The following is a 461373-nucleotide window of genomic DNA, read 5'->3' on the forward strand; positions in this document are numbered from 1 at the left end:
TAAATGGTGTAGAATTAGCACAAGTAGGTCGTGTCTTATCGACTACTTCAGAACTGACTCGTTTTTTTGATGAGTTAAGTGAAAATGAAGTGGATTTTGAACGTTTATATATGTGGCGAGAGCAACTAGAAGTTTTGCCTGAATTAAATCGCCAACTCAAACAAGCCATTGATGATGATGGCTACGTCACAGATGAAGCTTCGCCAGCCTTAAAGGCAATTCGGCAAAATATTCGACGTAGTGAGCAGACCATTCGAGAAGAACTAGATAGTATTATTCGTGGGAAAAACGCACGTTACCTTAGTGATGCCCTTGTTACTATGCGAAATGAACGCTACGTGATTCCAGTCAAACAAGAATATAAAAATATTTTTGGTGGCGTGGTTCACGACCAAAGTGCTTCAGGACAAACCTTATTTATTGAACCTAAACAAATTTTAGAAATGAATAATCGTTTGCGACAACAACAAATTGCCGAAAGAAATGAGATTACTCGCATCTTGGCAGAACTGTCGGCCGAGTTGGTCCCTTATCGCCGTGAAATTACGCATAATGCTTATGTCATCGGTAAACTTGATTTTATTAATGCTAAGGCGCGACTAGGAAAAGAACTAAAAGCAGTTGTTCCAGAAATTAGTCAAGCAAATCATGTAGTTTTTAAACAAGCCCGACACCCACTATTAAATCCAGAAAAAGCTGTAGCCAATGACATTGTGATTGGAGAAGAATATCAAGCAATTGTGATTACAGGGCCTAATACCGGCGGGAAAACCATTACTCTGAAAACGTTAGGTCTTTTACAATTAATGGGTCAAGCTGGATTACCTATTCCAGTTGAAGAAGAGAGTAAAATGGGTATTTTTACAGAAGTATTTGCGGATATCGGGGATGAACAATCGATTGAACAAAGTTTAAGTACTTTCTCTTCACATATGACGAATATCGTGTCTGTCTTAAAGAAAGTCGATCATCAAAGTTTAGTACTATTTGATGAATTAGGTGCTGGGACAGATCCGCAAGAAGGGGCCGCTTTAGCGATTGCCATTTTAGATTCATTGGGTGCTAAAGGAGCCTATGTGATGGCAACAACCCATTATCCTGAATTAAAAGTGTATGGCTATAATCGAGCTGGAACAATCAATGCCAGTATGGAATTTGATGTAGATACCTTGAGTCCAACCTATCGTTTATTAATTGGCGTGCCTGGCCGAAGTAATGCTTTTGAAATTTCGAAACGTCTTGGATTAGACAACAGTATTATTGAAGCTGCAAAACAAATAATGGACGGTGAAAGTCAAGATTTAAACGAAATGATTGAAGACCTGGAAAACCGTCGCAAAATGGCCGAAACTGAATATTTAGAAGCTCGCCACTATGTCGATGAATCGGCCGCTTTGCATAAAGAACTGAAAGAAGCCTATCAAGTATTTTTTGAAGAACGAGAAAAAGAATTACAAAAAGCGCGGAAAGAAGCGAATAAAATTATTGCAGAAGCGGAAGAAAATGCGGAAACCATTATTTCTGATATTCGCAAAATGCAATTGGAAAGTGGCCAACAAGGTGGTGTCAAAGAACATCAGTTAATTGATGCGAAAACACAACTTTCTCAATTACACCATGAAGAAACCAAGCTTGCTAAAAACAAAGTGTTGAAGAAGGCCAAAGAACAGAAAAAATTAAAAGCTGGCGATGAAGTAATTGTCAATACTTACGGCCAACGAGGGACATTATTAAAAGGCAACGGCAAAGGACAATGGCAAGTCCAATTGGGCATTTTAAAAATGAACGTCTCTGAAGAGGATATGACGCCTGTCGCTCCACAAAAAGAAGCAAAACCAAGAGTTACAACGGTTCGTTCTGCAGAAAGCAGTCATGTTGGCACACAACTAGACTTACGTGGCAAACGCTACGAAGAAGCATTGGCAGAAGTTGACCAATACATTGATGCTGCGATTCTAGCGGGCTATCCACAAGTAACCATTGTTCACGGCAAAGGAACAGGTGCATTAAGAACCGGAATAACGGAATTTTTAAAAAATCACCGCAGTGTGAAAAGCTATGAATTTGCGCCACAAAACCAAGGTGGTAATGGTGCGACTGTCGTAAAATTCCAATAAATAAGGACTTACAATAAGTAAGCAGAACACTCGCTATCTTAGAGATGACGTGTTATACTAAGCATGTAATAAGAGTAAAGAGTAGGAGGTTTGTGAAATGACACAAGCAATTACCGATAAAGATTTTGCAACAGAAACAGATGAAGGATTAGTCTTAATCGACTTTTGGGCAACTTGGTGTGGCCCTTGTCGTATGCAAGCACCCATCTTAGAACAATTATCTGAAGAATATGATGAAGACGAAGTGAAAATCGTCAAAATGGATGTGGATGAAAATCCTGCAACACCAGCAAGTTTTGGAATCATGAGCATCCCAACATTGCTATTGAAAAAAGATGGCGAAGTTGTTGAAAAAGCAGTCGGTGTTCATACAAAAGACCAATTGCAAGCAATGATTGCCAAACACTTATAAACGTTGATTAGTCATTACGAATAGTCTGATTCAGTCTGAAGAGAAATCATTAGCGATTGTCTTTTCAGGCTGTTTCTTTCGTACATAAAGTAGCGGCTTTTTTTGTTTAATTACAAAAAGAGGTGTATAATAGACGAAGCATTTTGTTAGAAAGGAAGTATCGTATGAACGAACGAATAAAAAATAAATTAGCACTGCTTCCTGATCAACCTGGTTGTTATTTAATGAAAGATAAAAACGGCACGATTATCTATGTTGGGAAAGCCAAAATTTTGAAAAACCGTGTCCGGTCTTATTTTCGTGGTAGCCATGATACTAAGACAGAACGATTAGTCAGTGAAATCGATGATTTTGAATATATTGTGACAGAATCGAATATTGAAGCACTTTTATTAGAAATTAATTTAATCCATAAAAATAATCCCAAATATAACATCATGTTAAAAGACGATAAAACCTATCCTTTTATCAAAATCACAAACGAAAAATATCCTCGTTTAATGATTACTCGAAAGGTTTTAAAAGACAAAGCGTTATATTTTGGCCCATATCCAGATGTAAATGCAGCGAATGAAACAAAGAAACTGTTAGATCGGCTTTTTCCTTTGCGAAAATGTAATCCGTCGCAAAAAACACCTTGTTTGTATTATCATTTAGGACAATGTCTGTGTCCCTATGCTTTTGATGTGGATCCGCAAGTCTACAAAGATATGGTGGAAGAGATTAAAGGGTTTCTCTCTGGTGGACATACAGAAATTCAGGACCGCTTACAAGAAAAAATGGCTTATGCAGCTGCACATATGGAATTTGAAAAAGCTGCAGAATTTCGCGATCAAATTAAAGCGATTGAAACAGTTATGACCCGCCAAAAAATGACGAATGTAGATTTAATTGATCGTGATGTGTTTGGTTATGCTGTTGATAAAGGCTGGATGTGTGTCCAAGTATTCTTTGTCAGACAAGGAAAATTAATCGAACGTGATGTATCGATTTTTCCATTTTATGATGATGCCAGTGAAGCATTTTTAACTTTTATTGGACAATTTTATCAAGAGAATGAGCATTTTGTGCCAAAAGAAGTCTTGATTCCTGATGACATTGATAAAGAAAGCGTCGAAGCTTTATTAGCTACGAAAGTCTTGCAGCCGCAACGGGGAGAAAAGAAAAAACTGGTTAAATTAGCCAGTAAAAATGCTGCAGTTGCTTTAAATGAAAAATTCGATTTGATTGTACGGAAACAAGAACGAACAATTGGCGCAGTTGAAAAATTAGGCAATGCGATGAACATACCTGCGCCCATTCGAATTGAAGCATTTGATAATTCAAATATTATGGGAACAAACCCTGTTTCTGCGATGGTTGTGTTTATTGACGGACGACCAGCTAAAAATGAGTATCGAAAATATAAAATAAAAACTGTGCAAGGTCCTGATGATTACGCTTCTATGAGAGAAGTCATTTATCGCAGATATTCACGAGTTTTAAAAGAAGGCTTGCCTTTTCCTGATTTAATTTTAATCGATGGTGGTAAAGGTCAAGTCGATGTTGCCAAAGATGTGTTAGCCAATCAACTAGGAGTCGATATTCCTGTAGCTGGATTAGCCAAGAACGACAAGCACAAAACGAGTGAACTTTTATTTGGTCCAAACTTAGAAGTTGTACCATTGGAAAGAAACTCACAAGAATTTTTCTTGTTGCAACGAATCCAAGATGAAGTCCATCGTTTCGCCATCACATTCCATCGTCAATTACGTAGTAAAAATAGTTTTGCTTCCAAATTAGATAACATTGAAGGCTTGGGACCGAAACGCAAAAAAAATCTTTTAAAAGAATTTAAATCGCTTAAAAATATTACGGCAGCCAGTGTTGAAGAATTAAGAAAAGCTGGGTTACCTGAAACTGTCGCGAAGAATGTGTATCGTCATTTGCACCAAGAAACAACCTCTGAGATAGAAAAATAAATGAAAATGAACCAGACCAATTAGGTGCTTTTCCTAATTTGTCTGGTTTTTTTATTCAATTTTTTCATGAAAAGTTGAACTCTCAAGAAAATATGATAACGATTTCTTTCGTGATATACTAATACTAACTTAAAAGAGAGGACGTCTGATCATGAAAATACTAACGCCCGTTTATCAAATAAAATTTAAAAAAGTACCAAATCAATTACTGATTGATGAGCGTTTAATGAATGAATTGGGTACGTGGTTGAATCGTACAGGTCGAATTTGGGCCTGCCAATCATCAAAATCGGCAAAGGAATTTAAAAATAAATTTTATGAAAGCACAGGCTTGACCGCAAATGAAGTGCATATTTCTGCCGAGACGGATGGCCTTTTTCGCTTAGCAGAAAATAAAGAGTCTGATTAAAGTGCAGCATCTTTCCATAACAATTGTCATTGACAAGCCAACACAGTAAAGATACGATATGAGTAACTAAACAGCGGTTTAGAAAAAGTGAAGGGGGCGTTTATGTGTTAGAGGTAAAAGAGTTAGTCAAAACCTTTGGGGATTTTAAAGCAGTTGATCATGTATCCTTTACGATACCGGACGGGAAAATTTTAGGATTAATTGGCCAAAATGGTGCCGGGAAAACAACTACATTTCGCTTGATTTTAAATTTTTTAACACAAGATAGCGGGTCGGTTTTATGGAATGGTCAACCATTAAACGAAAAAGAATACAATATTATTGGTTATTTACCAGAAGAACGGGGTTTATATCCTAAAATTACGATTGAAGACCAACTAATTTATTTCGCTTCATTGCGGGGAAAAACTAAAAAAGAAATTGAACCTAAAATTGACTTTTGGATGGAAAAATTTCAAGTTAAAGGCAAAAAAACAGATAAAGTTAAATCTTTATCAAAAGGAAATCAACAAAAAGTTCAATTGATTGCGACACTTATTCATGAACCGAAGTTAATTATTTTAGACGAACCATTCAGTGGCTTGGATCCAGTTAATGCAGAATTATTAAAAGACGGCATTATTGAATTGAAAAATCAAGGTTCTTGTGTCATTTTTTCCAGTCATAATATGGACAATGTGGAGAAAATCTGTGACCATTTAGTCATGTTAAAAAATGGACGCATGGTTTTAGATGGTCAGGTTCATGAAATTCGACAACAATTTGGTCGAACAAAATTATTTTTAGAATCACCGTTATCTGTTGAGGAAGTTGCTGCTACAGCAGGTGTGAAAGAAGCACACTTACGACAAGATGGCGTCTTAGAAGCGACATTAGAAAACGCTGAAGTGGGCAAAGTGTTGTTTGATAAAGCGACAGCCAACGGCTACATTCCAATGTTTAATCAACAACCACCAACATTGGAAGAAATTTTCAAAATGAAAGTAGGTGGGCAAGATGAGTAAATTTTGGATTATTGCGACTGATGTCTATAAGAAAAATGTGAAGTCGCTGTCTTTCTTAATCATGATTTTAGCGCCATTTCTTCTTGTAGGAATTGTTTACTTAGCGGGCTCTCTAGCTAGCGGTTTTTCAGGAGATACTACCATTGGTCTGGTTTCGGAAAATCAAGCGCTCGTTAAAGAGTTGACAAAGAATAAAACAGAGGACTTTTCTTTCAAAGCTGTTTCTTCTGAGAAAAAGGCCCAAGAACAATTAAAAGACGAGAAAATTGATGCTTATTTACTTTTGGACACTACAGATAATCAGATTTCTGGTCAGCTTTACTCTGAACGCTCTTTAGGAAATGCAACCGAGATGCTAATTCCTCAAATGTTAAACCAATTACAAACAATGGCGAATGCCAATCGTTTAAACCTAACAGCTGAGCAAGTTGCCATGTTGAATCAACAAGCAACATTTAAAAAAGCCAAAATTAGTTTTGATGAAAATGGCAAAATAAAAACAGGAGAAGATAACACAGGGATTCAAATGGCGTTAGCAATGGGGATAACAATTTTGTTATTTGTCTTCATCAGCAGTTATTCTTCAATTATTGCCCAAGAGATTGCTTCTGAAAAAGGCACTAGAATCATGGAAGTTATTCTCTCTAGTACAAAAGCGCAAACCCATTTTTATGGCAAATTAACTGGGGTTATTCTAGTAGCTTTAACACAAATTTTCATTTACGGAGTGGCGTTTGTTCTCGGCTATTCTCAATTGAAAAATCTTGATTTTATGAAAAGTCTATTAAGTGGTATTTCACCACAAAGTATTTTTTCATCAACCTTTATTTTTACATTAGGCTTTTTCATTATTGGTATTCTCGTTTTTGCTGTTTTGGCAGCACTTTGTGGTTCTCTTGTTTCCAAACCAGAGGATACAGCAAAAGCAGTTCAGCCCATCATGTATATTGGTTTAATCGGTTATATGATTGGCATTACGTTTGGGACGAATGATCCGCAAAATATCGTGGTGAAAGTGACTTCCTTTATTCCGCTGATTTCGTCATACATTATGCCAGTACGCTTGGCGACCGAAACGGCATCAACAATGGAAGCAATTGTCTCATTAGTGATTTTGGCAGTTTTTGGAATTATTTTAACAATCTTCTCTGCTCGTTTATATAAATCAAACGTTCTTGTATACAGCGAAGGCGGCATGATTCAATCCTTAAAACAGTCAATTTCTATTTTAAAAAATGAACAAAAGCATAAATAATTTTTGTTTAACTCTAAAAGGACCCGGTAAATCAGTCAAAGTGACTGATCTGCCGGGTCTTTTTTAGGCACCGTTCGTCGTTCAACTAGACGAACGGTTAATTTTTTTTCAGGAATCTTCGTCTGATTTAATTGGTTGTATAGGTAAATAAATGAGTTTTCGGCTTGATACTGAATGGCATAATCAACAGTCGTAATATGCATCAACTCACTGACATAACTATTATCAAAGCCAATGACAGCGACATCGCGAGGAACGGCATAATTTAGATTTTCAAGTTCTGAAATAAACTCAGCTGCTACGTGATCATTATAAAAGGCCAAAGCTTCTGGCTTGTCGGTTAATTGTTGCCAGTAATGGGCAATTTTGCGACCAGAATGGTTAGTATACTGATCATTAATCAGCCACTCAGCTTGCCAAGGTGCCTGAGTGTTTTCATAAAAATCTTTCATTGCACGTTTTCGTGCGTGCGTGTTTAAATTTTCGGGATTACCGAGGACATGACCAATTTTTTGGTATCCTTGTTGTTGTAAATATTCTAAGGAACGATAATAACCAGAGTAATGATCAATGTAGGAAGAGTATATATTAGGTGAATCGATACGATGCCAGGTTGCTAAAGGGCCATACGCGCTGTAAGGCTCAATCACCGACCATTCATTTGTTCGTGTCAATAAAAACAAGCCATCTAATTGTTTGTATTTTAATTGGTTCAAGGCATCAATTTCTTTCTGCTGATCGCCATCTGTAAAAAATAAGGTTACGGAATAATTGTATTTTTTGGCAATTGAAATAAAGCGATTCAAGAAAATACCTAAGGAACCTAAATAGCTAGGGGCTAAAAAGCCAATGGTTTTTGTGGCACCTGCTCGTAAATTCCGCGCCACATAATTCGGGGTATAATTTAATTCTTTCATTGCTTTGAGAATTTTTTCTTGACTATCGGCACTCACATATCCTTTTCCAGAAATTAAGCGAGAAACAGTCGATTTCGAGACACCGGCAACTTTTGCTACATCAATGATAGACGTCATTTTTTACCTCCAAAGTGGAATGTATTCTTATAAGAAGTATAGCATACATTTTTTTGAAAATAGTGCTTGACATGGGAACATTCCCATAATTTATCCTAAAGATGTAAACGATAACAATTTAATCAAGGAGGAAGAAGACGGATGACAAGAGGAGCATTAAAAATTGCAACAATTGGTGGCGGTTCTAGTTATACACCTGAATTAATTGAAGGATACATTAAAAGAAAAGATGAACTGCCAATTAAGGAAATTTGGTTAGTCGATATTGAAGCTGGTAAAGAAAAATTGGAAATCGTTGGTGCAATGGCGAAGCGCATGATTAAAGCTGCTGGTTTAGATTGGGAAGTTCATTTAACATTGGATCGTGAAGCAGCCTTAAAAGGGGCGGATTTTGTTTCAACACAGTTTCGTGTAGGATTATTAGATGCTCGCATTAAAGATGAACGGATTCCTTTGTCCCATGGGGTATTAGGCCAAGAAACAAATGGCGCGGGAGGAATGTTTAAAGCATTTCGAACAATTCCTGTCATTTTAGCTATTATTGACGATATGAAACGCCTTTGCCCAGATGCTTGGTTAGTGAATTTTACTAATCCAGCTGGAATGGTTACGGAAGCTGCAATTAAACATGGTGGTTGGAAAAAAACAGTTGGCTTATGTAATGTGCCGATTGGTCATAGAAAACAAGCGGCCGAAATGCTGGGAATTCCAGAAGAAGACTTATTCTTTAAATTTGCTGGAATTAATCATTTCCATTGGCACCGTGTTTGGGACAAAGAAGGACAAGAGCGAACACAAGAACTCATTGATTTAATTTACGGACCTAAGCAAGAGCAAGAAAGTCATTTGAAAAATATTTTTGATGCGCCGTTCCATTATGAACAGTTAAAAGATTTAGGAATGTTACCATGTGGTTATCATCGCTATTATTATATTGAAGATGAGATGTTGAAGCATTCCATCGAAGAGTATGAACGGGGCGAAACAAGAGCACAAGTGGTTAAAGAAACGGAAGGTCGTCTGTTTGAATTGTATAAAGATCCCAAACTAGATTACAAACCAAAAGAATTAGAAGAACGGGGCGGCACACACTATAGCGATGCAGCTTGTGAAATGATTGCATCAATTTATAATGATAAACGAACGGATATGGTTGTTTCTACTGAAAATAATGGGACAATTACTGATTTACCGTATGATTGTGTTGTAGAAGTATCTGGACCTGTGACAGCTCATGGCCATGAACCTTACAACTGGGGGGCCTTTCCGCCAGCAGCACGAGGAATTATTCAAAATATGAAAGCTATGGAAGAAACGGTTATTCGAGCAGCCATCAATGGTGATTACGGCGCAGCATTGCATGCTTTCACTATTAATCCATTAGTTCCTGGCGGCGTCATGGCGAAGACCTTGTTGGACGAATTATTAATTGCCCACAAAGCGCATTTACCGAATTTTGCAGATGCGATTAATAAAATTGAAGAAACACAACCAGAAACAGTCACATATGTGGCCGAATTAATGAAAAGTAATTAAAAAATATCGCACGCTAAAGATTCGTTTAGTGTGCGATACTTTTTTTAGAATAGGAAGCAAAGGATTCCGTTTTTTTCTTGACAGTAAAATGATAGGTTTGTTGCCGGAACAGCCACTGAATACCAGAGTAAATTAAAATTTCAGCAATAATAAACGTCGAAAGTTTCTGTGCGGAAAGGAATAATAGCGTTAAAATTAAAAATAAGACGACACAGGTATAAAAAACATGTTGCAATTTTTTAGAATTGATAATCGTGATTTCTTTGGTATCTTCAGTAACTTCAATGCGCCGATAAAATTGGAACCAGCCTTCATAGAACGTTAAAACATCTCCAGGATCAGCCTCAATTTCAATAGGTACATTAGTAAAAAGTTTCCCTTGATGCACACCATTTTTATAAAATGTAAAATAGCGTAACGCGCCCCAAGCTGATGTTTTTCGTGTCAATGTAATCTTCATGGTTTTCACCTCCGTCTTTATTTTGCCATAGTTTCGGTAAAATTGTATCCTACTAAAGTCCGATTCTCTCATTTTAGGGGCAGAATTGACAAAAGAAAGCAGAGGTGTTAGTGTGGGAGTAATTAAACGAGGAGGTATAATTGTATGTTGGCATCTATCAGAATTTGGATTGACTTTTTGACAAAATAAATTGAATAAATCTTATCAAAAAGTCTGAAATTAAAATTCATGGGTGACGTGTGTACTTTTATACGAAACTACAAGGATAGCGATTAGGCTGTCCTTTTTTGCGTACCCAAGATTCTTTCGTTTCAGAAATGAAAGAAGAGAGCAAAATGAAAAAATTAAGTATTCATCTGAAAGAAGTAAGTATTCACTTTTCGGGAAAAACAATTCTAGAAATTGATGAATTATTTGTATATGAAAATGAAAAAATTGGGATTATTGGTAAAAACGGCGCAGGAAAATCAACACTGCTCAATTTAATTATGGGTAAGATTCAATCAGACAAAGGAAAAGTTCAAAGATTGAACGACTTTCATTACTTGGCACAAGTAGCTGAAGAAATAACGAATGAACCAGAGAAAACTGACAAAAACTGTTTGTTAAATCAGAAAAATCAAAAACTAAGTGGTGGCGAAAAAGTCCAAAAACGCTTAGCAACATTATTTTCAGAGTATCCAACCGGGGTTATTTTAGATGAACCAACCACACATTTAGATAAAGAACATCGTCAGTTGTTAGTGGCAGATTTAACGTATTATTATGGGACCGTTTTGTTTGTTAGTCATGATCGCTTTTTCTTGAATCAATTAGCAGAGAAAATTTGGGAAGTTTCGGATGGACATGTCAAAGAATATTTAGGGAACTACGATGCGTATTGTCGTCAAAAAGAATTGGAACAGCAAACACAATATAATGTCTATCATCAATATCAAAAGGAAAAGAAAAAATTACAGGAATCTTACACAAAGAAACAAGCACAAGCGCAAAAATCTAGTCATGTTTCAAAAAAACAAAAACAAAAGCAAATTAAACCTAGTCGTTTAGCTGGTTCTAAACAAAAAGATACCGTACAAAAAGCACTCCAAAAACAAGCGAAAGCGATTAATGCCAGAATTGACAGATTACCCGATGTTGCGCAAGCAAAACAAAAGCGAAAAATTATTTTTCCTACTAATAATCAGTTCTCTTTATACAATCCATATCCAATTAGAATTGAAAATTTAACTTTCGCTTATGAGAATCGAACAATTCTTAACCAAGTGAACGTTCAAATTCCTTTAAACGAAAAAATAGCACTTTGTGGAAAAAATGGTGCTGGGAAGAGTACCTTCCTTCAACAAATTGAAGCCCGTCACCCGGCCATTTACTTTTCTCCCAAAGTCAGGTTAGGAACGTATCATCAATTAGATTATCGATTAAAAAATGATGAACCACTGTTGACTTATTTATTGAAGCGGACAAATTATTCTGAAAAGATTGTGCGTTCACTTTTATATCGACTAGGTTTTCAACAAGAAAATTTACAGACAAAGATATCTTCTCTAAGTGGTGGCGAAGCCATAAAAATTACTTTGGCGCAATTGTTTATAGAACCAAATAATATTATCTTATTGGATGAACCCACCAATTTTCTTGATTTAGACACAATCCAAGCACTTGAAGAATTTATAAGTGCCTATCAAGGAACAGTAATTTTCACTTCGCATGATGAAACGTTTGTGGAAAAAGTAGCCACCCGCACTATTTATTTAGAAAACGGGAAAATTATTGATAAATAAAAAAAGTAAACAAAAAGTCGCTATTTTAGCGACTTTTTGTTTAGACTTCTTCAATTGGTAAATAGGTGTATTCTGCAATTTCTGCGGCATGGGAGCCAGCAACATGTCCAGTGACAAATGCAGCTGTAACATTGTAGCCTCCAGTATAGCCATTAATATCTAAAAGTTCACCAGCAAAAAATAAACCATTGACTAATTTGCTCTCCATTGTTTTAGGGGTCACTTCTTTGAGGGAAATCCCACCGCCTGTGACAAAAGATTTTTCCAAAGGCAATGTTTTCGTAACAGTGAACTGAAAGTCTTTCAGTAGTTCCACAAAGGAAAGACGTTGCTTTTCTGTCAGTTGTTTGGCAGGCACTTCTTCAATTGCTAGTTTCTCTAGATAAAAAGTAAGCAGACGTTCTGGTATTAAAGAATGAAAGGCATTTTTTGCCACTTTATTTGGCTGTTCCTCAATCATGTAATCAACATTTTTCAGCACTTCTTCAAAAGATTTTGTCGGAAACACATCCAAGGCTACCGTGACAGGTTGATTACCGTTGCGAGTTAATTCTTGATTAATAAAACTAGAACAGCGGAGCGCGGCAGGTCCTGAAATGCCAAAATGTGTAAACAGCATATCCATTTGATGATTAACTAAAGGTTTTCCTTTTTGGTTCAAAACAGTTAAATTAACATCTTGTAAAGAGAGACCTTGCAACGTTTTATCAAGGATAAAAGGTTCTTCAGAAATAATAGGTGATTCGGTAGGGTAGAGTGGGCTGATGGTATGCCCCATTTTTTTGGCTAGTTTATAGCCATCACCAGTTGCTCCTGTGGAAGGATAAGTGCGGCCGCCAGTTGTTAATACAACACACGGCGCATAAATTTTTTCCAGTTCGGTTTCAACGCCAATTATTTGATCGTCTTTTCGTAGTAATTTTGTGACCTGTGTTTTTGTAAAAACAGTGACTCCTAATTCGTTAATGCGGTTAAATAGCGCATCAACAATTGACTTCGATTTATCTGTAACAGGGAACATGCGTCCGTGATCTTCTTCTTTTAAGTGAATACCATTGGATTCAAAAAAGTTCATGATATCATAGTTATCAAATTGTGAAAATGCGCTGTATAAAAATTTTCCATTTCCAGGAATAAATGAAATGATTTCTTCTGCGGGCCGATTATTAGTTACATTACAGCGGCCGCCACCAGTCATTAATAATTTTTTCCCAACACGGCGATTTTTTTCAATCAATAATACTTGAGCGCCTGCTTCTGCAGCCGCAATCGTGGCCATCATACCACTCGTCCCAGCGCCGACAATAATTACATCAAATTTCTTCATAGTTCTCCTCCAATTCAATAGGTAGTGTACCATAATTACGGGATTTTTTCTGGATTTAAGGAAAAAATAAATAAAACTAAGGAACCAGCTAATTGAAAATTTACTAACTGGCTCCTTAGTTTTATAAGAACTCGTTTACAATTTTTATTATTTTTTCTGAATGATTAGACACATCTAATGGTGATTCGATTGAAATTAATTCTTTTAATCCGTTGTTTAGTTCTATTTTCATACCATTATTATTCATGTAAAATCTTAAAATCCATTTTCTGATATTATTATCTAGGAGTACATTAAAGTAACTTTTATTATCTCGGTAAAATATCCTATCCAACACTACTGTATCTTTTAAAATGAGTTTAGAAATTGTGTAAACTTCTAATTCTTCAGGAGTAGTAACTATATTATTCTCGATTTCATCTTCAGGCTGTTCAGACAAATCATCTTCTTTGTCCGAAACAGAAGTATTTAATGCAGCACTTAACTTTTCATTTACTTTTTCATTGATAAATTGATTTATTCCTTTTTTTATTATAGGTGTAAACTTATCTAATGTTTGTTTAGTTTTTACTCCGCCATAAATTTCTCCAACAAAATATTTTACAAAATCTTCTGAAGGGTCTAAAAGCTGATCTGATAAGAAAGCTTTAAATTTATTTAAATATTTCAATTCAGAAGCGCTACTTGTAATTTTATCAATATCAAATGTGTCTTTATGGAATTTAGCAATTTCTGGTATTTGTGTATCCTTCAAATTAGTTATATCAATAGTTAAAAATGGAGAGACGTCCATTTTGTTGGGTTCTTCCAAATCGGTAAAAAATTTATATTCTTTACCATTTGTTAATATTCCAAATTTTGATGTCGTAGTCCCAAAATATCTAAATAATTGAGAATCATGTTTTGTTAATTGTTCGTTGACAGATTTTGCTTCAATTAACATAGTAGGAATACTATCAATTACTATCGCATAATCTACTTTTTCCCCTTTCTTAATCCCTACATCAGCAGTAAATTCTGGAACGAATTCCAAAGGATTAAAAATGTCATAACCCAGTATTTGAAAGAAGGGCATAATTAAAGAAGTTTTGGTTGCTTCTTCGGTAGCAATATTTTCCTTTAATTTTGTTACTCTTTTACCTAACGATTTTAAATCATCTTTAAATTTTTCCATTTCCATAAATATTCCTCTTTTCTTTAAATACATCTTGATGTATAAGAGTGTATTTAATGCAAAATATCAACAAATTTTTATCTTTGCTTACTAATTTTATATTACATACTTTACAAAAATATGTCAACGCTTTCATTAGCGCAATAAAAATGCAAAAAAGAAATAAATAAAAAAATAAACGTTTGACTATGGTAATTTTTGAATTTTCAGTTAAAATAAACCTATAACAATGAGAGGATGATTAAATGGACGCAAAACAATATGTTAAAAATATTCAAGAAAAGATTCACCAATTAGACCAAGGTCAAACAGAATATTTACAAGCAGTCGATGAGTTTTTACCAACCGTAGAAGGTTTTTTAGAAAAAAATCCTCAATACATTGAAGCAAATGTTTTAGGTGTCTTGATTGAACCTGAACGTATTTTTCAATTTCGTGTGCCGTGGCAAGATGACCAGGGCAATTGGCATGTGAACAGAGGCTATCGTGTCCAATATAATTCAGCGATTGGGCCATACAAAGGTGGTTTGCGGTTTCATCCAAGTGTGAATTTAAGTGTGATGAAGTTTTTGGCCTTTGAACAAATTTTTAAAAATAGTTTAACTGGTTTGCCAATCGGTGGCGGCAAAGGCGGTAGTGATTTTGATCCAAAAGGTAAGTCAAATGCTGAAGTGATGCGCTTTTGTCAAAGTTTCATGACCGAACTTCAAAAACATATTGGTCCAAGTACAGATGTTCCAGCAGGCGATATTGGCGTAGGCGCTCGTGAAATTGGTTATTTGTTTGGCATGTATAAACGCTTGCGCAACTATGATGCAGGAGTGTTGACTGGAAAACCTTTAGGATACTGGGGAAGCCAAGCAAGAACAGAAGCGACGGGTTATGGAACGGTTTATTTTGTTAAACATTTATTAGCAGATAAAAACGATACGTTTGAAGGCAAAAAAGTCGCTGTTTCTGGTAGCGGGAATGTCGCAATTTATGCCATGGAAAAAGCAACTGAGCTAGGCGCCACAGTAATCACATGTTCCGATTCGTCTGGTTTTGTTTATGATCCAGAAGGAATTGATGTGGCGTTAGTAAAAGAACTAAAAGAAAAAAATCGTGAACGCATTTCAAAATATGTTGAAACACGTAAAGGCGCAACTTATTATGATAAAGAATCTGTTTGGGATTTCGAAACAGCGTATGACATTGCGTTACCATGTGCAACACAAAATGAAATCAACGAAAAGCAAGCCGCTATTTTAGTGAAAAACGGAGTGAAAGTCGTGGCAGAAGGCGCAAATATGCCTTGTACACTAGAAGCAGTCGCCGTTTTTGCTAAATCAGCTGTAATTTATTGTCCAGGCAAAGCCGCTAATGCTGGTGGTGTTGCGGTTTCTGCATTAGAGATGAGCCAAAATGCTGAACGTTTAGCTTGGTCCTTTGAAAAAGTTGACGGTATGCTAGATCAAATTATGCAAAACATTTATGAGACTTGTCGTGATACAGCTAACGAATATCAGGCACGAGATAACTTTGTTTTAGGTGCGAATATTGCTGGCTTTGAAAAAGTAGCGGCAGCGATGCTAAGTCAAGGACTCGTTTAATAACAAAAAATGCTAGGATTTCCTAGCATTTTTTCTTGGTTTGTTTGATTAAGAGAATAAATATCTCTAATTAAATAGTTAAAATTAAACAATTGGTCTATCCAAAAGAATTTGCTTGAAAAAATGTCTAAAAACACGTAAAGTATACATGTAGTAAGTTTACTTTCGAGGAGGAAAAGGAATGTCACACATTCAATTAGATTATTCCAAATTAGCACCATTTGTTGCTGACCATGAATTGGAATACATGCAAACACAAGTCACTGCAGTGGACAAAGCATTACGTGAAGGTACAGGAGCTGGTAATGATTTTACTGGCTGGATTGATTTACCAGAAAACTATGACAAAGAAGAATTCGCGCGCATTAAAAAAGCAGCAGCAAAAATTCAATCTGACTCTGAGGTATTAGTAGTCATTGGTATCGGTGGTTCATATTTAGGTGCCCGTGCAGCAATTGAATTTTTGACACATTCATTTAATAATCTATTATCAAAAGAAGAACGGAAAGCGCCACAAATCTTCTTTGCTGGAAATAGCATCAGCTCAACTTATTTAGCTGATTTAATCAATGTGATTGGTGATCGTGATTTTTCTGTCAACGTTATTTCAAAATCTGGAACTACGACAGAACCAGCGATTGCTTTCCGCGTCTTTAAAGAGTTATTAATTAATAAATATGGCAAAGAAGAAGCCAATAAACGTATTTATGCGACAACTGACCGTGCTAAAGGAGCAGTAAAAGTTGAAGCCGATGCGGAAGGTTGGGAAACATTTGTGATTCCTGATGATGTGGGCGGCCGTTTCACTGTTTTAACGCCAGTAGGTCTTTTACCAATCGCTGTTAGCGGTGCGGATATTGATCGTTTAATGGAAGGTGCAAATGATGCCCGTAAAGAATACGGCGCAACGAGCGACTTAAAAGAAAACCAAGCCTATCAATATGCTGCGTTACGTAACATTTTATATCGTAAAGGTAAAACAACTGAAATGTTAATTAACTATGAGCCTGGTATGCACTATTTCTCTGAATGGTGGAAACAATTATACGGTGAATCAGAAGGAAAAGATGGCAAAGGTATTTTCCCAGCAGCCGCAGACTTTTCAACTGACTTACATTCCATGGGTCAATATGTTCAAGAAGGTATGCGTAACTTATTTGAAACAGTGGTTAAAATTGAAAATCCACGCCATAGCATTTCAATTCCAGAACAAAATGAAGATCTAGATGGCCTAGGCTATTTACAAGGAAAAGAAATTGACTTCGTCAATACAAAAGCGTTCGAAGGTACGTTGCTTGCTCACACAGATGGTGGTGTGCCAAACATGATCGTTAAAGTGCCAACAATGGATGCTTATTCATTAGGTTATGTTATGTACTTCTTCGAAATTGCGGTGGGCATCTCAGGTTACTTAAATGGGGTTAATCCATTTGACCAACCAGGTGTTGAAGCTTACAAACGCAACATGTTCGCTTTATTAGGTAAACCAGGTTTTGAAGAATTAGCAAAAGATTTAAATGCACGCCTATAATTTGTAAATAACAGAAGAAAAGAGCCAGAAACGTAAGTGTTTCTGGCTCTTTTCTTCTGTTTAAATTATTTTTCCAATGGTTCGTTCCATTTTTTAGGACTCCAAATAGTTCCTTCCAATGCAACTTGAAGACTTTCATTATCATCTTCTAATTGTTCAATATATTTGATGGTTTCCTCGATAATAAAAGAATTGGGCTCTTCGCTGATTGACTGAAGTTGTTCTGCTAACCATGTATTTCTCATTTTTCTTCACCTCAAAATGTAGTCTATCATAGGTGAGCTTTTTAGTAATGAAACTTGCTTATTGGTTTTTCTTTAAAATAGCATAAATTCGTTCAATATCCGCTTGGGTGCCTCTTAATTCATAGTCAGCTAAGAAGGGAAAGTTAAATTGTTCCGCATACTGTTTAGCTGTCAGGCAGTATTGGTGGTTAAAGTTTTTATTGCCGCTGCCCACCACGCCAGAGCAATAACGATAATTATTTTCAAAAGCAAGATATTCTCGCATGACTTCTGTTAAAATTTCGGTATTGCCGTTGTTGATGCCATCGCCACCATCTAAATAGGTAGGCACAAAGGTAAAAAATGGTTCTGTTTCTACTTCTAACGGAGAATTTTCCGAAATTTCTTTGAAAGTAATCGTAGGATTTTTTTCGTTGTGCTGATGTTGCTCTTCAGCATAAGTTGTTAAACGTTGAACAAATGAGCGTGTATTACCAGAGATTGAAATATATCGTATATTCATCAGACATCCCTCCAAATAAATTTAATTGTTTACGTAAGTATAGCACATCTATGTGAAAAAAATTCAAGATCAATAATTATAAAGCGAAAAAAATAATGCCTTTTTATTACCTATTATAAAAGTGAAAATTTGTTATTTTAATTCATTTGGGTAAGTATTGAATTTTGCGAAAAACTTTGCTAAGATGGTAGAGTATTGAATAAAGAATGGTTGGGCGAAAGCTTCAAGGATTCAGTTCTTCAAGGGGTGAGAAGAACAATTTTTGAGTTTGCGCCTTTTTGCATACCTAAAACAAAAGGGCTGAGCGTATCTCTATTTCGCTAGTCCTTTTTCTTATATGCTAAAGGTGTAAAAACTAAGGAGGTGGAGACAATGGTACAAGAAGTACTAGAGCAAATCAAGGCAGCGGAAGATGCGGTGGAAGAGCATCGGCAACAAGCTAAGATGAATTGTCGTTTATATGAAGAACAGAAGCAAGAACGTTTAGCTGAACTACGTCAAGAGAGTGAAGAAGCTGTTGAAAAAGTGCTGACGGATTCACTAGCAACGCAAGAAAAGATGTTACAACTTGAAAAAGAACAACTTTTAGATGAAACAAAGCGCACTGAACAAGCGCTTCACGAACGTTACGAAGCGAACAAAGAACAAGTCATTGATTCAATTATTGAGAGGGTGAAAGACGTTTATGGCAGTTAGTAAAATGGAAAAAATGACAATAATTGCCGCTGCCGAAAAAGAAGCAGCAATTCTACAAGCCATTCAAGGCTTGCAAATTGTCGAAGTAAAACGGATTTTTCATTCGCCTGAAGAAGAACAAGCCTTAAAGAGTCAATATTCTTTTTTACAAGCAGAACAGTCAACTGAACAGCTACGTAAATATGAAACGATGCTACAACAATTGCAAGAGCTTCTTTTATTTTTGACACGCTCTTCAGGAAAAGGGTTAAAGATAAAAAGAAAAGTCTATACCTTAGAAGAGTTGGAACAAACCTTTGATGAAGAAACATTACAAAGCTATTTGACGGAATTAAAGAATATTCAAGAATCTTTGAAACAAATTCAAACGGATCGTCAAGGGTTAGAAGCAGAAGAAGAATTATTAGGCCGCTGGCAATATCTGGATGTTCTACCACACAAACAGCAGTTAAAAAGTAGTTATGTCGTTCATGGTTCGATAAATCTAGCCAATAAAGCCAGTTTCTTGAGCGCTTTGTCTCAATGGCCAACGGTTTATTTTGAAGAAATTTATCAAAGTATGCATCATAGTTACTTTACACTCGTTTACCTGAAGGAACATCAGCAGAGTGTAACCGAGTTATTAAACCAATATAGTTTTGAACCACTCCAATACCGTTATGATGTTCCGCCTAAAGAGGCATATCAACAAGTCAAAGAACGATATGAAATTTTACAAAAAGAAGAAAAAGCCTTAAAGCAACAACTGGCTTCTTATCATGATTTCTATGAAACGTTTTGCTTGGCTGAAGAAGTCTTATTGGCGGTTATCCAAAGAGAACAAGCACGTCAACATTTGTTAAATGCTTCATCATTTTTCATCTTGCAAACGTGGATTCCAGTCGAAGAAAAAGCCGAGATTTTGACAGCGATTGAAGAAAAAGTTCCTAAGGACGAAATAGCTCTTACTTTTGAAAATCCTACGAAGGCGGAAATTGAGACGGATATACCAGTTAAACTAGCGAATAATAAATTGGTGCAGCCGTTTGAAATGTTAACAGAGATGTATAGCTTACCAAAATATGAAGAAGTTGATCCGACACCTGCGATGATGCCGTTTTATCTAGTCTTTTTTGGCATGATGGTAGCGGATATTGGCTATGGCTTACTGATGCTACTCTTGTCTATTATTGCTTTGAAAGCATTTGTTTTACCGAGAGGCATGAAACGTTTTGCCGACTTTTTCTTGATTTTATCATTTCCAACAATTATTTGGGGCTTCATTTACGGTTCGTTTTTCGGTGCAGCATTACCGCCAACAATGTTTGGAATCAAATCACCATTTCCGATTTTATCAACGACCGAAGATGTAAATACGATTCTTATTTTATCGGTTATTTTTGGGTTTATCCAATTGGTTGTCGGTTTAATGATTAATGGGATTCAGTTATCAAAACAAAAGCGCTATTTAGATAGTATTAACGAAAGTTACGCTTGGTTAGGGATTTTGTTTGGTTTAGCATTGTTAGTCGTTGGTAAATTAGTGGTTAAAAATGAAGGCTTATTTACAGCAGGTGCAATTTTAGCTAGCCTTTCTGCCATTGCAATTATTGTGATTCCAATGATTCAATCGAAGGCCAAATTAAAAGGTTTAGCCAAAGGACTGTATGGACTATACGGTGTGACAGGTTATGTCGGTGATTTAGTTAGTTATACACGTTTGATGGCGTTAGGAATTGCTGGGGGAAGTATTGCTTCAGCGTTTAATATGCTCGTTGAGTTCATGCCGCCAGTTGCCCGTTTTAGCGTGGGCATCTTGCTGTTAATTGTTTTACATGCGTTAAACATATTCTTATCGTTATTAGGTGCTTATGTTCATGGCGCACGTTTGCAATATGTTGAGTTCTTTGGAAAATTTTACACAGGCGGTGGCCGGGCGTTTAATCCGCTAAAAACAAAAGAAAAGTATGTCAATGTTGAGAAAAAATAGAAAATTATTTATTGGAGGAAAATAGAGATGATGGATTACTTAATTAATAATAATGGTGGAATTGTTTTTGCAGTATTAGGAATGGCAATGGCGACAATTTTTGCTGGGATTGGATCAGCCAAAGGGGTTGGCTTTACTGGGGAAGCAGCAGCAGCTTTAACGACTGAGCAGCCAGAAAAATTTGGTCAAGCGTTAATTTTACAGTTATTACCAGGTACACAAGGACTATACGGTTTCGTTATTGCTTTCTTAATTTATATTAACTTAGGAAACGATATGAGTATGGTTCAAGGATTGAACTATTTTGTAGCAGCTTTACCGATTGCCTTTGCTGGATTGTTCTCTGGGATTGCCCAAGGTCGTGTAGCCGCTGCGGGGATCCAAATTTTAGCGAAGAAACCAGAACATGCAACAAAAGGAATTATCTATGCTGCCATGGTTGAAACTTATGCCATCTTAGGGTTCGTAATTTCCTTCTTACTTGTATTGAACGTCAAATAATTGAGGAGGCAGATGGATGGATGCCATTGAAAAAATCATCAGTGAAATTAAGCAGCAAGGAAAGCAAGAAGTCGAAGCCTATGTCACCAGTGAACAAACGCGCATCGATCAAGAATTCCAAGCAGCACAACAAGAAATTTTGCTGAAGCAAGAACATGAAATAGAAAAACGACAACAACAATTATTAAAAGAATTTAAACAACGCCAACAACGGCAAACACTAGAAATTCGTCAGGATGCATTAAATAAAAAACAAGCATATCTTAACCAATTATTTGATGAAGTGGTCTTAAAGATGAGTGAATGGTCAGCGGAAGAATTTCAAGAATTCATGAAAGCACAATTAGGTTCACTTGAATTAACAGGAAAAGCAACCATTCTTTTAGGCGAGTATTCTCAAACGAAAGTGACGCAAGAATGGCTGACCGCCCTTTCTGATGCTACTGTTCAATGGGAGCTTTCAGAGGAAGTTGTTCCAAAAGAAAGTGGCTTTATCGTTGCAAAAGACGGTTTGGATTATAATTTTCTCTTTTCAGCATTAGTTGAAGAGATTCAAAAAACAGAAGGCTTTAAAGTAGCAGAAAAACTTTTCAGTTAAGAAGGGAGGACGTAGCATGAGAAAACCAACGTATCATCAAATTAATCCGCTGATTCGTTTAAAAGAAACGGAGCTGCTTTCTGAGCAACAGTTTCAACAACTTTTAGAAGCGGAAACAGTTGAAGACGTTAAAAATATGTTAAAAAGTACGGTTTATCAACCTTATTTAACCGAAACTTTTGAAGAAAAATTTGACTACCATTCTTCTGAAGCGCTGGGAAATCTTTATCGCTGGTTATATGAAATGGCTCCAGAACCAGCTGTAGTAACGTTGTATACGATGCGTTTTACCTTCCATAACTTGAAAATTTTGACGAAAGCTGAGCGAACAGGTAAAGATTTTGATTATCTTTATTTAGAAGATGGTCGTTATTCTCTAAACACAGTCAAAAGTGCCATTCATACAAAAAACTCTTCCGAACTTGAGCCAGCATTATTAGAAGTGATCCGTGATGTTTTTGCTTATCTGGAAGAAGGCGGTTTGCCGCAAGCAATTGATATCCTTTATGATCGAGCATTTTTACAGCAACAGCGAAAATTAGCGGATGAATTGGGCTATGAAGAGTTAACGAAGGAAGTCATCGCTTTTATTGATTTAACCAATCTATCAACGATGGCTAGAGGGATTGTTCAACATCAAAACAGTAACTTTTTATCAACCGTGCTTTCTAGCGCTGGCAGTCTCTCAAAGAAAGAGCTGTTGACCTATGCGGAAAAGTCACTTGTAGAATTTACAGCATTTGTCAGAACAACGAATTACGGACAACTATTAGAAAAGATTATCAATAAAGAAACCAATGAATTAAATTTATTGGCTTTTGAAAAACTCAAAGATGATTACCTGACCTCAATGTATGAAAACGGTCGGACGGTTGCTTTTGGGCCGCTCCCATTACTAGCCTTTTTGAATGCGAAAGAAGTTGAATGGAAAAATTTGCGTTTAATTTTGGTCGGAAAACATAGTGGGTTTTCAAATGAAAAAATTCGAGAAAGGATGCGAAAAGTCAATGGGGTATAAAATTGGTGTCATTGGAGACAAAAATTCAATCTTACCATTTAAACTGTTTGGCTTTGAGGTCCATCATGCCATTTCAGAAATGCAAGTTAGAGAAGCCATTGAAACTATGGCAAAAAATAAGTTTGGGGTCATTTTCATAACGGAAGAAGCCTCTACTTTAGCAGAAGAAACGATTGAACGATACAAAGAACAAGTGACACCAGCGATTATTTTAATCCCAAGTCATAATGGTACAATCGGAATCGGTTTAAGTGAGATTGAAAAAAATGTTGAAAAAGCAATTGGACAAAATATTTTATAATGCAAAGGAGAATGAGCGTGCAAATTGGAAAAATTGTCAAAGTTTCAGGTCCTTTGATTTTAGCTGAAAACATGTCAGATGCTAGTATCCAAGACATTTGTCATGTAGGAGATTTAGGCGTTATCGGAGAGATTATTGAAATGCGAGGCGACGTCGCTTCGATTCAAGTATATGAAGAAACAACAGGCATTGGACCAGGAGAACCAGTTATTTCAACAGGAGAACCATTATCTGTTGAATTAGCCCCAGGTTTAATTGCCGAAATGTTTGATGGTATTCAACGACCATTGGATACATTTCAAGAAGTAACCCACAGTAACTTTTTAGGCCGTGGCGTTAAAATTGATGCGTTAGATCGTGAGAAAAAATGGACGTTTGAACCAACTGTGGCAGTTGGTGAAGAAGTGTCGGCAGGTGACATCGTCGGTGTGGTTCAAGAAACACCGATTATTCAACATAAAATTATGGTGCCTTTCGGCGTTTCAGGAACGATTGCCGAAATTAAAGCAGGTGACTTTGCCATTGATGAAACAGTTTACTCAGTGAAAACGGCTAAAGGAACGGAAAGTTTTAGCATGATGCAAAAATGGCCCGTTCGGCGGGGACGTCCCATTTTAGAAAAACTAAGTCCCAAAGTACCGATGGTGACCGGACAACGCGTAATTGATACCTTTTTCCCAATTACGAAAGGCGGAGCGGCAGCAGTTCCAGGACCATTTGGCGCAGGAAAAACAGTCGTTCAGCACCAAATTGCCAAGTGGGCCGATGTCGACTTAGTCGTTTACGTTGGTTGTGGGGAACGCGGGAATGAAATGACAGATGTTTTAAATGAATTTCCAGAATTAATTGATCCAACAACTGGTGAGTCTTTGATGAATCGGACGATTTTAATTGCGAATACGTCAAATATGCCGGTAGCGGCACGGGAAGCCTCGATTTATACAGGGATTACCATTGCAGAATATTTCCGTGATATGGGTTACTCAGTCGCAATTATGGCGGATTCTACTTCTCGTTGGGCAGAAGCGTTACGAGAAATGAGTGGCCGGTTAGAAGAAATGCCTGGTGATGAAGGCTATCCAGCCTATTTAGGTAGTCGCTTAGCTGAATATTATGAACGAGCAGGACAAGTCATCGCGTTAGGAAAAGATCATCGTGAAGGAAGCATTACGGCGATTAGTGCGGTTTCGCCATCTGGTGGGGACATATCAGAACCTGTCACACAAAATACGTTACGCGTTGTTAAAGTATTCTGGGGCTTAGATTCTCAATTAGCACAAAAACGTCATTTTCCTTCTATTAACTGGTTGCAAAGTTATTCTCTTTACTCCACAGAAGTAGGGCAATATTTAGACTTGGAATTGCAAGGAAACTGGGCCGCTATGGTAGCTGAAGGGATGCGGATTTTACAAGAGGAATCTCAACTGGAAGAAATTGTTCGTTTGGTTGGGATTGATTCCTTGTCGGATAAAGACCGTTTAACGTTGGAAACAGCCAAATCATTACGGGAAGACTATTTGCAACAAAATGCTTTTGATGACGTGGATACGTTCACTTCTCGAACCAAACAAGCGAAAATGTTGCAATTGATTCTAACTTTTGGTGAAGAAGGTCAAAAAGCCTTAAGTTTAGGCACTTATTTCTCTGAGTTAATGGCGGGAACAGTTGAAATCCGTGATCGCATTGCTCGTAGCAAGTATTTACCAGAAGAAGAATTAGAAAAATTGGATCGTTTACAAGCAGAAATTAAAACAACGATAAAAGAAATCATTGCTGAAGGAGGAATGACGAATGATTAAAGAATATCGCACAATCAATGAAGTCGTTGGTCCTCTGATGATTGTTGAAAAAGTGGCAGGCGTAAAGTACGAAGAATTAATTGAAGTACGCATGCAAAATGGCGAAATTCGCCAAGGGCAAGTTTTAGAAATCAATGGAGATAAAGCGATGGTCCAAATTTTTGAAGGAACGAGTAACATCAATATTCGTGATTCAAAAGTTCGCTTTCTGGGACATCCTTTAGAATTAGGGGTTTCGCCAGATATGATGGGGCGCGTTTTTGACGGCTTAGGTCGCTTAAAAGATAATGGACCAGAATTATTACCTGAGAAAAAATTAGATATTAACGGCGAAGTTATCAATCCAGTTGCTCGTGATTATCCCGATGAGTTCATCCAAACAGGGATTTCAGCGATTGACCATTTAAATACCTTAGTTCGTGGTCAAAAATTACCTGTTTTTTCAGCATCTGGCTTACCTCATAAAGAATTAGCGGCACAAATTGCCAGACAAGCCAACGTGTTAAATAGTGAAGAAGAATTTGCCGTAGTTTTTGCGGCCATTGGGATTACCTTTGAAGAAGCGGAATATTTTATGGAAGATTTCCGTCAAACAGGCGCAATTGATCGTTCAGTCTTGTTTATGAACTTAGCGAATGATCCAGCCATTGAACGGATTGCAACACCTAGAATGGCTTTGACAGCCGCTGAATATTTAGCTTATGAAAAGGGCATGCATGTCTTAGTTATCATGACGGATATGACAAATTATTGCGAAGCGTTGCGAGAAATTTCAGCAGCACGCCGTGAAGTTCCAGGACGTCGTGGTTACCCAGGTTATCTTTACACGAACTTAGCAACGTTGTATGAACGAGCAGGCCGAATTCGTGGCTCAAAAGGTTCCGTAACACAGATTCCTATTTTAACAATGCCAGAGGAGGATAAAACACATCCAATTCCCGATTTAACTGGCTATATTACAGAAGGGCAAATTATCTTGTCCCGGGAACTATATAAGAGTGGTATCCAACCACCAATTGATGTATTGCCATCACTTTCCCGTCTTAAAGACAAAGGAACTGGCGAAGGCAAAACGCGCGGGGATCACGCAGCGACGATGAATCAATTGTTCTCAGCCTATGCACAAGGGAAACAAGCCAAAGAATTAGCTGTCATTTTAGGAGAATCAGCTCTTTCTGATGTCGATAAAATTTACGCAGCTTTTGCCCAACGTTTTGAAGAAGAATATGTCAATCAAGGATTCGATACAAACCGTTCGATTGAAGAAACGTTAGATCTTGGGTGGGAACTATTAAGTATGCTACCGAGAACAGAACTAAAACGAATTAAAGAGGATATGCTCGATCAATATTTAACTGAAGGGAAGTAGAAAAATGGCTCGATTAAATGTTAATCCAACCCGTATGGAACTTTCCCGATTGAAAAAACAGTTAACTACGGCCACGAGAGGTCATAAGTTGCTGAAAGACAAACAAGATGAATTGATGCGACGGTTTATTGCGCTAGTCAAAGAAAACAATGAGTTACGTATTCAGGTTGAACAAGAAGTAACGGATGCGTTATCAAATTTTGTATTGGCAAACGCAACGTTGAACGAAGCCTTTATTGAAGAGTTAGTGGCAATTCCAGCCGAAAAAGTTGAATTAGAAATTATTGAACAGAACATCTTAAGTGTGCCAGTTCCTAAAATGATTTTTGATTACGATGAATCGGTTCAAGAAGCACCCTTAGATTATGGCTACGTGAATTCAAACAGCGAGCTTGATCAAGCTTTTGCTAAAATTTCAAGCATTTTACCGAAATTATTAGCACTTGCAAATGTTGAAAAGACGTGCCAATTATTATCAAAAGAAATTGAAAAAACGCGTCGTCGTGTCAACGCCTTAGAGTATATGACGATTCCACAATTAGAAGAAACAATTTACTACATTCAAATGAAATTAGAAGAAAATGAACGTGGCGAAATTACACGTTTAATTAAAATTAAAAGCATGAACAAAGAAAATTAGTGGTTAGAAAGAACGAGTGCGAAGCCAGTTGGTAGCTTTCGTGCTCGTTTTTAATAAAAAAGGGAGTGGAAAAAATGAAAAATGAAGAACGCCGCAAAGCGATTGCACTGAATTGTCAAAAATACGAAAGTGACTATGCTCGCTTGGTGGAACCAATCAATGAGCTACTGTTAAACTTGGGAGCGGCTATTTCAGAAGAAGCCGCGAAGCAAATCATTCTGAATGTAAAACGATATCATCACGGCGTGAAATATCTTCCTGAGTGTCATTTAGATGAAAGTAACCAATTTATCGAAGATGGGCTTGAAGCTCTTAAAAAGGGAGATTTAGGCAACGGTGCGTTACAACTATTTGGGGCTGGCTTAAACTTTGCTAGTTTTGCAGCAAAAGCACAAGGAACCAAAAAAATTGATGCCCACCAAATGTTGGCAGAACGTTTTACGAAGTTGTTGTCTGTAAAGTAGCCAGCTACTCATTGTGAATTTTAGTATCTGGGACAGTAGTCAAAATGACTTTTGTCCCAGATATTTTTTTTATAAAAATATGAAACCTTTTACAGATACTTAACGTCTAATAGTTAGTTAAATGAAAAGAGGTGTTTTATGGATAAAATTTCAACAAAAAAATTAGTTCAGAAAGCAAAAAAAGGAGATGGACAAGCATTTGTTCACCTTTGTCAAAAATATGAAACAGTTTTATACAATGCTGCATATAAAATGCTATTAAACGAAGTCGACGTTGCTGATTGTTTACAAGAAACTGAACTATGTGCATGGGAAAAAATAACAACATTAAAAAATGAACATGCGTTTAATTCATGGATTTTTAAAATAATGTTAAACCAAGTTCAAAATATTTTTAGAGAAAAGCAGAAAACAACTCACTGGATGGATACTTATTCTCCTGTTCCTGCTTTTGATGATTTATATGATTTGGATAAAGGATTACATAAATTACCTGATAATTATCGCGTTCCGCTAGTTATGTACTATTATGTTGGATTTAGTATAAAAGAAATCGCTCAGCAACTTGATGTTTCAACAAATACCATCAAAATTCGCCTTTCTCGTGGTCGAAAAAAATTAAGGATATATTTAAAGGAGACATGGTAAATGGATAGAAAACGAAGTGATATATTAAAATATGAAAAAAAGATGCCTTTAGAAACAGTGGAACGTTTAAACACACAAAGAACTAAGATATTAATGGGAGAAATAAAACAATACAGACAGCCAAAGAAAAAAATATCGCGTAAACATTTAATTATAGGGCTAATTAGTATTGCTACCACTTTTACTTTGATAGTAAAAACACCCATTGGACGTGCCATAGAAGAGGTGTTGGGGATTAGTCAAGATACAGGTGTTCAAACAGTAGAATCTTCTGGTGTTCCAACAAAACTAGAATTGCGGAGTGTACAAAATGAGCGAGAAATCGTATTAACAAAATTTGTATCGACAAAAAATAAAATGGCGTTTGATTATCAATTTAAGATTAAAGATCAAAAATTAAAAGAGTTATTACAGAAAAAAATCGCTAGAAATAATTATTCTCAAGATATTCAACTAGGGTTATTTAGAGAAGGAAGCAAAGAAGATTTATTTGGGGGTGTAAGTTCAACATCGTTATATAGAATCGAGAAGGATGTTTTTTATGGTTCAGTGATTTCAACTTTCAATAAGCAAAAACTTGTTAGTCAAGATCAATTAACGCTTCATATCTACCGATTAGCTTGGGAAGATCAAGAACAGCATGATAATGAATTAAAAGAAGCAATCAAAGCAAGTAGCCGATCTTTTAGTGTTGAGAATGCATTAGAGTATCAAGGCGATTGGACGTTTAAAATTCCTTACCAACCCATTATGAAAGAAACGATACCTAGCATTAAAAACGTGAAAAAAATTAAAAATATTAAGGCCCAAAGTGATGCGCTTCAAACTACGCTGATTATGGACATTCCAAATCCAGAAAAAAATAAAAAAAGTCGTGATATTCTAATTTCAGTTTATAAAAACGGTCTTGAGATACCTATTGCACGTCAAATTGGTAGTGGCTTTAATAAAGGGGAAGATGCTACAATTAACATTTCTTTTGACTTAAGTAGTTTGGATCATAAGTCATTATATAAAGTAATCGTTAGAAATTCTTATGAAGATGATGCAGCAGGAAAAGAATTAGGTTCGTTGGAGTTAAAAAATACTCAGAAATAATTGCTAAAAAGGTTATGGGAAATACAAATATTTTAATTAATATAACTACTAAAAAAAGCATCTTTTTTATTGAGCGTTGTCATTAAAAAAAGATGCTTTTATTTTCATTATCAATGGTTATCATTAGGATATTCAGACACCTGTAATTGCCATAACTTATCTGTCACTGAAGCAATAAACGCAGCACTCTTAGCATTATCAGGTCCTTTAGTAAAAATTGCTAAAGCAAAGGGGTGAGGTGTTTCTAAAATCCCCATATCATGAATAAATTCATCATAGGAACCAATTTTATGAGCAACTTTTCCTTGAGTTGTGGGAGTTTCCATTCTTTCATGGAAAACACTTTGTTTCATAGAGTCATAAATCGCTTGGTAATCTGGTTTTGTTGCTTTTTCAGTATATAATTTTTGTAGAATAACAAGCGCATCTTCAGAAGAAAATTGTGGCTCTTCAATCGAAGGTGTCTTGTGCAAATAACGCTGATACATTTCTCGTTTTGCTTTTGCATCACCACCCAATGTGTCATAGAGCATATTTTTAGCGATATTATCAGAATAGGTGATGGCATATTCTTGTAACGTTTTTAATGGATATTCTGGTTGGATATTATAGGCAATGATCCCAGTTCCTTCTTCATAATCTTCTTCGGCGTTATAGGGAATCAGGTCTGTCCATTTTTTTTGACCAGAAGCAACCGTGTCGGCGACTAGCATCGTCAGTGGCACTTTAATAGTACTAGCTGTATAAAATTCATGTTGGCCATTCACGGAACGCTGTTCGCCAGTTTCTAAATCCAAATAACTAATCCCGACCGTTCCTTCAAATTCTTTGACAGAAGCGACGAGCAGGTCATTTATTTTATCAAAAAATACTGTATTTGCTGAATTATTTTCTTCCTTGTCTTTCGTATGCTTCTCATGTTTGGCGGAATCAATTGTAACTTTTTGTTCAGATTCTTTGGCATAATCTTCGCCACGACTTGAGAAGAAGAAGCCCACAATTAGGAAAAAGCAAAGAAAGAAAATGGTGCCGTATAGTGAGAGTTGCTGTTTCTTCAATGTAAAACCCTTTCCGTTTCTCTAATAGATATTTTTCTCAACTCCTCCATTTAATCATTTTTCGGATAAGAGCGCAAGCGTCTTTTTAACGGCACTACTGGTTTTGTTTCATTTGTTTTTGGAGTGCTTGCGATTGCTTTAATAGCTCTTTGCCGATAGTGGTATCTTTCACCAATAGCCGCTGTAAGGGACGATCGATGACTTGTTTGATGGAATGAATGTCTTGATTATTTAAAATGGCTGTTTCTTTACTAGAAAAAGATTTATGCGCGGTCAGTTGTAAACCAAACGAGTTGTACAACAATGTATAACCAGCAATTCCAGTAATTGTCTGATAAGATTTTGAAAAGCCGCCGTCAATTACGAGAAGCGCGCCATTTGCTTTGATCGGCGATTCGCCTTTTGTTCGTTTAACTGGTGTATGGCCATTAATGATATGTCGATTTTCACCAGTCACTTCAAATTCATCTAGGATTCTTTCACAAACTTCAACCGTATCACGCAAAGAGTAGTAAGGATTCTTTTCTTCATGATGTGTTTCTTTTTCAGCGAGAAAATAACGCTCAAAGGTTTTCATAGCTCGTTTGCCAAATAATGAGGAACCTTCGCCACACCAAAGATACCATAAACAATCTGTCGCATAGTCATCTGTACTAGCAGGCTGAGCGTATGCTTCTTCTAACATTTTCTGAAAGAAGTCAACTAAAGCTTTTCCTGAATAGGAGTGGCCTTTAAATGTGTAAGCTTGAAAAGTACCGTCCGCATTCAGAGGCAGACAGCCATGAATCAATAAATTTTGATTATACACAAGGTAAAGAGAAGCTTTTTCCATTAGAAAGCGCATGTGTTTTGTTAACCGCGGTGAAGACTGAAATTGCGTTAATAAATCATCAATTATCTGTTTTTCCTCACGTGTTAATTGGTAAGGCTGCTCTTCAGAAACGGTTTGGAAACAGCTGTTAATTAATGTATAACGACATTCGTCAAAAGTAATAGTTTCCCCTTGAATCTTATCTAAGCGTAGCCGATGTACCAAGTTAAAATCAGGGCGTCGACCAATAATTTGGCCTTCTAGTTTTTCTTGAATAATGGCAATGGCTTGTTGCACACGCATCGCTATTTGTTTTTCAGCTTCAGTTAACGCACGATAGGGATTTTTCTTGGGTGCAAAAGCAGGATTTTCTTTATACGTTTCTAAACTAAATTTTTTTAAGGCGGTTAAATCGATAGCATAACGTTCTTCTAACAAATCTAAATTTCCATAGCGAGCACAAATACGTACTACATTGGCTAAACAAGCCAGTGAACCACTATAAGCAGCCAGCCAAATCATATCATGATTGCCTAGTTGAATATCCAAGGAGTGATAGGACATTAATCGGTCCATAATTTTATCTGGTGCTGGCCCCCGGTCATAGATATCCCCAATAACATGTAGGTGATCGATAATCAGACGTTGGATTAGATAAGCTAATTCTGTCACGAAACGTTTGGCTTCACCTAGTAAAATAATTTTTTCAATAATTTGTTGATAGTAACCGTTTTTGGTTGTTGTTTCATCATATTGATAAATCAATTCTTCGAGAATATACCCATAGGTTTCAGGAAGGGCTTTGCGAACTTTAGAACGTGTGTACTTCATCGAAGAAGAACGGACGATTTCAACCAGACGGCGAATCGTTAATAGCCACCATTCATAAGAGAGGGCGCTTTCATTTTCTAAAAGTGTTAATTTTTCTTCTGGATAGTAGATAATAAAACAAAGCTCGTCCATCTGATGGGCATTTAATTCTTGTTTAAATAAAAATTGAACTTTTTCTCGGATTCGCCCAGAACCATTTCTTAAAATATGGTCAAAAGCTTCAAATTCACCATGTAAATCACTGACAAAATGTTCTGTTCCTTTCGGTAAATTCAAAATTGCTTCCAAATTAATAATTTCTTCAATTTGTTGATCGCGGTTCAGTGTAGCCAAGTCATCTGCCTTCTTTCTTTTTCGTATATACCAATTTTAATTTAAAAGATTAAAGTCTTGATAATAAAGGTTTTTTATTCGTATGCCAATTATTGTAGGCTATTTGGCGAAAAAAAGCAACAGGAGAAAGTCAGAGAAAAATGTGGAAAATTATAGGAAGCTACTGGGTTTTATGCTATGATTTTTAATAAAACAAAATGAAGGGGCGGGAAAACATGTTATTTGGTACAGCAAAAATGAATCGGGAAAATCATTTAGAAATCGGTGGTTGTGACACCGTAAAGTTGGCGCAAAAATTCGGGACGCCGTTATTTGTCTATGATGTCGCTCATATTCGCGCGCAAGCACGTGGTTTTAAACAAACGTTAAATCAATTAGGTATCAAAAATAAAGTGGTTTATGCAAGTAAAGCATTTAGTTGTTTAGCTATTTATCAAGTGTTAAAGGAAGAAGATATTGCTTGTGATGTTGTCTCTGGTGGAGAACTATTCACAGCTTTAAAAGGGGGCATGGAGCCAGCGGAAATTGAGTTCCATGGAAATAATAAAACCCCTGAAGAATTACGTTATGCTTTGGATAACAAAATAGGTACAATTGTCATTGATAATTTTTACGAAATTGACTTGTTGGAAGAATTATTAACTACACGAAACCAAACACAAAAAGTTCTTTTTCGGGTGAGTCCTGGTGTGGATGCAGAAACACATGATTACATTTTGACAGGCCAAGAAGATTCAAAATTTGGTTTTGATGTTGCAAGTGGCCAGGCAACAGAAGCGCTCGTTCGCCTTTTATCAAATCCCTCTTTTGATGTGCAAGGGGTCCATTGCCATATTGGCTCGCAAATTTTTGCTGTGGAAGGCTTTTTAGCTGCTGTTGAAAAAATGTTCACTATTTTAGAAGACTGGCGGCAAGTCCATCAATTTACAGCACGTGTTTTAAATATGGGTGGTGGTTTTGGTGTGCAGTACACGCAGCAAGATGAGCCATTAGCACCAGCAACATTTGTTGAAAAAATTGTTTATTCCTTGAAAGGTCATTGTGAACAATTAGGGTATCCACTGCCTGAGCTTTGGATTGAACCAGGCCGCAGTTTAATTGCCGAAGCGGGCACAACGATATATACAGTTGGCGCGCAAAAAGAGGTTCCTGGTGTTCGTCATTTTGTTTCCGTAGATGGTGGCATGGGTGATAATATACGGCCTGCTTTGTATCAAGCGGTTTATGATGGATTTCTAGCGAATCGTGAGGGGCATGATTCAGTCAAGAAAGTCACAGTAGTTGGTAAATATTGCGAATCAGGCGATGTCTTACTTCGAGATATTTTATTGCCAGAAGTTAAAGCAGGGGATTTATTGGCCATCAGTAGTACGGGGGCTTACGGTTATTCAATGGCAAGTAATTACAACCGAAATCCTCGACCAGCGGTGGTTTTTGTCGAAGATGGACAAGCAAAATTAGTTGCTCGCCGTGAGACATATGAAGATATGACAACGTTGGATTGTTGATAGATTAAAAGTAGCCGCCTCTTTTTGAGACGGCTGTTTTTTTTTCAAAAAATAACAAAATGTAAGGGTGATTTCTTTCAGAAATGAAAAATCCATAGTATATTAAATGAAGAAGGAAATACTTTAGAAGAGGGTGTGATTTGTAGATGAAATGGCTCCTCGGGTTACTGATCATTTTTGCAATGATTGGCGTTGTTTTTTCTGTTTACATTGCCAATTATTTTTTGAAAATTGCGTTGCTTAAAGACAACCCTTGGTATCATAAAAAAGGGCATCGGTTATTAAATCCTGATAATTTTCAAGAACGTGAAACAAGATATACAAAAATAGAAGAACAACAAAAACAAGAAGGCGAAGCTTTTTGGACAGAGTCTTTTGCTGAAGATCGTTGGTTGAAAATTAAAGATGAAACATTGTATGCACGGTGCTTTATTCCTTATCCAGATAACCATCGTTGGGCGATTTGTGTGCATGGTTATCGTTCAAACGGAAAACGCGATATGGCATATACTGCATTACGTTTTGCAGAAGAAGGCTACAATGTTTTAGTTCCCGATTTGCGTGCGCACGGGAAAAGTTCAGGGAATAAAATTGGGATGGGATGGCTGGATCGGTTAGATTTATTAAGTTGGATTAGTGAAGTTCTTGCCATTGATATGGAAGCAGAAATTATTTTAGTGGGCGGTTCCATGGGAGCGGCTACTGTCATGATGGCAAGTGGTGAAAAGTTACCAACGAATGTCCGCGGATTAATAGTGGATTGTGGCTATACTTCTGTCTATGATGAATTTAAATACGTCCTACATGAATCTTTTCATTTACCCGCTTTTCCTATTTTAACGATTGCTAATCAATTAGCATTAAATAACTATGGCTTTCAATTGAAAACCGCTTCTTCCGTGAGACAATTACACAAAAATACGTTGCCGACATTTTTTATTCACGGTACAGGTGATCGCTTTGTTCCAATGACAATGTTTGAAGAAAATTTAGCGGCAACTCAGGGGATAAAAAAAGGCCTCATTGTTGCTAAAGCACCACATTTATCTTCAAGTGTCTACGAACCTGAAAATTATTACAGTAGTATTTTTGAGTTTTTGGAAGAAAACTGTCCTGCGGTAAAAACAATATCCGACTAAAAAAGACATGGATTTTCATGATTCCATGTCTTTTTTTGTCTGACTCGTTTAGCTAAATTTAAAGTGCTTAAAAAGAAAAATAACGGCGCCAAACTACCAAGGCAAAGGAACCATTTCATTGAATAAGTTAACTCTTGCTGTAAAAGAGATTCTCGTATATAGCTGAAACCTTCGCCATGGACCCGCAAATAAATATAAATGTAAGCAAAAAGAATCACTAAAGGCAAAATACAGACTTCTAATATTTCCAAAAGATAAGGAAAGGTTTTATTTAATAATTTGAGGCGTGTCTTATTCAATAGATAAGCAAAAATGAAAATTGACCATAAAAAACCAAAAAAACTAATCAAATAAAAAATCAGATTCGCACTTCCTGCATTCATAAAAGCTTTCGGGAAAAGTAGTCTGCCGATGAATGTATTTTTAATTGTAAAAGGAACATCAAAAATGGAAATATAAAGACAAAAAAGTACTAATGTTAACAAGGCATGCCAAATCTTTTTCTCCATTTCATTTAAAAAATATCTAATTACTTGGTACATTTCCATAAACTGTCGCTCCGTGTTTGAAATAATCGTAGTTTTGACTATACCATAGCTGTTCTCAATTTTCTTGAAAAAAATACACGCAACCAGCCTTGACTATACGAAACACACAGAGTGTCTAAAAAATAAGTTGCGATCGCATTTTTTCGCATGCTAGTGTTGCACTTCTGTTTCGTTGGTGTTTTCTAATTGCTGATTTGTTGATTAAAAAAGGGCAGGAGGGAGCGTTTTTTTAGTATAATAATATAAAAGAATATAGAAAAAATCGTAGGATGGGAGTTATTCAAAGTGGCGGAGATTACAGTTAAGACAATTTCAGAGAAAGATGATTTAAAGAAGTTGCTTTTGGGTCAAGAGTATGACCACCAGCAGCCGGTTAAAAATATTTTAAAAGCTAGAACATCGAATGTCCATATTGAAAAGTACGAGGTTGTGGAGGATGTTTTTTTAAAGTTAACTGGGAAGGCGACCATGCACAAAGATATTATGAACTCATTTTGGACAACGTATAAAATTATGTTACAACTTGTTTATCCCGATTTCTTTAGACCAGCGGAAGTAATTGGGGAAAATCAAGAAAGCTATTTAGAAAAATCTTCTGAACAGAATTTGCTTGCAGTAAATAGCAAGTATCCGCCTTATGATTCCGGGACATCGGCTGTGATTTCGGACCGATATTTAACTTATTTTGACCAAGTTTTTCCTGACTATTTACCAAATCCTGTACCAAAAAAATATACATGGAATGAATTTCTTCTCGACAATTTTACTAAATTTGAGCGAGTCCATCAGGACCCACAATTAAAGCGTTTTGCCGAACTTACCCATTCAATTGGAAACATTACAGTAGTTCCACTAGGATTTAACAGTGGAAGAAGTTTATCGTTTAAAGATTATTGGGATTATTCTTTAGAACAACTTTCGATATTTTTAGCTTCATTTCATTCATGGGAAAGCTACGTTCATACGTATGAGATGCAACCATTTTTAAATGAACAGTATCAACCAGTAGCGCTATGGAAAAATCATTTGAAAAAAGACTCGTTTATCTTACCTCAGAATATAGAGGAGATAAATGAATATTTAGTTCAAGTAAATCAACGAATAGAAAAAAGAGGGCAGCGAATAGTGAATCGGTTGTAATGAAATAAGAATCGACTTTTCACTAAACGTTGAAAGTCTCGAATCGTGTGCTCTTTTATTGACTCAGGAACAGAGAACGATTAAACTACTAGATTAGTATCAAAAAATAATTGCGTATAGGGCTAACCAGTCGCATGTTTAAATAACTTTTAGGTCTTATGTAAGTAACAAAAGTTATTAGTACGAAGCAATCATTTTAGAAAGGAGCTTTTATGCAATTCACATTATTAAATCAAGAAAATCAAGCCTGTTGGGAAGCAACCTACATAGAAGCTTTTCCAGAAGAAGAGAGACTGCCGTTTGGTCAATTATTGACGTCTTCTCAAGCAGGAAAATTTCATTTGTTTGTTATTCAAGAGGCGGATGAGAACGTGGGGATTTTGTTAAATAGTCAAATTGCACCTGAAGCAACCTATGTCTTTTTCTTTGCAATTGATCAGCACCACCGAAACAAACGATTAGGCTCAACCGTGTTAGCGTTATTGAAGACACGTTATCCTAAGGGGGTTCTTTTAGAGAGTGAAGAAATTGGCAAAAATGCAGCGAATGAAGCCCAAAGAGAAAAACGTTATCAGTTTTATGAAAGAAATGGCGTGCAGGATACGGGGTATCTGATTATGGATAGAGGGCTCACTTTTCATATCATGTTTGCTGGAGCGTCAAGCTTCGGTGGAACGCAGTTACAGTTTTTATTAGACTTCCATCCAGTAGCAAAAATTTGGAAAAAACCAAGTATTGATGGCATTAGGTAATTTTTATCAAATAAGTAAATTAAACAAACAAAAAAACATATGAAAGAACGGACCAATCGGTTCTTTCATATGTTTTTTATCATTAGCCTCGAAATAACTAGCGAATACCCAAAGCAATTCGTGCGTAACGGCTCATTTTATCCGTTGTCCAAGCAGGGTACCAGACTAATTTTACTTCGATATTATTCACTTCAGGAATATCTTTTAAAACACCATGGATTTGTTCTGTTAAAACATCTGCTAACGGACAACCCATTGTGGTTAAGGTCATTTTGATGACAGTATCACCAGTTTCTTCTGCAAATTCAACTTCATAAATTAGTCCTAAATTAACAATATCGATGCCTAATTCAGGGTCAATCACTGTTTCTAATGCAGTTAAAATATCTTCTTTAATTGCTTCAACTTCTTCGGTTGAACGTTGTTGAGGTTGTTCACTCATTCGTCTTCTACTCCTTTGCAAGTTGCCTCTTTACTATCATACCTTTTTTAAGAATGTTTGTAAATGAGAAGTATCTCACATGTCATGGAATTTACTGATTTATTAAAAAAGCTCATAAAATTCGAAATTCATTTTATTTTAATCTAAATCTCATTATTTTATTGACATTAGAAAACAATGAGTTTAGAATGATCGATAACAATCTAAATTTAATTTTTGGATATTTTAAAAAAACTGAATTTTCAGTCAATTGGAAATATCAAAGGGAGGATTTTATGAAAATTAAGCAGGTACATGTTAGGGCATCGAAAATTAAACTGAAAGAAACATTTACGATCGCTTTGGGGACGATAGAATCAGCGGATAGTGCAATTGTGGAAATTGAAACAGAAGAGGGATTAGTTGGATATGGAGAAGGAGGGCCAGGCATTTTTATTACCGGTGAAACGTTGGCTGGCACGATTGAAACGATCGAATTATTTGGCCAAGCAATCATTGGCTTAAACCCCTTTAATATTGAGAAAATTCATGAAGTGATGGATAAAATATCTGCTTTCGCTCCAGCGGCAAAAGCAGCAATCGATATTGCTTGTTATGATTTGATGGGTCAGAAAGCTCAACTGCCTCTTTATCAATTGTTAGGCGGCTATGATAACCAAGTAATAACGGATATTACACTAGGTATTGATGAACCAAATGTGATGGCACAAAAAGCCGTCGAAAAAGTCAAACTAGGTTTTGATACATTAAAAATTAAAGTCGGAACAGGAATTGAAGCTGATATCGCAAGAGTAAAAGCGATTCGTGAAGCAGTTGGCTTTGATATCAAGCTCCGCTTAGATGCGAATCAGGCTTGGACGCCCAAAGATGCAGTTAAAGCGATTCAAGAATTAGCAGATTATCAAATTGAATTAGTGGAACAGCCAGTTAAAAGACGCGATTTAGAAGGTCTAAAATACGTTACTTCACAAGTTAATACGACAATTATGGCTGATGAAAGCTGTTTTGATGCTCAAGATGCGTTGGAATTAGTTAAAAAAGGCACAGTCGATGTTATCAATATAAAATTAATGAAGTGTGGCGGCATTCATGAAGCGCTGAAAATTAATCAGATTTGTGAAACAGCAGGCATCGAATGCATGATTGGGTGTATGGCGGAAGAAACAACCATTGGCATCACGGCTGCTGCCCATTTAGCTGCTGCTCAAAAGAATATCACACGAGCAGATTTAGATGCGACATTCGGTTTAGAAACTGCGCCCGTAACTGGGGGCGTATCCTTAGAAGCAAAACCATTATTGGAATTAGGAGAAGCAGCTGGATTAGGCATTTCTCATTAAAAAAGGAGTAAAGCAAATGAAGTATGATTTAAAGTATCTTAGTGTTCCTTTGCCTGAGGAAATTCAAAGGGTGAAAGAATTTGGCGATTTTGCAAGTGCGGATATTGCCATTGATTTTTGGTTGACAAAAGAACTTCCGCAGGCATTAAAAGAACGTTTGATAATTGAAAAAGATGTCATTAAAATGATGCGTATGAATGAGTATCCTCATAGCTTTGCAAAAGCTGATCAAATGATGAGAGATACTTTTCAGGATTATCAAACAGAGGAATTAATTCGTTTAAAAGAAACGGGATTAGTGGACTGGGTTTATATTGACGGTGAACCGTATTTCCAACTTCGATTTTTGGCCAATTTAATTAAAACAAATGCGGCATATGTTGCACGTTTGCGGGAAGCAGAAAGCAATCAATTAGAAATTCTCCGCAAAAAAGAACTAAAAGAGAACATCGAACAAATGCAAAAAAACGGTGGTAGAAAAGTGAAAACAACAATTAAAGCCACCATTCAGGTGAAAAAAGAATTTGAGCGTCCAGGTGAGCGTGTTCGTGTCCATTTGCCGCTACCCAAAGCGTGTCAACAACAATCAGAAATTGAAATCCTAGCTGCGTCACCTGAAGCAACCTATATTGCGGCAGAAGATACGCCTCAACGAATACTGTGTTTTGAAACAATCTTAAAAGAAAATCAAACGTTTACAGTTGAATATTGTTATGTTAATCGGATGGTTTACCAACAGTTAGAAGAAAATAACGTAGATAAAATGCAACCAAGCTTTGATTTAGAGGAACAGTTACCGCATATTCGATTCACGCCTTATTTAAGAAATTTAGCAGATGAGATTGTGGGCGATGAAAGTAACCCCTTAAAAAAGGCACGCTTGATTTATGACTTTGTGACGACAAAGATTCATTATTCTTTCATGCGTGAATATTTTACAATTTCCAATATTTCAGAGTATGCCGCAACTAATTTAAAAGGTGACTGCGGCGTGCAAGCGATTTTGTTTATCACGCTTTGTCGGATTGCAGGGATACCAGCCAAATGGCAATCGGGATTATATGTTTCTACACATTATACAGGCTGTCATGATTGGGCACAATTTTATATAGAACCGTACGGCTGGCTCTTTGCGGATTTATCTTTTGGCGGAGGTGCTTACCGAGACGGGGATAGACAGCGGTGGAATCATTATTTCGGCAATTTAGATGTTTTTAGAATGGTCGCAAATAGTGAGATCCAGGCAGACTTTCAGCCGGCAAAAATGCAATTGCGTGCAGACCCAATTGACAACCAGCGGGGAGAATTTGAGTACGAAAATGAGGGCTTGCCCTACGCATGCTTGATAGTTTCGCAAGAACGGCTTTCCATGGAAGAGTTGCCGTTTGATTGACACATAGGGGGAATAGTATGAAAAAGTTAAAAATGATGGGGATTATGTTATTTGTTAGTACGGTCTTGGTAGGTTGTGGCACAACAGCAGAAACAAAAATAGACGAGAAAGCAACTGAGAAAACCAGTGTCTCGAAAAAAGTTTTAAATTTAATGGAGAACTCGGAAATCGGTTCAATGGATTCTATTTTTACACAAGATGAAGCCAGTATTAACGCACAGTCCAATGTCTTTGAAGGGTTATATCAATTGGATGAAAAAGATCAACTAATACCAGCTGCCGCTAAAGAGATGCCTGAAATTTCTGAAGATGGCAAACGATATACCATTAAACTAAGAGAAGATGGTAAGTGGTCCAATGGTGATGCTGTAACAGCCAATGATTTTGTTTTTGCTTGGCGTAAATTAGCGAATCCCAAAAACCAAGCCAATTACTTTTTCTTGTTAGAAGGAACGATTCTGAACGGAACAGCTATTACAAAAGAGGAAAAAGCACCAGAGGAATTGGGTGTCAAAGCGCTTGATGATTATACTTTGGAGGTTACTTTAGAAAAGCCTGTACCGTATTTTACGTCGTTATTGGCATTTTCTCCATTTTTCCCACAAAACGAAGCATTCGTGAAAGAAAAAGGACAAGCCTATGGCACTTCTAGTGAAATGATTGTATCTAATGGTCCATTTTTAATGAAAAATTGGGATCAGTCAGCGATGTCATGGGACTTTGTGCGTAATCCCGACTATTACGATAAAGAAAAAGTAAAATCAGAAACGATTCATTTTGAAGTTCTTAAAGAAACCAATACCGTTTATAATTTGTACGAATCAGGTGAATTAGATGTGGCTGTCTTAACAGGAGATTTTGCTAAACAAAATCGAGACAATCCAGACTATGAAGCAATCGAACGGTCAAAAGTATATTCCTTACGTTTAAACCAAAAAAGAAACGAAAAACCATCCATTTTTGCAAATGAGAATGTCCGCAAAGCTTTAGCTTATGCTTTGGATAAAAAAAGTTTAGTCGACAATATTTTAGCAGATGGTTCAAAAGAAATTTATGGGTACATTCCAGAAAAATTTGTATATAACCCAGAAACGAATGAAGATTTTCGTCAAGAAGCAGGCGCCCTTGTCAAAACAGACGCCAAAAAAGCCAAAGAGTATTTAGATAAAGCAAAAGCAGAGCTAAACGGAGATGTAGCCATTGAACTTCTTTCAAGAGATGGTGATAGTGACCGAAAAGTTGCTGAATTTATCCAAGGCCAGTTACAAGAAACGTTGCCTGGTCTCACTATTAATGTCAAAACAGTTCCTTTAAATAATGCGATTGAATTAATGAGAAAAGGGGATTATGAATTGTCTGTTGGCATGTGGGGACCCGATTATCAGGATCCAATGACTTTTTTAGAAAGCTCAGTTAGTGGTAACCGTATGAACTATTCTAGCCCAACGTTTGATCAACTAATTGAAGAAGCAACAACTAAATACGCAAATGATCCTGAAACTCGTTGGCAAACATTAATTAAAGCTGAAAAAGTATTGGTGGAAGAAGATGCCGCTTTAATTCCTTTATACCAAGAGGCCCGTAGTCAGCTTATACGACCAGGTGTCAAAGGCATTCAGTATCATAACTTCGGTGCAACGAGCACATATAAGTATGCCTATAAAGAATAAATTAGTGAACAAAAGTACCTTTAGCTGAAGGTACTTTTTTCCCGATAAGAGCTTCTTTTTTGTTAATAGTCAACAATTAATAAAAAAATAATTGAAAAAGGTTGACAAAAATAATGATACTCGTTAGAATAAGCACTGTTAACAAATGAATAGCGTTTTCATGTGACTAGATAATACTAGGCATGGAAGAATTTCGTAATACAATGTGGTGTACAATGGTTACGCAACATGTTTAACGGGATTGTTCTATGCTTTTTTTGTTGTTTTCACTGAAAATGTTAGAATTACTTCTGCAGAAGAGGGTCATTTATGAAAATTAAAAAGGTGCTAAATCAAAATGCTGTACTTGTTCTTGACGAAGGACAGGAGAAAGTAGCTGTCGGTAAAGGCGTCGGGTTTAATAAGACTAAAAATGATGTCTTATCTCGACAATTGGTGGAGCGGATGTTTGTGATGGAGCCAGAAGGACTGAAAAAACTTCAAGTACTGCTATCACAAATTGAAGACAAATACTTTTTAGCGAGTGAAGAAATTATCCAACATGCTGAAACGGTATTGGGTGAAAAGTTGAATGAACATATTAATATTGGGTTGAGTGATCACATTGCTTTTGCAGCTGAAAATATTCAAAATAATATTATTGTTCGGAACAAGCTTTTAAGTGAAATTGAGATTTTATATAGTGAAGAATTTGCTATTGCTCAATGGGCTGTAGAATATTTAACACAAACCTTAGAGATTCCATTTAGTTATGATGAAGCGGGGTATATTGCGATTCATATCCATAGTGCTCGCAGCGGGCGTACTGATAATAGTAAAAGTATCCGTGAAGTTACAATCGTTTCTGAAATTATTCATTTAATCGAGCAGGAATTGGCTATTGATATTCATGATGATAAAAATAGTCTCAGTTATTCACGTTTGGTGAATCATTTACGTTTGTTTATTCATCGCTTCCAACAAAATCAATACGCTGTTTTAGATGAAGAAATTTTGGAAGTCGTAAAGAAAAAGTATGCTGAAAGCTATGAAATCTCAAAAAAAGTACAAGTCTTATTAATGAGAAATTTTCATTATCAAGTACCAAATGAAGAACTTGGTTATTTATCGATTCACATTGAACGATTAAGAATGACCAAATAATAAAAATTAAATAGTTTATGTGAGGAGTTACGTATAATGAAAGCGTATATGCAAAGAATGGGACGTTCTTTAATGTTACCAGTTGCTGTATTACCGGCGGCTTCTTTATTAGTCGGTATTGCTAACTGGATCGTGGGAACAATCGGCGCTAGTCCAGCCACAACTTTTCTAATGAATGGTGGTTTGGCTATCTTAAACAACTTAGCATTATTATTTGCGGTTGGTTTAGCGTTAGGAATGTCAAAAGATAAAGATGGATCGGCAGCATTAGCTGGTTTAGTCGCTTATTTAGTGCCAAAAACTGTTTTAGCGCCTGCTTCTATCCAAGCCATTAAAGGCTTCAAGGATATTGCTGAAGTAAACCCAGCCTTCAACAGCATGGACAACAATGTCTTTGTCGGGATTGTCGCTGGTTTAGTTGCCGCGGCAATGTATAATCGTTTCTCTGGTGTGAAATTGCCAATGGCTTTATCATTCTTTAGTGGAAAACGTTTAGTTCCTATTATGTCAGCTATTTCGATGTTAGCAATCTCAGCTGTCTTATTCTTCTTCTGGCCAGTTGTTTATAACGGATTAGTTGCTTTTGGTAAAGGAATCTCTAGCTTAGGTTTCGTAGGAGCTGGCTTGTATGGTTTCTTTAACCGACTATTAATTCCAACAGGCTTACATCATGCTTTGAATTCTGTTTTCTGGTTTGATGTTGCTGGTATCAATGATATTGGGAACTTTTTAGCTGGTCAACAAGCGTTAGATACTGGTAAAGCAATTGTAGGACAAACAGGGATGTATCAAGCTGGTTTCTTCCCAGTAATGATGTTTGGTTTACCAGCAGGTGCGTTTGCTATTTATCAATGTGCACGTCCTGAGAAGAAAAAAGTTACAGCTTCATTAATGTTAGCTGCTGGTTTTGCGGCTTTCTTTACAGGCGTAACTGAACCTTTAGAGTTCTCATTTATGTTCGTTGCTTGGCCTTTATATGTTTTACATGCAGTCTTTACAGGTATTTCTTTAGCATTCGCTGCGTTTATGCATTGGACAGCTGGCTTTGCCTTTAGTGCAGGTTTTGTAGACTTCTTCTTAAGTTTGAAAAACCCAGTCGCAAATCACCCAATGATGTTGGTGGTTCAAGGACTTGTCTTTGCGGCAATTTACTACTTCGGTTTCCGTTTTGCAATCACTAAGTTTAACTTAATGACACCAGGACGTGAAGAAGGCGATGGCGAAGAAACGCCAGATGTTGCAGAAGGTGACAACAAATTTGCTTCTCTAGCTCGTCGTATTTATGATGGTTTAGGCGCTGATGCTAATGTAACTTCTATTGATAACTGTACAACTCGTTTACGCTTAACAGTGAAAGATACAGGCAAAGTGGATCAAGCAAAAATTAAAGCAACTGGGGTTCCAGGTGTGAAAGTCATTGATGACACCAATATCCAAGTGATCGTTGGTACGGAAGTACAATTTGTTGCTGACGAAATGCAACGATTATATAACCACCAAGCGCCAGCAACACCAGCCAAAGAAACACCTGTTTCTAAACCAGTTGTTGAAGAAAAAGCACCAGTTTCAACAAAAGAAACTGAATTATATTCTGTAGCGAATGGGAAAGTTATTCCTATTTCTGAAGTACCAGATGATGTTTTCTCAGCAAAAATGATGGGTGACGGTTTTGCTGTCGTACCAACAGACGGCGAAGTTTCAACACCCGTTGCTGGTAAAATTACTAGCATTTTCCCAACAAAACATGCGTTAGGTATCCAAACAGATTCAGGCATTGAAGTATTATTACACATGGGTCTAGATACTGTTGAGTTACAAGGTGGACCATTTACATTACATGTTGAAGAAGGCCAAGTTGTAAAACAAGGCGATAAAATTGCAACCATTGATTTAGCGGCATTAGAACAAGCTGGCAAAAAATCAGATTTAATTGTTGTTTTCACAAATCAAGATATCGTTGCTCAATACGATTTACAAAAAGCAGGTCAAACGACTTCAATGAATGATGTAATCGGAAATGTTACCGTAAAATAAAAGTAAAAAAGGGCTAGCCGTAAGGCAGCCCTTTTTTGTATTCTTTGAAAGTATTAGTGTCTGTAGAGCCAGTAATTCAAAATCGCTTGCTCTGCAGATTTTTATTTATAAATAGCCTTAGAAAGTTTCGCATAATTGAACACTTTAACCACTCACAAAAATGGCCAATGTAACGGACAGAAAACAAGGAAGCGTTTTCTTTTATATGGATTATAATAAATATATCAAGGAGGGGTTGCTATGAGTTCGAAAAAAGAACGTGGACAAAAATTGTTGTTACTTCTCTCAAAAAAACAAGATTATATGACTGCAGAAGAATTGGCAAACTGCCTAAGTACTTCTCCTAAGACAGTTTATCGTTTGATAAAAAAAATTAACGATGAATTTTCAGAAGGTTCACTCATATTATCTGAGAAAGGACGAGGATACAAGCTAGACTATGAACGATTTATGGAACAGAATCGACATTTAGTCGAAAAAGAAAGTGATTTTTCGCCAAGGGAAAGACGCAATCGAATTCTGGAGGAATTGTTGTTAGCTTCTCCACAAGCTAAAAATGTTTATGAATTATTTGCAAGATATTATGTTGGCGATTCTGTGATATTTAGCGATGAACAACAATTATCCGAAGATTTAAAGAAATATGATTTAACACTCAAACGGAAAAATCGAACGTTGGCAATTATCGGTGAGGAAAGAGCTATCAGGAAAGCCATTTCCGATAGAATACAACTGTTGAACATTATCGATATTGAGGATCTTCGAAACAACAAAGCATTAAATTTTAATAATTATGATGTCCTTTTTACGTTAGATCAAGTCAGGAACATTGAAAAAAAACTGGATATTACTATTCCACATCCATATAACGTAAACATCTTTTCGCATCTTTATATCTTAATTAGTCGTTCACGAAAAGTAGCTATTTCTGAAAAATACCAATTATCTAACGAAGAAGAACAAGAATTAACAAAGGACTTAGTACTCAAAAAGGTCGCGCAAACAACGATTCAACAGATTGAAACTTATTTAAATAAGAGACTGCCTAACGTTGAAATTTATTACTTATATCAATATTTGGTTTCTTCTAGGATGCAAGGTTCGTTTAGTAAAGTAACTAATTTTTCTTTCAAAGTAATGCAAGTTACTCAATTTTATTTAGAGGAAATGAGTGCACAACTAAAAATTTTAACTGATAATGATCAGCTACTTCTTGAATTGGCTAGTCATATAAAACCAATGATAAATCGTCTTGAAAACGGCATACATGTTAAGAATAGTTTATTGGATCAAATAAAAATGACGTATGAAACAATTTTCAGAAAAATTGTGCAAGTTTCTAAGCAAGTAAGTAAAAACTATCAACTGCCGGCTATAAACGAAGATGAGAATGGGTTTATTACATTGTATTTTGCGCGAATGATTGAAACCAATCAGTTACCTATTCGTACTTTGATTATGTGTACCACTGGAATTGGAACTTCAGAACTATTGAGAGTAAAAGTTGAAAAGAAATTCCCTGAATTACAAATTGTTGAAATTATTGCCACACGAAATATAAAGAAATCATTAAAAGATTATTCTGATATTGAATTGATTTTGACAACGATTCATTTACAGGAAAAGGTCCCCATTAAATCATTGTTGGTAAGTGCCATGTTTACAATGGATGATCAGTATCGATTACAAAGAAAAGTTGAGGAAATCTATCATGAACGTTAATCCTTTATACCAAGTTTTCCTAAACCAAGAACTTCTTTCAAAACAGCAAGTATATCAATTCATTGCAGAAACAGCAGCACCTTGGTTAACGCCCGAAGAAAAAAAGCAGATTGAGGAATCTTTGGTAAATCGTGAGAAGATGGGAAGTAATCAGATTGCAGAGCAAATTGTCTTGCCACATTTAGAAAATGCACTCTTGAAAAAAAGTGAAATATATCTGATTGGCTTAAAAACAGAAATCCAAGAATGGACGGCAGACATTAAGCAAGTGAAATTAATTATTGTCATCTTACTAAAAGAAAATGAACAGTTAAAAGTAAAAAAAGAAATCAGTCGATTTACTAGAAAATTAGCAAATGAAGACTTCTTAGAAAAGTTGTTGCGTTTAAAAACAGAAACAGATTTTTATAAAATTATAGAAAAATTTGAGGAGGAAAAATAATGAAGATAGTCGGCGTAGCAGCCTGCACAGTAGGAATTGCTCACACATATATCGCACAAGAAAAATTGGAGAACGCTGCAAAAAAAGCAGGAGTTGAGATCCATGTAGAAACACAAGGGACCATTGGGATTGAAAACAAACTAACGGATGAACAAATTAAGGAAGCGGACATTGTTATATTAGCCATTGATGTAAAAATTTCTGGAAGAGAGCGTTTTGATGGGAAACGAATCATTCAAGTACCTACAGAAGTTGCTGTAAAATCACCCACTAAACTAATTGAAAAAGCAGAAGAAGTTATGACACAAGAAAAGTAACCTTCTAGGAGGAATTGTAATGGAAGTAAAGGATATCATTGACTTAAAAACCGTTAAAACGAATATGAATGTAAATACAAAAGAGGAAGCGTTAAAAGAATTAGCCAATCTTTTGCTTGAAAATGGCAATATTTCAGAGGAAAAAGGCTTTATAAAAGATATCTATGATAGAGAGGCGGAAGGCCAAACGGGCATCGGAAACTATCTAGCCATTCCACATGGCAAAAGTGCGTATGTAAAAAAAATAGGCGTGGCCATCGGTATTAATAGTACAGAAATTCCTTGGGAATCTTTAGATGATAATGGCGTAAAAGGAATCATTCTTTTTGCTGTGGGCAATGATCATAAAGAAACAACTAGCCATCTTAAACTATTATCATTGTTTGCCAGAAAACTCGGAAATGATGAAGTAGTGAGAGAATTCCTTCAATCAAAATCGCCAGAGGATGTAGTGAAGGCATTCTCTTAATGAAATTACTGAGACAGCATATTGTGGATATTTTCTACAGAAGAATCCACAACAGTAATTTTTTTAAATAGAAAATAAAATGAAAAGAACAATGTTTAGGAGGATAAAAATGAAAAAACTAAAAGAGTTAAATCTTAAAGGTCATTTATTAACAGCAATCTCATATTTAATTCCAATTGTCTGTGGCGCTGGCTTTTTAATTGCAATTGGTATGGGGTTTGGTGGCTCAAGTCAAGGAACCTTGGTGCCAGGTGAATTTTCGCTTTGGGATGCTTTAGCTACTATGGGTGGCGCTGGCTTAGGCTTACTGCCGGTTGTTATATCTACTGGCATTTCCTTTTCAATCGCTGGTAAACCTGGAATTGCTCCAGGCTTTATTATTGGTTTAACTGCGAATGCAGTTGGCGCTGGCTTTATTGGTGGTATCTTAGGTGGTTACTTGGCAGGATATCTTGTATTAGCTATTTTGAAATATGTGAAATTACCCAATTGGGCGAAAGGGTTAATGCCAACATTAATTATTCCATTTTTAACCTCAATTACTGGTGGATTAATCATGATATATATTATCGGGACCCCAATAACGGCATTTACTTCATTATTAACGAACTTTTTAGATAGCTTAGGTAACTCCTCATTATTAATTTTTGGTGGTGTAATTGGTTTATTAAGTGGTATAGACTATGGCGGACCCATTAACAAAACTGTTTTTGCCTTTGTTTTGACAATGCAAGCGGAAGGACTTAATGGACCAATTACAGCATTGCAATTAGTAAATACAGCAACGCCAATAGGCTTTGGATTAGCTTTCTTCTTTGCTAAATTATTTAGAAAAAATATTTATACAAAACTAGAAGTTGAAACGTTAAAGTCTGCCGTACCAATGGGCGTGATTAACATTGTTGAAGGTGTTATTCCTTTAGTTATGAATGATATTGTCCGAGGAGTCATTGCTACAGCGATTGGTGGCTTCGTGGGTGGCGCAACAACAATGATCTTAGGGGCAGATGCGACAGTTCCATTTGGCGGTGTTTTAATGATTCCAACAATGAGTAAACCGCTGGCTGGCATTATTGCAATTGTTGTAAACGCTGTGGTTACCGGTTTAGTTTTAGCTATTATTAAGAAAGATATAACTGAGAAAGATATGGGAGCTTTAGTAGAAAAAGAAGAGGAGATAAACTTGGAAGATATTCAGATTTTCTAAACAAAATGAAAAAGCGTAACAAAATTAATGCAATTTATATTGCCTGTCAGAGATGTGTCAACGTCTGAATATAACGAGTTAGAAAAATTTTCAAAAACATCAAACAAATAATCAGATAGAAAGAGTTGAAAATTAGAATGAACAAAGTTGAATTTTCTCCGTCATTAATGACGATGGATTTGGACAAGTTTAAACAACAAATCACCTTTTTGAATGATCATGTTGCTTCGTATCACATAGACATTATGGATGGTCACTATGTGCCAAATATCACGCTATCTCCGTGGTTTATTAAGGAGTTAAGAAAAATTTCGAAGCTCCCAGTATCTGCTCATCTAATGGTTACGAATCCAAGCTTTTGGGTACAACAACTAGTAGATATCAAATGTGAATGGATTTGTATGCATGCAGAGGTTTTAGATGGTCTAGCATTTCGCCTAATTGACCAAATTCACAATGCTAATCTTAAAGCAGGGATCGTCCTTAATCCCGAAACGCCTATTGAATCAATCTTTCCATATATTGAATTGTTGGATAAAATCACAATTATGACCGTTGATCCAGGCTTTGCTGGCCAACGATTTATTGAAGGTACACTTGATAAAATTGTTGCTCTTCGTCATTTACGTGAAGAAAAAGGGTATCGTTATGTAATTGAAATGGACGGCTCATCGAATAGAAATTCATTTAAGCGAATTGATGCTGCAGGACCTGATATTTATATTGTTGGTAGAAGCGGATTATTTGGATTAGATGAAGATATTGAAAAAGCTTGGAAAATGATGAGTAGAGACTATGAAGAAATGACTGGGAAAAAAATTCCATAAAACATTTGACTGTTTGTTAAAAGAATAGATAAGTCGTATAAAGTCAAGCCTAGAAAAGAAGTTTGTTCATTCTTATCTGGGCTTTTTTGATGCAATAAATAAGCGCCAATAGAACAAAATTACTTGTTATTCTATTCTAGGTGAAAACGTTCAATCTTGCGAAGTTACGGTTTGTTCACAAAAAAGTTACTTTTATTAAATAAAACTAAAGAAGTAACAAAAACTTCGCTTTTTTCAGTTATTTCAAGTAACATAGAACGTATCTTAAAAGAAAAAGTTTGGATGATTCGATGCGTAGAGTAAGAAAAATAATTTATAAAATCATGCTACTTTTGTTTGTTGGTTTAGTTGCTGGTCTTGGCTATCTTGGCTATAAAATACATCAAAATGTTGAAACGGTAATGACCTTTGAAAAACAAGTAGAAGCAGAAGTCAAAAAAAATAAAATACCTGAATACAAAACATTAGCTTTAGCGATTATCTATACAGAATCTAAAGGGAAATCTGGTGATATTATGCAGAGCAGTGAAAGTGTTTATGGACAACAAGAAGTGATTGAAACACCAGAGGAAAGTATCGCACATGGCGTCAAATTTCTCGCGGAAGCGTTAGCGAAAGCAAAAGAAGCTGGCTGTGATGAGTGGACAGGCGTACAAGCATATAATTATGGACTGGATTATATTCAGTTTGTTAAAGAACGCGGTGGGAAACACACGACAGAGTTAGCAGAAGAATATTCAAGAGAAGTCCTTTCACCGTTGCTAGGGAATGACCAAAATACGAAATATCGTTATTATCGTTGGCAAGCGTTAGTTTACAATGGTGGTTACCTTTATCAAAATGGTGGCAATATGTTCTATGCGGAAATTGTCAAAATGAATCGTTGGTTTATTGAAAAGTTAAATTAAAACGAGAAAAGTCTAAAGAATTCTTTCAACTTACAGGAATTTTTTAGGCTTTTCTTGCAGTTTCATGAAAATGCAAGTAAACTAGAAGGGATGTAACTGATTAATTGAAAAGGTAGGGAAAGAGCTGGATGTTGAATAAAGTCGACCTGAAAAAAGGGTTAAGTACAGAAGAAGTTGCCAAGCAGAAAGAGTTAGGCCTTCAAAATAATTATGAGGAAAATGTAGCAAAATCTACAAAAGATATTATTTTTGATAACGTCATGACGTTATTCAACTTTTTAAACTTTGCAATCGCTGTTTGTTTACTATTTGTCGGAGCGTATTCCAATCTGGCTTTCTTAGCGATTATTATTGTGAACATGTCAATCGGGATTTTCCAAGAAATTCATGCCCGTAATTTAGTTCAAAAATTATCTATTGTGGCAAAAGAAAATGTTCATGTTATTCGAAATGGCGTACAACAAGAAATTGATACAAAAGAACTAGTTATGGAAGATATTGTTATTATCTCTGCAGGGGAACAAGTTCCTTCTGATATGGAAGTTATTGACGGTAAAGTCGAAGCGAATGAAGCGTTGTTAACAGGTGAATCAGATTTAATTGAAAAGGAAATCGGCGATACCTTGCTTTCTGGAAGTTTCATTGTTAGCGGACAAGCCTATGCCCGTGTTATCCACGTTGGTGCCGAAAACTATGCTGTGAAAATCACCCAAGAAGCTAAAGTGCATAAACCAATTCAATCAGAGTTAGTCAATTCGATTCGTAAAGTCTCTAAATTTACAAGTTGGGTGATTATTCCTCTAGGGATTATTTTATTTGTTGAAGCTTTTTGGCTAAGAGATGCTGGCATTAAAACATCTGTTGTTGCTTCTGCAGCTGCTTTGTTAGGGATGTTACCAAAAGGATTAGTACTATTAATTAGTATTGCGCTGACAACAGGTGTCATTAAGTTAGCCAAAAAACGTATTCTAGTACAAGATATGTACTCAATTGAAACATTGGCCCATGTGGACACTTTGTGTTTAGATAAAACTGGAACGATTACAGAAGGTAAAATGAAAGTGCAAAAGGCGATTATCTTGCATGACAAATATGAAGAACTCTTCCCACAGATTATCGGAAGCTACCTATCTGAAAGTACGGATAATAATATTACAATGCAAGCAATTCGTGATCATTATGAAGTATCCAATCGATTTGGCGCAAAAGAAGTCTTGGCTTTTTCTTCTGAACGAAAATGGGGAGCTATTGAATTTCCAGAAATTGGGACAGTTTATTTAGGGGCTCCGGAGCGTTTGGTAGACGATAGTCGGTTGCCAGAAGCTGTTTTTACAGCACAAGAGAATGGTTATCGCGTCTTGATGTTAGCCATTGCGGAACAACAACCGTTAAACGAAACCAAAATGCCTTATTTAGAGCCATTAGCAATTCTAGAAATTGACGACCCAATTCGCCAAAATGCCAAAGAAACACTGGCTTATCTAAAAGAAGAAGGAATCGACTTAAAAGTAATTTCTGGTGATAATCCGGTGACTGTTTCAAATATTGCTCGTCGTGCTGGGCTACCCGGTTATGAGTCTTATATTGATTTGTCGACCAAAACGACAGAAGCAGAAGTGCGAGAAGCGGTTCAGCAATACACAGTGTTCGGACGTGTATCGCCTCAGCAAAAACGGACCATTGTGCGTGAGTTGAAAGACACAGAGCATGTGGTCGCGATGACCGGCGATGGCGTCAACGATGTTTTAGCGTTACGAGAAGCGGATTGTAGTATCGCCATGGCAGAAGGAGATGGCGCTACTCGGCAAATTTCTAATCTAGTTTTACTAGATTCTGATTTTACAACGTTACCAGATGTCTTATTTGAAGGACGACGTGTGGTAAATAATGTAACCCGAGTTTCCAGCGTTTTCTTCATTAAAACGATTTATTCGTTTATTCTCTCAATCATTTGTGCCTTAACGGCCATTGCGTTCCCGTTCATTCCGATTCAAGTGACCTTGATTGATTTAGCAATTGAAGGATATCCAGCCTTCTTCTTATCTTTCGAAGGGGACAAACGAAAAGTTGTCGGGAAGTTTTTACCAACGGCTTTGAAAAATGCGTCTGTTAATGCGCTTTTAGTTGTAGCGAATATCATTGCTGTTTATCTGATTGGACAAAATCAAGGATTTTCTTCTTTAGACACCACGACGTTAATGTATTATTTATTAGTTGGAATTAGCTGTATGGCTGTTGTTCGAGCATGTCTGCCTTTAAATCCACTACGCATTTTCTTGGTTTTCAGTACCATTATTGGTATTTATGTAGCAGCTATGTTATTCCACAACATTTTAGAAATTGGTTTCTTAACTTCGCAAACAATGGGTCTCTTCTTTATTATGATGGCCATTAATATTGTGGTGCGTGTAGCAATTGGTTTCGTACAAATGAAACGTACTGGAAAAACAATTAAAGATTTATAAAAAGCAGAGGTTGAGCCAAAAGCATTCGTCTCCAGAAATGCAGTTCTTCTTTAAATCTTGAAGGAAGTCGGAGCAAGCTTGATGTTTAACTGATTATTTTAAGAGTTAGTGTCTGGGGTAGGAGTCAGGATGACTTTTGTCCTAGATACTTTCTTTTTTTGTTGAGTTGAAACAAGATACTTGAAAAACAGAGATTATGTGATACAATAAATCATGTGTAAATGTGTCCATTGGAATTCGCACTGAAATGACAGTGCGTTTTTTAAACGGTCAATCACATGAGTTAGCACAATGCTATTCTTAGGAGGTGAGGACAATGGCACAACGCATTCCTCAGGAAGTCATTGAGGAAGTTCGTCACCGAACGAATATAGTAGATATTATTGGGCAGTATGTCCAGTTAAAAAAATCCGGTAAAAATTATATGGGTTTATGTCCGTTTCACGAAGAACGTTCCCCTTCATTTTCAGTAGCAGAAGACAAACAAATTTTTCACTGTTTTGGCTGCGGGAAAGGTGGAACTGTTTTTAATTTCTTGCAAGAAATTGAAGGCATTAGTTTTCCAGAATCCGTGAAACGTGTTGCAGATTTGGAACATTTATCTGTGGACTTTGATTGGTCAGAGCCGCGTGAAGTAGCGGATACCCCAGAAAACCAACAAAGACGGAGTTTGTTACAACTGCATAGTAAAGCCGCAGAACTTTACCATCATATTTTAGTGAATACTAAAATTGGCGAACCCGCATTAAACTATTTATTAGAGCGGGGGTTAACACAAGAACTAATTGAGACCTTTCAAATTGGATTTGCGCCGCAAAAACGTGATTTCTTAAGTCAAGTTTTTAAAAATGAACAACTGGATGAAACGCTTTTTGAGCCTTCTGGGCTGTTTGTCCAAAGAGATAACGGTACGTTTTTGGATCGTTTCTATCAACGAATCATGTTTCCAATTAATGATCCCCAAGGCAATGTCATCGCCTTTTCTGGTCGCTTGTTAAAAACAGCTGATTTTCCAGGGGATGAGATGCCTAAATACTTGAATAGTCCTGAAACAACACTTTTTAATAAGCGAGAAACGCTGTTTAACTTTGATAAAGCCAGAAAAGAAATTCGTAAAGAAAATACAGTCTTGCTTTTTGAAGGATTCATGGATGTTATCGCTGCTTGGCAATCAGGCGTAAAAAGTGGGGTGGCTTCAATGGGGACTAGTTTGACCAATGAACAAATTCGGCGTTTGGAACGGGTCGCTAAAGAAGTAGTTATTTGTTACGATGGCGATAATGCCGGTGTTCAAGCCACAAACCGTGCGATTCAATTATTGCAAGAAAACAGTCATTTTGACTTGAGTATTGTCAGCATCCCTGAAAAGCTGGATCCTGATGAATATGTGCGGAAATATGGCGCAGAAGCTTTTCAAAATTTAGCCAATCATGGCCGAGAAACAGTTTTTAGTTTTAAAATGAACTATCATCGGTTAACTAGAAACATGAATAACGAAAAAGAACAATTGGATTATGTGAACGAATTGTTACGGGAGTTAACCAATGTTCAATCTCCCTTGGAACGTGATCGTTATTTAAACCAAATTGCTCAGGAATTTCAACTTTCTGTTCATAGTTTAGAAGAACAATTCAATCAATTGAAGCAAGAGCAACGTTCAGTCCAACGGCAAGAAAGGCAACAATTTTATCAAGATGAAATGATGCCACCACCAATGGAAGAACCTGTTTTTGAAGAGAATCACGTCCAAAACAAGTTACCGTTAACACAAGTTCAAAAAGCAGAACGTTCTTTATTATTTCGTTTAATGAATGAACAAGGAGTACGGCAAACCGTTCAACAATTGCCAGATTTTTCGTTCGCTCATGATGAATACCAAGAATTATATTTCTTGCTAGAAAGTTATGCGACACTGCATCAAAGTTTCGACATTGCCGATTTTATTAATTTCTTGCAAGATAATCAAACCAAACAATTAGCAATTGAAATTGCGTATCAGAATTTATCGGAAGAAAGCTCTGAGCGAGAAGTTGCCGATTTATTACATGTAATTGCCTTATCAAGTATTGCAGAGGCAATTGAGCAGAAAAAGATTCAACAGCAAGAAGCAAAACGAGTGGGCAACCAACAGCTTGAAGCCGAATTAACAATGGAGATTATCCAATTGGCTCGACAGCTTAAAGCTCAACGAACATTTACTTAAGCAATATAATGAATAGAACTAAGCGTTTTGTTCATTTTATTTTGATAAGTCCCAGTGATTTATCAGTTATTTCAAGCGTGAACCGAAAAATGAAGGGGGCCTTCTTTCATGGAAAAAGAAACAAGTAAAAAATATGAAGCTGCAGTGGCAGCATTTATCAAAGAAAACAAGCCTAAAGGAACAGTGGTTTATGATGATTTAGCGAATCAATTAGCCACACCGTATACTTTGGATGCAGAAGCTATGGAAAAATTGATCCAAAAAGTTGAAGATGCTGGTATCAGTGTGGTCGATGAAAATGGAGACCCAAGTGAACATAGCTTGAAAAAAGATGAAAAAGAAGCGGAAAAGGCCCAAGCAGAAGACTTATCTGCGCCAACAGGTGTTAAAATTAATGATCCCGTGCGTATGTACCTAAAAGAAATTGGGCGCGTTCAATTATTAACTGCCGCAGAAGAAGTTGAATTGGCACTTAAAATTGAAGAAGGCGATCAAGAAGCAAAACAACGTTTAGCAGAAGCCAACTTACGTTTGGTTGTTTCAATTGCCAAACGATATGTAGGTCGTGGTATGCAATTCTTGGATTTAATTCAAGAAGGTAATATGGGCTTAATGAAAGCTGTTGAAAAATTTGACTACCGTAAAGGGTTCAAATTCTCTACGTATGCTACTTGGTGGATTCGTCAAGCGATTACGCGGGCAATTGCGGACCAAGCTAGAACGATTCGAATTCCTGTTCACATGGTTGAAACAATCAATAAATTGATTCGGATTCAACGCCAACTATTGCAAGATTTAGGTAGAGAACCAACGCCAGAAGAAATTGGTGCGGAAATGGATTTACCAACAGAAAAAGTTCGTGAAATCCTAAAAATCGCACAAGAGCCAGTCTCTTTAGAAACACCAATTGGTGAAGAAGATGATTCACATTTAGGTGATTTCATTGAAGACCAAGATGCTACAAGTCCTGCTGAACATGCAGCTTACGAATTGTTAAAAGAACAACTAGAAGATGTTCTGGATACTTTAACAGACCGTGAAGAAAATGTTTTACGTTTACGTTTTGGTTTAGATGATGGTCGGACACGTACGCTAGAAGAAGTCGGAAAAGTTTTCGGTGTCACTCGCGAACGTATTCGTCAAATTGAAGCAAAAGCGTTAAGAAAACTAAGACATCCTTCTCGTTCAAAACAATTAAAAGACTTTTTAGAATAAACATACCGTTTAGCGGCTCTTTTCGTGCATGCGAGAAGAGCCGCTTTTGATTTTTAAAAAGTCTCTAAATGTCATTGCTAGTTATTGGAAGAAGGCGCAAGTTGTGGTAAATTAGAAGTAATGGAATATTAGCAGAATGTGAGGCGGAAGAATGACAAAAAAATGTCCGAAGTGCGGGAACGAATTCGATGCAGAATTAACGACCTGCCCAACATGTGGCTATTCACTAACTGACACAACAGTTGATAAAGAAGAAGCGGAAACGACTTCAACAAATATAGATTTTGAAACACAGGAAAATGAACAACACGAAGATCAATTAAATGAGAATATTGAATGGTCTGAGTTAAAAGATATGAGCTTAGGCCATGTGATGGAACTGTTTGGCGAATCACCAGAAGAAGAAAGTAATGATGACAAAAAAGAAGAGTCAACAGAAGATAACTTAATAGTCTCTGATTCAGAGCATGTTTCTGGTCTAGAAACATCGCTTCAAGAAGGGGCTAGTGAGGAGACTCATGATTCGGTGGAGGAGTCGACACCAGCGACAGAAGAGACGCCTACTCATTCAACAGAAGAAAAACTAGCAACGGACGAAGCAGTTAATTTAGAGGAAACAACAGAAGAAACAACAGAAGAAACAACAGAAGAAACAACAGAAGAAACAACTACTGTTGAAGCAGAAACAGCTGAGGTATCTGAGACAGTGAAGTCAGAAGAGGAAGCTTTAACAGAGATTTCAGGAACTGAAGTTATCTCTACCACTTCTGAAGAAGAAATTTTTTCACAACCACCGATAGAAGATCAAGATGTAACACCAAACGAAACTTTGCAAGCTTATATTCAAGCGCATCGAGCAGATACAGAAATGTCTGAAAATCCATCAGAAGAAACAGCAGAGACCCAAGAGTTAGAAAACAGCGGTGAGGCAGTATTAACCCAAGCCGAAACACCAACTGAATCCATTTCAGATTCTGAAGAAGGGTTAACAAGTGCAGCGTCGCTAGAAGCACCGAGTGAAGCTGATGCAACCGAGGAAAAAGTTTCAGATTCAGGTGTGATACCACCGATGAATGAAACTGGGAATGCTCAACCAGCGCCTGCTCCGAAGAAACCATCAAAAAAAGTAGTTTTCGTTGCGCTTGCGGTTGTTTTATTAGCTGGAGGTAGTGCTTGGGCGTATCATGATCAAACGCAAAAAGCTGCCGCACAAGAGGCGGCGGCACTAACCAAGAAAACAGATACGCTGAAAGATGAACTAGCAGCCTTTTATACCACGAAGGAGCAAGTTTTTATTAAACCCGATATGGTGACTGTTAGTCCAGAAAAACTCTCAAAACAAGTCGCGGAAATTAAAGATTCAGAAGAGTATTCTCAATTAAATAAACAAATTCAAACATTGAAAGAGAAGCAACAAACCATTCAACAAATCAACCAATTATTTGAGGCGCCGATTGTCAATGGCAATGAGTTGAAACCGGCGATTCTAGCTGCTGATCAACCAATTTCCGTAAAGAAATTAACAGGAAATGATCCATTTGACCAATTGATGAACCAAGCAATCGATCAAGCGAACCAACAATACAACCAATTACAAAAAGCTAAAAAAGCGGTTGAGGTCATTTATAAAGATGGAAAAACTACCAATCAGCTGAATCGAGACACGTATCAAGCTGCTAAGGCAGAAGTAGATAAAGTAACAAGTGATAAGCTGAAAAAAGAACTGGTCAAACAAGTCACGACAGCTGACCAAGCGTTAACCAAGGTTGAAGAAGAACAGAAAAGAATTGCAGAAGAACAAGCTGCCGCAGAGCAAGCAAAACAAGCAGAAGAACAAGCGAAACAAGCTGCTGCCGCGAAAAAAGAGAACGCTAAGAAGGAAGAAACAGCAAAAACAGAAGCGAATGGCTACACGGCGCCGAACAGTGACGGGGTTTACACTAGTCCGCTTTATGCGCCAGATGCTGCCGATATCGCTGATAGTAGCAATCCAGCGTGGACATGGGCACCAGGTGTGAAAGAAAAAGTCTTAGACACAGTGATTGCTCGTGGCTATGTGGTTCCTGGCGGATATTCTTTAGAACCTGCCAAAATTGTGAATGGCGAAGGTTACTACAATCTTTATGCAACAAACAATCAATCAAAATTATTAGAAGGCACTACAGAGAAAAATGTTCACATGTATTTAGTTACAATCAATGCTAAAACAGGTTGGTTCAAAGGGAACGCTTCTCGTAATGCAGGGCAATAAAAGAAAATAGAAACAATCGAACAAAAGCGGAAATCTTTTGTTCGATTGATTTTCCTTGAGGAGTTAATGATAAATGAGAGAATTACTAGCAACAACATTTACCGGCATTGTGGTCGATGAAAATGAACAATTTTATTTTGTTCAAAAAAATGGCATCACATTCCGTTTAAAAAAAGAAGAAGGTACGCATGCCATAGGAGAGGCTGTAGAAGGCTTTGGTTATTTAAATCAAAAACAAGAGCCAGCACTGACAACTACAATTCCTACTGTGCGCATTGGTAGCTATGGCTTTGGTACTGTCACAGGAACGAGACGTGATTTAGGTGTCTTTGTGGATGTTGGCTTACCAGATAAAGATGTAGTTATTTCGTTGGATGAATTACCAACTATGCGGGAACTTTGGCCTAAAAAAGAAGACCGAGTAATGGTTACTTTAAAAGTGGACAGTAAAGACCGCATTTGGGGCGAATTAGCAGATGAAAAAGTCTTTAAAGCAATGGCAAAACGCGGGAATGCTGAAATGCAAAACAAAAACTTAACTGGGCATGTGTATCGTCTGAAACTTGCAGGAACGTATATTTTAACTGATGATTTATACATTGGATTTATCCATCCTTCTGAACGATTCCAGGAACCACGTTTAGGTGAAAAAGTAGTGGGACGTGTGATTGGCGTGCGGCCGGACGGCGTATTGAATCTTTCATTAAAACCAAGAAGTCATGAAGTAATCAGCGATGATGCGTTAATGATTCTAACTTTCTTAGAAAGAGCAAACGATCACCAAATTCCTTTCACCGATAAATCAAGTCCTGATGAAATTAAACAAACCTTTGGCATTAGTAAAGCTCAATTTAAACGCGCCTTAGGCCATTTAATGAAACAAAAATTAATTAAACAAGAAGATGGTAAAACAATTCTAATTGGCTCGTTGGAACAATCAAAAGAAAAAAATTAAGGTAGCTAATTGAGAATATCTTGCAAATTACAGTTATTTCTTTTATAATTATTTTAATTTGATTGATAAATTAGGTTTCTTAATTTGTAATCATTCTAAACAAGGAGCTGTAATAATGGATTCGACTGCTGCTTTAAAAAAGACAAAAAAACAATTACATGAATCAGGCTTTAAATTAACACCACAACGGGAAGCAACCGTACTTGTATTATTGGAAAATGAAAAAGATCATTTATCAGCAGAAGAAATTTACTTCTTGGTAAAACAAAAAAGTCCGGAAATTGGTCTAGCAACAGTCTATCGAACGCTAGAAATTTTAACAGACTTAAAAGTCGTTGATAAAGTGAGCTTTAACGATGGTTTAGCTCGCTATGATTTAAGAAAAGAAGGCGCCAAACACTTTCACCACCATTTGTTATGCTTAGAATGTGGCACAATTGAGGAAGTGGAAGAAGACTTGCTTGGTGAAGTAGAGCAAATTGTTGAAAGTCGGTATCATTTTTTAGTCAAAGATCATCGCTTAACTTTTCATGGTATTTGTCAAAGTTGTCAAAGTAAACATTAAAAAAACTGCCTTGCATTAATTTATGCAAGGCAGTTTTTTATTTATTGGCATTATAAATTAGCGAATTTTTCCAATAAGCGAATCATTTGGCAAGTAAAACCATATTCATTGTCATACCAAGCCACAGTTTTCACCAATTGGAAATCGCCAGCTGTCGTTACTTCTGTTTGCGTTGGGTCAAAAATCGAACCTTCTGTCGTGCCGATTATGTCTCCAGAAACAATTTCACGATCATCATAACCGAAAGAAGGGTTATCAATGGTGTGTTTTTTCATTGCTTCATTTACTTGATCAGCTGTTACTTTTGTTTTTAAAATGCTAACTAATTCTGTTAAGGATCCATCCACAACGGGAACACGTTGGGCATGGCCTTGTAATTTTCCATTAAGTTCTGGAATAACTAAGCCAATTGCTTTAGCAGCACCAGTTGAATGGGGAATAGTATTGTCTGCAGCAGAGCGTGCCGCACGAAGATTTCCGCCACGAACAGGGCCATCTAATAGCATTTGTGTTGATGTGTAGGCATGGACAGTTGTCATGGTACCAACTTCAATACCGAATTCATTATTTAAGAAGTAAGCCATCGGTGCTAGACAGTTTGTCGTACATGAACCAGCAGAAATGATTTTATCGTTGGCATCAAGTGTATCATCATTGACGTTGTAAACGATTGTTTTCATTGCGCCTGCAGGAGCAGAGATAACCACACGTTTCACACCTGCATCTAAATGAGCTTGTGCTTTTTCTTCAGAGGTATAAAAACCTGTACATTCAAGGACAATGTCTACTCCGTTTTCTTTAACCCAAGGGATTTTACTTGCATCTGGTTCTGCGTAGACACGGGTTTCTTCGCCGTCAACCACAATGCCATTTTCAGTGGCTGTCACGGTGCCAGGATAGGTGCCATGCGTAGAGTCAAATTGTAATAAGTGAGCCAACATTGTTGGGCTAGTCAAATCATTTATAGCCACAACTTCAATATCATCAGAAACTTCTTTTATTCGGCGAAAGGCTAAACGACCAATTCTTCCAAAACCGTTAATTCCTACTTTGACTGTCATAACAAAAATTCCTCCTTTAGATGTTTGTGTTTCTTTGGACCCTTGCTGAAAAAGTGATTTTCTTCAACTATCTATAGTATGAACCTCTAAAATTTTTTTGTCAAAAGACTGATAGCGAAGCGACAAAAAGAAAGCGAAAGATTCATGAGAAATTTTGCTTTTTCCAACGATAACTAACTAGAATTGCTAGACAAACGGTTGTTTTCCCGATACAATAATAAAGACTTTCGAATCACGCTTTTTGAGGTGATTAAAGATAGTAGAAGTAGAATAGGAGGACAAATTATATGTCCATGTTTTTAGATCAAGTGACGATTGATGTCAAAGCTGGTAAAGGCGGCGACGGAATGGTTGCTTTCCGTAGAGAAAAATATGTACCAGACGGGGGTCCCGCTGGTGGTGATGGCGGTCGCGGTGGCGACGTTGTTTTAGTTGTTGAAGAAGGATTACGCACATTAATGGATTTCCGGTTTAATCGTCATTTTAAGGCGACACCTGGAGAAAATGGTATGAGTAAAGGAATGCACGGTCGTGGTTCAGAAGATTTACTTGTCAAAGTTCCACCAGGTACAACAGTTCGTGATGCAGAAACTGGAGCCTTAATTGGGGATTTAATTGAGAATGGTCAGACCTTAGTAGTAGCGAAAGGCGGACGCGGTGGTCGTGGGAATATTCGCTTTGCTTCCCCAAGAAACCCTGCACCAGAAATTGCCGAAAACGGCGAACCGGGTCAAGAACGTAAAATCGAATTAGAATTAAAAGTCTTAGCAGATGTTGGTTTAGTTGGGTTTCCTTCTGTAGGGAAATCAACGTTACTCTCTGTTATCTCGTCCGCTCGTCCGAAAATTGGTGCCTATCATTTTACGACGTTAGTTCCAAACTTAGGGATGGTGACTACTAGTGACGGTCGAAGCTTCGCTGCAGCAGATTTGCCAGGTTTAATTGAAGGAGCTTCTCAAGGTGTCGGCTTAGGAACACAGTTCTTACGCCACATTGAACGGACGCGTGTTATTTTACATGTCATTGATATGAGTGGCATGGAAGGACGCGATCCTTATGAAGATTATTTGGCAATCAATAAAGAATTGGCTTCACACAATTTACGTTTGATGGAGCGACCTCAAATTATTGTTGCCAATAAAATGGACATGCCTGAAGCAGAAGAGAATTTAGCGAAATTTAAAGAGCAACTTGCGAAGGAACGCACCGATGAGTATGCTGATGAGCTACCTATTTTCCCAATCTCTGGGGTTACTCGCAAAGGTATTGAACCTTTATTAAATGCAACAGCTGACTTGTTGGAAGTAACGCCTGAATTCCCATTATATGAAGATGAAGTGGTAGAGGAAGAAACCGTTCGTTATGGCTTCCAACCAGAAGGTCCAGAATTTACGATTGATCGTGAACCAGATGCTTCATGGGTTTTATCTGGTGAAAAATTAGAAAAATTATTTGAAATGACGAATTTCGATCATGATGAAACAGTAATGCGTTTTGCACGTCAATTACGTGGTATGGGTGTCGATGAGGCATTACGAGCACGTGGCGCGAAAGATGGCGACATTGTTCGGATTGGTAATTTTGAATTTGAATTTGTCGAATAAGCATAAAACCAGTTCACTCAGTGAACTGGTTTTTTATTTTAAAATTAGTATTAAATTAGCGAATAGATTGAAATAATATTTTTAATAGCTTATAATTTTAAATGTAACAAAATAACAAACGAAAGGAGCGAAATTGAAATGGAAAACAATCAAGCAATGGTTCCTAAGTTTTCAGTTAAAAGTGCCGGTTTTCTTTTTAGTATGGGGCTCTTATGTGGTGTCCTGTTGCCGAGTGTTTTATTATGGACTTTCAGTCTGCCGTTTAATATTGGTGCCATGATTTTTTTGCCTGTTGGGATTGCTTTTGCGTTAGCGTATAGTCATTATTTTATTGAAACGAAAACAGGTTTTTGTAAGCGTTTTATTTGGTTGTTTTTAATTTCTCTTATTTTATTAGAGCTTATCTCTTATTTATGGCTGATTAAAGGAGTTATTTTTTAAGAGAAAAACAGAGGAGAGTGTTATTTATGTTAGATAAACTGACTGTTTGGATTGAAAATCATCTAGCTGGACCAATGGCTAAAATTGCCAATCAGCGCCATTTACGTGCGGTGCGGGATGGGATTATTGCGACATTACCTTTAATTATTGTCGGTTCTTTTTTTCTAATTATTGCGTTTCCGCCGTTACCAGAATCTTGGGGCATTACTCAATTTTTAACAAGTAATGCTGCTACAATCTTATTGCCTTACCGAATGACAATGTACATTATGGCGTTATATGCGACTTTTGGCATTGGCGCTAGTTTAGCGAAATCATATAATCTTGATCAAGTCTCTGGAGGGATTTTGGCTACGATTGCTTTTTTATTAACATTAGTACCTGTAGCGATTCCTGAAGAAGCCAGTAAAGCAGCTGGCGTTTCTGGGTTTGTTTTACCAATGGCTAATTTGGGTGGTGCAGGGATGTTTGTCGGGATTGTGACGTCAATTATTGCTGTCGAAATCTATCGAGTAACAGATAAGTCTAAGTTCAAAATTACAATGCCTGATAACGTTCCACCTGCTGTTGCTCGTTCATTTGAATCGTTGACTCCGACGTTAATTGTCATGTTATTGATTGGTTCAATCACTTATTATTTAGGCTTTGATTGGCACACATTTGTAGGGAACTTAGTAGGACCACTAGTTCAAGCAGCGGACTCTTTATTGAGTGTCTTGCTGTTGGTCTTTTTAACCACATTTTTCTGGTTCTTTGGGATTCACGGCGCTTCAATCGTAGGATCGTTGGCGCGTCCTCTATGGCTACAACTATTAGAGGAAAACACGACTGCTAAAGCAGCTGGCGAAGCATTACCTCGGATTGCGGCAGAACCTTTTTACCAATGGTTTATTTGGATTGGTGGTGCTGGAGCCACAATTGGTTTAGCTATATTATTAGCCTTTCGGGCAAAATCAGAATATGGTTCAAAACTAGGAAAAGCTATTTTAGCACCGTCTATTTTTAATATTAATGAGCCAGTTATTTTCGGTGTACCGATTGTCTTAAATCCGATTTTAATGATTCCTTTTATCTTTGCACCAATGGTTTTAGCAACGATTGCTTGGTTTGCCACAAAATTAGGTTTAGTAAGTGAAGTTGTCTTTACCGCTCCTTGGACCTTACCAGGACCAATTGGCGCCTTTATGGCGACAGGCGGCGATTGGCGTGCTGCTGTTTTGAATATTGTTTTAATTCTAGTGGCCATCTTGATTTACTATCCGTTCTTTGTAGCTTATGATAAAAATGAGCTTGCCAAAGAACAAGGCAAACAAATAGAAGAATAAAGAGTGTAGCCGTTTAGTGTCCAGAACAAAAGGTGATGACCTTTTGTTCTGGACCTATTTGTTTATAGGTGATGAAAATTCTCAATTTTTTTGAAATGTATAGAAAATTTTGAGAAAAGAAACGCATAAAAAAGTGTAAAATATTATATATATAATGAAAATGGTTTTCTTTTGTGTGAACATAATAAAGTTATTGTTAACTAAAAGAGAAAAGGGGTATGAAAATGGTTAGAACGAAGGTATATACAAAGGAAAAAATCTTAAACGTAGCTGAAAAAATTTTAGTAGATAAAGGTTTTTCTAATTTAACTGCTAGAAATATTGCAGATACTATGGGGATTTCTACGCAGCCAATTTATTTAGAATTTGTCAACATGGACGATTTAAAGCGAACCTTAATTAAATCGTTATTTCATCGTATGCAATTATTTTATAAAGCAGATGTCGGTGCCTCAGACCCAGTGATTGCATTGGGTCTGAACTTTATATTATTTGCCCAAAAACATCAAAAAATCTATACGGCGTTATTTATGAAAGCACATGGTTATGAAGAAGAATTGCAGCAAATGCTTCAAGCTTTTTTTGAAGAGCGTTTATTATTGGATAAAAAATATGTACAAATGGACAAAGGAAAATTTGTCGAATTATTTTCTAAAATGGTGGTAATCTATTTAGGTTTAGCCACAGCGGTTACAATGAAAACAATTGACTTAACTAAGAATCAAGAAATTCAATTATTAAGTCAATTATTGATAGAAGAGTAGTGTTTTGTTATTTATTCAAAATAACAAAAATACGACATAAGTCTGAGGAAAAACTGGTCGTTGCGCCCGAGGAAGGATTGTTTAAAACTTGCTATACTTTGGAAGAAGTAACAGAGAATAATTACTCGGGAGGATTTATGTGATGAAATTTATTAAATTTTTAGTGGTGACAGCAATTGTTATTGGTGGTGGTTTATTTGGGGCCAAGTTTTACGCAGAGAAGAACTCTGGCGAATTAGCTGGTGTGTTAGATCAATTAAATCCATTGGTTAAAGAAGGAAATGTGTATGTTAAAACAAAGAAAGCCGATAGCGTTAATGGCTATGGAATTGCTAGTTATACGCAAGTAGCCGCAGATGAGGAAGGCAAAACGCGAGAAATAACTTTCACAGCGGACCATGAATTAAAAACAGATCATTATCTAAAAGTCTCAAATAAAGGGGCCCACATCAATACGTATGAAGAGGTCAATCAAGACCAAGTACCAGAAAAGGCATTACAAGCGATTCAAAAATAACAAAAAGTCAGAACGTATCTTCAGCGTACGTTCTGACTTTTTGTTATTTTTTTGCTTCTTGAAGAATATTGATTTTTTCAATTTTAACATCAGTTTTTGGTTTATCGTTGGCACCAACTTCGACTTTGGCAATTTTATCGACAATATCCATTCCTTTGGTTACTTGACCGAAAACAGTATGTTTTTTATCAAGAGAAGGATAGCCGCCTTTTTTGTAAGCATCAATGATTGCTTTTGGATAATCATCATATAAAAGACCATCAGATTGATCATCTGTATTTTGGACAATAAAGAACTGACTGCCGTTAGTATTAGGTCCTGCATTCGCCATTGATAATGCGCCACGAATGTTATATAACTGGTTTGAAAATTCATCTTCAAATGGTTTATTCCAGATGCTGTTTCCGCCAGTTCCATCACCGCTAGGATCGCCACCTTGGATCATAAAGTTATTGATGACGCGGTGGAAAGTCAAGCCATCATAATAGCCATCTTTGGCATGTTTCATAAAGTTCTCGACAGTTTTTGGAGCCTGTTTAGGAAATAGTTTGATTTCAATATTTCCCATTGAAGTAACCATTTGGACTAAGTCTTGATCTTCGGCAACTTTGTCATCTAGTTGTGGTAAATCTAGTGAATTTAAGTCGACCGAATCCTTTGTTTTACTTTCGCTGGATTTAGCGACAGAATCACTCGTTGCGGTCGTGCCTTTATTATTGGTTGTGTTACAGCCTGCTAAAAGCAAGGTGAATGCTGCAACTGAAGCAACAGCAAGCATTTTCTTATGTTTCATCTGTTTTCCTCTTCCTTTCACACTGACAATTAGGTTCTTTTTTATCATAACAAAAGAGAAGATAACAAACCAGTGGAATTTTTATAAGATTTCCTATAGGAAAGGTGTAGACCACTTTTGTTTTTTTTGTTACAATGTAAGCAGATACATTATTATGTTTTACAATTTAGGAGGCAATCACATGGGAAAATTAGGTATTTCAATTTATCCAGAACGTTCAACATTTGAAAAGGACAAAGCATATTTGGATTTGGCTCATAAATACGGCTTTAAGCGTGTCTTTACTAGTTTATTGCAAATCAATGATGATCGGGAAAAGGTATTAGCAGAGTTTAAAAAAGTCGTAGATTACGCCAACCAATTAGGTATGGAAGTGATGGTCGATATTAATCCTGCATTGTTCGAACAATTAGGCATCTCTTATGATGATTTATCATTTTTCCATGATATGGGCGCTTACGGTATTCGTTTAGATCTTGGTTTTACTGGGCAAGAAGAGGCGAATATGACAAGAAACCCTTATGGCATTAAAATTGAAATTAATATGAGTTCAGGGACAAGTTATGTAGATAATATTATGGCCTACTCACCAAACACAGAAAATTTACTAGGCTCACATAATTTCTATCCACATCGTTATACAGGCTTAGGCTATGAGCATTTTGTTTATTGTTCAGAAAAATTTAGAAAATATAATTTAAATACGATGGCGTTTGTGAACTCACACGATGCTACATTTGGACCATGGCCGACACAAGATGGGTTATGTTCTTTGGAAGACCACCGCGATTTAGAAATTGCAACGCAAGTTAAGCATTTAGTTTTAACAGGATTAATTGATGATATTTCTGTCGGAAATGCTTATGCCTCAGAAGCAGAATTAGCAGCAATGGCAGAAGCCTTTCATGCACCGTATCCTTCGATCAAAGTGGATACAGAACCAGAAATCACAGAAGATGAAAGAATTGCATTGTTCGATAACTTACACAGTTATCGTGGAGATCGTTCTGATTACGTTTTGCGTTCAACAATGACACGTGTTTACTATAAAGATCGTCCTTTCCCAGCTCATACAACGAGAGATATTGTTCGAGGCGATGTCTTGATTGACAACGTTGGCTATGGACAATACAAAGGGGAAACACAAATTGCTTTAAAAGAAATGAAAAATGATGGCCGTGTAAATGTGGTTGGTCGTATTTCTGATGACGAACGTTTCTTATTAGAATTTTTGAAACCATGGTCAAGTTTTAAACTTATTGAAAATAAATAATTTTTAGTTTCCTATAAATAGATAAGTGGAGCATAGCGTAAAAGGTAACATTTTTGTGCTATGCTTTTTTTGTCGCAACAAAATTGTCTCATTGTAGTGGTAAAGAAAGATGGCTGAATCTTTGAATGGTAGTTGTCAAAAAAAGGGCGACAACTTATAATGAATCATACAGTTTAAATAAAAGGAGTACGTAGATGAATCGATGGTTAAAAATTTTGATTGCGCTTATTGTAGTAATTGCAATTGGTTTAATTGCGGCAGGCTTATATTTTTATAATTATGCAGTAGTTCCAGGAAAGAAAGACTTTATAATTGAGAATACCCCAGGGTCAAAAGTGGTCCAGACACCTGAAGGCGCGTGGTTTAAAGATGACAAAAATCGACAAGAATGGTCAATTACTTCGGAAGATGGGCTACGTCTAAAGGCCATTTATTTACCAGCCGACAAAAAAAGTAATCGTACCGTTATTATGGCGCATGGTTATATGGGTTCGGCAGAAACGATGTCTGTCTTTGCGAAAATGTATCATGATTGGGGATACAATGTGTTAGCGCCAGATGCGCGTGGTCACGGGAAAAGTCAAGGAGATTATATTGGGTTCGGCTGGCCCGATCGTAAAGATTATGTCCAATGGATTGAGAAAGTTTTAACCGAAAATGGTCAGCAAGAACAAATCACTTTATACGGTGTCAGTATGGGTGCTGCTACAGTCATGATGACGAGCGGGGAAAAATTACCAGATAACGTGAAAGCCATTGTGGAAGATTGTGGCTATTCTACAGTCAATCAGGAGTTGCAATATCAATTGAAAGAGCTTTTCAATTTACCAAGTTTCCCATTAGTTAATGTTACTAGCGGGATTACGAAACTTAGAGCTGGCTATTTCTTTGGGGAAGCAAGTGCTGTTAAGCAATTGCAAAAGAATCATTTACCAATGCTCTTTATTCATGGTGAAAATGATACGTTTGTGCCGTTTAGTATGTTAGACGAAGTTTATAATGCAACCCAAGGACCTAAAGAGAAATATGTCGTGCCTGGAGCAGAGCATGCGAAAGCTTATAATAAAAACCCAGAAAAATATAAGGAAACAGTAGCTGCTTTTCTAGATAAATATATATAATAACAAATTTATTCTTTACTAATAGTAGCAACAACAAAAGACTTGTTCTTAAGTTAACGACTTAGTGAACAAGTCTTTTGTTGTCAGTTGATTTTTTTTAATAAGTTGGAATTTACCCATGCAATCTAGGGCATAATCTGATAGGATAGTACTAGAAATGAGGGAAGGATAATGGAAGAACAATTAGTCGATTATTTACACTATTTACAAATAGAGCGGGGCTTATCAAATAACACACGACGGAGTTACGAACGAGATTTAAAAAAATACGTAGCCTTTTTACAAGAACAAGGCCTGCATTCTTGGGACGAAGTTGACCGTTACATGATTACAGAATTTTTGCAATCCCTTCACGAAGAACAGCAAGCTTCAGCAAGTGTGATTCGGATGATTTCTAGTTTGAGAGGATTTCATCAATTTTTACGTCAAGAACGCTTAAGCGAACATAATCCGATGCAACATATTGACTCCCCCAAGAAAGTTCAAAAATTGCCAAGTACATTATCTGTTGACGAAGTGACTCGATTAATTGAAACGCCTGATACAAGTAAACCACTAGGTATGCGGAATCGTGCTATTTTAGAAGTGATGTATGCAACGGGCCTGCGAGTTAGTGAACTAATTGAAATAAAATTAGGGGATCTGCATTTATCCATTGGTTTATTGCAAACAATCGGAAAAGGGGACAAAGAACGAATTATTCCTTTAGGCGATTATGCGATTCAATGGATTGAGCGCTATATGAACGAAGCCAGACCTCAATTGATTAAAAACCATCCGAATGAAACACACCTGTTCGTTAATCATCATGGCGAACCGTTATCTAGACAGGGCATTTGGAAAAATTTAAAACAGATTGTCCGAGAAGCCCGGATAGAGAAAAATATTACGCCGCATACATTACGGCATAGCTTTGCGACACATTTGTTGGAAAATGGCGCAGACCTTAGAATCGTGCAAGAATTATTAGGACATGCAGATATCTCCACGACACAAATTTATACACATATTACCAAACAACGAATGGCAGATGTTTATAAGGAACATTTTCCTCGGGCTTAATTTGCGAGAATGCCCACAAACGAATAAATTTATGGTAAACTAGGAAGTCGAGAAAAGAAAGTAGGTGTCGTTTTTGCAAGAAATTAATTTAAAACTAGATGTCTTTGAAGGACCACTGGATCTTCTACTACATTTAATTCAAAAATTAGAAATCGATATCTATGACATTCCCATTACAGCAGTAACTGAACAATACATGTCTTATATTCATGCGATGCAAACCTTAGAGTTAGAAGTCGCTGGAGAATATCTAGTCATGGCTGCCACCTTAATGGCTATTAAAAGTCAGATGTTGCTTCCAAAACAAGAGCTTGAAATCATTGATGATGAAGATTTTTTTGAAGAGGAAGACCCACGGGAAGCTTTAGTAGCTCAGTTATTGGAGTATCGGAAATTTAAATATGCAGCGACTGTTTTACATGAAAAAGAAGAAGAACGTAAACTCTATTATACAAAAGAACCAATGGATATGGATGATTATAAAGAGGAAGATACAACACTACCGCCTAATCAAATCAATACAATTGATTTATTTCTAGCCTTTCACGCCATGTTAGAAAAGAAAAAAAATCGCCAGCCTGTTGAAACAACTGTTGCTAGTGACGATGTTTCCATCGAAGAAAAAATCACCGCTATTTCAGAGCGTATGCGTCAAGTACAGAAAGGGAAGGCAGTGTCGTTTGATTCTTTCTTCGATTCTTATTCCAAACAAGAAATTGTGACAACATTCATGGCTCTTTTAGAATTAATGAAAACGGGCGTGATTTATGCTGAACAAGAAAATAATTATAGTGAAATTTTGTTATTTAATACAGAAACCCAGCAGGAAGATACAACAGAGGTGGAGGAAACACAGTGACATTAGTTAGTCAAATTGAAGCAATTTTATTTGTGGTTGGCGAAGAAGGAATTGGCTTGGAAGAGCTGGCGTACTTATTAGAGAAGTCAACAGCAAAAACCTATGAAGAATTAACGAAATTGAAAGAACATTATGCTTCTGACAATAAATCGGCGTTAAATATTTTAGAAGTCGGCAATCATTTTGTCTTAACAACGAAGAAAAAATATGCCTCATTACTAAAAAAATATGCGCAATCGCCTATGTCGAACGCCTTATCACAAGCGGCGCTAGAAACATTATCCATTATTGCTTATAAGCAACCAATTTCGCGTATTGAAATTGATGAAATTCGTGGCGTACAGACTTCTGGCTCTATCCAAAAGTTAGTTGCCCGTCAGTTGATAGAAGAAAAAGGCCGCGTAGATGGTCCTGGTAGAGCAATTTTGTATGGCACAACGAAGTATTTTATGGATTACTTTGGGTTGAAAAGCTTAGATGAATTACCAGATATCCAACAAATGGAAGATGAATTAGAAGAAGAACTACCAATGGATCTATTTTTTGATCGTTATCAAGAAACGAACCCAATGTCTGAAACAACAGAAGGCGAGGAAGCTTAAACAATGGAAAGATTACAAAAAGCAATTGCTCATGCTGGGGTGACTTCGCGTCGCAAAGCAGAGGAATTAATTGTCAAAGGCCGCGTAAAAGTCAATGGCCAAGTGGTCAAAGAATTAGGAACGCAAGTAAGTAAACAAGATACTGTTGAGGTTGATGGTGTACCAATTTATCAAGAAGAATATGGTTATTATTTATTCTATAAACCAAGAGGGGTTATTTCTGCGGTGTCTGACGATAAAGGCCGTAAAGTAGTAACGGATTATTTTACAGATGTTACTGAGCGAATTTATCCAGTCGGTCGTCTGGATTATGATACTTCTGGGTTGTTACTTTTAACGAATGATGGAAGTTTTTCACAAAAATTAACCCATCCTAAACATGAAGTAGATAAAGTCTACGTAGCAAAAATTAAAGGTGTACCAACTAAACGGGATCTATTGCCATTAGCCAAAGGCATTCGCATTGATGGCAAACGCACAGCACCAGCCAATTTTCAAATTCTTTCAGCGGATATTAAAACAGGTAGCAGTGTCGTGGAATTAACGATTCATGAAGGACGTAATCATCAAGTGAAGAAAATGTTTCAAGCTGTTGGTTTCCCTGTTCAAAAATTAAAACGTGAACGTTACGGTGAGTTGACCTTACAAGGTTTGCGACCAGGGCAATATCGTGATTTAACTAAAAAAGAAATCAGTCAATTATTAAATCAAGCTAAATAAGATAAAATGACTCGATCTCTTCGCGCTTATGGCGGAGGGATTGTTTTTTTTTGAGAAACGAAACAATCAATGAAGTTTAATAAAAAAGCTTAGTTAGTTGCATTCATTGTTCAAATCGGTTACACTAAGTAAGTAAAAAAATATAATACAAGGTTCGTCTTCAGGGGCAGGGTGTAATTCCCGACCGGTGGTTATAGTCCACGACTCGTTTTTAACGATTGAATTGGTGTAATTCCAATACCGACAGTATAGTCTGGATAAAGAAGATAGGGCTTATTTGAGACGCTTTTTCATCAGATAATCCTACTCTATTTTTCCCTGCAGAAAAATAGGGTTTTTTTGTATGACAAAGAAGCGAATCAAAAAGTTCGTTGAAGATGGGTCCTTAATTGGAGGATTTCAGATGAACAACAAGGTACAAAAAATGGTCAGCATTGCAATGTTGGCTGCAATCGGTACAGTATTACAATTTGTGGCATTTCCGATTATGCCGGCGTTTAGTTTTTTGAAAATCGATTTTAGTGATATTCCGATTCTACTCGGAATGTTCTTGTACGGACCGTTAGCAGGAGTAATTACTGCTTTTGTTCGTTCGTTGCTACACCTGTTCTTAACCGGACTAGCACCGCAAAATATGGTGGGAGATTTCGCTAGCTTTTTAGCAAGTAGTATCTTCACCTTGCCAATTTTTTATTTCTTTGGTAAAAAGAAAAATATCCGTACAAATCGGATAGTGGGCTTAGTAAGTGGGATCTTAGCCTTGACAATTTTCATGAGTATTGCGAATTATTTTGTCATTACACCCATTTACTTACAATTATATGGTGTGACCACACAACAATTTTTAGGAACATCTTTAGCAAGCTATGTGGCGATTGGTATTGTGCCATTCAACCTTATTAAAGGCCTCTTAGTCAGTGGTGTTTTTCTAGTACTACATGCGAAGTTATTGCCATGGCTATCAAAAAAACAACATACTATTCAGAAAAAAACACCGTTAACAAAATAAATGATAAAAAACCTGCTGTTGAACAATGTTTGACAGTGGGTTTTTAAAATTTACGCCTAAAAGAAAAGAGGTTGTCATAATCTGTCATCATTCTGTTAAAAAATACTAAACCATCTGCATTGTAATTTTAACTTTCCCTTGGTATGATAGAAATCATCAAAGAAAGAGGAGTTTTCCTGAGTGAAAAAGTGTAAAAATTGTCGTCACGTGAATCGTGATACGGAGTCCTTTTGTGAAGAATGCGGCGCTCCGCTAATGAATGAATCAATGCATCAAGAGGAAAACCAAGCACAACCATCAATGAATAAAGGGAACGAATCTACTCCTCTCAGATCAAAAAGAAGCTGGATCTGGGTGTTTCTTTTTGTGTTCATCGTTCTTGGAGCGGGTAGCTATTTTCTCGGGACGCATTATTTTTCTAAGGAACAACAAATTTCTCATTTTATTGAAGCGATTGAGAATGGTGATGCCCAAGAATTAAGTAAAAAAATGAGGACGAACGAGTCTGAATTTCAAGTGAATCCGCAAAGCATTAAGCCTTTAATCACTTATTATCAAAAAAATCCAACTGAGCTAAAAAAATTAGAAAAAGCGCTATTAAAGGATAAAAAGCTACATGGTTTAACTATTCGTGAAACAAGTCAAACAGCATTTTTCTTTCACCGTTATCAATTCATTTTAACACCTGTTTCTGTTCAGTTAACGACGAATCAGCGCGGTGTGACGCTGGCAATGAACGGGCGGGAAGTGGGCACTTCCGACTCAACCACTTATCAAAAGGAATTGGGACCCTTAGCACCAGGACAATATACCTTTACAGCCACAGTGAAAGATAGCACCGGCGAACCTGTTATCACAGAAGAGTATCGTTTATTAGAAGAGGAAAATTATATTTCTAGTATTCCTTTAGATTTTAAACGAATGAATTTTGTTGTGGAGAGCAATCTGCCAGACGCAGATATTTATATTAATGATCGGAAAGTTGGTACGCTAACGAATGGAAGCAAAACGATTGGCCCTTTGTTCTGGTCCAAAGGGATGACGATTCAACTTAAAAAGACGATTAATGGAGAAGAAATTCAAACATCAAAAGAAACGATTGGTGAAAATGATTTTGTCGAAGCGCTCTCCGATAATCCAACGCTACAATTGAATTTTCCGTTAGCTAGCGACTATGATGCCCGCAAAGCGCTAGAAACCTTTTATCAAGCATTTGCCAAACAAGTGAAAAGTCATACGGATAGTACAGAATTTGCTAAAAAATATCTCGTTGGTGGGGAAAATAATCCTCAATTTCCTTCTTTTATAGAAGCACTTGAACGATTACGTGAAAAGAAATCGACCGATGTTTCACCAGATTTTGAAGTAACCATTAATACACTACAATTGGATGGTAAAGAAAATTACCATGTCAATTATTATTTAGAAGCTAAAAATTCTAAAGCAAAAGAAAATGGTCTTCGTTATGAATGGATCAATGGCCTAAATGATCAAATTCATCTAGTCAAAGAACCGCTAAAAGAAGGACAATTACAGTTTGTTTCGATAGATGAACAAACACTTGCTTGGCTCGAAAAAATACTCTAAGCAAAAATGAGTGCTAAATTATTTAGCACTCATTTTTGCTTATTTCTATTGCACGCGTGGGACATTTGCGGTACGCTTTTAACACATTCTCGCGTTCGTTTTCTGGAATAAATTGTTGTCGAGCATGCGGCTCGTCTTTAAAAAGGACAATCCCATGATCATCATAATCAAATATATTGGGCGCATAAACTTGACAAAGTCCACAAGCAATACATTTTTCAGGAACTAAACGTGATTGCATAAACAGTGACACATCCTATCTAAAAGAGGTTTACTATGGAAGCAACTTTTATTTTAGCGTTATTATCTCATGAATACAAGGTACGTGCATCAACTTTGTATCATCTTTTAAAAGGCAAACGGACTAGTTCTGTTTTGATTTATGGTTTTTTATATGATTGTTTACGGTTCATTGGCTGGTGGCCAACGATTTCCGAACAAGCCTTTTTTCAATTTCTTGAAAAACTTTCGAAGGCGAAACAAATTCAGTATCACAAAGAGACAAATGAGATTCAACTAACAAAAGAAGGGCAACTATTTTTAAAGGAGCACCATTTTTCGTTGCTGGATTATCCTGCAATTGATCTTTATCGTTTTGGCAGAAGTGATCGAGAAAGTTGGCAACTCATTCAATTTGCCGTGCAAGTGACTTCGTATTTATCATTTGAGGAAAAACAGTATATTCCACTTTTATCAACACCGATTCCGCAACTATATTTGAAACGATGGTTACAAAAAGACAAGAAAGAGCAGCGCGTTCAATCAATCAAAGAAGAACTGTTGCGAGGGTTTGAGTTACTACCTGAAGCAGAAAGCGACTATTTGGTTGCGCAACTTTCTGGTTATCAGCAAACTGGCAAAGTTCCTCAGCAATTAACAAGCCATAAGACAGCTCTTGAACAGCGTTTATGGCATACGCAAGCGGTTCATCATTTACTGCAGTTGATAATGTACGGAGGAAACTATCCTGCTTTACAAACGCTTGTATGGCCGTATCTAGAAAAAAATCTAAACCAAAGTATGCAAGAAACCCAACGATTGTTAACGGAAGGTAAGACACTTCAAGAAATTGCTGAGCAGCGAAAAATAAAACTGAGTACCATTCATGATCATCTATTAGAGTTGGCTATTCAAGGGCAGCTGCAGGCGTCTGTTTATCTTGAAAAGGAGGCAATGCTCCAAAAATTGGCTCAAATAGAACAAGATCCGCGGTTGTGGGTGTATCGGGATTGGCGAGCGCAAGAAGAGACGCTTTCTTATTTAGATTTCCGCTTATATCAAATCCAACAAATTTGGCAAAAAAAGGAGTGAGTGTTGTTGACATTAGAACAAGAATTATTCACTCGATTTGGTTATGCAGCGTTTAAGCCTGGTCAAAAAGAAGTGATTACAAACTTACTTGACGGTATGAATACATTGGCTGTTTTGCCAACAGGCACTGGCAAATCATTGTGTTATCAATTTGTGGGTCAGAAGTTAGAGGGACTAACGGTAATTGTTTCTCCCTTACTTTCGTTAATGGAAGATCAGGTGCGTCAATTACAAAGACAAGGAATTAAAGGTGCGGTTGCCTTAAACAGTACGTTACAGTATTCAGAAAAGCGTTATATTTTAGCGAAAATGTTCCAATACGATTATCTGTTTTTAAGCCCAGAAATGCTTTTGCAGCAAGAAGTACTTAGTGTGTTACAACGCCAAAAAATTGCATTATTTGTGGTGGATGAAGCCCATTGTGTTTATCAGTGGGGCGTCGATTTTCGCCCTGAATATAGTAAATTAGATCTGGTCCAAAAACAGCTAGACTTTCCTTTGACCTTGGCGTTAACTGCCACAGCGACACCCGTTGTACAGCACGCAATTATAAAACAATTATTTTCTCATGGTAGCTATCAAGAAGTTCTTTCTTCAGTGAATCGAAAAAATATTGGCTTGTTCGTGAAGGAAACGTCAGAAAAAGAAGAAGTATTACTAGATTACTTATCTAAAACGGCTGGTAAAATCATTATCTATTGCGCCACGCGCAACAAAACAGAACAAATCAGTCAACTTATTCAGGCAAAAACCAGTTTTAAGGTAGCCTATTATCATGGGGGCTTGGAGGCTAGTGAACGTAGTCGCTTGCAAGAACAATTTATTGATAATCAAATCGATATTCTTTGTGCAACGAATGCTTTTGGGATGGGAATCGACAAACCTGATGTTCGTGGAGTGATTCATTTTGATTTGCCTGATAGCTTAGAAAATTACCTACAGGAAATCGGGCGAGCTGGACGTGATGGTCAAAAAAGTTGGGCGCTATTATTGTATAAAAAAGGGGATGAATTTATTCATCGGTTTTTCTTAGAAGAGACAAGAGCGAATCGAGCGACCTTAAAATCGCTGATTGAAGGAGAAGAACAAGCAGGTTTGTTAGAAAATGCCACCGAGTTACAACAAAAATGGGTTCAAGGCTATTTAGCCAAGGATTATTCTTTTGAAGAGCTAGAGCATCGTTTAGAGGAGAAAGAAAAAGATCGTCAAGCGCAATTAAGAGGGATGCTGACGTATATTGAAACCACAACCTGTCGAAGAACGTTGATTCAAACTTATTTTCAAGAACCGATTGTCAAACAATCACCGGAAACTTGTTGTGATAATTGTGCGTTATTCTTTGACATTTACCAAGATTCAATAGTAAAATCGAACAAGACCAGCAATCAAAATGAAGAAGATTGGCGTTCTAAATTTCTAAAATTATTTAAAGAACGTGATTAATTCATTTTTTTAGTCGGCAGTTGGCAAAAGCTATGATATAATAACAAGCGAGAGAAGTTTAGGAGGAAATTAGCAGTGAGTAAAAAGGACAAAAAGAAAAACCAAGCTCGTGAGCCATGGGAACAATCAATTTATGAACCTGATCAAAATGGTGGTGGTTCTCGTTTAGCAAAACGCCAACAGCAACGAGGAAATTCATTATTTCTAACTGTTTTAGTTATTTTGCTATTATTAATTATTGCCATTCCAATTGGGACTTTCTTATGGATGATGCAAGACAAGAAACCGAACGAAAGTGCTAGCAAAAATAGCCAGCCATCTTCTTCATTAGTCCAATCATCATCAAAAGAGAAGAAAAAAGAAAGTACGTCAAAATCAGTGGAAAGCTCAGAACCAGCAAGCAGCCAACCAGCTGAAAATACAACACCTTCAAGTTCTGATGCTGCTGCACAGCAACAACAGGACCAACAAGCACAACAACAGCAACAGCAACAACAAGAGCAGCAACAACAACAAGAAGCTCAAAATCAACAACAGCAACAAGCGCAGAACCAACAACCTGTTTATGATACCGTTCAAAGTGGCGAAGGGGCACGTCAAGTTGCCGAACGTAACGGAATGACATTAGAACAAATTTTAGCGTTAAATCCTGGGATTGATACATCTGTGTTTTATCCGGGACAACCATTACGTATTAAATAATCCAGAAAAAGAGGTTTGGACAGCACTTTCAAGGGCTAAACCGCGACGGATGATTACATGAGAATGCCAATAAGCAGAAATTTCCGAAAGATGTTTTGCGTCTTTCGAGGGATTTCGGCTTATTGCTTTTTCGTTAGAAACTCGTCATCAGTTTAAATCCAAGTTCTTTTCTTCTGATTTTAATATAAAAGAAGAAGCGCATTTTAAAGGATGCATATCAGTTAAGGAGTTTTTTCATGGGAAAAATCAGTATTGCTATTGACGGACCAGCTTCGTCAGGAAAAAGTACAGTTGCAAAAATTTTAGCAAAACAATTGAATTATGTGTATTGTGACACGGGTGCCATGTACCGAGCGATTACGTATCTGGCCTTGCAAAATCAAATCGACATTCAAGCGGAAGAGCCATTAGTAGCGCTTTGTGTCAACCACACTATTTCTTTTCAGCAAGCAGAGAATGGCCAACGTGTTTTTATCGACGGTCATGAAGTGACCGAAGCGATTCGCCAGCCAGATGTAACGAATGCTGTTTCAGCTGTTTCAAAACATGCAAAAGTTAGAGAAGAAATGGTGGCGTTACAACAGAAAATTGGTCAAGCCGGCGGAGTTGTCATGGATGGTCGAGATATTGGTACTGCAGTTTTACCAAAGGCCGAAGTAAAGATATTCTTGGTGGCTAGCGTTGAAGAACGTGCAGAACGTCGTTTTAAAGAAAATCAAGAAAAAGGGATTGAGACGGATTTTGAAACCTTGAAGGCGGAGATTGAACGTCGGGATTATTTAGATTCAACCAGAGAAGTATCACCCCTTGTCCAAGCAAGTGATGCTGTGAAAATCGATACAACAGGGTTGACGATTGAAGAAGTCGTCGCCGCCATACAAAATGTGATTAAACAAAAAGGTTTTGAACTTTTTTAAAGAATTTTAAGAAAAATAGAAGAAATCGCTTTATTTTTTTACAAAAATCTCGTACTATGTAAGTATATATAGCTAAGTTTTGGAATTTTTGTTGGCATAGGAGGATAAGAGGCATGACAGATTTTGAAGACAAACAAGTAGCAAACAACGAAACAATGGAAGATGCGATGAACAGCGTTCAAGAAGTCAGTGTTGGCGATATTGTTAAAGGCGAAGTTTTAGCCATTGAAGACAAACAAGTTGTTGTCGGCATTGAAGGAGCGGGCGTTGAAGGCGTTGTTCCTGCAAAGGAATTATCGACTTTACCAGTTGAAGATGTACACGAACTTGTGAAAGTCGGTGATGTGTTAGATTTAGTTGTTATCACATCAATTGGCAAAGATAAAGAAAACGGCAGTTATTTACTGTCAAAACGCCGTTTAGATGCTAAAAAAGTTTGGGAAGAAATTGAACAAGATTTCCAAGCGGGCAAAGTAATCGAAGCACCTGTTACAAATGTTGTTAAAGGTGGTTTGGTTGTTGATGTTGGTGTTCGCGGATTTGTTCCTGCCTCAATGGTTGAAGATCATTTTGTTGCAGATTTTTCTGAATATAAAGGTCAAACACTAGCATTTAAAATTATTGAAATCGAACCTTCAGAAAACCGCTTAATTCTTTCACATAAAGCAGTTGTTGAAGCTGAAAAAGAATCGAAAAAAGAAGAATTACTTTCTTCTTTACATGACGGAGACGTTGTTGAAGGGAAAGTAGCTCGTTTAACGGATTTCGGCGCATTCATTGATTTAGGTGGCGTGGATGGTTTAGTTCATGTTTCTGAAATTGCTCATCAGCATGTGGGCAAACCAAGTGATGCGTTAACTGTTGGCGAAGACGTTCAAGTAAAAATTCTTTCAATTAATCCAGAAGAAGGACGTATTTCTTTATCTATTAAAGAAACATTGCCTGGACCATGGACAGATATCGAAACAAAAGCAGCCGCTGGGACTGTTTTAGATGGCACAGTAAAACGCCTAACAAGCTTCGGTGCCTTTGTGGAAGTTTTCCCTGGTGTGGAAGGATTAGTGCATATTTCTCAAATTTCTCACAAGCACATTGCAACGCCTCATGAAGTCCTTCATGAAGGGGATCAAGTACAAGTGAAAGTTTTAGAAGTTAATCCAGAGGAACATCGTATTGCTTTAAGTATCAAAGCGTTAGAACCAAAACCTGAGTCTCAAGAAGAACCAAAAGAAGAACAGGAATATGAATTGCCTGAAGAAAATACTGGCTTTACCATGGGCGATATTTTAGGTGACGCTTTATCTGATGCGAAAGAAGAGGAATAACCCGTTACTTTCTTGAAATTTATGAGTTTGACATAGCCGTAAACAGATCGGCTATGTCAAACTCATTTTTTCTTGAATTGGTTAGAAAATCAGCAGAAACTAAAACTTTTCTTGCACTTTAAGGTTTGATTAGGTAAACTAGTAAGGATTGAAATTCTCAAGGAGGGAATCAAATGGCAAATCCAACTATTGCGATTGTCGGTAGACCGAATGTCGGTAAATCGACTATTTTTAACCGCATTGCCGGTGAGCGTATCTCGATTGTAGAAGATACTCCTGGCGTAACACGCGACCGTATTTATACAACTGGAGAATGGTTAGGGCGTGAATTTAGTATTATTGATACAGGTGGGATTGATTTAGGTGACGAACCATTTATGGACCAAATCAAACACCAAGCAGAAATTGCGATTGATGAAGCAGATGTGATTATCTTTGTTGCTAGTGGCCGTGAAGGAATTACTGATGCAGATGAGTTAGTAGCAAAAATTTTATATCGTAGTAATAAACCAGTGATCTTAGCTGTTAATAAAGTTGACAATCCTGAAATGCGTAATGATATTTATGAATTTTATGCTTTAGGACTAGGGGATCCTTTCCCAGTTTCTGGTAGTCATGGTTTAGGCATTGGCGATGTGTTAGACGAAGCAGTTAAACATTTTCCTAACACTTCAGAAGAAGAGGACGAAGATACAATTAAATTCAGTTTAATCGGGCGTCCAAATGTCGGTAAATCATCATTGATTAATGCTATTCTTGGTGAGGATCGCGTGATTGTTTCAGATATTGAAGGAACAACGCGAGATGCAATCGATACGTATTTTGAATCTGAAGAAGGTCAAAAGTTCTTAATGATTGATACAGCTGGTATGCGTAAACGTGGAAAAGTATACGAATCAACTGAAAAATATAGCGTCATGCGCGCAATGCGGGCGATTGAACGCTCAGACATTGTTTTAATGGTCTTGAATGCAGAAGAAGGTATTCGTGAGCAAGACAAGCGTGTGGCGGGCTATGCCCATGAAGCAGGTTGCGGTATTATTATCGTGGTCAACAAATGGGATACAGTCAAAAAAGATACAAATACAATGCGTGATTTTGAAGCGGAAATTCGTGATGAATTCCAATATTTAGATTATGCACCCATTATTTTTGTGTCTGCATTAACCAAACAACGTTTAAACAAACTGCCTGAACTAATTGAAACAGTAAGTATGAATCAAAACTTACGGATTCCTTCAGCGTTGTTAAATGACGTTGTAATGGATGCTGTAGCAATTAATCCAACACCAACCGATAAAGGAAAACGTTTGAAGATTTTTTATGCAACACAAGTGGCAGTCAAACCACCTACATTTGTTATTTTTGTCAACGAAGAAGAACTAATGCACTTTTCTTATGCCCGGTTTTTAGAAAATCAAATCAGAAAAGCATTTACGTTTGAGGGCACGCCAATTAAAATCATTCCGCGACGCCGAAAATAGTGCATTCTACCATACTTTTTTTAGATATTCAAATAAATTTATCAACTTTGAGAAAAAATGATTATTTTTTGAAAAAACTGGTTAAAATACACTAAAAACCTTGCTATTACAACTTTCTTATGCTATCTTGTTAACAGAATATTGAACCAGATCAATATTTGCTGTCTGTTTTTGGACCACTCAAAAATAGACGGAACTTTAGGTGTGTAAAAACATCGTATCTCTTATAGAGGAGGTGAAATGATCCATGGCAAATAAAGCAGAATTAATCGAAAACGTTGCATCTTCAACTGGTTTAACTAAAAAAGATGCTACTGCAGCAGTAGACGCTGTCTTTTCAACAATTCAAGAAACTCTTGCTAAAGGTGAAAAAGTTCAATTAATCGGTTTTGGTAACTTTGAAGTTCGCGAACGCGCAGCTCGTAAAGGACGTAACCCACAAACTGGACAAGAAATTCAAATCGCTGCAAGCAAAGTACCTGCATTCAAACCAGGTAAAGCATTGAAAGATGCAGTGAAATAAGACAGACAATTAGAACCCTTGGTTTCCAAGGGTTCTTTTTTGAATCATACATAAAAAATGTTATTTTAAGAGGTGGTCGAAACAGTACGCTAAAAGGCTAAATTGTAACGAACCTTAGGTGAGAAAAACGTGCTTCGCTCCGAGAATCAAGCGGGAACGGTTCGACACTCGCTCCTTGCTTTTTTGATAAAAAGAGAAAGATTTATGAATGAAGGACAAAAATAAGTTGTTGCCAGTAGCTGTTTTTTAGTGGTTATGCTAGACTTGGGGTGAAGGAAGAGGAAACAGTCTTAAGGTGGTGAATCAATGAAATACAACTATTCTAGAGGGGAAAACAAGGTCGCTATTATTTATGGAGAAACATTTGCTTCCGTCCTAAAAAAACGACCAGTAACGACGGAGTCAATCGTTGTTTTGGCGAATCAGCGTTACTATGATCTTTTTTCGGAGAAGATTAATTATGACTTTGGGGAACAGTTGGGATTAAACTGGTATATTTGTCGCAATGATGTTCATTGCAATGACTTATCAGAATTAGAAAGTGTGTTACGTTTCTTAGCTGATTGGCCAGAAAATCAGGATGTTTTATTGATTGGTTTAGGTAATGAAGGGGTACTACAATTAACCGCATTTTTGCACCAAGTAAGTAAGTGTTCCTCCAAATGTTGGCTGATGCCTGTGTCTGTTCAAGCGTTACGGCAAGGACTTTTACCAAGTGTCACAATTCAGCAAGTACAGCATGCAACCATGCATATAGAAAATCATTCAGAAAAAATTTTGTTTGATAGTACCTTGACCAATAAAAAAGGTGCCGCCCCTTTAATTGATTTGCTCGTTTTTATTCGAGCGGGTCTTGTCTGTGATTATGCTTATTTACAAATGCTATACCAAACGTATCCAGATAAAAAACGGTTGAATCAAACGTCATTTAATGGTATTTTAGACGAGTTGTTATCCTTTTATGAACAAGCAGGGGAAAAAGTGGATCAATTTGGCCGAGTTTTTGAAGCGGCCTTTGCTACAACCGAAAATGGCCATTTGTTATCAGGCCCCATGAAACGATTATTGGGATTATTGTTACAAGTTTTATGGAGCCAGCAAGTCAATCACTTTGACTTTCAATTTAAAAATTTTATCGTTTGGTTTATTCGCTTAGGTTTTCCGGTGGCGTTTCCAAAAGAAATTTTAAGTGCTGATTACGCAGAACAAGTCTTGGCTCACACAGAAACACTAGGTCCTCCTATGGTGTTGGGAAAAATCGGTCAACTAGGAGCAGCTTTAAAGCCAACGCCCGATCAACTGTTAACAACGATTGAAAGATACCAAGAAATTTTAAAAGAGATTTGAGGGGAAATTATGTCATATAGTGAAAAAATGGTTCAAGCATTACAAGCTGAAAATTTAGCAGAAGCACAGTTAATGTTTGAAGAAGCATTAAAGAAAGATGATGAAAATACCTTAGCTGATTTAGGGGAAACGTTATTATCTTTAGGTTTTCTAGAAGAAGCCAAACAAATTTTCCAACAGTTATTGGAACAATTTCCCGATGCAGATGACTTAAACATTCCATTAGCAGAAATCGCCATTGAAAATAATGAAATAGATGACGCATTCATCTATTTAGAAAAAATTCCAGAAACTAGTGACAGTTATGTCCAAAGTCTCTTAGTTACTGCGGATTTGTACCAAGTTTTAGGGATTCCAGAAGTCAGTGAAGCGAAATTAAAAGAAGCAGCCAATCTTATGCCAGAAGAGCCGTTAATTCAATTTGCTTTGGGAGAACTATATTTTACAAATGGTCAATTTGTTGAGGCTATTACTCGTTATCAAAGCATTGTAGAAAGTGGGACAGCGCAAATCTCTGCTATTTCCTTGAATGAACGCTTAGGAAGTAGTTACAGCATGTTAGGTGATTTTGAAGAAGCAGTTCCTTATTTGGAAGCCGCGGTCAAAGAAGAACAAACAGACGATCGTTTATTCCAGTTAGCTTTCACTTATTTACAGTTACATGAGAATCAAAAAGCCATTGCGTTGTTCCAGCAATTAAAAACACTAAACCCACATTATCAATCACTTTATCTATATTTAGCGGAAGCGCTCCAAGAAGAAGAGCAATTAGAGGAAGCAAAAGCGGTGATCGAAGAAGGAATTGCTGAAAATCCCTTCCAAGTAGAGTTATACCAATTTGCCTCTGAAAATGCCTATCGTTTACACGACATTGCTGGTGCTGAAAACTGGTTGTTAAAAGCTTTGGAATTAGGTGAGAAAACAGATGAAAGTCGTTTGACCTTAAGTAATCTCTACATCACGGAAGAGCGTTTTGAGGAAGTAATTACTATCTTAAATGATTTAGAGGAAACGGATCATCCTTATGCTGAATGGAACTTAGCAAAAGCGTACAACGAATTAGAAGACTTTGCCGTCGCTAAAGTTCATTATGAACAAGCAGCGCAAGAATTGTCTCACGAACCAGAATTTCTAAAAGAATACGCATTGTTCTTACGAGAAGAAGGCGAACTTGAAAAAGCAAAACACTTGTTATACCACTATTTGGAACATGAACCTGGTGATGTCGACATGCAATCTGTGCTAGCAGATATTGAAGAAAGATAGGAAACGACGATGTTTGTTAGTTTATCAGAAAAGAAAAAATTTTTAACTTGGTTAGTGAATACCGTGCCTTTTGGAAGAAGAGAAGTACTGTGGATTTTAAATTACTTATTAACGCACGATGCGATTTTAAATAATGTTCATTTTGTTGAGAACGTAGAAAAAACCGATCGGGGGATTCGTGTGGTAGCGGATGGTTTAGGTAAGGAGCCGTTATTGCTTTTTATCCAAGCACAAGAATTTACAGATCCGGAACAAATTTTTCACGAGATTCGGATGAATTGGCGGAAAGCTCTTTATTTAGAATGTGTATTTCCAGAGGCTTGGCAAACGAGCCAGTATTTATCTGTTTTAGAAGATAATCCGTTTGCGCCATGGAATGAACAAGTGGATCAGGAAGTTGCCAGAGCGATTGATCAATACTTTAAGCAAGAAGAACAAACGCAGCGAATGGCATTAATTAAAGCTCAAATTGATGATGCTTTAGAAACAGGCAACAAAGAAGCGTTTTTAGAATTATCCGATGAATTAAATCGTTTGAAGCAACAATAAATAAAACCCAGCATTTATTGAAAATGCTGGGTTTTATTTATTGTTTTAATTTAAAGCGCCGTTGTTTGCTGGGTTTTGCATAAGTAAAGCCTTCGCCAATTGCTTCATGTACGTTAATGATGGACACAAAGGCTTTTTCATCTATTTCATTAGCAATCCGTTTGACTTCCATTATTTCTCGAGGGCTGACTACCGTGTAGAGAACCCGTTTTTCCACTTGTGAATAAGCACCTTCACCATTTAAATATGTTACCCCGCGTTCTAAAGAAGCCATTAAACTTTGACCGATTTCTTCGGAATGATTGGAAACAATTAAAATTCCTTTCGCAGCATAGGCTCCATCGAGTACAGAATCAACAACACGACTGAAAACAAAGGACACAATTAAAGTATACATCATTCGTTTGACATCAATATAGGTCAACGAGAGGAGTAAGACTGCAACATCAAAAAGTAACAACGAGCGGCCCATGCTAATCCCAAAGTATTTTTCGAAAATGCGGGCAATGACGTCGGTCCCACCAGTGGTTCCGCCTACGCGGTAAACAAGGCCACTACCGAATCCTGCGGCCAAACCAGCTAAGAGAGCAGCAATCAATAAATCATGATCTAAATTAATTTCAACAGGAAATTTTTGCCAAAACCACAAAAATACCGATAACGACACGGTACCAATTAGCGTATAATAGAGGGAACGTTTGCCTAAAATTTTCCCACCAATTAATAAGAGCGGAATATTGATTAATAATGTTGTATATGCTGGGTTAAAATGAAATAAGGCTCTTAAAATCAAAGTAATCCCCGTGACACCACCTTCGGCCAGGTCATTGGCAATATTGAAAGTAACCAAACCAAAGGCATAGATACAGCTTCCTAATACAATAAATAACACATCTTTAAAATAAAATCTTTGTTCTTCCATTTAATCACGTCCTTTTACAGTATAAACTGTATCATTCTCTATATAAAACAACAAGTAGAACCTTTCCAGATAGCCAAGTTTTTGATAAGATGTAGGAGGTAGAGTAAGAAAGGTTGGGGTAAAATGTCAGAATCAGAACAACGTAGTTTGCAATCGATGCAAACAGAAGTTGATGATTATATTCAACAGTTTAAAACAGGCTATTTTTCACCATTAGGACAAATGGCTCGTTTGACGGAAGAGGTCGGAGAATTAGCCCGTGAAGTCAATCATTATTATGGTGAAAAACAGAAAAAAGCAGACGAAAAACCAAAGACAGTATCAGAGGAACTTGGAGATGTCTTTTTTGTATTGATTAGCATGGCAAATTCTTTAGAGATTGATTTAACCGAAGTTTTTGAAGAAAATATGGCCAAATTTAACAAGCGGGATCGCTATCGCTTTGAAAGAAAGGATGGGAAAACACATGATTAAAATAATTGTCGCTGGGTTTAAAGGACGGATGGGCAGTACTGCTACACAAATGGTCTTAGAAACTGCAGACTTTGAATTAGTAGGTGTATATGATCCTCATGAAGCACAAGAAACTGTTTCTTTCAATGATGAAAAAGCAATTCCCGTTTTTCAGCACTTAGAAGAAGTCCTAGCTGTCAAACCAGATGTTTGGATTGATTTTACGGTTCCTGAAGCCGCCTATCCAAATACGCGTTTTGCGTTGGAACACGGTATGGCGCCTGTTGTTGGGACGACAGGCTTTACGGAGGAACAAATCAACGAATTGACAAACCTATCTCGAGAAAAAGCCATCGGCGGCTTGATTGCGCCAAATTTTGCAATTGGGGCAGTTTTAATGATGCAATTTGCCCAAAAAGCGGCACAGTATTTTCCAGATGTGGAAATCATTGAATTACATCATGATAACAAATTGGATGCACCAAGTGGAACGGCTATAAAAACTGCAGAAATGATTCAAGAAGTTCGGCCAGCAAAAAAACAAGGGAATCCGCAAGAGGTAGAATCAATACAAGGGGCACGCGGGGCTGATTTCGAGGGTCTGCGAATCCATAGTGTCCGCTTACCTGGTTTAGTGGCACACCAACAAGTCCAATTTGGCAGTGTAGGTGAAGGGCTCACTATTCGGCATGATTCTTATGATCGGCGTTCATTCATGACAGGAGTGGCGTTAGCTTGTCGGCAAGTGGTACAGAGAACAGAACTACTTTACGGATTGGAACAGATGCTATGAAATTGACAACTATTCCAAACGAATTTAAAGAAGCCGCTCCCGTTATTCGCGAAATCAATGCACAGGGCTTTGAAGCGTATTTTGTCGGGGGCAGCGTCCGTGATGCTTTATTAAATAAACCAATCCATGATGTCGATATTGCGACAAGTGCCTATCCAGAAGAAATTAAGCAAATTTTTAAACGAACCGTTGATGTGGGTATCGAACATGGTACAGTCCTTGTATTGATGGAAGACCAACAGTATGAAGTAACAACCTTTCGTACCGAGTCAACTTATCAAGACTTTCGTCGACCAGATGAAGTCACTTTTGTTCGCTCCTTGAAAGAAGACTTAAAACGGCGAGATTTTACGATTAATGCCTTGGCACTTGACAGCACAGGCGAAATCATTGATTTATTTGATGGTATCGAAGATTTAACTAATCAAACCATTCGTGCAGTCGGCAATCCCCATGAGCGGTTTCATGAAGATGCTCTGCGGATGATGCGGGGCTTACGCTTTGCTAGCCAATTAGATTTTAAAATTGAAGAAAAAACCTTAGCCGCTATCGCTGAATTTCATCCTTTATTAGAAAAAATTTCAGTAGAACGCATTACGATTGAATTTGTAAAAATGCTTTTAGGGGTTAATCGACAAGGTGGCTTAGCTCCGTTTATTGAAACAGAATGCTATCAATATTGTCCCAAATTACGAGAACAAGGGGCTGGACTTTTTCGTTTAATGGACTTGCCTGCTCGTCAAATTGAAACAGAAGCAGAAGCGTGGACGTTACTTATTCAATCGTTGAATTTACCAGAAGCAGAAATTCGCTCCTTCTTAAAGGCTTGGAAACTTTCAAATCAATTAATTCAAAACGTTTCACAATTAGTACGCGGTTTGCGTTTTCGCTTGAGTAACGACTGGCAGCCAATGATGCTTTATGAATTAGGCGAAGAATCAGCAGTACTTGTTGAAAGGCTTTTATATTATTACCAACAAGAGAGTCAAGTACAAGTAACAAAAGAGTTAGTTAAGGCATTACCCATCCATCAAAGACATGAATTGGCCATAACAGGAAAAGACCTTTTAGCCGTCTTAGAAGAAACACCAGGCAAATGGTTAGGGGAACTGATTGCTGAAATCGAGCAACACGTTGTTGAAGGTAGCTTAGAGAATAAACAAGAAGTTCTGCTTTCGTTTGCCAAAAAACAACGTTCAAAAGGAGAGAAAGCATAATGCCAACAGAAATGTTTACAAAAGAATTCTTGGTGAAAGAATCACAAACGGCTAAAATGCTCGGTTCTGGTGACTTAGAAGTTTTAGGAACCCCTGCTTTAGCTGCCATGATTGAACAAACAGCCAAAGAAGCTGTGAAGGACCAATTATCAGTTGGGGAAACAACTGTCGGAACGGTGTTAGAATTGCGCCACTTATATCCATCCGCGGTAGGGGCGACAATCGTTGTTACGATGACCAGCATTGAACAGACTGCACACAAAATACGCTATGAATTTGTTGCTTATGAAGGAGAACGACAAATTGCCAAAGGTTCTCACCAACGTGCAGTAGTTGAGATTGATTCTTTTTTAAAAAGAATAACAAAAGATTAAGAATCTACAGCGAAAGTTTGTGACCGTTTATCAAAAGTATGGTAAACTAATAATGTAAGAAATTATTTTTAAGTAAGGAGATTTGTGCTATGGCTAGAGAAATGACAGGACTTAAATTTTATTTCAGAAATGGTGAAACTTGGACGATTGATCGTCGTTTTATTGGTGATTTATGGATCAAACATATTACAACAAGTTTTGGCCGTATCCATGGTAGTGAATTTGTTGAAATTCATCCATGTGAAGGGTTCAAAATTGAAATTTTCCAAGAAGGAGATCATGTTCAAACCCACGATATTAACTTAGGTGGCTTAGAATTAGGGATGTTCTCTCGTGCTTTAAAATATGAAGATATCGAACGTATGGAAATTCTTTACAAAAATGGCACACCAGATTTAGTTTATTTCCCTTACAAAGATAAAACAGATGAGGGCTTGGATAACATCTATCAATCTACAAAAGTCAGCGAAAAAACTAAAAACTTATACATTGTTATCGACCCAACACAAACAGTTGACGATGTATACGCTGAAGAATTAAAATAATTTTTGCCCCACAGGAATCAGTGAAATGACTGGTTCCTGTGGCTTTTTTAGTCTTTTGGCGAATAAAATAACATTGTTTTTAATGGAATAGTCGAAAAAATAAGCGAATAAGTGTTGACACATGTTTTTTCTAGCGGTATACTGTTAACAATTCTTAATTAAATCAGTTTTGGAGTGATTCTTATGACAACAACGAAGAAAAACCATACACAACTGAATAACTTTTACTTTAGCTATTTTAGATAGGTTTGTATTCATAACATTATGGGTACAGACAACAAACGTTTGTATCTATAATGGCTAGGGAAATTTAAGATGACTTTCAGCCATGTAGATTTAAGAAAATCTATAGTGGCTTTTATATTGCTTTTTTGTAGGGTATTCACTGTAGATTTTTCTTAAAATTTACTGTGAATATCCTTTTTGTTTGGCCAAAAATTAGGATTTCAGAAACTTACTAAAAAAATTTCGTAAAGGAGCACACAGGATGAAAGAAATAACTGGAGCCACTCGTTTAGCTGGGTTATTCGCGAAACCTAGCCAACACAGTATTTCACCGTTGATTCATAATACAGCATTTCAAAATTTAGGAGTTGATGCTCGGTATCTGGCGTTTGACGTTGGACAAGAGACACTGCCACAAGCAATTGAAGCGATTCGAACGTTTCACATGTTAGGGGCCAACTTATCAATGCCCAATAAAGTGGCGGCTGTAAGTTATATGGATGAACTAAGTCCTACCGCCCAACTGGTTGGCGCAATTAATACGATTGTCAACAAAGATGGAAAACTTTACGGAGACAGCACGGATGGTACTGGTTTTATGTGGAGTTTGAAAGAGAAAAAGGTTGACGTTTTTCAGAATAAAATGACCATCTTAGGAACAGGTGGTGCAGCCTTATCAATCATTGCCCAAGCTGCTTTAGATGGCGTGAAAGAAATCGCCGTTTACAACAGGAAAAGCGCGGGGTTTAACAACAGTCAAAAAAAACTGGCAAATTTCACTGAACGAACCAACTGTGTAATTCATTTAAACGATTTAGCGGATACTGAAAAACTAGCAAAAGATGTTGCTGAAAGCGTCTTGTTAGTTAATGCAACGAGTGTGGGTATGCATCCACATGCACATAGTAGTCCTATAGAAAATTATGCAATGATTCAACCGAAGTTATTCGTGTATGATGCTATTTATAATCCCAGAGAAACACAGTTATTAAAAGAAGCCCGTTTACGTGGCGCAGAAACAAGCAACGGCTTGGACATGCTACTTTATCAAGGAGCTGTTGCTTTTGAACAATGGACAGGACAAAAAATGCCTGTATCAGTCGTAAAACGTAAAATTGAAAATAGATAAAAAGAGCGCCGTTTAAAGGCATGAGGAGAGAATATAATGATCGTAATTATGAAAGAAAATGCAACCGAAAAGCAAATGAAACAAGTCATTGATTTAGTAACAGGTGCAGGCTTAACTACTCAAACAAGTCAAGATAATGGAAAAACAGTGATAGGCTTGATTGGTGATACAGAAAAATTAGTTGAAGCAGAGTTAACAGCATTAGAAGGCGTGGAAAAAAGTGTTCGCATTTCGTTGTCTTACAAACTAACGAGTCGTTTATTTCATCCAGAGAATACAGTGGTTGATGTGAACGGTGTTAAAATCGGTGACGGCAGTATGACCATGATGGCGGGCCCTTGTTCAATCGAAAGCTTAGATCAGATTCGTGAATGTGCGCGAATTGCTAAAGCTGGCGGTGCAACAATTTTACGAGGTGGTGCATTCAAACCTAGAACGTCGCCATACGCTTTCCAAGGACTAGAAGAAGAAGGACTAAAATACATTCGCCAAGCGGCTGATGAATTAGATATGCAAGTCATTACAGAAGTGATGGATGAAGCGAATTTAGAACTTGTCGCAAAATACAGTGACATTTTACAAATCGGTGCGCGCAACATGCAAAATTTCAAGTTATTACAAGCGGTTGGTAAAACTGGAAAACCTATCGGCTTAAAACGCGGGATTGCTGGTACGATTGATGAATGGCTAAACGCAGCTGAATACATTGCTGCGCAAGGAAATTTCAATGTGATCTTCATTGAACGTGGGATTCGTACGTACGAAACCGCTACGCGCAATACACTTGATTTAAGTGCGGTGCCTTTAATTAAAAAATTAAGTCATTTTCCAATTATTGTTGATCCGAGTCATGGTGTTGGTATCTGGGATTTAGTACCGCCAATGGCCCGAGCAGGTGTTGCTTCAGGTGCGGACGGCTTGATTGTAGAAATTCACCCAGACCCAGCGAATGCGTGGTCAGATGGGCCACAATCCTTGAATGAAAAAACTTACCTACGTATGATGAAAGAAGTTCATATCATCGAAAAAGCAATGAAAGAAATTAATGCTTTAGAAGATTAGTAAAGACAGAGGAGTAGAGGACATGAAATTAACCGTAACGTTACCTACACATTCATATGATTTAACCATCGAAACAGGTGCCTTAGATAAAATTGGCACCTGGGTACGTAGCCTGTGGCAGCCACAACGGGTAGCGATTATTACCGATGAAACGGTGAATAAATTATATGGCGCAGCTGTTGAGAAAGAATTGCAAGCTGCTGGTTTTGAAACATCATTGATTGCTGTAGCGGCAGGTGAACAAAGTAAGAGCCTCGAAACAGCTCAGCTGCTTTATGATTTTTTAGCGGAACAGCAATTGACTCGAAGTGATGGTCTAATTGCTCTAGGTGGAGGCGTTGTGGGAGATCTAGCTGGATTTGTCGCTTCAACCTATATGCGCGGTATTCACTTTTTGCAAGTACCAACAACCTTACTGGCACAAGTAGATAGTAGCATTGGAGGTAAAACAGCGGTTAATACTAAAAAAGCCAAAAATCTTGTCGGTACTTTTGCCCAACCAGATGGGGTTTTAATTGATCCTAATACACTTAAAACATTAGAACCTAGACGTGTTCGTGAAGGAATTGCAGAAATTGTAAAATCAGCAGCTATCGCTGATGTTGAATTGTGGCACCGTTTATCCTCTTTGGAAAATGAACAAGATTTAGTGGCACATGCAGAAGAAATTATCACGGCCTGTTGCAAGATTAAACGTGATGTCGTCGAAGAAGATGAATTAGATTTGGGCTTACGTTTGATTCTGAATTTTGGGCATACGATTGGCCACGCATTAGAAAATACAGCTGGTTACGGGGTGATTGCTCACGGTGAAGGCGTTTCTTTAGGAATGATTCAAATAACTCAAGTCGCAGAACAACAAGGGCTTTCCCCACTTGGGACTACCCAAGAGTTGGTCACCATGCTAGAAAAGTTCCATTTACCAGTAACCACAGATCGTTGGTCAGAAGAACGTCTCTATCAAGCAATTACACATGATAAAAAAACACGTGGGGGACAGATTAAAATCATTGTCTTAGAAAAAATTGGTCAAGCGAAAATTGTCTCTTTACCAACGGAAGAAATTCGAGCATTTTTAAACAGAGAAGGAGGAATTTAAGATGCGCTTTATTACAGCAGGCGAATCACATGGACCTGAATTAACTGCTATTATTGAAGGCTTACCAGCCGGTCTGCCTTTAAGTAGCGAAGAGATTAACCGAGAATTAGCAAGACGTCAAGGCGGTTACGGTCGTGGGGGACGGATGAAAATTGAAAAAGACCAAGTACGTATTACTTCGGGTATTCGGCATGGTAAAACACTTGGCTCACCAGTAACGTTGATTGTCGAAAACAAAGACTGGAAAAATTGGACCTCCGTGATGTCAGTAGAGCCAGTTCCTGAAAAACAAAAGAAAATCCGCCGCGTCAGCAAACCACGTCCAGGACATGCTGATTTAGTCGGTGGCATGAAATATCAACATGATGATTTACGGAATGTTTTAGAACGGTCTTCGGCACGAGAAACAACGATGCGTGTGGCGATTGGTGCGGTTGCTAAAAAACTCTTAGCTGAACTGGATATCCAAGTCGCTGGGCATGTCGCGGTGTTAGGCGGGATTGAAGCTACGATTCCTGAAAATTTAACGATTCGTGAAATTCAAGAACGATCTGAACAATCTGCCGTTCGCGTATTAGATCCTTCCGTAGAAGAAAAAATGAAAGAACTAATTGACCAAACCAAGAAAAATGGCGATACAATTGGTGGGGTAGTAGAAGTACTTGTGGGTGGCGTTCCAGCTGGCTTAGGTAGCTATGTTCAATGGGATCGTAAACTAGATGCCAAAATTGCGCAAGCTGTTGTAAGCATCAATGCTTTTAAAGGTGCTGAGTTTGGCATTGGATTTGAAATGGCGCAACGCCCTGGTAGTCAAGTGATGGACGAGATTGTTTGGGACGAAAGTACTGGTTATACCAGAACTTCCAACAATTTAGGCGGTTTTGAAGGAGGAATGACCAACGGAATGCCAATCATCGTTCGTGGTGTCATGAAACCTATTCCAACCCTTTATAAACCATTACAAAGCGTGAATATTGATACAAAAGAGCCTTATAAGGCCAGCGTTGAGCGCTCTGATAGCACGGCGGTACCGGCCGCTAGCGTTGTTTGTGAAGCCGTTGTTGCAACGGAAGTAGCGAAGGCTATGCTCGAAAAATTTGATAGTGACTCATTTGAACAAATGAAAGAAGCAGTGAAACGTTATCGTCTATATACTCAAAACTTTTAATGGAAAAAAGTCGCAAGGTATATGGAGGGAAAAATGAAGAAACGTATTTTAATCGTAGGATTAGGGCTAATCGGGAGTTCACTGGCTTTGTGTATCAAAAAAGGGCATCCAAACAGTGAGATTATCGGTTTCGATAATCAAGCGGAGTCAACTGAATTTGCTAAGAAAACGGGTCTAATTGATGAGATAGCTGAATCTTTAACAAGTGGGGCAAGACGAGCAGAGATTATTTTTCTTTGTTCCCCAGTTAAAGCAACTTTAGTACAACTAGAAGAATTAAACCAATTATCACTAGAAACTGCTCTGATCACAGATGTGGGTAGTACCAAGGTGGAAATTAATCAGTTAGCAACAAAGCTTAACATGAAAAATTTTATTGGTGGTCATCCAATGGCTGGTTCACATAAATCCGGCGTAACAGCCGCTGATGAACGTTTGTTTGAAAATGCCTACTATATTTTTACCGATGACCATGGCGAAAAAAACAAACAGATTCAGGAGTTACAAACGTTACTAAAAGGAACGCATGCGAAGTTTATTACGATGCCTGCACAGGAACATGATGAAATTACTGGTGCTCTAAGTCACTTGCCACATATTGTTGCCGCAGCTTTAGTGAACGAAAGTCAGCAACTGAATACCACTTACCCTAGAGCACAGCAGCTAGCGGCTGGAGGATTTAGAGATATTACTCGAATTGCTTCCTCTGATGTAACGATGTGGACGGATATTTTATTAAGCAATCGCTTAGTATTATTGGACTTACTAGAAAATTGGCAAAAAGAGATGACTACTGTTTGCCAATGGTTAACAGAAAAAAATGCCCCAGCTATTCGTAATTTTTTTGATAAGGCCAAAGAAACACGTGCTCAGTTGCCCATTCATAAAGAAGGCGTAATCCCAGCTTTCTATGATCTGTTTGTTGATGTACCAGATCAACCAGGAATCATTGCTGAAATTACGCAAATTTTAGGCGAAGCGGACCTTTCTCTTACAAATATTAAAATTTTAGAAACGAGAGAAGAAATCTATGGGATTCTTCAATTGTCTTTTAAAAATCAACCAGACTGCCAAGCTGCAAAACAAATTTTATCTAAAGAAACGAACTATACGTGTTATGAAAAATAAGAGGTGATGAGGGTGCAACTACGTACAAATGTGAAACATTTACAAGGGACTCTGATGGTTCCTAGCGACAAATCGATTTCCCATAGAAGTATTATGTTTGGAGCAATTTCTTCTGGAAAAACGACGATTACAAATTTTCTAAGAGGCGAAGATTGTTTAAGTACCTTAGCGGCGTTTCGTTCTTTGGGTGTGAACATTGAAGATGACGGGACGACAATCACCGTTGAGGGGCAAGGATTTGCAGGTTTAAAAAAGGCGAAGAATACAATTGATGTTGGAAATTCAGGGACAACAATTCGCCTAATGCTGGGCATTTTAGCTGGCTGTCCCTTTGAAACGCGCCTAGCTGGTGATGCGTCTATTTCTAAACGACCGATGAATCGTGTGATGCTTCCTTTAAACCAAATGGGAGCGGAATGTCAAGGGGTTCAGCAAACGGAGTTTCCGCCAATTTCTATTCGCGGGACTCAAAATTTGCAACCGATTGACTACACAATGCCTGTTGCGAGTGCTCAAGTGAAATCGGCTATTTTATTCGCCGCTTTGCAAGCCGAGGGCACTTCTGTAGTGGTTGAGAAAGAAAAGACACGTGATCATACAGAAGAGATGATTCGACAATTTGGTGGGACACTTGAAGTAGACGGTAAAAAAATTATGTTAACTGGACCGCAACAATTAACAGGTCAAAATGTGGTAGTTCCTGGTGATATCTCTTCTGCAGCTTTCTTTTTAGTTGCGGGTTTAGTAGTCCCAGATAGCGAGATACTTCTGAAAAATGTTGGCTTAAATCAAACGCGGACAGGTATTTTAGATGTGATTAAAAACATGGGTGGTTCCGTCACTATTTTAAATGAAGATGAGGCCAATCACTCTGGCGATTTACTTGTAAAAACGAGTCAATTGACAGCTACAGAGATTGGTGGCGCTATTATCCCACGTTTAATTGATGAGTTACCGATTATTGCTTTGTTAGCTACTCAGGCTACTGGCACGACAATCATTCGAGATGCAGAAGAATTGAAAGTCAAAGAAACCAATCGGATTGATGCAGTAGCGAAAGAATTAACAATTTTAGGCGCCGACATCACGCCTACTGATGATGGCTTAATTATACATGGGCCAACTTCTTTACATGGTGGAAGAGTTACCAGTTATGGGGATCATCGTATCGGGATGATGTTACAAATTGCTGCATTACTTGTAAAAGAAGGCACTGTTGAATTAGATAAGGCTGAAGCAGTTTCAGTTTCTTATCCAGCATTTTTTGACGACTTAGAACGTTTAAGTTGTTAACGAAGGAGGATAACGAACCATGGAAAGCATTGTTTTAATTGGTTTCATGGGTGCGGGTAAAACAACTATTGGTCAAAGTTTGGCCAATAAACTGAAGATGCCTCATCTTGATTTAGATACAGCGTTAATTGAAAAAATAGGACGCTCAATTCCTGACTATTTCGAAAAATATGGTGAAGCAGCTTTCCGAGAACAGGAAACCCAACTTTTAAAGGAGCTGTCAAAAAATACAGCCGTCCTTTCAACTGGGGGCGGGATTGTTGTCGGACCAGAAAATCGTAGCTTATTAAAATCTTTTCAGCAAGTGATTTATTTACATGCGACACCAGAAGAGCTGTTAAAAAGAATCACAGAAGATACTGAAAACCAACGGCCCTTAGCTATAGAACGTTCTTCAAAAGAAATCATTACTTTGTTTGAGTCTCGTAAAAATTTTTATGAAGAATGTGCGAAGATGACAATTGATACGACCAATCGCTCGCCAGAAGAAATTATCAATGAAATTCTGCAACAATTAAAGGAGTAGAGAAACGATGAAAGTTGGTTATTTAGGTCCGATTGGTTCCTTTACGTACAGTGCAACGTTGGCTGCTTTTCCTGATGCTACATTGATACCGTACGCATCGATTCCAGCTTGCTTGAAAGCAATTGAACAGCAAGAAGTGGCATGTAGCATTATTCCAATAGAAAACACGATTGAAGGAACCGTTAATGCATCGATAGATTATTTGTATCATCAAGCGCAGTTACCTGTCCAAGCAGAGTTGGTTTTACCGATTCAACAACAATTAATGGTGGCAAAAGAGAATCAAGCGATCTGGCAACAAAGTCAGAAAATTTTATCACATCCGCAAGCATTAGCTCAATCGCAGATGTTTCTAGAGAAAAACTTTCCAGAAGCGATTTTAGAAGCAACGCCTTCAACAGCTTACGCCGCCAAATACATTGCAGAACATCCAGAATTACCTTTTGCAGCTATTGCACCAAAACTTTCTGCGGAAATGTATGATTTGACCATTGTTGAAAAAAATATACAAGATTTATCGGTAAATCAAACCCGATTTTGGGTTCTTGGTTCTGAAAATTTAGCGATTTCTTTCCCGCTATCTGAGAAAAAAATAACGCTGGCGATTACGATGCCAAGTAATGTTCCTGGCTCTTTACACAAAGCATTAAGCGTGTTTAGTTGGCGAGGGATTAATCTTAGCAAAATAGAATCGCGTCCGTTGAAAACAAAGCTCGGAGAGTACTTCTTTTTAATGGACTTAGTGAAAGATCAACCAGAAAAACTAATTGAAGCAGCTTTAACAGAACTGGAACTGATTGGCGCAGAAATAAAAATTTTAGGGGATTACCCGATCTATGTTTTGTCCACACTTTAAAGAGTTAAAAATGAAAATGAAGCTTACTTATTAGATAAAGTGAGTTTCATTTTTTATTAAATTACATATTTGTAATAGGAATTTCCTGTGAAATGAGGTATCCTAAGAAAGGTGATAAAACACAGAGGTAAAGGAGTGACACGATGAGTCGTGTAGATCGTTATAAACATATTCATGAAAAATCGAGACCAGCAGAGCATAAAAAGACCTTTAATCCCCGAAAATCAATGGGTGAACATAGAGAAGAAGAACCAGAAGAACTAGCTGAAAGCCTTCAAGAGCCAGTTTACGAAGACAGCTATACTGAGGACAGTCGCAGAAGTGAAAGGCGACATCAAACAGATTCAGGTGGTGGCAACGGTTCTGACCAACCACCCCGCGGAAAAAAAGACAAGAAACCAAAAAAGAAACGTAAAAAATCAAAAACAAAACGCTTTTTCAAATGGCTAGTGATCCTATTGATTCTGTTATTTGCCTATAGTACAGTCATGTTTTTAAAAGGAAAATCTGCAGCAGAACATGATGACTCGTTGCCTCAAGAAAAAGTAGAAACATTTAATGGTGTCAAAAGTAGCAATGGGGCTAAGAATATTTTAATTCTTGGCAGCGATACACGTGGGGAAGATGCTGGACGAGCCGACACAATAATGGTTCTCCAACTAAATGGACCATCAAAAAAACCGAAATTAATTTCATTTATGCGTGATACATTCGTGGACATTCCTGGTGTCGGGCCGAATAAAATTAATGCCGCATACGCTTATGGCGGTGCTGAATTGGTTCGTGAAACGTTAAAACAAAACTTTAATTTAGATACGAAATATTATGCTAAGGTAGATTTCCAATCATTTGAAAAAATTGTTGACTCTATGTTTCCAAAAGGTGTCAAAATCGATGCAGAAAAATCACTGAATTTAGATGGCGTTGATATTGAAAAAGGGCAACAGGTCATGGATGGACATGTCTTACTTCAATACGCTCGCTTTAGGATGGATGAAGAAGGCGACTTTGGTCGGGTTCGTCGCCAGCAACAAGTTATGTCAGCTGTAATGAGCCAAATGAAAAACCCAATGACTTTATTAAGAACCCCAGAATCACTTGGGAAATTAGTCGGCTATATGTCGACAGATGTGCCTGTTAGTTTCATGTTAACGAATGGACCATCATTGTTGATTAAAGGAAAAGCAGGGGTTGAGTCATTATCGGTTCCGGTACCAGATTCTTGGAATTTTGGTGAATCCTCTTATGCAGGCAGTATTTTAGAAGTAGATGAACAAAAAAATGCTGACGCCATCGAAAAATTCCTGAACGAATAAGGAAAGCATTTTAAAATATCCTTTTTTATGCTATATTAGAAACAACGTGGAAAATTAGTGAAACGAGGTTACAAAATGAAAATTGCTATTGTGACAGATAGTACAGCTTATTTACCCGAGCGCATTAAAGATCATCCGAATCTTTTTGTAATTCCCATCCCAGTCATTTTAGATGGAAAAATATACAACGAAGGCATTGACATTGAAGCAGATGAATATTATGCATTGCTAAATAATAGTAAAGAATTTCCGACGACTTCACAACCTGCTTTAGGAGAAGTGTTAGAGCTTTACAAATCAATCGCTGAACAAGGGTACGACACCATCATCAGCATTCATCTTTCTTCAGGAATCTCTGGTTTTGTTCATACATTGCACGGACTTACTGATGAAATCCCAGGCGTTGCTTTGTATCCATATGACTCAAAAATTACAAGTATGCCAATGGGACACATGGTAGAAGCTGCTTTAGATTTAACAGAAGAAAAAGCCAGCTTAGAAGAAATTTTTGCCAAATTAGATTTAATTCGTGACAATACGTATGCATATCTAATTGTAGAAGATCTGAACAACTTAGTTCGTGGCGGTCGCTTAACGAATGGCGCAGCCTTGATTGCTGGACTATTGAAGATTAAACCTATCTTGACTTTTGAAGATGGAAAGATTGTATTATTTGAAAAAATCCGTTCAACAAAGAAAGCTTTTGCTCGTGCAGAAAAGATTATTGGTGAACGAAACGCAGGGATTGAAGCACCAGTTAAACTGTACGTGATTCATGCCAATAACCGCATCGTTGCTGAAAAAGAACAAGCAAAATTACAAAAGCTATACCCAAATGCAGAAATTGAAATCGGTCATTTTGGTCCAGTTATTGGAACCCATCTAGGGGAAAAAGCAATTGGTTTAGCGATTTCAGCTCAATAATAAAAGATGAGACAAAAGTAAACTACTTCTGTCTCATCTTTTATTCTATTATTTTGTCGTTTGCTGCTGTTACTCAGCCGAATACTTTTTGTTTATAAGAAAATGTAAAATTACTCCTTTTTATTAGAAAATATCTTGCAAATTAAGCAATTCCTTACAAAGTAATGTATACTAAGGAAGAGGAGGCGGTTAAATGAAAAGAAATATAGCCTTGTTGCAAAGCGAAAAAATGAAAAAAGTTCAAGCTTTAGCAAACTACTACCAAGAATCAATTGACTTACCGCCTGGAAAAAACCGTGAGGCGGTTATCAAAAAGATTAACGAATCAAAAAAAGAAATTAAAGAAATAAATGATATATTAACAGATATTCAAAAGAAAAAGAAATAAAGGAGTCGTTTGTGATTATCGATGGATTTACGTTATTGCTATTTTTATTTGTCGTCGTTATGTATGGTTACTTTTACTTCGTACGTAAAAGTATTGTAATTCCGGCTGCAAAACATCCTACAACAAAATATTTAGTTGCTTTTTTTAGTTTAATGATTCTGGCCAATGCATTTTCGGCAGGAGATAAAATTGAAATGATTCGAAGTGTGTTATATATTTTGATTATCTTCAGTTTTCTTTACGATGCAAGAGGTTTTGCGGAGGACTGTATTATTACGCATCCTTTTGACAATCGGGGCACGGCCTTTAAAGATATCGAAAAGATTGTCCTTGTTCAAAAGTCGAACGGTATTCGTTTAGGGTATTTAAAAAAAGGCAGAAGAGGGGTGGTTTTACGCTTTTCTGCGCCACTAGAAGAAATGGTTCTTTTTCTTTCAACACGGATGAATGAAGAGGCAGAAATTGATATTATTGTTAATGAAGATTAACCATGTTCAGCTCCTAGAAATCAGCTTTTCCCGCGTTAAGTTTTGTCTGAATTTCTTTTAAAAAAAAGAAAGCAATTTTGCTTGTACTTTTGGTAAAATTTGTTATAATTAGTCAGATTAAATTTTGGAAGGAAGTTGTTTCGGTGAGTGAAGAATTTGAAAAGTGTGTCGCTGACTTGAAAAAGAAATATCAAGCAATCCCTGAAGAAAAACGACAACACTTTGCAGAACGTATGCAAAAGAAAAATTTCTTACGCTACAAAAAAATTGAATTAATTAAAGGAGAACTTCTTCGTTTAGAAGCACGACGCGCTCAATTGGAACTTTGCGAACGCAGTTCTGAGTTAGAAGAAGTTGAAAAGAAAATTATTCTTAAAAAGAAAAAATTACTTAAATGTTTTGATCGGTAAGTCAATAAAAATTTAATATAGAAGGGAATGATAGGATGGAATTTACCTTTCTAATCATTGTTTTTGCACTGTCTATTACCTTCTCAAACATATTCAACCGGATTGTTCCCGTCATTCCGCTGCCAATTGTGCAAATTATTGTAGGCGTTCTAATTGGTTTAACTAAAATGGGGCAGGAAATTGAATTTGAGCCTGAAGTGTTTTTAGTAATGATTATTGCACCGCTTTTATTTAGAGAAGGGGAGCTAATCAATCTGAAAGCAATGATGAAAAATTTCGGGATGATTCTTTTCTTGGCCTTTTTTGGTGTGTTAATTACCTTAGTCGGAGTCGGCTGGACCCTGCATATGATTTTGCCTACTTTACCATTAGCCGCTTGCTTCGCTTTTGGAGCGGCTCTAGGGCCAACGGATGCGGTGGCGGTAGGTTCGTTATCAGGTCGAATTGACATTCCTGAACGTTCGATGAACATTTTATCTGGTGAAGGACTCATTAATGATGCATCAGGCGTTACAGCCTTTCAATTTGCATTAGCGGCTTTATTAACGGGGTCATTTTCGCCGGTGGAAGCGGCAGGGACCTTGGTTATTTCCAGTATTGGTGGAGCGGTAGTCGGAATCGTGTTAGTTCTATTAAAACAGCAAATTGTTCATTTACTTGAAACTGCGGTGGCAAAAGATGTTACAGGCTACTTGTTGATTGAATTACTCTTGCCATTTATTGCTTATTTAATTTCAGAGTTGATTGGCGTTTCTGGAATTATTGCCGCTGTGATTGCTGGAATTATGCAAGCGTCTAGTTTGAAAAAAGTTTCGCTTTTTGAAGCAGAGCTGTCAAATGTTGGCGAAAGTATTTGGAGTATGATTGAGTTCACTTTAAATGCCTTAGTTTTCTTATTCTTAGGAATTGAACTTTCTCAAGTGTTTTCGCCAATTTGGATTGACCAACAATATTCAAACTGGTTCCTACTAATGGTTGTTTTAATTATTAGTGGTGTCGTCTTTTTAATTCGTTTCTTAGCCATTTTCAGTGTTTACACGCTACAACATGGTTTTAAAAAAGTTAAAACTGCAATGAATGAAATGTTGATTTTAACATTTGGCGGTGTTAAGGGGACGGTAAGTTTAGCCACCATCTTTATTTTGCCAACAGCGATTAACGGCGAGCATTTTAAAGAACGACCGTTATTGCTATTCATTACGGCTTGTGTTATTTTGGTGACTCTGATTGGCGGGATTCTAGTTTTACCATTTTTAACTGATTCAGAGACGGAAGTGGAAAATGAAGAGTCAGTCGAAATTGATTTATTACGTGATGTCATTGATGTCTTAAAACAGCAAAATGAAGAGAATCCTCGTGGTGAAATGAATGCGGTCATTGAAAATTATCAAGATCGTTTAAAAGAATTGTATACCGAGCAGCTAAGTGCAGAACGAAAACAAGAAGTGCAAGAGTTGCGGACGTTAATTGTGTCCATTGAACGAGACGGCTTAGAAGAAAGTCTGAAACAAGGAGAAATTAGTGTCAGAAGTTATCGTATGTATCAACGCTTGATTACACGGATGCAACGGTCGATTGCCAAACAATTATTATCGATTGTAGGCTTTTGGTTATTATTTGCTCGACAAATCATTTCGATTCTTTTACATCCTAAGCTATTTTTCAATCGTGGTGAAGCTTCTGAAGAAGAAAAAGAATTACGAAATGAAGAACTAGAAAATATTCGCCAAGTTTTTCTAAGAAATTCTCAAGTTATTCTGAAGAGTTTAGATAATTTGCGCGGTGTCTATGATGATGATTTAATTGATTTCTTCATTGACGGACGCTTGGATTTAGCCCATAAGTTTGAAAAAGGCGAATTTATTGATTCGTATATTGTTCATACGGAGACAGACTATGTCAAAGACCTATTATTAGGCTTCCAAGAAGAACGACGGATGATTGATCATTACGAACAATCTGAACGCATTTCAATTATCGAAGCGAACGAGTTACGAAAAAATGTCAATTTATTAGAGAGTTATTCGATTAGCGGCGAAGTGAATAACGTTCCGCTGAAACGATTTGTTAAAAATTTTAATAAAGAATAAGTAATAGTGTATGAGATGAAACCAAGACGATTTTTATCTCATGCACTTTTTTTATAATCCAATTTTTGATACAATAAGCAAGACCAAAATAGAAGGAGTTGGTAGTGTCGGTGAAAGAATTAAAAGTAACAGATTTAACCAAAACATATGGGGAAAAAACACTATTTGATCATCTTTCTTTTTTGATTCATGAAAAAGATCGCATTGGTTTAATTGGGATTAACGGCACAGGGAAAACCAGTTTATTAAATATTATTGCTGGCGTAGATAGCGGTGATGGTGATCTTGCTGCGATTCAGCAGCCAAGTGATTATCAAATTGGGTACCTTTCCCAGAATCAAACATTTGACGAGAATATTACGATTGCAGAAGCCGTGTTTCAGGGAGACAGCCCGATCATAAAAACAGTCAAAAATTATGAATTAGCGTTAGCTGCTTTAAGTGAGAATGGTTTAGACGAAGGGGTTCAAAGACGTTACACGCAAGCAGAAGAAGCCATGAATAAACAAGATGCTTGGACAGCAGATACCAATGCAAAAATTATTTTACAAAAATTAGGTATTCCCACATTGGAAAAGAAAATAGGTGAGCTTTCTGGTGGGCAGTTAAAACGAGTAAGCTTGGCGCAAGTCTTAATTGAAGCGCCTGATTTACTGTTATTGGATGAACCAACGAACCATCTGGATTATGAAACGATTGAATGGTTGGAAAACTTTTTAAATAACTATCGTGGCGCGGTTTTAATGGTGACCCATGACCGCTACTTTTTAGATCGAGTAACCAATCGGATTTTCGAACTTTCTTTTGGAAAACTGTATGAATACAAAGGAAACTATGAAACGTATGTGATGGAAAAAGCCGAACGTGAACGTGTCGCTGTAGAACAAGAAGAAAAAAGAAAACGCCTCTTCAAACAAGAACTTGCGTGGATGCGAGCAGGCGTTCAAGCACGAGGAACGAAACAGCAAGCAAGAATTGATCGGTTTCAGGATTTAAAAGAAAACTTGCATCAGGTACAAACCAATGGCACCTTAGAAGCAGACTTTGCCACGCAGCGTTTAGGGAAAAAAGTTCTGGAAATCAAGGAAGGAAATTATGCCATTGATCATAAACAGCTTTTGAAAGACTTTAATTTACTCATTCAAGCAAACGATCGAATTGGCATTACTGGTAAAAATGGTGCAGGAAAATCCACATTATTAAATATTTTAGCTGGACGCATTCCTTTAGAGAGTGGCCTATATAGTATCGGTGAAACCGTCCGAATTGGCTATTATACCCAGCAAAACGAAGAAATGGACCCTAATCAACGGATGATTGCTTATTTGCAAGAAGCAGCAGAAGAAGTGAAACGCAGTGATGGAAGCAGCGTTGGGGTCGCTGAAATGTTAGAGCGCTTTTTATTTCCTCGTTTTATGCATGGCACACTGATTGGCAAACTGTCTGGTGGAGAAAAACGCCGGTTATATCTCTTAAAATTATTAATTAGTCAGCCTAACGTGTTATTATTGGATGAGCCAACCAACGATTTGGACATTGATACGTTGACCATTTTAGAAGATTATATCCAAACGTTTAAAGGAGCGGTAATTGCGGTTTCTCATGACCGTTATTTCTTGGATAAAACAATGGATAAATTGTTAGTTTTTCAAGGAAATGCTCAGATCCTATCATTTTATGGCACAATGAGTGAATATTTGGCGAACCAAAAAGAACAAGAAAAGGTCAAAGAAAAACCGCTCAATAAACCAGTAAAAGAAGCATCGACAGAAAAGAAAGAAAAAACAAAGCTGACTTATATGGAACAAAAAGAGTGGGCAACAATTGAAGAAGATATCACACAATTAGAAACGAAATTAGAAACATTAACTGAAGAAATGAATCATCAGGGTGATGATTTTGTTCGTTTACAAGAATTGCAAGAAGCAGTAACAGCAACGGAACAATTGTTAGAAGAAAAAATGAATCGTTGGGAATACTTGAGTGAATACGCGGATTAAGAGACGGAGGGAATAAGATGGAAGAAGCATACTTAGCGCTAGGAAAAAAGATTTTAGAAGAAGGTCATTTTAAAGAAGACCGTACAGGAACTGGGACGTATAGTTTATTTGGCTATCAAATGCGTTTTGATTTGGCCAAAGGATTTCCCTTACTAACAACCAAACGAGTACCGTTTGGCTTGATTAAAAGTGAGTTATTGTGGTTTTTAAAAGGCGACACGAATATTCGCTATTTGTTAGAGCGAAATAATCATATTTGGGATGAATGGGCGTTCGAACGTTACGTAAAAAGCGCAGATTATCAAGGACCAGACATGACGGATTTTGGGCATCGTGTCTTACAAGATCCAGCATTTGCAGAACAATACAAAGAAGAACATCAAAAATTCTGTGACGCCATTTTAAATGATGCAGAGTTTGCAGAAAAATATGGTGAATTAGGGAATATTTATGGTGCACAATGGCGTCACTGGGAAACCAAAGATGGTAGCTTTATTGATCAATTAGCTAATGTGATTGAAATGATTAAAACCAATCCTGATTCTCGCCGTTTAATTGTTTCCGCTTGGAATCCAGAAGATGTGCCTTCAATGGCGTTGCCGCCTTGTCACACTATGTTTCAATTCTATGTAAATGAAGGAAAATTAAGCTGCCAACTTTATCAGCGCAGTGCCGATGTCTTTTTAGGTGTTCCTTTTAACATTGCAAGCTATGCTTTATTGACACATCTGATTGCACATGAAACAGGTTTAGAAGTGGGGGAGTTTGTACACACGCTAGGAGATGCCCACTTATATCAAAATCATGTGGAGCAAATGCAAGAACAATTATCACGAGAAGTTCGTTCTTTCCCAACGCTCGTTTTGAATCCAGACAAGGCTTCTGTTTTTGATTTTGATATGGAAGATATTAAAGTAGAAGGCTATGACCCACATCCAACGATTAAAGCGCCGATTGCCGTATAAAAAAGGAGAGAGAAGCTATGTTAGCAGCCATTTGGGCCCAAGATGAACAAGGAGTGATTGGTAAAGAAGGCAAATTGCCTTGGCATTTACCCAACGACTTGAAATTTTTCAAGGAAAAAACAATTCATAATACATTGGTCTTAGGACGTGCAACTTTCGAAGGCATGGGATGTCGTCCGTTACCAAATCGAACAACGATTGTTCTTACCAGTAATCCGGATTACCAAGCTGAAGGCGTTTTGGTTATGCATTCCGTAGAGGAGATTCTTGTGTATGCTGACAACTATGAAGGCGTGACCGTTATTGGTGGAGGTTCTGTCGTTTTTAAAGAACTGATTCCCGCATGTGATGTCTTATATCGGACGATGATTCATGAAACATTTGAAGGCGACACCTTCTTTCCAGAAATCGACTGGTCTGTTTGGGAAAAAGTTGCCACTGTTCCCGGCGTCGTGGACGAGAAAAATCTCTATGCACATGACTATGAAACGTATCATCGAAACGATAAATAATAAAATGAAGGGAGGCATGAGCAATGCCGACATTGAAAGAAAAAATTATTCAAGAGAGTCAACGTTTAGGCATCGATAAAATCGGCTTTACTCATGCTGAACCATTTATTGAATTAGAAGATTCTCTGCATGAACAACGAGAGCGAGGATATAACTCGGGATTTGAACATCAAAATGTGGAAGAACGAATTTACCCAGAAAAAACGTTTAAGCATCCTAAAAGTATTATCTCCATTGCTTTAGCTTATCCCACCAAAGCTCAGGAAAAAATGCCTAGAGATGAAAAGCGTGGACAATTTGCGCGAGCCTCTTGGGGAATTGATTATCATCACATTTTGCAGGATCGGTTGCAAAAATTAATTGCTTTTATTGAAGAGCAAGCTGCCACTGAAGCAGAAAAAGAACACTGGCGCTTTCGGCCGCAAGTAGATACTGGCGAATATGTTGACACCGCTGTTGCTCAGCGGGCGGGTTTAGGATTCATTGGTAAAAATGGTCTACTGATTACCGAAGAATTTGGTTCCTTTGTATATTTAGGTGAGGTGACCACCAACATTCAATTTGAACCAGATGAACCTGTTCCAAATGGTTGCGGTGATTGTACTCGTTGTATCACAGGGTGTCCTACAGGGGCTTTGTTAGGGGACGGTCGAATGAATGCTCAAAAATGTTTGTCTTATCAAACGCAAACAAAAGGCATGATGCCTGAAGAGTATCGAAAAAAAATGCGTAACGTCATTTATGGTTGCGACATTTGTCAGCTGGTTTGCCCTTATAATAAAGGAAAAGATTTTCATTTTCATGAAGAGATGGAACCAAAGATTGAAGAAGTTTATCCCAAATTAGCACCGTTATTAACTATTTCCAATAAAGAGTTTAAACAGCAATTCGGACACTTAGCAGGCTCTTGGCGTGGTAAAAAACCATTGCAACGGAATGCTTTAATTGCGTTAGCGAATTTGGGCGGCCGTGAAGCTATCCCACAAATTATTCTCTGTTTAAATGATCAGCGTCCTGTCATTCGCGGAACAGCTGCTTGGTCGTTAGGTCAACTCGCAAAAAGAGAACCCGAGCAAAGTTTAGAAGCTTTAAATTATCTACTTTCTGTAGAAACTGAAGAAGAGGTTATCGAGGAAGCTCAAAAGGCTATTTACTTGTTAACAAGCAAAAAAGGAAGCCGCTCAACGGAGTGACTTCCTTTTTTTATTAAATATGATTGCGATATAAACCAACAACTTTACCTAAAATTGTAACGTTATCTAAAAGAATAGGCGCTAATGCATCATTTTCAGGCTGCAAGCGGATATGATCTACTTCTCGGAAGAATCGTTTACAGGTTGCTTCATCTTCATCGGTCATTGCGATTACGATGTCGCCATTATTGGCATTCGATTGCTTACGAACAATCACTTGGTCGCCATCTAGAATACCTGCGTTAATCATACTTTCTCCTCGAATCGTCAACATAAATAAAGCATTTTCTTCTGTACGTAAATCAGGAGGTAACGGGAAGAAATCTGATGCTTCTTCCACCGCTAAAATTGGTTCACCAGCAGTTACGACACCTAACATCGGAATAGTTGTCGGCTGAATTCCGATCTTTTCCAAGCCTTCTGGTGTTAATTCGATTGCTCGCGGTTTTGTTGGGTCACGTAAGATTAGACCCTTTTTTTCAAGACGAGCTAAATGTCCGTGAACGGTAGAAGTTGAGGATAAATCAACAGCCTTCCCAATTTCGCGAACGGTTGGCGGATAGCCCTTTAATTCGACTTGTTCGTATATATATTTAAGTACTTCTAATTGTCTTGTTTCTGTACGTTTCGCCAAAACCCGCACCTTCTTTCAATTGATAAAATTAGTGTACCATAAAATGCGAACGAAATCAAACAAGCGTTCGTGTTTTATAAATATCAGAATATAGTTGTTTTTTTAAGGCAGTTCTTATAATATAGACAGTGAGAGTAAGGAGGGATTTTGATGTTATCGAAAGAAAAAATTGCCCGTATAAATGAATTAGCGAATAAAGCAAAAGTGGAAGAACTTAGTGCGAAAGAAAAAGTCGAACAACAAGAATTACGTAAAGAGTATTTAGAAGCATTTCGTGGAGGGATGCGTCACCATATCGAAGGAATGAAGGTCGTGGATCAAGAAGGGACCGATGTGACTCCTGAAAAACTAAAAAAAATTCAGCGTGAAAAAGGACTTCACAACAGAAAGTAATTGCTTTCATTGTCGAAATAAGCTACACTATGAATAAAGGTAAAAAAAACCTAAATTAGGAGATGATTTTTTTGTTTGACAAGACAGATCAATTGGGCGTTAATACAATCCGGACATTAAGTATTGAAGCCGTACAAAAAGCGAACTCAGGACATCCTGGTTTACCAATGGGTGCTGCCCCAATGGCGTATGCACTTTGGACAAAACATTTAAAGGTGAACCCAACAACTTCTAGAAACTGGGTTGATCGTGATCGTTTTGTACTTTCAGCAGGCCACGGCTCTGCAATGTTGTACAGCTTATTACATCTATCAGGATACAACGTAACAATTGACGATTTGAAAAATTTCCGTCAATGGGATAGTAAAACACCAGGGCATCCAGAAGTGCACCACACAGATGGTGTTGAAGCAACAACAGGACCTCTAGGACAAGGGATTGCTATGGCTGTTGGTATGGCAATGGCTGAAGCGCATTTAGCTGCAACTTATAATCGTGATAGTTTCCCTATTATGGATCATTATACGTACGCAATTTGTGGTGATGGCGATTTAATGGAAGGTGTTTCTCAAGAAGCAAGTTCAATGGCTGGTCATATGAAATTAGGTAAATTAATTGTCTTGTACGATTCAAATGACATCTCATTAGATGGACCAACTTCTAAAGCCTTTACTGAAAATGTTGGAGCTCGTTATGAAGCATACGGATGGCAACATATTTTAGTTAAAGATGGCAATGATTTAGATGAAATAGAGGCTGCGATTGAAGCGGCTAAAGCTGAAACGGATAAACCAACATTGATTGAAGTTAAAACAGTCATCGGTTACGGAGCACCAAAAGAAGGAACATCTTCCGTTCACGGCGCGCCAATTGGTGAAGAGGGCATTACAGCGGCTAAAGCTGTTTATGGTTGGGAATACCCTGACTTTACTGTGCCAGAGGAAGTCGCTGCTCGTTTTAAAGAAACGATGATTGACGAAGGCCAAAAAGCTGAAGAGGCTTGGAATGAGATGTTTAAGAACTATGAACATGCGCATCCAGAATTAGCCAAACAATTTAAAGAAGCTTTTGCCAATCAATTACCTGAAGGTTGGGAACAAGAATTACCTAAATATGAACTAGGAACAAGTGCCGCAAGTCGTGTAACAAGTAAAGAAACGATTCAAGCTATTTCAAAAGTTGTTCCAAGTTTCTGGGGCGGTTCAGCTGATTTATCAGCCTCAAATAATACAATGGTTGCTGCAGAAAAAGATTTCGAACCTGGTCAATACGAAGGCCGTAATATTTGGTTTGGTGTTCGCGAATTTGCAATGGCTGCAGCAATGAACGGGATTCAATTACACGGTGGTAGCCATGTTTATGGCGGGACATTCTTCGTCTTTACTGACTACTTACGTCCAGCAATCCGTTTAGCCGCTTTACAAAAAGTTCCTGTAACTTACGTCTTAACGCATGACTCTGTTGCGGTGGGTGAAGATGGGCCAACACACGAACCAATTGAGCAATTAGCAAGTGTTCGTTGCATTCCAAATGTTCATGTGATTCGTCCAGCAGACGGCAATGAAACTGTTGCTGCTTGGAAAATTGCTATGACTTCTACGGAAACACCAACTATTTTAGTTCTAAGTCGTCAAAACTTACCTGTTTTAGAAGGAACGTTAGAACACGCTTCTGATTCTGTTCAAAAAGGTGCTTATGTATTGTCACCACAAAAAGGTGAACAACCATCAGGGATTTTAATTGCGACTGGTTCTGAAGTAAATCTAGCAGTGGAAGCACAAGCTAAATTAGCGGAAGAAGGCATCGATGTATCTGTCGTGTCAATGCCAAGTTTTGATTTATTTGAAAAACAATCTGCTGAATATAAAGAAAGTGTGTTACCTAAAGCTGTGACAAAACGTGTGGCGATTGAAGCTGCAGCAAGCTTTGGTTGGGAACGCTATGTAGGAACAGAAGGCAAAACAATCACAATTGATCACTTCGGCGCTTCTGCACCTGGCGGTCTAGTTCTTGAAAAATTCGGCTTTACTCCTGAAAATGTGGTTAATACCTATAAATCACTATAAATAAACGATAAAAAACCTGAATGCTTGTGATAGCATTCAGGTTTTTTTGCTTCATTTCTTTTTGGGAGCAAAGAGCATAAAGTGAAAAAATAATGCGAACAATTGGAACCCAATACCAGTTAAAGTAACACCAGACCAACCATAGTTTTGCCACATTAATGTACCAATCAATGAACCCAGTGAACCGCCGATGAAATAGAAAAACATAAAGACGGTATTGTTACGATTGCTGGCTTCTTCTCCCAAATTTTGGACGCGTGTTTGATTGGCTACTTGCCCAAATTGAGTACCGATATCTAAAACAATAATTGCTAAGATTAGTAAGACCACATGTGTTCCACCTAGAAAAAGTAAGATAAAACTACCGAACTGCATCAACAGGCCAATCAAAACAATCTTCCGTTCTGGATAATAATCGGATAGACGACCAATGATAGGTGCTACAAAAGCCCCTGATAACCCAAAAATTGCTAAAATACCGACTTCTTTCGGTCCCCAATAATAAGCTGGACTACTAACAAAGAAAATTAATGTAGACCAAAAGATTGAAAAGGTTGCAAACATAAAAAAGCCATTGACAGTTGCTTCTCTTAACAAAGGTTGCGCTTTGATTAGCTTAGGAAGACTTTTCAAAGAACCTAAATAAGTTAATCGATTTGAAGTTTGAGTATGTATCACTGTTTTGGGCAATTTTAATTGAAGTAGAACGACCAATGCTAACACGAATATTACGGCGATTAGGTAGACTGTTCGCCAAGAAGCTGCACTAGCAATGAAACCCGAGATCGTTCGAGACAATAAAATTCCTGTCAATAGTCCGCCCAGCATTCGACCTGTTACTTTACCACGGTTCGCTGGTCCCGCCATGACCGCAGCATAAGGAATAATAATTTGGGCGACAATAGAGAGCAGCCCGATAAAAAAAGAAGAGAGTGCAAAAAGGAGAAAACTTGGTGCAAAAAACGCAGCACTTAGAGACAGCGAGGAGAGCGCGGCTACTCGAATGATTAATTTGCGACGATCAACGACATCGCCTAATGGAACAAGAAAAAGTAAGCCTAGCGCATAGCCTAATTGGGTCAGCATAGTAACAAAACCAATAGAACCAATACTGACTTGAAAGGCCTGAGCAATTTGGGTGCCAATTGGTTGAATATAATACATATTGGCGACCACGATCCCGCAAGTTAACGCTAATAAAAACGTCACTTGATTTGTTAAACCCGATTGTTGTTTCTTCATCTAACCACCTACATTTCTATGTAATTCATTTTGTAATACAACAACTACTCGGCAATAGTTGTTTTGATTACAAAAACAGACTTCTCTTATAAAGTTTGTTCAAAAAGTGACAAGTCCATTAAAAAGTTTATCACAATAAATAAAGAAAAGTAAGAGGATAAATAACAAAAATCTCATCAAAATGAAAAGAAGAAGTGGTTGTTTTCACAAGTGTGAAGAGGGTTAATTAAATACAAACAAGATTTCAATTACATTACAGAAATTTTAAAACTCAAAATTTAATACGTTTATTTCTTGTTTCAATAGGAAATTAACGGTAAAATAGAAAAGTGAGACAGTGAGGAGGAAAAATGAATGAGCGAACAGTTAACAAGAAGTAGTAAACATATTCAAAAAGCTCTTAAAAAGCAAAAAGCTTATAAACGTGCTACCGCCGTTGCGGGGACTTCAATGATTTTAGCACCTGTGGTTGGTGCTGCGGTACCTGCCCAAGCAGAATCAAGCCAGCAAGCATTTATTAATGAAATCGGAAATTCAGCAGCAGCCGTTGCCAATAGCAATGATATGTATGCTTCCGTCATGATTGCTCAAGCGTTGCTAGAAAGTAGTTATGGTAGTTCTGGGTTAGCATCTGCACCGAATTATAACTTGTTTGGTGTAAAAGGAAGTTATAATGGACAATCTGTTTATATGCCAACAAAAGAATATTTAGACGGACAATGGGTGACCGTCACAGCAGCATTTAGAAGTTATAATTCTTATGCGGAATCGTTCCAAGATCATGCCAATGTTATTCGTTCCACTGCTTTTGGGGATACATACCATTATTCAGGCGTTTGGAAGAGTAATACTAGCAGTTATCGCGATGCAACAGCCGCTTTAGCTGGAAGTTATGCAACTGATCCAGGCTATGCCGAAAAATTGAATTGGTTAATTGAAGCATATAATTTAACTCAATATGATTGGGGAGCACCAGTCGCTCAAACCACTAGTTATTCAGATACAACGGGAACCGTTGATACAACAATCGATACAGCGGCTTCTGCAACAGCAACAGCAGAAACTGTAGCTAGTCAAAGTTACACTGTCGCAAACGGCGACACATTGTGGGACATTGCTGCACGTTTTGGAACGACAGTTGATAATTTAATGTCACTAAATGGATTAACATTGGATTCTGTTTTATCGGTGGGTCAAACCATCCAAATCGGTTAATTTTACAATTATTTAGTTGAAGAAGGACCTTACAAAAGCGACAGTTTTTGTAAGGTCTTTTATCGTGAAAATAGGTAGGGCTAGCAGCAATTATTGGATGAGCATAATCCGTTTTTTTATTTAATTTTTCACAAACTAAAATTCGTTTTTCTGGTAGAAATCGTTTTTTTGAGCTATGCTTAGAGAAAGAATTATTATATTGTTTGTAAAATTGGAGGATGTAGGATTATGACTAAAGGTTATGTAAAATCAGTAACAGAGTTAATTGGTCAAAGCCCAGTTGTGAAATTAAAACGGATGGTACCAGAAGGAGCTGCAGATGTTTTTGTTAAACTAGAGTTCTTTAATCCTGGTGGCAGTGTGAAAGATCGAATTGCTTTAAGCATGATCCAACAAGCCGAAGCAGATGGTCGCCTAAAACCTGGACAAACAATTATTGAGCCGACTAGTGGTAATACAGGCATTGGGTTAGCAATGGTAGGTGCTGCGTTGGGATATCCAGTTAAGATTGTGATGCCAGATACTATGAGTATTGAACGCCGCAAATTAATGCAAGCATATGGGGCTGATTTATTATTAACCCCTGGTGCCGAAGGAATGAAAGGGGCAATTGCAAAAGCTACAGCATTAGCAGAAGAACACGGGTACTTCATGCCTTTGCAATTTAATAATCCAGCTAATCCAATGGTACATGAAAAAAAAACAGGAAAAGAAATTGTTGATGTCTTTGGTAAACGTGGCTTAGATGCGTTTGTTTCTGGTGTTGGCACTGGAGGAACCGTTACAGGAGTTGGCCATGAATTGAAACGGATTTTTCCAGATATTGAAATTGTTGCAGTAGAACCAACGGAGTCGCCTGTTTTAGAAGGTGGCGAACCAGGTCCACATAAAATCCAAGGAATAGGCGCTGGTTTTGTCCCAGAAGTTTTAGACACCACCGTTTATCAAAAAGTTGCCGCTGTTTCTAGTGAAGACGCATTAGAAACTGCTCGTTTAATGGGGCCAAAAGAAGGCATCCTTGTGGGGATCTCAGCAGGGGCAGCAATTAAAGCGGCCATTGATTTGGCAGTTGAATTAGGCGCAGGCAAACGTGTCTTAGCGCTGGTTCCGGATAACGGCGAACGTTATCTTTCGACAGCTCTTTACGAATTTCCAGAATAAAAAACACGCCAAAAAACGAGCATTTCTCTTAGTTTAGTAAAATGCTCGTTTTTTCCACGAGAATCCTACAATAATTCTTGTCAATCGTAATAAGAAATAGTATTATTTAAGAAAGATAGACAGGGGAGGGATACAAAGATGGACAACGTATTGGTTAAAAATGCACTTGCTGAATTAAAAGAAGCCAATATCCGAATTACTCCGCAACGTTATGCTATCTTGGAATATTTAATCGAAAATCATACACACCCAACAGCTGATGAAATTTATCGCGCACTAGAAGATCATTTTCCAAATATGAGTGTAGCAACGGTTTACAACAATCTACGTTTATTTACTGAAATCGGTTTCGTTCAAGAAATGAGTTATGGCGATGCATCTAGTCGTTTTGATTTTAGTTCGAAGAAACATTATCACGTGATTTGTCAAAAATGTGGTAAAATCGTTGATTTTCATTATCCAGGGTTAGAGGACGTTGAAATGGCCGCTAGTAAATTAACAGGCTTCGAAATTAATGAACATCGTTTAGAATTATATGGATTATGTCCAGATTGCCAACAAGCACAACAGGAGAATGTGTAAAAAATTACATACTGTTAAAAATTTATCAAAAGATAAGTCACTTGTCTAGGCAAATTTCACAAGCGTAAGAGTTTTCACTCTTATGCTTGTTTTTTTGTGTGGTTATTGACTTTTAAATTCTTAAAAACAAAAAATTAACTAGCTATTATTAAGAATTAGCAACAGTTTGTGAATTTTTTTATATGCGATTCACAAGCATAGAACTCGAATAAGCTTGATTCCTCTGATATATTTTAAACAGACAGAGGGAGACGTCACCTCTGCAAAACAAAGATTGTGAAAGAAGGGATTTACAACATGAAAGTCGTAGTCGTAGGATGTACCCATGCTGGAACTTCAGCAGTTAAAAGTATTTTAGCAAATCACCCGGAGGCGGAAGTCACTGTATATGAAAGAAATGACAATATTTCCTTCCTATCTTGCGGAATTGCCTTGTACGTTGGAGGCGTAGTTAAAAATGCTGCTGATTTATTTTATTCAAATCCAGAAGAACTGGCTTCTTTAGGAGCAACAGTGAAGATGGAACACAATGTTGAAGAAATCAACGTGGACGACAAAACTGTTACAGCGAAAAACTTACAAACGGGCGCAACTGAGACCGTTTCTTATGATAAATTAGTGATGACAACTGGTTCTTGGCCAATTATTCCACCAATTCCAGGAATTGATGCTGAAAATATTTTATTATGTAAGAACTATTCACAAGCCAACGTGATCATCGAAAAAGCGAAAGATGCCAAACGTGTCGTTGTCGTTGGTGGCGGTTATATTGGTATTGAATTAGTAGAAGCTTTTGTAGAATCAGGTAAACAAGTTACTTTAGTTGACGGGTTAGACCGCATTTTAAATAAATATTTAGATAAGCCATTCACAGATGTTCTAGAAAAAGAATTAGTTGATCGTGGCGTTAATTTAGCTTTAGGTGAAAATGTCCAACAATTCGTAGCAGATGAGCAAGGAAAAGTAGCAAAAGTCATTACACCAAGTCAAGAATTCGAAGCAGATATGGTGATTATGTGTGTTGGTTTCCGTCCAAATACAGAATTATTAAAAGATAAAGTTGACATGTTACCAAATGGTGCAATTGAAGTCAATGAGTATATGCAAACAAGCAATCCTGATATTTTTGCTGCGGGTGATAGTGCAGTTGTTCACTACAACCCAAGTCAAACAAAAAATTATATCCCATTAGCAACGAATGCTGTTCGTCAAGGTATGCTAGTAGGTCGTAATTTGACTGAACAAAAATTTGCTTATCGTGGCACACAGGGAACTTCTGGCTTATATTTATTCGGTTGGAAAATTGGTTCAACAGGTGTGACAAAAGAAAGTGCCAAATTAAACGGACTAGATGTCGAAGCAACTGTTTTCGAAGATAACTATCGTCCAGAGTTTATGCCAACAACTGAAAAAGTTCTGATGGAATTAGTCTATGAAAAAGGAACACAACGCATTGTTGGTGGTCAATTGATGTCTAAATATGATATCACACAATCTGCCAATACTTTATCATTAGCGGTCCAAAATAAAATGACTGTCGAAGATTTAGCGATTTCTGATTTCTTCTTCCAACCACATTTTGATCGCCCTTGGAACTACTTAAACTTATTAGCCCAAGCCGCTTTAGAAAATATGTAATTAATAATGATAGAAAAAGGATGAAGAACAGAAGTTCTTCATCCTTTTTGTTAGTCACTAAGCGCTCCAGTTGTTTGGTTCATTAATGCCATTAATTGCTCTTTCGTTGTTCGTTTGATAGAAAGAGGGGGGAGATTATCTAAAGAAAAATAAGCACAATTCGAGGTTTCAATGTTTTTTTCAAAGGGATGATTTTCTAAAATCTCACAAGAAAAGATCATTTTATAGTACTGAAATAGTTGAGGAATGTCTTTTCGTTTATCTGTATCATAAACAGCAAGCAATTCTTTTGCCGTAACAACTAAGCCAGTTTCTTCCAATACTTCTTTTTCAATATTTTCTTTAGGGGAGCAGCCAATTTCGGCATAGCCACCAGGTAATGACCATTCTTTGGTCCGTAAATCTTCAACTAATAAAAAACGATTCTCTTTTTTTATCAAACCGCGAACATCTACTTTCGGTGTTGGATAACCTTCCTCTTTAGTTAAGATTTTTTCTAAGTCGGGCAAGACAGTTGCTTCGTGTCCGGTTGCGCTAATAAGTTGTAACGTAAGTTCCCGTAGTTCTTGGTAACGTTCTTGATCAAAAGCATCTTTCCCGTAAAAAAGACCTGCATCTGCCAATGCTAGCAACCGCTTATAGGTGTTCAGATAATCCATATACGCACGCTCCTCATAGACTTAATACGTTTAGTTTAACAGAAAAAAATAAAGGAGGGGCAGATTTAGCGAGAAAAGGCGTCGTTTTAAGGAAATAATAAAGAATAAATGACTAACTTACATTTTTAAACTACCTATGCTATTATTTAATAAAAAAGATTGGGTATACAATAATTTTGTTATGTAAACAAAAAGGAGGTTGTAAATTGAAAGAATTTACAATTATAAGGGAAAAAAATGCAGATAAAAAGACTCAGGCAGCACAAGAAGTATTGTTTAATCTTCCAGAATGGTTTGGCCTTGAAAAAGAGACCCGCAAGTATATCGATATAGCTAGCACTTTACCTATGTGGGTGGCAAAGGATGTAGAGAATAAAATACTCGGTTTTATAACACTTTCAGAAACAAGTAAAGATACAGTAGAAATCCATTGTATGGCAGTTAAAAAGCGGTATCATCGCAAAGGTATCGGCAAGTTATTGATAGAAAGCGTGGAAACGTATTCTAAAAATAACTATTTTTTTATTCAAGTCAAAACAGTTGACGAAGGAAATTATTCCGTGTACGATCATACTATTCGTTTTTACGAATCATTGGGTTTTAAGCGCCTTGAGGTTTTTCCGACATTATGGGACGCTTGGAATCCTTGTTTAATTTTAATTAAACAGTTGATTTAATCTACAAAGGAGTTTTAGTATGTCAGTATTTATTAGAGAGTGTACCGTCGCAGACGTACCAGAATTAGAGGCCATTTGCCAAGAGACTTTTGCAGATACTTATGGAGATGGCGAAAACGAAAAGGATTTACAGGCACATTATGAGAGGAAATTTAGTCCAGCAGTTTTAGAAAGCGAAATCTTACATAAAGATTCGCAATATTTCTTTGCTTTTTATAATAATGAACTTGCAGGTTATGTGAAATTAAATCACGGTGATGCTCAGATTACCTATCAACATCCACAAGCGTTACAAGTTGAGCGCATTTATATTCGTAAATCTTTTAAGCGTTTAGGCTTAGGCAAACATTTGATTACGAAAGCAATTGAATTAGCGGAAGAAGCAGAAAAAGAGACGGTTTGGTTAGGTGTTTGGGAACATAATCATCCAGCGCAAAAATTTTATCAATCATTGGGCTTCGTCAAAACAGATGAACATGATTTTTATATGGGAAATGAACGCCATACCGATTATACAATGACGAAACAGTTAAAAGAGTCAACGTAAAGCAAAAACAAGGAAACGGACGCAATGAAGCCGACGATTCCTTGTTTTTTTATCTTAAAATTGTGAAGGAGATTTTCCATAATATTTTTTGAATAATTTACTAAAATGATAGGCATCTTCGTAACCAACCGTTTTTGCTACTTCTTTGACACTTAAGGAATCATTTTTCAGCAATTCTTTCGCATGGTTTAAGCGGATTTGAATTAAATAATTGATTGGCCCAACGCCTGTGGCCGCTTTAAAGGTTTTCGACAAATAAGTCGGGGTAACATATAACATTTCAGCTAACTGTTCCAAAGTAATTTCTTCGTCATGGTGGGTTTCCAGATAATAAATCGTATGATTGACTAAATTTCGTTTTCTTTTTTCCGTTTTCGATAGCCGAGTTTCAATTTTATTTTCTTGATCAACTGCTAAACTTCTTAAAATATAAACCAATAGTTCAATAACTAAAGCTTTAATTTGTAACGCTGATTCAACTTCTTGATGGTTTAATTCATGAACAATTTGCCAAGCTTTTTCTAAAAAAGCACCATGTAAATGACTTAAATCTAATAAAGCTGATTTATTTGGAAATACGTTTCGCGCTAAGCCTTCTAAATAGAGATTTGAAATGCCAATGTGTAGTTGATGTGAGTAAGTTCCTGCTTTTTGTTGCTCACCATGTTCCGTTCGCGGATTAAAAAGAAACACCGTACCAGCAGTGGCATGGTACTGTTGCCCTTGAACAATATATTCAGATTCACCTTCTAAAAGAATAGATATTTCCAGAAATTCATGATGATGACAATTATAAGGGTGGGTCTCTTCGTTCCAAGGATCGAAGGCATATAAAATTTCAGGATTAAACGTTCGACTATTTGTGTAGTTCATAAAAAATCACTCCTACTTGTATCCGCTTTCTATACTATATTGTACATCAAAATATACAAGAATGCCCATTTCTTTTCCTATAAAAAAACAGTAATCTTATACACGTCCATAAAAACAAGAGAGAGTAGGGGAGAAAATGAATAGTTTTGAATGGATTTGGCAATATGCTAAAAAAAATAAGAATAAGTTACTGCTAGCTGTTATTTTTGTCGTTATTAACGCTATTTTAATTGTTATTATTCCATTGTTATCTGGCAGAATTGTAGACCAAGTAATCAATCAGGGGAAAACTGAAGAGCTTGTCCCAATTCTTGGGATTATGATTGGGGTGACCGTTATTCGGACAGTTGTTCGTTATAGTTATCAAGTCTTGTTTGAATCGGTTGGACAATCTGCGTTATTTGACTTAAGAAAAGATATGTATGTCAAACTTCAAGAATTAGATTTTGATTTCTTTAATCATACACGTGTTGGCGATATTATGGCGCGAATGACAGGGGATACAGACGCTATCCGCCATTTTGTTTCTTGGGTCACTTATAACCTCTTAGAATGTATTTTATGGTTCATCGCAGCCGTGATTGTGATGGGGACGATCAATTGGCAATTGATGCTAGCATTAATTTTAATTACACCTTTGATTTTTCTGTTAACACAAAAAATGTCGAAGGAATCGCATCCGGTATTTTTTGAGATCCGGGAAAGTTTTTCTCGGCTGAATTCGATGGTCGAAGAAAATATTGGTGGAAATCGGGTGGTTAAAGCTTTTTCTCAAGAACCTTATGAAATTGAAAAGTTTAACAAGCACAATGAAGACTATAAAAAATGGAATATGGCTTCTGCAGATGTCTCAAAAAAATATTTACCGTGGTTAGACGGTTTTGCAGGTAGTTTAAATGTTATTGCCTTAGTTCTTGGTGGCCTCTTTGTAATTCAAGGTCGGATGACAATTGGTGATTTAGTTGCCTTTAACGGCTTTCTCTGGATGTTGAACATGCCGATGCGAATGAGTGGCTGGTTGATCAATGATGTGCAACGCTTTACGGCATCGTCCATTAAAATTCGTCAGTTATTAGCAACGAAACCGAAGATTCCCATTGCTCGGGAAAAAGAAGCAGAACCAATCCAAGGCTATGTGACGTTTGATCACGTGTCCTTTCATTTTTCAGATGATCCAGAAACCCCCATTTTATCGGATGTTTCATTTTCAGCAAAACCTGGTGAAACAATTGGTATTTTAGGGGAAACTGGTTCAGGCAAAACCACTTTAGTTAACTTAATCGCTCGGTTCTATGATCCAACAAAAGGCACTGTTTATATTGATGGAAAAGATGCTAAAAGCTATTCTGTTCGTAAATTGCGAGAAAATATCTCCATGGTTATGCAAGATGTCTTTCTTTTTTCCAATACGATAGAAGATAACATTGCTTTTGGTAATACACTGGCTAACTTGGAACAAGTGCAAATGATGGCTGAAATTGCTGATGCCCATAGCTTTATTTCCAGAATGCCTGAAGGTTATGCAACAATTGTTGGTGAACGCGGCGTTGGCCTATCTGGTGGCCAAAAACAGCGGATTTCACTGGCCCGTGCTTTAACCAAAGATCCAGCTATTTTAATTTTAGATGACACAACTTCCGCTGTTGATATGGAAACAGAATCAAAAATTCAAAAAGAACTAGGTCGTTTGACGGAAAAGAAAACGACATTTATTATCGCCCACCGAATTTCTTCTGTGAGAGAGGCCAATTTAATTTTGATGATGGAAAAAGGCCGTGTGGTGGAAAGCGGTACGCATAGCGAATTAGTCGAACAAAAAGGCAAATATTTTGACGTATATCAAAAACAATTAGGTCTGACAAAGGAAGGTGAGTCGCGTGGCTAGAAATACGTTTGATGTGGATGAGACTTTAGAAAAAGAATTTAATTGGTCTCATTATAAACGATTAGGCGCCTATATTAAGCCTTACAAAAAAGCTGTTTTTAAAACATTATTTGTCATCATATTAGCTAATCTGGCAAGTATGTTAGGCCCTTACTTTACTAAAATTGCGATTGACCAAGTAATTCCACAAAAGAATCTCTCGTTACTCTTGATACTAGGGGCTATTTTCCTATTTTCCTTGGTGATTATTGGTTGGTGTATGCGTTATCGAATATATGCCATCACAGAAATTGGACAAGATATTTTAAAAGATATGCGTTTTTCAATTTTTGAGCATCTACAAAAATTACCATTTTCTTACTTTGACAGTCGGCCGCATGGAAAAATCTTAATTCGGGTGGTCAATTACATCAATACGTTAAGTGATTTACTAAGTAACGGATTGATCAATTTAATTTCTGATTTATTTAATGTGATTATCACCTTAATCTTCATGTTATTTATTGATGTGAAATTAACCTTATACAGTTTGCTGCTATTGCCTGTGTTGTTCGTGATGGTTCTATTTATCCAAGGGAAACAACGGAAAGCTTACCAAGAGCTTAGCAATAAACAATCAAACTTAAATGCCTATATTCATGAAAGTATTTCAGGAATTAAAATTACACAATCTTTTGCACGAGAAGATGAAAATTTCCAAATTTTTAACGAGGTAAGCGAAGAATATCGTCAATCCTTTATGAAAGCTGTGCGTGTCCAGTATTTATTATGGCCAGCAGTGCAAAATATATCCGTCATTACGACTTGTTTTATCTATTTCGTAGGAATCCGTCAATTAGGTGTGTCCGTTACTACTGGGACGCTAATTGCTTTTATCGGTTATATCAATAACTTTTGGAATCCGGTCATCAATATTGGTAACTTCTACAATTCTCTGATTACTGCAACTGCCTATTTGGAAAGGATTTTTGAAACGATGGATGTTGTTCCAGAAATTCAAGATGCGCCGCACGCTATTGAGTTGCCGCCAATTAAAGGAACCGTCGACTTTCAGCATGTTTATTTCCGTTATGAAGAAGGAAAAAATATTTTGACCGATGTTAGTTTTCATATTGAGCCAGGACAAACAATCGCCTTGGTTGGGCCAACAGGTGCGGGTAAAACAACAATCATCAATTTGTTAAGTCGTTTTTATGATGTGAATGAAGGGGCCGTTAAAATTGATGGTTATGATGTTCGCGATGTGACACTCCGTTCGTTAAGAAAACAAATGGGGGTAATGCTTCAAGATACGTTTATTTTTTCAGGAACAATTATTGAAAACATTCGGTACGGAAATTTAGCAGCCACAGAGGAAGAAGTTATCCAAGCCGCAAAAATTGTTCGTGCGCACGACTTTATCAAGGATTTAAAAGATGGCTATGAAACAGTTGTGGAAGAGCGGGGTAGTACACTCTCGGCAGGACAACGCCAATTAATTTCATTTGCTCGTGCTTTACTGGCAGATCCCAAAATTTTAATTTTAGACGAAGCAACCTCCAGTATTGATACAAAAACAGAAGAATTGTTACAAGAAGGACTACAACAACTTCTGAAAGGACGGACATCGTTTATTATTGCTCATCGACTTTCTACCATCAAAAATAGCGATAAAATTTTCTATATTGATGGTGGTCGTATTGTGGAAGAAGGATCTCATGATCAACTAATGGCAAAACATGCGTTATATCATCATTTATATCAATCGCAATACGACTTATTAAAGAGCTAGATGATAAAACAGAGAAAATTCTTAGTTGAATCTTTCTCTGTTTTTCTGTATCGTAACCTTAACAAAGGAAAAAATGATGAGGTGCCAAATGAATCGGAATTTTGAAGTAGAATTAACAACATTATGTATGATTAGAAATCAGAAAAATGAAATCCTTGTGCAAGAACGACAAAAAAAGGATTGGCCTGGTTGGACGTTCCCTGGCGGACATGTTGAAAAAAACGAGGGCATGGAAACAGCCATGGTTCGCGAACTCCTTGAAGAAACAGGATTAGTGCTGAAGCCACAATTAGTAGGTGTTGCAGAATGGCTGAATGATTGTTCAGGTGCGCGGGAATTAGCCACATTATTCATTGCAGAAACAGCGGATGAACTACCAGAAGAAACGGAACAACCCTTGTTTTGGGTCACTGAAAAAGAATTGCGAGAAGGTCCTTTAGCTGGCAGTTTAGCAGAACTTTTCCCAGTATTTTTTGGCGAAAAGCAATTTTATTTTAAAAATAATACAGCTTAATGATTCAAACCTAAAAGATTAAATCAATCCCACTTATTAAAAGAGAGGAAATCTAAAATTAAACATTGCTATTTATAAGTAATGTTTGCTATTCTTAATAAAAGGGAATTAATTTTTTATATAATGAGGGGGAAAAAGTGTGTTAAAAAGAAAAGTGGGGATTATTACAGGCGTTTTCTGTTCAGCTTTGTTACTGACAGGCTGTGGCAAAAGTGCGAAAGATGAGTTCATTCAAGGAATCGGCAATCAAAACGCACAAGAATCTGGGGTTTGGGATTTCTCTATGTCAATTAGTGACATGAAATTTTCACAAGAAGATGGCGCACAAACGAATCCTATGATTGGGATGCTCATCACGCAAATCAAAGACGCATCGCTTTCTGGGAAGATTCAAGTAGATGCCAAAAAAGAAAAAGCATTCAACTTAGAGATGAAATTAAAAGCGATGGGAATGGATGTACCGATTTCATTGGTTGGATCGTTAGATAACGAGGGCAAAGAGCCAAAACTCTATTTAGCAACAGATATGATGGAATATATTGTCGCTGTCGCAGACTCAATGACTGACGGTGCTATCGATAGTTCTCAGTTAGATACAGAAAAACTAAAAGGAAAATACATTGATCTTTTAGCCATGAACGAGGAAAGTACGAAAGAATGGCAAGATACAATCAAAGAGTATCAAGAATCGGAAAAAGAACGAAAACAGTCTGCTAAGGAATACAAAGAGTTTTTAGAAGGATTAGACAAGGATACGTTCGAGAAAAAAGGGGACACCATTACCCATACGTTTACAAAAAAAGAATTACAAAAGTTAATCAAAATTACGACAGAAACATCTGAGAAAGGTAAAGAACAAGATCCTTTCGAAAAAGTCAAAGATGTTTCTGCCAAAGTTTCTGTTAATACAAAAGAAAATAAAACAAATATGTTGATTAATGTGAAACCGCAGCAAGACAAGAACGTTGACATGGGACTTGAATCATTATCTAGTAAAATTAGCATTACACAAAAAGCCAAAAAAGCGACGATTTCAATGCCTAAGAAAGAAAATATTTTATCAGAACAAGAAGTTGAAAAAATATTTTCCGATAGCACCTCTATGACAGGTCTATCGACTGAAGACACGACTGTTGCGATCAATCAATAACGCTGAATGACCAATAAAAACGGTCGCTCAAAAAAAGTAACGAAAGACCTAGCATGATTGGGATGCTAGGTCTTTTTTGAATAAAAAAACAGCATTTTAGTTTTCTTTGAATTATTGGTTGTTATTTTTGGTGGTGTAAACAGTTTAAAGTTAATACATTTGTTTTTGATTTAAATTCTACTGCTATTTTTAATCATTCTATTAAATAACAAATGTTTTCGAGTGTTTTTAAGCATTATTTTTGTTATGCAGAGTGGTTTTTTTATACAATGAGTATAATTTTAGATGAAGGAGTGTTTTAGGTGAAAAATCAACATTTAACTACGTCACAAGGAAGTCCAGTTGGCGATAATCAAAATTCGCTAACTGCAGGAGAATTTGGACCTGTCCTAATCCAAGACGTTCATTTATTAGAAAAATTAGCTCATTTTAATCGTGAGCGCGTGCCAGAACGGGTTGTTCATGCCAAAGGTGCTGGTGCTCATGGGATTTTCAAGGTGAGCCAATCAATGGCACAATATACTAAAGCCGATTTTTTATCTGAAGTTGGCAAAGAAACACCTTTATTCGCTCGTTTTTCAACTGTAGCTGGAGAGTTAGGTTCATCAGATACATTGCGTGATCCTCGCGGTTTTGCGCTTAAATTCTATACAGACGAAGGAAATTACGACTTAGTTGGCAATAATACGCCCATTTTTTTCATTCGTGATGCAATTAAGTTTCCAGATTTTATTCATAGCCAAAAAAGAAATCCACGGACGCATTTGAAAAGTCCAGAAGCTGTTTGGGATTTTTGGTCTCATTCACCTGAAAGCCTTCATCAAGTAACAATTTTAATGAGTGATCGTGGCATTCCGTTGTCGTTCCGTCATATGCATGGTTTTGGTAGCCATACATTCAAATGGGTCAATGCTGCTGGAGAAGTATTTTTTGTTAAATATCACTTCAAGACGAATCAAGGAATCAAAAATCTAGAGAGTCAATTAGCAGAAGAAATTGCTGGGAAAAACCCAGATTTCCATATTGAAGATTTGCATAATGCGATTGAAAATCAAGAATTTCCTTCTTGGACATTATCTGTGCAAATTATCCCGTATGCAGATGCGTTAACAATGAAAGAAACTCTTTTTGATGTAACAAAAACGGTTTCTCAAAAAGAGTATCCGCTGATTGAAGTTGGCACGATGACTTTAAATAGAAATCCAGAGAATTATTTTGCAGAGGTTGAACAAGTAACCTTTTCACCAGGGAATTTCGTTCCTGGTATTGAAGCTTCTCCAGATAAATTATTGCAAGGACGTTTGTTCGCTTATGGGGATGCACATCGTCATCGTGTGGGCGCTAATAGTCACCAATTGCCGATCAACCAAGCAAAAGCGCCTGTAAATAACTACCAAAAAGACGGCAATATGCGTTTTAACAATGGCAATAGCGAAATTAATTACGAACCAAATAGTTATACTGAAACACCAAAAGAAGATCCTAAGGCGAAAATTAGTTCCTTTGAAGTTGAAGGAAATGTTGGTAATTATAGCTATAATCAAGATCACTTTACACAAGCAAACGCTTTGTATAATTTGCTGCCAAGCGAAGAAAAAGAAAACTTAATTAACAATATAGCGGCATCTTTAGGTCAAGTGAAAAATCAAGAAATCATCGCGCGTCAAATTGATTTGTTCACTAGAGTAAATCCAGAATATGGAGCACGTGTCGCACAAGCAATTAATCAACAAGCATAATTTATATAACGTACGTGACAAAACCAGTCTAGATAAACTAAAGACTGGTTTTGTTTGCTTTTCAATGCTTTTTACTCTACTCCCGAATACTAGAATAAAGTGCAACACTCAGCAAATTATTGTTGAGTGTTTTTGTTATGTATCGAGGGTTAACATTGACAAATAAGCTATTTTAAGCTAATTTATAAATATGCTTATACCAACTTAAAAGGAGACATGTTTATGATTCAAAAGAAACGACTTGAGTTAATTTTAGAGGAATTGAAGACGCGCGGAACTCTTAGTTTGAAGGAAATTATAAACTTAACAGGTTCTTCAAGAGATACAGCAAGAAGAGATATTATCAAATTAGCTCAAAATAATGCTATTGATCGCACATATGGTGGAATTAGTTTGCCCAATACCTTTAGTCGTTTAGATGAATATCTTGAACGTACTGAAGATCTCAGTGCTGAAAAAGATATTCTAGCAAAAACTGCTAGTAATTTAGTAAAAGATAATTCCCATATTTTTTTAGATATTTCGACAACGGTCAGTTGCATTCCAAGACATATAAGACCTTATGAGAATGTCATAGCAACGACAAATTCATTAGATATTACCGACCAACTATTGAGAAATACTAAATGTAAAACTAAGATTTTAGGTGGAAGCGTCGATCCTATCAAACGAAATGTCGTTGGAACGAAACCAATGCTTGAGCTGGATTCATTTATCTTTGATGTTGCTTTTATGAGTGCCGCTGGAATCACAACTTCAGGCATTTATTACGCCTACGATGAAGATATAGATTTCAAAAAAAAGATAAGAAAACAATCCAAACTTGTAGTTTTACTAATTGATAATACAAAAATCGGATTAAGTCATAACTATAAAGGTTTAGATTTCGAAGATATTGATTTTCTTGTTATAGAAAGTCGTCTACCAGATGATTTAGAAAGAACAATATCAGATAGTAATGTCTCTATAATAAATTCAAAGTAGGTGCAAACATGATTAAAACGGTATTATTTGACGTAGATGGAACAATCTTAGATACAGAATTTGTCATGATTAAGTCTTTACAAAAAACTCTAAAAGAAGAGAAAAACTTGGACGTTCCAGAAGAAAATTTAGAGTATATCTTAGGTATACCAGGTAAAAAAGCAATTGAACGGTATTCATCATCTGGAGAGGAAGTTGATAAGCTACATGCATGTTGGTCCGAAAATGTTAAACAATACTCTCATCTTGCGACTTTGTTTCCTCAAGTGGAAGAAGCATTGACTAAGTTAAAAGAAAACGAGATACAAATTGGGATCGTTACATCCAAAACAAATGAAGAAATGGAAAATGAATTTGAACATTTTGGTTTAAGTAAACTTTTTGATATTTCAGTAACTGCCTCTGATACAACGAAACATAAACCTAATCCTGAACCAATTCTATATGCATTAAATAAATTAGGAAGTTTACCCGAAGAAACAATTTATATAGGCGATTCTATCTATGATATGCATAGCTCACAATCAGCTGGAGCTAAATTTGCTTTAGCAAAGTGGGGAGCAAAAGAAAATCCACTATTCTCAAGTGCAGATATTAGGTTAGAAACTCCTCTAGAAATATTACAACACTTAAAATAGATCAGCTTACTAAAAAATATGTTATTTCATTAACGGTTAACATAAGTGAGGATTATTTCAAGTGATTGTCGTAGCAAGGATTTCAATCACCTAGATTGTGAAATGAGAATGGTCTACCTACGAACGCCTTGTCATTAAGGGATTTGTGGGCAGAAATCTTTGTGATTTACTAGAAGCGTCGTTTGTTGGGTTTGTTTTTTTAGATAGGAGTTTATGAAATGTCGTATAACCATTTATCAGCTGAAGAGCGTGGACAAATAGAAGCGTATCTGAAGGAAGGAGTCTCTCAGGCTGAGATAGCTCGCCGATTGGATCGGCATAGATCCACGATCTATCTCTAGAGAGATCAAACGTGGTTCCGAGCAAAGAAAGAAGAAGAGTCTCGCTAGTTTGCCTTATCAAGCAACTAGCGCTGGTAATTTAGCACGTATTCGCAAGAAAAATTGCGGAACAACTACTAAGGCTACTGTACACAATACTAAAACTATCATGAAGTATCTTGATATGAAATATTCGCCGGAACAGATAGCGAACGCAGTTCGTAGTGTAAAGGTTTGTACATCAACAATTTATAACTGGATTTACAAAAAGATCGTTCCTTTCGATATTAAGAAATTACGCGGTCGTGGAAAACGTTACAAAATAAAGAATACTGGGAAACGATTAAAACGGCCGGATCGAGCTTTCTTTGAAGGGCGCACGTTGGAGAACCGACCAGAAGAGGTTCAGTTACGAACGGAGTTCGGTCATTGGGAAGCAGATACCGTTGTGTCCAAGCAAGGTGTTGCAGCGTGTCTAGCAACATTCATAGAACGTAAAACAAGGCATTATGTAGCAATTAAGATACCGAACAAGACAGGTAGATCCATGATGACAGCAATTAAGCGTCTAGTGGAAATGTATCCACATGGTGTGAAATCGATCACATGTGACCGTGGAAGCGAGTTTGTCAATCAGTTTGAAATTGGACTTATTGAAGACACTTTTGACTGCAAAATCTATTATGCTAATCCATGCGCGCCACATGAACGCGGATCAAATGAAAATCATAATGGATTACTCAGAGAATATTTTCCAAAACCATCTAATTTTAAAAATATTTCTCAAAATAAGATCAATCAAGCTGTTCAAAGTATGAATTTACGGCCACGAAAAATCTTTAAGTGGAAATCACCGCAGCACAAATTTAATTTGGAGTATTCGAAAGCTTTCTAGCACCAACAAATATTTTTTACATTGTTATAAAAAAGAATACAACGAACGATACTATTTATACGGAAATTGAAACATGATATAATAGAGCAAATCACGAATAATCTTTATACTAAAACAATTATATGTTGCACTTAATCCTAACATTCGCCAATTCAAAACTACTTTGTATAATGTATATTATGTAAACTAGAATAAAATAAAAAACTTTAGCCGATAACTTGCCACTTCTCTTTCGACCAATCAATTCACCCAACTAACCTTACAGTTGTTTGCTAAGCTAGTTGGGTTTACTGTTTATTTAAACCTTGGATTGTTCATTTCTTGATGAATTTCTTTGCTCGCTTCATATAGAAACAATGTTTGTTTTTTACTTGATGCATAATCGACAATGGGTTTTGGATAATTTTCTCCTAAATGTACATGATATTGCGTTTGTAAGGCTTCGTTCATTAGATTTGGTTGATGAATATACTTTTGTGGCACTTGCTTAAGTTCTGGAACATATTTTTTGATGAACTGGCCGTCATTATCAAATTTTTTTGACTGGATAATTGGATTAAAAATCCGAAAATACGGGACAGCGTCCGTTCCCGTTGAAGCAGCCCATTGCCAGCCACCGATATTATTGGCAGCATCATAGTCAATCAACATTTTTTGAAAGTATTTTTCACCCCAACGCCAATCGATGTGTAAATTTTTAACTAAAAAAGAGGCAGTAATCATTCTTAAGCGGTTGTGCATCCAACCAGTTTGATTCAGTTGTCGCATTGCGGCATCAATTATAGGGTACCCCGTCTCCCCTTTTTGCCACTTGGCAAACATTTCTGGGTCATTTGTCCATTGAATATAACGAAATTTTTCTTGAATAGCTTCCTCTTTTTGTTGTGGAAACGTACTATAGATCATATTGTAAAAGTCGCGCCAAGCTAATTCTTTTTTGAAGGTTTCTTTACTTAAGCTAGAAGACGCAGATGCAAGCTCTTGCCAAATGGTGCGAATCGAAAGTTCTCCCGTTCTTAAAAAAGTAGACAGATGACTCGTTTGATCCTGATAAGGAAAATCACGCTTATTTTCATAGGATTGAAGTTTTTGATCAATAAAAGTATTTAAGCGCCTTCTGGCTGTTTCTTCGCCGACACTATAGTGTGTTAAAGGAATCCTCGCAATCTGTTCACGATAAGCTGCTTCCTCTTCTGGAAAAAGACACGCACTAAAAATTTTTTCAGCTGTATAGGAAACAGGAATCGGTGTTTCTTTAGGCGCCTCTTTCCATTTATTGTAATAGGGCGTAAACACTTGGTACTTGCTGCCATCGTTCTTCTTAATTTCTTCAGAGCCATGCAAACAGGCATCTTGAAAAGAGAAAGACTGAATATTATTTTCTTCAAAAAAGCGCATAGCTTGCTGGTCCCGCTTTGCCCCAAAGCCACAAGTATCTTCATTAAAATAAATGGCCTGCCAATCGGGTAATTTGCGTTTCAAACGTGAAAATAAATCTAATGGTTCGCCGACCATGATTTGTAAATGTGCCTCTTGATCGATTCGTTCTTTGAACGAGGCTAAGCTTGCAAAAAAAGCGTTATGATTAGCACTTTCTTGAATAAATTGTTGAGGATTCATTTGGAATAATAAAATCAATTCATCAGCTGCAGAATTTTGTAACGCGTGTGCTAATGCTTTATTATCCTGTAATCGTAAATCACGTCTAAACCACATTACTCTTTTCATTTTTAAATCCTCCTAAATACTTCGTCTTGCTTATCGTAACCGTGACTGCTGATTTTTAAAAGCAACTTGCCTAGACTTTTCAAAAAGCCGATAAAAACTGGGTTTTCAGCTTTTATCGGCTTTTTGATTTAAATTAATAGGAAATATTAAAAGCTTTCATATCTTTCTCAATATATTGTAGGACTTCTGTATTGCCAAAAAATTGTGTAAAATAATAGGCTTGACGATAGTCATCAGCTGTGTCTTCCCCGAGCATTTGTTTGTTAAAGGCTTTTTCATATAAAAGATAATCTAGCAAATAAATGGAGTGTTTGTCACGACAAATCTGAATCCCTTTTTCGCTTAAAATGACACTTTTTTGGTAGTCTTTCATTTCCGAGTAGAATTTAGCAGAATTATAATAAATTCTACAACGCTCCAAGGAACATTCTAATTTAAATTGTTCCAATTCTTGTAATGATTTTTCGTAATACACTTGCGCTTTTCTCATATCTTTTTCCAGTTCATATAGCGTACCTAGCGCATTCAGGCTTAAAATGTTGTAAATATTGACTTTACGGTCAATTTCCGCGCCCCGGTATAGGTAAAACAAGGCCTCTGCTTTATCTTTTTTTCCTAATAAACAAGTAATTCCCTTATAATATAACAATTTAGTCGTTAGTTCATTATTAGATAAGATAAGACCTTCAGGCACTTCTTGTAATAAATTGTAGGCCTCTAAGTGAAATAACCGTAAAGATAAATCCTCGACTTTGTTTAGTAGATTTTCAATTTTCTTTTCTTCAGAAATCATCATACATTCTTCTACTTCTAAATCTAATCGGAGGCAAATAGATGAGAAAATATCTAAACTGTCACATAGATTACGGTTTTCAATATTACTAATTGTTGCTTGCGTACAGATGCCGTTAGCCAGCTCTGATTGTGTGATTTTTTTAAGTTTTCTCGCTTGTTTTATTTTGTCTCCTGCTACCTTCACGAACAGACCTCCACTTGTATTATTATGTAAATTCATTAAAAAATGTTATACTTTGATTATCAATTAAAGGAGGTACATGCTATGTTTGATTTACTTGCATTATTGACTGGAACATCAACTTATGGCAACGTTCCCCATGTTTAATTAGTCAATGCGTGTCAAGTATGGTCTTCCATACTTGGCATGTTTCCTTTAAAACTGACTCAATCATACTACAAACGGATAGACAAATACAACCGAAAATCATTGGTTTTTTATTAAGAAAAAGAACAGCAAGAAGTGATAACTACTTCTTGCTGTTCTTTTGTTTAGTTAGGTGTATTTAGATTTAAAATGATTTGTTCCGGCGTAATTTCATTATGATCTGACATCATTGGCTCTACGCTTAAATAACTTGAAGTATTTGTAATGATAACCATGACAGTTGAGTCAAGCCCAGCTTCTTTAATGGCTTTTCGATCGAACGTTCCTAAAAGATCTCCTTTTTTAACACGGTGACCTTGGGTTACTTGTGTCTGAAAGACCTCCTGCCCCAATGTGACAGTATCAATTCCTATATGAATTAATACTTCAGCTCCTGCGTCCGTTTGGATACCATAAGCGTGTCCAGTTTCTGCAACCAAGTTTAATAAACCATCTGCAGGCGCGTAAACCTTGTTCGCTGTTGGCATGATTGCTAAACCTTTGCCCATCATCTCGCTTGAAAATACCGGGTCATTAACAGCAGTAAGATTCATGGCGTAACCAGTTACCGGAGAAAAAAGTTGTTCATCTAAGGTGTTATGTTGCATTTCAAAGACTTCGCGTTCTTCCTCTTCGATTACTTTATCTGAAATCAAAACCTCTTGCGGAATTGCAAATAGACTGGTTAATGCATAACATACACCGACAGATAAAAGTGCGACTAATAAATAGATCACTAATTGATGTGCACTATAGATATACATTAAGAAAGAAGGAATAACGGCTAAGCCATAAGAATTTGATTGAATATGAAAAATAGCTAAAATTGCTCCGCCTAAACCTGATGTAAACAAGACACATAGCAGCGGTTTTAAGTTCCAACGAATAAGTAATCCAAATAACACAGGCTCACTAACTCCAAATAATTGAGACAACATAGAACCAATGGCTGTCGACTTCACTTTGCTATCTTGCGCTTTTTTCGCAAAGGCTAAACAACTGCCAACGTTAGCAAACCCATACATGGCACATATTGTAATCAATGCATTAAATCCTGTATTTGCTAATAATGATGTTTCTACCATAGTTAGTGTATGATGAATACCAATCAAAACCATTAAAGGATATGAGGCACCAATCACGAAACCACCTAATCCTAAGGGTAACCCAATCAACCATTGGACAACATCTACCATGCCTAACTCAACGGTATGCAAAATTGGGCCAATTCCGAGAATCATGATTAAAAAAGTAATTAACATAGTCATAAAGGGTGTAAAAATTTGATCAAGAATATTCGGCATCTTTTTTCGGAAAAAAAGTTCAATCTTTGCGCCAATTATACCAGCAGCAATTGCACTTAAAACGGATCCTTGTGCACCGACAACTGGGATAAAACCAAAAGCCATAATAGCTTTCACGCCAGAATCTGGTGTTGCAACTGCATAAGCGTTTGGTAAAATGGGTGATACCATCATTAAACCAATAACAATCCCGATTACAGGTGTCGCATTAAATGCTTTAAAGGTAGACCAAACAATCAAAGCTGGCAAAAAGGCAAAGACGGTATCTGTAATGACAGAGACAATTTGTTGAAAGCTTTCAGGAATATTGGCTACACTTGCTCCGAATAATTGTAAAAAAGTATCGTTAAAAATAACACCTTTTAACCCTAGGAACAATCCTGTTGCTGCAATTACTGGAACAATTGGAATGAATATTTCACTTAAAATGCGCATTGTTTTGCGCATGCCCGTTTCATTATTTTTTAAAATTGCTGTTTGCTCTGCTTTTGACACAACATTGATTCCAAGTTTTTCTATTTCATCATACACTTTAGTCACAATACCAGTTCCTAAAATCACTTGGTATTGACCGCCATTATAAAAGACACCTTTTACTAAATCAATTTTTTCTAGTTGTTTACCATCTACTTGTTCATGGTCCTTCAAAATAAAACGTAACCGCGTTTGACAATGGGTGACCGATATAATGTTATCCATACCGATTAATTGAATAATGTCTTTGGCTGCCTGCTGATAATTTTCTGCCATGTTATACTCCTCCTAGCTACTCATTTATAGTAATCAATAGTCCTTGATAGCTTTTTAATAATGTTCCCTGCTGAACTAACTGCTCTCGTTCTTCAGACTGTGTATCAAAAATAACTGTGCCATTAACTAAATAATGAGGGATTGGAACCGCCTCACCAAAATTAAAAAAGGCGTAAATCGTTTTTTCATTTAATTTGCGTTTATAAGCAATAACATTATCTGGAAGATTTGATAGACCCTCAAATGTTCCATAAAGTAAGATGTCTGTATAGGGACTCTTTTGACGAAATGCAATCATCCGCTTATAGAAATGAAAAATACTTTGACTATTTTTTATTTCTGCTTCGGCATTGATTTCTTTATAATTATCCACCATCCCTAACCAAGGCTTGACGCTTGAAAAACCGCCATACATAGAATCATTCCATGGAAAAGGCGTGCGGGCATTGTCTCGACTACGCAAATTGACAAGTGACAAGGCTTCTTTGGGCGTAAATCCTTCTTTTATTGCTCGATAGTATTGATCAATGCTAGAAATATCATCGAATTCATCAATCGAACCCCTTTCAAAATTGGTCATTCCTAATTCTTGTCCTTGGTAAATAAAAGGCGTGCCCCTTAAAAAGAAATACATGGCGCCGAATGTTTTAACCGCATTTGGCTGTTGAGCCTGTTCTTTTAAATATTTCGTTGTCGCTCGAGGTTGATCATGATTTTCAATAAAATTTGCACTCCAACCAGCCTCTTGCATGGCTTCTTGCTGTTTGAAAATTAATGTGCGTAAATCATTCCAAGACCAATTGATTCTATAAAACCATTCGCTTCCTGATTTCACATCCAAATCAGCCCATTTGAAGTCAAAAATCATGTCGAAATACCCTGTTTCTCCAATAAATTCTGATAAATTTGGATAATTGACGCCGGCCGCTTCGGCAACTGTGACAATATCAAAGCCAGCAAAAGCTTTTTCTTTTAATTCGTTCAGAAAGTCACTCATTCCTGGCATGTTTCTACTAGCTTTTGTTACTTTGGCTAATTGATCTGCCCCATCAGCAGGTAAGTTTGTCCAAGTCAAATCTTTCTTAATAAAATTAATCGCATCTACACGAAAACCAGCAATTCCTTTGTTTAACCAAAAACGAATCATTTGATAGATTTCTTTGCGTAGTTCAGGATTTTCCCAATTTAAATCTGGCTGTTTTTTATGAAAGGCATGAAAGTAGTAGGCATCTTCCCCAGGTAATTTTTCCCAAACACTACCACCGAAGTTAGACCGCCAATTTGTAGGTGCTTCTCGTCCTTCTTTTATAATATAAAAGTCTCGAAAACGACTTTGAGGATTTTTTAAAACATCTTGAAACCAAGCATGTTCATCAGATGTATGGTTTACCACTAAATCTAAAATAACTTTTATGTTTCGTTTTTTTGCTTCTTCAATGAGTTCATCGAAGTCTGCCATTGTACCAAAATCGCTAGAAATACCATAATAGTCTGAAATATCATATCCATTGTCAGCCATTGGCGACGGGTACATTGGACTCAGCCAAATCAGCGTAATTCCTAAATTTTCTAAGTAATCCAGTTTTTGAATAATGCCTTGTAAATCACCAATTCCGTCATTATTACTATCCGAAAAGCTACGTGGATAAATTTGATAGGCCACTTCTTTTTGCCACCAATTTCTGTTCATTCTGGTTCTCCTCACTCTTAAACTAGTCCTGTTAATTTTTTCTGTAACCGTTTTTACATTTTGTATGATACTCGTTTTTGCGTAATATGTCAAACGTTTATCATAAATAAATGTAAATTATAATATTCTTTTGATTTAAATAGATTTATATATGTTATACGTTTGACTTTTTTCTGATTTGTTTATACTATTAGACTAACTACTATTTTCTAATAAAGGAGACATTACTTATGTCAAGCATCATGAACCAATGGACTGATGAATTACGTTATGCGCCTTATTCTTCTTGGACATCTGCTCACCTCGAAAATCTAACTTCTATTATCGCGCAATCTAGTTGGCGTTTTAAGTATCATATTCAACCACAGACAGGACTACTAAATGATCCCAACGGTTTTTCGTATTTCAATAACCAGTGGCATTTATTTTATCAAGCGTTTCCTTTCGGGAGTGTTCACGGACTAAAAAGTTGGGCCCACTTAACTTCCTCCGACTTAATTCACTGGGATTATGAAGGAATTGCCCTTTATCCCGACTCTGAATATGATTCTCATGGCGTCTATTCAGGCTCAGCTTTACCAATAGATAACCAACTATGTTTATTTTATACAGGAAATGTTCGTGATCAAACTTGGCAACGATTTGCATATCAAAATATTGCATGGCTGAATTCTTTAGGTGCGATCACAAAGGAATCAACACCATTCCTACCTATTGACCCCAATTATTCTTCCCATTTTCGTGATCCGATGGTATTTCCTTATCAAGAAGGACTTGTTTTATTAATTGGTGCTAGTGATTTAAATGGACAAGGAAAAATTGTGGTCTATTTTTCTAAAGATCGAAATGTACGCAATTTTCATCAACTTGGCGAATTGACGTTCACCGACCAAGAATTAGGCTACATGGTTGAATGCCCCAATTTGGTATTTATTGATGGCCAGCCTGTCTTATTATTTTGCCCACAAGGTCTATCTCCATCTGTAAAAAGTTATCAGAATATCTATCCGAATATGTACACATTGGCCGAAACGTTTGATTTGGAGAATCTTTCTTTAGTTCAGGCTAGGCCTTTTGAAAATTTAGATGAAGGATTTGATGTCTACGCCACTCAAGCCTTTAATGCGCCAGATGGTCGTGCACTTGCGGTCAGTTGGATTGGATTGCCAGAAATCACTTACCCAAGTGATGTGGAGGGTTGGGCAAATGGCTTAAGTCTGGTTAAAGAACTCACAATTCACAACGGGAAACTATTTCAATATCCAGTTTCTGAAACAAAAATGCTTCGTCAATCCGCCACTACTTTATCAAATGGCTGCCATTTTTTATCTACTGCTTCTTTTGAATTAGAAGTGGATATTCCCAAAAATGAGATTGCTTTTATTCGGCTTTTAGCGAACGAAACGGGTTCAAAAGGACTTTTAATTACAATTGATACGATTCATGGTAAAATAACCCTTGATCGAACATTTGCTGGCCAACCTTTTGCTGAAAAGTATGGCACAATTCGTGAAACTAAAATTAGGAAAAATAAGTCAGTTCAGTTAACTATTTTTGTTGATTGCTCTGTTGCAGAAATCTATGTAAATAAAGGTGAAAAAACGATGACTGGTCGCTTCTTTCCAGATAAAGCGCAACAGTATCTTCATCTATCCAAGACGGCAAAAGCTTGTTTTTATGAGCTGGAAAATACGAATAATTAGGAATGATGGTGAATTTTGATGGTGGTTAAATTAACGGATGTAGCAAAGCTTGCTGGGGTGAGCCCGACAACGGTAAGCCGCGTGATTAATAATTATGGTTATCTTAGTCAAAAAACAATTGATAAAGTTCATCAAGCGATGGAAGAATTAAATTATCAACCTAATGGATTAGCCAGAAGCCTCCAAGGAAAAAGTACGCAGCTGATTGGTTTAGTCTTCCCTTCTGTTAGTCATCCATTTTTTGGTGAATTAATTGAAACACTGGAAAGAAAGCTCTTTGTTCAAGGATATAAAGTGATTTTATGTGATAGTGAAAAAGATCCAGAAAAAGAGCGCGCCTATTTACGAATGCTCGCTGCAAATAAAGTGGACGGTGTAATCACTGGTAGCCATAACTTAGCTATTAACGAATATGAAAATGTTTCACTACCTATTGTTTCCTTTGACCGTTTCTTGGCACCTGGCATTCCAATTGTCTCTTCGCAAAACTTTCAAGGGGGCCAAAAAGCCACTGAAGCCTTATTTGCAAGTGGTGCACAAAAGATTGCAATTATTACTGGTGCTAATAACACAGGCGCACCTAGCGATTATCGATTGGCTGGTTATAAACAAACAATGGAAAAATATGGCGCAGAAAAAACGATTCTACAAATTGATAATGGGACCTCAACAACATTAAAAAATCTAGAAATCGAACGTTTGCTTCAAAATAAAACTGTAGACGGCATCTTTTGTACAGATGATTTGACAGCAATTACAGTTATGAATATTGCTCAAAAATTGAAGATATCCATTCCTGAAGAATTAAAAGTAATTGGTTATGATGGGACAAAATTAATCAAAAGAATTGCCCCTCAACTATCAACCATTGTGCAGCCGATCGACGAGATGTGTGACGTTATGATTGACTTACTGCTTCGTAGAATGATGGATCCTGATGTTGCACTCGAGGAAAATTATCCTATTCCGATTCAGCTATCATTGTCTGAATCCTGTTAAAAAAGACACCTGAAAAGGTGTCTTTTTTTATTCTTAATTCCTCATTTGCCTATTTTCCCTTAATTCCAAAGCACAGAGATTAAATAATACAACAACATGATCCCTACAAATACACCGAGCATTAGTAAAACATACCACCAATTTTTGGCGCTATAGGTTTCATTTTTATCTTTTTCGGTTCGTTTCCCGGCAGCCCATTTCCATAAATCGTAATTATTCATCTCTCTCACCACCTTTAATGGGTTTATTAACTTAAATCTAACACGGAATGAGAGAACTTGAAAACAAAAGGATCACCCACTTATGCAATGGATGATCCTTTTTGTGCACTATTCTTCTGGTAACCCATTATTTTTAATCACTGATTGGTACCAATAAAAACTATCTTTTTTAATGCGTCGTAAATCTTTTAACTCATGGTCTTCACGATTGACGTAAATAAAACCGTAGCGTTTTTTGAATCCTTGATGAGAACTTAAAATATCCATGACCGACCAAGGGCAATAGCCAAACAACTCAACACCGTCAGAAATAGCCGCATGACAAGCAGCAATATGGTCATGCAAATACGCAATTCGATAGTCATCATGAACTTTTCCGTCCTCTGTTAGGCGATCTGGTGTGCCTAAGCCGTTTTCTGTAATGATTAATGGTAAACGGTATTGACGATAATAATCATTTAAAACTAAACGTAGACCAGTTGGATCAATTTGGGCACCATACTTAGAGGTTTTTAAATGTTGATTTTTTTCGATTTTGAAATAACCGTATAGATCAAAATCAATGTCCTTTTCTTTCGTACCCAATGGGTGTTGCTCATCTGTCGGTAAATAGCTAGCAACTAACGTCCGATAATAATTAAGGGCGATAAAATCTGGTTTAGCGGCTTTCAGAATTGCTTGATCTTCTGGCTGTGTTTCGGGATAAATGCCGCATTTGGTTAAATACTCTTGATAGTAACCAGGGTATTCGCCAAAACAATACATTTCTAGAGCATAATTCGTTTTAAAGTTATCATTCATACGAGCCGCCCAAACATCTTCAGGCTTATTGGAACTAGGATAAGTCATCGTTGAGGAAACAGAGGGACCGACTTTTCCCCCAGCGACCAATTGGTGACAATCATTCGTCGCTAGCGCATGGGCAACAAACATATGGTAATCCATTTGTGCACGAATTTTTTCAACATTTTCTGGTGCAACATCGTACATATTCATTCGTTCATCAACACGAATCATTAAGTTTTGTTCGTTTGTAACTTGCCAATTTTTGACTCGATCACCAAACGCTTGATAACAGACTTGCGCATAGCGTTGAAATGCAGAAACGCAGCGACGATCAACCCAACCATTGTATTTTTCCACCAATGCAAAAGGTAAATCAAAATGATAAAGTGTGACAAACGGCAAAATATCGTTTTCTAAAAGTGTATCAATGACGGCATTATAAAAATCGATGCCGGCTTGATTGATTTCGCCATCACCTGTTGGAATGATTCGTGCCCATGAAAGAGAAAAACGATAGGTTTTTAAGCCTAATTCTTTCATTAACGCAATGTCCTCTTTGAAATGATGGTAAAAATCGCTGGCGACTTTCGTGTCTGCTTGTACAGCTGACTTTTTAAAAGAATTGTAATCAGCGACTGTTAGGCCTTTGCCGTCCTCATTCCAAGCGCCCTCAATTTGAAAAGCGGATGAAGAAGCGCCCCATAAAAAATCGTTCTTAAATTGTTTAACCATTAGTTTTGCTCCTTTACTTGCATGAAAAATAAATTTGTTTGTGGTGTAATCTCTGTTTGTTTGGTTGTCTCAATTACAGCCATTTCCGCAGTATTTGTTACGATGACTAAGACGGTTGGATCATAACCAGCAGCTTGGATGATTTGTTTATCAAAAGAGAGCAGCTTTTGTCCTAGCCTGACTCTTTCTCCTACTTTTACGAACGTTTCAAATCCCCGCCCTTTTAATTCGACTGTATTGATTCCAATGTGAAGGAGGATTTCAGCACCATTGTCTAACTTTAAGCCAATTGCATGATGAGTTGGATATAAAGCCGTCACTTGCCCATTTCCTGGTGAAACAATTTGTTCCTCTGTCGGATAAATAGCTAGCGTTTTTCCCATTTGTTGAGAAGCAAAGACTTCATCGTTGATTTGGTCTAAAGATACGAGTTGTCCTTGAACAGGTGCTTGAATCCGTTGCTTTTCTTTGACTGTCTCTGTCTCTGTCTTTAAGCTGGGTTCTTGACGTGACTCGTCAAGCGGTAAATCATTAAAGCCTAGAAAAATCGTTAATAGAAATGCACCAAAAAAAGCAATGCCACAACCTAATAAATAACAAATAAAGGCTTTGGTTCCTGCTTCTGCGTAAACTGGGATGGTCAAGAGTCCTTGGTTAGCGAAGGCTGTCCCGTAGGAACCGCCCCAGCCCATTAAGGCCCCACCTGCTGCTCCGCTAGCCACCGCATAAATCATCGGTTTTTTTAACCGCAAGTTTGCCCCATAAATGGCTGGTTCTGTGATACCAAATAATGCAGTCACTGTTGCAGAGGCAGCAACAGCTTTCAAGTCTTTATTTTTTGTGCGGACAAACACGCCAAATGCGGCGCCCGCTTGAGAAAAGTTCGCTGCACCAGCAAACGCTAGCAAATTTTGCCGTCCTGTTCGAGCGACATCATTAATCCCAATTGGCACAAGCCCACGGTGAGCCCCAAAAATGACTAAGACACACCAAATTCCGCCGATAAAACCGCCTAACAAGATGGGACTAAAATTCATTATATAATAATACAACCAATTCACGCCGTCACCTAAATAAATCCCTATCGGTCCAAATAATAATAAAGTGGCTGGAATCATTAAAAGTAATGACAGCGTAGGAACCATAATAATTTTTAGAACTTCTGGAATAACTTTTTCCAAAAAGCGTTGCACATAAGCTAACATAAAAATTGCAAGAATAATAGGAATTACTGTGGAAACGTAATTGGCTTTGGTCACATGTAATCCAAACAAGGTAACCGCTGATTCTTCAGTCATTAATGAAACGATGGTTGGATAACATAAGGTGGCACCAATTACCATGGCGATATATTCGTTTGTTTTGAAAACCTTAGCAGCTGAATAACCTAAAATAACTGGCATAAAATAAAAAAGTGCATCGGAAGCGGCGCTTAAAATAATATACGTATTCAAAGGTTTTAAATCGACCTGGTAAAAATTGTTTGCGACCATCACAGCAATAGCTAGAATTCCTTTTAACATGCCAGAAGCGGCAATTGCTGGTACGACAGGTGTGAAAATCGCGGCAACAGTATTTAAAATTCGATTACCTAATGAATTTTTTTCTTTTGTAGATGTTTTGGTCGTAAGTTGCTGAGCCAACAAAGGTTCTAGAGCATTATAAACATGCGCGACTTTATTGCCTAAAACCACTTGATACTGCCCGCCACTTTCAACAACAGAAATGACACCTTCTGTTTGTAGTAAGGCTTCTTTGTTCGCTTGTTTCGTATCTTTCAATACGAAACGCAATCGTGTATAACAATGTGTGACATCCACGATATTGTCTTTGCCACCTACGTCTTTCAAAATTTCTTTTGCTATTGCTTGGTAGTCCATGGTGACCACTCCTTATCTATAAAATAACAGCTCAATAAAAAAGACCAAATCACACATGCACGTTTCAGCAAACACACTCAATATTTGCTCGTCGTGAATGTCCCTTTGATCTGATCTACGTAATAACTATGTTTCTCACGATAGAATAGCTGATTGAATTTATTTTTAATTTACCATTATTTAGAGGGATTATCAATGAATTAGGTAGACCACTTCAGTGTTTTGTTACTAAAATCAGCAGTGAAAATAGTAGTTTACTACATTCACTGCTGATTTATTGATTACAAGACTGGTGACAACAAGCGTGAAAAGTTTTGCTTGAAGCGTAGCCAGTACCCTTGTTTTTTAATTATCTCGTCGGTTAGTAAGACACTTTTTTCTATATCTTCTTCAAAGACTTGCGCTAACATCCACGCAATGTCGGGATTGTAAATAAACGTACTTACCTCAAAATTCAATGAATAACTGCGAATATCTTGGTTTGTTGTCCCAACCATAGCTAATTCATCATCAATCACCATTGTTTTTGCATGAATAAACCCACTATCATAAATATAAATTTTAATGCCGCGTTTGTGTAAGTAATTCGCGTAATATTGTGTTGCGCGGTAAATAAAGGGATGGTCAGGCATACAAGGAATCATAATTCGCACGTCGACACCTGAACGAACCGCCACTAACAACGCATTAATCATACTATCGTCAGGGATTAAATACGGTGTTTGAATCCAGACACTCTTTTCTGCAGAAAAAATCATCCGAACAAACCCGCTTTTCAAAATTTCTTCTTCTGAATCAGGACCATCTGAAACAACTTGTAAGGACAAATGCTCCACTTCATGATCTTCTGGTAATTTAAAATATTTTTCATGATACGTCATACGTTCTTCAGGATATTTGACTGAAGCATTCCAATCCATGATAAATATCTCTTGCAATGAAAATACGGCCGTCCCGACCAAACGAATATGGGTATCTCGCCAGTAACCAAATTTTTCGGTGACATTCAAATATTGATCCCCAACATTGAACCCGCCGGTCCAGCCAATTTTCCCATCGATGACAACAATTTTCCGATGCAAGTGATAATTTAGACGTGTTTTACGGATCATATCGCGAGAAGTAATAAAGGGAGCTACTTTTCCTCCAGCGTCAACGTAACGAGCAAAAAACTTTTTATTTGCGCCGGGTGAACCCCAAGGATCGTAAATTAAGTAAATTTCCACGCCTTCATGCAACTTTTCAATTAATACATCTAAAAATTGATTGCCAATTGTGTCATTAAAAAACGCATAATACTCCACATGAACGGTTTCTTTCGCTGCACGAATATCTTCAAATAATGCTTGGAATTTTTCTTGGCCATCTGTGAATAATTGCAAACTATTTCTTTTGGCCAACGGTGATGCGTCCATATTCCGGAAATAACGATTTAAAACTTTCGCATCATAAAGTAAATCATAACGTTTATCGCGCCCTGCTTTTTTGTTATCGATGTCCACTTTTTCTTTAATTCGTTGAACCATTTGTTTTTCATCATCAGACAATTTAAAAACTTCTTGTCCATCGATACCTCGCCCACAGAATAAGTAAATAATAAAGCCGATACCAGGCAAGAAAATCAACGTCATCATCCATGCTAAAACGCTGGAAATACTACGAGGTTTTCTAAAAACAGTAATTAAGGCAGCAATAACGTTAATTACTAATAAAAATAACAAAATCCAAACAAAAATTTTCATCGCTTACCTCCTTCTTACTTCATACTAAGATTATATCAAATAACAGTTAAATTAGGCGAATAATATGAGCGAGTATTCAAAAAAGAATTCATTTCTATAAGTGTTTCGCCTTTGATTCTCAGTTTTTCTGTACTATAATGAGGGCTGGATGTAAAGATTTTGAAAAGAGGTACTTATTTTATGGTCGTTGATTTGAAAATGTTAGCTATGATTTTTATCATTAATTTTGCGTATATTACCTTAAATACTATTCGTTTTATGTTAACGATGAAAGGTTATCGGGTTATTGCACCGCTGGTTAGTATGGCTGAAATAACAATTTATGTCTTAGGGCTGAGTATGGTTCTGAATCGGTTAGACAATCCTTTAAATTTACTTGTTTATGCGCTTGGTTACGCTGTTGGCATTAGTGTAGGAATTAAAATCGAAGACTATTTGGCCTTGGGTTATATTATGGTATCGGTTATCCTCCCTTCTACTACTGAACAATTTCATTTACCAGAAACACTTCGTGAACACGGCTATGGTGTTACGCAAAGTGTCGCCTACGGACGCGAAGGAGAACGAATGGTTTTAGAAATTCTTTCCCCAAGAAAAAACGAACGTACATTGTACAAATTAATCAATCAATTAGAGCCGAGAGCATTTATCATTTCCTATGAGCCTAAGTTCATTTCCGGTGGTTTTTGGACGAAAAAAGTTCGCAAAAGAAATGACGCCATTTCTCACTAAGAAGCGGCGTCATTTCTTGTTATTGATTTTTAGTTTACATAATAAGATTATCGTAACTTTAATTTATTCTAAGATAACTTAGAGAGTTCGTACCTAGTTGCTCAATCAATTGTTGCATAAAAACTAAGCGTTCGATGGCCGATCGGTTAACAATTTTTTCATAATAAAATGCTAGAATATCCGACTGTGCTTCTAAAGGCTCGGCTTGTTCCGTTGCTACTGGTAAAAGGAGTTTTAAGTGGTCCTGGTCAATCGTAATCACTTGGGTCAAGTGCAAACTTTCTTGAAAAATATTAGGCACAGTACTGACTTTGCGGCCTCGCAGAGCTTGTTTAATGACTCTTCTCGCTTGCGAAAGATAGTATTCAGGATTTACGTCCCCTAGCAAGTCGTATAAAGCGCTGAAGGCTTCTGGCAAGGATTGCTCTTTGCCCAAGTAATCAAAATAACGAGGCATTGTTGGAACCTCTGTCTTTTCTTTTTCAAGCGTAATTATAGATAGTTGTGCCGAGGCCAATCTTTGTTTTTGATAAAATGAGGGGCCACCGCTCACGCCAAAAAAATAGTCTTCCTCTTCTGGAAACACTTGTGGCCAAAAAGATTCAGCTAGCCAAAATAATTGCTCTGTTACAGTTCCTTTAAATTTAGGAAGTTCGTCTTCAGCCAAGGGCAAACTCGCAACTTCAGCTGCCGTATAAATAGGAAAATTCAAACGATATTGACGATTTTCCCGAATGATTAACTGACAATCAATCATTTCTGATAAAAATTGTTCTAACTTGGCTTCTGTTGCAAAGGCCGCTTTTAATTGTCTTAAAATGATTCTTTCTTCCCGATGTTCATACATAAAAGTAACAAGAGGGAAAAAAAGTGATTGGTTGAGCAAATGATTGTATTGTTTCGTTTGTTGCGGAGAATGATAGTAAATTGCTAAATCATTCATGTTAACGCCCCTTTACTATTGAAGCGCCTAAGCAACAAGGAATTTATCGCGTTGCTTAGGCGCTTACGGTTTTAGTTAAAGACTTCTGTTAATTGTGGTACTACTTGTTTTTTACGAGAAACAACGCCTGGTAAGAACGCACGATTGTTAACTAATGTTACATTGAATGCTGCTTCAATTTTGGCTTGTTCCGCACCAATCGCTAATAATTCAGAATCACTGTCTAGGATATTCGTAATAATTAAGACAAACAAGTCATAATTATTGGCTGCATTTTCTGCGGCCATAGCTGCTTCTAATTCAGCTTGACGATCTAAAACTTCTGCTAAATCGACGGTATTTACTTGAGCAACGCGAACTGTTTTGCCGTTCATTGGGAAGCTCTTAGCATCTAAATCTAAAAGGACTTCAGCTGATTTATCGCTTAAATTTGTTCCTGCTTTTAATAAGTCAAGACCATAGCCTTCTAAATTAATTTCAGCAATATCAGCTAGGGCGTGCGCTGCATCGATGTCTTCTTGTGTGCAAGTTGGTGATTTAAATAATAATGTATCAGAAATAATCGCTGAGACCATCATACCAGCAATTTGAGCTGGAATTGTCACGTTATTTTCTTTAAACATTTTATAGATGATTGTACTGGTACACCCTACTGGTTCTGCACGATAATACAATGGATCTGCTGTTTCGAAGTTGGCAATCCGGTGATGATCCACTACTGCTAAAATGTTTACTTCAGCGATATCTGAAATGCTTTGTTGGAATTCGTTATGATCCACTAACATGACTTGGTTTGTTTCGCTAGCTGCTTCAGTGACAACACGTGGTGCTTCAATATTGAAGTAATCTAAGGCATATTGTGTTTCTTCACTTGGTGTTCCTAAAGCGACAGCTTCTGTCTCTTTTCCTAATTCTTTTTGTAAGTAAGCAAAACTAATTGCTGCTCCGATAGCATCTGTATCAGGATTTTGGTGTCCAAAAACTAAAATTTTTGACATAATACACACTCCTTGGTTTTGATTCACTCTTAATGATAACAAAAAATAGAAAAGAAACAACAAAAAAATTGTCTTCTTTTCTATTTTTTCGTTTGTTAACGTGCTAGATAACCTTGATAGTCCTCGACATGTAGTAGTTTTTTCGCATTTTCAACACGATCATTTTTAGGAGGTTCAATTCCTTCTAATGGATAAGGAATACCTAGTTCTTCCCATTTGTACTTGCCCATCGTATGGTAAGGAAGCACTTCAACTTTATCTACATTGTTTAATGTTTTTATGAAGGCATCCAGACGGATTAAATATTCGTCGTAATCACTACGTTGAGGCACCAATACGTGGCGAATCCAAACAGGTTTATCAATTTCAGATAAATAGGTAGCCATCTCTAAAATATTATCATTTGATTGCGTTGTTAACAGTTTATGCTGCTCGTTATCAATATGTTTGATGTCGAATAAGAGTAAATCTGTGTACTTCATCAATTCATCAAATTGACTAATGAAGGGTTCTTCCCGAGTAAAAGGTTTGCCACACGTATCTAAGGTTGTATGAATGCCTTGTGCTTTGGCTTTTTTAAATAAATCGATTAAAAAGTCCATTTGCAATAGCGGCTCACCACCACTGACAGTGATACCACCCTTTTCGCCCCAATAAGAGCGAAAACGTAATGCTTCCTCTAATACTTCGTCAGTCGTCACCACACGACCACCGGAACCAATTTTCCAAGTATCTGGATTATGACAGAATTGACATCTCATGCGACACCCTTGTGTAAATACGATAAAACGGACACCTGGGCCATCAACGGTACCAAAATTTTCTGTTGAATGAATTCTACCTGTAACTGGTGTTGTCATAATGATCCCTCTTCTTTCAAACGAAAAGGATGACACGTTGAATGTCACCCTTTCAGTTAAATAATGTAAATGTTTTTTATAGTCTGTCGTGTGAAGTTCTTGAAATAACGTCTGCTTGTTGTTCAGGAGTTAAGTCACGGAATTTCACGGCATATCCAGATACACGGATAGTTAAGTTTGGATATTTTTCTGGATGTGCTTGTGCATCTAATAATAATTCGTTTGTAAATACGTTTACGTTTAAGTGGTAACCACCTTTATCGAAGTAGCCATCTAATACGTTACGTAAGTTGTTAATTCTTGTGTCGTCGTCTTTACCTAAACCATTAGGGTTGATGGTTTGTGTATTAGAAATACCATCTAAAGCGATTGTATATTCTAAACGAGCTGTTGAGTTTAATGAAGCTAACAAGCCATTTTTCTCACCTAAGAATTTACCGTCTTGATAACTTGGGTTCGCACCTGGTGCAAGAGGTTTGCCGGCACGACGTCCGTCAGGCGTGTTCCCTGTTGCTTTACCATAAACAACGTTTGAAGTGATTGTTAATAATGAAGTCGTTGGTTTAGAGTTACGGTATGTGTGTTGACGTTTAATTTGTGTCATAAAGTAATCTAAAATCCAGTTAGCCATTGCATCGGCTTCTTCGTTATCGTTTCCGTATGTTGGGAATTCTTTTGTTGGTACATAATCAATTGCCATACCATCTTCGTCACGGATTACTTCTACTTCACCGTGTTTAATTGCCATGATACTATCAGTCGCATGAGAGATTCCGGCAATACCAGTTGCGAATGTCCGTTGTAAATCAGTATCCATTAAAGCTAATTGTGGTGCTTCATATGCATATTTATCATGCATGTAATGAATAATGTTTAATGTGTTAACGTACAATTCAGCTAACCAGTCTAAGATGTCTTTATAGCGTTCCATGAATTCGTGGTAATCTAATTTGTCACCAGTCATTGGACGATATTTTGGTGCTACTTGCATTTTAGTTTTTTCGTCGACCCCGCCGTTAATTGCATAAAGAACAGCTTTCGCTAAGTTCGCACGAGCGCCGAAGAATTGCATATCTTTACCCATAACTGTTGCAGAAACACAACATGCGATTGCACAGTCGTCAGAACCCCAGTTTTCACGTAATAAGTCATCGTTTTCAAATTGGATAGATGAGCTTTCTTTCGCGATTTTAGCTGCATATGTTCTGAAGCCTTCTGGTAAGTGAGAAGAATACAATACAGTTAAGTTAGGTTCTGGAGATGGTCCCATGTTTGTTAATGTGTGTAAGATACGGAAGTCATTTTTGGTAACTAATGAACGACCGTCAATACCCATACCAGCAATAGATAATGTTGCCCAAATTGGATAACCAGAGAATAATTGATTGTATTCTGGTGTCCGTGCAAATTTAACCATACGTAATTTCATGATTAAATGGTCAATCATTTCTTGTGCTTCAAATTCAGTGATTAAACCAGCTTCTAAGTCACGTTGGATATAGATATCTAAGAATGCTGAGATACGACCAATTGACATTGCCGCACCATTTTGAGATTTAATGGCACCTAGGTAACCAAAGTATAACCATTGGATTGCTTCTTGCGCATTTGCAGCAGGACGAGAAATATCGAAACCATAAGAAGCAGCCATTTGTTTTAAGTCATTTAACGCACGGTATTGTTCAGAAATTTCTTCACGTAAGCGAATAACATCGTCTGTCATTTCTTTGTTACCAGTGTTATCATGATCTTTTTTCTTTTGTTCCATTAAGTAGTCGATACCATATAATGCGATACGACGATAGTCACCAATAATACGGCCACGGCCATAAGCATCTGGAAGACCAGTAATGATTTTGTTTTTACGTGCTAAACGCATTTCAGCTGTGTAGGCATCAAAAACACCTTGGTTATGTGTTTTTCTGTATTCTGTGAAGATTTTTGTCATTTCTTCGTCAGTTTCATAACCATTTGAAACTAAGGCATTGTTCGCCATTTTAATACCACCGAATGGCATAAATGCTTGTTTTAATGGTACATCTGTTTGTAAACCGACAATTTTTTCTTCTTCTTTGATTAAGTAACCAGGTTCATGTGACGTAATAGTTGCTGGGATATCGCTATCCATGTCATAAACGCCATTTTTTTCATGTTGGATTTCAAATAATTCTTGTAGTTTTGTCCATAATTTGTCAGTGCTCGGAGCGATTGGTTCTAAGAAACTGTCGTCGCCTTTGTACTCTGTGTAGTTGTTTTGAATAAAATCACGAGTGTCAACGCTTGTTCTCCATTTGTCGCCTTTAAAGCCTTCCCATTGTTTCATGAAGTGTTTGCCTCCTTAGTTAACTGCTACTTGATTGTATGTAACAGCTTTATGTGATTAGTATAACACATAACCTTTTAGATGCAAGCGTTTTTTTATTATTTATTGCACTTTCTTAATAAATAAATGGGGAGCGAAGATTCTAAACGCTGATATATAAACATTTATACTTGTGAAAATAAGAACGATTTATAGTTGTTATCACTTGTGAAAAATGTACTTCTGTATTAAAAACAGCAGCCATCTGTATTAATACAGATGGCTGCTGTGGAGATATTTATAACACAGTTTAGTTTGTTTGTTCTTCTTCAATCACTGCAGAATGCATCTCGTGGACTTCCATTACTTGGCCATCTTTTTGTTCATCGATGACAAAGGAACCGTTGGATGTTCGTTCACTGATTGGATAGTTTTTCGACTGAATAACTTCTTGTGTGCCTTTTTGCGTAGTAACTAATAAATCTAAATCGGTACTTTCAGACATAAAGACAACACGATGTGGATTTTTCTTCAATTCCCGCAAGACCATTAGTCCACGTTTTGCTCGTCCTAATTGTGTTAATTCTTGGGCTAACATGCGTTTAACACCGCCACGTTGGGTAACGATGACAATCGGTGTATCCCCTTCAGAATGAACCAGTAAACCATTAACGACATAATCGTCTTCTTTGAGATTCATTGATTTAACTCCAGCCGCTTTACTACCCACGACTGGTACTTCATATAATGGATAACGTAAGCCAAAACCGCGATTGCTAACGAGGAAAACATCCAATAAGTCTTGATCATTTGTTAAATAAACATTGGTAATTTCATCTTGGTCTGATTTTAATTTCATACAAGATGTCGGGCGGCTCTTATAAGTGCGCCAAGGCTCAAAATCAGCCATTTTGGTTTGTTTAATCATGCCAGCTTTTGTAATGAAAACAAAGGTTTTTGTCGGACTTAACTCTTTATAAGGATATACAGCAATAATCGATTCATCGATAGCAAGATTTAAAATGGTTTGAGAAATATGTTCGCCAATTTCTTTCCAGCGTAAATCTGGCAACTCATGGACGGGGCGATAGATCATATTCCCTTTATTTGTTACTAGTAAAAGATGATCTAATGTATTGACTTCGCCAGCATATAGTAAAAAGTCGCCTTCTTTCATGCCGATTTCTTCTGGTTTTGATGCTGTATAAGAACGAATACTACTCCGCTTGATATAGCCTTCGTGCGTCACGGTTACGACCACGTCTTCCTGTGCAACTAACACGGCTGTTTCAATCTTGATTTCTTGGATTTCCTCTTCAATTTGAGTTAAGCGCGGATTGCCATATTGCTTTTTAACTTCGCGAAGTTCTTTTTTCATGACTGAGAATAGTTCTTTTTCATTGTTTAAAATGTTCAATAACTCAGCAATTTGTTGTTCTAAAGTTTTCGCTTCTTCTTGTAAATCAGTAATATCTGTATTAGTTAAACGGTATAGCTGTAAAGTAACGATTGCTTCAGCTTGTTCTTCAGTAAACGCATAGTCGGATACTAAGTTCTTCTTCGCATCTTTTTTATCTTTACTGCCACGAATTGTTGCAATCACTTTATCTAAGATAGACAATGCTTTAATTAAACCAGCAACAATGTGCTCACGTTTGCGAGCTTTGTCCAACTCAAATTGACAACGGTTAATGATAACTGATTTGCGGTGCGTAATGTAACTTTCTAAAATCCGTTTTAGTCCCACTTGTTGCGGGGTCATGTTGTCGATGGCTACCATGTTAAAGTTGTAATTGATTTGCAATTCAGTGTTTTTAAATAGATAATTTAAAATACCTTCTGCATTGACATCTTTTTTTAGTTCAATAACAATTTGCAAGCCAGTTCTGTCACTTTCGTCACGAACTTCGGCAATACCGTCTACTTTTTTATTTAAACGGATTTCATCCATCTTCTTCACTAGCGTTGCTTTATTGACTTCATAAGGAATTTCAGAAATGACAATTTGTTGTTTGCCGCCTTTTAAGGGCTCAATCTTTGTCTTCGCACGTAAAATTACTTTACCACGGCCGGTTTCGTAGGCTTTTTTAATTTCTGCTTTTCCTTGTAAGATCCCACCTGTTGGGAAATCTGGTCCTGGAATGTATTCCATTAATTTCTCTAAACTTGCATTAGGATGATCAATTAAATACACGGTTCCATCAATAATTTCCGCTAAATTATGTGTAGGAATTTCTGTTGCATAACCTGCTGAAATCCCCGTTGAGCCATTTACCAATAAATTAGGATATTTGGCTGGTAAAACAGTGGGTTCTTTTTCTGTATCGTCAAAATTCCAGACGAAATCGACGGTATTTTTGTCGATATCTTTTAACAACTCACCACTTAACTGTGATAAACGAGCTTCTGTATAACGCATCGCCGCTGGTGGATCGCCATCCATACTTCCGTTGTTTCCGTGCATTTCAATTAGTACTTCCCGTAATTTCCAGTCTTGACTTAGACGGACCATCGCTTCATAAATACTACTGTCGCCATGGGGATGATAATTCCCCATAATGTTTCCGACAGATTTTGCTGATTTACGAAAGCCTTTATCAAAGGTATTGCCGTCTTTATTCATTGAGAAGAGAATGCGGCGTTGTACTGGTTTTAGCCCATCTCGAATATCTGGTAGGGCCCGTTCTTGAATGATGTATTTGGAATATCTTCCAAAACGATCGCCCATTACTTCTTCAAGGGTTAATTCTTGAACTTCTTGGCGTTTTTCCAAAATTGTCACTCCCTACTCTATGTCAAACAAACTGATTTCAGTGTCATCGGTTTGTTCTGCTTCTTTTGTTTTTTCCGCATCTAGAAGACTTTCTCCTGTTGGTGCAGAAGTGTCTTCTTCTGAACGATCTAAAATACTGCCATCTTCTTCCAACGTAAATTGAACATGTTGTTCAATCCATTTTCGACGAGGTTCGACTTTGTCGCCCATTAATGTGGTCACACGGCGTTCTGCTTGAGCTGCATCATCAATCCGAACACGAATTAAGGTTCTAGTTTCAGGATCCATCGTTGTTTCCCAAAGTTGTTCTGCATTCATTTCCCCCAAACCTTTATAGCGTTGGAGCATATAGCCTTTACCAACTTTATCAATCACTTCTGCCAATTCACCATCGGTCCAAGCATACTCAATGACTGATTTTTTTCCAGTTCCTTTAGAAACTTTATAAAGAGGTGGTAAGGCAATGTAGACTTTGCCGGCTTCAATTAATGGTTTCATATAACGATAGAAGAACGTTAATAGTAACACTTGAATATGGGCACCATCGGTATCCGCATCGGTCATGATGATGATTTTATCATAATTACAATCTTCAATTGAAAATTCAGGACCAACGCCTGCGCCAATCGTATAGATCATAGTATTGATTTCTTCATTTTTCAAGATGTCTTGCATTTTCGCTTTTTCCGTATTAATGACTTTTCCTCGTAGCGGTAAAATGGCTTGAAACTTCCGGTCGCGTCCTTGTTTTGCTGAGCCACCGGCCGAGTCTCCTTCGACAAGATATAGTTCATTTTTCTTAGGATTTCTAGATTGAGCCGGTGTTAATTTTCCAGAAAGTAACGATTCACCTTTTTTCCGTTTTTTACCGTTCCGGCTTTCTTCACGGGCTTTACGAGCCGCTTCACGGGCTTCACGGGCTTTAATCGCTTTCCGAATTAATGATTGACTCATTTCACTGTTTTCTTGTAAATAGAAGCCCATTTGTTCGCCTACGACGTTATCGACAACGGTTCTTGCTAAAGGTGTACCTAATTTTCCTTTGGTTTGGCCCTCAAACTGTAGTAAGTTTTCTGGTACTCGAATAGAAAGGACGGCTGCTAAGCCTTCACGGAAGTCGCTACCTTCTAAATTTTTATCTTTTTCTTTTAATAGTCCTACTTTACGTGCATATTCATTGTACGCCTTTGTCATTGACGTTTTCATACCGACTTCGTGGGTACCGCCATCTTTTGTGCGGACATTGTTAACGAAAGATAAAACATTTTCAGAATAGCCATCGTTGTATTGATAGGCTAATTCAACTTCAATACCTTCTTTGGCTCCTGAAAAATAAACAACGGGTGTTAATGTATCTTTTTCTTCATTTAGATAGGCAACAAATTCTTTAATGCCTTCTTCGTAGTGAAAGACTTCTTCTTTGGGTTCTTCTCCACGTTCATCTGTTAAAGTAATTTTGACGCCTTTTAATAAGAAAGCTGATTCTCTCAAACGTTCTGCTAAAATTTCGTAAGAAAAATTTGTCGTAGAGAAAATGGTGTCGTCAGGTAAAAAAGTAACGGAGGTGCCGTTGCGTTTTTTTGTTTTGCCGATTTTTTTTAAGGTACCAACTGGTTTACCGCCGTCCTCAAATCGTTCCATGTATTCTACGCCATCACGAACAATATGAACTTCTAACCACTTAGATAAGGCATTAACAACACTGGCACCCACCCCATGGAGTCCGCCTGAAGTTTTATAGCCACCTTGGCCAAACTTACCACCCGCATGTAAGACAGTAAAAATTACTTCTACTGTTGGGATACCAGAAGCATGCATCCCTGTTGGCATTCCGCGGCCAGAGTCTGCAACACAAATACTATTATCTTTTTGGATAGTTACGTTGATTTCATTCCCGTAGCCAGATAACGCTTCATCGACTGCGTTATCGACAATTTCATAGACTAAGTGATGGAGTCCACGGCTATCGGTTGAACCGATATACATACCAGGTCTTTTCCTCACTGCTTCCAATCCTTCTAGGACTTGGATAGAGGCATCATTGTACTCATTGTTAATTTTTTTAGCCAAAGAAAAAACTCCTTATACTTAGATTCTCGTTTAGTTAATAAGCGTACATTAACTATTTCTTAAAGAATTAGAAGAAGAGTGAGCCGGTTTCTTGCGTTTTCCGTTCGCTCCTTCTAAAACCATCATTACAATAATACTCTATCTGGGTCAAAAAAAAAAGAGCTTTCCGTTCAGGACGCTCTTTCTTTATAAAATTACACGTGTTTATTCAGCATCTGCCATTTTTGCCAATTCAATTTTAATACAACGGTCCATAATAACTTGACGACCTTCATTTAATAACAAGTTCGCTGCCTCTTCGTTTTCCAAACCTAGTTGGGCCCAAAAGACAGGCGCTTCTGTTTTCAATGTTTCTGCGGCCACTTCTGGCAAAAATTCACTCCGCCGAAAGACGTCAACAATATCAATCTTTTCAGGAATCTCTGTTAATGCCCCATAAACCGTTTCGCCAAGCACCGTTTCGCCTTTTAAAACCGGATTGACAGGCAATACACGATAGCCATGTTGCTGTAAAATTTCCGCAATTTTGTAACTCGTGCGGTCGGGCTTGTTACTCAAACCAACTACCGCAATATTTTTTGCTTGTTTTAAAATATCAAAAATTTGATTTTGACTTGGATTCTCAAATGTCATTCACTCAACCCCTTTTTTCGTTCTTATTTATTATAACGCTGAGTAAAGGGTTTTGGCAAAATTATTCTCTGAATACCGACAAAATAATTATTGGCTTTGCCAATCTGCTGGATAAGTCACGTAGACAAAGCGGGCATCACCCGTCACTGAAAATTGAATTTTGCTACTTTTCGGGATTAAAATAATTTCGCCGGCTGTTGCAGAAATTTTACGTCCGTCAATCAGTATATCTAATTGTCCTGAAATAATATAATCAATTTCATCGTATTCTAGTGTCCAATCGAAGGTGGTATCTTTCATCACCATTAAACCGCAACCAAGGCGCGGGCTTTCTTCTAAAGAAAACAGATCTTTTGTGTAAACAATGTCCGCTGGGTTGCCTGTATCTAAGCGATCGTCTTCTGTTACGTCGATTTCGGGTAATTTGATGGACATAATTCCACTTGGATCCACTTGTTTAGTCGGCATTAATTTTTCTGTGACAATTTGTCGAACAAGCGTTTCAATCATTTCACGATTTAATTCTGTCATATTTACACCTCATTATTTCACTTCTGTTTCGGGTTTCCCTAGCATTCGATTTGCCATAAAGATAGCCACAAAAATGGCGGTAATCCCTCCAACTAATTTGCCAACAATCATTGGAAAAATCATTTCTTTTGCTACGCCTGCAGTAAAACCAAGGTGGTCACCTAAAACGAAAGAAGCCGAAACAGCAAAAGCGATATTAATAATTTTCCCTCGATTATCCATGTCTTTTAACATTTGGAACATGGGAATATTGTTAGCTAATGTAGCAACCATTCCTGCAGCCGCTACTTCATTCATTCCTAAAACTTTTCCTAGTTTCATCAATGGTTTATTAAAGACTTTCGTAATCACAGCTACTAAACAGAAAGCGCCAGCTAAAGTTAAAGCAATCCCGCCAACGACTTCAATTCCTTCAGTAACTGGTGCAATGCCAGGAATCACTGTAATTCCTAATAATAGTTGAATCGCCCCCACAACTAAACCAAAGATAGCGACAATCACTACGCCTTGACCAAAAATTTGGAAGCCTTTAATCATGCCCTTTGGCGCTAACCATAAACCTAAAATAATTAAAGCGGCAACAATAATAATTGGAATTAAGTTAGGAATAATCAATGACAATGGCATGCCAGCTGTTAAACCACCTGCTAATAAACCAAAAGGAATTGTAATAATCCCGCTCAAAACACCCGTTGCTAAGAATTGTTGGTCGTCTTTTTGGATAATGCCAAGCGCTACTGGAATTGTAAAGACTAACGTTGGCCCCATCATTGCGCCTAAGATTGCCCCCGCAAATAAACCAGCTTGTGGATCATTGGCTAATTGTTGCGCTAACGCAAAGCCCCCCATATCATTAGCCAATAAGGTTGTGGCAAACATTGCTGGATCAGCCCCTAGTAATTCATAGACAGGAACGACAATCGGGCTTAAAAGATTGGCTAAGACAGGCGCTAAAGTGATAATCCCTACCATAGAAAGCGCTAGAGAACCCATAGCCATAATCCCTTCCTCAAATTGCTCCCCTAAACCTAGTTTGTTGCCAATACATTTATCGATTCCTCCAATAATCATGAAAAGAACCATAATATACATAATAATTTCATTAATGCTCATGTCTCGTCCTCCCTATTCTTCCTCTGTAGAATCAATGACACCAACAATCATTGCATCAATTGGGACATTCGGATCTTCTGCCGAAATACGGGCAGCATTGCCTTGACTAATTAACACTTTGTCCCCGACACCAGCTCCAGCGTTGTCAGCAGCAATTAAAAATCCTTGCTTTTCGTCCTCTTGATTCAAAATATCAACCATCATAAATTTCCAGCCATTTAATTTTTCATCTTTTCTTGTTGACCAAAGGCTACCAGTCACTTTTCCTAAAAGCATCGTTTTTCCTCCTTACGTCAGCAATTGATGTTTCCTAGCATAATCTTTCGCTAACGGGGTTAAATAGGCATTTTTACTTAAAGAAACACCTGATTCTGTCATTCTTATCAATTGTTTTTCAGTAATGTAGGTTCGTTTGGTCTCAGCCAAAGAACGAAGTTGTTTTTGACAGGCCGCCTGAAACATAGCGTAATTTTCTGAATCATGATAAAAAATCAGCCCAAACTGTTGGCACATGTCCACGTTTTCCTGAATCGTTTGTTTCAAACGATACTTCAATCGTGAATTTTTAGTCACTGAAGGTATTGGGGTTAAAACCAATACCGGCTTACCTTCAAATAAGAATGCTAAGATGTTTTTGACTAATTCATCCGTTTCCTGTAAATGCGCAATCGCATTTACTTGGGAAAGCGTTAGCCTCTTTACAACCAAGCCTCGTGCTAGCTTCTGCTCCTTGGTTACCCAATTTACATCAGGAAAACGAACAAACATTTCTTCTGGAAATGCTTCTTTTACTTCTGCTAAAGCCACTGAATAAGACGAAGACAGCAATTGTTGACAAATTTGATCAGTAATCTGTTGAATCAAATTTTCCATTTCAGAAACGTTCATTGTCCTTCCTCCTTTTACTTAAGAATATAGCCACGAGCTCCTTTGGTTAAGCCGCAAGCGTTGGCTTCATCGTAGTCAATGTGCATGTACGTTGCAAATCGCGGACTGATTCGTACAACCACATCATCAAAGATTAACGGACGTGTGCCTTCCACTTTGACTTGCACAATTTGGCTATTGCTTACTTTATTTTTTAAGGCATCTTCTGGTGTCATGTGAATATGACGTTTGGCAACAATTAAGCCGTGACTTAATGTCACAACTGCTGATCCGTTTATCAGCGTGACGCCAGGTGTCCCTTCTGTCTTGCCACTCTCTCTAACTGGGGCATTAATTCCTAAAATACGCGTATCCGTCATAGAAACTTCGACTTGTGATTCGCTACGTTCAGGGCCTAAAATAACCACATTTTGAAAAAGTCCTTTAGGTCCAGCAACCGTAATTCGTTCTTTACAAACGAACTGTCCAGGTTGGGATAAATCTTTCACTTTTGTTAGTTGATATCCTGGTCCAAATAATGCATCAATCTCTTGACGAGACAAATGAACATGTCGGCCAGAAGCTTCAACTTCAAAAGTATTTTGTTGTTGTTGCTGAATTCGTTTAACAACTTCTTCAACAATTTCATTCATTGAATCCAATTTGTTCATCTCCTAGTTTCGTGATATTTCAGCCATGGTGCTAATTAATTCTGTAGCCCAAGATTGAAAAAGGCCGAACAGTTGTGATTCTCCTTTTAACTGGAGAATAATTTTATCTAGTTGTAATTGAATTTCTTTTGAGGAATAGCGCCATTGTCTCTGTTGGTTAGTTAGAATAGTTACCTTTGATTCCAAAATGACTGGTTCCATTACGAGCGACTGTTCTAAAATAAATTTCTCTAACCACAGTTGTTGTTGTTCGAAATATAACCAACCTTCTGTTGATAACGCTTCATTCGTTAAGAAAGGCAAATACAATAGATGGCTTAAGTGCCGAATCTCATAAATTGTTTCTTTTGATAAATGTTCTTGTTTTTGTGAGGAGGCCTTCACTGAATGAACCTCAGAAAGCAATGGGTTTGTTGAAGAGAAGCTGCTATTAATCCGATGCTCGCGTAGATAGCTTTTGGCGGCTGGCGTCAGAAAACTGCCTACAGGAAACACAAAATCCGTGCCATCTTCTAGTTCTTTTTTTAGCCTTTTGATGCGAAGCATATCTTCTGTAATAACTGTCATAACACCCCTCCTCAATGAAAGTTTAGGACAGAAGTAATGAACCTACCTCTGCCCCAAAAAATCAAAATTATAATTCAGTTGTTGCGTGTGGTAAAATAGCGTCTACTTCTGTATGTGGACGTGGAATTACATGGACAGATAATAATTCGCCAACACGTTCTGCTGCAGCAGCACCAGCATCTGTTGCTGCTTTCACGGCACCAACGTCACCGCGAACCATTACTGTAACTAAACCGCCACCGACTTGTTCTTTTCCAATTAAAGTAACGTTTGCCGCTTTCACCATTGCATCGGCTGCTTCAACAGCACCTACTAAACCACGAGTTTCGATCATTCCTAAAGCATTTGTACTTGACATTATAATTTCCTCCTAAGATGTATGTTTTATTTTTAAAAATTTGGGACAATTAGCAATTTGACTTAGGTCCCAAACCCTAAATCCAATAATTTATTTGTTTTACTCTTACTCGCTCGTTTCTTGTTAGTTTAAGCGAGCTAAAACTTGGGCTACCACGGCATTTACTAGTTCTTCTTGATTGGTTGTTTCACAAGAAGTAGCCACAGATGTGGTTGATGTTTGACCAAATTCTTGACGAATCTCTTCTAAATCACGCACGCCATATGCAACACGACGTAAATTGAACAGATTTTCAACCCCAATATTATCAGAAGTTGAGCTGCCACCAACTGCGCCACAACCAAGTGTTAATGCTGGCACTAAGTTAGTTGAAGCACCAATTCCGCCAAGTGTACCAGAGGTGTTAACAAGCAAACGAGAGACGGGTTTTCTTAAGCCAAATTCACGAATGACTTCTTTGTTTTCTGTGTGAATACCCATCGTATGACCCGCACCTTCACCTTTCAAAATTTCAATTGATAACGCGCAAGCTGCTTCCCAGTTTTCAACTGTATAGAAAGCAATAATCGGTGCCAATTTTTCTCTTGAAAATGGATATTTCAAGCCTACATGTGTTTCCTCGGCAACAATTAAGCGGCGATCTTTTGGAATAGATAAACCAACCAATGAAGCAATATGTTGAACGGAACGACCCACGATTTGCGGGTTCATTGTACCGTTTGGTCGTAAAATAAATTTAGCTAATTTGTCGGCTTCGGCTGGACTTAAGAAATACGCGCCCTGCTTAATTAACTCTTCTTTGACCGCTTCACGGTTGACAGTTTCAACAATAATTGATTGTTCCGATGCACAAATTGTACCGTTATCGAAAGTTTTTGAATCCATTATTTGTTTCACTGCATGAGGAACATTTGCGCTTCGTTCGATGTAGGCTGGTCCATTACCAGGCCCAACACCGATTGCTGGTGTTCCAGAAGAGTACGCGGCTTTAACCATTGCGTTTCCACCAGTAGCTAAAATTAAATTTGTTTCTTTATTTTTCATTAATTCGCTGGTCGCTTGCATAGTTGGCGTTTTGATGACCGAGACACAACCTTCTGGTGCCCCTGCAGCAATAGCCGCTTTTTGGATAATTTCCACTGTTTCAATAATCGATTTCAACGCATTGGGATGTGGTGAAAAAACAATGCTGTTGGCAGCTTTTAATGAAATTAATGCTTTGTAAATGACTGTTGATGTCGGGTTGGTAGAAGGAATTAATCCTGCAATTACACCAACTGGGACAGCAATTTCAGTGACTTTTTTGGCAGCATCATCATGGATCACACCAACTGTAGCTTTGTCCTTCATTTCGTCATATACTACTTTTGAAGCGAAAGCATTTTTGATGATTTTATCTTCATAGATACCAAATCCTGTTTCTTCATTGGCCATTTTCGCTAACTTTTCTCGTTGGTTAAACGTAGCCTCTGAAACTGCTTGGACAATCGCATCGATTTGTTTTTGCGAAAATGTTGCTAATACTTGCTGTGCCTCTTTGGCTTTTCTGATTAAATTTCTTGTTTCTTGGATGGAACGTAAGTCTTTATCTACTAATTCCACTCGTCTTCACTTCTTTCTATTTCAGCCATGATTGCTTGAATTAAAGCTTCTTTATTGGCAAATTTAATCTCACTTTTCTTTAAACTACTTAGGTTCATTTTGTAGGCTTGTTTGCGTAAATCAACCACGCGTTGTGTTTCTAATTTTTGGCGTGTGCCAGTGTGTTCTTCCAAATCTGGTGTTTCAATCTCTTCTTCAATTACTTCTATTTGTTCCATCGGTTCAGGTGCTGACTTGGGTTCTGGATCTGATAAAATTACTTCCGTTTGAGCATCAACCCGTGAGATCACATGATGAGCAATTAAACAATTTAATTCTTTAGCTACTTCCGTGCCTACTTCAACGGCAGCTTGGACCGCGGCAACGTCACCAATCAGTTCCACAGTTGTTAAACCGCCATTAATAATTTCAGCTTTTAACAAAGTAACGTCGGCGGCTTTCAATGCCGCATCGGCCACACTAATGGCACCTAAAAATCCTTTGACTTCGACCATTCCTAATGCTTTCATTCAGGTCACATCCTTAATAACTCAACGGATTGTCAGCGATATTTTGAATGACTTGTTCAAACGCACTGCAAGCAGCTTTACATGCAGATTGACTACCTGTCAATAAGGCGCCGCCAAAGTTCGTTTCAGAAGGTGGGCCATAAAAGACACCCATTTGAACATCGGCAGCTTTCATTGCTGCATCTAAGCCAACCATTGCTTCTAGCGGTGGTGCAATCAGATAAGCAATCGCTTCACCTTCAGGAATATTCGCTTGTTCAGATAAAAAGCTACCCGTTCTTGATACTACATGTGCAAAATAAACAATGCTGTCATCTTCGTTAGCACTATAGAAGCTGGCTTCTTCTTCAATGACTTGCGTAATGACACTCAAGCCACTATTGACTTCGGCAGGACTCGGACCAGCAATAATGCCAATCACTTCACCGGCTAATTTGGTTGAAGCATTTGCTGCGCCAGCATACATACTTTTACCGTAAACTACAGTAACATCGGCGGCTTTGGTTGCTTCATCTAATGCAACATAAGTGACATCATCACAATCTGAAGTAACAATTCCTAATGAGCGATGTTCTGGTTTCAATGATAATTCTTTTGCTAATGCCGGATCGACATTGGGAATGACTTTCATACTTAGGACATTTGCGCCTAGACGATCATTTTTCATGAGAAATCCTCCTTTATTCAGCTTCTTTTAAATCAATACCAGATTTTTTCTTGTCTAACATTTTTTTGATAATTTCGGCAATGTAGGCCCCTGCTTCAACAGCCGGTGTCCCACCTTTGTGAATATTTGAAATAACTGTCCGCCGTGCTTCTGGCATACCGACAGTTGGTTTGTAAGCAATGTAGGCACTCATAGATTCAGCTGTTACTAAACCAGGACGTTCGCCAACTAGCAAACAAACAACATCAGCGTCAGTGATTTCACCAATTTTATCCATTGCTGGCACACGACAATATTTAACAAAAACTACATTGTCGAAATCTAAGTTGTACATGTTTAATCCTTGTTTAATTGCTGGTAGGACTTCTTTAATATTCGCTTCGATAGCAGCTGAACTAAGGCCATCCCCTACGACCATTTGGATTTTGGCTTTTGGTGTCGTATTTTTCCGAATGATTTCACTATTTTCTTCATCAAATTGACGACCATAATCTGGACGTGTTAAATATTCATCTTTACTGTTACAGATTGTTTTTGTAGAAATAAAATTCATTTCTTTTACCAAGTCTTCGCTTACGTCTGAAAAGACCGCATCTTGTGCTGCCGCATGGTCCGCTCGGAAACGTAATGTTGAACTAGTCATATAACGCGTCCCTGCACGACCAACGCCTAAACGAGCTGGCGAGAAAGCTTTCATTTTTAATAGTGCTTCAGGATCAACGGCATTTTTCAATAGTAATTGTTTACGTAAATCTACTTCAGTAATGTCAGGAATTAGGCCTTCTTCAATTTCTGTCGTTTCAGTGACGTGTGTTGTGACTGGTTTTTCTTCAGCAGTCACAGTGGCAGTCGAAACCGCTTGATTGTCAGCGACCATTTCTGTTAAAATTCCGGCAATCATTTCTTTTAATTCTTTTTCGTTCATTTGTATTCTCACCTCGTTTATTTAATAAATACAGATGCATCGCCAGCGCGACTTGTTAATTTTCCGTTTTCCATTAAGCCCATTTTTTCCATCCATTCTTCAAATTCTTTAATTGGACGTAAGCCTAATGTTTCACGAATCGTCGCAGTTTCATGGAACCCAGTTGTTTGATAATTTAACATGACATCATCGCCATGAGGAATCCCCATGATATACGTACAACCAGCTGTTGCTAATAACATTGCTAAGTTTTCCATATCATTTTGATCAGCTTTCATATGGTTGGTGTAGCAGACATCACAGCCCATTGAAATTCCAGTTAATTTGCCCATGAAATGATCTTCTAAACCAGCGCGGATGACTTGTTTTGAATCGTAAAGATATTCTGGTCCAATAAAGCCGACAACAGTATTTACAATATACGGATCAAATTTTTTGGCTAAGCCATAACAACGCGCTTCCATTGTGACTTGGTCTGCGCCAAAGTTCGCTTCAGAAGAAAGTTCTGAGCCTTGACCTGTTTCAAAATACATCACATTAGGACCAGCTGCTTGACCACTGTGAAGCGCTAAATCTTGTGCTTCAGCTAAAATTTCTGCATTTAAACCAAATGCTGTGTTTCCTTTTTCTGAACCAGCGATGGATTGAAAGACTAAGCCAGTTGGCGCGCCTTGACGCATGGCTTCCATTTGTGTCGTTACGTGAGCAAGCACGCAAGTTTGTGTTGGAATTTCCCATTCGCTGCGGAACTCTTCAAATTTGTTTAAGATTCGTTTAACACTTTCTGTAGAATCATCAACAGGATTCAAACCAATTAAAGCATCACCGGCGCCATAAGAAAGACCTTCCATAACTGATGCCATAATGCCATCGACATTATCGGTTGGATGGTTTGGCTGTAAACGATTCGAAAAAGTTCCGGGACGGCCAATCGTTGTGTTGGCGGTTTTTTCAATATTGATTTTTTTTGCGCCAACAATTAGATCCATGTTGGACATTAATTTACAGACAGCAGCAATCATTTCTGAAGTTAGTCCACGGGAAATTCGTTTGATATCAAAATCGGTTGTTTCCGAAGATAAGATAAATTCGCGTAATTCTGCGACTGTCCAATGTTTAATACTTTCAAAAATTCGCATATTGACTTGGTCAATAATAATGCGTGTCACTTCGTCTTCGTCATAATCAACAACGGGATTGTTAAACAAGTCATTTAAGGACAATTCCGATAAAACGACTTTCGCTGCCACGCGTTCTTCGGCTGAATTAGCAGCTACGCCAGCTAACTTGTCGCCAGACTTTTCTTCATTGGCTTTGGCTAAGACTTCTTTAACAGATGTAAATTGATAGACTTTGCCAAATAGTTTGGTTTTTAAAATCATCTTTGTGTCGCTCCTTTTTAATTAAATACTAAGGTCTTAACAATGACTGGAAGGACGGCTCCTTCTGCCACTGGTAAACCGATATCTACATAATCACCGTTTTCTACTTTGACCGAATCAAGACAGATAAACGGATAGTCTTTTGGCAGATGGGCACTTAAGGCATGCCCTAAAGCTTTCGCCATGTCTTCATCCACCATAACAATAATGGGAATTTGTTCAGCAACTAAACTAGCTAATCCTTCCACAATCCCTTGACCATAGCGTTGAATATCAGCAAATGTTGGATTGCTCATGCCTCTAATTGCTAGGGCAATCTGGGGTGTTTCTTCAATACGATGCCAATTGAGTTTTTCTTGGATTCGCTGGCCTAATTCTGTCACAGTAAGGGTTTCATCCTCTTGCGCTAATTTTAGAATTGGGATATTTTTTACCGGCAAAATTTGCTCACGATAAGCGATCGTGCTTCCGCTAATTTCAGCAGTGTGTGAACCTGCTCCGACGACCGTCGCTCGGATTGTTTCTGCGCTTTCTAAGACTTCTTTTTCCGAAAAAATCAGTGACTTTCTCAAGTATTTCCCTAAAAGTAAGCCGATGTCCCCATATTTAAAGAGATTCGTACTTGTCGTATTTAAGCAATCAGCCACACCACCAGAAAATGTTACAATTGGTAATTCCTCACCTTTTCGTAGTGGATGGTTCGTTACTAATAACTGGTAGAACGGACTTTGTGTCCCCAAGCCAATGCTATTTTCTAACACGGCAACTAATTCCGAAATAATTGGCAGTAAGTTTTGTTCGGTGGCTTGGTCACCAAGGTGCAAGGTTAGCCCTTTTTTATTTATAATTTCTTGAATCTTCGGAGCTATATAGGTGATTTTTTGTTGTTGATCTAATTTAATTAAGCGTCCGCCAATGTCAAAACAAGCCGTGTCAATCACTTCACCATCTTTAAAGACAGCTAAATTTGTCGTTCCACCACCAATGTCTAAATTAACCACCGGTTTGCGTTTCGTTTCAGAATAAGTTTGAGCACCAGCGCCTTTCCCGGCAATGATACTTTCTAAATCAGGACCAGCCGTAGCAACGACAAAATCACCTGCATAGCCACTAAGTGCTCGTAGCACATTGTTGGCATTGCTTTTTCGAGCAGTTTCACCTGTGATAATTACCGCACCCATTTGAATATCTTGTTTATGAATGCCTGCTTGGCGATATTGCTCCGCTACAAACGCTTTGATAGGTTCTGCATCAATTTCTGATTGGTTAAGTAAGGGTGTAAAGATAATGTCACTTCGGTAAATGACTTTTTTATCAGAAATGCTGATACGTGGTACTGTAAACGCAGAGGCAAAATTTTCAACAGTTAATTCTGACAAGACTAATTGGGTTGTAGACGTCCCTAAATCAATCCCTACGGTTAAAAGTGTTTCCTTCGACATCGCCTGACTCGCCTCCTTTTGCATACAAAAAGGCACTTAAAGAATCGTTAGAAAATTTCTTTCTACTTTTCTTTAAGCGCCTTTGCTTAATCAATGAACAACATCACTGGTGTTCTGTTCGAAATAGAAACAGGTTTTAGTTCCCTGTTTATTGGATTCAATTGTAATTTTTCCTTTTAATTTATCTTTTACGTAGCTTTTGACAATCATCAAACCTAAACTGGTCTCGTTACTTTGATGAACATCATAGCCTTTACCATTATCTGTAACAGTAATGGTAATCATTTTATTATCTAATGTTCCACTAAGTTTAACAACGCCACTTGTTTGTGGCTCAAATGCATGATCAAAAATGTTTTGTAATAGTTCGTTGACAACAAGGGAAATGGTAACCATTTGTTCGCTAGAAACCATAATGGCTGGATCAACATCCATCATCATCTCAATGGGTTGTGCGCCTTGAAAAAGATGTCTAAAATTATACATCACTGCTTCCAATGTTTGCCGTAAAGCAACGTCATCTTTGACTTGTTTTGACAGCAATTCATGGGTGGCTGCAATCGCCATAATTCGATTGACACTTTCATGAAGGACTTTCTTTGCTTCGGGGCTTTGCGTTCGCCGTTCTTGAATACGCAATAAGGAAACCACCGATTGCAAGTTATTTTTAACACGATGATGAATTTCACGAATCGCAACAGATTTGGAAATAATTTCCGCTTCTTTTTCTTTAAATTCTGTATTGTCTTGAATAATCATAATCAGTTGTTCTTCTGATGCCAACCACACTTTCCGAACCTTAAAATAATAATTAAGGTAGGTCGTTTTGCTTTCAATTGGTTGATTACTCATTTTATATTTCATTTGATACAACACATATTCAAAAGTTGTATAATCGATGGACAAATTGTCATAACTCATTCCAATGATATTATCCCGATAACCAAGTTTGCGATAAAGCTCTTGTGCATTGTGATTGGTAATTAATAAGTGACCCGCCGCATCAAAAATCAAAACGGCTTCTGCCAATTGATCAATAAATAATGCGTCGACTTGACTAGTTGATTTCGCTACTTTTGCTAACTGGCAGTTATTTAGCTCCTCTTTTTGTAAGTCCGCTTGAATCTCTTCATCTGCCGCAATCTCGACAATAATGACACCAATCGTTCGATGTTCATTGCGAATGGGATAGATATTTTGCTTAATCAAACGATTTTCCTGAGTCACTGCTAACAAACCAATGCTATTTAAGCTAGTTTGCATGGTACGCAGAACACCAGGTTCATTTTTTAATAAAGCTTCCATCCCGACGACATCTCCGCTATATAAAGAAGTTGTCTTCGCAGGCGGCTTATGATAAACGACTAGTGCTTGCTGTGACATTTCCTTATACACATCAATAAAAACATCTGCACTTTGATACAGTGTCGTCGAAGAAAGATAACGTGCTGTACGTTGTAATTCTTTAATGTCTGATTCTGAAAGATTGGTATATTGGTGACATAATTGCTCTAATCGTTTCATTTATTCATCATCCATTACAATCAATTCTGCAATTTCACTCATACGTGCGCGTTTGTTCATACTTAACGTACGCAACATTTGGTAGGCTTCTTCTTCCGATATATGATTTTCTTTTACAAGAATACCTTTGGCTTTTTCGATAATTTTACGTTCTTCTAATTTTAAACTTAATTTATCGATTTGATTTAGTAACAGCTGCGTTTGTTTGCCTCGTTCAATGCTCATTTCAATTGTAGGTATTAATGATTTTTCATCTAGAGGTTTAACTAAATAACCCAGTGCGCCTAATTTTTTAGCTTTGTCCGTATTTTGTACGTCACTGTATGCAGATAAAAAGACAATACTACTGGCTAGTTGGTCTTGAACAATTTTTTTACCTGCTTTTAGACCATCTAAAATTGGCATTTGAATGTCCATTAATACTAGATCAGGTTGTGTTTTTTTACATACTTCAATTGCTTCAAAACCATCAGCTGCTTCACCGACTACTTCGTACCCTGCTTCTATCACAATATCACGAATATCGAGTCTCGTAATAGGTTCATCATCGACTATTACAATTCGTCCATCCATTTTCTTCACGCCCTTGTCCTTTCAACGCTATGTTCTGGTAATTTTACAAGTTACAGAAAAGTTTAAAATCTGTTGTAAACCTTCAATCACCGCTTGTAAGGCTGCTTCCACTGAGCTTACGTCACCAGAAATGACTACCGATCCAGAAAAACGATCAATAAAACCGATTTGGATATCTCCGCTTTTAGTCGCAATATCAACAGCGATAATTGCCGCTTCGCTCGGAGTGATTGTCAAAATACCTAGTGCATTGCTGGTTCCTTCTGGCAATCCTAATTTTGTATAAATTTCTTTATTAGGACTAGCAATGATGTGCGCTAACGTTACTTGTTTCCCAGGAACATATTCTTGAATCATTCGTTGTTTTTCTTCCAACCAGACTCGCTCCTTTAATTTAGCAAATAAAAAATCCTCAATAAAAAACGTAAAGGTTCCACTTTCGCTTTCTACTAAGGAGCTTCTTTGCTCTTAAATTTTGAAGCACGCCGTTGTGCTACCCACATTATATGTTATCGATTTCATCCTGTCAATCGCTTATAAGATAGAATTTAAAATTTTTGTCACTTCTGCTGCTGTTGGTTGGACAGGATTTGTTTTGGTGCAGCCATCCATCAATGCGCCTTCAGCTATTTTTGGGATTGCAGCCTGGACTTCTTCTTTTGGTAAACCATAGTCACTAAAAGTGGCAGGCATGTTTAATTTTTGACGGAGTTGCTTGATTTGTCGAATAAATTGTTGAACACCAATCCGTGCATTGGTTGTCTGTGTATCATTTAGACAATTTGCTAACTGCGCATAACGTTTAGCTGTTGGTTCGTTGGTGACTTTGCCATTCGCTAAGCCACTGTTATATGCAATGACTTCAGGTAAGAGCATTGCATTCATTCGTCCATGTGGCACATGTAAACGTGCACCGGCCGCATGAGCAATACCGTGATTCAAGCCTAACGAAGTAACATTAAACGCCATCCCTGCCATACATGAAGCTAAATGCATATTTTCACGGGCTTGTTGGTTGCTACCCTCATTAAAGGCTATTTCTAAATTGTCGAATACTAAGCGAACGACTTTTTCGCACAACGCATCTGAAATCGGATTTGCTTCTGTTGAAACATACGCTTCAATAACATGCGTTAAGACGTCCATTCCTGTATCCGCTGTGATTTTTGGTGGGACACTCATCACTAAATTTGTATCTAAAATCGCAATTTCTGGTTGAATTTCATCCGTTACAAGCGGGATTTTGGTGCCAGTTTCAGCAACCGTAATCACTGAAAAATTCGTAACTTCTGAACCAGTTCCACTAGTTGTAGGAACCGCAATAAACTCAGCAATCTGAGTTTGCAAAGTACGTTTGCCAAAAAATTTCATTGCTTTGGCCGCATCAATAGCGGATCCCCCACCTAAAGCTAATATCGTATCTCCTTGAAATGTCGCTAAATGCTTAATTCCCGCAGCAATCTTATCAATTGGTGGATCGGGGATGATATCACTAAAAATTTGCCATTCACTTTTTGTTAAATGCTTTGTCACTTCATTCACAAATCCAGAGTCAACCATGAATGGATCTGTGACAATGAAAACACGTCTATCATGAAGTGTTTCCAAATTGGCTAATGCGCCTTCTCCTACCCATAGTTCGGTAGGGAAATGAATTGTTTTCATCTCAATTCCTCCTTAATAAAATACAAAAAGACACTTCAAACAAACGAAAAATCATCTGTCTGAAGCGTCTTTGCTTCCTTATGTATACGCCATTGTACACGAAACCTTATCCATAGAGTACAACGCCTTTAATTAATTGTCAATAAAAAAAGGGAATATAGCAGTACGTCATTGTACCTGAAATCTCCTTCAACATTGAAAGACCAGCCCAAAATTCCCAAAAGCACTTCCTCGTGCCATTAATTGGATTAATACAAATATCTTGGGCTGGATTTTCAACACAAGCGTTGTTAAGAAACATCCTGTTTTGCCTCGAAACAGCATGCCCAATAATGAAAAAATGAAAAGACCTGACTTAAAAGCAACCTTGCTTCTTCACAGTGGCGGGACCGTGCCAGATTCTCACTGGCTTCCATTCATATTTTTCATAAAATATTCGTTTAATCTATCTGAAATTTACCATAAGTTTTTTAGAAAAGCAACTGTTTACAATCCATCTTCTTTAATTTTATGGAAAACCTTTTCGCTTCGTTCATAAAAAACATCAGGTCGTTGTGCTTGAACATTTAAATAGCGAGCCAACGCATAAAAATAATCTGATAAACGATTGGTAAAAATTAATACCTCTTCGTTAATTTTGGCTGTCCAATTTAAACGCACAATGATGCGTTCTGCGCGCCGTGCAGTCGTCCGAGCCACATGAACCATACTGGCTGCTGGGGTTCCGCCAGGTAAAATAAAACGATCAATATCTGGTGATTGTGCAGTGTAGAAATCAATCCGCTGTTCTAGCCAATGCACACTTGCCTTTTGTAATTTAAATGGTCGTTGTGCTTCAATCGGTGTTGACAAATCTGTTCCCGCATCAAAAAGTAAATGTTGTAAAGCTTCTAGTTCTTCTTTAATTTCTTGATTTTCTTGTGGAAGTTGGCTGATAATATAGCCCACCCAAGAATTCAATTCATCAATCGTTCCATAACTTTCAACTCGATCAGAATCCTTAGCGACGGTTGAGCTGCCGACTAATTTCGTCATTCCCTTATCGCCAGTTTTTGTATAAATTTTCATTCTGCTTCATCCTCCTCTAAATAATCTACTAATTCTTGCAAGCCAATTTTTTCAACAGAAGAAATTTCAAAAATTCTTGTTGCACCCGCACTTTTTAATTGTTGCCGAACAATCTCTAACTGCTGAGAATCTTGTGCTAAATCAATCTTGGTTAAAATACCAATGATTTCTTTCGGGAAAATACTACCAAATCCTGGTGAAAAAACTTGTTGTGTTTCTACAGCACTTTGAACCAAACCAATCACATCTGCTTCTGCCGCTGTGACGTTTAACGCATTATAATATTGTCGATGCAAAATAAACTCGCCCGGTGTATCAATCATTTCTGTATGAAATTCCACCGCCTGTGTTTTATCATAAATTAATTCTTTGCCTTGCAGAGCTTGACATAACGTGGTTTTGCCACAACCGATAGCTCCCATTAAAATGATTCGTTTCATCGCTACCTCCATAAAAAAGGAGCCCAAAGCAAGTACCATCACGTACTTAGTCTTGGGCTCCTTTGCCGATTTGTTAAAACACGCCATTGTGTTTCTGATTCTTTGCCTTTATCTTACCTGTTTCCAAAAAACTTGTCAAAATTATTGAATAGTTTCCCAAACTTTATGTTGTTTCTGAAAATAGGAGACAATATCTGTTTCAAAAATCGTTTGTAAAAATTCTTTGGAAGCCAACGTTTGAAAATCACCTTGCGCGGCCACTTTCCCTTGCTTCATAAACACAATTTTTTCACTTAGCGTTAACGCTAAACGGATATCATGAAACACCCCGATTAACGTTTTCCCTTCTTGCGCACTCCACTCATTTAACTGCTGAATCAATTCTTGTTGATACCGAATATCCAAATGATTATTGGGTTCATCCAATAAAATAATTTCTGGATCTTGTACAAATAATTTAGCCAAAAATACTCGTTGTTGTTGTCCTCCTGAAAGCTGATTGACAACTTTATCTTTTAAAGGCAATAAACCCGTGCGTTCTAAATAATAAAGGACTCGTTCTTTTTCTTGTTTAGAAACAATCGGTAAAAAACGTTGTGCTTGTTGTCGATACGCCCCCATCAAAACTGTTTCGTAAACCGTATAATCAAAAGCAACTGTCGTGAATTGACTCATCATCGCTACTTTCGTTGCCAATTCCTTCCGCTTTTGTCCATGAACTTCTTGACCATCAATTAAAACAGAACCACTATAAGGGACAAGTCCGGCAATCGTTTTTAAAAGTGTCGTTTTACCGCAACCATTTGGACCTAAAATACAAGTTTTACTACCTGTCGGAAAAACGAGGGAAATATCTTTTAAAATGGGGGTTTGTTGGAGCGTTACAGCTGTTTTTTTTAATTCAATCATGCAGCAACGCCCCTTTTTTTAAAGTAAATATACAAGAAGAATGGCGCTCCAATCAAGGCTGTTACGGCCCCGATGGGAATTTCTCTTGGTGATAAAATCGTGCGGGCAATTGTGTCCCCTAGTACCATGATGGTCCCACCTAAGATTGCTGAACCGGGAATCAGCCAGCGATGAGTCGCCCCTAAATAGCGACGGACAATATGTGGTGCTATTAAATCAACAAAACCAATCACACCGACAAATGAAACCGCACTTCCTGCCAATAAACTAGCCAAAAGAATAATGCGTAGTTTTGCTGTTTTGACTTCTACTCCCGCTAACATCGCATGTTCTTCTCCTAAACCGAGAACATCCAATGCGTTGGCATCAAACCAAAGAAACAGACTGCTGACAAGCAAGATTGGACAATAAATAGCAATTTTTTGCCAATTACTGCCAGAAAAACTACCCATTTGCCAAAAGACTAATTGTTTCAAATAATCTTGGAAAAGTGCTGTAATCAACGTCAAAATAGCACCGACAAACAAGGTCATAATCATTCCCACTAAAACAACTGTTTGATTGGACATTTGACTATCCATTGTTTGCGTAAATAACAAAACTAAAAAGACCGTTGCTAAGCCAAAGATAAAACCAGTTAAAGGCAATAAAAATGCCCCTAAGATCGAAGCAGTTACTCCAGTTACCATGATTAACGCAGCGCCTAAGGATGCTCCCGCTGATACGCCCAAAGTATACGAAGAAGCTAAAGGATTACCTAAGAGCGATTGCATCACCGTGCCACTTACTGCTAAGCCTGCGCCCACGAGATAGGCCATCACGACACGCGGTAACCGAACATTCCAGATGATTCCCTCTAAAATCCCGTCTTCTGAAACCGTCTTTTTCACTAAAATTTGAAGCAAATCCGTTAACGAAATCTGAACACTTCCAATTTTAATACCCAAAAAGAGCATGCTCATACTGATCAAGAGCATCAGTATGAGACACGTTTTTTTACTCATCTTTTAAATCCTTGTATTCCTCTGGATAAACAGCTTTTGCCATTTGTTTTAATGCTTTGGTAATGTGGTTATTTGGTAAAGAGCTAGACATGTTATCAATTTCGAAAACTTCTTTGTTTTGAACTGCTGGAACGCTTTCCCAGTTTTTACGAGCTAAAATTTCTTTGGCGGGATCTTTCATATAGTTAACATTGGTTAAAATGACTTCTGGTTTTGCAGCAATGGCCGCTTCTTCTGTCACTGGTAACCAGCCTTTTTCATTTGCCAAAACATTTTTTGCCCCAATTGTTTCAATCATTTCATTTAAAAATGTCCCATTACCAAAACTATAAATGTCTGGTAAGGCAGCCACTTCAAACAAAACAGTTTTTGGTTTTTTAATAGTTTTCCCAATTTTGGCTACTTCGTCGATTTCTTGATCCATTGTTTTGATTAACTTTTGTCCTTTTTCATGTTCAGATAAGCTATCCGCGATGAATTGGACGTCTTCTTTGATTGCTTTGATGCTTGTACTAGTGGGGATATTAACGACTGTAATTCCAGCATCTTCCACTTGTTTCCAAACACTTTCTGAGCTAGCTAAATTGATGTCATTCACATAAACAATTTGTGGTTTCAAGGCAATCAATTTTTCTGCATCGACAGCCATCATATCCATTTGTGGTAATTTTTTTAAATCAGTCATCATTGTGCTACTTTGAGTATCAACTGCGATTAATTGGTCGGTTTTACCTAAGTCTTCAATCACTTCTGTTGTTGATGGCACTAGGGAAATAATTTTGGTTGCTTCTTTGGGTAAAGTAATTTCTTTGCCGCTACGGTCTTTGGTTGGTAACGTTACTTCTGTTTTTTCAGAAGAGGTAGTTGCTTTCTTTTCCTGTTTACCACACCCTGCTAAGCCAAGTGTTGCTACTAAACCTAAAGTCATCATTGTTAAAGTAAATTTTTTCATTTTTTCATCCTCGCATTCGTCTATTTTATTTTGGGGAAAATTTTCTGAAATGAACCTCCTTTGTCTCAACGTCAAAACAATACAAAAAAACCACTTTTTTCTCCAATAGAAAAAAAGCAGTCACTTAACTATGCTAATGATATACTCAGCCAGTTATCTTCAAAGCCCCTTCTTTTTCCTACAAAAGAATGATTAGACTTATCAAGCCGGTATCCTGACTTAGCTTCTTCTTACTCCCAATCCTTCCAGAATAATCTGTGGTCTTATTGGTTTCATCCACCATACAGTAGGTAGGTCTGTAGAGGATTCGCACCTCTTTCCCTGACACTTCATAAGTACATATATATTGTATCTTCGTTGATAACTAATTTTCAAACCAGTGATTAGACGTCTTTGTCTAATGACACACATTTATTATAACGGTTATCAACCATTTGTCAACGCTTCCTCAAGCAAAAGAAAAACTTTTCTTGTTTTAGTTATTAGACGTTGTTCCGTTTTTCTATTCATGATAAAATAAATCCTAGTTTGAATAAGAAAGAGGTTAACTTGATGAAAATCGTCATTTTGTTACTTGTTGCCTATTTATTAGGTTCGATTCCCTCAGGTGTTTGGATTGGTAAACTTTTCTTTAAAAAAGATATACGCCAATTTGGGAGTGGGAATACAGGAACAACCAATACATTTCGTGTCTTAGGGAAACCTGCCGGAATTACGGTATTATTAATGGATATCTTGAAAGGAACGTTAGCCACTTCATTACCCTATTTGTTTGGTTTACAAGGCGTGAATCCGCTCTTCTTTGGGGTAGCAGCTGTTTTAGGGCATACCTTCCCTATTTTTGCCAATTTCAAAGGTGGTAAAGCCGTAGCCACTAGCGCTGGCATGTTATTAGCATACAGCCCCACATTTTTTATTTATTCTGCTCTTATTTTTGTGATTTGTCTGTATCTAACCAGTATGGTGAGTTTAACAAGTATGATTAGCGCTGTACTAATTACACTTTCTACTATTATTTTGCCTTTCACTGTCCCAGCTATTTTACCAACATTTAACTGGTTATTAACCGTGATTGCGATTGCTTTGACTACTTTTATCTTTGTCCGTCATCGTGAAAACATTCAGCGAATTAAAAATGGAACAGAAAGTCGCCTTTCTTTTGGCTTACGTGCAAAAAAATAAAGAAAAAGGCTGTGAACAAATAATGTTCACAGCCTTTTTCTTTATTTTACACTAATCATATACTGTGTTTTAAATAGTTCGTTAGCTGGTAACTTATTGATGCCAAATTTTTCAGCGAGTTGGCCAGTTGCGTCGACAGCATCAGCAATCCCGCACCAAGGTTCGATACAGACAAAAGGCGCTTCTTTCGGTGTCGGTGACCAAATCCCCACAAAAGGCATTTCTGGATAACTCAAAGTGACTTGATGGTCACTTTCGTCTGTGGCAATCGTAATTGCTGTTTGACCTTTTGTTTCAAAAATCATTGCATCATTTTCAAATAATTGATGCGTTAAGTCAAAGCTGGTATTCGTTTGGGCTAGCGTTTTATTCGCTAAATCAATAAACGGGCCTGCTAAGGGAATCTGTGTCCGTGATTTTTTAGGTGAAAAACTTAGATAATAATCTTCAAACGTTAGTGAAGATTCTAAAGGTACATTAAAGGCTGGATGACCACCAATCCCAAAATACATCTCTTCTTTCCCTGTGTTTTCTACTTGGTAGTTTACAGTCAATTCTTGATGTTCTAATGTATAAGTAATCACTAGTTCAAAATCAAAAGGATACTTCTTCTTGGTTTCTTTTGTTGATTTTAGTGAAAAAGAAACTTCTTCTCCACCTTTTTCACTAAAATCAAATACTTGATCACGAGCAAAACCATGTTGAGTTAAATGATACGCTTGATTTTGGTACATATACGTATCTTCTTTTAGACGACCGACAATCGGAAAAAGTACGGGCGCATGGCGGGCCCAAAATTCAGGATTTCCTTGCCAAATATATTCAATGCCGGTTTCTTTTGATTGTAAACTTACTAATTCTGCTCCTTCTTCAGCAAATGTTGCGATTAGAAATTCATTTTCAATTTGTACAGTCATTGCGTTGTCCTCCTAGTTGATACGAGCAATTGCTTATTTTTCCAACTCTTTAATAAATTGTTGATTTAATACTTTTAAATAAGTCCCTTTCATACCAAGAGAACGTGATTCAATAATTCCAGCTGATTCTAATTTTCTTAAGGCATTCACAATTACGGAACGAGTAATGCCTATTTCATCTGCAATACTTGAAGCAGTTAAACGACCTTCTTCGCCATCTAAGGCTTCAAAAATGGCATGGACGGCTTTTAATTCACTATAGGAAAGAGTGTTGATGGCCATTTGCACGGCAGTCGCACTGCGAACTTCTGCTTCAATTGTTCTGGATTGATGATACAAAATTTGCATGCCGACAACGGTCGCACTATATTCAGCTAACACTAAATCATCCTCGTTAAAGGATTTTTCAACACGCGCTAAAATAATCGTACCCAAGCGTTTGCCAGCACCGTACAAAGGCACAATAGTGGTTAACCCAAACGGATACAGCTCTCGTGATTCAAAAGGAAATGCAGTTAAATCACTATCTATTGGAATATTGGCTTCGGTTACTTTGAGCATATCCACGGCCTCGGTGTATCCTTGAGGAAATTTTTTCTCTTTAAACATATTTTTGATACGGGCATTATTAACATCTAATTTTTCAGTATACCCCAACAAATCCCCTGAACTGCTAATAATATACGCATTACTTTCTAAAATATCCCCTAAAATCATTGCCATTTTGTTGTACGGAAGTTCTGCTTGTACGTCAAACAAATTATTTTTTTGCAAAAGCTCGTTCACTTGACGTGTTTTTTCTAATAATGTAGCCATCTTTTCTCCTCCAGCCTTTTTTATAAGATGTAACGACTTAAATCTTCATTTTGAACAATGTCATTCAATTTTTCATTGACATATGCTTCGGTAATCGTAATTTCACCCATTTGCATATCTGGTGCTTCATATAATAAATCTTCTAATAAACGTTCTAAAATTGTGTGTAAACGACGCGCCCCAATATTATCTGTATCACGGTTTACATCATAAGCGATGTGTGCTAACCGTTCAATTGCTTCTTTTGTAAAGATGACTGAAACATTTTCTGTGCCAATTAATGCTACATATTGTTTAATTAAAGCATTGTTTGGCTCAGTTAAGATACTTACGAAGTCATCCGCCGTTAAATCATCTAATTCAACTCGAATTGGGAAGCGGCCTTGTAATTCTGGAATCAAGTCACTTGGTTTTGACAAGTGGAAAGCACCTGAAGCGATAAATAAAATGTGATCCGTTTGTAAAGGACCATACTTCGTGTTAACTTGGGAGCCTTCAACAATCGGCAAAATGTCTCTTTGTACTCCTTCACGAGAGACTTCGCCCGAATTTTGTTGACTTTTAGAGGTGATTTTATCAATCTCATCGATAAAAATAATTCCGCTTGATTCAGCTAAACGAATCGCTTCACTATGAATATCAGCGTCATTGACAATTTTTGCTGATTCTTCTTTCACTAATAATTCTTGTGCTTCTTTCACCGTTACAGTACGTTCGATTTTTTTCTTTGGTGACAGAGCGCCTAACGTTTCATTTAAGTCGATACCCATTTGTTCTAGACCATTGTTCATAGCTGGCATCGTTTTCTTCGGTTCTTCAATTTCAATTGTTACTTCACGATTATCTAATAGACCTTTTTCCAGCTGTTCCAAAATTGTTCGGCGATTCGTTCGAATATCTTCCGTTACTTCTTCTTGTGCTTCTTGCTGTTGCTGAGCCATGTTAAACATGTTCATCATTTGTTCAAATTGATTACCGCCAGCCTGTTTTTGTTCTTTTTTAATTCCAGGCACTAATACTTTGACTAAACGTTGATTGGCCTTTTTTAACGCTTGCGCATACACGCGACTGTATTGTTGTTTTTCAACAATTTGGATCGCATTTTCTACTAAATCCCGAACCATTGATTCGACATCCCGACCGACATAGCCTACTTCTGTAAATTTGGTTGCTTCAACTTTTACAAAAGGCGCATTGACAATTTTTGCGAGACGACGAGCAATCTCAGTTTTACCAACACCTGTTGGTCCAATCATTAGTAAGTTTTTAGGCGTAATATCTTGTTGCATATTTTCTTCTAATTGCAAGCGACGATAGCGGTTACGTAAAGCTACCGCCACTGATTTTTTGGCAGCTTGCTGTCCAACAATATATTGATCTAGTTCTTTGACTATTTCTTTTGGTGTTTTGTTTAATTCATTCATGGATTTTCCCTCGCTTATAATTCTTCTACAATGATATTATGATTCGTAAATACACAGATATCTGCAGCAATATTTAAGGCATTTTTAGCAATCTCTTTCGCTGGCATTTCTTTATCGCCAAAGTTTTTCATGGCTCTTGCAGCGGACAAAGCAAAATTACCGCCTGAACCAATTGCTAAAATACCATCGTCTGGTGTGATGACTTCCCCAGTTCCTGAAACTAAGAGCATTTCTTCCTTATTCATCACAATCAGCATAGCTTCTAATTTTTGCATAGACTGTTGTGTACGCCACTCTTGGGCTAACTCAACCGCAGCTCTCGTTAAGTTTCCGTTGTATTCATTTAATTTTCCTTCAAACTTTTCTTCTAATGTAAAGGCATCTGCCACACTTCCTGCAAAACCGACAACGACTTCATCATTGTAAATACGGCGCACTTTTTTGGCCGTACCTTTCATAACGACAGATTCGCCCATTGTTACTTGGCCGTCACCAGCCATTGCAAATTTTCCATCTTTTTCGACTGCACAAATTGTTGTAGAGTGAAATTGTGATTCAACCATTATTGTTCCTCCTAGACGTTTACCTCCATTATGCACGAGGATGAAACGTTCGATAATTTTTTTGTAAACTTTCTTTTGTCACATGCGCATATATCTGAGTTGTGGATAAATTAGCATGTCCTAATAATTCTTGAACTGTCCGCATATCGGCGCCATTATTTAATAAATGTGTCGCAAATGTATGGCGTAACATGTGGGGATGAATTTCCGCATTTAATGAACTTTTTTTAATTAGTTGGTTTAAGACATATTCAATCCCTGTTGGCGTGATTTGTTCACCATGATGATTAACAAAGACATACGGATGTTTTTTTTGATATTTTGTCATTAATAGCGCGCGGCTATTCTCTAAGTAATCCTTTAAGGCGTCTTGTGCAAATGAACCAAAAGGCACATAGCGATCTTTATTTCCTTTTCCGTGAACCAATAAAACAGAAGCTTGAAAGTCAACTGCGTCCACCGTTAAGTTCGCACATTCACTGACCCGAATACCAGTCCCATACAGAACTTCTAGCAACGCTTGATTTCTCAAATCAAGCGGTTGCTCCCCTTGTGCGCTCTCAAATAATGCATCCATTTCTTTTTCATAAAAAAAACGGGGCAACCGTAACTGTTTCTTTTTCATATGAACATAGGAAAAAGGATTCTCTTGGATTGCTTCATTTTTTAATAAGAATTGATAAAAAGAACGCAAACTGGCAATTTTTCGACTAATCGAATTGCGGCTATATTCCTGATCGTATAATTCGCTCAAATAAGCCCGAACATCCAAATGTTCCACAGTCAAATAATTGTCATTACCTGAAGTCTTTAAAAACGAAAAAAAATGTTGTATATCTTCTTGATATGCTTTTTTTGTTTTTTCTGAATAGCCTCTTTCGACAATAAGATAACGAGCAAATAACTCAGGCCAATTCTTTTCTTCCATGTGATAGCCCTCCTCATTCGATTACAAAGTAACTTTAGCATAACCTTTTTCAAAAGACAATTAAGTTGTCAGAATTTAATCAATATTTCTAAATATGTTCACAATTTTAACTATTCTTTAGCTTTTGTTATTTTTTTCTAAAAATTAAAAGACTGAGTATCATCGCATTTCTTAGCAATGATGCTCGGTCTTTTCTCATATTTTTTCTAATTTAGTCTAAAGATTGGATAACTTGAGCTTGGACATCTAAGGCCCGATTAGCAATTGCTTCATAGCGTTCTTTTTTGTCACGAATTCGTTCAGGTAACTCTGGGAAAAGCCCAAAGTTTGCATTCATTGGTTGGAAATGTTTGCCTTCTGCATGTGTAATATAATAAGCCATACTTCCTAAAGTCGTTTCGCGAGGGAATTCAATCGGCTCTTCCCCTTTGGCAAGACGAGCTGCGTTAATACCTGCGAGTAAACCACTTGCCGCGCTTTCAACATATCCTTCAACACCAGTCATTTGTCCAGCAAAAAACAGATCGTCACGTTTTTTTGATTGGTAGGTTGGTTTTAGCAACTCTGGAGAATTCATAAAACTATTACGGTGCATGACGCCATAGCGAACAAATTCAGCATTTTCTAATCCCGGAATCATACGGAATACTCGTTTTTGTTCACCCCATTTTAAATGCGTTTGGAAACCAACAATATTGTATAAAGAAGCTGCAGCATTGTCTTGACGTAATTGAATTACAGCATAAGGGCGTTTACCTGTTTTAGGGTCTTCTAGTCCGACAGGTTTCATTGGGCCAAACAACATGGTTTTAATGCCACGTTGCGCCATTACTTCGATGGGCATACAGCCTTCGAAAAACTTCTCTTTTTCAAACGTGCGTAAAGGAACCACTTCTGCATTGACTAGTGCTTCATGAAAAGCATTGAACTCTTCTTCAGTCATCGGACAATTTAAGTAAGCCGCTTCCCCCTTGTTATAACGAGATTTTAAATAAACTTTATCCATGTCAATTGTTGATTTATCAATAATTGGTGCTGCTGCATCGTAAAAATAAAAGCCTTCAGAACCATTAAATTCTTGAATTTTTTGAGATAAGCTTTCAGAGGTTAAGGGACCCGTTGCAATAATTACAATCCCTTCCGGAATATCGGTGATCTCTTCATTTTTGATTGTAATTAATGGATGACTTTTAATTTTTTCAGTGATTGTTTCAGAAAAAGAATCACGGTCAACTGCTAAGGCGCCGCCAGCTGGTACAGCGGTTTGATCTGCACTACCAATAATGATTGAATTTAAACGGCGCATTTCTTCTTTCAAAACACCTACCGCATTGGTTAAACTATTTCCACGTAATGAATTAGAACAAACTAACTCTGCAAAATTTTCTGTTTGATGCGCTGGTGTCTTTTTGACAGGGCGCATTTCATATAAATCAACTGGTACGCCAGCATTGGCCACTTGCCATGCCGCTTCACTTCCGGCTAAACCGGCACCAATAATTGTGACTTTTTTTGTCATGTATAAAAATTCCTTTCTATGTCAAGAAGTTAAGAGCTGTCTCTTACAAACTCAATTCATTTTACTAAAAGAGAAGACCGAAGTAAATTCTTCGGTCTCAATTTTTCTTATTTTTGGACGTTTTCTTCATAATCGCCATTGATACAAACGACTTGTTTGCCGCCTTTAACTTTTTTCTCTACTAAATATTGCCCACATTTTGGACATGGTCGGCCTACTGGTTTGTCCCAAGAAGTGAAGTCACACTCTGGGTACCGACTACAGCCATAGAAAATCCGATTTTTCTTTGATTTGCGTTCGATAACTTGTCCTTCGTGACACACAGGACACGTCACGCCAATTTCTTTAACGATCGCTTTTGTATTCCGACAATCTGGGAAATTACTACATGCATAAAATTTTCCGTAGCGACCCAGTTTAATCACCATTGGATGTCCACATAGTTCGCAGTCAAAGCCTGCTGGTTCATCTTTAATTTGGATTTTTTCAATTTTTTCTTCGGCATTTGTTAATTCTTTTTCGAAGGGCTTGTAGAAGCGATCGACAACTTCAACCCATTTTTCTTGGCCTTCACCGACTTTATCTAGGTCCGTTTCCATTGTCGCTGTAAAATGTGTATCGACAATTTGTGGGAAAAACTCTGAAACTAGAGAATTCACAATTTCACCTAATTCCGTTGGTTCAAACCGTTTATTGGTTAGCTTCACGTAATAACGCCGTTGAATGGTTTCTAATGTTGGCGCATACGTTGATGGTCGGCCCACACCATTTTCTTCTAAAGTCCGGATTAACGTGGCTTCACTAAAACGAGCCGGTGGTTGAGTAAAGTGTTGTTTCGGTTCGATATCGACCGATTTAACAACGTCACCTTCCACTAATTCAGGTAAAATATTTTCCTTGTCTTCTTTACCATCATCGCGTCCTTCAACATATACTTGCATAAACCCTTTAAATTTCACTTTGGAACCATTGGCAATAAACGTTACGCCGTTTTGTTGAAGCGTGACCTTCATGGTATCTAAAATCGCTGGTGTCATTTGACTAGCTACAAAGCGCGACCAAATAAGAGTATATAATTTTAATTGATCTTTATCTAAATACTTCTTCATTTCATCGGGTGTTCTTAAAACGCTTGACGGACGAACCGCTTCATGGGCATCTTGTGCACCTTGCGTATTTTTTGCTTTGCGGCCGCCATGTGCTGAAAACTCATCTCCGTAGGTCTTTTCAATGAATTCAGCAGCTTCTGCTTTGGCGGAATCGGCAATTCTGGTTGAGTCTGTACGCATGTAGGTAATCAGCCCCACAGTGCCTTGTTTCCCTAAAGCAATTCCCTCATACAATTGTTGCGCAACCATCATGGTTTTACGGGTACGGAAATTTAATTTACGTGCCGCTTCTTGTTGTAAACTACTGGTTGTAAAAGGTAATGCAGGATTACGTTTCCGTTCTTTTTTCTCAACTTTTGTAACATCGTAATCTTTACCGTCAATCCGAGAAGTGATTTCTTTCACCGCTTCTGCATTTGGTAATTTTTTCTTTTTACCATCTACGCCCCAGAAATTTGCTTTGAATTTCTTGCGACCTTTTTGGAAATTCCCATCAATGCTCCAATATTCTTCAGGTTTAAATTCTCGAATTTCATTTTCTCGATCAATAATCATTTTTAAAGCAACAGATTGCACACGACCAGCACTCAAACCTTTTTTGACTTTACGCCATAAAATAGGACTAATCGAGTATCCAACTAAACGGTCTAAAATGCGCCGTGCTTGTTGTGCATCAACTAAATCAACGTTGATGGTTCTAGGTTCTTTAAATGCCGCTTTTACCGCTTCTTTAGTGATCTCATTGAATACCACGCGGTTTTTATCTTTTAAATCAAGGCCAAGAAGATAAGCTAAATGCCAAGCAATTGCTTCACCTTCTCGGTCCGGATCGGCTGCGAGATAGACTTTTTCAGCTTTTTTTGCAGCCGCTTTTAAACTTTTGATGACATCGCCTTTTCCGCGAATCGAAATATAATGAGGTTCATAATTATTTTCAATATCAATCCCCATTTTACTTTTTGGTAAATCGCGAATGTGACCAACACTGGCAACCACCTTGTAGTTTCTTCCTAGATATTTTTCAATTGTTTTGGCTTTGGCAGGTGATTCTACAATCACGAGATACTTATAGGCCATTCAATTAGCTCCTTTCGCGTTCGCTTTCCTACTATATAATATATGTAAAAAACGCACAAATCGTAATACATCATATGCTATATAGAATAGGTTTGTCAAGACTAGGCTTTCTAACATTTCTGTCATTTCTGTTTGACTGTCCGAATTTATAAATAAAAAATGCCTATGATTTATAGATTTTATCCTAAAGCATTAAAATACCTATAACATTCCAAACAAAATGAGTCAAGACAGCAGCTTCAAAGCGACCCGTGCGTAGATAGACCCAACTTAAAGCTAAACCCATGCCCCAATAAATAACAAAACTACCTATATCTGTCGGCGTGTGCACAAGTGCAAATAAAATAGAAGAAACGAGTATGCCTATTTTTGAAGCTGGCTTGAAAAACGCTTGAATCCCGACACGAAAAATTCCCTCTTCGAAAATTGGCCCAATCACACCTGCAAAAATAAGTATAAGCCCTTTAGGAATGGCTTGAACAATTTCTTCAACACTTTGTTGGTTAGAGGTCGTCTCTAATCCTTCCAGACGTAATAAGAAATCACCAAATATTCCCACACAAAAGATTATCACCAAACCTAACAAGACCACTGGCAAGGTTTCTTTGATTCCTAAAAAAGTCCAAGTTATGAGCTTTTTCTTTTTCAAAAAAGCAACAAATAGATAGACGAAATAGGCACCAAGTCCAACAGCCACTAATCCACTAACAAAGCGAAACCAAAAATTTTCTGTAGAAAATTGAACAACTGAGACCATCATCAAAGGAATTTGATCCAAAATCAAAAAGCCCAGTAGCTGCATACCAAACAACCATCTTTTTCTAACAACCGTTTCCATTTAGACACTCCTAACTACCAACCAAAAGATTAAAATCTGATTAAATAGTACCGAAGTGAACGTAGGTTGTCAATTCACAATTAGTAAAAGTCACAATTCTTCACAAATATCATCAATTGTCTGAACACATTTAGCGCCGTCCTGAATTAATTCATGGCAGCCTGTTGAAAAAGACTGGAAAATACTTCCCGGTACGGCAAATACCTCGCGCCCGTAATCCATCGCCGCTTGTGCAGTAATTAAAGAGCCACTATTCTTACGAGCTTCCATCACGCAGACCCCTAAAGATAATCCAGCAATAATGCGATTACGTGCAGGAAAATGATATTTTTTCGGCCCACTCCCATTCACATATTCTGTTAAAACAAGCTGATTCTGCTTCATAGTTTGCTGTAATTCTTTCTTTTCATACGGATAATATACATCTAATCCAGTGCCTAAAATTCCAATTGTCTGACCCCCGTTCTGGATGGCCATCTCATGGCTACGACTATCAATGCCTTTGGCAAGACCACTGACGATTGTGAATCCTTCTTTGACTATTTTAGGAACCAGAGCTTCAGTCACTCTTAACCCATACGAAGTGGCATAGCGAGCGCCGACGATGCCAATTTTCCTTCTACTTAACAATTGTAAATTTCCTCTATAAAAAAGAATTGCTGGTGGATTATAAATTTCTCGTAATAATTTAGGATAGACGGCATCTAAAATTGTCATAAATTGGTGTTGGCATTGTCGTATATATAACGCTTCACTATGAATCGTATGGTGTAACCAAGATTGTTCAAATAATTCACGATATTTCTTGATTTCAGCAATTCTAATAATTTCTGTACTGGAAAAATCAACACGCTTTTGTGCGATAGCTTCTTGTAACACTTTTAAGATACCTAAATTGCCAATTCCTTGGCATACCGCTAATTTAAATAATAATTGTCGTTGTAAAATTTCCAACAAAAAACACCTCTTTCACATCTTCTTAAAATAAGAATACGTAAAAAAAAGTGTTTTATTTTTAAATCATATCTTTTATTGGCGCAAACGTACGTCGATGAATGGGTGTTACACCGTATTTTTCTAACCCGAGAAGATGTTCTTTTGTTCCATAGCCTGCATTGTTTTTAAATCCATATCCAGGATATAATTCATCATATTCTTCCATTAATCGATCTCTTGTTACTTTTGCAATAATACTGGCTGCTGCAATTGAAATGGAGCGTGCATCCCCTTTAATCAAACTTTCTTGTGGTTGGGGAACGTCTAACTGCATTGCATCAATTAATAAATAATCTGGTGCAAAAGCTAAATCGTCAATTGCCATTTTCATCGCTTGTTTAGTTGCTTGATAAATATTAATTTGATCAATGACTCCTTGATCAGCGATACCTAACCCGATAGCGACAGCCTGTTCTTGAATCTGGTTATATAACGTTTCCCGTTTTTTAGCAGATAGTTTTTTTGAATCATTTAAGCCTAATAATTGACAATCTTTCGGCAAAATAACTGCAGCTGTCACAACAGGACCAGCTAATGGTCCGCGGCCTACTTCATCAATTCCCGCAATTAAACGATGGCCTTTTTTATAGGCCGCTTCCTCAAATTGACTCATTTCTTTAAAAAGTTGCCATTCTTTTTCTTTGGCTAACTGGCGACGTTCCCATTGTTTGATCGCTTGTTGCACTCCTGAACGTTCATCTTCTCGCCAGCTTGCTAATCGTTCATCGGTTGCATCAGTGACAGTTAGCAATGCTTCTTTGATTGCCTGAATCGACTCTTTTGCCATGTTATTCGTCTCCTAGTTCTTCCCAGCGGTCCAAAGTATACGTACCTAATTTTCCACTGCGAATTTCTAAAATAATCATTTCGCTGGCTCGATTATAATCATCTCTAAAACCACGTTTTTGGCTAATTAACATCAACTGTTCTGGGGCAGGTAAAAATAGCTCTTCCTCTGTTAAACCATATCGTTCCGTCAAACGTTGCGGATAAAAACGTGCAAAAAATTCTAATCCATAAATCGCCAAATCATCTAAATGCAATAATTGATCTTTTATAGCGCCAGTTAAAGCTAATTTTTTCCCAATTTCTTCATCTTCAAATTTTGGCCAGAGAATCCCTGGTGTATCCAGTAATTCCAATTGGGAACCAGAGCGTAACCATTGTTGTCCTTTTGTCACACCTGGCTTGTTCCCAGTTTGCGCAATTTTTTTTCCGACTAAACGGTTCATTAAGGTTGACTTACCAACATTGGGGATCCCAATACACATTGCGCGAATCGCACGCGGTTTCAAACCTTTCGCCTGTTCACGAGCCAATTTTTCTTTTAACGCTTCCTTGGCTGCTGGCACAATTTTATTGATTCCTTTATTTTGTTGGGCATTGATAACTAGGGTTTGGTACCCTTTCTTTTGAAAGTAATGTTGCCATTTTTTATTTTGGTCGTTATCTGCTAAGTCCCCTTTATTTAAAAGGACTAATCGTGGTTTTTGTTGGACAATTTGGTCCATCATTGGGTTACGGGAAGAAAGAGGTAACCGCGCATCAACTAGTTCAAATACAATATCGACATATTTGATTTTTTCCGAAACTTCTCTTCTTGCTTTGGCCATATGGCCGGGAAACCATTGAATGGTCATAATCTGTTCAAATCCCTTCTTTAACACATTGTTTCTTTGATTCAATTCTTCAACGAGTCCTGTGTTCCGCGTAGATTCTTGCGAAAAAACACCTTCTCTAGTTTAACATATTTTTCACGGATTTGATTTATTTTCTGTAGTGTTCTTTAAAAAACAAAAAAGCTGAGACAAACTCACTTTGGATTTTGTCTCAGCCTTGTACACTGGCAAAGTATAGAAATTAGTAGGTCAAGCTCTTCTCAAGACTGACTCAAGAGTATTTCTGTTTTTACTTGTTATTTAGCATGAAGTAAATTTTCTTTACAATGAATTAACTCTGTTAAAAACTGACAATACGGTGTAGCAATCCCATAGACTTTCCCTTTGCGAACAATTGCTCCATTGATATAATCAATTTCGGTTAAACGATGATTGGTTATTAAGTCCTGATACATCGATGGATGGTGCAAACCAATTGTTTCTCGATTATAACACGAGCGGATTTGTTGAAGCACTGCTTGTTTATCTAACGTAACTTGTTCCACTTCAGCGACTGCTAAAAATTCATTAACTATTTGTTGAACAATTTGATCTGCTTGCTCTGTTTCGCCAAAGTCTGCCATATTACAATCCAACAAAGTACATAAACCATTCATTGTTCCATTTACGCAAGCCTTCTTATAAATGGATGATAAAATATTCTCAGAATAACGTGCATTTAAGCCAGCGTTATTTAATACCTTAATGACTGCTTCTGCCGCTTGTTCACTTTGCGCTCCTAAATTTTGTAAATCAATCGAACCATTGCCAAATAATTTTACTTTGCCCGGTCCTTCTAACCCAGCGGTCCACATTGTGTTTCCTAATAAAATATTTTCATATGGCACGTATTTTTTGATAATATCTTCGTGCCCAATTCCATTTAACAAGCATAAAACTTTCGTATTTTTATTAAGGAAATGTTCTAATGCTTCAAGCATTCCTTCCAGTTGCATTGCTTTTGTAAATAGAATAACTAAGTCTGCTGTAAAATCGATGCTTGCTACTTCTGTCTGAGGATAGATAGGAATTTTAGCGGTCACCACTTCGCCATTAAAATCAGCAACTAACCCGTTTTTTCTTATTGCTTCAATATGTTCTGGCCAACCATCAACAAAAATAACGTCATTTCCTGCTTGATGTAACATTAGTCCAAAGCGACTGCCCATAGCGCCAGCACCTGCGATAATAATCTTCATTTCTTTTCCTCCGTTCAATTTTTTATTTTTAGGTAAAAATCTGCTAAGAAAATCTCTATCTCTTACTTTTATAGCAATAAAAAGGCAAAACATATGTTATATTATAAGTGATCTATTTGTTATTTTTTATCCAAGCGCATTTATGTAAGCGCTTTTAAAAAGAAAGGGAGTTTCTGATGAATATTCAGCTTTTAAAGTACTTCATTGAAATTGTTAATACCCGCAGTTTATCGGCGGCCGCTCGCAATTTATTTGTCACCCAACCAACACTTTCTTTAGCATTGAAAAAAATGGAATCTGAGTTAGGCACAGCGTTGTTTGATCATTCTGATCAACCGTTTCAATTAACCGATATAGGTCTTTATTTATATGAACATGGCCAAGAAGTTGTTTTTCAATTCGATCAATTGGTAACAGATATTCGTGAAATGAACCAGAAACCAGTTAAAAAGCAATTGCGTTTAGGGTTAACTACTTTATTTGCTGTACAATTTATGAAAGAAATTTCACGATTTTTAACAACCCATCCACATGTGAATTTAATATTACAGCAAGATGGCTCGCCAAAATTACAAACGATGTTAGCAAATAAAGAAATTGATATGGGACTAATTTCTTTCCCAAATACCTTACCTGAAATTATTCATATTGAACCTTTAGAAACGACTACCAAAGGCTACCATGTTTATGTCGTGGTACCAGAATCAAATCCTCTCTCTCAATATGAAAAATTAACTTTTAAAGATTTGAAAGATCAACGATTTTCATCGTTAAGTGATAATTTTATGATTGGTCGCCTACTACTAGATCGGACTCGGAGCTTCGGTTATGAGCCGAATATCATTTTGCATAACGATGATTTACAAGTACTTCTTTATAGTTTACAAAAAAATAATTCGATTTGTTTGCTGCCGATTGAATATTATGAAGTGGGAAAAAGCCAGGGACTGAAATGGATTCCTTTAAAAGATAAGTTTGACTATTTCCCCATCGGCATTGCTTTGCGCCGCGATTTTAGTATGACAGAAGATGTTAGAGATTTTATCCAAATCATTAAAGAAAATTAATGGATAATCTAGCCTTGATAAGCAAAGACGACTTTACTATCATAAAGTTTCAACACTTTTTCAAATAAGAATTTTGAGAATAAACCCGCGACAATTGGAACAACAAACCAAGAAAAGAGTAAGGGTAAGATCCCTAAGCCCGCATCCAATGAAGCAAGTGGTCCCACGAGTCCAACCAAGCCAAATCCAGCCGATTGTGGGGTTCCTGAAATGTTGAATAGAACCACAGGAATTGCTGAAATAGTCGCTGTAAATAAACAAGGAATTAAAATAATTGGGTATTTAAATAAGTTAGGCATCATCATTTTCATGCCGCCCAAAGAGACAGCCAGTGTCACTCCCGATTGGTTGACATTCCAAGAATTAATCACAAGAACAACAGTTGTGGCTGCAATTCCCATTGCAGCAGCACCTGCAGACAAGCCATTCAACTGAATCGCCAAACCAATTGCCACAGTAGTGATTGGCGAAATAATCAGTGCAGCAAATGAACAAGCAATTAAAATACTCATGATAATTGGCTGAAAATCAGTAAAATTGTTAATCACTTTCCCGATGGCAACCGTAATTTGTGTCACATATGGATAAATCAACATGCCAAACAAACCTGCACCTACTCCAACAACGATCGGTAAAGCAATGATTTCCACTGAACCGAATTTTTTATCGATGACTAATAAAAGTAAGACTGCAACAGAAGCGGTAATCATAATATTAATGATGTCACCAGTGCCTGCACCAATAAAGCCTTTCACTTCTGAATTAAATTTAATCACGCCAGAGCCAGCAAATGCTGCACCGCCAGCAATCATCATTTTCTGTGGCGTTAAGCCAAATTGAAAAGCAATCAGTCCACCAATAATTAAAGGGGTGGCTAGTTGGAAAATTTGCGCCGCATGAATAATCATTTCGATAATCTTGTATTCTGCAAAATATTTTAAAATGGCTCCTAATACAGCATTGGGAATTAAGGCGATAATGGTGCCGGAAGCTGTTCCAGCTAACACTTTGTTAAAAAATATTCTTGGGGTTAATTGAGCATCCAGTTTATCAGTGGGCATTTTCAACACTCCTATTGATTATTTTTGTTTTTTTAGAACAAGTTTGAGAATGATTGAACTTTCTATTAGATAAAGAGCGGCCTCAAAGAAGAGCGCTTATTTCTTTGAGGCGCTTTTTATTTAACTAAAGCAAGGAACGATTTTTAATATACATCCGTATCCGCATTATATTTCGCTAAATTATCTTTAACATCTCGCAAGAACTTACCTGCTTGTTGTCCATCTAAAATTCGATGATCAATAGAAAGACATAAATTAACCATATCTGCCACTTTAAAGCCTCCATCTGCGGTTGGCACAAGGCGTTTATTAATTGACTCTACTTGTAATATCGCAGCTTGTGGATGGTTAATAATTCCCATCGATTGGACGGAACCTAGTGTTCCAGTATTATTAAGAGTAAAGGTCCCTCCTTGCATTTCTTTGCTTGCTAGCGTTCCTTGTCGGACTTCTTGTGCCAAGCGATTGATTTCTTTAGCTAGCCCTGCAATCGAATAGTTATCCGCTTGTTGAATCACTGGCACGTAAAGATGCTCGTCTGTCGTTACAGCTATGGATAAATTAACATCTTTATGATAAATAATTGAGCCATCATCCCAAGATGTATTGATTTTTGGATTTTTCTTTAACGCTTGAATGACTGCTTTGGCAAAAAATGGGAAGAAGCTTAGAGACAGGCCTTCTTGTTGTTTAAATTCATCTTTTAATGAATTTCTAAGTTGGACTAAGTTGGTCACATCCGCTTCCACCATTAACCAAGCGTGAGGGATTTCGTTGACACTTTGGACCATTTTTTTAGCAATTGCTTTACGTACAGGATCTGCAGAGACAATTTTATCTGTGGTTGTTTCAGTTGGACTAGCTGTTGCGGCGCTTTCATTTTGCGAAGCAACTGGCTCCTCTGAAATTGAAGGGCTAGTTCCTGGACTCACTGTTTTCTCAGGTGTTCTTGCCTGTGTTGGTGTAAAGTTTGTGACATCTTTTCTAGTAATTCGACCATCACGACCTGTCCCTGTAACTTGTGTTAAATCAATCTTTTTTTCTTGGGCAATTTTAAGGACTGCTGGGGAATAACGACCATTATTTTTTTGATGGGACGTCGCAGTGCTTGTTGTTGCAACCGTTTCATGTTCTTGCACTTGTTCCGCACTTGCTTCTTTCACTGGTGCTAAAGTAGCTTCTTCTGTTTTTTCGGTTGTTTCTTCTGTCTCTAACGTCATCACCGCTGTTCCGATGGGCACATCTGTATCTAGAGAAATCAGAAATTCTTTTACTACACCATCAAAATCTGATGGGACTTCCGTGGTGACTTTATCAGAAACGACTTCCATTAAGGGATCATAACGTTTCACTGAATCTCCTGGTTTAACTAACCATTGGACAATGGCTGCCTCTGTGACACTTTCGCCTAGATGAGGCATTTTGATTTCTTTTGTGGCCATTTATTTTTTCCTCCTTGCTTCAATTAAAATTCTGCTAATTCTTTCATTGCTGCTAATACTTGCTCTTCATTGATTAAAAATTCTCTTTCTAAAGGTAATGCATAAGGCATGCTTGGACAATCAGGTCCTGCAAGTCGTTGAATCGGTGCATCTAAATCAAAGAGAGCATCTTCTGAAATCATTGCCGCAATTTCACTCATCACGCTGCCTTCTTTATTGTCTTCTGTTACGAGTAAAACCTTCCCTGTTTTCTTAGCTGCAGCTACTAATGTTTCGCGATCTAAAGGATATAATGAGCGAACATCGACGATTTCGGCATCAATTCCTTCAGCGTCTAGTTTTTCCGCCGCAGCTAAAGCTAATTGCAAGGTCATGCCGTAACTAATCACGGTTAAATCACTACCCGTTCTAACGACATTGGCTTTGTCAATTGGTACGATATAATCATCTGCAGGCACTTCATCTTTTAGTAAACGATATAAACGCTTATGTTCGTAAAAAATGACTGGATCATCGGAACGAATCGCTGCTTTAATCATCCCTTTTGCATCATAAGGATTAGAGGGGGTCACCACTCTTAATCCTGGTTGTCCACAAAAAACTTTTTCTGTAGACTGAGAATGATACAGCCCACCACGAACACCGCCGCCATAAGGGGTCCGATAAACGATTGGCGCAGTCCAATCGCCTTTTGTTCTATAGCGCATTGTCCGAGCCTCTGATAACAATTGATTGGTTGCAGGCAAAATGTAATCCGCAAATTGAAATTCACCAATTGCGCGATAGCCCATTAAACCTAAGCCGACAGCTAAACCACCAATTAAGCCTTCTGTTAACGGTGTATTAAAACAACGCTCGTCACCGTATTTAGCAGCCAAGCCCTTTGTTACACCGAACACGCCGCCTTTGTCGCCGCCGACATCTTCCCCAAAAATAACTACTTTTTCATCACGAGCCATTTCTTCAGAAATTCCTAAGTTAATTGCTTCTAAATAAGTCATCTCAGCCATTATATTTCTTCTCCTCTTCTCTTATTTTGCATACACTTCTTCTAAAATGGATGTCGGTACAGGATCTGGCATTGCTTCTGCTTCATCCGTTGCTTGATTGATTTCTGCACGAATTTCTTCATCAATTTTGGCAATGTCTTCGTCTGTTAAATAGCCCTCTTCTAATAATTGTTTTTCAAAAAGCTTCACTGCATCGTTCTTTTTCATTTCTTCAATTTCTTCTTTTGAACGATAAACAGATTGATCATCGTCAGCGGAATGAGAAGTCAAGCGAGAAACCATTAATTCAATCAATTTTGGTCCTTTTTTCCCGCGAGCCGCTTTTACTGCTTCTTTAAATGCTAGATAGACTTCAGCAAAATCACTACCATCAACGGTCACACCTTCAAAGCCATAAGCTTTCGCGCGATCGGCCATTCGTTTATTGGCATACTGTTCTTCAATTGGGACAGAAATCGCATATTCATTATTTTCAACAACAAAAATGACTGGTAATTTTTTTACGCCTGCAAAGTTCATAGCTTCTTGGACTTCTCCTTGATTGGCAGAGCCTTCCCCAGTGGTGGTCAATGCAACAAAATCAGCTTTTTGAAGTTGCGCTGCATAACCAACACCTGTTGCTAATGGCATTTGTGTACTTACTGTTGAAGAGAAGGAAACAATATTATGCTCTTTTGAACCATAATGATTCGGCATTTGACGACCATGGGAAGAAGGATCCGCTTCTTTTCCAAAAGAACCCATTAAAATATCTTTGGAGGTCATGCCCCAAACCAAGCACGCGGTCATATCACGATAATACGGTAAAAAATAATCTTTTTGAGGATTAAAAGCCATCGCCATCGCTACTTGTGCAACTTCTGCCCCTTGACCAGAAATATTGAAAGAGGTCTTACCAATCCTTGTTAATTGCCACAACCGTTCGTCTAAACGACGTCCTCGTAGTACTTGACGATATGCCTGAATCAATTCTTCTTTTGATAAACCCGATTTTTTAAGCGTTTTCATTTTCATCAACCTTTCTCTATTTGTGAATCGCTAAGCCATAAGTATCTAAGGCTGCTTCTTGCAATACTTCTGTCATTGTTGGATGCGCATGGATTGCTTCACCAATTTCAATGGGCGCGGCATCTAAATACATGGCAGTACTTGCTTCGGCAATTAAATCCGTGACATGTGGCCCAATCATAGAAACCCCTAATAAATCATCGGTCTTCTTGTCACGAATTACTTCTATAAAGCCATCTGTTTCTCCATAAACAAGTGATTTACCATTACCATTAAAATTAAAGGTGCCAATCACTACTTCTTTATCTGCTGGTAAAGTTTCTCTAGTATAGCCGACACTTGCTATTTCAGGATTTGTATAAACACCTCGAGGCACGTTTGTATAATTTAAAGGTTCAACTGTCTCGCCTAAAAGATGCTGAACAGCTAACTCTCCTTCTTTCATAGCCACATGTGCTAGTTGGAGTGTATCGATACAATCGCCGATCGCATAAATATGTCCTTCTGTGGTTTGATAAAATTCATTTACTTCAATGCCTTTGTCAGTATATTTCACTGAGGTATTCTGTAACCCTAACTTATTGATATTGGGTTGACGCCCAATTGCTACCATGACTTTGTCAACAGCGAGGCTTTCTTGTCCTGCAACTTCTATTTGAACCTTCTGCCCGGTAACTTTCGCTTCTTGGACTTTGCTACCTAATAAAATGTTAATTCCTCGTTGCTCTAAACGTTTCTTTAATTCTTTAGAAATTGTTGCACTCTCATTTATAAGTAACCGATCCAAAAATTCAATGATAGTTACGTTGACACCTAAACTATTTAATAAAGAAGCCCACTCGACACCAATAACGCCACCACCAATAATTGCAATTGATTCTGGTAGCTCTTCTAATTCAAGCATCCCATCAGAAGATAAGATAAATTCTTCATCCAGTGGCAAATTAGGTAACGTTTTAGGACTAGAACCTGTCGCAATAATGACATTTTTAGGAACGATAATTTCTTCTTCCCGTGTTGGATCATTAAACGTAACTGCCACTGCGCCAGAGACTGGTGAAAAAATGGAGGGACCTAAAATCGCACCTTCGCCTGCTAAAATTTTGATTTTATTTTTCTTGCATAAGCCTTCAACACCTTTGTGCAACTGCTCAACAATTCTTTCTTTCCGTTGTTGTATTTTAGAAAAATCAATGGACGCTGCCTCTGTTTCAATCCCAAAAGAAGCCGCTTGTTTTAAGGTATCAAAAACCTCTGCGCTTCTTAATAAAGCTTTTGTAGGGATACAGCCTTTGTGCAAACAAGTGCCACCTAATTTGTATTTTTCAACAATTGTGACGTTTAGCCCTTTTTGTGCGGCTCGAATTGCTGCTACATAGCCTCCTGTTCCGCCACCTAAAATCAGTAAATCTGTTTGTTCCGCCATTTTGATCACTCCTGCTCAATTTTTGCTTCACTATAATTTAAAGCTTGTTCTTCCCCTGTTAATACTCGATTGACGCCTTCATATAAAGCAGCCATCTCCATTTCACCTGGGTAAACCTTAATTGGTGCAATCCAAGTGATTTTTTGACTAATTTCTTGAACAACGGTTTGCGAATAGGCTGCGCCCCCTGTTAAAATAATTGCATCAATTGCGCCTTCAAGAACCACGGCCATCTCGCCAATACTTTTTGCGATTTGGTAACACATTCCTTTTAAATAGTAATTTGCTGTTTGATCACCTGCAGCTATTTGTGCTTGGATATGCCGTAAATCTGTTTCACCTAGGTATGATTTAAGACCGCTATTCCCCGCAATTAGCTTTTTCACTTGGCTAATCGTTAACTCCTGTTCAAGTATCCATTGCGCAAATTCAACGAGCGGTAAGGCGCCACTGCGTTCAGGCGTATAAGGACCTTCACCATCAAGCCCATTTACCACGTCCACCATGCGGCCTTTTTGATGCGCCCCCAAGCTAATGCCCCCACCTAAATGAACAACGATAAAATTGCTTTGCTCATATGTTTTCCCTAAATCCTCAGCGATTTTTCGAGCGACCGCTTTTTGATTTAAGGCGTGACCAACGCTACGTCGGTGAATGCCTTTTAATCCGGAAATCCTGGCTAATGGCTGTAGCTCATCTACAACAACAGGATCGACAATAAAGGCTGGCACGTGATATTTTTCTGCAAACTCATTAGCTAAAATCGCCCCTAAATTTGAAGCATGGGTATTAAAGCGTTCTGTCCGTAAGTCTTCTAGCATTTGTTGGTCGACAAGATACGTACCGCCAGGAATAGGCTTAAGCAAACCACCACGCCCTACGACAGCGGCTAATTGTGTGATGTTATGTGTTTCTAAAAATTCCGCGATCATTTGTTTTCGAAATGGTGTTTGACTGACAACATTTTCAAAAGGTGCCAATTCTTGGACGCTATGTCTAAGCGTTTCTTCCGCCAAGCAATCATGATTAGCAAAAAGCGCTAACTTCGTGGAGGTCGAGCCAGGATTAATAACCAATACTGTTTCCATTGTTTTCTGCTCCTTTTTTTTAAACTTGTCTCATGGCAAATCTTAATGAATGGAATTTGCTTTCTGTTGAATCGCTTCTAGATGTTAAAACGACTGGGACTTTTGTGCCAACAATCGTTCCTCCCACTTTGGCGTGCCCAAACAAGGTTAATGATTTGTATAAACAATTTCCAACATCAATAGTTGGGACCACTAAAATATCTGCATCCCCCATGATAGGACCGCTGTAACGTTTATGCGCAACCGCTTCTTCAGAGGTCGCTAAATCAAGCGAAAGTGGCCCAAAAACCGTAGCCTCTTGTTGATCATTAAAATGTGCCGTGACTTCTTTTGCTAAAACAGACGAAGGCATTTTAGGATTGAAATTTTCCGCTGCGCTTAACAAAGCAATTTTCGGTTGATGCAGTCCCAATTTTTGGGCGACTTCTTTAGCATTTTCAACAATTTCAATGAGGGTCGCTTGAGTGGGAGCGATATTCATCGCACAATCGGTTAACAAGAAGGTTTTCCCCGCAGGCAGCTCCACCATTGCTACATGGGAAAGAATCGGTTTATTTTTTAATTGATGCTCGCTTTTCAATATTTCTTTTAGTAATGTGTGGGTCTGAATAATTCCTTTCAATAAAATTTGTGCTTGACCGGTTGCCACTAGACTGACAGCTTCCCGTGCTACCGCGGCATCATCTGAGCAATGAACATATTTCCAGAGATTTTCAGTATCAAGATTTTCGCTTGTATCAAATACAATAAACTGCAACGGTTGCTCGGATTCTTTTAGTGCTTTTTTAACTAACTGTAAAATCTCTGGTTGTGAACCTCCTGCAATTGAAACAGTGATCATTTTCTCACCTCATTTTTTCTTCTTTACACTTTAAATCTACCTTAGTATGTAAGCGCATACAAATTGTTAATTTTTATGTCCTTATTAATATTTTTTATAGAGAAGGAAAAGCTTAGTAAATCAAGCTTTTCTTTCTCTAAACAATTGTTATCTAATTTACTTTTCATGAAAAAACTTCTTTTCTAAGAATGAAAGGAAAACTTATGCTTCGGCACAGCTGTTTATTTATGTCCGATCCTAAAGCATGTTATACTTTAGATACTTATTTTTAGGAGGAATTAAATGGCACTACTACTATTCTTTTTGTTTATCGCCCTACTAGGATTTGGTATATTAAAAATTAATAACCGCAGTATCCTCGGCGGTATCACTCTGGCTTCCGGCACCTTATTGTCATTAGTCACCTTACTATTTATCGGACTAGACAAAATTTATTTACATTTTAAGAATGGCGACCTAATTACCTTGGCCATTGCTTATCTATTAATTCCCGCTGTGTTTATCGGCATTTGCCTTTACTTTATTTTTAACTCACGTACGATGCAAACGAAAGAAGGCAAAAGTGTCACGGCTAAATTGTCGGCGGGCTTAGGGTTGAACTTATTAATTGCTTTACCAGCCTTTCTATATTTATTATCAGTTGGCACAGCGCAAATACCTTATGTGCTTTTTCTGTTCTTACTTTTTCTATTGTTAATGGATCTTTTGCTGACCTTTCTATTTGCTGCTTACGTCTTGTATTCATGGATGTACCAAATGATTCCTTTAAAAAAAGCGGTTGATTATATCATTGTTTTAGGTTCGGGAATTCGTAGCGAGGAAGTACCTCCACTTTTGAAGAGTCGGTTAGATAAAGGGATTGAATATTATGAAAAAAATCCCACCGCTAAATTTGTAGTCAGCGGTGGTCAAGGTCCTGACGAACCTGTGGCCGAAGCTTTCGCAATGAAAAAATATTTGCTTTCACAAAATATTCCTGCAGAAGCAATTTTGATGGAGGACCAATCCACAACCACTTATGAAAATATGTTGTTTTCTAAAGCAATAATTCAGGCAGATTGGCAAAAGATGCCGTCTGATTCTAAACAACCCTCTGTTATTTTTTCAACAAATAACTATCATGTCTTACGAGGAGCTATGTATGCCCATCGTGTTGGCTTAAAAGCTGAAGGTGTCGGGGCGCCAACTGCCTTATATTTTTTACCGACTGCTCTAATCCGAGAATACATTGCCTTACTGGTTCATGATAAGCGAATTGTGCTTTTTGTTTTTCTACTTGTCACTCTTCTTTTAGGAATCAGTATCTTACCCATCTAAAAAAACAGCGACTCACATTTTTGTGAGTCGCTGTTTTTATTCTTTTAATATAAAAAGGTTTAATGAACGTAATTGGCTATCAATGCAATCAGCCATAAATGAAGCGGATAGAATCCGTAAAATAAATATTTGAAAAATGGTGCTTTGCTACCTCTCTCACCATTGTAAAGCGATATAAATGGTAACACAGTGATAAACATAAAATCAGAATTATAAGCTAACATTTCAATTGTCGTTGGCAAATCTCCCAACCATTGAAAACTTGTAACTAAGAAAAAGAGCGCTAATGCACCATATAAACAGTTCCGTAAGACAAGTCTCTTTCTGGCTAGATACGTAATCAACATAAAAGGTAACATCACAATACCACCTTCAGCAAACATTGCTCCTATTCCTAAAATTGCTAATATACTAATCAATAAAACAATTTTTAAACTGATTTTTGGCATCTCTAGCATCGCTTTTGTCACAATTAACATACTGACACCAAGGGCTAAGGTGAAGAAAATATTGTTGTGAACAGCGACAGCTGGATTATTCACTAAATGATTTAGAAGCGTATTTCCAACAAACATGATTGCTGCCCAAATATACAAACGACCATTGTAACGATAAACATTCCGTGTATAGTTGAACCCTTCTACAGCCATGTAACCAAAAAACACACCGACACAACGAGTAATTACATGAAAAATCAGTGCCCATTCTGGTGGAACAAAATAACTAATATGGTCAAGAACCATTAACCCCATCATCAATAACTTTAAGCGATTTGCGTTCATGAATCGTCTCCTTTATTTTTTCTACAGAAACTATCATATCTTTTTATATAACAGAAAACAACGAACATTCTTGTTAGATTCAACCATTCTTTTTGTCACTTTCGTTAAACTTGGTACCGCAAAGATAAATCTTCAAATAAATAATGTTGGTATTTAAATTGTTCAAAATGAATTTTTCGAATTTCTTGCTTAATGGCTGTTAAGCATTCATCGACCGTCATCAATGATTCTTCTTTTAGAAGCGCCTCTTCTATTAATAATTTGCATTGGCAATCAATCAATAAAAGTTGACTATAGGATGTGTAAAATGTTTCTTTATTTAATTTTTCAATCAAATTTTTAGCTTGATTCTGCAGCTTTTGATAACATTTGGTCAATTTTTGATAATCCATTAAATCAACTAACTGACCTTGTTTTAACATGTTACTAAAGTCTAAATCCCAAAGCATTTCTTTAGTCGGCTGTTGCAATAAATAATACATAGAATGACTACTAATAATTTCAGTGGTCGGTTCTTCAATTGTTTCATAAAAAGTCACAAAATATTCTCGCTCAATCACAGTAATAATTTCTTCTTCTGAAAGCTCACAATCTTCTAAATTTTGATAGAATATCAATAATTTAATCCGCTCATCTATTTTATTCAGCGAAGCGACTAATTCAGGAAAAAGAACCGACTGACAATTCTCTACTAATTCTCTTGCCTTATTTTGTTCATTTTTATAAAAGCTGTATAACTTTTTCCGCTGTTTTAACGAGTTTAATAAGTTATCGGGTATATTCCAGTAATATTGTTTCTTCATAGCATTCCCACTCTTCTTTTTTATGTACAATTTTACAAAATTGGTCTTAGCCAATTTCGTCTCTAGTTATTCTATCAAAAAAGTGACGCTTTTTTACTGACAATAATTACTCGTTTTACGCCCAAAAAGTGAAAACTCAGCTGTTAAGTAATTATTGGGGCTTGTTTCTCGCGGGCCGAAAAAACTTTTTCCTTTTAAAAGTCCAGAAAAAGACCTACACTAGAGATAGACAAACGTTGGAGGGATTTAAATGGATTTACACTTAACGAATAAATTAGCATTAATTACTGGTTCAACCAAAGGAATTGGCAAAGCAATTGCGATTGAAATGGCTCGTGAAGGGACCGATGTCATTATCAATGGGCGCAATGAAGCCGAAGTAACTAAAGTTGTTAAAGAAATACAAACAATGTTTCCAGACACTCATCCTCAAGCAGGGACTGCCGATATTTCCATTGAAAGTCAACGAGCTACTTTGCTTGAAAAATTCCCTAAAGTCGACATTTTAGTGAACAATATGGGGATTTTTGAGCCAATGGAATACTGGGACATCGATGACGCCACTTGGGAAAAATTTTTTACTGTGAACGTGTTGTCAGGCAATGCATTAGCAAAAGCTTATCTACCTAAAATGCTTGCACAAGATTTTGGTCGCATTATTTTCATCGCTAGCGAAGAAGCGGTGATGCCTTCTGGCGAAATGCCCCAATATAGCATGACAAAAACGATGAATCTTTCCTTAGCTAAAAGTTTATCCAACTTAACTGTCGGCACACATGTCACCGTTAACACGGTTATGCCTGGCTCAACCCTTACCGAAGGTGTAGAAAAAATGTTGGAAGATATGTACGCTGATTCAGACATTCCCAAAGAGGATTGGGAAAAAGATTTCATGAAAAATCATCGTTCTCGTTCACAAATCCAACGGCTCATTCGACCAGAAGAAATTGGTCGTTTTGTTACCTTTGTGGCCAGCCCGGATTCTTCTTCATTCTCAGGCGAAGCCTTAAGAATCGATGGCGGCTTAGTTCCAACGATCTTCTAAATTAAACAAAAAAGACAGCCAGCAAAAATTCACATTTTTTGCTGGCTGTCTTTTTAAGCATATTAATTGATTACTTACCAAAAGTAAGTTATATTTATCTCGAATTCGAAATAAAAAGAGGTGAAACAATGAGCCAACAGCAAGAAGCTTTAAAAGCCTATATCGGTTTATTAAGAACCAGCCATCGACTAGAGCAACTTGCCAAGCAAGATGTCACTTGTTATGACTTAAACATTACAGAATTTTCAGTATTAGAGCTGTTACTCCATAAAGGTCCTCAGACCATCCAAAAAATTAAGGAGAAAATTTTAATCGCTAGCAGTAGCACCACTTATGTTATTGACCAATTACATAAAAAAGGCTATGTAACGCGCACCCCCAGTGAAAAAGACCGACGCATTACTTACGTTGAATTAACAGAAGCTGGAAAAACATTAATTGAAGAAATTTTCCCGACGCATGCAAAGCGAATTGCAGAAGCATTTAAACAACTCTCTTCCGAAGAATTAACACTTCTTCAAAAAACTTTACGAAAAATAACAAATGAAACGAAATGAGGAAATAATGATGAAAAAAGAAGATCAATTATTAGGAATCCACCACGTTACAGCTATGACAAGTGATGCAGAAAAAAACTATCACTTCTTTACAGATGTTTTAGGGATGCGTTTAGTCAAAAAAACAGTGAATCAAGATGATATCTATACTTACCATACCTATTTTGCCGATGATTTGGGTACACCAGGTACAACCATGACCTTTTTCGATTTTCCCAATAACCCTAAAGGATTAAAAGGAACCAATACAATTTCAAGAACAGGATTCCGGGTTCCTTCAGATGCAGCTTTGACTTATTATGAAAATCGCTTCAATGAATTTGCGGTCAAACACACAGGTATTTCTGAAGAATTCGGGAAAAAGGTCCTTCGCTTTTGGGATTTTGATGATCAAGCGTATCAATTAATCTCTGATGAATTAAATCAGGGTGTTGCAGCGGGCACCCCTTGGAAAAAAGGACCTGTCCCTACAGAATTTGCGATTTATGGCTTAGGACCTGTCGAAATAGCTATTTCCTATTTTCATGAATTCAAAGAAGTCTTTGAAGAAATTCTAGGCTTTCACGTAGTGGCACAAGAAGGCAATCGCTATTTACTTGAAGTTGGCCAAGGTGGCAATGGTGCACAAGTCGTTTTGGTAGACGATGATACTAGCTCACAAGCGCAACAAGGATATGGTGAAGTACATCACGTTGCATTCCGCTTAGCGGATCGCAAATCACTTGGGACTTGGCAAACGCGCTTTGATCATTTAGGCTTACAAAACTCTGGCTATGTCGATCGTTATTATTTTGAATCATTGTATGTTCGCATTGGGCATATTTTAGTCGAATTAGCCACCGATGAACCAGGGTTTATGGGGGATGAACCTTACGAAACATTAGGAGAAAAGTTATCTCTTGCGCCATTTTTAGAAAACCGTCGTGAGTATATTGAGAGTGTTATCAAGCCGTTCAATACAAAACGAGCCTAAGGAGGAAAAAACATGCATTCAATTTTTAAAAAAGGACATCCTGAAGCACCTGTCTTTGTGCTACTTCACGGTACAGGTGGTGATGAAACATCTCTCCTACCAATTGCTCAAGAACTAAATAAACAAGCTACTGTGCTAAGTATTCGTGGTGATGTTTCAGAAAATGGAATGAATCGTTATTTTAAGCGCCTAGCGGAAGGTCATTATGACTTAGAAGATCTAGAAAAACGCGGTGAGGCGCTTCATAAGTTTATTCAACAAGCCGCTAACGAGCATCAATTTTCATTGGATAAAATTATTTTTATTGGCTATTCAAATGGGGCCAATATCGCTATTCAATTATTGCTTACTCATCCCGACAGTTACCATCAAGCTGTCCTCTATCATCCCATGTTTCCTGTTGAATTGACCAATCAACCAGACTTGACCGACACTTCTGTTTTATTATCTCTAGGAGAGCATGACCCGATTGTTCCACTTCCTGAAAGTATGCGTGTGATTCAATTATTTCAGAATCATGGAGCAACCGTACAAGAGGTTTGGACACAAAGTCATCAATTAACTTATCAAGAAATTAAGGAAACACAAACTTGGTTGGCACATCTGTCCTCTTAACAAAAAAGTGGGTCCTAAGTCGAAATGACTTAGGACCCACTTTTTCTATTTTAAGATAATTCACTGTCTGAGCTTCTTTTTATTCTGCCATTTGAACAACTATTTTACCAACTGCATGGTGCGTTTCACTGAGTGCATGTGCATCATAAATCCCTTGTCTAGAAAAAGGGAAAACTTCACCAATAATTGATTTCACTTTTCCAGCTGCCATCAAATCAGCAATTTTTTGTAATTGTTCTCCATTTGGTTGAAGCCAAATACTTTCAGCAGAAATATTTTTTTCGGCTGCCAATTGTTTATCTTCAATGCCCACAATTGAAACAAGACGACCTGTGTTTGGTTTTAAGACGTCAAAACTATTTTTTTGAACCTCACCACCCATTGTATCAAAGACCAAATCAACATCAGCTAATACCTCTGCAAAATTCGTTGTATGATAATCAATCACTTCATCTGCACCAATTTTTTTCAGTAAGGCATGATTTTTTGCGCTAGCGGTCGTGATGACATGTGCGCCCGCTTCTTTTGCTAGTTGAATCGCATAAGTACCGACCCCACCTGCACCAGCATGAATTAAAACAGTTTCTCCTTCTTTAAGGTGACCATGATCAAACAATGCTTGCCAAGCGGTTAAACCAGCCAACGGAACGGCAGCCGCTTCTTCAAAGCTAATTGTTTCAGGGATTTTTGCTAATAAATGATCATCCACAATCGTTACTTCTGCATAGGTGCCAAAACGAGTAGTTTCAGGACGAGCAAAAACTTTATCGCCAACTTGCCAATCCGTTACTTGACTCCCCACCTCTGTAATCACACCAGCGACATCCCAACCAAGAATAATCGGAAAGGACCAATCAAACATCTGTTTTAAATATCCTTCACGCAATTTCCAATCAATCGGATTAATTGATGTCGCGTATTCTTTTACCAACACTTGATGTTCCGATAATTCTGGCAGTGTTACTTCTGCTTCTTCAAGTACCTCTTTACTTCCGTACTGATTAATCACAACAGCTTTCATAAACCAACTTCCTCTCATTTGTTTCATTTTTCACACTTTTAGTATACGCCTATTGCCTTCTTTTTATATAAGAATATGCTTTAGTTAAATTGAGAGAAAGTAGCTGTTTTTAGTCTATTATTCATAACGTAAAGATTCAATTGGATCTAATTTTGCTGCTCTTCGAGCTGGTAAAGTTCCTGCTAAAAAAGCAATAAACATAATAACTAAGATAATCGTTAGTGAAGATGGCAATGAAAATTGAATTAATTTAAATCCTGTTAAAGCCTTTAAAAAAGAATCCGTTGCCAAACGATTAACTAAATTTCCAACCCCAACAGCTCCTAAAATGCCTAATATTGAGCCAAAAAAGCCAATTAAAGCCGCCTCAACACTAAAAATTGTAAAGACTTTCCCATTGCTAAGACCCATGGCTTTCATTAAACCAATTTCTCGCGTTCTTTCTTGGACAGACATATACAGCGTGTTAATAATGCCAAAGCTTGCAGCTAACAAGGCAATTGCACCAAACATGGTTAAAACACCAGTGATTGCATTGATTATATTACGAATCATGCCAATTTCATCTTCGACAGTAGTCGCTAAATAGCCAGCTTTGTCTAAATCTTTTTTGATGTCCTTAATCTGCTCTGGCGTGCTGTCTTTTTTAACTTCAGCAATAATCATCGCGTATTGATTTTTTAAATGTTCTGGAAGATCTGCTTGATTGATTGAGACAACTTTATCAATCAATGCTTTATTCATCAGCGAGAGCCCATTTTGAATGACACTGGCATTTCTAACTCCAACAATTTTTGCTTCAATAACTTGCTCTTGTCCTTTCAAGGAACTTGAGATACCTAATTGAACTGTTTCTCCCACGGCAGCTTTACTAGATGTATAGCCGAGCGCTTTTACATATTCTGGTGACAAATTAATTTCGAAGTCCTGGCTCGTTTGCGAAACTTTACGGCCAGCCGCTAAATCAATGGTCATCTCATCTAGCGCAGAAGTTGCTGAAAATACATATTTATGCTTATCTGCTCCTTTTATATAATCGATAGCAACGGATTTCATTGGTTCCACTGATGTAACATCCGAGATTTTTTTAATCTTCTCAATATCTTTTTCAGCAAGCATACTTTGTTGTTGAATCGTACTGGTTTTTTTCTCTGGATTATATTTACTTGGTTCTGTTCCGTTACCAACATTCATCTCCATTTTTGGCTGAATAAATAACTGATTTGCACCACCGACACTGCCGACTTGTTTGTCAATATAATCATTTACACCAATATTGACTCCTGTAGTTAAAGCTATGGTAAATGCTCCAATAAAGATTGCAATAATGGTCAATACGGTTCGACCTTTATTACGCATTAAATTGGTACTAGCTGATTTTAAAATATCTCTAAATTTCATTTACTCATCTCCTCCTACAATCAAGCCGTCTCGAACATGAACTTGCCGATCACAACGTGCTGCTAAGTCTGGATCATGTGTCACAATAATTAAGGTAATTCCTTTATTTTTATTTAAATCAAATAATAATTCTTCAATTTTCTTCCCAGTGGCAGAATCTAAATTCCCTGTAGGTTCGTCCGCAAAAATAATTTGCGGATTATTAACTAAAGCACGCGCTATACATACCCGTTGTTTTTGGCCACCAGATAAATTATTCGCTTTGTTTTGAATTTTATCTTCCAAACCGACTGCTTTTAACGCATCTAAAGCCATCTTTTTCCTCTTGCTACCGGAAATACCACCAATTTTTAATGGTAAAAGAACATTATTTAAAACTGTATCCTTGGCATTCATAAAGAATTGTTGAAAAACAAAACCAAATTCTTCATTTCTCGTTTTATTCAGCACTTTCTTTCTAATACTAGTAACATTTTTACCATTTAAATAAATATCTCCTGAAGTTGGTTGATCTAACAATGCCAAAATGTGCATAAATGTTGATTTCCCAGAGCCACTTTTACCAATTATGGCCACAGATTCACCTTTTTCAACTTTTAAATCAACACCTTTTAACGCATCAAATTTTGTTTCGTTCTTTCCATAACTTTTTTTAATATTTTTTGCTTCAATTACCGCCATGTTACCCCTCCATTTTTCATTCTTTGTCGTTTACTTATTTACAAAGTTTTTTACTCTTTTCATACTCCTTTCTTCTCTTTCTATTTTGACGGAAGCCCTTTCCTTTGTCATGGTACTTCCGATGTATCTCTCAATTAAAACAATAAGAACATGTTCCAAATTCACCTCATTGAACATGTTCTTATTAATTAGTTATGCATTTACGCGTTTAATTTCACGATGTTTATTCAATAAATAGGCCAAACCAAGATTAATGCCAACAAAGCAACTGATTGTCAGAAGAAGTGGCAGGACAGTAAAACCAGTGGATTGATAACCAACCATTGCTTGCAAGACGTGGAGCATTCTCAGGCGCATTGGTGCCCCCCCTAATTGTGCAATCGTGCCCAGTAAAATAGGAATCATTAATAACAGCAATAAAACAATGAGTTTTTTTACGCCATCTATCCGATCATTAAAGACACCTGCTAACAAGCCAAGTGAGCCGCTAAGCATTAGTAAGATAAAAAAGAGCAACCACGACATGAAAAAGTTTCCTTGCGCATAGACATCAATTAATTTCATTGATAATTGAAAATGAGAAATGAAATTGCCGCTAAATACTTTAATCAGTACAAGTACAGCCAAGGATCCAACCAAAGATAAAATAGCATTACTTACAAAATTCACCAAAAAAATTGTCCAGCGGGAAAGCCCGTTTTGAATAAACAGTTTAAAATCTGTGTTCATCCCCAAAAATGATAGTATCCCCATAAAAACCAGACAAGGAATTACTGCATCAGAGCTGACAGTGTTCACGTCGTTAGAAAAGAGCAACCCAATAAGAGGAAAAAGAATGCCGAACAAAGCATAAAAGCCAAAATAAATTGCTAAGGAACGGACTTGATAAATAACACGATACCGCAAAGCTGTTTTAAATTTCATTTTACTTTTCCTTCTTTCTATTGGTTAATTGTACAAAATATGTTTGTAAATTTAGCGGCGCAATTTGAACCTCTGCTTTTTCAGTCGGCAAGTCGCCGTACACGTAAGCCGTAACTGCCCCACCTAAAGTGTCCATGCCTAAGATTTCCAATGACTGAGTATAGCGCTCTACTTGTTCTTTCGGCCCAGAAACAATGCGACCGTTTTTCAAAATTGTTTCAATAGATTCTGCGCGAATCAATTTTCCTTGATCAATGATGATAATATCTTCTAATAAATTCGCAATTTCTTCAATCAAATGGGTGGAAATCACAAACGTACGGGGACGTTCTTGGTATGTCTCAATTAAATAAGTATAAAATAATTCCCGATGATTGGCGTCTAAACCTAAGACTGGCTCATCTAAAAAAATATACTCACAGGGGACGGATAGCGCCACTATTAGTTTAGCAATACTCCGATAACCAGTTGATAATTTTTTGAATGTCTTTTTACTATCTAAACCAAAATCGCTTAACATTTGTTCGGCTAAAGACCAGTCAAAGGATCCATAAAAACCTTCAGTCGTTTTAAAAATATCTTTAATTTTTAACTGAGGAGGAAATAAATTATCTTCACTCATTAAGTAAATATGATTCAAAGCAGTCTCATTATCGGTCACTGTTTCTCCCGCCAATTGAACGGAACCTGAAGTGGCAAAACTTCGATTATTTATGATATTTAATAACGTACTTTTACCAGCCCCGTTTCTGCCTAAGAGCCCATAAATCGTTTCTTTTTCAAAAGTAATTGAAATATTATCTAATGCCTTTTTTTGATGATATTTTTTACTTACTGATTCCACCCGCAAACTCATGCTTCATACCCTCTTTCAATTAGTTGTTTTAATTGTTCAGCTGTAATCCCTAATTTTTTAGCTTCTGCGACAACTTCTAAGACTTCTTTATTTAAAAATTCTTCTTTCCGTGCACTTCTTACTCTCTCTTGAGCGCCTGGTAAAACAAACATGCCAATCCCCCGTTTCTTTTCAATCAACTGTCGTTCTACTAATAAATTCATTCCTTTTAAAACGGTGGCTGGATTGATTTGATAACTTTTTGATATTTCTGTGGTTGAAGGAATTTGTTCGCCTTCTAAGTAAGCGCCATTAAAAATTCCTTCGGCAATCTGATCGGCTACTTGCTGAAATAAAGGCTTTTCCCCCGAAAAATTAAATTCCATTTTTACACCTCACTTAAACGGTTAACTACTTATGTAACTAACTATATATCTTAGAAATTCTTTTGTCAACAAAAAAACCATTGTTTCCAAAGAAATTTTTCTTTGAAAACAATGGCTATACTTTTGAGTTTATTGAATGGTTTCGTTCTTATAAGGTTCCATTGTATAACAATTCATCGGTTGTTTCGTTGACAATTTTTAAGCGATTTTGTTTTTTGATCAAAATACTTTTATAGGTCGTTCCTGTAGCCTTTTCTTCCATCACAAGAATGCGTTTATACTCATTATCAGTGACTTGCTTAATCGTTGTTTGATTTAAGGACGGGATTTTTTCTTTTAGCGTTTTTTCTTCCGCCAGACCTTTTAAGATTTCTGATTCTGTAGTGGAACTTGTGGATTTACTAGAATCGCTTGATACACCTTCGTTATTAGATGCACTTTCAGATGACTTGCGACTTGATTCGGTTACTTTAGGCTGTGATGATTCACTGGTATTAGTTGAATTCATTTGAGTTTGGGTTTGATTACCACATGCACCAATTAGCAACCCAACGCCTAAGATAGAACTTGCTAAAATTGTTTTTCTAATCATTTGCATGACCTCCTACATCTATCATTACTTTAACCTTAACATTTTTCAGCTAAGAGAACAATTTTTCAGATTAGAAAAGACCACTAGTCGTTATTTAAATAAACGAACTAGTGGTCTTACTTATTTAGGAATGATCTTCATATGAGTGAGTGGGTAATAAACAAATTGTGCTTTCCCTAAGATTTGATCTGCATGTATTGCACCAAAAGAACGGCTGTCTTTGGACATACGGCGATTATCACCAAGCACAAAATAGCTATCTTTAGGTAATTTTTCTTGCATTAACAATTCTTTTGAATCAAAATTCGTAGTGTAAGGCATCGTTTCATGATCTTTTTTTCTGTTTTTAGTTAAATACGGTTCAGCGATTGGCTGATTATTGACATATAATTGATCGTTTTCGTAACGCACAGCTTCTCCTGGTAAACCAATCACACGTTTAATCAGAATCGATCCTGTGTCTGTTTTAAAGACCACCACATCAAACCGTTTAATGGCGGAGAATTTTTCCATCACAATCATATCTCCTTGATTCAAGGTTTTTTGCATAGAATGGCCATCCACCCGAACAGGAATCAGGAAAAATCCTCTTAAAATAAAAACGGCTACGATTGCTGGTACTAAGATTTTCAGAAAGTACATTAAATACCCAACATAATCACGTTTCTTCTTCAACTTCGTGCCACCTTTTTTCTAGTTTTTTTGAATTTCTTTGACTGCTGTATCGTAGGCAGCGTCATTTTCAAGAATTAATTTACCTAAAGTGGCTTCAATTTTTGTGGCTGTTTCATTGTCGATTTCTCCAGTTACAGGCAAGCCATTTTTCTGTTGAAGATCGCTAACCGCTGCTTTTGTTTCTGCGGTGTAGTTTGCATTGTTTTCATCAACAGGATACGCTAATACAGCTAAAATAGCATTTAAGTTCTGAATATCTTCAGATTGATCTCCTTCTTTTAGCGTTTTATCGCGAGGAATCAATTTTAAATAGGCATACTCTGGGTAATCAGCTTTGATGGTTGGTTCAATTCCTTTTTCGTTGATCCATTCGCCTTTTGGTGTTAACCATTTTAAAACAGTCAATTTTATTTCGGTTTGGTCATTTAAATCCTTCACCGTTTGGACCGTTCCTTTGCCAAATGTTTTCGTTCCAATTAATGGGACATTCGCAGATTCATGCAGTGCTGCAGCAAAAATTTCGGATGCACTGGCACTATTGCCATCAATGATAACTGCAACAGGTTCTTTTACTTTAAAGCCGTCGTCTAATTCTTTGGAAGCAACTTCTTTCATCGTACGTCCTTTTTTGTCTTCAAATTGAACAATTGTTTCGCCATTTTTTAAAAACATACTGGCCATTCGCTCTGCTTGATCTAGCAGTCCACCAGGATTTTGGCGTACATCAATTACAAAGGATTTAGCTCCTTTGTCACGTAAATTCGTGATTGTTTCTTTCAATTCTTGATATGTTTTTTTACCAAAGGACGTAATTTTAATCGAGCCAATTTGGGCATCTTTTTTGTCTAACTCACCTGTCACTGTTTTAACGGGAATTTTCCCACGTTTGATTGAGATATTTTTAGTTTCTCCCTCTCTTTGGATAGTCAATTCAACGGAAGTTCCTTTTTTTCCTCGGACTTTTGAGACGACTTCTGCTAGTTTCATCCCTTTTGTAGCTGTACCATCAACTTTTTCAATAATATCGCCTTCTTTGATTCCCGCTTTTTCAGCTGGGGAATCTGCTACAGGGGCCTCTGCTACAACTGGTTCGCCATCTTTCATTGTCATAGTGGCACCAATTCCTTCAAAATCGCCAGATAAGCTTTCGTTTAAATCATTGGCAGCAGATTCATTTAGATAAGTTGAGTATGGGTCTCCAATAGCTTCAGACATGCCTTTTAAGGCGCCTTCAACTAATTCATTTTTATCTACTTCACCTACATAATTGGTACTAATTTCATTATATAAATCCTGCACTTTGCTTAAATCAGCATTGGTAATTGCCCCTTCTTGACTCATCTTTTTAACACGATGATCAAAATAAATATAACTACTTCCTCCAGCTAAAAATGCGACACAGAGGAGCGAAATAATATATTGATAAAAAGGAACAGTTCGTTTGTTCTTCATAGATTTCATCTCATTTCTAACAAATTCGTCACTACTTTTGTTTACTATAACATGAATGAAAAAAGAGGAAAAGCTTTGTTTGCTTTTCCTCTGGATTTATTTATTGTTTTCAAGGTACTTTTCCCATAACTCATCAAAGATGTCCATGTTGCTTAAATAGTCAGCATTCATTTCTAAATAAGAAGAAAGTTCATGATAATCCTCGGTTTGTTTTGGAAACTGAATATCTTTGGCCGCTTCATTGGCAAAATCAGTTTCAGGATCTTTAGCCGGACCTTTTAATGTCATTAAGTAATGGTAAAAGCTTCGTCTCATGTAAATTAATCACTCCATTTTTCTTCAATAAATTCACTTCTACGTTGATGGGACAATCCATAACGCAAAGCGTCTTTTTTATAAAAGTCTTGATGGTATTCTTCAGCAGGATAAAATGGTGCTGCTGGTTCGATGGTGGTAACAATTGGTTCTGTAAAACGGCCACTATTAGCTAGACGTTCTTTACTTTTCTCAGCAATTTCTTTTTGTTCTTGGGAACGATAAAAAATAACTGGCCGATAATTATCGCCGCGGTCTTGAAACTGACCGAAAGCATCAGTAGGATCTGTTTGTTGCCAATAAATATCCACTAATTGTTCGTAAGAAATAATCGCTGGATCAAAAGTGATTTCTACTGCTTCCGTATGGCCTGTTGTGTGTGTTAGAACCTGTTCATATGTTGGATTAGGCACGTGCCCACCTGTATAACCCGAAACAACTGAGATAATCCCTGGTTGTGTATCAAAAGGCTGCACCATACACCAGAAACAGCCGCCTGCAAAAATTGCTTTTTCTTCCATCTCTAACACTCCTTTTTTATTTCTCTTTTGGCAAGTATATATTCATCCGAATGTCATCGTCAACTAAATTAATCTTTTCTGCTCGAACAAATAGACCATTTTGCATTCTAAACTGATCTAAACGTAATAAAACAGTTTGATCATCTGGATTGATTTCAACCCATTTAGGTAGTTTGTAAGAACGTTTAGCAAATTTCAATACTTCTTTAATTGGCAAGCCTAACGTTCCTATAGATAAACTTTTTGCTTTTAATTGTACATTACCATTCGCCATCACGTAAGGATCAAAATATAAGTAAAAAGGAATGTCATGCCCTAACACCTGAAATGTTCCATTTAATAAAGCATCATTTTCTAAATAAAATTTATATTTGATCTCCGAACCTTTTTGAAAGTCGGCTAAATAAAAGTCAATCAGTTTGTTCACTTGTTGTTTTTTTGACTGAATGGTGACGACTGGCTCGCCTTCTTTTTCAACAATTGCTGGTATTTTCTTTAAATCTGGTTCGCGAACTTGTGTTGCTCGAAATGTCACGAAAGCTACACTACCAATGACTAAACCCACTAGAACAAGAAAAGCGATTTTCCAGGGATTTCGTTTAAGATTGGTTGGTTGTGTCTTTTTAATTGATTTACTTGTTTTTGGCTTTTCTTCATTCATTTTATTCACTACCTTCTGATTTGGTTATCCATTCTTTCTCTGTCTTGACCATTTCATCCCGGACAGCTCCGGCCATAATTTGGTAGCCAAGATTATTCGGATGGAAGCGATCTTCTTCATATAACAAATTGTTTAAATCCTCTTTGCTAGCACTACTTCCTGTAGTTTCTGAGTCGCCACCAGTTACGCCAACTTCATCGCCACGACCTTTATAGAGTAAATCATTGATAGGAATGAAATAGGCTCGTTTTTGCTCTTGAACCATTTCTTCGGTTGCTTGATTCCAGTTATCAACGATTTCTTGCATTTCTGTAATTTCGGAAAAGTTTAAGTAGAAGGGATTGTAAATTCCTAAGACATAAATAGGGGCTTTCTCGTTGTACTCTCGGATTTCTTCAAGTAGTCGTCTTACTCGGCGTTGATAGGCTTTTTGTGGACGATTGAACGAGCTGACTTTCAAGTCGAAAATATTACTACTAATTACTTTCATTAAGTCATTTCCACCAACCGTTAGCGTAATCACGTCCGCAGAGGCAAGGCCCTTTTGAATTTCAGGTTTCTCTTTGATTCGTTTTAAAATTTGATCACTACGATCCCCATTTTTCCCAAAATTGTCTGTTTGAACACCGTTCAAGTTGTAGTGTTCTTTTAAATCATCTGCCACAATAGGAACAAAACCTCCACTATTCGTCAAATCGCCAATTCCTTCAGTTAAAGAATCACCGATAGCTGTATAATGAATGACTTCTTTTTGATTTTTTTGAGCAGTTGTGGCCACTTTCTCTTGCTTTAATAGTGGCTTTGCTTTGGGGATGGCCACACTTAACAATGTAAAAACACCTAGCGCAATGAGGATAGGTGTTAAGACGGTCAGCAAAATATGCTGTGTTTGTTTTTTCATCTTCGTCACTTCCTTTTAAATAAACTAACAAGAAATTTTCCTTTTCTTGTTAGAAAGAGGTTGCGTCTACTCATTTAAGAGTGAGACCCAACCTCGTTATTTCTTAGTCTGTATAGTACATAATAGCAAAGGCATTTTTTCCTGTATGTGTTGCAATGACTGGATTCGTATGTAATACGGGAATATCCATGTCTTTAAAGATTGCTTGTAATCCTTCTTTGAATCCATTTGCTAGTTCTAGCCCATCCGCATGAGAAATGCCAATTTGTCGAACATTTGGAATCTTACTTAATTCTGATTTCAATTCGTCAAACCATTTATTAAACGTTTTAACGCCTCGGCCTTTCGCTACAGGAATCAATTCCGTATTTTCAAAGTCCATGACAACTTTCATATTAAAAATGTTTGATAATAATCCTGTTGTACGGCTGATTCGTCCACCTTTAACCAAATTATCCAATGTTGAAATGCCAATGTATAATTTAGTATTTTGTTTGACGCGTTCAATTTCAGCTAAAATTTCTGGAACACCCGCTCCCGCTTGTGCCAATTTTGCTGCTTGAATGACTTGGAAAGACAAACCTTGGTCTGTAAAATCGCTATCAATCACCGTTACTTTACTTGATGATAAGTTGCTAGCTTGACGGGCCGCTTCAACCGTTCCACTTAAGCCTTTTGTCATGTGAATCGAAATTACTTCACTGCCATCTTCACCTAAGCGATCATATAATTCTACAAATTCACCAATTGGTGGTTGACTCGTTTTGGGTAAGGCCTTCGCATTAGCCATCATGTCCATAAATTTTTCGCCTGGCAAATGATCATCATCTGGATAAACAACGCCATCAACCATAATTGATAAAGGCATCATATGGATATTTAATTCATCTCTAAGACTTTTTTCCATCGTACATGAAGAATCCGTTACGATTTTAACGTTTGTCATAAATTTATCACTCTTTCTTTAAAAGGAACCTGTTTTCATGGTAGAATACCATTAAACGGTTAATTATCTAGTTATAGTATAACAGACACTGCCGAATTTTTCATCAAATTAAAATAAAGGAAGTGAATTTATTGGAAAAAACGCATTTCTCAAAAAAATACCTAATCGTGAACGAAGTCTTGAATGCAGTTACACATGGCATAGGCGCAGGTTTAAGTATTGCTGGCTTAGTCATTTTACTTGTTAAAGGAGCTCGTTTAGGCTCACCGATTCACGTGGTATCTTATGCTATTTATGGCTCCATGTTGATTCTACTTTTTTTATCTTCAACGTTATTTCATAGTTTAATTTTTACAAGAGCCAAAAAGGTCTTTCAGGTCTTCGATCATAGTTCTATTTTCTTATTGATTGCTGGTAGCTATACGCCATTTTGCTTAATTAGTATTGGCGGCTGGTTAGGTTGGACTTTATTCAGTTTAGTTTGGTTAATCGCCATCGTCGGTATTGTCTATAAATCCCTCACGTTGCATAAACAAGAAACAGTGAAAAACATTTCAACGATTATTTATATTGTTTTAGGTTGGCTCTGTATCATCGCTGCTCGTCCGTTATATGAATCTCTTGGGTTTACAGGAACAGCGTTATTGGTCGCAGGGGGTGTGTCTTACACATTAGGTGCAGCCTTCTATTCATTGAAAAATGTGCGGTTTATGCATGTGGTTTGGCATTTGTTCGTCATGCTTGCAGCGATCCTCATGTATTTTTCTGTTCTCTTTTATACGTAATCACAGCACAATAAGAACACGATGCTCAAAGCATCGTGTTCTTTTATTGCCCTAAATCTCTTTATTATAAAGGATTATTCTTCTTTTCGAATTATTTTAACATAAATTAGTAGAAAAGACTTTACAAAACGAACATACATTCGTATAATAACAATACGAACACTCGTTCGAATCAAATGAAGAGGTGATACACATGGAAGCAATTCGTCGTGTTGGATTTTTATTTTTTGTATTGGTTATAGGTATTTTTTTGGGAACATTAGGATTACGTCTTGCTTTTATGATCGTGACGCCGTTATTTATTCTTTGGTTTATGTCATGGGATGAGAAGCGTTATACACGTACACGTAAACAACAGCAAGCAAGATACGTTTATCGTAAGTTCCCTTAATAAATAATAAAACGGTGTGTTCCCCCCAAGCTACGCTCCGTTTTTATAAATATGTCAAAGAAAGAGCGAAGGATTAAATCCTTCGCTCTTTCTAATTAAATTAGATTAGTATTCCATTAAGGTAACAATATCGTAGCCATCAATTTTATCGCGGCCATGTAAATCCATTAATTCAATTAGGAACGCACAACCAACCACAATACCACCTAATTGTTCGACTAATTCGATGGTTGCTTTAATTGTACCACCAGTTGCTAACAAGTCATCACAAATCAAAACACGTTGGCCTGGTGTGATGGCATCTTTGTGCAACGTTAATGTATCTGAACCATATTCTAAGTCATAAGTCACTTCGATGGTTTCACGAGGAAGTTTTCCTTTTTTACGAACCGGAGCAAAGCCAACCCCTAGTTCATAAGCCACTGGACAGCCGACAATAAAGCCACGAGCTTCCGGTCCTACAACCATATCAATTCTTTTTTCTTTCGCGTAATCCACGATTTGTTTCGTTGCTTCACGATAGGCATCCCCATTAGCCATTAATGGAGAAATGTCACGGAACACGATCCCTTTCTCAGGATAATCTGGAATGCTTGCAATGTAATCTCTTAAATCCATTTTTATTTGTCCTCCTCATTCCACAGCCATTGTTGTATTGTTTGACAATCACTGTAAAGTAGAAATTCTTCTGTTTTTATTTTTTTCAATCGTTGTTGGTACACTTGACTTTCAGTCAATGGTCGATTGTCGGGTTTCTCAATACTGTTTAAAACACCGCTTTCTATTGTAACAAATCCTAAGTCAAAAAACACCTGTATCATGAAAATTAATAATTTTTCTTGGATATTTAAGTAATTTGCCACCTTCGATAGCTGAGAACGTAGATTTACTTCTTTTTGCTGCAAAATAAATTTATACAATGTTGCAAATTGTTCACGTGAAGCCATACCGTTTAAATAAGCTTCTTCTGGTGAAATAAACATCATGTATATACGTTGTATCTCAGTTGCTTCAACAATTTCTTTAACCGTGATTGCTTCCACAGGACAGTCGACAAAAACCAGTTGTTCGATTTGATTTTGAGAAACAGCTTCCACCAATTCTTCTTGGTTTGACCAAACAATAATATTAGCGGTTGGATCTGAAATGAATTTTTGATTTTTTTCATCAAACAAAAGATAAGCTGTTGCTTCTGAAGGAATTGGTTTCGTTTGATTATTTTTGCCACGAAAATCAAATAATTGTCTTCCCAATACAGCAAAATCAGTCACCATTAATTGTGGTTTCTTACGACCATTCCATTCATTGATGGAAAGTTGGCCTGCCACATCGGCGGTTCCTTGTGCTAGTTCATCCGCTTGAGGCCCCATTTGAAAAGCAATTGCATCCAATTGTGCCCCTTCTTGATTCATTTGAAATTTCAGATGTGCATTATCTGCACCAATTTGCCGAATTTGCGTAGGCGTGATTTCCTTAAATACAAAAGTTGGCACAGTATTATCAGTCCCAAAAGGCGCCAAAATACGCAATTGATCAATAAAAGTAGTCGTTGCCTGCGAAACCGCTAAGCTCTCACTAATGAGCAACTCTTGTCCATTAGCCATATCAATTTGATTTTTTTCAATAAAGTGTGCCAAATGTTCTTGAACAAAAGGAATATTTTCAACAGGTAAAGTCATTCCCGCTGCCATATGATGCCCACCAAAATGAGTGAATTGCTCACGCACTTCGTTCAACGCCTCATAGAGATTCAATGCGCTAATGCTGCGTCCAGAGCCTTTAGCGGTCGTACCAGATTCATCTATTGCTAAAATAATGGTTGGTTTCCCCGTTTCTTGCATAATGCGGCCCGCGACAATCCCTAAGACGCCTTCATGCCAGCCTTGTTTCGCTAAAATATGGACCGGCGCATTCGGGTCGATTAAATCCAGCGCTTCTTTGGCAATCGTCGTTACAATGTCTTTTCGTTCATTGTTTTGTTGATCAATATATTTAGCGATTTCCAGCGCTTGCTCTTCATCAAATGTAGTCATTAATTCAACACCTGGTGCGGCTTCCCCTAATCGACCTAATGCGTTTAAACGAGGTCCAATGGTAAAGCCAATTGATTCTTCTGAAACAGCTTCCTTTTTCACACCCGCTTCTTGTAGTAAAACGTCTAAACCAATTCGATCACCAGTTTGAATCATTTGCAGGCCCATTTTGACAAACGTTCTATTTTCATCGGTTAATGAAACCAAGTCAGCAATTGTCCCAATTGCTACCAAATCTAATAACTCAATTGGCAATTCACCAAGTAACGCAGTAGCGACTTTGAAAGCCACACCAACACCAGCTAAATCTCCAAAAGGATAGTCTCCTTGCGGATGTCTAGGGTGGACAATCGCATAGGCTTCTGGTAATTGTTCAGGCAATTCATGATGGTCAGTAACGATTACATCTACTCCTTGTGCCATAGCGTAGTTAATTGCTTCATGTCCGGCTACACCATTATCAACGGTTACAATTAATTGGACTCCTTGTTCAATTTGTTCAGCAAATACGTCTTTATTAGGTCCATATCCATGAACAAAACGATTCGGTAGAAAGTACTGAACCATGCCACCGACTAATTCGATTGCTTCTTTCATAACCGTGGTACTAGTGATACCATCTGCATCATAATCCCCATAGACAAGGATTTGTTCACCCGCTTCGACGGCTTGCTGGATGCGGGCTACCGCTTTCTCCATATCATGCATTAAGAACGGATCATAAATATCTTCGATAGTCGGATGTAGAAACTTACGTAATGCTTCTTCTGTCCGGATATTGCGGTGCCATAAAAGTTGGCCAATTAATGGATTAATTTGTTCTTTTTTTAATTGTTCTATAAATTCTACAGGTAATTCTGTCTTTGTCTGTAACTGCCATTGATAGTTTGATTTTTTCACGACGTCACTCCTAACCAAGTAATTATAGCAAAATTTTTCCAAAAACTAAAGAAAGCATTTTTTTAAATCTGAGAAAAAAACTGTGATATCTGTTAGATAAATAGCAGATATCACAGTTTTATTTTAAAAGAAACTTAGTGATAAAGTCTCTTCCTTATTTTTGTTCCTCTTCATTCACACGAGGTTTCACATAACGATCAATACGACTACCTGACACAGGCGTTGCGTCTACTTCTGTGTTTGATGTTTGTTCGTTGACCACTGGTTCTGCGACTTGTGGTGCTGCCGCTTGTTTGGCTTGCAAATCAGCCAATTGATTATCAAAAGAACGTTGAACTTTTTCCGTTTCTTCTTTGACTAATTTATCCATATCATTTTTATAAATATCCAACTCTTTTTGTACAGCTTTTAATTCCTTACGTTGGTTCCAAATAGTGGTTGTGGAGGTTAGTAACCCAACTAGTGCGCCAATAATTGCAGAACCTAAAATAATTAAGATTAACGGTCCACTAATTTTAGTAAAACCAAAGTTTACTGGAACAGCTTGATTATTTAAAACAGCAAAAATAACAACAATTAAGACCAACACAAGGCCCAAAATAACACGCCATTGATTTTTCATGACTTGATCGACTCCTTTATTTTTTATTTAAAATATTTCCCGCTATGAAATCTCCTAAATGTGGAAACAATGTATAAAAGCGGGCAGCCGCTTCCATGACAAATGGACGATTAATCTCACGTCGAGAAGTCCCCATACTCCCAACCACTTCTTTCGCTAATTTCGTAGGGTCCAAAACAATTTTATCCACCGCAGCTAGATATGTGCCTGTCGGGTCCGCTTTATCAAAGAATTCTGTTTGGATTGGTCCTGGATTGACAGTCGTTACTGCTACACCCAACGGTTTCAATTCCAAACGTAAAGCATTTGAAAAACCTAACACAGCAAATTTCGTTGCAGAATAAACGGTTGATTTAGCTGTAGCCATCTTCCCAGCCATTGAAGCAACGTTGATAATATGTCCTTGCCCAGCTTCAATCATTTTAATAGCTACTTTTTGAGTAAACGTCATCATTCCTAGAACGTTGACATCAAACATTTGGCGTGCAACAGCCAAGTCAATTTCAACAAAATTTTCAAACAAGCCAAAACCAGCATTGTTGACTAAAACATCTATAGGACCAACTTCTGCTGAAATAGCTTCAACCACACGTTCAACACTTTCTGGATCGGCAATATCTAATTGATAAGAAAATGCTTCTCGTCCGCTTAAAACAGCACACTGCTCGCGAACTTTACCAATCAAATTAATTCTGCGGGCGCAGACAACGACGACTGCCCCTTGTTTAGCTGCTTCATAACAAATTTGTTCACCTAAACCAGCTGAACCTCCAGTTACGACAACGACTTTATTTGTTAAATCCATCTAAGCTCCTCCTTCATTGGCAAATGGAATCTCAATGATATCCATATCTTTTACGATTTTTGTATTGGGGAAAATTTCTTGGGCTTCTTCTTGAAGCTGATAGGCCTCTTTGGTTAAATAACGGGCACTAATATGCGTTAAGATAAGTTGTTTTACTTGCGCTTCTTTTGCAACTTCAGCTGCTTGTTGACTGGTTGAGTGGAAGTAGGCTTTTGCCATTTTTGCTTCGTGTTTATTAAACGTACTTTCATGGACTAAAACATCCGCTCGTCGTGCTAAAGTTACACTATTTTTGGTTTTGCGAGTGTCTCCTAAAATCGTCACGATTCGCCCAGGTTTACGCTCTCCCACAAACGCTTGTCCATTAATTTCCTGTCCATCAAAAACAATCGTTTCACCACGTTTGAGTTTGCCATACAATGGCCCAGAAGGAATCCCTAAAGCTTGAAGTTTCTCTACTTGTAATTCTCCTTCATGCGCTGCTTCCTCAATTCGATAGCCAAAGCTCGTGATGCCATGGTCCAAGATATTACAGCGAACAGTGAATTGTTTATCTTTAAAAATAACGTCATTTTCTTTCGTTAATTCAATAAATTTCAGTGGATAGGACAACCGCGATTGCGAGACCCGTAAAGAAGTCTTGACAAAGTCAGCAATCCCAACTGGTCCATAGATTTCTAAAGGTTCTGTCCCGCCCTGAAAAGAACGACTACTTAACAAACCAGGTAAACCAAAAATATGATCCCCATGTAAATGTGTAATAAAAATCTTTTCAATTTTTCTTGGGCGAATACTACTTTTTAAAATTTGCAATTGAGTCCCTTCACCACAATCGAAGAGCCAAACTGCATTTCGTTCATCTAATAATTTCAACGCAATCCCTGTTACATTGCGATGTTTTGCTGGTACACCAGCGCCTGTTCCTAAAAATTGTATTTCCATCTGCTACCATACTTTCTTTTAAACTTCCTTTTTATTTTAGAAGAAGTTTGCTCCTTTAGCAAATAATAATTTATCTATTTTCTCAAAGTTTTCTTCTTAGTTTACCGCATTTTACGATAAAATAACAAAAAATTAGCAAACTACCATAAAAAACCGTGATTTCTTAGTATTTTAAAAGACTGTTTCCCTTTATTCAGAAAACAGTCTTTGCTCCTTATTCTTCTTTCGATGTCGCTTCTTTGTGTTGTTCTTTTTTTGCTTGCCACGATTGTTTCGCTTCATTTGCAACTTCGTTCGCATCGTTAATTTCTTGTTGGACTTCCTCTAAATCAAGCCGCGTGATTTCGCCACCTAAGTCAAACATAACCAATTGGTTGAGCGGACGATTGTCTTCTTCTTCTGCAATTAATAATAATCCCGTTTGTCCTTCATCAATCTTTTGAATCACATGTTCAAAAACCGTTTGTGCTTCTTGAATTTCTTTGGCATCTTTGCTTGCACCATACATACTTCCAGCAAACCAGCCAAAAAGAATGCCCAGAGGACCACCTAATATGCCTACTAGCATCCCAATCATGCTATCTTTTGATGTATGATTGTTGCCTGTAAAATCGATAAAATCATTGATTTTAAATTGATGCTGGCCATCATTAACATGCGTAACAACCGCCATTTGCTCACCTTTAAGCTGTCTTTCTGCCTGCATCTTTTTTATTTCGGAAAATGCTTGGTACGATTTACTTTCAATATCAAAGTTCATAATGATAATTCGTTTTGCCATACAAATCGCTCCTTTATTCTGGATACATCTATTTTAGCAAGAAAGGCCTGTCTCTAGCAATGAAAACTTTTTGGTTATGTATAAAAAAAGAAGATAGCTGGGCTACCTCCTTGTTAATGCTTATTTACCATCAAGAATATTTAAACGGACCTTTTTCGGACCATCGATACGTACACTATAAACAATTGTCCGAATTGCTTTTGCAACACGCCCTTGTTTACCAATGATACGTCCAATATCTTCTTTGGCCACAGTCAAATTATACTCGAGGAAATCAGTTGATTCCTCAATTTCTAATGAGACTGCTTCAGGTTGACTGACTAACGGACGGACAATAGTTAAAATTAACTCTTTCACATCTGCCATATTCAATCACCTTATTTCTTAACGTTTTTAGCTTCATGATGTTTTTTCATAACGCCTTCTTTTGAAAGGATGTTACGAACTGTATCAGAAGGTTGCGCACCTTTAGATAACCAATCTAAAACTAAATCTTCTTTTAAAACTACTTCTGCAGGGTCTTTCAAAGGGTTGTAAGTACCTACAGTTTCGATGAAACGTCCATCACGAGGAGAACGAGAATCAGCTACTACAATACGGTAAAAAGGACTCTTTTTAGAACCCATACGTTTTAAACGAATTTTAACTGCCATTATTAAATACACCTCCATTAACTTAATCACAAGAGTTAGTTTAACAGATTAACAACAACCTGTAAAGAGTTTTTTCTTGACACCTTTACTTTTTTTCAATTTTTTAGCCTATTTACAGGAAAACAAACGAAATAATGAAGAATTTTTACAAAATTTGATAATAGTTGTACTGGTTTCTCACTTGAAAGCCTTCTGTTTGATAGAGATGAAGCGCTGCTTGATTTTCTGTTTCAACTTCTAAAAAAATAGTCGCTGAGGCTGACTTTTCTAAAATCATTCGGAGCGCAGACTGTAACACTTGACGGCCAAGACCGCGACCTCGTTGCGTTTTTGTCACAACAAAGCCATAAATCCCCCATTCGTTTTCAAAATGATCCAAACGTAGCGTGGCTAAAAGTTGATTGTTTTCTTTATAAATAAGTGTTCGTTGAAGGTCCTCCGGCAAAGGCATACCTTCTAGTAACCTAGCCAAGGAATGCAAATCAGCCACTTGTGGTCGGAGAAGTGTCAGCTTCGCCAACTCCTGTGAGTAAGTTTCTCTTTGAAAAACCAGATACTGTTCTGAAAAAGCTGGCACAATTCCTTGTCTATTAAAATAATTCAGGCCAACAGATTGCTTGTCGTCCATCACGAGAAAGACTTCTTTCATTCCCCACAAAGCTGTTTGCTTTTCGAGTTCTTGAACAAGTTCTTCAAAAAATGGCCCTACATTTGGCGCAACAATCGTCGCTTCCAAGGTTTCCCCATCAAAACAATACCCTACGATATACGCTTGAATGGCTTGTCCCTTCCTGTATAAACCATAATAAGTATAAGCTGATTCCTCAGGAAATGTTTGTTCCAATTTATAAAAAGTTCCTTGTTTAATCATTTCCTTGTTTCTTAATTCAGTCAATGTTTGTTTCTCCGACGGTGTTAATTGTCGGCGCCAATTTATTTTTTTATTCAAGCAGTTGCTCCTTTACTCATCCTTTTACTAGCTATTATACGTGAAGTTACGAAGTTCAACAATGTACAAGGATAAAACGTTTGCGCTTTTTTTGAAAAAGTACTATCATAAAGTAAGTAAAAGAAAAATGGAGGGATTTACATGACAAAAAAAATTGGTATTTTTGTAGGGAGTTTAAGAAAAGATTCATTTAACAAATTGGTAGCAAAAACAATGGCGGACTTATTTCCAGCTGATTTCGAACCTGTTTTCATTAACATAGGTGATTTAGAATTATACAATCAAGATTTGGATGATGAAGGAACCCCTACCGAAGCTTGGACAACATTCCGTGAAGAAGTTAAACAAGTAGATGGCGTGATGTTTGTAACACCAGAATATAACCGTTCAGTACCAGCTGTTTTAAAAAATGCATTGGATGTCGGTTCACGTCCGTATGGCGAAAGCGTTTGGGATAAAAAACCCGGACTTGTGGTGAGTGTTTCACCAGGTGCAATTAGCGGATTTGGTGCAAACCATCATTTAAGACAATCATTAGTCTTCTTAAATGTTCCAACTTTACAACAACCTGAAGCCTATATTGGCGGTATTACGAACTTAATTGGTGAAGATGGTAAAATTATTGATGGCACTGTTGGTTTCTTACAATCAATTGTAGATGCTTACGTGGATTTCTTTAATCGCTTAACTGCCTAATTGAATCAATCGAGAAAAAGTGAGGCAACTTTTTACAGGTTGTCTCACTTTTTTTATTTTTTTACTTGACCCTCTCGTTACGTAAAGGTTTATGATAGATTTTGTCAGGAGGAATGAATGATGGAATATACAATTAAAAAAATGGCTTCACTATCTGGCGTCAGTGCACGGACGTTACGATATTATGATGAAATTGGTCTTCTTCAACCAGCCAGAATTAATTCTTCTGGTTATCGAATTTACGGGCAAGCCGAGGTGAATCGTTTGCAACAAATTCTTTTTTACCGTGAATTGGATCTGAAACTAGATGAAATTAAAGAAATTTTGGAGCAACCTGACTTTAATGTTGAACAGGCTTTATATGAGCATCAACAAAAACTATTGGAAAAGCGCAATGAAATTGATCGTCTTTTAGCCTCTGTTCAACAAACCTTACACCATTACAAAGGAGAGATAAACATGTCAGATCAGCAAAAATTCGAAGCATTCAAACAACAAAAAGTTCAAGAAAACGAAGAAAAATATGGTAAAGAGATTCGGGAAAAATATGGCAACGAAACGATTGAACAAGCCAACAAAAAATATTTAAACTTGACGGAAAAAGACATGCAAGCAATGCAGAACGTGGAAAAAGATTTATTTTCTAAGTTAGCCATGTATCAAAAATCACCCAAATTGACTAGCCAACTTGCGCAAGAAATTTTCCAATTACACAAAGATTGGTTAATGTACTCTTGGTCAAGCTATTCGCCAGAAGCACATAAAGGGTTAGGGCTTATGTATGTTGGTGATGAACGATTTACGTCATATTATGAACAACACGGCGCTGGTTTTGCCGAAGCGTTAAACGCAATTATCCAAAACTACGCTTAAACAGAAAGTGCGCCATCAGTCTCTTCGACTGATAGCGCACTTTCTGTTTCTTCCAATAATTAACTAAAGCCTGTTTATCTTTTTTTCTTTTTCTTCTTTTTGTTTTTCTTCATCATACGATTCATGGCCATTTTACCTAGCTTGCCTTTAACGCCGCCACCTAGCATTTGATCCATACCAGGAATGTTCATATCCCCTTTGGACATTTGTTGCATCATTTTTTTGGATTCTTTAAATTGTTTAATCATACGATTGACTTCAACCACACTATTTCCTGAACCAGCTGCAATTCTGCGGCGGCGACTAGGATTTAATAGATCAGGATTTTCACGTTCTGCAGGGGTCATTGATAGGACCATCGCCCGTTTCCGTGCCACATCTTTTGGATCGACTTTGACATTTTCAATACCAGGCATGTTACTCATTCCAGGGATCATTTTTAATAAGTCTTCAATCGGTCCCATGCCCATAACTTGATCCAATTGCTCAATAAAATCGTTAAAGTCAAAACTGTTTTCTTTCATTTTTTGAGCAAGTTCTTCTGCTTTTTTCTCATCGTAATCTTGTTGCGCTTTTTCAATTAGCGTCAACATGTCCCCCATACCTAGGATACGACTCGACATACGATCGGGATGGAAAATTTCTAAATCGGTTAATTTTTCACCAGAACCGACAAATTTAATCGGAGCGCCCGTTACTGCCCGAATTGACAGCGCAGCCCCCCCACGAGTATCGCCGTCCATTTTGGTAATAACAACCCCAGTAATTCCAAGCTGTTCATTAAAACTATCTGCAACGTTGACAGCATCTTGCCCCGTCATCGCATCAACAACTAACAGAATTTCATTGGGATTAGCCAACTCTTTAATTTGTTTCAATTCGTCCATTAAAGCTTCATCAATGTGCAAGCGGCCGGCCGTATCAATTAAGACATAATCATTTTTCTTTTCTTTTGCTAATGCTAACCCTTGACGAACAATTTCCACTGGATTAGCATCTGTTCCCATATCAAAAACGGGAACTTCTAATTGTTGACCTAAAACCTTCAACTGATCAATCGCTGCTGGACGATAAACGTCACCAGCGATTAAAAGCGGACGAGCGTTTTCAGTTTTCATTAAGTGTTTGGCTAATTTACCAGTAAAAGTTGTTTTACCAGCCCCTTGTAACCCTGTCATCATAATCACTGTCGGGATTTTTGGAGATTTATTCAGTTCAACCGTTTCTGAACCTAACGTTTTCGTTAATTCTTCATCAACAATTTTTACAATTTGTTGGGCTGGTGATAAGCTTTCTAATACTTCGACTCCTACTGCCCGTTCTCTGACACGTTTTGTGAAATCTTTGACCACTTGTAAATTAACGTCGGCTTCTAATAAAGCCAAACGGATTTCTCGCATCATTTCTTTTACGTCGGCTTCGGAAACTTTTCCCTTACGACGGATTTTACTCATTGCCTGTTGTAGGCGGTTTGTTAAACTCTCAAAAGCCATAGTTTCATTCCTCTATTTCTTGAATTTGTTCAATATATTTTTTGATTTCACTATCTTTGGGATAAGTTTCTTGAACATACTGCTGTAGTTGTTCAAGATATTCTTTCCGTACAACATAGTTTGAATAAAGATGTAACTTTTTTTCGTATTCTTCTAAAATTTTTTCGGTTCGTTTAATGTTATCATAAACCGCTTGGCGACTAACCTCATATTCTTCCGCAATTTCTCCTAAAGAAAAGTCATCAGCATAGTAAAGCTCCATATAATTCATCTGCTTTTCCGTTAATAATGTCGAATAAAATTCAAATAACGCATTCATGCGGTTTGTTTTTTCCATTTCCATGAGCCGTGCTCCCATCTTCAATCCCTTATAGGTTACCGATTTCATAGGGAATAGTCAATCTTTTTTTACTAAGTTTTTACCTTTTAAAAAGAAATGTCCGCAAGTTGCCATGTTTCTTCAGAATAAACGGTCATTCCTTGTTGAATAAAATAAGCAGTTGCGACTCCAACTCCAGCTTTTTTAATGCCAGAAAATTGTCCATCATAAATCAGCTGGCTGCCACAGCTGGGACTTTTTTCTTTCAAAATCAAGGTTGTAATTTGTAGGGCTTTTAATTTTTGATACGCGCGTTGTGCCCCTGCTTTAAATGCCTCAGTCACATCTTCCCCGTTATCCGTATATACATAAGCAGTATTCGCCCAAACATCAAAGCCATCCCCGCCAATGATTTCTGCTGGCGGACGTGGAATAGGCAACTCCCCTAAAACTTCGGGACAAATCATTATTGCTTTTCCATTAGTTACAAGTTGTTTTAACGCTTCTTGTTCTTGAGATTTTCCATCGTAACGGCAACAAATCCCACCTAAGCAACTACTAATACCAATCATTCGCTTCTCCTCATTTCATTTCTCTATTATACCATGAGTTGACTTTTCTCAAAAGTAGCATTCTCGCTTACTTTAAAGTACGTTCTTCCTCTAAAAATATGTTAAACTAACAATAGTGAAATATACACTTATTTTCAGAAATTTCTTGAAGGAGTTATGTAAATGAAAAAAGTTCTTGTCGTCGATGATGAACCATCGATTTTAACTTTGTTAACCTTTAATTTGGAAAAAGAAGGCTATCAGGTGACTACTTCCGAAGATGGTAAAAACGGCTTCGAATTAGCTTTGTCTAATCAATATGATTTTATAATTTTAGATGTAATGCTTCCTGGTATGGATGGCTTAGAAATTACCAAAGCACTTCGTCGAGAAAAAATTGACACGCCTATTTTGATTTTAACTGCCAAAGATGAACAAGTAGATAAAATCATCGGCTTAGAAATTGGGGCAGATGATTATTTAACAAAACCTTTTAGTCCCAGAGAAGTCCTAGCACGCATGAAAGCTATTTTTCGTCGTTTAAAACCTACCACGACCGAACCGCTTCAAGAGGACACACCTAAAGCTCCGCTTGTGATTGGCGAGATTCGTGTGGATGAACAAAATTATGAAGTCTTTGTGCGCAATCAGCCCATTGAACTAACACCGAAAGAATTTGAATTACTCGTTTACTTTATGAAACGCAAAGATCGGGTCATTAATCGGGAAACCTTGTTGGAACGAATTTGGCAATATGACTTCGCTGGACAAAGTCGCATCGTCGATGTCCACATTAGTCATTTACGTGATAAAATCGAGCCTGATCCCAAACGGCCCGTTTACTTAGTAACTGTCCGTGGCTTTGGCTACCGTTTTCAGGAGCCAAAACGATGAAAAAGAGACTGCGGATTGAATATTTTTTAGTTGCGGCAGTCATGCTTTTATTATTTGTCGGAAGTATTGCAGCGACCAATTTTTTCTTTCAAAAAGAAATGGTTGCTCAGCAAGAAACCTATTTAAGAAGAAAAAATACCCTTTTAACAGACCAGTTGCCCCCTTCCGTTTTCGAAAAAGGGCAACTGACAAACCAACAACAACTCCTTGTCACCCATGCGTTAGATGATGCAGAAGAACGGGTAACTTTGTTGCAAAAAAATGGTACCGTCTTTTTTGACAGCAGCCAAAATGAACCGCTAGAGTCGCACAAAAAACGGCCTGAAATCGCTGCGGTTCTATCAGGAGCTACCTATGGTTCAGCTTTACGAAAGAGTAAAACGTTAAATAAAGAACTTCTGTACGTTGCCACGCCCGTTTTAAAATCAGGAGAAATCGTTGGCATTATTCGGATTTCGGAACAAACCGCGCTATTTTCTAAAAATATCCAATCTTTTCGTCGCTATATTATCTTTACATTCGGCATCTTGTTCCTACTAATTACCTTGTTTATCTTTTTACTGTTACGGCAAAAAAATCAACCGCTAGTGACTGTCTTACCGATTCTGAAACGAATGCTTAAACATCCAGATGAAAATCGATCCATTATCCAGCAATCTTCTGAATGGAATGAACTTTACGAAACTATTAACTTACTGAGTCAACAAGTAAGTCAAACGTATAAAGCGTATACATCTGCGGATGAGCAATTTCACGAACTTTTAGATGAGTTGATGATTGGTGTCTTTATCATTGATACGCAAGGACGGCTTCGTCTGTTGAACCCTAAAATGCAGGAAATGTTAGGACTCTCTGCTAAAAATATGCAAAGCAATTATCTTGAAGTGATTCAAGACGCCGATTTGATTCATTTAATCCATCAAGTCGTCGCTGAAAAAAACAGTTTACATCAAGAAATCACTGTGACACAAGGACCAACACCTTTACGATTAGATCTTTCTCTTCGTTACTTGGATGATCAAAGCGCCAATGATTATCAAGTGTTAGGAATTGCCTATGATTTAACGCGCGTTCGCCAACTAGAAAAAATGCAAAAAGATTTTGTATCAAACGTGTCTCATGAATTAAAAACGCCTGTCACTTCTCTTTTGGGCTTTACCGAGACACTCATAGACGGCGCCAAAGAAGATCCGGAAGTCCTTAATCAATTTTTGCACATCATGCAAAAAGATGCCCAGCGTCTGCAACAATTAATTCAAGAAATTTTAGAACTTTCTCGGGGCAGCGCGACAATTCCTTATGCAGAACAAGAAATTACTTTAGAAAAATTTATTACAGAAATTCTCGGTTCTTATCAGCAACAATTGGCAGCAAAACAGCTGAAAACAGTCGTTCATGGTCTGCCAGAGAGCCAGTTTTTCACCAAATACGAATTGTTTTATCCAATCGTGAAGAATCTAATTGAAAATGCCATTCAGTATTCCCAAGAAAATGGTCAGATTACTATTTCTTATGCTATAGAAAATCAGCAATTACGTTTATCTGTTCAAGATACTGGCATTGGCATTAGTCAAAAAGACCAAGAACGGATCTTTGAACGGTTCTATCGTGTCGATAAAGCACGTAGCCGTCATTCTGGTGGCACCGGTCTAGGTCTAGCTATTGTCCAAAATTACACAGAATTATTAGGCGGTAAAATCGCCATTGATAGTCACTTAGGCTTAGGGACCACTTTTACAATCACCTTGCCTTTAACAAAAAAAGAAGCCTAAAAAAACTCAGCCAATCCTGTTTATTGGCTGAGTTTTTTTGTTTATTTTTCAGTTACTTTTCCATTTACATCACGTTCTACTTGCATGTCTGTGATGGCTAAATAACCTAAGTCTTTGACAATTGTCTTTTGAACATCATCGGTGACCATATAGTCTAAGAAGGCTTTTACTTCTTTATTAGGCTCCCCTTTTGTATACATATGTTCATAAGACCAGATTTTCCATGAATTGTCTTTCACGTGTTCTTCTTTTGGTTCAACACCATCAATGCTTAAGGCAACGGTGGAATCATCCATATAAGAAAAAGCTAAATAGCTGATTGCTCCTGGTGTTTGTTCAACAATTTTACGAACTGTTCCCGAAGAATCTTGTTCTTGTGATTGAACTGGTTTAGCTCCATCTAAGCCCCATTTTTCAAATGTTGCTCGGGTGCCACTTCCGTTTGCGCGATTTATTACGACGATTTCTTGATCTTTGCCGCCCACTTCTTTCCAGTTTTTGACTTTGCCAGTAAAGACATCAATCAATTGTTGCTTCGTTAAATTCTTCACGCCGACTTCTTTGTTGACCACTGGTCCCATACCAACCACGGCCACCCGATGATCAACTAATTTAGAGGCATCCACGCCATCTTTCTCTTCGGCAAACACATCGGAATTTCCAATGGTCACTGCGCCATCTGCAACTTGCGAAAGTCCTGTTCCGCTGCCGCCACCTTGGACAGAAACTGTATAATTGGGATGTTCTTGTGTAAATTGATCTTTCGCAGCATCTACTAACGGTTGTAAAGCGGTGGAACCAACAGCGACAATTTTAACTGGTTTGTTACTATCCGCTTCGCTGGATTTTTCAGTTGTGCCTCCTTGAGCTCCGCACCCAGTTAATAATAACCCTAGACTCAGCATAGTTGCTGCAATTACACGTTTTTTCATCTTTGCACTTCCTTTTCAATTAGTTACAAGTTTAGTCTACCAAGACTCTGTTAATTCTGTTTCAATTAAATGTAAATAAAAGGTAAAGGTGTGTAAAGAATCTATAAAGGCTAGTGCGTTACGCGTTGTGTCGCCATGTAATGTGCAATTCGTTCCATGGCCGTTGTTAATTTATCCATATCGGACGCATAACTAATTCGGACGTATCCTTCTGCTTCTGGACCAAAAGAAATACCTGGAATCAACGCTACTGCTTCTTTTTGCGCTAAATCAATACAAAATTTCATAGAATCTTGTTCATAACCAGTAGGAATCTTAGCAAAAATATAAAAGGCGCCATTTGGACGCGCAACTTCAAACCCCAATTGAGTCATCTGTTCATAAACAAAATCGCGCCGTTTCCGATACTCTTCTTTCATAATTTCAGCATCATGCATTCCTTCGATTAGGGCACGAACAGCCGCTTTTTGAGACACAGTTGCAGCCGCAGTAACTAAATACTGATGAACTTTAATGATCTCCGCTGTTAAAATCGCTGGTGCAAAAATAAAGCCAATCCGCCAGCCTGTCATGGCATGTGATTTCGACAAACCGTTAATTAAAATCGTTTGGTCACGTAACATTTCAGCAATCGAAACATGACTCTCATCATAAGTTAACTCACTATAAATTTCATCGCTAATCACAAAAATGTCGTATTTTTTTAGAACATCAGCAATTGCTTGCAACTCTTGGCGGTTATAGGTGACACCAGTTGGGTTGCTAGGATAATTTAAAATAATTGCTTTGACTTGTTCCCCATGCTCGGCCATTGCCGCTTCAATCATTTCAGGGGTCAAGACAAAATCGTTGCCTCGTGTATCCAAATATACCGGTTCCGCCCCCGCCAATGTAATAATTGGTTCATACCCTGGGTAAATAGGTGCTGGCAATAGCACTTTGTCACCTTGTTCTAAAATTGCTAATAACGAAGCTGAAATCGCTTCTGTTGCTCCAACTGTTACTAAAATTTCTGTCCCAGGCTGGTAAGTCAAATGGTACTTTTCTTTCATAAAATAAGCGGCTGCTTCACGGACATCTAATAAACCAGACATCCCTGTATAATGAGAAAAATTCGCATCAATTGCTTCTTTGGCTGCTTTTTTGACATGCTCAGGTGTGTTAAAATCCGGCTCTCCTAGCGTTAATTTTAAAATACCTTCAATTCCTGAGACTTGTTCGTCAAATTGACGAATTAAAGAAACAGCAATTTTATTTACTTGACGATTAAAACGATTGGTTAAATCCATTTAGCTTCACTCCTTCAGTTGACGTTATAGTAGCACAAATTGACCGTAAAATGAATGATTTTCTCATTGTTTCGCTAGATTTTTATTATAAATATCTCAAAAAAACGACAGAGAAGAAAATAGGAGAACTTTGTCCTTTTCAACAAAGTTCTCCTATTTATTTATTTTTCGAAACGCCATGTCCGAATTTCAAACGGACGTAATGGTGCATCAACTTCTATCGCTGGTGTCAACGGTTCTTCTAATACATTTGTTAAACAAGTCGCTGGTTGTGTCTCTTTGTGAAGTTCACAAGGAATATTTTGCGCTGTTAGATTAAAGCCACGAACGACTAAATGATTTGTTTGCTCTTGACGTTTAACGGCTGTCCAACCAATTGGTCCTTCTGCCGTTGTCAAATAGACATGGTTCGGTGCTAGTTTACCTTCATGACGCGTAGTAGTAGCTGCAGTAAAAGGAATTTGTGCACTATAGGCTTGTTGATACGTAGCAAAGCGTTCTTCTGGTTTTCCATGCAATGACAAACCATATTTAAAGGTATATTCTCCTTGGCATTGTGCTTCTGGTGTCGCAAAATAGCCCCAATCACCTAGTTCGCCAACACAACGAATTAATGTGACCGCAATGGTTCCATCTGCCAATACTTCATACTCATTTAAGCCTTCATTGAAGATAGTCACGCCTTTATTTTGGTCATGAACATTCACAAACGCTTGTTGGTGCTGCGGGTTTGTTGGATTTTCCCATGCGTCGCTTACTTGATTTGGTCGTGTCACGACTTCATAAATACTATCCGCTTCGTGTGTTTCTGTGACCATGCCAGTTGGGAAAAGCACGCGTAAACGATGATCTTTGATTTGATTATTAATGGTTGTTTCAAAGAATAATTGGTTACTTTCTTTGATCATTGTAACCACTGTCGTTATTTCGAACGGGCGAAGCGTCGTTGAACGTTGTGCTTGGCGTTCTCTAAACTCACGAACAGCCTTTTGTTCTTCTTCTAATCGTTCATCTGCTGAAACTGGTAACATGACGGTTTGTTTAATTTGATAACTTGCTTTTACAGGGGAATTTTCTTTATTCGTAATTTCAGCCGTTACATTTTCGGTTGTAATTCCTTGGTCTTCGGTCGGTTTGAAAAAGATATATTCATTCCCAATGTCGCCAGTATCTTCAAATGTTAACAATTTTGAAAATGTTTCTCCTGTTTTTTTGTCAGCAATGGTTAAGCTACCATTGTTTTCAATTTTCACTTGAATAAATTCGTTTTCCATTTCATTTGTTGCTGGTTGAGCCAAAAGACTTCCTTCAAAAGCTTTCGTTTTTCCTTGAATCAATGCAAAGCTATCCCAAGAGAATGGCGCCATTTCTTTGACAGATAATTCGACCGTTAAGTATTTAGCCATGTACGGTTGACGGAAAGCATCTTTAGGTAAATCGTAACCAAAACGAACATCTTCTTTGACAATACGGCTTGCAACGGCTTTTCCAGTTGGATCAATCACTTGATAATCTGGGGTGGCTTTTTGTTTTAATTCATGATAAAGATCTTCAGGTTTTCCTGTATAAAATGGCAATCGTTCAATCTCCACTTCCACAGTGACAACCTCCGTTTTCTGATAGCCACTAGTATTAAATAAAACAAACGGGTGCGCTTTTTCTGGGAAAACACTTGTATCAATTGCTTCTGTTAATTGTCGTGTTGCTTCATCTGCTAAGAAATGCCCGACATCATTGGCATTTTCAAAGCGAGTCATCATGCCTCGGTGAACCTCGTCGACAGAACAGCCACAAATACTATCGTGCGGATGGTTTTGAAGCAATGTTTTCCAAGCATAATCAAATTGGTCATGTGGGTAGTCGCCAGTTACTTCGTAAGCCATCGCTGCTAAAGGTTCTGCGATATTTTCTAATTGGCGTTGGACTTTTGTGTTCCACTGTTTTAAATAGACGCGAGCAGAAGAAGTATTGGCTAATGTGTACCAGCCGTCCGTTTCTTGACTCGTTAATTCGCCTGTTACTGTTCCTAAATCTTCTGGTAACTCCTCTTGAACAGCTTTCAAATAGTCATCGAAATTGGAATGAATAAATTCATATTCTGGGAATAGTTCATTGGCTAAAGCGATGGCCTTAGTAATATCTCTTTGTACCGGTTGGTGGTCGACCCCATTCATCATTAATAAATGGTTTGTGGAAGCGTAACGTTCCACATCAGCCAATTTTTGTTTCCAAAAAGCGATTGCCGCTTCTTTTTCTGAAGGAATTTCGTTCCCGTTACTATACCAGTTTGCAAAAAGCAAGCCGAAAATTTTGGTTTGGTCCGGACCTTCCCACCACATTTCAGAATATTGTGAGCTATAGTCGCTTTCTAAGACTTGATTATCAAAGCCAATCGGTTTCACCCCGCGTCCAAAGGCAGCCGCAGGCAGATTTGCTAATTGCATCATTTGAGGCGTTTGACCCATGTTACCAAATGTATCCGGGAAGTAACCTAATTGAACTGGTGCTCCCCATTTTTGACTTTCTAAATGCCCAATCAGCATGTTTCGAACATTGGATTCAGAGCTAATTAAAAAGTCATCTTGTAAAATATAAAATGGTCCGATTTTTAGTTTGCCTGCTTGGACAGCTTTTTTCACGGCTTCTTTTTTCTCTGGGCGAACTTGTAAATAGTCGTCTAAGATAATCGTTTGTCCATCTAAATGGAAACTGTTAAACTCTGGATCATTTTCAATTAAATCTAATACATTATCCACTAATTCAATTAAGCGCATATGATGTTCTTCATAAGGAAGATACCATTCACGATCCCAATGACTATGGGAAACAATATAGACTTTTTTCTTTGTCATCACTTTTCCTCCTATTTTTCCACTCGGATGTCAAAATAATCCATAACTAATTCACAAAACATCATATTAGCCCATGAAAACCATTCTCTTGTATAATTTTCAGGATTATCTACGTCAAAACCTTCATGCATCAAATGAGTCCCCGCATCTGTGGCAACTAATAAATCTAAAATCCGTTCTTTTTCTGCTTTATCTTTGGTTGTCATTCCTTCCATTGCTAAAGCAATCGGCCACACGTAATTTTCTGGTGTATGCGAGCTACCAATCCCTTTCGCGTATTTACCTTCATAGAAGTAAGGATTTTCTTTACTTAATAAGGTTTGACGGGTTGTTAAATATTGTTCATCCTCTGTTGAACAATAACCCAGATAAGGGGCTGCTACTAAATTGGGAACATTACTGTCATCCATCACGCTTGCATTGCCTAAGCCATCCACTTCATACGCGTAAATCGTTTCGTTATTTTGATTTTTTGTTCGTCCAAATGTTTGGATGCCTTCTTCAATCTCTTCTTGTAATTTTTTAGCAATCGCCACAATCGTAGCATCTTCTAAAACATCAGAGAAAATTTCTTGAATATAGCCTAAAATTACGACTGCAAACATATTAGAAGGAACTAAGTAACCATATTGGCAGGCATCATCACTAGGACGGAAGCCTGACCATGTCATCCCTGTTTTGCCAACTGGTGTTCCTTTCCCTGCTTCAACCAACGTATCTTCTTGACGCCACGTATCTCGTTCAAATAAATAAGGTGACTGTGCGTGATCTTGTTCTGTTGTGAAAACGTTGAGAATTTTTTTGACGCCTTCCACAAAATCTGAATTAAATTGTTCGGTCATCCCAGTATTTTTATAAAGTAAATAGGCTAATTGGACCGGGTAACATAATGAATCAATTTCATATTTCCGTTCCCAAATCCAGCCATTCATTTCTGTCTTATCAGTTTGATGGCCTGCATGATTATCTGTTTCATTAAACGCATTGGCATAAGGATCAATGCAAATATAACGAAACTGGCGCTTAACCAACCCAGCAATCATTTGAGCAAGATCTTCGTCTTCTTTCGCAATCACTAAATAGGGACGAACTTGCGCTGTTGAGTCTCTTAACCACATTGCTGGAATATCGCCTGTTAATAAAAAGGTAGTACCATCTTCTTGACGTTTCACTGTTGTTAGTAAAGTATTGGCAAAGGCCGCCTGAAAGTTTTTTGCCCAATCTTGATGTGCTTCACCGCATTTTTCTGTAATTTTCTCCATAAATGTTGCTACGGATTTTGGAACTTCTGTATAAACCATTCTCGTCACCTCTTAAATTTGATATATCATTTCACAATTGAATTATAGCGTTTACATTTCACTTTGTCTAGTGATTTCAATCATTTTTTTCATTTTAAAACCAATTAATTTATGGTAAACTATAAATAAGATATATCTTATTGTGAGGTGAAATGAATGAAGCAACCATTATATCAACAAATTATTGATTATTTACAAAATGAAATTGATTCAGGGCGATTGCCTGTTGGAGCGCAAGTGCCTACCGAAAAAGAATTATCGGCTCAGTTTAACGTCAGTAGAATTACGTCCAAACGAGCGCTAACTGAGTTGGAAACGCAAGGCGTAATCCAACGTCACCAAGGAAAAGGAAGTTTTGTTCAAGCACCAAAGCACCCTCTCCATACCTCTTTAAATAAAGTTCTTTTTTTATTGCCTTTTGCAGACGATTTATCAGTAGGAAATTTCTATAGCGGTTTGGCCCCTACTATTCAAGCAGCTGGTTTAGAAGTCTTTATGACCTCGCCTAATTTTTTGAGAGAGAAAAATGCTGCGGACATTGTGAATGAGTTTGCCGGGCTTGTCTATTATGCTGCTACTAGTAATGACTATCTCGACTTACTGTTCGAGTTGGCTTTGATGAATTTTCCAGTCGTTGTCTTGGATAAAAAGATCCATGATTTGCCTTTTGCAACCATTCAATCAGACAACTTTGCTGGTGGTAAAACAGCAACCGAACGCTTAATTGGCTTAGGACATACGAAAATTGGATATATCCTTTCAGGAAGTCCGGCCCTACAATCCGTTCGGCAACGTTATTTAGGTTATCTCCAAGCTTTAAAAGAAGCCAATCTGGCGTTCCATACAGCAATCACGGAAACCAATCTCTTAGATGAACACAACTTTAAACAGTATTTTGAGGCACACCAACTCACAGCCGTGGTCTGCGATAATGACTTCAGCGCATTACATTGTTTACGAAACTGTAAAAACCTAGGTATTCATGTGCCAGAAGAATTATCGATTATTGGTTTTGACGATATTCAAGCAGCAGCATTTGTCGAACCGCCATTAACAACCATGGCGCAAGACTTTAAAGAAATGGGAAAACTAGCTGGTGAAGTGTTATTACAAACGATGCAACAAGACCTTCAAATCATAGAAGACATTCAAGTGCCTGTCACATTAATTGAAAGAGAAACCATTGCTACTGTTTCAAAATGAGCAAAAAAAGAAGAGCGTGGGACAAAAATCACTTTGGATTTTTGCTCCACGCTCAAAAACTAATAAACGGCGGGAACAGAAGCAACTCCTTCGGAAATAAGCCGAAATTCTCCAAAAATTATAGAACAATTTTCGGAAATTCCTTCTTATTTCTCGGAGTTAAACACTTCTGTCCCGACCTCTTCTTTTTATTCCTTAGTGCTAAACGTTTTGGTATCTACCTCTTTTTTAAACAACGCTTTTAATTCTTTGATAAAGTAGCGACCAATTGGACTGATTTCCCGATTTTTGGGAAAGAGTAAACAAATACGATTTTCCAAAGCTGGCGCCAATGGCACTAACCGAATTTCTTTCTTCGTAAAACCCGTTACGACACCTGAACCAGAAGCATAAGCATTGGTTTCTACCAACAAATTCATCAAGGTTCCACGATCCGTAGTATGAATGACCGATTCCTGTTCAGGAATTTCAACTAAATCTTCAGAAAAATAGGAAAAATTGCTTCCTTCTTGATTAAAGCGAACTTGTGGATAGGGAACTAATTCCTCTAAATGAATTTCTTTTTGCTTGGCTAAAGGATGATGATTACCTAAAAAAATGTGTGTATTAAAGGTACTAATTACCTCGTAGGCTAGATTAGCTTGTTCTAAATACCGTTCAATACTGACACTATTTTGTTCATTTAAATAAATAATCCCCAACTCACTGTGAAATCCTTTGACGTCTTCAATTACTTTTAAGGTTGTGGTTTCAAAGACACGAAAATCTTTATATTGATCCCCATACTTTTTAAGAACTTTGGCAATTACCTCACCTAAAAAATCGTAATGTTGCGAAGAGATGGAGAATCGTTCGCTGGTCACTGTCTCGCGATAGCGATTTTCCAATAACTCCATTTGAACTAAGACTTTCTCTGCTTGTTCTAAAAAAACCATTCCTTCTTCTGTTAAAAAAGCGCCCTTATTGGTACGTAAAAAGAGGGAAATACCTAGTTCTTCTTCTAATTCTCGAATACTATTTGACAAGCTAGGTTGTGTAATAAATAGTTTTTTGGCTGCTTCCCGAAAACTCCCATTGTTAGCTATGGCAGCAACATACTTCATTTGTTGAATATTCAACACTTTTTCCTCCACACACTAATCATTTGAAAAATAAATCTTACGCCCATTCAACGGCTGAAGGGGCCGATTGTTAAAGGCCAACATACCTTCCTTGATCTTATTTAAAAAGGCTTGATCCATTTTTTGAATGGTATCAAATACAAACCATTTCACTGGACCCTTAGTTGGCGGTGTTGTTAACGAGCCTACATAATGGTAGTGTAGACGTTCCTCTGGTAAAAAGATTGACGGATTAAACCATTGTTGGTGCGTGCCGTTTTCCCAGTCCATCGGATGATTCGCTTCTGAAAAACGATTTTCTTCCTCAGTAATGGTAAACAGGCAACCGACAACTAAATTTTCGCCAGCATCGTTCATATGAACCAAATGGAATTCTAGCGGATACTGCTTTCCCGATAGCAAATGTTCGCTAGGCATATGAAAATGGATATCGGTTAAATGATACGCAACATTTTCAAACATTACGTAACTTTCCGTATTTGGTGGTACAAAATGAAACGTATTTTTGAATTCCTTTTCAGTGAATTCTTCTTTTTTATAATGAAACGTAATCTGAGAATTTATTGTCTCAGCACTTTCTTTTTCTAAAGCAATTGGCGATTGATAAGCAAACTTAGCACCTTCTGCAAACCAGTCACATAGCGTATGCCAATGTTCCGGTCCATCGTTGCCTGTATAGCTCCATTCAACGTCCATATTTTTTATTTTTTTCATACACTCTTCCTTCATTTCCACATAGTAATCAGGTAAAACTCATGTTAAAACTCTATCCTAACATCTTTTCTACGTCAAACAAAAGAACTTAGATCATTACGCTCCTCGGCAAATGACCTAAGTTCTCCTACCGTTAAATCTGGTTACTGAAAATGACACTAAAAATCAGACGACAAGAACCATCTTTAGTTCAACGGTTATTTGCCCCAGTTTTCAGGATCTTTTTTCCATTCTTGTAATAAGGTAACATCTTTTTCTTCGATATAATTTGCTTCTAATGCAGCATCAATTAAAGTTGAATAATTGGTTAACGTTAGTAACGTCATCTGTTTATCTGCAAAATTTGCCGTTCCTTTGGGTAACTCATAAGTGAAGATTGCCGCAACGCCTAAAACCGTTGCTCCTTCACGTTCCGCCGCTTCTGCCGCTTCTAACACGCTACCGCCTGTTGAAATTAAATCCTCGATAACTACCATTTTTTGTCCTTCAGAAATTCGGCCTTCAATTTGATTCCCTTTGCCGTGATCTTTGGCTTTACTGCGGATATAAACCATTGGTAATCCTAAAATATCGGCTACCCATGCTGCATGTGGAATCCCTGCGGTAGCCGTCCCAGCAATCACTTCGACTTCTGGGAAAGTCTCTTTAATTTTTGCCGCTAAGCCTTCTGCAATTTCTTTACGCACAGCAGGATAACTCATCGTGATACGGTTATCACAATAAATCGGGCTTTTTATGCCACTAGCCCAGGTAAACGGCTCATTAGGGTTTAAAAATACCGCTTCAATCTCTAATAAATCTTTGGCAATCTTTTTTGCTACTTTTGTCATGTTATTTTCCGCTCCAGTCTTTTTTGATTTCTTGATAGGCTTCATAAGGATTTTCTGCTTGGGTAATAGGTCGGCCAACAACGATATATGTGGACCCGATTTCGCGAGCATGTTGCGGCGTAACGACCCGTTGTTGGTCACCTACCGCACTTCCCGCTGGGCGAATACCAGGTGTTAAGCAAATAAACGTCTGCTTGGTTGCTTCTTGAATACCACGTGCTTCTAATGCTGAACAAACCACGCCATCCAGACCCGCTTTTTCCGCACATTTAGCATAATGAATGACACTTGTCTCTAAAGGAACGTTGATTAATTGATCATGGTGCATCTCTTCTTCACTAGTAGAAGTCAACTGGGTTACAGCAATTAACTCAGGAACCTTAGCGCCTGGCTGAGTCCCTTTGATTAGACCTTCCTTAGCTGCTTGCATCATTCGAACGCCCCCTGCTGCATGGACATTGGTAATGGCAACGCCTAATTTTGCTAAATTTGTCATCGCTTTTTCCACAGTATTCGGAATATCATGTAATTTTAAATCCAAGAAAACATCGTGCCCTTGTTCTTTAAGCCAGCGAACAATCGCTGGTCCTTCTGCGTAAAAAAGTTCCATCCCCACTTTAACAAACAAGGCTTCTTCCTTAGGAAATTTTTCTAAAAAAACAGCCACTTCTTTTTGCGTGGGAAAATCTAACGCAATAATTGGTCTATCGTTCATTTTGCTGCCCCTCTCTCACTTCTTTAATTAATTGTTCCAACGATTCAATGCCTAACTCTTCCATTCGCTTAGGTAATCCGTCAATCAACTTCGGACAAATGTATGGATCTGTAAAGTTGGCCGTACCAACCCCGACAGCGCTAGCACCTGCCATGAACATTTCCAAGACATCGTCCACTGTTTGAACACCGCCCATTCCAATAATTGGCAACTGAGAAACACTGGCGACTTGTCGGATTAAGCGAATAGCAACAGGTTTAATGGCTGGGCCAGATAGTCCACCAGTTTGATTGGCTAAAATAGGTTTTCTCGTTTTTAAATCAATGCGCATCCCTAGCAATGTATTAATCATAGAAAAACCGTCTGCGCCCCCTGCTTCAATTGCTTGGGCGATCGGCACAATGTCCGTTACGTTTGGTGATAGTTTAACATAAATCGGAACAGAGGCGACTTTTTTGACTGCTTGTGTTAATTGAAAAGCAATGTCTGGATCTGTACCAAAAGCTATGCCGCCATGTTTCACATTAGGACAGGAAATATTCAGTTCAATTGCCTTGACGTTAGGCGCTTGCCCAATTTTTGCGCAAACAGCCACATAGTCCTCTTCGCAAGCACCTGCAACATTTGCGATAATCGGTAAGTTAGGGTATTTTTCTAATTTTGGTAATTTTTCTTGCATAACCACGTCTAAGCCTGGATTCTGCAATCCAATGGCATTTAGCATACCACTAGGTGTTTCAGCTACACGTGGTGTGGGATTTCCATATCGTGCTTGGGGCGTTGTTGCCTTAATCATAATTGAACCTAATTGATCAAGGTCATAATAGTTAGCATATTCTTCCCCGAACCCAAAGCAACCACTGGCGGGAATAATTGGATTTTTTAATGTTAAACCTGGAATTGAAACGGCTAAAGGATTTTTCATCATAAGATAACCTCACTTGCTTTAAAAATCGGACCTTCATCACAGACCTTGACACTTTTTGCTCCAGTAGTGTCTCCTTTTTTATGGCAAACGCAGGCATAGCAAGCCCCAATTCCACAGGCCATCCGTTCTTCTAAAGAAAGGTAAACGTGTGGATGTGTTGGAAATAAAGAATCAATTGCTTTTAACATATCATTCGCACCACAAGCATACACTGCATCAGGGATTCGTCCTTTTGCTAACGCTTCTGACAATAAACGGCCCACGTTGCCATGAGCGCCAAACGAGCCGTCATCTGTGGCAAAATGTGTTTCTCCTAATGCCATAAATTCTTGTTGGTAATAAGCAACCTCTTTTGATGCATAACCAAGAAAATGAATCACTTTCACGCCTTTTTCATTGAGTTGTTTTGATAATTCATACAATGGGGGAATCCCGATTCCTCCACCAACGATAAAAGCAGTTTGACCAGCTGCTACGGTAGTTATATCAAAGCCGTTTCCTAAAGGACCTAAAATATCTAATTGTTCACCAGCCTTCATGGCAGCAAACACTTCCGTTCCAGCGCCTTCGACTCGATAAATCAAACGACAGGTTTCATTCGAATGATCAATTTGGTTGATGCTAATCGGTCGCCGCAAAAGTAAATCTGCACGCGGAACCTTGATATGCACAAACTGTCCAGGTCGTGTCATCTCTTTCACTAACTCGCCTTGTAAGTCTAACTGATAAATCCGTGGCGCTAACTGTTTTTGAGCTACAATGGTCATCATTTCTTGCTTTCTCTGCATCAGTATCCTTCACTCCTTTATTCTCTGATTCCCCTATAAATGATTTTCTATTTCTTCGTAAAAGAATCTGGAACAGTCCTCCTCAGACGATTGTTCCAGATTTTTGCTTAAATGGCTTCTGTCGTAAAGGCTCTTGATTCTAAAACTTTTAAAATCGCATTCGCTGTGTCAAGTGAGGTAAACAACGGAATCCCATGTTCGACTGCTTCCCGACGGATTGAAAACCCATCTTGGTTGGCACTGGAACGATTTTTATCCATGGTATTGATTACCACTTGCGCATTCCCATTGCGAATGACATCCAGCACGGTTTCCCCTTCAGGATTAGAAATTTTCGTCACTTTCTTAACAGGCAACTGATGCTTCGCTAAAAAGTCAGCGGTTCCTTCCGTTGCGACTAAACTATAGCCAATTGCTGAAAAACGCTTAGCAATTTCTAACGCCTCTTCTTTTGTTTCATCAGCAATGGTGAAAAGTACAGCCCCATAACTTGGCAAATGCAAGCCAGATGCTTCAAAGGCTTTATACAAGGCTTTTTCTAAATAATAATCACTACCCATCACTTCCCCAGTTGATTTCATTTCAGGCCCTAAGTATGTATCTACTTTTTGTAGTTTCGTAAAGGAGAATACAGGGGCTTTCACATGAACTTGTTTGCTTTCAGGGTATAACCCATCTTGATATCCTAGGTCAGTCAGTTTCTCACCAAGAATCGCTTTTGTAGCAACTTGGGCCATCGGAATCCCTGTGATTTTACTTAAGAAAGGAACTGTTCGACTCGCACGAGGATTCACTTCAATCACATAAACACGATTTTCATGAATAACAAATTGAATATTCATCATGCCTACACAGTTTAAACCAAGTGCCAGTTTTTTTGTATAGTCGGCAATCGTTGCTTGAATTTCTTGAGAAAGATACTGCGGTGGATAAACCGCCATTGAATCACCAGAATGCACGCCAGCTCGTTCAATATGTTCCATAATCCCTGGAATTAGTACTGTTTCACCATCACAAATGGCATCAACTTCACATTCTTGTCCCAATAAATAGCTATCAACCAAGACAGGATGTTCTGGAGAAGCTTTGACTGCATGTCGCATATAATCTTCCAAATCCTTTTGATTTTCGACAATTTCCATTGCACGACCACCTAAAACATAACTTGGACGCACTAAAACGGGATAGCCGATACGATCAGCAATCACGACTGCTTCTTCTGCACTTGTGGCCGTATCTCCTGGTGGTTGAGGAATCGCTAACTCTTGCAAAGCTTGTTCAAATAAATCACGATTTTCCGCACGATCTAAATCTTCAATCGTTGTTCCAAGAATTTTAACGCCTTGTTTTGTGAGCGGCTCAGCTAAATTAATCGCTGTTTGTCCACCAAATTGGACGATCACGCCAATCGGATTTTCTAAATCAATCACATTCATGACGTCTTCTAAAGTTAATGGCTCAAAGTATAATTTATCAGAAACAGAGAAATCTGTTGAAACTGTTTCAGGATTACTATTCATAATAATTGCTTCATAACCAGCCGCTTGGATTGCTTTGACAGAATGAACCGTTGCATAATCAAACTCGACCCCTTGACCAATGCGAATGGGACCAGAACCTAATACTAGTACAGAAGGCTTTTTCGAAACATTGCTTTCGTTTTCCACTTCATACGTGCTATAAAAATAAGGCGTGTGTGATTCAAACTCTGCAGCACACGTATCCACCATTTTATAGACGGGCACAATTTGATTGGCTCTGCGGAAGTCAGCGATGGCTTGTTCTGTTTGTCCCCAAAGTGCTGCGATTTTCCGATCAGAAAAACCATTTTGTTTGGCTTCTTTCAAAACAGCTACGTTGTCCACGTGACTTTCAAGGGCTGTTTCAATTTCGATAATGTGTAAAAGTTTATCCAAGAAGAATAAATCAATTTTCGTTAAACTTTGTAATTCTTCGATGCTATATCCTCTGCGAATGGCTTCTGATAAGTAGAACAATCGATCATCTTGCGCATGGACCATTTTCTTCGTTAATTCTAAATCACTGACATGACTTAGTTCTTCTAACTCGTTGTGATAAGCACCAATTTCTAAAGAACGAACTGCTTTTAATAAGGATTCTTCAATATTGCGGCCAATTGCCATGACTTCCCCGGTTGCTTTCATTTGCGTTCCTAGTTCTCGAGCACCTTTTTCAAATTTGTCAAAAGGCCAACGAGGAATTTTGGAAACAACATAGTCCAAAGCCGGTTCAAATTCGGCATAAGTGGTTCCAGTAACTGGATTTTTCATTTCATCTAATGTTAAACCAACAGCAATTTTTGCGGCTAACTTCGCAATGGGATACCCTGTGGCTTTACTAGCAAGTGCAGATGAGCGAGAAACACGAGGATTCACTTCAATCACATAATAATTAAAGCTATGCGGGTCCAAAGCTAATTGAACATTACAGCCACCTTCAATTTTTAATGCACGAATAATTTTCAAGGACGCATCTCGTAACATTTGGTATTCATAATCTGATAAGGTTTGACTCGGAGCAAAAACAATCGAATCCCCAGTGTGAATGCCGACAGGATCAAAGTTTTCCATGTTACAAACCACAATCGCATTATCAACCGAATCACGCATCACTTCATATTCAATTTCTTTAAAACCAGCAATACTTTTTTCAATTAAACATTGTGTAACTGGTGATAATTTCAGACCGTTTTCGGCAATCTGACGGAGTTCTTCTTCTGTATCACACATGCCGCCGCCTGTTCCACCTAAAGTAAATGCGGGACGAACGATAATTGGATAGCCAATTCGTTTGGCAAAAGCCACGGCTTGTTCCACCGTATTGACAATTTCACTTTCTGGAATCGGTTGTTCTAATTCTTCCATCAATTGTTTAAATAAATCACGGTCTTCCGCTTGGTCAATCGCACTGAGCTTTGTTCCTAGCAATTCTACATTTAGCTCATCTAAAATTCCTGATTCCGATAATTCCATCGCCATATTTAATCCAGTTTGACCACCTAATGTTGGTAGAAGAGCATCAGGACGTTCTTTTCGCAAAATTCTTGAAACAAATTCTAAAGTAATCGGTTCGATATAAACATGATCCGCGATTTCCTTATCGGTCATGATAGTCGCTGGATTTGAGTTTACTAAGACAACTTCATACCCTTCTTCTTTTAGCGCTAAACAGGCTTGTGTGCCTGCATAGTCAAATTCTGCTGCTTGTCCAATAATGATTGGTCCTGAACCAATCACCATGATTTTCTTGATGTCCGTTCGTTTTGGCATTAGTTTTGCTCCTTCCATGCATCCATTAATTCCATAAATTCGTCAAATAAATGAAGACCATCGTGCGGTCCTGGAGCCGCATCTGGGTGATATTGCACAGTAAAAGCTGGATAATCTCGATGACGCACGCCTTCAACCGTTCCATCATTGACTTCCACGTGGGTCACAAGTAATTTTTCTGGATCAATTGTTGCTTCATCTACGGCATATCCGTGATTTTGTGAAGTGAAATCAATGCGTCCTGTTGCGATTTCTCGTACAGGATGATTCAAACCGCGATGTCCAAACTTCATCTTATACGTATCCGCACCATTTGCTAATGAAAATAACTGATGACCTAAGCAGATGCCGAAAATTGGAACTTTTCCTTGGATTGCTTGAATCATTTCAATAGCTTCAGGCACATCTTTGGGATCTCCAGGCCCATTTGTCAACATGACACCATCGGGACTTAATTCTAAAATCTCTTCGGCCGTTGTATTATAAGGCAACACGGTTAAGTTGCATTGCCGTTTTGATAATTCTCGCAAAATACTATGTTTCAACCCGAAATCAACGACGACCACATTACGCCCAATACCTGGACTCGGATAAGGCTTAGTGGTGGAGACTTGTGCCACTTGATTTTTCGGCATGACTGTCGCTTTTAATTGATCAAACGCATGCGGCAAATCATCCACGGCATCAATGATGCTCCCTTTCATTGTTCCAGCTGATCGTAACTTACGAGTCAGCGCACGGGTATCAATTCCTGAAATTCCCGGAATCCCTTTGCGCTTTAAAAATTCATCCAAGGTCATTTGTTGACGCCAATTTGAAGCAACCCGCGCATGCTCTTTAACAATGACACCTTTACAGGTTGGCGCAATGGATTCATAATCATCTCGGTTGACCCCGTAATTTCCAACTAATGGATACGTAAAAGTAATCATTTGTCCATTAAAACTTTGGTCAGTAATTGCTTCTTGGTAACCTGTCATGCCAGTAGTAAAAACAACTTCTCCTACTACATTGCCTTCTGCACCAAACGCTTTTCCTTCAAATACTGTTCCGTCTTCTAAAATCAATAACCTTTTCAAACCTACTGCGCCTCCTCCGACCAAGCTAATGCTCCGTCAACAAATGTCATAAGTGTCTTTCCTTTGACTGTCCACCCTGTAAATGGTGTATTGACAGCCATTGATTCAAATGCTTCTGCATCAATTGGTGCAGCTGTTGCTAAGTCAAAAACTGCAATATCTGCTGGTGCACCAATTGTTAGTGTTCCTGCGTTTAATCCAAAAATTTCTGCCGGTTTCACTGCCATCCAATCAATCACTTGTTCTAATGTGAAAATGCCTGTTTCGACAAAGTTCGTATAAATCAATTGGAAGGCCGTTTCACTACCGACAATACCAAAAGGTGCGTTTAAAAATGATTGTTGTTTTTCTTCTAAACCATGGGGCGCATGGTCGGTAGCAATACAGTCAATCGTGCCATCTAACAAGCCGTCAATCAATGCTTGTCGATCTGCTAAACCACGTAATGGCGGGTTCATTTTCCAAAACCCTTCGTCACCAGGAATATCCTCATCGACTAAAATTAAATGGTGTGGCGAAACTTCGGCTGTTACGTGAATCCCTGCTTTTTTAGCATCTCGAATAACGCGCACGCTTTCTTCTGTTGAAACATGACAAACATGATAATGAACGCCTGTTTCTTTTGCTAAAGTAATATCCCGAGCAATTTGTGAAGCTTCCGTTGCACTTAAAATCCCTGGTAGGCCTAATTTCTTAGAAACTTCTCCTTCATGCATCACACCACCAAATAATAAAGATTCATCTTCCGTGTGCGCAACAAGCGCCATATTTAATGCAGCCGCTTCTTTCATGGCTAAGTACATCGTTCCTGCCGTTTGGACACCAACACCATCATTCGTAAATGCAAAGGCGCCCGCTTCTTTTAAGGCCTTCTGATTGGTTAAAACTTCACTCCGTAGCTCTTCTGTAATGGGGGCATATTGTAAAACTTTCACGACTGCATCTTTTTGAATTAAGTCGTAAACCTCACTTAATTTTTCAGCCGTATCTGGTACTGGATTCAAATTGGGCATTGCGCAAACCGTAGTAAAACCACCGCGAGCAGCAGCTTTACTACCCGTTTTAATCGTTTCTTTATACGTAAAGCCTGGTTCTCTAAAGTGAACATGCACATCCACCAAGCCTGGCGTGATTAGTTGCCCTTTCGCATCAAACACTTGCTCAAAATCTGCTTCGTCAAACGATTCTCCGATTGCGTGAATCACACCATTTTCTAGCCAAAGTGCTGCCTCAATCAATTGATTCTCTTTTTTGATGATTTTTCCATTCTTAATTAACGTCTTCATTTCTCCACCTAGGCCTTTCCATGTAAAATTGCTTCTAAAATTGCCATGCGCATAAAGACTCCGTTACTCATTTGCGCGACGATTCTTGATTGCAGACTTTCCACTAATTCATCTGCCAGTTCAACATCCCGATTGACTGGCGCTGGATGCATAATAATTGCGTGTTTCTGTAAACGAGTTGCCCGTTCGTTGGTTAAACCATATTCCAAATGATAGCCTTCTTTTGAAAAACTTTCCTTACCATCATGACGTTCGTGCTGCACGCGAAGCAACATCATCACATCGACTTTTTCAACAATTTCATCTAATGGCACATATTGTCCATAGACATCAAACTGATGATCGTACCACTCTTCTGGACCTGAAAAATAAATTTCAGCGCCTAAACGGTTTAATAACTGCATATTTGATTTAGCAACGCGAGAATGTGTAATATCTCCCACAATCGCCACTTTCAAGCCTTCAAATCCACCAAATTCTTCATAAATGGTCATCAGATCCAATAAACATTGTGTAGGGTGTTGTCCACTCCCGTCCCCACCGTTAATAATAGAACATTGAATCGTTTTACTTTGAATCAATTCATCGTAATAATTTTCTTTACCATGACGAATGACTGCTACATCTACACCAATTGCCGACATCGTTAGTACTGTGTCGTATAACGTTTCTCCTTTTTGAACAGAACTTCTACTTGCTTCAAACTCAATCACTTCTAAGCCTAATTTTTTCTCAGCTACCTCAAAACTTTTATGTGTTCGAGTACTATTTTCAAAAAACAAGTTTGTTGCAAAATATTGACGTTCTTCTGGGTGCCATTTTGCCCCCTGTTTAAATTCTCCTGCGCGACGGATTAACCCCATGACTTCACGGTCGGTTAAAGCCTCTGCAGTTAAAAGATGTTTTAAACTAATTCGTTCAGATGTAATAATCATTCGTCCAGTCCTCCTACTGTTCTTCGCTACGTGCGTTTTCCGGTAAAATTAAATTCAAAACAATTCCTAAGACGGTTGCTAATGCCATTGAAGACAATTCAAAGGTTCCTACTTTGAAGACTAAGCCACCAATGCCGATGACTAAAATTACTGAAGCAATCAATAAATTCTTTTTCTTATCAAAATTAATCTTATTATCGATTAAGATTTTCAAACCACTTGCGGCAATCACACCGAACAAGACGAAACTAATTCCTGAAATAACTGGTCCTGGGATACTTAGAATCAAGGCACTTAATTTCCCAACAAAGCCTAAAGCTACAGCGAACACCGCGGCTCCACCAATCACGAAGACACTGTGTACTCTTGTAATTGCCAGCACGCCGATATTTTCACCATAACTTGTAACTGGCGGTCCACCAACAAAACCTGCTACAATTTGCGCTAAGCCATCTCCCATTAAAGTTTTAGATAAGCCTGGGTCTTGGAAAAAGTTGCGCTTGGTTAATTTATTCAAGACCATTAAATGACCAATATGTTCTGTCATTGTTACAAAAGCAATTGGTGCCATTGTTGTAATGGCATTTAAATACAATTTCGGTTCATATTGAACAAAAGGTACTTCAAAATTCGGTAAAGCAAACCAAGCAGCTTCTTTAATAGGGGTTAAGTCAATAATTCCGAAAGCTAAAGCGACTAGGTACCCACTGACAATTCCCAAAAGAATTGGAATTAATCCTAGGAAGCCTTTGAAAAACATGTTGTAAAAAATGGTTAAGCCTAAAGTAATTAAGGCTACGGCAATATATTTAAAATCATAAACGTTGTTGTTATACATTGCGTTATTTGCGGCATTAGCTGCCAAGCCTAAACCGATAACCATCACGACAGGTCCTACAACGATAGGCGGTAAAATTTTATCCAACCAGTCGGAACCAATTTTTTTAATGATTAATGAAACGATTAGGTATACCAAGCCGGTTGTCATAGCACCTTGGGCAATGGCTGGATAACCATCACTCTTCATTAACATCTGCATCGCTGCAATAAAAGCAAAGCTACTGCCAAGATAAGCGGGGATTTTTCCTTTTGTAGTAATCAGATAGACCATTGTTCCTAATCCTGAACTGACTAACGCAATCCCTGGGTCAATTCCTACTAAGATTGGTACTAAAACCGTTGCACCAAACATCGTAAATAAATGTTGTAAACTTAGGCCAACCCAGTGAAAAGCTTGCGGTCTGTCTTTAATATCTAAGACTGCATCCTCATTTCGAAATTCTTTTTCTGACAACGTTGTTCACTCCTTTTTATTCGTTTCCTTTACTGATCATAATACGATCTGCGCCGTCACGCTCTTCCATTTCCACAATAATTTCCTCAGTTTTTGATGTTGGAATATTTTTCCCTACATAATCGGCACGAATCGGTAGTTCCCGATGCCCACGATCTACTAAGACTGCTAAAGAGATTTTTCTTGGACGACCTAAATCCATAACAGCGTCCATCGCAGCACGAATGGTCCGGCCCGTGTACAAGACATCATCCACTAAAATAACTTCTTTACCTTCAATTGAGACTGGTACGTCAGAAGAATGTAATTCAGGTTCCTCCATATCTTTCACATCATCACGATACAAAGTAATATCTAATTCACCAACTGGCACGTCAATATCTTCTAATTGTTTTAAGCGTTCGGCTAGACGTTGTGCAATGTATATCCCACGCGTTTTAATTCCTACTAAAACAATGTCTTGAATTCCTTTGTTTCTTTCAATAATTTCATACGAGATTCGAGTAAGCGCTCGTTTCATTGTGACTGCGTCAACAACTTCTTTCTTTGGCATAATAATTTCCTCCTCATTTCTTTTTTATCTACGTCCTCGCTGTCTTGGGGTCAGCGATTCTTCCTTCAATTGAGCAGCTGAAAAATAAGTGGGTTTTTATTGAAATTGTCCTGTTATTTTTTCCAACAAAAAATCCTCCTACCCGTATGAGGATAGGAGGATGTTGGTTACAGTTTAAAAAGGTACAAGGGTACCATGTAGCCCACACAACTTACTAACTAAGCGCACCTAGTGTTCTTTTGCATGATTCCTTCTTAGCCTCACGGGACTAAACTTAAAGGTTACAGTTATTTAGTTATTTTTCTTCTTAAAAAAGAGTTTACCTCTTCTTCAGAAAAAAATCAATGATTATTTCTTAATTGGTGTAAAGTTTTTTCAAAAACTTCTGGTAAAGGTGCTTCAAAGACTAATTGTTCACCTGTAGTAGGATGTGTAAAGCCTAATAACTTCGCATGTAAAAATTGTCCATTGCCAGGCAATGTTTTTTTCGGTCCATATAATGGATCTCCAGCTAATGGATAACCGATATATTTCATGTGAACACGGATTTGATGTGTCCGGCCTGTTTCTAGTTGTAATTCAACTAAGGTAAATGCATCAAAACGCTCTAAAACAGTAAAATGCGTGACTGCTTCTTTACCGCCTTCAATGACCGCTTGCATTTTGCGGTCAACCTTGGAACGACCAATAGGCGCATTTATCTCTCCCTTATCGTGAGGAATAACACCGTGGACTAAGGCGACGTATTTGCGTAACGATGTTTTTTCTTTTAGCTGTTTTGCTAATGATTCATGGGCTTGATCATTTTTAGCCACCATCAATAGCCCCGAAGTATCTTTATCAATTCGATGAACAATTCCCGGTCGCACCACATCATTAATCGCCGATAAGTGATCCGCATGATGAAGTAACGCGTTCACTAATGTACCCTTGGGATGCCCTGCCGAAGGATGAACGACCATGCCTTGAGGTTTGTTGACAACAATCACATCATTGTCTTCATAAACAATGGTCAAAGGAATATCCTCTGCTACCATATCTAGCACTTCTGGTTCAGGAATTGTTACAACAATTTCATCGCCTGCTGTAACTTTGTAATTTGCGCGGACCGTTTCACCATTAACTGTTACGTGTTTTTCTTTTAACCATTGTTGAATTTGCGAGCGGGAATGATTGGGTAAATGTTCACTTAATACTTTGTCAATCCGGCCTTTTTCTGTTTGAATCGTTACGTTAATTTGTTCCATTTTTGCCTTCCTTTGCTGCTTTTTCATCTAAAATCAAATAAATAAATATACAAATAACGCCGACCACTAACGTACTATCTGCAACATTAAAAATAGGAAAATTCATAAAATCCGTTTGGAGCATGTCCACCACGTAGCCTAAACGTACACGATCAATAAAATTCCCAATGGCACCTGCTAAGACAAAAGATAAACCTACAGAATACCAGATACTCTTTTTATAATTCTTAATTAATAAATAAATAATCACGACACTAACTATTACTGTGATGACATAAAAGAATATCATCTTTCCTTCTAACAAGCTCCAAGCGGCTCCGGTATTTCTTAAATGGGTCAGCGACAAAAATCCAGGAATGAATTCTTTTGTTTCACCCAAAGAAATGTTTTGGACCGTCAAATATTTGCTCCATTGGTCAAGCCCTACTAATAAGGCACTGATTAAAAAATATGCTACTAACAATCGCGTCATTCCTTTTCTCTATGAATACTTGCTAAATCTCTTGGTCGAACAATGCCTACTAACTCACCATTAGGATGGCCACTTTTACTAATAAGCACAGCTTCTAAGCGTGGCTGCTCCCGAAACATTTGTTCAACTTCAAAAACGGTTGCTTCAATTGAAACAAATTGATAGTTGCTGCGTTTATAATTTGATGCCAACAATTCTCGCACCGTTCGGTTGGCAATGTGAACTTCGCCTTTGGTGCTCTCAATGGCAAACCATACACCAATCCCTCGAACCGTGACTAATCCTTTAAATACACCTTTTTCATAAATCGGAAATTGAGAATATTGTTTTTTTGCAATAATCGTTAATAACGTTTCTAAAGAAGTGGTGATTTCAAAAGCTGTAACACGTTTCGCAAATTTAGGCACTACTTTTTCTGGTTTTGTTAAAGCTTGTTCAATCGTTTCAATTCGTTGAACTGCCCATTCGTTTGGCTCTGCAATTACAAAATCATCAGCAATTCGCTCATGAACGATGGCATTTCTTAACTGAGCCATTTGAAGCAAATCCTCTTCAAATTGAGCAATCTGTCCTTTTTCTTTTCGGGAAAGACGTCTTGTCATTTCACTGAATCCCATATTGACAGGATTGTTCAGTCTCTCTCTCATCCACTTTTCAATGCGATTAAAGTGTGCTAAAAATGTATCTGCTCGTTCCCCCATAGTCGTTGCTCCTTATAATAAACTACGCAATAAATTTCCGTCATTATTTTTTATTGAGCTACTTTCAAGTATATACTAAAAATAGGTCTCAGGAAAGAGCGGCTTTAAAAGAGACCGCTCGCTTGACCCGTTTCGTCCACATCCATATTTAACGCAGCAGGAACCTTCGGCAAGCCAGGCATCGTTAAAATGTCACCCGTTAACGCCACGATAAACCCCGCACCGATTTTTGGAACTAGTTCACGAATCGTAATCGTAAATCCTTCTGGCCGTCCTAATTTTTGAGGATCGTCAGAAAGTGAATACTGTGTCTTCGCCATGCAAATTGGTAATTGATCCCAACCATTTTTTGTAAAGTCTGCAATTTGTTTTTCTGCTTTCGGAGAAAAAATCGCCTGTTCCCCGCCGTAAATCGTTTGTACAATGGCTTGAATTTTTTCTTCAATTGTTTGGCGAGGGTTATATAAAGGTTGAAACTGTTTTGTATTGGCTTCAATCTCTGCTACTACTGTTTTCGCTAGATTCGTACCACCTGCGCCACCTTGCGCCCAAACACTTGTTAACTCGACGGGCACGCCTAACGCTTGGCAGGCTTCTTTCAATAGTTGAATTTCTTTTTCTGTATCCTGTGTAAACTCATTAATTGCAACAACTACTGGCACATCATAACGTTGCATGTTTTGAATATGTTTTTCTAAGTTGGCAAAGCCTTTTTGTAACGCTGGTAAATTTTCTTCTGCTAACTGATCTTTCGCCAAACCGCCATGCATTTTCAACGCGCGAATCGTTGCCACAATCACAACGGCATCGGGTGCTTTTCCTAAAGAAGGTACTTTAATATCTAAAAATTTTTCACCACCTAAGTCGCCACCAAAACCTGCTTCTGTTACGACATAATCCCCTAGATGCAAAGCCGTTTTTGTCGCTAAAATACTGTTACATCCATGAGCGATATTGGCAAAAGGACCACCGTGAACAAAAGCTGGAGTTCCTTCAATCGTTTGAACTAAATTAGGTTTTAAGGCGTCTTTTAATAATAAAGTCAGCGCACCTGCCACGTTTAAATCTTTAACCGTCACCGGCTCTCTTTGGTCATTATAGGCGACAATAATCCGACTTAAGCGTTCTTTTAAGTCCGTTAAATTTTGCGCTAAACAAAGAATCGCCATAATTTCGCTTGCCACAGTAATATCGAAACCGTCTTCTCTTGGTACACCTTGGAAAGGACCGCCTAAACCAACAACGACCTGTCTGAGCGCACGATCATTTAGATCCACTGCCCGTTTCCAAATCACCCGTCGAGAATCAATCTTTAATTCATTTCCTTGCTGTAAATGATTATCTAGTAACGCAGCTAAGGCATTATTGGCTGTCGTAATCGCATGCATATCACCAGTAAAATGCAAATTGATTTCTTCCATTGGTAATACTTGTGCGTAACCGCCACCTGTTGCGCCACCTTTAATCCCCATCACAGGACCTAATGATGGTTCTCTTAGGGCAATAACTGTTTTTTTATTGATTTGATTTAATGCATCTCCTAAACCAATGGTCACGGTTGACTTTCCTTCTCCTGCTGGTGTTGGATTAATCGATGTAACGAGGATTAATTTACCTTCTGGTTGCGCTTCTAAGGATTGAAGCGTTGGAAAATCTATTTTCGCTTTGTATTTTCCATAAAGTTCGAGCGAATCTTCTGAAAGACCGATTGTTTCGGCAATCTCTTGAATAGGTTTTAATGTTGCTGCTTGTGCAATGTTAATATCTGTCTTCATAACGGACCCCTTTTCAATTCTTTATCGTCTTTGTGACACATTGTTTCTTTTAAATTATAGCTTGTATTGAATAGAATGGCTAGAAATAACCTTTTTTAAACAACCCAACCATTGACGTTTGGTAGCCTTTTCTCGTATAATGAAAGTGTCTTTACAAATCTAAAAGGAGCGTGAATTGGATGCAAAAAGGAATTGTCAAATGGTTCGATAACAGAAAAGGTTATGGTTTTATCGTTTACAACGAAGAAGATGAGATTTTTGTCCACTTCACTGCTATAGAAGGTGACGGATTCAAATCACTTGATGAGAATCAATCTGTAGAGTTCGAGATAATGGAAGGCAATCGTGGGCTACAAGCAGCACATGTCAAAAAAATAGATAACTAAAAAAGCTGAACCAACAACGCTTTGCTCCAAAAAGTAAGTAAACGTAGCGTTTGTTTCAGCTGATTATTTTAAGATTTTGAGAGTGGGTCACCAGTCGTTTCGACTTATGACTCACTCTTGTTTTTTTCTTCTTTTTTATGAAGGCCCAAAGAATGATCTTCTGCTACCTTCAATTCAGGCTTTTTTACCTTAAGTGCCTCAAGAAATAACGGAATCGTTTTCTTTTTCATTAAAAAGACTTTTGAGCCTTCCTTAAATTCTGAGGAAAAAATTTCGATGCTTTTTTCATTGTAGGTTACTTTTTCTATCTGAGAAAGCGGAAGTGCTTTTTTGCGAAACCACAAAACATCTCTGACAATTAAAGATGTTTCTGTCATATTAAAAGACCGCGCAATTCCTAGATAAGCAAACACAAAAAATGGAACCATCACCAGATTACTAATCAAGTAAGGACCATTATTTTCCAATGCTAAAATTAAACTAATAAATAATATACAAAATGTGCAAGACCAGTAAATAATTGTTGATGCTAATTCTGGCTGCCAATAGAATTTCTGTTTTTTCATAAAGTGCCCTCACTACTTCTGGATCAACGCCGCTAAATTTAAATATGTTATAATAGTAACATACTTTTTTTAAGAACAAAAAGAAATTAGGAGTAATTTTATGTTAAGAATTTATGTAGATGCTGCAACAAAAGGCAATCCAGGTGAATCTGGCGGCGGTATCGTTTACCTTACCGACCAATCGCGGCAACAATTGCATGTGCCTTTAGGCATTGTTAGTAATCACGAAGCCGAATTTAAAGTGCTGATTGAAGCTTTAAAACAAGCGATTGCCAATGAAGACAATCAACAAACCGTTCTTCTCCACTCAGATAGTAAAATTGTTGTCCAAACAATTGAAAAAAACTATGCTAAAAATGAAAAGTACCAGCCTTATTTAGCAGAATATCAACAACTAGAAAAGAATTTTCCTTTGCTCTTAATCAAATGGCTACCTGAAAGTCAAAACAAAGCGGCCGATATGCTTGCACGGCAAGCATTACAAAAATTTTATCCCAATAAAAAGTAGCACTGTTTACTTAATGCTTTTCCTTTATTAATTTGATAATTAAACACGTGGAGCAAAAATTCCAAGTGATTTTTGCTCCACGTTTAAAAACAGATAAACGGTTCTGTCTCGACTTCTTCTTATAGCCACTTATTCTTTTGTCGTTATTTCCGCAAATTGCCCATTGGTTAGCGAAAGGATTGCTTCAGGCGCTAATTCAATTTGCATGCCACGTTTGCCTGCAGAAACAATAATTGCAGAATATTGTTGAGCTTCTTCAGCCAAATAGGTGGGAAATTGTTTTTTCATCCCAATTGGTGAACAGCCCCCACGAATATAGCCTGTGGTTGCTTCTAAATCTTTTAAGTGAAGCATTTCTACCTTTTTGTTGCCACTAGCTTTCGCTAATTTTTTCAAATCTAATTCTTGATTACCAGGAATGACAGCCACGACTGGACCTGTTTTATTACCTACTGTAACCAAGGTTTTAAAAATTCGTCCTTTTTCAATACCTAAACTTTCAGCGACACTTTCTGCACTTAAATGATCTTCACTCCAAGCGAATTCATATTCTTTATATGGTACTTTATGTTGTTCCACCATGCGCATCGCATTCGTTTTTTGTTGTGTTTTTTTCTTTGCCACTTTTTTCACCTTCTGAATCACTTGTTTTGTTCGAATGTCTTTAAATAATTTCTTAATACTTGTACGGATAGTTGGCCTGGTGCAGACGCTTGCTGGGCGGAGCCAAAAGTTAGTGCCGATCCGAACAGTTGACCTGTTACGCGACTAATCATCCCTAACTGTCCCATTGACATAGTAACGATTGGAACGGATGCATAATGGGTGTACATTTCATTGGTTGCTGAAAGTAACGTAAGTACATCTGTCGCATCTTGTGGCATCACAGCTATTTTACAAATATCTGCCTGACGCATTTGCATTTGGCGTAACCGCGCGACAATCTCCTCTTGCGACGGTGTTTTCTGAAAGTCGTGATTACAGAGAACAATTTTAATCCCCGCCTTTTTAGCTTCGTGAATTAACGTATCTGCCGCCAGCGGATTCGCAAATAATTCAATATCCAATAAATCCAACGCACCCTTTTTTACTAATTCATGATACAATGCAAAATAATTTTCCTCGGAAAAAGCCATTTCGCCGCCTTCTTTTTGTGTACGAAAAGTTAACAATAACGGTTTTTGCCCCAACCGTTCCATTACTTGTTGTGAAAGATTACATACATCGGAAAAATCAGCGACATTTTCATAATAGTCTAAACGCCATTCCACCAAATCACAATCTAGTGTTTGGCTCGCCGTTGCTTCGGCCAAAATATCCTCGGCTGTTGGAGCAACAATGGGCACCACAATTTTGGGATTCCCTTCACCTATTCGCACATTTTTGACTATAACTGGCTTCACAGTTCCACCTAACTTCCTCGTTTGTTTTTCTCTCTTCATATCATACCATTTCTATTCTTTTTTGCAATTTAAAGAGCTACAAAGACACCTAGAATTAGGAATTTCCTAACACTAAATGCCTTTGTTTGGGTTATTTAACTCTTTCTATTGTTACGTTAAACTTCCGTACTTTGTAACTGATACATATCCGCATAAAGGCCACCTTCTGCCAGTAACGTTTCGTGCGTTCCTCGTTCTACAATCTGCCCTTTGTCTAAAACTAAAATCAAGTTTGCGTCACGAATCGTCGAAAGGCGATGCGCAATCGCAATTGTCGTTCTCCCTTGACGCATTTTGGCTAATCCTTCTTGAATCAATCCTTCTGTTTCTGTATCAATATTAGCGGTTGCTTCATCTAAAACTAAAATTTTGGGATCAGTCACAATCGTTCGTGCAAACGAAATTAATTGACGTTGCCCGCTAGAATAACTCGCTCCTCGTTCAATGACTTTCGCATGATAGGTATTGGGTAACGTGTGAATAAATTTATCTGCCTGAACAAATTCCGCAGCCTGTTTAATTTGCTCATCTGTAATATTGGGATTCAGTAAACGGATATTTCCAGCAATATCTCCATAAAACATGAAAGCGTCCTGTAATACTAAGCCCATCTTTTCCCGTAATTCTGTCATGGGAAAATCACGAATATCACGATCATCAATTAAAATCTGCCCTTCATAAAATTCATAGAAACGCATGAGTACATTAATAATTGAACTTTTACCACTTCCTGTATGACCGACTAAAGCGACGGTTTCCCCGGGATTTGCGACAAAGCTAATATTTTTCAATACTTCGTTTTTGCCGTCATAAGAAAAAGTAACATTGCGAAATTCAATTTTCCCGCGGATAATTTCCCCATTCGCACCTACTGATTGTTGCGGCGTTAATTCTTCCGTATCCATAATTTTTAAAATACGACTACCTGCGACAATCCCATCTGTAAAGATACTTAGGAAGTCCATCATTTGTGTCATCGGATTAAAAAAAGCTTGGACATACGTTACAAAAGCATAAATCATCCCCGCTTCTACAGGAGAATGTAAAGCATCGATGCCAAACATAGTTAAGGCCAATGCAATCGCCAACGTATACAACAAATTAATGATGGGACTTAATAATAACGAATTCATACGAATCATTGCTACTCGTGTTTTTAAATAATCATCATTGGTTTCCTCAAATTCTTTTTCCAAACGCTTTTCTTGGCGAAATTGTTGAATGATTTGCATCCCAGAGATGTATTCATTTAGTTTGGTATTTAATTGACTTAATTTTTCCCGCATACTGCGATATAATTTTGAACTAAATTTTTGGTAATACCAAATCACAACTAATAAAATCGGCAAGAAAATTAGACAATAAAATGAGATTTCTGGACTGAGTTGAAACATTGCAAAAAATGACGAGATTACGGCAAAAATTCCTGTAATCACCATTAAGAATACATACCAGAATTCAAACAATGTTTCTGTGTCATTTGTAACACGAGACACCGTCGAACCCGCTGGTGTTTGATCAAAATAACGCATACCTAAAGTGTGTAATTTTTCAAATAATTTCACTCGTATATATTGATACGTTTTTAAAGAAGCCATCGAATACAAATACCATTGGAAAAACCAAACAATACTTTTGACAATGACACCAAAAAAATAAATAGCAGCAAAAGTTAGAATCACTTGCATTGTAGCAGTTTTAGGCGTTAAATAATTATCCATAAAAACTTGAATGACTCTAGGCAAAAGAATATTGATAATTGATAAGCCAAATGCAAAGAGAATAGCTGTGTAAAACATGCGTCGAAACGGTTTGGCAAAACGAAACAAACGCTGAACAATCGTTAATTGTTCTTTCATCGGTAACTCTCTGGACCATTCGGATTGATACTTTTCTTCCATTAACTCTCACTCCCTTCAATTTTCGCTTCTAATTGCTGTTTTTCCCACATCCGCTGATACCACCCCTTCTGAGCCAGTAACTCCTGATGCGTCCCCCGTTCAATAATTTTCCCTTCATCCAACACTAAGATTTCTTTGGCATGCATGACACTACTTAAACGATGCGCTGTAATAATAGTGGTTTTTTCTTGGCGCGTTTCTTTTAGATTTGATAAAATCGCCTCTTCAGTCTTCGCATCGACTGCAGATAAGGCATCGTCTAAAATTAACAATTCTGGTTCAACAATCAAGGCCCGTGCAATAGAAATCCGTTGTTTTTGTCCTCCAGAAAGCGAAACGCCACGTTCCCCAACCATTGTGTCATAGCCTTCAGGGAATGCTTTAATTTCTTGGTTAATAAATGCTAATGCTGCCGCTTGTTCAACTGCTGCTTGTTCCAAGTGTGGTTTAGCAAAACGAATGTTATCTCGTACCGTCATTGAAAAGAGAAAATGGTCCTGTGGTACGTATCCCATTGCACCCATCAATGCATCTAATGTGTAATTTTTAATGTTATGTTTTCCAAAGGAAATCGTTCCTTGGTATTGGTCATATTCACGCATCAACAACTTCAAAATAGTGGTTTTACCAGCGCCTGTTTTACCAACAATCCCCAAGGTTTCTCCTTCTTGCAACGAAAATTGGATATTTTCCAATGCCACTGCCTCTTCTTTTGGATAAGAAAAAGAATCAATCTTCATTGAAATTGTCCCTTGCGCCATTGTTTTGATGGCATCTTTTCGTTCGATAATATGCGTTTTTTCATGTAATAATTCGTTCACACGATCGTAACTAGCATTCCCACGTTCTAACACATTAAATAAGCGCCCAATCGCAAACATTGGCCAAACTAGCATCCCAATATAGGCAATGAAAGAGACCAACTGACCTAAACTAATCGTTCCTTCCATGATGAAACGACCACCAATAATAATTGTCAAAACATAAGAAACACCAATAATCAGCGTAATAAACGGATCAAATAGTGCATCTAAAAAGTTCGTTCGTTTATTTTTGACGATAGCATCATCAATTTTCTCTGTAAAATCAGCAAGATCTTCTTTTTCTTGCCCAAATGTTTTAATGACTTTAATTCCAGTGATACTTTCTTGTGTTTTATCATTAATCGCTGAAAAAGCAGCTTGTGAATCTCGAAAGGCATCATGCAACTTAGAACCTAGAACTCGTGAGGTGACCGCTAATAAAGGCAGCGGTAATAAAGCAATTAATGTTAAGCGCCAATCAACAAATAGAACCATTGCGATAATCGTTGTTCCTCCCGTAATCACAGAGTCAGCAAACGTTAAAATCCCAGCTCCAGCCACATTTTGGATGGCATTTAAATCATTGGTAGCATGCGCCATCAAGTCACCTGTCCGATATTTCTGATAAAAGATGCTATCCATTTTTGTGAAATGATGAAATAATTGAGTCCGTAGCTCTTTTTCCAAACGAGCGGCACTCCCCCAAATATGCATCCGCCAAATATAGCGAAAAAGATATTGGGCAAGCCCAGCACCAATCAAGAGTGCAACCCACACGATAATTTTCGTTAAGCGAATTTCTTTGTTAACGATTTCATCTACAACGACGCCAATAACTTTGGGCGGGACTAATTGAACAAGAGCGACCATCATTAATGAGAAAACCCCAATAATATAACTTTTTTTCTCTTGCTTAAAAAACCAGCCTAATTTTTTGAATATGGACATTTAGTTGTCCCTCCTTTTACTTTGTTGTTCTACGAAGACTACTTTCGAGCTAGAAGGTTTCTTCGTTATTGTTGTTTTTGATTAAACGTTTCGCTCTTTTCCTCCTAGATTATCCTATTCTCCCGCAAAACAACAAAAAAACGGACTGAAAATCAGCCCGTTTTTACACTTATTCATGATTACCTGAATAACCTTTACTATTTTCCTTGGTTTTTCATTTGTTGCATCATTTGTCTAACCTTTTTCTCTGACGGTTTTTGACCCATTGATGCCATCATCATGCGTAACATATCCTCATTAACGGGAGGATTTTTTTTGAAATAATCTTGCATATATTTGCGTGCAAGGAAAAAGCCCCCTGCAGCGCCTACTAATAAAGCGATTACTGCGATTAATACTACCCAACCTGTTGCCATTGAAACTCTCTCCTCTCCGTATAGTTTTGCTCTCAATGAATTATTTTACTAGAAATAGCAAAAAAAGAAAAGTTCTTTTTGCGGGATTTCTCTTAAATAATGAAAAAAGTCTGATTTTTTTGCAAAATAGTGATTAAAAGTCAAAAATATACGCTCTTAAATGTCAATAGGACCTTTAAGAGCGATTGTTGCTTTAGTTTTGTCCTTGAATTTTTTCTAATAATTCTGGATCAAATGTTTGATTTTTTAACATCGCAATTTCAAAGCCGTAAGGGGCCTTTTTATTTTTTTTGTCTTCTCCGACATAAGGTGTTTCTAAAATTTTTGGTAAAGCAGCTAATTTTTCATGGTGAACCACACCGTTTAAAGCTTCAAAACCAATAGTGCCAAAACCAATATTGGCATGACGATCTTTATGTGAGCCCATAGGATTTTTAGAATCATTCACATGAATAACTTTTAAACGATCCAATCCGATAATTTTATCAAATTCAACTAATACGCCATCAAAATCATCTTTTACATTATAACCTACATCATTAATGTGGCAAGTATCCAGAGTGACAGAAAGTTTATCATTTAGCGTAACTCCGTCAATAATCGCAGCTAGTTCATCAAACGTACGGCCAATTTCGGTTCCTTTACCAGCCATTGTTTCTAAAGCGATTTGAGGGATTTGCTCTTTCCACAAGACTTCGTTTAGACCTTTAACAATTTGTTTAATGCCGGCTTCTGGACCTGCACCAACATGCGCACCTGGATGTAACGTGATTTGCGTTGCTCCCAACGCTTGTGCTCGCTCAATTTCTTGACGCAAAAAGTCTACGGCAAAACCGAAATTTTCCGTTTTAATTGTATTACCTAAATTAATAATATACGGGGCATGAACGACGATATTACTTAAATTGTGTTCCTTCATAAAAGCTTGCCCAGCTTCAATATTCATTTCTTCAATCGGTTTCCGGCGCGTGTTTTGTGGCGCACCTGTATAAATCATAAAGGTTGTTGAGCCATAACTAGCCGCTTCCTCGGCAGAGCCTAATAGCATTTTCTTGCCACTCATACTAACGTGTGATCCTAATAACATGTGGTTCCTCCTAATAATTCTTCTTTTTCTTTTGGTAGTGTTGATACTGTTGCAGCCATTCTTCAAGCGTGATTTTTGTTACTAATTCGCCAATTAGTTCATAGGGTATTCGCTTAGGATTAGTGAAGCGAAGACAACTTTTCCCCATGTTTAGCTTTGTTGACACTTGTTCCTGATAGGCTTCTTGAAACCAACTTCGGACGGCTTCATTTCCCATTAATCCCATGTGATATAAAGCTACTTGCCTTTTAGTAGCGCCTAAGCTGATAAATGGTAACGGTTCATCACCACGGTTGAGATAGCCTTCTGGAAATACTGAAAGCGGCACAACAAAGGTTGGCATGCCATATTGCATCGTTAATTCAAATCCTGCTGGCAAATTTTGCGAAACGACGTCTAATACTTGCTGATAAGCAATTCGCCATTTTGGTTCAACTGTTTCGATGTATGCTGTAACTGTTTCAATTGACTGCGCCATTATTTCTTCCTTTGCTGATAAAGCGCTTTGGTTTTATAGCCTTCTTTTAAAATGGCTAACATTTCAGTTTGCCGCTTTTTCCGTGTCTCCGCTCGCTTTGCACTAAATACATACCGCGCCCACTCTTTTTGATAACCAGGCGTTAATGCAGCGAATGTCGCTGCAGCAGCTGGTTCTGTTTGTACCAACGCTTCAATTTCCGGTAAATATTGAACATAATCCCCAACAGCAGAACTGGTCTGATTCTTCGCTGGCTTTTTAAGAACATTCTTCATGCCGACAACCGTAAAAGTCTCATCTAAACTAACCATGCGATTAAATTTTAAGGTTGAGCCTTTAATATACCCATCTGCCTCGTTTACTTGTAATGTTGGAAAAATTTCATCTCGGTGGACAAAAGTTGGATACATTTTATTGCCTTTTTTCGGATAAGCCACATATAACAACCCATTTTCTACTAAATGTTGACCTTCAATCACCATTGAAACAATCTCTTGAAATTCCGCCATCGTTTTCACAAATGCAAAAATCAGCTCAACTGGTTCTGAGGGTAATTGCTGCGCGGCTGAAGCAAATTCAGATAGATACTCTGCCTGTGGTCTATTTAAAATAACTGGGTGCTGATACTTCGTTAAGTTTAACTTTTCGACAATTGATTTCATAACCTACTCCTTATAGCGACTGCACTTTTTATTCTAGCATAGCACAAGTTATCTGTAATTGAATATGCCCAATAGTAAAAAAGAGTTTTTTGTAACAGAATTAATCCCAATTTATCTTTTTTAAAAGCGAAAGCTTGGAACCTGTTGTCTAAACGACCTTCGTCCCAAGCTTTCATTTTTTTAGTATTTTAACAAGAAATATTTTTTCTTACCGCGACGAATCACAGTAAATTGTCCTTCGATTTTATCAGTTTCTGTCAATTCAGCTGCTAAATCTTGTCTACGTTCTCCATTGACGTAAATCGCTCCATTTTGAACATCTTCACGGGCTTGACGTTTGGATGGTTCTATTTTTGAGGTAACTAATAAGTCGACTAAACTTAATTGATCCTCTGGTTGCACCTCATACGTCGGTACATCTTTAAAGCCTTGTTTAATTTCTTCTGCTGTTAAGCTTTGGATATCTCCGCTGAACAACGCTTCTGAAATTTTAACCGCTTGATGATAGGCTGCTTCACCGTGGACTAAAGTAGTCACTTCTTTGGCTAACGCTTTTTGCGCAGCACGTTGACCTGGGTTCGCTGTAAATTCTTCTTCAATTGTTGCAATTTCATCCAATGTTAAGAAAGTAAAGTATTTCAAGAATTTCACGACATCACGATCATCTGTGTTAATCCAGAATTGATAAAATTCATATGGCGAAGTTTTTTCCGCATCTAGCCAAACTGCGTTTCCTTCTGTTTTACCAAATTTGGTGCCATCTGCTTTTGTAATTAAAGGCATGGTTAAGCCGAATCCTTGAACTTCTTGTTCTCGGCGTAATAATTCAATCCCTGAAGTAATGTTTCCCCATTGATCACTGCCGCCTAATTGCAATAAACAACCTTCTGTTTCGTACAATTTCAAGAAATCATACGCTTGTAATAATTGATACGCAAATTCAGTATAAGAAATTCCTGTTTCGATTCGGCGTTTCACGCTTTCTTTACTCATCATATAGTTAATTGTAAAGTTTTTTCCCACATCACGTAAGAAATCAATTAACGAAAGCTCTCCAAGCCAATCATAGTTATTTGCTAGAATCGCTGGATTTTTTTCATCTTCAAAATCGATAAAACGTGACAACTGGCTCTTAATACTTTCAGACCAAGCTTTCACTGTATCAAGTGTGTTTAAACTACGTTCTGCATCTTTGAATGATGGATCACCAATCATGCCTGTTCCGCCACCAACTAAAGCAATGGGCACATGGCCATTTTGTTGGAAACGACGTAACATAAGAATTGGCAGTAGATGCCCGATGTGTAAACTGTCTGCCGTTGGATCAAAGCCGATATATAATTTAACAGATTCTTCATTTAATTGTTTTTGTAAGGCTTCTTCATCTGTGACTTGGTAGACCAACCCACGGGCTTTTAATTCTTCAAAAAAAGCTGAATTCATGATTTTCCTCCTATAGTAAAACATAATAATAGATCAAATTCCCCTATTCATAGTAACCGATTCTGTCACACTTGAAAAGTCAAAAAATGAGATTTCCCTATTTTCTCTTAAGTTTTTTCAACAAAAAATGGCAATTGGTGTAGAAACTATTCATAGAAGCTTTTTTTTGCTATAATAACACAGAATGTATCATTTTATTGAGGTGAAGCTTTTGAAAAATAATTCAAGTAACAATAAGCAAAAACCAACGACCTCTTCTGGCGGCAATGTCTTTTTACTTATTTTAAATGTCATTATTCGCGTTTTTCAGTCATTAGTGGTTTTTGGGGTTATTCTGATTGTCTTAGGTGGCTCTCTTGGCTTAGGTATTGGAATGGGCTATTTTGCTTTTCTAGTTGAAGATACACAGCCCCCAACGAAGGAAGAATTGCAAAAAGAAATCAGTGATATTACCGAAGTGTCAAAAATGACTTACGCAGATGGTACTCCGATTGCTAACATCAAATCAGATTTAATTCGGACACGAATTAATGGCGATCAAATGTCTCCATTGCTAAAAAAAGCCATTATTTCAACAGAAGATGAATATTTTGAAGAACATCATGGGGTAGTACCAAAAGCGCTAGTTCGAGCGTTGATTTCTGATGCGACAGGTATCGGAGGTTCTTCTGGTGGTTCAACATTGACTCAGCAATTGGTAAAGCAACAGATTTTAACTGACGAAACGACTTTTAAACGGAAAGCCAACGAAATTTTATTAGCTTTACGTATTGAAAAATACTTTTCTAAGGACGAAATCGTGACAACGTATCTAAATGTCTCCCCTTTTGGTCGTAATAACAAAGGTGAAAATATTGCAGGCGTGGAAGAAGCAGCCAAAGGACTCTTTGGTAAAAGTGCCAAGGACTTGAATCTTCCTCAAGCGGCCTTTATCGCAGGACTTCCCCAAAGTCCCATTGTTTACACGCCCTATACTAACACTGGTGCCTTGAAAGACGATTTGTCTTTAGGAATGAAGAGAAAAGATTTTGTTCTTTTCAGTATGTACCGAGAAAAAGCTATTTCACAAAAGGAATATGAAGAAGCCAAAGCTTACGACTTGAAAAAAGACTTTTTACCAACTGAACAGGCCAATGTCAATACAGAAGGCTATCTATACTACACGGTGTTAGATAAAGCAGTTGAGATTGTCATGGATTTAGATATGAAAAAAGCTAAAGTTAATCGTGATGATTTAGATCAAGTTGGTTTAGATCAATATGAAGAACAAGCACGTCGCGAAATCCAGTCGCAAGGCTATACAATCCAATCGACCATTGATCAGAACATTTATAACACGATGCAAACCGCTGTCGCAAATTATGGTTATTTGCTTGATGATGGAACTGCAGATGTCAATGGGAATACAATGATTGAAACTGGCAATATTTTAATGGATAACGCTACTGGTCGTATCCTCGGTTTTATCGGCGGCAGAAACTTCGATATTAATCAAAACAACCATGCCTTTAATGCCGATCGTCAAGTTGGTTCTACGATTAAACCAATTTCTGTCTATGGCCCTGCGATTGATCAAGGACTCATTGGTTCTGAAAGTCGTCTGGCCAACTACCCAACGACTTATGCTGATGGTACAGAATTTGTTAATTCCACAAATGTGGATTTAAATCAATTCGTGACTGTTCGAAATGCCTTGAATTGGTCTTTCAATATCCCTGTCGTTCATGTTAATAATGAGCTAAGGAAAAAAATGGGTGATGATAATTTCTCTTACAATCACTACTTAAGTAAAATGAACTATCCAGCTTCAGATGCTTGGGCTTACGAATCTGCGCCATTGGGTTCAGTAGAAACAAATGTTGTAACACAAACAAACGGCTTCCAAGCGCTTGCTAACAAAGGTAAATATCAAAAAGCCTTCATGATTGAAAAAATCACAGACAATAGCGGACATGTGGTCTACGAACACAAAGATGAAGGAACGCAAGTTTATTCACCGGCGACCGCTTCTATTATGAATGACTTGTTGCGCTCAGTGGTGGATTCTGCGAATACGACAAAATTCAAACCAACATTAGCTGGCTTGAATCCTCATTTAGCCAGTGCTGATTGGGTCGGAAAAACTGGGACAACTAATGACTATAAAGATTCATGGCTAATTGTCTCTACCCCGACTGTGACACTAAGTTCTTGGTCAGGACATGATCTACCAGCGCCAATGACGACGACCAGCGGCGACAATAACGGGAATTATATGGCGAACTTAGCTAACGCGCTGTACTATGCGAATCCAGAATTGTTTGGCATTGGTCAAAAATTTGAATTAGACCCAAGTGTCATTAAATCAAAAGTTTCTGAATTTACTGGTGAAAAACCTGGCTCAATTACCTATAATGGTGCCAAGTTCAACACACCTGGCAAAACAACGACTTCATACTATGCTAAAGATGGTGCACCACAAAGTACCTATAAATTTGGGATCGGTGGAACAGACAGCAATTACGCTTCTTACTGGGGAAATCTTGCTCCACGTGCCACTACAAATAATAACAACAACAATAACAATAAAAAGAACAACTAAAGAATTTGGTAAGTTAAGCTTGCAACCAAAATTATGTAAAAAAGTAGAGACGTAATTCATCAATTGATGGATTACGTCTCTACTTTTATTGTTTCTCTTATTCTTTACCATCGATACTAGCTCGAGCTATTCAAAAATAGCTCCTACATTTAATGAAATAATATGCAGCAATCAACCTATTTTAACTAAAATAATCCCTTTCTGTTTCTCAAAACAATAGCAGATACTATTAAACTTATTAATACATAGACAACTATCATCTTTAAAGAAAAATCAAATGTGAGACCTATCTCATCCATCGGCTCATACCCATTTCCTCCATTAATAATTTTAGGAAAATTCATATAAGCTGTAAAGAAAAATTTATTGGAAAGCATACTAAATCCTGAAGATAATACCACACCAACAATTAGCAAGCTATGAACAATCAAATTTCCAGTAAATAGTGAAAGCAAGAAACTGAATACTGTCAATGCTAATAACAGCATACCAAACATAATTAGGCTTCTCGACAAATAGTTAGAAAGAGAAATGATTGTAACACTTTGTCCCTTTTCAATAATCGCGACTGGATAATCAGGGTTTCCCAGACCATTTTTGAAAAATGCACTGATTGCAGAAAGAAAGATTGACAGATAAGAAACCAATCCGACTGTAAACAAAATACTACTTATTTTAATAGAATATTTTTCCCATAGTTTTAAGGGAAGTCCATTCCATAAAGAAACAGTATTTTTTCTTTTTTCTAAAGTTGCGAGCGCTATAATCATTAAACTAGGGATAATTAATAATAATGTATATGGAAAATCCATCGATAAAAGAAAACCTAGGTAATTCAAAGCAGGCATTTTAGCAACTTCAGAAGAATCCACTTGTTTGATCCTGTTTTCAGATAAATATTGCAATTCTTTGACTCTTTTTTGTTGCTCAATAATTGGTATACTGTACAACGTTCCTTTTAACATTGCGTTTAAATTACTTTCTTCCAATTTTTTCTCAGCTTCTAATAAAGCCCATTCATCACCAATTTTGATGGCATTAATTACTTTCCTTAATTGCTCACTTTCATCTTCTATCTCATTTAAAGTTTCTTTTGCTGCAGGTTCATTTTTCATTTTTTCTTTCGCTTGTTCGTTATTTTTGATTCGGTTTTCATATTGCATTTCTTTAAAAGAAAGTTGTTGGGGTTGAGCTAGCAACGGATAAATTAACATTAAAATAAAGGCTACAAACACAAACCACAGACTCTTCTCTTTCAATATTTTTATCGTTTCTATCTTAAGCATCTCTCTCTTCTCCTCTTAAATATAAGTTATCATATTGTTCACGTAAAGAAAGGTTACGTTGATCATTCTCAACCAACTTTTTATTTTTCATAAATAAAATACGTGTACATGTATGTTCAACATTATACAAATCATGAGAAGATAAAATAACTATTTTATCTTTAGAAACTATTTCTTTTAAGCACATTATGAATAAACTAACACTAGTAGGATCCAAGCCATTAAAAGGTTCGTCTAACAAAAGTATTGTTGCATCACTTGCTAGATACATTGCTAATAATACATGTTGTTTCATTCCAAGAGATAATTTTTTTATTGTTCTATTTTGATATTCTTTCATCTTTAATTGTTCAAAAATATGCTCTATATCGCTATTACTTTTCCAAGCGGCTTTAATATATTCGAGATGTTCTTTCGGCGTCAAATAATCATATAAATTTTTACTACTTTCAAGAAAAAATAGTTCTTTTAAATACGTTGCACTTCTACTATTGTAATCAATCTTATTTAAACTAATATTTCCATTTTTTCTAGGGATTAAACCAGATATAGCATTAAAGAACGTGGTTTTTCCAGTTCCATTAGGAGCAACTAAGCCAATTATTTCACCAAATTCAGCTTGCATAGATAAATTTTTTATAATTGTTCTATTACCATACTCGACAGTTAATTCTTTTACCTTCATAGAAACACCTCTTTTTTTAATCTAAAGATACCATAAGCAATGCTTTACCGACCGATTTTCTAATCAACTTAATCTTATTTTAATTTTCAATCTTACTGTGTATTAATAGCAGAATGCAAAAAAGTACAAGAAGAAATCATTTTCATGATTTCTTCTTGTACTTTTTTGCATTTCTAGTAGAATTTTCTCTTATTTTGTTGAACCTTTTTGATCAATTCCATAAGGTAAAACAACTGTTTTTTCTTCAATTTCTTCTTTGTTCATTAGTTTTGTTAATAAGCGCATTGACACGGCACCGATATCATATAAAGGTTGTGTAATACTTGATAGACGTGGACGAGAGACTTCTGTAAGCAATGAGTTATTGCTTGTAATGATTTCAAATTCTTCTGGAACTTTCACACCAGCATCTAGCATCCCATCTAATAAACCAATCGCTAGCTCATCATCTGTAACAAAGGCAGCAGTTGCCCCACTATTACGGACACGCTCAGCCAAATTAATCCCTGCTTTAAATTTATATTCAGATTCAAAAACTAAGCCTTCATTATAAGACAAGCCATTTTCCGCTAAAGCTTCTTTGTAGCCTTTCATTCGGTTTTGACCATTAATTGGATCGATTAATGCACCACTAACAAAAGCAATTTTTTTGTTCCCATTTTTCGCTAAAGTCGCTGTTGCATCTTTCGTTGCTTCTGTGTAATCAATATTAACGCTACCAACTTGTTCGTCTGGATCAATGGAACCTGCTAAGACAACAGGTGTTTTTGAACGTGAAAATTCACCACGAATATCATCTGTAATGCGATGACCCATAAAGATAATCCCATCTACTTGCTTGGCAAGTAAATTGTTTAATACAGTAACTTCTTTTTGATCGTCTCCATCTGAATTAGCTAAAATGATATTGTATTTATACATTGTAGCCACGTCGTCAATGCCACGTGCTAATGAAGCAAAAAATGCATTACTAACATCTGGAATAATGACACCCACTGTTGTCGTTTTTTTACTTGCTAAACCACGTGCGACTGCGTTAGGACGGTAATCTAAGCGATCAATCACTTCTAAGACTTTTTTACGCGTTGCTGGTTTTACATTGGGATTACCATTGACAACACGAGAAACAGTAGCCATAGATACATTTGCCTCTCTAGCAACATCATAAATTGTAATTGTTTGTTTTTCCATGTTTCTTCTCCTATAAATATGAATTTGTTCTCATTTTCTGAAAACACTGTTTACATTTCTTTCCTAGCCTAGAATATCAAAATTCTTCTATTTTTGCAACCGTTTTATCGTTTTTTCATGAAAATTTACTTTCCATTTCAAAAGGAACTTTTTGTCATTTCATGTTATGATAGTACTGTGATTCACTTCAGAATAAAAGAAAGAAGGATGTTTTATGAATCAAGAAAAAATTGCCGATTTAAAAAATTGGATGCACCAAGAAAAGATTGACTTCACTTATATTAGTGATCCTGGTCATATCGCTTACTTTTCCGGTTACGAAAGCGAACCTCATGAACGCGTGTTAGCTTTGTTTATCGCTGCGGACGATCAATCATTTTTATTTACACCTGCATTAGAAGTCGAAGATGCCGAAAATAGTAGTTGGACTTATCCCGTTTATGGTTATTTAGATAGCGAAAATCCTTGGGAAAAAATTGCGGCTTTATTAAATAAACGGACACAAGGCACACCACGCTTTGCTTTAGAAAAACAAGCTCTTTCTTTAGCTCGTTTCGATCAATTGAAAACCTATTTCCCAGCTAGCGATTTTTCGCATGATGTTACGCCTTTAATTGAAAAACTTCAATTAATTAAAACAGAACCTGAAATTCAACGTTTACTAGAAGCTGGTAGTTGGGCTGATGTCGCTTTTGAGATTGGCTTCAAAGCAATTCAAGCAGGCGTTGCGGAACAAGAAATTGTTGCAGAAATCGAGTATCAATTAAAACGTCAAGGTATTCGCTCAATGAGTTTTGATACGTTAGTCTTAACAGGAAAAAACGGAGCTAGTCCTCACGGGGTACCTGGCGAAACAAAAATTGAGCCCCATGACTTAGTGTTATTTGATTTAGGTGTCGTTCATAATGGCTATTGTAGTGATGCCACACGAACAGTCAGCTACTTGGAACCTTCTGATTTCCAAAAAGAAATTTATGGAATTGTCTTAGAAGCACAATTAGCAGCAACTGAAGCGGTGAAACCTGGTGTTACAGCAGGCGAATTAGATGATATTGCCCGAGGTGTAATTACAAAAGCTGGTTATGGTGAATACTTTAACCATCGCTTAGGCCATGGCATTGGAACCACTGTCCATGAATACCCATCGCTAGTTCATGGCAATGATTTAGTCATTGAAGAAGGTATGTGTTTCTCTATTGAGCCCGGTATTTACATTCCTGGAAAAGTAGGCGTTCGTATTGAAGATTGTTTACACGTAACGAAAACAGGCTCCGAACCATTCACTAAGACAACCAAAGAATTGCAAATTATTCAATAGCATAAAAATAAAATGAGGCCATCAGTCCGGTTGACTGATGGCCTCATTTCTAAATTTTAAGGTAAGCCGCTGAACAAAAGCAACACGATCCGTTGCTAACTTTCATAAGCTAAACGCTTGTTACCCTTTAAATTCTTTTTTTACGTCTTTCGCTGCATCTTTAACATCTTCTTTTGCTTCTGCAGCTTTTTCAGGAACATCTTTGGTGGTTTCTTTTGCTTCATCGACACCAGCAGAAACAGTTTCTTTGGCCGCTGCCGCAGAATCTTTAACGTCAATATAGATATCTTCTGCTGCATCTTCGGCAATTTCACCTAAATCTTCTGCGTGATCTTGAGCATCGTCAGCTGCTTTTTTAAATTGATCAGATAAATCACCTGTTTGTTTTTTAAAGTTATCAAGCATGTCGCCAGAAACACCTTGTGCTTTATCCAATGAATCTTTTGTTTTTTCTTTGACAGAACCTGCCAAATCAGAGGCTTGATCTGATAAAACGCCGGCTTTTTGTTTTGCGATTTCTGTTAATTCTGTTCCTTTTTGAACAGCATAATCTGTGTAATCTTGCGCTTTGTTTTTTAAATCATCTGTTTGATTTGATAAATCATCACGTAATTCTTTACCTGATTTTGGTGCAAGTAATAATGCGGCAACGGCTGCTGCTGTTCCACCAATTACTGCTCCTAAGAAAAATCCGCCTTTTTTAGCCATAAAAATCTCCTCCAATTAGTTATTTGTTTTTTTATTTTTTGAACGCATTGCTCTAAAAGCAGAACCGCCTACTTTACTCACTAAACCAGCTTTCGCTGTGCCTTTCCCTACGGTTCCTACCTTTGTAATCAAATGTTTACTTGAGGTGTTCAATTCAGAGACACTTTCGCTTAAATCAGCAACGGCCGTAAACAACGGATCAATCGTTGCCACTTTTTGATTCACATCTGTCAATAGTTCATTACTTTTAACAAGCAAGCCTTCCACTTGGCGACTCAATACATTCACATCGCTAGTCACGACTTTGATTGTTGTATTTGTTTCATCAATTGTATCTTCAATTTTTGAAACAACTTGAGAAACTTTATATAACACAAGTACTAAAAAGATGACTAAAACAACAAATGCTACCGCTGCAATTAAGGCAGCAATTTCCCCACCTGACATATCATTACTCCCCTCTGAAATTTTATTTATAATCTTAGGATAACACCAACTTATATTTTTCACAACTCATAAAGCTAAGAATGCCAATTTATTTTATAAAATTCTCATGCCCTTTTCTTTAAGAAAATAAGCGTAAAATTTCCTTCTAACGAATTGAAATTTTACGCTTATTTTTATTTATTTTTCTTTTGGTTGCTCTTTTTTCGCTAATTGAGCACCTAAATTAATAATGTATTCTCGTAAATTATCTTTTACTTCTGGATGAGTCAAACCATATTCAATGCTTGTTTTCATAAACCCAAATTTATCGCCAACGTCGTAACGTTCTCCTTTAAACTCACGAGCAAAAACGCGTTGTGTTTTATTTAAAGTGTCAATCGCATCTGTTAACTGAATTTCGTTACCAGCGCCTGGTTTTTGATTTTCAAGTACATCAAAAATTTCAGGGGTTAATAAATAACGGCCGATAATCGCTAAATCACTTGGTGCTTCCTCGGGTTTTGGTTTTTCAACAAAATTCTCGACATTGTATAGTCCTTTTTCGATTTCTTTTTCTGGATTGATAATACCATATTTTGAAGTATCTTCATGGGGTACTTTCATTACCGCAATTGTCGAAGCATGTGTTTCTTCGTAATCATCCATTAATTGTTTCGTTAATGGCACTTTATCTTCCATTAAATCGTCGCCTAACATCACGACAAAAGGTTCATTGCCAACAAATGCTTTCGCTTGTAAAACAGCGTGTCCTAAGCCTTTCGGATGGGATTGACGAATAAAATGTAAATTAACATCCGTTGTTTCTTCGACTAATTTCAATAAATCGGTTTTATTTTTTTCTTTTAAATTATTTTCTAATTCAACATTTGAATCGAAATGATCTTCAATCGGACGTTTGGCTTTGCCTGTCACAATTAAAATATCTTCGATTCCTGAAGCCAGTGCTTCTTCTACGATAAATTGAATCGTTGGTTTATCAACAATCGGTAACATTTCTTTTGCCATCGCTTTGGTAGCCGGCAAGAAACGTGTTCCTAACCCAGCTGCTGGAATAACTGCCTTTTTAACTTTCATCTTTTTTCCTCCTAAAAATCAAGTGTAAATTCGTTTTCGGTTTTGCCATCGCGCAACATGATTTCTTTTGCTGCTTGTTGTACATCTTCGTCATTGTACAAGACATTGTAGATTGTTTCTGTGATTGGCATTTCGACTTCTAGTTGTTGTGCCAATTCATAGGCTGCTTTAGTTGTTGAAACACCTTCCACAATCATACCCATGTTTTCTAAGACTTCATCTAACTTATGGCCTTTTCCTAATAAATTACCCGCACGCCAATTTCGAGAATGGACACTTGTACAAGTAACAATTAAATCCCCAACACCACTTAAACCAATAAATGTTAATGGGTTTGCTCCCATCGCAACCCCTAAACGACTAATTTCTGCTAAACCACGAGTCATAATTGCCGCTTTGGCATTATCACCAAAGCCTAAGCCATGAATCGCTCCGGCGCCCAAAGCAATAATATTTTTTAAGGCCGCCCCTGTTTCTACACCAATCACATCATCGTTCGTATAAATTCTAAAGTAATCATTCATAAACAACTCTTGCACATACACAGCGTCTGCTAAATTTTCGCTTGCTGCTGTAATGGTTGTGATGTCATGAACAGCGACTTCTTCTGCATGGCTTGGACCAGATAAAACCACAATCCCTTGCCGTTTTTCTGCTGGAATCTCTTCCGCTATCACTTCTGAAATCCGCTTATGTGTACCTTGTTCGAGCCCTTTACTTGCATGAATAATAATTGGTTTTGTTTTTAAATGTTGGGCCACTTCTTGTGCTACTGAACGAATGGCTTTAGTTGGTACCACAAACAGTACCGCATCCACATCTACTAAAGCAGTGGCTAAATCAGTGGTTGCCTGAATTGAAGTAGGTAAGATTAATTCTGGTAAATAATGTTTGTTGGTATGTTTTGTATTTATTTCATCGATTTGCTCTGGTTTATTTCCCCAAATACAGACCTCGTGTCCATTTTCGGCTAATACTTGAGCTAAAGCTGTCCCCCAGGAACCTGGACCTAAAACAGCGACTTTTTGTTTCATCGGTGAAACTCTCCTTTCGCTAAACAACGTTACTTCTTTAGTTTACCATATTCTTCAATCAAGTTGGATTAAGAAGTTGTTATTTTTTTCTTTTGTTTCTCCCGATTGTAAAATTTCAAATTGGGATTTCTTCTACGAACGATCACAATAACAATTGCTGCTACGAACATCACTAAAGACAACAATTGTGAGACACGAATGTTACTAAACGCATACAAACTGTCCATCCGTAAGCCTTCGATGAAGAAACGGCCGAAAGAATACCATATTATATAACCTAAAAAGACTTCGCCTTCTTTTAAAAAGTGTGGCTTTTTGCGTAATAACACTAAAACGATAAAGCCTAAAACATTCCAGACAGATTCATATAAAAATGTTGGTTGATGATACGTTCCGTTGATATTCATGTTATCAATGATAAACGTTGGTAAATGGAGATTTTCTAAAAATTGTCTGGTGGTCGCTGGCCCATAGGCTTCATGATTCATAAAGTTGCCCCAGCGACCAATTGCTTGCGCTAAAATCACACTTGGTGCAGCAATATCTAAAAAAGTCCATGTAGAAATGAAACGATGACGCGTAAAGAAAAACAGCGCCAGTCCCCCACCAATAAGACCACCATAAATCGCTAAGCCACCATTTCGAGTAAAGAAAATTTCAATCGGATTGTCTACATAGTCTTGCCATTGAAAAGCGACGTAATACAAGCGCGCGCCAACAATTGCTGCAGGTAATCCCCAGAGCATAAAGTCAAAGACATCATCTTCTTTTAAACCAACACGAACGGCTTCACGACTACTTAGCCAAACAGCTAAAGCAATCCCTGAAACAATAATAATTGCATACCAATAGACGGGAATACCGAAAAGGCGAAATGCAATTGAATTTACTTGAGCTAACATCATCACATCTTCTCCTTCTATTCTCCTGAATTTTCTTCAATCAAACGGGTTAAGCGCTCTTCGAACGTTTTTGTTGCATCATAGCCCATTGTTTTCGCGCGGAAGTTCATTGCTGCTACTTCAATGATAATGGCCACATTTCGGCCGGTCTTAACAGGAATACGAATCTGAGGGACATCAACGTTAGCTATTTCAACCATTGCATCATCACTACCGAGGCGATCATATTTCTTGTCTTTTTCCCATGCCTCTAAATAAACGACCAATTGAACTTGCATAAAGCCACGGACAGCACTAGCTCCAAACAGGTTCATGACGTCAATAATTCCGATACCACGAATTTCAATTAAATGCTGCAAAATTTTTGGTGGCTCTCCAACCACGGTTAATTCATCTTGCTGATAAACATCGACACGATCGTCTGCGATTAGCCGATGTCCACGTTTAATAAGCTCTAAAGCTGTTTCACTTTTACCAATACCGCTATCTCCTTGAATCAAAACACCAAGTCCATAAACATCAACTAAAACCCCATGGACACTTGTCCGAACAGCTAAACGGCCATCTAAATAACTGGATAGTTCCCCTAGTAAACGGGAAGTTGAAATCGGTGAACGTAATACAGAAACCCCATTTTCTTTTGCTGCTGTAATTAATTCTTCGGGGATTTCTAGTCCTCTGGATACTATAAAGGCTGGAGTATCTTTCGCACATAAACGGCGCATCACTAATAAACGCTCTTCAGGCATCATTCGTTCTGCAAAGGTAATTTCTTTGCTCCCAAATAATTGTAAACGGTCATGGGAATAATAATTAAAATACCCAGTTAATTCTAAACCTGGCCGGGAAATTTCACCAGTTTTAATTGTTCTATTTAAGCTTTCTTCATCTCCGTATACTACTTCTAAAGAAAGATTTTCTACCAGTTGATAAATCTTTACCACTTCTGTCATATCGAATGTCAGTCCTTTCTGCTACTTGTTATATTTTATCATTTAAAAATACAAGTTTCTAGCTATTCACTAGATAATTCCTAGAATTATCATATTTCAAAAAAATGAAACTATTTTTCAGTGAAATTACCTATGCTATTTCTGTTACTTGACTATTTCAGAAAACTTTGTATACTTGAAGCCGATCCTTTTAAGAAAAGAGGAAACTTATGAAAGAATATTTAAAGGAAAAAGCCCATCAATTACCGTTAACACCGGGTGTTTATTTAATGAAAGACGCAACCGACACAATTATTTATGTGGGTAAAGCCAAAAAATTAAAAAATCGCGTGTCGAGCTATTTTATTAATAGTAATCAACATTCTCGAAAGACGATGCGTTTAGTCAAACAAATTATAGACTTCGATGTTCTCCATACTGACACAGAATTGGATGCGCTCCTTCTAGAATGTCAACTGATTCAACAGTATCGGCCGCGCTACAATCGCCAAATGAATGCTTATGAACAATATTCTTATGTATCGGTAGCCGTTAATGAGCGGCAATTAGAGATTAAACTCTTAAATATTCCCACTAAAGAGAACTGTTTTGGTCCTTATTCGATTCGCCGAAAATTAAACCGTTTAAAAATAATTTTGGATAGTATCTACGATCTCGTCCCAACCAACTATTGGCATCAAACCTTTCAAAAAGAGAGTGCCATTCCGACCGAACTATTTCAACAAGAATTGTTCGACTTTTTCCATAATCAAGGACGAGAACCAATCAAACGAATTGCTCAACAAATGCAAGAAGTTGCTGAAAAACAAGCCTTCGAAAAAGCGGCAAAACTCAAGGAAGATTGGCTCTTTCTGACGCGCTTTGCAAACCAAAATCAACGAATTAGTCAAGCTAACCAACGAGATTGGCAACTGATGTGGTTACCTTGTCAGAAAAAAATCAAATACTATTTAATTTACCAAGGCTTGGTGGTAGCAACACGTGTTGTAACTAAACAAACGTTTCAAAAATATTCATCGCTTGAACTAGCAAAAAAAATCATGCCCAAAAAACCACCGAAAACAATTGAGCATTACTCGAAGCAACAAGTTGATTTTTTAAACATTTTATATGGCTATATCAGCCGCCATCCAGAATGTCACCTAGAAAATTTAACCATCGAAAAAGCCTGAAGAACGCATTTTATGCTACGTTCTTCAGGCTTTTTTTATTCATATTTAGATAAATTGTGATCCGTAACGATCGTATTGACAATTGACATAATTACAGCCATTAGCACCGCTGCCCAAAAACTTGAGAAGCCAAAGTTCATTTCCCCCACAAAAAACGAGGTCATTTGTAAAATCGCTGCATTGACAACAAAGCTAAATAGACCAAACGTTAATAAAGTAAATGGGAGCGACAAGATTGTTAAGACTGGTTTCACCAACATATTTAGGATTGAGAGAACAAAGGCGGCAATAATTGCAGGCATTATGCCTCTCACATGAATCATGCCAGGAAAAACAACTGATAAAGAAATGAATGTCAGTGTATTAACAACCAATCGCTGAAAATATGTCATTAAAAGTCACTCCATTCGTCATCATCAATTTTTTCCGCTTCTTTACGTTGCTTTTTATTGGCAGCATAAGGATTTTCATTGCGAACATTTCTATTATAAGGATTTTGATGGCCGTAGCCGCGATCGCTTCCTGTTCTTCCAGAAGGGATCAAGACTGCTAAGGCAATGTATAAGAGAATGCCTGGAAATCCTGCTGAGAAAAAGCTGAGCAAGACATAAACGACACGAATAATTGTTGGGTCAATTCCTAGCCAATCAGCAATCCCAGCTAAGCTTCCTGTTAAAACCACGTTATTCGGAGATTTTGTTAGTTTTCTTTTCATATGTTTTCACCTCGTCTACTAAATTTTACACTAGAAAGGCTGATTCGTCAGCCCATCTAGCTTAAAATTATTAATTATTTATCCGTATCTTTTAGGAAAATACTTCCCGTTGTTGTAGAAGCATTAATTTGAGCCATTGATTCTTCCAGTACACGTCTAAAATGTAATTGTTGATTGCCGCGATCTTTCTTTTCACGAACAACTTCAATATCTGTTAAACGGCTGTTAATACTACCTAAATTCGTTTTCACTTGCCCTTCAACGCCTAAGTTATTTGGCAAGGCCAACTTGATATTCCCATTTGCAGAGCTTGCTTCAACACGGCGAAGCGTTTTTTCTTTAGCTGTAATGCGGATATCTCCATTAATCAGAGAAACACTTAGACTTTCTGGTGCCGCGGAAATAGACACATCACCATTGACTGTTTCAATAATGTTATCTAAAATCGTTCCTTCTAGGACTTTAATTTCACCATTCACGCCTTCAATTTCTAACATAGTTGCATCAATTTTTTTAAACGTAATCGTCCCATTCGTTGATTTTGTGTAAACATCTTTCGCTGTTAACTCTTCTACTAAGACATTTCCGTTTAATAATTTAACAGATACATGATCGTAAGTGCGTTTTGGTAAATAGAACGTTAAATCTGCTTTCACCCGTTTGTTTGGCACTTGGAAAGAAATTGTTTCATCATCCACATCAATGTCACTTCGTTCTAAGAAAGCTTCCATTGGTGAATCTCCTGCCATTTTACCATATAATTTGATTTTTGCTTCGACTTTCACATCTTCTTGATCCCAAGTTTTGAAAACCACGGTACCATTTGCTACCTTGACATCAATTAAACTTGCTTGTGGATTTGGATAGTTAAATTCATGTTCAAACTTAGTTGTTGCCACACCAGGAACTTTCATTTTAATGTCTTTCCATTCCACATTATCATTCATGGTGTCACTGAAAGAATTAAATGTTTTTTTCAAGAATTCTCCCACTTGGCCGCCAACTTCGGCAACTTTGCCGCCGACTTGGTTAAAGGTGTCTGTGGCTTGATCTTTCCACTCTTCAGAGAATTGAGAAGAAACTTTTTCTTTTGTATCATTCCATTGACCTTTCCATTGTTCTTTGCGAATGTTTTTTAGTTCTTCTTCCAGTGCTGTTTTTTCAGTACTTTGAGTCGCTAATTTTTCTTCTAATTGTGCAAGTAAAACGTGCAAGTCTTTTCGTTGAACTTGTTCATCTTCTGTTAATGCATCTAACTCTTCTTTTGTATCTAATGTTCCAATTTCTTCTGCGACTTCTTTAATTTCTTCTTTGATGCCGGCAATTTCTGCGTTGACTTCGTCCAATTCAGCCGAAGCACGATTGGCTTTAGTTGCTAACTCATCAAGAATTCTTTCTAAGTTTTCACGATCTTTTTCTGCACTGTCCTGTGTATTTTCTTCAAACGGATCAACAGTAGGTCCTTCTGATTCGCCTTTTTCTAATGCATCCATTAAATCTGCGACTTGATCTTCTTTATTTGTTGTTCCAATATTTTGTGTATCGACTTTTTCAGCAGCTTTTTCGATTTGTTTTTCATCTTTTTCAGTTGCCATATTTTCTAATAAAATTAACGCTTCTTCTGACGTTAGAATACCTTTTTTCACTAATTCTAATACGCGTTCTCTTTCTTTCATGGATATTGCCTCCTTAGCAAATTTTTCACTCAATAGTGTTTTCCTTACATGCATTATTATGCCTTGTTTTTGATCATTTGTCATAGGACTTAAGAACGATTTCTTCTCATTAGTAAGGACTAGTTTTATAAAATCAGTTCATTTTACGCTAAAAAAACTAGGAATTGGTCTAAAAAAGGCCGTCTCCTAGTTTTTTTTATTTGTTTTTCTTAAAATTGTTCGTCACGATTACTATTCAATTCGGTAATTTTACCAGTTGCCAAGTAAACAATCCACTCACAAATATTTGTGACATAGTCGCCAATTCTTTCCAAGTATTGTGCCACATGTAGATAATCAGTTCCGCTAATGACCGTTTCTGGATTAGCTTTCATTGCTTCTACGGCATGTTTGTAAATACTATCGAAATATTCATTAGTACGATCATCCATTTGTGCAATCATTCGTGCATCTTTTTGATCCGTTTTAACATAGGCGATTAAAACATTATCCACCATTTTTTTCACATAATCAGACATATCTGAAATTTCTTTTTCAATTTCAGGAATACGTGTTTCTCCTTTTAAGCGAATCGTTGATTTAGCAATTGAAACGGCATGGTCCGCCATTCTTTCTAAATCCGAACTAGCTTTCATAACAGTGATAATCATACGTAAGTCTGTTGTCACTGGTTGTTGTAACGCAATCATTTCAAAACTCTTTTTCTCAAGTTTGACTTCCATATCATTAATTTCAATATCGCGATCAATCACTTCTTGAGCCAATTTTTTATCATGATTAATATATGCCTTCACGGATTTATGGACGGCACTACTAACCATCATACCCATTTCATAAAATTGATTGTGCAGATTCAATAGTTCTTCTTCAAATTGTGTCCGTAACATTCTTTTTCCCCCTTTTAACCAAATTTACCAGAAATGTAATCTTCTGTTTGTTTTTCTTTTGGATTTAAAAATACTTTTTTCGTGTCATTAAATTCAATTAAATCACCTTGTAAAAAGAAGGCCGTTTTATCAGAGATCCGTGATGCTTGTGACATATTATGTGTCACCATAATCATGGTATATTTCTCTTTTAATGTTAACAGCATGTTTTCAATTTTACCACTAGAAACTGGGTCCAAGGCGCTAGTTGGTTCATCTAATAAAATAATATCCGGTTCCACAGCTAAAACACGAGCGATACAAACCCGCTGTTGTTGTCCACCAGAAAGTGAAAGTGCACTTTTGTGAAGTTTATCTTTGACATCCTCCCAAACGGCAGCAGCTTTCAAACTGGTTTCAACTGCTTCATCTAAGACTTGCTTGTCTTTGACTCCTTTTAGGCGCAAGCCATAAATCACATTTTCATAAACTGAAAACGGAAATGGATTAGGTTGTTGGAAAACCATGCCAATTTCTTTACGTAATTCAACGTTATCTGTTTTCGGTCCATAAATATCTTTTCCTTTATAGACGACACTTCCAGTAATAGTTACGTCTGGGATTAAATCATTCATACGATTCAAGCAACGTAAATACGTTGACTTCCCGCAACCAGAAGGACCAATCATGGCAGTTAATTCTCCTTGATTAAAAGTTAAATCAATGCCTTTCAATGCTTCTTTTTTCCCGTAATATAAATGTAAATCTTTTGATGAAATAATTTCTTTGCCCATCTTGCTCCTCCTAACCAAAATGTCCTGAAACGTAGTCTTCCGTTGCTTGAATTTTTGGTCGTGTAAAGATTTTTCTTGTATGGTCGTATTCAATGACTTTACCCATATAGAAGAAAGCTGTATAGTCACTAATCCGCGCCGCTTGTTGCATGTTATGTGTCACAATGATGATCGTGTAATCATCTTTTAAATTCACTAACGTTTCTTCAACCGTTCCTGTTGAAATCGGATCTAACGCGCTTGCCGGTTCATCTAACAATAAAATATCTGGTTTCATCGCAATTGCCCGAGCGATACACAAACGTTGTTGTTGCCCACCAGACAGAGCTAAGGCGCTTTTGTTTAAGTTATCTTTCACTTGATCCCAAAGTGCGGCTTGCTTCAAACTTGTTTCAACGATTTCATCTAATTTTTTCTTATCCTTTTCACCATGCTGTTTCAATGCGAATGTGATATTTTCATAGATAGATTTACTAAATGGATTGGGCCGCTGAAAAACCATGCCAATGCGTTTTCTCATTTCGTAGACGTCAACTTCTTTCGTATTGACATCGACATCTTTATACATGATTTTTCCAGTAACACGTGAATTGGCAATGCCATCGTTCATACGATTTAGCGAACGTAAATACGTGGATTTACCGCAACCAGAAGGTCCAATTAAGGCGGTTATTTTGTTCTTTTCAAATTGTAAATCAACACCTTTGATAGCCTCATTGTCCCCGTAAAAGACATGTAAGTCTTCCGTGTGTAACGCAATCGGGTCTTTTTGGCTATCTAGTTGAAGTAAATGGGTATCATTTAAATTGTATTCTTTCATGCTAATTCCCCTAACATTAAGCTGATGTCATTCTCTTATAAAGACGGTTGCCGATAAAACGAGCGCCGAAATTGAAAAGTAAAACTACTAAAATTAACACAGCGGAGGCACCTGCTGAGACCGCAGCGCCATCTGGCATCGTTCCTTCGGTATTAATTTTCCAAATATGCACAGCCAACGTTTCCGCTTGACGGAAAATGCTAATTGGACTTGAAACGCTCAATGGATTCCAATTACTGAAATCTAAGGCAGGTGCGCTTTGTCCTGCTGTATAAATTAACGCAGCGGCTTCACCGAAAATCCGACCAGAACTCAAAATAACACCTGTCAAAATTCCTGGTAATGCTTCTGGCAAAATAACTTTTTTAACTGTTTCCCAACGTGAAAGACCTAAGGCTAACCCCGCTTCACGCTGTGTATAATGAATGGCTTTCAAAGATTCCTCAACATTTCTAGTCAATAATGGTAAGTTAAAAAATGTTAATGCTAACGCACCTGATAAGATTGAAAAGCCATATCCGATTTGTACAACGAAAATCAAGAAGCCGAACAGCCCGACAACAACGGAAGGCAATGAACTTAAAATTTCAATCGAGGTACGAATTAAATCAGTTAACCAATTCTTTTTCGCATATTCCGATAAGTAAATTCCAGCACCCAATGAAATTGGAATACTAATAATCATTGTAATCAATAGTAAATATAGTGAGTTAAAAAGCTGAATACCAATCCCACCACCAACTTGATAGGCTCTGGATGGTTGTGTTAAAAATTCCCACGAAATATGTGGAATTCCTCTAGCTAAAATGTAAATCAGTAAGGCCGCCAAAATTAAAACAATGACGCCAGATACGGCATATAAGATACCTGTTGCGATTTTATCTGCTTTTTTTGCATTCATTATTTTAAGGCTCCTCTCTTACCGATAATTCGGATAACAATGTTGAATAGTAAAGACATCAACAATAGAATCAAGGCTAAAGACCAAAGAACGTTGTTTTCAACTGTTCCCATAATTGTATTCCCAATCCCCATTGTCAAAATACTTGTTAGTGTCGAAGCTGGTGTTGTCAAACTAGTTGGCATCACAGCTGCATTTCCGATTACCATTTGGATTGCTAAGGCTTCACCAAACGCACGAGCCATACCAAAGACAACCGCAGTTAAAATACCAGGCACAGCTGCCCGCAAGACAACTTTATAAATCGTTTGCCAACGCGTAGCACCAAGCGCCAACGACGCTTCACGATAATGTCGAGGCACAGCTTTTAATGCATCTACGGTCATTGTAGTGACCGTTGGTAAAATCATAACAAATAGCACAAACGTACCAGCTAAAATACCGAAGCCAGTTCCGCCAAAGATTGAACGGACAAAAGGAACAATGACAGATAAACCAATAAATCCATAAACAACCGAGGGAATCCCTACAAGTAATTCAATAACTGGTTGTAAAAATTTCGCTCCTTTTTTTGGTGAAATTTCTGTCATAAAAACAGCCGCTCCAATCGCAAATGGCGTCGCAACAATCGCTGACAAAAACGTTACAATAAAGGAACCCGCAATCATCGGTAAAGCCCCAACCATGGGTTTACCGTCTGCGCCGATATCACTTGGGTTCCAGTTTGTTCCAAATAAGAAATCAAACACGTTAATCTTATCTTTAAAGAATGTAGCAAGTCCTTTACTTGCAACAAAATAGAAAATTGAAACAACCACTGCTACAATTAAGGCAATACATAGGAAACTAATAAATTTCCCTCGTTGCTCCATCTTGGCTCTTTTCGATTTTGTTAATAATTTTTTCTGTACATCTTCCAAGAATATTTCCTCCTCAAACAATCCAACTTTTACAGATAAAAATAGTGTACCTTTTTTACATCAATTTGTTTTTAATAACATGTAAATTTTATGTTAAGTTTGTAAATTTTGTGTTAAGAGAATTATTTAATGACATTTCCTTGCCAATCCCGTTCAATTTCCATTTTCGAAACAGGAATATACCCTAATTGACCAATCACACGTTCTTGGATATCATCTGACAACATAAAGTCTAAAAACTCTTTGGTTAAATCACTTGGATTTTTACGAGTGTACATGTGTTCATAAGACCAAATAATCCATTTATTGTTCATTACATTTTCATCTGTTGGCTGAACACCATCAATACTTAACGTAGCTACTTCATCAGTAACATATGAAAATGCGGTATAACTAATCGCTCCTGGTGTATCAGAAACAATGGAACGAACCATGCCGCTGGAATCTTGTTCTTGCGCACGAATGGCTGTTTTATCTCCCAAGACCCACTTTTCAAAAGTAGCGCGCGTACCACTACCGGCCGCTCTATTCAAAATAACAATTTTTTGGTCTTTCCCGCCAAGTTCTTTCCAGTTTGTTACTTCACCTAAAAAGATTTTCTTTAAATTTTCCATTGAGATATCTTTGACACCGACATTTTTGTTAACGATTGGTGTAATCCCAACGACAGCAACTTTATGATCAATTAGGTCTTCCGCTTTGATGCCCTTTTTCTCTTCTGCAAATAAATCAGAATTACCAATGTCTACCGCGCCAGATTGGACTTGACTCAGACCTGTTCCGCTTCCGCCACCTTGGACATTAATAAATCTTCCCGGATTTTGGCTTTGATATTCCTCACTCGCTGTCTCTACTAATGGTTGTAAAGCTGATGAGCCTACCGCTGTGATGGATTCACCACGATCAATCCATTTTGCACATCCTGTCAAAGTAAGTATACTTGCCAAACCAATAAATAATAGCAATCTTTTTTTCATCGATTCATTATTCCTCCAATTAATTTCAATCTATTCTATTTTACCATTATATGTAGGACTTGAAAATTATAAGTTATCAATTTGTTGGTACAACTGAGAAAACTCTTAAATTAAATAACAAGTATTTTAAAAATAAAACAAAAAAAGCTCTCCAAAATGGAGAGCTTTTTTTCGTTTAAATTTTCAAGAAACGACGCATTGAAATAACTGAACCTAGTGATCCAATAATCATTCCTGTTGCAATCATTAATAGATTAACTTTCCAGATAAAATCTTCTGGACGAATTAATGAATAATTCGAACGCAATAACTGCGGGTTAAACATGTTATAAACTTGATGGTAGCCTAACGTCATAATGATGACTGGCACGATTGCGCCAATCAACCCAATCCAAGCACCTTCTAAGAAGAACGGCCAACGAATGAAACTGTTTTTCGCTCCTACAAGACGCATAATTTGGATTTCTTTTTGACGAGATAAAATCGTAATCCGAATGGTGTTGGAAATTAAGAACACTGCAACGAATAAAAGTAATGCAGCAGCTGCTAGGCCCCAAGTTCGAACGGTTTGAGCGATTTTAAAGATTTTGTCTGAGTTTACACCACCGTAATCGGCTTTAAAAACACTTGGGAATTTAGCTGCTTGTTTCGCAATATCTTTCGTGTCTTCTGGTGTTTTCGCACGGACATAATATACATCGTATAATGGGTTACTGTCGCCTTCGAAAAGATTCCATGCATCCCCCATTTGTTCTTGGATTTTTTTCAATTGTTGATCTTTGTTTGAATAAGAAATATCTTCAACATTGTCTAATCCTTTAAGTTGTTTTTCTAATGTTTTCATTTCATTTTGTTTTGTACCAATATCGACAAAAACTGACACTGTCACGTTTTTTTCGATATCATCAGCAAGTTTCGTTGCATTAAAAATAACGCCCATAAAAATACCAACTAAAACTAATGTAATTGTAACCGCACTTGCTGAGGCAACAGTCATCCAACCGTTCCGTTTTAAACTTTTGATACTTTCAAATAAATGAGAAAAGAATGTTCTAATCATCGTAGCCGTATTCTCCTTCCACTTGGTCACGGATAATGCGACCATTTTCAATGGCAATAACACGGTGACGAATCGTATTTACAATTGTACTATTATGCGTTGCCATCACGACTGTTGTTCCTTGTGCGTTAATCCGGTCCAACAATTTCATGATTTCCCATGAATTCTCTGGATCTAAGTTCCCAGTTGGTTCATCGGCAATTAAAACTTTCGGTGTATTTACAATTGCTCGTGCAATGGATACCCGTTGCTGTTCCCCACCAGAAAGTTCGCTTGGAAAAACACGTACCTTATGTTTTAGACCGACTAAATCTAAAACTTCCATCACGCGTTTTTTGATTTCGCGAGGACGTCGTCCGATAACTTGCATCGCATAGGCCACATTCTCATACACAGTTTTCTTTGGTAATAGTTTATAGTCTTGGAAAACGATGCCGATTTCACGACGTAAATAAGGAACTTCTTTATTTTTTATTTTCATTAAATCATGACCTGCAACTGTCAAATTACCTTTTGTTGCTTTTTCTTCACGATACATTAATCTAATAAAGGTTGATTTCCCTGCACCTGAGGGACCAACCACATAGACGAACTCGCCTTGGTCAATCTCTACTGAAATATTCCGAATCGCTGTTGTACCATTCGAATATTTCTTCATTACATCTTTCATTTCAATCATGGCGTTCTCTCCATCTCTTTTTTCTTCAATCCTACTCATTATAACATGTCAATATTGCAAACTTCTTGCATTAAGTTACATTTTTATTTCAATTTAATGAAGAGCTTAACTTAAGCGCTGTTTTAAGTAGGCATCAATGAAACCATCAAGGTCTCCATCCATCACAGCTTGTACATTGCCGGTTTCGTAATTTGTCCGATGGTCTTTGACCATTGAATACGGATGGAACACGTAAGAACGGATTTGTGAGCCCCAACCAATTTCCATTTGTTCACCACGTAAACTTGCTGCTTCTTGAGCTTTCTTTTCCATTTCCAATTGATATAATTTGGCTTTTAACATACTCATTGCTTGCTCACGGTTTTTTAATTGAGAACGTTGTGCTTGGCTTGCGACAACGGTGCCTGTTGGAATATGTGTAATTCGAACAGCCGATTCTGTTTTATTAATATGCTGACCACCAGCACCACTTGCTCGATAGGTATCAATTTTTAAGTCATCTGGATTGATCGCAATCTCTATTGTATCGTCTAATTCAGGCATTACATCAACTGAACAAAACGAAGTATGACGGCGTTTGGCGGAATCAAAGGGCGAAATCCGCACAAGACGATGGACACCTTTTTCAGATTTTAGGTAACCATAAGCATTGTAACCTTTGATTAATAAGGTGACACTTTTAATCCCTGCTTCATCTCCAGCTTGGTAATCCAACGTTTCAACTTGGAAACCGTGACTTTCTGCCCAACGTGTGTACATTCGTAAAAGCATACTTCCCCAATCTTGTGATTCAGTACCACCGGCACCAGGGTGTAATTCAATTAGGGCGTTATTATGATCATATGGCTCATTTAGTAGTAAGGATAGCTCATACGTTGTTAAACGTTCTTGCAAGAGATGAATTCTTTCTTCCAATTCTTCTTGAATCTCTGCATCATATTCTTCTTGTTGTAATTCAAACATCACCGTTAATTCGTCAAGTTCCTCAGAGAGCTGATGAAATTGTTGATATTTTTCTTTCAAACTATTGGTTTCGTTAATTAGTTTTTGAGCCGTTTCTGTGTTGTCCCAAAAACCAGGTTCTCCCATCCGATTTTCCGCCTCGGCAATGTCTTCTTCTAACTGGTCTAAGTCAAAGAGACCTCCTGAAGCTAGTAATTTTTTGTGTCATTTCGTCTAATAATGTACGAATTTCTGGGTTTTCCAAAATGATTCCTTCTTTCTCTTTATTGTAAAAAGAGCAAAGGCGGGACAAATTGCCCCACCCTGCGTTTTTTCTTTAATTAAGCGTTTCTTCCATGACAATTTTTGAATTTTTTGCCACTTCCGCATGGGCATAAATCATTACGGCCCACTTTTTTATCTACACGCACAGGTTGACGCTTCGCACTTGTGTTGCTTTGTGCAGCTGCATCTTGTTCTGTTTCTGGATGTTCCGCTTGTCCTTGAGCTACTTGCTCACGTTGGACATTTTGGCGAATTTCCGATTTCATGAATAAACGTGTTACTTCATATTCGATTGAACCCACCATATTGTTATACATAGAATAACCTTCTGTTTGATATTCTACTAATGGGTTGTTTTGACCGTACGCACGTAAGCCGACAGATTGGCGTAATTGATCCATTGCATCAATGTGATCTGTCCATTTAGTATCGACAACACGCAAGATGACTACTTTTTCAAATTCTAGCAATTGTTCTTGGCCATTCAATTGTTGAGATTTTTCTTCAAATACTTCTTGCGCACGTGCCACTAAGTAGTCTTTGATTTCTTCAGCTGATTTATTTTCTAAATCTTTTTTAGAAATCGTATCTTCATGGACAAGTGTTGAGGCTGCAAAATCGACAATCCCATCTAAATTCCATTCTTCTTTTTCTAATTGTGTATGGCTATCCACCACTCGGCCAATCGTCCGTTTTACCATGCCCATCAATACATCAGACAAGTCATTTTCTTCCATAATTACTTCTTGTCGTTGCGCATAAATAACTTCACGTTGCTCGCGCATCACGTCATCGTATTGTAAGACATTTTTACGTGTGTCATAGTTATTTCCTTCCACACGTTTTTGAGCAGACTCTACTTGGCGAGTAAACATTTTACTTTGAATAACTGCATCTTCTTCTTGCACATTCATTCGTTCTAAGAATGTTTTAATTCGTTCTGAACCAAAGCGTTTCATTAAGTCATCTTCTAAAGATAAATAAAATTGTGAAACCCCTGGATCCCCTTGACGTCCTGCACGTCCACGCAACTGATTATCAATACGACGTGACTCATGACGTTCTGTCCCGATAACCGCTAGACCACCTAGTTCAAGTACACCTAAACCAAGTTTAATATCCGTTCCACGACCAGCCATATTTGTTGCAATTGTAACTGCGCCTTTTTGACCGGCATTCATAATGATTTCGGCTTCTTTAAAGTGATTTTTCGCATTTAATACTTCATGAGGAATTTTAGCTGCGTTTAATTTATCAGAAAGTAATTCTGACGTTTCTACCGCAACAGTCCCCACCAACACTGGTTGTCCTTTGTGGTAACGTTCTTTAATATCTTCCACCACTGCATTAAATTTACTTTCTAAGGTTGGATAAAGTAAATCTGGACGATCGTCACGGATAATTGGACGATTGGTTGGAATTTGAATGACTTGAATATTGTAAATTTCACGGAATTCTTCTTCTTCTGTTTTAGCAGTACCAGTCATCCCGGCTAGTTTTTTGTACATCCGGAAGTAGTTTTGGAACGTAATCGTCGCCATTGTTTTTGTTTCATCTTCAATTTCGACGCCTTCTTTTGCTTCAATCGCTTGATGCAAGCCATCAGAATAACGACGACCATCCATGATACGACCAGTAAATTGGTCAACAATTAAGACTTTATTGTCTTGAACCACGTAATCAATGTCTAATAACATGATATAGTTTGCCCGTAACGCTTGATCTAAATGGTGCGTTAATGCTGTATTTTCAATATCGTACAGGTTATCCAATCCGAAAGTTTGTTCAGCTTTTTCAATCCCTGCTTCTGTTAAACCAATTGTTTTAGACTGAATATCAATTTTGTAATCTTCGTCTTCTTTTAAGCGTTTGACAAAATTATCGGCACGCGTATAGAGTGCTGTCGATTTTTCAGCTTGTCCAGAAATAATTAATGGGGTTCTTGCTTCATCAATTAAGATTGAATCCACTTCATCGACAATTGCATAGTTTAATGGACGTTGAACCATTTGGCTGCGATAAACAACCATGTTATCACGCAAATAGTCAAATCCTAATTCGTTATTTGTACTATAAGTGATATCACAGTTATACGCTTCACGTTTTTCATCAGAAGATTTAGAGTTAATGTTTAAGCCAACGCTTAAGCCTAAGAAATTATATAATTCTCCCATTTCGTTAGAGTCACGGGTTGCTAAGTATTCATTAACTGTAACAACGTGTACTCCTTCGCCAGATAGTGCATTCAAGTATACAGGCATTGTGGCAGTCAAGGTTTTCCCTTCACCTGTTCTCATTTCAGGAATGTTACCGTCATGAAGCACAATCCCACCCATTAATTGGACACGGTATGGGAATAAACCTAGTACACGTTTAGCAGCTTCACGGACAACCGCAAACGCTTCTGGTAATAGTTCGTCTAAGGTTTCCCCTTTTTGATAACGGGCTTTAAATTCATCTGTTTTTTCACGTAATTGTTCATCGCTTAGTTGTTCCATTGCACTTGCATGTGCATCAATTTTATCGGCGATTTTTTCTAATCGTCTTAATTCTTTTTTATCGTTTTCAATCATTTTTTTCAAAAAATTTGCCATTGGTATCTGTGTTCCTTTCAATTACCTCTTTTTATTTTTGTATCCTTTTTGTACAAGAAGCACAATCTATCCGTTTTATTTTATCATTACTTGACGAGAAAGAAAACCATTTCTCTCTATTTTGCAGACATTTTCCTTTAAAAGATGAACTTTTAAAGTTATTTTATGTATTTCTTTATTTTTTCTTTACTCCGTGCTTTAAAGATGTTTAAAGAGCTGAAATGCACGAAGGCATTTCAGCTCTTATTTTAAGCTTTAGTCTGTTTCAATCAAGCCATATTTGCCATCTTTACGACGGTAAACAATGCTTGTTCCATTTGTTTCAGCATCTTCAAAAATAAAGAAGTTGTGTCCTAACATGTTCATTTGTAAAACAGCTTCTTCACTGTCCATCGGTTTTAATGATAGACGTTTTGTACGAACGATGTCTAATTCTGAAGGTGTTTCTTCTGTTTCTTCACCAACTAAGAAGACAGCGGCTTTTGTATTGTTACGTCCTGTTTCACGAGATTTTCTGTTGATTTTTGTTTTAAATTTACGAATTTGTCGTTCTAATTTATCGACAACCAAATCAATACTTGCGTATAAATCAGGTGACGTTTCTTCAGCTCGTAAAACTAGATAAGGAAGAGGAATAGTAACCTCGACTTTGGCTGTTTTTTCAGTGTACACTTTCAAATTCACGTGAACCGTTGCTTCAGGTGAATCGCTGAAATATCTTTCTAATTTACCGACTTTTTTCTCAACATAGTCTCGAATCGCTTCGGTTACCTCGATATTTTCTCCACGTACATTATATCTAAACATAACAATTACCCCTTTCATCTACCAGTAAAGAAAAGATTAAAGGACCACTCTTTAATTCCCTTCTTCTTAATTTCATTATATCGAATAATCTGGGTTTTGCCAACAAAATAGTCATCAAATTTATGAATTCTTTTCTTTTTACCGCGCGAGAGTAAACGTATTCAAACTTTTAGGATAACAGTCATTGATAACAGCAGCTGCGTGGAAAAGAGTTCGTCCAGTGGTATAGATGTCATCCACCAAAATAACAGAACAATTTTTTAATTTTTTTTGGTTTTCTTTTTGGATGGCAAATGGTTGTTGCAACCGCATCCTTTCCTTTCTAGTTTTCTTAGATTGCGGAACATTTTCCTCTTTTCTAATTAAAAAAGGGCTGTACGGAACATCAGCCGCTTCTAGTAAGCCAATTACTTGGTTGAAGCCTCGTTCTTGCATTCGTTTTTCGGATAAGGGCACCGGAATAATATAGTCCGCAGATTGTTGCTGAAAGTAAAAGTTGATTTCCTCGTTAAAACACATTCTTAAGCGATAGTCTCCTTGAAATTTATAGCGTTCCATCCACTCTTGCATTCCTTCATCATAATGAAACAACGCTGCATTATGAAAAGAATACTCTGGATAAAGCAGCTGCCACCTTCGACAATCAAAACAATAGCGCTCTTGGCTGACTCGACTACAACCAAAACAAGTGCCTATCATTGGCAGTTTCTGGAACTTTGCTTGGCAGTGCTGGCAAAGTGAAGGCCTCGCCCATTTTTTAAAACGTAAGAGCATTTTTAATGTTATCTCCAAACGAATGGGGCTTGCGCAATTTTTACAATCCATCTAACATCCCTCGTTTGCTAGCCAAGCGATTCATTTGCTTTATTTGCCGAATTGCCTCTTTCATGTCTCTTGTTTCCCCATCATGTAAAAATAAAACTTCGCCGTAATTGAATTCTTGTCTTCGATCGACTCGGCCCGCAATTTGGACAAGTGTTGAAGAAGTGAAGACTCGATGATTGGCACCATAAACAATAACTGAGACTGCATCAAAAGTCACACCACGTTCTAAAATGGTTGTAGTGATCAAAATATCCGTTTTCTGCTGACGCATTGCTTGAACTTTTTCCAGACGAAGTTCATCACTACCATAAACGGCGACAACTTCTTTGTCGGAAAATCGCTCAGCTATTAATGCATGCAATTGGTGAATTAATGAAATGCTTGGGCAAAATAGTAAAACTGAATTACGCACCAATAAACGTTTCAAATGATGTGCAATGATTTTAATATTTTTGCTAGAAAGACGTTGCCACGACTGAACCCAAAATCGGCGTGGCACAGGTAATGGCCTACGATGATATCTTGCTGGCAAAATACTGGCTGCTAACTTCTTTTGCTGTAAAAGCTTCCGTAATTCTTTCGTAGGGGTTGCTGTTAAGTACATCAAACTACTTCTTTTTTTTCGTGCGTTACGCACTCCATAATAAAGATGCTCGTTATTAACAAAAGGAAAAGAGTCGACTTCATCAACGATAAGTAAATCAAATGCTTGATGGAATTTCAATAATTGATGGGTGGTGCAAATCACTAGTTTCGTATATCGATACGGTTCTTGACTGTTTCCATGAAGTAAAGCAATTGCTTCATGAGGAAAAACCGCTTGGATTCTGGGAAACAGTTCTAAGCAAACATCGACACGCGGCGAAGCCAGCGCAATTCGCCCCCCTTCTTGTAAGGTTTGGTGCAAAACAGCAAATAACATTTCTGTTTTGCCTGCACCTGTAACTGCCCACACTAAGCGATTCTCTCTTGCTTTTGCTGTCTCACAAAGTTCAACCGAGATCGCTTGCTGTCCCTTTGTTAATTGTCCAGACCACTCAAAAAAGACAGTTCTTGGGCTATTGGGCCTTTCTGGTAAATGACAAAATTTTTGACAAGAAGTCACACGGCCTAATTGAATGCACGCCTGACAGTAGTATGCATTTGTCGCCAATCTATTTTCTTTTTTGGATACGACTTCACCGCACCGCTGACATTGAATTGTTAGGGGGGAACGCTCTAACATTGTTGGTAAATAAACCAGTTTTGTCTGTATTGAACGTTCTGTTTCTTCAATAATTATTTTACGTCCATGCAAATCTTCCATGTTAACCACCTCAATTATAAAATACGCATTTCTCTAGCTTTTTTGCGAAAAAGGAAATCTCCCACCGTTATCTTTCTATTCTTATCTAGTCGTTACCTACTAAACAAACTCTTGATACGCTTTATTGTTTACACGAATCTTCCACTTTCGACTTACCTATATGCAGATTTTTTATAACAAATTTATCTACCTTTAAAGAAAAATTAATGTTAAAGTATATCTAGTAATTCAAGCTTTAATTTGAAAAGACTAGAGAGGAGCAAGCTTTATCATGGAAAATATTTTTTTAAAAAGACTAGAATTCAAAGCTTTTGAAGAAGATTCTGTTTTTTCAAAAATTGAAGGGCTGAATAAATTTAATTCACTAAATTTTAAAAAACCTATTACTTTTTTTTCAGGTGAAAATGGAACTGGAAAATCCACTTTATTAGAAGCAATCGCAGTCAATTGGGGATTTAATCCTGAAGGCGGTAGTATTAATTTTAATTTCTCTACAAACGATACTCACTTGGATTTACATAATTATTTAACTGTTGGAAAAAGTGTAAAGCGTGCTAAGGATGGCTTCTTTTTAAGAGCTGAAAGTTTCTACAATGTTGCTACATATGCAGAAAATATAGACTTAGATTTTTCTGAATATGGCGATAAATCCCTACATCATCAATCACACGGCGAAAGTTTTTTGAATCTGGTGAACCATCGGTTTAGAGGAAATGGTCTGTACCTGTTAGATGAACCTGAAGCGGCTCTCTCACCTCAACGCCAACTAGCCTTAATGATATCTATAAAAAAACTAATTGATGAGGGGTCTCAGTTTATTATTGTCTCTCATTCACCTATATTACTTGCAATGCCTGACTCACAAATTATTTCTTTTGATAAAGATAGTCCTTTAGAAATCACGTATGAAGAAAGTATGCCTTATGAAATAACCTCATTATTTTTAAACAACAAAAACAGAATTCTCTCTCATTTATTTGCTGAATAAGTCTGTTATTCGAATTGCTTATGCCATACTATAATGACTCGTATATAATAATATTGTTAATCATTCTTTGAATTACTACTTTCAGACTACGGAAAAAGGCGTTCATTATTCAGAAAATAGATTGTTAAGTATGTTTTTTTAGTATCTAGATTAAAGTAAAAAATTAAAGACAGTTGTCTTTCTCTAGCTCACAGGACTAATTTCGGCTCTATAATTTATGGAACTGATAAACCAGAATGACTGCTTCAGCTCAATTCCAATTAACTAAAGTCATAAAAAAAGACAAGTTGCTTTTTCGAAGATTCTCGAAAAAACAACTTGTTTTTACTCTTTTTTATCTGCTTGTGCTAACAAATCCAAGGCTTGTTCCAACACTTTTTCCCCGTTCATTAAGCCGTAATCAGACATGCTAATGACATCTGTTGGGATACCTTTTGGTGATAGACGCTTTTCAAAATCACTCTTCATATAACGAACTTGTGGACCTAACAATAACACATCGACTGGATTATTTTCTAAATTTGTTTCTGCTTCCGATGCAGAAGCCGCAAATATATGGGCATCTAAGCCTTGATTAAATGCTGCTTTTTGCATTTTTGTAACAAGTAAACTAGTACTCATTCCTGCGGAGCAAACTAACATAATTGTTTTTTTTGACATTTTAACAGCCCCTTTTACCTTTGCCTTTTTCAATTTTCAACATTATCTATTAAAAATATTATAGTGTAAAGTTAATTTTTGTCAATCATTCTTGTTTTTTAAAGCGGATACAATCCTAGTTTAAACGTACCATGCTGACTTCAGCAATTTATTAAATACCACATATTCTTTTTCCAAATTCACTTGAACTACTTGGTAACTCGCATTCAACCAACCATAAGCGCCCTTTTCTGGATGCTTATAATCGTTCGCCCACCAATCGACATCTGTCTTAGCAGTTTTTGGTAAACCAGAATGAGGGAATAACAATTCATCAAACTGAGTAAAGGTCAAAGTAACTTGGGAACCGCCATTCGTTTTCAAATAATGAGTAATTGTATCATATTTTTTCTGTCGTGTATGTACCATTTTCCAGCGCCTCCCTTTTCTCTATCATACCTTATTATAACGTTTTTTTCCAAAAATCTCACAAAAAAGATGAGAGAAAAAGTTGCTATTCAGTTGATTCTTTTTTATACTGACTTTATTACGAGAGAAAAGGATGCCCATATGTTAGAAAGCTATATTACAGTCAAACAAGATGGTTTCAGCGAGATTGAAATCAAGAAATCGCGGTTTATCTGTTCTGTAAAGCGCGTAACATCAGAAGAAGAAGCAAAAGCCTTTATAGCCGCAATAAAAAAAGAACATTGGAAAGCCAATCATAATTGTAGTGCTTTTGTGATCGGCGAAAAAAATGACATTCAGCGGAGCAGCGATGACGGCGAACCTAGTGGCACTGCTGGTGTTCCAATGCTAGAAGTCTTAAAGAAAAAAGAGTTAATCAACGTAGTCGCTGTTGTCACTCGTTATTTTGGCGGAATAAAATTAGGCACTGGTGGTTTAATCCGAGCATATAGTCATGCTCTTTCCCACACTTTAGATGAAATTGGTTTAGTCATTGGCAAATTGCAACAAGAGCTATTGATTACGATCGCCTATCCTTTATTAGGAAAAGCCCAAGCCTTTTTGGAACATAGTCCCTACACGCTTAAAGAAACTATTTACACAGAGTCTATTCAGTTAATTTGTTTAGTAGATGAACAAGCAACAGAAACATTTATAGCTGAAATGACGGATCTACTTAACGGTCAGTTGACAATTGAAAAAGGCGCAACGAGCTATCACGAACTACCATTTAACGAAAAAGGAGCACAAGCAAATGACATTTGAAGAAGTATTGCCACAGATTAAAGCAGGAAAAAAAGCCGTACGTAAAGGCTGGAGCGGTTTTGAACTTTTTATTGAATTACGTGATGAAATTGGCACCTCCGAAGGTGAATTTTTACAAGTTACCCCGTATTTTTTAATCAAAACTTCTGATGAAGGCTACAGCATGTTTTCACCAACACCTTGTGATGTCTTAGCAGAAGATTGGGTGATTGTTGAAGCATAATTATACACATAAGGTCTGGCAGATTACGGCGATTGCTCGTTCTTCCAGACCTTAATTTTTAAATGTTTAAAGGAGTTTTTCTTATGCCAAAAGAATTTGAAACAAAACGGGTGCTTGTAACCGGTGCAGCTTCAGGGATTGGCCAAGCACAAGCAATTGCCTTTTCTGAGCAGGGTGCTGAGGTTATTGGCATCGACCTAGACGAAACGGGGTTAAAGCAGACAGCCGCACTGGTTAACCCAGATTCTACTAAGCCATTTACTTATTTTGTCGGTGATGTGTCTTCTCCCTCATTTGTGCAAGCCACGATGAAACAAATTGTGAAAGACAACGGCCAAATTGATATTTTATTAAATACGGCAGGTATTTTAGATGATTATCGCCCTTCTCTAGAAACTTCGGAAGCTTTATGGGATCAAATTTTAGCAACCAATTTAAAAAGTGTCTTTTTAGTGACCAATGCTCTATTACCTTATTTCCTCCAACAAAAAAAAGGAGTAATCGTTAATATGGCATCTATCGCTGGCTTAGTAGCTGGGGGCGGCGGCGCAGCGTACACTGCCTCTAAACACGCAATCATCGGGTATACAAAACAACTTTCCTACGATTATGCCAAATTAGGCATTCGAGCAAATGCGATTGCGCCAGGTGCCATCCAAACACCCATGAACGCAGCTGATTTTGCAGGAGAAGGTGAAATGGCTACTTGGGTAGCAAGTGAAACACCTGCGGGCCGTTGGGCACAGCCACAAGAGGTAGCAAAACTTTCATTATTTCTAGCTAGTGATGACGCTGATTATATCCATGGCACAGTTATGACCATTGATGGTGGTTGGACCATGAAATAAAAAGACTTTACAGAGTGTCTGTTCTTCAGTAACATGTAACACAGTGAGGCAACTCACACCATAACACTTCAGTTGGCTTTACTGCCCTTCCTTTGGTTATGGTTATCACTAAAACACGTCGTTGTTTTATAAAGGAGAATCTCAAATGAATCATTCATCAAATCCACAAACCAGTACGTGGTCAGCTACGGCTTTGGCTAAAATGGCGCTGGTTACCGCTTTGTATGTCGTTGTCACTGTACTTCTCGCTCCGCTTAGTTTTGGTCCGATACAGCTTCGTCTTGCCGAATTATTTAATTATTTAGGCGTTTTTAACAAGCGATATATCTGGTCCATTACGTTAGGGGTTGCGATTGCCAACACCGCTTCGCCTCTTGGTATCATCGATATAGTCATCGGTAGTGCTGGAACGTGCGCAGTCTTATGGATTGCCTATTTTGCGACAAAAAATCAGCAAAATTTATTGATTAAACTAATGCTGACGGCCATTCTTTTTGCTTTGTCCATGTTCACTGTTGCCGGACCCTTAACGTTCTTTTATCAGTTACCTTTTTGGTACACATGGTTGACCGTTGGACTTGGTGAACTTCTTTCAATGACAGTCGGCGGCATCCTGATTTACGTATTAAATAAAAAAATACAGCTTGTAAAACGCATCGAAGAATAAAAAAGCGCTTGGGGTTTAAATCCCAAGCGCTTTTTAGCACTATCCTTTAGGTTGAATGAAGTCTGCTTGCCATTTTCCAAGAGATGGATTGTAATCAAAATACCAAAGTTGTGAAAAATATTGTTTTTGATGCTTGTATCCCGATAAAACACGACCGCTTTGAGTATCTTCCTCGTAGTCAATACAAGAAAAATGAAGCATCAGTAAAAAACTGGTTTCACTAATAGGATGATAATTCGAAGCTGGCGCTACTTTCACTTTTTTCACACGATTTCTGATGCCCGCTTGTTGATTTGCTTGTAATACTGCAAGATGTTTTTGATAAAGTTTTTCTGTATAGTTATCTTTGACCACAGACAAGTTTTCTTGATCCCACGCTTGTTGTATTTCTAAAAACGTTTGTTGTATTTCTTTTAAGAGTGCCTTTTTTTCTTTTGATGTTCCAGGTAATGCTGCCCACATTTCTTGAAAAGCTCCTTCATCGACCGGTTGATTTCTACGGCGTCTTTGCCAAATCATCGTGCCCCCAAAAAGAACAAAAAACACTGTTGAAATTAAGCCTTCCAGTGGCGTTGTGTTGCTGGTCCCGGTCTCGTTATGATGAACATAACTTCTTGATCCATCACCGCTTGGCGAAAAACCATTCGAGGGATTACCTCCGCTAGGACTTTCTACACGTCCGCCGCCATAGCCACCAGCTACAGCCGCCGATTGATTAGGCCATAAACAAAAGGCCATGGCACAACCCACAAAAACTAAAATTAACTTTCTCATTTTCTCACCTTTCGACCCCTTCAAACCAACAAATGAATAAATAGACGCAGAATACTAAACAAAGCGCCAAGATTAACAATGATTAAGAACACCTTCAGCCATCCACCATATGGTTGTACCGATTGATAACTTCGTTGATAAATACTCAAGCCAAATAGGACCGTTGGCCACATAAATATACTATATCTTGGGCCAAACGAATTACCCTCGCCCCAAAAATTCACATAAATGGGCACATGAGCTGGTAAATCAGGATAGACCACCGCACTTAATAATAGTAAACTGACTGCTAAAATACTTGTAACAATAAACAACCGCTGACTAACTTTTTCAATCTGGTTCTCTCTCATTAATTTAGCTTTCTCCTCTAGTTTAATGATGGATATACTTTCAGTTTATGCCTCCCTATCTGAATTTGCAATAAAAAAAAGACAAGGAAACATTCGATTAAATGTCCTTGCCTCTGTTTTTGAAAATCCTAAATCAAGCCTTTCACACCTATATCTTTTCGGTAGTACATTCCAGAAAATGAGTAATTATCCAATGTTTGATAAACTTTTTTGCGGGCTTCTTCAAGAGTCGAAGCAGTTGCTTCTGCTAAAAAGATTCGTCCGCCAGCCGAAACCAGAGCCTGTTCTGAACGAGTTACCCCTGCATAATAGATGGTTTCACCAGACATTTCGGGCAATGGTAGATTTGTCTTGTATTGATTAGGATAGCCTTCTGCTGCTACAACAACACCAACACTCGCTAACTCATTCCATGCAATCGTTGGTTGCTCTTTCACCAGCAATGAAGAAATTATTTCTGAGAGGGGACTCTCTAAACGTGCCAACACAACTTGTGTTTCTGGATCCCCAAATCGAGCATTAAATTCAATAACCTTGGGGCCAGTTGCTGTTTGGATTAAACCAGCATATAAAATCCCTTGAAACGGACGTTTTTCAGCCACCATTCCTTTAGCAGTCGGTTTCAGGACTTGGCTAATGGCTTGCTGAACCGCTTCTTCTGGGATCTGAGGCACTGGTGTGTAAGCACCCATCCCCCCTGTATTCGGACCAGCATCCCCATCGAAAATCCGCTTATGATCTTGAGCAATCACCATCGGATATACCTTCTCATTAGAAACAAAAGCCATTAAGGAAAATTCTTCTCCTTGCAAAAATTCTTCGATTACGACCGTTTGACCGCTTGCTCCAAATTGTTGGTCCTCCATCATCGCAACTAGCGCCCGTTTTGCGGCTGCTTTTGTTTCGGCAACTACTACTCCTTTTCCAGCTGCCAAACCATCCGCCTTAATAACAATTGGTACTCCTTGCTGTTCAATATATTCTAAGGCAGGTGCCAAATGTTGAAAGACCCGATATTCTGCCGTTGGAATCTGGTATTTTTGCATAAAATCTTTCGCAAAACTTTTTGAACCTTCAATTATTGCAGCTGCTTTTGTCGGGCCAAAAATCAGTAATCCCGCTGCTTGAAAGGCATCTACAATTCCTTCAATTAATGGCGTTTCCGGTCCGATGAATGTCCAATCAATCTGATTATCCTTCACAAATTGAATTAGTTCCGTTTGCTGCTCTTCACCGATAGGTACAGTCCGAATATTATCACCACTCATACCAGGATTACCTGGTGCACAATAAACAGTCTTGACTTTGTCTTCTTGCTGTAATTTTTTGGCGATTGCATGTTCACGACCACCACGCCCAATCACTAATATATTCATCGGTTTCTCCTTTAAAAATTAATGTTTGAAATGACGAGTCCCAGTAAAAATCATCGCAATACCATAATGATTCGCTAGATCGATTGATGCTTGGTCTTTAATGCTCCCGCCTGGCTGAATAATTGCTTGAATGCCATGTTGTGCAGCATATTCCACGCTATCTGCCATGGGGAAAAAGGCATCACTTGCTAAGACGGCCCCTTGTAATTTTCCAGCTGCTTGGGCTTGATCAACTGCAATTTTTACTGAACCAATTCGATTCATTTGACCAGCGCCAATCCCCACCGTTTGGCTTTCATTGGCTAAAACAATAGCGTTTGATTTTACATGTTTGACTGCTTTCCAAGCAAAGTTCAAGGCGTCTCTTTCGGCTGGTGTGGGTTGGCGCTCTGTAACAACTTGCCATGCTTGGTCATTTTCAACAACTGTATCCTGTTCTTGAATTAATAACCCGCCCATAACAGAAACTAATTCCACCGCTTTTTTTTCTTGAGCATGAAAATCTAACGTTAACAAACGAAGATTCTTTTTCTGAGATAACAGTGCCAAAGCTTCTTCCTCAAAACTAGGCGCAATAATTATCTCTAAAAAGATTTGATGCATTTCAGCCGCAGTCGCTTGGTCCACTGGACGATTCAAAACAACAATGCCACCAAAAATTGAAACTGGATCTGCTTCAAATGCCTGACGATAGGCTGCCAAAATCGTTTTTCCTGTTCCAATTCCACATGGGTTCATATGTTTAACAGCGACGACCGTTGGTTCTGTAAACTCGCTAGCAATCCGGAGTGCTGCATCAGCATCTCGAATATTGTTATATGACAGTTCTTTGCCATGAAGTTGTCGAGCGGAAGCAATGGATAATGATACAGGTACAACGGATTGATAAAAGGTGGCTTGTTGATGGCTATTTTCGCCATAACGCAATGTTTGCTTACGTTCATAAGTAAGCGTCTGTTTCTCTGGTTCAGTTTCACCCACTTGCGTCGTTAAATAGTCAGCGATAAGCGCGTCATAAGCAGCAGTATGACGAAAGACTTTTGCTGCTAATCTTTTTCTAGTGGCTAACTGGCTAGTTCCAGTGCTGCTAATTTCACTTAATACCTGTTCATAATCACTAGGATCAACCACTGCTGTTACGTCTTGATAATTTTTTGCCGCTGAACGTAACATGCTAGGACCGCCAATATCAATCATTTCAATCGCTTCTGCTTCAGAGATCGCTGGTTTTAAAATTGTTTCTTTAAATGGATAAAGATTCACTACTACAAGGTCAATAAAGTGAATGCCTTGTTCAGTCAGTGCTTTTTGATGCGTTTGGTTTCCCCTTTTTGCCAAAAGTCCGCCATGGATATTCGGATGTAACGTTTTGACACGGCCATCTAACATTTCTGGAAAGCCAGTGATGTCGTCAATAGCAAGTGTCGGTACCCCCGCTTCTTCCAAGACAGTCCTTGTTCCCCCAGTGGAGATAATTTCAAAGCCATTTGCAACTAAGCCTGCTGCAAATGTTGTCACTCCTGTTTTGTCTGAAACGCTAATCAATGCTCTTTTGGTCATTTCGTTGTCTCCTTTACAATTTGTGAAATTATTTTTGGGTACCATTCGTGCTCAAGAGCATGAATTTTCTCTGCTAATGTGTCCAATGTATCTTCAGTATCAATCTTGGTGGTTGTTTGGAAAATAATCGGTCCTGTATCAACCCCAGAGTCAACATAATGGATAGTGATTCCTGTTATTTTCACTCCATAATGAAATGCCTCTTCAATTCCGTGAAGACCTGGAAAACTAGGTAACAGAGAAGGATGAATATTGACGATTCTCTTTGGATAAGCCTCCAGTAAAGTCTTGCCGATAATTCTCAAATAACCAGCTAACACGATTAAATCGATCTGATGCTCTTTTAAATGTTTCAATACTTGTTCTTCATACTGCCCACGAGATGGAAAATCAGATGGTGAAAAGCAAACAACGGGAATCTTGCGTTTTTGGGCACGGGTCAATACATAGGCTTCAGGCTGGTCACAAAAGACTAAGCTCAACTGCCCTGCGATTTTTTTCTGGGAAAAAGCTGCAGCAATCGCCTCAAAATTGCTACCATTGCCAGATGCAAAAACAGCTATCTTCATAAGGCTTCCTTAAAAATAACGGCTTTCGTTTTCCTAGGTACCAAACGACCAATTTCAAAAGCTTCTGGCAAAAGCTCCTGAACTTTTTCAACATGCTCTGGACTCACCGCTAAAATCATCCCTAAGCCCATATTGAAAATTTCATACATTTCTTCAGATGGAATTTCACCATATTTTTGAATCAATTTAAAAATTGGTAGCACTGGCCAACTATTTAATTGAATCTCTGCAGCTAGTGAGGAAGAAAACATTCTTGGTAGATTTTCTAAAAACCCGCCGCCAGTAATATGCGCAGCCCCATGCACGAGTCCTGCTTTTAACAATGGCAATAATTCCTTCACATAAATTTTTGTTGGTGTTAATAATTCTTCCCCTAACGTTTTGGGTGCCAATTCTGGAAGCTTGTCCGTTGTTTTAAACGAATGTTTCTTAAAAAAAACATTTCTTACTAAAGAGTAACCATTAGAATGAAGACCACTTGAAGGAAGACCAATCAAGAAATCGCCTTCTTTTACGTTACTTGGAGTCAAGAGTTGACTTTTCTCAGCAATACCCACGGCAAAACCAGCCACGTCATAAGCATCTGCTTCATACATATCAGGCATTTCAGCTGTTTCGCCCCCAATTAAGGCTGCATTCGCCTCACAACAGCCAGCCGCAACACCCGCAACAATTGCTTCAACTTTAGCTGGGTTAACGGTCCCTAACGCTAAATAATCTAAAAAATATAACGGTTCGGCGCCTTGTGCGACGACATCATTGACACACATTGCTACACAATCAATTCCGATTGTCTCGTGTTTCTGTTCTTCAATTGCCAAGAGTAACTTTGTGCCTACGCCATCCGTTCCTGATACCAAAATTGGTTCTTTAAGCTTGTAACTACTTAAATCAAAACAACCACCAAAACCACCAAGCATGCCCAACGTTCCCGTCCGTTGTGTCTTTTGGCTATGCTTTTGAATTCGTTCTACTACTTCGTATCCTGCCTCAACATTTACGCCAGCTTTTGAATAGGCATTTTCCATGTCAATTCCTCCTAGTTTCTTTTTTCAAGGATGCTTGATATTGTTCTTCATAATCATACAAAGGCGTTGGATAGTCTCCATTAAAGTAAGCCATACACAGCCCAGAATAAGGAGCATCATAATTTAATTGAATCCCATCAATCAGCCCTGCTTCACTCAAAAAAGCCAGCGAATCTGCGCCAATCTGCTCTTTGATCTCTTCAATTGAATAGTTTGCCGCAATTAGTTCGTCCCTCGTCTGTATATCAATGCCATAAAAACACGGATATTTTAATGGCGGTGAAGCAATTCTGACATGAACTTCTTGCGCTTCTGCTTCTTTTAATAAATGGATAATGCGCCGAATAGTGGTTCCGCGAACAATCGAATCATCTACTAAAACGACTTTTTTTCCTTTGACCACGCCACGAACTGCCGATAGTTTCATACGGACACCTTGTTCTCTTAATTCTTGTGTCGGCTGGATGAATGTTCGAGCGACATATTGATTTTTTACTAAACCTAGTTCGTAAGGTATCTGTGCTTCTTCTGCATAGCCGCTAGCTGCAGACAATGACGAGTTCGGTACCCCAACTACCATATCAGCTGCGACTGGACTTTCGATCGCCAAGTTCTTCCCCATTCTTTTACGAGCTGTATGCACATTAACTCCAGCAATATTTGAATCTGGTCGTGCAAAATAAATATATTCCATTGCACAAATTGCCGGTTGGACTTCCGTAGTGAAAACCTCTATTTTCAAGCCTTCATCAGAAATGATGACTACTTCACCAGGCGCCACATCTTGAATAAAGCGAGCCCCAACTGTTTCTAATGCACACGTTTCGGATGCCACAACGTACGCCCCATTGTTCATTTGTCCGATGGAGAGAGGGCGAAAGCCGTTGGGATCCAGTGCAGCAATCATCATCGTTTCTGTTAATAAAAGATAAGCAAAGCCCCCCTTAACCAAATTCAAGCTCTCTTTTAGTTTATCGAGAAACGAGACAGCAGTGCTTTTTCGAATCAAGTGCATTAAAATTTCAGTGTCTGAATTGGAATGAAAAATAGCTCCTTCTCTTTCTAGTTGTTTTCGTAAACGCTTGGCATTTGTCAAATTGCCATTGTGTGCTAACCCAATTTGACTATCATAAAATTTAAATAAAAATGGCTGAATATTATCCACGCTACCCGTACCAGCGGTTGCATAGCGTACATGACCAATAGCCGCCGTTCCTTCTAACGCATTCAGTTGTTCTTGCTTTTGGAATACTTCTGCTAATAAACCTAAATCACGGTGGCCATCTAATTTCCCAGAATTGTTCGCCACAATTCCCGCGCCTTCTTGGCCTCGATGCTGTAAGCTGTGTAAACCAAAATAGGTCACTTGTGCCGCATCAGGATGACCCCAAATACCAAAAATACCACACTCTTCATTTAAGCTTTTTGCTTCATAAGACATGGAATCGCATCCTCCCATAAGGCTTTGGCTTCTTTTGTTGAACAATTGATCACATCATCTAACGCATGAATGATCAAACCAGTTTCAGTCACTTTCCCAATATGTTGAGCTTTTCTTCCGATAAGTGTTTCAAATGCTTCTTGATGCTGGGGACTAACTGAAAGAATAAAACGGGATTGCGTCTCCGCAAATAGATATTCTTTTGCTAATGGCAGTGTCACCTGTAACCCCAGTTCGTTAGCAAAAGCCGACTCGGCTAAAGCAACGGCAACGCCGCCTTCAGCGCAATCATGCGCGCTAGCAACTAGGCCTGCTTGAATTGCTTTTAAAACTAATTCTTGGTTTGCTTTTTCCTCTTTTAAATCAAATGAGCGTAATTGCCCTTCAATTCGACCCAGTTGCATTTTTTGAATTTCTGAGCCGTTAAAATCTGCGTGGGTTTCACCGATGAGATAAATTAAGTCATCCACTTGTTTAAACGCTTGTGTGGTAATTTGTGAAACATCTTCAATCACGCCCACCATGCCGATCATTGGCGTTGGATAAATGGCTTGACCATCTGTTTCATTGTAAAGAGAGACGTTCCCTGAAATCACGGGTGTTCCTAGCTGACGGCAGGCTGCGGCGATTCCATCCGCTGACGTCCATAATTCCCAAAAACTTTCTGGTTTATCAGGGGAACCATAATTCAAACAATCAGTGATAGCCAAAGGTTGTGCTCCACTTGCTACAATATTACGGGCTGCTTCTGCAACCGCAATTTGCCCACCTATTTCAGGATTTAAATACAAATAACGGCTATTACAATCTGTCGTCATCGCTAAGGCTTTATTGGTGCCCCGCACTCTTAAAACAGCTGCATCACTTCCTGGTTGCACCACTGTATTCGTTTGTACTTGACTATCATAGGTTTCGTAAACTGATTTTTTCGATGCAATCGTTGGCTGTTGCAATAGGCGTTTTAATAATTCCGTACTATTCGTAATTTCTGGAATGAAGGGCGCTAATTTTTTAAAAGCACGCATCCGCTCTGGTTCTTGATAGGCTTTCTGGTAGACAGGGGCTTCTTCTGCCAAAGCATCTACTGGTACATCTGCGACTATTTTGCCACCGTGAAAGACACGATACTGTCCATCATCTGTTACGGAGCCAATCGCTACCGCTTCTAAGTCATACGTTTGAAACAATTCACAAACTTGCTGTTCTGCTCCTTTTTCCACACAGATTAACATCCGTTCTTGGGACTCAGACAAGAGCATTTCATAGGGGCTCATCTGCGTCTCTCTCTGCGGAACTTTATCTAGCTCTAGAATCAAGCCTGAACCTGCTTTTGATGCCATTTCAGCACTTGAAGAAACCAAGCCAGCCGCCCCCATATCTTGGATGCCGATTAAAATATCTTGATGATTTTTGATTAAATCAAGACAAGCTTCCAATAATAATTTTTCCATAAACGGATCACCTACTTGTACCGCAGATCGTTGCTGTTCTTCACCTTCACTAAATTCTTCTGAAGCAAAGGTCGCACCATGAATTCCATCTCGTCCTGTTTTCGCACCTACGTAAAGAATGCTATTTCCGACGCCTTTTGCTTGGCCTTTTTGAATCTCATCATGACGAATCAATCCCACACACATAGCATTAACAAGTGGGTTTCCTTGATAACATGGCTCAAAAGCAATTTCGCCGCCAACGGTTGGAATACCAATACAATTTCCATAACCGCTAATCCCCGCCACAACTTCTTGAAACAAATAACGTGTTCGTGCATCCGTCAGTTCGCCAAATCTTAACGAATCCAGTAAAGCAATCGGCCGCGCCCCCATACTGAAAATATCGCGAATAATTCCACCAACGCCTGTAGCTGCTCCTTCGTAAGGTTCTACTGCAGAAGGATGATTATGGCTCTCTGCTTTAAAAACAACAGCTAATCCGTCACCAATATCGACAATCCCAGCTCCTTCACCAGGGCCTTGAAGCACTTGTGGCCCTTCCGTCGGAAACTTTTTTAAAACGGGCTTGGAATTTTTGTAAGAGCAATGTTCACTCCACATCACGGAGAATAAGCCAGTTTCTGTATAATTAGGTTCTCTTTGCAAAATGGTCTCAATCTGATGATATTCTTCATCTGTTAGTCCCCATTCTGCATACAACCGTGTCTCCTTGATTTCTTTTGGTGTTGGTTCATTCATCATTGGCTTAATTCCTTTCCAAAGTTTTTAATGATTGAAGCAAAAAAGCTGCGTCCATCTGTTGAACCTAACAATTCTTCCATCGCTCGTTCCGGATGAGGCATCATTCCTAGAACATTGCCCTGTTCATTACAAATACCAGCAATATTCGCAAGACTCCCGTTCACCTTTTCTTGATACGTAAAAACAATTTGGTTCTTTTCTTTCAGCTCTTGCAACGTTTTTTCATCACAATAGTAATTCCCTTCGCCATGTGCTACTGGTAAATGTATCGAAACATTTTCAGGATACTCGCTTGTAAACTTTGTGTGCGTATTCACTTTCAATGGGACACTTTTACAAATAAAACGAAGCGAATCATTTCTTAGCAACGTGCCAGGAAGTAAGCCAATTTCTGTTAAAATTTGAAAGCCATTACAAGTGCCAAAAACCATTTTGCCTTCTGTAGCAAAGCGAATCACCTCATTGATAATTGGCGAAAACCGAGCAATTGCACCACAACGTAAGTAATCGCCATAAGAAAAACCACCAGGCAATAACACGCCATCAAATTTTGCTAAAGAAGTGGCATCGTGTCGGACAAATTCTGCATCGACGCCCATCACCTCTTTGACAGCCCACAATAAGTCTGCATCACAATTGGATCCTGGAAAAACAATCACTGCCAATTTCATTTAAATTTCCTCCAAAGATAAAATTTCAAAACGATAGGATTCCATATTTACATTGGCTAATAGTTGATCACAAATTTGTTCAATTTTCTCTTCAATTGCTTCTGTCTGCTGGACGTGCATTTCAAAATACTTACCGACACGGATTTCGGCTACTTCTGTAAAACCAAGCCGATGGACTGCTTCCTTAACCGCTTCACCTTGGGGATCCAAAATTGATTCTTTATACGTAACATAGACTTTGACAAAATACATACGCGCTTCCTCCTCAATTAGCTGTTAGTAAACGTTGTAAAACTTCTTCATATACAGGAACTATTTCTCCTAATTCACGGCGATAAACATCTTTATCCAGATGTTCGTTTGTGTTTAAATCCCATAAACGACAGGTGTCTGGAGAAATTTCATCTGCCAGTAACAATTGATTGGCCTTCGTCCGACCAATCTCGATTTTAAAATCGATCAAACAAATATTGAGGCGTTGAAAGAGTTGACTAAGCGCCTGATTAATTTGTAAAGCCAATGCTTTGATCTCCACAATTTCAGCAGGAGTGGCTACTTTTAGAAATTGAATATGGTCTTCGTTAATAAAAGGATCATCCAGACGATCTTCTTTGTAATAAAATTCAATAATGGGCGTCACTAATTTAGTGCCCTCTTCAATCGCTAAACGTTTTGAAAAACTTCCTGCCGCATAATTACGTACGACAACTTCCAAAGGAATCATTTCTACGGCCTGAATTAATTGTTCGTGTTCAGATACTTTTTTGATAAAATGATTGGGAATCTTCTGTTGCTGTAAATGTTCAAAAATTAGACTAGTGATTTGATTATTTAAAGCGCCTTTCCCAAGAACTTTGTCTTTTTTTTGACCGTTTAAAGCTGTTGCTTGATCAAGATATTCCACAAAAAGAACCGCTGCATTTTCTGTTTGATACAACTTCTTCGCTTTTCCTGTATACACAAGTGCTTTCTTTTCCATTCTTTCCCTCTTCTCGTTAGCTTCATGAACGCTATTCTTTCTATGTCAGCTGATTCACATCAGTTAAAAACTTACATTAGTTACAAAAAAACAACAATCGTTCGTGTTTGTTGAATGTAAAAATAAAAAACTTGCTTGGAGCAAGCATTTATTAAGTTACATTCCAAATACCAACAGTCTCAATTTCCTTTAACGTTTCTGATAAACAAGGTGTTGTAATGGTGACGTGGCCCATTTTTCTGCCAACTTTTGATTCGGCTTTTCCATAGTAATGGACTTGCCAAGTGGGTTTTGACGTGCATAACTGGTAGCTTTTTTCTAAGTGTTCACCTAAGAGATTCACCATAACCACTGGTTGAAGTAACTGGGGTAACCCAATGCCCCAATTGCTAATCCCTCGAATATGCGCATCAAATTGACTAAATGAGCAAGCTTCAATAGAGTAATGACCTGAGTTATGAGGCCGTGGCGCTAATTCATTGACGTACAACTCTTCTGAATCCGTTAAAAACAGTTCGATAGCTAAAACCCCAGATAAATTTAATTCCTCAGCAATGTGTTGCGCCAATTCCGCTGCTTTTTGTTGCACATTCTCAGAAATTCGAGCTGGCACAATTGATTCATGCAAGATATTCTTTCGATGAATGTTTTCAGATACAGGAAAGCTTTGGTAACCATGCTTATTCCCTGCAACGATGATTGAAAGTTCTTTAGTGAAAGGCACCCACTTTTCTAATTCACAAGTAGCGTTAGCTAATAATTCAGTCGCTTGGGAGAAATCCTCTTCGCATTTTAAGACGACCTGTCCTTTTCCATCGTATCCACCTTGAATAGTTTTTAAGACACATGGAAAACCAATCTTTTCTGTTGCTTGTGGCAGCTCTTTCTGACTTTTCACTTCCGCAAAAGGGGCAATCTTACAGCCAATCGATTGAAGAAACGTTTTTTCAAGCAATCGATTTTGAGTAATTTTTAACAATTCTGTTCCTTGTGGCAACTTTTCTAGTGGAATGGCCTTTTCTAGGGAGGCCACTTCAATATTTTCAAATTCATAGGTGATCACATCGCATAACTCTGCTAGTTCAGTTAAAGCAGATATCTGATCAAAGGCTGCCACAATTTGACGGTCAGCTACTTGACCAGCTGGACTATTGAGCGTTGGGTCCAACACAATCATTTGGAAACCCATTTTTTTACCACTCATGACTAGCATTCGCCCTAACTGTCCCCCACCTATAATGCCAATAGTTGCTCCGACTTTTAAAGGTTTATTCAAGTTGTTCCCCACTTTCCACAACCGCTTTTTCCAATGATTGTCGTCTTGCTTGGATTCTTTCTGCCAACTGTAAATCATCAATACTTAGTATTTCTGCAGCTAATAACCCAGCATTGGTAGCACCTGCTGAGCCAATCGCAGTTGTTGCTACAGGAACTCCCCCTGGCATCTGCACAATAGACAACAGTGAATCAATACCGTTTAATGTTCGTGTTTTAACTGGAACACCAATGACAGGTAAGGTTGTCTTTGCAGCTACCATCCCTGGTAAATGAGCCGCTCCGCCTGCGCCAGCAATAATAACCTTCAATCCTTTTGTTCGTGATTCCTCTGCAAAACGAAACATCAAGTCAGGGGTCCTATGTGCTGATATCACTCGTTTTTCATAAGAAATTCCCAACTCTTCCAACACAAGACAAGCAGCTTTCATCGTTGCCCAGTCTGAGGTACTTCCCATAATCACAGCGACTAATGGTTTCATGAATGTAATAACTCCTTCCGCCTTTTTTCACTGTTATTCTAACAATGAGAAAAAGAGATGTCAAAGAAAAACCGAAATATTATAGATTAAAATTATATAATGTTCGTGTTTATCAAAAAAAAGAGTCATCGGAAAGATGACTCTTTTTTTGCTATTTTTAGCGTTGCTTCCTCTTTAAGAAGAAACGTCGCCTGTATTAATAACTGGTTGTGTGCCCTTATCAGTAATGATTGAGACTAGTAAATTATTAATAAGTTGTACTTTTCGTTCATCGGTAAAATTAATTTCTTGCCCTTCTTCAATCTGTTCTAAGGCCATTTGTGTCATGCTTACCGCACCTTCAACAATTGTTTGTCGAGCCGCTAAGATTGCTTTTGCTTGCTGTCTTTGCAACATGGAGCTAGCAATTTCAGTTGCATAAGCTAAATGATTCAACCGTGTTTCGATAACCTCTACACCAGCCACTGCTAAGCGTTCTTGCAATTCTTTGGTTAACTCCTCGGAAATTTGTTCGGTATTTCCTCGCAGAGTTACATCATTATCTGAAAAAGTGTCATAAGGATATTGTGTTGCTACATGCCGGATTGCCGTTTCGCTTTGAATTTCCACAAAGTCTTGATAATAATCGACATTAAATAACGCCTTAGCTGTATCGACTACCCGAAAAACGATGACCGCAGAGATTTCGATTGGATTCCCGTCAGAGTCATTGACTTTTAATAGAGAACTATTGAAATTTCGTACTTTCAAAGAAATGTTCATTTTTTGCGTAAATGGAATGGTAATAAACAACCCATTTTCTTTAATCGTACCTAAGTAGCGACCAAAAAATAAAATAGCTTTCGCCTGATTGGGACTAACAATGGTTAAGGAACTTAAAAATAAAATAGCCCCAACTAACAAAATAATACCTAAAACAACAAGAACACCATTAGTATGACTCGCTCCATAAATAAATAAACCAATTCCCGCAATTAAAATAACTAATAAGCTCGCAATTCCTACGTAGCCACTCATATAAAATGTTTTTTTCTCTTCCATCTGTTTCACTCTCCTAACTCATTTATCTGGTCCTTATTATACACCTCATTGCCTTCAATAGAGTAACTTTTAACATTAAATAAACTGATTTTTTCGGGGCTCTTGTAGTATACTGAGAACAAAGAAATCCCAAGAAAAGGAGTGATAGAATGCGCTATTTAAGCAAGGATATTTTAGAGGAAGTCATCACTCAACGCCCCTCCGACTCTTATAAAAGTAATTTTGGGCGTGTTGTATTAATCGGAGGAAACCGACAATATGGCGGAGCCATCATCATGAGTACCGAAGCGTGTATCAATAGTGGCGCTGGTCTCACCACTGTGATTACTGATGTTAAAAATCACGGGCCTTTACATGCAAGATGCCCAGAAGCGATGGTCGTGGGCTTTGAAGAAACAGTCCTTCTGACGAACGTCGTAGAGCAAGCGGAGGTTATTTTAATTGGTCCAGGTTTAGGCTTAGATGCTACTGCACAACAAATATTAAAGATGGTACTCGCCCAACATCAAAAAAAACAATGGTTAATTATCGATGGCTCAGCAATTACCCTGTTTAGCCAAGGCAATTTTTCCCTTACCTATCCTGAAAAAGTTGTTTTCACACCTCATCAAATGGAATGGCAACGTTTGAGTCACTTACCTATCGAGCAACAAACACTGGCAAATAACCAGCGTCAACAAGCAAAATTAGGCAGTACGATTGTTTTAAAAAGTCATCGCACCACAATTTTCCACTCAGGAGAACCTTTTCAAAATAAAGGTGGCAACCCTGGGATGGCTACTGGCGGAACTGGGGATACCTTGGCTGGCATCATTGCTGGTTTTTTAGCTCAGTTTAAGCCGACAATTGAAACCATTGCTAGCGCCGTTTACTTACACAGTCTCATTGGTGATGATTTGGCCAAAACCGACTATGTTGTTTTACCAACGAAGATTAGTCAAGCCTTGCCGACATATATGAAAAAATATGCCCAGCCACACACTGCACCTGATTCTGAACTATTAGAACAGAAGCGTTCGAGATAAAACCCGAAAAGGCTAAATGGTGACAAATTTTGGGTTAAAAAGCAGGATTTAAGCCTGGGCCGAAAATCAAAAGCGATTTTCAGCCCAGGCTCTCTTTTTATTTTTCCTTATAAACATTTTTTAACGTTAATGGAGCGCCAAAGGTATGAAAATTCAAGCCTTTGACTTTATCATTTTGCAGGACTGTTTGTTCATTTTGGCTAAGTGGAATCATGCCAGCAGTCGTTTCAATCACTTCTTTTTCAGCTGCAATCAGTGTCGCCCATCTTTTTTCTGGCTCTAAGGCATAGGTTGTGGCTGCTTCATCTAATAATTTGTCATAGACAGGGTTCTGATAATTGCGATCATTACCCTTGTATAAAGTCATCAGGGTAGAAATAGGATCTTGATAGTCTGGTGTCCAGTAAATTAAGAATAAATCATAGTCACTTTCTCGCCCAAAGTTCAATGCAGCTTCGGTCGGCAATGCGGTTAGCTCTATTGTCAAACCAGGAAACAGTTCTTGTAGCGAGCCTTGCAAACTTTCACCAATTTTTTTGTAAGAACCATCATCTGTTACCATCAATTCAACGTTAACCTTTTCTCCTAATTCTGCTTGTGCTTTTTTCCAATAACTTTGCGCTTTTTCTTTGTTATAAACCATTAAATTACCTGCTTCTTGACGAAAATCGAGGCCCGTTGTGGGATTCGCCACAAAGCCTTCCGTAATCGCACCATGTAGCGCTTTAGAACCATCTGCAATAATATTATTGACTAGATTTTCTTTATCTATGCCTAAAGCCAACGCTTTACGCAGGTTTTCGTTTGCAAGCGGCGTTGCTTGCCCTTTCCGTTTTTGATTTAAGCGCAAATAGTTCATTGTCGCTGTTGGGTACGAATGATACAACGTATTATTTTTATTCTGTTGCGCCAATTCACCACTTAGTGTAGCCACATCTAATTGTCCATCTTCAAAAAGATTCAATGCGGTAGATGTTTCTTTGATAACCGTATAATTGATAATGTCTGAGCGCACGTTCTGGTGATCCCAATAGCGATTATTTTTTGCTAGTTGCCAGTCCATCTTTGTTTGCTGCCAATCTTTTACCACAAACGGACCATTATAGACGACTTTATCACTAGCAGTTCCATAGTCCGCACCAAATTGTTCGACTACTTTTTGATTTTGCGGGAAAAATGTAGGGAAAGCTAACAAGGACGTAAAGTACGGTTTTGGCTCTTTGAGCGTCACTTTTAATGTATAATCATCCACAGCTATGACACCAAGTTCATTGGGTGCTAATTTCCCAGCTGAGATTTCTGCACCATTTTGAATTGTTTCAACGATGAGGAAGCTATAAACAAAGCCATTTTTAGGATCAATCATTTTTTTCCAAGCATATTCAAAATCATGCGCTGTGACAGGATCATCGTTACTCCAAACCGCTTCTTTTCTCAAAGAAATCGTGTAGGTTTTTCCATCTTCTGAAATCATCGGCAATGCTTTTGCTACGGCTGGTACCAATTGGTCTTGTTCATCTAAACTATATAACCCTTCAAACGCTGCAGTTTGGACAATAGCATCTGGAAAATCCAATAATACAGAGGTGTTGAGCGTTGTTAATTCCGAGGGTGACATCAGTTGAACGGCTTCTTTGGTATTTTTCTGTTTCTTTTTATTTTCATTTTTATTGGTACACCCAGCTAAAAATCCTACCAATAAAATACAAACCATTGTGATTTTTAAATACTTTTTCATCTTCTTTCTCCTATAACTCTTCATTTTTTTATACTCTTACTTACAGAAAGACAGCTTCCCGTTTTATTCTGTTCTTTCCACAAGCATCCAGACAACGACCGCTGGCTCCAACCCATCATTATAATTAATGTGCCCCTCACCAGCTTCAATTAATTGGGCTTGTCCAGCTTTTCCGACTAAGTCTTGACCATCTTCTAAAATCGTATGTGCTTCGCCAGAAATCACATAAGAATATTCATCCTGTTCATGGCGAGCATATCCAGCTAAAGGCCGCTTTTCACCAGGTTGTAATGTAATAATGCCCATTTGAACTTGTGCATTTGGTTGGTTTTCTTTATCAAAAAAAATCGTCATTTCTTCTGATTCTGCTGATTTAATAAGCAATAGCTTTCCCTCCTTTTTTAAATCTTATATCTTCCATTATTCCTTTAAATAGAATCAAAGTCAATATTTTTATAGAAAATTCTGAATATTCTACACAAAAAAAAGAGAGCATGAATTCTCTCTTTTTTGTCTCTTTAAACTTTTACAATCCAGCCTTCTGGCGCTTCTTTGTCACCAAACTGTATGCCAACCAGTTCATCATATAGTTGCTTAGTCACTGGTCCAACTTCCGTTTCACTATAAAATACATGGAAATCTGTGCCGTTTTGAATCCCACCAATAGGAGAAATAATCGCCGCTGTGCCACAAGCACCCGCTTCGGAGAAGTCCGCTAATTGATCAATGTAAACGTCTCCTTCAAGCGCCGTCATCCCTAAACGTTCTTTTGCTAGCGTCAATAATGAATATTTAGTAATACTTGGTAAAATAGACGCTGATTTCGGCGTAATAAAAGTACCCTCTTTGGTTATGCCAAAGAAATTAGCTGCACCAACTTCTTCAATTTTCGTATGCGTATACGGATCTAAATAAATGCAATCACTAAATTCTTTCTCATGTGCTTCTGCACCTGGTAAAAGACTAGCTGCATAATTGCCCCCCACTTTAGCGGCCCCGGTTCCTCGACCGGCCGCTCGATCATATTCAGAAACGATAAAGTTGGTTGGTGCTAAACCATTTTTAAAATAGGAACCAACCGGCACGCAAAAAATAGAAAAAATGTATTCTTTGGCAGGTGCTACGCCAATATTATCGCCGACACCAATCATATAAGGGCGAAGATACAACGTGCCACCCGTTCCATATGGCGGTAAATAAGCAAGGTTGGCTTTCACCACTTCTTGGCATGCAGAAACAAAGGTTTCTACTGGCACTTGTGGCATCAGTAGACGCGCACAACTTTTTTGTAGCCGTTTGGCATTTTCATCTGGACGAAACAAATTGACAGAACCATCTGCACATTGATACGCTTTTAATCCTTCAAAACATTGTTGGCCATAATGTAGAGCAGGCGAACCTTCACTAATCGTTAACTGATTGTTATCTGTTAGCGTGCCTTCTTCCCACTTGCCATCTCGCCAATAACTAATATAACGAAAGGGCGTTTTAATGTAAGAAAATCCTAAATTATTCCAATCAAGATTGGCTTTTTCCATTGTCGTAGCACCTCAATTATTTTGATTTTTTATCTTAATTAGTGTAATTGTACCCACCAAAAACTAGAAAAGCAAGTCTTATTCTCATTCTTAACTTTCTTAACTTTTGTTATTTTTTCTTACTTGTCCATTTCTCCCTCGCAAAAAAACCTTGATAACCGTTTCTTGAATTGCAACGGAATATCAAGGTGTCGAAAAATTATTCAGTATACTCTTTGGTTTCTTGTAACGTACCATCTTGCTTATAGATTTTCAGCTTTGTTTGCTTATTCCGAGCAATTTCTTGAGCTCGTTTAACCGCCTCTTGTTTGTGGGTAAATGTATTACTTGCTTTTTCAGCGCTGTCTGAAATCACCAACCATTGGTCGTCTTTATATTTAACGTTGACAGCCGCCGTTAATAATTTTCCCGCATGTTTATCCTGTTTATGCGAATCTTGTTTCGTAGGATTTGCTTCTTGTTCAAATGCCTTTTTGTCTGCTGCACTTGCCTCTTGATACCATTTCTCCGCTTGACTAATCGCAATTGGAATGGCGCGATCATCAGGGTAGCCATCCGCAAGCAACGCATTGCCAATATCTATCGCTTTTTTCCGAATCAAAGGTGCTAAATTTTTCATTGATGTAGGATAATCATTCATATTCCAAGGCATCAAAATCTCCTCCTTAAATTCTGTCTATTACTAGCTTACTACAGAAAAGGAACATTTGAAAAAGAAATGATTACTTTGAATATTTCCTGAACCTTCTTGAGAGAATAAGCCTAATTTCCCATTAGCCAAACTTCTCAATCTTTGAGTGTATAATTACTCATTTCCCTTTGAATCAGTTATGATAAAGGAAGAAATAAATAAATTTTTTGGAGGGATTTTCATGAAAATGTCTAAAGTACTCACCACTGTTTTGACGGCAACTGCTGCTCTTGTGCTGCTTAGTGCTTGTTCATCTGATAAAAAAACAGATAGTAGTTCTAGTAGCAAAGAAACAGCTAATTCAAGTACAGAAGTAGTCTCTGGTGCTTCAATTAGTGCCAAGCCTGAAGAGCTCGAAATGGCGTTAAGTGATAAAGGAAATTGGATTGTCGCAGCTACTGACAATGTCACTTTTGATAACGAGGTAACAGTTGCTGGTACTTTCCATGATAAGGGGAAAGATTCCAACGATGTCTATCGTAAATTAGCGCTTTATTCTCAAGATGATAATAAAAAAGTAACTGCTGAATATGAAATCACGGTTCCTAAGCTAATCGTTTCTTCTGAAAATTTCAACATCGTTCACGGGACTGTCAAAGGTGATATTGAGGTGAAAGCAAATGGCTTTACTTTAAATGGTACCAAAGTTAATGGCAATATTACTTTTGATAAACAAGAATACAAAGATTCTGCTGACTTAGAAAAAGATGGTGCCACTGTTACTGGTGAAGTCACCGTAGCCAATAATTAAGTTATTACCAGACAATTTTAACTAGTAAAAAACCAATGACAAATGTTCAATCAAATTTGTCATTGGTTTTAGTTTGTAAACACAGTGCCAGCATTGGTAGATAATTACAAAATGAACTCACTCTTTGCCATAAGCCTAAATAATTAAATGGTTTTACCTGTTGCAACTGTGGAATCCTTGCTAAGCCATATAAGCCGGCTGCAAGCATACATAAAATAAACAAAAAGCCAAAAAGGTTTTTATTTTTTTGCGAACCGTATTTACTGTAGATAATGGTTAAGACGCCTGATAACAACAAAAAGCCTGTATAACCGACTGCTGATCCTCCGTTATGAAGCGCGGCAGCAACTGTGCCAGCGGTTGAAGTGTCTACGCTGAAGAGCCCACTGAAAATACAATCAAATAAACCATAAGCGCCAATCATTGCCACTACTAACCAAGCACCTTTTTTCGTTTTTCTGGAAAAAATAGCATATATCCTAGGTAAACTTGCTAACATCAACATTCCCGCAATGATAGTTAACCGATTAAAGTTTTCCCTAACTGGACTATTCACATCACCTAATAAGCTAATTACTTCTGTCAATTGATTGTAACCTTGATCTTTGAATCCGACATAATAAGGTGTAAAAAAATCAAGTAAGACCCCTAAAACTAAAAAATAGCCGCCATATTTTTTTAAAAACTGCATCTATTCACCTCAATTTTGATTTTCTATTTACTTCAAGTATAGCATATCAAAAATTCCAAATAATGAAACTTTCTTTCTCACTAAAAAACTTTTCGTCAACGCGAGACGAAAAGTTTTACTTTAGGATTCAATAGAATCTACAATCTTATCATTTTCTTTTGATTCATTTAGCCACTCCGAGACAATAATTTTAATGATTGCAGCAACAGGAACTGCTAAAAACATCCCTAAGACGCCGAAGTACGCTCCCCCAATCGTAATTGAAACAATAATTAAAATCGGATTGACATTTAGGGCATCTCCCATAATTCGAGGACCAATAATATTGCCGTCAATTTGTTGTAAAATTAATAAAACTAGTAACACCGTAATTGCTTGAGTAACACCACCTGTGAAAAGCGTAATCACACCAGCAACAATTGACGCAAAAATCGAACCAAAATAAGGAATCATATTACAAATACCTAATAAAATCCCCAAAGTCACAGCAAATTTCACATTCAAAATACTTAACAAAATCGTTGATGAAACGCCAATTATACAAGCATCAAGAAATTGGCAGCTGATAAATTTATAGAAAATTTTATTCGTTGTATTTAACCAGGTTTGTGTTTGCTTGTACACTTTTTCAGACAGCAATTTGTGGGCAGCCTTTTCAACAAATGTCAAAATAGATTGCTTAAATACCAGCGCATATATTGAGATAATCAACGTCAAAAATGCATTTAAAAAGAATGATGAAACATTTTTAGTCAACGTTCCTAATGAAAACAACGCTTGTGTCCATTGATTTAAAAAACGTTCTGGCGACAAATCTTTAAGGACACTATTTAAATATTTTTCAATCGCGGCTGTTTTTAAAATCCCTTTATCTTCTAAACTCATTACAAACTGAACCATGTGATCATAAAAAGTGGGTAAAGAGTTTGCTAAATCTACTAAATTACTAATGAGTAGCGGAACGATATAGTTTAATGTCAAGACAAAAATAAACAAAATAATCAGGTACAAAAGGAGTACACTCAAGCCGTGTTTCGCTTTTTTAACGACTGGTAAAGGAACTCTTTCTAGTAATCCCTCGATTTTTTTCTGACTTCCACTCAATAAATAAGCAATCACGAACCCAGTAATGAATGGGGATAAGATGCCTAATAAACCCGAAACGCTATGGACAAAGTGCTGATAATTCGTGATTAATAAATAGCCAACAATCAGCGCCATTACAAATAAAAAGCGGACAACCCAGTAATTCCAATCAACATTGTATTTCTTCAATCACTTCACCTCTAAATAAATTATGCCTATCATTGTAATTGTAAACGATTTGTGGCAAAAGGCAAGTTTGTCCATTCGTTCTTGATGAAATACACAAAGAAGCCTGACACTTTAAAAAATGTGTCGGTTTATTCTGCAGTATAAAAATGAGGCACTAGGCCTTTCTTCTTTTCATAAAAGAAGCAACTTGGGCTACAAGTACGTTTAACTTGTAGCCCAAGTTGCTTAGATAGACTAAATTTATTTTTTCGATTCCACTGTGACCGTAAAGTTATCCATAATGAAATCTTTATCGGCACCTGTTGTAAAAATACCAAACGTAGTGTTTCCTGAAGCATCCCCAATTATTTCTGCTTCATAATGCTTGGTTTGACCATCTGCTGCTGTCGAAGTCAACTCACCGACTGGCTTAAAGTCATTGTTATTTTTCAACTCCCCATTAATGGTCCCAGCAGTAAAGACATTTTCACCATCAGTTTGATAATCAAATTGGACCGTATATTTCTTGTTCGGTTCAAATTTAATATTTTGCGGAATTGTTTGAAGCATCAATCCTGCTCCTTGTTTATGGGCTTTCAAGGACCAGTTGCCTTCTAATACATCTGAAACAAGATTTCCATTCCAACCATATTGTGTGTAAGGTTCATTTCTTTCTGATAAATGAATCCGTGGATCTTCTACACCACCAGCTGAGCCTTTAACGAAAGGATATAATCCAACTGCTTGTGTGTCTTCAAAATCTTGCTTAATAACTGTTTGTTTGTCTGGGTTCATGATATCCGTTTGACGCTCAACAATTCGTAAATCATCAAATTTTGTAACGGAATTGCCTTTATCAACCGCTAACGTCACCGAGCCTTTTTTGGCATTATCTGGGATTTCAAAATCAATTCGCATATTTTGCATATACTGCGGATTTTTCCTGCTTGTATGGTTAATATCTGCCTGAATGTAGTTTTGGGCAACCGAATTATTCACTGTCCGCGTATATTTTTTACCACCAATTTTAACAGTTACTGTGGCTTTGCGATCATGTGTTTCTGTGTTTAAATACAAACTATATTTTCCTGGTTTAGGAAGATTGATGTCTTGTTTGATTTCGGTTCTTTCTTTTTCTGAACTAAAGACATAATCACCGTTAGCATCTTTTTTAACCTCTCCATCACCTCGGAAAACTTTCCAGTTATTTTTTAAGGTATTGGCTTCATTAAATCCAGGATCTTTAAATGGTGTTCCTGTTCCAAATGTCATCGGTTCAATACTGTCAGGTTCAGCAATGACATACGGTGTATTAGCCTCGGCTTGGATGGTCACTTGGTTATTTGTAGTGGCAATTGCGCCTTTGTCAATACGCCCTTGATCTGTTAATTCATATAAATGTAAATTCGTTTTTCCTTGCATTTTCTTATCCAATGACCAAGTGCTGGTACCGCCTTTTGGATTCCAGTGATATAGTTTGTCTTGACCATTGACATTCCAAGGCAGTAGATACGCATCACCTTTTAGAACTTCTGTCTCATTTAACGTAATGCTTCTTGGCGAATTAGCATCTGCTTGAGTAACGGTCACTTTTTCAGCACCGTTCGCTAATTTAATTGTGCCATAGATTTGACCATCTGCTGCTGTTGTAGTTTCCCAGTTTGTAATTTGGTAATGTTGTAAGAACTTAGTTGGGACATTAATGGCAAAAGTTTTTTGGCGATAGGTATTAAAATTGGTTTTACCCACCCAACCTTCATAGGCTTCAAATTCAGCTCCACCTAACAAAGGGTTGTCGGAAATAATCCAAGTGTCTTTTTGATGATTCCGAATAAAACGAACGATTGTACTGTTAAAGCCTTTCGTTGTTGTACCGCCGTAATCTTTTTCTGCAGACCAATGGTTCCAAACCGAGTCATACTCTAAAGCATTCGGAAATTCATTGGTTGTAAACCAACCGAGTGAATTAATTTCTTTACTTAGTTGACGACTTGCCCAACCTGATTCGCCTTGGTTGCCCCAAACATCAACATAAATATAATCTAGATTCGGTGCTTTTTGTTTTAATTCTTTAAAGCGCTCATAGCGACGACCACTCAATGCATCGGGTCTTTGTTTAATAAAATAAGACGGATCTAACCAATCCCAGCCACGCTTCGTTGGATCAACTAATTCCTCATTAAATCCTTTTGCTTCTGGGTAAGACTCGGTGTCATTAATATGCACACCGAAAACGGCATTTAATTTATGTCCTTCATCAATTAATTGATTCAACGCTTGTTCCCCACCAGGTCGCTGACCAATAGCACCGTAATCTGGATGCGCAGAATCATGTCCTTCATTTTGATACCCTTTTAGTAAATTCATTTGTCCTAATCCATCTGTTAAATTGTAAATACGTTTTGATTCGTCTAACGTCACTAAGAATGGATTTGTCGCCTGACTAGCAAAGTTAAAAGGAATCCGTTGGTTGACTAATTCAGGGACTTTTTCCGCGCCCATTGGGTTATTCATAATTGAACGGAACCCAATTGCCGCATCTTGCCAATCCACCCGATTGTCGTCGTTGCTATCTTTTGAGAATTTAACTTTCACTTCTGGTGTTTCTCCAGTTGTGTAATCTTCCGGTGCATCAAATGGTCGATAGGTCCATGCCCCACTTGACAAGGTTGTTACAAAACCAGTCGCCGCTTCTTTTGTTTGTTTATGGATTCGATTGTTGTCACTACCATCGACAGAGCCGTCTCCATAGGCGTTCGTCCAAAAACTTGCAGCATAATTCGCCGTATTTAAGAAACCATACATATATTTTTTCGTTTCTTCTTGGCTTGTTGTAGTTAAATCTTGGATAGTATCACCATTTTTATTTCCGTTATTTGCATTTGTCCCAGTATTCATCACAACGCCAGCAAAAGTCGCCCCTTCATCTGTACTATTGACAGAAATCAAGCCTTGATTTGGAATTGAAATTGTGTGTATTTTGATTCCTTCTTCACGAATATCTGAGAGTTTCATAGCTAATTCTTGGCCTTCGGAAACAGTCAATGTCGTTGTGAAATGCAAACCAATTTCTGGGACAGCTACGTTATAAACGGCTTGATTTGCTTCACTCTTTTGTTTTTCAGCAGTTGCTTTATATGCTTTGCCATCAATCATTACTTGGTCAATTTTCTCGTGTTGGCCATTAAAAATCACTTGATTACTCTGAGGGTCTTCGTAGCGAATAATTCGTGGAAATTGTGGATCAACCACGGCTGTTAAATCTGCGGAAGAGATTTTGTCGCCTTTTTCAGCTTCATTGTCTTTAGCAACAACAATGCTGGCTTTTGCTTTGATGTTTGTATTTTCCAAAGTACCGTCGACTTCAAAAGTTCCTGGTTCTTTGTATGCAGCAGGATCGATTTCATCCCAACGGACTGCTTCATTGGCTTCTTTACCAGTATTATAGGTCACTTTTACTTGTTTCGGTAATTTTGGTGCGACACCAATTTTTGTAAAAACTTTGACTGGCGCAATTTGGGTCACTTCTGGCACAATTTCTGGAATGCTATCTACGGGGCCATTTTTAAAATAGTCATAATTGACAATTTTTTTGTCGTACCACAAACGGACACCCACATGTCCGGCTTCTGTTGGAATTTTGTCTCCGTTGGCCAAAACAGGTTCTCCTTCGTAAATCAACGTGGTGTTAAGCCAGATAGTAATTTTTTCACCAACATAACGTACTTTCAACAAATAATTCGTATCTTCATTTAACGTTGGCCCAGAAATTGAATCATTCCACGAATTAGGGCTTTCAACTAACCATTTGCCATTCGCGTTATAGCCTACAAAAACCCAGCTATCTTTGGTATTACCACGAATAATCACACCCGTTCGACCGCTTCCAGCAGTGTATTTAAACTTTGTTTCTACTTCACCATCAGCTAATTTAGGGGAATCTAAATTTAAAGATACGGCATTATTACCTGCTGCTGCATCTCGTGAAATCGCCAATGACTCTCCTGCTAATTCTCGATTTGTTTTACCAATCACATCTTGCCACTCACCAATTTTCCCTCCTGGAAAATCAGATTGCCACAATTTTTCTTCTGTTGCGGTAGGTTCCACCATTGATGAGCTTGTTTCAGTGCTGCTGTTTGTTGTTTCTTCTGCAGACGTACTTAATGGTACTAAAATCGTTGCGCTTGCCAATAGTGTCAATGTACTAAATCGTTTTATTTTTCCATGTTTCATCTGATAAATCAGCCCCCTAACATTTTTGAACACGCTTTCATTATTAACAATTAAAGGGGCGTTCCAAAAATAAATTCTTTTATTTTTGGAACGTCCATTTCTAAATCATTCTCTTAAAAACTTTAATTACTTACGACAACAAGTCAGAATTATTCATCCTCATCATCTACTGCAACATTTAGCAGCAATTCGTTGACTTTCACAATACTTTCTGCTGATTCCTTAACATAGTCACCTTCGATCGCTAATAAACTTGCATTTACATAGCTGATAACCATCGGTAAATTCATCCCAGTATATAAGTCAAACGAAGCACCTTGCATAATTTTTTTCGATAAAATATTACAAGGTGTCCCCCCTAATAGATCAGCAAAGACAACAAAATCTTCTAGCGATTCCGTAATCGCTTCAAATTTTTCTAAAAAGTCAGCTTCACCTTCTTCTGGTAATAAAGTAACAGTGGAAATTGTTTCTTGCGGTCCTATAATCATCTCCGCACTTTTTTTCAATTCCTCGCAAAAACGGCCATGACTTACTAAAACTAAATGTTCACTCATCGATTTTCTCCTGTCTTACTTATTTTGAAATAACACCTAACGCAGACAATGCGACACAGACAATTAATACGATAAAAATGGCTTTAGTAGACGTCATATTCTTTTTACCTAGCATCCAATAAACGCCACCGACAATTCCTGCAGGAAGTAGACGTGGTAAAATCATATCCAAGTTATTTTGCATGTTAAGTGTTACATCCCCAATACTTGGTGCCCATGATAGTTTCACATTAACCATCGTTGCCACTAAAGCGCCAACCATGAAGACCCCTAGTAAAGTTGCAGCGTCTGTTAAGGCAGTTAAGCGGTGTTGCATAGTTGTTACCAAAGAAATTCCTTCGCGATACGCAAATTCCAATTGTTTCCAACGGAAGACCATCACGGCAATTTGAGCAACAATCCAGATAAAGATACCAGTTGGGTTGCCATTAATCGCCATGTTGGCAGCTAGCGCCCCAAAAATAGTTGGAATTAAAGCTGCGAAAATTGAATCCCCAATTGCTGCAAACGGTCCCATTAAACCAGTTTTCAAACCTGAAACTGTTTGTTTTCCAGCAATGCCTTCTTTTTCTTCAATGGCCAAATCGATCCCTGTAATAATCGTATTAAAGAAGTTTGAAGTATTGAAAAATTGCGTGTGTGTTTTCATCACTTCTTTTAATTCAGGCGTATCATCCCCATAAATTTTACGCAATTGTGGCAAAATCGTATACAAGTAACCTGATCCTTGCATTCTTTCGTAGTTCCAACCTAATTGGAAAGTAAACAAGCTTCTGCGATTAATTTGTTTAAAATCTTCTTTCGTCAATTTATAATTAGATTTCGTCATCTTCAATCTCTCCTTCGTCTGAATCATTCGCTGCATGTTCTTTTTTGGCTGCTGGCCCACTCGGAATCATTTGGCCATTTTTGTAGCTAATTGCGGCTAAAGCGAAACCAATTAAAGCAACTGCTAACATTGGTAGTGCGTTAAATACACCACTGAAGTCTTTCACAACGCTCGCAACAGATGTTCCTAAAAGTTGCATGTTTGTAAAGATTGTTCCTAGTAAAGCAGTTACAGTGAAACCAAGAATTAAATAAGGGAAATGTTTTTTCACTGGTAAGTAACGTAGTAAAATTGCAAAACCGACCGCTGGTAAGACCGCCCCAGCAACAGACAAGCCATCACCTAACCATTTCAAATCGCCATTTAGGACAGATACAACTTTTTGTACTAAACCACCACCAAAAGCAAGTGCTAAGAAGACTGGAATCATTCGAGAAAGAGACCATGGTAAAGCACCCATTAAGAAGTTACGTTCAATTCCTTTGTAGTTCATATCTTCGACCATTTTATCAATCCGATGTGCAAAGTAGGTATTCGCAAAGCGAGCCAAAATGTCTAATTGAATCATTAAACTAGCAACTGGTACTGCAATAGCAGCGATTGCTTGTTCAGGATTCATTCCTAAAGACACAGAAAATGCTGTGGCAAGAATCGTGCCTGAGTTAGCATCAATTTTGGAGGCACCCCCGAAAGTCCCAACTCCTAATACAGTTAATTGCATACTTCCACCAATAATAAGTCCTGCTTTAATATCCCCCATCACTAATCCTGCAAAAAGACCTGCAAACACTGGCGCACTTAATGAAGAATAAATTTGTAATTCATCTAAAATTTGGTATCCTGCGTATAATGTTAATAATAAGATCTGCCACCATAAGATATTCATTTTTTGTTCCCTCCTATTTTGTTATCAAACTCATAAAGTCTTCCGCTTTGTCACTTGGCACCATTTGAGCAATCAGATGGACACCTTTAGCATTTAACTCTTTAAAAACATCAATATCTTGATCGACCACATTGATTGACTTAGTAATCGACCGTGTTTCGTTTGTTTGAGACATGTTCCCAACATTGATTTCTTTAATCGGCACCCCAAGTTCTACTAGTTTTAATAAACGATCTGGTTTCCGTACCACAATTAGTAAACGTTGTGAGTCGTATTTTCCTGCTAAAATATTTTGAGCAGCTTTTTCAACTGGTAACACGCTTAGTTTCACGCCAGCTGGTGTTGCTAATTTTAAGCCACTTTTTTCAATGGCATTCCCTGCAACCTCATCATCAACGACCATAATTCTGGAAATATTCAATTTTGTCGCCCATAAATTTGCCACTTGTCCATGAATCAAACGTCCATCAATTCTTACGCCAATAATACTCATTGTAATCCCTCTTTCATTTCTTTATATAGTGGTTCTTTTACTAACTGAATTTCTGGTTGGTACGTTCCTTCCGTTTCAAAAATGACGATCTCATTTTGCCCTTCTTTTAATAATCCTTTGGGAATATATAAGGAAAGCGTCGGACCAACATTCCAGAAACGACCAAGATTGGTTTGGTTAACAAAAACAATTCCTTTGCCGAATTTAGAAACATCAATAAATGTATCTTTCACTTCTGCTAACTCCATATGATACTGGTAAAAGCTTGGTTGATCAGGTTGCCATTCTCTTGAATAGTCTACCTGTTCACAGCTTGTCATAGGTAAACAATATTGTTGCCATTGTGTCATAAAATGTAAATCTGCCATGACACCCGTTCGAATCCCTTTTTTCTGAGTATCTGCAAATAGTTTGTGCCCGTAATTGACACGACCCATATTTTCCATTAAAACATCGATTTGATTATTCTCTTGCGGCAGTGTAACGTAAATATCTTCGCCAATTTCCGTTTGATATTGCGTTGCTTGATGTACCTGATTGACAAATAATTGCAGACGATCACGACCGTCAATCACTCTTAGCTTTTCTTCTGCAGCATCTTTTTCAATGCTTGTTCGGTAAAGAAGATAGCCGGTATTTTGTCCTAATTGTTCCATGGTTTGCGGATAAACGCTGACCACTGGCTGACTAATCGTTTCTAAAGTCGCAAACAAACTCACTTTGTTTGTTAAAGGAATTGCTGTTTGCGCAAAAGAATCTTTTACTAATGGTTCAGCTTGTGGTAACGCAGGGTACTCTTCGTGAAGCATTTTTTGTAACGCAAAATACTTTTCGGTTGGGTTCCCTTGTTCATCAAGTGGCGCATCATAATCATAGGAAGTGATTTGTGGTAAATCAATGGTTCCTCGTGCGGAGCAGCCATTCATAAACCCAAAATTGGTGCCGCCATGAAACATATATAAGTTGATACTGCCTAATGCTAATGCTTCTCTAACTGATTCAGCCAATTCTTGCGGATCTCGTTTAATAATTGGCTCTTTCCAACGATTAAACCAGCCATCCCAAAATTCCATACACATTAGCGGCCATTTTTTACCATGTTCTTCAAAAAAGGCTTGCATCATACCGAAATTTTCTTTGGCTTTTGAGCCAAAATTCCCAGTTACTAAAATATCATCTTCAATCATGCTGCCTGCCCGCAATGTTGCGCGCCATGGCCCGTCAGAAGTAAAAAATGGTGCTGTCACGCCACGTGCAATCATCAAATCGCGAATCGCCCGTAAATACGCTTTTTCTTCGCCAAATGAACCATATTCGTTTTCGATTTGAATCATTAAAATATTGCCACCGTTAGCAAGTTGATGCGGAACAATTTTTTCCATTAAAACATCATAATATTCCGCAACATGCTTCAGATAGGTTGGATTATTCGAACGCATCCGTCCTGGTTCATTTAATAGCCAGGCTGGAAAACCGCCAAACTCCCATTCTGCACAAATATAAGGAGACGGCCGCACAATCGCATATAGTCCAAGTTCTTGTGCTAATTTTAAAAAGCGCTCCAAATCTAATATTCCCTCAAAATGAAATGTTCCTTTTTGCGGTTCATGTAAATTCCATGGTACATATGTCTCAACTGTATTGAAGCCTAAAGCTTTCAAGTTATAAAGTGAATGATGCCAATCTGAGGGATCTACACGAAAATAATGAATGGCGCCTGATAAAATTTTAAATGGTTGACCATTTAAAAGAAACTCCTCTTTAATTTCAAATCTTTCCACATTGCCACCCTTTCTAGTAAACGCTTTCAATTACTGGATAATTGCTAAATAAAGAAAGCTCTTTATTTAGCAATTTCGACTACTTGGATGTTCATAAGATGTTTCTTCACGTTCTCTACGTCTACATGCCCAGTCGTTCTTTCTTGGGCATTAGCCATTCCAGCCGCCATGCCCCATTTTAGCAGTTCGGCCGCTGGGGCATCCTTGGCTAGTCCATATGCAAGACCAGCAATGGTTGCATCTCCTGAACCAACAGGATTTTTAGCTTGAATCGTTGGAATTTTTACACGATAGAATTGATCTTGATGTTTGACAATTGCACCATCTTTTCCTAAAGATACGACAATCCATTCAATTCCCGCAAACATTGGTTTTGTTAAAGCTGTTTGTACAGCTGCTAATGGATTTTCTGAAAAATCTTGCTCTAGCAATCCTTCTAGTTCCTCTAAATTAGGTTTAATTAAATACGGTTTCCATGGTCCTTGAAGAACTTGCCTTAAACTATCACCAGAAGTATCTAGTAGCACTTTAACCTCTTGTGCTTGAGCTTTTTGAACTAATTCTTGATAAAAATCTGATGGTAATCCTTTCGCTAAACTGCCAGAAATTGTGACAATTTCTGCTTGCTTAATTAATTGATCGAAATTTTCAAGGAAGTTACTGATTTCTTCTGGGGAAACAGTTGGTCCAGCTTCTAAAATTTCAGTTTGATTCCCCTCGTGCAAAATCGCAATCGAATCACGTGTTTCTTCTTTGATTGACGTAAATGCTTGGGGGATGTTTGCTTTCTTTAACTCATTTGCAATAAACGCCCCATGAAAACCACCAAGAACGCCGGTAGCGATAACATCTCCACCTAAATCATGAATAACGCGAGTGACATTTATTCCTTTGCCACCAGGAGTTTTGGTCACCTGACTGGTCCGATTAACGGTATCAAGCTTTAGATGATCTAATAGGTAGGAGATGTCAATTGACGGATTCATTGTTACTGTTACTATCACAGCTATGCCTCCCAATTACCCTTCGTTTACTTGAACTTTCGCATGCCAAGAGCTGGCGGTTGCTGCGATGACTTCATTTAAACTTTCAATGTTTTCTCGGCCTTCTGTTTTTAACCAATCACAAGCCGCAGTTTCTCCTGCTTCAACGAAAGGTTTCACGCCATTTTTCCACGTAGCACGGCCACATAAAACACCATTAAATGTTGAACCAGCTTCTTTAGCGAAACGTAGTGTTTCTTGGAATAGCTCTGTTGAGACACCGGCACTTAAAAAGATAAATGGTAAATCAGTGGCTTGACTTTGTTCTAAGAAATAATTCGCCGCTTCCTCTTTTGTATACGCTGTTTCAGCCGGCGCAAAACCTTCTACAAAATTCATATTAACTGGAACTTCCACTTTCAATACATCTACTTTATATTGGGGTTTAGAAAATTCTTTCATCATTTCATTCACTTTATGCGGTTTAACTTTTGCATATTCTAAAGAAGTCGCATCTGCTATTTGTGCATCATAAGAAACTAATTCTAAGTAAAATGGTAGGTCTTCTTCTGCACATTCACTTCCTAAGCGTTCAATGAATACATGTTTTTGATGATTGATTTCTGGATCCTCATCCACATCATAGTATAGTAAAAATTTAATCGCATCTGCGCCTTCTTCTTTCAAGCGTAAAACAGACCAATCTGCTAGTAAATCAGGCAATCGTCCCGGAGTTGTTGCATCATAGCCCGTTTTTTCATAAGCGAGTAACAATCCAGCCTCGGTATCGCGTGCTTTTGCAGCAGGCAATCCATATTCTGGATCCAATAAAATGGCAGACGCATAAGGTGTCAATTCTTTCGAGACTAATTCTTTAAACGTTTCAATTTGTGCATCAGTTGGCTCTACATCTAGCGCTTTGATCATTTTTTTCAAGGCACCTCGTTGATCAATGGCTAATGCGCTAATGATTCCTTCTTGGGTTGACAAACGATCCATTGCCGCTTTTTTTCCAGCTGTTAACGTAAGCATAGTTCCTCCTCCAAATGTTGTATTATTTATAGTCATAAATCGTTACGCCTTTAACCACACGATTCACTGTACCTGTCGGTGAAGGGGTATCCGGTTTATTTCCAACTTTAATAGATGTTAAAAGTGCGACTGTTTGGGCTACCATGATATCTGCTAATGCTAAATAGCCATCAGGTAATAGAGCAGTTTCTGCGGAATATTCAATAGTTGAACCTGAGAAATTACGTTTGCCAGGTTGAGCAATCGCAAAAACACCCGCCGCAATTTCGTCACCGTGAACTTCTTCTAAGATATCCAAGTCATAATCTCTTGTGTATGGTGTATTATTAACAAAACCAAACATTATTGTTTTTTCATTAATAAATGATTTTGGTCCATGACGGAAGCCCATAGAAGAGTCAAAAATTGTGGCAACTTTGCCGGCTGTTAGTTCTAAAATTTTCAATTGCGCTTCTCTTGTCAAACCAGCTAAACTTCCAGAACCAACATAAACAATTCGTTCAAAATCAAGGTTAACAATTTCATTTAATTCTTCTTCACGGGATAGCACTTCTTCACCTAATTTAATTAGAGCGGTTACATAATCTTGTTTTTGCTCAAAGGCTGTTTGATCAAAGAGTAGTAATGTACCCAAGGTCATGCAAGAAAAGCTGCCAGTCATCGCAAAACCACCATCATTGGAACGTGTTGGCATTAAGAATAAAAAGCTGTTTTCTTCTTTTTGGCTTATTTGTGCCAGTTGTCCTTCTTCGGCACAAGTAATCGCTAAATGATGAATTGTTTCAACCACTTGATTAGCTACTTCAACTGCCGCTAAACTTTCAGGACTATTTCCACTTCTTGCAAACGAAACTAACAATGTTGGTTCGTCTTTAATCAGATAATCTTCTGGTTTGGCCACAATATCCGTTGTCCCAATACTTTCGAATGAAAAGGCTTGTGTGTCGCCGTGTGCTCGGAGATAAGGTACAACCGTATCTCCGACATATTGCGAAGTCCCTGCTCCTGTAAAAATTACTCTTGTTCGTTTTCCTTGCGCTTTGGCTTGGACTTCTTTTAAAAAGTTTTCCAAAGCTGTTTGATTTTCATGATAAAGTGTCACGGTTTCTTGCCAAAGCTCAGGTTGCTGACGAATTTCACGTGTCGTGATTTCCGCTCCTAGTTGTTCTAGTTCTTCTTTTTCTGCTGTAAACATACTTAACTCTCCTAACTATTCCGAATATGGCGTATCTGATAATGAAATTGGTCTGCTCGTGCCACACTCAACGTAAATTCAATAATTTCATTTTTCATGTTATATGTCTGGCGTGCTAAATGAAGGACTGGCGCTCCTTCTGGAATCATCAATAATTTGGCATCTTCTTTTGACGCAATGCTAGCGTATAATTCTTCATCAGCTAAACGAACGGTTTGCTTAAAATCCTCCGAAAATAGATCATATAATGGTTTGGTACGTAGTAATTGATCCGTAAGTGATAAGAAAAATTTCACAGGCAAGTATGTGTCTTCAACCATTAATGGCTCGTTATCAGCAATCCGCAACCGACTTAATTTAAAAACCGCCTCTCCTAACGAAAGATTCAAATGCTGACAAATAAATTTATCCGCTTCCAATTTTTCGAAGGATAATATACGGGTATGTGGTTTTCGACCCAGTCCTTTCATTTGTTCTGTAAAACTATATGCGCCAGCTAAATCAGCGGCCTCTTTTTTTATATCTGAAACAAATGTTCCTTTGCCATGACGACGATAGATGGAACCTCTATTTTCTAGTTCTTGTAGCGCTAACCGGACCGTCGTCCGACTCACTCCATATTGTGCAGTCAATTCACGTTCAGAGGGCAACTTGTCATGAGGAATCATGCATGTTTCGATTCGTTCCTGCAGCAAATCAACAAGTTGATGATACAAAGCTTTGTTTTTAAAGGCATTTTCCATAACTTTCTCCTTTACCCTAACTGGTTATAACCACAAACCAATAGTACGGTGGTTTTTTTTATTTTGTCAATAAAAAGTATTAATAAATATCTTCATACCGCTATAACCTTGAAATGATAACGTTTACATTTTTTTATTTTTCTTTATTGTAATATTTTTTTCCTCAAGAAATCATTTTTTTATAAAAAACCATCCTTAAATATGATACCAGTTGCTGGCTTTATTTTAAATAGACAAAAAAGAGTATGAGACAAAAATCACTTTAGATTTTTGTCTCATACTCAAAATCTGAAAAACAGTTCGATCCCGACTTCTTCGTTTCTATTGTTTGGTTCTGGCAACAACTAACAAGTAACTAATTTTACGAAATCCATGACAATATTCATTATTGAGCATATTCAATCCTTCTACTAATTTTCGTATAAGATAAATATTGATTAAATGTGTTGACACAACGAAAGGCCGTCCTATTCGCATATTGATCATAATAACGCTTGGTATACCACTGAAATTCTTTCGTCCAAGGTTTGACATGGCCAGTAAAGTGGATAATGGATGGTGCTCTTCTCGTTTCTTCATATTGTTTTTCTCCATAAATAGTTGGATGTTTTTTCGCTTTTGACAGAATATAACCTTGGGCGTTCCACTTAGGATGCAACAGGGTCCAACGGTCGTGTAAAACCGCATTCAATGCATCTTGATCATGGAAACGTAATTTATCTGGATTTTCTTCAATAAATCTTAAGACTTTAGTGGTTACATCTAAATTCAACCATTTTTTAACATCGATTAGCAACAAGCCTGAGTTAAAATAACACATAGATTCTGCAGGAATCGCCATTTTTTCCAAACGTTGATGGAACCCTGCATCTTCAACAGCGGCGATGATATTTTCACCTAAATCAACTGTCCATAATTTTGCGACATCATCTAAGGCAATCATGTCACAATCCATATACAACAGCCGTTCGATCTGGCTTCCTCTAAACAACTCTGGAATAGCAATCCTGTAGTAAGCTGTTTTGGGAATTCGCTCACTGGTTACAACATTTTTGAAAAAATGGGGGTTGATTTTTAAAAATGTTAACTCTGCATTGATTTGGGTATGTTTAATCGTAAAATACAGTAGTTGCTTGCTTTCAAAATTGATATTGTCATCAATCACATAAAAATGAACAGCTGCCGCTGAAGGACTATTTTCTAAAATTGAAACAAACATAGCAGCAAGATGCGGTACAAAGTTGGTATTGCAACAGGAGACAATCGCTAATTCTTTTCTATTTTCCATTTCTTGCACCTACTTTCTTTAACTTGTTTAGATAAAGAGCTGTATAAGGATGATTTTCTAACGTATTCCAAGGTTTATCGTGTCCAGTAAAATGAATAATCGCTGGATCTTGATTTCCCGCTGTATATAATTTTTGATAGGCTTCATTAGGCGCTTCATGACGATTAAAAACTAAAGACGTCTGCATATTCCATCTTGGTTCTAGAGCTAGCCAATCTTCATAAAGAACAGCGTTTAAAGCATCTTGATCATGATAAACTATGCGGTCCCCATTTTCTTCTAGATACTGAATTGTTTTTTGCGTGATTGCTTTCTCGTTCCATCGGTCAATATCAATCATCATAACTCCTGAATTAAAATAATAATCGGAGGAATCGATGCCCAAACGTTTCAAGGCATATGCTTGCCCAGGATCAATAACCGCGCCAATCGTTTGGTTCACTAATGGCGTATCATACAACTGGACAATATCATCTAAAACCAGCGTATCTGCATCTAAATAAAGAACCTTTTTATAGCTATATTTTTGTAAAAGTGACGGTAAAGAAATGCGTAAGTATGCGGTCGTTGTAATATGATCACTCACTAAAAAATTTTGATAGACTTCTTTGTCTGCTGTTAGAAATTCAACAGTTGCATTTTGTGAGTTACTACTAACCGTTTCTAGGAGTGCTTTTTTGCTAGATAGCGACAGCCCATCATCAATCACATAAAAATGAACAGGTCTCTCCGCATGACAATTTTCTAAAACAGTTGTCATCATTACATTCAAATAAGGAGCATAATTTTCGTCTGAAGCTGTCACAATTGGCACAATCTTCTGAGTTTTTCTCATCAAAACCACTCTCCTCTTTTATTTTTATAGCTAAGTTCCTATTCAGAATAGGCCCTGAAAAACTTATCTGCAAATCATATGCTCATTATTTTATAATATAATTATAATAAAAATATATTTTATGGCTATAAAATAATTTTGTTTTCCGTTAACAACTATTAAAAAAACAACATTTCTCTTACTTTATCCTCAAAAATACTATTTATTTAATACTTGTTTTACTAATTTTTTTATCTAGAAATCCGCCTGTTGTATTTTCTGTTGATGATAATTTTAAAATGTACAGCGAAACTTAATATAAATTCTAAACTGACTTCTTACTCAATAAAAGAGCGAAAAAGCCTGGGACAAAAATCACTTTGGATTTTTGTTCCAGGCTCAAAACCTGATAAATGGCGGGAACAGAACCAATTCCTTCGAAAATAAACGGCTCTGTTCTGACCTCCTTCACTTCATATATGATTCTCTTTCCCTTCCAAAAATTATCCTTCTTAAATGATCTATGGCGTAGTCGGATAATTTTGGACTGTCGTTTGATTGCCATTTTGACTAAACAAGCTAGTTGATTGTGCATTTTTTTGTTTTTCTACTTCTAAGACTTTGTTTTTTTCAAAAGCCACATCATAGTTGTAGTCCTTTGGTTGCACTTCTTGGAATCCTTGTGGTTTATAAAAACGTAAAAGGTTTTCCTGATTTAATTTGTCAGATAAACTTAACGATTTTTTCACCCAATCGTTATCTTTCGTGACTTCTGCTTTTAAATCTGCTGGAACTTGGTCTAATTTTTTTCCTTGATTATTGTAGATTTCCCCACCTAGATAAGAAAATTGAGGCGTTACAAAATCGCCATTTCTAAAAGGAACCACTTGTTTATATTGAGGAGATAAAAGGTCCGTGCCAAAATGGATATAATTTTTATCATCGACACCTAAAAGATGGTACAGTGTCGGTAAAACGTCAATTTCCCCACCATATTCGTGCATGATTTTCCCTTGCGTATAGCCTGGCATGTAAAACATCAAAGGTACTCTTTGCAATTGCGCATTGTCATAGTTTGTCCACGTTTTTGGATCGCGGTTGAAAGCTTTACATAAGTCCTTGTTGTTTGCATCTGAAATACCGAAGTGGTCACCATAAATAACAAAAATAGAATGATTGTATAAACTTGTTGTTTGCAAGTAATGGAAAAATTGTTCTAGCGATTGATCCAAATAGTGCGCTGTTCGAACATAATCATCCACAATCGAATTGCCTGTGTTCAATTTAGGAAACGGGAAGTTTTGGTCATCCGTGTAATAAGGGGTATGATTGGTCACAGTTAAAAACTTCGCATAGAATGGCTGCTGTAAATGCTCAAGCTCACTAGCTGATTCACGCAACAATTGTTTATCTAAAATACCGTAACCTAGCATTTTGTCATCTTTTGAAAAATATGACCGATCAAAAAAGTATTGATAACCTAAGTTTTTATACACATGGTCCCGATTCCAAAAACTCCCCACATTCCCATGGAAAACAGCGGTTGTATAGCCTTTTTGTCCTAAAACAGCGGGAGCCGCTTCGAAAGTATTGTCTGATCCTAATTGTGTAAAAAGAGAGCCTTGCGGGAGCCCGAATGTTCCTGTTTCTAACATGTTCTCCGCATCACTCGTTTTTCCTTGCCCTACTTCATGAAAGAAATTATCAAAACTGATTGTCGCTTTGTTTTGATAGAGCTGATTTAAAAACGGTGTAACCTCTTGGCCTTGGACTTTCATATTAATCAAAAATTGTTGAAAACTTTCTAAATGAATCACAAATACATTTTTTCCTTTGGCAATCCCGGCATACTGCGGATTAAGCGGTAAATTGTTTTGCTTGGTAAATTTCATGATTTCAGGTAATTCGTTTGAACTAGCTTCTGCTCTTACCTCATTTGACATGGCTGTTTTGACACCATCGATGGCTGTGAATGCATCCAAGCCAAGATATTTTACAATATAATTACGATCAAAAATTCTTTGAAGCAATTGAGGACGATCGGTTTCGCTTAAAAATAAGTTAACCGAAAAGAGCAAGACACTTAAACAACTAATTGAGATCGCCAATCTTCTGTTGATAGGTTTGGTCACAAAGACTTGATGATTCCGTCGCTGTTTAAAAGAGTAAAATACCAAAACGAGCAGCACTAAAGTATCTAGCCAATAAAAGACATCGTGGACTCTTATTAAAGCAAGTAAATCACCAGAAATCCCTTCTGAAACTTTTGAAAAGCCAAAAACAGATTGGATGGTAATAAAGTCAGTGAATTCACGATAAAAAATAATATTCAAATATAAAATTAATGTATTTAAAACATTTAAAAGAGTTAAGCTAAGCATAAATGTTTTATGCTTTTTAAAATACAAACTAAAACCAAATAATAACAGCGTAGTAGCAACTGGATTGAACCATAAAATTTCTCGCTGGAGACTGCCCTTAACGCCCAATGAGAAATCTAGGTAATACGCCAGAATCGTTTTTGCCCAAAAGAGTAAAACAAAAAATAAAAAGAGTCCTAATCGGTTATTTATTTTTTTCATCTAAGTTTGTCTTCCTTTCCCTTCAAAAAAATCTTGATTTGTTAAAAATAAAACCTAACTCTGCGCAATGACTTTTTCGCTAGCGGAGAATTGGATAAATAACTTAAAAAGATAATCGCAATGGCGCAACATCCAAATAAAAGCCATACGTTTGTAAAAGGTGTTCGAGTAAGCGAACTAGTAATAGGCTTTGTAATTAAAAGACTTGGTAGCGCAACCCCTAAAGAATTGCCAATTTGCTTACATGTCACCGCAATGGCTGCTGCCGTTCCTGACTGAGAAAGTGGCATTCCTTCAATCGCTGTAATGGTAATCGGCGAATTTAACATCCCAAACCCAATGCCTAAAAAGATATAAATAACAAATAAAATAATCATAGGCGTTGTTTTAGTTACAAATAATTGTAAAAAGCTAACAGCCAACATTGAAATACCACAAAGCATAATAGGACGTTTCGTCCCTATTCTCCCTACCATTTCGCCGGCTCTCGGGGCAACAAGAAAACTAACAAAAGCCAAAGGAATGGTTGATAATCCAGCTTCCAACGGGCTGAAGCCTCTCATCTCTTGCAAATATAGCGTGTTTAAAAATAAATAGCCGTTATATATGATAAAGCCAAAAATAGCTAAAAAAGAAGCCGATGTAAATGGAATAGATAAAAAGAAACGCGGGTTGATTAACGGATTGTCAATGTTATATTCATAAATAAAGAAAATGACAATGGCTAAACAGCCGATTATCCCAGTACTTAAAATATCTGGCCCGAAAAGCCCTTTTCTAGGTAGTCCGATAATGGAATAGATAGAACTAAATAGAAAAAGAATCATCAATGCTTGACCAACAAAATCATTTTTCGCCGTCTTCTCTACTTTTGACTCAGGTACAAATTTTTGTGTAAGGATAATTGCCGCAGCAATGATCGGTACATTTACAAAAAAGACATACCGCCAGCTAAAATAAGAAACAATTAGTCCGCCAATAATCGGGCCCATGCCTAAGGAAATCCCTGTAACAGAGCCCCACAAGCCAATTGCTTTCGCACGTTCTAACTTTTCGGTAAATACCTGTGTAATAATAGACATTGCTACCGGATTTAACATAGAACCACCAATCCCTTGCAACATGCGAAACGCGATCAATTGCCCTGGGGTTTGCGAAATCCCACATAGGAAAGACGCTAAACCAAAACAGGCTAAGCCCAATTGAAGGACTCGTTTACGGCCAATTCGATCTGCTGTAGACCCAGACAACAATAATAAGGATGCTACCATTAAAGTGTACCCATCTGTTACCCACTGTAATGTAGACAGATTCGTGTGAAAATCACTTTGAATGGATGGTAACGCCACATTGACAACCGTAACATCCATGGTCACTACAAACAAACTCATGCAACAAGTATACAAAATAACTTTTTTTCTATCGATCATAAAAACAGTCCTTTCTAGCAACTACATAAAACAGGAAAAGCAACAATGACACTTAAACTTCTAACGACACAGTTATCGCAAGTACTCACGTATCAACAGTTCTTTATATTCCTTGCCATTTAGTTATTTTATACTTAAAAAAGTAAATCTTTAGATAGCCAAACTATACACCAGAACCCCTTTAAATTGAACCGTAATAGATACGATTTATCGATTCTTAAGTTATTAAATAATTGAACATTCCGTTCAGAAATATCGAACAGTCCCATAATTGAGCATCTCTTTTAAACAATGAACAACAAAAATAGCCTTATCCGCAGCAGAAGTAAATCTAAGCGAATAAAGCTATTTTGGGTAACTATTCCAAAGTAATTTTAATGGCTAAGTCTCTAGCAACTTTTGTAAAGTTGCCTTGATTTGACCAGGTTGGACAAAAACCGAACTGGAAACATTTCGGTATAAATAAAATTTTTGTTTTCGTTCAATCGGTAAAAAGAAGAGTTTAGAATCAATTTCCTGCAGTTGTTCTTTCCGAAGAGAGATCACCGCATAAACTCCTTTACTTTTTTCAATGAGACGAGTAAGCATCAACGTATCGTAGCAACAAACAAGCGGACTTGTTAATTGCAACATTTCTAGCACACTCTTGGTAGCTTCTAAATGATCTAAGTGATGTGGCAAAAATAGAAATGGATAGTTGGTCAAACAGGTGAAGCCTTCTTCCTCAATTTCTTGTTTAATTTCTCTTGAAACACAAAGATACATTTTTAGTTCAATTAATTGTTCTTTCTTTAAAACTGGACTATTCACATCTGCAGAAGTAATCACAAAATCCAACTCATGATTCTCCAATTTATTCAATAACTCAAACGATGAACCATGGTAACATTCCCAAAAACGATTCAGTTGATCCTCATTTTCTGTCACTTTATACATCAAGGACGTATTTCCAAAACCTAAACGCATCACTGGATTCTCAATCATTTCATGCAAATTAAGTTTCATTTTCTTGGCCTCGTTTAAAATGATATATACAGATTGGACGATTTTATCACCATAGGAATTTAACGTCAAAGAATTCCCGTTACGGTCAAAAAGTAAATGGCCCAATTCACTTTCCAAATCTTTTAATGACGCACTTAAGGTTGATTTACTAACATGAAGTTCAGAGGCTGCTTTGGAAATACTATTATATTTTGCAATGGTATAAAAATATTCTAATTTTTCAATAGTCATCTTTTGTCATCCCTTTTATTCAAATTCAATTGCCCACGCAACCTGTTCAAAACACGCCTCACTCTTTATCAATAGCGTAGTTATTTTTGCTCTAATAAGCTATGTCCATCTTGTTATTTTTCTATAACTAATAGCAGATGAATATGAAAGTGCCTTTGGTAAAACTTTTTCTCGGAAATAGCATGAACATTCACAACAAATTCAGCTTATTAAAAAAGGCGTCTAGCTTTTTCTATTTTACGCAAATTTACTTAAGAAATTCCATTTCAATTCTTTTCTAAAAAAGGTAAGATGGACACAACAAATGTTTCAGTTTCCATGCCCATTTACTTTAAGGTTCAGCGTTATCTACTAAGTATGAAGAATGTCAAAGAAAGGTTAGGTACTCCCAATGAAAATCAACTATTTAGGTACGGGTGCAGCAGAACGGATTCCAGGAATTTTTTGTAATTGTAAATTATGTAAGTACGCTCGAGAGAAAAAAGGACGAGAAATTCGTACACAAACTCAATTAATTATTGATGATGTCCTGCTGATTGATTTTCCAGGGGATTCTTATTTACACCTGTTGCAGTACGACTTGTGTTTTGCAGACTTTGACTCTTTACTAATCTCTCATTGGCATTCCGATCATTTTTACGGCGAGGATTTGGCTTATCGAATGTCTGGTTATGCATTAGATATTCCCAATCGTTTAACTGTTTACGGAAATGAAGCAGTTAAGACGTTTTATCAGCGCGCCTTTGATTTAGAAGGTCGGCAAGATGATACCCGATTACATTATCAGGTTATTCAGCCCTACAAATGTTTTACTATTGCGAACTATACGATTTATCCCCTTCCTGCACAACATGGAAATTTCAGTGAAGATTGTTTTATTTTCGTTATAGACGATGGTAAAGATGCTTTTTTATCCACCCATGATACAGGTTACTTTACGTCAGAAATGTTTGAATATCTTGAAAAGAGCCACTTACTTCTTAGTATTGTTTCTTTAGATTGTACTAGTCAAACAAACGAAACTGGCAATAGTCATATGAATTGGGAAGAAAATTTAAAATTAATTACAGAATTAAAAGAAAGAAAACTCGTCACAGATAAAACGATTTACGTTGCCAACCATTTTTCTCACAATGGCGGCTTGTCATATGCGGAGATGGCGGCTTTATCTCAAAAGCATGAAATCATTACGAGTTATGATGGTTTAGAAATACTAACTTAATCGGATTATTTGCCTTCTTTTCAGCACTATTATATGCTTTTAACCGATAATTACAAGGTACTTTTATCGTAACTTACACTATCTTAAAAAACAAAAATACTCGAGATTTCCCGTGATTCTGGAAATTCCGAGTATTTTTATGGTTCTTTACGCTGCTGGCACAGCGGATAAACGTTTATTTTCTTCTTCATTCACTCGATTGACAATAAAGTTATAATTCACTTCATTTAGTCTTTGACCATGGTTTCCTGTTTGCTTAATGCCGCCATTGGAATGAACACCAACTACTTCAAACTGAGCATTATAGATTGGGGAACCAGATTGACCACCTGTTGTATCGATATCATAAAATAGTAATGGATTTTCTAAGTCTGTAAAGTTAGATGTAAACAAATCATTTTCATGAGACCATTGTGTGTGGTTTTTCTCACCTGGATAGCCTGATATTGTGACATGGGTATCTGAAGATTCAAACTTTTTCAAAACAAATGGCGTTAAAATTTCTCCCAACTCTGGGCCATCTGGACGATCGTTTTGTTTGCTGACAGTCACTACCGCAATATCCGCATTCGGGGAAAAAGCTACATCAATCACTTTGAATTTACCAAATGGTGTCGCACTGCCATCTCGACCTGGATAAAACCAAGCATCATCTTTGGCATTCGGATTTAATACTTTGGCATTCTTAAAACTTTCAGCCACATGATTATTGGTGACAATTGTATTAGTTCCAACAACAAAGCCTGTTCCTAAAGAAATATAGCCTGGTTTACTGGCAGGGGAAATGATTCTTCCGATTGACGCAAAAGGCGCTTCGGTTGTATCTGCCACTTCTTGTCTTCTGTCTTCAGGGTCCAGTAACGATCTTTTTTGTCGTGAATGACTTTCGGCAGGAACGATATACTCTTCTGCATTTGCAGACAAGCTAAAACCGGCGATCAAAGTTACTAAAATCAGAAACAAAAAACCAGCACTAATTTTTCGTATGGAGAACTTTTTCATAAGATTATGCCACTCCTTATCCATTTTTATTTAATTGGGGAATTTTTTTCATTCATTGACCAGAACAGATTCACTTGGTTGGTTTACTTGAATATCCTCTTTAGCTCCGATTCCAGCAGAGTTAAAGGCTGCTGACACCACTGAAGCTGCTTCATCGCCATATTGAACTTTTGCAGCAGCAAGCATCGCATCACGAGCATCACTGAATTGTGCTTTAGGTGTTAAGTAATTTACTAACGAGCTGTAGAAAATAGTCTGTGCTTTTTCAATGCCTAAGTTCTGGATAATGGTGTAACCAATCCGATTAATAATTCCACTATTATAATGAACACCGCCTTGATCATAATAAGGCGTTCCTTTATACCGTGCTCGATCGTCGTATTGAGCCATGGTTTCTGGTTGTCCGTGTTTACTTGGCGTTTGTAAATTTCGAATACCTGTTTTTCGGTCAACACTCTGAGTATCCGCACCAATTTCTGGATTAGATGCACCCGAAATAATATAACCCATCAAATCAGAATAAGATTCATTCAAGGCACCTGATTGTCCTAAATATTCTAAACCGGCAGTATGTTCCGTCACACCATGTGTCATTTCATGACCAACTACATCTAAAGAGGAAGCATACGTTTTTCCTGTTGGTGTACTTGTTTCACCATAACGCATTGCTTTTCCATCCCAAAAAGCATTGTCATAAGCATCTGGATGTTGTTCATCAACAACTGACAAGATGGGCATCCCTCGATCATCAATACTGTGTCGTTGGAAATGATCTTCATAATATGTTTTCACAAATTTTCCATGCGTATAGGCGTCAACAGCATTCTGATTTAATGTCGCTAGTGATGGCGCTTGAATAATAGAATAATTATTTTTGCCATCAACTACTGCATGGTAAACCCCTGTGTTATCCGTTCCGTGTAAAGCAATTCCCGTATTGCTTTTTTCAACTGGTACATTAAACGTTACTTGAAAAGAGTTTTTTAACGTTACTTCACTACCGACATGTTCCGTTAAATCTTGTTTTTCCATAATTGTTCCATCTGTAGCGTTCACTTTATAAACCAATGATACGGGGTCACCAGTTGGTGAAGAAGTTACTCTGACTTTATAAAATAATTGCCCTTCATTATTTACACGTTTGTCAATAGCTAAAAAGACAAGATCTTTATTTTCCGGATTATCAGAAGCAATAATTTTTTTAACTCCTTCTTCACCGATTGCATCAACCGATTGAATTTTCACAACTTGATCAACTGGATTTCCTGTAACACTTGTTACTGCACCGTTTTTATCTAAATGAATAATCACATTATCTGAATCAACAGTAACGCCTTCCGTTTGCTTTTCTAACTTAAGATGCTTCATCCCCCACGCGTCTTCTTTTCGATCTACAACCGTATATTGTTCAGCAGCTGCCTCAGAAATTGCCTCCTTTTCCAACTTCGATAAAACTGTTGAAACTTCACTTTCTGAATAAACTTGTTCTTCTGCGGCTACAAAAAGTGAAGAAAATAGACATGAACTTCCAACAAAGATGCCTGTACCTAAAATGTATAAAATTTTATTTCCCTTCATCAAACAATTAACTCCTTCCCCAGTTTCCTTTTATTTCTTTTCCCAACAAAAGTATTGCTTTATCCTCCCTAATTTTTCCCGTTAAACGACCGCCCCTTTCCCTGCGTAAATATTTGTTGCTATTTTCATTATAGACAACTACCTAACCGGCACTATCTAAATTCCTTAATCAGCCGACATTTTTCCCTGTATTGCCCCTCATAACTCAATACCATAGCAAAAAAGTTGTTAACAAATTCATTCGTTAACAACTTTTTTACTGTTATGATTTTTTTCAATAATTAAATGTTGAGTAACCGATCCTTCATTGAAGGACGTTTGCAAGTCAAATTGATCTGAAAAATCAACAATTTCTTTTACATATAACAATCCCCAACCGTGCTCTTCTGGGTTACTTTTAGAACTAAATTTGGTTTTCTTCATAACCCTAAAATCAAATTCGGCTTGGACACTATTTGTTATCACAAACTCTTGTGTTTCATTTTTATTGAAAATTGAGATAGCGAACATTTTCAATTCTGATTTTGCACTGTTTTCAATCGCGTTATCTAATAGAATAGCCAACAAACGAATCACAACCACTAAGTCGATTGATGTATCGAGAATAAATACTTCTGGCACATCAACAATCACTTTTAGTTTTGCTTGCTTTGCGGTATTAATTTTCATACTTATGAGTGCCTTAAGTTCCATATTTTTCAAACGATTTAACTTCATAAGTTCAAATTCTTCATTATCAATAATTTTTTTGGTTGGTGCAATCGTTTCTTCATAAATTCTTTTGATTTCCAGAATATCTTCGTATGAAATAGCAATTTGTAAACTATACAATAAATTTTTATAATCATGACGAAACATCGCTAGCTCTTCGTTAATGGATTCTATTTTTTCAGTATAAATCGTTAAATTATTCAATAATTGAGTGTTGATACGTTGTTCTTCCAAATAAGCTTCAATGACTAAGCCAATCAGAATTAAAAATAAACCTACACTTATTAATAACTCCAATTTAGAACTATTTACCGTGACAAATCCTCGCATAAAGTCAGGTGAAATCTCTGGCGAAATCAAAAACACAAAAAGTAACAACAGAATCAACAATAAAAGTAAACAACCAAAAAAATTCGACTATTTTCTAACACACGATTTAATCTTAAAAAAACACTATTGGGAATTTTTAAAGCAATCCAGATATTTATAAGCAACAGAAGAACATTTGAGGCAATCCATAATAATTTATTTTGATAAATCTGTTGAAAAAAAACACTTAAAATCGTTTGCTCCGTGTAATTGATAAACGAAACCATAAGCAATGTAAAAACGGATAAAAATATCGCTTTAAAAATTGAGAACCTCTTTTTGTGAATGAGTAAAAATCCTGTAAAAATAACGACTGTCAGCGCATAAATCAACCAAGAGTAGCCCAACATTAATGCCGCAAACGAACAAAGATTAATGACAATAAGCAATGAAAGTAACGGTATTTTACATTCAATCTTGATCAATGTTACTCGTAAAAAGACAAAAACGATAAAGCTAGATACAAGCAAAACGTTAGTAGCTAATAACGACAAAATCATTTTTCAATATTCTTTTTAGGTTTTTCAGTTTGTCCCATCCATTGTCCAAATATATTGGGCGAATTTTGATTTAATCTAGGCTTAGTTCCCACACCATCACTGACTTTTGCAACTCTTTTTTCAATAACATTTTTAATTATTTTTTTACCAAATTTCATAAAAACACTTCCTTCAATTAAATTTTTTGTTACAGGGAGTATCATCAGACCTTGGATGACGAGACCGTAGAGTATTACTGAAGCAATCTTTTCTTTGACAAACAGACTACATAAAATAAGTAAACACACCCTTATAAGGCTTTGCTTTTTGAGCACGTTTAAATCAGATGGCTGAACAGGTTCGATTGCTGTTCCTTGTGGCGCATACCAATAAAATAATACGACTAAGAGGCACATCAATAGAATTTTATAAATAAACGGTAAGCTCACAGAAGAATTTTTCAATACAAATGGTATGGCGACATAGATAACAATGCTTTCTAGACGACAGAGCCATTTAGTTTTTGCATGCCAGCCACCTGCGACAGGCCGTAAAAAAATCAGTACGACGTATACAATAAAGGTTTCGCTTAACGTCCCAAATAAAACTGATAAAATCAGAATCATCAGAAAATTAAATAAGCCAGAAAAATAAACGGTTAGATAATACTTTGTCCATTGTGTTTTTCCTGATTGATCTTCCTGATCCATATCCATAATATTTTTTAGAATCCAATCGATTAGCATATCGCCCTCCTCTTCAAGTATTGCACTAAATTATAACGAATATAGCGACTAATAGATAGATAATTCCTTAATTAGTCATTATCCCTCCCTAAGTAAGAAATAGTGCCTTGACCTGAGTATAATATCTTCTTGAGACTGGTACTTCCGTTCCGTCTCTCATAGTTAAAAGATGCGTTTTATAATTTAATTTTGACGCATATTTTTTATTGATGATGATTGATTGATGGACTCTAATTAAATCTGGATGCAGTTGTTCAATTTTTGATAACGTTCCATAAAATTCTCTTTTAAAATTTTTACCAACCATTGACACACGATGATCGTATTCCGTTTGAAAGAAATAAATATCATTAATATCCATTTTTATAGAAGACGCTTTTAAGTTAATGATAATATATTCACTTTTTGTCTTTATATTTTCTTTTTGTTGAATATATGCATCGACACATGTTTCGACCTCTTTTTGGAAATCTAGAAAATCCACGTTCTTTTGAATAAATTGAAGAGCTGAAACCATATATTTGTAGGAAGTTAAAACTAATTCTGTGTGAGTAGAAATAAATACAATCAGACTTTCACTGTCTGTTTTTCTGATTTCTTTAGCAACCTCAAATCCTGCCTGGATATGATTGTTCATTTGAATATCTAGGAAAAAGATATTTAGTTGGGCGTCCTGGTGTGCCACTTGTAATAATTCATCTGAACGTGAAAATAAATGGATTGTTTCATTATAAATATTTCTTGAATGTAGGATATTTGTTAACAATGCTTCTAACGCTTTTGCTTGAATAATTTGGTCTTCTAATATATAAATAGCCATTTGTTCACTCATCCCTTTCTCAAGAAGATATAAAATTACACAACAAAAGACAAATGATTATAATGTTCAATCAATTTATACACCAATAAAAGAGATAAAAAATTGATTGTCTGTTAGTATATTCACATAAATTTAGTATAGCGATTTCAGTAGTTTCCTGCAAACAAAAACATAAAATAACAAAGGATCAAGAAAGAGTACTTTGGACTATTCATCTTTTTCTAACGAATCATGAGGACTATTGTCTCTTCGTTGATGAAAAACAAAGAATCAACCGCCAAACTGTTCTTGTCATTTTATACATGACAAAATCAATTCATTGGTCGATTCTGGTTAATTTAATTTGTTAGTTCACACATGGATCATTGTGCTAATTTTTTACTTAAACATCCACACTTCTTCCTGTTGAATGAGTCGATCAAGCGCCAATGTAGGTCACGCCACTACTATAAGCAATTGCATTAGGTAAGACACGATACGAAATCGTTTGATCATTGATGACATTGCTTTCAGAAATAATGATTCCATCAGAAGTGACCGCTTCAACAAAAGCAACATGTCCATATTGATTATCTGCGCCAGCAACTCCTGGTTGGAAACTAATCGCACGACCAGCTTTAGGCAATGAACTAACTTGATAGCCTAATGCACGTCCTTTTCTTCCCCAGTCACTGCCATTTCCCATAAATTCATCCACAGAAGTGCCCAACTGTTTGAAACGATTATAGACATACCACGTACACTGGCCCACGGGATAGCTACCACTTCGATTATAATTGATCCCATCATAGACTGGAAAATGCATTTGTTGCTGTTCCGCTTCCGACAGCTCATTTTTAGATTGGATAATCAAACCGTCTGCTGTTTTTGGTAAATCAAATTGCGTTAAGTTATAAACCGCAATTAACGAATTTAATTTATTATCGTATTGCTTGTCTGTTGCATATTTACCTGTTAAAAAACGCGTTGCTTGAAGGTAGTTTTTGGCTTCCGAACGCCACGCTGGTTTATAAAAATCTTGATTTCCGTCAATCCCTTGTCGGAGTAATTGAACATAATCTTGCAATGAGTCATTATAACCACCGTAATCGCGAAACCCAGCGGAAATTGTATAAAGTTGGCCCCTCTGATCAGCCTCTTTTGTTGAAAAGCTAACACTATTTCCTTGGAACGAACCTTTCACGCCAAAGAGATTATAATAAGGTTCTTTGGCTAGTTGACTTTCGCCAGAGCCACTTTCTAAAATAGCCTGAGCTATCATCACTGATGCAAAAACATCGTATTTTTCGCCAAGTTCTCTGGCTGTCTCACCAATTTTTTTAATAAACGCTGTGGCTTGTTCTGACTTCTGCATTTCAAATGACGCACCATATGTTGCTAAAACTTCTTTGCCATACTCCGTTAATATGAACTCCTTAAAAGGATTAGTCACTACCAAGCGTTTTTCCTCTTTTGAGTCTGGTTGTTGTTTGGCAGTATAGATATTCTCTAACTGAGCGATTACTTCTGGTTTCTCTTTAGAATCCGCTTCCGCTGCGGCAATTAAATATTTTCCTTGGCCAAGATAAACACCATTTTGAAGCGTTTTTCCTTCAGCTGTTTGCCAAAAAATCAGATCACCAGGTTCTGCCTCCTCTATAGAACGAACTTTACCAAATGTCATTTGTTCTTGCGGTGTACTGCCAATGTCTATTTTAAATAATTGTTGGTAAATTTTTTGGGCAAGGAAACTACTGGTCAATGCTTGCTCCGTCAAATTAAATTCTTTTTTTGTTTTCCCAATGTGTCTTAATGCTTCAGCCACCACGACTGCCCGTTTCTTTTCGCCAAAAGACGACAACAGTGGCAGTTCGTAGCCTTTTAAATTTGAAGAAGCTATTTCATCTACTTTGAGGGACGGATTTAACGATACAGCCTGATTTTCTTCAACAACGTTATTGGTGGCTTCAGGAACTTGAATAGGTTCTTCAGGTTCTTGCTTGGTCACAGGAACTTGTGGTGGTTGAACTTGTGGTGGTTGCGATTGTTCAATAGGCTGCGTGATTTCTGATGATACCGTTGGCTCTGTAGGTTCTTTTTTTGTTTCAGAACTAGTATTTGTGGTTGTCGTTTCTGTCGTTGAATGACTCGTTGATTCGGTAGTCGTATCGGTAGAACTATTTGATTCAGATGACGAACTACTAGTGGACGTTGTCGATGTAGCAACAGTTGTTTCAGTTGTTTCGGTTGTTTCGGTTGTTTCAATTACTTTTTCTTCCGAAGTAATTGTCGTTTCCGAGGACAGAGCTGTTTGTAGCGAGCTACTTGGTAATTCTGCAGCCAACGTAACAACTGGAGCGACTTCCAAACTCAGAAGAACGAGAATACTTGTTAAAACAAGTAGTTGATTCTTGATTTTCTTTCTTTTCATTCGTAAAAATCCTCTCCTATTACTTACTTGCGCATTTGCACACTGTTTTTGTACAAATGCGCCTTGTAAGTTAATGATACGCTAATTTTGTCTTTTTTATTTTTGAAGAATAATTTTCCTAAACCAATACTTACTATCAATAGAAAACCACTGATTGACCAGATTGGCGAAACAACTTCATTTGCTTTTGGCAAAGTACCAGAAGTGGTGGTTTTTGTTGTCGTTCCACCTGCTGCTGTGCCCTTTCCTGGACTGGTTACGCTACCAGTCCCGCTAACCGTGCCATGATTTCTATTGTTGCCTGTAGAGTTGCTACTGATTGGCTCTTCTGCCATTGCTTCAATGGCTTGTGCTAAAATACTTAAACATTTGTCCACAGCTTCTTGCGTCGCACTTGGGTCCTCAACAAGTGCTTTTGCTTGTTTAATTGCTTCAGCTAAAGCTTCTTGCGATGCTTTTGTAAATTGTTTTCCTGCTTTAGGTTTCAAGGTTTCTGCTTTTTGAAGCAGTTCTCTCAACTTTGTTTTATCCGCTTGAAGGACTTGTTCCTCTAAACTATCCAAAGCAGTTTTTACATTTTTTTCAGCAGTATCAATTTGTTCTTGCCGAGCATTTTTATCAGCTAAAATCCCTTCCGCTTGGTCAATTGCTTCAGTTAAGCGCGCTTTAGACTCGCTGGTAAATTCTTTTCCGGCAGATGGTTTGATTGCTTTTGCTTTGGCTATCATTGCCTCTAAGGCTTTTTTATCTGTAACTAACGCTTCTTCTTGTAACCCATCGATGGCACTAGTTAATTCAGCAACCGCTTCATCAATCATTTTTTGATTAGCTGCTGGGTTTTCCAATGTGTTTTTAGCTGCTAAAAGCGCTTTTTGTAAATCTTGTAACGAGGAGGCAGTAAATTGGTGCCCTTCACTTGGAGTGACTTGCTGCGCTCGTTTGACTACTTCTTGTAATTGGTCTTTATTTACAAGGGGTACTTCTTTTAATTGAGCCATTGCAGTTTCCAATGCGTTTAGAGCCTCAGAGACTTCTTCTTTTGTCGCCGTTTCTTTCGCTACGATTGCTTCAGCCGCTTGAATTGCTTCTTGCAATTGTTTTTCTGTTTCTTTTGTAAATTGGTATCCTTCTTCCGGCTTTCTTCCTCGAGCTTGAGCGATTTTCTCTTTTAAGGTTTCCTTATCAACGGCGACGGGTTGTTCTTTTAATTGTGCAATTGCTTCACGCAATGTTTTAGTCGCTTGGTCTATTTCTTCTTGGGTAACTTTTTCTTGAGCAAATACTTTTTGAGCTGCTGCTAATGAGTCTTCGAGAACTTTTTTAGTTTCTTCGGTGAATTCTTGCCCATCACTTGGTTTCTTCGCCAGCCCCTCTTGAATTGCTTTTTCTAAATCAGCTTTATTCGCTACATCAGGCATTTTTTCCAACTGACTTGCAGCCTTTTCTAGGTTTTCCACAGCAGCAGAAACGTCTGTCTGTGTGGCTTGTTCATTGGCTAGAACAGCTACTGCCTCATCTAAGACTGGTTTAAAAATTGCCCAAGTTTCAGGCGTATATTCTTTTTCGACACGTGCTTGATTTAGCGTAATTAGCGCTTGTAATAACTCTTTATCTACTAGCTCTGTGGGCTTCACTGTTACAGAAAAATCTGAAAGTGTGGCTTGTTGGAATCCTTGGCCTACTAATAAGCCTTGACTCATATCAAATTGTAATGGCTGCTCAACAGTTGTCGCACGTTTTACGCGAGTTGTTTCTTTTACTTTAACTTTAAAGGTAACTAAGTCCATTGAACCATTTAACAATTGTTTATTTCCTTGATTACTAAGAACTAAATACAGATTCTCCACATCATTTGAATGTTTCCGATATTTAGAATAATTTTCCATTTGTTTTGTATTATTCGTGGTTGCAGGCTGACCGACAAGTTCAAATTTGCTAGAATCAAAGGACATTTTTGTGCTTAACGCATTAATGTTTTTTAAGTCTTGACCTTTAAGTGTAAAGGTTAATGTATCGCCAGGAAGATAGGTATCCTTGCCATTTTCATTAACCACAGCAAGGGATAAACCGCCCGCAATTTCTTCGACATCAGGTATCTCAATCCCACCATCTAATTGTCGTAAAACATAACTGATATCATAAGCATCAATTACCCCATTTTTATTTAAATCGCCTTTTTCAACATAGCCATTAAAGTCACTGTCCACAGATTCTAAGCCTGTATAGTTTCGATAACTCATTGCATCATTTTCATCAATCGTTCCATCATTAGTAATGTCTCCATGTAAGATTCCTTCTGTTCCTGGTTGTTTGTAAAAGAGCATCTCACGACCAGAGCCAAAATTACCCACCGATTTTAATACCTTCATTTCAACAAAACGATACGCTTGCTCCTTCGTTTCAATGGTTTTTGTCAAAGCATCTTGCTTCCAGTTAATAGGTTCTGAAAACTCTGTCCAATTAGCTCCATCTTTCGACGTCCGATACTGGAGTTGCAAAATATTTCCGTTGCCGGCATTGTCTCTTGGCAAGTATTCAATTTTATCCATTTGATACTCCGCACCAAGATCAAATTTTAAAGACAAGAAATTTCCATCACTTGGATTAGCGATGCCGGTTGACCAGTTCGTATGCCAACCTGTACTCAAATCTTTATCTGTTAATTTCTTCAATTCTGCGCCTGGTTGTTCTGGTAAATTACTTGTTGCTTTGACTTGATTAATTGTTTCTTTATAGGGATCATCTTGTGTTTTTCCTTTAATCGGTTCACTCCATTCAGAGACCCCGTTTTTTCCAACAGCTCGAACTCGAAAAGTATGTTCGCTTAGGAAGGAAAATCCATCAAATGTTGCTGTATTCGTTTGAATATTTCCGAAAACAGTTCCGTCACGCTCTACTTCATAGCTTGTTGCCTCAGTTACTTGATCCCATTGAAGAGTCAAAGAAGATGGCGTTGTTTTTTCTTCATTGATTGCGACATTTGCCGGAATAGTTAACTGGTCATCGACCGTTGTATTTCCTCCGTCAACCGTTCCTTTATTAATGAAACCTTTGACAGTTATTTGAACATCTTTGGCGGTCACAGATTGTTTCGCTAGTTTTACTGATAACGCTGATTGGTTCAGTTTTTCTCCTGAAGCTTCAGAAAGATACTGATTCACTTGGAATTCTTTATCAAAATAATATAGATTTGTACCAGCTAAAAATTCTTCTTTATTAGCTGCTTGTTTCAAGGTTACTTCTGTTCCCCCCACCATTGCTGTTACGCTTTCGGGCGCTTCTGAAGCTAGCAAATCAAGCGTGGTGCTTCGTTCATCAACAAAGCCACTATAACTTCCTTTTGTCGGTTCGATAGTAACGGTCAGATCCCCTTTTTCGTTTGATTTAGGGCCTTGACTATTTATTTTAGTCGTAGCTGATTGCCCAGCTTCATAACTAGTTGAAATTCCGTCATCTTCATACATATTAAAAGAAGTGGTGCCATTTGGATAAATCAAGAAAGATCGTTGATCTCGTTGGATTTCCTTTGGATTGTTGTTTGGATTCGTCATTGGGATAATACTGCCATCTTTGACGAAAACGGGCACCTTCCACAGCGGTGTTTTTACTCCATTTAAGACACGGCCACCTTGATATTTTTCGCCTGTAAATAAGTCAACCCAGACTTGTTTTTCATCTGGTAAGTAGATTCCATCACGGATTGAATTTCCTGCCTCATCTTGATTGCCATTATAAATTGGGGCAACGAGTAAATTGGGTCCCCACATATATTGGTATTGAGAATCTTTTGTATATGCTGTTCCTTCATTAGGAAATTCTAAAGCCATGGCCCGTACCATTGGTAGTCCATCAACTGATTCCTTGGCAATACTGTAGTTATAAGGCATCATCATTGATTTTAATTTTAGATACGCTCGGTTCAAATCTGTGGCTTCTTGATCAAAAGCAAATGGCGTTTTTGGATTGGAGCCCCAGCCGTCCATATTTAGCTGCACTGGTGTAAAAGTTTTCCATTGGAAATCACGTATGTTGACCTCTTTATTTTTTCCACCAAAAATTCCATCCATATCTGAACCGACATTTGGTTGTCCAGACAACGAAGTCCCGATATATGTTGGGATATGGAAGCGAATATATTCCCATTGACCACCCGTTTGATCGCCTGTCCAAATACCAGCGTGCCGTTGGGTTCCGGCCCAACCATCTAATGAAACAATCATCGGACGAACTGCGCCGTCTGTTTCTTTTACAAAAACATTCGCGGCATCTTCTACACCATTTAAGCCAAAGGAATACCCATACCCGACCCACGCCACGTCAGTTTTGAGAGCTTTAACACCAGCGACACTAACTTCTTTCGCAATATCCCGTTCTCCTTTTTTAGGATTTTTAGGATCCGCTGGATGGAGATTAGATTGAGTCCACAGCCCCACTTCAACACCATTGGCTTGAGCATACTCTGTAAATTCTTTTAAGTTTTGTACATCGCCGTCCAATGAATCTGTTTGGCCATAGCCAGCACCGTAGCCGTCATTTGGCAAGAACCACCCTAACGGCATATCGTTTTTCTTATATCGATCAATAACTGCGCGTGCAGAAAATTGATAATTCTCTTTTTCTCCATTTAAAGATTCTAGCGTGCCATTTAAGTTTCCTAGATCGCCTGGTTGGTATTCTTTGTAAAAATTACCATCTTCAAACTTAACTGCTCCCGCGGTTCCTTCTGCTACTTTCACCCAATAGTCCCGATTATACGCGTTTAAATGTGCTTCATAGAACCCGTATTCTGGCATCAAAGCTGGTTTCCCGGTTAATTCATAGTAATCTTTTAAAATACCTGCTGAGGAATCATTAAAGAAATAAAAAGCATCAAAATCTGTTCCTTCGTGCGTTGTTGTGGTTGTTTGTGGATCATGACTTCCAAAATCATAGTTGCCAGGTTTCCATGTATTTCGAACAACGCCATACCCTGCAGTTGACCAATAAAATGGGTTAGGCGATGCTACTCCGCCATCTACCCAATTGTTCGTATTGACAATCTGGATAGCTGTTCCTTTATGCGTAAATCGACCATTTTGAGTTCCTCCGCCAAAATAATTTTCTTGACTACTTTGTTTTAACGTTTGTGTAGCTTTATCATTTTTAAAGGATAGCGGAGCGGTTTCTTCTAAAATAACTTGATTCTTTTTCTTGTCTAGAACCTTCATTAAAGCGCTTTCTTTTTCGAATATAATTTTTAAACCATTATTTTCTAGAATAAATTGGTTTCCTGAATCTGTGACGTTCGTTTGCTCAAAGGCTTGTGTGCCATAGTCGGCCATTGTTTTAGCCGTAATTTTCGCAACATGCTTTGGATCATTTGGCGTTGGATATTCTTCAAATTTACCAGTTGGATCTAGATGATAGCGAAAAAGATGGTCGTTTAAAATACTAATTTGTGCTTTTTTTCCAGAAGCATACGTAATGACAAAGTTTTTCTCCGCTTTTTCAATCGACACAATTGCTCCGACTGACGTTGCTGAATCAGCTACGTCTTCTTTTGCTGTTTGCTCTTGCGCATCAACCACTTGAGAATCCATCGTAACAAACGAATGGAACGCCAATACAGACGAACTCACTAATAAAAATGTCAACCAGTGCTTTTTACCGTAAATTTTTTTACCCTGATACTCTTTGTTCATTTTTTCCTCCTTAAAATTGCTCCCCATAGAATAGTTCCGACACAATTACTCACAAAATCCAAAACCCAACAAAGTTTTATCCAGATGAAAAGTCATAACGATTTTCTTAGTTTACTGAGACTGTTAGAAAGTCAGTTTCAGTAACCCCTCCATAAACACATCCTTTCAATAAATTATTAAATGAAAACAATCTATTTTCATCTTATATAAAAATTTTAGTACAGAATCACAATTTCCCGATGAATGCGTTTTCATTTGTTGACTACCAATTTTTCACTTTTTTAATAACATAATTATCGTATGATGGTTTTTTTGTGTTTGTCAACGGTTAATTATAGCAGCCACCATTAACAAGTATTAACCCTTGATAAACCTGTTAATTCACTTATAATGATGATTTTATTGCGAAAATATCTACATCAGAAAAAGAAAGACTTTTTTAAAAATCTAATACCTGTTACTCAAATTTAGTCTATTTAAAAATAATCAACACCCTCCTGCTCGGCAAGAGGGTGTTGATTACTCGTTTTTTAGTGATTGATTTGACTTGCTGGTGTGAAAAGCAAACTAATGATGATGCCAACTATCAGTACCGCTAGCAATATAAAAATTAACTTTCCAAACCGGTGATAGGGATTGATCGAAAGCCCAATCCCATAAACTTTCGGAACCCACAAAGGAGGCGTTGGATTATCTTTTTGATCTTTATAGGCTATCTTTAAAATCTGCCACGCAAAATACAACAATGGTAAAACCATAATTACCCCAACTATACCTAGCCATTTTGCTAATAAGTCACTAGTATGCAAAAGACTGATTGTCAGAATTGGTACAAACAAAAGAATAAAGCTAATTGTGGCTCCCACTTGTGCTTGTTTAAGCAGTCGTCTCTCACGGAGAGTAAGATTCGCAAACATTCCATCCATCCTTTCATGGTATTCAGATTAAATCAACGAATCACTAAAAAACTAAATTAACTGCGAAAATCAATGACCATGCGCCCGCGAATTTTTCCTTGTTCCATTTCTTCAAAAATAGCATTAATTTCTTCTGGTTGACGTGTTTGACAAACAGGAACAACTTTTCCTTCTGCACCGAATTGGAAAGCTTCTCTTAAATCTTGACGGGTTCCAACTAACGATCCGACTACGTGAATGCCATCAAGAACAAGACGTGGAATAGATAAATCCATTGTCTCAACAGGCAATCCAACGGCGACAACCGTTCCTCCCGCACGGACTGCATCGACTGCGCCATTAAATGCTGATTTAGCTACCGCAGTGACTACTGCTGCATGGACACCGCCAATTTCTTTTTGAAGTTGTGCAGCAAAATCAGGATCTTTAACTGGATTAATTAAAAGATCAGCACCCATTTCTTTCGCAAAAGCTAACTGATTATCATTCACATCAACAGCTACTACTTTTGCATTAAAGACATGCTTGGCATATTGTAAAGCTAGATTACCTAGCCCACCTAATCCTGAAATCATTAGCCATTGACCTGGACGAATCCCAGATTCTTTTATCGCTTTGTAGGTTGTTACCCCTGCACAAGTAATAGAGGAAGCTGGCTCTGATGCTAAATTTTCTGGCACTTTCATTGCATAACCGTCTGTGACGATGCATTCTTCGGCCATGGCACCATCAACTGTATATCCAGCATTTTTTACTGAACGACAAAGCGTTTCTCGACCAGAAGTACAGTATTCGCAATGCCCGCAGCCTTCATAAAACCATGCAACAGATGCACGATCACCAATTTTTAAACTAGTAACGTCTTTTCCAACCTCCGTCACAATCCCAATTCCTTCGTGACCTAAGGTACAACCGCTAACATCACCAAAATCTGCATTCTTAACGTGTAAATCCGTATGACAGACACCACAGACTTCCATTTTCAACCGCGCTTCATTATCTTTCAATGGACGCGATTCTTTTTCAACAATTTTTGTTGTTTTTCCTTTTGCTGCGACAATTGCTTTATACATGGTTCTTTCCTCCTTGTTTCTATTGTGAATCATTGAACAATAATAGTATAATACTACTTTCCAAAATAAGGAACACCAATGACTTGCGTAAATTAACGTTAATTTGACAATTTATCCTTGCTAGACAGCTATTCTTCCCTTATGTCATAGATAATTCATACTGGCATGATTTTTTCTGCATAATTGTCAACTATTTTAAAGGCAGGTTTTACAACTTCATTTTTTCCTTCTTTTTTCCCAAGATATAGCAGACGGTACCTAAAATAACTAGAATTAAAAAGGCCATGAGGTACTTAAGCCAGTGAAGGTTTTTGACTTTATGATCAACAGAACGCTTATTATACTGATCAGCTTGCTTTTTGTTTATCGTGAAATCTTTTGAGAACGTCCAGCTCCCCTCATGGTTTTTCAACTTAATGGTATAGGTATAGTCTCCAGGTTTAAACGAATCTTTCAGTAAAATAGGTAGGTCAAACCTTGTGTTTGGTGCAAAACTAAGATTATTTTTCTTTTCGTGAATGATCGTTTTGTTTGTTCCTTTTTCTTTAACAAAAAAATCTCCTTCGACTTTTGACAATAACTTCCGCTGTGGATTTTTAATTTCCATCGAAACAGTATTGTGGCGGTTAATTTGCCCAATTTTAACAGAACCACTTTCCAATTTTGCAGGTATGGTCTCTGCTGTTTCATTCACCCGAATAGCAATCGTATGCATATAAACATTTTGAATCCCACCCTTGCTTTGGTCCCCAGCTATCTCTACAGGTCGAATCGTCACTCCACCTAATAAAATTCCTGAGAATAACTTTTCTGGCATCGTTATTTGAAAATCAATCGTTTGTGATTGTTTACCAGGAACACTAATGTCCTTCCTATTGGGACTAATCAAATCACTAAGTACCAAACTCATCGATGGATCTTTTTCAAAGCTACTTTTTGTATAGTCAACTATCCCATTACTATTTGTTGTTGCTGTATTTACCTGAACTTTAAATTTTTGAGGGTTCGGCGTAGTATTGGTTATCGTTAATTTGAATGTATCTTTTTGTTTCGGAGTTAATGTCATATCAAAAAAATTACTGGTTTTGTTATTTTGAGTTGCTCCGAAAACGGGTGTGACTGTATACGCATTCGCATTGTCAATTGTTGCTGAACTATTGGTATTAGACGGCTCTGCCCAGGCACGCATCGCTCCACCTAAACAGAGAATAGTCAATATAAAAAGTATCTTTAAAATTCTTTTCAATTTATCTGCCTCGTTTTCTTACATCGTTTTATGTTAAATTCTTAGGCGGGTGCTCCATCGATGGCATTCCAGACGATGGTCCCAGAGTAGGTATTTGCAGCAATACTTTTAGGTATATTTAACGTTGCATTTAAATCGGCTGTCGTGACAGTGTCTGATAAACGGATATCACTTTTATCTAGCGAAATAATGGTTGAAGCATCTGTGGTTAAATCAACGCCCGTAAAGGTACCTTTTTCAGAAGATCCGTCAGGTTTTTTAGTGTCTAAATGAAGTGTCATTCCGTCTAAGCCAGTGACACCTTTTCCTTTATCTTCTAAATTCGCTGTCAGATACCAACCTGTATTCGTTGTCCCACGATTATCATTAATGATAAGTTGCGACTTGCTTTGATCTGGTTGCGTATGATCTTGGCCGTCTTTTGTCACCGTCCCAAAGTTAATTTGTGCTAATGGTGTAATGGTTAATCCGCCACCCAAAACCGACACATTCGCTGTGGTATTGGTATTATCAGCCGCATTTACAGTTTGTTGACCAATTAAAAAAATCCCCGTTCCTAAAGTGACAGTTAAACCAATTATTTTTTTATTCATTATTTTTCCTCTTTTCTTTATAAAGTCCGACGATTAATGTACTTCCGAGTACCACGATCCCTAAAATCGTCTCTTGAGACGTAATCTCGTTTGTTTTTGGTAAAAAATTAGGTTGTCCTCGTGAAGTTGGCATATCGTTAGTCTGAGGTATAAGCTCATTGGGATGTGGAACAATATCCTCACTCTCTTTCACTATTACCATGACTTTTGTGCCAGCTTGTGCGTCAGTTGTCTTGTCTTCAGCTTGTGCTTGAATTGGCAAACCGAGAATAAAGGCAACAAACAATAAATCATAGATAAACCATTTCACAGCTATTCCCTCTTCCCTTACGGTGTTGCTTCTAAGTTCCAAATTAACTGAGCTTCATATTTATCAGCAGGTGTGACTTTTGAAATAGTTAATGTGGGCAATAATTGTAATTTCGTCAAAACTTTTTTATTTTTGATAGATTGGTTACTTACATCAGCTACTAATTGTTGCTCATCGTTAACCATAATATTTTGCTCAGTTGTTACATAATCGACTGACTTTGGATTTAGCGTGAGATCAAGCCCTGCGTCTTTCCACGCTTGTGTTTTCTGATCATTTAAATTATAGGCTACTTCAAGCTGCCAGCCAGTTGTCCGATTAGGATCCCCCGTATCTTCAATGTTCATCTCACAATTTTTTAATGTCTGTGTTTGATCTTGGCCATTAAATTTTACGTTCTCAAAAGGCATTAGTTGTTCAGATAAGTGATAAAAGTCTAGACGATTAGAGTAATAGTAGGTCCAATCAACAGTAATACTTTTACTAAAACCTACTATTTTAGAGATATCATAAGTAATTTTATAGACGCCTGCTACTTCATCGTTTACCTGATCAGGCGTATAGCAAATCGTTATCTTACTATAAGGAATGGACTGTCCATCATTATCTGTTGCACTATCAAAAAGACGTTTTGGATCGAAGGGCGTCCCCACAGAAAAGCTGTCGTTATGTGCACCAATATGAGCTGAAGAGGGAATGACTTCTAGTGCAGTCTGCGCCTCTAATCCTAGGTAGTTATAATCAATTTCATATTTACCAACCACTTTTGTATCCACCGCATCTACTGGGACCTTTTGCTCTCCGTCCAGTTTATATATGATGACACTTACGTCTCGAAAATCACCTTTTTTACCATCTGGTGTTTGTAAGCTAGTCACTTCACTTTCTGGTTGCCATTGAGTATATTGATAAATCGTATCTTGAGATTTAACTTTAATTTGCGCTTGATCAATGTGCACAGCTAAACTTTTCTCATTTGAGTAGCTTTTAGATGTATCATCAACATCAAGAATTCTAAATGTTAATGTGTAATCTCCTGAAGTTGGTAAAGCATCTGCTAAACAGTTAAAACTAACGCAATCATCTGTGACTGGTAAATTTTTTAAATCTTGCTCCCCAATTTTATGAAAATCAGTTTGGGCAGCACCTGAAATTTTTTCTTCAATTTGAACTTTTCTAGTTGTCGGAGCCTTAACGGTTAGTTCTACTGGTATCTTTTGTTGCGGGTGAAATGTTGTTTGACCTTTAACAAAAGCTGCCTTTTCTAAACTTGGCACTTGGTAGGGATCTGTTGTGACGCGCATATATGTTTTATCTGTGGGCTCTGAAGAATCCGTCCCTGGCGGATTGACTAACGGCAGCCCACAACCATCTTTGCCACTAAATAAATAGGTTGTTAACCCGTTTTGTTGTTGTGAAGAGACATTCACATTGGCCTTAGGATCAACTGTGTGAGTATGAAAATTAACTACGCGCGCAAACCGTTGAGCAACATACCCATCTGTCCAATTAAGCGGATTGTCTTGTCTTTGGTTCATCGTAAACTTTGGTGATAAAAAATCCCCTGGTAACATCGTTTTGCTTTCAGGTATTTCAGGATATTTAGAGGCATCTTGGGTATTGTAATTGGATAATGGATTGTCTTTATCGCCGCTGTCCCATGGCGAGATATAAGAAGACCAAGTAGCCACTTTCCCAGTGATTCCAGTGATAATTTGATGATTCAAATTATTTGGATCTTGCTTTGCTGCTGCCGCTAAACTTGTCGCACGTAACCACATGTCTGGACTAAGCAATATCCAATTATGATTAACCGTATTCGTTGTATCTGATTCGTAAGTTCGACCAAAAAAATCTGCCGACAACGAAAATTGATCACTTTCAGTGCCATCCGACAAAACATTTGATACTGGTAAGCGATGTTTCGTTAAATTTTTATTGAGGGAATAATCCTTTGAATCGCCATCCTTCATTAAAGTAGCTACATCTAAATCAAAATGAAGTTCAAATTTTATGGCCGATTTGTCAGGTTCATGTCGCCAAATTTCATAAAGTTTAGTAAAAGAAAAATTAATAGTGTCCCCCCGTTCACAAAACATCACCTGATGCTCAGTATCAATTCCGCTATAATCTTGATCAGGATCACCCCATCCCGGTGAACCATCTTCTGAAGAACCGTTAAACGTCCGCATTCCTTTTGTGTTAACAATTGGTATTTGTGTGTTTTTTTGTCCACTAATTGAATAAAAATTTTCTGGATTATCCGCAAAAGCCTTGTCATAAGCCGCTTTAAAATTATCTGCACTTATATTTTCTGGCAAATGAAACATCAGTCCATATTGCATTCCTACAGTACCAAAAGAAAGAAACTTCAATGCTTCTGTATGAGAAGTGTCCACTGTTCCGTATAATTTTACGTGTAATTTTCCTCCAAATGATCCATCAGGACCACCACCACCGTCATGGCTTATCTCCATTCCATAAGGTAAATCAGTTCTCAAATCAATGGCTATCCCTCCCGCTTGATAGAGCGAAGCTGCCTCACATTCTTGAAAATGCACGCTCAAAAAACAAGAAATCGATACCAATAGTAGACAAGAGTAAAAGAAATAAGCAATGCTTTTTTTTCTTTTGTAGGTTGGCATTTTCATTTTTAATTGTTCGTTGATTTTTTTCATTGCTTACTCACCTTGACCTTTTTTGGAATTAGAAACTAAATAATAATTATTCTAACTACTGCTAGCTTATCAACATTGAAATTGCTTTGCCACACACAATTAATGTATAAGGCTGTACATTAATTGTGATGGCCGCTTCTTATTACGCTTGTGTTAACATATCAATACAAAAATTTAAAGAAAGTAGACTACAATGAACCTAAATTTTACTTTTGGAGGTCCATAACATGTTTCCATCCTACCTAACGAATGAGCTAGAAATTTTATTTTATATAGTGAAGCGAGCTCATACGTCATTAAATGAAATTTCTTCCAATTTAAAAATTTCAAAAAGAACGGTCAAGGAAAATCTGATAAAAATAAATCAAGAATTCGAGGATACTTATCAAATCCAACATTTTATTGTCTCTAACAATAATGGCATTGTTTGTGTAAATCCAGCGTACCGAAAAAGCGCGGTCGAATACGCCTACACGTTAAAACTCAATCTTTTAAAAAACAATGTACAATTTAATTATTGCGTACAATTGGTCACACATTCTTCCATTGATAAAAACGAATTAATTAAAGTTTTATATATTTCTGAACATTATCTGGTAAAAATCACGAAACAACTGAATAACTTTTTTAAAATTTTTGATATAGTAATCGTTAGTATTAAGGGTATTTATCAATTAACTGGCAATGAATTATCGATTCGAGTGTTTTCTTTCATTTTCCTACAAGATTCCTTTCAAGAATTGGCTTGGCCTTTCTCTAAAATAAGTCTTGAAGAAATAAAAAAAAGTCTACCCGATGAACTTCTTGAACGATCCTATAAAAATGTCCGAATGAAGAAAAGAGCGTTTTATATTTTATATGCGATATTTAAAACTAGAACAAGTGCACAAAACTTCTTAAAGATGCCGCACTCTAAAAACCTGCATTCTTTTTTTATTCTGATCAATCAATACAGTCATGTGACTTTATTTTTTCTTGAACACTCTTTCGCTGACATTCAATGCGAAACAAGAAAAACTGAAATTTTATACTTTAATTTTTTATCTCGCATTTTTATCCCTTATATCTTTTCGGAAAAGCAAACGAAACAAATAGAAAAATTATTTATAGAATCTAACCATCCTTATTGTGTCTTATCAAAAAAATTGTTTAAGCAAGTAGCCTACTTACTGACAAATCAGCATGATTATCAATACGTTTACTATCTTTCTATTTTTAATGCTTGGTACTTTTTAACGGAGGGCAATTATTATACTTTTTTAACACTTTATTTACCGCAGCCAGAAATTTGTACTCCGTCAGATGTGGCATACTTTAATCGAATAAAAGGAACGGTGGCAAAATTAGTTCACCAAGAAACGCATTTAGAGTTACTCAGTCAACTGCTTTACACATTGTCTGTGTCCGAAAAAAAAGTACAAGTGAGAATCTATTTACAAATTATCAAAGATTTTTATGCAAGTTATTTTATTAAAACACGGTTATCCTCCTTATATAATACAAACGCAATCTCTATTACCGAAGACTTCACAAATGCGGATATCATCATCACAGATTCCTTCGAAAAAGCTACTTCTAATCAAGATATTTTCTACTTAGATTCCATTGAAAATGAAGAAAGTTGGCATGAGCTTACAGAATTTATTCAACAAAAATATATGGCTAAACTTAATGTTGGCTTATAATTGTGAGTTTTCTTAAAAAGAGCAAATTTGAAAAAAAAATTTAGAGGTGTATACTAGCAGAGGAATAATTTTTTAGCTTTTAATAAATTTTTAAAGAAGGAATGTTTTGTGAAATTATCTATCAAAAAATTTTTTGAGGTCTTCTTAGAATCGTCTTGGGCGTATAGTCGTCCTATACTAACTTTTGATACAAGACAGAACTGGTTTGCTCTTGTTCTTAGTATCATTATTGCAAATGCTGTTGGTGCTGTTCTAACAATAGTCTTTCCTTTCGCTTTTGTTTTAGTAAATGTTGGTAGCTTTTTGGGCACTGTAATTTGTGTCTTACCACGACATAGCTCTCCACAAAGAAGTGCCATAGATGGTATTTTAATGATTTTTCTTGGTGCCAGTCTGGGGATACTTTTACAGTCGTCAAGTATATTCATTATTTTATTATTCGTCCTTGGTTTGTATTTTTCAGGGATTGTAAGAAACTTTAGTATTGGTCTGTATATTCGATGTCTCTTTGGGACCATTTCTTTACTAGCTGGTGCGCAATTAAAAGGCAATTTGTCTATTGGTCAAACTTTTGAAGGTCTGGGTGCAATAATTTTAGGTATGTCCATCCTTTGTTTGTTCTATTGTCTTTATTCTAAGCCGCAAAATAATGAAGCACGAAAATTAGTAGCCGATTTATATGAACAATTATATTTATTAGCACAAGGAAAACCCGCACGCTATGTCCATTTCAGAATAAAAGTACGCGAATCTGTTGAAACGATGCCATGGGTCAATCATCAAAAAACACCATGGATTTATCCCTTGGTTTCACAAGCAGATGCAATTGCAGGCTCGTTAGATTCAACCAATGCAGCTGAAAATCTTCCTGCTTTAAAAGCAATTCAACTCTTTTTAAAAGGAGAACAATTAACCCTACCTCTTCAAGAATTTGCTTCAGCAAACACCGAAATAAAATCAGCAATCCTTTTGATACAAAACAAACAAACCTCTAAAAAAATCTCATTTAAATCTTTCTTACCCACAAAAGAAGGACTTGCAGAAGCCAAAGAGATCCTTCATTCTTACAAAGGCAGCTCTGCTAGATTCGCAATTCGTTTAGCTTTAACAGGTTTAGTGTGTCATTTTTGTTCGCTTATTCTTAATTACATGTACCCTTTGCCTTTAGCTAATCACGAATTCTGGGTAGTTATTTCTGGTTGTTTAATGGTTATGCCAGGTTATCATGGTACACTCGGTAAAATCACTTCAAGAACTATTGGTTCTATTTTAGGTGGTTGTTTAGGCATTTTTTTGTCTCAATTAATTGCTAACTTAACAAACCTAAATCCTTTATGGCCAATGCTATTGTCTTGTTTGCTAGTTATATTGTATGAAACCGTCCGTAAATTAAGTCAAGCATTTCTAATGCTAAGTGTGACCACTTGGTTAACTTTCACATTAGGTGGTAGTTCTGCAGGCTATACAAGAGTTTTTGATGTAATTATTGGTGCGCTGATTGCTTTTGTTATGTTTTTTATTTTCCCAACATGGCATAGTCAAGTATTACGTAAAAATATCAATAGTTGGTCAAAAACGATCAGCTCTATTTTGCTAGCGTTAATCAATGAAGAGACCACGTTGCCTAGTGATGCTTGGGTACTAGCTTATCGGGTACAACGTAGAGTAAACTATTCTATTCAAGAAATTGTTCTTGAATCTCCTATTTATAGTAACGATGCCTCCGCTGAAAACTTAATGCAACAAAAACAACTAAATGATCAACTGTTGGAAATGCAAACTGCTATGGAAGAGCTTCTTTTAGAACTTATGAAAACACAACACTACTTAAAAAAATTAACGCCAGTTAGGCCGGACACACTAAACACTGAGTTATTTAACTATTCACAGCAAATACTTTCACTCACGAATCCCAAAAATAATCGACTAATCAACCAGTCCAAACAATCCATTTATTTTCCTCAAATTGAACAATCACTGGTAATCTTAAAAAATTCTACAGCTAATTTCTTTTTAGCAAATATCAAATGATTAAATAGACAAAAAGCCTAGGAAAAATCCAAAGGGAATTTTTCCTAGGCTTAAAAGTTGATAAACTACTGGCAGAGTAATCAATGAAAACAACCGACCTAATCGAGCAGAAAACTTGGTTTTTGTAACGGAATACCCCTGTCCTGACTCCGTTACACCGACTCAATTTTATAAACTTATCTGTCTAACATTCACAAAAAACTTTTTTTTCAGTTTCTGTGAGGATATCATTCATTCGGCCAGATTTAAATCCCTCTAAGTCAAAAGTTACATAATTAAATCCTTGTTTTTTAAGATAATCTGCAATTTTTTCTCTGTTTTCTAATAACAGAGAAAGTTTGTCTTCTGGAATTTCAATCCGTGCTAAATCATGATGTGCTCTGACACGGACAATTGGAAAACCTATTTCCCGTAAATATTTTTCACTAGCAAATACTTGATCAATAGCTGAGCGTGTTAACTTAATGCCATAAGGAATTCTTGAAGCAATGCTACATGAGGCAACTTTACTCCAATTGGAAATACCTGCGTCTTTAGCAAGTTGACGTATTTCGATTTTATATAATTTAGCTTGTTGTAGCGGACTGATGACCCCTTCTTGATCTCTTGCTCTTAATCCAGGACGAAAGTCAGTATTATCATCCATAATCATCCCATCGGCCAGAACATCAAATCCCTCTTTCTGAATAGCCGAACGAATAGTTTTATATAATAATTTTTTACTGTAGAACCAGCTATTAGGGTTATTTGCAACAATTCTATCATCCGCTAATTCGCTCATTTCAAGGCCTAACACATTTGCTCCCAACCCATTAGCTAAATCAACCGCTTTATCAAACTCATCATCAGAAAATAATTCTGAATTTACAACAACCGCAAGTACATTTTCAGCACCTAAAGTGTCCAAAGCTTTTTTTAGCAAGTAAGAGCTATCAATTCCACCTGAATATGCAACAGCCAACTTATCCATTTTTTGTAATTCGCGAACTAAATTTTGTTCTTTCGTTTTCATGACAGACATTTAAACCATCTCCTATTGATTTTCTTTTACATAATTAATTATAGACATCTCCACATTAGAAAAAATCACGATTCATAGTATCAATTATTGTCAATATTTGTACACTTAATACCGTTTTAAATGTTGTAACAAGTTAGCATTGGCTTCTATCTCTTCCTTTGAGTACCTTGTGACAGCCGAATCAAACAATAAAATGGAATCAGCTTCCTCGCAAATACTCAAATAGTCATGGGTGGAAAGGATAATTGTTTTACCAAGTTGATGCAGATTTTTTATTATCTTTTTAAATAATTTTTCCGATTCTTTTGTCAACCCAGCAAACGGCTCATCTAATAAATACACGTCTGGATTCATTACTAACAGACTAGCAAAAGCCACTTTTTTCTTTTCTCCTCCCGATAATTGATAAGGCACTTGATTGCTTAAATGGGTAATTTTTAATAAATTCAAACAATCATTAATTCTTTTTGCTGTTTCATGCTCGGATAGTTGGAGCTGTCTAGGGCCAAATGCCAATTCGTCATAAACTGTTGCATTAAATAATTGTGTGTCCGTCTCTTGAAATAATATACCCAAATGAGCATAATACTTCTTTTTATGAATAGGGTCTTTTTTCCAGTCCGTTAATGATTGTTCCATAAAATAAATCGTTCCCTCGGAAGGTTTTAAAAAACCTGCGAGCAAATTTAAAAAAGTGGATTTTCCACTGCCGTTATCTCCCATCAAAACCAGATATTCTCCTCTGGCTATTTCCAAATTACAAGGCGAAAAAACAGGCTTCGTTTGATAGCGATAAACCAAATGATTTACTCGATACATATTAGTTCCTCCCTAAATAAAGCAACCCCCCGAAAAATAAAAGATAGGCAATACTAACCAAAAAATCTTTCGTTTTTAATGGTTGCTTTACTCGATAATATTGACCAGTATATCCTCTTGCTTCCATCACCATGTTCAACTTTTTCCCATACGTAAAAGATTTTAAAGAAATAAGACTGATTAAATTACTACCCGTACTCAACTGGATATTCCCACCAACTGCTCTAGCTTCTACAGCGGCAAGCAGTTGGATTAAGAGATTTCCAAAGAAAAAGATATATTTAATCGTAATATCTAATTGTAAAAGTATTATATTCGGAAAATGAAAGATTTTTAATGCTGCTATAAATTGATTCATGTTGGTTGTTTCCATATATTGACTAATCGCTATGGCTAAAAAAAACAAATGAACAATAAATAATAAACTAAATTGACCTAAAAAAAAGATCGGTAAATAGATAATCAGCGGCATCAAAATGAGGATACTAGCTTTTTTGACAATGTTTCGTAGAATAGTTGGTTTTTCAACTAAAAGTAACATGCCTAGGTAGATGCCTAAGAGCCACAAAACAAGAACTTTTTGTGTAGTGCTGATTAAAACAATTAGTAAAAAAGTACTGATCAGTTGAATTGCTGGGTGTATATCGCTGAGAATAGTCTTATTGCGTTTCCCACTCACCTGAAATTTATTTAATAAAAAAAGGATTCCTTTTCGATTTTTAAGCATAAAGGTTTCTTTTTTATTAGGTTCAAAGGACGTGGAAGATTCTTTCATCCATTCAGGCATCAACTTTGCCTTCTTCCATTAAATAAACGAAAAATGAGTAAAAAAACGATTATGGCTGTTACGCCACTTAAAATATACCCGAGTGCTAATGGCAGTCCTGGAATAAAGTAATCACTGAAAAGTGCATGAAATGAAAAACCATTCACCATACCTTTTGGTTGTACCGCAGGCAAATGATTCTGTTTTAAATTCTTGACTAATTCAGATAAATCCCATTCACCCCAAGCGGTGGCATGATCAATCAAACCTAATGGACATAAAATTACCATGACCAATAACAGTCTCTTTAATCGTAACAACGGAGTCCTTTTCTTCTTTTCTTCGATAAAAATTGCATCTTTTGACACACTTTTTACAAAATTATAGACACACACGGTGAAGAGACCTTCAACAATTCCTATTACTAACAGATGGACACTCATCATTGCTGGTATAGTTATAGAAAGACCATATGGGTTATAAAGTGGCGTACCATTCGCTTCATGGAATAGTAAGGGTTGGATACCTAATAATACAGAAGTAGAAAATGCCGCCACATTTACACCAAGATACCCAGCTAAGAAAAGACCCATTGTTTCAAATTTTTTTACACGCGTAACTAGCTTATAAACTCCATATCCCACGAATGGCATCACAAACGCCATAGAAAAGGCGTTTGCACCAAAAGCTAATATACCACCATCACCAAATAAACAAGCCTGTAATAGTAAAGCCACCGAAACAGACAGCGTCGCGGCCCAAGGTCCCATCAATAATGCGATGAGAACAGCCCCAACAGCGTGCGCAGTTGTTCCACCAGGTACTGGCAAATTAAACATCATTATTAAAAATGACAAGGAGGAGGAAATCCCTAACATGGTCCCTGTATCTTTTTTTAATTTAATTTGAACGTCAACTTTTTTTACAGCGCGGTACCAGACAGGTACCATAATCGCGCCCATCACTGCGCAAGTTTGTGGGCTTAAATAATTTTCTGGAATATGCATGTTCGTCAGACTCCTATCTTATCGATCAATATAATCAGCTAAATAACTTTGATCGTAAATCACAATTTTTTGTTTTTTGATATCGATGACTTTTTCCTCTTTTAAATCATGGATAATTCGGTTTACGCTATTTCTCGTTGAAATCCCGCAAAACCCCGCAATATCCTCATTAGTTACTTGAAAATCAATTAATATTCCTTCCTCTGTCTGTACACCAAACAAATCAATTAATTGGTAAATAAAAGTACAAACAGCCCCTTTCTTACCATTCATTGTCATATTCTGTAAGGAACTAATACTCTCCGATAATTTTGCTCGGTAGTAATCCCGTACATAATCTTGAAGAACAGCATCTTCTCTAACATATTCCCAAAATACAGTCCTTGGTATCCGATAAAAGCTAGCCTCTTCCGACTCAATGCGGATATTAAAAGGAGCAGATGTATAATTTGATACTTCATCACGTAACAATGAAATAATGTCAGGAGACACAATATACGACAGATTAAATTCTCGTCCATCCTTTAAAATAATACTCGTCTTAACGACCCCTTTCTTTAATACATAGGTGTACGCTTCCTCCAATCCATGATAAGCGAGATAAGTATGGCGTTTTTTTTGATAATCGGTGTCTTCTTTCTATCTAAGAAAGCTGTAAGATAATCTGACTCCATAATTGTCACTCCTTTGACTAAGTTTCTGTTTGATTCGTTAACTATTATAAACACTCTCACCAACCTTTTGTTAGCAAATGTTACCCACAATAAGGACTGTGTGATTCCTAAATTTCATTATACTTAGTCTCGTAAAATATTACTTAGGAGATGATTGCTATGGTAGAAATTAACCTACCTTATGACAAGAAAATGATTACTGCAAGAATTCCCGATAAAAATTTTATTGGGCTTCTCGAATCAAAAGCTGAACATTTTTCAAATCCATATACTGAGAAAGAAACAGTCGAAAAATCGCTGGACAATCCTATTGGAAGCCTTCCATTAGAAGAATTAGCTAAGGGTAAAAAAGACATTGTCCTCATTAGTTCCGATCACACACGTCCCGTTCCTTCACATATTATCACCCCAATTATTTTGCGTAGAATTCGTTCAGTGAACAAAACAGCTAGAATCCGGATTTTAGTTGCTACAGGCTTTCATCGCCCTTCTACACGAGAAGAACTGATTAGCAAATATGGTAAAGCGATTGTAGAGAATGAAGAAATCGTTATGCATATCTCTACTGATGATTCCTCAATGGTCAAAATCGGTCAACTACCTTCAGGGGGCGATTGTATCATTAATCGCATTGCAGCAGAAGCAGATTTACTTCTGGCCGAAGGATTTATTGAATCACACTTTTTTGCAGGATTTTCTGGTGGACGTAAATCTGTTTTACCTGGAATTGCTTCTTATAAAACCATCATGGCTAACCATTCTGGAGAATTTATTGATTCCTCCAACTCACGGACAGGAAATCTAACGGATAATCCGATTCATAATGATATGGTCTACGCTGCCGCTAAAGCGAATCTAGCTTTTATTGTTAATGTCGTTTTAGATGGTGACAAAAAAATTATTGGTTCCTTTGCAGGCGATATGGTTGAAGCGCATAAAGTTGGTTGTAACTTTGTAAAAGAAATTGCCCGTGTCAAAAAAATACCTTGCGACATTGCGGTTTCAACGAATGGCGGATTTCCACTTGATCAAAACATTTATCAAGCAGTTAAAGGAATGACCGCTGCAGAAGCAACCAATAAAGACGGCGGTGTCATTATTATGGTCGCTGGGTGTCGTGATGGTCACGGTGGTGAAGGTTTTTATGAAAATATTGCCAATGTTAAAAATCCAAACGAATTTTTAGAAGCAGCCATCCATACACCACGATTAGAAACCGTGCCAGATCAATGGACTTCGCAAATTTTAGCGCGAATTTTAGTTCATCATCATATAATTTTTGTTTCAGATCTTGTTGATCCTGAGCTTATCACTTCGATGCATATGGAAATAGCAAAAACGTTTGATGAAGCGTTAGAGCGAGCATTTGAAAGAGAAGGTCTAAATGCAAAAGTGACTGTGATTCGAGATGGCTTGTCTGTCATTGTAGAATAATGATCCTTGAGAAATCAGGAATAAGGAGCGTTGTATTATGCAACCGAAAGAAATTTTAGGAGCTTTTAAAGAGGGAAAATTATCTTTAGAAGAAGCAACAAACAAATTAAATGGCTTTTGCGAATTAGACTTTGCAAAAATTGATACGCAGCGTAAAGAAAGAACTGGTTATCCAGAAGTCGTTTATGGGGAAGGGAAAACAATTGAGCAACTCATCAAAATTATCAATAGCTTAAGAAAAGAAAACAATACAATTTTAGTTACTCGCGTTTCACAACAAAAAGCCCAGCCTTTAGAGTCGAACTTTCCTCATGGAACCTACTATGAACTTGCACGTTGTTTCGTTATCAACCAAATGGAGACTACAACAAAAAACTATATTGCGATAGTTACTGCTGGAACGTCAGACATGTCCGTTGCTGAAGAAGCAGCAATCACTGCAGAAACTTTCGGGAATCAAATAAAACGTATCTATGATGTAGGCGTTTCTGGCATTCATCGTTTGTTCGCTCACCTAGATGAGATTCAACAGGCTTCGGCGGTTATTGTGATTGCAGGCATGGAAGGCGCACTGGTGTCCGTGCTAGGCGGACTAGTTAGCGTGCCAGTGATTGCCGTCCCTACTAGCATAGGCTACGGCAGCAATTTCCAAGGACTGACTGCTCTTTTAGGAATGCTAAATAGTTGTTCCTCTGGCGTTAGTGTAGTCAACATAGATAACGGGTTTGGTGCCGCTTATAATGCAAGTATGATTAATCAAATAAAGGAGTCTTCACTATGAAAAGCTTATTTTTAGAACCATTTTCTGGTCTTAGTGGTGATATGTTAAATGGATTGTTGCTTGACTTAGGCGGGGATTTAAACAAACTGTTAATCGAATTAAAAAAACTTCCCATCGATGGGTTCACCATTCAAGCCCAACGAATTGCTAAAAGTTGTATTTACGGAACAGATTTCGATGTTCTCCTACAACATGGAAAAAAGGATTACGGTATAAAACACAGTCTCTCTCCTCACCACGAAAATGAACATCATGAAACGAAAGAACATGCACATCATCATAGCCATTCTAGAAATTTAAAAGATATTTATACATTAATTGAAAAAAGCGACTTGTCCAATTTTGTAAAAAAACATAGTAAAAATGTTTTCTATGACATTGCAAAAGCTGAAGCTGCTGTTCATCAACAAACAATTGACACTATTCATTTTCATGAAGTTGGAGCAATTGATTCAATTGTTGACATCGTTGGCTTTTTTATCTTATGGGAACAGTTAGAGATTGAACAAGTCTATTCAACGCCAATTACAGATGGAAGTGGCACTATCACAATTGCCCATGGAGTCATGCCAATACCAGTTCCTGCGGTTATGGAATTACGTAAAGAAACGAATTTAATCATTCAACAAGACTTTGAGATAAAAACTGAACTTGTCACACCGACTGGCTTAGCTATTTTTAAAGAACTTAGTCCTCTATTTGTCGCACCAGAACAACGATTAATTGAAAAAATAGGTTACGGATTTGGCAAACGGGAAACAGGCAAGTTCAATGCCCTCAGAGGATCAATCTTTACTGAAACACATAGTAAAAAAAAGAGTACAGAACACCATGACCAAGTTTTAAAAATTGAAACAAATATAGACAATCAAACACCTGAACAGTTAGGTTACGTAATGGATCTATTATTGGAGCATGGTGCTCTAGATGTTTTTTTCACGCCCATTCATATGAAAAAAAACCGAAGTGCCATTCTATTAACGGTTTTAACAACAACAGAGGAAAAAGAATATTTTACAGAACTACTCTTTAAACATACTTCTACAATTGGTATGCGTTTTCAAACAATGGAACGTAGTGTGATGGACCGTTCTTTCAAAATCTTGGAAACACCTTTTGGTAAGGTCCATATTAAAAAAAATCATTATCATGGCCTATTGAAAGAGTCTATTGAATACCAAGATTGTGAACGAATTGCTAAACAATATAATTTTACAATTGAGGAAGTCTATCGCCTCGTCCAAACATTAAATAACAAAACTATTGATTAAAGGAGCTTTATCTTATGTTTCATCATATCTTATCAGAATTTATGGGAACTGCATTAATGATCGTATTTGGGGTAGGTGTTCACTGCGACGATGTCCTAAAACGAACAAAATACGCTGGTTCTGGTCACATGTTTGCAATCACTACTTGGGCTTTTGGAATCTCTGTTGTTCTGTTCGTCTTTGGCGGAGTCTGTATTAATCCAGCAATGGCCCTCGCTCAAGCTATTTTAGGAATGATTCCATGGTCTTACTTCATTCCCTATGTCATCGCTGAAATGTTAGGCGGCATTTGTGGCGCCGTCATTGTTTATATTATGTATGCTGATCATTTCAAGCTATCCGCCGATAGTGTCGATCCGATCGCCATTCGTAATATTTTTTCTACAAATCCGAACCAACGAAATTTACCAAGAAACTATTTTGTTGAAACTTTTGCAACATTCATTTTTTTAACATCTATTTTAGCGATTGCACATTCCTACGAAACACAACTACCCATTGCTGTTGGCTTGCTTGTTTGGGCAATCGGCATGGGGCTAGGTGGTACTACAGGATTCGCAATGAATCAAGCACGTGATTTAGGTCCTCGTATCGCCTATCAACTTTTACCAATCAAAAATAAAACCAATAATGATTGGCAATATGGGTTGATTGTTCCCGGAACTGCACCGTTTTTAGGAGCCATTTTTGCGACACTTTTCGTAAAATTTTTCCTAAAATTCTAATAAACCAACTAAATTTCTAAAACAAAAAAATATATAAAATAGAAGCTAGTCTCTAAATTTCTTCTATTTTATATATTTTTATTTTAATCACAAGATTCTTTCTGTGTCTTAGAGAACAATAATTTAATTTATTAGCTTTTTCGTCATCGATTTTCTGCAAAAGCCAGTTTGCTCTAACAGCTAGAGTCCTTTTTGGTGATTGTTCAGTAAGTTAATCCTGGATTGAAAACACCTAATAAAACGCCAACGAGAGAAATAACAACTAAAATAAGCATCGTCCAAATAGCGGAAACATGTTTTTTGGACATTAACCACCAACAAAACAAGGTAACAAGTATCGTTAATAATCCTGGATAAATACTGTCAATTTTATCTTGCAGTTTAAGGAAAACTTTTCCGTCAGCACCTATTAATTTAAGAGAAGTAGTTACATTTACCCAAGATGCAAGGACCCCACCGACAACCATACTACCAATAACTCCGATAGCAACTCTAACAGCGGCTCCTTCTTTCCCAACTAAGAAACTTACTGCTTTATCACCAAAATGATAGCCTCTAAAATACAAAAAGCGTTGGCCAAAATAGGAAATTAACGTCCAAACAATAATATAAAATATGGCACCAATTGGCGAACCGCCCGTGGACATTCCTAAGGAAATTCCTAACAAGATAGGAATCAAGGTACCATCAACTAATGAATCGCCAATCCCTGCAATCGGTCCCATTAATCCTGCCCTCATATCATTAATGGTTTCTCCATCAATTTCATTCTTACTTGCTCTAGCCTCTTCCATACTAGCAGTCACACCAACAATGACCGTTCCAAGCATTGGATTTGTGTTAAAAAAAGCTGTATATGCTTGAATGGCTTTCACTTGGTCTTCATGTTTTGGATAAAGTTTTTTGATAATAGGAAGCATTGAAGAAAGATAGCCGAAGGTTTGCATATGCTGTTGTGAAAAACAAGTTAACGCTCCCCAAAACCATAAATGAAAAGAATGCTTTAACGTTTTTTGGTCTAATTTATTTGCTTTCAACTCTTCCATCTCATATGTCCTCCTCTTCATCATCATTCGTCAGACTTCCTGTTGAATCAACCAGTTTAGTATTGTTTTTAATCAAAGCAATTTTATAAAAAATTACAGCAAAAAGAAGCGCAATAATCGTTATTGAGACTAAATTGAGTTTTAATGAAGCAGCTAATGTGAACCCTACAAAAAAAGGTACAAAATCAATGTTCTTATTAACAATTTGACGTAACAAAATTGCAATTCCCACACACGGAAGCATGCCACCTACAGTAAAAAGCGTTTTCATTGCAAGACCATCCATAGGTAATGCATCTCTCATTGCTGTAACAGCCGTAGCCCCAAAATAGGTTAAAATCACGGTTGGCAAAAAGGAAAAAAGTAGATGAGAAATCCACGGCCAACCAAAATTAATGGCATATAAATGATCAAGCTTGCCTTTTTTTATATCTTTCCAACCAAACGATTGCCAAACTAAATTTAACGCGGCAACAGAATAAAATAATACCGTTCCGATCGTTCCAACTAATGTGCCGACCGATTTAGCCAGGTCGGCTGCAGAGCCGCCAAGTGGATCTAACCCTTTGGTCGAAATCGCCACCATCGCCAAAGGAATCCCGATATATGAAATTGCCCGCACATCAGCAGACACTGTGCCTCCAGGTGTGACCAAAGCAATGTAAACTAATTGCATTGCTACGCCACAAGCGATTCCTAATTTTAAATCTCCTAAAATAATGCCACAAACTAATCCGCCGACTAAAGGACGCCCAATCGTATAATTTCCCACCGCTTGTCCAGCCATACAAGAATTTGAACACAGACAAGCAAATAGGCCTAAAATAGCCGCTTGTATCCAGTTGATTGTCATAATACTACTCTCCTCTTTTCAAAACTTCTAGAATCAGTAACCAAATTTAGCTTTAAAATGCGCCCAAGAACCAATTCGTTGATCAGGTAACAAGGCAAAATCCACTTTGTAACCAGCCTTTTCAATTTCTTCAAAAGCCGCTGCTTCTTCTGCTGTAAAGGATTGGTTATCCCCTAATTTAATTGTCCCTTCGCGATCATTCCCCGGTCCAACATTAATCATTTTTACTTCACTTGGAACAAAATGCCAATCTACCAAAATTTTTTTCATATCCAAAGGGCTCTTTGTAATCAAAAAGTATTTTGACTTAGACGCTAATACTTTATCCTTTACATCAAAAAAATGCGCCATTGTCCAAATAAAGGTTTTTTTATCTTGTGCAGCTGCTTTATATGCTTCCTTTAAAATAGGGTTACTTGCTGCTTTGTCATTCACAGCTATAATGCCATCACAAGGCATTTCTTTAGTCCAACGTAAAGTAATTAAGCCATGAATCATTCGATCATCGATTCGAACAAAAGAAATTGACATGTTCATCTTCTCCTTTAGATATCCTCTTCAGTTATATCGTTTTCAGTTACATCGTCTTCAGTTACAGTTAACTCTCTAATGCCATGACAAGCATCTGCTACTATCATTTTTTTCAAATCAGATAATTCACTAGTTTCTTTCAATAGAAGCGCATTTAAAGCCATTGGAAAATTCACTCCTCCAACAATCAGAGAATTTTCTAGCATTTTTTGCTTATCTAATACTTTACAAATAGTAGCAAGTGGACTCCCGCCTACAATATCAGCCAAAACGATTAGCCTCGTTTCCTGCGGTAATTTTTCAACTTCACAAAGAAATCGCTTACCAAAATTATCGGTAGATTCACCAGGTTGTAAGCCAAACACTCTGACTGTCTCTATATCATCGCCAGCAAACATGCCTAATGAATTTTTTAATCCTCTAGCAAAATCGCCATGACTGACCAGAACTAAATAAGTCATTTCCTCTCTCCTTTCTTAACATTTCCACTTCAAAATTTTTTAAATCACCTCTTTTTAAGAGTCCATAATACAACTTTTATAAAATGAAAATATTTGCTTCGTTCGCCTCACACTCCTTTGATAGCATGAATGTTTAACAACAGTACCTTTCTAAAATTAAAGTCATTCACTAAAAAAGTTCTAATGAATTTGGCTGTTGTAGCTTGATGACAAGGAACAATGACTTTCTTTATCCATAAAAACATTTAGTTGATTACGCTTAAAAAAATAAATAATATAGCAATTCCCAAAAAAGTTGCTTTTGAATAGTCCCTTTTCTAAATTTATTGATTCATTTTTTCAACTATTAGGTTAGCAAAGTCCCAACACACATTCCACCCACAATAGGTGTACATAGTTGTACATTATTCGGAGTTAATCAACTCATTTAAGCTATGGTAAAATAACTATATATCACTCCAATTTTCTAATTATATAGGTCATTCCAGGTCATGCTCTTTTGGATACAACAAAATGAACTTATATCGAATCTATGGTTTTATGCTCTTAATAAATTAAAAAGTAAAGTAGGGATATTTGTATGTCAGCAAAAGAAAAAACGATGAAATATGGATTGGTAGGCTTCTTTTTGGGGATATTGTTATTAGCTCATCTAAATTTATTAGCTGAAAATCTTAGTTATCTTCTCTTAGGATTATTACTTTTACTTGTTGCATATCTAATCTTGGTAAAAAAATTTTATTTTTTCTCAAACTTGATTCCTAAAAATACTACTGATATAAATTTAGGTAAAAAATATGGTACGGCTTCTGGCATCGGCAGTTTAGTTATCGGGATTATTTTAATAATTCTGGGACTATTTTTATAGAAAAATAATTACTAAAATAAAACAAGCAGCGAAACCATAAAAAGTACACGAGTTCTTTTCTCGTGTACTTTTTATGGTTACCTGTATAGCCTTCAATTTGTTCCTTTGTTACTTCTTTTTCTTAATAATGCTCTTTACAGTGCCACATTAAAACAGCAATAAAAATTAATGAAGGGGAATTTAACTCAAATACCAATGATTATTATTTAAGACCGCTTTCTCAAATAACCCTCATTGATTACGTACTAATCGTGATAGACTCCTTGTTGCCATTTATCTAAAAATTCATCGAAAAAGTGCGCATCTTGTTGTTCTGGATGTTGTTTTTCAACTTGATTAATTTTTTCAATTAGTTGTTCGTTGTCTTCTGTTGGATGATAGTGTGCTTCAATAAAGGCAGCAGCGATATCACAGATCAAGAATTCTCCTGTTATTTTCCCACCGAAACCAATAACATTTGCGTTCAATTCCTCTTTCGCATACAACGCTGTAGTCATATCGCGAACTAAAGCAGAACGGATACCCGGCACTTTGTTAACCGCATTGTTAATTCCAACGCCTGTTCCGCAAATACATATACCCAAATCAGCCTGATTGCTCATTACGGCTTCTCCCACTTTTTTTCCGAAAATAGGATAGTGAGTTCGAGTAAAATCATACGTGCCTACATCTAAAATTTCATATCCCTTTGCTTTCAAAAAATCAGAAACTGCTATTTTGGTATCCGTCACAATATGATCACAACCAATGGCAATTTTCATAAAAACGCTTCCTTTCTATTATTTGTTAAGCCATTTTATTTAACATATCTACACGTATTTGATGACGCCCGCCTGCATAATGACCTGTTAAGAATTCTTTTATTATGTTTTTGGCTAGTTCCGTTCCAACAATTTTTGCGCCTACCGTGATCATCCGGGCATTGTTGTGTTCTCGCGCCATATATGCAGAACGCTCATCTGACAACTCGGCGACAATCATTCCTTTAATTTTAGCAGCAGTCATAAAACTACCTGCCCCATAACCATCAAAAACGATTCCTAAACTTTCAGTATCCTTTAAAACTTCATGAGCAACAGCAAGCGTTGCTTCTATAAAGTCTTCCGAAGCACTTTCACTTTTATCGATTACCTCAACTTTTTCTTGCAATAAGTATTGTTTCATTTCTGCTTTTAATTTTATTCCATCTAAATCTGAACCAAGTATGACACGCATTTTGTTTTCCTCCTTACCTCGTGTATCTACTATTAAAATTCTGTCCCTTTCTTTAAACTCAAATCCCCTTCTCGAAAACATAATAAAACAATATCGAACTTTATTCAACATTTATTTTCTTTTTTGTTTATTATTGTTTAATATTGTGTTGACATCTTTTTGAAAGCGTTTTATATTATACTTGTAAATAAATAATAATATATTAAAGAAACGAGGGGTTCTATGGTTATTAAAACATCGATTTTTTCATTAGATACTACCTATATTTCAAACAAAAAAACACAAGAAGAAGTTTTTGAAGAAGTTTATTTAGACTTGTTAAAAAAGAAATTAGTTACACCTGATTTTCTAACTAATTTATTGGAACGAGAACATAACTATCCGACTGGTTTAAGTTTAACACCGATTGATCCTGCACTACCGAATATCGCCATTCCGCATACCGAAAGTACCTTTGTACGGACGACAAGAATTATCCCGATTAAATTGAAACAATCCTTATCATTTCATAACATGATTATCCCAGATGAAACGCTCTCTGTTTCCTTTCTTTTCATGATTTTAAATGAAAACGGTATTGAACAAACGGGTCTTTTAGCGACTATCATGGATTTTATTAACACGACAGACCGTTCATCACTATTGGCTTTTTTTCAATGTGAAGATAAAGAAGAAGTTTATCGTTTTTTACAAAAAAATTTTAAAGGAGAGATTTAACATGATTAAAATTTTAGCTGCATGTGGGGCTGGGGTAAACTCTAGCCATCAAATCAAATCTGCATTAGAAACAGAATTATCAAAAAGAGGCTACCAAGTTTCTTGCGATGCCGTAATGATTAAAGATATCAATCAAGAGATGCTATCCCATTATGATATTTTCGCCCAAATCGCCAAAACAGATTTGGGTTTCCCAATCACGATTCCTGTAGTTGATGCAGGCGCAATTCTTTATCGAATTCCAGCAATGGCTGAACCTGTTTATCAACAAATGGAAAGTATCATTCACTCTTTAAACAAATGATTTCCTTTTTAGACTAATTACTTACGCTTCATTGTCAACAATAACAAAACTAAGATAAAAATTTTGTTATCTTAGCTTATGAAGGAGAAAATAAATGAATACGATTATTGACCTAGCAAATACAATTTTTAAACCTTTAATTGATTTAGGTGCTGCTCCTTTAATGACTATTGTTTTAACACTGATTGCCCTTTGTTTTAAGGTAAAACCCACTCGCGCATTAGAAGGTGGTCTTAAACTAGGAATTGCTTTAACTGGTATCAGTGCTATTATAGGAATTTTAACTACTGCTTTCTCAGATGCAATGGCCTCTTTCGTAGAACGTACAGGAATTTCTTTAAATATTACTGATGTTGGTTGGGCACCTTTAGCCACCATCACTTGGGGATCTCCTTACACGCTTTACTTTCTTTTAATTATGGTGATTGTCAATGTCATTATGTTAATTCTAAATAAAACAAACACATTAGATGTGGATATTTTCGACATTTGGCATCTATCGATTGTTGGTTTATTTGCTATTTTTTGTGGCGCAAACTTAATAATTGCAACAATCTTAGTTATTTTCATAGGTGTTTTAAAAATTATCAATTCTGACTTAATGAAACCAACGTTTAACGATTTACTTAACGCCCCAGATACCAATCCTATGACTACCACACATATGAACTATATGATGAACCCAATCATTATGGTTTTTGATAAAATTTTTGATAAGCTTTTTCCTTGGTTAGACAAATACGATTTTGACGCTGCCAAATTGAATAGTAAAATTGGCTTTTGGGGATCAAAATTTGCCATCGGGATTTACTTAGGGATTTTTGTGGGTCTTTTAGCTGGCCAAACACCCACGCAAATTTTTTCTCTATCCTTTACGGCTGCAGTCTGTTTGGAACTATTCTCTTTAATTGGAACTTGGTTTATCGCTGCAGTTGAGCCTTTATCCCAAGGGATTACTGATTTTGCTTCGAATAAATTAAAAGGGCGTACACTTAATATTGGTTTAGATTGGCCTTTCTTAGCTGGTCGTGCTGAAATCTGGGCAGCAGCTAACGTATTGGCTCCAATTATGCTATTAGAAGCCATTGTCCTACCTGGCAATAAACTTTTACCACTTGGCGGAATTATTGCAATGGGTGTAACCCCTGCTCTACTAGTAGTTACAAGAGGTAAACTCATCCGAATGATTATCATTGGAGCAATCGAATTACCTTTGTTCTTATGGTCTGGTACCCTAATTGCACCGTTCGTTACCGAAACCGCAAAAAAAGTTGGCGCTTTCCCAGCGGGTCTAAATAATAATACTTTAATTTCACATACTACCATGGAAGGGCCAATGGAAAAATTCTTAGGATACTTAGTCGGCAATGCATCACAAGGTCAACTCGAATTTATTTTATACGCATGTCTGGCGCTAGTCGCCTATCTACTGATTTTCATTTGGTATGCAAAACAAATGAAGAAGCGAAATATTATTTATGCTCAAAAAGCTCAATAAGGGGAACTAAAAAGAAGAGGTGCATCTGCACCTCTTCTTTTTAGTAGATCACCCTGACAACTTTTTCCAATACTTTAGATGTGTCAAATTTATCTTTATTTGTAACTACCGCTGTCACTTCTTCTAATTGATAAAAAGAATAAAAATCCTGTTTCTCTACTTTAGAAGTATCCATTAACAAATATTTTTCTATTGAGTTATCTAATGCAATTGCTTGTGTTTGTCCTTCTTCAATAGTGGCTGTCATAATTTTATTATCTTTTAACGCATTGCAACTAAAAAATGCTTTATGAAAATGCATTTCTTCTAATGCTTTATTAGCGATTTCACCAAAAAAAGATTTAGTTAAAAGTCGCATTTCTCCACCAACCAAATAAATGGTCAACGCATTCTTTTTTTTACTTAACGTTTCAAACACAGGCAAACAGTTTGTTACTACTCTTAAATGTTTAAATTCCATTGCCTCGGCCAAAAGTTCAATAGTTGTTCCTGGTCCTAGGAAGATAGTTTCCTCTTCGTGAATTAAACTTAATGCTTTTTGGACAATTTCTTTTTTTTCAACACTATTAATAATTTGTTTATCAGCATGAGACAATTCATGTGGACGATATGTATTTAAACTGCTAGCTCCTCCATGTACTCGTTTTAAACGCCCCGCTGCTTCTAATTCTGTCAAATCTCTACGAACAGTCATATCCGAAACATTTAATCGTTCCATAATTTCAGTAACTTTGATTGCCCCTTTTTGATCTACTAGAGAGACTATCGCATTTAATCTTTCTTCTTTTAGCATTTTCATCGCTCCATTGTTAGTATATCTTTTATTCTACGATAAAATACTTACTATGAATACTAAAACATTTCTCCATTTATTTTAACATGAACGACGATTCGTAAAAAAATGACAATTTAGCCTATCTTTATATAAACAGATATCACTTCAACGATTGATTCAGATCTATTTGAGCCTAGTCAAATAGAGATCTAGCATAAAAACTTCCCAGAAAAACATCCCCTACTCTGAGCACCTCTATCCATAAAAATAGCACATAGGCAAAGACAGGTTACTTATAAAAAGGTAAGCAACCCGCCTTTGCCTATGTTTAAGTAAACGATGTATTTCCCCTATTACTGATTCAAAGTCCTTAAAACTTTATAATCACTGTTTTGCACGAGTAAAACGCTACTTGGGTTATCGGGATAAGAAGCATTGCCATCAAACGATACAACAACAGTATTCGTACCAACTTTCGTGAATTGTGTATATGAGCCCCCAGCACCGCCCACGTTGGCAAAATGTAATGTCAACGTGTCGCCTTTTGTTTCTACCTCGCGCCAATTTGCCCGCTGATAGTTATGCCAGTCAATTTGAGTTGAAATTTCGTTTGCCGTGTTTTTATACATTCCTTCGTAAAAATCAATCGCTTCCTCTTTTGAAGACCACGGATTGACTGAAATATTTGGGATTTGTTCTTTAGTAATTGACGGGGCACCTACAATTTTTTCAAAGCCAGCCCTCAACTCTGCATTATCTGTTGCTCCAAAATACAGATAGCCATAAGGATCTCCTTGATTTTGCATCGTCACTAAAACTAAGGGATGATTGTTAACGATGGTGAATAAATACAAATGCTTTTGCATTTCTGGTTGCGTTTCTGCATCAGAGTAAACAGCAACTAACGCATATCCATCCTTCACTTGTCCATTTTCAGACCATTCTAAATAAATGGGATGCTGACCAATCGCTGGTTGCATAGTAACATTTCCTACTAGACCATCAGGCGCTTGGACGCCATTAAAATTGATTGAATTTCCTGGTGTATATTCTTTATACGTTTGGTTCATCCGTTGCCCCCAATCAGCCATAAATTGTTGTAGTTGTGCCTTTTTTTGCGCAGACCACAACTGATTTTCAGCTTTACTAGAAGCAGAAGAATTACTTTGAGTCGTACTAGATTTTGACTCCGTGCTCATTTGACTTGCTTGGCTGTTGTTAACGGTAACAGGTGCTTTCATTTCTGATGTTGCTGTCGGCTTGCTTGCAGTGCTATCACCACTTTTGTTGGAAGAACATCCTGATAAAATACTCAATAAAAGACCTATCAAGATTATTTTTTTCATTGGGAATCCCTTCTTTCTGACAAGAATACTGTACTACTTTTCCACTTTTCTCACCAGCAAAACTCGACTAAAAACGACTATGTTTATTTGTTATTTAATTATCAAATTAAGTTGATTGTAAGCATCCCATAACCAAGGATGCACAACTTTAATATCGTGTTTCAAAATATAATCAATATAGAAATATGCGGCATTTTCTAAAGAACAATTTAAAGCTTGTAATAAACCATCTAAGTATGGTGGTTTACCTTCTTGATCCCACTTTATTTTATCAGCGACAAACAAAACTAAATCTATGTCCGAATAGTTTTTCTTCAATGTTGTATGGCATTCAATAGCTGATAAAATTTCATTGTCTTCAATACCAAAATCCATTTTCGCAATAGACTTAGAAATTTTTTGATGAATTATCATTGGAAAGGCCATTTCTGCTTCGTTTAATTCAATCCCATATTTTTGTGCGACACTAATTCTCTGATTATTTGGATAAATCGCAGAGATATCGTGTAAATATCCTGCAATACTTACTTTTTCTGGACTAGTTAAATATTTTTCACCAAGTTGATAGGCATACTCTCCAACTTCCATACAATGATAATACGTCTTCTCACAGTTTTTACTCACTAAATATTGTTTAATTTCATTTTTCAACACCTGTTGATGATCCATTTCCACAGCCCTTTCTCATTCCGATTACTCTTCTAGATAAATAAATTATACTCCTTTCATCCTCTAGCAACCTTTTATTTTTTATTAAATAAACAACTAACTAAATTGAAAAAATTGAAACTTTTTGGTCCTCAAATTCGTCTATAACTAATAGGACGTTCAATTTTGTATAACGTGGAGGTGTATTTTTTAACTTTTTCATTAACCAAAGAGGAGTGAAAGTATGCGACATAAGAAAAGAAAATTCAAAATAAACGGGTATGTATTATTTAGTGCGTTAATCCTCATTGTTCTTGTTTTCATTCAAACGTTCCTATTAACTCAACCCAAGATAACAAGTAAAAATGATGATACTACGCAGACATCGACTAAAAATTCAACTGCAAAAAAAGATTCCCCAACCAAGTTAGAAAAGGAATCAACACACATGACTATTTCATCAAAAAAATATGCTTACTCAGCAGACAAAATCAAAAAATATATAACTGGAGAAGAACCTTACAAAGGTGAAAAATTAGTATTCTTAACCTTTGATGATGGCGTTAATAATCAAATAACCCCACAAGTCCTAGATACATTAAAAAAGTATAACGTCCACGCAACTTTTTTTCTTGTAGGAAATACCCTAACTTCCGAAAATCAAAAGATAGTGAAACGCGAAGTTGCAGAAGGACATTCAATAGGCTTTCATAGTTCAACTCATGATTATGCAACGTTATATCCAAACGGGATTGTCAACACTGAAGAAATACAAGCGGAAATAGCAACCATGGAGAACTCTCTAAAAAAAATACTGGGCGAAACATTTCAAACAACTCTCTGGCGATACCCAGGAGGTCATATGTCATGGGGAGGTACAGAAAAATCTGATGAATTATTCAAACAACTTGGCATCCATTGGATTGACTGGAATGCGATGGTTGGGGATGCGGAACCGTTAGACAGACAGCCTACTACAGTCGCAGAAATGCTCGCTTTCCATCAACATTCACTTGAGGTTTATCCAGATTATAATATTAGAGTAGTCTTAATGCATGATTCAGTAGATAAGGAATTAACAAAACAAGCATTGCCACAATTAATAGAGTTTTATCAAGCAAATGGTTATCAATTTGGTGTCTTATATTAGAGCAACTTGGAGCACTAAAGGAAGTATTTCTGGTCTTAGTCAATGTTGATTTTCTGCTTATAATGGCGAGCCTTATGGAAGCATCATTAATGCGTTTACGAATCTTGGCGTTAGTTGATAGTTAAGTTGTTTTAGAAATATATTCATTCAAAGTTATTTTTTTGTCTTGGCGTAACTAAAACATACTCCTCACGGAAAGGCCTGATAAATTTTTATTTAGTTATCAAAGGACGTAAGTAGGAAAATTAGGAGTTATTTTCTGTTTCATATCTATAACAACTTCTTCACTATACGCTTTATAAATTCTGAATAATAATTTTACTCACTTGATTTTCTTCTTTAATTACTTTTTTAAAATAAATCCAACAAATCCTTTTTTAGCATACATGCTAAAAAAGGATTTTAGTAAATATAATAATCCTTAGAATATTGTTGAACAATTTCTAAAATGAATCTGTGAGGAATACAGATACTAGTTTGCCCTGGTTCTGATATCCATCCTGTTTTCACCGCAATTTGATCTGGACTATTATCTTTTTTTACACGAACGTGCCCATTTTTAACTTCTATAGTATTATATTGCCCTTTTGATGGATAATATGTTTTGATAAATTCTTTTGAATCATCTAAATTTATACGCTCAATCTCTTTCCCATCTATCTTGACCACAGCATATTTAGTGTCGTCAAAACTTTTGGAGTTAAATGGCTTATTATGAAAAAAAATAAAATATGGAGAAAAAGAGATAGCTATTAAAAAGATAATAACTATTATGTCTCCTTTTTTCATCAGACCCTTTCTATACATTTTTATTAAGAATTAGTGAACTGTTTTTCCATTTGTTTCTGAACATCTTGTCTTTACTCACCTTTCTTCAAGAAATTGTTGAATTTGAATCCGTACATCATAGTCACAATCTTTGTCATTCAGTAATAATATTAATTCTTCTTTTAAACAAACAGGAACTTCCCAAAAACCATCTATTTTCCGGAAATAATCAGGGTCATAATTTTTAAAAAATGGGTACAATTTTAAAAATTCTTCAAAAGATAAATCATATTCTTCATAAAAGTCTTTAACTAATCCTTTTTTAAGAGCCTCTTCTGTTGGAGTGCCATTTTCATTAATAATATTCTTCATAACCATTATTCTGTATAATTCAGACTTATCATATCTTTCTTGTTCATAATCTTGATAAAATTTAAAGCTCTGTTCCACAAGTGGCGGATAAATAATATTCATTTTCTTCAATACTATTACCTCCTATTTTTTATCCATCACTTTTTTTCCACCATAATAGCCTTTTAAAGATACATGATGACTTTTACGATAATCACCAAGATTCTCATCAAACGAAATTTCAGGTTTTATTAATTTTCCATGTGTTCGACGCAATCTTTTTTTTGATTTCGATGTTCTTCTCGCTGGTACAGCCATATTTATTACCTCCTAAATTATAAACGTTTCTAAAATACTTTCCTAATTTGTAATCAGATTTGAATATTTAAAACATACTATTGATACACTAATAAACCGTAACACGCAATTGTGCATTACAGATAAAAAATACAAATCGTAACGATTACGTTTTAACAACGATATCTTATCAACCTTTTTTTAATTTGTCAATATCTTTATTTACATATTCTTATATATAAATAAATCACCTTCCCAACTTGAGTACTTACTTATATTTACCAAATGCTAATGGATTCAATCTGTAAGCATTTGCTTTCTTGATAATTGTTAACTAAATAAATTTGTACAACAAAAAATTCAATATATGCTGATGTGTGTACTTCACTAATAACAATTTTTATTTCATGCCTTTTTTGCTTGACCAAAACAGTAAAATTAAATATAATTCGAATGTAACTTAATCAGTTACATTAATATCAGGAAAAAGAAAGAGGTTTTTTATGAAAAAAATAGGATTGCTTTTATTCTCTATTGGACTTACTTCTTTGTTATTATCTTCTTGCTCAAATTATAATATGAGAAAAGATAATAACAGTAGCATAAGCACTAAGACTTCTAATGAGGAGGAAAATATAATGTACAAAAAAATACAAGGTATCGATGCTACTTATTTAATAATGAATCCTGATCCCGTGTTTGGCTCTACTGCAACAATTATCGAAAAAAACGGTAAGGGACTTTTAGTAGATACGCAATTTTCAAAAAAGGACGCAGATAAAATTGTCCAACTTGTAAAGTCAAACAATATTGATATTGAAACAATTTATATTTCATATAGTGATCCTGATTATTACTTTGGAACAAATCAAATAAAAAAATCTTTTCCTAAAGCAAATGTAGTAGCCACAGCTTCTACGATTTCACGGATTAAAGACACTTATAAATCAAAATTATCCGTATGGGCAGATACATTAAAGGAGAACGCACCAGACAAAATTATTATTCCAAATGAAATAAAGGAATCAATTAATTTAGAAGACGTAGAGTTTGAAATCTTTGGTAATGATATAAAAAAACAAACACTTTATAATAAAAACGATCAACTATTGGTAGGCGGTATTTTAGTTTCTACTGGTAGCCACTTATTTATGGCTGACACTAAATCTATTGACAGTCAATTACAATGGATAAATGATTTAAGTGAATTAGAATCCTTATCACTAAGAACAGTTATTCCTGGTCATTTTGAAGCTGGAAACCAATTTATGCCCCAAAATATTAAATTTACGAAAGAGTATATTGAAAAATTTATTACAGCTGAGAAAGAGAGCAAAGTAAGCAGTGAAATTATCACTAAAATGAAAAACTATTATCCAAAATTACCAGAAGGAAACCTTGAAATGAGTGCTAAAGTTGTAACCGGTGAAATGGATTGGGAATAACACTTTTAAAGTCACTAAGAATAGAGGGCAAGTTCATCGACGGATGAATTTGTCCTCTATTCTTAGTATATTTTACTTGTTTAGTATCTACTTTATTTGGCACGTTAGTTTGAGAAACTTAAACAGTATAATTCACTCTTTTATTACTTATCTCTGCTTTTATGTAAGACTTAGCTTCAAATGGTTGTGGAACTTTACCTGAAACTTCCCAATTTATTTTCTGATGTTCTCCATTTTACTTTACAAAGTCGGCAGAATACTTATACGAATAACTACCCTCTACCTCATTTCCAAGTGCATCTTTTTGTTACAACTTCTGCAGGAGTTAGTACATAGGTGGTGACGATTTTGTACGTACTATTATAATATTTGTAACCGAAGTATTGTATAAGTTTAGCCTTTTTTGTTCTTTTTCATACTTATACTAATTGTCCATTCAATTTAGCTTTAACAAGAACTATCACTACTCCGATAATTATTAATAGCCAGCCAATAATTGCTAAAGGTTTATTCGTGGTACGGTAAGGATAACCCCAATTCCACCCCCAAACAAATCTTGTTGTCATCATTAAAAGAATCAAGCCAATCGCTGCAATAATACTGCCAATAAGTATTACATAATCCATTTTGGTTCCTCCTCAATTTCTCTTGCTTGAAAATATATTTTACAAAGTACATTTATATAGAAATTTAACTTTTATCTACAAATGAATATAAAAATGCATTGAACTAAAAAACTAATCTAAGGTAACTGTTTATAGAGACTAAGCTTTATATAAATTTAGAAATAATACCTAAAAATAAAAAAATATTTTTGCTGTTTGTTCTTTTGTTTTTGTCTTTTTAAATCTCTTAATTGTTTTAATGACATCTAATATAATAGTTTAAAGCAGAGCCTATAAGTATTAATAACTTGCCTTCAATTGTTTTAACCATTAAACTAATTTCACTATATTAAAAACTGGAGAGATTTTTTTGTTTTACTTTCCTCCTTTGTTTTTTTGTTATGTTTTATAAACACTAAATATACTCATATAAGAAAATACAACAACAGAGTGTACAGAAAGGAAAACTTTTCTGTACACTCTCGTATGACTTTAATTTTAAAGGTGCTTTCATTTATTCCCATATAGTACTGAAAAATAGGACTTAACGAATTACAACTGCAAAATTCCTCTCATTATATATACTTTCAAAGGTATTTTTATTGATCCAATATTTACCGGAAATCGGATCAGATACGTGAACCGTTCCATTTTTTAAATCGTAGCCATCTAATGTCACTGCATGATTATTATTTACCGCTTTACCAAAATCCCATATTCCCCATCGTGCCGGTTGAAATTTTATCGTCACCCAAGCAACAATTGGATTATTATTTTTCACTTCCTCTAGTAATTCATCTAAAGAATGACCTGACATATCTTGTACATCTCCATATACTTTTCCCCATTTTACTAAAGGCACAGGATAGATAGCAGAGTAAGTCCATGAGTTTTCAACAAAAGGACTACCTACAAATCCATCATAAGGATTTCCATTAGGAGAGATAGGAATTGTTTTTAAAAATTTGATTAAGTCCCAATCAGGAATTTTTCCTTTATACTGTAAGCCTTGTAATAGTGAAGCCCCCTCACACCCACTAGGCGCTCCTAAGGCATACTGATCATAATTTTTCACTCCAAGTAAGTTGTAATCTTCAGAAGCAAAAGCATTGGTACCAACTATAAAGAATAAGCCAAGTAAAGGTAGAATAAACGATTTTTTTAGTATAGTAACTGTATTTCTATTTATACTCGTTCACCTCTTTAAAATTTATTAAATGCATAATCCTACTGTCATTTTCTAAATTTAAAATGGATTTGACTGTGAAATACCTATTTGCAAGCGATCCAACGGTTCTCCAAAGATTCCTGCATAACTGTCTAGTCCAGGAATAGAACCATTATCTGCACTTACTTTTAACCAGCCTGATCGTTTCGTAGTTTGTGAACGATAGTAAGCCTGTGATAATTTTTCTCCCTTAGGAGTTATATAGTTTAGCTGAACACCATCAATTGCTTGTCCAGGCATACCTGCCGCTCCATTTACTGTATCGCTCTTATCCCCTTTACTTACCCAAGGCAACCATCCGCTTTGAGCCGTGTGAACACGATATTTCATTTGCCCTTTATCTACCTTTATATAAAGCATATCATGTTGACGATTAGGGTAACCTGCGAAACCATCATTGGTATTGTTAAAGTTGGTTACTTCTGGTAACCATGAACCTCCGAGGACCCGCAATCCGTAACGAACATTTGTTGTGAAATTTTTTGGTCCTGGATTTGGAGGCGTAGGCGTAGATCCTCCTTGAAGTATAGGAATTGGGTTAAACCAAGTGCCATCATCTTTATTCCAAGAAGAATGAGCAGAACGCCATTCTTTTTTTGTCATTCCTAAATGTAAATGACTAGAAGTAAACTTTCCTATCAGCTGTCCTTTTTTAACAGTTTGTCCAGTGCTAACTTTAATATCTCCAACATTTCGGCTAAATTCTTGATAAATCACATTTGTGTTTCCCGCTTGTAGTACAATAAATGCACCTAATGAGCCTCCACCTACAGGATCCCAACCAGCATATAAAATTTTACCATCATGCACAGCATACACACTGCCATTTCCATAAATAGCAGAACCAAAGTCAAACCCATCATGGAAATAAGTACCTCCTCGGTTAAATGCAGTGTTCCCGAATTGTTGTCCTTCTTCATATCTTCCCGCATATGGTTTGCCCAGTGGCCACGACCACTCATTAGAAGCTGCGTTGACAGAATAAGAAGAAAACGCCAAAGAAACAACGATAGATAATACCCCTAGAATAGAAAGTAAAATATTTTTCATAGAAACCCCTCCTAATTAATATTTATTACAAGACTAACGTACTGCGACACACGATTTACAGAGTATCCCCCAATGTTATTGGATTTTAGTCAATTGATCTGATTTTATAGTTAGGCACCAACTTAATGATTCTTTTAAACAAAAAATTTGATTTAACAGTATTTTTAACTAGTACAACAGGTACTTCTAGAACTAATTCATCTAATGCTTCATGAGATAGATTAATAACAACCAGAACCTTAATTGTGATTTATTTTTTTATTTTACTAACATAAAGTCCTATTACAAAAATAATGGTTCCTACAACAGAAATCGCAAAAGAATTTAATAGTACTTTTTGAAAGGCTTCTCCTTTAATTAAAAACCAAATACAAGAGCTTAGTAATATTACAAAGAACGAATATAACACTAAAACCACATCTTTATTTTTCATTAAAACCACATACACCTTCCAAAACTCCAAATTAGTGACGCTGCTGCTGCCGCAGGCAAAAGACCTTTAAAAGCATACTTTGCTACCAACTTAGCTACTTCTGCGGCTGCTTTTCTTTGTAGAAGACCTACAATACCACCACTAAGTAGACCTTGTATAGCAGAAACTCCTAAAGTATCTTGGATGGCTGTGATAGCACATTGCTTGGCATCTGCACGTTTAAATCGCGTTTGTTGAATATCTTCTTTTACTTGATTTTCAAGTTTAGTTAACTCAGCCGCATGACCATATTTAGCATATAAAACATTGAAATTTAAAGATTCGACGTTACCTAAATCATCATAGGTTACTGCATTATCAAAAATGGAATTTCAATCGTTTTCAAATTCTCTAGAGAATTTTTCTTGTTCAACAGTATTCAATGGCTGTCTCTCTAAATTTTCATTCGTAGCAGCATAAACACTTGCACCAGCACTAGCAAATATACTCAATGCCATAAGTAACGTCATTGCCAAACAGAAGAACTTTGATTTTTTAGAAAAAGTAATTTCCATGTTTAAGTCCCTACTTTCTTTTTTTGTTGGTTACAATTATAGCGATATTAAAGATAGTTTGCTATCAAAATCCCTATTTAACGTTTATCCCATCTTAAAAGAACGCAAACTTCTTAGAATTGTGTTTTCTTTTGTTCTTCGCCAGTTCCTTTTAAACATTAAACTGAATTAAATATATAATAGAGACAGTTACTTAGGGGAGAACCATTACTAAAATTTTTCTTACTGATTTTTATTATCTAAAAACACACTCTTTTGAAATTGAGAATTACTTCTGACATGCATGACTACCGAATGTCTTGTTCTAATACCCATTTGTTAATTCCTGAAAGAAAATAGGCTAATTTTGAATTAGAGCGTCTAAAAGGTTTCACTTTTAGAGCGGTATATTGTTTATTTCTTACATTAGTTGGAATTGCTTCTCCAGTTTGATATTGACTAGCTTTTGATAATAAAGTTACTTTTTTATTAAGCAGTGGCGTAGGAAACTCTTTTACATCCTGCTCTAATACCCACTTATTTATCCCCTCTAAATAATAAGCTACCTTAGAACTCGATTGTGAAATGCTTTTTACATCCTTGATAATGTACTCTTTATTTCTTAAATCAGTAGGAATTTTTTCTCCAGTTTGATAGTAAGTAGCTCTTGATAATAAAGTAGCAATTTTACCTTTCATTGCATAATTTATTGGTTCTTTTCTAAAATTAATACCAGAATACTTCCATGAATAAACATTATCATTTAATTTCCAGTTACTCATATCTTTTTGATTAGTTAACATCACTTTTTGCCACCAAGGATTCCAAAAGTAGTAATAAGAATCTAACGTATTATTTTTGGCTATAATATAACCGATGACAGTAACTCCATGTGATTTTGCAGGATTATAATTCTGAGTAACGTTGTCTAAATGAACATACACTGGAGCCTTTTTATCAATTTGTGTTTGAACTTCCGCTGGTGTCAATCGACTATTTTTTATATCCAAAGTATAACCATATTCCTTTTGCATAGTTTGAACGGTATGTGCAAAAGGTTTACTTGTAATATACTTCCCATCTACTAATTCTGCTTCTGAGGCAGTACGAAAAGCTTTTTTGATGAGCGTTTTTGCATTGGTTATGGCTTTCCCTTCAATCGAATTAATCATTGTAGATAACGTATAAAATGCACACCATGGTTCTAATCCTTGCGTTTCTGTAATCATCCAATTAGGGATAATATTTCGATTATACTCTGGAACCGTATCATCAGGTACAGAACGTTTCTTTCTATTAAAGTTGTCTACCGATTGCTTAATATCAACTGCTTGTTCACGAGTTGGTTCTTCTGCAGACAGAAGTTGGTGGCTCTCGCTATCAAGGTTCAAAGAAAAGCTGGTACCTTCTGCTGTAGGTGTTAGTCTATTTAACAGCTCAACAAACTGACTAGAAATCGTTAGCGATGGCGTATTGTTCATTAAAGAAACTTCTAATAAATCATGAATAAGCCCAGATTCTTTATCGATAATAGGAAAATAGGCTGTTTGAGTATCTGTTTCATTAGTTAAAGTAAATGGCTGCCCCAAATAAAAATCATCTGTACTTAAAGGTTCTGTATTTTCCACTACAGACAAGTTCTCAAAATAAAATTGCCAATCTTGCTGTGCATACATCCTCAATTCTGAAGGTACTTCTTTTGTTTGAATGAACAGTGGAGTATTATCACCATCCATTGCTGAAGCATTAATTCCAAACAAAAGGCTTGTTAAAAACAAGCCTATCCCTAAAATGTATTTTTTCACGGTCCTTTCAACCTCTCTTACTTAAGAATAATCATACCTATAAAGGTATAATCTTTTTGCGGTGTATTATTCACTGAAAAATCCGTAACAGTTAACTTATTTTTATTCGTCAACGTAGTCAGGCTAGAAGGATAGATATAGTTCGACATCCAGATACTTGTACTCATAAATGGTTCTTTAATATTTTCACCATCTGGAGCAACGTATACGTATCCATGCGCTACAGCTAATAAATAAGGTTCCATCCAATCGGTTTTGTTTGGTTTATAACATAGTAATACTGGATGATCTTTATCAAGCTCACTCTTCACTTGGTTGAAATTAAGTTCATTCTTCGTTGCATCAAGCCATTCCATATTTACCCCAATAGAAGTGGCATAGCGAATGCAATCTTTAATAGACACAGAAGCATTATTAAATTCTTTGTCTGTCTTTTTTGGATATACAAATTTTAGTATCGTTTTTGCTGTAATATCTTTTCTATTTGTTTTAAAGTTCAACACTTTAGCAAAAGAATGCTCTATTCCTTGTAAATCATAATGTTGATCATTCGTTTCGAAATTAGCCAAACTCTTCATTTCAGGAGCAGCGTTTACCACATAACCTGATCCCACAAAAAGGATTACTAGTAAAATGGTAGAGATAACTTTCTTCATTTAATTCACCTAACAATTCATTTTAAATTTTGAAATACCAACATAAGAAAGTACAACTAGTAAAAATCCAGCCAACACAACTAAAATAGAGGACATATTTATACGCCAATTTCCACTAATGTTATAAGAATTCAGCAGCCCATAGGTTCCTAGTACGACACTTACTAAACCTAATAGAAAAATTATCCCAAAAAAAGTGTACACTAACATTCTTAATTTTCTTGAAGAACTACTTGTTTCTCTTGTTTTAAATAAAGTGTATATAATCAAAAACGCAAGAATAATAGAAATTAGTTGAACCATCAATATGTCTCCTTCTTACTAATTAAGTCTAGTATCATACATCTTCATGGAAAATATTTTTTTTATCCATATAACCTTTGTAAGAGATTGCAAATAAAAATATGGATATCAAGATAATTTTAAAATTTTTAAACTCGTCAAAAACAAAGTAAGCATAAAGAAAAGATATACCACCTAAAAAAATACAAGCAATAGAAATATTAAACGAAAATTTAACAAATAAGTAGAATTTATTCTTTATTTTTTCATTCAAAATCCCTATAGTAGCGATAAAAACTGAGACTATAAAGATTATTAGGATTAACCCTATTACAAGGTACATCTTTTTCAATCCTTTCGTAAACTCTATTAAGTTAATTCAATGTAGCCATTATTGGGTATTTTGTCAATAGAATCTAATAATTTTGCAGCCTGCTTTCCAGGACTTAGAATCGCACTAATAATTAATCCAACTGCTTTATCTTGTAAATAGTTTTTCGCGCCTTTTATTCCTAGCTTCTCGCTTTCTTTAATAATTACTGGAATCATTTCTTTCTTTACAAATTTCTTTGCACCTTCTTGACCCAATGCTTTAACCATTGCAGACACTGACCCAAAACCTCCGATAATTAATACAACATTAAGCGCAGTATCTAAAACTGTTCCTAAGACGTCAACAGAAATCAAACCATGTCCAGCATTTCTAGGTTGTATTATAAAACCTTGCATAGCGTTTGATAGATATTGTTTATATTGCTCTCTAGACATCCCATTTGTACTTCCATTTTGTAAAGCAATATCATATTGTAGATCTAAAACTTTGTTATATAATTCTAATTGAACAGGAGTCATATTTTCTTTATTGAATTCGGTTTCAAATAGAGAAACTCCTTTGTATTGATTGGCTAGCGCCTCCATCCGTTGCTCTAACTCTTTTGTTGTAGAATTTACTTGTACATAGTTACTCTCTTCATTTGCGTATACTGTAGCCCCTGTTGTTAATATCGGTGATAATCCTAATAACATTGCAACCCCAGTAGTAATACATATTCTCTTTTTCAATATTATACCTCCTATTAGTAGTTTTCTTCTACTAAAAAAGTATATATTCATCAACTATTTACCGTCACTCAAATTCCTTAAATACACTATATTTCTCCCTATATCGTTAATAATCTGGGAACTTTCCTTTTTTTTTGCATTCACTTGTATCTTCTTGAATCATCTTATTCTTTATAATTGAATCAATAGCTGTTTTTCTCGGAAAGCCACACAAGACTTCTTCTAACGCAAGTTCCATTTTCGCTTTTTTTGATTCTTTCTTTTTTACTTTCATGGTACAGTTTCTTTAATTGATTTTTTTCGATTCTATGTCAAGAATTCGAACAAAAAAAACGTGAAACGGAACCATTCTTTTTCAAAACTAAATCTTTCGCTTTTAATGAAGCAGTTTGTGAACGTATTTGTTCTTTCTCGATAAATGAACGTGCGATGTCAATAAGCTCTTCATCTGAATGGTGATTCCATTGATAATGTTGATTTTCTTTCCTATCAATTTTTCTTAATAAGTTATTCCAAGAGCCATATCTTTGAATAATAAACCAGACACTGGGAACTTCTTTGGGAAACTCGTTTAATTTTTCTTGATATTGACTACATGTTTTTATGCTATTTTCTTCGATAAATTGACTAATTTTAAGAAGTAATTAAAGCTCGTTCATATTTTCCAGAATGCCCCTTCTATCTACTTTTTCATAATGTACCTCTAAATAACTATTTGGAACAGTGTGACACAATCCCTTTTTCGTAAAAGGTAATTGTTTTGGTATTTTCTCAAAAGCCCGCTCTTTTTTGCAAGCCTTGGCTCAAAACTGCAAAATTCGGTCAACATTTTGATATTTTTCGGATGACTTCTGCCGTCAATTTTTCTCTGCTATTTGACACTCTTTTGACCACCTTAATCATCAAATTGAGAAAAGCTAGGACAATTTGAGGAAATTTTTGAATCATTGTCCAAAATTTTGATCTTGAGAAAAGCAAAAAGTCCTTGTTAGACAAGGACTTTTCACACTTATGCGACTTCAAAAAAAGTCAATGTTGATTTTCTACTTAATTACACACAAAAACACCCTCTTGCTGAGCAAGAGGGTGTTCGTTTGTCGAATAGTAAAGATTAACGACGGATTTCTTTGATACGAGCTGCTTTTCCGTGTAATGCGCGTAAGTAGTAAAGTTTTGCACGACGTACTTTACCGTAGCGAACCACTTCAATTTGAGCAACACGTGGTGTGTGTAATGGGAATGTACGTTCCACACCAACACCATTTGAAACTTTACGTACTGTGTAAGTTTCGCTGATTCCAGCACCACGGCGTTTAATTACAACACCTTCGAATAACTGGATACGTTCACGAGTACCTTCGACTACTTTCGCATGAACGCGAACAGTGTCACCAGGGCGGAACGCAGGAATATCCGTACGTAATTGTTCTTGTGTTAATTCTTGAATTAATGGATTCATTTTATCCTTCTCCTTATTCCCAAATATTCTTATGGTCACTTCTGCCACAGCGGAATATTGTAATAGTTAGAGCGCATTGCACTCACCAAATTAGTTTACCACAGACAAAATAAGCTGTAAAGAGAATTTTCTTGAAAGTTCCCTTATTTTTGCTCTTCTTGTTTAATTTCCTCTAATAACTTCAACATTTCAGGCGTCATTTCTACTGATTCCAACATGTCAGGTCGACGCAAAAAGGTCCGTCGTAATGATTCTTTTAGTTGCCATTCTGCAATTAATTTATGGTTACCATTCGTTAGCACGGCAGGGACTTCCATATCGTTGAAAATAGCAGGTCTGGTATATTGTGGATGCTCTAATAGGCCAGTGGAATGTGAATCCGTTTGTGCAGAAAGATTGTTACCTAAGACATCAGGTAATAAACGGACTGTCGCATCAATCATGACCATTGCGCCTAATTCGCCCCCTGTTAAAACGTAATCCCCCAATGAAACTTCATCTGTAACCATCGTGCGAATTCGCTCATCATAGCCTTCATAATGTCCACAAATAAAAACTAAATGTTCTTCTTGTGAAAATTCCTCGGCCATTTTCTGATTAAACGGTTTTCCTGCTGGATCTAATAAGATGACCCGTTTTGGCTGCTGGTTTGTCTCTTCTTCAATTGCTTTTAGGTTATCATAGATCGGTTGTACTTTTAAAAGCATCCCCGCGCCACCGCCATACGGATAATCATCGACCGTTTGGTGTTTGTTATCTGAAAAATCGCGAAAATTAGAGACATTCAATTCTAATAACTGCTTTTCCCGAGCTTTCCCAATAATTGATTCCCCCATTGGTCCTTCAAACATTCTAGGAAAAAGAGTTAATACATCAATTCTCATCGTCAATCAATCCTTCTGGAATGTCCACATCAATCCGTTGATTTTCGACATCGACTTTTGTAACAACGCCTTCAATATACGGTAAAAGTAAATCTTTTTTCTTTGGTCGTTGGACGACCCACACATCATTCGCACCAGGAGATAAAATTTCTTTAATTTTTCCCAGTTCACTACCGGTTTCATCATAAACAGTGGCACCAATGATTTGGTGATAATAAAATTCGTCCTCTGCCAATTCAGCGAGATTGTCTTTTGCAACTTTTAAAATACCGTCACGATATTTTTCAACATCATTGATATTTGGATGTCCTTCAAAGCTTAAAATGTCAAAATTCTTATGCTTGCGGTGGGACTTCACGACCAATTCAATTGGTGCTTTTTTCTCTTGAAATAGCAGTAACGTTGCCCCTTTTTGATAACGTTCTTCTGGAAAATCCGTTTTCGAAATGACCCGAACTTCTCCTTTGATTCCTTGTGTGTTCACAATTTTTCCTACATTTAAATAATCTGTCACGTGAAAGCCTCTCTTCCTTGTATTTCATCTTTCCTATTCTACCATTTCTTACGCGCAAATTCTATGAAAAAACAAAGGCCAACTTTTCTAGTCAGCCTTTGTTTTTATTAATTCGTTAAACCAGTTAATGTACCATAAATTAAAAATAAATTTAATAACGTCAAGGCAATTGCAATAATCCAAGCTAAAAATTTCACCCACGCTGGATTCGCAAATTGGCCCATTAATTTTTTATCACTTGTATACATCGTTAAAGGAATAATCGACACTGGCAAAGCAATACTTAGGAAAACTTGCGTATAAAGTAACAAGTCTTCAACAGCCGTTTCGCTACCGCCATAAATAATGACACAGATAATAACTGGCACAATTGCTAACAAACGAGTTAACACTCGTCGTGCCCACAACGGCATTTTTAAATGGATAAAGCCTTCCATTACAATTTGTCCTGACAGCGTACCTGTAATCGTTGAATTTTGACCCGAAGCCAGTAAAGCAATTGCAAAAAGAATACTTAACACTGGGCTAGCAATATTACCAACAATATCTGGATTTTTCAGAGCATCAAATAAATCAACAAATTTACCTAATTCACTGTTGGTTCCATAAAATAATGCTCCTCCTAAAATTAACAACAAACAATTTACGACAAAAGCGACAGTTAATTGAATATTTGAATCCCAAGTAGTGAAACGAATTGCTTTGGCTTTCTCAGCATCATCGTTACGATCAAATTTCCGTGCTTGCGCAATGGAAGAATGCAAATATAAGTTATGGGGCATGACTGTCGCTCCAACGATCCCCAAGGCTAAAAATAACATGGATTTATCTGTCGCTATTTTTGTGTCTGGAATAAAACCTCGTAACACTTCACCAATATTTGGATCTGCTAATGCCACTTCATAAGCAAAAACAAAAAAGATAACTGCAATTAAACAAGAAACAATTGCTTCGATTTTGCGAAAGCCTAACTTTGTCAGTAGCAACAGTAATAAAACATCAAACGTTGTTATTAACACACCAATTAATAATGGAAAACCAAATAATAATTGCAAAGCAACTGCACCACCAATTACCTCAGCGATATCTGTAGCCATTATGGCTAACTCCGTCACCACCCACAAGGCAACGCCCGTTCGTTTACTTGTATGCTCTCTAGTCGCTTGGGCTAAATCCATTCCTGTCACGATTCCTAAGCGCGCAGCCATACTTTGTAGTAACATGGCAACTAAACTAGAAAGTAAAATCACACTAAGTAACGTGTACTTATATTCCGCTCCGCCAGCAATTGACGTAATCCAATTTCCTGGATCCATATAACCAACAGCCACTAAAGCGCCAGGTCCGCTATAGGCTAGCAAAGTTCGCCAAAAGCTAGCGTTTTTAGGTACCTCGACGGTATTATTTATCTCTTCTAAACTAGGTCCATTTGCATAATTAAGCATTTTTTCCGTTTTCTTTTCTTTCATCCAACATCCCTCAATCTATCTTGTTCACACATTTCACTTTTAGGTACACCTAAAACTAGTTAACATAATTATAGTCTTCTTATTCTTCGTTGTAAACTGTTACATTCTAATTTTTTAAGCACTTTCGCTATAAATCGTTTGGTTTTTACCAAAAAATCCCTTACACTTATTTTATCATAGATCGGAGGTTATGAGGATGAAGTTAGATATGGTCGGTATTATCGTCAACGATATGACACAAGCACTCTCTTTTTACCAAACGCTAGGTTTTAACGTGCTGGGAGAAGCTTCGCCTGATTACACAGAATTACAAAACAATGGCGTCAGGATTTCTTTAAATTCACTACAAATGATTACTGGTGTCTATGGGTTTGCGCCTAGTCAGCAAGGCGATAAAATCGAACTTGCTTTTCTTTGTGAAACGGCCGCAGAAGTTGATAACACCGTGAAAAAAATGAGCCAAGCTGGTTACATTGTTTTTAAAGAACCTTGGAATGCACCTTGGGGCCAACGATACGCAATCATTAAAGACGTGGATGCAAATTTAATTTCACTCTTTGCCCCTCTATAATATTACTAAAAGATGCTCCACTTTCGTTTCTTTAACTCTCTTTCGAAAGATCAGTGCAGAATGGGTCTTAAGTAGGATGTCTTTTCTGTCTCTTTTTTTGTATAATAAACTTATCAAATGATGTGTATCTTACAACTTTGTTCGTTTGCAGAAAGAACAAACGATGTTTTTTATTGATAAAAAGTTATATACTAAAAGTACGATGAGTATAACTAAAGGAGATGAGAAATGTGAGTGTTACCCTATCTAGAAAAATTGTTAATATTATTTCCATTTTGGGCATTGTTGCAACCATAATTGCAACCATCTATTTTATCCGATTAGGTGTCTTCAAGGACATCAATGCACTAAGAGGACTAGTAGGGCAATCTGTCATTCTCGGTCCGATTATTTTCATGTTAATTCAGATTATTCAAGTGGTTATTCCGATTATTCCTGGTGGTGTTAGCTGTGCTGCAGGGGTCTTGATTTTCGGGCCAACAATGGGCTTCGTCTATAATTACGTTGGTATTGCACTTGGCTCTATTATCATTTTCTTATTAGGTCGTAATTATGGGAAACCATTCATTATGAGCCTTGTCAGTGATAAAACATATAACAAGTATATCGGTTGGTTAGACAATGAAAAACGTTTTGAACGATTGTTTGCTTTAGCAATTTTCTTCCCGATTGCACCGGATGATGCGCTTTGTTTAATGGCCGGTTTAACAAAAATGTCTGTGAAAAAATTTACTCTGATTATTCTATTAGCAAAACCTGCTTCTATCTATTTATATAGTCTTGCGTTAATTTATGGCGGTACATTTTTAACTAGCTTACTGGGAATGTAAAATAAATAAAAAAGCGAACGGACTAAATCAAAACTCTGCCTGTGTCAGTTTGATTTAGTCCTTTTATTATGGAATTTTGGTAGAAACTGGGGGACTTTTGATGTTTAGTTATTTTAAAAATAGTATTGTGAATACGCTAGATTTTCTTAAAGGGACAACGGCGTATTTTCGCGATGTGCTCTTGATGCACGGATTTATGTTATTCGTTCTATTGCCTTTATTGACAAGTTTGTCCAAATTGGTACTCAAAGAAGGTGGGATTGATTATATTTCCTACGATAACTTAGGGGCAATTGCTACGCAACATCCCTATGTCCTTTTGACTTTTCTACTAATTGGGCTGTTAATTTTACTGGCGCTCTTTTTTGAATTTACCTTTTTATTGCTTAGTGTCTATTTTATTAAGAAAAAGCAACCAATTACTCTAACGCAATTATTGCACGGCACCTTGCTTCAGATCAAAAAAGTTCGAGGAATTACCTTTCTGTTTTTCCTGGCATATTTCTTTTTGATTTTACCATTAAGTGGGTTAACCTTCCGCTCTTATTTATTAACAAGAGTTAAGATTCCAGCCTTTATCTTAGATTTTATTTTTGCAAATCGCGTCATTATTATTATTGGTTTCGTATTGTTAGAACTGATTATCTTATATTTAGCGATTCGACTTGCTTTTGCCCTTCCAGAGTTGATTTTACGTGATGTTGGTTTTCGTGAGTCTTTAAAACGTAGTTGGCAAATTACAAAGCGGCGCTTTTTCCAGATTTTAGGACAATTTATTATCATTGGTGGAACTGTTTTAGGGATTTTTACGGCTGGCTATTTCTTGATATTTTTAGGTCAAACCGCAGTCGAAACGTTTAAACCTGAGTGGTCTTTACCTAGCGCTGTCATCGCTATGACACTCCTTCAGGTTATGATGCTCTTAAACTTGGTGTTGTCTAGTGTTGCTATTTTTTACATTATTGTTGATGATATGGAGGATGAAGGGATTTTGCCTGACACGCCAGAATGGTTCACCCCGAAATCAGAGGTTCGGGTAGAATGGACCACCTTCAGAGTCGTTCTTTTTTGTTTGATTGCAATCATCTTCGGAATTGGTGTAGGCACCTATAATACGAATTACTTAAGTCATACACCTGACCGAAAACCGGTTACCATCTCCCATCGTGGTGTTAATGGTAACAATGGCGTTCAAAACACCTTGGACTCTTTAATCGAGACCAATAAGGCAAAACCTGATTATGTTGAAATGGATATTCAAGAAACCAAAGACCATCAATTTATTGTCATGCACGATTTTAATTTACGGGCGTTAACGGGTGTTAATAAACGACCAAATCAATTAACACTTAAAGAATTAACGAACATGAATGTCACAGAAAATGGTCAAACTGCTAAAATGGTTTCTTTTGATGATTATTTAGCCAAAGCCAATCAATTAAAACAACGTTTATTAATTGAAATCAAAACCACGCCTCAGGATAGCCCTGATTTAGTACAGCGCTTTGTCAAACAATACCGCGAAAATATTTTAGAAAACGGTCATATCCTTCATACCTTGACCTATGATACGGCGATGGCCTTAAAGAAAGAAGAACCACGCTTTTATGTAGGCTACGTTATTCCTTTCAACATTGTGGGACCGCCTAAAATGCCAGTTGACTTTTTTACTATGGAATACAGTACAATGAATCGTAACTTTGTAAATGCCGCTCATCATGACGGGAAAAAGGTTTATGCTTGGACAGCAAATGATGAAGATGTTATGACGCGAATGATTTTTTATGGCGTCGATGGCATCATTACCGATCAACTCAGTCTACTGAACGAAACAATGAAAACCGATTTAGAAAATCCAACATACTCCGATAAACTGTTGAATTTCGCTATTGGAATGGGTTAAAAAAAGAGCGTGGGACAAAAATCACTTTGGATTTTTGCTCCACGCTCAAAAACTGATAAACGGCGGGAACAGAAGCAACTCCTTCGGAAATAAGCCGGAATTATCCAAAAATTAAAGAACAATTTTCGGAAATTCCTTCTTATTTCTCGGAGTTAAACGCTTCTGTCCCGACCTCTTTTACGTTCATGTTAGTTGTTTTTACCAAAAATTCTTAAGAAAGCTAAGAATAAGTTGATGAAGTCAAGGTATAATTGTAATGCGAAGAAAACGGCCATCCCAGTACCTGCTTGATCACCTGTTTGCGCATAGACTTGGCGAATACGTTGGTTATCATAAGCAGTAATCCCTGAGAAAATTAGGACCATTAAAATGGAAATAAAGAATTCTACAGCATTACTGTGTAAAAGGAACATATTTAGCAACATCGCAATGATGATTCCGATTAAGGCACTATAAGCGGCATGACCAACTGCTGATAGGTCTTTCTTCGTAAAGACACCTACTAATGACATCGCGCCAAAGGTAGCTGCTGCACTTAAAAATGCGCCGGCCACTGTTCCACCAGTATACATTAATAACGTCACGGATAAAGTGACACCATTTAATAATGCATACGCAACAAATCCTGCAATCGCAATGGTTGGATTCTTCTGTGCTTTTGCGCCTAGATATAAAACTAAGCCAATTTCAACAAGCCAAATCATCCAAAAAGCTAAGCTTGATTGGAATAAAGTAGCTAGAACGGGTAAAAAGACAGTTGTCATTGCATAAGCCATGATTGCGCTAATACCAATTCCTAACGCTAAAAATCCGTAAATTTTGGCATAAAATTTATTCAAACCTGTGCCAGTTTGGATATACTCTTGATTATTCATAAGTTAAAGTCCCTTCTTTCTCTGTTAGTTCATCAATCGTCACTTGGGGTGGTTGAACCATCACCACTGCATCTAACACGCGATTTTCTTGCTCATTAACAGCCTCAACTGAAATGGTAATCACATCTTTCATTTTGTCGACTTTGATTACTTCTAATTGGAAAGTCAATGTTTCGTAATGAAAAACGGGTTCCACAAAGTTCACAGAGAAATTCACAACATGTGAACCTGGTCCTGGTAAATGTTTTGAAATCGCACTAGTGATAATTCCCATCAGCATAATTGATGGTACGATTGGTTTTTCATATTCTGTTTTTTGGGCATAATCATGTTGGATATATAAAGGATTCGCATCATTGGTCAAGCCCAAGTAAAGTAATAAGTCCTTGTCTTCAATTGACTCTGTCAAGGACAACGAATCTCCCTCTTCGATATCTTCGATGGTTTTGCCTAATTTTCTCGGTTTTCCGATATTCAAATTAGTACACCTCCGTTATTGATAAGATAATTGTACCAAAATGTACTTAAAAGGCAAGTTAAAAAGTAGTCTTTAAAGGATGTTTAAACAAAACCAACTTATCTACCATGCTAGCATTCTAAAAAAAACAACGGAACAGGAGCAGCTTCTTATTTTTTGAAGCCAGATACCCCTGTCCCGATTTTATTTATGTTCTCTTATAAAACGTTTCTAGTTGTGTTACTTAGTAATGTTTCGTAGGCTTGTTCAAATTTCTGAACGTCGCCAGCACCCATAAAGACCACCACTGCATTTTCAAAATCTAGTAAAGGCGACACATTATCTTCGGTAATTACTTGTCCACCTTTTTGAATTTTTTCGCCTAAATCTTCAATGCGTACCTCGCCTTGTGTTTCACGCGCAGAGCCAAAAATATTACATAAGAATACTTCATCTGCCAAATCCAGTGCTTCAGCAAATTCATCCATTAAGGCAATTGTTCGTGTAAATGTATGTGGCTGGAAGACAGCAATAATTTCTTTGTCAGGATATTTTTGGCGGGCGCCATCAATCGTTGCTTTAATTTCAGCTGGATGGTGCGCATAATCATCAACAATAATCATGTCACTGACTTTTTTCTCGCTAAAACGACGTTTTACACCTTTAAAACTTAGCATTTCTTCTGCGACTTTTTGCATATCAAGTTTTTCAAAATAAGCCACAGCAATCACACCTAGCGCATTCATGATATTGTGATGGCCAAATGCTGGTAAGACAAAATGACCTACAAAATCATCCTTGTGATAAACATCAAAAGATGAGCCTTCCGTTGTTCGTTGAATATTTCGTGCTTGGATATCATCCTCTTCACTGACGCCATAATAATAAACTGGCACTTCTGATTCTAACTGGCGAAGATACTTATCATCACCATAAGCAAAAATTCCTTTTTTGACTTGATGAGCCATTGTTTGGAACGCTGAAAAAACGTCCTCAATGCTCTTGTAGTAATCTGGATGATCAAAATCGATATTCGTCATAATCGCATAATCTGGTGAATAGGCCAAGAAATGACGGCGATATTCACACGCTTCAAATGCAAAGAAATCAGCATCTGGTTCGCCGTGGCCAGTGCCATCCCCTATTAAATAACTAGTTGGATTGATACCACTTAATACATGTGCTAGCAAACCAGTCGTACTTGTTTTCCCATGTGACCCTGTTACAGCAATGCTTGTGTACGGTTCGATAAAACGAGCAATGAAATCGTGGTAACGAATTACTTCTGCGCCTAATTCGATGGCGCGGGCGATTTCCTCATGGGTATCTGGAAAAGCATTTCCAGCAATAACAATCATGTCTTTATCAATATTATCTGCATTAAATGGTAAAATAGGGACACCTGATTTTTCAAGATCCCGTTGTGTAAAGAAATACTCTTCTACATCTGATCCTTGAACGTTGTAGCCTTTTTGGTGTAAGACCAACGCTAATGAGCTCATGCCAGAACCTTTAATTCCGACAAAATGGTATAATTTGTTCTCTTGATTTCCCATTATAATCCTCTTCTCTGTCACTATATAAAACATACCTTTTTTAAAAAATTTTCAATCATACGAGATTCATTATCGTATAAAACAAAAAAATAATCAACTATTAAAACAGAATAAAAAACTTACATGTTTCAAATCCACATGCAAGTTTCATCTCTTAACTAAAATATTTACTGTTTTCTAATACAGAACTTGAATCTTCTAGCATCCCACTTAATGGTTTATCCAAGATGCCCTTTTTCTTCTCTTCTGTCACAGGTGCTTCCGGCTCCACTTGAGCATTCGCTTTAGCTAATTTTTTCCCATAAGCAGTTTGACTTTTAGCATTTTTCTTTGCGGCATTCAAACGGGAACGCGAACGTAAATCCAACGCATCTTCGCCAAAACGTTCTAAGTCTGGTTTGATTTGTTGATATTGTCGTCTAGTTAAAGGAATCTCAGGTTCTGAGGTTGGAAAATTAAACTTCCGCACCGTTGGATCTTCTTCCGTATCTTTCACTTGAAAAGCCGTTGGTTCATCATCAAGAATGACATATGAACGCCGATCTTTTTTCATTGCTTTTAGCAACTCTTCTTCAGTAAAACTAGGTTCCTGTTCCTCAGGAATCACAGAAGCCGGGATATATTTAGGAACAAAATAAGAAGGTGTCGTTTTCTGCACTAATGGTGATGCGGCAGGTCTACTTGGTTTCGCTACGACTTCTTTTTTTTTATACGTTTGTGTCCAGCCATTTCCTTTTGGCGTCCCAAAAAGGCTATTATTTTTTTTCGTTGCTTGTTTATTTTTCGTTGCTTTACTAGCATGTTTTGTGTAGTCTGGCAAATTAGAACGATGACGTGCTAATTGCTCTTGTTGTGCTGCTGTTAATTGTTGTGTTTGTTTATTTGTAGTTGATTGATTCGTTGTTGGTTGTTGGACGGATGGTGTGCTTTGTCTAGTATCTTCGGCAGATGTTGCAGTTCTTCTGCTACCAGACATTGCTTTACCAATCAGATCATCTTGAAATAAGTTACGTTCATTATCTGTTGGTAATTTTACGCCCTGTTCATCATCATATGCTGGAAAACGGAAATGTTTTCTCTTCACTTGAGCATTATCCATTGCGGTCATTCCTTTTATTTTTCTTTCTCATTAGTTTAACACATTCTCAATGAATACTAAAGAACTTGCCTGAATTTTTAAGAGAACAAAAAAAGAAACCTCCGTTTAAAAAGGTTTCTTTTTTGTTTATTTATCTAGTTGTAATTTGGCAAAGTCCGCTTTGACTTGAATGAATGACTGAAACAATTGTAAAAACTGAAAGAGTCGCGCCCGATTTTCAAATTCACTTCTTGTTTGCGGCAATGGTTTTGTGCGATAGGTTTCATAAACGGTCTTAATTCGATTCATAATTTCTTGTCCATCATTATTCTCTGCAAATGTTTCTGCCGTATATTCCAATAATTGTTGAATATAGCGAACTTGTTGCGCATCAACAGTAATATCTTCTAATAATTCCAACATGTTTTTTAGAATATTACTTTGCATTTTTCTCATCGCAAAGTACTCTAAATAATACGTATTGGTAGACAGCAATTGATTCTCGGCATGATTTTTGGCCCACGTCTCGCCTGTGCGAATAAAGGTTTTTAAATCTGCACAATGCATGACCAAATTTCGCTCTCCTGCAGCGTTGTTTAAATGTAGCGCCATTTCCCTTAAAATTTTACGAAACATTGTTTCAATGACTTCTTGGTCTTCTCTTAAACGTTTTTCTGTATCAGGCATATAGGAATTAGCTAATAACGCTAGTCCCACACCAATACTCATTAATAAAAACTCATTTCCAATAATCGCCCAAGAAAGATTTTTTTCGACTAAATAATGAGTTACCAAAACGGAACTCACAACAATCCCATCAGATAATTGAAAATACACAGCTGCTGGAATAAATAATAACAAAAAAATACCAAAAGCAATCGCTGTAAAACCTAAAAAAGTAAAACAAATATACGCTAAAATAGTTGCTAAAGCTAAGGATAACAAACGATAAATTCCTGTCATGACAGATGTTTTTTTCGTGCTAGTAACACTTAAAACTGAAATAATCCCTGCCGAAGGGGCATAAAGTAATCCCAGTTTTTCCGCAATAATCATTGCTAATGCAGCGCTAATGGCTGTCTTGACTGTTCGTAAACCAATTTTCATGCATACTCCCCTTAAAAAATAATAATTCTTCACTTTTCTCTAGTAATTTTACCTCTATTTCGGTTATCATTAAAGAGAAAAGTTATTTAGGAGCGAATATTTATGATAGTGGGTCGATTTCGTTTAGGCATGCGAACGTTAAAAACAGCAATTGCTGTCATGCTGTGTATTCTTTTATTTCAATTTTTCCATCGTGGCTCACCTATGATTGCCTGTTTAGCAGCTGTTTTTTCGCTAAGACAAGATTTAAATACCAGTTTGTCTTTTGGAAAATCGCGCATTATTGGAAACACATTGGGTGGCTTTTTAGCTTTGCTTTATGTATTAGCACAAGATTATTTTCCTAATCAACACTTAGTAGAATTACTGCTACTACCACTTTTAGTCATTATCGTCATCGTTGTTTCTGATGGGATTAATAACAATGCTGGGATCATTTCTGCAACTGCGACACTTTTAATGATTTCTTTAAGTATTCCGCAAAGCGATTCCTTTCAATATGCAATGGAACGTGTGTTGGATACATTCATTGGGACCTTTATAGCGATTGGTTTAAACGTCTTTTTACAACCTAAGCCAGCAGAAGAAGCCCATGAAATTTCTGAAGATTTAGCTGAATTAGAAAAGAAAGAAAAAGAACTAGAAGCTTTACGTCAACAAGTTCAAGCGCGGATTGCTGCAGAAGAAAACACTGATGACAAGGCAAATAAATAAAGAAACAGCCGATTGAAGAGAATAACAATCGGCTGTTTCTTTATAGTTCCCAATTCGTTTTTGCTTGAAAGTTGGCGGCTGCGCCAATCAAGTTGGCATCATTTTGATAATGGCAGGTCACGATTTCTGGAACAAAATCTTTTAATTCAAAGGTTTGTAAATGCGTTAGCATCCGGCGATTAATCTCTGCTAATAAGCCTTCTTTAGCAGAAACACCGCCTCCGAGTACAATCATTTCAGGATCATAAGAAAACTGTAATCCGAATAATCCTTGTGTTAAATAATCATAAAAATTATTGACTTCTTCGCGAGCAATCTCATCCCCTCGTTGTGCCAGTTCAAAAACTTCTTCTCCTGTCACCGCCTGTTTTTCGACTCCAATTCGTTCACAATAGCGCTGAGCCATTTTGACAGCTGTGCCAATTTCACTGAATGTTTGGCCATTACTTAAAAAGTTCAGTCCAAACTCGCCTCCATATAAATGAGCGCCTTTGTACAATTCGCCATTGCGAAAAATCGCTCCGCCAATTCCTGTCCCAATAACGACAAAAAGCACTTCTTTTTTTCCTTTCGCCGCGCCTTCATATATCTCAGCTAAACCAGCACAATTCGCATCATTTTCGATAGTCACTGGTAACCCAAACAACGCTTCTAATTCTTCATAAATGTTAAAATAATGAATATATGGAATGGCGGAAATCCCTAAAATCTGTTGACTTTTTTCGTCAACTACTCCAGGTGAACTAAAAGCAACACCACTAATCGACTCATTTCTTTTGTCTGCATAAACCGAATATAAATGCGCTTTCATTTCTTCCCAAGAGCCAGGTGTTGGAAAGCTCCCTTGATTTGTTAATTCTTTGCCTGTCCAAACGCCGTATTTCACGGAAGAACCGCCAAGATCAAATGCTAAAATTGCCATATTTATCCATCCTTTTCTACTTCTGTTTTCTTATTTCTTCGATACGTATACGGTCCATGATAGGTCTCATCAGGATTTTTCGTCAAGCGAAATTTCAACGGAACATAGTCAATGCCGCCTTTAACAAAAGGATGACATCGTAAAATCCGTGCTACCCCCATCGTTGTTCCTTTGACACTTCCATGTGTATGAATTGCATCAATCATATATTGTGAACACGTTGGGTAATAGCGACAACGTGCAGGCAATCCTGGAGAAATAAATCGTTGATAAAAACGAACACCGCCGATTAACGGATTTTTCATAAAGTGCCTTCTTTCTAACTAATTCTTACTAAAGAATAGCTTGTTTTTTCATGTTTGGCAAGTCTTAGTTACGAGAAATTACACCAGGTGCACCTATGACGAATTCTTACATTTCTGTTGCTATCCAAATGAAAAAAAACGTGCTACACTATAAAAAAAGGAATGGAGGCTTAGTAAATGGGATTAAAATTTGAACGTTCCAATGACTTAGATAAACTCTTCGATTCTTTCGCCGTTGATCCATTAAAGAAAGAAGTACCTCTTGAAGAACTGGCAAAACAACGACAAGAAGTAAAAAAAGAAGAAGCAAAAAAACAAGCAAAAGAGTAATTTTGCTTGTTTTTTTCTATAGAAATTTTTCAATTGCTGTCCAAGCTGCTTCTTTTCCTTCTTTTGTTTCAGAAGAGAAAATAATAAAGTCATCTTGTTTATCAAAATTCAAGGCTTTTTTGATGACACTCTCGTGTTTGTTCCATTTGCCCCGCGGAATTTTGTCTGCCTTAGTTGCTACAATAATAACTGGCAAATCATAGTATTTCAAAAATTCATACATTTGGATATCATCTTGGGTCGGCGGATGACGTAAATCAATTAAAGAAACGACTGCACGTAACTGCTCACGTTGCGTGATATACGTTTCAATCATTTTTCCCCACTTCGCACGTTCTGTTTTAGAAACTTTGGCATAACCATAGCCAGGAACATCCACAAAGTGTAAGGCATCCTCAATTAAATAAAAGTTTAGCGTTTGCGTTTTACCAGGTTTGCCTGAAGTTCTTGCTAAATTTTTACGATTAATCAAGGTATTAATAAAAGATGATTTCCCAACGTTCGAACGTCCAGCTAAAGCAATCTCCGGTAATTGAGATTCAGGATATTGTTTAGGGGATACCGCACTAATCACGATTTCTGCATTATGTACGTTCATTGTTTTCCTCCGTTCTTCTATTCAGTCTTTCATTCAAAAGCTTAACAAAAACAGCTCTTTCGGAGATCCGCCGAAAGAGCTGTTTTCAGCTTCAATCTTATACAGCTTCTTTATCTTTTTTGTTATAAATAATTGTTGGTTTACCGGTACCTTCAGCGGCCATTTTAGTAATGATAACTTTTTCAATGCTTTCATCTGAAGGAACATCAAACATTACGTCCATCATAATTTCTTCAATGATTGAACGAAGTCCCCGTGCGCCAGTATTACGTTCAATGGCTTTGGCTGCGATGGCTTTTAATGCTTCTGGTTCAAATTCTAATTTAGTGTCATCAAGAGACAATAATTTTTGATATTGTTTCACCAAGGCATTCTTCGGTTCTGTTAAAATTCGAACCAAATCATCATTCGTTAATTTATCAAGCGCAGCCATTACAGGTAAGCGTCCAATAAATTCTGGAATTAAACCAAATTTCAATAAATCTTCTGGAATAATATGTTGCATGATGCTTTCTTCTTCATTTAAAGCAGAATTAGTTTTACCAAAACCAATAGTTTTTTCGCCTAAGCGGTTTTTAACAATGGTTTCAATTCCATCAAATGCTCCACCAACGATGAAGAGAACATTCGTTGTGTCAATTTGGATAAATTCTTGATGTGGATGTTTGCGGCCCCCTTGTGGTGGTACACTTGCAACTGTTCCTTCAAGAATTTTTAGTAAGGCTTGTTGAACACCCTCACCTGAAACATCTCGAGTAATCGAAACATTTTCACTCTTACGGGCAATTTTATCAATCTCATCAATATAGATAATGCCCTTTTCCGCGCGTTCAACATTATAGTCAGCAGATTGTAGTAATTTTAAAAGGATGTTTTCAACATCTTCCCCTACATAACCTGCTTCTGTTAAACTGGTCGCATCAGCGATTGCAAAAGGTACATTTAATGTTTTTGCTAACGTTTGAGCCAAGAAAGTTTTACCTGAACCTGTTGGTCCAATTAAACAAATGTTACTTTTTTGCAATTCAACGTCATCTTGAGTTGCAGCTGTTTCTGATTGATTCACACGTTTATAGTGATTGTAAACAGCAACAGAAAGTGTGCGTTTTGCACGTTCTTGTCCAATAACATATTCATTTAAAACATTTAAAATTTCTTGGGGTTTTGGCACATCCGTTAATTCTCGGACTGCTTCATCATAAAATTCTTCATCAATAATCTCTTTACATAGATCAATACATTCATTACAAATATAGACACCCGGACCAGCAACAATTTTTTTTACTTCTTCTTGTGTTTTCCCACAAAATGAACAACGAACGGTCCCGTTATTATCCGTATTGTCGTACATGTTCGTCACCCCTCTAAAAATCAAAAAATGACTGTCATCACAGTCTCTCATCATAATAGCACAAACCACTTTAAAATGCGAACATCTCAGATAGAAAGTTTTATTGTTCTTAGACTTCTTATGGTATACTACATTATATAAAAGCACTTTCATAAAAAGTGATTGTGTTGAAACAAATTGGAGGAATTGTGATGTTAGAACAAATTTTACTAGGTACCTATACTCGAAGAGCCAGCCAAGGCATTTATAAAATTGCATTAGATACGACACAAGGTCGTTTAACAGAAGCGACACTTTTGTTAGAAGAAACGAGTCCTACCTATCTTGCTCTGAGTCAAAAGGGCGAACTTTTTAGCGTCACTAGTGTTGACGGTGAAGGTGGCACTGCCGCTTATCAACCAGAAATGGACCATTTTAACTTATTGAATAAAGTAACTGAGGAAGGTGCGCCGCCATGTTATGTAGCTGTTGACGAAAACCGACAACTTGTCTATGCAGCAAATTATCACCAAGGTATCGTTCACGTGTATCGTATCTTAGAAGATGGTTCTTTGGAAGATGCTGACAAAGTGATTCATACAGAGCCAACTGGTCCTCATGAAAACCAAAACAATGCCCATGTTCATTACACAGATTTGACGCCTGATCAACGCTTAGTCGTCTGTGATCTAGGAACCGATCGTGTGTATACGTATAATGTTAGCTTAGATGGAAAGCTTTCTGAAATCGCTCAATTCGTGACTGAGCCAGGGACTGGTCCACGTCATTTAGTGTTCCACCCAACAAAATCATTGGCTTATTTATTTGGTGAATTAGATAGCACTGTTTCAGTTCTTTCATATGATGAAACAGATGGTTCTTTCACTGAATTACAAAAAGTTTCTACTTTACCTGCTGATTATGATGCGTTTAATGGTGGTGCTGCGATTCGTATTTCTTCTGATGGCCGTTTCCTTTATGCTTCAAACCGTGGCCATAACTCAATTGCTGTCTATGCTGTTTCAGAAAATGGCGAAGCGATTGAACGAATTCAATTAATTTCAACAGAAGGCGATATTCCGAGAGATTTTGATTTAGATCCTTCTGAAGATTTCATCGTTGTCGCTAATCAAGACTCTGATAACTTAACACTTTATCGTCGGAACCAAGAAACAGGCTTATTAGAAATGATTCAAAAAGATGTTGCCGTTCCCGAATGTGTTTGTGTTTTATTTGTATAATTAAGTTGACTATTTCCTTGGAAAATAACAGGAGTCAGATGCTAATTAATGTTTGCATCTGACTCCTGTTTTCTTATTTTAAACGATGGATTAGTTCTCCAATTCTTTAACGTATAAATAAAAAGAGCCAAAGTCTAAGCGATTCATTTGTAAAGATTCATGAATTTTTGTGAACCCTTTACTTTCGAAAAATCGAATCATTCTATGGTTTGTATGATTAGTCTGAGCATACATTTTACGTCTTCCTTCCCAGACTGCTCGTTTCTCCAATTCATGGAACAACAAACTGCCATAACCCTTGGCAATATAATTAGGCGAAGTTGCAAAGCGCTTTAACCAAACAAAGTCTTGTTCCTGCTCCATACATAACGTTGCCATTGAAAAAATCATTTCTTCGTGCACTAGCAAATATAATCGTTTTTTTGTAATGTCTTCTTGGATATCTCCTTGAGAAGGATAGTCCTTTGTCCACTGTGTAATGCCCACAACATCCATATATGCCTTTACTTCTGTTAAAAATTGAAGAATCATCGGTAACTCTTTCTCATCAGCCACTCTAATTTTCATTGTTTATTCTCTTAATAAGGTAACAATAGAATCGACAAGACAATCACACTAATAATGCCAATGATGGTCGGTACACTCGTCCGTTTTAAAATTCTGATGGGACTAACTCCTACTGTTGATGCGACAATCATGACAACTGCTGCTACAGGAGAAATCGTTCTAGTTAAATTCGCAATCATCTGCATTGGCAAGGAAATTAAAATACCATCAATCCCAGCTTTTTCGGCAATCCCAGGGATTAGTTCGATAACCGCATAAAACATTGCCAGTCCACCACCGCTTAAAATTCCAAAAAGGGTCGTTGCACCGCTGAAAATTAAGGTCGTGACAATTCCTGCTGAACTTGATGCTTCGACAGATGCCATAATACTATCAATAATTCCTAACGTTTGAATCGCAGACGTGAACAATGAACCGCCTACGACAAGCATCACAACTTGACTAAACCCTTGCCCCATTCCTTTAAACATCTCGACAGCCGTATCTTGAACCTTTTTAAAAGATTTCAAGCGAAGCGTCTCAACCAATACAGCAATGAAGAAAGAAATAAATGTAAGAACAAAAATATCCATCGTTATTCCTTTAATAAACATTCCTGCGATTCCCACTCCAACAATTAATAATAGCGGTAATATTGGCAATATTGCATAAAATTTAGGAACATCAAATTCTTTTTGTTTGCTTAAGCCCTCTTCATTTAATGAAACATAGGCAGCCTCACCTTCTTTTTTATCGCAGTATTTTTGCCAGAAGTACTGTGCAACCGCAATGATTAATAACGATGGCAGCGAAATTTTGGCATTCCATACAACATAATTTAACACATCATAACCAAGGGTATTTGCGGCGATTACGTTATCCGCGCCTAAAGGTGTTGGCATGATAGTTGCCGTCATTGCAATCACACCTGCAGCAGTTAATGATGAAATCCCCATGCTGGCTAGCATCGGATATAATATAGACATTAAAATAATCGCTAAGCTTGATGCACTAGGAACTACCAGTGACATTAAATTTCCAATTAAAAAGACCACAGGGACAAATAACGATTTACGTTTAATCTTCATTAATGGTTTCACCAAAAAGTTGACAGCCATCTGATTGGCCCCGATTGCATTCATATAGCCTGAATAACCAAAAAGAATCATAATTACAATTCCTGCTGAACTCACTTGTGCAATAATTGTATCTTTAAACTTCAAGAAAATATCAAATAATCCAAAACCGGTTCCTTCTCCTGCAGGATAAATGGGATGTCCTAACATCCATGCACATGCAAGTAGAACAAGCGCACCAATAATTAAGCTGAGTGCGGGATGATAATTTTTTACAATCAAATAGGCTACAACAACTAAAACGACCAATACCAATAAACTTTCAATCATACTTATCCTCCTTCAGTTAATTAACCGCTTTCATTTTTTCGACAACCCATTTTTGAAAAGCTTCAACGTTTACATCTATACAGGCAACGGCATTCGTGTTTTTATGATACTTCATTTTTAAATCCGCAACAGTAGCTCCCGCAGCTGGACCTTCCAAAGCAACTTCAATGAACGTTTCAGTTGTCTCAAATAATTCTGGTGAAGTTAAATAGGCAATCGCACAGACATCATGCATTTTCAAACCTGTAGTTAGACTGCCGCCTCTATAATGACGGAAAAGACCATAAAACATTTCCCCAACTCTACCAAGCGCTCTGATGGCTGTTACTTCATGATTCGTTAACACAGCTTGACTTGTAACATCTAATCCTACCATTGTTAGCGGGACACCTGATTGGAAAACAATTTGTGCAGCGTGTGGATCGACATACGTATTAAATTCGGCACTTGTATTTGTATTTCCCCTTGCTAATGAGCCACCCATCATGACGATTTCTGCAATATTTTCTTTGACTTCTGGATAGAGGGTCAGTAACAAAGCAATATTCGTTAATGCAGCAATTGGAACAATGGTCAAAGGAACATCACTAGACAGAATTTCTTTTCGCATAGCTTCCACTGCATGAATATCTAAACACGTAGAGATAGGTTGCGGAAACTCAAAGCCATCCATACCAGTCTCCCCATGAATCTCAGCAGAATCTTCCAATTGAATAAGTAACGGACAATTACACCCCTTGGCTACAGGAACCTTTTTCCCAAAAAAATCGACAAGTTTCAAGGCATTATTTGTTGTTTTTTCTACATCTACATTCCCTGCAACCGTCGTTATTAAGCGAACTTCTAGGTTAGGATGATTCAGTGCAATCGCTAAAGCTACAGCATCATCAATTCCTGGGTCCGTATCAATAATGATCGGTCTTTTCTTTGTATCCATTTTTCTTCCTCCATTCACATTTAGGAAAAACATTTCCGGAAACGTTTTCTTAATTTGAGATTAACAGCGCTTTCATTAAAAGTCAAGCAGAATTTCTAAATAATAAATAATTAGGCTTTTTCTTGACTTTCTGCTTTTAGAATGCTTACTATAAAAAAGAGTTCAGTGAAAGGACGAAAATGATGAATATTAAAGATATTGCAAAATTAGCTGGCGTTTCCGCTTCAACTGTATCCAAAATTATAAATAATAAAGATCAAACTATTAGTAAAGAAACCCGTGAGCGTGTCTTAAAAATCGTTCGAGATTACAACTACACACCTTACTCAGCAAATCTCGTCACAAATAGTACTACAAAAACCTTCGTGTTATTATTAAATAGCCATGAAACTTTTGAAGCTTGGGTTACGAGCTTTATTGATAAAGCTCAAGAAAATGGCTATAACTGCTTGATTTTAAATAGTCACGGTAGTTTAGAACAAGAACTGAAAAATATTACCTCGCCAACTTTAAAACAAGCCAGTGGCATTATTTGGGACCCAATCAATGAAAACAGTAAACAATACGCGAAATTTATAGAAGAATTAACGATTCCTTACTATTTCGTCAATCACTCAACTAACGAATTGCCTTCTCTAGCGAGGCTTTATGAAGAAGCTAGTTATGTTTTAACCCGAGAATTATTACAGAATAACCATAAAAAAATTAGTTATTTCGTCACTAACCCAAAATATAAAGAAGCAATTATTGCAGGCTATAAAAAAGCCTTATTTGATGTCAATTTACCCTTTAGTAAAGAAAATATTTTAACTACTATCCCTGCTGATTTCAGTAATCAGCTTATCACAGATGGGATTACGGGTATCCTTACTGATGACTATACCCAGGCTGTTTTTTTGGAACAGCTTTTAAAGCAGAGCGGTTTGCGAACCCCCGATAATTACTCTTTACTCGCAATTAAGCGAAAAATTGATCGTTCATTTTTACCTGATCATATTTCTTCCGTCTTATTAGATACAGAGACGTTTGGCAGCCAGTTAGCCTTATTATTGCTTAACAAACGCAAAGAAAAAACAGCCTTGATTAATGAGGCTGAAAAATTGGTGCTAGATCACAAAAATACATTAGGCATGTCTAGTGTTAATCCACATAGCAAAATGATTGTAGTGGGTAGTTTAAACGTTGATAATTATCTGTATTCAACAAATTTACCACATAACGGCAAAACAAATTTTTTGTCTAGCTATGCTAAATTTCCCGGCGGAAAAGGATTAAATCAAGCTGTTGGCTTAACCAAACTGGGCCATCAGGCCACCTTAATTGGTTGTTTAGGCTCAGACACAGATGCGAATTACTTATATAAAGAATTAGAAAAATACCACGTTACGACAGATGGTATCACACGTATTCAAGATACTGAGACTGGTCAAGCTTATATTTATGTTGAGACAAGCGGCGACTCCATGATTTCAATCTTACCTGGTGCAAACACAGCGCTTACGCCTAAAAAAATCGCACAGCAAAAACACCTATTTATGGATGCCAGTTTTTGTCTCATTCAAACAGAAATTCCTTTGTCTGCTGTAGAGAAAGCTTGTGAAATTGCCCAACATTCAGGCGTACCGATTATTTTAAAACCAGCTGCTATTCATCATATTCCAGTGAATATACTAGAAAAGGTTGATTTTTTCATTCCCAATGAAGATGAATTATTGGAACTTCAACCAGATACTGGTACATTAGAAGAGAAAGCGGCGTACTTCTTAGAAATGGGCGTAAAAAATGTCATTGTTACTTTAGGAAAAAAAGGCGTGTTATTAAAAACACCCCAAGTGTGCCGCTATTTCCCTGCAACAGAAAATATAGCTGTGGATAGTACTGGTGCCAGTGACAGCTTTATCAGCGCGCTCGCCTCCTATCTTTCGAAAGGTTATCCGACTGAAGCAGCCATTCAAATAGCCATTCAGGCTGCAGGATTTTCAGTTTCTAAAGAAGGGGTGATTGATTCTTTAGTTGATCACGTCACTTTGGAAAATTATTTGATAAAAAAAGAACCCGCTCTTTTTGCTCATCGTAACACCTGTGTCGACTGACACAGGTGTTTTCCTGCTGAATATCTTGTTATTTTCTCATAAACCAATGAGAATTGTTCTTTTTTATTACAATTTATTAGGCGAACTATTATAATAAAAGAGAAGTTATTACTAAGGAGTGAGTCTCATCAAAACACAAGATGCCATAAAAACATTTTTACTTTCAAAGAAAACACAAAAAAAATTGGCTGTCTTTTTATACTTAGCAAAACAAACGAACCTTGATTTATCTAGTGTTGCCCGAAAATTCGATCTTTCTACTAAAAATTTATCAATTTATCTTCGTGAAATTCAAGAAGACTTAGCAACCCTTCCTGAAAATACCTTAGAGATTCAGATCCATCACGGAAAAATTTCATTACATACGACTTCCAATGATTTTCTTTCCCACTATTTTTTATTATTTAATTATTACTGTGTCCATTCTACTGACTTCATTCTTTTTCAAGCAATTATCAAAAAAGAAAACAATTCTGTCTGGAAAGTGAGTCAAGAAACTAATTTTAGCTCATCTTACATTTACAAACGGTTAAATAACATTAATAAACTATTTGGTTTGTATGGAATTTCCGTCCATTTTTCCCCCTCCGCGAGTAAAGTGATTACAGGTTCTGAATTTCAAGTCCTATATGCTTTTCTTGATGTCTACTGGACCATCTTTTTAAATACCTTAGCCTTACCACGTTATACCTCTACTTATTTTGAAGATATACTGACGCAACATATTAAACCAGAAATTCTTGAACGCTTGGAACATGCTTCTCTACTAAAATTAAATTTACTTTTACACATCGCAAAATATCGCTTTCCATATACTTGTGAAGATGATCTCCAAAAAGAATTTGAAGAGCATCCTTATTTAAGGCTTTTCTCAGACTCAAAACAAACTATTTTTTGTTCCCAATCAAATTTTTCAGACGATCAACAGCGGGTTGTAGATATCATTGCACCCATTGCCATTGATAATTTTGATTCTGCAAAACGAGCCAAAGATCTACTAGCTGCTCTAAATGAAATTTCTTGCCCAGAATATTTCTACGTTGATTCTTTATTAACCAATTTTTGCGAAGTTTTTCAAATTCCAAAAATGCGTGAATTTGATCGTCATTACTTCTTACTTATTTTATTTAAAAATATTATCTATAACCAATTATTTATTTCGCAGCAACCAAATACCGCAATTCTAGATTTTTTAGTCAATAAAAATAGTACTTATCAAAAAGATTTACAGAAAAAAATTTATGCTTTTTATCGAAACTTTTCAGCGCATTCCCATTATCAGTTAAGATTTAAGGATCAGGAGAACCCAATTTGGACATGTGAATTGTTGTTACGAATTTATAAGCACTATAGTCCCCGCAAAAAAATTAAAATTGGTGTTGCATATTCTCGCGATTTTTACATTGCTAGCTTTATTATGATGAAAATCAAGCAAGCATTTAGTGAGGATATTATTTTTGAACGAACCGATTTTTCTAGTTGTGATATTGTGATTACTGACTATCCCTTATTTGATTTACCAAAAGAAATAGACCGAATTTACATTTTAGAAGAAGAATTAACCCGAGAAGATTGGGAACTAATTTTCAGTAAAATAAGTATCGCCATTTTTGATTTGCAATATTAAAACAAACACCACAAGCGCTAACTTGTCTCACCAGCCATAATGAAAACAAGCAACCTACAAACCACTTCTGCCAGTTTTAGTCTGACAGAAAATAGTTTGTAGGTCGCTTGTATATTGCTGTTCTTTTCTATGTTACCTTCAAAGACAATCTAGTAAGTGGGTACACGTCGTACTTCAGTCCTTAAAGTGCTACGCTTCCACCGCTGATCAGTTTTTAAGCCTGAGACAAAAATCCAAAGTGTTTTTTGTCTCAGGCTCTTACATTTTTTCAACAAAGATGTTACTAGGCGCTACTTGAAGCTGAAAACTATTTTCTCTATCGAGATTCCTCATCAGTAGACTCAAATTTAAAACTTTTTTCTATAAAAGCGACTTCTTTTGCGTATGTTTTTACAAAAGAAGAATAGTCTTTGGGATCTTTGACCTTTTCCAATTGGTCAACAGAGACTTCTAATTCAAATCCTGTCCCATCTTTAAAGAGATAATATTTTGAGATGTCTGTATATCCTTGATTCCGTTTTAAAATATAGCCGGTTTGTACATCAGCAATTTTATTAATTGGGTATGCTTTGATAAACTCTTTACTTGTATCCAAATAATCAGAAAGACTGTTGACAAGATTGCCAGAAAGGTACATACCTGCCGATGTATAATAGTCTCTTTTTTCATAAAAACTGATATTGCCTAGATATTTTGTATCTGGATACTCCTCTGTAGAAGGTAAAATTAAAAAGTTCTTTCCGCCACTGGTTTCAATATCGGCATCGCCGATAATTTCTATTTGATAGCCTTGATTAAATAAAAGTTTATTTTCTTCTATTGTGACTTTTAGTGGTTTTTCTAAATCAACAGGTCCAGTTGTGGTAAGTCCAGCTTCTTTTAAAGGATAAACATCTTCTGATGAAGCGGAGTAATCCCAATAATCATCTTTCTCCGCAAGATCAATATATACTATAAAGCCAATTGCTACAGCAATGCCTATCCAAATAATTTTTTTGTTCTTTTTTTGTTTTTTCTTTTTTTTCGTCTGTGGTTTTACCACTTTTTTATTGGAGTTAGGAAGTTGCTTTGCTGTGTCTGTTCTTGTGACAGGAAAAAACGACCATTTTGGCTTTTGAAAAAGCGCATCATATGTATCATAAAAATTCTTTTGTTTAGCCATTTTTTCTCTCCACTAATTTTTTTGATAAGGAAATTTCCTCAGATGCTTCGGAGACTAATTTTTCGTAATCATCTGTGATACTTTCCGACAACACTCTTATGGTACCTAAGATACCATTGGTTGCAAGTGTTATTTCTTCTGTTGACAATTTATCTTCTTTAATGCTTAAAAACCGTTCTGATGCTCGTAAAATCTCTGGTACCTTATGATATAAAAAATCACTAAAATGAGTAATTGCTTCAGGATACTTCACTAAGTGTTTAAAGATGCCCTTAGCGGAAGCAACACCCAGTTCTACTTGTTCAATTTTTTTTAAATTTCGTGACTTATTCGTTAGTTCGTTTAAATAAATAATTTGTTTTTTTAATTCGTCCATAATTCTTTGGTACATCTCTAGGTCACTGTCCGTTAGATGGTGCGTCGTTTGATATTTTTTTAGATTTTTTTTATAACGGAAATACGTACGACCATTTCTATAAATAACCCAACCAATGTACCCAGTCCCCACTAACAAAACCATTATCCCATTCAAATCATGCACTCCTTTTTAAATTAGTATATATTACTGAATAACACACTGTCCAGCTTAAAATTGACAAATAAGTATGAAATGTTACTCCCCCAATTACTTGTGCACTTTTATTGTATCATATAGGAAAATTGTTCTGTTCCGCATTTGGACAAATTGTCTAAATGTCTAAGGAAATCTTTTTTGGTTTAATATGTAGCAAAAAACACTTGCAAGAATTGATTACTTCTCACAAGCGTTTTTTATTGTCTAAAACAACTATTTACATTTCATTTTATTAAATAGTGAATAAATAAATTACTGCAGCTAATGAAGCACCTAAGATAGGTCCCACAATTGGCACCCAAGAATAAGCCCAATCAGAATCACCTTTTGTTTTCACAGGAATAATTTGGTGCGCTAAACGAGGTCCTAAATCACGTGCAGGGTTAATTGCATAACCTGTAGGTCCGCCTAATGATAGACCTAGTCCTAAGACCAAAATCCCAACAAGCATTGGGTTAATGCCAGCCGCTAAGTCGTTTTGAGAAAAGGCTAGTAAGCCAAAAACCAAGACAAATGTGCCGATAATTTCTGTTAAAACATTGGCTGGATAGTTACGGACAGCTGGACCAGTGGCGAAGGTTCCTAAAATAGCACCTTTGTCTTCTGTAATGTTCCAATGGGGTAAATAAGCTAACCAGACAACTAAACCACCAATAAAACCGCCTAGGACTTGAGCTACGATATAAGGTAAAACCATGCCCCATTCAAAGTTTCCAGTAATTGCCATCGCAACTGTTACAGCAGGATTTAAATGCGCTGGACTCATATACCCAGACATGTAAACAGCTAATGTAACAGCAGCGCCCCAACCTAAAGCAATAACGACCCAACCAGAAGCAAAGGCTTTGCTTTTCTTCAAGTTAACTGCGGCACAGACGCCATCCCCTAGTAAAACTAAAATCATCGTTCCGAAAAATTCACCGAATAATTGTGTCATCATCGAAGTTCCCATTTTTTCTTCACCCTACTTTCAAATTTTTTAAATCTGATTCTTCAATTACTTTTTCTAATGTTTCAATGTGTCGTGCTCTTTCTTCCGCTGTCCACTGATAATGCTGTGCCATTTCTTCAATGACTCCCGCTTTCACTTGGTCCAAACGATCACGCATAAATAATAAGTGGTTGGTCCGTCGCAATAAAAAGTCGACGGGTGTTAAAGCCATTTCTTCTTCCATCGCATAGTTTAAAGAGACAGTTTCTGTTAAGGTTAAACCAGGAATTACTTTGGCATCATCAATCATTTCAAAAACAGTTGATACGTTGGAGCCATATAAATGAGCTAAGTATAGTGCATCCTTTTCACTTAACCCTTTAGACACGCCATGTTTTGCCAACGCTTCTAATTCTTCGTCTACCGTTGCAGGGTTCAATTTCCCGCCTGAAACTGGATAGTTTTTAGAATCAATTAAGGTGAATTCTTTCTGGTATTCTTCTGCTAAGATGGTTTGAATCATTTTCATCGCACCTTCTGCCATTTTACGATAATCTGTTAATTTCCCACCAGCCAAAGTGAGCAAGCCATCCGCTGATCTTTCCAATGAGCTGCCTCGAGAGACAGCTGAAGGATTGACTTTATTTTCCACCAAACTGTCTTCCAGATGGTTTAGGACTTCTTCAATTTCTCGTTTATCTGTTTGATTTTTTTGGTATCTGTCAACGACATCAATGACTTCATCAATACTTTTATCTGAAAGTTTGCCATTGTTTCCCCCATTATAATCTGAGCCACCGTTAGCAGAAATTAAAGGTCGTAAGCCAGCCCAGCTGGCTTCGATATCATCAATTGTTAATTGCACCTCTGGATAACGATTATTGACTACTTCCAATAGGTAATCCACATCACTTTGTTCTACTGTTGGATGTTGAAAGTCTCCATGGTAATCTGTATCCGTCGTCCCAAAATATGTTTTTTCTTCTCTTGGAACAACGAAGACCATGCGGCCATCTTGTTTACCTGTATCAAAATACGTTGGTTGAGGAACATTTAAACGGCTTTTGTCGACAACTAAATGAACCCCTTTGGTTGGACGCATTTGTGGTGTAAATGAATCGTTTTTGGCTAAGCCTCTTAATTTATCTGACCAAGGACCAGTAGTATTAATTAAAACATCTGCGTGAATCTCAAACTGTTCATCAGTTAGTAGGTCCTTTGCTTGAATGCCAGTAATTTTACCTTCATCATTGTATAAAAAGCCCACCGCTTGAACCCGACTCACAGCATGTGCCCCGTCAGCTACTGCTTGTTTAATATTTTCAATAACTAAACGAGCATCATTATTTCGGTAATCTAAATAAACACCGCCACCTTGTAGACCTTCACTTTTTAGTTGTGGCTCACGTGCCAAAACCTCGTCTTTTGTCAACAGATAGTTGGCGTACTTGGTACCTGTTACATCAGCTAACTGATCATATAAATCCATTGCTATTTTGACAGAAAATAGATTAAATGTTGCATTTGGCTCATCATAAATCGGCAATAACATGGGATCCGCTTTAGGGATGTGTGGCGCAATGGATTGAACGACGGCTCGTTCTTTCACTGTATCTGCCACCACCTCCACGTCAAACGTTTTCAAATAGCGGATACCACCATGAACTAATTTGGTTGATCGTGAAGAGGTGCCCTCTGCGAAATCCTGCATTTCAATTAACCCTGTCTTCATTTTAGCGGCACTGGCTTGCAGGGCAACGCCTGCGCCAGTAATGCCACCACCAATAATTAAGACATCTAAGTGTTGTGTTTTTAAAGCGTCGATTGATTGTCGGCGTGTTTCTATTGAGAAAGTCATAGAAAATTCCCCTTTTCCATTTACTTATTTTTACGTTTGAATTGTTGGGTAGCTGCTACTGCTTGTTGCCAACCTTCATATAAATCTTCTCGTTCTTCTTCCGCCATAATTGGTTCAAATTGTTGTCCTTCTTCTTGGAATGCTTTGATTTCTTCTAAGTCTTTCCAGAAGCCAACCGCTAAGCCCGCCAAGAAAGCTGCGCCTAAGGCCGTTGTTTCTAAGTTATGGGCTCTTTGAACAGCAGTGTTTAAAATATCTGCTTGGAATTGCATCAAGAAATCATTGTTTGCTGCTCCACCGTCTACTTTTAAGACGGGAATATCTATGCCTGTATCTTCTTTCATCGTGTCAATAATGTCACGAACTTGATACGCAACTGCTTGAAGTGTCGCTTTGACAAAATCTTCTCTCGTGGTACCGCGTGTTAATCCAAAGACAGCCCCACGCGCTTGTGAATCCCAATATGGTGCGCCCAAACCAGTGAATGCCGGAACCACATAAACTTCATTGTGCCCTGTTGACGCTTTGGCTACTGCTTCAGATTCAGCAGCCGTTTGCAACATTTTTAAGCCATCTCGTAACCATTGAATCGCTGAACCAGCCACGAAGATACTTCCTTCCAAGGCATAATATACTTTGCCGTTAATGCCATAGCCAATAGTGGTAAGCAGATTATTTTTAGAAAGTTGAGGTTCTTCGCCAGTGTTCATGACAATAAATGAGCCTGTTCCATAGGTATTTTTAACCATCCCAGGTTCAAAGGCCATTTGACCAAATAAAGCGGCTTGTTGGTCACCAGCCATCCCAGCGATAGGTACTTCACTTCCGTAAAAATGGTAATTTTTTGTTAGTCCATACACTTCAGAGTTCGAAACCACTTTCGGTAACATCACTCGTGGGATATTTAAAATATCCAAAATTTCTTGATCCCAATCTAAATCATGGATATTAAACAACATCGTCCGACTTGCATTTGAATAATCAGTGACATGAGTATCTCCCGTTAATTTCCAAACGAGCCAAGTGTCAATTGTCCCAAACATCAATTCTCCATTTTCTGCACGTTCTTGCGCACCTTCTACGTGATCTAAGATCCAACGAACCTTCGTTGCTGAGAAATAAGCATCAATGATTAACCCAGTTTTTTCATGAATCATTTCGCTGTAGCCATCTTCTTTTAGTTGATCAGCAATAGGTGTCGTTTGGCGTGATTGCCAAACAATTGCGTTATAAATGGGTAACCCAGTTGCTTTGTCCCAAACAACGGTTGTTTCCCGTTGGTTTGTAATCCCAATTCCGGCAATATCTGTAGGTTTCACTCCTGACTCAATTAAAGAACCTGCAATAACGGATTGAACAGAATTCCAAATTTCATTGGCATTATGTTCCACCCAGCCTGCATTAGGAAAATATTGAGTAAATTCCTTTTGTGAACTACCAATTTTGTTTCCTTTTTTATCAAAAATAATTGCACGAGAACTAGTCGTTCCTTGATCAATCGCCATAATGTATTTTTCTTCTGCCATGATAATTCCTCCTAAACGTTTTTGAAATCGTTTTCTTTATGTCCCTATCTTACAAATAAAAGAATAACTAAACATGTCAAAAACTTTTTTTATTTAAAAAAAATTGAAAGGATTTCTACTAAAACCAACAAAGACAACGCTTTCAATAATACTTTTATTATCTCTAATTTTTCAATAAAAAGAAACATTTTTGTTTAAAAAAGCCTAATTTTCGACTTTTAATTGTAAAAAGGCTGGTGCGAGGATCAGATAATTTCTGTCACACCAACCTTTTGTTTATTTCTCCCGCAAGGTACGTATTTTCTTTTTTAATTGTTGCACATCATAGGTCGAACTTAATTCTGACAAAACATAGACTTCCGGTGTTCCTTGATAGCTCGTTTGCTGATAATTGGTCACAATTAAATCATATGTTTGTTCAGGCTGATACCTCTCCACCAGCGTGCCATTCATATTTTTAAGACTAAGCATTAATACTTGTGTTAACGCCGCTTGATAAAGAGCATCCATTGCTAAATGAATTCCAATTTTTATTTCACCAATCATTTTAAATTCAATTAATGCCAACACGCTTAAATATTTGACCAGAGAAAGTTCATGCAAACTATCTCCTGGTTGATACGTTTCATCAAAACAAGCTAAAGCTTTTTCTAATAACGTTGTTGAAAAAGAAGCTAATTCCCGACTAGATAATTGCTGTTCTTTTTCCCAGATATGGGCCCGATCAAAAACTTCCAATTCTCCTTTAAAAAAATACAGTTTTCCATGAATTTGTGAAAAATAGTAAGCCATGGTTTTCTCAAGAGTAGGTTCAAATTTATGGGGCCGATAATACAAGACCACATTTTCCAAGATAAACGTATCAGCTAAAGAAACAGCGGAACGACGTCCCCGAATTAAGGAATATTCATCAAAAGCTGATTCTGGTAAGACCGACATTGTGATTAGAAAAACAAAATGAATCATGCTTTCTCCTTCGTCTAATTCTAATGAATAGCGACTAGAAAAACGGAAAAACAATTGTCGAACTTGCTTAAATAACGGATCTTCTTTAAAATCAATCATTTTCTTTCTCAATTGTTGATATTTTTTTGAAGTGACCGCTAGGCGCTTTTTCGTAATACTCAACCAAAGGCTAACTTTTAACGCATTATGTTCATTAAAAGTAAAACCTAAGCCAGTCTCAATCCCTTCAATTATCCGTTTATTTAACGGGGACATCGTTTTTTTCTGGTGTGTTTCATAGGGAGTAATATACCAATACAACTGAAAGTAAAAGTAACGAATCTGCAATTCTTCTCCCTGTAGTTGTCCATTTTTTATTTGCAAATCAAAGGCGGCTAACAATTGATTGAGTTCCTTAATCTTTCGAAATAAAGAAGACTCACTAATCATAAATTTAGTCGTTAATTGAACAATAGAAAACTCTTTATTACGATATAAATAATCTAAAAGTTGAAATTTAAGAGACTCTTTTACAAATGCTTCAATTAAATGATTCAACGAAAAAAAATCCGATAAGGTGATTGATAGCTGCTGGCCATCATAAGTAAGCTGACAGTCCTGTCCAAAAGGTTTCAAAAAATAATGTAAATCCTCTAAGTCTTTTTCAAAGGAGGCTTTTGTGACTGCTAAAAATGTTGTTAAATCAGAGACTGAGCAGGTACCGCCTGCTAAGATGGTTTGTTGCACCGTTAATAATTGTCGCATCGCTTTCTTTTCCAATAACGTCTCAACTTTCATCGTTCTCTCTCCAATAAGCCGAAGCACCCATCAAATTTGTAATATCATAAATATTGGTTAAGGAAGGTTGATAAAAATAATCTTTTTGTAATAGGTCTGTCAGTGTCTGACCTGTTTGGATACTTAATGCTAACGTATTTATTTTTTCTAAACAATTGTTTTTTGAACAAAGCTGTGCCCCAAGGACCCGTTGCGTCACTTTATCATAGATTAATTTGCCTAAAATTTCTGTCCCATGTTGTAGAGGCGGCGCTGGCTGTCTAACAATTACGGAAGCAAGTGTTTGCGGAAAAAATAAACCTTCCGTTTCGGTTAGACCTGTACTAGCAAGGTAATAGTCCCCCACTTTTGTTCCCATTGTTCGCAAAGAGCCAATGAATCGGTGTGTTTTTTCTTCTAAATTGTTGGCGACTACTAAGCCAGTTCGTACCGCATTGTTCACTAACGGAGCATAAAAAGTTTCCGCGACTGGTTCATTCATAACTGAAATGCAATCTCCGATGGCAAAAACATTTGGCACTGAAGTTTGTAAATAAGCATCCACCGCGATTGTCTGATCCAGATTTCGTTGAATTTTTTTATCCAAATAGGCTAATTGAGGATGTAAGTTTAAAGCAAAAATCCCACTGTCACAAGAAATTTTCTGTTCACTTGTTTCAAGAACAATACCATTTGCTGTTTCTTCAATTCCTAGGACCGTTTCTTCAAAATGGAAAATTACTGCTTGTTTTTCCAAAGATTTTTGAACTTCTGCGACCATTTCTTTATCAAAATATTTAGGCAATAGATTTTCCAAGCTTTCAAAGACATGGACCGTTTTCTTCATTTTCACAAGAAAATCAATAGCTTCCATTCCAATGGGTCCTGCACCAATGACGGCTACTGTCTGGCTCTTTTCCAGTAATGGAACAGCCGCTAAAGCACCTGATAAAAATTTATATTTGAGTAGTTTTTCTGTTTGACTACCACGAATTTGCGTGGAAAACTGGCTTGCGCCTGTCGCTAGAATCAATTTATCATAAGAATACCACTGTTGCTCTTCCTTTTGTGCCCAAGCAATCAATTGGTTCTCAACATCCATTGCCACGACTTCTCTATTTAAAAGCAACTGAATCTTTTGACGACGTAATTCCTCTTCCGTTATGTAACGTGCTTCGTGTAATTCATTGATGGTATGATTAAAATACGCACTTAAGCCACCAGATAAATACCCCACTGTTGCTTGCTTGTCAATTAAAGAAATTTCTGCTTGGGGATATTTTTTCCTTGAAGCAATTGCTGCGGAAATACCTGCGAATGATGCACCAATAATCACAATTTTCATTTGTTTCCTCCTCTGTCAGGACCTATTATACTTCTCTCAGTTTATCATGATTAAAAAGAATGCTAAAGCAACAACTATAGTTTTCCCTTAAAATAATTATTTTTGCTGAGCGCATTGCTTTTCAAGCACTTTCATTTTCATTTATAATAAATGTTACTACTGTTAGAGGAGGAGTTTTCATGTCTGCAACGAAAGAGCAATTGGAACTATTTTTATTTTATTTATCTGAAACCCATACAAAAAGTTTATCTTTACATGACTTAGTTACAAGTCGACCACGCCCAGAAGAAGCGCGTATTTTATTAAATATTAACGAGGTTTTCACTTACTACCATAGCGCTCGTGTTCTCTACACAAGTGTTCCTGCTCTTGAAAACAACAAGTCTGAGCCTTTTTTCCAAGCCTTCGAAAATTTTTATTTTGAATTAAAACAACATTTTTTCAATGAAGAAGATGAAACCCATCAATTGAATGAACGTCTAGAGGAAATGAAAATTGCCTTTGAACAATTGACGGATGACTACAATGTTCTATAATAGAAGAGAACAATTCGTTGAGAAGGGGTCCTTATGAAGCAAGAAGAAGTGATTAAACGTTTAAAAGAAGAACTAAATTTGCCATTTTTTAATGGTACGCTAGAAGAAAAGAACTATTCTGAAGCAGATTATCAACAAATCAAGAAAGAGTTAATTCAATACTTTGATGATTATGTGCGAAATGTTGAAAATTAACGAGCTAAAACAACCTTTGATTTTAATAAAATCAAAGGTTGTTTTATTATTAAATAAAAAAAATAACAAAAAAAACCACCGGCAGTTTTGCCGATGGAAAAGGAGTATTTACTCAATAAGAGTAAAATGAAAAATAAAAAGGTTGTTGTTGGTATGAATTAATAATACAATACACTTTCTCTTTTGTCCATAAAAAAGACATGAAAAAAATATTAAATTCGTTAGTTATTTTTATTAGTTTTTTATTTTTTCAAAAGAATGTTGCTCATCCGCGTAATGGCAAAGGTTAATTCATCCGTTGCTTGATCCTGCTTTTCCTCTGAAGCATTAAATAAATCTGCATCAATGCCTGTTTCTGGATCTGTTGCTAAAATCATTTCATTGCATCCTGCTACATATTCTGTATAAGCATGTTGAAATTTTTTGTGAATGCCAAGTACTTGTGGTGTTGGTTTTAATGTTCCGACTTTTTTGAGCATTAATTCATATTTTTCAGTACCTTCTTTAAATTTTGCTTGAATTTCTGCAATTCGTTCGGCTGTTAAATCATTCACTTTATTCTTATCGATCGCTTGACGAACTTCTTCGTAATATGGATTCATGACTTCGCCAATATCTTCTGTTGTTTTAACGATATCATTAATTGTTTGAACGTAAAATCCTAAATTTGGTCTCATAACCATCCCTCTTTTCCCTTTTCTCTTTCACTCCATTTTACACTTTTTCTATTCCATCTGACAAGTGGCACTTTTTCAGTCTTCATTCTTTTGATTTTTAACAGAGAAAACATAGTGAGGCATCGTTTTGCCACAATATGTTTTAATGTATCGATCCCTAACAAGCATCTGGTTTCGAATAGCGACATTCATAGAGGCTAAGTTCGTATCACGAATCGTTGAAATAACTTCTGGAAAATTTAATACATCGAATGCGTACTGTTTTGTCGCTGCGGCAGCTTCAATCGCATACCCTTTGTGCCATTCTTTCACACATAAATGATAACCAATTTCTGTATAGCTCTTACCTTTTACTAATTGATTGGTGAGACCACACTCGCCGATGACTTCGCCTGTTCGTTTCTTCTCTAACGCCCATAAGCCGTAGCCGTATTCTTGATAGGACTGTAAGTTCCACTTTAGCCAGTTTGCAACCTCTTCATCAGAAAAAGCGTGTTCATAGGCATACATCACATTTTCATCTTGCAAAAATTTTTTCAATTCCACTTCATCTTCCGACTGCCATTCTCTGACAATAAGTCGTTGTGTTTCGAAAATAATTTTCCGTTTCAAGCCCTTTCACTCCTTACATAAAGAAAAATTGACTGGTTTAAGTACCAGCCAATTTTCTTTTCTTATTTATTAAGCACCTTTACCTGCTTTACGTTGGAAGAACTTCACAATTTCCACAATTGGGATGATAGCAAAAGAAGTACCTGCTACAATTGCCCATTGATATGCATCTAAATGTGTGACGCTGAATAAATCATTAAATCCTGGAATAACAATCGTTGCAGCTAATAGCAAGAACGAAACAAGAATCCCATAGTTAAATGATTTGTTGCGGAATAAGCCAACTTTGAAAATTGATTGATAAATCGACTTCACATTAAAGGCATGGAACAATTGAATTAATCCCAAAGTAGCGAAGGCCATGGTTAAAGCATCGCCGTGTTGTAAATCATACAACGCTTGCGCCGATAAGTTTGTGTTAGCTGCGGTATGTGCTGGGAACATAATTGACATTTTATACACAATCAAAGTCAATGCCCCTTGCGTAATCCCTTGGTAAACAACACTGCTTAAAACGCCGCCAGAGAAGAAGTTCGATTTTTTACCACGAGGTTCATGGCTCATCACATCACGTTCTGCTGGTTCCACACCTAACGCAATCGCTGGGAAAGTATCCGTTACTAAGTTAATCCACAATAAGTGAACAGGTAACAAGGTATCCCAATTGAGCATTGTTGCAATAAACAAGGTTAATACTTCCCCTAAGTTAGCTGAAAGTAAATATTGAATCGTTTTTTGGATATTTGAGAAAACTTTACGTCCTTCTTCTACTGCCACAATAATTGTTGAAAAGTTATCATCGGCAAGGACCATATCTGAAGCACCTTTTGATACTTCTGTTCCGGTAATTCCCATACCAATCCCGATGTCAGCAGCTTTTAAGGCTGGGGCATCATTTACGCCATCACCAGTCATAGCAACCACTTTTCCTTCTTGTTGCCACGCTTTAACAATCCGAACCTTGTGTTCTGGTGAAACACGAGCATAGACAGAGTAGTGTCCCACGACTTGTGCGAATTTTTCATCTGACAATTCATTTAATTCAGCGCCTGTGATGACTGCATCGTCGTCGCCTTCTTTGATGATGCCTAAACGTGCCGCAATTGCTTCTGCTGTATCACGGTGGTCACCCGTAATCATAATTGGACGAATACCTGCTTCTTTCGCGACTTTTACAGCATCTGCAGCTTCTTTTCTTTCTGGGTCAATCATACCGACTAAACCAGCAAATGTTAAATCTTTTTCCACAAGTTCAGAACTCATTTCGGCTGGAATCGTCTCAACATATTTATAAGCCATTCCTAAAACACGTAAGGCTTGTTTCGCTAATGAGGTGTTTGTTTTCAAAATTTCTTGACGTTTTGTTTCATCTAATGGACTTGTTTCTCCATTTGATAAGATTTCCGTACAACGTTTCAATAATTCATCTGGTGCACCTTTGACAGAAACTAGGAAGCCACCTGTTTTTAATTCATGAACTGTAGTCATTAATTTACGATCAGAGTCAAAAGGAATCTCTGCCACACGAGGTTCAGCTGCTACTTTTTCGGTTACGTTAAACGCATGATCTAAACCAAATTGTACTAAGGCAGTTTCTGTTGGGTCACCAATTAATGAACCATCTTGAGCGATTTTTGTATCATTCGTAAAGTTCATGATTTTTAAAGCCATATTATCAGCAGGGATTTCTGTGGAAGCAGATAAAACTTGACCATCTGTATACAACGCTTCAACGGTCATTTGATTTAAGGTTAACGTACCTGTTTTATCTGAACAGATAATGTCTGTACTTCCTAATGTTTCAACGGCTGGTAACTTACGGACAATCGCATTTTTCTTGGCCATTTTTTGGGTACCTAAAGCCAAAATAATTGTGACAATCGCTGGTAATCCTTCTGGAATTGCCGCTACAGCTAACGAAATTGACGTTAATAACATGTCAATCCATGAACGACCATTCATCATTCCTACCACAAACATCACCGCTGCAATGACTAAAATGGCAATTGTTAACATTTTACCTAATTGGTTTAAGTTTTGTTTTAAAGGCGTTTCCGTTTCTTGTTCGCTTGCTAGCATGCCAGCAATTTTACCGACTTCTGTATTCATTCCTGTGCCAACCACAACGCCAAGACCACGTCCATACGTCACATTACTATTGGAATAAGCCATATTGATTCGGTCACCGATACCAATATCGGTTCCCTCTAAGATGGTTACTTCTTTTTCAACTGGAACAGATTCACCGGTTAACGCTGCTTCTTCAATTTTTAAGCTATTCGCTTCCAATAAACGTAAATCAGCTGGAACGACATCCCCTGCTTCTAATAAAACAATGTCACCTGGCACTAATTCATCACTTTTAACAGTAATGACGTGTCCATCACGGCGAACATTCGCATTTGGTGAAGACATTTCTTTTAATGCTTCAATGGCTTGTTCCGCTTTAGCTTCTTGGATGACCCCAAAGATGGCGTTCAAGATAACAACCACTAAGATGATAATCGAGTCTACCACATCATGGGAAAAGACGGCTGAAATGACCGCTGCCGCTAATAAAACAATAATCATAAAATCTTTGAATTGCTCAAAGAATTTCACGGCAAGTGATTTTTTCTTCCCTTCATCTAGCACATTTTCCCCGTACGTTTCTAAACGCTTTTGAGCCTCCTGTGCACTTAATCCATCAGTTGTTGTGTTCATTTTCTCCAAAACAACTGTGTCGTCTTGTGCGTAAAACGCTTCAGACAATTGTGTTTTCTTTTCTTCTGACATGTTCTTCCTCCTCTATTTTTTGCAGCATCCTTCAAGTACTATTTTACATTTCATCAAAAATAAATGAAAAAAAATAGACTTGTGTATGCTACTTCGTCGAACATACATAAGTCTCACCGTTTAAGACAACACCAGAAATTGCTTTCGGAGTTGGTGATGTTGTCACAGCATAAATACTGTCAGTTACTCCCTCATGAAAAAACTATTTAACATTGATTGGAGAACCAATGTTATGAATAATTACTTAATTAGTATACCGTTTTCCACTCTTTTTTTCAAATAAAAGTTCTGCTCATTTGAAAAAAACTGAAATCCTTTCATTCGGATTCCAGTTTCTTGATTTGTATTCGTAAAATACGTTGTTGCCCCCGCTTTCGCGACCAACTAATAACCCAAGAAAGTAAGAAAAGACTAATCACGGTTCCTTCACGAACAAAAATCGGCAAATGATAACTAATGGACAATCCTAGTGCCAAACTGACACAAAAAATATCAACTAAATAACGATAAAACTGAAAATTATAGCGCGTTCTTTCAGAAATAAGTGTACAAAATTTTTCAATAGGAAATTGCAAAACACCTAGCGCAACTACCTGTCCTGTCCCGATTCCTGCTATGATTGTCCCTAAAATAAATAGAACAATTTTAACCAAATAATTTTGAAAAACAAGCGAACCAAATAATTGATATAAGAAAAAATTAATGACAAAACCAAAGCCAATTAACGCCACCAAAATAATCAAATAGTCCTGAATTTTACGCTGCTGATCTAACAACCAACACGTGCCTAAAAAAGCGAAATTGATAGCTGTGGTAACCGTCCCGACTTTTAAATGAGTAAGTGTTGCAAAGGTCACATTAAACGCATTAAAACTGCTAACCCCGATGCCTGCTTGAATTGTCAAACTGATCCCCAATGCACTAATTAAATAAAAAAGAAACGATAGCACAATTTTTTTCTTCCACATTATAAAAACTCCTCTACTCTTGATACGTCTATTATGTGCTACAATAGAAGAAACAAATAGGAGATATCTCCTATTATAAGGAGAAAAAATGCTTAAAACAGCCTACCAACAATCACCGAAACAAGAATTAGCTAAAAATACGCCTTTTTTTAATGAAACTGATTTAAAACACAGTTTTATTATCGATTTTGAAAATCAAGAATTCATTCATCACCAAGCAGAGCCATTAAATTATCTTTTTTATTTAATCAAAGGAAAAGCAAAAATTTTAAAAACAGAACGCAATGGCCGCCAATCCATTGTTCAGTTTTTAACGACAGGTGATTTAATTGGCGATTTAACATTAGTCCAAGCGGAAACGATAACCAAGGACGTTATCGCCTTAGGTGAAACCTGTTGTTTGGCTGTACCTTTAGCTTACGCAGAAACTGTTTTAAAAAACAAGGTGCTTTTTATGCAGCAACTCAGCCATTATCTAGGGAAAAAAATGCTCCAACGGGTGGACCACTTTACAACGAATCAGACCTATGAACTAAGTTATCGGCTAGCGGAATTGCTATTGGTTGCCGCTAATCACGAAGATGTTTATAAAGAAAAACATACTGAGATTGCCGAATACTTAGGGGTTAGTTATCGCCATCTTATTTATACCTTCAAACAATTTCGAGAGCGCGGCTTTATTCAAAAACAAGGAACTGCTTATCACATCAACCGCTTAGCGTTACATTCTTTTGTGCAAAAAATGAAGAGTTAAAGTGGTGGATTGTTGACAAATAGTGCGCTTCCCGCTACCCTATTCTTATTAATAAGAAAGAAGGGACAGCAATGGAGCAAGCAGCATTTACTGTATCTAGTTGGCAAGAACAACCGATTGACAATCTTAATGAAAATTTCCCAGTGAATCAAGCGAGCGCTACTTATCAATTGTCAGGCGCCTTATCTGGGACAGCTTCTGTGGAATACTTAATGACTTATCAAGGCTCTTCAATGGCAGATGGGCTTGAAGCTGTGGCTCAAGTGGTCGGTTTCCTACATTTCGAAGGAACTTATTTAGGAAAAAAAGGCACCTTTACTGCTTGCGAAAAAGGGACGTTTACACAGGGTCTTTTAGACTGTCCTGGTGAACTATTTCAAGCATCAGGTGAGCTTGCCGGTTTATCTGGTCGCTACACTTATGAATTTGGTCAAGAAGAAGCGCTTCTTCATTTAGACTTTGTATAATAAAAAATTTCAAGGAAAGTTGGTGATATTATTTTACTTATTTTAAATTTGGCGGTTGTAAAAGACAATGGGTGTTTTTGATTAGATTAAACTTTTAAGGAGAAAAATCATGAAAAACACCCGAAACACCGTCCCATCATTACTAATTATTATTTTGCTTGTGGGATTTCCACAAATCAGCGAGTCGATTTTCACACCCATTTTACCAGCGCTTAGTTCTGCTTTTAACATTCACGATAGCGTGGCACAATTAACCATGAGTATTTATTTTGTTGCCTTTGCCGTTGGCGTTTTATTCTGGGGAATTTTATCCGATACGATTGGACGTCGCCCAGCTATGTTATTAGGAATTTTATGCTATTTAATTGGAAATATTGGCCTTTTTTTGAGTCCGACATTTCCTTGGCTGTTATTCTTCCGTTTAATTCAAGCATTTGGTGCAAGCGTTGGTTCTGTCATTACCCAATCAATGATGCGGGAAAGCTTTAACGATCTTCAAAGAGGGAAAATTTTTGCTCAAACAAGCGCTGCCCTATCGCTATCTCCTGCCATCGGACCCTTAGTCGGCGGACTTGTTCAAACCTATTTTGGCTATCAGCATGTCTTTAGCACCTTAATTGTCATGGCTGTTCTATTACTTTTCTATAGTTTTTATCGTTTACCAGAAACCTTTCACTTAGGAAATACCTTAACGAAAGCGCCTTTTTGGTCCGTGGCGAAACGCCTTTCCTTCGACTCGAAAGTTTGGTGCTACGGCTTATTGATTGGTGGCATTAATGGTTTATTATTTAGCTACTATGCAGAAGCCCCGTTTATTTTCATCAATCACTTTGGCTTTAGCAGTGTCCAATATGGCTTTCTTGGTTTAGTTTTAGCTGTGTCTAGTATTCTTGCTGCGGTTCTTATCAATTGGTTGCTAGGATACTGGTCAGCGGAAAAAATTGCCTTTGCTGGTTTGCTGCTAAGTATCTTTGCGGCTTGCTGTTTATTAATAATGACACAATTTGAAACAATCATTGGTCTTATTTTGTTTATTTTTCTCTTTTTCTTAGGGATTAATATTACTTTGCCCAATGCCTTAAGTATGGCCTTAAAAGGCTATGAATCTGTGATTGGTACTGCCAGTGGGATTTTTAGTTTTGTCTATTACTTGTTTGTTAGTTTCTTTACCTATTTGATTAGTTACTTTCACAATGGTACCATTTGGGTCTTGCCGCTTTACTTTTTAAGTTTTGCTTGCCTGTTAGCTTTCAGCTATTATGTCATTGTTTATCGTAAAACTTTAAAATAAAAATCAAAAAACACACGAATATTTCGTGTGTTTTTTTTAGCTAAAAAATTGATTTTCTAAACTATATTGCTTCCCTGAAACAATGTCATATTGAATCAGTCGGTATTCCTCATATAGTTGTTCTTGCTTTTTATTCATTTCTACTGTTTTTTTCCATTCCCCACCGAGATAGTAATTCCCCTTTTCAAAAGCAGGCAATTGTTCTTGTACCTCATTTAGCATAGCGTAAAATCCCGATTGCGGTAAGCCACTTTGTTGGAAAAGTGAGGGAGCAAAATAAAATGGACTAATAGTTGCTTGATGCTGATTTTTTTCTGTTAACTGATTCGCCGTATCATACATTAGAAATTCGGTCTGGTGAAGGGCTGCCCCTTCATTCAACGCTTGAATATTTTCATCATAAATACTTGGTAAGTGATCTCCCCAAAAAACGACTAATGTGCGTTTGGGCATTTTTTCGATTTCTTGTAGGAAATTTTTCAAAGCTTCGCTACTGTAGGCAATATCTTGCAAGTAATTATTGAGCGCGACTTGATTGCCGTTTCCTTGAGAAAAATAATTGGACGTTGTGTATTTATTTTCATAGGGCATATGTGTTTGCATAGTAACTAAATGAATGAATTGCGGTTGCTCTTTTTCTTTAAGCAGTGTCGTCACTTCCTGATACGCTGCTTGATCTGAAATGTAAGGATTATTTTCTAGTTTATCCGTATAGTTCATTGTTTTTTCATTGATAAATTGATCAAAACCTAAAATTTTATACACATCTTTTCGTTTATACATAGATGTATTGTACGGATGAATAGCCGTTGTTTGGTACTTTTGTTCCTTAAGTAATGAAACAATGGAAGGCAATTCCGTCATCTTAGGAATCATCATTGTATAAGGTGTAGTCATTTGGGCATTCATTAATTCCATCGAAAAACTTGTTAGGGCTTCAAATTCAATATTCGCAGTTCCGCCCCCGTAGTTTTGTGAAAGCATCTGGCCACTGTAAGTTTTATCAGCGATTTGCTGATAATCAGCTAAAGGATTACCAATAATGGACAAGCCTTTCAGATGATCTGGATTTGAAAAACTTTCACTCATGACAAACACAATATTGGGTTGCTCATTGTTCGGCACTGGTTTCGCCTCGGCCAACTTTTGATATTTCTGAGTAATTTCTGAAATAGCTTCTTTTGAATAACCCTTTGGTTGGTCCATAGCCTCTACTTTTAAATTATATAGAAAACCACCAATAAATCCTGTATTGTAGTAATTCATTTTTTGGCTGTAAGGAATCCATAACGCGGTTTTATTATAGGCTTTACGTAACAAATTTTGCGGATTGTTAAAATCACCAATATATGAAAATAGACCAATCGAAAGAACAAGACTTAACACACGAATTGTTTGTTTTTTCTTCGATAAAAAGAAACTTTTATAAAAGGCTTTTCCTAAGAAAAAAAGTGCTACACAACCTAACGCAACCACAAAAATAAACGGCCATAAACCAACCATTTCTTTTAATAAACTAACTTCTGTGATCATTTTTAAGTCGTCTGGATAAATAGGTTCGACACGATAAAACATCTTTTGATAGTCCGCAAATCCTAAAACACCTATTATGACACTATATAAAAGAGCGCCAACTCCTAATGAGCCTGCCAAACTACATAAAAAAAGTAAAAAAACGCTTAGCACAAAACAACCTAAGAAAAACTTTTCCGTATGCCACGAAAAAGCAAACTTGAAGGCTAAATCAACAGACAAGTTATTCTGACACCATTGCAAATATAAATTACTAAAAATAATTAATAAGATGAACCCGATTCCATACAAAAGGTAGCGGTAAGGCCATCGTCTAAATTTCTCAACTCTCTTTTTCACATCGATCTCCTATTCAAAAACTAGTAATGTATTTATTTTATGCTTCTTGAAAAAGAATGTAAAGAAGTAGCTAGCAAAGAAGTCTAAGGAATGGTAAAGAAAAAATGTTATTTGTTGCAAAAATAATTTTCCAGTGGTATAGTAACAATGGAATTTCGTTATCAGTTATCGTCGCCTTTTTTGAGTACTTTATGAAAGGAGAATAACTATGACTTACAAAGTAAAAAACATTCAATACCGTATTCAATTAGACACAGACAAAAATATTTTCATTGTTTTTGATGCAAAAAATGAAAGTAAAACAGCAACTGGTCACACAATTGAAGAAGCAATTGCACACTTAAAACAATTAAACTAAGGAGTGACAAACATTTCCATGCAAGACCCTTTAGGTAGTTATTTAAGCTAAAAGCCGTTTAGTAAAGAAAAAATACTAGACGGTTTTTTTGTATCTTCTTCGCCTTTTATTTTTTACATAGTATACTGAAACAAACGGAGGTGTTTTTATATGACCATCATTGCAAACTATATTCGCCAGCAACCCCAACATCAAACACAGTTAACAGAAATCTATCAAGCAATTTTAGCGGTTGTTCCTCAGGAGACTACTGAAAAAATCGCTTATGGAATGCCGACCTTTTACTTAAATGGCAATTTAGTGCATTTTGCGGCGGCCAAGCAACATTTAGGTTTCTATCCTACGCCATCAGCCATCCAACGTTTCAGCAAAGAATTACGCCCTTTTAAAACCTCGAAAGGTGCCATTCAATTTCCCTACACGCAAGAGTTACCTCTTTCATTAATACAGGAAATAGTTAAATTCCGTGTACAAGAGAACATGAAGAGCGTGGGACAAAAATCACTTTGAATTTTTGTCCCACGCTCAAAAACTGATAAACGGCGGGAACAGAAGCAACTCCTTCGGAAATAAGCCGAAATTCTCCAAAAATTAAAGAACAATTTTCGGAAATTCCTTCTTATTTCTCGGAGTTAAACACTTCTGTCCCGACCTCTTCATGTTCTTAAAATTTTTTCCATCGCTTTTCCCTTGGCCAACTCGTCGATTAACTTATCTAGGTAACGGATTTTTTGCATTAAAGGATCTTCAATTTCTTCCACGCGATAGCCACAAATTACGCCTTTGATCAATTGGGCGTTTTCATTAAAATTGGGTGCTTCTTCAAAAAATGTTTCCATCGTTACTTTTTGAGCCAATTGTTGTTGCAAGCCTTTTTCATCATAACCAGTTAACCAGTAAATAATTTCGTCAACCTCCGCTTGCGTTCGATTTTTACGTTCTGCTTTTTGGATGTATAGCGGGTAAACACTGGCAAAGGTCATTGTATAGATTTTCGGTTTTGTCATTGGTTTTCCTACTTTCTGAAGTATTCTCTCTTCAGTCTACCACAGGCTTGCTGGAAAAAGAGGCTATTTTGTCTTAGTAATCAAATTGACGATAATAACGACGAATCTCTAATGGGTGACAATTCAATTTTTCTACATGCGCATCAATGCGTTGCGTTACCGCATGCATTAGGAGAAATGAAATAACTCGGCCACGATATTTTTCACTAATTCCTGGAAGTTCATACGCTTTCGAATCAATAATTGTATAATTGGCACAGATTTTCGGCAATAATTTTGCTACTCGTTCTGCCAACGGTCGCTGCTCGTCTTCTCCAATAAACAACGTTACTGGCGTAGTTTCATCTACAATTTCTAGCGTTCCATGTAAGAACTCTGCTGCATGAATTGATTTTGAGCGAAGCCAACTTTGCTCTTCCCAATAGCACATTGCATAAGAATAGACCGCTCCCCATTGGTTCCCTGCGCCAATAAAATAGTGAATGCTATCATGACGATGTTTTTCCGCAAAAGCTAAGCCAAACGCATCGGCACTTTTTTCGGCTTCAGCTAAGCCTGTAGGCAAATATTCTTCCAATTCTTGGTAATAATTTTCGTAATCTGTAAATTCGTTGTTTTTTTGCATTAAACGATCAGCTACCATAAAGAACTTGATTTGCTCAGTTCCTGGGGCTGGATAAGTCACCACATAATCACATAAATCTGCTAAAAGACTGTCTTTTGCATCAATAAAACCAAATAGCGTTGCGCCGACCTTTTTGATTTCTTGAACGGCTTGCACCACTTCTTGTGTTGTCCCAGTAACGGAAGACAAGATGACGAATGATTTTTCTGTTAAACGTTTATTGCCTGTTGTGTAATACTCAGCAGCATGTTGAACATAGATTGGTAAATTACTTTTTCCATTCGCATAAGTAACTGCTTGCATGGCTGAAGCATAAGTACCGCCGATTCCTAAATAATAAACCGCATCAAATCCTTTCGTCCAAACTTGATCAACAACTTTTTCAACATCTGAACGCAAGGCTAAGGCACCTCGTATGTCTTTGATTTGTTGTTCTTCATTAAATTTTAACATGGCTGATTTCCCTCTTTCTTTGCTATTTTACTTTTTAGGACACAATCAAAATCATCAAAAATCCGTTGAGATAAATCAATTCCTTTACTTGTAGCTACTTGATACGCCAAATATTGAAATGGAATAACTAACAATAAAGGACTAATTTTTTCTTCGACATCACTTGCTAAACCTAACGTATTTGATGCTCTCGTTGAACGCGTTGTAATTGTGTAACATTGGCCAACATAACTGGCTAGATAATTTTTCAAGGCTTGGCTACGTGCTTGAATAGGACTTTGATTTTCAACAAAAAACAAAAGATGTGTAGTATCCGCTTCAAGATAAGGCCCATGCATATAGGCTTCTACTTCAAATCCTTGGGAAGGTAAGCGAACTGTTTCTGTAAACTTCGTCTCAAACTCTTTTGCCGTACCAATATTGGGCCCATAACCAATTGCGATAAATCGTGTCCCCTCTGTTAATTCTTTTTTCGTTTTTTGCCAAAATTGTTCGGTTTTATAAATCACCGAATCGATTTCCTGAATTGCTTTGGCAAGTTTTGCTAATTCTTCTTCAACCTCTACTTTTGTTAATTGATGCTTTTGATAGCCCAGTTTCAAACCAAATAGAAATAAATTTAAAAGTGTTGCCGTATAGCCTTTTGTGACAAAACCAACTGTTTCAAGCCCCATTTTTAAATCCAGGACTTCATCCACAACCTCCGTAATCGGGCTGGTGACATCACTTGTCAAGGCAACTGTTTTTACAGACGTTTGGTTTTTAATTTTTGCAATGGCATCAATTGTTGAAGTACTTTTACCACTTTGCGAAACCGCTACGACCAGATCAAACCGATCATCCACTTTGCCATAATGAGCAAAATTGAACGGCTCTTGGATTTCCACATAAATAGGCGCCACTTCTTCAAGGTAAACTTTAGCCGCCTGACAAGCGTTATGTGACGAGCCAGTTGCTAAAATTAGACAGTGCGTGACCTTTGAAACGTCTGTATCAGTTAATTGAAATTGGTTAAGAATCTGAATTAGGGCTGCTTGCTCCTCATTTATATAATCCAGCATCGTTTTCATATTTTGCCTCCTAAAATAGACCAATTAATGAGCCAAGAATTCCGACAATTGCCATGCCACCTAAAATCGCTAAAGGTTTTACTTCTTTTTTCAATAAATAAAAAACAAAACCAAAAGATGCAAGCGGTAATAATTTAGGCATGATATCGTCAAAGATACTTTGAACCGTGACTGCATTTTTGCCACTTCCGCTGATTGTAATCGGGATAGTTAAATCAATCATGGAGGCGGTCATAGCACCTACCACCATCAAGCCAATTATTGAAGCGCCTAATGTGAGACTTTCCATCATGCCATTTGCTTGAATCTTTTTGAGAAAACCAGTTCCTAATTTGTAGCCCCAACGATTCAGTAAATAACGAACAATCACATGGGGGACGTTAAAAATGAGTAAAAATAGAATTGGCCCTAACACATTCCCTTGTAAAGCTAACGAAGTTCCAACACCTGTTGCAATCAAGCGTAAGGTTCCCCAGAAAAAGGAATCACCTAAACCAGCTAAAGGTCCCATTAACGAAGTTTTAATACTATCGATTGTTCCAACTTCAAAATTTTCGTCCAGAACATTTTCTTCTTCCATTGCAGCATTAATTCCTAAAATAAACGTCACGATATGCGGCGTGGTATTAAAGAAAGCAAGATGCCGTTTTAAAGCTGCCGCCATCTCTTCTTTTTGAGGATATAATTTCTTTAAAATAGGGATCATGGCATAGACATAAGCCATATTCATCTGACGTTCATAATTCCATGAAAATTCCATTTGAAATGAACGCCAAAAGACTTGATTAAGCTCTTTTTTTGTAATTAAGTTTTCTGTCTTAGTTTTAGAAGTCTTCGTCATCATCAATTACCTCCCCACTTGTTGTTTGTATTGTTTCATTCTTTCCTTTGGCATAATTCATGATATTCACAACAATTACTGCTGTAATGGCACCCAAAATTGCTACTCCTGTTACAGGTAACTTAAAGTAAGCCATTAAGACGAAGCCTAAAAAGAAATATGGCGCCACTTGTTTGTTAATCAGTAAGCGTGCAAGCATCGCAAATCCTAGCGCTGGAATAATCCCCGTTGCAACAGACAACCCATGTTGAATAAATTCAGGGATCAGATCAAGTAAGCCTTTAATGGTGTTGCTGCCCACGGCAAATGAAATAGTTACAATGAGCGCTAGCATGAACGATAAGCCAAAGCCTGCAAGTAAATGCATGCGCTCCACCCCTTTATATGCTCCTTCTTCAGCATACTGATCAGCTTTTTGACTCATGATTGGGATGAGCAAACCCAAATAAATATTTTTAAGAATCAACGTTAACGTTGCGATTGGCAAGCCTAAAACTAAGGCTGTTTCTGTTCCTGCGCCAGCAGTAATAGCAAACGCTGTACCAAGAATCCCACCAGTCACTACATCAGGTGGGATTGATGCGCCCACTGAAAAAGAACCGATGAAAGCTAACTCTAAGGTCGCGCCCATGATTACGCCCGTTTTGACATCACCTAATACAATTCCGACAAATAAACCGGTTACAATTGGTCTTGAAAGCAACGAGGTTCCTAAAGCATATTCCGACTGCGCAATAAAAGCGATGCAACCTAAAAGAATCGCTTGTCCTATCATTTTTATTTCTCCTTTCTACAAGACATTTAATGCTGCTACTTTTTTGTCATTTGGGACTTGTCGAATTTCAACTTCACAACCATTTGCGACCAATTCTTTAACCATTTTTTCTTCATCCGGTGTGATATTAATTGCTTTAGAAATGTTTCGAGTATTTTCCCTTACTTTCATCCCTCCTAAGTTAATTTCTTTTATTTCTGGATAAGCAGTAGCCAATCGATAAGCATCTTCCACACTTTCAACTACAATAAAAAGTTTGTATTTTTCTGTAACACCACTTTTTAGTGCGGCAATCGCATCTTCAATCGTTTTAATGACCAGTTTTACTCCTGCTGGTTTAGCTAGCTTAATGGTTGTTTTTCGAATATCATTTTTAGGTACGTCATCATTTGCGATTAAAATACAATCGGCGCCTAAGCCTTGGGTCCATGAAAAAGCCACTTGACCATGTAACAAGCGATGATCGACTCTTAACAATTTAATCATTTCATTTCCTCCTAAAATTCTTCTTCTAAAATTTCTTTACTAGATAACTCATTACAATAACAAAGACTTTCTTGTCCGTTTTCAACGGCACGTTTTACTAAATCAACTAATGAATCAACAGTATTTATTTGGGTATATATTTCAATTAACGTTGCTAAATTTAATCCTGAAATTAAATGCATTGCTTGTTTCCCCACATAATTAAAGAATTCGTTATTCACGCTTCCGCCAAATAGGTCTGTAATCACAATTAATTCATTTTGTTGATTGTTCTTTAAAATGTCTTTGACCGTCTTGGCTAAATCATAAGGTTGTTCCATATAAGCGCAAAGACATTCCACATTCTTTGTTTCACCACAAATTAAAGCTAATGATGTCTGAATCCCTGCAGCGAAATTACCATGTGTTGCCAGAATAATTTTACGTTCCATTTTCTTCACCTCACTTACTTCTTTACATAGCAAAAAGAGTGCCAAAAAAGTGGCACTCCCTCCTTTTTATTTTAAAAATCGCTTTCTGCGTTGTTAAACTCCGTTTTTCCAAACAACACATCATAGACATAAAAAAGCTCCGATTCAGGTATATTGACACTATAAACTTTTTCAATGACACTAAACGCCTCTTTTAACTCTTGCAAGACCGTTCTTTGACACTGCTTTAATTGTTCGGCGCCATTATAATTTTCAATAGGTTCATTCCGGATTAATCGTTCAATTAAACAACTGACATGGACATATACCGCCAATTTACGATCATTTTGAATCGTTTGTTGCCACCGCTCTTCTAATTGAATTAAAAAGACTTCTACTTGTCGAATAATTTTTTCTGTATCTAAAATCGTCACTGATTGAATGACCCGATCTAATGAAAAGTTACGAATCAACTCATGATTTACATAGGACAGCATATCTTTAGTTAATTCTCTCTTTGTCCATTCTAAAAGGGTCGTAATTCCTTTTCCTGCAATCAACTCTTCTAAAGAGATATACGGGAGGTCATTTGAAGACGGGTTGTTTGTACCGATGATGCCGACAATCTCAAATTCTGGGAAACTTTCTTTGATCGATTCTGCATTACGTAATTGATTATATTCACAAGGAATAATCTTTAATTGTGCTTCTGCAGGTAAACTTTTTTCAAGTAAATCTCTAATTTTAACGGCTGTACCAATTCCGGTACTACACGTTGTTAAAATGACACGTTCCGTTTTATTTTCAGGTAATATGATTTTCCATTCATTTGGATGAACCGTTAACGCTTTTTGGGGCAATTCTTCAAAAGAAACTTCGTCTTTAATGGCTTCTCCTATAGACAGAGCCAAGCTTGTTGTCACATTATTCATTAATAAAAAAGGACCTTCTTCTTCTGCCGGAAAATACTGATAAATTTCTTTCAATGAACCCATATCAAAAAGAATTACTAAACCATTCCTCGTTTCTTGACGTTCCATATAGTGAATTAAGTGTTCGGAAATTTTTTTGGGAGTAACATCTAACGGCATGTCAAACGATTGAAAAATTGGCAAATTTAACAGCCGATTTGCAACATTCGCAATACTACTTGCTGTGGCATATCCGTGGGCAACAATCACCGCTTTCGGATAGTGACTTTCCTTTACTGAACCCGAATAGTGAAGATAAATGGTGACAATAATTCGATCCATCTGGGATAGTTCAATATCTAATGAACGTTTCACTAAAGTTAACAGTTGTTCAGCGTAGCCATAACTAGTTGCTAATTTAGTTTGAACTTCTGTTAAAAGTTCGTCAATGACTGTTGTAGGTTCTTTTTCTGGAAACCAATCAATACATCTTCGTTGAAACAGATAGGTGCTTAATGCATAGACTAAACTGCCATTAAACCGAATTTGATAAGACGATTCAATCGTTTCCAATAATTGACGGATATTTTGCGTAATAAACAATAGCATTTCGTGATTTTTCTCTCGCTTCTTTTCAAATAATAAATCATCGAATAAGCGTTCAATTTCTTTCGAGATGTCGTTATTGGCAGTGGAAAGATGATGATGGTGAGAGACATAAAGACGAAGGATTCGTTCATAACTCTGGATAATTCTTCTTTGCGCAAGCTCTGTTTCCTCTAACAAACTAACCAGATTTGTTTGCTCATCTAAACGAATAGGCAATTCATTTTCATCAGGAGCTAGTCTGATCGATTGATCCAGAAATTCTTTCGGTAGATCGTGCAAAGTGATTGGAATAACACGTTTATCAAGATTGGCGGCAAAGCTGCGTGCAGTAATAATTTTTATATTATTTCTTAATTCACCTACATTGCCTACATAATGGTGATTTTCTAAAAGTTGGATAACTTGTGGCGTGATAGTAACTGCTTTTTGAATAGCTTGCTGTTCCTCATAAAATGCTCGCATAATTAATTGTTTTCTTTCCGCTTGAGTGCGTTCAGCAAGACTTGGGATTTTAATTTGAATAGGAATTCGTCTTAAAAATGTCGTTAAAAAGGTGCTAGAAATTTCTTCAGTTGTGGCAAAGCACAACCGACACGTAACAGGAATGGGCCGATTGGTTTCACCCATCCGATAAATGATACCCTGATCTAAAAATGTAAACAATTTTTCCTGCCCTTCAGGACTCAAACGATGAACTTCATCTAAAAATAAAACGCCCCCTTCTGCACTTTGAAAGGCCCCAATTTTATCGGAATCTGCTCCCGTAAAAGCGCCTTTAAGATGCCCAAATAATTGACTAGTTAAAAGCTCTGGATTGTTGGCATATTGCGCACAATTAACTGTCACAAAAGGTGCTGAATCGTCAAGTAGTTCTTTTGAAAGACAAAACTGATAATATAAGGATGCTAAAAAACTTTTACCCGTACCACTTTCACCTGTAATTAAGACAGGCAATCCACCGCCAGGATAAAGCGCTGCCATTTTTAATTGTTCGATGGTCTGAGCTAAACTACCGCGATAACCAATGACCGACTGAAAAAAATCACTTTTGCGATCAAAAACAGGCTGTTCATCGATCATTTCTTGGAAACTTTGATAAACAGTTCTTTTTAAAAGATAGTTTTGTTGTTGAAACGCTTCTTTATGAAAAAAGTAAACTGGTCGTGTATTGATCTTAACTAGAATCCCTTCTTCGTTTAACTGATTTAAATAGTGACTAGCTGTATTTCGTTTGATAGAAAATGTCGTTGCAATATTGCTTGCTGTGAAAATTTCACTGACTAAAGATGGTTCAAAAAAAGCTGTTTGATTGCGTAAATAATCAACAATTTGCATTTTTAACATAAAATCACCTCTCATTTATCATAACGTACCTAAAAAAAACGTCAATATTCAAAATTTCTTTTGTTATTTTTCTTTATATAAGGATCCCATTTTTTATGTTATTTAATCACAGGAACCTGATTCTATCATTGCAGAATAGGCTTTCATTCAGTATACTGTAAATAGAGGAACAAGAAACGAATTGGATAATTAGGCACTGAAAGAACGCACCACCGTTCTGAATGTTTCGAAACACACAACAGGTTATCGAAATGGCCATTGGAGAAAAAATCCTTTTTCTCCGAGGTTAGCGATTGTGACATGTTGCAATCGTTTTTTGTCCTTAAAATGTTGAGAAAAAGAAAAAAGGCACTTTGCATGTCAGCACCACCTGACAAACAAAGCCCTTCATAGACAGCACAACCTATCTATTCCAGTTGCCTTTTTTGCTAGTTACACTAGCTAATTTTAGTGTACCCGATTTTCAGTGAAATTACTAGCATCTTTAAAATTTTTACTGAAACGATCAGCCTGTGCAATGAACTAGTTTTCTTCAGCGGCGGCAACCGCTGAGAAGCTTTTTCTCAAATTTTAAGTGAATAATGTATCATAAACTTTTTTGGCATATCCATCCGTCATATTACATACAAAGTCCACCGCCATTTTCAAACGATAATAGTCTTTTTCTGCTTCTGTAGCGTTCTTTGCTTCTCTTCTATACAACGCTTTCGCGCTTTCCGAAATATTATTAAAGATTCGCTCCTCATACTTATTCATGGAAACTTTTTCATATTTCAGTACGACTGGAACAAATTCATCTAGTAAACGATTGATGATATTGAAGCCCAATACCTCTTGATCCAAAATTGTTTTTGTTTGAAAAACATAGACTCTAGAAAAGTTTTTTAATGCCTGAAAGCATTTCACTTCATCACAATCTTCAATGATAATTTCATTTTGATAGATACCACTCATAATTAAGTCATAATGATTAGCAAAATTTTTCGCTACGCTTTGACAAACAGCCCTTTGTGTCTTTCTCAAAAATTCTTGTAAGGTAGCTTCTTCTGTTTTATCTTTTTCTAACATTAAAAATTTTTTTGTTCCTGTTTGCGCATCAACAAACTGCTTTAAATCTTGATAGCTGTATAAACCATAATTATAGGCATCTTCGATATCTGAAAAAGTATAGGCGATATCATCTGAAGCTTCTAACAAAAAGACTAATGGGTGTCGCTTATTTTGTGTTCCTGTCGCAAATTTAATGGCGTTAAACACTTGTTTTTCCGAGTAAAAATAGCCAACTTTTTTAGACAAAAGCTGTTGCTTATTTAATTGATCTGAAGATGCCGTATATTTGATAACTGTGTCTAATGTCGTGGCGGTTAGTTTCATTCCTGCTTTAGAAGTCCCATTATCATGATGCAGTTTTGTTAAAAGTCGGATGGTTTGAGCGTTGCCTTCAAAGTTAAGAAAATCATTTTGTTGTTGCTCCGAAAAATCAGACCAACAAGCATACAAAGGACCATTTTTTTCAAACCAAATACGAATGGCTTCTTCCCCAAAATGTCCAAAAGGGGGATTGCCGATATCATGGATTAATGCAGCTGTTTCTAACAACCGATAGCATTCTGATAATTCCATAACCTCAATGTTTCGTTCGTTCAACTGTGAAATAACTAATCTAAGTATATCCCTGCTATGCATTGCCACTTCTAAGCTATGTGTTAAACGTGTTCTTACAAAATCATTACGTTCTAAAGGAAAAACTTGTGTTTTATCTTGTAAGCATCTAAATGCATCACTTTTAATTACTCTACGATAGTCACTATCAAAAGATTTACGAAGTTCTGTGGCTAAATCAACTTGCTTATTTAACCAGTCATTTTGATATTGTTTGCCATTATCAGAAATGCGATATGTACCAACCAACTGACGCCAATTCATTTTCATTTATTACCTCCTCCAATTACTCTACCTTCTCTAAATAAGAGACGTAAATATTTTTACATTTACCAATATCACTGAATTCCCGATTGTTATACGCCTTATCCTTTTTCAATTTAAACCGCACTTTTTCGCCTTCTTGAAAAGTTCCCCACGTAAGAAAAAAGAATAGCCAATGGCTTTCATCCTCTGATAGCGTGTCTAAACCTAAACTTTTAGGCTCAATTAAGCTAGGTAATTTGAAACAGTCATACACCCCTTTTGCTGTGCCATACACAGGACGATGAGTGCTAAGAGTCGTTTCAAAATATCCCTTTTCATCAGGTTTTAAATAACTTGCTTGCCGAATCAGTTGTGTCAGTTTATTTTGGAATGGCTGAATATTTTTCTCAACGTTTAGTTCAAAATCTGGCTCAGCTTGTACATCTGTGTCATGAGATAACTTTTTTAATAAGCAGTTTATTTCATTAGTACTTGTCTTATCATTAAACGCAATCGCCAAACGCTCACTACTAATAACACCTTTCATATCTTTCATAGAAAAATTATTTAACGCAATTGGATAGTGTTTATCTGATAGCATCCAAGAAGCACCCATTTCGTTTAAACATGGAATACTCTGATAATAATGATCAGATAAAAAATACAGCATGACAGGTTGATTGGTTAGCTCCCTTTTAATCGTGTCAAAAATTAATTCTCCTGGCTGTACACCTGTTTCAATAGTGGAACTATAAAAAATATCCTGTGTTCGAAACCCAAACTTTTTCAATAATTGGATAAACGCATCCACATATTCTTGATCCTTTGAACTATGACTAATAAAAATCTTTTTCCCGTTGCTCAATACTCAACATCCTCCAAGTTAAATTTGTGTTTTCATTTTTTTGTGAAATTCTATACTATTTCTTTAAGCGTACAGCGTTATCTGAAACCAGTCAATACTAAAATTATAAAATAACAATTATTTTGTTTTATTAATTTTTTATATAATGTTGTTTTGTTAATGTTTTGTTATTTTTAAACAAGTGATTATAGAGCGATGTACGGTTGAAGTTATTTCTAATCTATTTTTTTCAATATTTTTATAAATATAAAAAAACACGCCTTTCTTTGCAGAAAGGCGTGTTTTTACGTCCGAGTATAAGGAGAATTGGTTCATTAACCAATTGTCCCTTTAAGCGTTATTCATTAAATGAATTATTTGTTTTTTAAGTTGTAGAAAGATTTTAAGCCTTTGTATTCAGCTACATCGCCTAATTGATCTTCAATACGTAATAATTGGTTGTATTTAGCAATACGGTCAGTACGGCTTAATGAACCAGTTTTGATTTGACCAGCGTTTGTTGCAACAGCGATATCAGAGATTGTTGAATCTTCTGTTTCACCAGAACGGTGAGATACAACTGCAGTGTAGCCAGCTTCTTTAGCCATTTCGATTGCTTCAAATGTTTCAGTTAAAGTACCGATTTGGTTAACTTTGATTAGGATTGAGTTAGCGATACCTTTTTCGATACCTTCAGCTAATTTAGTTGTGTTTGTTACGAATAAATCGTCACCAACTAATTGAACTTTGTCGCCTAATACTTCAGTTAATTTTTTGAATCCGTCCCAGTCGTTTTCGTCTAAGCCGTCTTCGATTGAAATGATTGGGTATTTAGAAACTAATTCTTCGTAGAACGCGATCATTTCTTCAGTTGTTTTTTCGCCTTCGCCTGAGTCAGCTAAAACGTAAACGCCTTTTTCTTTGTCGTAGAATTCTGAAGAAGCAGCATCCATAGCAAGAACAACGTCTTTACCAGGAACATAGCCAGCTTTTTCGATAGCTTCGATGATTACTTCGAAACCTTCTTCGTTTGAACCTAAGTTAGGAGCGAAACCACCTTCGTCACCTACTGAAGTAGCTAAGCCACGACCTTTTAAGATTGAAGCTAATGCGTGGAATACTTCTGCACCCATACGTAAAGCTTCTTTGAATGTAGGCGCACCTACAGGCATGATCATGAATTCTTGGAAGTCAATACTGTTGTCAGCATGTGATCCACCGTTGATGATGTTCATCATTGGAGTTGGTAATACTTTTGTATTGAATCCGCCTAAGTAGTGATATAAAGGCACTTCTAGGTAATCAGCAGCAGCACGAGCTACGGCGATAGACACACCAAGAATAGCGTTAGCACCTAATTTACCTTTGTTAGGAGTTCCATCTAAATCGATCATTGCTTTATCGATAGCCATTTGATCGCGTACATCGTAACCGATGATTGCTTCAGCAATGATGTTGTTTACGTTATCTACAGCTTTAGTAACACCTTTACCTAAGTAACGAGCTTTGTCGCCATCACGTAATTCAACTGCTTCGTATTCACCAGTTGAAGCTCCTGAAGGAACCATTCCACGGCCGAAAGCTCCGCTTTCAGTGTAAACTTCTACTTCGATTGTTGGGTTACCGCGTGAGTCTAAGACTTCGCGTGCGTAAATATCAGTAATAATTGACATGTTTTGTCTCTCCTTTGAGTTTGTATTTATACTAAGGGGATTCCCTCATGTATGATTGTAGTTAATTCTCGCAAACTATGCAAACATTTTTTTGCAAAAGTCATTGAGAAAACGTTACCGTTAGTGATTTCTTATTTTACAGCATCTAATAAAGCTAGGAATGAATCTGCTTCTAAGCTTGCGCCGCCGACTAAAGCACCGTCAACGTTTTCTTTTGCCATATATTCAGCGATGTTTTCTGGTTTAACAGAACCACCGTATTGAATACGAACAGCTTCAGAAACTTCTTTGCCGTATAATTTTTCAACTGTTGAACGAACAACACCACAGATTTCATCTGCAATATTAGCATCTGCAGATTTACCAGTTCCGATTGCCCAGATTGGTTCGTAAGCGATAACCATTGAAGCAACTTGTTCGTTTGATAAACCAACTAAGCCGTTAGTGATTTGACCTTCGATCCATTCCGCTGTTTTACCAGCTTCATACGTTTCTAAAGTTTCACCACAACAGAAGATTGGTGTCATACCATTTGCAAAGATTGCTTTGGCTTTTTTATTGATATCTTCATCTGTTTCATGGAAATATTCGCGACGTTCAGAGTGTCCGATAATCACATAGTCTACACCTAAATCTGCAATTGCAGCTGGTGAGTTTTCACCAGTGAAGGCACCAGCGTTTTCCCAGTAGCAGTTTTGTGCAGCTAATTTCACTTCAGAATCTTTTAGGTTCCAAGCTAAAGGAGCTAAGAATAATGCTGGAGATCCAATCACAGCGTCAACAACGTCGTTTGATGGAACAGCATTTTTTACTGCTTCTGCAAAGCTTTGTGCTTCGCTTAAAGTTTTGTTCATTTTCCAGTTACCAGCGATAATTGGTTTGCGCATGAAAAGCACATCCTTTTCTTTTTTTAAAAATATTGTCTTTTAAACTGATTATTTATCGTTAATAGAAGCTAAACCTGGTAAAGTTTTGCCTTCTAATAATTCTAAACTTGCTCCGCCACCTGTTGAGATGTGAGAGAATTTGTTTTCGTAGCCTAATTGAATTGCTGCAGCAGCAGAGTCCCCGCCACCGATGATTGTTGTTGCGTCTTCTAAATTAGCAATCGCTTCACAAACACCAATTGTTCCTTTGGCAAAGTTACTCATTTCAAATACGCCCATTGGTCCATTCCAAACAACTGTTTTCGCACCTTGTAATTCGTTAGCGAATAATTCAATTGTTTTTTCACCGATATCCAAGCCTTCTTCATCATCTGGGATTTCAGTTGAAGGAACCGTGTGGAAAGGAGCGTCATTGCTGAACTCTTTAGAGACAACTGTATCAACCGGTAAAACTAATTTGTCGCCAGCTTTTTCCATTAAGCTTTTCGCTAAGTCCACTTTATCTTCTTCAAGTAAAGATAAACCAACACTATAGCCTTGTGCTTTCATGAATGTGTAAGCCATACCGCCACCGATTAAAATTTTATCGGCTTTTTCAATTAGGTTTTCAATGACAGCGATTTTGTCAGAAACTTTTGCGCCACCCAAGATTGCTACGAATGGACGTTTTGGATTTTCAACAGCTTCGCCGATGAATTTAATTTCTTTTTCCATTAAGAAACCAGCAACTGTTGGGATACCAGTTGAAGCAATTCCAACGTTTGAGGCATGTGCACGGTGTGCAGTACCAAAAGCATCATTGACAAATACATCGCCTAAAGAAGCCCAGTATTTACCCAATTCAGCGTCATTGCCGCTTTCTTTTTTGCCGTCAACATCTTCAAAACGAGTGTTTTCAAATACTAAAACGTCGCCATCTTTCATATTGTTAACAGCGTCTTCTAATTCTTTACCACGTGTTTCTGGAACAAAAGTAACTGGTTGACCTAGTAATTCGCTTAAACGTTCAGCCACTGGTTTTAATGATTTGCCAGCTTTGTCTTCTTCTGTTTTTACACGACCTAAATGAGAGAAAAGAATTGCTTTTCCGCCATTTTCAATCACGTATTTGATTGTTGGTAAAGCCGCTACGATACGATTATCGTTTGTGATCACGCCATCTTTTAACGGAACGTTAAAGTCAACACGGACAAGGACTTTTTTGTCTTTTAAATCTACATCTTTAATTGTCTTTTTAGCCATGAGTAGACCTCCTGTATTGTCAATTTTAGGATTTTTCTTTTTTAAAAAAAGAAAGCGGAGAAGCGCGTTGCTTCCCCGCTTATTATTTCACAATTGTTCAAATTTCACTAATGATAAGAATGAATCTTATAAGTTAGCGAAGTATTCTAAAGTACGAACTAATTGAGCAGTGTATGACATTTCGTTGTCATACCAAGCAACAGTTTTAACTAATTGTTTGTCGCCAACTGTCATAACTTTTGTTTGAGTTGCATCGAATAATGAACCGTAAGTCATACCTACGATATCAGAAGAAACGATTTCGTCTGTGTTATAACCATAAGATTCGTTAGCAGCTTTTTCCATTACTGCATTCACTTCATCAACAGTAACTTCTTTGTCTAATACAGTAACTAATTCAGTTAATGAACCAGTAGCTACAGGAACACGTTGAGCAGCGCCATCTAATTTACCGTTCAATTCTGGGATTACTAAGCCGATTGCTTTAGCAGCACCAGTTGAGTTAGGTACGATGTTTGCAGCAGCAGCGCGCGCACGACGGAAGTCGCCTTTAGGATGTGGTCCGTCTAATGTCATTTGGTCACCTGTGTAAGCGTGGATAGTTGTCATTAAACCTTCAACAACACCAAAGTTGTCATGTAAAGCTTTAGCCATTGGAGCTAAGCAGTTTGTAGTACAAGAAGCGCCTGAAATTACAGTTTCTTCTCCAGTTAATGTTTCATGGTTTGTGTTGTAAACGATTGTTGGTACATCGTTACCACCAGGAGCTGAAATAACTACACGTTTTGCACCAGCAGTTAAATGTTTTTCAGCAGCTTCTTTAGAAGTAAAGAAACCAGTACATTCTAATACGATGTCTACGCCTAATTCGCCCCATGGTAATTCTTCAGGGTTACGGTTAGCTAAAACTTTGATTTCTTTGCCGTTAACGTTGAATGAACCTTCGTGAACTTCAACTGTACCGTTGAAACGGCCTTGAGTTGTGTCATATTTTAACAAGTGTGCTAACATTTTAGCATCTGTTAAGTCGTTGATTGCAACTACTTCGATTCCTTCTACATCTTGGATACGACGGAAAGCTAAGCGTCCGATACGTCCAAATCCATTAATACCTACTTTAACTGTCATTAAAGATTTCCTCCTTATGAAAATCAAAAATTTTTTATTTTAAAGGGTTACCCCTTTTAAAATCTCGTTTGCAGCAGCTTCATCTGTGATGAGCCACGTTTGTTTTGGTGCATTTTTCATATATGCGCGAATGGCTTTGGCTTTCGTTTTGCCGCCCGCAATCGCGACGACATAGGGAATTTCTTGTAAGTTTTTTAATTGAAGGCCAATTCGTGGAATTTTATAGACCACTTTTCCTTCTTCATCAAAGAAATAACCAAACGATTCTGCCACGGCATTTTTTTGTTTGAGCATAACCATTTCGTCATCAGACATTTTTCGGCGTGCCGCCATGTGCAACGCTCGACCAATACTGTGCACCACACAGTTGGCATGACTAATTAACGTAAGAACTTCTTGAATCGAGGGTTCTTGTAATAAACTATTATACGTTTCACGACTCAATTGTTCTGGGACATATAACGCCCGGTAGTTACCACCCGTTTTGTTGGCCATTACAGCACTAATTGAATTGGCTTGGACAGAAACTGCTTCACCAATCCCTCCTCTGGCTGGAACAAACAAATTATGACGTTTTTCAGTTTCTAGTGATCCCATATTTTCGGCCACCATGGCCATTGTTGTCCCACCCATAACCGCAATTGTATTCTCACCATTTGGTAAGAGTAAATTCAGCGTATTGGTTAAGACATCTCCAAAGTCCGAAAGAACTTTCTTTTGGATATCACTATCTCCTGCAACAACGATACAACGTTGAATGCCAAAGTACTGTGTCATTTCTTTTTCGATTTGGTGCATACCAAGCAATTGATTCATGACTAATTCTAAGCCTTGGTAGACTTCCAAACCGCGTTCTGTTAATGTCATTCCGCTTTTTGAAGGTTCAATCAGGTTGAGTTGCTTTAAAACATCTGTTTCTGTACGCAAGACTCGCTCTGTAATTCCCATCGTTTCTGATAAACTTCTACGTCCAATAGGTTGCATCCAATAAATATTGCGAAGAATTTGGAATCTTTCTTGTAATACATCG

The 461373-nt window shown here is 37.1% G+C and carries 437 protein-coding genes, 5 pseudogenes, 3 riboswitches and 1 other annotated feature (2 of these 446 only partly in view); of the genes and pseudogenes, 163 read left to right on the plus strand and 279 right to left on the minus strand.

Going from position 1 to position 461373, the window contains the following annotated elements:
- The 6 genes from IGK27_RS05975 to IGK27_RS06000 all read left to right on the plus strand — a co-directional run.
- Nucleotides 1-2117: the 3' portion of an endonuclease MutS2 gene (locus IGK27_RS05975; protein ID WP_002357704.1), read on the plus strand. Its footprint begins 250 nt before the window's first position; only the last 2117 of its 2367 coding nucleotides appear in the window; its start codon lies beyond the left edge, outside the window; the stop codon is at nucleotides 2115-2117.
- A 97-nt stretch (nucleotides 2118-2214) separates the two neighbouring features.
- Nucleotides 2215-2529 (plus strand): thioredoxin, encoded by a 315-nt coding sequence (gene trxA, locus IGK27_RS05980; protein ID WP_002357703.1) that lies wholly within the window; start codon nucleotides 2215-2217, stop codon nucleotides 2527-2529.
- A 164-nt stretch (nucleotides 2530-2693) separates the two neighbouring features.
- Nucleotides 2694-4490: an excinuclease ABC subunit UvrC gene (gene uvrC, locus IGK27_RS05985; protein WP_002357701.1), complete on the plus strand. Its 1797-nt coding sequence runs from the start codon at nucleotides 2694-2696 to the stop codon at nucleotides 4488-4490.
- A gap of 151 nt (nucleotides 4491-4641) precedes the next feature.
- A complete protein-coding gene (locus IGK27_RS05990) occupies nucleotides 4642-4899 on the plus strand; it encodes a DUF3884 family protein (protein ID WP_002357700.1) in 258 nt (85 codons plus the stop codon).
- 104 nt (nucleotides 4900-5003) lie between these two features.
- Nucleotides 5004-5903 carry an ABC transporter ATP-binding protein gene (locus IGK27_RS05995; protein WP_002357699.1) on the plus strand — a complete coding sequence of 300 codons (900 nt, stop codon included), beginning with the start codon at nucleotides 5004-5006 and terminating at the stop codon, nucleotides 5901-5903.
- Nucleotides 5896-7158, plus strand: coding sequence for an ABC transporter permease (locus IGK27_RS06000; RefSeq protein ID WP_002357698.1), 1263 nt, complete (start codon nucleotides 5896-5898; stop codon nucleotides 7156-7158). The genes IGK27_RS05995 and IGK27_RS06000 overlap by 8 nt, the downstream gene beginning before the upstream one ends.
- Nucleotides 7159-7193: 35 nt before the next feature.
- Here IGK27_RS06000 and IGK27_RS06005 read toward each other — a convergent pair whose 3' ends face one another.
- A complete protein-coding gene (locus IGK27_RS06005) occupies nucleotides 7194-8192 on the minus strand; it encodes a LacI family DNA-binding transcriptional regulator (protein WP_002357697.1) in 999 nt (332 codons plus the stop codon).
- Between the two features lie 141 nt (nucleotides 8193-8333).
- Here IGK27_RS06005 and IGK27_RS06010 point away from each other — a divergent pair, with 141 nt between their 5' ends.
- A complete protein-coding gene (locus IGK27_RS06010) occupies nucleotides 8334-9728 on the plus strand; it encodes a 6-phospho-beta-glucosidase (protein ID WP_002357694.1) in 1395 nt (464 codons plus the stop codon).
- A gap of 25 nt (nucleotides 9729-9753) precedes the next feature.
- On the opposite strand, the gene IGK27_RS06015 is transcribed toward IGK27_RS06010, so the two are convergent.
- A complete protein-coding gene (locus IGK27_RS06015; protein ID WP_002357693.1) occupies nucleotides 9754-10260 on the minus strand; it encodes a hypothetical protein in 507 nt (168 codons plus the stop codon).
- A gap of 245 nt (nucleotides 10261-10505) precedes the next feature.
- On the opposite strand from IGK27_RS06015, the gene abc-f reads away from it, so the two are divergent.
- Nucleotides 10506-11972, plus strand: coding sequence for a ribosomal protection-like ABC-F family protein (gene abc-f / locus IGK27_RS06020; protein ID WP_002357692.1), 1467 nt, complete (start codon nucleotides 10506-10508; stop codon nucleotides 11970-11972).
- 40 nt (nucleotides 11973-12012) lie between these two features.
- Here the strand turns inward: abc-f and IGK27_RS06025 are convergent, their stop codons facing one another.
- The gene (locus IGK27_RS06025; RefSeq protein ID WP_002357691.1) at nucleotides 12013-13299 is read right to left on the minus strand and encodes an NAD(P)/FAD-dependent oxidoreductase; all 1287 of its coding nucleotides are present in this window, start codon (nucleotides 13297-13299) and stop codon (nucleotides 12013-12015) included.
- Nucleotides 13300-13420: 121 nt separating this feature from the next.
- Complete coding sequence (locus IGK27_RS06030) at nucleotides 13421-14479, minus strand: type I restriction endonuclease (RefSeq protein ID WP_002357690.1); 1059 nt, start codon at nucleotides 14477-14479, stop codon at nucleotides 13421-13423.
- 239 nt (nucleotides 14480-14718) lie between these two features.
- On the opposite strand from IGK27_RS06030, the gene gdhA reads away from it, so the two are divergent.
- Together gdhA and IGK27_RS06040 are read left to right on the plus strand one after the other, a co-directional pair.
- Entirely contained in the window at nucleotides 14719-16065 is a 1347-nt protein-coding gene (gene gdhA, locus IGK27_RS06035; protein ID WP_002357689.1) for an NADP-specific glutamate dehydrogenase, read from the plus strand.
- Between the two features lie 181 nt (nucleotides 16066-16246).
- Nucleotides 16247-17596: a glucose-6-phosphate isomerase gene (locus tag IGK27_RS06040; protein WP_002357685.1), complete on the plus strand. Its 1350-nt coding sequence runs from the start codon at nucleotides 16247-16249 to the stop codon at nucleotides 17594-17596.
- Between the two features lie 65 nt (nucleotides 17597-17661).
- On the opposite strand, the gene IGK27_RS06045 is transcribed toward IGK27_RS06040, so the two are convergent.
- A complete protein-coding gene (locus IGK27_RS06045; RefSeq protein WP_002357684.1) occupies nucleotides 17662-17841 on the minus strand; it encodes a hypothetical protein in 180 nt (59 codons plus the stop codon).
- Between the two features lie 58 nt (nucleotides 17842-17899).
- Nucleotides 17900-18343, minus strand: coding sequence for a class Ib ribonucleoside-diphosphate reductase assembly flavoprotein NrdI (gene nrdI, locus IGK27_RS06050; RefSeq protein ID WP_002385930.1), 444 nt, complete (start codon nucleotides 18341-18343; stop codon nucleotides 17900-17902).
- 208 nt (nucleotides 18344-18551) lie between these two features.
- Nucleotides 18552-18599, plus strand: a sequence feature (sodium ion sensor (DUF1646 type); this cis-regulatory element may regulate processes involved in with the transportation of sodium ions).
- 116 nt (nucleotides 18600-18715) lie between these two features.
- Here nrdI and IGK27_RS06055 point away from each other — a divergent pair.
- The 12 genes from IGK27_RS06055 (at nucleotide 18716) to IGK27_RS06110 (ending at nucleotide 29444) form a co-directional block, all read left to right on the plus strand.
- Nucleotides 18716-19039 carry a V-type ATPase subunit F gene (locus IGK27_RS06055; protein ID WP_002381927.1) on the plus strand — a complete coding sequence of 108 codons (324 nt, stop codon included), beginning with the start codon at nucleotides 18716-18718 and terminating at the stop codon, nucleotides 19037-19039.
- Nucleotides 19029-21008, plus strand: a complete 1980-nt coding sequence (locus tag IGK27_RS06060; protein WP_002357680.1) for a V-type ATP synthase subunit I — start codon at nucleotides 19029-19031, stop codon at nucleotides 21006-21008. The genes IGK27_RS06055 and IGK27_RS06060 overlap by 11 nt, the downstream gene beginning before the upstream one ends.
- A 27-nt stretch (nucleotides 21009-21035) precedes the next feature.
- Nucleotides 21036-21509 (plus strand): V-type ATP synthase subunit K, encoded by a 474-nt coding sequence (locus IGK27_RS06065; protein WP_002363905.1) that lies wholly within the window; start codon nucleotides 21036-21038, stop codon nucleotides 21507-21509.
- A gap of 16 nt (nucleotides 21510-21525) precedes the next feature.
- Nucleotides 21526-22107, plus strand: coding sequence for a V-type ATP synthase subunit E (locus tag IGK27_RS06070; protein WP_002357678.1), 582 nt, complete (start codon nucleotides 21526-21528; stop codon nucleotides 22105-22107).
- Between the two features lie 16 nt (nucleotides 22108-22123).
- A complete protein-coding gene (locus IGK27_RS06075) occupies nucleotides 22124-23125 on the plus strand; it encodes a V-type ATPase subunit (protein ID WP_002357677.1) in 1002 nt (333 codons plus the stop codon).
- A complete protein-coding gene (locus IGK27_RS06080) occupies nucleotides 23115-23426 on the plus strand; it encodes a V-type ATP synthase subunit F (RefSeq protein WP_002357676.1) in 312 nt (103 codons plus the stop codon). The genes IGK27_RS06075 and IGK27_RS06080 overlap by 11 nt, the downstream gene beginning before the upstream one ends.
- A 17-nt stretch (nucleotides 23427-23443) precedes the next feature.
- Nucleotides 23444-25225: a V-type ATP synthase subunit A gene (locus tag IGK27_RS06085; RefSeq protein ID WP_002357675.1), complete on the plus strand. Its 1782-nt coding sequence runs from the start codon at nucleotides 23444-23446 to the stop codon at nucleotides 25223-25225.
- The gene (locus IGK27_RS06090; RefSeq protein WP_002357674.1) at nucleotides 25218-26594 is read left to right on the plus strand and encodes a V-type ATP synthase subunit B; all 1377 of its coding nucleotides are present in this window, start codon (nucleotides 25218-25220) and stop codon (nucleotides 26592-26594) included. The genes IGK27_RS06085 and IGK27_RS06090 overlap by 8 nt, the downstream gene beginning before the upstream one ends.
- A gap of 4 nt (nucleotides 26595-26598) precedes the next feature.
- The gene (locus IGK27_RS06095) at nucleotides 26599-27234 is read left to right on the plus strand and encodes a V-type ATP synthase subunit D (protein WP_002357673.1); all 636 of its coding nucleotides are present in this window, start codon (nucleotides 26599-26601) and stop codon (nucleotides 27232-27234) included.
- A gap of 74 nt (nucleotides 27235-27308) precedes the next feature.
- Nucleotides 27309-27698: a hypothetical protein gene (locus tag IGK27_RS06100; protein WP_002357671.1), complete on the plus strand. Its 390-nt coding sequence runs from the start codon at nucleotides 27309-27311 to the stop codon at nucleotides 27696-27698.
- A gap of 138 nt (nucleotides 27699-27836) precedes the next feature.
- A complete protein-coding gene (locus IGK27_RS06105) occupies nucleotides 27837-28346 on the plus strand; it encodes an RNA polymerase sigma factor (RefSeq protein ID WP_002357670.1) in 510 nt (169 codons plus the stop codon).
- The gene (locus IGK27_RS06110) at nucleotides 28347-29444 is read left to right on the plus strand and encodes a hypothetical protein (protein WP_002357669.1); all 1098 of its coding nucleotides are present in this window, start codon (nucleotides 28347-28349) and stop codon (nucleotides 29442-29444) included.
- A 110-nt stretch (nucleotides 29445-29554) separates the two neighbouring features.
- Here the strand turns inward: IGK27_RS06110 and IGK27_RS06115 are convergent, their stop codons facing one another.
- A complete protein-coding gene (locus IGK27_RS06115; protein WP_002357668.1) occupies nucleotides 29555-30442 on the minus strand; it encodes a serine hydrolase in 888 nt (295 codons plus the stop codon).
- Nucleotides 30443-30596: 154 nt separating this feature from the next.
- Nucleotides 30597-32477 carry a fructose-bisphosphatase class III gene (locus IGK27_RS06120; RefSeq protein ID WP_033626305.1) on the minus strand — a complete coding sequence of 627 codons (1881 nt, stop codon included), beginning with the start codon at nucleotides 32475-32477 and terminating at the stop codon, nucleotides 30597-30599.
- Between the two features lie 197 nt (nucleotides 32478-32674).
- Here IGK27_RS06120 and lysA point away from each other — a divergent pair, with 197 nt between their 5' ends.
- The gene (gene lysA, locus IGK27_RS06125) at nucleotides 32675-33985 is read left to right on the plus strand and encodes a diaminopimelate decarboxylase (protein WP_002357666.1); all 1311 of its coding nucleotides are present in this window, start codon (nucleotides 32675-32677) and stop codon (nucleotides 33983-33985) included.
- A gap of 146 nt (nucleotides 33986-34131) precedes the next feature.
- Entirely contained in the window at nucleotides 34132-35124 is a 993-nt protein-coding gene (locus tag IGK27_RS06130; protein ID WP_002392399.1) for an alpha/beta hydrolase, read from the plus strand.
- On the opposite strand, the gene IGK27_RS06135 is transcribed toward IGK27_RS06130, so the two are convergent.
- Entirely contained in the window at nucleotides 35121-35672 is a 552-nt protein-coding gene (locus IGK27_RS06135; protein ID WP_002357664.1) for a hypothetical protein, read from the minus strand. The genes IGK27_RS06130 and IGK27_RS06135 overlap by 4 nt on opposite strands.
- A gap of 285 nt (nucleotides 35673-35957) precedes the next feature.
- On the opposite strand from IGK27_RS06135, the gene IGK27_RS06140 reads away from it, so the two are divergent.
- Together IGK27_RS06140 and IGK27_RS06145 are read left to right on the plus strand one after the other, a co-directional pair.
- A complete protein-coding gene (locus IGK27_RS06140; RefSeq protein WP_002357662.1) occupies nucleotides 35958-36812 on the plus strand; it encodes a hypothetical protein in 855 nt (284 codons plus the stop codon).
- 212 nt (nucleotides 36813-37024) lie between these two features.
- Nucleotides 37025-37564 carry a GNAT family N-acetyltransferase gene (locus IGK27_RS06145; RefSeq protein ID WP_033626303.1) on the plus strand — a complete coding sequence of 180 codons (540 nt, stop codon included), beginning with the start codon at nucleotides 37025-37027 and terminating at the stop codon, nucleotides 37562-37564.
- Nucleotides 37565-37661: 97 nt separating this feature from the next.
- Here the strand turns inward: IGK27_RS06145 and IGK27_RS06150 are convergent, their stop codons facing one another.
- Nucleotides 37662-38006, minus strand: coding sequence for a metal-sulfur cluster assembly factor (locus IGK27_RS06150; protein ID WP_002357660.1), 345 nt, complete (start codon nucleotides 38004-38006; stop codon nucleotides 37662-37664).
- Between the two features lie 275 nt (nucleotides 38007-38281).
- On the opposite strand from IGK27_RS06150, the gene IGK27_RS06155 reads away from it, so the two are divergent.
- The 18 genes from IGK27_RS06155 to IGK27_RS06240 all read left to right on the plus strand — a co-directional run bounded on the left by IGK27_RS06155 (nucleotide 38282) and on the right by IGK27_RS06240 (nucleotide 61132).
- On the plus strand, nucleotides 38282-39346 hold the full coding sequence (locus IGK27_RS06155; protein ID WP_002360381.1) for a dipeptide epimerase: 1065 nt from the start codon (nucleotides 38282-38284) through the stop codon (nucleotides 39344-39346).
- Between the two features lie 16 nt (nucleotides 39347-39362).
- Complete coding sequence (locus IGK27_RS06160) at nucleotides 39363-40739, plus strand: transglutaminase-like domain-containing protein (RefSeq protein WP_430596436.1); 1377 nt, start codon at nucleotides 39363-39365, stop codon at nucleotides 40737-40739.
- 17 nt (nucleotides 40740-40756) lie between these two features.
- Nucleotides 40757-42409, plus strand: coding sequence for a peptide ABC transporter substrate-binding protein (locus tag IGK27_RS06165; protein ID WP_010710403.1), 1653 nt, complete (start codon nucleotides 40757-40759; stop codon nucleotides 42407-42409).
- Between the two features lie 309 nt (nucleotides 42410-42718).
- Nucleotides 42719-43552: a PRD domain-containing protein gene (locus IGK27_RS06170; protein ID WP_002357655.1), complete on the plus strand. Its 834-nt coding sequence runs from the start codon at nucleotides 42719-42721 to the stop codon at nucleotides 43550-43552.
- Between the two features lie 36 nt (nucleotides 43553-43588).
- On the plus strand, nucleotides 43589-45586 hold the full coding sequence (gene nagE / locus IGK27_RS06175; RefSeq protein WP_002366661.1) for an N-acetylglucosamine-specific PTS transporter subunit IIBC: 1998 nt from the start codon (nucleotides 43589-43591) through the stop codon (nucleotides 45584-45586).
- 240 nt (nucleotides 45587-45826) lie between these two features.
- Entirely contained in the window at nucleotides 45827-47308 is a 1482-nt protein-coding gene (locus IGK27_RS06180; protein WP_002371176.1) for a BglG family transcription antiterminator, read from the plus strand.
- A complete protein-coding gene (locus IGK27_RS06185; protein ID WP_002365637.1) occupies nucleotides 47298-47750 on the plus strand; it encodes a PTS sugar transporter subunit IIA in 453 nt (150 codons plus the stop codon). The genes IGK27_RS06180 and IGK27_RS06185 overlap by 11 nt, the downstream gene beginning before the upstream one ends.
- Nucleotides 47750-48067, plus strand: coding sequence for a PTS fructose transporter subunit IIB (locus IGK27_RS06190; RefSeq protein WP_002357651.1), 318 nt, complete (start codon nucleotides 47750-47752; stop codon nucleotides 48065-48067). The genes IGK27_RS06185 and IGK27_RS06190 overlap by 1 nt, the downstream gene beginning before the upstream one ends.
- A gap of 19 nt (nucleotides 48068-48086) precedes the next feature.
- Nucleotides 48087-48536 (plus strand): PTS sugar transporter subunit IIA, encoded by a 450-nt coding sequence (locus IGK27_RS06195; protein ID WP_002365638.1) that lies wholly within the window; start codon nucleotides 48087-48089, stop codon nucleotides 48534-48536.
- A gap of 109 nt (nucleotides 48537-48645) precedes the next feature.
- Complete coding sequence (locus IGK27_RS06200; protein ID WP_033626301.1) at nucleotides 48646-49743, plus strand: PTS fructose transporter subunit IIC; 1098 nt, start codon at nucleotides 48646-48648, stop codon at nucleotides 49741-49743.
- A gap of 137 nt (nucleotides 49744-49880) precedes the next feature.
- The gene (gene alsE, locus IGK27_RS06205) at nucleotides 49881-50570 is read left to right on the plus strand and encodes a D-allulose 6-phosphate 3-epimerase (protein ID WP_033626299.1); all 690 of its coding nucleotides are present in this window, start codon (nucleotides 49881-49883) and stop codon (nucleotides 50568-50570) included.
- Nucleotides 50571-50860: 290 nt separating this feature from the next.
- A complete protein-coding gene (locus IGK27_RS06210; RefSeq protein ID WP_002357646.1) occupies nucleotides 50861-51478 on the plus strand; it encodes a lysozyme family protein in 618 nt (205 codons plus the stop codon).
- Between the two features lie 128 nt (nucleotides 51479-51606).
- Nucleotides 51607-53943 carry a cation-translocating P-type ATPase gene (locus IGK27_RS06215; RefSeq protein WP_033626298.1) on the plus strand — a complete coding sequence of 779 codons (2337 nt, stop codon included), beginning with the start codon at nucleotides 51607-51609 and terminating at the stop codon, nucleotides 53941-53943.
- A 316-nt stretch (nucleotides 53944-54259) separates the two neighbouring features.
- Nucleotides 54260-56146: a DNA primase gene (dnaG, locus tag IGK27_RS06220; RefSeq protein ID WP_002380276.1), complete on the plus strand. Its 1887-nt coding sequence runs from the start codon at nucleotides 54260-54262 to the stop codon at nucleotides 56144-56146.
- Between the two features lie 108 nt (nucleotides 56147-56254).
- Nucleotides 56255-57361, plus strand: coding sequence for an RNA polymerase sigma factor RpoD (rpoD, locus tag IGK27_RS06225; protein ID WP_002360364.1), 1107 nt, complete (start codon nucleotides 56255-56257; stop codon nucleotides 57359-57361).
- 151 nt (nucleotides 57362-57512) lie between these two features.
- Complete coding sequence (locus IGK27_RS06230) at nucleotides 57513-59612, plus strand: cell division site-positioning protein MapZ family protein (protein WP_075320335.1); 2100 nt, start codon at nucleotides 57513-57515, stop codon at nucleotides 59610-59612.
- Nucleotides 59613-59685: 73 nt separating this feature from the next.
- Nucleotides 59686-60567 (plus strand): CvfB family protein, encoded by an 882-nt coding sequence (locus tag IGK27_RS06235; RefSeq protein ID WP_002357641.1) that lies wholly within the window; start codon nucleotides 59686-59688, stop codon nucleotides 60565-60567.
- A gap of 115 nt (nucleotides 60568-60682) precedes the next feature.
- Nucleotides 60683-61132, plus strand: a complete 450-nt coding sequence (locus IGK27_RS06240; protein ID WP_002357640.1) for a Fur family transcriptional regulator — start codon at nucleotides 60683-60685, stop codon at nucleotides 61130-61132.
- 50 nt (nucleotides 61133-61182) lie between these two features.
- Here IGK27_RS06240 and gap (IGK27_RS06245) read toward each other — a convergent pair whose 3' ends face one another.
- Nucleotides 61183-62193: a type I glyceraldehyde-3-phosphate dehydrogenase gene (gap, locus tag IGK27_RS06245; RefSeq protein ID WP_002357638.1), complete on the minus strand. Its 1011-nt coding sequence runs from the start codon at nucleotides 62191-62193 to the stop codon at nucleotides 61183-61185.
- 287 nt (nucleotides 62194-62480) lie between these two features.
- On the opposite strand from gap (IGK27_RS06245), the gene obgE reads away from it, so the two are divergent.
- The 5 genes from obgE (at nucleotide 62481) to IGK27_RS06270 (ending at nucleotide 66844) form a co-directional block, all read left to right on the plus strand.
- Nucleotides 62481-63797, plus strand: coding sequence for a GTPase ObgE (gene obgE, locus IGK27_RS06250; protein WP_002384537.1), 1317 nt, complete (start codon nucleotides 62481-62483; stop codon nucleotides 63795-63797).
- A 138-nt stretch (nucleotides 63798-63935) separates the two neighbouring features.
- The gene (locus IGK27_RS06255) at nucleotides 63936-64238 is read left to right on the plus strand and encodes a hypothetical protein (RefSeq protein WP_002363933.1); all 303 of its coding nucleotides are present in this window, start codon (nucleotides 63936-63938) and stop codon (nucleotides 64236-64238) included.
- A gap of 26 nt (nucleotides 64239-64264) precedes the next feature.
- On the plus strand, nucleotides 64265-65563 hold the full coding sequence (locus tag IGK27_RS06260; protein WP_002363934.1) for a PTS sugar transporter subunit IIC: 1299 nt from the start codon (nucleotides 64265-64267) through the stop codon (nucleotides 65561-65563).
- Nucleotides 65564-65781: 218 nt separating this feature from the next.
- Complete coding sequence (locus tag IGK27_RS06265) at nucleotides 65782-66327, plus strand: TetR/AcrR family transcriptional regulator (RefSeq protein WP_033626391.1); 546 nt, start codon at nucleotides 65782-65784, stop codon at nucleotides 66325-66327.
- A gap of 142 nt (nucleotides 66328-66469) precedes the next feature.
- Nucleotides 66470-66844 (plus strand): YxeA family protein, encoded by a 375-nt coding sequence (locus IGK27_RS06270; protein WP_002357632.1) that lies wholly within the window; start codon nucleotides 66470-66472, stop codon nucleotides 66842-66844.
- Nucleotides 66845-66887: 43 nt separating this feature from the next.
- On the opposite strand, the gene IGK27_RS06275 is transcribed toward IGK27_RS06270, so the two are convergent.
- Nucleotides 66888-67637: a peptidylprolyl isomerase gene (locus IGK27_RS06275; protein WP_002374887.1), complete on the minus strand. Its 750-nt coding sequence runs from the start codon at nucleotides 67635-67637 to the stop codon at nucleotides 66888-66890.
- Between the two features lie 181 nt (nucleotides 67638-67818).
- Here IGK27_RS06275 and IGK27_RS06280 point away from each other — a divergent pair, with 181 nt between their 5' ends.
- The 8 genes from IGK27_RS06280 to IGK27_RS06315 all read left to right on the plus strand — a co-directional run bounded on the left by IGK27_RS06280 (nucleotide 67819) and on the right by IGK27_RS06315 (nucleotide 75870).
- Nucleotides 67819-68910, plus strand: a complete 1092-nt coding sequence (locus IGK27_RS06280) for a DUF871 domain-containing protein (RefSeq protein ID WP_002360357.1) — start codon at nucleotides 67819-67821, stop codon at nucleotides 68908-68910.
- A 194-nt stretch (nucleotides 68911-69104) separates the two neighbouring features.
- Nucleotides 69105-70031 carry an alpha/beta hydrolase gene (locus IGK27_RS06285; RefSeq protein ID WP_267589407.1) on the plus strand — a complete coding sequence of 309 codons (927 nt, stop codon included), beginning with the start codon at nucleotides 69105-69107 and terminating at the stop codon, nucleotides 70029-70031.
- A 171-nt stretch (nucleotides 70032-70202) separates the two neighbouring features.
- Entirely contained in the window at nucleotides 70203-71093 is an 891-nt protein-coding gene (gene xerD / locus IGK27_RS06290; RefSeq protein ID WP_002357627.1) for a site-specific tyrosine recombinase XerD, read from the plus strand.
- A gap of 64 nt (nucleotides 71094-71157) precedes the next feature.
- Complete coding sequence (locus IGK27_RS06295; protein ID WP_002390627.1) at nucleotides 71158-71952, plus strand: segregation/condensation protein A; 795 nt, start codon at nucleotides 71158-71160, stop codon at nucleotides 71950-71952.
- Nucleotides 71949-72554: an SMC-Scp complex subunit ScpB gene (gene scpB / locus IGK27_RS06300; protein WP_002357625.1), complete on the plus strand. Its 606-nt coding sequence runs from the start codon at nucleotides 71949-71951 to the stop codon at nucleotides 72552-72554. The genes IGK27_RS06295 and scpB overlap by 4 nt, the downstream gene beginning before the upstream one ends.
- 3 nt (nucleotides 72555-72557) lie before the next feature.
- On the plus strand, nucleotides 72558-73274 hold the full coding sequence (locus IGK27_RS06305; protein ID WP_002357624.1) for a pseudouridine synthase: 717 nt from the start codon (nucleotides 72558-72560) through the stop codon (nucleotides 73272-73274).
- 152 nt (nucleotides 73275-73426) lie between these two features.
- A riboswitch (FMN riboswitch) is annotated at nucleotides 73427-73546 on the plus strand.
- A 71-nt stretch (nucleotides 73547-73617) separates the two neighbouring features.
- Entirely contained in the window at nucleotides 73618-74283 is a 666-nt protein-coding gene (locus IGK27_RS06310; protein ID WP_002382314.1) for an ECF transporter S component, read from the plus strand.
- A gap of 255 nt (nucleotides 74284-74538) precedes the next feature.
- Nucleotides 74539-75870 carry a zinc ribbon domain-containing protein gene (locus IGK27_RS06315; RefSeq protein ID WP_002398998.1) on the plus strand — a complete coding sequence of 444 codons (1332 nt, stop codon included), beginning with the start codon at nucleotides 74539-74541 and terminating at the stop codon, nucleotides 75868-75870.
- Nucleotides 75871-75892: 22 nt separating this feature from the next.
- Here the strand turns inward: IGK27_RS06315 and IGK27_RS06320 are convergent, their stop codons facing one another.
- Nucleotides 75893-76111: a ferredoxin gene (locus tag IGK27_RS06320; RefSeq protein WP_002357617.1), complete on the minus strand. Its 219-nt coding sequence runs from the start codon at nucleotides 76109-76111 to the stop codon at nucleotides 75893-75895.
- Nucleotides 76112-76146: 35 nt separating this feature from the next.
- On the opposite strand from IGK27_RS06320, the gene IGK27_RS06325 reads away from it, so the two are divergent.
- The 10 genes from IGK27_RS06325 to IGK27_RS06370 all read left to right on the plus strand — a co-directional run bounded on the left by IGK27_RS06325 (nucleotide 76147) and on the right by IGK27_RS06370 (nucleotide 86737).
- Entirely contained in the window at nucleotides 76147-77181 is a 1035-nt protein-coding gene (locus tag IGK27_RS06325) for a helix-turn-helix domain-containing protein (protein ID WP_033626389.1), read from the plus strand.
- A complete protein-coding gene (locus IGK27_RS06330; protein WP_016618860.1) occupies nucleotides 77182-78624 on the plus strand; it encodes a RecQ family ATP-dependent DNA helicase in 1443 nt (480 codons plus the stop codon).
- 75 nt (nucleotides 78625-78699) lie between these two features.
- Nucleotides 78700-79326 carry a LysM peptidoglycan-binding domain-containing protein gene (locus tag IGK27_RS06335; protein ID WP_002360346.1) on the plus strand — a complete coding sequence of 209 codons (627 nt, stop codon included), beginning with the start codon at nucleotides 78700-78702 and terminating at the stop codon, nucleotides 79324-79326.
- Between the two features lie 236 nt (nucleotides 79327-79562).
- Nucleotides 79563-80243 (plus strand): (d)CMP kinase, encoded by a 681-nt coding sequence (gene cmk, locus IGK27_RS06340; RefSeq protein ID WP_002357612.1) that lies wholly within the window; start codon nucleotides 79563-79565, stop codon nucleotides 80241-80243.
- A 113-nt stretch (nucleotides 80244-80356) separates the two neighbouring features.
- Nucleotides 80357-81568, plus strand: a complete 1212-nt coding sequence (gene rpsA, locus IGK27_RS06345; protein ID WP_002360341.1) for a 30S ribosomal protein S1 — start codon at nucleotides 80357-80359, stop codon at nucleotides 81566-81568.
- Between the two features lie 173 nt (nucleotides 81569-81741).
- Nucleotides 81742-83052 (plus strand): ribosome biogenesis GTPase Der, encoded by a 1311-nt coding sequence (der, locus tag IGK27_RS06350; protein WP_033626388.1) that lies wholly within the window; start codon nucleotides 81742-81744, stop codon nucleotides 83050-83052.
- Nucleotides 83053-83299: 247 nt separating this feature from the next.
- On the plus strand, nucleotides 83300-83575 hold the full coding sequence (locus tag IGK27_RS06355) for an HU family DNA-binding protein (protein ID WP_002357604.1): 276 nt from the start codon (nucleotides 83300-83302) through the stop codon (nucleotides 83573-83575).
- Between the two features lie 306 nt (nucleotides 83576-83881).
- On the plus strand, nucleotides 83882-84922 hold the full coding sequence (locus tag IGK27_RS06360; protein WP_033626387.1) for a hypothetical protein: 1041 nt from the start codon (nucleotides 83882-83884) through the stop codon (nucleotides 84920-84922).
- Between the two features lie 9 nt (nucleotides 84923-84931).
- Nucleotides 84932-86188: a tetratricopeptide repeat protein gene (locus tag IGK27_RS06365; RefSeq protein WP_033626386.1), complete on the plus strand. Its 1257-nt coding sequence runs from the start codon at nucleotides 84932-84934 to the stop codon at nucleotides 86186-86188.
- Between the two features lie 9 nt (nucleotides 86189-86197).
- A complete protein-coding gene (locus IGK27_RS06370; protein WP_002361802.1) occupies nucleotides 86198-86737 on the plus strand; it encodes a ReoY family proteolytic degradation factor in 540 nt (179 codons plus the stop codon).
- Nucleotides 86738-86774: 37 nt separating this feature from the next.
- Here the strand turns inward: IGK27_RS06370 and IGK27_RS06375 are convergent, their stop codons facing one another.
- Nucleotides 86775-87659: a YitT family protein gene (locus IGK27_RS06375; protein WP_002357595.1), complete on the minus strand. Its 885-nt coding sequence runs from the start codon at nucleotides 87657-87659 to the stop codon at nucleotides 86775-86777.
- Nucleotides 87660-87782: 123 nt separating this feature from the next.
- Here IGK27_RS06375 and IGK27_RS06380 point away from each other — a divergent pair, with 123 nt between their 5' ends.
- The 23 genes from IGK27_RS06380 to queG all read left to right on the plus strand — a co-directional run bounded on the left by IGK27_RS06380 (nucleotide 87783) and on the right by queG (nucleotide 109813).
- Nucleotides 87783-88133 carry a nucleotide pyrophosphohydrolase gene (locus tag IGK27_RS06380; protein WP_002363944.1) on the plus strand — a complete coding sequence of 117 codons (351 nt, stop codon included), beginning with the start codon at nucleotides 87783-87785 and terminating at the stop codon, nucleotides 88131-88133.
- On the plus strand, nucleotides 88126-88905 hold the full coding sequence (dapB, locus tag IGK27_RS06385; RefSeq protein ID WP_002393400.1) for a 4-hydroxy-tetrahydrodipicolinate reductase: 780 nt from the start codon (nucleotides 88126-88128) through the stop codon (nucleotides 88903-88905). Before IGK27_RS06380 ends, dapB begins: the two co-directional genes overlap by 8 nt.
- The gene (locus tag IGK27_RS06390) at nucleotides 88902-90122 is read left to right on the plus strand and encodes a CCA tRNA nucleotidyltransferase (RefSeq protein WP_002365655.1); all 1221 of its coding nucleotides are present in this window, start codon (nucleotides 88902-88904) and stop codon (nucleotides 90120-90122) included. The genes dapB and IGK27_RS06390 overlap by 4 nt, the downstream gene beginning before the upstream one ends.
- Nucleotides 90122-90496: a thioesterase family protein gene (locus tag IGK27_RS06395; RefSeq protein WP_002361804.1), complete on the plus strand. Its 375-nt coding sequence runs from the start codon at nucleotides 90122-90124 to the stop codon at nucleotides 90494-90496. The genes IGK27_RS06390 and IGK27_RS06395 overlap by 1 nt, the downstream gene beginning before the upstream one ends.
- Before the next feature lie 89 nt (nucleotides 90497-90585).
- Nucleotides 90586-91041, plus strand: a complete 456-nt coding sequence (locus IGK27_RS06400) for a hypothetical protein (protein ID WP_002357586.1) — start codon at nucleotides 90586-90588, stop codon at nucleotides 91039-91041.
- A 487-nt stretch (nucleotides 91042-91528) separates the two neighbouring features.
- Nucleotides 91529-92395, plus strand: coding sequence for a shikimate dehydrogenase (gene aroE / locus IGK27_RS06405; protein ID WP_033626661.1), 867 nt, complete (start codon nucleotides 91529-91531; stop codon nucleotides 92393-92395).
- Nucleotides 92396-92431: 36 nt separating this feature from the next.
- Nucleotides 92432-93457 carry a 3-deoxy-7-phosphoheptulonate synthase gene (aroF, locus tag IGK27_RS06410; protein ID WP_002363948.1) on the plus strand — a complete coding sequence of 342 codons (1026 nt, stop codon included), beginning with the start codon at nucleotides 92432-92434 and terminating at the stop codon, nucleotides 93455-93457.
- A gap of 22 nt (nucleotides 93458-93479) precedes the next feature.
- Nucleotides 93480-94556 carry a 3-dehydroquinate synthase gene (aroB, locus tag IGK27_RS06415; protein ID WP_002357583.1) on the plus strand — a complete coding sequence of 359 codons (1077 nt, stop codon included), beginning with the start codon at nucleotides 93480-93482 and terminating at the stop codon, nucleotides 94554-94556.
- A 1-nt stretch (nucleotide 94557) separates the two neighbouring features.
- Complete coding sequence (gene aroC / locus IGK27_RS06420; protein ID WP_002357582.1) at nucleotides 94558-95724, plus strand: chorismate synthase; 1167 nt, start codon at nucleotides 94558-94560, stop codon at nucleotides 95722-95724.
- A 33-nt stretch (nucleotides 95725-95757) separates the two neighbouring features.
- Nucleotides 95758-96852, plus strand: a complete 1095-nt coding sequence (locus tag IGK27_RS06425) for a prephenate dehydrogenase (RefSeq protein ID WP_002357581.1) — start codon at nucleotides 95758-95760, stop codon at nucleotides 96850-96852.
- Nucleotides 96853-96858: 6 nt separating this feature from the next.
- On the plus strand, nucleotides 96859-98145 hold the full coding sequence (gene aroA, locus IGK27_RS06430; protein ID WP_002357580.1) for a 3-phosphoshikimate 1-carboxyvinyltransferase: 1287 nt from the start codon (nucleotides 96859-96861) through the stop codon (nucleotides 98143-98145).
- 19 nt (nucleotides 98146-98164) lie between these two features.
- Nucleotides 98165-98671, plus strand: coding sequence for a shikimate kinase (locus tag IGK27_RS06435; protein ID WP_002357579.1), 507 nt, complete (start codon nucleotides 98165-98167; stop codon nucleotides 98669-98671).
- A 7-nt stretch (nucleotides 98672-98678) separates the two neighbouring features.
- On the plus strand, nucleotides 98679-99527 hold the full coding sequence (pheA, locus tag IGK27_RS06440; protein ID WP_002377412.1) for a prephenate dehydratase: 849 nt from the start codon (nucleotides 98679-98681) through the stop codon (nucleotides 99525-99527).
- A gap of 143 nt (nucleotides 99528-99670) precedes the next feature.
- Entirely contained in the window at nucleotides 99671-100843 is a 1173-nt protein-coding gene (locus IGK27_RS06445; RefSeq protein WP_002365661.1) for an LCP family protein, read from the plus strand.
- 75 nt (nucleotides 100844-100918) lie between these two features.
- Nucleotides 100919-101767 carry a DegV family protein gene (locus IGK27_RS06450; RefSeq protein ID WP_002382324.1) on the plus strand — a complete coding sequence of 283 codons (849 nt, stop codon included), beginning with the start codon at nucleotides 100919-100921 and terminating at the stop codon, nucleotides 101765-101767.
- A 193-nt stretch (nucleotides 101768-101960) separates the two neighbouring features.
- Complete coding sequence (locus IGK27_RS06455; RefSeq protein WP_002357574.1) at nucleotides 101961-102155, plus strand: hypothetical protein; 195 nt, start codon at nucleotides 101961-101963, stop codon at nucleotides 102153-102155.
- 11 nt (nucleotides 102156-102166) lie between these two features.
- Nucleotides 102167-102643, plus strand: coding sequence for a hypothetical protein (locus IGK27_RS06460; RefSeq protein ID WP_002357573.1), 477 nt, complete (start codon nucleotides 102167-102169; stop codon nucleotides 102641-102643).
- A gap of 77 nt (nucleotides 102644-102720) precedes the next feature.
- The gene (locus IGK27_RS06465; protein ID WP_002357572.1) at nucleotides 102721-103053 is read left to right on the plus strand and encodes an ACP phosphodiesterase; all 333 of its coding nucleotides are present in this window, start codon (nucleotides 102721-102723) and stop codon (nucleotides 103051-103053) included.
- A gap of 35 nt (nucleotides 103054-103088) precedes the next feature.
- Nucleotides 103089-105143: a cation:proton antiporter gene (locus tag IGK27_RS06470; RefSeq protein WP_002357571.1), complete on the plus strand. Its 2055-nt coding sequence runs from the start codon at nucleotides 103089-103091 to the stop codon at nucleotides 105141-105143.
- Nucleotides 105144-105253: 110 nt separating this feature from the next.
- The gene (locus tag IGK27_RS06475) at nucleotides 105254-107143 is read left to right on the plus strand and encodes an ABC-F family ATP-binding cassette domain-containing protein (protein ID WP_002392405.1); all 1890 of its coding nucleotides are present in this window, start codon (nucleotides 105254-105256) and stop codon (nucleotides 107141-107143) included.
- Nucleotides 107144-107160: 17 nt separating this feature from the next.
- Complete coding sequence (locus IGK27_RS06480) at nucleotides 107161-108108, plus strand: thymidylate synthase (RefSeq protein ID WP_002357569.1); 948 nt, start codon at nucleotides 107161-107163, stop codon at nucleotides 108106-108108.
- A 17-nt stretch (nucleotides 108109-108125) separates the two neighbouring features.
- Nucleotides 108126-108620, plus strand: a complete 495-nt coding sequence (gene dfr, locus IGK27_RS06485) for a trimethoprim-sensitive dihydrofolate reductase (RefSeq protein ID WP_033626263.1) — start codon at nucleotides 108126-108128, stop codon at nucleotides 108618-108620.
- A 23-nt stretch (nucleotides 108621-108643) separates the two neighbouring features.
- Nucleotides 108644-109813, plus strand: a complete 1170-nt coding sequence (gene queG / locus IGK27_RS06490) for a tRNA epoxyqueuosine(34) reductase QueG (protein ID WP_033626262.1) — start codon at nucleotides 108644-108646, stop codon at nucleotides 109811-109813.
- 13 nt (nucleotides 109814-109826) lie between these two features.
- On the opposite strand, the gene lexA is transcribed toward queG, so the two are convergent.
- Nucleotides 109827-110447 (minus strand): transcriptional repressor LexA, encoded by a 621-nt coding sequence (gene lexA / locus IGK27_RS06495; RefSeq protein ID WP_002357566.1) that lies wholly within the window; start codon nucleotides 110445-110447, stop codon nucleotides 109827-109829.
- 150 nt (nucleotides 110448-110597) lie between these two features.
- Between lexA and IGK27_RS06500 the strand changes: the two genes are divergently transcribed.
- Both IGK27_RS06500 and tkt read left to right on the plus strand, forming a co-directional pair.
- Nucleotides 110598-110840 carry a DUF896 family protein gene (locus IGK27_RS06500; protein WP_002382327.1) on the plus strand — a complete coding sequence of 81 codons (243 nt, stop codon included), beginning with the start codon at nucleotides 110598-110600 and terminating at the stop codon, nucleotides 110838-110840.
- A 71-nt stretch (nucleotides 110841-110911) separates the two neighbouring features.
- Entirely contained in the window at nucleotides 110912-112906 is a 1995-nt protein-coding gene (gene tkt, locus IGK27_RS06505; RefSeq protein ID WP_002357564.1) for a transketolase, read from the plus strand.
- Between the two features lie 51 nt (nucleotides 112907-112957).
- On the opposite strand, the gene IGK27_RS06510 is transcribed toward tkt, so the two are convergent.
- On the minus strand, nucleotides 112958-114148 hold the full coding sequence (locus IGK27_RS06510) for an MFS transporter (RefSeq protein WP_033626261.1): 1191 nt from the start codon (nucleotides 114146-114148) through the stop codon (nucleotides 112958-112960).
- 354 nt (nucleotides 114149-114502) lie between these two features.
- Between IGK27_RS06510 and IGK27_RS06515 the strand changes: the two genes are divergently transcribed.
- The 4 genes from IGK27_RS06515 to IGK27_RS06530 all read left to right on the plus strand — a co-directional run bounded on the left by IGK27_RS06515 (nucleotide 114503) and on the right by IGK27_RS06530 (nucleotide 118744).
- The gene (locus IGK27_RS06515; RefSeq protein WP_002357562.1) at nucleotides 114503-115363 is read left to right on the plus strand and encodes a glucosaminidase domain-containing protein; all 861 of its coding nucleotides are present in this window, start codon (nucleotides 114503-114505) and stop codon (nucleotides 115361-115363) included.
- Between the two features lie 228 nt (nucleotides 115364-115591).
- Complete coding sequence (gene cysK, locus IGK27_RS06520; RefSeq protein WP_033626260.1) at nucleotides 115592-116524, plus strand: cysteine synthase A; 933 nt, start codon at nucleotides 115592-115594, stop codon at nucleotides 116522-116524.
- A 138-nt stretch (nucleotides 116525-116662) separates the two neighbouring features.
- The gene (locus IGK27_RS06525) at nucleotides 116663-117106 is read left to right on the plus strand and encodes a Fur family transcriptional regulator (RefSeq protein ID WP_002357560.1); all 444 of its coding nucleotides are present in this window, start codon (nucleotides 116663-116665) and stop codon (nucleotides 117104-117106) included.
- Nucleotides 117107-117403: 297 nt separating this feature from the next.
- Nucleotides 117404-118744: an NADH oxidase gene (locus IGK27_RS06530; protein WP_033626257.1), complete on the plus strand. Its 1341-nt coding sequence runs from the start codon at nucleotides 117404-117406 to the stop codon at nucleotides 118742-118744.
- Between the two features lie 50 nt (nucleotides 118745-118794).
- On the opposite strand, the gene IGK27_RS06535 is transcribed toward IGK27_RS06530, so the two are convergent.
- Complete coding sequence (locus IGK27_RS06535; RefSeq protein ID WP_002360295.1) at nucleotides 118795-119403, minus strand: NUDIX hydrolase N-terminal domain-containing protein; 609 nt, start codon at nucleotides 119401-119403, stop codon at nucleotides 118795-118797.
- 176 nt (nucleotides 119404-119579) lie between these two features.
- On the opposite strand from IGK27_RS06535, the gene IGK27_RS06540 reads away from it, so the two are divergent.
- Together IGK27_RS06540 and IGK27_RS06545 are read left to right on the plus strand one after the other, a co-directional pair.
- Nucleotides 119580-120080 carry a GNAT family N-acetyltransferase gene (locus IGK27_RS06540; RefSeq protein ID WP_002382331.1) on the plus strand — a complete coding sequence of 167 codons (501 nt, stop codon included), beginning with the start codon at nucleotides 119580-119582 and terminating at the stop codon, nucleotides 120078-120080.
- Between the two features lie 19 nt (nucleotides 120081-120099).
- Complete coding sequence (locus IGK27_RS06545) at nucleotides 120100-120627, plus strand: GNAT family N-acetyltransferase (protein ID WP_002361836.1); 528 nt, start codon at nucleotides 120100-120102, stop codon at nucleotides 120625-120627.
- A 54-nt stretch (nucleotides 120628-120681) separates the two neighbouring features.
- Here IGK27_RS06545 and IGK27_RS06550 read toward each other — a convergent pair whose 3' ends face one another.
- Nucleotides 120682-121500, minus strand: coding sequence for a helix-turn-helix transcriptional regulator (locus IGK27_RS06550; protein WP_002357554.1), 819 nt, complete (start codon nucleotides 121498-121500; stop codon nucleotides 120682-120684).
- Between the two features lie 136 nt (nucleotides 121501-121636).
- Between IGK27_RS06550 and IGK27_RS06555 the strand changes: the two genes are divergently transcribed.
- From IGK27_RS06555 to IGK27_RS06590, 8 genes and pseudogenes are all read left to right on the plus strand, one after another.
- Nucleotides 121637-123385: an ABC transporter ATP-binding protein gene (locus IGK27_RS06555; RefSeq protein ID WP_002357553.1), complete on the plus strand. Its 1749-nt coding sequence runs from the start codon at nucleotides 121637-121639 to the stop codon at nucleotides 123383-123385.
- Nucleotides 123378-125156: an ABC transporter ATP-binding protein gene (locus tag IGK27_RS06560; RefSeq protein WP_002360293.1), complete on the plus strand. Its 1779-nt coding sequence runs from the start codon at nucleotides 123378-123380 to the stop codon at nucleotides 125154-125156. Before IGK27_RS06555 ends, IGK27_RS06560 begins: the two co-directional genes overlap by 8 nt.
- An 88-nt stretch (nucleotides 125157-125244) precedes the next feature.
- Nucleotides 125245-125670 (plus strand): 8-oxo-dGTP diphosphatase, encoded by a 426-nt coding sequence (locus IGK27_RS06565; RefSeq protein WP_002385906.1) that lies wholly within the window; start codon nucleotides 125245-125247, stop codon nucleotides 125668-125670.
- 139 nt (nucleotides 125671-125809) lie between these two features.
- A complete protein-coding gene (locus tag IGK27_RS06570) occupies nucleotides 125810-126820 on the plus strand; it encodes a lipoprotein (RefSeq protein ID WP_033626256.1) in 1011 nt (336 codons plus the stop codon).
- Nucleotides 126821-127122: 302 nt separating this feature from the next.
- A complete protein-coding gene (locus IGK27_RS06575) occupies nucleotides 127123-128559 on the plus strand; it encodes a catalase (RefSeq protein WP_002357549.1) in 1437 nt (478 codons plus the stop codon).
- A 222-nt stretch (nucleotides 128560-128781) separates the two neighbouring features.
- Nucleotides 128782-129543: a DeoR/GlpR family DNA-binding transcription regulator gene (locus tag IGK27_RS06580; protein WP_002357548.1), complete on the plus strand. Its 762-nt coding sequence runs from the start codon at nucleotides 128782-128784 to the stop codon at nucleotides 129541-129543.
- A gap of 8 nt (nucleotides 129544-129551) precedes the next feature.
- The gene (locus IGK27_RS06585; RefSeq protein WP_002357547.1) at nucleotides 129552-130181 is read left to right on the plus strand and encodes an HAD family hydrolase; all 630 of its coding nucleotides are present in this window, start codon (nucleotides 129552-129554) and stop codon (nucleotides 130179-130181) included.
- Between the two features lie 218 nt (nucleotides 130182-130399).
- Nucleotides 130400-131396, plus strand: a pseudogene (locus tag IGK27_RS06590) (IS30 family transposase).
- A 294-nt stretch (nucleotides 131397-131690) separates the two neighbouring features.
- On the opposite strand, the gene IGK27_RS06595 reads toward IGK27_RS06590, so the two are convergent.
- From IGK27_RS06595 to IGK27_RS06610, 4 genes are all read right to left on the minus strand, one after another.
- Nucleotides 131691-133124, minus strand: coding sequence for a cryptochrome/photolyase family protein (locus tag IGK27_RS06595; RefSeq protein ID WP_033626254.1), 1434 nt, complete (start codon nucleotides 133122-133124; stop codon nucleotides 131691-131693).
- A 133-nt stretch (nucleotides 133125-133257) separates the two neighbouring features.
- Nucleotides 133258-134139 (minus strand): helix-turn-helix domain-containing protein, encoded by an 882-nt coding sequence (locus IGK27_RS06600; RefSeq protein ID WP_002363971.1) that lies wholly within the window; start codon nucleotides 134137-134139, stop codon nucleotides 133258-133260.
- Between the two features lie 272 nt (nucleotides 134140-134411).
- Nucleotides 134412-136340 (minus strand): sucrose-specific PTS transporter subunit IIBC, encoded by a 1929-nt coding sequence (locus tag IGK27_RS06605; protein ID WP_002360285.1) that lies wholly within the window; start codon nucleotides 136338-136340, stop codon nucleotides 134412-134414.
- 16 nt (nucleotides 136341-136356) lie between these two features.
- A complete protein-coding gene (locus IGK27_RS06610; RefSeq protein WP_002389053.1) occupies nucleotides 136357-138030 on the minus strand; it encodes a glycoside hydrolase family 13 protein in 1674 nt (557 codons plus the stop codon).
- A 242-nt stretch (nucleotides 138031-138272) separates the two neighbouring features.
- On the opposite strand from IGK27_RS06610, the gene IGK27_RS06615 reads away from it, so the two are divergent.
- Both IGK27_RS06615 and IGK27_RS06620 read left to right on the plus strand, forming a co-directional pair.
- Nucleotides 138273-139733 carry a sucrose-6-phosphate hydrolase gene (locus IGK27_RS06615; RefSeq protein ID WP_016618865.1) on the plus strand — a complete coding sequence of 487 codons (1461 nt, stop codon included), beginning with the start codon at nucleotides 138273-138275 and terminating at the stop codon, nucleotides 139731-139733.
- Between the two features lie 18 nt (nucleotides 139734-139751).
- Nucleotides 139752-140732: a LacI family DNA-binding transcriptional regulator gene (locus IGK27_RS06620; RefSeq protein ID WP_016618368.1), complete on the plus strand. Its 981-nt coding sequence runs from the start codon at nucleotides 139752-139754 to the stop codon at nucleotides 140730-140732.
- A gap of 59 nt (nucleotides 140733-140791) precedes the next feature.
- Here the strand turns inward: IGK27_RS06620 and IGK27_RS06625 are convergent, their stop codons facing one another.
- The 4 genes from IGK27_RS06625 to cls form a co-directional block, all read right to left on the minus strand.
- Nucleotides 140792-140953 carry a hypothetical protein gene (locus IGK27_RS06625; RefSeq protein ID WP_002361843.1) on the minus strand — a complete coding sequence of 54 codons (162 nt, stop codon included), beginning with the start codon at nucleotides 140951-140953 and terminating at the stop codon, nucleotides 140792-140794.
- A gap of 108 nt (nucleotides 140954-141061) precedes the next feature.
- Nucleotides 141062-142471 carry a glycoside hydrolase family 1 protein gene (locus IGK27_RS06630; protein ID WP_010707573.1) on the minus strand — a complete coding sequence of 470 codons (1410 nt, stop codon included), beginning with the start codon at nucleotides 142469-142471 and terminating at the stop codon, nucleotides 141062-141064.
- Complete coding sequence (locus IGK27_RS06635) at nucleotides 142471-144351, minus strand: beta-glucoside-specific PTS transporter subunit IIABC (RefSeq protein WP_010818391.1); 1881 nt, start codon at nucleotides 144349-144351, stop codon at nucleotides 142471-142473. The genes IGK27_RS06630 and IGK27_RS06635 overlap by 1 nt, the downstream gene beginning before the upstream one ends.
- A gap of 281 nt (nucleotides 144352-144632) precedes the next feature.
- Entirely contained in the window at nucleotides 144633-146093 is a 1461-nt protein-coding gene (gene cls, locus IGK27_RS06640) for a cardiolipin synthase (protein WP_033626252.1), read from the minus strand.
- Between the two features lie 180 nt (nucleotides 146094-146273).
- Between cls and IGK27_RS06645 the strand changes: the two genes are divergently transcribed.
- Nucleotides 146274-146825, plus strand: a complete 552-nt coding sequence (locus IGK27_RS06645; RefSeq protein ID WP_002361848.1) for a DUF2179 domain-containing protein — start codon at nucleotides 146274-146276, stop codon at nucleotides 146823-146825.
- Between the two features lie 58 nt (nucleotides 146826-146883).
- Here IGK27_RS06645 and IGK27_RS06650 read toward each other — a convergent pair whose 3' ends face one another.
- The 29 genes from IGK27_RS06650 to IGK27_RS06790 form a co-directional block, all read right to left on the minus strand.
- Entirely contained in the window at nucleotides 146884-147768 is an 885-nt protein-coding gene (locus IGK27_RS06650) for a DUF1803 domain-containing protein (RefSeq protein ID WP_010818392.1), read from the minus strand.
- A gap of 71 nt (nucleotides 147769-147839) precedes the next feature.
- Nucleotides 147840-148766, minus strand: coding sequence for a manganese-dependent inorganic pyrophosphatase (locus IGK27_RS06655; RefSeq protein ID WP_002360265.1), 927 nt, complete (start codon nucleotides 148764-148766; stop codon nucleotides 147840-147842).
- A gap of 95 nt (nucleotides 148767-148861) precedes the next feature.
- The gene (gene pflA / locus IGK27_RS06660; RefSeq protein ID WP_002357530.1) at nucleotides 148862-149626 is read right to left on the minus strand and encodes a pyruvate formate-lyase-activating protein; all 765 of its coding nucleotides are present in this window, start codon (nucleotides 149624-149626) and stop codon (nucleotides 148862-148864) included.
- A 76-nt stretch (nucleotides 149627-149702) separates the two neighbouring features.
- Entirely contained in the window at nucleotides 149703-151949 is a 2247-nt protein-coding gene (pflB, locus tag IGK27_RS06665; protein WP_002357529.1) for a formate C-acetyltransferase, read from the minus strand.
- 289 nt (nucleotides 151950-152238) lie between these two features.
- Nucleotides 152239-154701, minus strand: coding sequence for a DNA topoisomerase IV subunit A (gene parC / locus IGK27_RS06670; protein ID WP_010820837.1), 2463 nt, complete (start codon nucleotides 154699-154701; stop codon nucleotides 152239-152241).
- Nucleotides 154702-154713: 12 nt separating this feature from the next.
- Complete coding sequence (parE, locus tag IGK27_RS06675) at nucleotides 154714-156771, minus strand: DNA topoisomerase IV subunit B (protein WP_002381887.1); 2058 nt, start codon at nucleotides 156769-156771, stop codon at nucleotides 154714-154716.
- A gap of 204 nt (nucleotides 156772-156975) precedes the next feature.
- On the minus strand, nucleotides 156976-157404 hold the full coding sequence (locus tag IGK27_RS06680; RefSeq protein ID WP_002377361.1) for a CoA-binding protein: 429 nt from the start codon (nucleotides 157402-157404) through the stop codon (nucleotides 156976-156978).
- A gap of 87 nt (nucleotides 157405-157491) precedes the next feature.
- Nucleotides 157492-157935, minus strand: a complete 444-nt coding sequence (locus IGK27_RS06685; protein WP_002357522.1) for an ethanolamine utilization protein EutQ — start codon at nucleotides 157933-157935, stop codon at nucleotides 157492-157494.
- 12 nt (nucleotides 157936-157947) lie between these two features.
- Nucleotides 157948-159048 (minus strand): ethanolamine utilization protein EutH, encoded by a 1101-nt coding sequence (eutH, locus tag IGK27_RS06690; protein ID WP_002357520.1) that lies wholly within the window; start codon nucleotides 159046-159048, stop codon nucleotides 157948-157950.
- A 12-nt stretch (nucleotides 159049-159060) separates the two neighbouring features.
- Nucleotides 159061-159324 carry a EutN/CcmL family microcompartment protein gene (locus IGK27_RS06695; RefSeq protein WP_002357519.1) on the minus strand — a complete coding sequence of 88 codons (264 nt, stop codon included), beginning with the start codon at nucleotides 159322-159324 and terminating at the stop codon, nucleotides 159061-159063.
- A 12-nt stretch (nucleotides 159325-159336) separates the two neighbouring features.
- Nucleotides 159337-159936, minus strand: a complete 600-nt coding sequence (locus tag IGK27_RS06700; RefSeq protein ID WP_033626249.1) for a TIGR02536 family ethanolamine utilization protein — start codon at nucleotides 159934-159936, stop codon at nucleotides 159337-159339.
- Nucleotides 159937-159950: 14 nt separating this feature from the next.
- Nucleotides 159951-160586 carry an ethanolamine utilization phosphate acetyltransferase EutD gene (gene eutD, locus IGK27_RS06705; RefSeq protein WP_033626248.1) on the minus strand — a complete coding sequence of 212 codons (636 nt, stop codon included), beginning with the start codon at nucleotides 160584-160586 and terminating at the stop codon, nucleotides 159951-159953.
- 3 nt (nucleotides 160587-160589) lie between these two features.
- Entirely contained in the window at nucleotides 160590-161153 is a 564-nt protein-coding gene (locus IGK27_RS06710) for a hypothetical protein (protein WP_033626247.1), read from the minus strand.
- Between the two features lie 67 nt (nucleotides 161154-161220).
- Nucleotides 161221-161511: a BMC domain-containing protein gene (locus IGK27_RS06715; protein WP_002357513.1), complete on the minus strand. Its 291-nt coding sequence runs from the start codon at nucleotides 161509-161511 to the stop codon at nucleotides 161221-161223.
- Nucleotides 161512-161634: 123 nt separating this feature from the next.
- Nucleotides 161635-163113, minus strand: coding sequence for an acetaldehyde dehydrogenase (acetylating) (locus IGK27_RS06720; protein WP_002357511.1), 1479 nt, complete (start codon nucleotides 163111-163113; stop codon nucleotides 161635-161637).
- A complete protein-coding gene (locus IGK27_RS06725) occupies nucleotides 163104-163622 on the minus strand; it encodes a BMC domain-containing protein (RefSeq protein ID WP_002360254.1) in 519 nt (172 codons plus the stop codon). The genes IGK27_RS06720 and IGK27_RS06725 overlap by 10 nt, the downstream gene beginning before the upstream one ends.
- Before the next feature lie 13 nt (nucleotides 163623-163635).
- A complete protein-coding gene (gene eutL / locus IGK27_RS06730) occupies nucleotides 163636-164289 on the minus strand; it encodes an ethanolamine utilization microcompartment protein EutL (protein WP_002357509.1) in 654 nt (217 codons plus the stop codon).
- Between the two features lie 13 nt (nucleotides 164290-164302).
- A complete protein-coding gene (gene eutC, locus IGK27_RS06735; RefSeq protein ID WP_002363986.1) occupies nucleotides 164303-165214 on the minus strand; it encodes an ethanolamine ammonia-lyase subunit EutC in 912 nt (303 codons plus the stop codon).
- 17 nt (nucleotides 165215-165231) lie between these two features.
- Entirely contained in the window at nucleotides 165232-166596 is a 1365-nt protein-coding gene (locus IGK27_RS06740; protein WP_002357506.1) for an ethanolamine ammonia-lyase subunit EutB, read from the minus strand.
- A 17-nt stretch (nucleotides 166597-166613) separates the two neighbouring features.
- Entirely contained in the window at nucleotides 166614-168062 is a 1449-nt protein-coding gene (gene eutA / locus IGK27_RS06745) for an ethanolamine ammonia-lyase reactivating factor EutA (protein ID WP_002382341.1), read from the minus strand.
- Between the two features lie 66 nt (nucleotides 168063-168128).
- Nucleotides 168129-169562, minus strand: a complete 1434-nt coding sequence (locus IGK27_RS06750) for a sensor histidine kinase (RefSeq protein ID WP_002357504.1) — start codon at nucleotides 169560-169562, stop codon at nucleotides 168129-168131.
- On the minus strand, nucleotides 169563-170135 hold the full coding sequence (locus tag IGK27_RS06755) for an ANTAR domain-containing response regulator (RefSeq protein ID WP_002357503.1): 573 nt from the start codon (nucleotides 170133-170135) through the stop codon (nucleotides 169563-169565).
- A 27-nt stretch (nucleotides 170136-170162) separates the two neighbouring features.
- On the minus strand, nucleotides 170163-170510 hold the full coding sequence (gene eutS, locus IGK27_RS06760; protein WP_002345864.1) for an ethanolamine utilization microcompartment protein EutS: 348 nt from the start codon (nucleotides 170508-170510) through the stop codon (nucleotides 170163-170165).
- 159 nt (nucleotides 170511-170669) lie between these two features.
- The gene (locus tag IGK27_RS06765; protein WP_002382342.1) at nucleotides 170670-171800 is read right to left on the minus strand and encodes a 1-propanol dehydrogenase PduQ; all 1131 of its coding nucleotides are present in this window, start codon (nucleotides 171798-171800) and stop codon (nucleotides 170670-170672) included.
- A 292-nt stretch (nucleotides 171801-172092) separates the two neighbouring features.
- Nucleotides 172093-172242, minus strand: a riboswitch (adenosylcobalamin (AdoCbl) riboswitch).
- Between the two features lie 44 nt (nucleotides 172243-172286).
- Entirely contained in the window at nucleotides 172287-172868 is a 582-nt protein-coding gene (locus tag IGK27_RS06770) for a cob(I)yrinic acid a,c-diamide adenosyltransferase (RefSeq protein WP_430596437.1), read from the minus strand.
- A complete protein-coding gene (locus tag IGK27_RS06775; protein WP_002363995.1) occupies nucleotides 172865-173308 on the minus strand; it encodes a EutP/PduV family microcompartment system protein in 444 nt (147 codons plus the stop codon). The genes IGK27_RS06770 and IGK27_RS06775 overlap by 4 nt, the downstream gene beginning before the upstream one ends.
- A gap of 141 nt (nucleotides 173309-173449) precedes the next feature.
- Complete coding sequence (locus tag IGK27_RS06780; RefSeq protein ID WP_002357498.1) at nucleotides 173450-174217, minus strand: ABC transporter ATP-binding protein; 768 nt, start codon at nucleotides 174215-174217, stop codon at nucleotides 173450-173452.
- The gene (locus tag IGK27_RS06785) at nucleotides 174214-175221 is read right to left on the minus strand and encodes a FecCD family ABC transporter permease (protein WP_002360246.1); all 1008 of its coding nucleotides are present in this window, start codon (nucleotides 175219-175221) and stop codon (nucleotides 174214-174216) included. Before IGK27_RS06785 ends, IGK27_RS06780 begins: the two co-directional genes overlap by 4 nt.
- Complete coding sequence (locus IGK27_RS06790; protein ID WP_002382345.1) at nucleotides 175214-176242, minus strand: ABC transporter substrate-binding protein; 1029 nt, start codon at nucleotides 176240-176242, stop codon at nucleotides 175214-175216. Before IGK27_RS06790 ends, IGK27_RS06785 begins: the two co-directional genes overlap by 8 nt.
- Before the next feature lie 118 nt (nucleotides 176243-176360).
- A riboswitch (cobalamin riboswitch) is annotated at nucleotides 176361-176520 on the minus strand.
- Between the two features lie 205 nt (nucleotides 176521-176725).
- Here IGK27_RS06790 and plsY point away from each other — a divergent pair.
- Nucleotides 176726-177355, plus strand: a complete 630-nt coding sequence (gene plsY, locus IGK27_RS06795) for a glycerol-3-phosphate 1-O-acyltransferase PlsY (protein ID WP_002360243.1) — start codon at nucleotides 176726-176728, stop codon at nucleotides 177353-177355.
- Nucleotides 177356-177396: 41 nt separating this feature from the next.
- Here plsY and IGK27_RS06800 read toward each other — a convergent pair whose 3' ends face one another.
- The 12 genes from IGK27_RS06800 to IGK27_RS06855 form a co-directional block, all read right to left on the minus strand.
- Entirely contained in the window at nucleotides 177397-178272 is an 876-nt protein-coding gene (locus IGK27_RS06800) for an aldose 1-epimerase family protein (protein WP_033626245.1), read from the minus strand.
- A gap of 33 nt (nucleotides 178273-178305) precedes the next feature.
- On the minus strand, nucleotides 178306-179088 hold the full coding sequence (gene codY / locus IGK27_RS06805; protein ID WP_002357492.1) for a GTP-sensing pleiotropic transcriptional regulator CodY: 783 nt from the start codon (nucleotides 179086-179088) through the stop codon (nucleotides 178306-178308).
- A 20-nt stretch (nucleotides 179089-179108) separates the two neighbouring features.
- Nucleotides 179109-180512 (minus strand): ATP-dependent protease ATPase subunit HslU, encoded by a 1404-nt coding sequence (gene hslU, locus IGK27_RS06810; protein ID WP_002360239.1) that lies wholly within the window; start codon nucleotides 180510-180512, stop codon nucleotides 179109-179111.
- Between the two features lie 14 nt (nucleotides 180513-180526).
- On the minus strand, nucleotides 180527-181075 hold the full coding sequence (hslV, locus tag IGK27_RS06815) for an HslVU peptidase proteolytic subunit (RefSeq protein WP_002357489.1): 549 nt from the start codon (nucleotides 181073-181075) through the stop codon (nucleotides 180527-180529).
- 28 nt (nucleotides 181076-181103) lie between these two features.
- Nucleotides 181104-182003 carry a tyrosine recombinase XerC gene (gene xerC, locus IGK27_RS06820; RefSeq protein ID WP_002365692.1) on the minus strand — a complete coding sequence of 300 codons (900 nt, stop codon included), beginning with the start codon at nucleotides 182001-182003 and terminating at the stop codon, nucleotides 181104-181106.
- Nucleotides 182004-182214: 211 nt separating this feature from the next.
- On the minus strand, nucleotides 182215-183522 hold the full coding sequence (trmFO, locus tag IGK27_RS06825) for an FADH(2)-oxidizing methylenetetrahydrofolate--tRNA-(uracil(54)-C(5))-methyltransferase TrmFO (RefSeq protein WP_002357486.1): 1308 nt from the start codon (nucleotides 183520-183522) through the stop codon (nucleotides 182215-182217).
- Nucleotides 183523-183629: 107 nt separating this feature from the next.
- Nucleotides 183630-185708, minus strand: a complete 2079-nt coding sequence (gene topA, locus IGK27_RS06830) for a type I DNA topoisomerase (RefSeq protein ID WP_002357484.1) — start codon at nucleotides 185706-185708, stop codon at nucleotides 183630-183632.
- 184 nt (nucleotides 185709-185892) lie between these two features.
- Nucleotides 185893-186546, minus strand: a complete 654-nt coding sequence (locus IGK27_RS06835) for a CPBP family intramembrane glutamic endopeptidase (protein ID WP_010819399.1) — start codon at nucleotides 186544-186546, stop codon at nucleotides 185893-185895.
- A 90-nt stretch (nucleotides 186547-186636) separates the two neighbouring features.
- A complete protein-coding gene (gene dprA / locus IGK27_RS06840; protein ID WP_002382350.1) occupies nucleotides 186637-187500 on the minus strand; it encodes a DNA-processing protein DprA in 864 nt (287 codons plus the stop codon).
- Between the two features lie 61 nt (nucleotides 187501-187561).
- Nucleotides 187562-188329, minus strand: coding sequence for a ribonuclease HII (locus IGK27_RS06845; RefSeq protein WP_002357481.1), 768 nt, complete (start codon nucleotides 188327-188329; stop codon nucleotides 187562-187564).
- A 1-nt stretch (nucleotide 188330) separates the two neighbouring features.
- Nucleotides 188331-189182: a ribosome biogenesis GTPase YlqF gene (ylqF, locus tag IGK27_RS06850; RefSeq protein ID WP_002357480.1), complete on the minus strand. Its 852-nt coding sequence runs from the start codon at nucleotides 189180-189182 to the stop codon at nucleotides 188331-188333.
- Nucleotides 189183-189457: 275 nt separating this feature from the next.
- Entirely contained in the window at nucleotides 189458-190399 is a 942-nt protein-coding gene (locus IGK27_RS06855; protein ID WP_002361867.1) for a 2-dehydropantoate 2-reductase, read from the minus strand.
- A gap of 176 nt (nucleotides 190400-190575) precedes the next feature.
- Between IGK27_RS06855 and IGK27_RS06860 the strand changes: the two genes are divergently transcribed.
- Nucleotides 190576-191466 carry a LysR family transcriptional regulator gene (locus tag IGK27_RS06860; RefSeq protein ID WP_430596408.1) on the plus strand — a complete coding sequence of 297 codons (891 nt, stop codon included), beginning with the start codon at nucleotides 190576-190578 and terminating at the stop codon, nucleotides 191464-191466.
- Between the two features lie 8 nt (nucleotides 191467-191474).
- Here IGK27_RS06860 and IGK27_RS06865 read toward each other — a convergent pair whose 3' ends face one another.
- The 8 genes and pseudogenes from IGK27_RS06865 to ptb form a co-directional block, all read right to left on the minus strand.
- A complete protein-coding gene (locus tag IGK27_RS06865) occupies nucleotides 191475-192527 on the minus strand; it encodes a PTS sugar transporter subunit IIC (RefSeq protein ID WP_002384478.1) in 1053 nt (350 codons plus the stop codon).
- Between the two features lie 143 nt (nucleotides 192528-192670).
- Nucleotides 192671-193603 (minus strand): annotated as a pseudogene (locus tag IGK27_RS06870) (dihydrolipoamide acetyltransferase family protein); the annotation flags it as partial.
- Between the two features lie 195 nt (nucleotides 193604-193798).
- Nucleotides 193799-193969: pseudogene (locus IGK27_RS06875) on the minus strand (biotin/lipoyl-containing protein); the annotation flags it as partial.
- A 23-nt stretch (nucleotides 193970-193992) separates the two neighbouring features.
- Entirely contained in the window at nucleotides 193993-194979 is a 987-nt protein-coding gene (locus IGK27_RS06880; RefSeq protein WP_002393379.1) for an alpha-ketoacid dehydrogenase subunit beta, read from the minus strand.
- A 21-nt stretch (nucleotides 194980-195000) separates the two neighbouring features.
- A complete protein-coding gene (locus IGK27_RS06885; protein WP_002364002.1) occupies nucleotides 195001-195993 on the minus strand; it encodes a thiamine pyrophosphate-dependent dehydrogenase E1 component subunit alpha in 993 nt (330 codons plus the stop codon).
- A gap of 10 nt (nucleotides 195994-196003) precedes the next feature.
- Entirely contained in the window at nucleotides 196004-197413 is a 1410-nt protein-coding gene (lpdA, locus tag IGK27_RS06890) for a dihydrolipoyl dehydrogenase (RefSeq protein ID WP_010818395.1), read from the minus strand.
- A 5-nt stretch (nucleotides 197414-197418) separates the two neighbouring features.
- On the minus strand, nucleotides 197419-198501 hold the full coding sequence (gene buk / locus IGK27_RS06895; protein WP_002365701.1) for a butyrate kinase: 1083 nt from the start codon (nucleotides 198499-198501) through the stop codon (nucleotides 197419-197421).
- 19 nt (nucleotides 198502-198520) lie between these two features.
- A complete protein-coding gene (gene ptb / locus IGK27_RS06900; protein ID WP_033626242.1) occupies nucleotides 198521-199342 on the minus strand; it encodes a branched-chain phosphotransacylase in 822 nt (273 codons plus the stop codon).
- A 282-nt stretch (nucleotides 199343-199624) separates the two neighbouring features.
- Between ptb and IGK27_RS06905 the strand changes: the two genes are divergently transcribed.
- Entirely contained in the window at nucleotides 199625-200659 is a 1035-nt protein-coding gene (locus tag IGK27_RS06905; RefSeq protein WP_002382358.1) for a YdcF family protein, read from the plus strand.
- 59 nt (nucleotides 200660-200718) lie between these two features.
- On the opposite strand, the gene IGK27_RS06910 is transcribed toward IGK27_RS06905, so the two are convergent.
- Nucleotides 200719-201441 (minus strand): TraX family protein, encoded by a 723-nt coding sequence (locus tag IGK27_RS06910; protein ID WP_002365704.1) that lies wholly within the window; start codon nucleotides 201439-201441, stop codon nucleotides 200719-200721.
- 104 nt (nucleotides 201442-201545) lie between these two features.
- Nucleotides 201546-202298 (minus strand): DUF7006 family protein, encoded by a 753-nt coding sequence (locus tag IGK27_RS06915; protein WP_002399009.1) that lies wholly within the window; start codon nucleotides 202296-202298, stop codon nucleotides 201546-201548.
- A gap of 196 nt (nucleotides 202299-202494) precedes the next feature.
- On the opposite strand from IGK27_RS06915, the gene IGK27_RS06920 reads away from it, so the two are divergent.
- From IGK27_RS06920 to IGK27_RS06935, 4 genes are all read left to right on the plus strand, one after another.
- On the plus strand, nucleotides 202495-203289 hold the full coding sequence (locus IGK27_RS06920; RefSeq protein ID WP_002364009.1) for an SDR family NAD(P)-dependent oxidoreductase: 795 nt from the start codon (nucleotides 202495-202497) through the stop codon (nucleotides 203287-203289).
- 128 nt (nucleotides 203290-203417) lie between these two features.
- Nucleotides 203418-203846: a MarR family winged helix-turn-helix transcriptional regulator gene (locus IGK27_RS06925; protein ID WP_010815821.1), complete on the plus strand. Its 429-nt coding sequence runs from the start codon at nucleotides 203418-203420 to the stop codon at nucleotides 203844-203846.
- Between the two features lie 10 nt (nucleotides 203847-203856).
- Entirely contained in the window at nucleotides 203857-204819 is a 963-nt protein-coding gene (locus tag IGK27_RS06930) for a ring-cleaving dioxygenase (protein ID WP_033624134.1), read from the plus strand.
- Nucleotides 204820-204831: 12 nt separating this feature from the next.
- On the plus strand, nucleotides 204832-205434 hold the full coding sequence (locus IGK27_RS06935; RefSeq protein WP_002361880.1) for an alpha/beta hydrolase: 603 nt from the start codon (nucleotides 204832-204834) through the stop codon (nucleotides 205432-205434).
- 79 nt (nucleotides 205435-205513) lie between these two features.
- On the opposite strand, the gene IGK27_RS06940 is transcribed toward IGK27_RS06935, so the two are convergent.
- From IGK27_RS06940 to IGK27_RS07005, 14 genes are all read right to left on the minus strand, one after another.
- Nucleotides 205514-206482, minus strand: coding sequence for an NADP-dependent oxidoreductase (locus tag IGK27_RS06940; protein ID WP_002394481.1), 969 nt, complete (start codon nucleotides 206480-206482; stop codon nucleotides 205514-205516).
- Nucleotides 206483-206572: 90 nt separating this feature from the next.
- A complete protein-coding gene (locus IGK27_RS06945; protein ID WP_002357458.1) occupies nucleotides 206573-207856 on the minus strand; it encodes an ABC transporter permease in 1284 nt (427 codons plus the stop codon).
- Complete coding sequence (locus tag IGK27_RS06950) at nucleotides 207857-208537, minus strand: ABC transporter ATP-binding protein (RefSeq protein ID WP_002394484.1); 681 nt, start codon at nucleotides 208535-208537, stop codon at nucleotides 207857-207859.
- Between the two features lie 192 nt (nucleotides 208538-208729).
- Nucleotides 208730-209461 (minus strand): hypothetical protein, encoded by a 732-nt coding sequence (locus IGK27_RS06955; RefSeq protein WP_002360209.1) that lies wholly within the window; start codon nucleotides 209459-209461, stop codon nucleotides 208730-208732.
- Between the two features lies 1 nt (nucleotide 209462).
- On the minus strand, nucleotides 209463-210317 hold the full coding sequence (locus tag IGK27_RS06960) for an ATP-binding cassette domain-containing protein (protein ID WP_002364016.1): 855 nt from the start codon (nucleotides 210315-210317) through the stop codon (nucleotides 209463-209465).
- Complete coding sequence (locus tag IGK27_RS06965) at nucleotides 210314-210682, minus strand: GntR family transcriptional regulator (RefSeq protein WP_002365712.1); 369 nt, start codon at nucleotides 210680-210682, stop codon at nucleotides 210314-210316. Before IGK27_RS06965 ends, IGK27_RS06960 begins: the two co-directional genes overlap by 4 nt.
- A gap of 148 nt (nucleotides 210683-210830) precedes the next feature.
- A complete protein-coding gene (locus IGK27_RS06970) occupies nucleotides 210831-211280 on the minus strand; it encodes a hypothetical protein (protein ID WP_002371090.1) in 450 nt (149 codons plus the stop codon).
- 114 nt (nucleotides 211281-211394) lie between these two features.
- The gene (gene lepB, locus IGK27_RS06975; protein ID WP_002382369.1) at nucleotides 211395-211949 is read right to left on the minus strand and encodes a signal peptidase I; all 555 of its coding nucleotides are present in this window, start codon (nucleotides 211947-211949) and stop codon (nucleotides 211395-211397) included.
- An 18-nt stretch (nucleotides 211950-211967) separates the two neighbouring features.
- The gene (locus tag IGK27_RS06980; protein ID WP_002361887.1) at nucleotides 211968-213410 is read right to left on the minus strand and encodes a S41 family peptidase; all 1443 of its coding nucleotides are present in this window, start codon (nucleotides 213408-213410) and stop codon (nucleotides 211968-211970) included.
- Nucleotides 213411-213497: 87 nt separating this feature from the next.
- Complete coding sequence (locus IGK27_RS06985) at nucleotides 213498-213716, minus strand: YozE family protein (protein WP_002357449.1); 219 nt, start codon at nucleotides 213714-213716, stop codon at nucleotides 213498-213500.
- 5 nt (nucleotides 213717-213721) lie between these two features.
- Nucleotides 213722-214237, minus strand: a complete 516-nt coding sequence (msrA, locus tag IGK27_RS06990; RefSeq protein WP_002357448.1) for a peptide-methionine (S)-S-oxide reductase MsrA — start codon at nucleotides 214235-214237, stop codon at nucleotides 213722-213724.
- A 16-nt stretch (nucleotides 214238-214253) separates the two neighbouring features.
- Nucleotides 214254-214907 (minus strand): YpmS family protein, encoded by a 654-nt coding sequence (locus IGK27_RS06995; RefSeq protein WP_002357446.1) that lies wholly within the window; start codon nucleotides 214905-214907, stop codon nucleotides 214254-214256.
- Nucleotides 214900-215799, minus strand: a complete 900-nt coding sequence (locus tag IGK27_RS07000; protein WP_002365717.1) for an SGNH/GDSL hydrolase family protein — start codon at nucleotides 215797-215799, stop codon at nucleotides 214900-214902. The genes IGK27_RS06995 and IGK27_RS07000 overlap by 8 nt, the downstream gene beginning before the upstream one ends.
- A gap of 103 nt (nucleotides 215800-215902) precedes the next feature.
- The gene (locus IGK27_RS07005; RefSeq protein WP_002357444.1) at nucleotides 215903-216745 is read right to left on the minus strand and encodes a DegV family protein; all 843 of its coding nucleotides are present in this window, start codon (nucleotides 216743-216745) and stop codon (nucleotides 215903-215905) included.
- Between the two features lie 131 nt (nucleotides 216746-216876).
- Here IGK27_RS07005 and trhA point away from each other — a divergent pair, with 131 nt between their 5' ends.
- Both trhA and IGK27_RS07015 read left to right on the plus strand, forming a co-directional pair.
- A complete protein-coding gene (gene trhA, locus IGK27_RS07010; RefSeq protein WP_002357443.1) occupies nucleotides 216877-217530 on the plus strand; it encodes a PAQR family membrane homeostasis protein TrhA in 654 nt (217 codons plus the stop codon).
- A 193-nt stretch (nucleotides 217531-217723) separates the two neighbouring features.
- On the plus strand, nucleotides 217724-217921 hold the full coding sequence (locus IGK27_RS07015; RefSeq protein WP_002360203.1) for a hypothetical protein: 198 nt from the start codon (nucleotides 217724-217726) through the stop codon (nucleotides 217919-217921).
- Nucleotides 217922-218026: 105 nt separating this feature from the next.
- Here the strand turns inward: IGK27_RS07015 and IGK27_RS07020 are convergent, their stop codons facing one another.
- The 9 genes from IGK27_RS07020 to IGK27_RS07060 form a co-directional block, all read right to left on the minus strand.
- Nucleotides 218027-218539: an adenine phosphoribosyltransferase gene (locus IGK27_RS07020; protein ID WP_002357441.1), complete on the minus strand. Its 513-nt coding sequence runs from the start codon at nucleotides 218537-218539 to the stop codon at nucleotides 218027-218029.
- A 2-nt stretch (nucleotides 218540-218541) separates the two neighbouring features.
- Entirely contained in the window at nucleotides 218542-220854 is a 2313-nt protein-coding gene (gene recJ / locus IGK27_RS07025; protein ID WP_010818399.1) for a single-stranded-DNA-specific exonuclease RecJ, read from the minus strand.
- Nucleotides 220855-221008: 154 nt separating this feature from the next.
- Nucleotides 221009-221476: a LapA family protein gene (locus IGK27_RS07030; RefSeq protein ID WP_002357439.1), complete on the minus strand. Its 468-nt coding sequence runs from the start codon at nucleotides 221474-221476 to the stop codon at nucleotides 221009-221011.
- Nucleotides 221477-221492: 16 nt separating this feature from the next.
- A complete protein-coding gene (locus tag IGK27_RS07035; RefSeq protein WP_002357438.1) occupies nucleotides 221493-222281 on the minus strand; it encodes an SDR family NAD(P)-dependent oxidoreductase in 789 nt (262 codons plus the stop codon).
- The gene (rnz, locus tag IGK27_RS07040) at nucleotides 222282-223223 is read right to left on the minus strand and encodes a ribonuclease Z (RefSeq protein ID WP_002360200.1); all 942 of its coding nucleotides are present in this window, start codon (nucleotides 223221-223223) and stop codon (nucleotides 222282-222284) included. It lies immediately after the preceding gene.
- A gap of 214 nt (nucleotides 223224-223437) precedes the next feature.
- Nucleotides 223438-224004 (minus strand): hypothetical protein, encoded by a 567-nt coding sequence (locus tag IGK27_RS07045; RefSeq protein WP_002357436.1) that lies wholly within the window; start codon nucleotides 224002-224004, stop codon nucleotides 223438-223440.
- Nucleotides 224005-224124: 120 nt separating this feature from the next.
- Nucleotides 224125-224370: a KH domain-containing protein gene (locus IGK27_RS07050; RefSeq protein WP_002357435.1), complete on the minus strand. Its 246-nt coding sequence runs from the start codon at nucleotides 224368-224370 to the stop codon at nucleotides 224125-224127.
- A gap of 11 nt (nucleotides 224371-224381) precedes the next feature.
- The gene (gene rpsP, locus IGK27_RS07055) at nucleotides 224382-224657 is read right to left on the minus strand and encodes a 30S ribosomal protein S16 (protein ID WP_002357434.1); all 276 of its coding nucleotides are present in this window, start codon (nucleotides 224655-224657) and stop codon (nucleotides 224382-224384) included.
- A 145-nt stretch (nucleotides 224658-224802) separates the two neighbouring features.
- On the minus strand, nucleotides 224803-225606 hold the full coding sequence (locus IGK27_RS07060) for a GNAT family N-acetyltransferase (RefSeq protein ID WP_033626272.1): 804 nt from the start codon (nucleotides 225604-225606) through the stop codon (nucleotides 224803-224805).
- 141 nt (nucleotides 225607-225747) lie between these two features.
- On the opposite strand from IGK27_RS07060, the gene IGK27_RS07065 reads away from it, so the two are divergent.
- Together IGK27_RS07065 and IGK27_RS07070 are read left to right on the plus strand one after the other, a co-directional pair.
- Nucleotides 225748-226302, plus strand: coding sequence for an NADPH-dependent FMN reductase (locus IGK27_RS07065; protein ID WP_002357432.1), 555 nt, complete (start codon nucleotides 225748-225750; stop codon nucleotides 226300-226302).
- Between the two features lie 117 nt (nucleotides 226303-226419).
- The gene (locus IGK27_RS07070) at nucleotides 226420-227175 is read left to right on the plus strand and encodes a MerR family transcriptional regulator (protein WP_002357431.1); all 756 of its coding nucleotides are present in this window, start codon (nucleotides 226420-226422) and stop codon (nucleotides 227173-227175) included.
- Nucleotides 227176-227249: 74 nt separating this feature from the next.
- On the opposite strand, the gene ffh is transcribed toward IGK27_RS07070, so the two are convergent.
- From ffh to IGK27_RS07085, 3 genes are all read right to left on the minus strand, one after another.
- Entirely contained in the window at nucleotides 227250-228668 is a 1419-nt protein-coding gene (gene ffh / locus IGK27_RS07075) for a signal recognition particle protein (RefSeq protein WP_002360194.1), read from the minus strand.
- A gap of 4 nt (nucleotides 228669-228672) precedes the next feature.
- Nucleotides 228673-229011, minus strand: coding sequence for a putative DNA-binding protein (locus tag IGK27_RS07080; protein ID WP_002357429.1), 339 nt, complete (start codon nucleotides 229009-229011; stop codon nucleotides 228673-228675).
- A gap of 83 nt (nucleotides 229012-229094) precedes the next feature.
- The gene (locus IGK27_RS07085; protein WP_033599970.1) at nucleotides 229095-229559 is read right to left on the minus strand and encodes a DUF523 domain-containing protein; all 465 of its coding nucleotides are present in this window, start codon (nucleotides 229557-229559) and stop codon (nucleotides 229095-229097) included.
- Nucleotides 229560-229721: 162 nt separating this feature from the next.
- Between IGK27_RS07085 and IGK27_RS07090 the strand changes: the two genes are divergently transcribed.
- Together IGK27_RS07090 and pnpS are read left to right on the plus strand one after the other, a co-directional pair.
- Nucleotides 229722-230432 (plus strand): response regulator transcription factor, encoded by a 711-nt coding sequence (locus tag IGK27_RS07090; protein WP_002360193.1) that lies wholly within the window; start codon nucleotides 229722-229724, stop codon nucleotides 230430-230432.
- A complete protein-coding gene (pnpS, locus tag IGK27_RS07095) occupies nucleotides 230429-232204 on the plus strand; it encodes a two-component system histidine kinase PnpS (protein WP_002390658.1) in 1776 nt (591 codons plus the stop codon). Before IGK27_RS07090 ends, pnpS begins: the two co-directional genes overlap by 4 nt.
- A gap of 41 nt (nucleotides 232205-232245) precedes the next feature.
- Here pnpS and IGK27_RS07100 read toward each other — a convergent pair whose 3' ends face one another.
- The 4 genes from IGK27_RS07100 to IGK27_RS07115 form a co-directional block, all read right to left on the minus strand.
- Nucleotides 232246-233136, minus strand: a complete 891-nt coding sequence (locus IGK27_RS07100; protein WP_002357425.1) for a phosphate ABC transporter substrate-binding protein PstS family protein — start codon at nucleotides 233134-233136, stop codon at nucleotides 232246-232248.
- Between the two features lie 110 nt (nucleotides 233137-233246).
- Entirely contained in the window at nucleotides 233247-234425 is a 1179-nt protein-coding gene (locus IGK27_RS07105) for a pyridoxal phosphate-dependent aminotransferase (protein ID WP_002364035.1), read from the minus strand.
- A gap of 161 nt (nucleotides 234426-234586) precedes the next feature.
- Complete coding sequence (locus IGK27_RS07110) at nucleotides 234587-237277, minus strand: alpha-mannosidase (RefSeq protein ID WP_002384461.1); 2691 nt, start codon at nucleotides 237275-237277, stop codon at nucleotides 234587-234589.
- 11 nt (nucleotides 237278-237288) lie between these two features.
- Nucleotides 237289-238578 (minus strand): glycoside hydrolase family 125 protein, encoded by a 1290-nt coding sequence (locus IGK27_RS07115; protein WP_002377286.1) that lies wholly within the window; start codon nucleotides 238576-238578, stop codon nucleotides 237289-237291.
- A gap of 156 nt (nucleotides 238579-238734) precedes the next feature.
- Here IGK27_RS07115 and IGK27_RS07120 point away from each other — a divergent pair, with 156 nt between their 5' ends.
- The gene (locus tag IGK27_RS07120) at nucleotides 238735-239781 is read left to right on the plus strand and encodes a GntR family transcriptional regulator (protein WP_010820860.1); all 1047 of its coding nucleotides are present in this window, start codon (nucleotides 238735-238737) and stop codon (nucleotides 239779-239781) included.
- 188 nt (nucleotides 239782-239969) lie between these two features.
- Here IGK27_RS07120 and IGK27_RS07125 read toward each other — a convergent pair whose 3' ends face one another.
- The 16 genes from IGK27_RS07125 to IGK27_RS07200 all read right to left on the minus strand — a co-directional run bounded on the left by IGK27_RS07125 (nucleotide 239970) and on the right by IGK27_RS07200 (nucleotide 257509).
- Nucleotides 239970-240899, minus strand: coding sequence for a LysR family transcriptional regulator (locus IGK27_RS07125; protein WP_002361904.1), 930 nt, complete (start codon nucleotides 240897-240899; stop codon nucleotides 239970-239972).
- Between the two features lie 18 nt (nucleotides 240900-240917).
- Nucleotides 240918-241631 carry a carbonic anhydrase gene (locus IGK27_RS07130; protein ID WP_002394492.1) on the minus strand — a complete coding sequence of 238 codons (714 nt, stop codon included), beginning with the start codon at nucleotides 241629-241631 and terminating at the stop codon, nucleotides 240918-240920.
- A 182-nt stretch (nucleotides 241632-241813) separates the two neighbouring features.
- On the minus strand, nucleotides 241814-242446 hold the full coding sequence (gene pyrE / locus IGK27_RS07135) for an orotate phosphoribosyltransferase (protein ID WP_002360179.1): 633 nt from the start codon (nucleotides 242444-242446) through the stop codon (nucleotides 241814-241816).
- 1 nt (nucleotide 242447) lies between these two features.
- Nucleotides 242448-243161, minus strand: a complete 714-nt coding sequence (gene pyrF / locus IGK27_RS07140; protein ID WP_033626326.1) for an orotidine-5'-phosphate decarboxylase — start codon at nucleotides 243159-243161, stop codon at nucleotides 242448-242450.
- Entirely contained in the window at nucleotides 243151-244089 is a 939-nt protein-coding gene (locus IGK27_RS07145) for a dihydroorotate dehydrogenase (RefSeq protein WP_033626327.1), read from the minus strand. The genes pyrF and IGK27_RS07145 overlap by 11 nt, the downstream gene beginning before the upstream one ends.
- Entirely contained in the window at nucleotides 244086-244877 is a 792-nt protein-coding gene (locus IGK27_RS07150; RefSeq protein ID WP_033626328.1) for a dihydroorotate dehydrogenase electron transfer subunit, read from the minus strand. The genes IGK27_RS07145 and IGK27_RS07150 overlap by 4 nt, the downstream gene beginning before the upstream one ends.
- Before the next feature lie 107 nt (nucleotides 244878-244984).
- Complete coding sequence (gene carB / locus IGK27_RS07155; RefSeq protein ID WP_002371062.1) at nucleotides 244985-248167, minus strand: carbamoyl-phosphate synthase large subunit; 3183 nt, start codon at nucleotides 248165-248167, stop codon at nucleotides 244985-244987.
- Nucleotides 248167-249246: a carbamoyl phosphate synthase small subunit gene (locus IGK27_RS07160; RefSeq protein WP_002360175.1), complete on the minus strand. Its 1080-nt coding sequence runs from the start codon at nucleotides 249244-249246 to the stop codon at nucleotides 248167-248169. The genes carB and IGK27_RS07160 overlap by 1 nt, the downstream gene beginning before the upstream one ends.
- A 2-nt stretch (nucleotides 249247-249248) precedes the next feature.
- Nucleotides 249249-250532, minus strand: coding sequence for a dihydroorotase (locus tag IGK27_RS07165; protein WP_002364044.1), 1284 nt, complete (start codon nucleotides 250530-250532; stop codon nucleotides 249249-249251).
- 8 nt (nucleotides 250533-250540) lie between these two features.
- Nucleotides 250541-251467: an aspartate carbamoyltransferase catalytic subunit gene (locus tag IGK27_RS07170; RefSeq protein ID WP_002357411.1), complete on the minus strand. Its 927-nt coding sequence runs from the start codon at nucleotides 251465-251467 to the stop codon at nucleotides 250541-250543.
- A 13-nt stretch (nucleotides 251468-251480) separates the two neighbouring features.
- Nucleotides 251481-252761 (minus strand): solute carrier family 23 protein, encoded by a 1281-nt coding sequence (locus IGK27_RS07175; RefSeq protein ID WP_002357410.1) that lies wholly within the window; start codon nucleotides 252759-252761, stop codon nucleotides 251481-251483.
- A 16-nt stretch (nucleotides 252762-252777) separates the two neighbouring features.
- Nucleotides 252778-253317 (minus strand): bifunctional pyr operon transcriptional regulator/uracil phosphoribosyltransferase PyrR, encoded by a 540-nt coding sequence (gene pyrR, locus IGK27_RS07180; RefSeq protein ID WP_301280621.1) that lies wholly within the window; start codon nucleotides 253315-253317, stop codon nucleotides 252778-252780.
- A 338-nt stretch (nucleotides 253318-253655) separates the two neighbouring features.
- Complete coding sequence (locus tag IGK27_RS07185; RefSeq protein ID WP_002357408.1) at nucleotides 253656-254561, minus strand: RluA family pseudouridine synthase; 906 nt, start codon at nucleotides 254559-254561, stop codon at nucleotides 253656-253658.
- On the minus strand, nucleotides 254548-255024 hold the full coding sequence (gene lspA, locus IGK27_RS07190) for a signal peptidase II (protein ID WP_002357407.1): 477 nt from the start codon (nucleotides 255022-255024) through the stop codon (nucleotides 254548-254550). Before lspA ends, IGK27_RS07185 begins: the two co-directional genes overlap by 14 nt.
- A 5-nt stretch (nucleotides 255025-255029) precedes the next feature.
- Entirely contained in the window at nucleotides 255030-255734 is a 705-nt protein-coding gene (locus tag IGK27_RS07195; RefSeq protein WP_002357406.1) for a CBS domain-containing protein, read from the minus strand.
- 104 nt (nucleotides 255735-255838) lie between these two features.
- Nucleotides 255839-257509, minus strand: a complete 1671-nt coding sequence (locus tag IGK27_RS07200) for a formate--tetrahydrofolate ligase (RefSeq protein ID WP_002357405.1) — start codon at nucleotides 257507-257509, stop codon at nucleotides 255839-255841.
- A 179-nt stretch (nucleotides 257510-257688) separates the two neighbouring features.
- Here IGK27_RS07200 and IGK27_RS07205 point away from each other — a divergent pair, with 179 nt between their 5' ends.
- A complete protein-coding gene (locus tag IGK27_RS07205; RefSeq protein ID WP_002357404.1) occupies nucleotides 257689-257895 on the plus strand; it encodes a cold-shock protein in 207 nt (68 codons plus the stop codon).
- A gap of 104 nt (nucleotides 257896-257999) precedes the next feature.
- Here the strand turns inward: IGK27_RS07205 and IGK27_RS07210 are convergent, their stop codons facing one another.
- Entirely contained in the window at nucleotides 258000-258461 is a 462-nt protein-coding gene (locus IGK27_RS07210; protein ID WP_002357403.1) for an EbsA family protein, read from the minus strand.
- A gap of 100 nt (nucleotides 258462-258561) precedes the next feature.
- Here IGK27_RS07210 and IGK27_RS07215 point away from each other — a divergent pair, with 100 nt between their 5' ends.
- Nucleotides 258562-258969: a ribonuclease HI family protein gene (locus IGK27_RS07215; protein ID WP_002357402.1), complete on the plus strand. Its 408-nt coding sequence runs from the start codon at nucleotides 258562-258564 to the stop codon at nucleotides 258967-258969.
- Between the two features lie 129 nt (nucleotides 258970-259098).
- Here IGK27_RS07215 and ybaK read toward each other — a convergent pair whose 3' ends face one another.
- The 10 genes from ybaK to tyrS all read right to left on the minus strand — a co-directional run bounded on the left by ybaK (nucleotide 259099) and on the right by tyrS (nucleotide 268149).
- Entirely contained in the window at nucleotides 259099-259614 is a 516-nt protein-coding gene (ybaK, locus tag IGK27_RS07220; RefSeq protein ID WP_002382387.1) for a Cys-tRNA(Pro) deacylase, read from the minus strand.
- On the minus strand, nucleotides 259611-260372 hold the full coding sequence (gene aroD, locus IGK27_RS07225) for a type I 3-dehydroquinate dehydratase (protein ID WP_002357400.1): 762 nt from the start codon (nucleotides 260370-260372) through the stop codon (nucleotides 259611-259613). The genes ybaK and aroD overlap by 4 nt, the downstream gene beginning before the upstream one ends.
- 155 nt (nucleotides 260373-260527) lie before the next feature.
- Entirely contained in the window at nucleotides 260528-262312 is a 1785-nt protein-coding gene (locus IGK27_RS07230) for an ABC transporter ATP-binding protein (protein ID WP_002357399.1), read from the minus strand.
- Complete coding sequence (locus tag IGK27_RS07235; RefSeq protein WP_002391275.1) at nucleotides 262312-264063, minus strand: ABC transporter ATP-binding protein; 1752 nt, start codon at nucleotides 264061-264063, stop codon at nucleotides 262312-262314. Before IGK27_RS07235 ends, IGK27_RS07230 begins: the two co-directional genes overlap by 1 nt.
- Nucleotides 264064-264260: 197 nt before the next feature.
- Nucleotides 264261-264479, minus strand: coding sequence for a YneF family protein (locus IGK27_RS07240; RefSeq protein WP_002357397.1), 219 nt, complete (start codon nucleotides 264477-264479; stop codon nucleotides 264261-264263).
- Nucleotides 264480-264672: 193 nt separating this feature from the next.
- On the minus strand, nucleotides 264673-265566 hold the full coding sequence (locus IGK27_RS07245; protein ID WP_033626672.1) for a deoxyribonuclease IV: 894 nt from the start codon (nucleotides 265564-265566) through the stop codon (nucleotides 264673-264675).
- A 10-nt stretch (nucleotides 265567-265576) separates the two neighbouring features.
- Nucleotides 265577-266044, minus strand: a complete 468-nt coding sequence (locus IGK27_RS07250; RefSeq protein WP_002378382.1) for a DUF1801 domain-containing protein — start codon at nucleotides 266042-266044, stop codon at nucleotides 265577-265579.
- Nucleotides 266044-266706, minus strand: coding sequence for a YdeI/OmpD-associated family protein (locus IGK27_RS07255; RefSeq protein WP_002381844.1), 663 nt, complete (start codon nucleotides 266704-266706; stop codon nucleotides 266044-266046). The genes IGK27_RS07250 and IGK27_RS07255 overlap by 1 nt, the downstream gene beginning before the upstream one ends.
- Nucleotides 266703-266882, minus strand: coding sequence for a hypothetical protein (locus IGK27_RS07260; RefSeq protein ID WP_002365741.1), 180 nt, complete (start codon nucleotides 266880-266882; stop codon nucleotides 266703-266705). Before IGK27_RS07260 ends, IGK27_RS07255 begins: the two co-directional genes overlap by 4 nt.
- Before the next feature lie 4 nt (nucleotides 266883-266886).
- Nucleotides 266887-268149: a tyrosine--tRNA ligase gene (gene tyrS, locus IGK27_RS07265; protein ID WP_033626673.1), complete on the minus strand. Its 1263-nt coding sequence runs from the start codon at nucleotides 268147-268149 to the stop codon at nucleotides 266887-266889.
- Between the two features lie 184 nt (nucleotides 268150-268333).
- On the opposite strand from tyrS, the gene IGK27_RS07270 reads away from it, so the two are divergent.
- Complete coding sequence (locus IGK27_RS07270; RefSeq protein ID WP_025191818.1) at nucleotides 268334-270730, plus strand: transglycosylase domain-containing protein; 2397 nt, start codon at nucleotides 268334-268336, stop codon at nucleotides 270728-270730.
- A gap of 185 nt (nucleotides 270731-270915) precedes the next feature.
- On the opposite strand, the gene IGK27_RS07275 is transcribed toward IGK27_RS07270, so the two are convergent.
- The 3 genes from IGK27_RS07275 to ccpA form a co-directional block, all read right to left on the minus strand.
- Complete coding sequence (locus tag IGK27_RS07275; RefSeq protein ID WP_010710297.1) at nucleotides 270916-272016, minus strand: ABC transporter permease; 1101 nt, start codon at nucleotides 272014-272016, stop codon at nucleotides 270916-270918.
- Complete coding sequence (locus IGK27_RS07280; protein ID WP_002381833.1) at nucleotides 272009-272701, minus strand: ATP-binding cassette domain-containing protein; 693 nt, start codon at nucleotides 272699-272701, stop codon at nucleotides 272009-272011. The genes IGK27_RS07275 and IGK27_RS07280 overlap by 8 nt, the downstream gene beginning before the upstream one ends.
- A 189-nt stretch (nucleotides 272702-272890) precedes the next feature.
- On the minus strand, nucleotides 272891-273892 hold the full coding sequence (gene ccpA, locus IGK27_RS07285; protein WP_002357319.1) for a catabolite control protein A: 1002 nt from the start codon (nucleotides 273890-273892) through the stop codon (nucleotides 272891-272893).
- A 214-nt stretch (nucleotides 273893-274106) separates the two neighbouring features.
- Between ccpA and IGK27_RS07290 the strand changes: the two genes are divergently transcribed.
- Complete coding sequence (locus tag IGK27_RS07290; RefSeq protein ID WP_002408910.1) at nucleotides 274107-275210, plus strand: aminopeptidase P family protein; 1104 nt, start codon at nucleotides 274107-274109, stop codon at nucleotides 275208-275210.
- Between the two features lie 120 nt (nucleotides 275211-275330).
- Here the strand turns inward: IGK27_RS07290 and IGK27_RS07295 are convergent, their stop codons facing one another.
- From IGK27_RS07295 to hprK, 6 genes are all read right to left on the minus strand, one after another.
- A complete protein-coding gene (locus tag IGK27_RS07295) occupies nucleotides 275331-275918 on the minus strand; it encodes a YtxH domain-containing protein (protein ID WP_002381831.1) in 588 nt (195 codons plus the stop codon).
- A gap of 15 nt (nucleotides 275919-275933) precedes the next feature.
- Nucleotides 275934-276365, minus strand: a complete 432-nt coding sequence (locus tag IGK27_RS07300; protein WP_002357316.1) for a DUF948 domain-containing protein — start codon at nucleotides 276363-276365, stop codon at nucleotides 275934-275936.
- Between the two features lie 177 nt (nucleotides 276366-276542).
- The gene (galU, locus tag IGK27_RS07305) at nucleotides 276543-277439 is read right to left on the minus strand and encodes a UTP--glucose-1-phosphate uridylyltransferase GalU (protein ID WP_002360159.1); all 897 of its coding nucleotides are present in this window, start codon (nucleotides 277437-277439) and stop codon (nucleotides 276543-276545) included.
- A gap of 11 nt (nucleotides 277440-277450) precedes the next feature.
- A complete protein-coding gene (locus tag IGK27_RS07310; protein ID WP_002357312.1) occupies nucleotides 277451-278473 on the minus strand; it encodes an NAD(P)H-dependent glycerol-3-phosphate dehydrogenase in 1023 nt (340 codons plus the stop codon).
- A gap of 68 nt (nucleotides 278474-278541) precedes the next feature.
- A complete protein-coding gene (gene lgt, locus IGK27_RS07315; RefSeq protein ID WP_002381830.1) occupies nucleotides 278542-279375 on the minus strand; it encodes a prolipoprotein diacylglyceryl transferase in 834 nt (277 codons plus the stop codon).
- Between the two features lie 17 nt (nucleotides 279376-279392).
- Nucleotides 279393-280328: an HPr(Ser) kinase/phosphatase gene (hprK, locus tag IGK27_RS07320; RefSeq protein ID WP_002357309.1), complete on the minus strand. Its 936-nt coding sequence runs from the start codon at nucleotides 280326-280328 to the stop codon at nucleotides 279393-279395.
- Nucleotides 280329-280537: 209 nt separating this feature from the next.
- On the opposite strand from hprK, the gene IGK27_RS07325 reads away from it, so the two are divergent.
- Nucleotides 280538-281500 carry a GIY-YIG nuclease family protein gene (locus tag IGK27_RS07325; protein ID WP_002378390.1) on the plus strand — a complete coding sequence of 321 codons (963 nt, stop codon included), beginning with the start codon at nucleotides 280538-280540 and terminating at the stop codon, nucleotides 281498-281500.
- A 35-nt stretch (nucleotides 281501-281535) separates the two neighbouring features.
- On the opposite strand, the gene IGK27_RS07330 is transcribed toward IGK27_RS07325, so the two are convergent.
- The 16 genes from IGK27_RS07330 to IGK27_RS07405 form a co-directional block, all read right to left on the minus strand.
- Nucleotides 281536-281892: a phage holin family protein gene (locus IGK27_RS07330; protein WP_002357307.1), complete on the minus strand. Its 357-nt coding sequence runs from the start codon at nucleotides 281890-281892 to the stop codon at nucleotides 281536-281538.
- Nucleotides 281892-282215, minus strand: coding sequence for a PspC domain-containing protein (locus IGK27_RS07335; protein ID WP_002357306.1), 324 nt, complete (start codon nucleotides 282213-282215; stop codon nucleotides 281892-281894). The genes IGK27_RS07330 and IGK27_RS07335 overlap by 1 nt, the downstream gene beginning before the upstream one ends.
- Before the next feature lie 74 nt (nucleotides 282216-282289).
- Nucleotides 282290-283891, minus strand: coding sequence for a daptomycin-sensing surface protein LiaX (liaX, locus tag IGK27_RS07340; RefSeq protein ID WP_033626674.1), 1602 nt, complete (start codon nucleotides 283889-283891; stop codon nucleotides 282290-282292).
- Between the two features lie 209 nt (nucleotides 283892-284100).
- On the minus strand, nucleotides 284101-284778 hold the full coding sequence (phoU, locus tag IGK27_RS07345; protein WP_002357304.1) for a phosphate signaling complex protein PhoU: 678 nt from the start codon (nucleotides 284776-284778) through the stop codon (nucleotides 284101-284103).
- 14 nt (nucleotides 284779-284792) lie between these two features.
- A complete protein-coding gene (gene pstB / locus IGK27_RS07350; RefSeq protein WP_002357303.1) occupies nucleotides 284793-285551 on the minus strand; it encodes a phosphate ABC transporter ATP-binding protein PstB in 759 nt (252 codons plus the stop codon).
- 10 nt (nucleotides 285552-285561) lie between these two features.
- The gene (pstB, locus tag IGK27_RS07355) at nucleotides 285562-286371 is read right to left on the minus strand and encodes a phosphate ABC transporter ATP-binding protein PstB (protein WP_002357302.1); all 810 of its coding nucleotides are present in this window, start codon (nucleotides 286369-286371) and stop codon (nucleotides 285562-285564) included.
- A gap of 16 nt (nucleotides 286372-286387) precedes the next feature.
- Nucleotides 286388-287272, minus strand: a complete 885-nt coding sequence (gene pstA / locus IGK27_RS07360; protein WP_002357300.1) for a phosphate ABC transporter permease PstA — start codon at nucleotides 287270-287272, stop codon at nucleotides 286388-286390.
- Nucleotides 287272-288192, minus strand: coding sequence for a phosphate ABC transporter permease subunit PstC (gene pstC, locus IGK27_RS07365; RefSeq protein ID WP_002357299.1), 921 nt, complete (start codon nucleotides 288190-288192; stop codon nucleotides 287272-287274). The genes pstA and pstC overlap by 1 nt, the downstream gene beginning before the upstream one ends.
- A gap of 122 nt (nucleotides 288193-288314) precedes the next feature.
- A complete protein-coding gene (locus tag IGK27_RS07370; protein ID WP_002357298.1) occupies nucleotides 288315-289169 on the minus strand; it encodes a phosphate ABC transporter substrate-binding protein PstS in 855 nt (284 codons plus the stop codon).
- Nucleotides 289170-289344: 175 nt separating this feature from the next.
- The gene (gene ftsX / locus IGK27_RS07375; protein ID WP_002364071.1) at nucleotides 289345-290229 is read right to left on the minus strand and encodes a permease-like cell division protein FtsX; all 885 of its coding nucleotides are present in this window, start codon (nucleotides 290227-290229) and stop codon (nucleotides 289345-289347) included.
- Complete coding sequence (gene ftsE / locus IGK27_RS07380; protein ID WP_002361935.1) at nucleotides 290222-290908, minus strand: cell division ATP-binding protein FtsE; 687 nt, start codon at nucleotides 290906-290908, stop codon at nucleotides 290222-290224. The genes ftsX and ftsE overlap by 8 nt, the downstream gene beginning before the upstream one ends.
- A 105-nt stretch (nucleotides 290909-291013) precedes the next feature.
- Nucleotides 291014-292115, minus strand: a protein-coding gene (prfB, locus tag IGK27_RS07385; protein WP_111997025.1) for a peptide chain release factor 2 whose coding sequence is annotated in 2 segments (ribosomal slippage) — nucleotides 291014-292042 and nucleotides 292044-292115 — 1101 coding nt in all. Because the reading frame shifts where the segments join, the coding sequence is not laid out codon by codon here.
- Between the two features lie 76 nt (nucleotides 292116-292191).
- Nucleotides 292192-294729 carry a preprotein translocase subunit SecA gene (secA, locus tag IGK27_RS07390; protein ID WP_002381826.1) on the minus strand — a complete coding sequence of 846 codons (2538 nt, stop codon included), beginning with the start codon at nucleotides 294727-294729 and terminating at the stop codon, nucleotides 292192-292194.
- Nucleotides 294730-294984: 255 nt separating this feature from the next.
- Nucleotides 294985-295536, minus strand: coding sequence for a ribosome hibernation-promoting factor, HPF/YfiA family (hpf, locus tag IGK27_RS07395; RefSeq protein WP_002357293.1), 552 nt, complete (start codon nucleotides 295534-295536; stop codon nucleotides 294985-294987).
- A 138-nt stretch (nucleotides 295537-295674) separates the two neighbouring features.
- Nucleotides 295675-296361, minus strand: a complete 687-nt coding sequence (locus IGK27_RS07400; protein ID WP_033626675.1) for a ComF family protein — start codon at nucleotides 296359-296361, stop codon at nucleotides 295675-295677.
- Complete coding sequence (locus IGK27_RS07405) at nucleotides 296351-297667, minus strand: DEAD/DEAH box helicase (RefSeq protein WP_267589404.1); 1317 nt, start codon at nucleotides 297665-297667, stop codon at nucleotides 296351-296353. The genes IGK27_RS07400 and IGK27_RS07405 overlap by 11 nt, the downstream gene beginning before the upstream one ends.
- 271 nt (nucleotides 297668-297938) lie before the next feature.
- On the opposite strand from IGK27_RS07405, the gene IGK27_RS07410 reads away from it, so the two are divergent.
- Entirely contained in the window at nucleotides 297939-298655 is a 717-nt protein-coding gene (locus IGK27_RS07410; RefSeq protein ID WP_033626677.1) for an AAA family ATPase, read from the plus strand.
- Between the two features lie 324 nt (nucleotides 298656-298979).
- Here the strand turns inward: IGK27_RS07410 and IGK27_RS07415 are convergent, their stop codons facing one another.
- Together IGK27_RS07415 and IGK27_RS07420 are read right to left on the minus strand one after the other, a co-directional pair.
- The gene (locus IGK27_RS07415) at nucleotides 298980-299315 is read right to left on the minus strand and encodes a PTS sugar transporter subunit IIB (RefSeq protein WP_002381823.1); all 336 of its coding nucleotides are present in this window, start codon (nucleotides 299313-299315) and stop codon (nucleotides 298980-298982) included.
- 120 nt (nucleotides 299316-299435) lie between these two features.
- On the minus strand, nucleotides 299436-299723 hold the full coding sequence (locus IGK27_RS07420; protein ID WP_002357286.1) for a DUF7662 domain-containing protein: 288 nt from the start codon (nucleotides 299721-299723) through the stop codon (nucleotides 299436-299438).
- A 141-nt stretch (nucleotides 299724-299864) separates the two neighbouring features.
- Here IGK27_RS07420 and IGK27_RS07425 point away from each other — a divergent pair, with 141 nt between their 5' ends.
- The 4 genes from IGK27_RS07425 (at nucleotide 299865) to IGK27_RS07440 (ending at nucleotide 302265) form a co-directional block, all read left to right on the plus strand.
- Nucleotides 299865-300527 (plus strand): YigZ family protein, encoded by a 663-nt coding sequence (locus IGK27_RS07425; RefSeq protein WP_002357285.1) that lies wholly within the window; start codon nucleotides 299865-299867, stop codon nucleotides 300525-300527.
- Nucleotides 300517-300750 carry a DUF2829 domain-containing protein gene (locus IGK27_RS07430; protein WP_002357284.1) on the plus strand — a complete coding sequence of 78 codons (234 nt, stop codon included), beginning with the start codon at nucleotides 300517-300519 and terminating at the stop codon, nucleotides 300748-300750. Before IGK27_RS07425 ends, IGK27_RS07430 begins: the two co-directional genes overlap by 11 nt.
- A 62-nt stretch (nucleotides 300751-300812) precedes the next feature.
- On the plus strand, nucleotides 300813-301598 hold the full coding sequence (locus IGK27_RS07435; protein WP_002402232.1) for a 3-oxoacyl-ACP reductase: 786 nt from the start codon (nucleotides 300813-300815) through the stop codon (nucleotides 301596-301598).
- 145 nt (nucleotides 301599-301743) lie between these two features.
- Nucleotides 301744-302265, plus strand: a complete 522-nt coding sequence (locus tag IGK27_RS07440) for a QueT transporter family protein (RefSeq protein WP_002385866.1) — start codon at nucleotides 301744-301746, stop codon at nucleotides 302263-302265.
- A 39-nt stretch (nucleotides 302266-302304) separates the two neighbouring features.
- Here the strand turns inward: IGK27_RS07440 and IGK27_RS07445 are convergent, their stop codons facing one another.
- From IGK27_RS07445 to IGK27_RS07510, 14 genes are all read right to left on the minus strand, one after another.
- Nucleotides 302305-303039 carry a TIM44-like domain-containing protein gene (locus tag IGK27_RS07445; RefSeq protein WP_267589403.1) on the minus strand — a complete coding sequence of 245 codons (735 nt, stop codon included), beginning with the start codon at nucleotides 303037-303039 and terminating at the stop codon, nucleotides 302305-302307.
- 20 nt (nucleotides 303040-303059) lie between these two features.
- Nucleotides 303060-303389, minus strand: a complete 330-nt coding sequence (locus tag IGK27_RS07450) for a DUF1648 domain-containing protein (protein WP_002361942.1) — start codon at nucleotides 303387-303389, stop codon at nucleotides 303060-303062.
- A 128-nt stretch (nucleotides 303390-303517) separates the two neighbouring features.
- The gene (gene purD / locus IGK27_RS07455; RefSeq protein ID WP_033626679.1) at nucleotides 303518-304765 is read right to left on the minus strand and encodes a phosphoribosylamine--glycine ligase; all 1248 of its coding nucleotides are present in this window, start codon (nucleotides 304763-304765) and stop codon (nucleotides 303518-303520) included.
- Between the two features lie 18 nt (nucleotides 304766-304783).
- On the minus strand, nucleotides 304784-306370 hold the full coding sequence (gene purH, locus IGK27_RS07460; protein WP_373419328.1) for a bifunctional phosphoribosylaminoimidazolecarboxamide formyltransferase/IMP cyclohydrolase: 1587 nt from the start codon (nucleotides 306368-306370) through the stop codon (nucleotides 304784-304786).
- A complete protein-coding gene (gene purN, locus IGK27_RS07465; RefSeq protein WP_033626680.1) occupies nucleotides 306322-306894 on the minus strand; it encodes a phosphoribosylglycinamide formyltransferase in 573 nt (190 codons plus the stop codon). The genes purH and purN overlap by 49 nt, the downstream gene beginning before the upstream one ends.
- Complete coding sequence (gene purM / locus IGK27_RS07470) at nucleotides 306891-307922, minus strand: phosphoribosylformylglycinamidine cyclo-ligase (RefSeq protein WP_267589402.1); 1032 nt, start codon at nucleotides 307920-307922, stop codon at nucleotides 306891-306893. The genes purN and purM overlap by 4 nt, the downstream gene beginning before the upstream one ends.
- Before the next feature lies 1 nt (nucleotide 307923).
- Nucleotides 307924-309363 (minus strand): amidophosphoribosyltransferase, encoded by a 1440-nt coding sequence (purF, locus tag IGK27_RS07475; protein WP_002385863.1) that lies wholly within the window; start codon nucleotides 309361-309363, stop codon nucleotides 307924-307926.
- A complete protein-coding gene (gene purL, locus IGK27_RS07480) occupies nucleotides 309339-311558 on the minus strand; it encodes a phosphoribosylformylglycinamidine synthase subunit PurL (RefSeq protein WP_002357273.1) in 2220 nt (739 codons plus the stop codon). Before purL ends, purF begins: the two co-directional genes overlap by 25 nt.
- Nucleotides 311555-312229 carry a phosphoribosylformylglycinamidine synthase subunit PurQ gene (gene purQ, locus IGK27_RS07485; protein ID WP_002357272.1) on the minus strand — a complete coding sequence of 225 codons (675 nt, stop codon included), beginning with the start codon at nucleotides 312227-312229 and terminating at the stop codon, nucleotides 311555-311557. The genes purL and purQ overlap by 4 nt, the downstream gene beginning before the upstream one ends.
- Nucleotides 312230-312481 (minus strand): phosphoribosylformylglycinamidine synthase subunit PurS, encoded by a 252-nt coding sequence (gene purS / locus IGK27_RS07490; RefSeq protein WP_002357271.1) that lies wholly within the window; start codon nucleotides 312479-312481, stop codon nucleotides 312230-312232. It abuts the gene before it with no gap.
- Between the two features lie 13 nt (nucleotides 312482-312494).
- Nucleotides 312495-313208, minus strand: coding sequence for a phosphoribosylaminoimidazolesuccinocarboxamide synthase (purC, locus tag IGK27_RS07495; RefSeq protein ID WP_002357270.1), 714 nt, complete (start codon nucleotides 313206-313208; stop codon nucleotides 312495-312497).
- Nucleotides 313209-313359: 151 nt separating this feature from the next.
- A complete protein-coding gene (gene purK / locus IGK27_RS07500) occupies nucleotides 313360-314484 on the minus strand; it encodes a 5-(carboxyamino)imidazole ribonucleotide synthase (RefSeq protein WP_002371924.1) in 1125 nt (374 codons plus the stop codon).
- Nucleotides 314477-314965 carry a 5-(carboxyamino)imidazole ribonucleotide mutase gene (gene purE, locus IGK27_RS07505; RefSeq protein WP_002357268.1) on the minus strand — a complete coding sequence of 163 codons (489 nt, stop codon included), beginning with the start codon at nucleotides 314963-314965 and terminating at the stop codon, nucleotides 314477-314479. The genes purK and purE overlap by 8 nt, the downstream gene beginning before the upstream one ends.
- 174 nt (nucleotides 314966-315139) lie before the next feature.
- Nucleotides 315140-316006 (minus strand): SPFH domain-containing protein, encoded by an 867-nt coding sequence (locus tag IGK27_RS07510; RefSeq protein ID WP_002357267.1) that lies wholly within the window; start codon nucleotides 316004-316006, stop codon nucleotides 315140-315142.
- 149 nt (nucleotides 316007-316155) lie between these two features.
- Between IGK27_RS07510 and IGK27_RS07515 the strand changes: the two genes are divergently transcribed.
- On the plus strand, nucleotides 316156-317031 hold the full coding sequence (locus IGK27_RS07515; RefSeq protein WP_002371925.1) for an NAD(P)H-hydrate dehydratase: 876 nt from the start codon (nucleotides 316156-316158) through the stop codon (nucleotides 317029-317031).
- A gap of 97 nt (nucleotides 317032-317128) precedes the next feature.
- On the opposite strand, the gene IGK27_RS07520 is transcribed toward IGK27_RS07515, so the two are convergent.
- From IGK27_RS07520 to IGK27_RS07535, 4 genes are all read right to left on the minus strand, one after another.
- The gene (locus IGK27_RS07520; protein WP_002357265.1) at nucleotides 317129-318769 is read right to left on the minus strand and encodes a peptide ABC transporter substrate-binding protein; all 1641 of its coding nucleotides are present in this window, start codon (nucleotides 318767-318769) and stop codon (nucleotides 317129-317131) included.
- 63 nt (nucleotides 318770-318832) lie between these two features.
- A complete protein-coding gene (locus IGK27_RS07525) occupies nucleotides 318833-319153 on the minus strand; it encodes a cupin domain-containing protein (protein ID WP_002357264.1) in 321 nt (106 codons plus the stop codon).
- Nucleotides 319154-319287: 134 nt separating this feature from the next.
- The gene (locus IGK27_RS07530) at nucleotides 319288-320307 is read right to left on the minus strand and encodes a branched-chain amino acid aminotransferase (RefSeq protein WP_002357262.1); all 1020 of its coding nucleotides are present in this window, start codon (nucleotides 320305-320307) and stop codon (nucleotides 319288-319290) included.
- Between the two features lie 199 nt (nucleotides 320308-320506).
- A complete protein-coding gene (locus tag IGK27_RS07535; protein WP_002357261.1) occupies nucleotides 320507-320959 on the minus strand; it encodes a DUF2188 domain-containing protein in 453 nt (150 codons plus the stop codon).
- Nucleotides 320960-321137: 178 nt separating this feature from the next.
- On the opposite strand from IGK27_RS07535, the gene IGK27_RS07540 reads away from it, so the two are divergent.
- On the plus strand, nucleotides 321138-321749 hold the full coding sequence (locus IGK27_RS07540) for a hypothetical protein (protein ID WP_002381806.1): 612 nt from the start codon (nucleotides 321138-321140) through the stop codon (nucleotides 321747-321749).
- 46 nt (nucleotides 321750-321795) lie between these two features.
- On the opposite strand, the gene IGK27_RS07545 is transcribed toward IGK27_RS07540, so the two are convergent.
- From IGK27_RS07545 to IGK27_RS07625, 17 genes are all read right to left on the minus strand, one after another.
- Nucleotides 321796-322440: a DUF998 domain-containing protein gene (locus IGK27_RS07545; RefSeq protein WP_002378408.1), complete on the minus strand. Its 645-nt coding sequence runs from the start codon at nucleotides 322438-322440 to the stop codon at nucleotides 321796-321798.
- A 120-nt stretch (nucleotides 322441-322560) separates the two neighbouring features.
- Nucleotides 322561-323715 (minus strand): AI-2E family transporter, encoded by a 1155-nt coding sequence (locus tag IGK27_RS07550; RefSeq protein ID WP_002386882.1) that lies wholly within the window; start codon nucleotides 323713-323715, stop codon nucleotides 322561-322563.
- A 240-nt stretch (nucleotides 323716-323955) separates the two neighbouring features.
- A complete protein-coding gene (locus IGK27_RS07555; RefSeq protein WP_002357256.1) occupies nucleotides 323956-327930 on the minus strand; it encodes an endo-alpha-N-acetylgalactosaminidase family protein in 3975 nt (1324 codons plus the stop codon).
- A gap of 149 nt (nucleotides 327931-328079) precedes the next feature.
- The gene (locus IGK27_RS07560) at nucleotides 328080-328487 is read right to left on the minus strand and encodes a PTS sugar transporter subunit IIA (protein ID WP_002357255.1); all 408 of its coding nucleotides are present in this window, start codon (nucleotides 328485-328487) and stop codon (nucleotides 328080-328082) included.
- A gap of 19 nt (nucleotides 328488-328506) precedes the next feature.
- Nucleotides 328507-329316, minus strand: a complete 810-nt coding sequence (locus tag IGK27_RS07565) for a PTS system mannose/fructose/sorbose family transporter subunit IID (RefSeq protein WP_002357254.1) — start codon at nucleotides 329314-329316, stop codon at nucleotides 328507-328509.
- Nucleotides 329303-330202 carry a PTS mannose/fructose/sorbose/N-acetylgalactosamine transporter subunit IIC gene (locus IGK27_RS07570; RefSeq protein WP_002357253.1) on the minus strand — a complete coding sequence of 300 codons (900 nt, stop codon included), beginning with the start codon at nucleotides 330200-330202 and terminating at the stop codon, nucleotides 329303-329305. Before IGK27_RS07570 ends, IGK27_RS07565 begins: the two co-directional genes overlap by 14 nt.
- A gap of 13 nt (nucleotides 330203-330215) precedes the next feature.
- Entirely contained in the window at nucleotides 330216-330695 is a 480-nt protein-coding gene (locus tag IGK27_RS07575; RefSeq protein WP_002357249.1) for a PTS system mannose/fructose/N-acetylgalactosamine-transporter subunit IIB, read from the minus strand.
- The gene (locus IGK27_RS07580; protein WP_002385857.1) at nucleotides 330692-332506 is read right to left on the minus strand and encodes a glycoside hydrolase family 35 protein; all 1815 of its coding nucleotides are present in this window, start codon (nucleotides 332504-332506) and stop codon (nucleotides 330692-330694) included. Before IGK27_RS07580 ends, IGK27_RS07575 begins: the two co-directional genes overlap by 4 nt.
- Before the next feature lie 32 nt (nucleotides 332507-332538).
- Entirely contained in the window at nucleotides 332539-333480 is a 942-nt protein-coding gene (locus IGK27_RS07585; RefSeq protein ID WP_267589401.1) for a hexose kinase, read from the minus strand.
- Nucleotides 333481-333495: 15 nt separating this feature from the next.
- Nucleotides 333496-334491, minus strand: coding sequence for a tagatose-bisphosphate aldolase (gene lacD, locus IGK27_RS07590; protein WP_002357245.1), 996 nt, complete (start codon nucleotides 334489-334491; stop codon nucleotides 333496-333498).
- Between the two features lie 22 nt (nucleotides 334492-334513).
- Nucleotides 334514-335686, minus strand: coding sequence for an SIS domain-containing protein (gene agaS, locus IGK27_RS07595; protein ID WP_002357242.1), 1173 nt, complete (start codon nucleotides 335684-335686; stop codon nucleotides 334514-334516).
- An 11-nt stretch (nucleotides 335687-335697) separates the two neighbouring features.
- Nucleotides 335698-336429: a GntR family transcriptional regulator gene (locus tag IGK27_RS07600; RefSeq protein WP_002357240.1), complete on the minus strand. Its 732-nt coding sequence runs from the start codon at nucleotides 336427-336429 to the stop codon at nucleotides 335698-335700.
- A 385-nt stretch (nucleotides 336430-336814) separates the two neighbouring features.
- Nucleotides 336815-337717, minus strand: coding sequence for a glycosyltransferase family 8 protein (locus IGK27_RS07605; RefSeq protein WP_002382420.1), 903 nt, complete (start codon nucleotides 337715-337717; stop codon nucleotides 336815-336817).
- Nucleotides 337707-338552 carry a glycosyltransferase family 8 protein gene (locus tag IGK27_RS07610; RefSeq protein WP_033626394.1) on the minus strand — a complete coding sequence of 282 codons (846 nt, stop codon included), beginning with the start codon at nucleotides 338550-338552 and terminating at the stop codon, nucleotides 337707-337709. The genes IGK27_RS07605 and IGK27_RS07610 overlap by 11 nt, the downstream gene beginning before the upstream one ends.
- A 500-nt stretch (nucleotides 338553-339052) precedes the next feature.
- A complete protein-coding gene (locus IGK27_RS07615; RefSeq protein WP_075320326.1) occupies nucleotides 339053-341113 on the minus strand; it encodes an LTA synthase family protein in 2061 nt (686 codons plus the stop codon).
- Nucleotides 341114-341154: 41 nt separating this feature from the next.
- The gene (locus tag IGK27_RS07620) at nucleotides 341155-342543 is read right to left on the minus strand and encodes an MFS transporter (protein ID WP_257622604.1); all 1389 of its coding nucleotides are present in this window, start codon (nucleotides 342541-342543) and stop codon (nucleotides 341155-341157) included.
- 381 nt (nucleotides 342544-342924) lie between these two features.
- Nucleotides 342925-343779, minus strand: a complete 855-nt coding sequence (locus IGK27_RS07625) for a LysR family transcriptional regulator (protein ID WP_002357233.1) — start codon at nucleotides 343777-343779, stop codon at nucleotides 342925-342927.
- 391 nt (nucleotides 343780-344170) lie between these two features.
- Between IGK27_RS07625 and IGK27_RS07630 the strand changes: the two genes are divergently transcribed.
- Entirely contained in the window at nucleotides 344171-345001 is an 831-nt protein-coding gene (locus IGK27_RS07630; protein ID WP_002357232.1) for an MBL fold metallo-hydrolase, read from the plus strand.
- Nucleotides 345002-345148: 147 nt separating this feature from the next.
- Here the strand turns inward: IGK27_RS07630 and sprE are convergent, their stop codons facing one another.
- From sprE to IGK27_RS07695, 13 genes and pseudogenes are all read right to left on the minus strand, one after another.
- Nucleotides 345149-346003, minus strand: coding sequence for a serine proteinase SprE (gene sprE / locus IGK27_RS07635; protein WP_002357230.1), 855 nt, complete (start codon nucleotides 346001-346003; stop codon nucleotides 345149-345151).
- Nucleotides 346004-346051: 48 nt separating this feature from the next.
- The gene (gene gelE, locus IGK27_RS07640; RefSeq protein WP_002357227.1) at nucleotides 346052-347584 is read right to left on the minus strand and encodes a M4 family metallopeptidase coccolysin; all 1533 of its coding nucleotides are present in this window, start codon (nucleotides 347582-347584) and stop codon (nucleotides 346052-346054) included.
- A 234-nt stretch (nucleotides 347585-347818) separates the two neighbouring features.
- A pseudogene (gene fsrC / locus IGK27_RS07645) lies at nucleotides 347819-349161 on the minus strand (sensor histidine kinase FsrC).
- Complete coding sequence (locus tag IGK27_RS07650; protein ID WP_016626960.1) at nucleotides 349158-349886, minus strand: accessory gene regulator AgrB; 729 nt, start codon at nucleotides 349884-349886, stop codon at nucleotides 349158-349160. The pseudogene fsrC and the gene IGK27_RS07650 overlap by 4 nt, the downstream one beginning before the upstream one ends.
- Nucleotides 349887-349974: 88 nt before the next feature.
- A complete protein-coding gene (gene fsrA / locus IGK27_RS07655) occupies nucleotides 349975-350706 on the minus strand; it encodes a response regulator FsrA (protein WP_078126945.1) in 732 nt (243 codons plus the stop codon).
- Between the two features lie 418 nt (nucleotides 350707-351124).
- Complete coding sequence (locus tag IGK27_RS07660; protein WP_033626455.1) at nucleotides 351125-353116, minus strand: amidase domain-containing protein; 1992 nt, start codon at nucleotides 353114-353116, stop codon at nucleotides 351125-351127.
- Nucleotides 353117-353139: 23 nt separating this feature from the next.
- Nucleotides 353140-358824, minus strand: a complete 5685-nt coding sequence (locus IGK27_RS07665; protein WP_236722039.1) for a TIM-barrel domain-containing protein — start codon at nucleotides 358822-358824, stop codon at nucleotides 353140-353142.
- Nucleotides 358825-359327: 503 nt separating this feature from the next.
- Nucleotides 359328-359723 (minus strand): hypothetical protein, encoded by a 396-nt coding sequence (locus IGK27_RS07670; protein ID WP_002361986.1) that lies wholly within the window; start codon nucleotides 359721-359723, stop codon nucleotides 359328-359330.
- Between the two features lie 47 nt (nucleotides 359724-359770).
- Nucleotides 359771-360787, minus strand: coding sequence for an alcohol dehydrogenase AdhP (gene adhP, locus IGK27_RS07675; RefSeq protein WP_033626454.1), 1017 nt, complete (start codon nucleotides 360785-360787; stop codon nucleotides 359771-359773).
- Nucleotides 360788-360995: 208 nt separating this feature from the next.
- On the minus strand, nucleotides 360996-361976 hold the full coding sequence (locus IGK27_RS07680; protein ID WP_033626453.1) for a DUF916 and DUF3324 domain-containing protein: 981 nt from the start codon (nucleotides 361974-361976) through the stop codon (nucleotides 360996-360998).
- Between the two features lie 98 nt (nucleotides 361977-362074).
- Nucleotides 362075-362626 carry a hypothetical protein gene (locus tag IGK27_RS07685; RefSeq protein WP_002357217.1) on the minus strand — a complete coding sequence of 184 codons (552 nt, stop codon included), beginning with the start codon at nucleotides 362624-362626 and terminating at the stop codon, nucleotides 362075-362077.
- A complete protein-coding gene (locus IGK27_RS07690) occupies nucleotides 362619-362978 on the minus strand; it encodes a hypothetical protein (RefSeq protein WP_002397402.1) in 360 nt (119 codons plus the stop codon). Before IGK27_RS07690 ends, IGK27_RS07685 begins: the two co-directional genes overlap by 8 nt.
- Nucleotides 362954-365614, minus strand: coding sequence for a bacterial Ig-like domain-containing protein (locus IGK27_RS07695; RefSeq protein WP_033626452.1), 2661 nt, complete (start codon nucleotides 365612-365614; stop codon nucleotides 362954-362956). Before IGK27_RS07695 ends, IGK27_RS07690 begins: the two co-directional genes overlap by 25 nt.
- Before the next feature lie 227 nt (nucleotides 365615-365841).
- On the opposite strand from IGK27_RS07695, the gene IGK27_RS07700 reads away from it, so the two are divergent.
- Both IGK27_RS07700 and IGK27_RS07705 read left to right on the plus strand, forming a co-directional pair.
- Nucleotides 365842-367299 (plus strand): helix-turn-helix domain-containing protein, encoded by a 1458-nt coding sequence (locus IGK27_RS07700; RefSeq protein WP_002394536.1) that lies wholly within the window; start codon nucleotides 365842-365844, stop codon nucleotides 367297-367299.
- Between the two features lie 108 nt (nucleotides 367300-367407).
- Nucleotides 367408-369330, plus strand: a complete 1923-nt coding sequence (locus IGK27_RS07705; protein ID WP_033626451.1) for an FUSC family protein — start codon at nucleotides 367408-367410, stop codon at nucleotides 369328-369330.
- A 184-nt stretch (nucleotides 369331-369514) separates the two neighbouring features.
- Here the strand turns inward: IGK27_RS07705 and larE are convergent, their stop codons facing one another.
- From larE to IGK27_RS07730, 5 genes and pseudogenes are all read right to left on the minus strand, one after another.
- Entirely contained in the window at nucleotides 369515-370351 is an 837-nt protein-coding gene (gene larE, locus IGK27_RS07710) for an ATP-dependent sacrificial sulfur transferase LarE (RefSeq protein ID WP_002374609.1), read from the minus strand.
- A gap of 105 nt (nucleotides 370352-370456) precedes the next feature.
- On the minus strand, nucleotides 370457-371170 hold the full coding sequence (locus IGK27_RS07715) for an ABC transporter ATP-binding protein (protein ID WP_010819447.1): 714 nt from the start codon (nucleotides 371168-371170) through the stop codon (nucleotides 370457-370459).
- Between the two features lies 1 nt (nucleotide 371171).
- Nucleotides 371172-371957, minus strand: a complete 786-nt coding sequence (locus tag IGK27_RS07720; protein WP_033626450.1) for an energy-coupling factor transporter transmembrane component T family protein — start codon at nucleotides 371955-371957, stop codon at nucleotides 371172-371174.
- The gene (gene cbiM, locus IGK27_RS07725) at nucleotides 371957-372943 is read right to left on the minus strand and encodes a cobalt transporter CbiM (protein ID WP_002361997.1); all 987 of its coding nucleotides are present in this window, start codon (nucleotides 372941-372943) and stop codon (nucleotides 371957-371959) included. Before cbiM ends, IGK27_RS07720 begins: the two co-directional genes overlap by 1 nt.
- Before the next feature lie 18 nt (nucleotides 372944-372961).
- Nucleotides 372962-373617: pseudogene (locus IGK27_RS07730) on the minus strand (Crp/Fnr family transcriptional regulator).
- Between the two features lie 159 nt (nucleotides 373618-373776).
- Between IGK27_RS07730 and larA the strand changes: the two are divergent.
- From larA to larD, 4 genes are read left to right on the plus strand one after another with little or no spacing between them, the layout of a single operon-like run.
- Nucleotides 373777-375051, plus strand: coding sequence for a nickel-dependent lactate racemase (larA, locus tag IGK27_RS07735; protein WP_002361999.1), 1275 nt, complete (start codon nucleotides 373777-373779; stop codon nucleotides 375049-375051).
- A gap of 37 nt (nucleotides 375052-375088) precedes the next feature.
- Nucleotides 375089-375832: a nickel pincer cofactor biosynthesis protein LarB gene (gene larB / locus IGK27_RS07740; protein WP_002362000.1), complete on the plus strand. Its 744-nt coding sequence runs from the start codon at nucleotides 375089-375091 to the stop codon at nucleotides 375830-375832.
- Nucleotides 375829-377103, plus strand: a complete 1275-nt coding sequence (gene larC, locus IGK27_RS07745) for a nickel pincer cofactor biosynthesis protein LarC (RefSeq protein WP_002407516.1) — start codon at nucleotides 375829-375831, stop codon at nucleotides 377101-377103. The genes larB and larC overlap by 4 nt, the downstream gene beginning before the upstream one ends.
- Nucleotides 377104-377117: 14 nt before the next feature.
- Complete coding sequence (larD, locus tag IGK27_RS07750; protein WP_002357197.1) at nucleotides 377118-377828, plus strand: D/L-lactic acid transporter LarD; 711 nt, start codon at nucleotides 377118-377120, stop codon at nucleotides 377826-377828.
- 203 nt (nucleotides 377829-378031) lie between these two features.
- On the opposite strand, the gene IGK27_RS07755 is transcribed toward larD, so the two are convergent.
- The 4 genes from IGK27_RS07755 to IGK27_RS07770 are packed head-to-tail and all read right to left on the minus strand — an operon-like array spanning nucleotide 378032 to nucleotide 380719.
- Nucleotides 378032-378901 (minus strand): PTS system mannose/fructose/sorbose family transporter subunit IID, encoded by an 870-nt coding sequence (locus IGK27_RS07755; protein ID WP_002394543.1) that lies wholly within the window; start codon nucleotides 378899-378901, stop codon nucleotides 378032-378034.
- The gene (locus IGK27_RS07760; protein ID WP_002357194.1) at nucleotides 378876-379727 is read right to left on the minus strand and encodes a PTS mannose/fructose/sorbose/N-acetylgalactosamine transporter subunit IIC; all 852 of its coding nucleotides are present in this window, start codon (nucleotides 379725-379727) and stop codon (nucleotides 378876-378878) included. The genes IGK27_RS07755 and IGK27_RS07760 overlap by 26 nt, the downstream gene beginning before the upstream one ends.
- 33 nt (nucleotides 379728-379760) lie before the next feature.
- Nucleotides 379761-380258: a PTS system mannose/fructose/N-acetylgalactosamine-transporter subunit IIB gene (locus tag IGK27_RS07765; protein WP_002357192.1), complete on the minus strand. Its 498-nt coding sequence runs from the start codon at nucleotides 380256-380258 to the stop codon at nucleotides 379761-379763.
- A 14-nt stretch (nucleotides 380259-380272) separates the two neighbouring features.
- Nucleotides 380273-380719, minus strand: a complete 447-nt coding sequence (locus IGK27_RS07770) for a PTS sugar transporter subunit IIA (RefSeq protein ID WP_010712575.1) — start codon at nucleotides 380717-380719, stop codon at nucleotides 380273-380275.
- Nucleotides 380720-381299: 580 nt separating this feature from the next.
- Here IGK27_RS07770 and IGK27_RS07775 point away from each other — a divergent pair.
- Nucleotides 381300-381587: a hypothetical protein gene (locus IGK27_RS07775; protein WP_002362004.1), complete on the plus strand. Its 288-nt coding sequence runs from the start codon at nucleotides 381300-381302 to the stop codon at nucleotides 381585-381587.
- Nucleotides 381588-381832: 245 nt separating this feature from the next.
- Here IGK27_RS07775 and lacB read toward each other — a convergent pair whose 3' ends face one another.
- Complete coding sequence (lacB, locus tag IGK27_RS07780; protein ID WP_002362005.1) at nucleotides 381833-382348, minus strand: galactose-6-phosphate isomerase subunit LacB; 516 nt, start codon at nucleotides 382346-382348, stop codon at nucleotides 381833-381835.
- Between the two features lie 25 nt (nucleotides 382349-382373).
- Nucleotides 382374-382802 (minus strand): galactose-6-phosphate isomerase subunit LacA, encoded by a 429-nt coding sequence (gene lacA, locus IGK27_RS07785; RefSeq protein WP_002357188.1) that lies wholly within the window; start codon nucleotides 382800-382802, stop codon nucleotides 382374-382376.
- A 222-nt stretch (nucleotides 382803-383024) separates the two neighbouring features.
- Between lacA and IGK27_RS07790 the strand changes: the two genes are divergently transcribed.
- From IGK27_RS07790 to IGK27_RS07800, 3 genes are all read left to right on the plus strand, one after another.
- Nucleotides 383025-383519: a PTS sugar transporter subunit IIA gene (locus IGK27_RS07790; RefSeq protein ID WP_002357187.1), complete on the plus strand. Its 495-nt coding sequence runs from the start codon at nucleotides 383025-383027 to the stop codon at nucleotides 383517-383519.
- Between the two features lies 1 nt (nucleotide 383520).
- Nucleotides 383521-383823, plus strand: coding sequence for a PTS fructose transporter subunit IIB (locus IGK27_RS07795; protein WP_002357185.1), 303 nt, complete (start codon nucleotides 383521-383523; stop codon nucleotides 383821-383823).
- A 94-nt stretch (nucleotides 383824-383917) separates the two neighbouring features.
- A complete protein-coding gene (locus IGK27_RS07800) occupies nucleotides 383918-385321 on the plus strand; it encodes a PTS galactitol transporter subunit IIC (protein WP_002357183.1) in 1404 nt (467 codons plus the stop codon).
- Between the two features lie 40 nt (nucleotides 385322-385361).
- Here IGK27_RS07800 and IGK27_RS07805 read toward each other — a convergent pair whose 3' ends face one another.
- From IGK27_RS07805 to yqeK, 3 genes are all read right to left on the minus strand, one after another.
- Nucleotides 385362-386114: a DeoR/GlpR family DNA-binding transcription regulator gene (locus IGK27_RS07805; RefSeq protein ID WP_002369238.1), complete on the minus strand. Its 753-nt coding sequence runs from the start codon at nucleotides 386112-386114 to the stop codon at nucleotides 385362-385364.
- Nucleotides 386115-386449: 335 nt separating this feature from the next.
- The gene (locus IGK27_RS07810; protein ID WP_033594318.1) at nucleotides 386450-387442 is read right to left on the minus strand and encodes a DUF4767 domain-containing protein; all 993 of its coding nucleotides are present in this window, start codon (nucleotides 387440-387442) and stop codon (nucleotides 386450-386452) included.
- A gap of 90 nt (nucleotides 387443-387532) precedes the next feature.
- The gene (gene yqeK / locus IGK27_RS07815) at nucleotides 387533-388111 is read right to left on the minus strand and encodes a bis(5'-nucleosyl)-tetraphosphatase (symmetrical) YqeK (RefSeq protein WP_002385850.1); all 579 of its coding nucleotides are present in this window, start codon (nucleotides 388109-388111) and stop codon (nucleotides 387533-387535) included.
- Between the two features lie 223 nt (nucleotides 388112-388334).
- Here yqeK and IGK27_RS07820 point away from each other — a divergent pair, with 223 nt between their 5' ends.
- Nucleotides 388335-389240 (plus strand): polysaccharide deacetylase family protein, encoded by a 906-nt coding sequence (locus IGK27_RS07820; protein WP_033626449.1) that lies wholly within the window; start codon nucleotides 388335-388337, stop codon nucleotides 389238-389240.
- A 402-nt stretch (nucleotides 389241-389642) separates the two neighbouring features.
- Here the strand turns inward: IGK27_RS07820 and IGK27_RS07825 are convergent, their stop codons facing one another.
- From IGK27_RS07825 to rpmF, 3 genes are read right to left on the minus strand one after another with little or no spacing between them, the layout of a single operon-like run.
- Nucleotides 389643-390047: a NusG domain II-containing protein gene (locus tag IGK27_RS07825; RefSeq protein WP_002371952.1), complete on the minus strand. Its 405-nt coding sequence runs from the start codon at nucleotides 390045-390047 to the stop codon at nucleotides 389643-389645.
- Nucleotides 390048-390104: 57 nt separating this feature from the next.
- The gene (locus IGK27_RS07830) at nucleotides 390105-390482 is read right to left on the minus strand and encodes a hypothetical protein (RefSeq protein ID WP_002394546.1); all 378 of its coding nucleotides are present in this window, start codon (nucleotides 390480-390482) and stop codon (nucleotides 390105-390107) included.
- Nucleotides 390483-390503: 21 nt separating this feature from the next.
- On the minus strand, nucleotides 390504-390677 hold the full coding sequence (gene rpmF / locus IGK27_RS07835) for a 50S ribosomal protein L32 (RefSeq protein WP_002371955.1): 174 nt from the start codon (nucleotides 390675-390677) through the stop codon (nucleotides 390504-390506).
- Nucleotides 390678-391159: 482 nt separating this feature from the next.
- Here rpmF and IGK27_RS07840 point away from each other — a divergent pair, with 482 nt between their 5' ends.
- Nucleotides 391160-392101: a hypothetical protein gene (locus tag IGK27_RS07840; protein WP_010709519.1), complete on the plus strand. Its 942-nt coding sequence runs from the start codon at nucleotides 391160-391162 to the stop codon at nucleotides 392099-392101.
- A 419-nt stretch (nucleotides 392102-392520) separates the two neighbouring features.
- Here IGK27_RS07840 and IGK27_RS07845 read toward each other — a convergent pair whose 3' ends face one another.
- From IGK27_RS07845 to IGK27_RS07905, 13 genes are all read right to left on the minus strand, one after another.
- Complete coding sequence (locus tag IGK27_RS07845; protein ID WP_002371958.1) at nucleotides 392521-392727, minus strand: hypothetical protein; 207 nt, start codon at nucleotides 392725-392727, stop codon at nucleotides 392521-392523.
- Between the two features lie 523 nt (nucleotides 392728-393250).
- Nucleotides 393251-393781: a C39 family peptidase gene (locus IGK27_RS07850; protein ID WP_002371960.1), complete on the minus strand. Its 531-nt coding sequence runs from the start codon at nucleotides 393779-393781 to the stop codon at nucleotides 393251-393253.
- A gap of 171 nt (nucleotides 393782-393952) precedes the next feature.
- Complete coding sequence (locus tag IGK27_RS07855) at nucleotides 393953-394984, minus strand: M23 family metallopeptidase (protein ID WP_002391269.1); 1032 nt, start codon at nucleotides 394982-394984, stop codon at nucleotides 393953-393955.
- 250 nt (nucleotides 394985-395234) lie between these two features.
- Nucleotides 395235-395417, minus strand: a complete 183-nt coding sequence (locus IGK27_RS07860; RefSeq protein ID WP_002394548.1) for a hypothetical protein — start codon at nucleotides 395415-395417, stop codon at nucleotides 395235-395237.
- A 371-nt stretch (nucleotides 395418-395788) separates the two neighbouring features.
- Nucleotides 395789-395971: a hypothetical protein gene (locus IGK27_RS07865; RefSeq protein ID WP_002371963.1), complete on the minus strand. Its 183-nt coding sequence runs from the start codon at nucleotides 395969-395971 to the stop codon at nucleotides 395789-395791.
- 287 nt (nucleotides 395972-396258) lie between these two features.
- Nucleotides 396259-397755 carry a C47 family peptidase gene (locus IGK27_RS07870; protein WP_002371964.1) on the minus strand — a complete coding sequence of 499 codons (1497 nt, stop codon included), beginning with the start codon at nucleotides 397753-397755 and terminating at the stop codon, nucleotides 396259-396261.
- 17 nt (nucleotides 397756-397772) lie between these two features.
- Nucleotides 397773-398411 carry a C47 family peptidase gene (locus IGK27_RS07875; protein WP_002371966.1) on the minus strand — a complete coding sequence of 213 codons (639 nt, stop codon included), beginning with the start codon at nucleotides 398409-398411 and terminating at the stop codon, nucleotides 397773-397775.
- 651 nt (nucleotides 398412-399062) lie between these two features.
- Nucleotides 399063-399755 (minus strand): hypothetical protein, encoded by a 693-nt coding sequence (locus IGK27_RS07880; protein WP_002391270.1) that lies wholly within the window; start codon nucleotides 399753-399755, stop codon nucleotides 399063-399065.
- Between the two features lie 106 nt (nucleotides 399756-399861).
- On the minus strand, nucleotides 399862-400029 hold the full coding sequence (locus tag IGK27_RS07885) for a hypothetical protein (RefSeq protein WP_016622362.1): 168 nt from the start codon (nucleotides 400027-400029) through the stop codon (nucleotides 399862-399864).
- Nucleotides 400030-400866: 837 nt separating this feature from the next.
- Entirely contained in the window at nucleotides 400867-401214 is a 348-nt protein-coding gene (gene rplS / locus IGK27_RS07890; RefSeq protein ID WP_002357176.1) for a 50S ribosomal protein L19, read from the minus strand.
- Between the two features lie 143 nt (nucleotides 401215-401357).
- On the minus strand, nucleotides 401358-402098 hold the full coding sequence (trmD, locus tag IGK27_RS07895) for a tRNA (guanosine(37)-N1)-methyltransferase TrmD (protein ID WP_002381776.1): 741 nt from the start codon (nucleotides 402096-402098) through the stop codon (nucleotides 401358-401360).
- Nucleotides 402088-402612, minus strand: a complete 525-nt coding sequence (rimM, locus tag IGK27_RS07900; protein WP_002360070.1) for a ribosome maturation factor RimM — start codon at nucleotides 402610-402612, stop codon at nucleotides 402088-402090. The genes trmD and rimM overlap by 11 nt, the downstream gene beginning before the upstream one ends.
- Nucleotides 402613-402719: 107 nt before the next feature.
- The gene (locus tag IGK27_RS07905; RefSeq protein ID WP_002357171.1) at nucleotides 402720-404081 is read right to left on the minus strand and encodes an Nramp family divalent metal transporter; all 1362 of its coding nucleotides are present in this window, start codon (nucleotides 404079-404081) and stop codon (nucleotides 402720-402722) included.
- A 196-nt stretch (nucleotides 404082-404277) separates the two neighbouring features.
- Between IGK27_RS07905 and IGK27_RS07910 the strand changes: the two genes are divergently transcribed.
- From IGK27_RS07910 to IGK27_RS07920, 3 genes are all read left to right on the plus strand, one after another.
- A complete protein-coding gene (locus tag IGK27_RS07910; RefSeq protein ID WP_002381774.1) occupies nucleotides 404278-404652 on the plus strand; it encodes a VOC family protein in 375 nt (124 codons plus the stop codon).
- Nucleotides 404653-404873: 221 nt separating this feature from the next.
- On the plus strand, nucleotides 404874-405482 hold the full coding sequence (locus IGK27_RS07915; RefSeq protein WP_002383106.1) for a TVP38/TMEM64 family protein: 609 nt from the start codon (nucleotides 404874-404876) through the stop codon (nucleotides 405480-405482).
- A 100-nt stretch (nucleotides 405483-405582) separates the two neighbouring features.
- A complete protein-coding gene (locus IGK27_RS07920; protein ID WP_002364138.1) occupies nucleotides 405583-407385 on the plus strand; it encodes a glycerophosphoryl diester phosphodiesterase membrane domain-containing protein in 1803 nt (600 codons plus the stop codon).
- Nucleotides 407386-407573: 188 nt separating this feature from the next.
- On the opposite strand, the gene IGK27_RS07925 is transcribed toward IGK27_RS07920, so the two are convergent.
- From IGK27_RS07925 to IGK27_RS07945, 5 genes are all read right to left on the minus strand, one after another.
- Entirely contained in the window at nucleotides 407574-408260 is a 687-nt protein-coding gene (locus tag IGK27_RS07925; protein ID WP_002357165.1) for a Bax inhibitor-1/YccA family protein, read from the minus strand.
- On the minus strand, nucleotides 408253-408738 hold the full coding sequence (locus IGK27_RS07930; RefSeq protein ID WP_002357164.1) for a MaoC/PaaZ C-terminal domain-containing protein: 486 nt from the start codon (nucleotides 408736-408738) through the stop codon (nucleotides 408253-408255). The genes IGK27_RS07925 and IGK27_RS07930 overlap by 8 nt, the downstream gene beginning before the upstream one ends.
- A gap of 197 nt (nucleotides 408739-408935) precedes the next feature.
- Nucleotides 408936-410273: a UDP-N-acetylmuramate--L-alanine ligase gene (gene murC, locus IGK27_RS07935; RefSeq protein WP_002357163.1), complete on the minus strand. Its 1338-nt coding sequence runs from the start codon at nucleotides 410271-410273 to the stop codon at nucleotides 408936-408938.
- 154 nt (nucleotides 410274-410427) lie between these two features.
- Nucleotides 410428-411381, minus strand: coding sequence for a hypothetical protein (locus IGK27_RS07940; RefSeq protein WP_033626471.1), 954 nt, complete (start codon nucleotides 411379-411381; stop codon nucleotides 410428-410430).
- A gap of 117 nt (nucleotides 411382-411498) precedes the next feature.
- The gene (locus tag IGK27_RS07945; RefSeq protein WP_002360063.1) at nucleotides 411499-412458 is read right to left on the minus strand and encodes an aromatic acid exporter family protein; all 960 of its coding nucleotides are present in this window, start codon (nucleotides 412456-412458) and stop codon (nucleotides 411499-411501) included.
- 102 nt (nucleotides 412459-412560) lie between these two features.
- Here IGK27_RS07945 and IGK27_RS07950 point away from each other — a divergent pair, with 102 nt between their 5' ends.
- The gene (locus IGK27_RS07950; RefSeq protein WP_002365791.1) at nucleotides 412561-413172 is read left to right on the plus strand and encodes an FUSC family protein; all 612 of its coding nucleotides are present in this window, start codon (nucleotides 412561-412563) and stop codon (nucleotides 413170-413172) included.
- 40 nt (nucleotides 413173-413212) lie between these two features.
- On the opposite strand, the gene IGK27_RS07955 is transcribed toward IGK27_RS07950, so the two are convergent.
- Together IGK27_RS07955 and yidD are read right to left on the minus strand one after the other, a co-directional pair.
- Nucleotides 413213-414094, minus strand: coding sequence for an ROK family protein (locus IGK27_RS07955; RefSeq protein ID WP_430596409.1), 882 nt, complete (start codon nucleotides 414092-414094; stop codon nucleotides 413213-413215).
- 2 nt (nucleotides 414095-414096) lie between these two features.
- Nucleotides 414097-414399: a membrane protein insertion efficiency factor YidD gene (gene yidD, locus IGK27_RS07960; protein ID WP_002357157.1), complete on the minus strand. Its 303-nt coding sequence runs from the start codon at nucleotides 414397-414399 to the stop codon at nucleotides 414097-414099.
- A gap of 177 nt (nucleotides 414400-414576) precedes the next feature.
- On the opposite strand from yidD, the gene IGK27_RS07965 reads away from it, so the two are divergent.
- Entirely contained in the window at nucleotides 414577-414729 is a 153-nt protein-coding gene (locus IGK27_RS07965) for an SPJ_0845 family protein (RefSeq protein WP_002357156.1), read from the plus strand.
- 16 nt (nucleotides 414730-414745) lie between these two features.
- On the opposite strand, the gene yihA is transcribed toward IGK27_RS07965, so the two are convergent.
- Both yihA and clpX read right to left on the minus strand, forming a co-directional pair.
- Entirely contained in the window at nucleotides 414746-415327 is a 582-nt protein-coding gene (gene yihA, locus IGK27_RS07970; protein WP_002357155.1) for a ribosome biogenesis GTP-binding protein YihA/YsxC, read from the minus strand.
- Nucleotides 415328-415424: 97 nt separating this feature from the next.
- Nucleotides 415425-416678, minus strand: coding sequence for an ATP-dependent Clp protease ATP-binding subunit ClpX (clpX, locus tag IGK27_RS07975; protein ID WP_002357154.1), 1254 nt, complete (start codon nucleotides 416676-416678; stop codon nucleotides 415425-415427).
- A gap of 191 nt (nucleotides 416679-416869) precedes the next feature.
- On the opposite strand from clpX, the gene IGK27_RS07980 reads away from it, so the two are divergent.
- On the plus strand, nucleotides 416870-417898 hold the full coding sequence (locus IGK27_RS07980; RefSeq protein ID WP_002357153.1) for a lactonase family protein: 1029 nt from the start codon (nucleotides 416870-416872) through the stop codon (nucleotides 417896-417898).
- A 90-nt stretch (nucleotides 417899-417988) separates the two neighbouring features.
- Here the strand turns inward: IGK27_RS07980 and IGK27_RS07985 are convergent, their stop codons facing one another.
- The 3 genes from IGK27_RS07985 to rihC are packed head-to-tail and all read right to left on the minus strand — an operon-like array spanning nucleotide 417989 to nucleotide 420820.
- Entirely contained in the window at nucleotides 417989-418465 is a 477-nt protein-coding gene (locus tag IGK27_RS07985) for a GNAT family N-acetyltransferase (protein ID WP_002360059.1), read from the minus strand.
- A gap of 11 nt (nucleotides 418466-418476) precedes the next feature.
- Nucleotides 418477-419850, minus strand: a complete 1374-nt coding sequence (gene dcuC, locus IGK27_RS07990) for a C4-dicarboxylate transporter DcuC (RefSeq protein WP_002360057.1) — start codon at nucleotides 419848-419850, stop codon at nucleotides 418477-418479.
- A 16-nt stretch (nucleotides 419851-419866) separates the two neighbouring features.
- Nucleotides 419867-420820: a ribonucleoside hydrolase RihC gene (rihC, locus tag IGK27_RS07995; protein ID WP_002383111.1), complete on the minus strand. Its 954-nt coding sequence runs from the start codon at nucleotides 420818-420820 to the stop codon at nucleotides 419867-419869.
- A gap of 146 nt (nucleotides 420821-420966) precedes the next feature.
- Here rihC and IGK27_RS08000 point away from each other — a divergent pair, with 146 nt between their 5' ends.
- Nucleotides 420967-422880: a PfkB family carbohydrate kinase gene (locus tag IGK27_RS08000; protein ID WP_033626472.1), complete on the plus strand. Its 1914-nt coding sequence runs from the start codon at nucleotides 420967-420969 to the stop codon at nucleotides 422878-422880.
- Nucleotides 422881-422998: 118 nt separating this feature from the next.
- On the plus strand, nucleotides 422999-424507 hold the full coding sequence (locus tag IGK27_RS08005; RefSeq protein ID WP_033626473.1) for a helix-turn-helix domain-containing protein: 1509 nt from the start codon (nucleotides 422999-423001) through the stop codon (nucleotides 424505-424507).
- A 316-nt stretch (nucleotides 424508-424823) separates the two neighbouring features.
- Here the strand turns inward: IGK27_RS08005 and IGK27_RS08010 are convergent, their stop codons facing one another.
- From IGK27_RS08010 to IGK27_RS08040, 7 genes are all read right to left on the minus strand, one after another.
- On the minus strand, nucleotides 424824-425669 hold the full coding sequence (locus IGK27_RS08010; RefSeq protein ID WP_033626474.1) for a hypothetical protein: 846 nt from the start codon (nucleotides 425667-425669) through the stop codon (nucleotides 424824-424826).
- Nucleotides 425662-426189: a 5-bromo-4-chloroindolyl phosphate hydrolysis family protein gene (locus tag IGK27_RS08015; RefSeq protein WP_002403131.1), complete on the minus strand. Its 528-nt coding sequence runs from the start codon at nucleotides 426187-426189 to the stop codon at nucleotides 425662-425664. The genes IGK27_RS08010 and IGK27_RS08015 overlap by 8 nt, the downstream gene beginning before the upstream one ends.
- Nucleotides 426190-426475: 286 nt before the next feature.
- Nucleotides 426476-427195, minus strand: a complete 720-nt coding sequence (locus IGK27_RS08020; protein ID WP_002357140.1) for an MIP/aquaporin family protein — start codon at nucleotides 427193-427195, stop codon at nucleotides 426476-426478.
- Nucleotides 427196-427202: 7 nt separating this feature from the next.
- Nucleotides 427203-429032 carry a type 1 glycerol-3-phosphate oxidase gene (glpO, locus tag IGK27_RS08025; protein WP_267589399.1) on the minus strand — a complete coding sequence of 610 codons (1830 nt, stop codon included), beginning with the start codon at nucleotides 429030-429032 and terminating at the stop codon, nucleotides 427203-427205.
- A gap of 20 nt (nucleotides 429033-429052) precedes the next feature.
- Nucleotides 429053-430558: a glycerol kinase GlpK gene (gene glpK / locus IGK27_RS08030; protein WP_002362033.1), complete on the minus strand. Its 1506-nt coding sequence runs from the start codon at nucleotides 430556-430558 to the stop codon at nucleotides 429053-429055.
- A gap of 276 nt (nucleotides 430559-430834) precedes the next feature.
- Nucleotides 430835-432301, minus strand: coding sequence for a helix-turn-helix domain-containing protein (locus IGK27_RS08035; protein ID WP_033626476.1), 1467 nt, complete (start codon nucleotides 432299-432301; stop codon nucleotides 430835-430837).
- Entirely contained in the window at nucleotides 432291-433625 is a 1335-nt protein-coding gene (locus tag IGK27_RS08040; protein ID WP_033626477.1) for an FAD-dependent oxidoreductase, read from the minus strand. The genes IGK27_RS08035 and IGK27_RS08040 overlap by 11 nt, the downstream gene beginning before the upstream one ends.
- A 179-nt stretch (nucleotides 433626-433804) precedes the next feature.
- Here IGK27_RS08040 and IGK27_RS08045 point away from each other — a divergent pair, with 179 nt between their 5' ends.
- Together IGK27_RS08045 and IGK27_RS08050 are read left to right on the plus strand one after the other, a co-directional pair.
- Complete coding sequence (locus IGK27_RS08045; protein ID WP_002365807.1) at nucleotides 433805-434161, plus strand: hypothetical protein; 357 nt, start codon at nucleotides 433805-433807, stop codon at nucleotides 434159-434161.
- Nucleotides 434162-434194: 33 nt separating this feature from the next.
- The gene (locus tag IGK27_RS08050; protein ID WP_033626478.1) at nucleotides 434195-434356 is read left to right on the plus strand and encodes a hypothetical protein; all 162 of its coding nucleotides are present in this window, start codon (nucleotides 434195-434197) and stop codon (nucleotides 434354-434356) included.
- A gap of 242 nt (nucleotides 434357-434598) precedes the next feature.
- Here IGK27_RS08050 and IGK27_RS08055 read toward each other — a convergent pair whose 3' ends face one another.
- From IGK27_RS08055 to IGK27_RS08070, 4 genes are all read right to left on the minus strand, one after another.
- Nucleotides 434599-435039 (minus strand): hypothetical protein, encoded by a 441-nt coding sequence (locus IGK27_RS08055; RefSeq protein ID WP_002385841.1) that lies wholly within the window; start codon nucleotides 435037-435039, stop codon nucleotides 434599-434601.
- Nucleotides 435040-435108: 69 nt separating this feature from the next.
- Nucleotides 435109-435645: a GNAT family N-acetyltransferase gene (locus tag IGK27_RS08060; protein WP_033626479.1), complete on the minus strand. Its 537-nt coding sequence runs from the start codon at nucleotides 435643-435645 to the stop codon at nucleotides 435109-435111.
- A 69-nt stretch (nucleotides 435646-435714) separates the two neighbouring features.
- On the minus strand, nucleotides 435715-438420 hold the full coding sequence (locus IGK27_RS08065) for a cation-translocating P-type ATPase (RefSeq protein ID WP_002377094.1): 2706 nt from the start codon (nucleotides 438418-438420) through the stop codon (nucleotides 435715-435717).
- Between the two features lie 317 nt (nucleotides 438421-438737).
- Nucleotides 438738-439388, minus strand: coding sequence for a YczE/YyaS/YitT family protein (locus tag IGK27_RS08070; protein WP_033626480.1), 651 nt, complete (start codon nucleotides 439386-439388; stop codon nucleotides 438738-438740).
- An 88-nt stretch (nucleotides 439389-439476) separates the two neighbouring features.
- On the opposite strand from IGK27_RS08070, the gene yeiL reads away from it, so the two are divergent.
- The 3 genes from yeiL (at nucleotide 439477) to IGK27_RS08085 (ending at nucleotide 441900) form a co-directional block, all read left to right on the plus strand.
- The gene (gene yeiL, locus IGK27_RS08075) at nucleotides 439477-440142 is read left to right on the plus strand and encodes a transcriptional regulator YeiL (protein WP_002357123.1); all 666 of its coding nucleotides are present in this window, start codon (nucleotides 439477-439479) and stop codon (nucleotides 440140-440142) included.
- 71 nt (nucleotides 440143-440213) lie between these two features.
- The gene (locus tag IGK27_RS08080; protein WP_033626481.1) at nucleotides 440214-440609 is read left to right on the plus strand and encodes a DUF3224 domain-containing protein; all 396 of its coding nucleotides are present in this window, start codon (nucleotides 440214-440216) and stop codon (nucleotides 440607-440609) included.
- Between the two features lie 109 nt (nucleotides 440610-440718).
- The gene (locus IGK27_RS08085; protein ID WP_002365813.1) at nucleotides 440719-441900 is read left to right on the plus strand and encodes a multidrug effflux MFS transporter; all 1182 of its coding nucleotides are present in this window, start codon (nucleotides 440719-440721) and stop codon (nucleotides 441898-441900) included.
- 36 nt (nucleotides 441901-441936) lie between these two features.
- On the opposite strand, the gene IGK27_RS08090 is transcribed toward IGK27_RS08085, so the two are convergent.
- On the minus strand, nucleotides 441937-443772 hold the full coding sequence (locus IGK27_RS08090) for an LTA synthase family protein (protein ID WP_033626482.1): 1836 nt from the start codon (nucleotides 443770-443772) through the stop codon (nucleotides 441937-441939).
- A gap of 208 nt (nucleotides 443773-443980) precedes the next feature.
- On the opposite strand from IGK27_RS08090, the gene IGK27_RS08095 reads away from it, so the two are divergent.
- Nucleotides 443981-444130: a hypothetical protein gene (locus tag IGK27_RS08095; protein WP_002357118.1), complete on the plus strand. Its 150-nt coding sequence runs from the start codon at nucleotides 443981-443983 to the stop codon at nucleotides 444128-444130.
- Nucleotides 444131-444280: 150 nt separating this feature from the next.
- Nucleotides 444281-444640: an iron chaperone gene (locus IGK27_RS08100; RefSeq protein ID WP_002364154.1), complete on the plus strand. Its 360-nt coding sequence runs from the start codon at nucleotides 444281-444283 to the stop codon at nucleotides 444638-444640.
- A gap of 146 nt (nucleotides 444641-444786) precedes the next feature.
- Here IGK27_RS08100 and IGK27_RS08105 read toward each other — a convergent pair whose 3' ends face one another.
- The 16 genes from IGK27_RS08105 to IGK27_RS08180 all read right to left on the minus strand — a co-directional run.
- Entirely contained in the window at nucleotides 444787-445137 is a 351-nt protein-coding gene (locus IGK27_RS08105; RefSeq protein ID WP_002360043.1) for a DUF2200 domain-containing protein, read from the minus strand.
- 73 nt (nucleotides 445138-445210) lie between these two features.
- Entirely contained in the window at nucleotides 445211-446215 is a 1005-nt protein-coding gene (locus IGK27_RS08110) for an SIS domain-containing protein (protein WP_002357110.1), read from the minus strand.
- Entirely contained in the window at nucleotides 446209-447285 is a 1077-nt protein-coding gene (locus IGK27_RS08115; RefSeq protein WP_033626323.1) for an SIS domain-containing protein, read from the minus strand. Before IGK27_RS08115 ends, IGK27_RS08110 begins: the two co-directional genes overlap by 7 nt.
- Before the next feature lie 10 nt (nucleotides 447286-447295).
- Nucleotides 447296-448129, minus strand: coding sequence for a PTS system mannose/fructose/sorbose family transporter subunit IID (locus IGK27_RS08120; protein ID WP_002384383.1), 834 nt, complete (start codon nucleotides 448127-448129; stop codon nucleotides 447296-447298).
- The gene (locus IGK27_RS08125) at nucleotides 448110-448901 is read right to left on the minus strand and encodes a PTS mannose/fructose/sorbose/N-acetylgalactosamine transporter subunit IIC (protein WP_002357107.1); all 792 of its coding nucleotides are present in this window, start codon (nucleotides 448899-448901) and stop codon (nucleotides 448110-448112) included. Before IGK27_RS08125 ends, IGK27_RS08120 begins: the two co-directional genes overlap by 20 nt.
- A 15-nt stretch (nucleotides 448902-448916) precedes the next feature.
- Nucleotides 448917-449387, minus strand: coding sequence for a PTS sugar transporter subunit IIB (locus IGK27_RS08130; RefSeq protein WP_002357106.1), 471 nt, complete (start codon nucleotides 449385-449387; stop codon nucleotides 448917-448919).
- Between the two features lie 11 nt (nucleotides 449388-449398).
- Complete coding sequence (locus tag IGK27_RS08135; RefSeq protein WP_002389037.1) at nucleotides 449399-449818, minus strand: PTS sugar transporter subunit IIA; 420 nt, start codon at nucleotides 449816-449818, stop codon at nucleotides 449399-449401.
- Between the two features lie 71 nt (nucleotides 449819-449889).
- A complete protein-coding gene (locus IGK27_RS08140) occupies nucleotides 449890-452661 on the minus strand; it encodes a sigma 54-interacting transcriptional regulator (RefSeq protein ID WP_033626324.1) in 2772 nt (923 codons plus the stop codon).
- Between the two features lie 143 nt (nucleotides 452662-452804).
- Complete coding sequence (locus IGK27_RS08145; RefSeq protein WP_002397435.1) at nucleotides 452805-453020, minus strand: hypothetical protein; 216 nt, start codon at nucleotides 453018-453020, stop codon at nucleotides 452805-452807.
- A 211-nt stretch (nucleotides 453021-453231) separates the two neighbouring features.
- Entirely contained in the window at nucleotides 453232-454593 is a 1362-nt protein-coding gene (locus IGK27_RS08150; RefSeq protein WP_033626325.1) for a deoxyguanosinetriphosphate triphosphohydrolase, read from the minus strand.
- Between the two features lie 16 nt (nucleotides 454594-454609).
- A complete protein-coding gene (locus tag IGK27_RS08155; RefSeq protein WP_002360036.1) occupies nucleotides 454610-455434 on the minus strand; it encodes a toll/interleukin-1 receptor domain-containing protein in 825 nt (274 codons plus the stop codon).
- Between the two features lie 353 nt (nucleotides 455435-455787).
- Nucleotides 455788-457086 carry a phosphopyruvate hydratase gene (gene eno, locus IGK27_RS08160; RefSeq protein WP_002357098.1) on the minus strand — a complete coding sequence of 433 codons (1299 nt, stop codon included), beginning with the start codon at nucleotides 457084-457086 and terminating at the stop codon, nucleotides 455788-455790.
- A gap of 131 nt (nucleotides 457087-457217) precedes the next feature.
- Entirely contained in the window at nucleotides 457218-457973 is a 756-nt protein-coding gene (gene tpiA, locus IGK27_RS08165; protein WP_002360035.1) for a triose-phosphate isomerase, read from the minus strand.
- 48 nt (nucleotides 457974-458021) lie between these two features.
- Nucleotides 458022-459215: a phosphoglycerate kinase gene (locus IGK27_RS08170; RefSeq protein ID WP_002357094.1), complete on the minus strand. Its 1194-nt coding sequence runs from the start codon at nucleotides 459213-459215 to the stop codon at nucleotides 458022-458024.
- 126 nt (nucleotides 459216-459341) lie between these two features.
- Nucleotides 459342-460343: a type I glyceraldehyde-3-phosphate dehydrogenase gene (gene gap, locus IGK27_RS08175; protein ID WP_002357093.1), complete on the minus strand. Its 1002-nt coding sequence runs from the start codon at nucleotides 460341-460343 to the stop codon at nucleotides 459342-459344.
- A 39-nt stretch (nucleotides 460344-460382) separates the two neighbouring features.
- Nucleotides 460383-461373: the 3' portion of a sugar-binding transcriptional regulator gene (locus IGK27_RS08180; protein WP_002357092.1), read on the minus strand. Its footprint extends 47 nt past the window's final position; only the last 991 of its 1038 coding nucleotides appear in the window; the start codon falls outside the window, past its right edge; it ends in the stop codon at nucleotides 460383-460385.

The sequence above is a fragment of the Enterococcus sp. DIV0236 genome (assembly GCF_050558525.1).
GTDB classification, from domain to species: Bacteria; Bacillota; Bacilli; order Lactobacillales; family Enterococcaceae; genus Enterococcus; species Enterococcus faecalis.

Coding starts and splice junctions, on each gene's coding strand:
- trxA (WP_002357703.1), top strand. CDS start 2,215: ATGACACAAGCAATTACCGATAAAGATTTTGCAACAGAAACAGATGAA.
- uvrC (WP_002357701.1), top strand. CDS start 2,694: ATGAACGAACGAATAAAAAATAAATTAGCACTGCTTCCTGATCAACCT.
- IGK27_RS05990 (WP_002357700.1), top strand. CDS start 4,642: ATGAAAATACTAACGCCCGTTTATCAAATAAAATTTAAAAAAGTACCA.
- IGK27_RS06000 (WP_002357698.1), top strand. CDS start 5,896: ATGAGTAAATTTTGGATTATTGCGACTGATGTCTATAAGAAAAATGTG.
- IGK27_RS06005 (WP_002357697.1), bottom strand. CDS start 8,192: ATGACGTCTATCATTGATGTAGCAAAAGTTGCCGGTGTCTCGAAATCG.
- IGK27_RS06010 (WP_002357694.1), top strand. CDS start 8,334: ATGACAAGAGGAGCATTAAAAATTGCAACAATTGGTGGCGGTTCTAGT.
- IGK27_RS06015 (WP_002357693.1), bottom strand. CDS start 10,260: ATGAGAGAATCGGACTTTAGTAGGATACAATTTTACCGAAACTATGGC.
- abc-f (WP_002357692.1), top strand. CDS start 10,506: ATGAAAGAAGAGAGCAAAATGAAAAAATTAAGTATTCATCTGAAAGAA.
- IGK27_RS06025 (WP_002357691.1), bottom strand. CDS start 13,299: ATGAAGAAATTTGATGTAATTATTGTCGGCGCTGGGACGAGTGGTATG.
- IGK27_RS06030 (WP_002357690.1), bottom strand. CDS start 14,479: ATGGAAATGGAAAAATTTAAAGATGATTTAAAATCGTTAGGTAAAAGA.
- gdhA (WP_002357689.1), top strand. CDS start 14,719: ATGGACGCAAAACAATATGTTAAAAATATTCAAGAAAAGATTCACCAA.
- IGK27_RS06040 (WP_002357685.1), top strand. CDS start 16,247: ATGTCACACATTCAATTAGATTATTCCAAATTAGCACCATTTGTTGCT.
- IGK27_RS06045 (WP_002357684.1), bottom strand. CDS start 17,841: ATGAGAAATACATGGTTAGCAGAACAACTTCAGTCAATCAGCGAAGAG.
- nrdI (WP_002385930.1), bottom strand. CDS start 18,343: ATGAATATACGATATATTTCAATCTCTGGTAATACACGCTCATTTGTT.
- IGK27_RS06055 (WP_002381927.1), top strand. CDS start 18,716: ATGGTACAAGAAGTACTAGAGCAAATCAAGGCAGCGGAAGATGCGGTG.
- IGK27_RS06060 (WP_002357680.1), top strand. CDS start 19,029: ATGGCAGTTAGTAAAATGGAAAAAATGACAATAATTGCCGCTGCCGAA.
- IGK27_RS06065 (WP_002363905.1), top strand. CDS start 21,036: ATGATGGATTACTTAATTAATAATAATGGTGGAATTGTTTTTGCAGTA.
- IGK27_RS06070 (WP_002357678.1), top strand. CDS start 21,526: ATGGATGCCATTGAAAAAATCATCAGTGAAATTAAGCAGCAAGGAAAG.
- IGK27_RS06075 (WP_002357677.1), top strand. CDS start 22,124: ATGAGAAAACCAACGTATCATCAAATTAATCCGCTGATTCGTTTAAAA.
- IGK27_RS06080 (WP_002357676.1), top strand. CDS start 23,115: ATGGGGTATAAAATTGGTGTCATTGGAGACAAAAATTCAATCTTACCA.
- IGK27_RS06090 (WP_002357674.1), top strand. CDS start 25,218: ATGATTAAAGAATATCGCACAATCAATGAAGTCGTTGGTCCTCTGATG.
- IGK27_RS06095 (WP_002357673.1), top strand. CDS start 26,599: ATGGCTCGATTAAATGTTAATCCAACCCGTATGGAACTTTCCCGATTG.
- IGK27_RS06100 (WP_002357671.1), top strand. CDS start 27,309: ATGAAAAATGAAGAACGCCGCAAAGCGATTGCACTGAATTGTCAAAAA.
- IGK27_RS06105 (WP_002357670.1), top strand. CDS start 27,837: ATGGATAAAATTTCAACAAAAAAATTAGTTCAGAAAGCAAAAAAAGGA.
- IGK27_RS06110 (WP_002357669.1), top strand. CDS start 28,347: ATGGATAGAAAACGAAGTGATATATTAAAATATGAAAAAAAGATGCCT.
- lysA (WP_002357666.1), top strand. CDS start 32,675: ATGAAGGGGCGGGAAAACATGTTATTTGGTACAGCAAAAATGAATCGG.
- IGK27_RS06130 (WP_002392399.1), top strand. CDS start 34,132: ATGAAATGGCTCCTCGGGTTACTGATCATTTTTGCAATGATTGGCGTT.
- IGK27_RS06135 (WP_002357664.1), bottom strand. CDS start 35,672: ATGGAAATGTACCAAGTAATTAGATATTTTTTAAATGAAATGGAGAAA.
- IGK27_RS06145 (WP_033626303.1), top strand. CDS start 37,025: ATGCAATTCACATTATTAAATCAAGAAAATCAAGCCTGTTGGGAAGCA.
- IGK27_RS06150 (WP_002357660.1), bottom strand. CDS start 38,006: ATGAGTGAACAACCTCAACAACGTTCAACCGAAGAAGTTGAAGCAATT.
- IGK27_RS06155 (WP_002360381.1), top strand. CDS start 38,282: ATGAAAATTAAGCAGGTACATGTTAGGGCATCGAAAATTAAACTGAAA.
- IGK27_RS06160 (WP_430596436.1), top strand. CDS start 39,363: ATGAAGTATGATTTAAAGTATCTTAGTGTTCCTTTGCCTGAGGAAATT.
- IGK27_RS06165 (WP_010710403.1), top strand. CDS start 40,757: ATGAAAAAGTTAAAAATGATGGGGATTATGTTATTTGTTAGTACGGTC.
- IGK27_RS06170 (WP_002357655.1), top strand. CDS start 42,719: ATGAAAATTAAAAAGGTGCTAAATCAAAATGCTGTACTTGTTCTTGAC.
- nagE (WP_002366661.1), top strand. CDS start 43,589: ATGAAAGCGTATATGCAAAGAATGGGACGTTCTTTAATGTTACCAGTT.
- IGK27_RS06180 (WP_002371176.1), top strand. CDS start 45,827: ATGAGTTCGAAAAAAGAACGTGGACAAAAATTGTTGTTACTTCTCTCA.
- IGK27_RS06185 (WP_002365637.1), top strand. CDS start 47,298: ATGAACGTTAATCCTTTATACCAAGTTTTCCTAAACCAAGAACTTCTT.
- IGK27_RS06190 (WP_002357651.1), top strand. CDS start 47,750: ATGAAGATAGTCGGCGTAGCAGCCTGCACAGTAGGAATTGCTCACACA.
- IGK27_RS06195 (WP_002365638.1), top strand. CDS start 48,087: ATGGAAGTAAAGGATATCATTGACTTAAAAACCGTTAAAACGAATATG.
- IGK27_RS06200 (WP_033626301.1), top strand. CDS start 48,646: ATGAAAAAACTAAAAGAGTTAAATCTTAAAGGTCATTTATTAACAGCA.
- alsE (WP_033626299.1), top strand. CDS start 49,881: ATGAACAAAGTTGAATTTTCTCCGTCATTAATGACGATGGATTTGGAC.
- IGK27_RS06210 (WP_002357646.1), top strand. CDS start 50,861: ATGCGTAGAGTAAGAAAAATAATTTATAAAATCATGCTACTTTTGTTT.
- IGK27_RS06215 (WP_033626298.1), top strand. CDS start 51,607: ATGTTGAATAAAGTCGACCTGAAAAAAGGGTTAAGTACAGAAGAAGTT.
- dnaG (WP_002380276.1), top strand. CDS start 54,260: ATGGCACAACGCATTCCTCAGGAAGTCATTGAGGAAGTTCGTCACCGA.
- rpoD (WP_002360364.1), top strand. CDS start 56,255: ATGGAAAAAGAAACAAGTAAAAAATATGAAGCTGCAGTGGCAGCATTT.
- IGK27_RS06230 (WP_075320335.1), top strand. CDS start 57,513: ATGACAAAAAAATGTCCGAAGTGCGGGAACGAATTCGATGCAGAATTA.
- IGK27_RS06235 (WP_002357641.1), top strand. CDS start 59,686: ATGAGAGAATTACTAGCAACAACATTTACCGGCATTGTGGTCGATGAA.
- IGK27_RS06240 (WP_002357640.1), top strand. CDS start 60,683: ATGGATTCGACTGCTGCTTTAAAAAAGACAAAAAAACAATTACATGAA.
- gap (WP_002357638.1), bottom strand. CDS start 62,193: ATGACAGTCAAAGTAGGAATTAACGGTTTTGGAAGAATTGGTCGTTTA.
- obgE (WP_002384537.1), top strand. CDS start 62,481: ATGTCCATGTTTTTAGATCAAGTGACGATTGATGTCAAAGCTGGTAAA.
- IGK27_RS06255 (WP_002363933.1), top strand. CDS start 63,936: ATGGAAAACAATCAAGCAATGGTTCCTAAGTTTTCAGTTAAAAGTGCC.
- IGK27_RS06260 (WP_002363934.1), top strand. CDS start 64,265: ATGTTAGATAAACTGACTGTTTGGATTGAAAATCATCTAGCTGGACCA.
- IGK27_RS06265 (WP_033626391.1), top strand. CDS start 65,782: ATGAAAATGGTTAGAACGAAGGTATATACAAAGGAAAAAATCTTAAAC.
- IGK27_RS06270 (WP_002357632.1), top strand. CDS start 66,470: ATGAAATTTATTAAATTTTTAGTGGTGACAGCAATTGTTATTGGTGGT.
- IGK27_RS06275 (WP_002374887.1), bottom strand. CDS start 67,637: ATGAAACATAAGAAAATGCTTGCTGTTGCTTCAGTTGCAGCATTCACC.
- IGK27_RS06280 (WP_002360357.1), top strand. CDS start 67,819: ATGGGAAAATTAGGTATTTCAATTTATCCAGAACGTTCAACATTTGAA.
- IGK27_RS06285 (WP_267589407.1), top strand. CDS start 69,105: ATGAATCGATGGTTAAAAATTTTGATTGCGCTTATTGTAGTAATTGCA.
- xerD (WP_002357627.1), top strand. CDS start 70,203: ATGGAAGAACAATTAGTCGATTATTTACACTATTTACAAATAGAGCGG.
- IGK27_RS06305 (WP_002357624.1), top strand. CDS start 72,558: ATGGAAAGATTACAAAAAGCAATTGCTCATGCTGGGGTGACTTCGCGT.
- IGK27_RS06310 (WP_002382314.1), top strand. CDS start 73,618: ATGACAAAGAAGCGAATCAAAAAGTTCGTTGAAGATGGGTCCTTAATT.
- IGK27_RS06315 (WP_002398998.1), top strand. CDS start 74,539: ATGAATGAATCAATGCATCAAGAGGAAAACCAAGCACAACCATCAATG.
- IGK27_RS06320 (WP_002357617.1), bottom strand. CDS start 76,111: ATGCAATCACGTTTAGTTCCTGAAAAATGTATTGCTTGTGGACTTTGT.
- IGK27_RS06325 (WP_033626389.1), top strand. CDS start 76,147: ATGGAAGCAACTTTTATTTTAGCGTTATTATCTCATGAATACAAGGTA.
- cmk (WP_002357612.1), top strand. CDS start 79,563: ATGGGAAAAATCAGTATTGCTATTGACGGACCAGCTTCGTCAGGAAAA.
- rpsA (WP_002360341.1), top strand. CDS start 80,357: ATGACAGATTTTGAAGACAAACAAGTAGCAAACAACGAAACAATGGAA.
- der (WP_033626388.1), top strand. CDS start 81,742: ATGGCAAATCCAACTATTGCGATTGTCGGTAGACCGAATGTCGGTAAA.
- IGK27_RS06355 (WP_002357604.1), top strand. CDS start 83,300: ATGGCAAATAAAGCAGAATTAATCGAAAACGTTGCATCTTCAACTGGT.
- IGK27_RS06360 (WP_033626387.1), top strand. CDS start 83,882: ATGAAATACAACTATTCTAGAGGGGAAAACAAGGTCGCTATTATTTAT.
- IGK27_RS06365 (WP_033626386.1), top strand. CDS start 84,932: ATGTCATATAGTGAAAAAATGGTTCAAGCATTACAAGCTGAAAATTTA.
- IGK27_RS06370 (WP_002361802.1), top strand. CDS start 86,198: ATGTTTGTTAGTTTATCAGAAAAGAAAAAATTTTTAACTTGGTTAGTG.
- IGK27_RS06375 (WP_002357595.1), bottom strand. CDS start 87,659: ATGGAAGAACAAAGATTTTATTTTAAAGATGTGTTATTTATTGTATTA.
- IGK27_RS06380 (WP_002363944.1), top strand. CDS start 87,783: ATGTCAGAATCAGAACAACGTAGTTTGCAATCGATGCAAACAGAAGTT.
- dapB (WP_002393400.1), top strand. CDS start 88,126: ATGATTAAAATAATTGTCGCTGGGTTTAAAGGACGGATGGGCAGTACT.
- IGK27_RS06390 (WP_002365655.1), top strand. CDS start 88,902: ATGAAATTGACAACTATTCCAAACGAATTTAAAGAAGCCGCTCCCGTT.
- IGK27_RS06395 (WP_002361804.1), top strand. CDS start 90,122: ATGCCAACAGAAATGTTTACAAAAGAATTCTTGGTGAAAGAATCACAA.
- IGK27_RS06400 (WP_002357586.1), top strand. CDS start 90,586: ATGGCTAGAGAAATGACAGGACTTAAATTTTATTTCAGAAATGGTGAA.
- aroE (WP_033626661.1), top strand. CDS start 91,529: ATGAAAGAAATAACTGGAGCCACTCGTTTAGCTGGGTTATTCGCGAAA.
- aroF (WP_002363948.1), top strand. CDS start 92,432: ATGATCGTAATTATGAAAGAAAATGCAACCGAAAAGCAAATGAAACAA.
- aroB (WP_002357583.1), top strand. CDS start 93,480: ATGAAATTAACCGTAACGTTACCTACACATTCATATGATTTAACCATC.
- aroC (WP_002357582.1), top strand. CDS start 94,558: ATGCGCTTTATTACAGCAGGCGAATCACATGGACCTGAATTAACTGCT.
- IGK27_RS06425 (WP_002357581.1), top strand. CDS start 95,758: ATGAAGAAACGTATTTTAATCGTAGGATTAGGGCTAATCGGGAGTTCA.
- aroA (WP_002357580.1), top strand. CDS start 96,859: ATGAGGGTGCAACTACGTACAAATGTGAAACATTTACAAGGGACTCTG.
- IGK27_RS06435 (WP_002357579.1), top strand. CDS start 98,165: ATGGAAAGCATTGTTTTAATTGGTTTCATGGGTGCGGGTAAAACAACT.
- pheA (WP_002377412.1), top strand. CDS start 98,679: ATGAAAGTTGGTTATTTAGGTCCGATTGGTTCCTTTACGTACAGTGCA.
- IGK27_RS06445 (WP_002365661.1), top strand. CDS start 99,671: ATGAGTCGTGTAGATCGTTATAAACATATTCATGAAAAATCGAGACCA.
- IGK27_RS06450 (WP_002382324.1), top strand. CDS start 100,919: ATGAAAATTGCTATTGTGACAGATAGTACAGCTTATTTACCCGAGCGC.
- IGK27_RS06455 (WP_002357574.1), top strand. CDS start 101,961: ATGAAAAGAAATATAGCCTTGTTGCAAAGCGAAAAAATGAAAAAAGTT.
- IGK27_RS06470 (WP_002357571.1), top strand. CDS start 103,089: ATGGAATTTACCTTTCTAATCATTGTTTTTGCACTGTCTATTACCTTC.
- IGK27_RS06480 (WP_002357569.1), top strand. CDS start 107,161: ATGGAAGAAGCATACTTAGCGCTAGGAAAAAAGATTTTAGAAGAAGGT.
- dfr (WP_033626263.1), top strand. CDS start 108,126: ATGTTAGCAGCCATTTGGGCCCAAGATGAACAAGGAGTGATTGGTAAA.
- queG (WP_033626262.1), top strand. CDS start 108,644: ATGCCGACATTGAAAGAAAAAATTATTCAAGAGAGTCAACGTTTAGGC.
- IGK27_RS06500 (WP_002382327.1), top strand. CDS start 110,598: ATGTTATCGAAAGAAAAAATTGCCCGTATAAATGAATTAGCGAATAAA.
- IGK27_RS06510 (WP_033626261.1), bottom strand. CDS start 114,148: ATGAAGAAACAACAATCGGGTTTAACAAATCAAGTGACGTTTTTATTA.
- IGK27_RS06515 (WP_002357562.1), top strand. CDS start 114,503: ATGAGCGAACAGTTAACAAGAAGTAGTAAACATATTCAAAAAGCTCTT.
- cysK (WP_033626260.1), top strand. CDS start 115,592: ATGACTAAAGGTTATGTAAAATCAGTAACAGAGTTAATTGGTCAAAGC.
- IGK27_RS06525 (WP_002357560.1), top strand. CDS start 116,663: ATGGACAACGTATTGGTTAAAAATGCACTTGCTGAATTAAAAGAAGCC.
- IGK27_RS06530 (WP_033626257.1), top strand. CDS start 117,404: ATGAAAGTCGTAGTCGTAGGATGTACCCATGCTGGAACTTCAGCAGTT.
- IGK27_RS06535 (WP_002360295.1), bottom strand. CDS start 119,403: ATGGATTATCTGAACACCTATAAGCGGTTGCTAGCATTGGCAGATGCA.
- IGK27_RS06545 (WP_002361836.1), top strand. CDS start 120,100: ATGTCAGTATTTATTAGAGAGTGTACCGTCGCAGACGTACCAGAATTA.
- IGK27_RS06550 (WP_002357554.1), bottom strand. CDS start 121,500: ATGAACTACACAAATAGTCGAACGTTTAATCCTGAAATTTTATATGCC.
- IGK27_RS06555 (WP_002357553.1), top strand. CDS start 121,637: ATGAATAGTTTTGAATGGATTTGGCAATATGCTAAAAAAAATAAGAAT.
- IGK27_RS06565 (WP_002385906.1), top strand. CDS start 125,245: ATGAATCGGAATTTTGAAGTAGAATTAACAACATTATGTATGATTAGA.
- IGK27_RS06580 (WP_002357548.1), top strand. CDS start 128,782: ATGATTCAAAAGAAACGACTTGAGTTAATTTTAGAGGAATTGAAGACG.
- IGK27_RS06585 (WP_002357547.1), top strand. CDS start 129,552: ATGATTAAAACGGTATTATTTGACGTAGATGGAACAATCTTAGATACA.
- IGK27_RS06595 (WP_033626254.1), bottom strand. CDS start 133,124: ATGAAAAGAGTAATGTGGTTTAGACGTGATTTACGATTACAGGATAAT.
- IGK27_RS06600 (WP_002363971.1), bottom strand. CDS start 134,139: ATGAATTTACATAATAATACAAGTGGAGGTCTGTTCGTGAAGGTAGCA.
- IGK27_RS06605 (WP_002360285.1), bottom strand. CDS start 136,340: ATGGCAGAAAATTATCAGCAGGCAGCCAAAGACATTATTCAATTAATC.
- IGK27_RS06610 (WP_002389053.1), bottom strand. CDS start 138,030: ATGAACAGAAATTGGTGGCAAAAAGAAGTGGCCTATCAAATTTATCCA.
- IGK27_RS06615 (WP_016618865.1), top strand. CDS start 138,273: ATGAACCAATGGACTGATGAATTACGTTATGCGCCTTATTCTTCTTGG.
- IGK27_RS06620 (WP_016618368.1), top strand. CDS start 139,752: ATGGTGGTTAAATTAACGGATGTAGCAAAGCTTGCTGGGGTGAGCCCG.
- IGK27_RS06625 (WP_002361843.1), bottom strand. CDS start 140,953: ATGAATAATTACGATTTATGGAAATGGGCTGCCGGGAAACGAACCGAA.
- IGK27_RS06630 (WP_010707573.1), bottom strand. CDS start 142,471: ATGGTTAAACAATTTAAGAACGATTTTTTATGGGGCGCTTCTTCATCC.
- IGK27_RS06635 (WP_010818391.1), bottom strand. CDS start 144,351: ATGGACTACCAAGCAATAGCAAAAGAAATTTTGAAAGACGTAGGTGGC.
- cls (WP_033626252.1), bottom strand. CDS start 146,093: ATGAAAATTTTTGTTTGGATTTTGTTATTTTTATTAGTAATTAACGTT.
- IGK27_RS06645 (WP_002361848.1), top strand. CDS start 146,274: ATGGTCGTTGATTTGAAAATGTTAGCTATGATTTTTATCATTAATTTT.
- IGK27_RS06650 (WP_010818392.1), bottom strand. CDS start 147,768: ATGAATGATTTAGCAATTTACTATCATTCTCCGCAACAAACGAAACAA.
- IGK27_RS06655 (WP_002360265.1), bottom strand. CDS start 148,766: ATGTCAAAAATTTTAGTTTTTGGACACCAAAATCCTGATACAGATGCT.
- pflA (WP_002357530.1), bottom strand. CDS start 149,626: ATGACAACACCAGTTACAGGTAGAATTCATTCAACAGAAAATTTTGGT.
- pflB (WP_002357529.1), bottom strand. CDS start 151,949: ATGAAACAATGGGAAGGCTTTAAAGGCGACAAATGGAGAACAAGCGTT.
- IGK27_RS06680 (WP_002377361.1), bottom strand. CDS start 157,404: ATGACATTTGAGAATCCAAGTCAAAATCAAATTTTTGATATTTTAAAA.
- IGK27_RS06685 (WP_002357522.1), bottom strand. CDS start 157,935: ATGACAGAATTAAATCGTGAAATGATTGAAACGCTTGTTCGACAAATT.
- eutH (WP_002357520.1), bottom strand. CDS start 159,048: ATGAGCATTAATGAAATTATTATGTATATTATGGTTCTTTTCATGATT.
- IGK27_RS06695 (WP_002357519.1), bottom strand. CDS start 159,324: ATGCTTTTAGGAAAAGTGACTGGTAGCCTTTGGTCAACAAGAAAAGAT.
- IGK27_RS06700 (WP_033626249.1), bottom strand. CDS start 159,936: ATGAACGTTTCTGAAATGGAAAATTTGATTCAACAGATTACTGATCAA.
- eutD (WP_033626248.1), bottom strand. CDS start 160,586: ATGAACAAATTGGATTCAATGAATGAAATTGTTGAAGAAGTTGTTAAA.
- IGK27_RS06710 (WP_033626247.1), bottom strand. CDS start 161,153: ATGACAGTTATTACAGAAGATATGCTTCGCATCAAAAGGCTAAAAAAA.
- IGK27_RS06715 (WP_002357513.1), bottom strand. CDS start 161,511: ATGTCAAGTACAAATGCTTTAGGAATGATCGAAACTCGTGGTTTAGTA.
- IGK27_RS06725 (WP_002360254.1), bottom strand. CDS start 163,622: ATGAAAGCATTAGGAATGGTCGAAGTCAAAGGATTTTTAGGTGCCATT.
- eutL (WP_002357509.1), bottom strand. CDS start 164,289: ATGAAAAATGATCGTCTAGGCGCAAATGTCCTAAGTATGAAAGTCATT.
- eutC (WP_002363986.1), bottom strand. CDS start 165,214: ATGAACGAAAAAGAATTAAAAGAAATGATTGCCGGAATTTTAACAGAA.
- IGK27_RS06740 (WP_002357506.1), bottom strand. CDS start 166,596: ATGATTTTAAAAACCAAACTATTTGGCAAAGTCTATCAATTTACATCT.
- eutA (WP_002382341.1), bottom strand. CDS start 168,062: ATGCAAAAGGAGGCGAGTCAGGCGATGTCGAAGGAAACACTTTTAACC.
- IGK27_RS06750 (WP_002357504.1), bottom strand. CDS start 169,562: ATGAAACGATTAGAGCAATTATGTCACCAATATACCAATCTTTCAGAA.
- IGK27_RS06755 (WP_002357503.1), bottom strand. CDS start 170,135: ATGGATGGACGAATTGTAATAGTCGATGATGAACCTATTACGAGACTC.
- IGK27_RS06765 (WP_002382342.1), bottom strand. CDS start 171,800: ATGAAAACAATTCATTTCCCTACCGAACTATGGGTAGGAGAAGGCGCA.
- IGK27_RS06770 (WP_430596437.1), bottom strand. CDS start 172,868: ATGAAAATTTATACAAAAACTGGCGATAAGGGAATGACGAAATTAGTC.
- IGK27_RS06775 (WP_002363995.1), bottom strand. CDS start 173,308: ATGAAACGAATCATTTTAATGGGAGCTATCGGTTGTGGCAAAACCACG.
- IGK27_RS06780 (WP_002357498.1), bottom strand. CDS start 174,217: ATGATTGAATTAAAAAAAACAGCTGTAACGCTCCAACAAACCCCCATT.
- IGK27_RS06785 (WP_002360246.1), bottom strand. CDS start 175,221: ATGAGTAAAAAAACGTGTCTCATACTGATGCTCTTGATCAGTATGAGC.
- plsY (WP_002360243.1), top strand. CDS start 176,726: ATGAAAATCGTCATTTTGTTACTTGTTGCCTATTTATTAGGTTCGATT.
- IGK27_RS06800 (WP_033626245.1), bottom strand. CDS start 178,272: ATGACTGTACAAATTGAAAATGAATTTCTAATCGCAACATTTGCTGAA.
- codY (WP_002357492.1), bottom strand. CDS start 179,088: ATGGCTACATTATTAGAAAAAACACGTCAAGTGAACGAGCTTTTGCAA.
- hslU (WP_002360239.1), bottom strand. CDS start 180,512: ATGAATGAATTAAACAAAACACCAAAAGAAATAGTCAAAGAACTAGAT.
- hslV (WP_002357489.1), bottom strand. CDS start 181,075: ATGGTTGAATCACAATTTCACTCTACAACAATTTGTGCAGTCGAAAAA.
- xerC (WP_002365692.1), bottom strand. CDS start 182,003: ATGGAAGAAAAGAATTGGCCTGAGTTATTTGCTCGTTATCTTATTGTC.
- trmFO (WP_002357486.1), bottom strand. CDS start 183,522: ATGACAAAAAAAGTCACAATTATTGGTGCCGGTTTAGCCGGAAGTGAA.
- topA (WP_002357484.1), bottom strand. CDS start 185,708: ATGGCCTATAAGTATCTCGTGATTGTAGAATCACCTGCCAAAGCCAAA.
- IGK27_RS06835 (WP_010819399.1), bottom strand. CDS start 186,546: ATGGAAACGGTTGTTAGAAAAAGATGGTTGTTTGGTATGCAGCTACTG.
- IGK27_RS06845 (WP_002357481.1), bottom strand. CDS start 188,329: ATGGCAAAAGAGTCGATTCAGGCAATCAAAGAAGCATTGCTAACTGTC.
- ylqF (WP_002357480.1), bottom strand. CDS start 189,182: ATGACCATTCAATGGTTTCCCGGCCATATGGCCAAAGCAAGAAGAGAA.
- IGK27_RS06855 (WP_002361867.1), bottom strand. CDS start 190,399: ATGAAGATTATTATCGCAGGTGCTGGCGCTATGGGCAGTCGCTTTGGA.
- IGK27_RS06860 (WP_430596408.1), top strand. CDS start 190,576: ATGAATATTCAGCTTTTAAAGTACTTCATTGAAATTGTTAATACCCGC.
- IGK27_RS06865 (WP_002384478.1), bottom strand. CDS start 192,527: ATGCCCACTGATAAACTGGATGCTCAATTAACCCCAAGAATATTTTTT.
- IGK27_RS06880 (WP_002393379.1), bottom strand. CDS start 194,979: ATGGCTGAGATGACTTATTTAGAAGCAATTAACTTAGGAATTTCTGAA.
- IGK27_RS06885 (WP_002364002.1), bottom strand. CDS start 195,993: ATGAAAATGAAAACGCTTAAAAAATCGGGTTTATCAAAAGAAGAATTG.
- lpdA (WP_010818395.1), bottom strand. CDS start 197,413: ATGGCGGAACAAACAGATTTACTGATTTTAGGTGGCGGAACAGGAGGC.
- buk (WP_002365701.1), bottom strand. CDS start 198,501: ATGGAAACAGTATTGGTTATTAATCCTGGCTCGACCTCCACGAAGTTA.
- ptb (WP_033626242.1), bottom strand. CDS start 199,342: ATGATCACTGTTTCAATTGCAGGAGGTTCACAACCAGAGATTTTACAG.
- IGK27_RS06905 (WP_002382358.1), top strand. CDS start 199,625: ATGGCACTACTACTATTCTTTTTGTTTATCGCCCTACTAGGATTTGGT.
- IGK27_RS06910 (WP_002365704.1), bottom strand. CDS start 201,441: ATGAACGCAAATCGCTTAAAGTTATTGATGATGGGGTTAATGGTTCTT.
- IGK27_RS06920 (WP_002364009.1), top strand. CDS start 202,495: ATGGATTTACACTTAACGAATAAATTAGCATTAATTACTGGTTCAACC.
- IGK27_RS06925 (WP_010815821.1), top strand. CDS start 203,418: ATGAGCCAACAGCAAGAAGCTTTAAAAGCCTATATCGGTTTATTAAGA.
- IGK27_RS06930 (WP_033624134.1), top strand. CDS start 203,857: ATGAAAAAAGAAGATCAATTATTAGGAATCCACCACGTTACAGCTATG.
- IGK27_RS06935 (WP_002361880.1), top strand. CDS start 204,832: ATGCATTCAATTTTTAAAAAAGGACATCCTGAAGCACCTGTCTTTGTG.
- IGK27_RS06940 (WP_002394481.1), bottom strand. CDS start 206,482: ATGAAACAAATGAGAGGAAGTTGGTTTATGAAAGCTGTTGTGATTAAT.
- IGK27_RS06945 (WP_002357458.1), bottom strand. CDS start 207,856: ATGAAATTTAGAGATATTTTAAAATCAGCTAGTACCAATTTAATGCGT.
- IGK27_RS06950 (WP_002394484.1), bottom strand. CDS start 208,537: ATGGCGGTAATTGAAGCAAAAAATATTAAAAAAAGTTATGGAAAGAAC.
- IGK27_RS06955 (WP_002360209.1), bottom strand. CDS start 209,461: ATGAAATTTAAAACAGCTTTGCGGTATCGTGTTATTTATCAAGTCCGT.
- IGK27_RS06960 (WP_002364016.1), bottom strand. CDS start 210,317: ATGAGTTTGCGGGTGGAATCAGTAAGTAAAAAATATCATCAAAAAAAG.
- IGK27_RS06965 (WP_002365712.1), bottom strand. CDS start 210,682: ATGGAATTTAATTTTTCGGGGGAAAAGCCTTTATTTCAGCAAGTAGCC.
- IGK27_RS06970 (WP_002371090.1), bottom strand. CDS start 211,280: ATGCAAATGATTAGAAAAACAATTTTAGCAAGTTCTATCTTAGGCGTT.
- IGK27_RS06980 (WP_002361887.1), bottom strand. CDS start 213,410: ATGAAATCTATGAAGAACAAACGAACTGTTCCTTTTTATCAATATATT.
- IGK27_RS06985 (WP_002357449.1), bottom strand. CDS start 213,716: ATGAGACGAAGCTTTTACCATTACTTAATGACATTAAAAGGTCCGGCT.
- msrA (WP_002357448.1), bottom strand. CDS start 214,237: ATGGAAGAAAAAGCAATTTTTGCAGGCGGCTGTTTCTGGTGTATGGTG.
- IGK27_RS07000 (WP_002365717.1), bottom strand. CDS start 215,799: ATGAAAAAACAAACACAGCATATTTTGCTGACCGTCTTAACACCTATC.
- IGK27_RS07005 (WP_002357444.1), bottom strand. CDS start 216,745: ATGACAAACGTTAAAATCGTAACGGATTCTTCATGTACGATGGAAAAA.
- IGK27_RS07015 (WP_002360203.1), top strand. CDS start 217,724: ATGGAAGCAATTCGTCGTGTTGGATTTTTATTTTTTGTATTGGTTATA.
- IGK27_RS07020 (WP_002357441.1), bottom strand. CDS start 218,539: ATGGATTTAAGAGATTACATTGCAAGCATTCCAGATTATCCTGAGAAA.
- IGK27_RS07030 (WP_002357439.1), bottom strand. CDS start 221,476: ATGAAAAATCAATGGCGTGTTATTTTGGGCCTTGTGTTGGTCTTAATT.
- IGK27_RS07035 (WP_002357438.1), bottom strand. CDS start 222,281: ATGGATTTAACAAATAAAGTCGTTGTCGTAACTGGAGGTTCAGCTGGT.
- rnz (WP_002360200.1), bottom strand. CDS start 223,223: ATGGAAATACAATTTTTAGGAACAGGCGCTGGTGTACCAGCAAAACAT.
- IGK27_RS07045 (WP_002357436.1), bottom strand. CDS start 224,004: ATGGCAAAACGAATTATCATTATGAACTTTGATATTGAAAGTAAATCG.
- IGK27_RS07050 (WP_002357435.1), bottom strand. CDS start 224,370: ATGGCAGATGTGAAAGAGTTAATTTTAACTATTGTCCGTCCGTTAGTC.
- rpsP (WP_002357434.1), bottom strand. CDS start 224,657: ATGGCAGTTAAAATTCGTTTAAAACGTATGGGTTCTAAAAAGAGTCCT.
- IGK27_RS07065 (WP_002357432.1), top strand. CDS start 225,748: ATGACAAAAAAAATTGGTATTTTTGTAGGGAGTTTAAGAAAAGATTCA.
- IGK27_RS07070 (WP_002357431.1), top strand. CDS start 226,420: ATGATGGAATATACAATTAAAAAAATGGCTTCACTATCTGGCGTCAGT.
- ffh (WP_002360194.1), bottom strand. CDS start 228,668: ATGGCTTTTGAGAGTTTAACAAACCGCCTACAACAGGCAATGAGTAAA.
- IGK27_RS07080 (WP_002357429.1), bottom strand. CDS start 229,011: ATGGAAATGGAAAAAACAAACCGCATGAATGCGTTATTTGAATTTTAT.
- IGK27_RS07085 (WP_033599970.1), bottom strand. CDS start 229,559: ATGATTGGTATTAGTAGTTGCTTAGGTGGGATTTGTTGCCGTTACGAT.
- IGK27_RS07090 (WP_002360193.1), top strand. CDS start 229,722: ATGAAAAAAGTTCTTGTCGTCGATGATGAACCATCGATTTTAACTTTG.
- pnpS (WP_002390658.1), top strand. CDS start 230,429: ATGAAAAAGAGACTGCGGATTGAATATTTTTTAGTTGCGGCAGTCATG.
- IGK27_RS07100 (WP_002357425.1), bottom strand. CDS start 233,136: ATGAAAAAACGTGTAATTGCAGCAACTATGCTGAGTCTAGGGTTATTA.
- IGK27_RS07105 (WP_002364035.1), bottom strand. CDS start 234,425: ATGGATTTAACCAATCGTTTTAATCGTCAAGTAAATAAAATTGCTGTT.
- IGK27_RS07110 (WP_002384461.1), bottom strand. CDS start 237,277: ATGACAAAGAAAAAAGTCTATATTGTTTCCCATAGTCATTGGGATCGT.
- IGK27_RS07115 (WP_002377286.1), bottom strand. CDS start 238,578: ATGGTTTATACAGAAGTTCCAAAATCCGTAGCAACATTTATGGAGAAA.
- IGK27_RS07120 (WP_010820860.1), top strand. CDS start 238,735: ATGAAGCAACCATTATATCAACAAATTATTGATTATTTACAAAATGAA.
- IGK27_RS07130 (WP_002394492.1), bottom strand. CDS start 241,631: ATGAAGGAAGAGTGTATGAAAAAAATAAAAAATATGGACGTTGAATGG.
- pyrE (WP_002360179.1), bottom strand. CDS start 242,446: ATGACAAAAGTAGCAAAAAAGATTGCCAAAGATTTATTAGAGATTGAA.
- pyrF (WP_033626326.1), bottom strand. CDS start 243,161: ATGAACGATAGACCAATTATTGCGTTAGATTTTCCCACGCAAAAAGAA.
- IGK27_RS07145 (WP_033626327.1), bottom strand. CDS start 244,089: ATGATGAAAAATCCTTTAGCCGTTTCAATTCCAGGTTTAACATTAAAA.
- IGK27_RS07150 (WP_033626328.1), bottom strand. CDS start 244,877: ATGCAGAGAAAGCAAGAAATGATGACCATTGTAGCTCAAAAACAGTTA.
- carB (WP_002371062.1), bottom strand. CDS start 248,167: ATGCCAAAACGAACGGACATCAAGAAAATCATGGTGATTGGTTCAGGA.
- IGK27_RS07165 (WP_002364044.1), bottom strand. CDS start 250,532: ATGAAGACGTTAATTAAGAATGGAAAAATCATCAAAAAAGAGAATCAA.
- IGK27_RS07170 (WP_002357411.1), bottom strand. CDS start 251,467: ATGATTATTACATCTGAACGAATTAGTTTAAAACATCTTTTAACTGCA.
- IGK27_RS07185 (WP_002357408.1), bottom strand. CDS start 254,561: ATGGAACAAATTAACGTAACGATTCAAACAGAAAAAGGCCGGATTGAC.
- IGK27_RS07195 (WP_002357406.1), bottom strand. CDS start 255,734: ATGGGGGAACGAGCAGATACATTTTTAGCACACTTTAATCGCATTGAA.
- IGK27_RS07200 (WP_002357405.1), bottom strand. CDS start 257,509: ATGAAGACAGATATTAACATTGCACAAGCAGCAACATTAAAACCTATT.
- IGK27_RS07205 (WP_002357404.1), top strand. CDS start 257,689: ATGCAAAAAGGAATTGTCAAATGGTTCGATAACAGAAAAGGTTATGGT.
- IGK27_RS07210 (WP_002357403.1), bottom strand. CDS start 258,461: ATGAAAAAACAGAAATTCTATTGGCAGCCAGAATTAGCATCAACAATT.
- IGK27_RS07215 (WP_002357402.1), top strand. CDS start 258,562: ATGTTAAGAATTTATGTAGATGCTGCAACAAAAGGCAATCCAGGTGAA.
- IGK27_RS07230 (WP_002357399.1), bottom strand. CDS start 262,312: ATGGAAGAAAAGTATCAATCCGAATGGTCCAGAGAGTTACCGATGAAA.
- IGK27_RS07235 (WP_002391275.1), bottom strand. CDS start 264,063: ATGTCCATATTCAAAAAATTAGGCTGGTTTTTTAAGCAAGAGAAAAAA.
- IGK27_RS07240 (WP_002357397.1), bottom strand. CDS start 264,479: ATGGCAACAGGTTGGGTAGTATTAATCGCAGTAATCGCTTTATTAGTA.
- IGK27_RS07245 (WP_033626672.1), bottom strand. CDS start 265,566: ATGTTATTAGGATCACACGTTAGTATGAGTGGCAAGAAAATGCTATTA.
- IGK27_RS07250 (WP_002378382.1), bottom strand. CDS start 266,044: ATGGCGCAGTCAATTGAAACAGTTACAGCATACATCGAAACAGTTGAA.
- IGK27_RS07255 (WP_002381844.1), bottom strand. CDS start 266,706: ATGAAATCAATTGTCGAAAAGTTAAACTTAACGAAGTATCAGCACCCA.
- IGK27_RS07260 (WP_002365741.1), bottom strand. CDS start 266,882: ATGAAAGCTTGGGACGAAGGTCGTTTAGACAACAGGTTCCAAGCTTTC.
- tyrS (WP_033626673.1), bottom strand. CDS start 268,149: ATGAATTCAGCTTTTTTTGAAGAATTAAAAGCCCGTGGGTTGGTCTAC.
- IGK27_RS07270 (WP_025191818.1), top strand. CDS start 268,334: ATGTATCATTTTATTGAGGTGAAGCTTTTGAAAAATAATTCAAGTAAC.
- IGK27_RS07275 (WP_010710297.1), bottom strand. CDS start 272,016: ATGCTTAAGATAGAAACGATAAAAATATTGAAAGAGAAGAGTCTGTGG.
- IGK27_RS07280 (WP_002381833.1), bottom strand. CDS start 272,701: ATGAAGGTAAAAGAATTAACTGTCGAGTATGGTAATAGAACAATTATA.
- ccpA (WP_002357319.1), bottom strand. CDS start 273,892: ATGGAAAAACAAACAATTACAATTTATGATGTTGCTAGAGAGGCAAAT.
- IGK27_RS07290 (WP_002408910.1), top strand. CDS start 274,107: ATGAATCAAGAAAAAATTGCCGATTTAAAAAATTGGATGCACCAAGAA.
- IGK27_RS07295 (WP_002381831.1), bottom strand. CDS start 275,918: ATGGCTAAAAAAGGCGGATTTTTCTTAGGAGCAGTAATTGGTGGAACA.
- IGK27_RS07300 (WP_002357316.1), bottom strand. CDS start 276,365: ATGTCAGGTGGGGAAATTGCTGCCTTAATTGCAGCGGTAGCATTTGTT.
- galU (WP_002360159.1), bottom strand. CDS start 277,439: ATGAAAGTTAAAAAGGCAGTTATTCCAGCAGCTGGGTTAGGAACACGT.
- IGK27_RS07310 (WP_002357312.1), bottom strand. CDS start 278,473: ATGAAACAAAAAGTCGCTGTTTTAGGTCCAGGTTCCTGGGGGACAGCT.
- lgt (WP_002381830.1), bottom strand. CDS start 279,375: ATGTTAGCTCAAGTAAATTCAATTGCATTTCGCCTTTTCGGTATTCCC.
- hprK (WP_002357309.1), bottom strand. CDS start 280,328: ATGACAGAAGTGGTAAAGATTTATCAACTGGTAGAAAATCTTTCTTTA.
- IGK27_RS07325 (WP_002378390.1), top strand. CDS start 280,538: ATGAAAGAATATTTAAAGGAAAAAGCCCATCAATTACCGTTAACACCG.
- IGK27_RS07330 (WP_002357307.1), bottom strand. CDS start 281,892: ATGACATATTTTCAGCGATTGGTTGTTAATACACTGACATTCATTTCT.
- IGK27_RS07335 (WP_002357306.1), bottom strand. CDS start 282,215: ATGAAAAGAAAACTAACAAAATCTCCGAATAACGTGGTTTTAACAGGA.
- liaX (WP_033626674.1), bottom strand. CDS start 283,891: ATGAAAGAAAGAGAACGCGTATTAGAATTAGTGAAAAAAGGTATTCTA.
- phoU (WP_002357304.1), bottom strand. CDS start 284,778: ATGTTACGGACACAATTTGAAGAAGAACTATTGAATCTGCACAATCAA.
- pstB (WP_002357303.1), bottom strand. CDS start 285,551: ATGGGCAAAGAAATTATTTCATCAAAAGATTTACATTTATATTACGGG.
- pstB (WP_002357302.1), bottom strand. CDS start 286,371: ATGAAAGAATACAATTTAAATGATACCCATTTACTTCAACTAGATAGC.
- pstA (WP_002357300.1), bottom strand. CDS start 287,272: ATGAATGCAAAAAAAGCAGATAAAATCGCAACAGGTATCTTATATGCC.
- IGK27_RS07370 (WP_002357298.1), bottom strand. CDS start 289,169: ATGAAAAAAAGATTGCTATTATTTATTGGTTTGGCAAGTATACTTACT.
- ftsX (WP_002364071.1), bottom strand. CDS start 290,229: ATGATTAGAACATTCTTTTCTCATTTATTTGAAAGTATCAAAAGTTTA.
- ftsE (WP_002361935.1), bottom strand. CDS start 290,908: ATGATTGAAATGAAAGATGTAATGAAGAAATATTCGAATGGTACAACA.
- secA (WP_002381826.1), bottom strand. CDS start 294,729: ATGGCAAATTTTTTGAAAAAAATGATTGAAAACGATAAAAAAGAATTA.
- hpf (WP_002357293.1), bottom strand. CDS start 295,536: ATGTTTAGATATAATGTACGTGGAGAAAATATCGAGGTAACCGAAGCG.
- IGK27_RS07400 (WP_033626675.1), bottom strand. CDS start 296,361: ATGGATTGTAAAAATTGCGCAAGCCCCATTCGTTTGGAGATAACATTA.
- IGK27_RS07405 (WP_267589404.1), bottom strand. CDS start 297,667: ATGGAAGATTTGCATGGACGTAAAATAATTATTGAAGAAACAGAACGT.
- IGK27_RS07410 (WP_033626677.1), top strand. CDS start 297,939: ATGGAAAATATTTTTTTAAAAAGACTAGAATTCAAAGCTTTTGAAGAA.
- IGK27_RS07415 (WP_002381823.1), bottom strand. CDS start 299,315: ATGTCAAAAAAAACAATTATGTTAGTTTGCTCCGCAGGAATGAGTACT.
- IGK27_RS07420 (WP_002357286.1), bottom strand. CDS start 299,723: ATGGTACATACACGACAGAAAAAATATGATACAATTACTCATTATTTG.
- IGK27_RS07425 (WP_002357285.1), top strand. CDS start 299,865: ATGTTAGAAAGCTATATTACAGTCAAACAAGATGGTTTCAGCGAGATT.
- IGK27_RS07430 (WP_002357284.1), top strand. CDS start 300,517: ATGACATTTGAAGAAGTATTGCCACAGATTAAAGCAGGAAAAAAAGCC.
- IGK27_RS07435 (WP_002402232.1), top strand. CDS start 300,813: ATGTTTAAAGGAGTTTTTCTTATGCCAAAAGAATTTGAAACAAAACGG.
- IGK27_RS07440 (WP_002385866.1), top strand. CDS start 301,744: ATGAATCATTCATCAAATCCACAAACCAGTACGTGGTCAGCTACGGCT.
- IGK27_RS07445 (WP_267589403.1), bottom strand. CDS start 303,039: ATGAGAAAGTTAATTTTAGTTTTTGTGGGTTGTGCCATGGCCTTTTGT.
- IGK27_RS07450 (WP_002361942.1), bottom strand. CDS start 303,389: ATGAGAGAGAACCAGATTGAAAAAGTTAGTCAGCGGTTGTTTATTGTT.
- purD (WP_033626679.1), bottom strand. CDS start 304,765: ATGAATATATTAGTGATTGGGCGTGGTGGTCGTGAACATGCAATCGCC.
- purH (WP_373419328.1), bottom strand. CDS start 306,370: ATGGTACCCAAAAATAATTTCACAAATTGTAAAGGAGACAACGAAATG.
- purN (WP_033626680.1), bottom strand. CDS start 306,894: ATGAAGATAGCTGTTTTTGCATCTGGCAATGGTAGCAATTTTGAGGCG.
- purM (WP_267589402.1), bottom strand. CDS start 307,922: ATGGAAAATGCCTATTCAAAAGCTGGCGTAAATGTTGAGGCAGGATAC.
- purF (WP_002385863.1), bottom strand. CDS start 309,363: ATGTCTTATGAAGCAAAAAGCTTAAATGAAGAGTGTGGTATTTTTGGT.
- purL (WP_002357273.1), bottom strand. CDS start 311,558: ATGATGAATGAACCAACACCAAAAGAAATCAAGGAGACACGGTTGTAT.
- purQ (WP_002357272.1), bottom strand. CDS start 312,229: ATGAAATTGGCAGTGATTGTTTTTCCAGGATCCAATTGTGATGCAGAC.
- purS (WP_002357271.1), bottom strand. CDS start 312,481: ATGTATTTTGTCAAAGTCTATGTTACGTATAAAGAATCAATTTTGGAT.
- purC (WP_002357270.1), bottom strand. CDS start 313,208: ATGGAAAAGAAAGCACTTGTGTATACAGGAAAAGCGAAGAAGTTGTAT.
- purE (WP_002357268.1), bottom strand. CDS start 314,965: ATGAAACCATTAGTCGCTGTGATTATGGGAAGTACCTCAGACTGGGCA.
- IGK27_RS07510 (WP_002357267.1), bottom strand. CDS start 316,006: ATGGAAGAGAAAAAAACATTTTATATGAGTGGCTACGTAGGAATTGCG.
- IGK27_RS07515 (WP_002371925.1), top strand. CDS start 316,156: ATGCGCTATTTAAGCAAGGATATTTTAGAGGAAGTCATCACTCAACGC.
- IGK27_RS07520 (WP_002357265.1), bottom strand. CDS start 318,769: ATGAAAAAGTATTTAAAAATCACAATGGTTTGTATTTTATTGGTAGGA.
- IGK27_RS07530 (WP_002357262.1), bottom strand. CDS start 320,307: ATGGAAAAAGCCAATCTTGATTGGAATAATTTAGGATTTTCTTACATT.
- IGK27_RS07535 (WP_002357261.1), bottom strand. CDS start 320,959: ATGCCTTGGAATATGAATGATTATCCTACATCAATGAAAAATTTAGCA.
- IGK27_RS07540 (WP_002381806.1), top strand. CDS start 321,138: ATGATAAAGGAAGAAATAAATAAATTTTTTGGAGGGATTTTCATGAAA.
- IGK27_RS07545 (WP_002378408.1), bottom strand. CDS start 322,440: ATGCAGTTTTTAAAAAAATATGGCGGCTATTTTTTAGTTTTAGGGGTC.
- IGK27_RS07555 (WP_002357256.1), bottom strand. CDS start 327,930: ATGAAACATGGAAAAATAAAACGATTTAGTACATTGACACTATTGGCA.
- IGK27_RS07560 (WP_002357255.1), bottom strand. CDS start 328,487: ATGAGTGAACATTTAGTTTTAGTAAGTCATGGCCGTTTTTGCGAGGAA.
- IGK27_RS07565 (WP_002357254.1), bottom strand. CDS start 329,316: ATGACGAAATCTAATTATAAATTGACGAAAGAAGATTTTAAACAAATT.
- IGK27_RS07570 (WP_002357253.1), bottom strand. CDS start 330,202: ATGAATATCTTATGGTGGCAGATCTTATTATTAACATTATACGCAGGA.
- IGK27_RS07575 (WP_002357249.1), bottom strand. CDS start 330,695: ATGAGTATTATTGGCGTAAGAATTGATGGACGTTTGATTCATGGACAA.
- lacD (WP_002357245.1), bottom strand. CDS start 334,491: ATGCTTACGTTAACAGCTGGAAAAAAAGCGGCAATGGATCGTTTGTCA.
- agaS (WP_002357242.1), bottom strand. CDS start 335,686: ATGTTTACAGCAGAAAAAGAAGAACTAGAACAACTAGGAGCGGAAATC.
- IGK27_RS07600 (WP_002357240.1), bottom strand. CDS start 336,429: ATGGAAAATGCCTTTAAAAACAAAGCTTTGTATCATCAACTTGTTGAT.
- IGK27_RS07605 (WP_002382420.1), bottom strand. CDS start 337,717: ATGGAAAATAGAAAAGAATTAGCGATTGTCTCCTGTTGCAATACCAAC.
- IGK27_RS07610 (WP_033626394.1), bottom strand. CDS start 338,552: ATGAGAAAAACTCAGAAGATTGTGCCAATTGTGACAGCTTCAGACGAA.
- IGK27_RS07615 (WP_075320326.1), bottom strand. CDS start 341,113: ATGAAAAAAATAAATAACCGATTAGGACTCTTTTTATTTTTTGTTTTA.
- IGK27_RS07620 (WP_257622604.1), bottom strand. CDS start 342,543: ATGATCGATAGAAAAAAAGTTATTTTGTATACTTGTTGCATGAGTTTG.
- IGK27_RS07625 (WP_002357233.1), bottom strand. CDS start 343,779: ATGACTATTGAAAAATTAGAATATTTTTATACCATTGCAAAATATAAT.
- IGK27_RS07630 (WP_002357232.1), top strand. CDS start 344,171: ATGAAAATCAACTATTTAGGTACGGGTGCAGCAGAACGGATTCCAGGA.
- sprE (WP_002357230.1), bottom strand. CDS start 346,003: ATGAAAAAGTTCTCCATACGAAAAATTAGTGCTGGTTTTTTGTTTCTG.
- IGK27_RS07650 (WP_016626960.1), bottom strand. CDS start 349,886: ATGCTAATCGATTGGATTCTAAAAAATATTATGGATATGGATCAGGAA.
- fsrA (WP_078126945.1), bottom strand. CDS start 350,706: ATGGCTATTTATATATTAGAAGACCAAATTATTCAAGCAAAAGCGTTA.
- IGK27_RS07660 (WP_033626455.1), bottom strand. CDS start 353,116: ATGAAAAGAAAGAAAATCAAGAATCAACTACTTGTTTTAACAAGTATT.
- IGK27_RS07665 (WP_236722039.1), bottom strand. CDS start 358,824: ATGGGGAGCAATTTTAAGGAGGAAAAAATGAACAAAGAGTATCAGGGT.
- IGK27_RS07670 (WP_002361986.1), bottom strand. CDS start 359,723: ATGGATGGAATGTTTGCGAATCTTACTCTCCGTGAGAGACGACTGCTT.
- adhP (WP_033626454.1), bottom strand. CDS start 360,787: ATGTATAAAGCAATTGTCGCAGCAAAAGGAAAAACAACAAAAATTGTT.
- IGK27_RS07680 (WP_033626453.1), bottom strand. CDS start 361,976: ATGCGTGCCTGGGCAGAGCCGTCTAATACCAATAGTTCAGCAACAATT.
- IGK27_RS07685 (WP_002357217.1), bottom strand. CDS start 362,626: ATGAATAAAAAAATAATTGGTTTAACTGTCACTTTAGGAACGGGGATT.
- IGK27_RS07695 (WP_033626452.1), bottom strand. CDS start 365,614: ATGAAAAAAATCAACGAACAATTAAAAATGAAAATGCCAACCTACAAA.
- IGK27_RS07700 (WP_002394536.1), top strand. CDS start 365,842: ATGTTTCCATCCTACCTAACGAATGAGCTAGAAATTTTATTTTATATA.
- larE (WP_002374609.1), bottom strand. CDS start 370,351: ATGTCTGTCATGAAAACGAAAGAACAAAATTTAGTTCGCGAATTACAA.
- IGK27_RS07715 (WP_010819447.1), bottom strand. CDS start 371,170: ATGTATCGAGTAAATCATTTGGTTTATCGCTATCAAACGAAGCCTGTT.
- IGK27_RS07720 (WP_033626450.1), bottom strand. CDS start 371,957: ATGCCTGAATGGATGAAAGAATCTTCCACGTCCTTTGAACCTAATAAA.
- cbiM (WP_002361997.1), bottom strand. CDS start 372,943: ATGCATATTCCAGAAAATTATTTAAGCCCACAAACTTGCGCAGTGATG.
- larA (WP_002361999.1), top strand. CDS start 373,777: ATGGTAGAAATTAACCTACCTTATGACAAGAAAATGATTACTGCAAGA.
- larB (WP_002362000.1), top strand. CDS start 375,089: ATGCAACCGAAAGAAATTTTAGGAGCTTTTAAAGAGGGAAAATTATCT.
- larC (WP_002407516.1), top strand. CDS start 375,829: ATGAAAAGCTTATTTTTAGAACCATTTTCTGGTCTTAGTGGTGATATG.
- larD (WP_002357197.1), top strand. CDS start 377,118: ATGTTTCATCATATCTTATCAGAATTTATGGGAACTGCATTAATGATC.
- IGK27_RS07755 (WP_002394543.1), bottom strand. CDS start 378,901: ATGATGATGAAGAGGAGGACATATGAGATGGAAGAGTTGAAAGCAAAT.
- IGK27_RS07760 (WP_002357194.1), bottom strand. CDS start 379,727: ATGACAATCAACTGGATACAAGCGGCTATTTTAGGCCTATTTGCTTGT.
- IGK27_RS07765 (WP_002357192.1), bottom strand. CDS start 380,258: ATGTCAATTTCTTTTGTTCGAATCGATGATCGAATGATTCATGGCTTA.
- IGK27_RS07770 (WP_010712575.1), bottom strand. CDS start 380,719: ATGACTTATTTAGTTCTGGTCAGTCATGGCGATTTTGCTAGAGGATTA.
- IGK27_RS07775 (WP_002362004.1), top strand. CDS start 381,300: ATGTCAGCAAAAGAAAAAACGATGAAATATGGATTGGTAGGCTTCTTT.
- lacB (WP_002362005.1), bottom strand. CDS start 382,348: ATGAAAATTGCCATTGGTTGTGATCATATTGTGACGGATACCAAAATA.
- lacA (WP_002357188.1), bottom strand. CDS start 382,802: ATGCGTGTCATACTTGGTTCAGATTTAGATGGAATAAAATTAAAAGCA.
- IGK27_RS07790 (WP_002357187.1), top strand. CDS start 383,025: ATGGTTATTAAAACATCGATTTTTTCATTAGATACTACCTATATTTCA.
- IGK27_RS07795 (WP_002357185.1), top strand. CDS start 383,521: ATGATTAAAATTTTAGCTGCATGTGGGGCTGGGGTAAACTCTAGCCAT.
- IGK27_RS07800 (WP_002357183.1), top strand. CDS start 383,918: ATGAATACGATTATTGACCTAGCAAATACAATTTTTAAACCTTTAATT.
- IGK27_RS07805 (WP_002369238.1), bottom strand. CDS start 386,114: ATGCTAAAAGAAGAAAGATTAAATGCGATAGTCTCTCTAGTAGATCAA.
- IGK27_RS07810 (WP_033594318.1), bottom strand. CDS start 387,442: ATGAAAAAAATAATCTTGATAGGTCTTTTATTGAGTATTTTATCAGGA.
- yqeK (WP_002385850.1), bottom strand. CDS start 388,111: ATGGATCATCAACAGGTGTTGAAAAATGAAATTAAACAATATTTAGTG.
- IGK27_RS07820 (WP_033626449.1), top strand. CDS start 388,335: ATGCGACATAAGAAAAGAAAATTCAAAATAAACGGGTATGTATTATTT.
- IGK27_RS07825 (WP_002371952.1), bottom strand. CDS start 390,047: ATGTATAGAAAGGGTCTGATGAAAAAAGGAGACATAATAGTTATTATC.
- IGK27_RS07830 (WP_002394546.1), bottom strand. CDS start 390,482: ATGAATATTATTTATCCGCCACTTGTGGAACAGAGCTTTAAATTTTAT.
- rpmF (WP_002371955.1), bottom strand. CDS start 390,677: ATGGCTGTACCAGCGAGAAGAACATCGAAATCAAAAAAAAGATTGCGT.
- IGK27_RS07840 (WP_010709519.1), top strand. CDS start 391,160: ATGAAAAAAATAGGATTGCTTTTATTCTCTATTGGACTTACTTCTTTG.
- IGK27_RS07845 (WP_002371958.1), bottom strand. CDS start 392,727: ATGGATTATGTAATACTTATTGGCAGTATTATTGCAGCGATTGGCTTG.
- IGK27_RS07855 (WP_002391269.1), bottom strand. CDS start 394,984: ATGAAAAATATTTTACTTTCTATTCTAGGGGTATTATCTATCGTTGTT.
- IGK27_RS07860 (WP_002394548.1), bottom strand. CDS start 395,417: ATGAAAAATAAAGATGTGGTTTTAGTGTTATATTCGTTCTTTGTAATA.
- IGK27_RS07865 (WP_002371963.1), bottom strand. CDS start 395,971: ATGGAAATTACTTTTTCTAAAAAATCAAAGTTCTTCTGTTTGGCAATG.
- IGK27_RS07875 (WP_002371966.1), bottom strand. CDS start 398,411: ATGAAGAAAGTTATCTCTACCATTTTACTAGTAATCCTTTTTGTGGGA.
- IGK27_RS07885 (WP_016622362.1), bottom strand. CDS start 400,029: ATGAAAGTAAAAAAGAAAGAATCAAAAAAAGCGAAAATGGAACTTGCG.
- rplS (WP_002357176.1), bottom strand. CDS start 401,214: ATGAATCCATTAATTCAAGAATTAACACAAGAACAATTACGTACGGAT.
- trmD (WP_002381776.1), bottom strand. CDS start 402,098: ATGAGAATTGATGTATTAACTCTTTTTCCTAGAATGTTTGAAGGACCA.
- IGK27_RS07905 (WP_002357171.1), bottom strand. CDS start 404,081: ATGAAAGAAAAGAAAACGGAAAAAATGCTTAATTATGCAAATGGACCT.
- IGK27_RS07910 (WP_002381774.1), top strand. CDS start 404,278: ATGAAGTTAGATATGGTCGGTATTATCGTCAACGATATGACACAAGCA.
- IGK27_RS07915 (WP_002383106.1), top strand. CDS start 404,874: ATGAGAAATGTGAGTGTTACCCTATCTAGAAAAATTGTTAATATTATT.
- IGK27_RS07920 (WP_002364138.1), top strand. CDS start 405,583: ATGTTTAGTTATTTTAAAAATAGTATTGTGAATACGCTAGATTTTCTT.
- IGK27_RS07925 (WP_002357165.1), bottom strand. CDS start 408,260: ATGAATAATCAAGAGTATATCCAAACTGGCACAGGTTTGAATAAATTT.
- murC (WP_002357163.1), bottom strand. CDS start 410,273: ATGGGAAATCAAGAGAACAAATTATACCATTTTGTCGGAATTAAAGGT.
- IGK27_RS07940 (WP_033626471.1), bottom strand. CDS start 411,381: ATGACCGCAATGGATAATGCTCAAGTGAAGAGAAAACATTTCCGTTTT.
- IGK27_RS07945 (WP_002360063.1), bottom strand. CDS start 412,458: ATGAAAATTGGTTTACGAACAGTCAAGACAGCCATTAGCGCTGCATTA.
- IGK27_RS07950 (WP_002365791.1), top strand. CDS start 412,561: ATGATAGTGGGTCGATTTCGTTTAGGCATGCGAACGTTAAAAACAGCA.
- IGK27_RS07955 (WP_430596409.1), bottom strand. CDS start 414,094: ATGGCAATTTTAGCATTTGATCTTGGCGGTTCTTCCGTGAAATACGGC.
- yidD (WP_002357157.1), bottom strand. CDS start 414,399: ATGAAAAATCCGTTAATCGGCGGTGTTCGTTTTTATCAACGATTTATT.
- IGK27_RS07965 (WP_002357156.1), top strand. CDS start 414,577: ATGGGATTAAAATTTGAACGTTCCAATGACTTAGATAAACTCTTCGAT.
- yihA (WP_002357155.1), bottom strand. CDS start 415,327: ATGAACGTACATAATGCAGAAATCGTGATTAGTGCGGTATCCCCTAAA.
- clpX (WP_002357154.1), bottom strand. CDS start 416,678: ATGTACGACAATACGGATAATAACGGGACCGTTCGTTGTTCATTTTGT.
- IGK27_RS07980 (WP_002357153.1), top strand. CDS start 416,870: ATGTTAGAACAAATTTTACTAGGTACCTATACTCGAAGAGCCAGCCAA.
- IGK27_RS07985 (WP_002360059.1), bottom strand. CDS start 418,465: ATGAAAATTAGAGTGGCTGATGAGAAAGAGTTACCGATGATTCTTCAA.
- dcuC (WP_002360057.1), bottom strand. CDS start 419,850: ATGATTGAAAGTTTATTGGTATTGGTCGTTTTAGTTGTTGTAGCCTAT.
- rihC (WP_002383111.1), bottom strand. CDS start 420,820: ATGTTTTTCCTAAATGTGAATGGAGGAAGAAAAATGGATACAAAGAAA.
- IGK27_RS08000 (WP_033626472.1), top strand. CDS start 420,967: ATGATGAATATTAAAGATATTGCAAAATTAGCTGGCGTTTCCGCTTCA.
- IGK27_RS08010 (WP_033626474.1), bottom strand. CDS start 425,669: ATGGCTAAACAAAAGAATTTTTATGATACATATGATGCGCTTTTTCAA.
- IGK27_RS08015 (WP_002403131.1), bottom strand. CDS start 426,189: ATGGTTTTGTTAGTGGGGACTGGGTACATTGGTTGGGTTATTTATAGA.
- IGK27_RS08020 (WP_002357140.1), bottom strand. CDS start 427,195: ATGGGAACTTCGATGATGACACAATTATTCGGTGAATTTTTCGGAACG.
- glpO (WP_267589399.1), bottom strand. CDS start 429,032: ATGACTTTCTCAATAGAAACACGCCGACAATCAATCGACGCTTTAAAA.
- glpK (WP_002362033.1), bottom strand. CDS start 430,558: ATGGCAGAAGAAAAATACATTATGGCGATTGATCAAGGAACGACTAGT.
- IGK27_RS08035 (WP_033626476.1), bottom strand. CDS start 432,301: ATGAAAGTTGAGACGTTATTGGAAAAGAAAGCGATGCGACAATTATTA.
- IGK27_RS08040 (WP_033626477.1), bottom strand. CDS start 433,625: ATGAAAATTGTGATTATTGGTGCATCATTCGCAGGTATTTCCGCAGCA.
- IGK27_RS08045 (WP_002365807.1), top strand. CDS start 433,805: ATGTCTGCAACGAAAGAGCAATTGGAACTATTTTTATTTTATTTATCT.
- IGK27_RS08050 (WP_033626478.1), top strand. CDS start 434,195: ATGAAGCAAGAAGAAGTGATTAAACGTTTAAAAGAAGAACTAAATTTG.
- IGK27_RS08055 (WP_002385841.1), bottom strand. CDS start 435,039: ATGGTTATGAGACCAAATTTAGGATTTTACGTTCAAACAATTAATGAT.
- IGK27_RS08065 (WP_002377094.1), bottom strand. CDS start 438,420: ATGTCAGAAGAAAAGAAAACACAATTGTCTGAAGCGTTTTACGCACAA.
- IGK27_RS08070 (WP_033626480.1), bottom strand. CDS start 439,388: ATGTGGAAGAAAAAAATTGTGCTATCGTTTCTTTTTTATTTAATTAGT.
- yeiL (WP_002357123.1), top strand. CDS start 439,477: ATGCTTAAAACAGCCTACCAACAATCACCGAAACAAGAATTAGCTAAA.
- IGK27_RS08080 (WP_033626481.1), top strand. CDS start 440,214: ATGGAGCAAGCAGCATTTACTGTATCTAGTTGGCAAGAACAACCGATT.
- IGK27_RS08085 (WP_002365813.1), top strand. CDS start 440,719: ATGAAAAACACCCGAAACACCGTCCCATCATTACTAATTATTATTTTG.
- IGK27_RS08095 (WP_002357118.1), top strand. CDS start 443,981: ATGACTTACAAAGTAAAAAACATTCAATACCGTATTCAATTAGACACA.
- IGK27_RS08100 (WP_002364154.1), top strand. CDS start 444,281: ATGACCATCATTGCAAACTATATTCGCCAGCAACCCCAACATCAAACA.
- IGK27_RS08105 (WP_002360043.1), bottom strand. CDS start 445,137: ATGACAAAACCGAAAATCTATACAATGACCTTTGCCAGTGTTTACCCG.
- IGK27_RS08110 (WP_002357110.1), bottom strand. CDS start 446,215: ATGTTAAAATTTAATGAAGAACAACAAATCAAAGACATACGAGGTGCC.
- IGK27_RS08115 (WP_033626323.1), bottom strand. CDS start 447,285: ATGAAAACGATGCTGGATTATATAAATGAGGAGCAAGCAGCCCTAATT.
- IGK27_RS08120 (WP_002384383.1), bottom strand. CDS start 448,129: ATGATGACGAAGACTTCTAAAACTAAGACAGAAAACTTAATTACAAAA.
- IGK27_RS08125 (WP_002357107.1), bottom strand. CDS start 448,901: ATGATAGGACAAGCGATTCTTTTAGGTTGCATCGCTTTTATTGCGCAG.
- IGK27_RS08130 (WP_002357106.1), bottom strand. CDS start 449,387: ATGATTAAATTGTTAAGAGTCGATCATCGCTTGTTACATGGTCAAGTG.
- IGK27_RS08135 (WP_002389037.1), bottom strand. CDS start 449,818: ATGGAACGTAAAATTATTCTGGCAACACATGGTAATTTCGCTGCAGGG.
- IGK27_RS08140 (WP_033626324.1), bottom strand. CDS start 452,661: ATGTTAAAAATGCAAATTGTTGATTATTTACGCAATCAAACAGCTTTT.
- IGK27_RS08145 (WP_002397435.1), bottom strand. CDS start 453,020: ATGCAAAGTGCCTTTTTTCTTTTTCTCAACATTTTAAGGACAAAAAAC.
- IGK27_RS08150 (WP_033626325.1), bottom strand. CDS start 454,593: ATGAAAATGAATTGGCGTCAGTTGGTTGGTACATATCGCATTTCTGAT.
- eno (WP_002357098.1), bottom strand. CDS start 457,086: ATGTCAATTATTACTGATATTTACGCACGCGAAGTCTTAGACTCACGC.
- tpiA (WP_002360035.1), bottom strand. CDS start 457,973: ATGCGCAAACCAATTATCGCTGGTAACTGGAAAATGAACAAAACTTTA.
- IGK27_RS08170 (WP_002357094.1), bottom strand. CDS start 459,215: ATGGCTAAAAAGACAATTAAAGATGTAGATTTAAAAGACAAAAAAGTC.
- gap (WP_002357093.1), bottom strand. CDS start 460,343: ATGACAGTTAAAGTAGGTATTAATGGATTTGGACGTATCGGACGCTTA.